402 protein-coding genes, 8 tRNA genes, 7 pseudogenes and 2 other annotated features are annotated in these 449,291 nt (G+C 40.7%); of the genes and pseudogenes, 62 read left to right on the forward strand and 355 right to left on the reverse strand.

Features of this window, described 5'->3' with window-relative positions:
* Window positions 1-27: 27 nt before the first annotated feature.
* The 3 genes from ACZ5C4_RS16500 to ACZ5C4_RS16510 all read right to left on the reverse strand — a co-directional run bounded on the left by ACZ5C4_RS16500 (window position 28) and on the right by ACZ5C4_RS16510 (window position 2,410).
* Complete coding sequence (locus tag ACZ5C4_RS16500) at window positions 28-309, reverse strand: hypothetical protein (protein ID WP_464521930.1); 282 nt, start codon at window positions 307-309, stop codon at window positions 28-30.
* Window positions 310-580: 271 nt separating this feature from the next.
* Complete coding sequence (locus ACZ5C4_RS16505) at window positions 581-1,486, reverse strand: AraC family transcriptional regulator (RefSeq protein ID WP_464521931.1); 906 nt, start codon at window positions 1,484-1,486, stop codon at window positions 581-583.
* A 45-nt stretch (window positions 1,487-1,531) separates the two neighbouring features.
* Window positions 1,532-2,410 carry an AraC family transcriptional regulator gene (locus ACZ5C4_RS16510; RefSeq protein ID WP_464522366.1) on the reverse strand — a complete coding sequence of 293 codons (879 nt, stop codon included), beginning with the start codon at window positions 2,408-2,410 and terminating at the stop codon, window positions 1,532-1,534.
* Window positions 2,411-2,674: 264 nt separating this feature from the next.
* Here ACZ5C4_RS16510 and ACZ5C4_RS16515 point away from each other — a divergent pair, with 264 nt between their 5' ends.
* Window positions 2,675-4,168 carry a UDP-glucose--hexose-1-phosphate uridylyltransferase gene (locus ACZ5C4_RS16515; RefSeq protein ID WP_464521932.1) on the forward strand — a complete coding sequence of 498 codons (1,494 nt, stop codon included), beginning with the start codon at window positions 2,675-2,677 and terminating at the stop codon, window positions 4,166-4,168.
* Between the two features lie 14 nt (window positions 4,169-4,182).
* Here the strand turns inward: ACZ5C4_RS16515 and ACZ5C4_RS16520 are convergent, their stop codons facing one another.
* The 24 genes from ACZ5C4_RS16520 to ACZ5C4_RS16635 form a co-directional block, all read right to left on the reverse strand.
* Window positions 4,183-4,821: an ABC transporter ATP-binding protein gene (locus ACZ5C4_RS16520; RefSeq protein ID WP_464521933.1), complete on the reverse strand. Its 639-nt coding sequence runs from the start codon at window positions 4,819-4,821 to the stop codon at window positions 4,183-4,185.
* Window positions 4,811-5,737: an ABC transporter ATP-binding protein gene (locus tag ACZ5C4_RS16525; protein ID WP_464521934.1), complete on the reverse strand. Its 927-nt coding sequence runs from the start codon at window positions 5,735-5,737 to the stop codon at window positions 4,811-4,813. Before ACZ5C4_RS16525 ends, ACZ5C4_RS16520 begins: the two co-directional genes overlap by 11 nt.
* A 16-nt stretch (window positions 5,738-5,753) precedes the next feature.
* Window positions 5,754-6,575, reverse strand: coding sequence for an ABC transporter permease (locus ACZ5C4_RS16530; RefSeq protein WP_464521935.1), 822 nt, complete (start codon window positions 6,573-6,575; stop codon window positions 5,754-5,756).
* Window positions 6,572-7,561, reverse strand: a complete 990-nt coding sequence (locus tag ACZ5C4_RS16535) for an ABC transporter permease (RefSeq protein ID WP_464521936.1) — start codon at window positions 7,559-7,561, stop codon at window positions 6,572-6,574. Before ACZ5C4_RS16535 ends, ACZ5C4_RS16530 begins: the two co-directional genes overlap by 4 nt.
* Before the next feature lie 12 nt (window positions 7,562-7,573).
* Complete coding sequence (locus ACZ5C4_RS16540) at window positions 7,574-9,220, reverse strand: ABC transporter substrate-binding protein (RefSeq protein WP_464521937.1); 1,647 nt, start codon at window positions 9,218-9,220, stop codon at window positions 7,574-7,576.
* A 99-nt stretch (window positions 9,221-9,319) separates the two neighbouring features.
* Window positions 9,320-10,348 carry a sensor histidine kinase gene (locus ACZ5C4_RS16545; RefSeq protein ID WP_464521938.1) on the reverse strand — a complete coding sequence of 343 codons (1,029 nt, stop codon included), beginning with the start codon at window positions 10,346-10,348 and terminating at the stop codon, window positions 9,320-9,322.
* Window positions 10,332-11,021, reverse strand: a complete 690-nt coding sequence (locus ACZ5C4_RS16550) for a response regulator transcription factor (RefSeq protein ID WP_464521939.1) — start codon at window positions 11,019-11,021, stop codon at window positions 10,332-10,334. The genes ACZ5C4_RS16545 and ACZ5C4_RS16550 overlap by 17 nt, the downstream gene beginning before the upstream one ends.
* Before the next feature lie 76 nt (window positions 11,022-11,097).
* Complete coding sequence (locus tag ACZ5C4_RS16555; protein ID WP_464521940.1) at window positions 11,098-13,611, reverse strand: ABC transporter permease; 2,514 nt, start codon at window positions 13,609-13,611, stop codon at window positions 11,098-11,100.
* A complete protein-coding gene (locus tag ACZ5C4_RS16560) occupies window positions 13,611-14,285 on the reverse strand; it encodes an ABC transporter ATP-binding protein (protein ID WP_464521941.1) in 675 nt (224 codons plus the stop codon). Before ACZ5C4_RS16560 ends, ACZ5C4_RS16555 begins: the two co-directional genes overlap by 1 nt.
* 319 nt (window positions 14,286-14,604) lie before the next feature.
* A tRNA-Ser gene (locus ACZ5C4_RS16565) sits at window positions 14,605-14,690 on the reverse strand.
* A 50-nt stretch (window positions 14,691-14,740) separates the two neighbouring features.
* Complete coding sequence (gene ispD / locus ACZ5C4_RS16570; RefSeq protein WP_464521942.1) at window positions 14,741-15,445, reverse strand: 2-C-methyl-D-erythritol 4-phosphate cytidylyltransferase; 705 nt, start codon at window positions 15,443-15,445, stop codon at window positions 14,741-14,743.
* A gap of 23 nt (window positions 15,446-15,468) precedes the next feature.
* Window positions 15,469-16,509 carry a tRNA (adenosine(37)-N6)-threonylcarbamoyltransferase complex transferase subunit TsaD gene (gene tsaD, locus ACZ5C4_RS16575; RefSeq protein ID WP_464521943.1) on the reverse strand — a complete coding sequence of 347 codons (1,041 nt, stop codon included), beginning with the start codon at window positions 16,507-16,509 and terminating at the stop codon, window positions 15,469-15,471.
* A 68-nt stretch (window positions 16,510-16,577) separates the two neighbouring features.
* Window positions 16,578-17,483, reverse strand: a complete 906-nt coding sequence (locus tag ACZ5C4_RS16580) for a ribonuclease Z (protein ID WP_186876761.1) — start codon at window positions 17,481-17,483, stop codon at window positions 16,578-16,580.
* Between the two features lies 1 nt (window position 17,484).
* The gene (locus ACZ5C4_RS16585; protein ID WP_464521944.1) at window positions 17,485-17,718 is read right to left on the reverse strand and encodes a hypothetical protein; all 234 of its coding nucleotides are present in this window, start codon (window positions 17,716-17,718) and stop codon (window positions 17,485-17,487) included.
* A 119-nt stretch (window positions 17,719-17,837) separates the two neighbouring features.
* Window positions 17,838-19,025, reverse strand: a complete 1,188-nt coding sequence (tsaB, locus tag ACZ5C4_RS16590) for a tRNA (adenosine(37)-N6)-threonylcarbamoyltransferase complex dimerization subunit type 1 TsaB (RefSeq protein ID WP_464521945.1) — start codon at window positions 19,023-19,025, stop codon at window positions 17,838-17,840.
* A 72-nt stretch (window positions 19,026-19,097) separates the two neighbouring features.
* A complete protein-coding gene (tsaE, locus tag ACZ5C4_RS16595) occupies window positions 19,098-19,526 on the reverse strand; it encodes a tRNA (adenosine(37)-N6)-threonylcarbamoyltransferase complex ATPase subunit type 1 TsaE (protein WP_464521946.1) in 429 nt (142 codons plus the stop codon).
* A 133-nt stretch (window positions 19,527-19,659) separates the two neighbouring features.
* Window positions 19,660-20,838: a phosphoribosylaminoimidazolecarboxamide formyltransferase gene (locus tag ACZ5C4_RS16600; protein WP_464521947.1), complete on the reverse strand. Its 1,179-nt coding sequence runs from the start codon at window positions 20,836-20,838 to the stop codon at window positions 19,660-19,662.
* A 15-nt stretch (window positions 20,839-20,853) separates the two neighbouring features.
* Window positions 20,854-21,579 (reverse strand): IMP cyclohydrolase, encoded by a 726-nt coding sequence (locus ACZ5C4_RS16605; protein ID WP_464521948.1) that lies wholly within the window; start codon window positions 21,577-21,579, stop codon window positions 20,854-20,856.
* Between the two features lie 78 nt (window positions 21,580-21,657).
* On the reverse strand, window positions 21,658-22,983 hold the full coding sequence (locus ACZ5C4_RS16610; protein ID WP_464521949.1) for a hemolysin family protein: 1,326 nt from the start codon (window positions 22,981-22,983) through the stop codon (window positions 21,658-21,660).
* 73 nt (window positions 22,984-23,056) lie between these two features.
* Complete coding sequence (locus ACZ5C4_RS16615) at window positions 23,057-23,545, reverse strand: CarD family transcriptional regulator (protein ID WP_464521950.1); 489 nt, start codon at window positions 23,543-23,545, stop codon at window positions 23,057-23,059.
* Between the two features lie 223 nt (window positions 23,546-23,768).
* Window positions 23,769-25,466, reverse strand: a complete 1,698-nt coding sequence (locus tag ACZ5C4_RS16620; RefSeq protein WP_464521951.1) for a carbon starvation CstA family protein — start codon at window positions 25,464-25,466, stop codon at window positions 23,769-23,771.
* A gap of 101 nt (window positions 25,467-25,567) precedes the next feature.
* Window positions 25,568-25,814, reverse strand: a binding site (T-box leader).
* A gap of 110 nt (window positions 25,815-25,924) precedes the next feature.
* On the reverse strand, window positions 25,925-26,779 hold the full coding sequence (locus ACZ5C4_RS16625; protein WP_464521952.1) for a FadR/GntR family transcriptional regulator: 855 nt from the start codon (window positions 26,777-26,779) through the stop codon (window positions 25,925-25,927).
* Window positions 26,780-26,843: 64 nt separating this feature from the next.
* On the reverse strand, window positions 26,844-28,271 hold the full coding sequence (locus ACZ5C4_RS16630; RefSeq protein WP_464521953.1) for a Na+/H+ antiporter NhaC family protein: 1,428 nt from the start codon (window positions 28,269-28,271) through the stop codon (window positions 26,844-26,846).
* A 22-nt stretch (window positions 28,272-28,293) separates the two neighbouring features.
* Window positions 28,294-29,481 (reverse strand): mandelate racemase/muconate lactonizing enzyme family protein, encoded by a 1,188-nt coding sequence (locus ACZ5C4_RS16635; RefSeq protein ID WP_464521954.1) that lies wholly within the window; start codon window positions 29,479-29,481, stop codon window positions 28,294-28,296.
* Window positions 29,482-29,733: 252 nt separating this feature from the next.
* Between ACZ5C4_RS16635 and nhaC (ACZ5C4_RS16640) the strand changes: the two genes are divergently transcribed.
* On the forward strand, window positions 29,734-31,161 hold the full coding sequence (gene nhaC / locus ACZ5C4_RS16640; protein WP_464521955.1) for a Na+/H+ antiporter NhaC: 1,428 nt from the start codon (window positions 29,734-29,736) through the stop codon (window positions 31,159-31,161).
* Window positions 31,162-31,194: 33 nt separating this feature from the next.
* On the opposite strand, the gene ACZ5C4_RS16645 is transcribed toward nhaC (ACZ5C4_RS16640), so the two are convergent.
* From ACZ5C4_RS16645 to ACZ5C4_RS16665, 5 genes are all read right to left on the reverse strand, one after another.
* Window positions 31,195-31,986, reverse strand: a complete 792-nt coding sequence (locus tag ACZ5C4_RS16645) for an ABC transporter ATP-binding protein (protein WP_464521956.1) — start codon at window positions 31,984-31,986, stop codon at window positions 31,195-31,197.
* Entirely contained in the window at window positions 31,980-32,888 is a 909-nt protein-coding gene (locus ACZ5C4_RS16650) for an ABC transporter permease (protein ID WP_464521957.1), read from the reverse strand. The genes ACZ5C4_RS16645 and ACZ5C4_RS16650 overlap by 7 nt, the downstream gene beginning before the upstream one ends.
* A 4-nt stretch (window positions 32,889-32,892) precedes the next feature.
* A complete protein-coding gene (locus tag ACZ5C4_RS16655; RefSeq protein ID WP_464521958.1) occupies window positions 32,893-33,837 on the reverse strand; it encodes an L-lactate dehydrogenase in 945 nt (314 codons plus the stop codon).
* A 77-nt stretch (window positions 33,838-33,914) separates the two neighbouring features.
* The gene (locus tag ACZ5C4_RS16660; protein ID WP_464521959.1) at window positions 33,915-34,952 is read right to left on the reverse strand and encodes an ABC transporter substrate binding protein; all 1,038 of its coding nucleotides are present in this window, start codon (window positions 34,950-34,952) and stop codon (window positions 33,915-33,917) included.
* Window positions 34,953-35,607: 655 nt separating this feature from the next.
* Complete coding sequence (locus ACZ5C4_RS16665; RefSeq protein WP_464521960.1) at window positions 35,608-36,216, reverse strand: class I SAM-dependent methyltransferase; 609 nt, start codon at window positions 36,214-36,216, stop codon at window positions 35,608-35,610.
* Between the two features lie 185 nt (window positions 36,217-36,401).
* Between ACZ5C4_RS16665 and ACZ5C4_RS16670 the strand changes: the two genes are divergently transcribed.
* The 3 genes from ACZ5C4_RS16670 (at window position 36,402) to ACZ5C4_RS16680 (ending at window position 38,429) form a co-directional block, all read left to right on the forward strand.
* Window positions 36,402-37,475, forward strand: a complete 1,074-nt coding sequence (locus ACZ5C4_RS16670) for a sensor histidine kinase (RefSeq protein ID WP_464521961.1) — start codon at window positions 36,402-36,404, stop codon at window positions 37,473-37,475.
* A complete protein-coding gene (locus tag ACZ5C4_RS16675; protein WP_464521962.1) occupies window positions 37,465-38,175 on the forward strand; it encodes a response regulator in 711 nt (236 codons plus the stop codon). The genes ACZ5C4_RS16670 and ACZ5C4_RS16675 overlap by 11 nt, the downstream gene beginning before the upstream one ends.
* Window positions 38,176-38,285: 110 nt before the next feature.
* Window positions 38,286-38,429, forward strand: coding sequence for a hypothetical protein (locus ACZ5C4_RS16680; RefSeq protein ID WP_186876745.1), 144 nt, complete (start codon window positions 38,286-38,288; stop codon window positions 38,427-38,429).
* 163 nt (window positions 38,430-38,592) lie between these two features.
* Here ACZ5C4_RS16680 and ACZ5C4_RS16685 read toward each other — a convergent pair whose 3' ends face one another.
* The 16 genes and pseudogenes from ACZ5C4_RS16685 to ACZ5C4_RS16760 form a co-directional block, all read right to left on the reverse strand.
* Window positions 38,593-39,363, reverse strand: a complete 771-nt coding sequence (locus ACZ5C4_RS16685; RefSeq protein WP_464521963.1) for a creatininase family protein — start codon at window positions 39,361-39,363, stop codon at window positions 38,593-38,595.
* Window positions 39,364-39,424: 61 nt separating this feature from the next.
* Window positions 39,425-40,843 (reverse strand): purine-cytosine permease family protein, encoded by a 1,419-nt coding sequence (locus ACZ5C4_RS16690; protein WP_464521964.1) that lies wholly within the window; start codon window positions 40,841-40,843, stop codon window positions 39,425-39,427.
* Window positions 40,844-40,889: 46 nt separating this feature from the next.
* Entirely contained in the window at window positions 40,890-41,882 is a 993-nt protein-coding gene (locus ACZ5C4_RS16695; protein ID WP_464521965.1) for an asparaginase, read from the reverse strand.
* 46 nt (window positions 41,883-41,928) lie between these two features.
* Complete coding sequence (locus ACZ5C4_RS16700; protein WP_464521966.1) at window positions 41,929-42,576, reverse strand: GntR family transcriptional regulator; 648 nt, start codon at window positions 42,574-42,576, stop codon at window positions 41,929-41,931.
* A 335-nt stretch (window positions 42,577-42,911) separates the two neighbouring features.
* Window positions 42,912-46,541 (reverse strand): DNA-directed RNA polymerase subunit beta', encoded by a 3,630-nt coding sequence (rpoC, locus tag ACZ5C4_RS16705; protein WP_464521967.1) that lies wholly within the window; start codon window positions 46,539-46,541, stop codon window positions 42,912-42,914.
* A gap of 14 nt (window positions 46,542-46,555) precedes the next feature.
* Window positions 46,556-50,416 carry a DNA-directed RNA polymerase subunit beta gene (gene rpoB, locus ACZ5C4_RS16710; RefSeq protein ID WP_464521968.1) on the reverse strand — a complete coding sequence of 1,287 codons (3,861 nt, stop codon included), beginning with the start codon at window positions 50,414-50,416 and terminating at the stop codon, window positions 46,556-46,558.
* 467 nt (window positions 50,417-50,883) lie between these two features.
* Window positions 50,884-51,258 carry a 50S ribosomal protein L7/L12 gene (gene rplL, locus ACZ5C4_RS16715; RefSeq protein ID WP_243207215.1) on the reverse strand — a complete coding sequence of 125 codons (375 nt, stop codon included), beginning with the start codon at window positions 51,256-51,258 and terminating at the stop codon, window positions 50,884-50,886.
* A gap of 69 nt (window positions 51,259-51,327) precedes the next feature.
* Window positions 51,328-51,915 (reverse strand): 50S ribosomal protein L10, encoded by a 588-nt coding sequence (gene rplJ / locus ACZ5C4_RS16720; protein WP_186876738.1) that lies wholly within the window; start codon window positions 51,913-51,915, stop codon window positions 51,328-51,330.
* 78 nt (window positions 51,916-51,993) lie between these two features.
* Window positions 51,994-52,131: a sequence feature (ribosomal protein L10 leader region), on the reverse strand.
* Between the two features lie 84 nt (window positions 52,132-52,215).
* Entirely contained in the window at window positions 52,216-54,570 is a 2,355-nt protein-coding gene (locus ACZ5C4_RS16725; RefSeq protein WP_464521969.1) for a glycyl radical protein, read from the reverse strand.
* A gap of 29 nt (window positions 54,571-54,599) precedes the next feature.
* A complete protein-coding gene (locus ACZ5C4_RS16730; protein ID WP_464521970.1) occupies window positions 54,600-55,505 on the reverse strand; it encodes a glycyl-radical enzyme activating protein in 906 nt (301 codons plus the stop codon).
* Window positions 55,506-55,519: 14 nt separating this feature from the next.
* Window positions 55,520-56,266, reverse strand: a complete 747-nt coding sequence (locus tag ACZ5C4_RS16735; protein ID WP_464521971.1) for an SDR family NAD(P)-dependent oxidoreductase — start codon at window positions 56,264-56,266, stop codon at window positions 55,520-55,522.
* Between the two features lie 32 nt (window positions 56,267-56,298).
* Window positions 56,299-57,579 carry a hypothetical protein gene (locus ACZ5C4_RS16740; RefSeq protein WP_464521972.1) on the reverse strand — a complete coding sequence of 427 codons (1,281 nt, stop codon included), beginning with the start codon at window positions 57,577-57,579 and terminating at the stop codon, window positions 56,299-56,301.
* Window positions 57,548-58,972 (reverse strand): Na+/H+ antiporter NhaC, encoded by a 1,425-nt coding sequence (nhaC, locus tag ACZ5C4_RS16745; RefSeq protein WP_464521973.1) that lies wholly within the window; start codon window positions 58,970-58,972, stop codon window positions 57,548-57,550. The genes ACZ5C4_RS16740 and nhaC (ACZ5C4_RS16745) overlap by 32 nt, the downstream gene beginning before the upstream one ends.
* 11 nt (window positions 58,973-58,983) lie before the next feature.
* Window positions 58,984-60,405 (reverse strand): annotated as a pseudogene (gene nhaC, locus ACZ5C4_RS16750) (Na+/H+ antiporter NhaC).
* Window positions 60,406-60,435: 30 nt separating this feature from the next.
* A complete protein-coding gene (proC, locus tag ACZ5C4_RS16755; protein ID WP_464521974.1) occupies window positions 60,436-61,239 on the reverse strand; it encodes a pyrroline-5-carboxylate reductase in 804 nt (267 codons plus the stop codon).
* A gap of 198 nt (window positions 61,240-61,437) precedes the next feature.
* Window positions 61,438-62,115 carry a FadR/GntR family transcriptional regulator gene (locus ACZ5C4_RS16760; RefSeq protein ID WP_186876730.1) on the reverse strand — a complete coding sequence of 226 codons (678 nt, stop codon included), beginning with the start codon at window positions 62,113-62,115 and terminating at the stop codon, window positions 61,438-61,440.
* Between the two features lie 359 nt (window positions 62,116-62,474).
* Here ACZ5C4_RS16760 and ACZ5C4_RS16765 point away from each other — a divergent pair, with 359 nt between their 5' ends.
* The 4 genes from ACZ5C4_RS16765 (at window position 62,475) to rbsK (ending at window position 67,274) form a co-directional block, all read left to right on the forward strand.
* Window positions 62,475-63,470, forward strand: a complete 996-nt coding sequence (locus tag ACZ5C4_RS16765) for a LacI family DNA-binding transcriptional regulator (protein WP_464521975.1) — start codon at window positions 62,475-62,477, stop codon at window positions 63,468-63,470.
* Window positions 63,471-63,547: 77 nt separating this feature from the next.
* Window positions 63,548-64,987, forward strand: a complete 1,440-nt coding sequence (locus tag ACZ5C4_RS16770) for an ADP-ribosylglycohydrolase family protein (RefSeq protein WP_464521976.1) — start codon at window positions 63,548-63,550, stop codon at window positions 64,985-64,987.
* Window positions 64,988-65,016: 29 nt separating this feature from the next.
* On the forward strand, window positions 65,017-66,363 hold the full coding sequence (locus ACZ5C4_RS16775; RefSeq protein ID WP_464521977.1) for an APC family permease: 1,347 nt from the start codon (window positions 65,017-65,019) through the stop codon (window positions 66,361-66,363).
* Window positions 66,364-66,386: 23 nt separating this feature from the next.
* Window positions 66,387-67,274 (forward strand): ribokinase, encoded by an 888-nt coding sequence (gene rbsK / locus ACZ5C4_RS16780; RefSeq protein ID WP_464521978.1) that lies wholly within the window; start codon window positions 66,387-66,389, stop codon window positions 67,272-67,274.
* Between the two features lie 253 nt (window positions 67,275-67,527).
* On the opposite strand, the gene rplA is transcribed toward rbsK, so the two are convergent.
* From rplA to ACZ5C4_RS16820, 8 genes are all read right to left on the reverse strand, one after another.
* Complete coding sequence (gene rplA, locus ACZ5C4_RS16785) at window positions 67,528-68,220, reverse strand: 50S ribosomal protein L1 (protein WP_186876725.1); 693 nt, start codon at window positions 68,218-68,220, stop codon at window positions 67,528-67,530.
* 100 nt (window positions 68,221-68,320) lie between these two features.
* On the reverse strand, window positions 68,321-68,746 hold the full coding sequence (gene rplK, locus ACZ5C4_RS16790; RefSeq protein WP_186876724.1) for a 50S ribosomal protein L11: 426 nt from the start codon (window positions 68,744-68,746) through the stop codon (window positions 68,321-68,323).
* A 55-nt stretch (window positions 68,747-68,801) separates the two neighbouring features.
* On the reverse strand, window positions 68,802-69,320 hold the full coding sequence (nusG, locus tag ACZ5C4_RS16795) for a transcription termination/antitermination protein NusG (RefSeq protein WP_464521979.1): 519 nt from the start codon (window positions 69,318-69,320) through the stop codon (window positions 68,802-68,804).
* A gap of 27 nt (window positions 69,321-69,347) precedes the next feature.
* Entirely contained in the window at window positions 69,348-69,545 is a 198-nt protein-coding gene (secE, locus tag ACZ5C4_RS16800) for a preprotein translocase subunit SecE (RefSeq protein ID WP_464521980.1), read from the reverse strand.
* Between the two features lie 21 nt (window positions 69,546-69,566).
* Complete coding sequence (gene rpmG / locus ACZ5C4_RS16805; RefSeq protein WP_186876721.1) at window positions 69,567-69,716, reverse strand: 50S ribosomal protein L33; 150 nt, start codon at window positions 69,714-69,716, stop codon at window positions 69,567-69,569.
* A 220-nt stretch (window positions 69,717-69,936) separates the two neighbouring features.
* On the reverse strand, window positions 69,937-70,218 hold the full coding sequence (locus ACZ5C4_RS16810) for a nucleotidyltransferase family protein (RefSeq protein WP_464521981.1): 282 nt from the start codon (window positions 70,216-70,218) through the stop codon (window positions 69,937-69,939).
* Between the two features lie 153 nt (window positions 70,219-70,371).
* A complete protein-coding gene (locus ACZ5C4_RS16815; RefSeq protein WP_464521982.1) occupies window positions 70,372-72,594 on the reverse strand; it encodes an autotransporter outer membrane beta-barrel domain-containing protein in 2,223 nt (740 codons plus the stop codon).
* Window positions 72,584-74,731 (reverse strand): efflux RND transporter permease subunit, encoded by a 2,148-nt coding sequence (locus ACZ5C4_RS16820; protein ID WP_464522367.1) that lies wholly within the window; start codon window positions 74,729-74,731, stop codon window positions 72,584-72,586. Before ACZ5C4_RS16820 ends, ACZ5C4_RS16815 begins: the two co-directional genes overlap by 11 nt.
* A 297-nt stretch (window positions 74,732-75,028) precedes the next feature.
* Here ACZ5C4_RS16820 and ACZ5C4_RS16825 point away from each other — a divergent pair, with 297 nt between their 5' ends.
* A complete protein-coding gene (locus ACZ5C4_RS16825) occupies window positions 75,029-75,664 on the forward strand; it encodes a TetR/AcrR family transcriptional regulator (RefSeq protein ID WP_464521983.1) in 636 nt (211 codons plus the stop codon).
* A gap of 89 nt (window positions 75,665-75,753) precedes the next feature.
* On the opposite strand, the gene ACZ5C4_RS16830 is transcribed toward ACZ5C4_RS16825, so the two are convergent.
* From ACZ5C4_RS16830 to ACZ5C4_RS16865, 8 genes and pseudogenes are all read right to left on the reverse strand, one after another.
* A complete protein-coding gene (locus tag ACZ5C4_RS16830) occupies window positions 75,754-76,902 on the reverse strand; it encodes an AI-2E family transporter (protein ID WP_464521984.1) in 1,149 nt (382 codons plus the stop codon).
* Between the two features lie 59 nt (window positions 76,903-76,961).
* Window positions 76,962-79,499 carry an FAD-dependent oxidoreductase gene (locus ACZ5C4_RS16835; protein ID WP_464521985.1) on the reverse strand — a complete coding sequence of 846 codons (2,538 nt, stop codon included), beginning with the start codon at window positions 79,497-79,499 and terminating at the stop codon, window positions 76,962-76,964.
* A 251-nt stretch (window positions 79,500-79,750) separates the two neighbouring features.
* A complete protein-coding gene (locus ACZ5C4_RS16840; RefSeq protein WP_464521986.1) occupies window positions 79,751-80,026 on the reverse strand; it encodes a hypothetical protein in 276 nt (91 codons plus the stop codon).
* Window positions 80,027-80,092: 66 nt separating this feature from the next.
* Entirely contained in the window at window positions 80,093-80,968 is an 876-nt protein-coding gene (locus tag ACZ5C4_RS16845) for an N-acetylmuramoyl-L-alanine amidase (RefSeq protein WP_464521987.1), read from the reverse strand.
* 42 nt (window positions 80,969-81,010) lie between these two features.
* On the reverse strand, window positions 81,011-81,862 hold the full coding sequence (locus tag ACZ5C4_RS16850; protein WP_464521988.1) for a YARHG domain-containing protein: 852 nt from the start codon (window positions 81,860-81,862) through the stop codon (window positions 81,011-81,013).
* A pseudogene (recQ, locus tag ACZ5C4_RS16855) lies at window positions 81,859-83,825 on the reverse strand (DNA helicase RecQ). Before recQ ends, ACZ5C4_RS16850 begins: the two are co-directional and overlap by 4 nt.
* A 24-nt stretch (window positions 83,826-83,849) precedes the next feature.
* Entirely contained in the window at window positions 83,850-84,542 is a 693-nt protein-coding gene (locus tag ACZ5C4_RS16860) for a YkgJ family cysteine cluster protein (RefSeq protein ID WP_464521989.1), read from the reverse strand.
* A gap of 68 nt (window positions 84,543-84,610) precedes the next feature.
* A complete protein-coding gene (locus ACZ5C4_RS16865; RefSeq protein WP_464521990.1) occupies window positions 84,611-87,793 on the reverse strand; it encodes a UvrD-helicase domain-containing protein in 3,183 nt (1,060 codons plus the stop codon).
* A gap of 269 nt (window positions 87,794-88,062) precedes the next feature.
* Here ACZ5C4_RS16865 and ACZ5C4_RS16870 point away from each other — a divergent pair, with 269 nt between their 5' ends.
* A complete protein-coding gene (locus ACZ5C4_RS16870) occupies window positions 88,063-89,160 on the forward strand; it encodes a glycerol dehydrogenase (protein ID WP_464521991.1) in 1,098 nt (365 codons plus the stop codon).
* A 204-nt stretch (window positions 89,161-89,364) separates the two neighbouring features.
* On the opposite strand, the gene ACZ5C4_RS16875 is transcribed toward ACZ5C4_RS16870, so the two are convergent.
* The 27 genes and pseudogenes from ACZ5C4_RS16875 to ACZ5C4_RS17005 all read right to left on the reverse strand — a co-directional run bounded on the left by ACZ5C4_RS16875 (window position 89,365) and on the right by ACZ5C4_RS17005 (window position 119,045).
* Entirely contained in the window at window positions 89,365-89,796 is a 432-nt protein-coding gene (locus ACZ5C4_RS16875; protein WP_186876707.1) for a DUF2383 domain-containing protein, read from the reverse strand.
* A gap of 143 nt (window positions 89,797-89,939) precedes the next feature.
* Entirely contained in the window at window positions 89,940-90,437 is a 498-nt protein-coding gene (locus ACZ5C4_RS16880; RefSeq protein ID WP_464521992.1) for a TspO/MBR family protein, read from the reverse strand.
* Window positions 90,438-90,517: 80 nt separating this feature from the next.
* A complete protein-coding gene (locus ACZ5C4_RS16885) occupies window positions 90,518-91,153 on the reverse strand; it encodes an endonuclease III domain-containing protein (RefSeq protein WP_464521993.1) in 636 nt (211 codons plus the stop codon).
* A gap of 674 nt (window positions 91,154-91,827) precedes the next feature.
* Window positions 91,828-92,304 (reverse strand): annotated as a pseudogene (locus ACZ5C4_RS16890) (O-acetyl-ADP-ribose deacetylase); the annotation flags it as partial.
* Complete coding sequence (locus ACZ5C4_RS16895) at window positions 92,289-93,221, reverse strand: ketopantoate reductase family protein (protein WP_464521994.1); 933 nt, start codon at window positions 93,219-93,221, stop codon at window positions 92,289-92,291. The pseudogene ACZ5C4_RS16890 and the gene ACZ5C4_RS16895, both read right to left, overlap by 16 nt.
* Window positions 93,218-93,679, reverse strand: a complete 462-nt coding sequence (locus ACZ5C4_RS16900; RefSeq protein ID WP_464521995.1) for a YaiI/YqxD family protein — start codon at window positions 93,677-93,679, stop codon at window positions 93,218-93,220. The genes ACZ5C4_RS16895 and ACZ5C4_RS16900 overlap by 4 nt, the downstream gene beginning before the upstream one ends.
* An 893-nt stretch (window positions 93,680-94,572) precedes the next feature.
* Window positions 94,573-94,851, reverse strand: a complete 279-nt coding sequence (cas2, locus tag ACZ5C4_RS16905; protein ID WP_186876701.1) for a CRISPR-associated endonuclease Cas2 — start codon at window positions 94,849-94,851, stop codon at window positions 94,573-94,575.
* A gap of 3 nt (window positions 94,852-94,854) precedes the next feature.
* Window positions 94,855-95,847 (reverse strand): type I-B CRISPR-associated endonuclease Cas1b, encoded by a 993-nt coding sequence (cas1b, locus tag ACZ5C4_RS16910; RefSeq protein ID WP_464521996.1) that lies wholly within the window; start codon window positions 95,845-95,847, stop codon window positions 94,855-94,857.
* Between the two features lie 9 nt (window positions 95,848-95,856).
* A complete protein-coding gene (gene cas4, locus ACZ5C4_RS16915) occupies window positions 95,857-96,351 on the reverse strand; it encodes a CRISPR-associated protein Cas4 (protein ID WP_464521997.1) in 495 nt (164 codons plus the stop codon).
* 9 nt (window positions 96,352-96,360) lie between these two features.
* A complete protein-coding gene (cas3, locus tag ACZ5C4_RS16920; RefSeq protein ID WP_464521998.1) occupies window positions 96,361-98,760 on the reverse strand; it encodes a CRISPR-associated helicase Cas3' in 2,400 nt (799 codons plus the stop codon).
* A 481-nt stretch (window positions 98,761-99,241) separates the two neighbouring features.
* Window positions 99,242-99,967: a CRISPR-associated protein Cas5 gene (cas5, locus tag ACZ5C4_RS16925; protein WP_464521999.1), complete on the reverse strand. Its 726-nt coding sequence runs from the start codon at window positions 99,965-99,967 to the stop codon at window positions 99,242-99,244.
* A complete protein-coding gene (gene cas7i / locus ACZ5C4_RS16930; protein ID WP_464522000.1) occupies window positions 99,951-100,832 on the reverse strand; it encodes a type I-B CRISPR-associated protein Cas7/Cst2/DevR in 882 nt (293 codons plus the stop codon). Before cas7i ends, cas5 begins: the two co-directional genes overlap by 17 nt.
* A complete protein-coding gene (locus ACZ5C4_RS16935; RefSeq protein WP_464522001.1) occupies window positions 100,832-102,514 on the reverse strand; it encodes a Cas8a1 family CRISPR/Cas system-associated protein in 1,683 nt (560 codons plus the stop codon). Before ACZ5C4_RS16935 ends, cas7i begins: the two co-directional genes overlap by 1 nt.
* 16 nt (window positions 102,515-102,530) lie before the next feature.
* A complete protein-coding gene (cas6, locus tag ACZ5C4_RS16940; protein WP_464522002.1) occupies window positions 102,531-103,253 on the reverse strand; it encodes a CRISPR-associated endoribonuclease Cas6 in 723 nt (240 codons plus the stop codon).
* A 973-nt stretch (window positions 103,254-104,226) separates the two neighbouring features.
* Window positions 104,227-104,595: a VOC family protein gene (locus ACZ5C4_RS16945; RefSeq protein ID WP_464522003.1), complete on the reverse strand. Its 369-nt coding sequence runs from the start codon at window positions 104,593-104,595 to the stop codon at window positions 104,227-104,229.
* On the reverse strand, window positions 104,592-106,553 hold the full coding sequence (locus tag ACZ5C4_RS16950) for an FAD-binding protein (RefSeq protein ID WP_464522004.1): 1,962 nt from the start codon (window positions 106,551-106,553) through the stop codon (window positions 104,592-104,594). The genes ACZ5C4_RS16945 and ACZ5C4_RS16950 overlap by 4 nt, the downstream gene beginning before the upstream one ends.
* 47 nt (window positions 106,554-106,600) lie before the next feature.
* Window positions 106,601-107,368: a 3-ketoacyl-ACP reductase gene (locus ACZ5C4_RS16955; protein ID WP_464522005.1), complete on the reverse strand. Its 768-nt coding sequence runs from the start codon at window positions 107,366-107,368 to the stop codon at window positions 106,601-106,603.
* Window positions 107,369-107,382: 14 nt separating this feature from the next.
* Entirely contained in the window at window positions 107,383-108,729 is a 1,347-nt protein-coding gene (locus ACZ5C4_RS16960) for an oxidoreductase (RefSeq protein WP_464522006.1), read from the reverse strand.
* Between the two features lie 12 nt (window positions 108,730-108,741).
* Window positions 108,742-109,809 (reverse strand): zinc-dependent alcohol dehydrogenase, encoded by a 1,068-nt coding sequence (locus ACZ5C4_RS16965; RefSeq protein WP_464522007.1) that lies wholly within the window; start codon window positions 109,807-109,809, stop codon window positions 108,742-108,744.
* Window positions 109,781-111,454 carry a dihydroxy-acid dehydratase gene (gene ilvD / locus ACZ5C4_RS16970; RefSeq protein WP_464522008.1) on the reverse strand — a complete coding sequence of 558 codons (1,674 nt, stop codon included), beginning with the start codon at window positions 111,452-111,454 and terminating at the stop codon, window positions 109,781-109,783. Before ilvD ends, ACZ5C4_RS16965 begins: the two co-directional genes overlap by 29 nt.
* Window positions 111,455-111,486: 32 nt before the next feature.
* Window positions 111,487-112,482 carry a Gfo/Idh/MocA family protein gene (locus ACZ5C4_RS16975; RefSeq protein ID WP_464522009.1) on the reverse strand — a complete coding sequence of 332 codons (996 nt, stop codon included), beginning with the start codon at window positions 112,480-112,482 and terminating at the stop codon, window positions 111,487-111,489.
* Between the two features lie 12 nt (window positions 112,483-112,494).
* Window positions 112,495-113,514, reverse strand: coding sequence for a Gfo/Idh/MocA family protein (locus tag ACZ5C4_RS16980; RefSeq protein WP_464522010.1), 1,020 nt, complete (start codon window positions 113,512-113,514; stop codon window positions 112,495-112,497).
* Window positions 113,511-114,653 carry an epoxyqueuosine reductase gene (locus ACZ5C4_RS16985; RefSeq protein ID WP_464522011.1) on the reverse strand — a complete coding sequence of 381 codons (1,143 nt, stop codon included), beginning with the start codon at window positions 114,651-114,653 and terminating at the stop codon, window positions 113,511-113,513. The genes ACZ5C4_RS16980 and ACZ5C4_RS16985 overlap by 4 nt, the downstream gene beginning before the upstream one ends.
* A 10-nt stretch (window positions 114,654-114,663) precedes the next feature.
* Window positions 114,664-115,509 (reverse strand): carbohydrate ABC transporter permease, encoded by an 846-nt coding sequence (locus ACZ5C4_RS16990; RefSeq protein ID WP_464522012.1) that lies wholly within the window; start codon window positions 115,507-115,509, stop codon window positions 114,664-114,666.
* 2 nt (window positions 115,510-115,511) lie between these two features.
* Window positions 115,512-116,405, reverse strand: a complete 894-nt coding sequence (locus ACZ5C4_RS16995) for a carbohydrate ABC transporter permease (RefSeq protein ID WP_464522013.1) — start codon at window positions 116,403-116,405, stop codon at window positions 115,512-115,514.
* An 86-nt stretch (window positions 116,406-116,491) separates the two neighbouring features.
* The gene (locus ACZ5C4_RS17000) at window positions 116,492-117,802 is read right to left on the reverse strand and encodes an ABC transporter substrate-binding protein (protein WP_464522014.1); all 1,311 of its coding nucleotides are present in this window, start codon (window positions 117,800-117,802) and stop codon (window positions 116,492-116,494) included.
* Window positions 117,803-117,962: 160 nt separating this feature from the next.
* Window positions 117,963-119,045 carry a Gfo/Idh/MocA family protein gene (locus ACZ5C4_RS17005; RefSeq protein WP_464522015.1) on the reverse strand — a complete coding sequence of 361 codons (1,083 nt, stop codon included), beginning with the start codon at window positions 119,043-119,045 and terminating at the stop codon, window positions 117,963-117,965.
* A gap of 466 nt (window positions 119,046-119,511) precedes the next feature.
* On the opposite strand from ACZ5C4_RS17005, the gene ACZ5C4_RS17010 reads away from it, so the two are divergent.
* A complete protein-coding gene (locus ACZ5C4_RS17010; protein WP_464522016.1) occupies window positions 119,512-121,140 on the forward strand; it encodes a sensor histidine kinase in 1,629 nt (542 codons plus the stop codon).
* Window positions 121,133-122,692 (forward strand): response regulator transcription factor, encoded by a 1,560-nt coding sequence (locus tag ACZ5C4_RS17015; RefSeq protein ID WP_464522017.1) that lies wholly within the window; start codon window positions 121,133-121,135, stop codon window positions 122,690-122,692. The genes ACZ5C4_RS17010 and ACZ5C4_RS17015 overlap by 8 nt, the downstream gene beginning before the upstream one ends.
* 96 nt (window positions 122,693-122,788) lie before the next feature.
* Here the strand turns inward: ACZ5C4_RS17015 and ACZ5C4_RS17020 are convergent, their stop codons facing one another.
* The 13 genes from ACZ5C4_RS17020 to ACZ5C4_RS17080 all read right to left on the reverse strand — a co-directional run bounded on the left by ACZ5C4_RS17020 (window position 122,789) and on the right by ACZ5C4_RS17080 (window position 135,712).
* Window positions 122,789-124,096 carry an MATE family efflux transporter gene (locus tag ACZ5C4_RS17020; RefSeq protein WP_464522018.1) on the reverse strand — a complete coding sequence of 436 codons (1,308 nt, stop codon included), beginning with the start codon at window positions 124,094-124,096 and terminating at the stop codon, window positions 122,789-122,791.
* Between the two features lie 116 nt (window positions 124,097-124,212).
* On the reverse strand, window positions 124,213-124,797 hold the full coding sequence (locus ACZ5C4_RS17025) for a TetR/AcrR family transcriptional regulator (RefSeq protein ID WP_186876692.1): 585 nt from the start codon (window positions 124,795-124,797) through the stop codon (window positions 124,213-124,215).
* A gap of 199 nt (window positions 124,798-124,996) precedes the next feature.
* Window positions 124,997-125,941: an N-acetylglucosamine kinase gene (locus tag ACZ5C4_RS17030; protein ID WP_464522019.1), complete on the reverse strand. Its 945-nt coding sequence runs from the start codon at window positions 125,939-125,941 to the stop codon at window positions 124,997-124,999.
* Entirely contained in the window at window positions 125,941-127,152 is a 1,212-nt protein-coding gene (locus tag ACZ5C4_RS17035; protein ID WP_464522020.1) for an AGE family epimerase/isomerase, read from the reverse strand. The genes ACZ5C4_RS17030 and ACZ5C4_RS17035 overlap by 1 nt, the downstream gene beginning before the upstream one ends.
* A gap of 16 nt (window positions 127,153-127,168) precedes the next feature.
* Window positions 127,169-128,317 (reverse strand): ROK family transcriptional regulator, encoded by a 1,149-nt coding sequence (locus ACZ5C4_RS17040; RefSeq protein WP_464522021.1) that lies wholly within the window; start codon window positions 128,315-128,317, stop codon window positions 127,169-127,171.
* A gap of 20 nt (window positions 128,318-128,337) precedes the next feature.
* Window positions 128,338-129,162 carry a carbohydrate ABC transporter permease gene (locus ACZ5C4_RS17045; protein WP_464522022.1) on the reverse strand — a complete coding sequence of 275 codons (825 nt, stop codon included), beginning with the start codon at window positions 129,160-129,162 and terminating at the stop codon, window positions 128,338-128,340.
* Window positions 129,163-129,166: 4 nt separating this feature from the next.
* Complete coding sequence (locus ACZ5C4_RS17050) at window positions 129,167-130,036, reverse strand: carbohydrate ABC transporter permease (RefSeq protein ID WP_464522023.1); 870 nt, start codon at window positions 130,034-130,036, stop codon at window positions 129,167-129,169.
* A gap of 66 nt (window positions 130,037-130,102) precedes the next feature.
* Window positions 130,103-131,431: an ABC transporter substrate-binding protein gene (locus ACZ5C4_RS17055; RefSeq protein ID WP_464522024.1), complete on the reverse strand. Its 1,329-nt coding sequence runs from the start codon at window positions 131,429-131,431 to the stop codon at window positions 130,103-130,105.
* A 229-nt stretch (window positions 131,432-131,660) separates the two neighbouring features.
* Entirely contained in the window at window positions 131,661-132,509 is an 849-nt protein-coding gene (locus ACZ5C4_RS17060; RefSeq protein ID WP_464522025.1) for an AraC family transcriptional regulator, read from the reverse strand.
* 280 nt (window positions 132,510-132,789) lie between these two features.
* Window positions 132,790-133,431 (reverse strand): GyrI-like domain-containing protein, encoded by a 642-nt coding sequence (locus ACZ5C4_RS17065; protein WP_464522026.1) that lies wholly within the window; start codon window positions 133,429-133,431, stop codon window positions 132,790-132,792.
* 57 nt (window positions 133,432-133,488) lie between these two features.
* Entirely contained in the window at window positions 133,489-133,845 is a 357-nt protein-coding gene (locus ACZ5C4_RS17070) for a TfoX/Sxy family protein (protein ID WP_464522027.1), read from the reverse strand.
* 207 nt (window positions 133,846-134,052) lie between these two features.
* The gene (locus ACZ5C4_RS17075; protein ID WP_464522028.1) at window positions 134,053-134,958 is read right to left on the reverse strand and encodes a helix-turn-helix transcriptional regulator; all 906 of its coding nucleotides are present in this window, start codon (window positions 134,956-134,958) and stop codon (window positions 134,053-134,055) included.
* A gap of 52 nt (window positions 134,959-135,010) precedes the next feature.
* Window positions 135,011-135,712 (reverse strand): metallophosphoesterase, encoded by a 702-nt coding sequence (locus ACZ5C4_RS17080; protein WP_464522029.1) that lies wholly within the window; start codon window positions 135,710-135,712, stop codon window positions 135,011-135,013.
* Window positions 135,713-135,896: 184 nt separating this feature from the next.
* Between ACZ5C4_RS17080 and ACZ5C4_RS17085 the strand changes: the two genes are divergently transcribed.
* Window positions 135,897-136,985 carry a pyridoxal phosphate-dependent aminotransferase gene (locus ACZ5C4_RS17085; protein ID WP_464522030.1) on the forward strand — a complete coding sequence of 363 codons (1,089 nt, stop codon included), beginning with the start codon at window positions 135,897-135,899 and terminating at the stop codon, window positions 136,983-136,985.
* 114 nt (window positions 136,986-137,099) lie between these two features.
* Here ACZ5C4_RS17085 and asnB read toward each other — a convergent pair whose 3' ends face one another.
* The 4 genes from asnB to ACZ5C4_RS17105 form a co-directional block, all read right to left on the reverse strand.
* Window positions 137,100-138,638: an asparagine synthase (glutamine-hydrolyzing) gene (gene asnB, locus ACZ5C4_RS17090; protein WP_464522031.1), complete on the reverse strand. Its 1,539-nt coding sequence runs from the start codon at window positions 138,636-138,638 to the stop codon at window positions 137,100-137,102.
* 95 nt (window positions 138,639-138,733) lie between these two features.
* On the reverse strand, window positions 138,734-139,258 hold the full coding sequence (locus ACZ5C4_RS17095; protein ID WP_464522032.1) for a hypothetical protein: 525 nt from the start codon (window positions 139,256-139,258) through the stop codon (window positions 138,734-138,736).
* Window positions 139,239-140,267 (reverse strand): hypothetical protein, encoded by a 1,029-nt coding sequence (locus ACZ5C4_RS17100; RefSeq protein WP_464522033.1) that lies wholly within the window; start codon window positions 140,265-140,267, stop codon window positions 139,239-139,241. The genes ACZ5C4_RS17095 and ACZ5C4_RS17100 overlap by 20 nt, the downstream gene beginning before the upstream one ends.
* Window positions 140,268-140,274: 7 nt before the next feature.
* The gene (locus tag ACZ5C4_RS17105; protein ID WP_464522034.1) at window positions 140,275-140,415 is read right to left on the reverse strand and encodes a hypothetical protein; all 141 of its coding nucleotides are present in this window, start codon (window positions 140,413-140,415) and stop codon (window positions 140,275-140,277) included.
* 202 nt (window positions 140,416-140,617) lie between these two features.
* On the opposite strand from ACZ5C4_RS17105, the gene ACZ5C4_RS17110 reads away from it, so the two are divergent.
* Complete coding sequence (locus ACZ5C4_RS17110) at window positions 140,618-141,469, forward strand: MerR family transcriptional regulator (protein ID WP_464522035.1); 852 nt, start codon at window positions 140,618-140,620, stop codon at window positions 141,467-141,469.
* Between the two features lie 81 nt (window positions 141,470-141,550).
* Here ACZ5C4_RS17110 and ACZ5C4_RS17115 read toward each other — a convergent pair whose 3' ends face one another.
* The 5 genes and pseudogenes from ACZ5C4_RS17115 to ACZ5C4_RS17135 all read right to left on the reverse strand — a co-directional run.
* A complete protein-coding gene (locus ACZ5C4_RS17115) occupies window positions 141,551-142,363 on the reverse strand; it encodes a DNA-methyltransferase (RefSeq protein WP_464522036.1) in 813 nt (270 codons plus the stop codon).
* A 16-nt stretch (window positions 142,364-142,379) separates the two neighbouring features.
* Window positions 142,380-143,213, reverse strand: a complete 834-nt coding sequence (locus tag ACZ5C4_RS17120) for a DNA adenine methylase (RefSeq protein ID WP_464522037.1) — start codon at window positions 143,211-143,213, stop codon at window positions 142,380-142,382.
* A gap of 94 nt (window positions 143,214-143,307) precedes the next feature.
* Entirely contained in the window at window positions 143,308-143,829 is a 522-nt protein-coding gene (locus ACZ5C4_RS17125) for a GNAT family N-acetyltransferase (protein ID WP_464522038.1), read from the reverse strand.
* Between the two features lie 205 nt (window positions 143,830-144,034).
* Window positions 144,035-144,250: a transposase gene (locus tag ACZ5C4_RS17130; RefSeq protein WP_464522039.1), complete on the reverse strand. Its 216-nt coding sequence runs from the start codon at window positions 144,248-144,250 to the stop codon at window positions 144,035-144,037.
* Window positions 144,251-144,793: 543 nt separating this feature from the next.
* A pseudogene (locus ACZ5C4_RS17135) lies at window positions 144,794-145,664 on the reverse strand (IS110 family transposase); the annotation flags it as partial.
* Between the two features lie 466 nt (window positions 145,665-146,130).
* On the opposite strand from ACZ5C4_RS17135, the gene ACZ5C4_RS17140 reads away from it, so the two are divergent.
* Both ACZ5C4_RS17140 and ACZ5C4_RS17145 read left to right on the forward strand, forming a co-directional pair.
* The gene (locus ACZ5C4_RS17140; protein WP_464522040.1) at window positions 146,131-147,396 is read left to right on the forward strand and encodes a hypothetical protein; all 1,266 of its coding nucleotides are present in this window, start codon (window positions 146,131-146,133) and stop codon (window positions 147,394-147,396) included.
* 528 nt (window positions 147,397-147,924) lie between these two features.
* Window positions 147,925-148,605 (forward strand): annotated as a pseudogene (locus ACZ5C4_RS17145) (site-specific integrase); the annotation flags it as partial.
* Between the two features lie 147 nt (window positions 148,606-148,752).
* Here ACZ5C4_RS17145 and ACZ5C4_RS17150 read toward each other — a convergent pair.
* From ACZ5C4_RS17150 to ACZ5C4_RS17210, 13 genes and pseudogenes are all read right to left on the reverse strand, one after another.
* Window positions 148,753-150,309: an AAA family ATPase gene (locus tag ACZ5C4_RS17150; RefSeq protein ID WP_464522041.1), complete on the reverse strand. Its 1,557-nt coding sequence runs from the start codon at window positions 150,307-150,309 to the stop codon at window positions 148,753-148,755.
* On the reverse strand, window positions 150,302-151,567 hold the full coding sequence (locus ACZ5C4_RS17155) for a hypothetical protein (RefSeq protein WP_464522042.1): 1,266 nt from the start codon (window positions 151,565-151,567) through the stop codon (window positions 150,302-150,304). The genes ACZ5C4_RS17150 and ACZ5C4_RS17155 overlap by 8 nt, the downstream gene beginning before the upstream one ends.
* Window positions 151,568-151,876: 309 nt before the next feature.
* Entirely contained in the window at window positions 151,877-152,047 is a 171-nt protein-coding gene (locus ACZ5C4_RS17160) for a cysteine-rich KTR domain-containing protein (protein WP_464522043.1), read from the reverse strand.
* Between the two features lie 12 nt (window positions 152,048-152,059).
* A complete protein-coding gene (locus tag ACZ5C4_RS17165) occupies window positions 152,060-153,250 on the reverse strand; it encodes an ABC transporter permease (RefSeq protein WP_464522044.1) in 1,191 nt (396 codons plus the stop codon).
* The gene (locus tag ACZ5C4_RS17170) at window positions 153,213-153,905 is read right to left on the reverse strand and encodes an ABC transporter ATP-binding protein (protein ID WP_464522045.1); all 693 of its coding nucleotides are present in this window, start codon (window positions 153,903-153,905) and stop codon (window positions 153,213-153,215) included. Before ACZ5C4_RS17170 ends, ACZ5C4_RS17165 begins: the two co-directional genes overlap by 38 nt.
* Window positions 153,898-154,479: a TetR/AcrR family transcriptional regulator gene (locus tag ACZ5C4_RS17175; protein WP_464522046.1), complete on the reverse strand. Its 582-nt coding sequence runs from the start codon at window positions 154,477-154,479 to the stop codon at window positions 153,898-153,900. Before ACZ5C4_RS17175 ends, ACZ5C4_RS17170 begins: the two co-directional genes overlap by 8 nt.
* Window positions 154,480-154,592: 113 nt before the next feature.
* Window positions 154,593-154,967: a TnpV protein gene (locus ACZ5C4_RS17180; protein ID WP_464522047.1), complete on the reverse strand. Its 375-nt coding sequence runs from the start codon at window positions 154,965-154,967 to the stop codon at window positions 154,593-154,595.
* An 8-nt stretch (window positions 154,968-154,975) separates the two neighbouring features.
* Window positions 154,976-156,119, reverse strand: a pseudogene (locus ACZ5C4_RS17185) (plasmid recombination protein).
* Between the two features lie 332 nt (window positions 156,120-156,451).
* The gene (locus ACZ5C4_RS17190) at window positions 156,452-157,426 is read right to left on the reverse strand and encodes an AAA family ATPase (protein ID WP_464522048.1); all 975 of its coding nucleotides are present in this window, start codon (window positions 157,424-157,426) and stop codon (window positions 156,452-156,454) included.
* A complete protein-coding gene (locus tag ACZ5C4_RS17195) occupies window positions 157,419-157,568 on the reverse strand; it encodes a hypothetical protein (protein ID WP_464522049.1) in 150 nt (49 codons plus the stop codon). Before ACZ5C4_RS17195 ends, ACZ5C4_RS17190 begins: the two co-directional genes overlap by 8 nt.
* Window positions 157,558-157,893 (reverse strand): plasmid mobilization protein, encoded by a 336-nt coding sequence (locus tag ACZ5C4_RS17200; protein ID WP_464522050.1) that lies wholly within the window; start codon window positions 157,891-157,893, stop codon window positions 157,558-157,560. Before ACZ5C4_RS17200 ends, ACZ5C4_RS17195 begins: the two co-directional genes overlap by 11 nt.
* A gap of 1 nt (window position 157,894) precedes the next feature.
* Window positions 157,895-158,974: a site-specific integrase gene (locus ACZ5C4_RS17205; RefSeq protein WP_464522051.1), complete on the reverse strand. Its 1,080-nt coding sequence runs from the start codon at window positions 158,972-158,974 to the stop codon at window positions 157,895-157,897.
* Window positions 158,975-158,978: 4 nt separating this feature from the next.
* Window positions 158,979-159,212 carry a LysR family transcriptional regulator gene (locus ACZ5C4_RS17210; RefSeq protein ID WP_464522052.1) on the reverse strand — a complete coding sequence of 78 codons (234 nt, stop codon included), beginning with the start codon at window positions 159,210-159,212 and terminating at the stop codon, window positions 158,979-158,981.
* A 185-nt stretch (window positions 159,213-159,397) separates the two neighbouring features.
* Between ACZ5C4_RS17210 and ACZ5C4_RS17215 the strand changes: the two genes are divergently transcribed.
* Complete coding sequence (locus ACZ5C4_RS17215; RefSeq protein ID WP_464522053.1) at window positions 159,398-159,928, forward strand: helix-turn-helix domain-containing protein; 531 nt, start codon at window positions 159,398-159,400, stop codon at window positions 159,926-159,928.
* A gap of 217 nt (window positions 159,929-160,145) precedes the next feature.
* On the opposite strand, the gene guaA is transcribed toward ACZ5C4_RS17215, so the two are convergent.
* The 9 genes from guaA to ACZ5C4_RS17260 all read right to left on the reverse strand — a co-directional run bounded on the left by guaA (window position 160,146) and on the right by ACZ5C4_RS17260 (window position 171,426).
* A complete protein-coding gene (gene guaA, locus ACZ5C4_RS17220; protein ID WP_464522054.1) occupies window positions 160,146-161,693 on the reverse strand; it encodes a glutamine-hydrolyzing GMP synthase in 1,548 nt (515 codons plus the stop codon).
* A gap of 144 nt (window positions 161,694-161,837) precedes the next feature.
* Window positions 161,838-163,196 carry an MATE family efflux transporter gene (locus ACZ5C4_RS17225; protein WP_464522055.1) on the reverse strand — a complete coding sequence of 453 codons (1,359 nt, stop codon included), beginning with the start codon at window positions 163,194-163,196 and terminating at the stop codon, window positions 161,838-161,840.
* 205 nt (window positions 163,197-163,401) lie between these two features.
* On the reverse strand, window positions 163,402-163,629 hold the full coding sequence (locus ACZ5C4_RS17230; protein ID WP_186876656.1) for an HPr family phosphocarrier protein: 228 nt from the start codon (window positions 163,627-163,629) through the stop codon (window positions 163,402-163,404).
* A gap of 127 nt (window positions 163,630-163,756) precedes the next feature.
* Window positions 163,757-165,289 (reverse strand): response regulator, encoded by a 1,533-nt coding sequence (locus tag ACZ5C4_RS17235; protein WP_464522056.1) that lies wholly within the window; start codon window positions 165,287-165,289, stop codon window positions 163,757-163,759.
* The gene (locus ACZ5C4_RS17240; RefSeq protein WP_464522057.1) at window positions 165,271-166,971 is read right to left on the reverse strand and encodes a sensor histidine kinase; all 1,701 of its coding nucleotides are present in this window, start codon (window positions 166,969-166,971) and stop codon (window positions 165,271-165,273) included. Before ACZ5C4_RS17240 ends, ACZ5C4_RS17235 begins: the two co-directional genes overlap by 19 nt.
* A 187-nt stretch (window positions 166,972-167,158) precedes the next feature.
* Window positions 167,159-167,422 (reverse strand): sporulation transcriptional regulator SpoIIID, encoded by a 264-nt coding sequence (gene spoIIID, locus ACZ5C4_RS17245; RefSeq protein WP_464522058.1) that lies wholly within the window; start codon window positions 167,420-167,422, stop codon window positions 167,159-167,161.
* 162 nt (window positions 167,423-167,584) lie between these two features.
* Window positions 167,585-168,502 (reverse strand): putative ABC transporter permease, encoded by a 918-nt coding sequence (locus tag ACZ5C4_RS17250; RefSeq protein WP_464522059.1) that lies wholly within the window; start codon window positions 168,500-168,502, stop codon window positions 167,585-167,587.
* A 30-nt stretch (window positions 168,503-168,532) separates the two neighbouring features.
* The gene (locus tag ACZ5C4_RS17255) at window positions 168,533-169,081 is read right to left on the reverse strand and encodes an HdeD family acid-resistance protein (protein ID WP_464522060.1); all 549 of its coding nucleotides are present in this window, start codon (window positions 169,079-169,081) and stop codon (window positions 168,533-168,535) included.
* A gap of 245 nt (window positions 169,082-169,326) precedes the next feature.
* The gene (locus ACZ5C4_RS17260) at window positions 169,327-171,426 is read right to left on the reverse strand and encodes a sodium-translocating pyrophosphatase (RefSeq protein ID WP_464522061.1); all 2,100 of its coding nucleotides are present in this window, start codon (window positions 171,424-171,426) and stop codon (window positions 169,327-169,329) included.
* 323 nt (window positions 171,427-171,749) lie between these two features.
* Here ACZ5C4_RS17260 and ACZ5C4_RS17265 point away from each other — a divergent pair, with 323 nt between their 5' ends.
* Together ACZ5C4_RS17265 and rpoN are read left to right on the forward strand one after the other, a co-directional pair.
* Window positions 171,750-173,207 carry an IS1182 family transposase gene (locus tag ACZ5C4_RS17265; RefSeq protein WP_464522062.1) on the forward strand — a complete coding sequence of 486 codons (1,458 nt, stop codon included), beginning with the start codon at window positions 171,750-171,752 and terminating at the stop codon, window positions 173,205-173,207.
* A 480-nt stretch (window positions 173,208-173,687) separates the two neighbouring features.
* Window positions 173,688-175,013: an RNA polymerase factor sigma-54 gene (gene rpoN, locus ACZ5C4_RS17270; protein ID WP_464522063.1), complete on the forward strand. Its 1,326-nt coding sequence runs from the start codon at window positions 173,688-173,690 to the stop codon at window positions 175,011-175,013.
* Window positions 175,014-175,616: 603 nt separating this feature from the next.
* Here rpoN and glgB read toward each other — a convergent pair.
* On the reverse strand, window positions 175,617-177,542 hold the full coding sequence (gene glgB, locus ACZ5C4_RS17275) for a 1,4-alpha-glucan branching protein GlgB (RefSeq protein WP_464522064.1): 1,926 nt from the start codon (window positions 177,540-177,542) through the stop codon (window positions 175,617-175,619).
* A 171-nt stretch (window positions 177,543-177,713) separates the two neighbouring features.
* Between glgB and ACZ5C4_RS17280 the strand changes: the two genes are divergently transcribed.
* Window positions 177,714-179,486 (forward strand): sensor histidine kinase, encoded by a 1,773-nt coding sequence (locus ACZ5C4_RS17280; RefSeq protein ID WP_464522065.1) that lies wholly within the window; start codon window positions 177,714-177,716, stop codon window positions 179,484-179,486.
* Window positions 179,464-181,038, forward strand: a complete 1,575-nt coding sequence (locus tag ACZ5C4_RS17285) for a response regulator transcription factor (protein ID WP_464522066.1) — start codon at window positions 179,464-179,466, stop codon at window positions 181,036-181,038. Before ACZ5C4_RS17280 ends, ACZ5C4_RS17285 begins: the two co-directional genes overlap by 23 nt.
* 11 nt (window positions 181,039-181,049) lie before the next feature.
* Here the strand turns inward: ACZ5C4_RS17285 and dgoD are convergent, their stop codons facing one another.
* The 11 genes from dgoD to ACZ5C4_RS17340 form a co-directional block, all read right to left on the reverse strand.
* A complete protein-coding gene (dgoD, locus tag ACZ5C4_RS17290; RefSeq protein ID WP_464522067.1) occupies window positions 181,050-182,198 on the reverse strand; it encodes a galactonate dehydratase in 1,149 nt (382 codons plus the stop codon).
* On the reverse strand, window positions 182,195-182,842 hold the full coding sequence (locus ACZ5C4_RS17295) for a bifunctional 4-hydroxy-2-oxoglutarate aldolase/2-dehydro-3-deoxy-phosphogluconate aldolase (RefSeq protein ID WP_464522068.1): 648 nt from the start codon (window positions 182,840-182,842) through the stop codon (window positions 182,195-182,197). Before ACZ5C4_RS17295 ends, dgoD begins: the two co-directional genes overlap by 4 nt.
* A gap of 43 nt (window positions 182,843-182,885) precedes the next feature.
* A complete protein-coding gene (locus ACZ5C4_RS17300) occupies window positions 182,886-183,833 on the reverse strand; it encodes a sugar kinase (protein WP_464522069.1) in 948 nt (315 codons plus the stop codon).
* A gap of 37 nt (window positions 183,834-183,870) precedes the next feature.
* On the reverse strand, window positions 183,871-186,684 hold the full coding sequence (locus tag ACZ5C4_RS17305; RefSeq protein WP_464522070.1) for an alpha-L-rhamnosidase: 2,814 nt from the start codon (window positions 186,682-186,684) through the stop codon (window positions 183,871-183,873).
* Window positions 186,685-186,704: 20 nt separating this feature from the next.
* Window positions 186,705-188,228, reverse strand: coding sequence for a DUF5605 domain-containing protein (locus tag ACZ5C4_RS17310; RefSeq protein ID WP_464522071.1), 1,524 nt, complete (start codon window positions 188,226-188,228; stop codon window positions 186,705-186,707).
* 48 nt (window positions 188,229-188,276) lie between these two features.
* Complete coding sequence (locus tag ACZ5C4_RS17315) at window positions 188,277-189,146, reverse strand: carbohydrate ABC transporter permease (protein WP_464522072.1); 870 nt, start codon at window positions 189,144-189,146, stop codon at window positions 188,277-188,279.
* Complete coding sequence (locus ACZ5C4_RS17320; RefSeq protein WP_464522073.1) at window positions 189,136-190,056, reverse strand: carbohydrate ABC transporter permease; 921 nt, start codon at window positions 190,054-190,056, stop codon at window positions 189,136-189,138. Before ACZ5C4_RS17320 ends, ACZ5C4_RS17315 begins: the two co-directional genes overlap by 11 nt.
* 88 nt (window positions 190,057-190,144) lie before the next feature.
* The gene (locus tag ACZ5C4_RS17325; RefSeq protein ID WP_464522074.1) at window positions 190,145-191,413 is read right to left on the reverse strand and encodes an ABC transporter substrate-binding protein; all 1,269 of its coding nucleotides are present in this window, start codon (window positions 191,411-191,413) and stop codon (window positions 190,145-190,147) included.
* A gap of 566 nt (window positions 191,414-191,979) precedes the next feature.
* A complete protein-coding gene (locus ACZ5C4_RS17330) occupies window positions 191,980-194,925 on the reverse strand; it encodes a P-loop NTPase family protein (protein WP_464522075.1) in 2,946 nt (981 codons plus the stop codon).
* A 1,023-nt stretch (window positions 194,926-195,948) separates the two neighbouring features.
* On the reverse strand, window positions 195,949-197,283 hold the full coding sequence (locus ACZ5C4_RS17335) for a sensor histidine kinase (protein WP_464522076.1): 1,335 nt from the start codon (window positions 197,281-197,283) through the stop codon (window positions 195,949-195,951).
* Entirely contained in the window at window positions 197,276-197,983 is a 708-nt protein-coding gene (locus ACZ5C4_RS17340) for a response regulator transcription factor (protein WP_464522077.1), read from the reverse strand. Before ACZ5C4_RS17340 ends, ACZ5C4_RS17335 begins: the two co-directional genes overlap by 8 nt.
* A gap of 194 nt (window positions 197,984-198,177) precedes the next feature.
* On the opposite strand from ACZ5C4_RS17340, the gene ACZ5C4_RS17345 reads away from it, so the two are divergent.
* Genes ACZ5C4_RS17345 through ACZ5C4_RS17355 form a run of 3 tightly spaced genes read left to right on the forward strand, consistent with a single transcriptional unit; the run spans window position 198,178 to window position 202,002 of the window.
* The gene (locus ACZ5C4_RS17345; RefSeq protein ID WP_464522078.1) at window positions 198,178-200,700 is read left to right on the forward strand and encodes a YfhO family protein; all 2,523 of its coding nucleotides are present in this window, start codon (window positions 198,178-198,180) and stop codon (window positions 200,698-200,700) included.
* Window positions 200,697-201,089 carry a GtrA family protein gene (locus ACZ5C4_RS17350; protein WP_464522079.1) on the forward strand — a complete coding sequence of 131 codons (393 nt, stop codon included), beginning with the start codon at window positions 200,697-200,699 and terminating at the stop codon, window positions 201,087-201,089. The genes ACZ5C4_RS17345 and ACZ5C4_RS17350 overlap by 4 nt, the downstream gene beginning before the upstream one ends.
* Window positions 201,082-202,002 (forward strand): glycosyltransferase family 2 protein, encoded by a 921-nt coding sequence (locus ACZ5C4_RS17355; protein ID WP_464522080.1) that lies wholly within the window; start codon window positions 201,082-201,084, stop codon window positions 202,000-202,002. Before ACZ5C4_RS17350 ends, ACZ5C4_RS17355 begins: the two co-directional genes overlap by 8 nt.
* A 170-nt stretch (window positions 202,003-202,172) precedes the next feature.
* Here ACZ5C4_RS17355 and ACZ5C4_RS17360 read toward each other — a convergent pair whose 3' ends face one another.
* The 4 genes from ACZ5C4_RS17360 to treP form a co-directional block, all read right to left on the reverse strand.
* Window positions 202,173-204,899, reverse strand: a complete 2,727-nt coding sequence (locus ACZ5C4_RS17360) for an SHIRT domain-containing protein (protein WP_464522081.1) — start codon at window positions 204,897-204,899, stop codon at window positions 202,173-202,175.
* Window positions 204,900-205,036: 137 nt separating this feature from the next.
* Window positions 205,037-205,249, reverse strand: coding sequence for a hypothetical protein (locus ACZ5C4_RS17365; RefSeq protein WP_464522082.1), 213 nt, complete (start codon window positions 205,247-205,249; stop codon window positions 205,037-205,039).
* A 942-nt stretch (window positions 205,250-206,191) separates the two neighbouring features.
* A complete protein-coding gene (treC, locus tag ACZ5C4_RS17370) occupies window positions 206,192-207,862 on the reverse strand; it encodes an alpha,alpha-phosphotrehalase (RefSeq protein WP_464522083.1) in 1,671 nt (556 codons plus the stop codon).
* 42 nt (window positions 207,863-207,904) lie between these two features.
* Window positions 207,905-209,908: a PTS system trehalose-specific EIIBC component gene (gene treP / locus ACZ5C4_RS17375; RefSeq protein WP_464522084.1), complete on the reverse strand. Its 2,004-nt coding sequence runs from the start codon at window positions 209,906-209,908 to the stop codon at window positions 207,905-207,907.
* A gap of 180 nt (window positions 209,909-210,088) precedes the next feature.
* Here treP and treR point away from each other — a divergent pair, with 180 nt between their 5' ends.
* A complete protein-coding gene (gene treR, locus ACZ5C4_RS17380) occupies window positions 210,089-210,814 on the forward strand; it encodes a trehalose operon repressor (protein WP_464522085.1) in 726 nt (241 codons plus the stop codon).
* Window positions 210,815-211,404: 590 nt separating this feature from the next.
* On the opposite strand, the gene ACZ5C4_RS17385 is transcribed toward treR, so the two are convergent.
* The 12 genes from ACZ5C4_RS17385 to ACZ5C4_RS17440 all read right to left on the reverse strand — a co-directional run bounded on the left by ACZ5C4_RS17385 (window position 211,405) and on the right by ACZ5C4_RS17440 (window position 228,005).
* Window positions 211,405-212,322 (reverse strand): Rpn family recombination-promoting nuclease/putative transposase, encoded by a 918-nt coding sequence (locus ACZ5C4_RS17385; RefSeq protein WP_464522086.1) that lies wholly within the window; start codon window positions 212,320-212,322, stop codon window positions 211,405-211,407.
* An 860-nt stretch (window positions 212,323-213,182) separates the two neighbouring features.
* The gene (gene metG, locus ACZ5C4_RS17390; RefSeq protein WP_464522368.1) at window positions 213,183-215,111 is read right to left on the reverse strand and encodes a methionine--tRNA ligase; all 1,929 of its coding nucleotides are present in this window, start codon (window positions 215,109-215,111) and stop codon (window positions 213,183-213,185) included.
* Between the two features lie 682 nt (window positions 215,112-215,793).
* Entirely contained in the window at window positions 215,794-216,951 is a 1,158-nt protein-coding gene (nspC, locus tag ACZ5C4_RS17395) for a carboxynorspermidine decarboxylase (protein ID WP_464522087.1), read from the reverse strand.
* 97 nt (window positions 216,952-217,048) lie between these two features.
* Complete coding sequence (locus ACZ5C4_RS17400; protein ID WP_464522088.1) at window positions 217,049-218,251, reverse strand: saccharopine dehydrogenase family protein; 1,203 nt, start codon at window positions 218,249-218,251, stop codon at window positions 217,049-217,051.
* A gap of 278 nt (window positions 218,252-218,529) precedes the next feature.
* Window positions 218,530-219,381 carry an agmatinase gene (speB, locus tag ACZ5C4_RS17405; protein WP_464522089.1) on the reverse strand — a complete coding sequence of 284 codons (852 nt, stop codon included), beginning with the start codon at window positions 219,379-219,381 and terminating at the stop codon, window positions 218,530-218,532.
* Window positions 219,371-220,222, reverse strand: coding sequence for a polyamine aminopropyltransferase (gene speE / locus ACZ5C4_RS17410; protein ID WP_464522090.1), 852 nt, complete (start codon window positions 220,220-220,222; stop codon window positions 219,371-219,373). The genes speB and speE overlap by 11 nt, the downstream gene beginning before the upstream one ends.
* 33 nt (window positions 220,223-220,255) lie before the next feature.
* Window positions 220,256-221,707 carry an aminotransferase class I/II-fold pyridoxal phosphate-dependent enzyme gene (locus ACZ5C4_RS17415; protein ID WP_464522091.1) on the reverse strand — a complete coding sequence of 484 codons (1,452 nt, stop codon included), beginning with the start codon at window positions 221,705-221,707 and terminating at the stop codon, window positions 220,256-220,258.
* Window positions 221,708-222,096: 389 nt separating this feature from the next.
* Window positions 222,097-224,682: a sensor histidine kinase gene (locus tag ACZ5C4_RS17420; RefSeq protein ID WP_464522092.1), complete on the reverse strand. Its 2,586-nt coding sequence runs from the start codon at window positions 224,680-224,682 to the stop codon at window positions 222,097-222,099.
* A 23-nt stretch (window positions 224,683-224,705) separates the two neighbouring features.
* A complete protein-coding gene (locus ACZ5C4_RS17425) occupies window positions 224,706-225,401 on the reverse strand; it encodes a response regulator transcription factor (protein WP_464522093.1) in 696 nt (231 codons plus the stop codon).
* A 221-nt stretch (window positions 225,402-225,622) separates the two neighbouring features.
* Window positions 225,623-226,702 (reverse strand): LysM peptidoglycan-binding domain-containing protein, encoded by a 1,080-nt coding sequence (locus ACZ5C4_RS17430; protein ID WP_464522094.1) that lies wholly within the window; start codon window positions 226,700-226,702, stop codon window positions 225,623-225,625.
* 33 nt (window positions 226,703-226,735) lie between these two features.
* Window positions 226,736-227,218: a phage holin family protein gene (locus tag ACZ5C4_RS17435; RefSeq protein ID WP_464522095.1), complete on the reverse strand. Its 483-nt coding sequence runs from the start codon at window positions 227,216-227,218 to the stop codon at window positions 226,736-226,738.
* A gap of 16 nt (window positions 227,219-227,234) precedes the next feature.
* Window positions 227,235-228,005 (reverse strand): hypothetical protein, encoded by a 771-nt coding sequence (locus ACZ5C4_RS17440; RefSeq protein WP_464522096.1) that lies wholly within the window; start codon window positions 228,003-228,005, stop codon window positions 227,235-227,237.
* Here ACZ5C4_RS17440 and ACZ5C4_RS17445 point away from each other — a divergent pair.
* Complete coding sequence (locus tag ACZ5C4_RS17445) at window positions 227,995-228,420, forward strand: hypothetical protein (RefSeq protein WP_464522097.1); 426 nt, start codon at window positions 227,995-227,997, stop codon at window positions 228,418-228,420. The genes ACZ5C4_RS17440 and ACZ5C4_RS17445 overlap by 11 nt on opposite strands.
* Here ACZ5C4_RS17445 and ACZ5C4_RS17450 read toward each other — a convergent pair whose 3' ends face one another.
* The 26 genes from ACZ5C4_RS17450 to terS all read right to left on the reverse strand — a co-directional run bounded on the left by ACZ5C4_RS17450 (window position 228,421) and on the right by terS (window position 250,128).
* Window positions 228,421-229,296 (reverse strand): hypothetical protein, encoded by an 876-nt coding sequence (locus ACZ5C4_RS17450; RefSeq protein WP_464522098.1) that lies wholly within the window; start codon window positions 229,294-229,296, stop codon window positions 228,421-228,423.
* Window positions 229,297-229,298: 2 nt separating this feature from the next.
* The gene (locus ACZ5C4_RS17455) at window positions 229,299-230,294 is read right to left on the reverse strand and encodes a hypothetical protein (RefSeq protein ID WP_464522099.1); all 996 of its coding nucleotides are present in this window, start codon (window positions 230,292-230,294) and stop codon (window positions 229,299-229,301) included.
* The gene (locus ACZ5C4_RS17460; RefSeq protein ID WP_464522100.1) at window positions 230,282-231,127 is read right to left on the reverse strand and encodes a hypothetical protein; all 846 of its coding nucleotides are present in this window, start codon (window positions 231,125-231,127) and stop codon (window positions 230,282-230,284) included. The genes ACZ5C4_RS17455 and ACZ5C4_RS17460 overlap by 13 nt, the downstream gene beginning before the upstream one ends.
* A complete protein-coding gene (locus ACZ5C4_RS17465) occupies window positions 231,124-235,311 on the reverse strand; it encodes a phage tail tape measure protein (RefSeq protein ID WP_464522101.1) in 4,188 nt (1,395 codons plus the stop codon). The genes ACZ5C4_RS17460 and ACZ5C4_RS17465 overlap by 4 nt, the downstream gene beginning before the upstream one ends.
* A gap of 275 nt (window positions 235,312-235,586) precedes the next feature.
* Window positions 235,587-236,213, reverse strand: a complete 627-nt coding sequence (locus ACZ5C4_RS17470; protein WP_464522369.1) for an ORF6N domain-containing protein — start codon at window positions 236,211-236,213, stop codon at window positions 235,587-235,589.
* 539 nt (window positions 236,214-236,752) lie between these two features.
* Window positions 236,753-236,932: a ribbon-helix-helix protein, CopG family gene (locus ACZ5C4_RS17475; RefSeq protein WP_464522102.1), complete on the reverse strand. Its 180-nt coding sequence runs from the start codon at window positions 236,930-236,932 to the stop codon at window positions 236,753-236,755.
* Between the two features lie 84 nt (window positions 236,933-237,016).
* A complete protein-coding gene (locus ACZ5C4_RS17480; RefSeq protein ID WP_464522103.1) occupies window positions 237,017-237,670 on the reverse strand; it encodes a Rha family transcriptional regulator in 654 nt (217 codons plus the stop codon).
* Window positions 237,671-237,862: 192 nt separating this feature from the next.
* Window positions 237,863-238,861, reverse strand: a complete 999-nt coding sequence (locus ACZ5C4_RS17485) for a hypothetical protein (RefSeq protein WP_464522104.1) — start codon at window positions 238,859-238,861, stop codon at window positions 237,863-237,865.
* A gap of 57 nt (window positions 238,862-238,918) precedes the next feature.
* On the reverse strand, window positions 238,919-239,533 hold the full coding sequence (locus tag ACZ5C4_RS17490) for a bacteriophage Gp15 family protein (protein ID WP_464522105.1): 615 nt from the start codon (window positions 239,531-239,533) through the stop codon (window positions 238,919-238,921).
* Complete coding sequence (locus tag ACZ5C4_RS17495; protein WP_464522106.1) at window positions 239,530-239,868, reverse strand: DUF6673 family protein; 339 nt, start codon at window positions 239,866-239,868, stop codon at window positions 239,530-239,532. Before ACZ5C4_RS17495 ends, ACZ5C4_RS17490 begins: the two co-directional genes overlap by 4 nt.
* An 81-nt stretch (window positions 239,869-239,949) precedes the next feature.
* The gene (locus ACZ5C4_RS17500) at window positions 239,950-240,483 is read right to left on the reverse strand and encodes a hypothetical protein (RefSeq protein WP_464522107.1); all 534 of its coding nucleotides are present in this window, start codon (window positions 240,481-240,483) and stop codon (window positions 239,950-239,952) included.
* Between the two features lie 5 nt (window positions 240,484-240,488).
* A complete protein-coding gene (locus tag ACZ5C4_RS17505) occupies window positions 240,489-240,920 on the reverse strand; it encodes a hypothetical protein (RefSeq protein ID WP_464522108.1) in 432 nt (143 codons plus the stop codon).
* Window positions 240,917-241,249 (reverse strand): minor capsid protein, encoded by a 333-nt coding sequence (locus ACZ5C4_RS17510; protein ID WP_464522109.1) that lies wholly within the window; start codon window positions 241,247-241,249, stop codon window positions 240,917-240,919. Before ACZ5C4_RS17510 ends, ACZ5C4_RS17505 begins: the two co-directional genes overlap by 4 nt.
* Window positions 241,249-241,659 carry a DUF6751 family protein gene (locus tag ACZ5C4_RS17515; protein WP_464522110.1) on the reverse strand — a complete coding sequence of 137 codons (411 nt, stop codon included), beginning with the start codon at window positions 241,657-241,659 and terminating at the stop codon, window positions 241,249-241,251. Before ACZ5C4_RS17515 ends, ACZ5C4_RS17510 begins: the two co-directional genes overlap by 1 nt.
* On the reverse strand, window positions 241,628-242,023 hold the full coding sequence (locus ACZ5C4_RS17520; protein ID WP_464522111.1) for a head-tail connector protein: 396 nt from the start codon (window positions 242,021-242,023) through the stop codon (window positions 241,628-241,630). Before ACZ5C4_RS17520 ends, ACZ5C4_RS17515 begins: the two co-directional genes overlap by 32 nt.
* Window positions 242,024-242,036: 13 nt before the next feature.
* A complete protein-coding gene (locus ACZ5C4_RS17525) occupies window positions 242,037-242,279 on the reverse strand; it encodes a hypothetical protein (protein ID WP_464522112.1) in 243 nt (80 codons plus the stop codon).
* A 100-nt stretch (window positions 242,280-242,379) separates the two neighbouring features.
* Window positions 242,380-243,360: a phage major capsid protein gene (locus ACZ5C4_RS17530; RefSeq protein WP_464522113.1), complete on the reverse strand. Its 981-nt coding sequence runs from the start codon at window positions 243,358-243,360 to the stop codon at window positions 242,380-242,382.
* A 7-nt stretch (window positions 243,361-243,367) separates the two neighbouring features.
* A complete protein-coding gene (locus tag ACZ5C4_RS17535; protein ID WP_464522114.1) occupies window positions 243,368-244,006 on the reverse strand; it encodes a hypothetical protein in 639 nt (212 codons plus the stop codon).
* A gap of 102 nt (window positions 244,007-244,108) precedes the next feature.
* Window positions 244,109-244,381: a ribosomal-processing cysteine protease Prp gene (locus ACZ5C4_RS17540; RefSeq protein ID WP_464522115.1), complete on the reverse strand. Its 273-nt coding sequence runs from the start codon at window positions 244,379-244,381 to the stop codon at window positions 244,109-244,111.
* 55 nt (window positions 244,382-244,436) lie between these two features.
* Window positions 244,437-244,631: a hypothetical protein gene (locus tag ACZ5C4_RS17545; protein ID WP_464522116.1), complete on the reverse strand. Its 195-nt coding sequence runs from the start codon at window positions 244,629-244,631 to the stop codon at window positions 244,437-244,439.
* A gap of 23 nt (window positions 244,632-244,654) precedes the next feature.
* Window positions 244,655-244,864 carry a hypothetical protein gene (locus ACZ5C4_RS17550; protein ID WP_464522117.1) on the reverse strand — a complete coding sequence of 70 codons (210 nt, stop codon included), beginning with the start codon at window positions 244,862-244,864 and terminating at the stop codon, window positions 244,655-244,657.
* Between the two features lie 77 nt (window positions 244,865-244,941).
* The gene (locus ACZ5C4_RS17555; RefSeq protein WP_464522118.1) at window positions 244,942-245,166 is read right to left on the reverse strand and encodes a transposase; all 225 of its coding nucleotides are present in this window, start codon (window positions 245,164-245,166) and stop codon (window positions 244,942-244,944) included.
* Complete coding sequence (locus ACZ5C4_RS17560) at window positions 245,159-246,661, reverse strand: phage minor capsid protein (RefSeq protein WP_464522119.1); 1,503 nt, start codon at window positions 246,659-246,661, stop codon at window positions 245,159-245,161. Before ACZ5C4_RS17560 ends, ACZ5C4_RS17555 begins: the two co-directional genes overlap by 8 nt.
* A 5-nt stretch (window positions 246,662-246,666) precedes the next feature.
* Complete coding sequence (locus tag ACZ5C4_RS17565; protein WP_464522120.1) at window positions 246,667-248,094, reverse strand: phage portal protein; 1,428 nt, start codon at window positions 248,092-248,094, stop codon at window positions 246,667-246,669.
* Window positions 248,091-249,443: a PBSX family phage terminase large subunit gene (locus ACZ5C4_RS17570; RefSeq protein ID WP_464522121.1), complete on the reverse strand. Its 1,353-nt coding sequence runs from the start codon at window positions 249,441-249,443 to the stop codon at window positions 248,091-248,093. The genes ACZ5C4_RS17565 and ACZ5C4_RS17570 overlap by 4 nt, the downstream gene beginning before the upstream one ends.
* On the reverse strand, window positions 249,376-250,128 hold the full coding sequence (terS, locus tag ACZ5C4_RS17575; protein WP_464522122.1) for a phage terminase small subunit: 753 nt from the start codon (window positions 250,126-250,128) through the stop codon (window positions 249,376-249,378). Before terS ends, ACZ5C4_RS17570 begins: the two co-directional genes overlap by 68 nt.
* Before the next feature lie 133 nt (window positions 250,129-250,261).
* Here terS and ACZ5C4_RS17580 point away from each other — a divergent pair, with 133 nt between their 5' ends.
* Window positions 250,262-250,585, forward strand: coding sequence for a sporulation initiation factor Spo0A C-terminal domain-containing protein (locus ACZ5C4_RS17580; protein WP_464522123.1), 324 nt, complete (start codon window positions 250,262-250,264; stop codon window positions 250,583-250,585).
* Window positions 250,586-250,894: 309 nt separating this feature from the next.
* On the opposite strand, the gene ACZ5C4_RS17585 is transcribed toward ACZ5C4_RS17580, so the two are convergent.
* The 22 genes from ACZ5C4_RS17585 to ACZ5C4_RS17690 form a co-directional block, all read right to left on the reverse strand.
* Window positions 250,895-252,349, reverse strand: a complete 1,455-nt coding sequence (locus tag ACZ5C4_RS17585; RefSeq protein WP_464522124.1) for a P-loop ATPase, Sll1717 family — start codon at window positions 252,347-252,349, stop codon at window positions 250,895-250,897.
* A 209-nt stretch (window positions 252,350-252,558) separates the two neighbouring features.
* On the reverse strand, window positions 252,559-253,023 hold the full coding sequence (locus ACZ5C4_RS17590; protein WP_464522125.1) for a hypothetical protein: 465 nt from the start codon (window positions 253,021-253,023) through the stop codon (window positions 252,559-252,561).
* Window positions 253,004-253,174 carry a hypothetical protein gene (locus ACZ5C4_RS17595; RefSeq protein ID WP_464522126.1) on the reverse strand — a complete coding sequence of 57 codons (171 nt, stop codon included), beginning with the start codon at window positions 253,172-253,174 and terminating at the stop codon, window positions 253,004-253,006. The genes ACZ5C4_RS17590 and ACZ5C4_RS17595 overlap by 20 nt, the downstream gene beginning before the upstream one ends.
* 11 nt (window positions 253,175-253,185) lie before the next feature.
* Complete coding sequence (locus ACZ5C4_RS17600; RefSeq protein ID WP_464522127.1) at window positions 253,186-253,368, reverse strand: hypothetical protein; 183 nt, start codon at window positions 253,366-253,368, stop codon at window positions 253,186-253,188.
* A gap of 1 nt (window position 253,369) precedes the next feature.
* The gene (locus tag ACZ5C4_RS17605) at window positions 253,370-253,660 is read right to left on the reverse strand and encodes a zinc ribbon domain-containing protein (protein WP_464522128.1); all 291 of its coding nucleotides are present in this window, start codon (window positions 253,658-253,660) and stop codon (window positions 253,370-253,372) included.
* Between the two features lie 25 nt (window positions 253,661-253,685).
* Window positions 253,686-254,594: a radical SAM protein gene (locus ACZ5C4_RS17610; protein ID WP_464522129.1), complete on the reverse strand. Its 909-nt coding sequence runs from the start codon at window positions 254,592-254,594 to the stop codon at window positions 253,686-253,688.
* Window positions 254,595-254,620: 26 nt separating this feature from the next.
* Window positions 254,621-255,424: a DNA-methyltransferase gene (locus ACZ5C4_RS17615; RefSeq protein WP_464522130.1), complete on the reverse strand. Its 804-nt coding sequence runs from the start codon at window positions 255,422-255,424 to the stop codon at window positions 254,621-254,623.
* Window positions 255,425-255,543: 119 nt separating this feature from the next.
* Window positions 255,544-255,753: a hypothetical protein gene (locus tag ACZ5C4_RS17620; protein ID WP_464522131.1), complete on the reverse strand. Its 210-nt coding sequence runs from the start codon at window positions 255,751-255,753 to the stop codon at window positions 255,544-255,546.
* 5 nt (window positions 255,754-255,758) lie between these two features.
* Entirely contained in the window at window positions 255,759-255,932 is a 174-nt protein-coding gene (locus ACZ5C4_RS17625) for a hypothetical protein (RefSeq protein ID WP_464522132.1), read from the reverse strand.
* Window positions 255,916-256,134 carry a hypothetical protein gene (locus ACZ5C4_RS17630; protein ID WP_464522133.1) on the reverse strand — a complete coding sequence of 73 codons (219 nt, stop codon included), beginning with the start codon at window positions 256,132-256,134 and terminating at the stop codon, window positions 255,916-255,918. The genes ACZ5C4_RS17625 and ACZ5C4_RS17630 overlap by 17 nt, the downstream gene beginning before the upstream one ends.
* Window positions 256,135-256,443: 309 nt before the next feature.
* Entirely contained in the window at window positions 256,444-258,546 is a 2,103-nt protein-coding gene (locus tag ACZ5C4_RS17635) for a VapE domain-containing protein (protein WP_464522134.1), read from the reverse strand.
* A complete protein-coding gene (locus ACZ5C4_RS17640; protein ID WP_464522135.1) occupies window positions 258,512-259,096 on the reverse strand; it encodes an ERCC4 domain-containing protein in 585 nt (194 codons plus the stop codon). The genes ACZ5C4_RS17635 and ACZ5C4_RS17640 overlap by 35 nt, the downstream gene beginning before the upstream one ends.
* Window positions 259,096-259,689 carry a hypothetical protein gene (locus tag ACZ5C4_RS17645; protein ID WP_464522136.1) on the reverse strand — a complete coding sequence of 198 codons (594 nt, stop codon included), beginning with the start codon at window positions 259,687-259,689 and terminating at the stop codon, window positions 259,096-259,098. Before ACZ5C4_RS17645 ends, ACZ5C4_RS17640 begins: the two co-directional genes overlap by 1 nt.
* 71 nt (window positions 259,690-259,760) lie before the next feature.
* Window positions 259,761-260,405, reverse strand: a complete 645-nt coding sequence (locus ACZ5C4_RS17650; RefSeq protein ID WP_464522137.1) for an AAA family ATPase — start codon at window positions 260,403-260,405, stop codon at window positions 259,761-259,763.
* Between the two features lie 3 nt (window positions 260,406-260,408).
* The gene (locus tag ACZ5C4_RS17655; protein WP_267304261.1) at window positions 260,409-260,603 is read right to left on the reverse strand and encodes a hypothetical protein; all 195 of its coding nucleotides are present in this window, start codon (window positions 260,601-260,603) and stop codon (window positions 260,409-260,411) included.
* Window positions 260,604-260,606: 3 nt separating this feature from the next.
* Window positions 260,607-260,813, reverse strand: coding sequence for a hypothetical protein (locus tag ACZ5C4_RS17660; RefSeq protein ID WP_464522138.1), 207 nt, complete (start codon window positions 260,811-260,813; stop codon window positions 260,607-260,609).
* Window positions 260,806-260,952 carry a hypothetical protein gene (locus ACZ5C4_RS17665; RefSeq protein ID WP_464522139.1) on the reverse strand — a complete coding sequence of 49 codons (147 nt, stop codon included), beginning with the start codon at window positions 260,950-260,952 and terminating at the stop codon, window positions 260,806-260,808. Before ACZ5C4_RS17665 ends, ACZ5C4_RS17660 begins: the two co-directional genes overlap by 8 nt.
* Complete coding sequence (locus ACZ5C4_RS17670) at window positions 260,953-261,114, reverse strand: hypothetical protein (RefSeq protein ID WP_464522140.1); 162 nt, start codon at window positions 261,112-261,114, stop codon at window positions 260,953-260,955. It lies immediately after the preceding gene.
* Window positions 261,115-261,187: 73 nt separating this feature from the next.
* Window positions 261,188-261,373, reverse strand: coding sequence for a hypothetical protein (locus ACZ5C4_RS17675; protein ID WP_464522141.1), 186 nt, complete (start codon window positions 261,371-261,373; stop codon window positions 261,188-261,190).
* Between the two features lie 15 nt (window positions 261,374-261,388).
* Window positions 261,389-261,556, reverse strand: a complete 168-nt coding sequence (locus ACZ5C4_RS17680; RefSeq protein WP_464522142.1) for a hypothetical protein — start codon at window positions 261,554-261,556, stop codon at window positions 261,389-261,391.
* Window positions 261,553-261,771 (reverse strand): hypothetical protein, encoded by a 219-nt coding sequence (locus tag ACZ5C4_RS17685; protein WP_464522143.1) that lies wholly within the window; start codon window positions 261,769-261,771, stop codon window positions 261,553-261,555. The genes ACZ5C4_RS17680 and ACZ5C4_RS17685 overlap by 4 nt, the downstream gene beginning before the upstream one ends.
* A gap of 13 nt (window positions 261,772-261,784) precedes the next feature.
* Window positions 261,785-261,961: a hypothetical protein gene (locus ACZ5C4_RS17690; protein ID WP_464522144.1), complete on the reverse strand. Its 177-nt coding sequence runs from the start codon at window positions 261,959-261,961 to the stop codon at window positions 261,785-261,787.
* Window positions 261,962-262,082: 121 nt separating this feature from the next.
* On the opposite strand from ACZ5C4_RS17690, the gene ACZ5C4_RS17695 reads away from it, so the two are divergent.
* Complete coding sequence (locus ACZ5C4_RS17695; RefSeq protein WP_464522145.1) at window positions 262,083-262,382, forward strand: hypothetical protein; 300 nt, start codon at window positions 262,083-262,085, stop codon at window positions 262,380-262,382.
* 19 nt (window positions 262,383-262,401) lie between these two features.
* On the opposite strand, the gene ACZ5C4_RS17700 is transcribed toward ACZ5C4_RS17695, so the two are convergent.
* Window positions 262,402-262,686, reverse strand: coding sequence for a hypothetical protein (locus tag ACZ5C4_RS17700; RefSeq protein ID WP_464522146.1), 285 nt, complete (start codon window positions 262,684-262,686; stop codon window positions 262,402-262,404).
* 192 nt (window positions 262,687-262,878) lie between these two features.
* Here ACZ5C4_RS17700 and ACZ5C4_RS17705 point away from each other — a divergent pair, with 192 nt between their 5' ends.
* The 5 genes from ACZ5C4_RS17705 to ACZ5C4_RS17725 all read left to right on the forward strand — a co-directional run bounded on the left by ACZ5C4_RS17705 (window position 262,879) and on the right by ACZ5C4_RS17725 (window position 268,439).
* Entirely contained in the window at window positions 262,879-263,199 is a 321-nt protein-coding gene (locus ACZ5C4_RS17705) for a helix-turn-helix domain-containing protein (RefSeq protein WP_464522147.1), read from the forward strand.
* Window positions 263,200-263,252: 53 nt separating this feature from the next.
* Window positions 263,253-263,720: an ImmA/IrrE family metallo-endopeptidase gene (locus ACZ5C4_RS17710; RefSeq protein ID WP_464522148.1), complete on the forward strand. Its 468-nt coding sequence runs from the start codon at window positions 263,253-263,255 to the stop codon at window positions 263,718-263,720.
* Window positions 263,721-263,771: 51 nt separating this feature from the next.
* Window positions 263,772-265,382 (forward strand): SIR2 family protein, encoded by a 1,611-nt coding sequence (locus ACZ5C4_RS17715; RefSeq protein ID WP_464522149.1) that lies wholly within the window; start codon window positions 263,772-263,774, stop codon window positions 265,380-265,382.
* A 348-nt stretch (window positions 265,383-265,730) separates the two neighbouring features.
* On the forward strand, window positions 265,731-266,894 hold the full coding sequence (locus ACZ5C4_RS17720; RefSeq protein WP_464522150.1) for a tyrosine-type recombinase/integrase: 1,164 nt from the start codon (window positions 265,731-265,733) through the stop codon (window positions 266,892-266,894).
* A gap of 405 nt (window positions 266,895-267,299) precedes the next feature.
* Complete coding sequence (locus tag ACZ5C4_RS17725) at window positions 267,300-268,439, forward strand: LysM peptidoglycan-binding domain-containing protein (protein WP_464522151.1); 1,140 nt, start codon at window positions 267,300-267,302, stop codon at window positions 268,437-268,439.
* A 386-nt stretch (window positions 268,440-268,825) separates the two neighbouring features.
* On the opposite strand, the gene ACZ5C4_RS17730 is transcribed toward ACZ5C4_RS17725, so the two are convergent.
* Window positions 268,826-269,749, reverse strand: a complete 924-nt coding sequence (locus ACZ5C4_RS17730) for a sugar phosphate isomerase/epimerase family protein (RefSeq protein ID WP_464522152.1) — start codon at window positions 269,747-269,749, stop codon at window positions 268,826-268,828.
* Window positions 269,750-269,887: 138 nt separating this feature from the next.
* On the opposite strand from ACZ5C4_RS17730, the gene ACZ5C4_RS17735 reads away from it, so the two are divergent.
* The 4 genes from ACZ5C4_RS17735 to ACZ5C4_RS17750 all read left to right on the forward strand — a co-directional run bounded on the left by ACZ5C4_RS17735 (window position 269,888) and on the right by ACZ5C4_RS17750 (window position 274,957).
* Window positions 269,888-271,063, forward strand: coding sequence for an alcohol dehydrogenase family protein (locus ACZ5C4_RS17735; RefSeq protein WP_464522153.1), 1,176 nt, complete (start codon window positions 269,888-269,890; stop codon window positions 271,061-271,063).
* 29 nt (window positions 271,064-271,092) lie between these two features.
* On the forward strand, window positions 271,093-272,142 hold the full coding sequence (locus tag ACZ5C4_RS17740; RefSeq protein ID WP_464522154.1) for a proline racemase family protein: 1,050 nt from the start codon (window positions 271,093-271,095) through the stop codon (window positions 272,140-272,142).
* Window positions 272,143-272,221: 79 nt separating this feature from the next.
* Window positions 272,222-273,523, forward strand: a complete 1,302-nt coding sequence (locus ACZ5C4_RS17745) for an MFS transporter (protein WP_464522155.1) — start codon at window positions 272,222-272,224, stop codon at window positions 273,521-273,523.
* A 3-nt stretch (window positions 273,524-273,526) separates the two neighbouring features.
* Entirely contained in the window at window positions 273,527-274,957 is a 1,431-nt protein-coding gene (locus tag ACZ5C4_RS17750) for a sodium:solute symporter family protein (RefSeq protein WP_464522156.1), read from the forward strand.
* Here ACZ5C4_RS17750 and ACZ5C4_RS17755 read toward each other — a convergent pair.
* Window positions 274,911-275,858, reverse strand: coding sequence for a LysR family transcriptional regulator (locus ACZ5C4_RS17755; protein ID WP_464522157.1), 948 nt, complete (start codon window positions 275,856-275,858; stop codon window positions 274,911-274,913). The genes ACZ5C4_RS17750 and ACZ5C4_RS17755 overlap by 47 nt on opposite strands.
* A 219-nt stretch (window positions 275,859-276,077) precedes the next feature.
* On the opposite strand from ACZ5C4_RS17755, the gene ACZ5C4_RS17760 reads away from it, so the two are divergent.
* Window positions 276,078-276,983, forward strand: coding sequence for a fumarylacetoacetate hydrolase family protein (locus tag ACZ5C4_RS17760; RefSeq protein WP_464522158.1), 906 nt, complete (start codon window positions 276,078-276,080; stop codon window positions 276,981-276,983).
* Window positions 276,984-277,280: 297 nt separating this feature from the next.
* On the opposite strand, the gene ACZ5C4_RS17765 is transcribed toward ACZ5C4_RS17760, so the two are convergent.
* The 5 genes from ACZ5C4_RS17765 to ACZ5C4_RS17785 all read right to left on the reverse strand — a co-directional run bounded on the left by ACZ5C4_RS17765 (window position 277,281) and on the right by ACZ5C4_RS17785 (window position 283,659).
* Window positions 277,281-278,786 carry a response regulator gene (locus ACZ5C4_RS17765; protein WP_464522159.1) on the reverse strand — a complete coding sequence of 502 codons (1,506 nt, stop codon included), beginning with the start codon at window positions 278,784-278,786 and terminating at the stop codon, window positions 277,281-277,283.
* A complete protein-coding gene (locus ACZ5C4_RS17770) occupies window positions 278,779-280,557 on the reverse strand; it encodes a sensor histidine kinase (RefSeq protein WP_464522160.1) in 1,779 nt (592 codons plus the stop codon). The genes ACZ5C4_RS17765 and ACZ5C4_RS17770 overlap by 8 nt, the downstream gene beginning before the upstream one ends.
* 110 nt (window positions 280,558-280,667) lie before the next feature.
* Window positions 280,668-281,498: a carbohydrate ABC transporter permease gene (locus tag ACZ5C4_RS17775; protein WP_464522161.1), complete on the reverse strand. Its 831-nt coding sequence runs from the start codon at window positions 281,496-281,498 to the stop codon at window positions 280,668-280,670.
* On the reverse strand, window positions 281,499-282,353 hold the full coding sequence (locus tag ACZ5C4_RS17780; RefSeq protein ID WP_464522162.1) for a carbohydrate ABC transporter permease: 855 nt from the start codon (window positions 282,351-282,353) through the stop codon (window positions 281,499-281,501). It lies immediately after the preceding gene.
* A 4-nt stretch (window positions 282,354-282,357) separates the two neighbouring features.
* A complete protein-coding gene (locus ACZ5C4_RS17785) occupies window positions 282,358-283,659 on the reverse strand; it encodes an ABC transporter substrate-binding protein (protein WP_464522163.1) in 1,302 nt (433 codons plus the stop codon).
* Window positions 283,660-283,941: 282 nt separating this feature from the next.
* On the opposite strand from ACZ5C4_RS17785, the gene ACZ5C4_RS17790 reads away from it, so the two are divergent.
* Both ACZ5C4_RS17790 and ACZ5C4_RS17795 read left to right on the forward strand, forming a co-directional pair.
* Window positions 283,942-284,712 carry an SDR family oxidoreductase gene (locus tag ACZ5C4_RS17790; protein ID WP_464522164.1) on the forward strand — a complete coding sequence of 257 codons (771 nt, stop codon included), beginning with the start codon at window positions 283,942-283,944 and terminating at the stop codon, window positions 284,710-284,712.
* 37 nt (window positions 284,713-284,749) lie between these two features.
* Window positions 284,750-286,891 carry a family 78 glycoside hydrolase catalytic domain gene (locus ACZ5C4_RS17795; protein ID WP_464522165.1) on the forward strand — a complete coding sequence of 714 codons (2,142 nt, stop codon included), beginning with the start codon at window positions 284,750-284,752 and terminating at the stop codon, window positions 286,889-286,891.
* 128 nt (window positions 286,892-287,019) lie between these two features.
* Here the strand turns inward: ACZ5C4_RS17795 and ACZ5C4_RS17800 are convergent, their stop codons facing one another.
* The 12 genes from ACZ5C4_RS17800 to ACZ5C4_RS17855 form a co-directional block, all read right to left on the reverse strand.
* Window positions 287,020-288,507 (reverse strand): tagaturonate reductase, encoded by a 1,488-nt coding sequence (locus ACZ5C4_RS17800; protein ID WP_464522166.1) that lies wholly within the window; start codon window positions 288,505-288,507, stop codon window positions 287,020-287,022.
* Between the two features lie 39 nt (window positions 288,508-288,546).
* Window positions 288,547-289,605, reverse strand: a complete 1,059-nt coding sequence (locus tag ACZ5C4_RS17805) for a zinc-binding alcohol dehydrogenase family protein (protein ID WP_464522167.1) — start codon at window positions 289,603-289,605, stop codon at window positions 288,547-288,549.
* Window positions 289,606-289,640: 35 nt separating this feature from the next.
* A complete protein-coding gene (locus ACZ5C4_RS17810; protein WP_186876605.1) occupies window positions 289,641-290,924 on the reverse strand; it encodes a nickel pincer cofactor-dependent isomerase, group 22 in 1,284 nt (427 codons plus the stop codon).
* A gap of 480 nt (window positions 290,925-291,404) precedes the next feature.
* On the reverse strand, window positions 291,405-292,073 hold the full coding sequence (locus tag ACZ5C4_RS17815; protein WP_464522168.1) for a GntR family transcriptional regulator: 669 nt from the start codon (window positions 292,071-292,073) through the stop codon (window positions 291,405-291,407).
* 75 nt (window positions 292,074-292,148) lie between these two features.
* On the reverse strand, window positions 292,149-292,943 hold the full coding sequence (locus ACZ5C4_RS17820) for an MBL fold metallo-hydrolase (RefSeq protein WP_464522169.1): 795 nt from the start codon (window positions 292,941-292,943) through the stop codon (window positions 292,149-292,151).
* Window positions 292,944-294,098, reverse strand: coding sequence for an MFS transporter (locus tag ACZ5C4_RS17825; RefSeq protein WP_464522170.1), 1,155 nt, complete (start codon window positions 294,096-294,098; stop codon window positions 292,944-292,946).
* Window positions 294,095-295,009 carry an amidohydrolase family protein gene (locus ACZ5C4_RS17830; RefSeq protein ID WP_464522171.1) on the reverse strand — a complete coding sequence of 305 codons (915 nt, stop codon included), beginning with the start codon at window positions 295,007-295,009 and terminating at the stop codon, window positions 294,095-294,097. Before ACZ5C4_RS17830 ends, ACZ5C4_RS17825 begins: the two co-directional genes overlap by 4 nt.
* Window positions 295,010-295,025: 16 nt before the next feature.
* Window positions 295,026-296,036 carry an ABC transporter permease gene (locus tag ACZ5C4_RS17835; RefSeq protein ID WP_464522172.1) on the reverse strand — a complete coding sequence of 337 codons (1,011 nt, stop codon included), beginning with the start codon at window positions 296,034-296,036 and terminating at the stop codon, window positions 295,026-295,028.
* On the reverse strand, window positions 296,029-297,540 hold the full coding sequence (locus ACZ5C4_RS17840; RefSeq protein ID WP_464522173.1) for a sugar ABC transporter ATP-binding protein: 1,512 nt from the start codon (window positions 297,538-297,540) through the stop codon (window positions 296,029-296,031). The genes ACZ5C4_RS17835 and ACZ5C4_RS17840 overlap by 8 nt, the downstream gene beginning before the upstream one ends.
* The gene (locus ACZ5C4_RS17845; protein ID WP_464522174.1) at window positions 297,540-298,553 is read right to left on the reverse strand and encodes an ABC transporter permease; all 1,014 of its coding nucleotides are present in this window, start codon (window positions 298,551-298,553) and stop codon (window positions 297,540-297,542) included. Before ACZ5C4_RS17845 ends, ACZ5C4_RS17840 begins: the two co-directional genes overlap by 1 nt.
* 65 nt (window positions 298,554-298,618) lie before the next feature.
* Complete coding sequence (locus tag ACZ5C4_RS17850) at window positions 298,619-299,632, reverse strand: sugar ABC transporter substrate-binding protein (protein WP_464522175.1); 1,014 nt, start codon at window positions 299,630-299,632, stop codon at window positions 298,619-298,621.
* A 329-nt stretch (window positions 299,633-299,961) separates the two neighbouring features.
* On the reverse strand, window positions 299,962-300,651 hold the full coding sequence (locus ACZ5C4_RS17855; RefSeq protein WP_464522176.1) for a FadR/GntR family transcriptional regulator: 690 nt from the start codon (window positions 300,649-300,651) through the stop codon (window positions 299,962-299,964).
* Between the two features lie 162 nt (window positions 300,652-300,813).
* On the opposite strand from ACZ5C4_RS17855, the gene ACZ5C4_RS17860 reads away from it, so the two are divergent.
* Complete coding sequence (locus ACZ5C4_RS17860) at window positions 300,814-301,836, forward strand: zinc-binding alcohol dehydrogenase family protein (RefSeq protein ID WP_464522177.1); 1,023 nt, start codon at window positions 300,814-300,816, stop codon at window positions 301,834-301,836.
* Between the two features lie 49 nt (window positions 301,837-301,885).
* Here the strand turns inward: ACZ5C4_RS17860 and ACZ5C4_RS17865 are convergent, their stop codons facing one another.
* From ACZ5C4_RS17865 to ACZ5C4_RS17885, 5 genes are all read right to left on the reverse strand, one after another.
* Window positions 301,886-303,229 (reverse strand): MATE family efflux transporter, encoded by a 1,344-nt coding sequence (locus ACZ5C4_RS17865; RefSeq protein ID WP_464522178.1) that lies wholly within the window; start codon window positions 303,227-303,229, stop codon window positions 301,886-301,888.
* Window positions 303,230-303,245: 16 nt separating this feature from the next.
* Entirely contained in the window at window positions 303,246-304,682 is a 1,437-nt protein-coding gene (locus ACZ5C4_RS17870; protein WP_464522179.1) for a M20 family peptidase, read from the reverse strand.
* A 67-nt stretch (window positions 304,683-304,749) separates the two neighbouring features.
* Entirely contained in the window at window positions 304,750-305,415 is a 666-nt protein-coding gene (locus tag ACZ5C4_RS17875; protein ID WP_464522180.1) for a hypothetical protein, read from the reverse strand.
* 4 nt (window positions 305,416-305,419) lie between these two features.
* Window positions 305,420-306,145, reverse strand: coding sequence for a DUF5058 family protein (locus ACZ5C4_RS17880; RefSeq protein ID WP_464522181.1), 726 nt, complete (start codon window positions 306,143-306,145; stop codon window positions 305,420-305,422).
* 11 nt (window positions 306,146-306,156) lie between these two features.
* Window positions 306,157-306,933, reverse strand: a complete 777-nt coding sequence (locus tag ACZ5C4_RS17885; protein ID WP_464522182.1) for a prolipoprotein diacylglyceryl transferase — start codon at window positions 306,931-306,933, stop codon at window positions 306,157-306,159.
* Window positions 306,934-307,079: 146 nt separating this feature from the next.
* Between ACZ5C4_RS17885 and ACZ5C4_RS17890 the strand changes: the two genes are divergently transcribed.
* Both ACZ5C4_RS17890 and ACZ5C4_RS17895 read left to right on the forward strand, forming a co-directional pair.
* A complete protein-coding gene (locus ACZ5C4_RS17890) occupies window positions 307,080-308,261 on the forward strand; it encodes an IS91 family transposase (RefSeq protein WP_464519782.1) in 1,182 nt (393 codons plus the stop codon).
* A gap of 41 nt (window positions 308,262-308,302) precedes the next feature.
* Window positions 308,303-308,491 (forward strand): hypothetical protein, encoded by a 189-nt coding sequence (locus ACZ5C4_RS17895; protein WP_186877231.1) that lies wholly within the window; start codon window positions 308,303-308,305, stop codon window positions 308,489-308,491.
* 307 nt (window positions 308,492-308,798) lie between these two features.
* Here the strand turns inward: ACZ5C4_RS17895 and ACZ5C4_RS17900 are convergent, their stop codons facing one another.
* From ACZ5C4_RS17900 to ACZ5C4_RS17940, 9 genes are all read right to left on the reverse strand, one after another.
* On the reverse strand, window positions 308,799-309,047 hold the full coding sequence (locus ACZ5C4_RS17900) for a hypothetical protein (RefSeq protein ID WP_464522183.1): 249 nt from the start codon (window positions 309,045-309,047) through the stop codon (window positions 308,799-308,801).
* 65 nt (window positions 309,048-309,112) lie between these two features.
* A complete protein-coding gene (locus ACZ5C4_RS17905; protein ID WP_464522184.1) occupies window positions 309,113-310,045 on the reverse strand; it encodes an alpha/beta fold hydrolase in 933 nt (310 codons plus the stop codon).
* 9 nt (window positions 310,046-310,054) lie between these two features.
* Window positions 310,055-311,425, reverse strand: coding sequence for a citrate/2-methylcitrate synthase (locus ACZ5C4_RS17910; RefSeq protein WP_464522185.1), 1,371 nt, complete (start codon window positions 311,423-311,425; stop codon window positions 310,055-310,057).
* A gap of 144 nt (window positions 311,426-311,569) precedes the next feature.
* Window positions 311,570-312,436: a 16S rRNA (adenine(1518)-N(6)/adenine(1519)-N(6))-dimethyltransferase RsmA gene (gene rsmA, locus ACZ5C4_RS17915; protein ID WP_464522370.1), complete on the reverse strand. Its 867-nt coding sequence runs from the start codon at window positions 312,434-312,436 to the stop codon at window positions 311,570-311,572.
* Between the two features lie 25 nt (window positions 312,437-312,461).
* Complete coding sequence (locus ACZ5C4_RS17920; RefSeq protein WP_464522186.1) at window positions 312,462-313,223, reverse strand: TatD family hydrolase; 762 nt, start codon at window positions 313,221-313,223, stop codon at window positions 312,462-312,464.
* A gap of 64 nt (window positions 313,224-313,287) precedes the next feature.
* On the reverse strand, window positions 313,288-315,348 hold the full coding sequence (locus ACZ5C4_RS17925) for a beta-propeller domain-containing protein (RefSeq protein ID WP_464522187.1): 2,061 nt from the start codon (window positions 315,346-315,348) through the stop codon (window positions 313,288-313,290).
* Window positions 315,349-315,366: 18 nt separating this feature from the next.
* Window positions 315,367-315,915: an RNA polymerase sigma factor gene (locus tag ACZ5C4_RS17930; protein WP_464522188.1), complete on the reverse strand. Its 549-nt coding sequence runs from the start codon at window positions 315,913-315,915 to the stop codon at window positions 315,367-315,369.
* Window positions 315,916-316,090: 175 nt separating this feature from the next.
* The gene (locus tag ACZ5C4_RS17935) at window positions 316,091-318,370 is read right to left on the reverse strand and encodes a hydratase (RefSeq protein WP_464522189.1); all 2,280 of its coding nucleotides are present in this window, start codon (window positions 318,368-318,370) and stop codon (window positions 316,091-316,093) included.
* A 100-nt stretch (window positions 318,371-318,470) separates the two neighbouring features.
* Entirely contained in the window at window positions 318,471-319,043 is a 573-nt protein-coding gene (locus ACZ5C4_RS17940) for an FHA domain-containing protein (protein WP_464522190.1), read from the reverse strand.
* Window positions 319,044-319,549: 506 nt separating this feature from the next.
* Here ACZ5C4_RS17940 and ACZ5C4_RS17945 point away from each other — a divergent pair.
* Together ACZ5C4_RS17945 and ACZ5C4_RS17950 are read left to right on the forward strand one after the other, a co-directional pair.
* Entirely contained in the window at window positions 319,550-320,791 is a 1,242-nt protein-coding gene (locus ACZ5C4_RS17945) for a DUF1015 domain-containing protein (protein WP_464522191.1), read from the forward strand.
* 33 nt (window positions 320,792-320,824) lie between these two features.
* Window positions 320,825-321,688 (forward strand): methionyl aminopeptidase, encoded by an 864-nt coding sequence (locus ACZ5C4_RS17950; RefSeq protein ID WP_464522192.1) that lies wholly within the window; start codon window positions 320,825-320,827, stop codon window positions 321,686-321,688.
* A 356-nt stretch (window positions 321,689-322,044) separates the two neighbouring features.
* Here ACZ5C4_RS17950 and ACZ5C4_RS17955 read toward each other — a convergent pair whose 3' ends face one another.
* From ACZ5C4_RS17955 to ACZ5C4_RS18070, 24 genes are all read right to left on the reverse strand, one after another.
* On the reverse strand, window positions 322,045-322,641 hold the full coding sequence (locus ACZ5C4_RS17955; protein ID WP_464522193.1) for a TIGR04100 family radical SAM protein: 597 nt from the start codon (window positions 322,639-322,641) through the stop codon (window positions 322,045-322,047).
* A gap of 37 nt (window positions 322,642-322,678) precedes the next feature.
* On the reverse strand, window positions 322,679-323,194 hold the full coding sequence (locus tag ACZ5C4_RS17960; protein ID WP_464522194.1) for a TIGR04002 family protein: 516 nt from the start codon (window positions 323,192-323,194) through the stop codon (window positions 322,679-322,681).
* Window positions 323,191-324,054 carry a pyridoxamine kinase gene (locus ACZ5C4_RS17965; RefSeq protein ID WP_464522195.1) on the reverse strand — a complete coding sequence of 288 codons (864 nt, stop codon included), beginning with the start codon at window positions 324,052-324,054 and terminating at the stop codon, window positions 323,191-323,193. The genes ACZ5C4_RS17960 and ACZ5C4_RS17965 overlap by 4 nt, the downstream gene beginning before the upstream one ends.
* Before the next feature lie 327 nt (window positions 324,055-324,381).
* A complete protein-coding gene (locus ACZ5C4_RS17970) occupies window positions 324,382-324,711 on the reverse strand; it encodes a hypothetical protein (protein WP_464522196.1) in 330 nt (109 codons plus the stop codon).
* Between the two features lie 12 nt (window positions 324,712-324,723).
* Window positions 324,724-325,131 carry a helix-turn-helix transcriptional regulator gene (locus ACZ5C4_RS17975; RefSeq protein WP_464522197.1) on the reverse strand — a complete coding sequence of 136 codons (408 nt, stop codon included), beginning with the start codon at window positions 325,129-325,131 and terminating at the stop codon, window positions 324,724-324,726.
* Between the two features lie 326 nt (window positions 325,132-325,457).
* The gene (locus ACZ5C4_RS17980; protein WP_464522198.1) at window positions 325,458-327,524 is read right to left on the reverse strand and encodes a glycoside hydrolase family 13 protein; all 2,067 of its coding nucleotides are present in this window, start codon (window positions 327,522-327,524) and stop codon (window positions 325,458-325,460) included.
* A 33-nt stretch (window positions 327,525-327,557) separates the two neighbouring features.
* Window positions 327,558-329,378 carry an ATP-dependent zinc metalloprotease FtsH gene (ftsH, locus tag ACZ5C4_RS17985; RefSeq protein WP_456299335.1) on the reverse strand — a complete coding sequence of 607 codons (1,821 nt, stop codon included), beginning with the start codon at window positions 329,376-329,378 and terminating at the stop codon, window positions 327,558-327,560.
* A 63-nt stretch (window positions 329,379-329,441) separates the two neighbouring features.
* A complete protein-coding gene (gene hpt, locus ACZ5C4_RS17990) occupies window positions 329,442-329,969 on the reverse strand; it encodes a hypoxanthine phosphoribosyltransferase (protein ID WP_186876568.1) in 528 nt (175 codons plus the stop codon).
* Window positions 329,938-331,380 carry a tRNA lysidine(34) synthetase TilS gene (tilS, locus tag ACZ5C4_RS17995; protein ID WP_464522199.1) on the reverse strand — a complete coding sequence of 481 codons (1,443 nt, stop codon included), beginning with the start codon at window positions 331,378-331,380 and terminating at the stop codon, window positions 329,938-329,940. The genes hpt and tilS overlap by 32 nt, the downstream gene beginning before the upstream one ends.
* Before the next feature lie 46 nt (window positions 331,381-331,426).
* Entirely contained in the window at window positions 331,427-332,824 is a 1,398-nt protein-coding gene (locus tag ACZ5C4_RS18000) for a SpoIIE family protein phosphatase (RefSeq protein ID WP_464522200.1), read from the reverse strand.
* Window positions 332,825-332,957: 133 nt separating this feature from the next.
* The gene (locus tag ACZ5C4_RS18005; protein ID WP_464522201.1) at window positions 332,958-333,293 is read right to left on the reverse strand and encodes an FtsB family cell division protein; all 336 of its coding nucleotides are present in this window, start codon (window positions 333,291-333,293) and stop codon (window positions 332,958-332,960) included.
* A gap of 49 nt (window positions 333,294-333,342) precedes the next feature.
* Entirely contained in the window at window positions 333,343-333,675 is a 333-nt protein-coding gene (yabQ, locus tag ACZ5C4_RS18010; RefSeq protein WP_464522202.1) for a spore cortex biosynthesis protein YabQ, read from the reverse strand.
* 10 nt (window positions 333,676-333,685) lie between these two features.
* Complete coding sequence (gene yabP / locus ACZ5C4_RS18015; protein WP_186876563.1) at window positions 333,686-333,970, reverse strand: sporulation protein YabP; 285 nt, start codon at window positions 333,968-333,970, stop codon at window positions 333,686-333,688.
* Window positions 333,971-334,033: 63 nt separating this feature from the next.
* On the reverse strand, window positions 334,034-334,273 hold the full coding sequence (locus tag ACZ5C4_RS18020) for an RNA-binding S4 domain-containing protein (RefSeq protein ID WP_464522203.1): 240 nt from the start codon (window positions 334,271-334,273) through the stop codon (window positions 334,034-334,036).
* 120 nt (window positions 334,274-334,393) lie between these two features.
* Window positions 334,394-334,666: an HU family DNA-binding protein gene (locus tag ACZ5C4_RS18025; RefSeq protein WP_186876561.1), complete on the reverse strand. Its 273-nt coding sequence runs from the start codon at window positions 334,664-334,666 to the stop codon at window positions 334,394-334,396.
* A gap of 192 nt (window positions 334,667-334,858) precedes the next feature.
* The gene (locus ACZ5C4_RS18030) at window positions 334,859-336,589 is read right to left on the reverse strand and encodes a phospho-sugar mutase (protein ID WP_464522204.1); all 1,731 of its coding nucleotides are present in this window, start codon (window positions 336,587-336,589) and stop codon (window positions 334,859-334,861) included.
* A 145-nt stretch (window positions 336,590-336,734) separates the two neighbouring features.
* Window positions 336,735-337,742, reverse strand: coding sequence for a CotS family spore coat protein (locus ACZ5C4_RS18035; RefSeq protein ID WP_464522205.1), 1,008 nt, complete (start codon window positions 337,740-337,742; stop codon window positions 336,735-336,737).
* A gap of 65 nt (window positions 337,743-337,807) precedes the next feature.
* Window positions 337,808-339,142 carry a CCA tRNA nucleotidyltransferase gene (locus tag ACZ5C4_RS18040; protein WP_464522206.1) on the reverse strand — a complete coding sequence of 445 codons (1,335 nt, stop codon included), beginning with the start codon at window positions 339,140-339,142 and terminating at the stop codon, window positions 337,808-337,810.
* Window positions 339,143-340,786, reverse strand: coding sequence for an ATP-binding protein (locus ACZ5C4_RS18045; protein WP_464522207.1), 1,644 nt, complete (start codon window positions 340,784-340,786; stop codon window positions 339,143-339,145).
* A gap of 16 nt (window positions 340,787-340,802) precedes the next feature.
* Window positions 340,803-341,867, reverse strand: a complete 1,065-nt coding sequence (locus ACZ5C4_RS18050) for a metallophosphoesterase family protein (RefSeq protein WP_464522371.1) — start codon at window positions 341,865-341,867, stop codon at window positions 340,803-340,805.
* Between the two features lie 145 nt (window positions 341,868-342,012).
* Window positions 342,013-343,404 (reverse strand): asparagine--tRNA ligase, encoded by a 1,392-nt coding sequence (gene asnS, locus ACZ5C4_RS18055; RefSeq protein WP_464522208.1) that lies wholly within the window; start codon window positions 343,402-343,404, stop codon window positions 342,013-342,015.
* 267 nt (window positions 343,405-343,671) lie between these two features.
* Window positions 343,672-344,718 (reverse strand): virulence RhuM family protein, encoded by a 1,047-nt coding sequence (locus ACZ5C4_RS18060; protein WP_464522209.1) that lies wholly within the window; start codon window positions 344,716-344,718, stop codon window positions 343,672-343,674.
* 31 nt (window positions 344,719-344,749) lie between these two features.
* Window positions 344,750-346,816 (reverse strand): GmrSD restriction endonuclease domain-containing protein, encoded by a 2,067-nt coding sequence (locus ACZ5C4_RS18065; protein ID WP_464522210.1) that lies wholly within the window; start codon window positions 346,814-346,816, stop codon window positions 344,750-344,752.
* Window positions 346,803-346,997 carry an ABC-three component system protein gene (locus ACZ5C4_RS18070; RefSeq protein ID WP_464522211.1) on the reverse strand — a complete coding sequence of 65 codons (195 nt, stop codon included), beginning with the start codon at window positions 346,995-346,997 and terminating at the stop codon, window positions 346,803-346,805. Before ACZ5C4_RS18070 ends, ACZ5C4_RS18065 begins: the two co-directional genes overlap by 14 nt.
* 609 nt (window positions 346,998-347,606) lie before the next feature.
* Here ACZ5C4_RS18070 and ACZ5C4_RS18075 point away from each other — a divergent pair.
* Window positions 347,607-348,356: a DUF554 domain-containing protein gene (locus tag ACZ5C4_RS18075; protein WP_464522212.1), complete on the forward strand. Its 750-nt coding sequence runs from the start codon at window positions 347,607-347,609 to the stop codon at window positions 348,354-348,356.
* Window positions 348,357-348,406: 50 nt separating this feature from the next.
* Here ACZ5C4_RS18075 and ACZ5C4_RS18080 read toward each other — a convergent pair whose 3' ends face one another.
* From ACZ5C4_RS18080 to ACZ5C4_RS18115, 8 genes are all read right to left on the reverse strand, one after another.
* On the reverse strand, window positions 348,407-349,066 hold the full coding sequence (locus ACZ5C4_RS18080; RefSeq protein ID WP_464522213.1) for an aspartate/glutamate racemase family protein: 660 nt from the start codon (window positions 349,064-349,066) through the stop codon (window positions 348,407-348,409).
* A 76-nt stretch (window positions 349,067-349,142) separates the two neighbouring features.
* Window positions 349,143-350,087 carry an aminopeptidase gene (locus ACZ5C4_RS18085; RefSeq protein ID WP_464522214.1) on the reverse strand — a complete coding sequence of 315 codons (945 nt, stop codon included), beginning with the start codon at window positions 350,085-350,087 and terminating at the stop codon, window positions 349,143-349,145.
* Window positions 350,088-350,095: 8 nt separating this feature from the next.
* Window positions 350,096-350,782 (reverse strand): AroM family protein, encoded by a 687-nt coding sequence (locus ACZ5C4_RS18090; RefSeq protein WP_464522215.1) that lies wholly within the window; start codon window positions 350,780-350,782, stop codon window positions 350,096-350,098.
* 13 nt (window positions 350,783-350,795) lie between these two features.
* The gene (locus tag ACZ5C4_RS18095) at window positions 350,796-351,734 is read right to left on the reverse strand and encodes a DUF1177 domain-containing protein (protein WP_464522216.1); all 939 of its coding nucleotides are present in this window, start codon (window positions 351,732-351,734) and stop codon (window positions 350,796-350,798) included.
* A 47-nt stretch (window positions 351,735-351,781) separates the two neighbouring features.
* Window positions 351,782-352,861 (reverse strand): DUF917 domain-containing protein, encoded by a 1,080-nt coding sequence (locus tag ACZ5C4_RS18100; RefSeq protein WP_464522217.1) that lies wholly within the window; start codon window positions 352,859-352,861, stop codon window positions 351,782-351,784.
* A gap of 36 nt (window positions 352,862-352,897) precedes the next feature.
* On the reverse strand, window positions 352,898-354,580 hold the full coding sequence (locus tag ACZ5C4_RS18105) for an OPT/YSL family transporter (protein ID WP_464522218.1): 1,683 nt from the start codon (window positions 354,578-354,580) through the stop codon (window positions 352,898-352,900).
* Between the two features lie 194 nt (window positions 354,581-354,774).
* Window positions 354,775-356,010: a PucR family transcriptional regulator gene (locus tag ACZ5C4_RS18110; RefSeq protein ID WP_464522219.1), complete on the reverse strand. Its 1,236-nt coding sequence runs from the start codon at window positions 356,008-356,010 to the stop codon at window positions 354,775-354,777.
* 138 nt (window positions 356,011-356,148) lie between these two features.
* Window positions 356,149-356,334: a plasmid mobilization protein gene (locus ACZ5C4_RS18115; protein ID WP_464522220.1), complete on the reverse strand. Its 186-nt coding sequence runs from the start codon at window positions 356,332-356,334 to the stop codon at window positions 356,149-356,151.
* Window positions 356,335-356,542: 208 nt separating this feature from the next.
* Here ACZ5C4_RS18115 and ACZ5C4_RS18120 point away from each other — a divergent pair, with 208 nt between their 5' ends.
* A complete protein-coding gene (locus ACZ5C4_RS18120; protein WP_464522221.1) occupies window positions 356,543-356,728 on the forward strand; it encodes a helix-turn-helix domain-containing protein in 186 nt (61 codons plus the stop codon).
* A 66-nt stretch (window positions 356,729-356,794) separates the two neighbouring features.
* Here ACZ5C4_RS18120 and ACZ5C4_RS18125 read toward each other — a convergent pair whose 3' ends face one another.
* Entirely contained in the window at window positions 356,795-357,175 is a 381-nt protein-coding gene (locus ACZ5C4_RS18125) for a HEPN domain-containing protein (protein WP_464522222.1), read from the reverse strand.
* A 22-nt stretch (window positions 357,176-357,197) separates the two neighbouring features.
* A complete protein-coding gene (locus tag ACZ5C4_RS18130; protein WP_464522223.1) occupies window positions 357,198-357,539 on the reverse strand; it encodes a nucleotidyltransferase domain-containing protein in 342 nt (113 codons plus the stop codon).
* Window positions 357,540-357,908: 369 nt separating this feature from the next.
* Here ACZ5C4_RS18130 and ACZ5C4_RS18135 point away from each other — a divergent pair, with 369 nt between their 5' ends.
* A complete protein-coding gene (locus ACZ5C4_RS18135) occupies window positions 357,909-358,409 on the forward strand; it encodes a QueT transporter family protein (protein WP_464522224.1) in 501 nt (166 codons plus the stop codon).
* A gap of 168 nt (window positions 358,410-358,577) precedes the next feature.
* Here the strand turns inward: ACZ5C4_RS18135 and ACZ5C4_RS18140 are convergent, their stop codons facing one another.
* Window positions 358,578-359,540, reverse strand: a complete 963-nt coding sequence (locus tag ACZ5C4_RS18140) for a ribokinase (RefSeq protein WP_464522225.1) — start codon at window positions 359,538-359,540, stop codon at window positions 358,578-358,580.
* A gap of 102 nt (window positions 359,541-359,642) precedes the next feature.
* On the opposite strand from ACZ5C4_RS18140, the gene ACZ5C4_RS18145 reads away from it, so the two are divergent.
* Complete coding sequence (locus ACZ5C4_RS18145) at window positions 359,643-360,278, forward strand: Crp/Fnr family transcriptional regulator (RefSeq protein WP_464522226.1); 636 nt, start codon at window positions 359,643-359,645, stop codon at window positions 360,276-360,278.
* On the opposite strand, the gene ACZ5C4_RS18150 is transcribed toward ACZ5C4_RS18145, so the two are convergent.
* Window positions 360,273-361,430 (reverse strand): MFS transporter, encoded by a 1,158-nt coding sequence (locus tag ACZ5C4_RS18150; RefSeq protein ID WP_464522227.1) that lies wholly within the window; start codon window positions 361,428-361,430, stop codon window positions 360,273-360,275. The two genes, ACZ5C4_RS18145 and ACZ5C4_RS18150, sit on opposite strands and share 6 nt — an antisense overlap.
* A gap of 226 nt (window positions 361,431-361,656) precedes the next feature.
* On the opposite strand from ACZ5C4_RS18150, the gene ACZ5C4_RS18155 reads away from it, so the two are divergent.
* Window positions 361,657-362,268: a DUF1989 domain-containing protein gene (locus ACZ5C4_RS18155; protein WP_464522228.1), complete on the forward strand. Its 612-nt coding sequence runs from the start codon at window positions 361,657-361,659 to the stop codon at window positions 362,266-362,268.
* A gap of 92 nt (window positions 362,269-362,360) precedes the next feature.
* Here ACZ5C4_RS18155 and ACZ5C4_RS18160 read toward each other — a convergent pair whose 3' ends face one another.
* The 13 genes from ACZ5C4_RS18160 to ACZ5C4_RS18220 form a co-directional block, all read right to left on the reverse strand.
* The gene (locus ACZ5C4_RS18160) at window positions 362,361-363,563 is read right to left on the reverse strand and encodes a helix-turn-helix domain-containing protein (RefSeq protein ID WP_464522229.1); all 1,203 of its coding nucleotides are present in this window, start codon (window positions 363,561-363,563) and stop codon (window positions 362,361-362,363) included.
* An 81-nt stretch (window positions 363,564-363,644) separates the two neighbouring features.
* Window positions 363,645-364,592: a nucleoside hydrolase gene (locus ACZ5C4_RS18165; protein WP_464522230.1), complete on the reverse strand. Its 948-nt coding sequence runs from the start codon at window positions 364,590-364,592 to the stop codon at window positions 363,645-363,647.
* Window positions 364,593-364,595: 3 nt separating this feature from the next.
* Complete coding sequence (locus ACZ5C4_RS18170; RefSeq protein ID WP_464522231.1) at window positions 364,596-365,375, reverse strand: nucleoside hydrolase; 780 nt, start codon at window positions 365,373-365,375, stop codon at window positions 364,596-364,598.
* Window positions 365,376-365,954: 579 nt separating this feature from the next.
* A complete protein-coding gene (locus ACZ5C4_RS18175; protein WP_464522232.1) occupies window positions 365,955-366,866 on the reverse strand; it encodes a LysR family transcriptional regulator in 912 nt (303 codons plus the stop codon).
* A gap of 4 nt (window positions 366,867-366,870) precedes the next feature.
* A complete protein-coding gene (gene garR, locus ACZ5C4_RS18180; protein ID WP_464522233.1) occupies window positions 366,871-367,785 on the reverse strand; it encodes a 2-hydroxy-3-oxopropionate reductase in 915 nt (304 codons plus the stop codon).
* Between the two features lie 26 nt (window positions 367,786-367,811).
* On the reverse strand, window positions 367,812-368,702 hold the full coding sequence (locus tag ACZ5C4_RS18185) for a dihydrodipicolinate synthase family protein (RefSeq protein WP_464522234.1): 891 nt from the start codon (window positions 368,700-368,702) through the stop codon (window positions 367,812-367,814).
* 44 nt (window positions 368,703-368,746) lie between these two features.
* Window positions 368,747-370,069, reverse strand: coding sequence for an enolase C-terminal domain-like protein (locus tag ACZ5C4_RS18190; RefSeq protein WP_464522235.1), 1,323 nt, complete (start codon window positions 370,067-370,069; stop codon window positions 368,747-368,749).
* Window positions 370,070-370,130: 61 nt separating this feature from the next.
* Window positions 370,131-371,042 carry an AEC family transporter gene (locus tag ACZ5C4_RS18195; protein WP_464522236.1) on the reverse strand — a complete coding sequence of 304 codons (912 nt, stop codon included), beginning with the start codon at window positions 371,040-371,042 and terminating at the stop codon, window positions 370,131-370,133.
* On the reverse strand, window positions 371,039-372,037 hold the full coding sequence (locus ACZ5C4_RS18200; RefSeq protein WP_464522237.1) for a hydroxyacid dehydrogenase: 999 nt from the start codon (window positions 372,035-372,037) through the stop codon (window positions 371,039-371,041). Before ACZ5C4_RS18200 ends, ACZ5C4_RS18195 begins: the two co-directional genes overlap by 4 nt.
* A gap of 11 nt (window positions 372,038-372,048) precedes the next feature.
* The gene (locus ACZ5C4_RS18205) at window positions 372,049-375,159 is read right to left on the reverse strand and encodes a hypothetical protein (RefSeq protein WP_464522238.1); all 3,111 of its coding nucleotides are present in this window, start codon (window positions 375,157-375,159) and stop codon (window positions 372,049-372,051) included.
* A gap of 41 nt (window positions 375,160-375,200) precedes the next feature.
* Window positions 375,201-376,037: a carbohydrate ABC transporter permease gene (locus ACZ5C4_RS18210; protein WP_464522239.1), complete on the reverse strand. Its 837-nt coding sequence runs from the start codon at window positions 376,035-376,037 to the stop codon at window positions 375,201-375,203.
* Entirely contained in the window at window positions 376,034-376,930 is an 897-nt protein-coding gene (locus tag ACZ5C4_RS18215) for a carbohydrate ABC transporter permease (RefSeq protein ID WP_464522240.1), read from the reverse strand. The genes ACZ5C4_RS18210 and ACZ5C4_RS18215 overlap by 4 nt, the downstream gene beginning before the upstream one ends.
* A gap of 92 nt (window positions 376,931-377,022) precedes the next feature.
* Window positions 377,023-378,354, reverse strand: a complete 1,332-nt coding sequence (locus ACZ5C4_RS18220) for an ABC transporter substrate-binding protein (RefSeq protein WP_464522241.1) — start codon at window positions 378,352-378,354, stop codon at window positions 377,023-377,025.
* A gap of 304 nt (window positions 378,355-378,658) precedes the next feature.
* On the opposite strand from ACZ5C4_RS18220, the gene ACZ5C4_RS18225 reads away from it, so the two are divergent.
* The 3 genes from ACZ5C4_RS18225 to ACZ5C4_RS18235 all read left to right on the forward strand — a co-directional run bounded on the left by ACZ5C4_RS18225 (window position 378,659) and on the right by ACZ5C4_RS18235 (window position 380,605).
* Window positions 378,659-378,772, forward strand: coding sequence for a helix-turn-helix domain-containing protein (locus ACZ5C4_RS18225; RefSeq protein WP_464522372.1), 114 nt, complete (start codon window positions 378,659-378,661; stop codon window positions 378,770-378,772).
* A gap of 44 nt (window positions 378,773-378,816) precedes the next feature.
* On the forward strand, window positions 378,817-379,362 hold the full coding sequence (locus ACZ5C4_RS18230) for a Uma2 family endonuclease (RefSeq protein WP_464522242.1): 546 nt from the start codon (window positions 378,817-378,819) through the stop codon (window positions 379,360-379,362).
* 742 nt (window positions 379,363-380,104) lie between these two features.
* On the forward strand, window positions 380,105-380,605 hold the full coding sequence (locus ACZ5C4_RS18235; RefSeq protein ID WP_464522243.1) for a QueT transporter family protein: 501 nt from the start codon (window positions 380,105-380,107) through the stop codon (window positions 380,603-380,605).
* A 344-nt stretch (window positions 380,606-380,949) separates the two neighbouring features.
* Here the strand turns inward: ACZ5C4_RS18235 and ACZ5C4_RS18240 are convergent, their stop codons facing one another.
* Window positions 380,950-383,004, reverse strand: a complete 2,055-nt coding sequence (locus ACZ5C4_RS18240) for an oxidoreductase (protein ID WP_464522244.1) — start codon at window positions 383,002-383,004, stop codon at window positions 380,950-380,952.
* A gap of 202 nt (window positions 383,005-383,206) precedes the next feature.
* Here ACZ5C4_RS18240 and ACZ5C4_RS18245 point away from each other — a divergent pair, with 202 nt between their 5' ends.
* Window positions 383,207-383,791 carry a TetR/AcrR family transcriptional regulator gene (locus tag ACZ5C4_RS18245; RefSeq protein WP_464522245.1) on the forward strand — a complete coding sequence of 195 codons (585 nt, stop codon included), beginning with the start codon at window positions 383,207-383,209 and terminating at the stop codon, window positions 383,789-383,791.
* A 132-nt stretch (window positions 383,792-383,923) separates the two neighbouring features.
* Here ACZ5C4_RS18245 and ACZ5C4_RS18250 read toward each other — a convergent pair whose 3' ends face one another.
* Both ACZ5C4_RS18250 and ACZ5C4_RS18255 read right to left on the reverse strand, forming a co-directional pair.
* Window positions 383,924-386,362 carry a C39 family peptidase gene (locus ACZ5C4_RS18250; protein WP_464522246.1) on the reverse strand — a complete coding sequence of 813 codons (2,439 nt, stop codon included), beginning with the start codon at window positions 386,360-386,362 and terminating at the stop codon, window positions 383,924-383,926.
* Entirely contained in the window at window positions 386,363-387,532 is a 1,170-nt protein-coding gene (locus ACZ5C4_RS18255) for a class I SAM-dependent methyltransferase (protein WP_464522247.1), read from the reverse strand.
* Window positions 387,533-387,704: 172 nt separating this feature from the next.
* Between ACZ5C4_RS18255 and ACZ5C4_RS18260 the strand changes: the two genes are divergently transcribed.
* Window positions 387,705-388,172, forward strand: coding sequence for a helix-turn-helix domain-containing protein (locus ACZ5C4_RS18260; protein WP_464522248.1), 468 nt, complete (start codon window positions 387,705-387,707; stop codon window positions 388,170-388,172).
* A gap of 257 nt (window positions 388,173-388,429) precedes the next feature.
* Here the strand turns inward: ACZ5C4_RS18260 and ACZ5C4_RS18265 are convergent, their stop codons facing one another.
* The 8 genes from ACZ5C4_RS18265 to ACZ5C4_RS18300 all read right to left on the reverse strand — a co-directional run bounded on the left by ACZ5C4_RS18265 (window position 388,430) and on the right by ACZ5C4_RS18300 (window position 396,113).
* Entirely contained in the window at window positions 388,430-388,612 is a 183-nt protein-coding gene (locus ACZ5C4_RS18265) for a hypothetical protein (protein WP_464522249.1), read from the reverse strand.
* A 102-nt stretch (window positions 388,613-388,714) separates the two neighbouring features.
* Window positions 388,715-389,239: a 3H domain-containing protein gene (locus ACZ5C4_RS18270; RefSeq protein WP_464522250.1), complete on the reverse strand. Its 525-nt coding sequence runs from the start codon at window positions 389,237-389,239 to the stop codon at window positions 388,715-388,717.
* Between the two features lie 36 nt (window positions 389,240-389,275).
* A complete protein-coding gene (nadC, locus tag ACZ5C4_RS18275; RefSeq protein WP_464522251.1) occupies window positions 389,276-390,127 on the reverse strand; it encodes a carboxylating nicotinate-nucleotide diphosphorylase in 852 nt (283 codons plus the stop codon).
* A gap of 36 nt (window positions 390,128-390,163) precedes the next feature.
* On the reverse strand, window positions 390,164-391,351 hold the full coding sequence (locus ACZ5C4_RS18280) for an L-aspartate oxidase (protein WP_464522252.1): 1,188 nt from the start codon (window positions 391,349-391,351) through the stop codon (window positions 390,164-390,166).
* A gap of 18 nt (window positions 391,352-391,369) precedes the next feature.
* Window positions 391,370-392,275, reverse strand: coding sequence for a quinolinate synthase NadA (gene nadA / locus ACZ5C4_RS18285; RefSeq protein ID WP_464522253.1), 906 nt, complete (start codon window positions 392,273-392,275; stop codon window positions 391,370-391,372).
* Between the two features lie 179 nt (window positions 392,276-392,454).
* Window positions 392,455-393,444 (reverse strand): D-isomer specific 2-hydroxyacid dehydrogenase family protein, encoded by a 990-nt coding sequence (locus tag ACZ5C4_RS18290; protein ID WP_464522254.1) that lies wholly within the window; start codon window positions 393,442-393,444, stop codon window positions 392,455-392,457.
* A 30-nt stretch (window positions 393,445-393,474) separates the two neighbouring features.
* Complete coding sequence (nhaC, locus tag ACZ5C4_RS18295; RefSeq protein ID WP_464522255.1) at window positions 393,475-394,902, reverse strand: Na+/H+ antiporter NhaC; 1,428 nt, start codon at window positions 394,900-394,902, stop codon at window positions 393,475-393,477.
* Window positions 394,903-394,946: 44 nt separating this feature from the next.
* Complete coding sequence (locus ACZ5C4_RS18300; RefSeq protein ID WP_464522256.1) at window positions 394,947-396,113, reverse strand: trans-sulfuration enzyme family protein; 1,167 nt, start codon at window positions 396,111-396,113, stop codon at window positions 394,947-394,949.
* A gap of 318 nt (window positions 396,114-396,431) precedes the next feature.
* Between ACZ5C4_RS18300 and ACZ5C4_RS18305 the strand changes: the two genes are divergently transcribed.
* Window positions 396,432-397,235, forward strand: a complete 804-nt coding sequence (locus ACZ5C4_RS18305; RefSeq protein WP_464522257.1) for a DeoR/GlpR family DNA-binding transcription regulator — start codon at window positions 396,432-396,434, stop codon at window positions 397,233-397,235.
* 96 nt (window positions 397,236-397,331) lie between these two features.
* On the opposite strand, the gene ACZ5C4_RS18310 is transcribed toward ACZ5C4_RS18305, so the two are convergent.
* Window positions 397,332-397,940, reverse strand: coding sequence for a sugar O-acetyltransferase (locus ACZ5C4_RS18310; RefSeq protein WP_464522258.1), 609 nt, complete (start codon window positions 397,938-397,940; stop codon window positions 397,332-397,334).
* A 213-nt stretch (window positions 397,941-398,153) separates the two neighbouring features.
* On the opposite strand from ACZ5C4_RS18310, the gene ACZ5C4_RS18315 reads away from it, so the two are divergent.
* Window positions 398,154-399,008 carry an AraC family transcriptional regulator gene (locus ACZ5C4_RS18315; protein ID WP_464522259.1) on the forward strand — a complete coding sequence of 285 codons (855 nt, stop codon included), beginning with the start codon at window positions 398,154-398,156 and terminating at the stop codon, window positions 399,006-399,008.
* Between the two features lie 91 nt (window positions 399,009-399,099).
* On the opposite strand, the gene ACZ5C4_RS18320 is transcribed toward ACZ5C4_RS18315, so the two are convergent.
* The 21 genes and pseudogenes from ACZ5C4_RS18320 to ACZ5C4_RS18420 form a co-directional block, all read right to left on the reverse strand.
* A complete protein-coding gene (locus ACZ5C4_RS18320; RefSeq protein WP_464522260.1) occupies window positions 399,100-400,476 on the reverse strand; it encodes a GntP family permease in 1,377 nt (458 codons plus the stop codon).
* Between the two features lie 78 nt (window positions 400,477-400,554).
* On the reverse strand, window positions 400,555-402,186 hold the full coding sequence (locus tag ACZ5C4_RS18325; protein WP_464522261.1) for an amidohydrolase: 1,632 nt from the start codon (window positions 402,184-402,186) through the stop codon (window positions 400,555-400,557).
* A gap of 317 nt (window positions 402,187-402,503) precedes the next feature.
* The gene (locus tag ACZ5C4_RS18330; RefSeq protein WP_464522262.1) at window positions 402,504-403,874 is read right to left on the reverse strand and encodes a GntP family permease; all 1,371 of its coding nucleotides are present in this window, start codon (window positions 403,872-403,874) and stop codon (window positions 402,504-402,506) included.
* Between the two features lie 243 nt (window positions 403,875-404,117).
* The gene (locus ACZ5C4_RS18335) at window positions 404,118-405,455 is read right to left on the reverse strand and encodes a hypothetical protein (protein WP_464522263.1); all 1,338 of its coding nucleotides are present in this window, start codon (window positions 405,453-405,455) and stop codon (window positions 404,118-404,120) included.
* Between the two features lie 19 nt (window positions 405,456-405,474).
* Window positions 405,475-405,807: a cupin domain-containing protein gene (locus ACZ5C4_RS18340; RefSeq protein ID WP_464522264.1), complete on the reverse strand. Its 333-nt coding sequence runs from the start codon at window positions 405,805-405,807 to the stop codon at window positions 405,475-405,477.
* 40 nt (window positions 405,808-405,847) lie between these two features.
* A complete protein-coding gene (locus ACZ5C4_RS18345) occupies window positions 405,848-406,528 on the reverse strand; it encodes a hypothetical protein (RefSeq protein ID WP_464522265.1) in 681 nt (226 codons plus the stop codon).
* Window positions 406,529-406,598: 70 nt separating this feature from the next.
* Window positions 406,599-408,110, reverse strand: coding sequence for a xylulokinase (locus tag ACZ5C4_RS18350; RefSeq protein ID WP_464522266.1), 1,512 nt, complete (start codon window positions 408,108-408,110; stop codon window positions 406,599-406,601).
* Window positions 408,111-408,126: 16 nt separating this feature from the next.
* On the reverse strand, window positions 408,127-409,092 hold the full coding sequence (locus ACZ5C4_RS18355) for a D-2-hydroxyacid dehydrogenase (protein WP_464522267.1): 966 nt from the start codon (window positions 409,090-409,092) through the stop codon (window positions 408,127-408,129).
* 9 nt (window positions 409,093-409,101) lie between these two features.
* Entirely contained in the window at window positions 409,102-410,070 is a 969-nt protein-coding gene (locus tag ACZ5C4_RS18360) for an NAD(P)-dependent oxidoreductase (protein ID WP_464522268.1), read from the reverse strand.
* A gap of 92 nt (window positions 410,071-410,162) precedes the next feature.
* On the reverse strand, window positions 410,163-410,957 hold the full coding sequence (locus ACZ5C4_RS18365) for an aldolase/citrate lyase family protein (RefSeq protein WP_464522269.1): 795 nt from the start codon (window positions 410,955-410,957) through the stop codon (window positions 410,163-410,165).
* 126 nt (window positions 410,958-411,083) lie between these two features.
* Window positions 411,084-412,031 (reverse strand): ABC transporter permease, encoded by a 948-nt coding sequence (locus tag ACZ5C4_RS18370; protein WP_464522270.1) that lies wholly within the window; start codon window positions 412,029-412,031, stop codon window positions 411,084-411,086.
* 11 nt (window positions 412,032-412,042) lie between these two features.
* Window positions 412,043-413,545 carry a sugar ABC transporter ATP-binding protein gene (locus ACZ5C4_RS18375; protein WP_464522271.1) on the reverse strand — a complete coding sequence of 501 codons (1,503 nt, stop codon included), beginning with the start codon at window positions 413,543-413,545 and terminating at the stop codon, window positions 412,043-412,045.
* A 119-nt stretch (window positions 413,546-413,664) separates the two neighbouring features.
* Window positions 413,665-414,654, reverse strand: coding sequence for a sugar ABC transporter substrate-binding protein (locus tag ACZ5C4_RS18380; protein ID WP_464522272.1), 990 nt, complete (start codon window positions 414,652-414,654; stop codon window positions 413,665-413,667).
* 15 nt (window positions 414,655-414,669) lie between these two features.
* On the reverse strand, window positions 414,670-415,557 hold the full coding sequence (locus ACZ5C4_RS18385; protein ID WP_464522273.1) for an acetamidase/formamidase family protein: 888 nt from the start codon (window positions 415,555-415,557) through the stop codon (window positions 414,670-414,672).
* Between the two features lie 203 nt (window positions 415,558-415,760).
* Entirely contained in the window at window positions 415,761-416,591 is an 831-nt protein-coding gene (locus ACZ5C4_RS18390; protein WP_464522274.1) for an HAD-IIB family hydrolase, read from the reverse strand.
* A gap of 146 nt (window positions 416,592-416,737) precedes the next feature.
* Window positions 416,738-417,709, reverse strand: a complete 972-nt coding sequence (locus tag ACZ5C4_RS18395; RefSeq protein WP_464522275.1) for an NYN domain-containing protein — start codon at window positions 417,707-417,709, stop codon at window positions 416,738-416,740.
* Entirely contained in the window at window positions 417,685-418,245 is a 561-nt protein-coding gene (yfcE, locus tag ACZ5C4_RS18400; protein ID WP_464522276.1) for a phosphodiesterase, read from the reverse strand. The genes ACZ5C4_RS18395 and yfcE overlap by 25 nt, the downstream gene beginning before the upstream one ends.
* Window positions 418,242-419,540 (reverse strand): Wadjet anti-phage system protein JetD domain-containing protein, encoded by a 1,299-nt coding sequence (locus ACZ5C4_RS18405; RefSeq protein WP_464522277.1) that lies wholly within the window; start codon window positions 419,538-419,540, stop codon window positions 418,242-418,244. Before ACZ5C4_RS18405 ends, yfcE begins: the two co-directional genes overlap by 4 nt.
* Window positions 419,541-419,542: 2 nt before the next feature.
* Window positions 419,543-420,229, reverse strand: a pseudogene (locus ACZ5C4_RS18410) (SbcC/MukB-like Walker B domain-containing protein); the annotation flags it as partial.
* Between the two features lie 115 nt (window positions 420,230-420,344).
* Window positions 420,345-421,643, reverse strand: coding sequence for a tyrosine-type recombinase/integrase (locus tag ACZ5C4_RS18415; protein WP_002586625.1), 1,299 nt, complete (start codon window positions 421,641-421,643; stop codon window positions 420,345-420,347).
* A 107-nt stretch (window positions 421,644-421,750) separates the two neighbouring features.
* The gene (locus ACZ5C4_RS18420) at window positions 421,751-422,416 is read right to left on the reverse strand and encodes a helix-turn-helix domain-containing protein (protein WP_002586624.1); all 666 of its coding nucleotides are present in this window, start codon (window positions 422,414-422,416) and stop codon (window positions 421,751-421,753) included.
* Between the two features lie 181 nt (window positions 422,417-422,597).
* Between ACZ5C4_RS18420 and ACZ5C4_RS18425 the strand changes: the two genes are divergently transcribed.
* Window positions 422,598-422,813, forward strand: a complete 216-nt coding sequence (locus tag ACZ5C4_RS18425; protein ID WP_002586623.1) for a helix-turn-helix domain-containing protein — start codon at window positions 422,598-422,600, stop codon at window positions 422,811-422,813.
* 234 nt (window positions 422,814-423,047) lie between these two features.
* Window positions 423,048-424,484: a MobA/MobL family protein gene (locus tag ACZ5C4_RS18430; protein WP_002586622.1), complete on the forward strand. Its 1,437-nt coding sequence runs from the start codon at window positions 423,048-423,050 to the stop codon at window positions 424,482-424,484.
* A 53-nt stretch (window positions 424,485-424,537) separates the two neighbouring features.
* On the opposite strand, the gene ACZ5C4_RS18435 is transcribed toward ACZ5C4_RS18430, so the two are convergent.
* The 15 genes from ACZ5C4_RS18435 to ACZ5C4_RS18505 form a co-directional block, all read right to left on the reverse strand.
* Complete coding sequence (locus ACZ5C4_RS18435; protein ID WP_074141147.1) at window positions 424,538-424,705, reverse strand: cysteine-rich KTR domain-containing protein; 168 nt, start codon at window positions 424,703-424,705, stop codon at window positions 424,538-424,540.
* Between the two features lies 1 nt (window position 424,706).
* Window positions 424,707-425,099 carry an arsenate reductase ArsC gene (locus tag ACZ5C4_RS18440; RefSeq protein ID WP_002586621.1) on the reverse strand — a complete coding sequence of 131 codons (393 nt, stop codon included), beginning with the start codon at window positions 425,097-425,099 and terminating at the stop codon, window positions 424,707-424,709.
* 2 nt (window positions 425,100-425,101) lie between these two features.
* Window positions 425,102-425,479, reverse strand: coding sequence for a thioredoxin family protein (locus ACZ5C4_RS18445; protein ID WP_002586620.1), 378 nt, complete (start codon window positions 425,477-425,479; stop codon window positions 425,102-425,104).
* Window positions 425,480-425,497: 18 nt separating this feature from the next.
* Complete coding sequence (locus tag ACZ5C4_RS18450) at window positions 425,498-426,511, reverse strand: permease (protein WP_002586619.1); 1,014 nt, start codon at window positions 426,509-426,511, stop codon at window positions 425,498-425,500.
* Between the two features lie 88 nt (window positions 426,512-426,599).
* Window positions 426,600-426,908, reverse strand: a complete 309-nt coding sequence (locus tag ACZ5C4_RS18455) for an ArsR/SmtB family transcription factor (protein WP_002586618.1) — start codon at window positions 426,906-426,908, stop codon at window positions 426,600-426,602.
* Window positions 426,909-427,035: 127 nt separating this feature from the next.
* Complete coding sequence (locus ACZ5C4_RS18460) at window positions 427,036-427,413, reverse strand: TnpV protein (protein WP_002586617.1); 378 nt, start codon at window positions 427,411-427,413, stop codon at window positions 427,036-427,038.
* A gap of 244 nt (window positions 427,414-427,657) precedes the next feature.
* The gene (locus tag ACZ5C4_RS18465; RefSeq protein WP_464522278.1) at window positions 427,658-430,345 is read right to left on the reverse strand and encodes an ATP-binding protein; all 2,688 of its coding nucleotides are present in this window, start codon (window positions 430,343-430,345) and stop codon (window positions 427,658-427,660) included.
* Window positions 430,296-430,940: a DUF4194 domain-containing protein gene (locus ACZ5C4_RS18470; protein ID WP_464522279.1), complete on the reverse strand. Its 645-nt coding sequence runs from the start codon at window positions 430,938-430,940 to the stop codon at window positions 430,296-430,298. The genes ACZ5C4_RS18465 and ACZ5C4_RS18470 overlap by 50 nt, the downstream gene beginning before the upstream one ends.
* A gap of 10 nt (window positions 430,941-430,950) precedes the next feature.
* Window positions 430,951-432,315 carry a Wadjet anti-phage system protein JetA family protein gene (locus ACZ5C4_RS18475; RefSeq protein WP_464522373.1) on the reverse strand — a complete coding sequence of 455 codons (1,365 nt, stop codon included), beginning with the start codon at window positions 432,313-432,315 and terminating at the stop codon, window positions 430,951-430,953.
* Window positions 432,316-432,465: 150 nt separating this feature from the next.
* A complete protein-coding gene (locus tag ACZ5C4_RS18480) occupies window positions 432,466-437,427 on the reverse strand; it encodes a family 78 glycoside hydrolase catalytic domain (protein WP_464522374.1) in 4,962 nt (1,653 codons plus the stop codon).
* Window positions 437,396-437,527, reverse strand: a complete 132-nt coding sequence (locus ACZ5C4_RS18485; protein ID WP_464522280.1) for a hypothetical protein — start codon at window positions 437,525-437,527, stop codon at window positions 437,396-437,398. Before ACZ5C4_RS18485 ends, ACZ5C4_RS18480 begins: the two co-directional genes overlap by 32 nt.
* A 204-nt stretch (window positions 437,528-437,731) precedes the next feature.
* Window positions 437,732-438,367, reverse strand: coding sequence for a Uma2 family endonuclease (locus ACZ5C4_RS18490; protein WP_464522281.1), 636 nt, complete (start codon window positions 438,365-438,367; stop codon window positions 437,732-437,734).
* Window positions 438,364-438,600 carry a helix-turn-helix transcriptional regulator gene (locus ACZ5C4_RS18495; RefSeq protein WP_464522282.1) on the reverse strand — a complete coding sequence of 79 codons (237 nt, stop codon included), beginning with the start codon at window positions 438,598-438,600 and terminating at the stop codon, window positions 438,364-438,366. Before ACZ5C4_RS18495 ends, ACZ5C4_RS18490 begins: the two co-directional genes overlap by 4 nt.
* A 72-nt stretch (window positions 438,601-438,672) precedes the next feature.
* Window positions 438,673-439,290 carry a nucleoside recognition protein gene (locus ACZ5C4_RS18500; protein WP_464522283.1) on the reverse strand — a complete coding sequence of 206 codons (618 nt, stop codon included), beginning with the start codon at window positions 439,288-439,290 and terminating at the stop codon, window positions 438,673-438,675.
* Between the two features lie 3 nt (window positions 439,291-439,293).
* A complete protein-coding gene (locus tag ACZ5C4_RS18505; protein ID WP_464522284.1) occupies window positions 439,294-441,081 on the reverse strand; it encodes a DUF885 domain-containing protein in 1,788 nt (595 codons plus the stop codon).
* Window positions 441,082-441,211: 130 nt separating this feature from the next.
* Between ACZ5C4_RS18505 and ACZ5C4_RS18510 the strand changes: the two genes are divergently transcribed.
* Window positions 441,212-441,739 (forward strand): spore maturation protein, encoded by a 528-nt coding sequence (locus tag ACZ5C4_RS18510; protein WP_186876514.1) that lies wholly within the window; start codon window positions 441,212-441,214, stop codon window positions 441,737-441,739.
* Between the two features lie 84 nt (window positions 441,740-441,823).
* Entirely contained in the window at window positions 441,824-442,501 is a 678-nt protein-coding gene (locus tag ACZ5C4_RS18515; RefSeq protein ID WP_464522285.1) for an ABC transporter ATP-binding protein, read from the forward strand.
* Between the two features lie 69 nt (window positions 442,502-442,570).
* Here the strand turns inward: ACZ5C4_RS18515 and rsmI are convergent, their stop codons facing one another.
* The 13 genes from rsmI to ACZ5C4_RS18580 form a co-directional block, all read right to left on the reverse strand.
* Window positions 442,571-443,407, reverse strand: coding sequence for a 16S rRNA (cytidine(1402)-2'-O)-methyltransferase (rsmI, locus tag ACZ5C4_RS18520; RefSeq protein WP_464522286.1), 837 nt, complete (start codon window positions 443,405-443,407; stop codon window positions 442,571-442,573).
* Window positions 443,408-443,431: 24 nt separating this feature from the next.
* Window positions 443,432-444,124: a tRNA1(Val) (adenine(37)-N6)-methyltransferase gene (locus tag ACZ5C4_RS18525; RefSeq protein ID WP_464522287.1), complete on the reverse strand. Its 693-nt coding sequence runs from the start codon at window positions 444,122-444,124 to the stop codon at window positions 443,432-443,434.
* Window positions 444,114-445,019 carry a PSP1 domain-containing protein gene (locus tag ACZ5C4_RS18530; RefSeq protein ID WP_186876510.1) on the reverse strand — a complete coding sequence of 302 codons (906 nt, stop codon included), beginning with the start codon at window positions 445,017-445,019 and terminating at the stop codon, window positions 444,114-444,116. The genes ACZ5C4_RS18525 and ACZ5C4_RS18530 overlap by 11 nt, the downstream gene beginning before the upstream one ends.
* A gap of 5 nt (window positions 445,020-445,024) precedes the next feature.
* A complete protein-coding gene (locus tag ACZ5C4_RS18535) occupies window positions 445,025-446,020 on the reverse strand; it encodes a DNA polymerase III subunit (RefSeq protein ID WP_464522288.1) in 996 nt (331 codons plus the stop codon).
* Between the two features lie 170 nt (window positions 446,021-446,190).
* Window positions 446,191-446,775 carry a nucleoside/nucleotide kinase family protein gene (locus tag ACZ5C4_RS18540; protein WP_464522289.1) on the reverse strand — a complete coding sequence of 195 codons (585 nt, stop codon included), beginning with the start codon at window positions 446,773-446,775 and terminating at the stop codon, window positions 446,191-446,193.
* On the reverse strand, window positions 446,768-448,207 hold the full coding sequence (locus tag ACZ5C4_RS18545) for an aminotransferase class I/II-fold pyridoxal phosphate-dependent enzyme (protein ID WP_464522290.1): 1,440 nt from the start codon (window positions 448,205-448,207) through the stop codon (window positions 446,768-446,770). Before ACZ5C4_RS18545 ends, ACZ5C4_RS18540 begins: the two co-directional genes overlap by 8 nt.
* Before the next feature lie 81 nt (window positions 448,208-448,288).
* Window positions 448,289-448,361 (reverse strand) — tRNA-Lys (locus ACZ5C4_RS18550).
* Window positions 448,362-448,391: 30 nt separating this feature from the next.
* Window positions 448,392-448,464 (reverse strand) — tRNA-Phe (locus ACZ5C4_RS18555).
* Between the two features lie 44 nt (window positions 448,465-448,508).
* Window positions 448,509-448,582, reverse strand: a tRNA-Met gene (locus ACZ5C4_RS18560).
* 30 nt (window positions 448,583-448,612) lie between these two features.
* Window positions 448,613-448,685 (reverse strand) — tRNA-Thr (locus ACZ5C4_RS18565).
* A gap of 306 nt (window positions 448,686-448,991) precedes the next feature.
* A tRNA-Tyr gene (locus tag ACZ5C4_RS18570) sits at window positions 448,992-449,073 on the reverse strand.
* Between the two features lie 13 nt (window positions 449,074-449,086).
* Window positions 449,087-449,159 (reverse strand) — tRNA-Val (locus ACZ5C4_RS18575).
* A gap of 5 nt (window positions 449,160-449,164) precedes the next feature.
* A tRNA-Asp gene (locus ACZ5C4_RS18580) sits at window positions 449,165-449,238 on the reverse strand.
* Window positions 449,239-449,291 lie beyond the last annotated feature (53 nt).

Genomic DNA, 449,291 nt, shown 5'->3' on the forward strand with positions numbered 1-449,291 from the left:
GCATTATTATCCTTCTTAATATTTACTTTATGCGATCTTTCCATAGTCTCTTCTTTGGCACCCTCTCCCTTCCAACAGTCCTGTCTGGTATAAATATGTCTCTATCGCCGTTGCTTCTTCTTCATTATATTTTGTAAGAACCAGATTCATCTTATCGACAGGACAATGTGACATAATATCCAGCAAGCAGTACATATCTGCATAATAGTCCTCTGTCTTTACATAGCCACGGATATGAAATTTTACTGTGAGATTTGCAAAATTTCTAAAATCATTTACAGTTTTTAAATGCACAACATAATTTAACATACTTATTTCCTCCTTAAATATAATTGGTTATTCCTTTTATATTTACCGGTAAATCACTTTTTATCTTACTTGTATTATAGGAAGAAACAGAGATAAAAGAAACCGGAATAAAGACAAATTATAGCAAAATACAGTCTTTCTTCCGGTTTTCTTTTTGTGTGCCAATCTCCATATACCGACAGTATAATTAGTGAACTTAGCTCTAATTTACCATTCTGGCACTATCCTCTTTTTCAAAATTATAGCAAAATACAGACAATGCATTATAAAATCAAGCATTCTTCTTTCCTCTTCGGTATTCCATAGGCGTACAGCCCATACTCTCATGGAACACTTTGCCAAAATAACTGTTTGAACTAAAACCACAGTTTTCACTGATAGTAATAATATTGTCCCCTGTCTGTAAAAGCATCTGTGCCGCCATATATATCCTATAAGAATTTAAATAGTTTACTGGGGAGTTATCAATGCAATACTGAAAACATCTGGTACATTCTCTTGCACTGATACTGGCAGAAGCTGCTATATCCTCCAGCGTGATTTTCTCTCCGTAATGCGTATGAATATACTGCATCATAAGCTTTACCCGTTCCACATCCGTATTATTCTTTGGAATACTTAAGGAGCGCACCTCCTCCGTTGCTTTAAGAAGCATACACCAGAATCTTCCCATCTCTGCTCTAAGCTCTAATTCATAACCGAACGACTCTTCTCTAGATAGCTCAATCATCTTTAAAATTTTTTCAGTCATACAGATATTTTCATAACTATCCGGATGTATCGGAAAGGTCTGAAGCGCTTGGTTGTTCATGATCGGCAGTATATATTTTTCTTCTATTGCATTGTGATACATTCCTGACAGGAAATGTGGTTCAAATAAATGTGCAAATATTTCGCAATTACCTTCCACCCTTGTCCGATATGCATGCATTACACCAGAATTAATAAATACCGCATCCCCTTTTCGCAACGTAAACTCTGCATCCGCAGTACGAAATTCTAGTTCTCCATTTGCAATATAGTTTATTTCAAAAGCAGAATGCCAGTGCCAGGGGAATGTCCCGTCTCCATACCTGCTCATTTCTCTGTACATACAGACATACGGAAGGGCAGATTTATCCATAGGCAGTATCTCCCTGCTGTCACTGCCTGCCTGGAAATTTGAAACTATCAGCATACAGACACCCCCTTTATCTTCTGTTGTTTCACAAATACTGCTCTTCTATGCACCACTGTCTTCGTTCCTGTCCCCAAATGATTTATTGGTTCCTTTCTTAAGTCTTCTGTAAACAGACGGACTTACCTTTCTATATTTTTTAAAAACTTTAGAAAAGTAAAGATTGTTGTCAAAACCTACCGAATAAGCGATTGTAGAAATGGACAGTTCCGTTTCCCTCAAAAGATCACATGCTTTTTCTATCCTATATTCAGACAAATACTCTTTCGGTGCCTTTCCTGTATACAACTTGAAAGAACGGAACAGATGGCTTCGGCTTATTCCAACATATGCCGCTACATCCTCTACAGTTATTGAATAGGAATAGTTCTTTTCAATATACTTCTGGGCTTGCTCCACATACAACATTTGTACATCCTTTGTTCTCTCTTTATCATCATAATATCTTATAAATACAGACAACAAACTATACAGTGCTCCCGTCATCGCGACAGCTGCTTCATACGTATTTCCTTTTATATCATAAATTTTTTCAAGGCATTTTCGAAGCTCCTTGTTTGGCATTTGCCCGTTCAAGATATAAGGCTTCTCTCTGGCAAACTCTGTATTGCGGATTATCTCTCCCGCTTCTGTCCCCATGAACCCCACCCATGCATATTCCCATGGTTCTGCTTTATCTGCATAATAACGCACCTCTTCTCCTGGATACAGAATGAACGTATCCCCTTTTTGTAGATGCCAGGCCGTTCCTCTCGCAAAATAATAACCGTGCCCTGACAAAATATGATGAATACAATAATGATCTCTTATCCCAGGCCCCCACTGATATTCTGGTTCGCATTTCTGATATCCGACATTATAAACTGAAAGCGCATTCAACCTGGGTTCTCCCATTTTGTATGAATGTTTATATGTACCTGTCATCATGCCGCCTCCCTGCCCTCTATTATAGCGTTTCGAGAATCTATAAACAACATTTTTACATAATATTGCACGTATTTTTTATATGCATCTGTCGGTTCCCGCATTATCATTAAAAAAAGAGCTTCACCTGCAAAAGACTTACGCCCCTCCCACACATATACATTCTATCCCTTATCGGGCAAAGCCTATCCTCTCGAAGGGAATGTATTGCGGTGCGCTCTTTAAAGTATAGTTTTTAGAACATACAAAAGGAGGTACATTGCCATGTTTTATGACGCAGTAAAAAAATTAGTTCAGTATGGAATTGACACGGGTTTGACACCCCGTACGGAAAGAATTTATACAACCAATCGGATTCTCTTTCTTTTCAAAGAAGAAAACTACGAGGATACTCCTTGCACTCTAAATAACATTTCTCTAGAAGATATACTTAAGCAACTGCTTGACGAGGCTGTTCAAAGAGGACTGCTCGAAGATACATTCGCTTGCCGTGATTCGTTTGCCTCTAAGCTCATGGACTGTCTGCTGCCCCGCCCTGCGCAGATTCAGGAGAAGTTCTGGCATATATATCAGCATTCTCCCGCAGCGGCGACAAAGTATTATTATAATTTAAGCCAGAACAGCAACTATATCCAGCGTTCTCGTATCAAGCTAGATCAAAAATGGAGTGTAGAAACCCAATACGGGTCTCTGGATATAACCATCAATCTTTCTAAACCGGAAAAGGATCCTAAAGCCATTGCCGCCGCTGGGAAAAAGCTCCCCTCCTCCTATCCCAAATGTCTGCTTTGTCCAGAAAATGAAGGGTATACCGGCAGGAGTTATTATCCTGCACGTGACAACCTCCGTATTATCCCCCTTACACTTAATCAAGAGGAATGGGCATTCCAGTACTCTCCTTATGTTTATTACAATGAGCATTGTATTGTATTCAATCAAAAACATCTTCCTATGAAAATAGACGCATCTACTTTTGAAAAATTATTTGCTTTTGTCCGCATGTTTCCTCATTATTTTCTTGGTTCTAATGCAGAACTGCCCATTATAGGAGGCTCTATCTTAAGCCATGAACATTTCCAGGGCGGAAACTATACATTTGCTATGGCAAAAGCACCTATTACCTTCTCTTTTACAGTACCTGGATATGAAGAAGTACAAGCAGGCATTGTAAAGTGGCCACTTTCCGTTATTCGCCTTTGTAGTATGAAAACAAAAAAGCTTATCGCCCTTGCCACACATATTCTGGAAAAATGGCGCTGTTATTCAGATGAAAAAGTAGGCATTTTCGCTGTAACAGACGGCATCCTACACAATACTATTACTCCTATTGCACGAAAAAATGGAAATTTATATGAACTCGATCTCGTGCTGCGAAATAATATCACAACGGAAAAATATCCGTACGGTGTATTCCACCCTCACACAGATCTCCACCATATTAAGAAGGAAAATATCGGCCTGATTGAAGTTATGGGGCTTGCCGTCCTTCCGGGCCGCCTAAAGACAGAGATGGACTTGCTAAAGGAAGCAATTCTAAACCAAAGTAATATATACAATAATCCGGTTATCGCCAAGCATGCTGCTTGGGCCTGGCAGTTTCTTCCTTTATATCAGAATATTACAGATTCAAATATTACATATATTTTACAGCAAGAAATCGGAAAGGTCTTCTGCCGCGCGCTGGAAGATGCCGGTGTATACAAACACACTCCACAGGGAAAAAAGGCATTTCTCCGTTTTATAGATGCCCTCCACTGATCTGCGGTGCAGGATTACCCCGCACCGTTTCCATTTTCCCCTATATGATTTATCTCTTTGAGATTGATAATCCTGGTGCATACCTTCTTTGCCAACTCTGCATTATGCGTTACCATCAAAAGTCCCAGATGGCGCTCTTTTACCTCTTTTAACATCAGATTCCAAATCTGCGCTTGCGTAATTACATCCAGCATCGTGCTCATTTCATCTGCAAAAAGGAAATGTGTTCCCTGGAACAGAGAACGCGCCACGCAAAACCTCTGTAATTCTCCTCCGGAAAGTTCCCGCGGGTATCGGTTCAGCCAATCCCTTTCTATTCCCAGTGCCTCCATTACTTCTTCCCGAAACATACCGGATTCCTCTAATACCTTTTTCATCTTCCATCTGGGATTAATCGCCTTCTCTGGATGCTGATAAATAAGCTGTACCGGAGAAATCCCCTTTTTCGGCAGAGGCCGCCCATCCAATCGCACACTTCCCTCCTGTGGCTCTAAATATCCCGATAAAATCCGTATCAACGTACTTTTCCCATAGCCACTGGGGCCCACCAGGCCTACTCGCTCTCCCTCCTCTATGGATATACTTACATCTTTTAGAATCCAAGGCATTTTTTCATGGTAGCGAAAGCTTATATTTTTTCCTTCAATCTGCATGAATACACCTCACATATCCTCCCCGCACCTCTGTCATAGGTATTTCGTTCTCACATTCTTTTGTCTTAAGAGGACACCTGGGAGAGAACAGACAGCCCTTAGGCAAATATTTTGCATAAGGCTGAAAGCCAGGAATAGGCTTAAAGCCATTTTGCGGTAAAGCCTCCCAAAGCGCCTTAGAATATGGGTGTCTAAGGGCTTCTTTTCCTTTTAAAAAATCTGCTGCTTTCGCTGTTTCCACTGTTGTTCCGGCATAAAATACAGAGATCCTGTCTGCAATGTGAAATGCCAAATCAATGTCATGGGTAATTAAAACCACCGCTTTCCCTGCGTCTGCCAATTCCCTGAAAATCTGCAATGCTTCCAATGCCATTTCTAAATCCAGCCCAGGGGTAGGCTCATCCGCAATAATCAGCTGCGCCCCGCTTAGCACCGCGGTTGCAACCAGAACCCTCCTCGCCATTCCTCCGGAAAGCTGAAAAGGATATAGTCTCTCTGTTTCTTCCTTTAAATGAAGTCTTTTAAAAATTTCCTTCTGTGCTTTTATTATCTGCCGGTTCGGTTTTGTTCCCCGCACCTGCGCCCCTATCGTCATCAGTGGATCTAAATAGGACACTGACTGGGGAACCAACGCCATCTCTGTCCCGCGTAGCGCTTCTTTGTCTTTCTGGGACAACACTTTTCCTTTATAGAAAACCTCTCCCGTCATAACCGCATTTTCCGGCAACAGTCCCATAACCGCGTGAGCAAACAGACTTTTCCCGCTTCCACTGGATCCTGCAATGGCAACGATTTCCCCTGGCCGCACATCCAGCGTCAAGTTAGAAATGACCTTTAAATCATATTGCTCCAGCCCGCCATCATACATATGGAAAGATACTGACAAATCTTTTACCGATAAAATGGCTTCTTTCATTTTCTGTATCCTCCTTTTACTCATGTGCACTGTATGGATCCATAATCTTCTTTAGATTTTCTCCCAGCCTGTCAAACAGCAATACAATGATTACCAGCATAAGCCCGGGGAAAAAGGCAAGCCACCACATTCCTGCAGACAGATACTGCATAGATTCAGACAAAATAATTCCGATAGCCGGCTGTTCCGGCGGAAGTCCAAAGCCCAGGAACGTTAAACTTGATTCATGCATAATCGCATGAGGAAACATAAGAATCAATCCGATCAAGAACTGTGGAACCATATGCGGTAAAATATGATGCACTGTAATCCACCTGCTGGAATGTCCCAGCTTTCTGGATACCTCAATATACTGTTGGGATCGGATTTGCAGCACCTCACTCCGGATAATACGCGCAAGTCCTGTCCAATGTGTAATGGCAACACCGATTAGTACCCCCTTTAATCCTTTTCCACAGGCAAAGGAAATTAAAATCAACAGCACAGTATGTGGAATCCCCATCACCAAATCAATCATCCAATTCACAAAATGGTCCAGCCAGGACACTCCTGACGCCGCTGCACCCCCTACAATAAGGGCAATTACAGCGCTGACTGTAGAAGCTACTGTTCCAACGATCATACTTACGGAAAGCCCCTTTATCGTTCGCGCCAACATATCTCTCCCTAACATATCCGTCCCAAAGGGGTGTTCCCAGGAGGGTTTCAAGCCTTTTTGCGAAAAATCTGCCGCAATGAAATCATCACTGATGAAAAGTCCCGCGAGATACACCGCCGCTAATACAGCAAAAATAGCCCCGACAAACACAATCATTTTCGTTCTCCGGTTGAGATTCATTTTATGTATCCCTCCCTTATCTGCGGATCTACAATACCATAAATTATATTTGCAAGCATATTTCCTACAAAAACAAACAACGTACTAAATAGCGTAATTCCTAAAAGCAAAGGCACATCCAAATACATTCCTGCCGCTGAAACCGCTGCTCCTAATCCTGGATATGAAAATATATTTTCTGCTAACACTGACCCGCCAAACAATTCGCTAAAGGAGCCAAACTGCATCGTTACTGCGGGAAGCAGAATATTGCGCAGTCCATGTCGTTTTAACACACTCCACCTCGACTCTCCTCTTGCTTTCGCAAACAATACATAGTCGCTCTCTAACACATCCACCAGCTTTTCTCTCGTATGGAGCGCCACATTCGCAAAGGATAGAAAGCTCAGTGTTAAAGCTGGCAGCACGAGATGATGTATTCTCTGTAAAATAGTTACCTCGTCTGCCGGAACCCCTTTTGGTACACTCATCCCAAATGGAAACCACCCCAGCATGACGGAAAATACCATAAGGAACACTATCCCAATCCAAAACGTGGGAATAGAACACATCACGAAACATATCTTCTTCAGAATCTTGTCCATCCATCTTCCGTTAAACAGACCCATAACACAACCTATGGCAAACCCTAATACACCAGAAAATATCCATGCTGTCATCATAAGCGCTAACGACGCTCCAAATTTTTCCACAATAATATCCAGTACCGGACGTCTGTATAAAAGAGACACCCCAAAGTCTCCATGCAGCACGGAACCTGCCCAGGCAAAAAAACGTTCCACAGGCGGATCGTTTAATCCCCAGTATTCTGCAATCTTCGCCCTCTGCTCCACACTGACATTCGGCACAGCCCCTACATATTGCTGTACCGGATCTACCGGCGACAGGCTGACGAGTACAAAGCTAATCACACTGACTGCGATCAGCAAAGTTATCATACGGAACAAATATTTTCCTGTGCATTTCAGATAGTATTTCTTTTTCATAAAAGTTTCTCTCTATGCCTCCCAAGTCCACTCCGCAAGGTTTGCAATCAGCGGCCACGCCTGCCCATGTGCATGGATTCTCTGTTTTCCAATATCCAAACCGTCTTTGACAAAATACAAATGTGTCATATTTACATAGAATGCCCAGGGAGCTTCACCTTTCATAGATGTCCCCGTCTCTCCGTCCCACTGTGCTTTCTGCCACCATTCATAAGAATCCTCAATGGAAATGGAATTCATTGCTGCATCCAGATATGCGTCGGTCTTTTCACTCGTATAAAATTCTGGATTATAAAAATCCGTCTTTCCTGCATTGCTGCTGTGATACAGCATATAAGAAGTCATGGGACTGTCAGAACCCCATCCCATAATCATAGGTTCGGAAAACATTCTTTTCACCGTATCATCCGCACTCACACCCTCTACAGTAATATCAAACCCCATATTCTCTTTCGCCTGATTTGCCACAGACATAGCGACTGCTTGCCGCATAGAATCTCCTGCGAAATACATCAGATGAAACGCAAGCTCCTCACCATTCTTTTCACGGATCCCGTCTCCATCTGTATCTATCCAACCGGATTCTTCCAGAAGTGCGACGGCATAGTCAATATCTGTCTCAATCACACACGCTTCATTCCACCAAGGCATACCGTCACATTCCGAATAAGCCGGAGCCGCATATCCATTCAACGCTTCTGTAATAATCTTCTCCCGATCAATCCCATAACTTAGGGCCTTTCTCACATTTACATCACAGGTAATATTATTTCCTATTTTATACCCATCCTCTGTTACCTTTCCTGTATCTGGTACAGTGGGAAGCGTAATTCCTCGGTTATCTACGGACTCTACCTCCTCTACATGCATGCCTTCGATCTCTGTTGTTGCAAGAGTCGCAGAAGTCAGCGCAATGTCAACCTCTCCAGCCTGTGCTGCCACAAGCCTTACATCCTCTTCCTCCTGGATCAGAACGATCGCCCGTTCTATTTGCGGCTGTTCTCCATAATACTCCTCGTTTGCTTCCAAAATAAACTGCTGGCCTTTATCCCACTGCACCAGTTTATAAGGGCCGGAGCCAACCACCTGATCTGCTTCCAGACCAAACTGGTCGCTGTATACACTTTCCGGCACAATTCCTAATTGAGCGATTGTATAGATAAAGGTTACACAAGGCTTGGAAAGTTTAAATTCCACTGTAGTATCATCCACCGCCGTACAGCTTTCCAGCATCGTTAAATCCATATACGTCGCCTTTTCCTTTGTCGTATTAAAAGTAAACGCAACATCCGACGCCTTTAATGGCTCCCCGTTTGTAAACTTTACATCATCACGAATTTTAAAAGTCCAGACAAGCGCATCCTCGCTTACTGTATACGCGACAGCCAAATCATTTTCCAGTTGATTCTCTCCATTTACCTTCACCAAATTTGAATACAGCGGTGAACCTGTATAGCCGAAGCCCGTACAAGGATCAAAAGAGTCTCCTTCACTGGTAAATCCAATCGTCACTTCTGAGGCCGCCTCGTTCCCTGCGCTTTTTCCTGCTTCTTCCTTCTGTGCCAAAGAAGTGCCGGAATCACTGGAACCACTGCATCCGGTAATCGTAAGCGCCGCCGCGCAAAGCAAAACAAGTGCTGCTTTCCTTCTATTTTTCATACTATCCTCCTGATAAGACACGCTTGTTTTCATTTTCACAATAAGTATACCGGATAAAATGATTGCCTGTAAGCCCGCCAGGGGGATAATCTTTCGCCCTTACTTCTCCATTCTCAAAAAGAGGCTGAATATGTTCCCTGTTTCCTTTTTGCTCTCTACTTTCAGATAGCCTCCCTGTCCCGTAATAATTTCACGCGCCAGATATAGCCCAAGTCCCACTCCATCTTTTATAAGTGCTGCGTTTTTTCCGCGGTAAAATCGCTGGAATATTTTCGTATAATCCTCTTTGGGTATGACTGTTCCATAGTTTGTCACATCAATTCTGGCGAATAAATCATATGCTTCCATATGAATCTGAACGGGCATATTTTTCTGTCCGTACTTCACCGCATTATCCAAAATATTAAAAAGTGCTTCTTCCGTCCATCTTCTGTCATATACCGCCTCTATATCCTGTGCTCCGGATAAGCAGATTTCATTTCCCTGCATTTTTGCCTTCAAAGATATTTGGTCGACAGCCGAAAGCACCATATTAAGGATTGGCTGCTTCTTTGGTTCCAGCTTTCTGATATCTGATTCCAGTCTGACTGTCTTTGTAAACCCTTCTGCAAACCACCCCAGCTTTTCTACCTGCGAATCAATCACCCTGCATATCTGGGTCTTTTCTTTATCAGAAAGAGTATCCTGAGTAAGAAAGCTGCAGTACATCTGAATATTTGTAAGAGGAGTATTTACCTGATGGACAAGATCTGCCACCAATTCGCTTATCTCTTCATGCGCTTTTCTCTCCCTGTCTTTCGCACTGTTTAAAATATAATACAGTTTTTCAATCTGTGTCTGGAACTTTCCAAGAAGGGATTCCTCTGTTGCCGAAAATTCCTTCACAGGTGTTCCGTCTATCATACTTTGGATACAGTTGTCGACTTTTCCCAAAACTTGATTTATATTCCTGGAGATTCTCCAATAAGCGCCGGCAAAAATAACCAAATTCCACACTCCGTATAACGCTATCAAAACCAACGATACACCTGCTTTAAATCCAATTAATAAAAATACAAGCAGGGATATGCACCATATCCCTGCCGTAATACACATTGTAAGTCTTATTTCTTTACTGCTGCTCTGCATTTTTGTCACTCCATTTATACCCGATTCCGAAAACAGTCAATATCCATTCCGGATTTCTTTTATCGTTCTCAATTTTATCACGAAGCCTGGAAATATTCACGCTCAAAGTATTTTTATCCACAAAATTCCCGTCAATATCCCATATCTTTTCCAGCAATGTCTCCCATGTCAAAACTTGATTGCGATTCTGTATCAAAATTTCTAAAATTTTTGATTCTGTCCGGCTAAGCGAGACTTCCTTATCCTTTTTAAACAAAATCTTTTTCTCAAAATCATAGAGAAGATCTCCCGCACTATATCTGCCATCATTTCTTACAGAGCTTCTTTTCAGTAGCGCCTTCAGTCTCCTGGTCAAAAGAGGAATAGAAAACGGCTTTGTCACATAATCATCTGCACCGGCATCAAATCCTTTTATCATATCTTTTTCTGTATTACGCGCAGTCAAAAATATCACTGGGATTTCTGTTGTTTTCCTTAGTACCTCCAGGTACTCTCTACTGTCTCCATCCGGAAGTGTCACATCCAAAAGAATCGCATCCGCCTTTATTCTGTACATTGACTTTAATTCCTCCAGTCTGCCCGCTGCCTCTGTCATATACCCTTCCTTTTTTAAAGCGTATTTAAGCCCCTGCCGCAAAACAGCGTCGTCCTCTACGATAAGAATCCGGTACATTCCCTTAAACCTCCCCATATTCCAGATTTTCCACAATTTCTTCGTTTCTGCAAGCATTGCCGTCTTTTACAGACATCTATTCCGCCTCTCGCAGTCGTTCCACCACAGTCTTCTTATTTAATACTCTTGTCAATATACATGCTACCGCAATACTCAATATGACTCCTGCTGCCGCCACCATACATAGCGCCGCAGTATACAATTCCGGAACAAATCCTGTAGACAAAGGATACTGAGATACTGCCTTCGTCACAATCAAGCCCGCCGGCACGATCAAAATCATACTCATTAATATCATTTTGATTCCCTCCAGGAAAATATTCGTAATCATCTGGTATTTTGTCATACCAATAGACTGAAGGGCCGCAAATTCAAGCTTCCGCGACAATACATTTGTAACCAGCGTATTTACAATATTTGCCATACCTATAAATCCAATAACAATCCCCACAAATATCCCGATACACACCTTCTGATTCTTCTGTACCTCTTCACTTAAGCGTGTTTCATATTTCGAGCTGACTCTAATTTGAGAATTCAGGCTTTGCGCCGTTATATCTTCCAGTGCCTCTTGATATTTACTTTCCTCCTTGCCTGATGTATTTATCAGCACACTGCTCACCATTTTTTCGGCCTGTTCACCATAAATATCCAGAAAGCTCGTATCCGGCAGAATAATCTGGACTCCGGCCCTTATCTCTCCCGCATAGTCATCCGGCTTTGTTCCTACAATCGCCAGTACAGTAAATGTCTTGTCTATATAAGTATTTTTCTCATAGTCATAGAAAGAAAGCGTAATCTCTTCTCCCGCCTTTAGTGCATCAAACGCAAAATCCTCTCCCGCAAAATTCGCATAATAGGGCTGATAAATCAAATAATTTCCTTCCGCAAATTTTTCTGTATCCAGATCACCGTCATATACCTGTAAGTGCTTCCCTTCCATTTCTAACGCGGAAACTTCCATCCCCAGAATTCCCGTCTGATAATTGCCCGTCTCTTTTATCTCCTTCTTTTGCTCTTCTCCTCCTGGCAGACCGGTTGAATGAAATTCTCTCTCTGCCACTCTTTTAAAGTCTCCGTCATACTTAATTGCCCCCATAGATTCTTCATAGAACCCATACAATGGTTTCTGTTCCAAATCAACAGCCCGATAAAAAGTATAACTCTCTTCCGCAAAATCTAGATTCTCGATCTTTTTCACCATTTCCATGTCCACTGGCTCATACGGATCGTCCATAAGCTGTCCTGCATGGTACTGATATACTTTAAAATCTGCCTCATTCATCCGTTCTGCCATCCATTCTGTGTCATATCCTACAAGCGCCGTATAAAGAGCGCAGAATAAAATACCGCTTAACGTAAATGAAAGAACTGCAAAAACCGTTTTTTTCTTTCCCGTTGTACGAAATCTTGCTGCTTCAACCGGAGTTACCCTCGCCCCTAATGCTAACGCTTTCCGGCTGCTTAGCCATACTGTAACCATAGAAAACAGAGCTGAAACCAACGCTGCATACACCAGGGAAAGCCCCGCCTCGTAGTATCTGGAAAAACTGTAGTCAGCTCCTTTCAAAAGACGAATTACTAAAAGGTTTAGTCCTGTACCTGCCAGAATACCGGCACAGATTCCCAAAACTCCCAGCCTTCTTACCTGCCAGCCTAACATTGTATGAATCTGTTTTCCTGTCATTCCTATCGTTTTCATACTTCCCATAAAACGAATATCATTTACAACCGAGATATAGAAAATATTGTAAATCAAAATATATCCATATGCAATCAAAAGCAGGATAAGCGCTGCTCCACCCAAAAACAACATCGTATAATCTTGTGTCGTAACAAGGCATGTTCCATTTCCACCCACCGCTTCGTTTAAACCATTCAGCTTCTCACTCACTTCCGAAGACGGGGTCTGCGCTGTCACGCCTTCTAATTTCGTATATATGGTACCCTCATCCCCTAATTCCGGATTATAAATATCAGGAAATTCTTCTACTGTGTAAAGTTCTTCATAGTCTTCAATCGCTTCCAGCGGATTATCATAAAATCCACTGATTGTCACTTCGACAGGCTTTTGTACGCGCTCTCCTCCTTCCTGTACAATCAGGTTCAGCGTCATCTTCTGCCCCGGCGTCATATCTCTTCCTATCTTTTTTGCCAGTGTATCTGACATCAGAATTTCATGCTCATTTTTAGGATACGTTCCATTTATCAGTTCCACATAATGATGCTGATAATATCCATTGCTAACCGCAAGAAACTTTACTGTATTTCCCGCAAATTCTTTATTTTTAGGAGTCCCTTTCATACACAGCCTTGCAATGTCCGCCCATTCTACCTCTGGTTGTTTTTCTATTTTCTCAAGCACTCCCCTGTTTCCATAAATACCCGCGCCATTGGTTCCCGGAGCCGGATTCATCTGTGCCTCTGTCATCAGAGCTTTTACCGTACTGACACCTGCTCCGCACACGACTGTAATCAGAATCGCTGTGAGGGCAATCGCCAGGCATGCCATAATGTTCCGCAGACGGTGCACTTTCATTGTCCCACGTGCAATTTCTCTTACCATCTCTTTGTTGGAGTTTTCATACATTACTGCTCACCTCCAACAATTCTGCCGTCTTCTATGTGAATGATCCGATCCGCAAGCTGTGCGATCTCCTCATTATGTGTGATCATTATAATTGTCTGATGAAACTCCCTGCTTGTCATTTTCAAAAGTCCCATAACTTCCTGACTTGTTTTGGAGTCCAGATTTCCAGTCGGCTCGTCCGCAAGTATAATCGCCGGCTTTGCAGAAAGCGCCCGCGCAATTGCCACTCGCTGCTGCTGCCCGCCTGAAAGTTGATTAGGATAAGATTTCAATTTCTTTTCAATACCAAGCATAGATGTAATTCTCCGGATATACTTCTCATCCACCTTATTTCCATCCAGCTTCACCGGCATCACGATATTTTTATACGTATTTAAAACGGTCACTAAATTATAATTTTGAAAAATAAAACCTATTTTGCGGCGTCTAAATATCGTCAGCTCATCTGGTTTCATCCCGGAAATATCCTGTCCGTCTATAATAATTTTCCCCTTATCTGGTATATCCAGTCCCCCGATCAAGTTCAATATGGTAGTTTTTCCAGAACCGCTTGTTCCAACAATCGCAACAAACTCGCCTGCTTCCACAGAAAAGCTGATGTGATTCACCGCTTTTACAAGACTCTCTCCCTTTCCGTAAAATTTCACAAGATCTTTTGCCTCTAATATTTTCATCTGATCCTCTCCTTACCTTGTTTTTCAAGTCAGCCTTGATGATTCTATTAAAGCAGACAGTTCTTACAAACTTCTTACAAATTTTAACTTTTTAAGAACAAAGTGGGCAAGCCCACTTCAACTCCCCTGCCCCTCAATCTTGAGGGACTTGTCCACTTTGCGCGCCGCCGCGATACCGCAAAGCGGTAAAATTTCCTTATTGCGGCGTGCGCATCCCGCCCGGAGGGCTTTTTATATAATAGGAAATTTATCAAAATTTCCTATTATATAAAAAAAGTGATAAACCTCTTATATAGGCTTATCACTCTTTTATCTCTAACGGAGAGGGTGGGATTCGAACCCACGCGCCCTTGCGGACAAACGGTTTTCAAGACCGCCTCGTTATGACCACTTCGATACCTCTCCATGCGACGTGAATTATTCTACCATAATCATTATCCACGTGTCAAGGGATGTCAGGAAAAATATTTTTGCACAAAAACTTCCGCCACCTCTAAATCTTCTGGAGTCGTAATCTTAATGTTTTCATAGGAACCGTAAACGAACTGAATTGGATGGTTCAGCATCTGTTCTACCACCATTGCATCATCTGTCACTTCAATATGTGCCTGGCGCATCAACATGGCATAGGCTCCCCTTAACAACTCTGTATCAAATACCTGGGGTGTCTGTACCATCCATAACGACTCTCGTTTCGGTGTCTCTTTCACAAATCCATTTTCATCTGCAATCTTAATCGTATCTTTCACAGGCATACCCACTACACACGCCTTACCGACACACACCGCTTCATACGCACGCGCTATCATGTCCTTATCTACAAAAGGGCGCGCCCCGTCATGCACGAATACATACCCGTCTTTTTGCATCCTGCGAAGTCCATTCCACACAGAATGATACCGTTCTGTTCCTCCTGCCAGAATCGCTTTTACCTTACTTATTCCATATTTCTCTACGATCTCTTCTTTACAATACTGTTCTTCTCCCTCTCCTGTAACGAGAATTATCTCATCTATCAAAGGAGAAGCTTCAAATGTATGCAGGGAATAATATAGAACCGGCCGCCCGCCAAGCAGTAGATACTGTTTATGTACTTCTGTTCCCATCCGCCTGCCCTGGCCTGCTGCAAGCACAATCGCAGTACAATACTTCTTTTCCATAAAACGTTTTCCTCTTTTCCTTTTTACGTGTGTCGCCCACGTTCTCCCAATTTTAGATTTGGAACCGCGTTTAAGTCCCAGCCATGTCTTGTTCCGGCAAGATACTCATAGTATGCCGCTGCTCCAATCATAGCAGCATTGTCCGTACACAAAACAGGAGAGGGATAGTAGAATTGAATTCCTCTTTCTTTGCATGCCGCTTCCATACCTGCACGAAGCGCGCTGTTAGACGCCACTCCGCCTGCAATCGCAAATTTATAGATTCCAAATTCCTCCGCCGCACACATTGCTTTCTCTACGAGCACGTCTACCACTGCTTTTTGGAACGATGCGGCAATATCTGCCGGATCATAGGTTTCTCCCTTCATCTTACATCCATTGATATAATTTAACACAGCGGATTTCAAACCACTAAAGCTGAAATCGTAAGGGGCGTCCTCCATATGTGCTTTTGGAAACCGGACTGCTTCTGGATTCCCTTCTTTCGCCAGGCGGTCAATCTTTGGCCCTCCCGGGTATCCCAGCCCGATCGCGCGCGCCACCTTGTCATATGCTTCCCCCGCCGCGTCATCTCTGGTTCTTCCCAATATCTCATATACACCATAGTCCTTTACGCGGACAAGGTGCGTATGCCCGCCAGATACTACCAGGCAGAAGAACGGCGGTTCCAACTCTGGATGCTCAATATAATTTGCAGAAATGTGTCCTTCTATATGGTGCACTCCAACCAATGGCAGATTTCTCGCATAGGCGATCGCCTTTGCCTCTGCTACGCCTACTAAGAGCGCGCCTACAAGCCCCGGGCCATAGGTCACGCCTATTACGTCAATATCATCCAGCGTTACGTGCGCTTCTTTTAGCGCCTCTTCAATCACCTGGTTAATTTTTTCAATGTGTTTTCTTGAGGCGATTTCCGGCACAACCCCGCCATATAATTTATGCAGGTCTATCTGTGATGAAATGACATTGGAAAGCACTTCCCTACCATTGTGTACGACGGCTGCCGCTGTCTCATCACAAGAGCTTTCCACTGCCAGCACATTAATATCTTTAATTTCTTTCATAAAAGCCTCTTTTCCTTCTCTGCCAAGTTTTAAGTACGTTTGTAAATTTTATTCTCCTGCTGCCTTCGTCAAGAAAATTGCAATTCCACCGACATTCTGTCTCTGCCGGCTCTGGCTCTTGGAAAAATTTTCTTTACTTCTTCCATATATTCTTCAGGGCGGGTCAAAGACGGGCTGTAGTGTGTCAGCCACATTTCTCCCACGTCAGCCTCCTTTGCGATCTGCGCCGCCTCATAGAACGTCATATGTTTATATTCTACTGCTTTCGCTGCCTTGTCCTTCTCCGCGTACATACCCTCACAGATAAACAAATCCGCCCCTTTTGCATTTTCACAGATAGAGTTCGTCGGACGTGTGTCTGTCGTATAGGTCAATTTAATACCCCGCCGCGGCGGGCCAAGCACCATATCCGGCGTCAAACGGCCGTTTTCTGTCTCAACGGTCTCTCCCTTCTGCAAAATACTCCAGTATTTCTGTGGAATCTTTTGTTCCTTTGCCCGTTCCAGATCAAACTTTCCTGCACGGTCAATTTCCAATGTATATCCATAGCAGACTACATTATGATTCACACGAAATGCCTTTAATCTGTATCCATTTATTTCAAATGTCTGCTCTGCTCCTTCAATCTCCCTGAAAAGAATAGGAAACGGCAGCTCCGGCGCTATCACACGCAATGCCTTCACTACCCGTTCAAGACCTTTAGGGCCGATCAGCGTCAGGGGTTCCCTGCGGTCTGCATTCCCCATTGTAAGAAGCAGTCCCGGAAGTCCGCTGATATGATCGCCATGAAAATGCGTAAAACAGATCACGTCGATCGGCTTGAAGCTCCAGCCCTTTTCTTTGATCGCAATCTGCGTCCCCTCTCCACAGTCAATCAAAAGACTGCTCCCATTGTATCTCGTCATCAGCGCTGTCAACCAGCGGTAGGGAAGCGGCATCATTCCACCGCTTCCAAGCAAACATACATCTAACATACTATCCTTTTGTTTCCACCGGTATTCGAAAGTCACGGATCATCTCGTCGTAACAGTCCTCACATAGATCAAATGTGTGTCTCTCTCCATCTTTCTCGGAAAAATATCCCCATGTATAGTCTACACAGAATACGCCTTCTTCCGCCCTTTCGTTTACTACCGGAATCTCCTTCCCACATTTATTACAAATGATTTTTTTCACTTCTTTTGTTTCTTTCAATTGATACTGGCGCATACAATCTCCTCCTGTGCAAAACAGTTTTTCTACTTGCTACGCCTACATTATAACGGTACTTTGTCTGATTTCCAACTGGGAAGTGCTTCCTTACACTGCCCGTTATTTCCAGGTCTTTTTTACCAATACATAATCTCTTTGCTCATCAGCACAGCATCCTCAGATGGTTTTTCATAAAAACATTTCCGTTCCCCATCCAGGGCAAACCCCTGTGACGTATAAAACGCCCGCGCTGTCTGATTGCTCTGTCTTACATCGAGCATCAGCTTTCCTATTCTCCGCGACTTACAGATACGCTCCAGCTCTTTCATCATCTGGCGCGCTATCCCCTGTCTTTGGTTTTCCCGCGCTACAGCAATCTTGGCAATCTCTCCTTCGCCTGCCACAAAATATACAAACAAGTAACCGATCAGCTTTTCTGCCTTCTCGGCGGCAAGACAGATGGTATTTGGATTTTTCACTGTCTCCAGTATTCCTTTTTCACTCCAGCCGTCCGAAAATAACTGCCGTTCCATTTCGGATACCGCTGCGGCGTCCTCTTCTTTTAATTCTCTTATCACTAATTTCGCATTCTTTTCCCTTAAAGCCCGTTCTCTCTCCGCCTGGGATACCCGCAGATACTCCGGTTTATGTTCCGCCGCAGACTCATATCTACCGGCTTTGTAGTACACAATCCCCAGGGCGCCAAGTGCCGCCGCCCGCTGTCTGTTCATATAAGAGGGAGCAAAGGAATACGGCACCTTCAGCGACTCTTTAAAGCAGGCACTGTAGACCGGCACGCCGTCTCCTAAAAATACCACAGGGCGTCCGTATCTGTTCAGCCGCGTTATCAGTTCCTCTACAGAAACTGCCATCTGCATTTTCATAACTTGAAAAACAGGCTTTATTAAGTTTTCTCCTTCCGTTTCCCCCGCCTTTTTGGAAAATGTATACATGCCTGTATAAACCTGGTTTCTTCTGGCATCCATAATCGGACAGATGATGTCGCTGTATCCATATACATTGTAGGCAAGCGCATCTACAGTCGGCACAGAAATCACTGGTTTTTCTAAGGCCAGTCCTAACCCTTTCGCCGTCGCGGAGCCAATCCGAAGTCCAGTAAAAGAGCCTGGCCCTCCTGCTACTGCTACCGCGTCAATCTCCTTTAGGTTAAGCTCTACCATTTTTACGATTTCACTTATCATTGGCAGCAATGTCTGCGAATGTGTTTTCTTATAATTGACTGTATACTCCGCAATCGTCTGCATCTCGTCTACAATAGCGACCGTCGCTGTCAGACCGGAGCTGTCAATCGCCAATACTTTCATGGATTCCTCTCCTTTTCGTTTTACAAGGTAAAACGGGGTCAGTATCTGCCTGACCCCTTCATCTCTCTGCCTTTACTGTACCTCTTCGATTGTGATTCTTCTGTATTCAAAGCCCTGCTCCAGAGCCTTTTCAATTACAATCTCTGTACGGGGCACAGGCAGTATTTCCTCTATCAGGTTTGCCCATTCAATGAAAGACACGCCGTCTCCCAGGATGTACTCCTCGAATCCAACCTCGTCCATCTCTTCTATATCCCCGATACGGTAGACGTCAAAATGATAAAATGGAAGCCTGCCATCTTCATAAACCTGTACAATCGTAAAGGTAGGACTGTTCACCGGCTCTTTAATTCCAAGCCCTCTTGCAAATCCTTGTGTTAAGACTGTTTTCCCCACCCCCAGATCTCCGGTCAGGGTAAAGACCTGTCCGGCCCGCGCCTTTTCTCCCAGACGCCGGCCAACCGAAAATGTTTCTTCAGGGCTTCTTGTCTCTATGATCATCTTTTCTCTCCCTTTGTCTGTCTCTTGTTATGGGGCTATTGTCCAAGCCAAAAGGGGCAAATACTATACCCTGAAGGGCATACCGTAATTCATTCCCTTCGGAACGGCGGGCTTCGCCCGATAAGGTATACCTTTAATGATGGAACAGACGGATTCCCGTAAATGCCATTACCATCTGATACTTATTGCACGCAGCGATCACATGATCATCTCTGACAGAGCCGCCGGGCTGTGCGATATATTTTACGCCGCTTTTGTGTGCCCGTTCAATATTGTCGCCAAATGGGAAGAATGCGTCCGATCCAAGTGCAACATCTGTCATTTTATCAAGCCATGCTCTCTTTTCTTCTCTTGTAAATATTTCCGGCTTTTCTTCAAATGTCTTTTCCCATACGCCGTCTGCAAGGACGTCCATGTATTCCTCTCCGATATACAAATCAATCGCATTATCTCTGTCAGCACGTCCGATTCCTTCCTTGAATTTCAGTCCAAGTACCTGCGGGCTTTGTCTGAGCCACCAGTTGTCCGCCTTCTGTCCGGCAAGACGCGTACAGTGGATTCTTGACTGCTGTCCGGCTCCGATTCCGATTGCCTGTCCGCCTTTTACATAACATACGGAATTTGACTGGGTATATTTTAAAGTAATCATTGCAATCGCAAGGTCAATCTTTGCCGCGTCCGGAATTTCTTTTTTCTCCGTCACCACATCAGAAAAGAAATCCTTATCAATATGCAGCTCGTTTCTACCCTGTTCAAAGGTAATGCCGAATACTTCCTTATGTTCCAAGACCGCCGGCACATAATCTGCATCTATCTGAATGATATTGTAGTTTCCTTTTTTCTTCTGTTTAAGCAGTGCAAGCGCCTCCGGTTCATACCCCGGCGCAATCACACCGTCAGACACTTCTCTTTTTATCAATCTTGCCGTATCTGTATCGCAAACATCGGACAGGGCGATAAAATCTCCAAAGGACGACATTCTGTCAGCTCCCCGCGCCCTTGCATAAGCACAGGCAAGAGGAGAGATCTCTCCTAGGTCATCCACCCAGTAAATCTTCGCAAGTGTATCTGTCAACGGCAGCCCCACCGCTGCTCCCGCCGGAGACACATGTTTAAAAGAGGTCGCCGCAGGAAGCCCCGTTGCTTTCTTTAATTCACTGACAAGCTGCCATCCATTGAACGCATCCAGAAAATTAATGTAGCCAGGACGTCCGCCAAGCACCTGGATCGGCAGGTCACTTCCATCCTGCATGTAGATTCTGGACGGTTTCTGGTTCGGGTTGCATCCGTATTTTAATTCTAATTCTTTCATGATCTCAAGCGCTCCTTATTTATTTTTATTTACGTTTTTATTTACGATTCTTGTCTCATGTTTTCCGGTCTCAATCTCAATATACCGTACAAACAAAGACACCTTATTCTCTTCATTTAAGCTGTTCCACAAAAGCTGTGTAAATGTATCTATGTCGTCTGATACAGCCACCAGCTTCGGTTCCCCCTCAAAGCTTGGCAGGGGATCTCCGTCACATTTATATGTGTGAATAAAATGCCCTTCTCCTGCCGCCGGATTTTCATAAGCAAAGGTATATCTGTTACAGCTTTTTGGATCTCCGTTATTACTTTTTAAAATAGACATTGCATAATTGTATTTTCCATTCTCAATATGCAGGATCCCAGATATACGCGGTGTATAGTTCGGAGCATCCGGTTCAAATTCGCGGGTGCGCAGTGTCTGTTCAAAGGTGAGCTGCTTGTCCATGCCTTCGTAGATCGTATCTGTCTGATCCCCATTCGTCACAATGGTTTTATTTCCTAAAACCCGCACAGGAGCATAGATAATCAAGCTTGGATCCGTCAGCTTCGATTCATCATACGCCTGCGTGCGGATTCCCTCTCCTTCTTCTACAAAAATGCGGTTCCTGCTGTTTACGCTGCGTCCCATGATAAAATAAGCGGCAACGGCCTTTTTTCCGTCTGTGGTTCTGCCGATGATGATTCCCCTTCCAGGGTAAGAATTGTTTCGAAGCTCCTGCTCGATTGATAACATTTCCATACTTATGATTCTCCTTTGATTCTCTAACAGTCTACCTGAATATTATACCTTTGCAGGCCCGCAAGTTCAATATGAATTCTATTTCTTTTGCGCTTCTTGGATAGAAAGAAGTACCTTGCTGATTCGGTTGTCTTTGACCTGTTCGACTGTAAACAGTAAATTCCCTTCTTCTACCACTGCTTTATCCTCTTTTCCCGGAATATATCCCAGGCGTTCGATCAGATAACCTGACAGGGTATCATAATTTTCTGTTTCCAGTTTCAGTTCTAGCTCTTCGTTTACGTCTTCTATCAACACACTTCCGTCCAAACGATAGGTATTCTCTTTCAGACGTTCAATCTCTGGTTCTACCTCTTCGTACTCTTCATTGATGTCACCCATAATTTCTTCCACCAGGTCTTCCACCGTCACAATTCCAGAGAACCCTCCATACTCATCTACCAGTACTGCCATATGACGCCTTGATTCCTGCATCTGCCTAAATAACTCCGCCGCTTCCTTTGTCTCCGGTACAAAGAATGGCTTATGCAGCATGCCGCGGATATCCATCTTTTCTATTCCTCTTTTACGCATTTCAATCATAACATCCTTCACATGCAGGATTCCGATGATATTATCAATATTTTCTTCATACACTGGTATTCTGGAATGTCTCGACTCCAGAATTTCATCCAGCATATTGTCAAACGGTTCTTCTATATCTAATGTATATACATCCCTCCTGGGAACCATAATCTCCTTTGCCGTCCTGTCATCAAATGCAAAAACAGAATCTATCATCTCGCGCTCCTCGTCATCAAACGTTCCTGTTTCACTTCCCATTTTCAGAAGCGCCTTGATTTCTTCCTCTGTCACTGCCTCTTCCTGATCTTCTGTTTTCATCCGTAACATTCTAAGAACAACCTTTGTCGATACAGACAGCAGCTTAATAAATGGAGACAATACAATCGATATATAATGTATCGGCATGACTGTCAACATACAGAAGCCTTCTGCTCTCTGCAAAGCAATTCTTTTGGGTACCAGCTCTCCCAAAACCAGATTAAAGAACATCAGAATCAATGTCAGTCCATTGCGCGCAATCCCGGCGCTGTATGGAATTTGATAATTTTCAAGCCATCCGGCAACATACGGGGCAAGTCCCGCCGCCGCAGAAGCACTGGAATAAAATCCAGCAAATGTAATCGCAACCTGAATCGTTGACAAAAACTTCGTCGAATCATCAAACAGGCTTTCAATGACTTTTGCCTTCTTATTTCCTTCCGAGGCAAGCGCCCGTATCCGGTTCTTATTTACCGATACGACTGCCATCTCCGCACCGGCAAAGTACGCATTCATTAATGTAAAAAACACCAGTAACAATAAAGTAGAAATACATGAATTTCCCGCAGGGTCTGCATCCATAAAAAATAACTCCTCCTAAAATGTTTTTAGAAGGAGTATACCATGTACCTGCATTTTTCGCAAGAAATAGATTTCATTTTTCTTTTCTCTGTCCTCTGATAAATTCTGGTATTTCATTTTTTGGAATTCCAAGTGAAAACGCAAACTCACTGTAAAGCGCGTGCTCTAAAAGCACCTGGTATTTTTTATCCATACTTGTGATACTGCCGCGGCTCTTTGTCCTTTTGTATAATGTCTTGAGCACTCTCACCCAGTTCTCCGGCTGATATCCGGAAATACAGTTCTTATATTCCTGCTCCCTCAGCTTTTCATTCTTGATCCCAAGTGTCTCTATATCGTCCAGTTTTCTAATCAATTCCAGCGCCTCTTCTCTGCTGACCGGCTTTCGGATATTTCTCTCATCGTCCGTAGGTATATACGCCTTGTCCCGCGCATTTTCTATAGACTGTAAGGTATAATACCTTTTCTTTCTGTCTGCAAACGAAAAGTTTAACGTCCCAATATCCGCTACTTTATAGACTCCTCTGCATTTATACACAACTGCGTCTCCAGATTTAAGCATATTAGTCCTCCTTTCTATGTTTTACTATTATTTTTAGTATAGCCAAAAAAAGACCGGTACAAATACTGTAGCGGTCTTTCTTTAATGCCTCTGTTATTTATTTTACCATCTTTTCTGACAGGAAGTAAGTTGTTTTCTTATATTCTGCCTAATTTCGTCATTTCTTGCCAATACATATATACCGCGTTTTGCACAGTATGCACAAAACACGGTATCAATGTTCTTAGGCTGCCGCCTTATCTGTTTTTTCTGACAGCTTCTTAATTCCTTGAAGTGCGACAATCACTCCGAGAATCAGAAGCAGAATCGCAAAGATCAACTGCAATGTATTGCCCAGATCCAGCTTACCTGCAATAAACTGTCCGCCCAGACTGTAGATTGTCATTCCAAGTGCGGTAAACGTTACTGCCATCATAAATACCATAGGAAGCCAGAGCATAACACCCTGCCGTTTTGTTTTCTTTAAGAATACAGCACACGCTACCAAGGCGAGTACGGACAACAACTGGTTTGCAGAACCAAACAGCGGCCATATCTTCTGGTATCCGACTTTTGCCAGCAGGTATGCCAGAACCAGTGTAATGACAGTCGCAAAGTATTTGTTCGTCATAAGCTTCAAGAATGGGCTCATGTTCTTCTCATCTACATCATCATCCAGCCAAAATTCCTGGAAAGAAAGTCTTCCAACTCGCGCAACAGAGTCTAAAGACGTAAGGGCAAACGCTGATACTGCCAAATTAATCAATGTAAATACAAGGCTGTACGGCAATCCGACTGCTGTCAGGAAGTTAGCGATCGCTCCTGCAAAAATCTGCGGCTGTGTTGTCAGCCCCTGCTCGGCTGCTTCGCCGGCAGCAAAGGAAGCAACTGCGATCAGCGCAATAACAGCAAGCATACTCTCCATCAGCATTGCTCCAAAGGATACTGGAAGCATATTCTTTTCATTCTTGATCTGCTTAGAAGCAGTCCCGGAAGACACCAATGAATGGAATCCAGATACTGCTCCACAGGCTATCGTTACAAACAGAATCGGGAACAGATACTGTCCGTCTACGTTAAAGCTGGTAAATGCCTCCAGATTACATTGCGGATTGGATACAAATACACCTACAATCGCTGCTACAATCATAAAGATTAACAGATAACTGTTCAAATAATCACGCGGCTGAAGCAGCGCCCATACCGGCACGACAGAAGCAATTAATATATAAATAAAAATGATAATATGCCATGTGCCCTGGCTTACATAGATTGGGAATTTTAAGCCAAGCGCTACTGCCACTACAAGCAGAATGATCGCGATCGCTGTATTCACCCATTTATTCAGCTTTCCATATTTCAACAGCATACCAAGCGCTACTGCTTCTACGATAAAAATCATAGAAGTAGTCGCAACTGCTCCATTTGCCGTAATGGTTCCAAGCACTTTTCCCGTCTCTGTATCCACAGAAAATCCATTGAATGTGCCTGCCACAACATCTGCGAAAGCAGCCACAACCAGGATACAGAACAACCAGCAGAATAACAGGAACAGCTTCTTTCCTGTCTTTCCAATATACTCTTCGATAATATAACCGATTGTACGTCCCTTATTCTTTACAGAGGCGTACATCGCCGCGAAGTCCTGCACAGCTCCAAAGAATACCCCTCCGATTAAGATCCAGAGAAGTACGGGAAGCCATCCGAAAATCGCTGCCTGGATTGGCCCGTTAATTGGGCCTGCACCTGCAATAGAGGCAAACTGATGACCAAATACAACATTTGTATCTGCCGGAACATAGTCAACACCGTCCTCCATCTCATATGCCGGTGTCTTGGCATTTGGATCAATACCCCATTTGTTCTGAAGATACCGCCCGTATATCAGATATGCTCCGATAAGCACTACAAGGGCGATCACCATCATAAGTATTCCACTCATTTCTTCATCCTTCTTTCTTTCGTTTATTCCACACAGTCAATGCATATTTACCGCTTAGGTCATATGGCAAAACAAAAACCTCTGTAACTCCCTTGAGGAATTACAGAGGCGAAATCCAATTCCGCGGTACCACTCTGTCTGCCATAATTACTTTTATAGCCACTCACCTGCTGTCGTTCTAATAACAGCATCTCTTTTAACGGTGAGAAACCGTCCCTTCTTACTCTAATTACGTTCAGAGGGATGCTCCTGGGGGATGCCTCATAAACCTCTCACACCGTTTTCCACCTTCCAACGGCTCTCTGTACTGAAAATATCTATGCCGCGTGTCCCATTCACTGCATTTTGCGTGTTCCTTGTTTACTTTATCACTTCACCTTAAAAAATTCAATATGATTTTTATATTTTTTTAATTTTTTTTATTATTTTTTTATGGCAATTATTTTATATTTTTCCGATTATGATGAAATTTCTAAAACAGACATATATGCTTTTCGTGCTCTATCCTTATCTTTCTCGATAATTGCTCTGTAAATTATTACATGATTGTCATCCTCGTTACTTCTTTCATTATATATACGTTGCTTCAATTCTTTAATTAGATGCAACTTTATCAAATTTTCAATAATTAAAAATATTTCGTAATAGATTCTATTATGTCCGCATAGACAAATCTGCCTATGAAAAGCCATATCCATATTTATAAGTTTTTTAAAATCAGAACTGTTGAAATCTTTATCTTTTTTCATTAAATAATTCTTTTTTGCTTCAAGGTACTCTTCCAGTCTTTTTTTCAAGACTATTTTGTCTTCTGGCTGTGCTTTTTCAATTGCGTTCATACAGGACTCAACTTCAATCAATTTACGCAATCCTAAAACTTCATTCATATTTATATTTGTAAAAATAACATCTCCAAATTCTTTAAAAAAATCAGAAATAGAAAACTCTTTTACATAGGTTCCGCTTCCAACACGCGTTTCTAAAATTCCGCCAGCATTTAACTTCTGCAAAGCCATTCGTATTGTCAAGCGGTTGCATCCAAACATTTCTGCAAGCTCTGCTTCACTGGGTAATTTATCTCCTGGCTGCAATGTTCCATTTGTAATCATGGTTTTCAACTTCATAAAAACCTGCTCAACCATAGATATTTTCTCGACTTTTTCAATATCATTCTCTTTTATCATCATCTTCACCGCTTTCCAATCTATCGCTGTCTTGATTATATCAGACCCCCCTTTGTAAATCAACGTGTACTTCACTTCTGCTTCTATAGTTAATCTATAAGCTTTCACCCGCACAAAAAAGTCAGGCAAAAAACAATTTCCTTCTTTTGCCTAACTTTTTAAACAACACAGGAATCATTTTACTTGAATCCTCTTATATTTCCGTTCTTTTCTTCTCCCATCCAAACTTAATAAATGACGTTATAACCGCAATAATGCAACATCCATATGAGAGAATTGCATACGGTGCAAATTTGAGGATTGGTACTCCCGTAACTTCCGAAATATACAGCCCTGTTGTCGTCCATGGAATTACCATCATAATAATCGTTCCAACAGAACCCGATACTGCCGCTGCATTTGAAATATCCCAGCCGTTCTGTTCATATTTTTCTCCTAACAATTCCACTGGCAACAATAGTGTCAGATATGAATTTGATGTGCTTGCTGCAGTTATAATTCCTACCAAGCATGTACTGACTGCAAGCCCGACTGTATTTTTAATTTTTCCAAACAACGTTGTTACTATAACATCCAAACTTCCAATTTTAACCATGATTCCCGCATATCCCAATGCAAGAAAAAGAGTAACAAAAACACTGGCAAAAGAAAGCATTCCGCCTCTTTCTACTAGCGTAACCACAATTGGATTTACAGTGCTAGAATCAATTCCAAGTGTTGATAAAGAAAATCCTTCGTGGACTACCATAAGACCGTCTGCCAGGCTAAATCCATTTACAAATACTCCAACAACAAGTGCAATAAGCCCGCTACTGAATAGAACTGGTAAAATAGGTTTTTTCATAACAGCAAGAATAAGCAGAAATACAAATGGCAAAAGACTAAATATGCTAATATGAAATACCTCTTTCATACTAGAAACAATCACATCGATCTCGTCTAATGAAGTATTAGACGCATGCGACGTAAAACCTACAATTAAATATACGATAATACTAATAATAACTGTGGGTATAACAAAATAAGCAGAACGTTTTGCCATATCCATAGGTTGCTTCTTTCCTAGTACTGCCGTTAGGTTTACCATATCTGCCATAGGTGAAAGTATTTGCCCTACATGTGAGCCACATCCCACGGCAGCAGCCAGAGCCGGCATATTCACTCCAAGAGTCAGACCAAGTCCAATCATAACCACTCCCAGGGTGCCTGCCGTTCCCCAACCTGTTCCAATAATCATGGATAAAATTGCACATAAAATAAATGTCAGAACAATCACATAATCTGGATTTATCACTTTTACCATGTATGTTATTAGTGTAGGAATCGTGCCTGAAAACATCCAAGCGGCAACTAAAAACCCAACTCCCAGAAGAATAAAAAAGATGTCAAGAATACTGGTTACCTTTTCGCTCATAGCATCTTTAATATCATCCCAACTATAACCACAGCGCCAAGCTATAATAGATACATAGCCTATACTTAACGCCAATGGCGCTCCAATCCCAATTCCTCCAAAGAAATTTCCAATTAACACGACGATAATTAAAAACAGCAGAGAAGAAAATGCTTCTATTTTATTTGGCTTTCTTTTTACTTTTGTACTTTTTTCTTCTTCAATCACTTTCATCCCTCCTTAAGCTATTCTACTTAACAATTATTTTATCGCTTCTTTCGATTGCTGCCGGTGAATATTCATTTCCCAACCCTGGCACTTCAGGTATCCTATAATATCCATTTTCCGGTTGATAATCATGTACGCATAATTCAATATTGTAGTCTCTGCAATTGATATTATGGTGTTCATGGATGACAAAATTAGGAATTACACATTCCAATTGTAATGAAGCCGCTGTCAAAAGAGGACTTCCGCATATATGTATCTGCACACCTACATCGTATGTATACGCCATGTCACATATTTTCTTTCCTTCTGTAATTCCTCCGCAGCTTCCTAAATCCGGCTGAATTACGCTGACAGAACCGTCTTCAAACACCTGAGAGAATTGCCATCTTGAATAGAGTCTTTCTCCATGTGCAATTGGAATACGAACGGCTTCTGATACCTTTTTAATAATTGGTCTAAACGCTGTATTCGGTTCTTCAAAATACATAATTCTATATTTCTCTGCCATTCTTCCAATTTGTATAGCAGAATTTGTATCTGTATATGCATGGTTTTCAATAATTAAGTCTATATCCGGTCCAATGGCTTCTCGAACTGCACTTATTCGTGCTTCAAGCATATTCATCTTTTGGGGATCCAGGAACTGTACATTATCTAAAGCAAAGTTAAACCTAGACCCATCTTCTTTATATGTAAAAAAATCTATTTTTATACAATCATATCCATCATCCACTGCTGCTTTACAGGATGCGACTAACTGCTCAATTTTGTATTGCTCTCCGAATTCTTTTCCCCACCCTTGATGTAGTTGACTTGCATAGCAACGAAGTTTATCACGTTTTTTCCCACCTAATAGTTTATACACAGGAACATTGAAATATTTTCCTTTTATATCCCAAAGTGCCATATCAATAGCACTAATTGCTCCAAAGATAATTGGACCTCCATTTTGCCCCCAATAGTAATCTCTATATAACTTATCCCAGATCACCTCATTATCCAAAGGATCCATTCCAATTAAAACCTCTCCATAATCTTTCATCATGTGAAGTACTGCCTGTGAAGCTTTTCCCCATGCCAGAGCCGCTTCTCCGTCACCATAAATCCCCTCATCTGTGTAGATTCTGCATCCAATTGGATTCCATCCACCTGGATCAGTAAGATTTAGACAGTTAAAACGCATTACTTCAATTTTTGTAATTTTCATATATCGTTCCCCTTTCTGTTAACCTGTTCGCTAGGTTGCTATCTAGTAGTATAAATGTAATATATAGTTATGTCAATCATTTTTATTCACAAATCAACCTTTTATTTTTAGTGCAAATTGCACTATTTTTCAACTTTTTTCTTGTTTTAATTGACATTTTCACACCGTAAAGATAATATATTACCATATAATTTGTTCGTTAAGTAAACAAATTTAACTTTGTAATAATTGTTTGTGAAAGAGAGGTATATTATGTCGATAAATAAAAAGTCCCCATCTTTTATTCAATCTGCTATTGCTCTATTTATTACGGCAGCGATACTATCTACTGGTGTTTTTATGGGAATTAATATATCTGCATTATTAATTCTCAATCTAGTTATTCTCTCATGGTATTCTATTATAAATGGATTTTCTTCTGATACTATTGGTGATGCTATTATCTACGGTATTAAACGTTCTGTTCCGGCAGTTATTATTTTAATGTCAATGGGTGTCTTAATTTCTACATGGATTATGTCAGGAACCGTTCCCATGATTGTTTATTATGGTCTTTCTGTTATTACACCTTCTCTGATTGTTCCTATGACATTTCTCTTATGTGCTGCTATTTCTATCCTTACAGGCTCTTCCTGGGGAACCGCCGGTACAATCGGCGTCGCGTGCATAGCTATGGGAGACAGTATGGGACTTTCTCTTCCATTGTTAGCTGGCGCAGCTATATCCGGCGTTGTACTGGGTGATAAGCTTTCTCCCATTTCTGATTCAACTATTCTGACAGCCAGTATGAATGAAATTAATTTATACCATCACGTCCGTTCAATGGCGTATACCTCTCTTCCTGCAATCATAGTAAGCTTTGTTGTTTTTCTTATTCTGGGATATAGTCATGCTTCGCTTTCAAAGCCTGCTACTACTATAGATTTAGTTCAAAAAACTCTCGCAGAACAATTTCATTTCAATATCATTCTGCTACTCCCTATCCTTTCTATCATCGTTATGAGCATTAAAAAAATGCCTGCTCTAATAACAATACTAACTTCTGCTATTATAGCGGCACTTCTGGCACTTTTTGTACAAGAAATACAATTCAATGATATTTTAAATGCATTTTATAACGGTTACATCTCTGACACTGGTGTCCAAACAGTAGATACTATGTTGACAAAAGGCGGCATTACTTCTATGTTTTCTGTGACTAGTGTATCAATACTTGCATTGGGAATAGGAGGAATACTTGACAAAACAGAATATTTACGTACCGTAGTTGATACTTTCGCACACAAAATTACTTCCGCACGAAAACTTGTTTTTGCAAATCTAATCATAGGCATCCTGATTGTTATGCTAATTCCTAATTTCTATGTTTCTATCTTCCTAACCGGTTCTATTTTTCAGTCTCTTTACGACAGAAATGGCATTCACCGCTGCGTATTATCACGTACAATAGAAACTGCCAATACAATTACTCTGCCTCTGATCCCTTGGAATGCAAGTTGTGCTTATTATATAAGTTTATTCGGGCTTACCGGTATGTCCTTTGCTCCTTATACAGTTTTTGTATATGTAGACATCATTGTTTCTTTAATATATATTGCGAATAAATGGTTTATTTTCAAAAGAGACACCGATGGTTCCCCAATCTGGAGCAGGTTAAATAATAATAAACAGATTTCTTAATGTCTTGTTGTCCTAAATAGGCAGGATGCCTTCTTAATGAAGTAGCATCCTGTCATTTGCCAGTTTCTTCCTGCTGTTTTTTTCATAACATTCCATCAGCTTTTCCACTGTCATTTCTTCTCTTTCTTTCCCGGAAATATCGAAAATAATCTGTCCCTCATCCATCATTACCGTACGATTTCCAAGCCGCAGCGCCGCCTGTATATCGTGGGTAATCATCATCGTCGTAATTTTATCCTTTTGAATCATATCCTCTGTAATCCTTAAGACCTTCTCCGCAGTAGCAGGATCCAGAGCTGCCGTATGTTCATCTAAAAGAAGAAGCTTCGGCTGTGCAATAGTTGCCATCAGAAGCGAGACCGCCTGTCTCTGTCCTCCGGATAACTGTCCTACTTTTGTTCTCATTCTGTCTTCCAGCCCCAGCTCCAGTTTTTTTATCAGATCTCTGAAATATTCCTTATCCCTTTTATTTACCGCGAAGAAGCTCCTTCCTGCTTTTCGCGTATAGGCGAGCGCCAGATTTTCCTCTATCGTCATGTTGGGAGCAGTTCCTCTCATGGTATCCTGAAAGAGTCTCCCTATATCAAAGGCACGTTTATATTCTTTCATAGAAGTAATATTTCTGCCGTCTAATTGAATCACACCGCTGTCTATGAGAAATGCTCCTCCGATCGCATTAAATAATGTAGACTTTCCTGCTCCGTTTGAACCTATAACCGTCACAAATTCCCCCGCATCCAGATGAAGCTCAATACCGTTTAACGCCTTCTTTTCATTTGGTGTTCCCGAATAAAATGTTTTCCTGACTTCTCTTAATTCTAGCATCGCTTGCTCCTTTCTCTTTTTTGTGTCTGACGAAGCTGTACCCATGATTTTACTGCGGGGAGCGAAAGAGCAATCACGACAATCACTGCAGAAATCAGCTTCAGTCCATAGGACGGAAATAGCTCCACCTTCAAGGCAAGCGCAATAAATATACGGTAGATTACAGAGCCTGCCACAGCAGAGATAAATCCTGCCGTCACACCGCGTCTGCCGAAAATTGTCTCCCCAATGATAACGGAGGCAAGACCCACAACTACCATTCCAGTTCCATAGCCCACGTCAAAGAAAGACATAGACTGCCCAATGATTCCACCGGATAAAGCAACACAGGCATTTCCCAGAGCAAGCCCTGCTAGCTTGCAGGCGTCTGCATTGATAGAGGAAGCCCGTACCATATCCTCATTGTCTCCTGTCGCACGAATTGCCACCCCTTTTCTAGTCTTAAAAAATACAGCGAGAGCTGCAATCCCAACAGCACAAAACATAAATGGGACAATTGCTTTTACATATTCTGACATAAGTCCTGTTTTTTCCTCAAAAATACGAAACACAGAAATTGCAGACGCAGAAGAAACATTGGACTTACCGCCTGTAATCATCAGATTTACAGTATACAGACCATTCATTGTCAAAATTCCCGCTAAAATCGGATGTATCTTTACTTTTGTCTGTAAAAATCCGGTCACACAGCCCGCCAGGGCTCCTGCCGCCAGAGCCGCTGCCAAAGACAAAACCGGATGTCCCGCCGCCGTCAATACAATAGAGACCGCCATACCAAGTCCAAAGCTCCCATCTGTTGTCAGATCCGGCGTATTTAGAATACGAAAGGTGATGTATATTCCCAGCGCAAGCAGCCCATATCCAAACCCTTCCTGTAAAGAACTGATAAATAACAATGACATGTTGTCAACCCTCCTTATCTGCCTTTTTCACGTAAGAACGGATCACCTCACAGGAATGTACAAATGCTTCCTGTTCCTGCCTTGTAAGGTGTAATTCCACAATCTCCTCCACACCATTCTTACCGATTACAGCGGGTACCCCCGCCATGATTCCGCACTGTCCATATTCTCCCTCCAAATAAGCAGAAACCGGAAGAATCTTTTTCTCGTCAAAGAGCACTGCTTTGCATATTTCTGCCAGCGCTGCCCCAATGCCAAATTCTGTAGAACCTTTTCCTATTATAATCTCCATACCAAGCTGATGCGTCCGTTCAAGCAGGGTCTTTTCCGACACTTCTTCATATCTTTTTGGATTTTCCTCGAGCCATTTTGAAAGCGGTTTTCCCATCAATGTAATGCTGGAAAAAGGGATCATGGAAGAGTCCCCATGCTCCCCCATTGCAACACATTGGATGGAGGACGGCGCTACCCTCGTCATTTTATGAAGCGTCAGGCGAAGTCGCGCCGTATCCAACGCCGTTCCCGTACCAAAAATACGATTCTTAGGAATTCCAAGCTTTTTTCTTGCATAGTTCACAACGACGTCACAGGGATTCGTAATAGACACGAAAATTCCTGAAAAAGAAGTCTCTTTTAGCTTTTCTGTCACTTCTTCCATGCGTGCAATGCTATCCTCCATCATGTCCAGCCGCGTCTGCCCTGGTTTACGAGGCACACCGATCGCATTGACAAGAATCTGTGCATCATCACAATCCGTATAGCTTCCTTCCCTGACAACCGTCATACTGTTCATAAATACTGTCGCGTCAGATACATCCTTTGCCTGCGCATCTGCCTTCCCTTCTATTTTATCAATCAATACAATTTCCCGACAAATTCCAAGAGCCGCCAGATTCAACGCACATAGAGAACCCACATGCCCTGCCCCAAGTATTACAATTTTGCTCATCTTTTACACCCCGTCTCAACCTAGAATCTATTTACAAATTTCTTTCAAGCTGCCTTTTGTTCCCGTACCTGTTCCTTCTATTCGCCAATCAGTTGAAATTCTGTCTCTTTTTCTGCCGGAATCTCAATCCCTAATTTCTTCGCTTCACTGACATTCAGCATCTTTGCGTATTCGGCTACTTGCTCCACAGGTGTATCTGCAATTTCTGCTCCATTTATGATCCGTTCAATCATCTCACCCGTCTGTACTCCCAACACATCATAGTCTATGCCTACCGTAGCGAATCCGCCGTCATTTACCATAGAGTCCGCGCCGCAGTATACCGGAATTCCCGCCTTATCTGCCACTTCTACATATGCCGCCATTGCAGATGCCACTGTATTGTCATTCGGCGTAAAGAACGCATCTACCTCTCCCGCCAGAGAGGAAGCCGCCTGCGCCACATCCGCTGTCCCGGTTATAGTCGCCTCTTTATATTTCAAACCATGTTCATCGCAATACTCTCTCGCCCGTTCAATTCCAGTCACAGAATTGATCTCACTCGTATTGTATACAAAGCCAAAAGTCTTGGCATCTGGAGTCAGTTCCTGTGCCAGCTCGAATATATCCTCAATGGCAATCGCATTGGAGACTCCTGTGATATTTTTGTCTGTTTTGTTAAAATCTTCTACCAGGCCTGCCTCCACTGGGGTACTTACCGCAGAAAATACAATCGGTATATCGCTCGTTGCCGCTGCCGCCGCCTGTGCTGTAGGTGTAGCAATCGGCACAAGCATATCACAGCCATCCTGGAGCAGCCCTTTTATAATTGTAGGGAGCATCGTCTGATCGCCGGAAGCATTTTTTTCTACGATTTCCACTTTTCCTTCCTCCACTAACGGCTGCAGTGTTTCTTGTATCTTTTTATTAATCTGATTTAAAGAAGGATGAGCCATGTGCTGAATAATCCCTACTTTATACACCTCCGTATTTCCATCCGCCTTTGACTCTGATGCTTTCTGGCATCCCGCAAGCATTGTCAGAGCAAGCGCCGCCGCGGTACCGCAGCTTACTGCCCTCTTTATAATACCTCTGCCTACTTTGTATCCTGTGTTTGTGTTGTTTGTTGTTTTCATGTTGTTGTCCTCCTCTTTCTTTTTCTGTCTTCTTTTCTGCATGTGAAGAGACACTCTGACCGGCAAGACTTTGCGCGCCGCCGCAATACCGCAAAGCGATAAAATTTCCTTATTGCGGCGTGAGCATACTGCCCGAAGGGCTTTTATATCATAGGTCAGTCCGAAGGACTTTCCTATGATATAAAAAAGTCCTTATTTTCGCCAATAACGAAAATAAGGACAAGTCATCAAAATATACCTGCGGTACCACCTTAATTAATCCCATGAGGGATCCACTCTTCAGCAATGCAATCACATCACCTGTCTTTAACGCAGACATTACGTCTTGGATACTTGGTTTTCACCTTTCCCCTCGCCCTCTGCAGCCCATGTATAAGAACACTACCTGCCGGTTTCCACCATCCCGGCTCTCTGTACGGGTTTTTTCCTATACCTTCTCTGCATCTGCGGTTTTCATTTTAATATAGGTCATATTATAGGAGCATGATTTTCATTTGTCAATACTTTCTATCTATAAAACCAGGTAAAACTACGAATACCCGCATAAATACCAGAGCTATCAACAAAACAGATAAAAGAAAAAGAAGCAATTTGCAATGAAATTAAAGAACATTTTAATTTTTACTGGGTTTATTTGCGGCAATTAGTTTCTCTCTTACTTTTGAGCAACCAAGCAAATCCACCCTTTATCATTTTTGTCCGTTTTTATTTGTACAAACCCTGCTTTTTTCAAAGCATATTTTATCTGTTCAGAAGTATAAATTTTCATTCCTTTTATAATCTCTGTCCATTTTTTATCTTTGTCATTTTCACCACTGGACTCATTACAAATCATAAAAATACCATCTTTTTTTAGAACTCTATATATCTGCCTAAAACTTTGATCAATATCCGCCCAAAAATATATTGTTTCAAAAGCAGTTGCTAAGTTAAAGGTCTCATTCTCAAAAGGGAGTTCTAATACATTACCTTGAAAAATTTTACAACGATTTCTTTCTATTGCCGATTTATTAATTTTTATCGACTTTTTTACACTAATCTCTGAATAATCAATTCCGATAACTTTACCTTTTGGACTTTTTTTTAACATTTTTCTTATATTTGAGCCGCCACCGCATCCAACATCTAATGATATGGCATTATCTTGAATTCTTATATGCGTAAATCCCCAGTTTGCCAAAGAAGAGTGACCTACATTCATCATATTAACCATAACGTTTCCACCAAATCCTTTTGGTTTACAAGTATTCTGAAAAAAAGACATGTTGTACCTCCTTATACCGATTTAATTAGTTGATTCTAACTCATTTTATCATTATCATAATATTAGTACAATAGAATTTGGGAGCCTGTATTCGAAAATACAAAAAGGCATCTCAATAAGTGTTGTAAATCTGTGTACTTTTTCCTATAATGGGAACAAAAGAACGAATCAGGAGTAAAGTTTCCATGAAAAAAAAGCTTTTAAGAGATCTTGCAGCAACTTTTCTTTTACTCAGCCTGGCTACTGCATTTGCCTTTCTGTTTTTCCACTTTGGCCATAAGAATTCAGCTAATATTGCCTTGTTTTATATACTGGCATTGATTTTGATTTCCCTTTACACAGATGGTTATATATACGGGATTGCCGCTGCTCTGTTCGGGGTCGTCGCCGTCAATTATTTTTTCTCGTACCCTTATTTTAAACTTAATTTTACGTTGGATGGTTATCCAGTCACCTTTATTGGCATGTTAGCAATCTCTCTGATAACCAGTGCCATCACTTCCTCCATGAAACGACAGAAACACCTGATTGCGGAACGGGAACGAAAGCTGATGGACGCCGATAAGGAAAAGCTGCGCGCAAATCTCCTCCGCGCAGTGTCCCATGATCTGCGTACCCCACTCACCAGCATTATCGGTTCTTCCTCTTCTTATCTCGAAAATTACAGTGACTTGTCTGAATCGGAACGAACAGAGCTGGTTTCCAATATCAAGGAGGATTCCGAATGGTTGCTGAATATGGTGGAAAATCTACTGACAGTCACGCGCATCTCTGGGAATACCGGAAAAGTCAAAAAATCGCTCGAAGTTGTAGAAGAGGTTGTCTCTGAGGCAATTTTACGACTCCAGAAGCGTCATCCGGATATGAAAGTCAAAGTGACCATGCCCAATGACTTCCTTATGCTTCCTTTGGATGCCACCTTAATCGAGCAGGTTTTAATCAATCTTCTGGAAAACTCTTTTATTCATTCTGGAAGTAAGGAACCCTCCGATTTAATCATCATAGAAGACCCTGAATCGGTCACATTTATTATTCGGGATTATGGAATTGGACTGGATGAAAAACAACTGCCGTTTATATTTGAAGGGCAGTATTCTTCTGATTCTTCCGACGGTCACAAAGGAATCGGAATCGGGCTTTCCATCTGCAAAACAATCGTACAGGCACATGATGGGGTCATCACTGCCGCGAATCACAGCCGTGGTGCAGAATTCTCATTTACACTGCCTAAAGATAAGGAGGAAAACTATGCCGCATAAATTTTCAGTTCTGATTATTGAAGACGAAAAAAATATACAGACTTTTATGGGGAAAATATTAAAACGCCACGACTATCGTGTTTTCTGTGCAGACAACGGGCGGGACGGACTAGAGCTTATCCGTTCACAGTGTCCTGATATTATTCTGCTCGATCTGGGACTCCCTGATATAAGTGGAAATGCGATCATCCAAGAAGTACGTACCTGGACTAGTACTCCTATCATTGTCATTTCCGCCCGCAATGCAGAACGTGAGAAAGTAACCGCCCTCGATCAAGGGGCAGATGATTATATCACCAAGCCCTTTGGTACTTCCGAGCTTCTGGCGCGTATACGTGCTTCCCTCCGCCACAGCAACCGGATGAATACAGACAACCCTCTTTATATACGTCCTTACCGCCATAAGGGGATGATTCTGGACTTTACACGCAGGCTCCTTACCGTCAATGAGTCTATCGTGCATTTGACGCCAATCGAATATAAAATCGTCTCTTATCTGGCACAAAATTCCGGAAAGGTCATCACATATGCTTCTATTTTATCGAATGTCTGGGGGCCTTTTGCAGATGATGACAATAAAATTCTTCGTGTTAATATGGCAAATATCCGGAGGAAAATTGAATCTGATCCTGCACAGCCGGAATATATTTTTACAGAAGTAGGCGTCGGATACCGGATGGCAGAGGATGAAGAAGAATAGCTTAAACCTGTTAAAATACTGCTAAGAACTCTCCCTTTTTCTTTTCATATGTTCCTGCACCCTTTATAATAACGATTAGAAATTTTAAACGTCAAAGGAGTGTACATCATATGAATATCGGTTTAATATTGCTTATGATTATCGGAGGTTCTGTGGGGGTATTTTCATCCCTGTTTATTCTCGTCAGTCTCCCGATTACAATCATTCAAAAAATCTACCGTAAAATTCGCTATGGTTATGCCCTGACGGATTAATAATTTCACAATAATAATTTTATCCTTCAATACAATGGCGCGGGTCCCTTCCTTCTGACCCACGCCATTTTGTTACCTTTTGTTTCTGTTGTCATGCAAATTTAAACAACATCTAACATTTCGCATACCATACTGAACGATAGTAATTACTCCTTTTCTCGCTTTATTTTGTCCCGTAAGTCCACCCTGTACGGTTCATTTCTTCAATGGCGTCTGCTACCAGCCCTACCAGAATATCCAGCATCTGATTGCCTTTTTCAATAGAGGCCTTCGTCGGATCTCCGGTCGCTCCCGTCTTTGTGATCTCCTTGATGTCCCAGATAATATCTGTTGTTTTATTCACGTCGATTACCTTTTCAGGAACCTGGCTCTCCGCATATTCCAGATTTACCAGTTCAGGACGTACTGCCATCATAATAGATGTCTCTCCCTCGCCGCCATGTCCAAGTCCGTTCCATACTTCGAAGCGATCTCCCATAATTGGGCCTACTTTGTTCCACCATGCAGGCATATACAAAAACTTTGCATCTTTATGGCGGTCTTTTACATTATGTGCCGCAATTTCCAGCGCCGGTATATTTCCGTCATGTCCGTTTAATATATAGATATGTTTGATTCCATTGTTAATCAGGCTTTCAAAAATATCTTCTGCGATCGCAATCTCTGTATCATATCGAAGTGTAACGGACATTGGATATTGATTATAGTGAATGGACGTTCCAAATGGCACCGCCGGCACAACCACTACATTGTCTAATTTTTCAGCAACCCGCTTTGCAACTTCTGTGGGAACAAAGAAATCCGGTCCCAGACAGCAGTGCCAGCCATGGCTTTCACAGGAACCAAAACAGGTGATTGCCGTCACCTCGTCCGCATGCTCCAGCATTGCCTTTACTTCACGTGCGCTCATCTCGTTTAAAAATACTTTTTTCATATCTTCCATCTCCTTTTTCATCTTATTTCCTCGCCACTCATTCCCTTCGGGATAGCTCTTATTATAATTCTTCCATCAGCTCTTTGTCAGCCTTTTTGTCAGGCATGAATTTGTAAATGATATAGTAAATAATCACAGAAACGATCATTGCGAACAAGCCGGAAGGCAGGTTATACGGAAGAGGCGTTACATACTGGAAATAATATCCAAGTCCCGCGCCGATTATAAAGGAAATCACTCCCGCCCAACGCCATCTCGGCTGTTTATGTAACAACTTCGCATCGTATTTCTTTCTCCCTACCAGATAATAATCTGCAAGAATCGGTGCACACAGAGGAGGTGCCATTGCTCCCAATGTATTGATAAAGTTTGCAAAGAAAATCTGATAGAAACCAATCGCTCCAAGAATAGTTCCCAGGATACCGCAAATGGCAACTAAAACCTTCCGGTTTACTTTCACACCTACCGCATCCAGTATCGGCCCTGTATACAGTGAGTTACAATACAATTCGCTATTGTCGGTTGTCCAAAGAGACGTCGTCCATGTAAATACAGCAACAAGAGCAAGAATCACACTAAATTCCATCATCCACGCCACATAGTTGTACTGTCCGGCGCTGACACTTCCGATATATCCAACAATATTCAAAAGCGGGTTCGTAAAGACAAAGCAGGCTGCTGCGCACCACCACACTGCTTTTACACTTTTATTAAACCGGAACATATCCACGCCCATTACGGCTCCGGCAACCCAGCTTCCTACTACTGCTGTAATACCTGTTCCAAGTCCCAGTCCGTCTAACTCATTTGCCTTGTTCATAAAGCTGCCGACTCCGCCGCCTTCATTTATCATACCGATACCGGCGATAATCGCAACAAGCAGAATAAGCGGGCATACTACCTTCGCTACTTTTTCTATAGCGCTGATTCCGCGAATTGCACTGATAGTAAAAATAATCCCCCAGAATATAACGGCAATTAAAACCTCCAATGTAATATCCGGAACCCCTTCATATCCCCAGCTTGCCGGACTAAATACTGTAATTCCACTTGAATTACCTATAAAGCCTCCCCATATATCAGCAATCATTCCGACAATACTGGAAAACCAGCCCAATGTCAGAAGCGCCATCACTGCCATCGGGATAATGAATCCCTTGCTTCCATAAGAATACCTGGATATTAAAGATAAGTTCAAACCTGTTTTATGTGCTGCAATTCCAAGAAGAGCCGTCATAATGAGCAGTGACCCTTCTCCTAATATTATTGCCAGCAGTGCCTCTACAGGATTTAAGCCCGGCGCCCCGCCATATCCGGCAAGTGTGCCTCCGACAAACAGCCCTGTTGCACAATATCCAAACCCAACCCATACCATAATCTGGCTGTATGTGGATCTTCTCTTATTCATGGGAACTGGTTCCAGCATATACTCTGTATCTACTGTTTCTTCCACAGCCACTTTCTTTTCTTGTTCTTGCATAAATTCCCTCCTTCTAGTCCTTTCTCTCTTTTGTCATTTCTTCCATTTACAACGTAACCTCTCCGGCATAATCCGTATTGAATATCGCCCTGACTTCCTTTGGATCCTCTGTCTGCCCTAAAGCCCACATCAGCTTCGTTACAATCGCTTCTGTTGTCATATCGCGTCCAGGTATTACACCGCATTCTAAAAGCTTTCGTCCTACTTCATACATAGAAAAATCACTTTTTTCATACAAGCATTGACTACATGCTACAATACTGATTCCATTTTCCACAAGCTTTTTCAGTTTCGGTATAAGATTCCTTCGTTCAAAATGTGTACCGCCAGCCCCAAAAGCTTCTATCACAATTCCACGGTACTTCATATCCAACAGCCGGTCAAATATCTCTGGGTTCGTACCTGGTATCAGCTTTAGAAGAAATACATCCGTACAAAGTTCCTTTTTCAGACAAAATGTGTCTCTTTTTCTGTCCATATTGTGTGCATATACATGAATTCCATCTGCATAAACCTCTCCCAGATAAGGAGCTGAAATACTTTCAAAAGCATTAAATCCCAGTGTCCTTACTTTCACTGCCCTGCACCCATTGATGATTTTGTCATCGAATGCGATTGTAACCCCTTCTACACCTGCATTTACTGCAGCAAAGGCAGTCTGCAGATTTCTCTTTGCATCCGTAAACATCCGTTCAATTGGGATCTGAGCACCAGTCAAAACGACAGGCTTACAGAGATTCTGAAGCATATAGCTAAGTGCAGAAGCTGTATATGCCATTGTATCTGTTCCATGGGTAATAATAATTCCATCATACTTAGGCAGCATTTCCGTCACAATCTCTGCTATATACTGCCATTCTTCCGGCTGAATATTCGAGCTGTCCAGATTCAGAATGTCTCTACTCTCTATTTTGAAGAATCCTTCTAACTCCGGCAGCATCTGCAGAATATCCTGACATTTAATGTCAGGGGCCAGTCCTTGCTCTCCTTTTCGCGCTGCAATTGTTCCTCCTGTTGTAAGCAGCAACACTTTCTTCATCCTCTCTCCCTCCTTTCTTTTCATTTTTGAACATGCAGCGAAAATCTCAGAAATTTTTTCCTTCTCGGAAATACAGTCTGTACTCTACACCTCCTAATTCTTTTTCCACATATTGCTTCGCTCGATCTACATCTCGCGTACACAAAGCACTGACCAGCTCTAAATGCTCTTCCATAAGACTTTTTGCTTCTGAGCTCTTCCAATCCTTCACAAGTACACGTCTTAACTTATTCAATATACTTTCGAGAGAGGACATCAGATAAGGATTTCTCGATAAATATGCCACTGACATATGAAACTGCATATTCATCTCACTGTACTCCTGATATGTGCTCCCTTCAATTTTTGCAATCTGTTCTTCTGTATAGTCTTTCAAAAATTTAAGTTCTTCATCCGTCGCATATTGAATTGCCATTTCTGCGGAAGCTTTTTCTAATATTCCCCTAAACTGAAAAAGACTTTGAAGCTCTGTGACAGAGATTCCTTTTACCAAATACCCTTTATTGGGAATCTTCTCAAGAAATCCTTCCATACACAGATAATTGAGTGCCTCTCTGGAAGGTGTCTTGCTGACACCGAATTTCTGCGAAACTTCTGCCTCTGTTATCATGTCGTTCTCTTCATAATTCCAGTTGATAATATCATTTCTCAGTTCCTGGAGAACCCGTTCAGTCATAGACTGTCTTTTCGCCATTGCCTCCCTCCTTTATAATATATTTGCAGAATCCCTTTGGTACATCAGTGATATATCACTGATGTACTTTTATTCCATATTACCTATTTTTTCCATTTTTGTCAACATAAATTGTATATTATTCACAAACCTTCTCCATTCAGTCTGTCGACAAAATACCTCTGAGCTTTAGAGCCCCCTATTATGATGTGTAACTCCTATCCATAAATTTCTCATTAGGAATAAGTCCAGAAAATACGCTTAAAATGAAAAAACCATTGTCAGAAGTGCTATCTAATGATACGTCTCTTCTGACAACGGTTTTTATTATATTTTTCCTATTTTATCAGATATTTTTACTCTATATCCTCTACAGCTGACAGTTCTTCTTCTAATTCCAGCTCTTCATCGAAGTTCATTTCTTCCTCTGCTTCCAGTTCTGTACTGAGTTTTACGTCGCGGTATTTTTTCATGCCGGTACCGGCAGGAATATGCTTACCAATAATGACGTTCTCTTTCAGTCCTACCAGATGGTCTACTTTTCCTTTGATAGCCGCCTCTGTCAGAACTTTGGTTGTCTCCTGGAAGGAAGCTGCTGACAAGAAGGAATCCGTAGCAAGAGAAGCCTTCGTAATACCAAGCATGATCTGCTCTCCTGTTGCAGGTTCTTTCCCCTCTGCCTCGAGGCGTTCATTTACTTCGTTGAATTCCAGGACATCCTCCATCATTCCTGGCAGGAAGTCGCTGTCACCTTTTTCCTCTATGCGGACTTTCTTAAGCATCTGACGCACAATCACCTCAATATGCTTATCATTGATCTCAACACCCTGCAAACGATATACACGCTGTACTTCCTGAATCATATAATCCTGTACCGCGCGCAATCCTTTGATCTTCAGAATATCGTGCGGATTTACGCTACCTTCTGTCAGTTCATCTCCAGCCTCTAACTCTGCACCATCCTGAATCTTAATTCTAGAGCCGTAAGGAATCAAATATGCCTTTGATTCACCCGTCTCATCATTCGTGACGATAATCTCACGCCGCTTCTTTGTATCGCTGATTGTTGCTTTGCCGGCAAACTCCGTAATGATTGCAAGTCCTTTTGGCTTTCTCGCCTCGAAAAGCTCCTCAACACGTGGGAGACCCTGTGTAATATCGTCGCCGGCAACACCGCCTGTATGGAAAGTACGCATGGTAAGCTGTGTACCCGGCTCACCAATAGACTGTGCCGCGATAATACCGACTGCCTCGCCGACCTGTACCGCCTCGCCGGTTGCCATATTCGCGCCGTAGCACTTGGAGCATACGCCGTCTTTACATTTACAGGTAAGAATGGTACGGATTTTCACTCTCTTAAGCGGCTCGCCCTTTTCATCTACGCCTTTTTTCATTACTTTCTCAGCACGTCTCGGCGTAATCATATGGTTCGCCTTTACAAGCACATTTCCCTCTTTGTCCTTGATATCCTCACAGGAGAAACGTCCTGTAATACGTTCCTGAAGGCTTTCAATCTCTTCGTTTCCATCCATGAACGCTTTCACGTACATACCTGGAATTTCTTTTCCTGCTTCCACACAGTCACTGTCATGGATAATTAACTCCTGGGAAACATCAACCAGACGTCTTGTCAGGTATCCTGAATCGGCTGTACGAAGCGCGGTATCTGACAATCCTTTACGCGCGCCGTGAGCAGACATAAAGTATTCCAATACATCCAATCCTTCACGGAAATTAGACTTAATCGGCAACTCAATCGTACGTCCTGTTGTATCCGCCATCAGACCACGCATACCCGCAAGCTGTTTGATCTGCTTGTCGGAACCACGGGCTCCCGAATCTGCCATCATAAAGATATTGTTATATTTATCCAAACCGGAAAGCAGCGCCTCTGTCAATTTATCATCTGTCGCCTTCCAGGTCTCTACAACTTCTTTGTAACGTTCTTCCTCCGTAATCAAACCACGTTTATAGTTTTTCGTAATTCTATCTACTGTGTTCTGTGCTTCTTCAATCATCTGTGGTTTCTGAGGCGGCACTGTCATATCAGAAATAGACACCGTCATCGCTGCCCTTGTGGAAAATTTATATCCAATCGCCTTAACATCATCCAACACTTCTGCTGTCTGTGTAGCGCCATGCGTATTGATAACCTTCTCTAAGATTTGTTTCAACTGTTTCTTCCCTACATGGAAATCCACTTCCAGCAACAATTCGTTGCCTTCCACTTCTCTGTCCACAAATCCCAAATCCTGCGGAATGATCTCATTGAATAACAATCTTCCCAATGTAGCGTCAATCGTACCACTTTTTACTGTCCCATCTGGCATTTCTTTAGAAACACGCACTTTGATCTTAGAATGCAGTGTAATGTAGCCATTCTCATATGCAAGAATCGCCTCACTTACATTTTTAAAGAACATGCCTTCCCCTTTTGCTCCGGGTCTTTCCTGTGTCAAATAATAGATACCAAGTACCATATCCTGAGAAGGAACCGCCACCGGTCCACCGTCAGACGGTTTCAAAAGGTTGTTAGGAGACAGGAGCAGGAAACGGCATTCTGCCTGCGCTTCTACGGACAGTGGTACATGAACCGCCATCTGGTCTCCATCAAAATCGGCGTTATACGCAGTACATACAAGAGGGTGGAGCTTGATCGCCTTTCCTTCTACAAGGATCGGCTCAAATGCCTGAATTCCCAGTCTATGCAATGTGGGGGCGCGGTTTAGCATAACCGGATGCTCTTTGATGACTTCCTCGAGCACATCCCATACTTCCGGCTGAAGCCTTTCCACCATCTTCTTAGCATTTTTGATATTGTGCGCCGTACCATTCGCTACAAGCTCTTTCATAACAAACGGCTTAAACAGCTCGATCGCCATTTCTTTCGGCAGACCGCACTGATAGATTTTCAGCTCCGGCCCAACGACAATAACCGAACGTCCAGAGTAGTCTACACGTTTTCCGAGCAGATTCTGACGGAAACGTCCGGATTTTCCTTTGAGCATATCAGACAATGACTTCAGCGCTCTGTTTCCAGGCCCCGTCACCGGACGTCCGCGGCGTCCATTGTCAATCAATGCGTCGACTGCCTCCTGAAGCATACGTTTCTCATTTCTTACAATAATATCCGGCGCTCCCAGCTCCAGCAGTCTCTTCAGACGATTATTACGGTTGATAATTCTTCTGTAAAGGTCATTTAAGTCAGATGTCGCAAAGCGTCCACCATCTAACTGTACCATTGGCCGCAAATCCGGCGGGATAACTGGAATTGCCGTAAGAATCATCCACTCTGGCTTGTTGCCGGATTCCCGAAATGCCTCTACTACTTCAAGACGTTTCACGATTCTTGCGCGCTTCTGTCCTGTTGCGTTTTCTAAGCCCGCCTGTAGTTCTTTATATTCTTTCTCCAGATCAATCGCTTCCAGAAGTTCTTTTATAGCCTCTGCGCCCATTCCGACGCGGAAAGAGCCATATCCCCATTTTTCTTTCTGCTCCTGGTATTCTGCCTCTGAAAGAATCTGTTTATACTGTAAATCTGTCTCTCCCTTATCCAACACAATATAAGACGCAAAATACAGTACTCTCTCCAATGTTCTCGGGGAAATATCCAGTATTAGTCCCATACGGCTTGGGATTCCTTTGAAATACCAGATATGGGAAACCGGAGCAGCAAGGGCAATATGTCCCATACGTTCGCGGCGCACACTTGCCTTTGTAACCTCAACACCACAGCGGTCACACACAACTCCTTTATAGCGGATTTTCTTATATTTTCCACAATGGCATTCCCAATCTTTGCTTGGTCCGAAAATTCGTTCACAGAAAAGCCCGTCTTTCTCTGGTTTTAATGTCCTGTAATTGATGGTCTCCGGTTTTGTCACCTCACCTCTTGACCATTCCATGATTTTTTCCGGTGAAGCCAGCCCGATTTTAATTGCATCAAAGGTTAACGGTTGATATTGTTGTTCATTACTGTTTGGCATAAAATTGGCTCCTCCTATTCTTCTTCATCCAGGTATTCGTCAAATTCTAATTCCATCTCATCATCATCCGGTTCCTCTTCCTCCGGCTCTATATCTTCAAGCTCTTCTCCAACAAATTCCTGTTCTGTGAATCCATGTGCGCCGAATGATTCATTTTCATCGCGGTATTTTTTATCTCCCTCGATGATATGGCGCAAATCGGTCTCACCATAGTCTACAGTTTCCATAATTTCTACTTCTGTATTATCATCACGCAGCACACGTACGTCTAACGCCAGTGACTGCAATTCCTTTAACAGTACCTTGAAAGATTCCGGCACGCCTGGCTCTGGGATATTTTCTCCTTTGATAATTGCCTCATACGTCTTAACACGCCCTACCACATCATCGGACTTCACTGTTAAAATCTCCTGTAGTGTATACGACGCACCATATGCCTCCAATGCCCACACTTCCATCTCTCCAAAGCGCTGTCCGCCGAACTGTGCCTTTCCTCCGAGTGGCTGCTGTGTTACCAGTGAGTAAGGGCCTGTAGAACGCGCATGGATCTTATCATCTACCAGATGGTGGAGCTTCAGATAATGCATGTGTCCGATTGTAACCGGACTGTCGAAAAATTCTCCGGTACGTCCGTCGCGCAGGCGCACTTTTCCATCTCTGGAAAGTGGAACGCCCTTCCACAGTTTTCTGTGTTCCCTGTTTTCCGAAAGATACTTGAGAACCTCTGGGAGAAGCTCTTCTCCATGCTTCTTCTCAAATTCTTCCCATTCCAGATTGACATAATCATTTGCCAAATCCAGAGTATCCATAATGTCCACCTCGTTAGCGCCGTCGAATACTGGCGTAGAGATATTAAAGCCAAGTGCTTTCGCTGCCAGGCTCAAATGAATCTCCAATACCTGTCCGATATTCATACGAGACGGCACACCAAGAGGATTCAGTACAATGTCAAGCGGACGTCCATTTGGCAGAAACGGCATATCCTCTACCGGAAGAACGCGGGATACAACACCTTTATTTCCATGACGTCCCGCCATTTTATCTCCTACGGAAATCTTTCTTTTCTGTGCAATGTAAATGCGGACTGCCTGGTTTACGCCAGGAGACAGTTCATCTCCGTTTTCTCTTGTAAACACTTTTGCATCCACAACAATTCCATATTCACCATGCGGCACTTTCAAAGAAGTATCCCTTACTTCACGCGCCTTTTCGCCGAAAATTGCACGCAGCAGTCTTTCCTCTGCTGTCAGCTCTGTCTCTCCCTTTGGGGTCACTTTGCCGACCAGAATGTCTCCGGCACGTACCTCTGCACCAATCCGGATAATACCTCTCTCGTCCAAATCTTTGAGGGCATCATCCCCTACGCCCGGAATGTCTCTGGTGATTTCTTCCGGCCCCAGCTTTGTATCTCTTGCTTCTGCCTCATATTCTTCAATATGCACAGACGTATAGACGTCGTCCTGCACCAATCTTTCACTTAAAAGGACTGCATCCTCATAGTTATAGCCTTCCCATGTCATAAATCCAATCAGAGGATTCTTGCCAAGCGCCATCTCCCCGTTGGAAGTAGACGGACCGTCTGCAATAACCTGTCCCTCTTCTACACGCTCGCCCTTTTCTACGATCGGTCTCTGGTTGTAGCAGTTGCTCTGGTTACTTCTCAAAAATTTTGTCAGCTTATACGTTTTCTTCGTTCCGTCATCATGCCGGATTATAATTTCTGTAGAAGTAGAACGCTCTACCGTCCCTCCCTGTTCCGCAACAATACATACGCCGGAGTCCACTGCTGCCTTTACTTCCATACCTGTTCCTACTACCGGAGCCTCTGTTGTCAGAAGCGGTACTGCCTGACGCTGCATGTTGGAACCCATCAGCGCACGGTTTGCGTCGTCGTTTTCCAAGAACGGAATCAGTGCAGTCGCTACAGAGAACACCATCTTCGGAGACACATCCATATAGTCAAATTTACTTCTCTCATATTCCTGCGTCTCCTCGCGGTAACGACCGGATACATTTTTATTGATAAAATGTCCTTCCGCATCCAGAGGTGTATTTGCCTGTGCAACATGGTAGTTATCTTCCTCGTCTGCCGTCATATATACTACTTCTTCTGTGACAACCGGATTCTCCGGATCGGATTTATCAATCTTACGGTACGGAGCCTCCACAAAACCATATTCATTGATTCTTGCATAGGTTGCAAGAGAGTTGATAAGACCAATGTTCGGACCTTCCGGAGTCTCGATAGGGCACATTCTTCCATAATGGGAATAGTGAACGTCACGCACCTCGAATCCGGCACGATCCCTGGACAAACCGCCTGGCCCCAATGCCGAGAGACGTCTCTTATGCGTCAGCTCACCGAGAGGATTGTTCTGATCCATAAACTGGGACAGCTGGGAAGAACCAAAGAATTCTTTCACTGCTGCAGTAACCGGCTTGATGTTGATCAGAGACTGCGGAGAAATACCGTCCTGATCCTGTGTCGTCATTCTCTCGCGAACCACTCTTTCCAGTCTGGACAGACCAATCCTGTATTGGTTCTGAAGCAGCTCTCCAACCGCACGGATACGGCGGTTTCCTAAATGGTCAATGTCATCGTCATTTCCCATTCCATATTCCAGATGAATGTTGTAGTTAATTGACGCCAGAATATCATCTTTTGTAATATGCTTTGGTATCAGATCATGGATGTCGCGGCGGATCAGGCTTTTCAATTCCTCAATATCCCCTGCGGACTCCTCTAAGATGCCTGCGAGCACAGGATAATATACCTGCTCTGTCACACCGACTTCCTTCGGATCTATGTCAACAACAGCCTGCAGATCTACCATCATATTAGACAGGATCTTAATATTGCGGCTTTCATCTTCTCCCTCTACCCAGAGGTAAGGCACTGCACAGTTCTGAATCGCATCCGCGATCTCTCTGGTGATCTTCGTTCCTTTTTCAGCGATCACTTCCCCTGTAATCTGGCTGACAACGTCCTCTGCCAGAATCCTGCCTCTCACACGATTTTTCAGCATCAGCTTTTTATTAAATTTATAGCGCCCAACCTTCGCCAGATCATACCTTCTCGGGTCAAAAAACATGCTTGTGATCAGACTTTCTGCACTGTCCACTGCAAGAGGTTCACCCGGACGGATTTTTTTGTATAACTCTAATAAGCCTTCCTGATAGTTTTCGGCTGTATCTTTGCCGAAACTTGCAAGGATCTTCGGTTCTTCTCCAAACAAATCCAGAATCTCTGCATTCGTACCAATTCCAAGAGCACGAATCAATACTGTGATCGGAACCTTTCTTGTTCTATCTACACGTACATAAAAAACGTCATTGGAGTCTGTCTCATATTCAAGCCATGCGCCGCGGTTCGGAATTACCGTAGCTGAATATAGCTCTTTTCCGAGCTTATCATGTGCAATTCCATAATAAATTCCCGGGGAACGTACAAGCTGGCTTACGATAACACGTTCTGCACCGTTAATCACAAATGTACCAGTCTTTGTCATCAACGGTAAATCTCCCATAAAGATTTCGTGCTCATTTATCTCATCATTTTCCTTGTTGTAAAGCCGCACTCTTACCTTCAAAGGCGCCGCATAGGTTGCGTCACGTTCTTTGCATTCTTCAATCGTGTACTTTACGTCATCTTCGCAGAGCGTAAAATCCACAAATTCCAGACTTAAATGTCCGCTATAGTCGGCAATTGGGGAAATATCATCAAATACCTCTTTTAATCCTTCACCCAGAAACCACTGATAGGAATCTTTCTGGACTTCGATCAAATTCGGCATCTCTAATACTTCTTTTTGTCTGGAATAGCTCATACGAAAACTTTTTCCATTTGTGATGGGACGAATTCTGTTTTTCTCCATTGACGTTTCACTCCTCATATATTATTTGCGCCACTGTCTGATTGAAACCTTACACAATTCTGCCAGACAACAGCATTTACAAACCGCAGAGTTTCCTCCAGCAGTTTAAGTTGACTAACTTACAAGAAAAGAGCCTTGTAATGGTATTTCTGCCACTATATGGCATACCTTTCCATAATAGCGCATTTTTTACTATAACACAAAACGCTTTTTATTGTCAACGTTTTTCCTATGTTTTTCTATTTTTCTCTTGACATTTTATCGCAAATGTGATAAGAATCCCTCCCATCTCTCTAGAACAAAGTGGGCACCCCCACTTCAACTCCCCTGCTCCTCACTCTTGAGGGACTTGTCCACTTTGCGCGCCGCCGCAATACCGCAAAGCGGTAAAATTTCCTATTATATAAAACAAAAACCGCAGAAGCGTTTTATCTTCTGCGGTCTTGAAATTCCTTTATCAAAAGTAATTATTTCAGGTTTACTTCTGCGCCTTCGCCTTCCAGTTTTGCTTTGATTTCTTCAGCTTCTGCCTTAGAAACAGCTTCTTTTACTACCTTCGGAGCTCCGTCAACCAGCTCTTTTGCTTCTTTCAGTCCAAGTCCTGTGATCTCACGAACAACTTTGATTACTTTAACCTTAGAAGAACCAGCAGATACAAGTTCTACATCAAACTCATCTTTTTCTTCAGCCGCTGCTGCTTCTCCGCCTGCTGCTGCAACTACAACACCTGCTGCTGCAGATACACCAAATTCTTCTTCACAAGCTTTTACTAATTCATTTAATTCTAATACTGATAACTCTTTGATTGCTTCAATCATTTCAGCTGTTGTCAATTTAGCCATTTTCATTTCCTCCATATCATTTCTTTTTTTATTTTTCATACGACTGCCTGTCTTAAATTTATCAGGCTCTTATTCTTCTGCCGGAGCTGCCGTCTCCTCAGCAGGAGCTTCTGCTGGCTCTGCCGCCGGCGCTTCCTCTGCTTCGTTAGCAGAAGCAGCTTCGCAATTCTCTGCCCCGCCTTTTTCTGCAATCTGATTGATAACACGGGCGAAGTTTGTAATTGGTGACTGAATGCTTCCAAGCAGTTTGGAAAGCAATTCTTCTCTGGATGGAATCTTAGACAGTTCTGTCAATCCCGCTGTGTCGTAGATCGCTCCTTCTACAACACCGCCTTTTAATTCCAGAGCATTTGCTGTCTTAGCAAAATTACAAAGAATTCTTGCCGGTGCTGTAGCGTCATCTTTGGAAATTGCGATTGCGCTCGGCCCTTCCAGATGTTCTTCCAGACCTTCACATACTGTTCCTTCGAAAGCTCTTTTCATCATCGTGTTCTTATAAACTTTGTAAATCACGCCTGCTTCTCTGAGCTGTTTACGTAATTCTGTGTCCTGTGCCACAGTAAGACCACGATAGTTTACGAGAACAACTGACTCAGCATCTTTGATCTCTTCTGCAATTGCATTTACGATTGGTTGTTTTAATTCAACTTTTGCCACTTTCTGGTACACCTCCTTATTTTATTTGCGTATACTGCCGATACCCGGAGGGTTTTACTGCAAAAGGAAGAAAGCTTCCTCTGCAAATAAAAATCCTCTGTGCACAAAGACACAGAGGATCACAAATTCAATACAAGAATTTTACTCTTCCTCGGCAGGCGTTTTCTCCTTATGCCTTACGGCACCTGCTGTCTTTGGCAGTTACTAATATAAAATAGCATGGTTTATGGATTATGTCAAGAACAATCCACATTTTCTCATATTCTCACTGCCATATTTTTTTCTGAGGATATTTCCTTTCTACAGCCCCTGCTGAAGAGTACGAGTAATGATATTATCCTGTACCTGCTTATCCAGCTCAATAAAATAAGCCGAGTAACCCGCTACGCGAACCAAAATATTCTGGTAGGATTTCGGATCTTTTTGCGCTGCTTTTAGTGTATCCGTATCTACCACCGTAATTTGGATATGCTCTCCCTTCATATTACAGAAGGATCTTACTACACTTTCCAAAATATCCAACCCTTTTTCCCCTTTTATCACCGCTGGATCGAATCTCTGATTTAATAAGATCCCATTCTGAGGTATAAAATGATCTAAATGAGAAACCGACTTCACTACCGACGTAGGTCCACAGCAGTCCAGTCCATTCATGGGTGATGCATTATCCGCCAGGTCGGCAAACGCATGCCTCCCGTCTGGTGTAGCCCCGATAAGTCTTCCAACAACTACATTATAAGATTGTGTCGCATATACTGTGGTAAATCTTCCACCACGCCCATCCATGAAATGGACAATATCCTCGTTACACTGATCCACAATCCATCTTGCATAGTCATCCACCAGTTCAATATCATTGCCGTACTTAGGTGCTTTATTAAGGAGAAGCTGGCGCATATCTTCGCGGCCTTCAAAGTCTTTCTCTAACAATTCCATTAATTCTGCCATCGTCAGATACTTTTTGTCAAATACACACACCTGGATCGCCGCAAGAGAGTCAGCCACATTGGCAATACTTGTGATCGCTGCAGCCGAATATTTATGTTCCGCGCCTCCCTGCTGCAGTACCTTTCCACTGTCAATACATCCATCAACAAAGCAGGAAGCCGCGATCGTCGGCAGCATATAGGCATGGCAAGAAACAATTTTATCAAATGTAGTAAGGAAATATTTTACAAAATACTGTTCCTGTATCTTATATGCTTCCATAATCTGCTCCACTGAAGTAAATGTCCTTACATCTCCTGTATGTGGCCCTACCTGTTTTTTCGTCAATGGATCCATACCATCGTTCAGCGTAATCTCAAGCACCTTAACAGGATTAAAGTATCCTACATTTGCGTTAAAATCTGTTTTTCCCGGAACAATTGATTCTACACACCCACAGAAAGCATAATTTCGAGCTTCCTTAAGTGTAAACCCAAGGGAAAGCAATGTAGGAATACATACATTGTCGTTAAAAATAGCCGGCTGGCTTGCCCCTGAACGTATCGCTTCCAATGCTAGACGAAATGTCTTTCTGTTTATATTATCATGGTATCGGAAGGACATAACTGGCGCCTTAGTTGGCATCTCTGTGATCGATTTAAGAATCAGATCGGTCAGTTCATTACAGCCGTCTTTCCCATTAGGCAACATTCCGCCCATCAGCATGTGCATCCAAAGTGGACACCCTGCATAGGCAAGAGATTCCGTCTGATTTCTAAGTACCCACAGATCGGAACACTTTAGCTTCAGTTCGTGAACCAGATTCATAATAAAATCTTCACTGACTCCATTTTTAATATCCTGTGCATAGAACGGATACATATATTGATCAAACCTGCCAAAGCAGTGATTCTGTCCGTTTACTTCCAGCATAAGAGCCAGATGTGTAAACCACACCAGTTGTATTGCCTGATGGAAATTCTGCGGCTTATTCTCCGGAACAACACGACAGTTTTCCGCAATCGTCAGAAGCTGTTCCTTTCGTTCGGGATCGCTACATTCTTCTGCCATTTTTTCCGCTAACTCCGCATAACGACGTGCATAAGCAATGATAGCCTCCATAACAATGATCATACTTTCCCATGTCATCTTCTGCTCAAGGGAAGTAATATCCATATCCTCCATTGCTTCCAGCTTTTGTTTACACAGATCGATATAATGCCGGTATCCATATTTTACTAAATCATAATATGCCGGTGCATGAGAACCTGTAGAAACGTTCGTACTTCCAGTTGTAAAAATACCAATATCCACCATTTCTGCAACTTCTGGTGCGATTTGTTGTTTTGTATAGTCGCCAAACGTTTTTCCCTTCCATTGAGCCACGATCTTTTTCAATTCTTCCTTTTCCCCAGGCATAAACTGATAACTGTCAGCCGTCCTTGTATCTATCGTATCCACATCATCATAGAGCCAGGCTGTTACTTCTGGGAACACTGGACACGAACGGAACCTGGAACCCTGGTTTCCTGCCAGAACCGCTTCATCATCAATATAGATCGTTTTATTCTCCAGAAAATACCGAAAGAACTTTGCTCTGCGAAGCATAAATGGTTCCATATACGCCTGACTGTAAAACTCCGTCACCATCCTCGCCCGTTCTAGGCAGATGCTCGGTTCTGTTTCAAATTCTCTTTCACGTAACTTTTGGATCCTCTCAAATACCATATTCTTACCTCCTTACCTTGATCAATAAATTATTTGATATAAAAACAATGTTTCCCACTGCCTTTTAAGACTTCTTCGGCCGTAGCTACAAGTGAGTCCATTTCTTCCTCTGAAGGCGGCCTTACATCATGCAACGCATACCCTCGTCCCAGTGCCTTGTATTTCGATTCGCCCAAATTATGATATGCCAACAATTCATACTCCCGTACATTTGGAATTGCCTTAATAAATTCTGCTATCCCTGTAATATTCAATTTTTCATCATTATATCCCGGGATTATAGGTGTCCGTATAGTAATCGGAACACCAAATTCAGAAATTTTCCGAATATTGTCTAATATCAGCTGATTCCCTCTACCTGTCAACCTTCGGTGAATCTCTGTATCAATATGTTTCAGATCCATGAACATAGCGTCGATAAAAGGAAGCACTGTTTTAAACTTTTCATACTCTGCATATCCACAGCTCTCTAACATAACATGGATACCCTCTTCGTGGCATTTTTTTGCAATTTGCGTCAAAAATTCCGCCTGTACAAGAGGCTCCCCGCCGGAAAAGGTAACACCTCCCGACGACATAGAATAGAACATTCTGTCCTTCTCAATCTCTTTAAAAAGTTCCTCCACCGTGTATGCTTTTCCTGTCACATATTTTGCACCAGCATAACAGATCTCCGTACAGTGAAAACACTTCACACAGCTTTTTCTGTCAATAGTCGGTCCCGCCTCAGTCAGTACAACCGCTTTTTCAGGGCACTCTTTCACACACCGCATACAGCCTATGCATTTAGCGGAAGATTCCATGATTTCCTGTTGAAAAGACTGTGATTCCGGATTGGCGCACCATTTACACCCGAGTGGACAGCCTTTGAAAAATACCAGTGTCCGCAGACCATCCCCGTCGTGAACAGAACACTTTTGAATATTGAAGATCATGGGAGCCTCCTTTTTTAGTCCATAATAATACCGCCATTTACATCCAGTATTTCTCCATTTATATAAGAAACTTTATCATTACAGAGAAACGCAACCGCTTCGGCAATTTCTGATAGTTTTCCCAGTCTACGCGAAGGGATCATAGCAAGTGCGTCTTTCCATCTATCATTTGCCAAAACCTGTTCCGATTCCACCCACCCTGCTGCAACAGCGTTGGAATTAATATCATAATCCGCTAGTTCCAGTGCATAAGATTTTGTAAAACTGATAACAGCAGCCTTTGTCGCTGAATATACAGCTACTCCCTTTCCTGGATTCTTTCCATCGCACGAGCTGATATTTATAATTTTTCCATAATTATTGGGAAGCATGGACTGTTTTACTACCTGCTGTGACATAAAAAACAATCCTTTCATATTAACGTCCACAACAAATTCAAAATGTTTCTCATCTACCTCCAATACTGGAACCGCTGGATAGACTCCGGCATTATTCACCAAGATGTCTATCCTCCCCATTTCTTTTACTGCTTTTGCTACCATTGCAGAAACCGCCTGACAGTCCGTAATATCCCCCTGCAGAGGGAAGCCCTTGACTCCAAAGCTATGTATCTCTTTCATCACCTCAGAATTCTCGTCCACCTTCAAATCATTTACAATGACATCTGCCCCGTATTCCGCCAACTTTAATGCAATGCATTTTCCGATTCCTCTAGCTGCCCCTGTCACCAAAGCAACTTTACCTGCCAACATGTTTGCCATCTGTATTCCTCCTCTCCATGTCTGCATGCGTCTTAATGCTCATATAAATTATAGTCTGCTATAATAATTTCCGTATCCTGTTTTCTTTCGAATCTCTCTGTCAGATATTTTATACCGATCTCTTTGACTGCCAACAACATTGCATAGGGGTTTTCGACATCTATGAAACCTCCTAGATATTCTAATACAGCTTCAAAGAACAGCTTTCCTCTGTATACCACTTTCTTCGCAGTGTTATCAATTTTTTCAAAATCAATCGTATCGACTATATGTGGAAGATATCCTTCCAGCTCCCGTGCATATTCCAATGTCTGTATGATTTCTCGCGAAGATACCTGTGGAGTCAATCCCTGATTCGCCATAGTCGTCACAGCGTGCCCTGTTTGGTATATATACTGCCCCGCCATATCGAAAAGTAAATGTTCTGACATGTGTGCCGTATTTAATTCTATCTTCTTTTTATTGCGCCCTAGTTTATTTGCAAAGATCATAGAACCGACCATTTCTTGCCCGTGTATTTGTTTTAAGGCAGAAAGAAATACCAACCTTTTCATTGGGGAATAAAACATATCGCCAAAAGAATGTGCAATTTTTGCTCCCATGAGTGTTTCGATTATATATTTTTCTAAAAGTGCACATCCTATCAGAAGTCCCAGATCTCCCGCCTTATCTCCATATCCGTCGTCTAAATTAGAATGGATCAGTGCTCCGTCTTTCTTTTTTTCTGCCATCAGGGCTATCGCCTGTAGCGTACTCTTTGTTCTCTGTTTTACGTCTGTATATTCTGGATAATCCCAGCCAAAAAACTGAGATACATTTCCGATCGTAGTCACTCCTGCACTTAGCGCCTTTTGTACGAGCGAATAGGACGCCGGACTCCCAATCATATTATCTCCTAAATGTGGCTGCATTTCCGGATAAATGCCAAGAATGTTCCAATCTTCTTGCTCTGCAAAATATAATGCATCTCCACGTCTATTTTGCTCTCTTATCGTCTCCGGCAACGCCATTGCGTAATCAATACTGACACCGAAACGATCTAAATGTAATTTTTCTTCTTTCAGCAATATTTCCAGTTCTTCTGCCTGATTCTGAAATTCCGCAAGATTTCTACAACACAGGTGATAATGATACATCAGTTCTCCGCTTTTTGCCTTTATTTTCTTATAGCTTAATTCAGAGCGTACACCCTTTTCCTGCACAAAAGCCGTTTTTCTGACCGCAATACTGCCCGCGCGCTTTTTCGCTTCGTCCAGAAAGCTTAAATCGGTTTCTTCCACATCACACTGTACTTTCTTTAATATGTTTTCCACCTTTTTTCTCCTTATTTACATATTTAATCCCAATTCCTGTAGCCGCACAAAGTAGCGCAATGATCGGCGTCGCGATCCCCATAATATAGTAAGGCATATACTGCATTACCGGAACCCCCAGCGTCGCCGCACAATAAATTCCATTTGTTCCCCACGGAACTATCGGACAAATTGTTGTTCCGCCATCTTCCAGCGTCCTAGAAAGAACACATCTGTCAATTCCCTGCTCATCGTATTTCTGCCCCAGTGCATTTGCCGGCAGCAACATGGCAAGATACGGATCCGCCGCAAAGTACCCAAGACAAAGCGTGGATACTAATGTAGTAGAAATAAGACCGAATCTTTTATCCGTCAATTTCGCCGTTTTGGCGATCAAATTCCGCATGACACCCGTACGTTCTAACGCTCCTGCAAGCATCAGGGACATCATCATCAAAGTAATCGTTCCCGTCATAGAATTAAGTCCGCCCCTGGTCAGTAATGTATCTACTGCTTCTATACCCGTATTTCCCGTATATCCTTGGTGCATAAAGCCAAGCGCATCACTCAAGGAGCGTCCCTGGACCAGAACTGTGAAAACTGCTCCCGAAAATGCTGCAAATAGCATAGTAGGGATTGCCGGAAATTTCTTTGCAATGAGTATAATGAGCAGAACAAGAGGCAGTAAGAGCAAAATATTAAAATGGAACGCCTCCTCTAATCCTTCCATAATGAGATTTACCTGGGTATAATCTACATTGGCATTCCCATATCTTAAACCTATAATGAAAAATACAACCAACGATACTAGCAAGGCAGGTTCATTTGTAAATACCATAGATTTAACGTGCTTATACAAATCTGTTTTTGCCACTGCCGCCGCAAAATTGGTAGAATCCGACATAGGCGACTGCTTATCTCCAAAAAATGCACCGCACACAATGGCACCCGCTGTAATGCCTGACGGAATACCTAGACCATATCCCACTCCCATAAACGCAACTCCGATGGTTCCGATTGTCGTCCAGGACGATCCTGTAACCAATGACATAATACTACACAGGAATAAAACAGATACCAGAAACCATTTCGGAGAAAAAATTTCCAGTCCATAATAAATCACCATCGGAACGATTCCACTAGATATCCAGCTTCCTACCGTCATACCAATCAGACAGATGATCAAAATCGCCTCGATTGACTCTGAAATACTTTTTACAATAGACGCCCTCATATCTGCCCATGGCACACCTAGATATACACCATAAAGCAATATCAACGCCGTGCTGCAGAGCAACGGGATGTGGGGATCCCGTTTCAGGATCACCACCCCGATAAGTAGAACCGCTATTGCCAGTATCATTATTATAATAGAAGAAGTAAAATTTCCCTCTTTTTCTGTCCTTCGCTTCATTTTCTTTTCCTCTATACAGTTTCCGTTACGCTCTTTTTCGCTTTATACATTCCAATTCCTAGAAATGCGAACAAGATCGTTAATATCGGTGCTAAAAATCCTACAAAATAATATGGCAAATACGCAGTAACCGCTACCCCCAAAGCCGCTGCCGTATAAAGACCTCCCGATCCCCATGGAACCATAGGAGCAAAGAATACAGCTCCAGAGATAGAACGGCAGAGAACACTTCTGTCATAACCCAATTAATCATACGCTTCTCCATAAACCTTTGCTGGAAGCATCATTGCAAGATACGGATCCGCTGCAATATAACTGAAAATAAATGTCGTGGCCGTCGACGTAGCAACCAGCGGGCCAGGCTTTTTAACCAGTCTAGCTATTTTTGCCAAGATTGCGTGCATGATACCTGTTCTCTGCAGTACTCCTGCCATCCACATAGACAAAATTACAATTGCAACCGTATTCATCATGGCGGAAAGGCCTCCGCGGGTCACGATACTATCCACAGCCTCTACCCCTGTATTGCCTACATATCCTTTCATCATAAATCCTAGGGAATCAGCTAATGAATTGCCCTGGAATAAAACAGAACATATACATCCTGAAAATGCTGCAGCTATCATGGTCGGAACCGCTGGAAATTTGATAACAATCAAGACAATCAACAAAACCGGAGGTATTAATACTGCCGGCGTCAGATTAAAGCCAGCCGCCAATCCTCCAAGTGTTTCTTGTATACTCTCTTCTGCACCACCTAAATCTCCTCCGGAGTATCGAAGACCAATAAACACATAAATGATTATTCCGATCAGCAAAGCCGGAATATTAGAAATAAACATTCCTTTTACACCGTTGTAAAGCCCTGCTCCCGAAATCGCCGTAGCAAAATTACAACCGTCAGACATAGGAGATTGTGTATCGCCAAAAAAGGAACCACATACAATAGCCCCCGCCACAATAGCCGGATTGATTCCCATTGCCATACCAATTCCCATGAATGCAACACCAATCGTTCCTACTGTAGTCCAAGATGACCCCGTCAGAGTACTCATCAAAGCACACAAAAATACCGCAAACGGAAGCAAGAACGCCGGTGAAAACACCTTCAGTCCCCAATAAATGATGAAGGGAACTGTTCCACATGATACCCATGCGCCCACAACCATTCCTATAGACATCATAATAATGATCGCTTCTATACATTCTGATATAGACTTTACTGCGGCGCTCATCATGTCACTCCATGTAATATGTAAATAAAGTCCGAAGAATACCAGCACAAATGTACACATAATCAACGGAATATGTGGATCTAGTTTTAAAACAAGAATACTCCCCACCAGAATCAATATCACTATCAACATAACTACAATAGATAAACCAAATGTTGCCTGTCTTTCTTCCCGTTTTTTCTTATTCCTTTCTTCCATATATCTGCCCTCTCTTTTTCTCTTCCTCACTTATGCCAGTTCCTTCGAACGGCGTGCCGCTTCTTCTACACTGTGCATGATTTTCCCATATATTCCTTCTTCATTCATAGTATATATCCCTTCAATACCTACTCCACCAGGCGAAGTCATTGTATCCAGAATTTCAAAGGGATGCTTCTTTATCTGTTCTACCTTCATTGCTGTTCCGATCATGTTCTCAATTGTAATCGCTCTGGCATCTTTTCTTGAAAAACCAGTTCTGACGCCCGCATCTATTAAAGCATTCATCAAATATAAGAGATAGGCCGGACCTGTGCAACTGTATGCCGTAAAGTTATCAAACATGTCTTCCGCTATCTCCATCACACGTCCAATCGCCTCCATCATTCTGAATACTGGTTCTGCCATCTCTCTGTCTACATTACCGTTCATACACAACGATGTATAACCGCGCTGCGTCTCAGTCAATGTATTAGGCATTACTCTAATTATCTTTTTATCGGAGCCGATCCATTGTTCAAAGCTTTTTATCCTCACACCAGCGCAGATAGAAACAAATATGCTTTTTTCCTCCAGAAAAGATTTCACTTGTACACTTACATTTTCAGCATCCTGCGGTCTTACGGCAAACACTAAAATATCTGCTTCTTTTGTCGCTTCCTCGATAGAAACACATCCTTGTATTTTGTATTCCTGTTTCAAAAACTCCACTCTAGAAGAAATAATGTCATATACATATATTTCCTCCGGCAAAAAGGAAGCCTCTTTTAACATTCCGCGGATAATTCCTTCTGCCATATTACCTCCGCCTATAAAAGCTATCTTCTGTTTCATTTCTTCCTCCTTAGTTGTATGATGTCTTTATATTTGTATGATGTATTATCATGTAAATATTACACCTTTGTTTGTTAATTGTCAATCTATCTCAACATATTTTACAATAACTTTTTCTGTTTTTTATTTTTTTATAAAATATGCACAAAAAACTCCTGCCCGATTATTCAATCTGGCAGGAGTCACCTATATAACCATTTATTCATCTATTTTCCCATAGTCATTAATAGAATGTAGAATATGAAGCTGCATCGCCATCCTGGCGCCGTCGGCATCTCCATCCTGAAAATATTCCATCAACATTCTATGGTCACTGACCGTATGTTTATGCACTTTCTGTTCTACCCCAAAATCCTGGAATTTTCCTACAATTTCTCCACTAATAGTTGAAATAAGATTGGAAATAAGTGCATTATGTGTAGCTGCCGCAATCGCATTATGGAAAAGGCGGTTTACTTCCACACAGTCTTCCCCAAGTTCCAATTTTTCTTCAATGATCCTCTCATATTCTTTAATTTTCTGTATTTCTTCATTGGAAGCACGCTGCACGGCATAATAGGCGGAGTATGGTTCTATGATCAGACGTACCTCGTATAAATCTTTTATCCTCATCTCCGAATAGCTGATTCCAGTCAGCAAATTCAACGTTCTATTCCCCATCTGTTCCGAAACAAAAGTCCCCAGCCCCCTCTTTACTTCCAGAATATTCTGGTCTACAAGAGACTGTATCGCTGCGCGCAATGTTGTTCTGCTTACCCCCAGAGCCATACAGAAATCATTTTCATTCGGAAGCTTATCCCCGGGAGAAAATTGATGTTTTAAAGTAATCATTTCCAGAATTTCCGTGGCAATTCTCTCCGAAAGTCGTTTTTCCATATTTTATACCCCCCCCCCTAAAAATTTGCACTTTATAATATAAATATTATCATTTTTTGTAAATTATGTAAATTATTTATTTAGCTTCTTTCTTTTTTACCTTTCACGATAAATGCATGAGTCCTTAATTGCAAAACTAAATCCCCCTTATGTATCTGTATACATTTTATCTGTTTTATTTGCTAATCAAATAGATATAATACACAAAAATAATATTTAATTTTTGTGTATAAAGTCAATAGACATATAAAAATTAAATGCTATTATATAACCATGAAAGTTAGGTAAACGTTTACCTACAACGTTTACCTAAAATTTTCCTAAACTAATTGCGAATACATAATATGGAGGAAGTGCACATGAAAAAAATAACTATGAAAGATATTGCTCGGGAAGCGGGTGTATCCATCACCACTGTTTCAAAAATTTTAAACAATGTAGATATGCATATTAGTGAGGCCACAAAAGAAAGAGTCATGGAACTTGTGAAAGCATATAACTATGTCCCTAATCAGATCGCCAAGGGACTGAGAAGTAAAAACAGTAATACAATCGGCATTGTTACTTATGATATTGCAGACCCTTATGTATCACAGATTATTGTTGGGGTTGAATCTGTTAGCAAAGCAAATGATATAAGTGTTTTAATCTGTAATACCAATCCGGAAAAAGAATCAGAATTAGAAGATATCCAATTCCTGACTTCCAAAATGGTAGACGGCATTATTTTTCTTCGTTGTTTATCTGCAAAGAATGAAGAGTGGGTTTCTAACTTAAAAATTCCCATTATTGTTGTGGATCGCGAATGGTCCATGGACATTCACGATATAGGTATCATTGATTCCAATTCTGTTGCGGCTGTTTATAAAGTCACAGAATTATTGATTAAGGAAGGCTGTGAAAAAATTGCCTACATTGGACCATTTCCAGATAAGCGCTCCAGTAACAGAATCCAGGGCTATAAAAATGCTTTACAGGACAACAGAAGGTCACTGGATGAAAGCCTGATTTATCAAGAAGGCTTCTTTACACCGGAAACCGGTATAAAAGGAGTACAGAATATTTTCAACGGACAAAAGATAGACGCTGTTGTCTGTGCCAACGATTTGATTGCTTCTGGCGCATTACTCGCGTTGAATCGAAAAGGGATCTGCGTTCCGAAAGACGTAAAAGTAACCGGTATTGACAATATAGCTCTTTCCCAATATCTAATCCCACCGCTTACTACCATAGATCTTCATGGCTATCAAGTGGGGGTAGAATGCGCTCAGATGCTCATTGCAAGGCTCCGCGATAACGTTGCGTTATCAAAGAAATTAATTGAATGCGAAATTGTAAAACGTGAATCTGTATAAATGATAGATAATTTCTTATCGGCCGAAAGAAATTTAGCTATAAAAAATATAAACATGCAAGAAAGGGATCTAATATTATGAAACATTTTATGGAAAATGACACATTTGGTCTGTATACCGCAAGAGTTTATTACGATTGGCAGCAGGCAAAAGATGAGGGACGGGACGTAGCACATCTGAAAGAAACGTGCCAGGCAATTCAAAAAAGATTCTATGCTGATGATCGCGCCGTTACTTTAGGGGACTATGAATTAGCATGTGCTCTTGAGAAGCAGATGAGAGAGGCGCCCATATTAAAAAACTATCCATATGACGAACCCTCCGACTATGCAAGAATTTTGGAGGCAAGACCAAAACACACAAAAGAAGTCGCTACTATTTCAGATGAAGAAATGAAACGTCGTATACTAGGCGGATGGACGGGGAGGATTGCAGGGTGTCTGTTAGGCAAACCTCTGGAATTCTGGAAATACAAAGATTTAAAAGGAATGTTAACAGAAACAAACAATTATCCCGTAAACCGGTATGTTTCTACAGAGGATTTCACGCCGGAGATGATTGAAAAATATCACATTGTAACTGGCACGCCTTTAAACAATCAGCCTTGGATCGATGAGTTGGAAGGGTATGCACCCATTGATGATGATACTAACTATACGGTGCTTAATATGAAAGTAATGGAAGTTTTCGGTTACGAGTTTGATCCCGGTGATGTTTTATATGCCTGGTTAAACTGGCTTCCTGCGGGAGTGTGCTGTACAGCAGAAAGAGTTGCCTATAAAAATGCAGTAGAAGGATTTTCTGCTCCTGACACAGCCAGACTGGGGAATCCCTACAGAGAATGGGTAGGGGCACAGATTAGAGCTGAAATCTTCGGGTGGGTAAACCCAGGCAATCCCGAGGCAGCAGCCGAGGCAGCATTTCGTGATGCCTGTATATCACATACAAGAAACGGTATTTACGGCGAAATGTTCACCGCAGCAATGGTTGCCGCAGCAATGCACACAACAGATATAAAAGAAGTGATTCAGGCCGGTCTTAGAGAAATTCCTGAAAATTCGAGAATTGCAGAAGCAGTTCGTTCTGTAATTGCAGATTATGAAAGCGGAATGCCTCTAAAGGAAGCTATGGACAAAATACACCTCCTTCATAATGAAGATAATATTTTCGAATGGTGTCATATCATTCCGAATGAAAAAATTGTTGTCCTTTCTCTTTTATATTCTGAAGGAGACTTTACACGTGCGATTGGAAACTGCGTAGAGTGCGCTTTTGATACGGATTCTAATGCAGCGGTTGTCGGCGCCGTCATGGGAACGTTGTATGGTGTTGAAAAAATCGAATCCAAGTGGATCGCTCCACTTGGCGGTCGTCTCGCAAGTACAGTATTAGATGAGTCTATGAATGAAATAGCCGACCTTACAGAAAGAACTTTCAAGATTGCCAAACGTGAAATCACACCGGATACCCGGTTAAAACGCAGATATGACTATAATGAAAGTTTTGACATCGAGTAATTGCAAGTTCAAGAGAGGAGAAAAAATTTATGTCTAAAGATGGTCTGAAAAGGGAAATGGGACTTTTCTCTGCAGTATGTGTCTTAGTAGGAACTGTTATTGGCTCCGGAATTTTCACAACTCCTGGACAGATTGCAGCTACTGCCGGTTCTTTTGGTCCTAATATGCTGGCATGGATCATAGCGGGGACCAGTGCCATACTTTGCGCTTTAGTTTATGCAGAGCTTTCTCCTGCAATGCCTAAAGCCGGAGGTTCTTATGTTTATATAGATGAAGCTTTTGGACATGGCGCTTCTTTCGTTTATGGCTGGTCTAGCATTTTAGGTAACTTTCTTGCAGTTATCGCGATGATGGCGACAGCATTCGCAAGTAACTTTGCAGTGCTATTTTCTGGGCTTAATCTATCAGTAACGGGACAAAGAATGGTTTCAACTGCGCTGATCATAATCCTTTCCTTGGTTAATATCAGAGGAGTTAAAAATGGTGCTATGGTACAAAACATTTTTACGATTGCAAAGGTTTCCGTACTGGTTTCCGTTATCGTTGGTGGTATTGTTGCGTTAAGACCGGAAAATTTTACAACTACAGTAACGGAAACAGTACAGTGGGAAAGTTCTTTCGCCGCAGCAGTTCCTGCGTTGAACGCATTTGGCGGATATTATGTACTTTCTTATATGAGTGGAGAAATCAAGAATCCTAAGAAAAATCTTCCTTTGGCAACTATTATAGGTATGGGGCTTGTTATCATCATCAATATGCTCCTTACTATCGCATGTGTTGGTTCTGTCGGCTTCGCAAACTTAGCCGGTTCCGCAACTCCTGTGAGTGCAGCGGCAGAAGTCGCATTTGGAAAAGTAGGTGCTACACTGATTACATTAGGCGCAACTATTTCCATTTTCGGCGCAGCCAATGGCTCTATGCTCAGTATGCCCCGCGTTGCTTATGCTATGGCTGATAATGATATGATGTTTCCTGTGTTTGCAAAACTACATCCCAAATATAAAACACCATATATCACGATTATTATTTATGGGGTTATTGCTATTTTCTTTGTCTGGACCGGCAGTTTTATGACATTGTTGATGATGAGCACATTTGTCGGCTGCTTAAGTGAAGTCGCAGTATGTCTTTCCTTATTTATCTTACGTAAAAAGCAGCCTAATATGGAACGCCCTTTCAAAATGTGGGGGTATCCTATTACTGCAATTTTAGCTACGCTTATCACATTTGTGCTTGTGTGTTGCGTATCTCCCGAGCAAATTTTAAGCGGAAGCTTTTTAATGCTGACTTCTATACCGGCATACATGATTTTCAGAATTATTAGTAAGAAGAAGCGGGGTTCAAAAACAGAGTCTCCGATGGACTCTTCATTATAAATATATGAAGAAAGGAAAGTACCATGAAAAAAATAGGCGTAATCGGCAGTATTAATATGGATATGGCGGTGACTACTGAAAGAATCCCCAAAAGAGGAGAGACACTGAGAGGCGAAAATCTGCAGTATATTCCTGGTGGAAAAGGAGCAAATCAAGCAGTGGCTGCTGCCAGATTAGGGGCGCAGGTTGAATTTTTTGGCTGTATAGGAGAAGATGCTTTTGGAGAAAGGCTACTAAAAAATCTGCAGATGCAATCAGTGGGTACTGAATATATTAAAGTAGTTCCACAAATATCCAGCGGACTGGCTATAGTTACTGTGGGAGAAAACGATAATACGATTATTGTAGTTGCAGGCGCAAACGATTATGTTGATATCGCCTACATTGATTCGGTAAAAAAACATATTCTGGAATGTGACCTCATAATGCTACAACATGAGATTCCTCAGGAAACCAATGAATATGTCATTCACCTATGTAATGAAAACGGTATTGATGTTATTTTGAATCCTGCCCCTGCAAGACCTGTCAGAAAAGAGATTCTGGAAGAAGTAACTTATCTTACGCCAAATGAGCATGAAGCTGTGATCATATTCGAAAAAGTGTGTGAGCTGGAGAGGACAATGAGAAAATATCCGGAAAAACTAATTATTACACAAGGTTCCAAAGGCGTAAGTACTTACTTAAAAAATGGTAAAATTTTTCATGTTCCGGCAAGGAAATCAAAAGCAGCAGATACTACCGGAGCAGGCGACACATTAAACGGAGCCTTTGCAGCAGCAATTATAAAAGATTATTCTACAGAGAAGGCTTTGGCGTATGCAAATATTGCGGCAGGTCTTTCCACAGAAAAAATAGGAGCACAGGAAGGCATGCCTACAGATAAAGAAGTGCGCCTGGAAATGGAATGACGCAATCTTTATTCAAGCGAAGAGCAAACACTTGGAGCTGTCGCACATTGATGTGACAGCTCTATACACATTCAATACAAGAATTTTCGACTTCCTCGGCAGGCGTTTTCTCCTTATACCTTACGGCACCTGCTATCTTTGGCAGTTACTAATATAAAACAGCATGGTTTGGCCTTGATCGTGCAAAAAAACAAACCGCCGCAGCATAAATGAACATGTATGCTGCAACGGTTCTCTACACATCTTTATAAAATTACGCCAGCTTCAGTGGGTTGATTTTTACTCCAGGACCCATTGTTGATGTCAGTGTAACACTCTTTAAATACTGTCCTTTTACTGCTGCTGGTTTTGCTTTATTGATTGCGTCGATAAGCGTCTGGAAGTTGTCCGCTAATTGTTCTTCGGTAAAGGATGCTTTACCGATTGGCACATGGATAATATTTGTCTTGTCGAGTCTGTACTCAATCTTACCAGCTTTGATATCATTGATTGCTTTTGTCACATCCATTGTAACAGTTCCGGCTTTCGGGTTCGGCATTAAACCTTTCGGACCAAGTACACGTCCGAGACGTCCAACAACACCCATCATATCTGGTGTAGCAACAACCACATCAAACTCCAGCCATCCTTCGTTCTGAATCTTCGGAATCAGGTCATCTCCACCTACGAAGTCTGCTCCGGCTGCCTTTGCTTCTTCCGCTTTTGCATCCTTTGCAAATACAAGAATACGTACTTTTTTTCCTGTTCCGTGAGGAAGTACAACTGCACCACGGATCTGCTGGTCAGCGTGACGTCCGTCACATCCTGTTCTGATATGAGCTTCGATTGTCTCGTCAAATTTTGCTACTGCTGCTTTTTTTACCAATGCTACTGCTTCATCTCTATCGTAAAGATTTCCTCTTTCGATCAATTTTGCAGCTTCGATATATTTTTTTCCTCGTTTCATTCTATATAACCTCCTTGTGGTATTGGCGGGAACGAACCCCTCCCACTTTTTGAATTCACAAATTTTTTATTCACGAATCAGTCCTTGCAGTTCACAATGCCTACTCTTCTACTGTTACACCCATAGAACGGCATGTTCCTGCGATCATGCTCATAGCAGCTTCTACTGTTGCAGCATTCAAATCCGGCATCTTTGTCTCAGCAATTTCCTGTAACTGTGCTTTTGTAATTGTAGCAACCTTTGTCTTGTTCGGCACGCCGGAACCTGATTTAATCTTGCATGCTTTCTTAATCAGAACTGCCGCCGGCGGTGTCTTTGTGATGAAGCTGAAGCTTCTGTCATTGTATACTGTGATAACTACAGGAATAATCAAATCGCCCTGATCTGCAGTTCTGGCATTGAACTGTTTTGTAAATTCAACGATATTCACACCGTGCTGTCCAAGTGCAGGACCAACCGGTGGTGCTGGTGTTGCCTTTCCAGCAGGAATCTGTAACTTGATATAACCTTCTACTTTTTTTGCCATTGTTCATTACCTCCTTGTGGTATTGGCGGGACTTTTCCATCCCTCCCACTCATTTTCAATCCATCTTTCTTACTTCTGAAAAACTAAGTTCAACCGGAGTTTCACGGCCAAACAACTCTACATTGATCGACAAGCTCTGCTTTTGTTCATTCATGCTCTGAATCACGCCCACAGTGCCTTCCCATGCGCCGCTTAATACGGACACAGTATCTCCAACCGTAAAGTCCACAACTATGTTTTCCTGCTTGATCCCAAGCCGCGCCATCTCTCCTTCTTCCAGAGGTACCGGCTTAGAGCCCGGACCGACGAACCCTGTCACGCCTCTTGTATTTCTCACAACGTACCATGTGTCGTCATTCATAATCATGTGAATCATCACATAACCAGGAAACATTTTCTTCTGGCTTGCTTTCTGGACGCCATTTTTCAGCTCTACGACTTCCTGCATAGGAACCCGCACTTCCAAAATCTGGTCTTCCAGATGGCGGTTTTCAATGGTCTTATCAATGTTCGCTTTTACTTTGTTTTCATACCCCGAATAAGTATGAACCACATACCATTTTGCCTCTGACATAAAATCACCTTTCTGCTTTAAGTCCGGCTATTTCACCAATAAGTCTATTCCGTATTTTAAAATCGCATCAATTACTGCAATCAAAGCTCCTACAAATACGGAAGTTGCAACTACTGCCGCCGTCTTTCTTGCAAGTGTTATCTTGTCTGGCCAAATGACTTTACGAAACTCTGCCTGAAGCCCTTTGAACCAGCTTTTCTTCTGAGTCTTTGTCTTCTCACTCATACGTCCACTTCCCTTCAGCGACTATTTCGTCTCTTTGTGCAGTGTGTGTGATTTACAGAACTTACAGTACTTTTTCGTTTCCATGCGTTCCGGATGAGCTTTCTTATCCTTCATCATGTTGTAATTACGATTCTTGCATTCCGTACATTCCAATGTGATTCTTGTGCGCACAACTTCCACCTCGCTTTTAACATATTCACTACGTGTTACTGATGGTTGCGAAGCCATCCATTTTTAGGCATAAAAAAAAGACCTACTTCCATTCGCTAGAAAATTGTATCATAGCGTAGAATGGAAGTCAAGCCTTTTCCTGTTTTAAATCAAATGCCCAAAATCCGCCTTTTTGCTCTTTTCTAAATTTTTCAGGCTTTTGCAAAATGTATTATAACGGTTAATAAATTTGTCTCCCATACTTTTTTATATCCTCCAGCAAGAACTCATTGTGAATACTATCATAATCAAAAATATCAATTTTCCGGAGTGTATCAATTTCCTCGAGCTCCGTCTCAAGTCTCAGTATATCCTTACACCCGTAAACAACAAAATCTATGTCACTGTCAGGCGTTGCTGTCCCTGTAGCAAATGAGCCAAATAGATCCAGCCGCTTCACACCGTTTTTCTTACATATTTTGACAACTTTATCAATCACTTCTGGAACAGGCATAGTATACATTGCTTTTCCCCTTTCCTTATCCTCTCTGTACACGAGCGTTTGTGTCCTTGTACAGAGAAGATAACTTCACCTTATCACAGGAAATTTTTCGTGTCAATTCTTTCCATCTTCTTTTCAAAACCGGCTTATTTCCAGGGGCAGGCTTTCTTTTATTTATTCCGTTACAAAAATAAATTTCACCTGCCCCTCCATTTCATCTGATATGCCACTGAAATTATTATACTTTCTGGAGGCATCCAGCATTTCATTCATTTTGTCCAGAAGGCTTCCCACGTCTCCTTCAAATACCTCCGTCAATTTTTCAATCCCTTCTTCATTAAACTGCAACATTCCGTCATTTAAGGCAGCAGCACCTTCATCCAGCTGTACAACCCCATCTATCAATGCGCCAGAACCACTCTGCAGCGTGCCCAGTCCGGCCGTCAGTGTATTCGCTCCACTGTTGAGCGCCTCTGCTCCTTCGGAAAGCCCATTTGCTCCTGTATAAAGTGCGGATAGTCCGGCTGCCAGCCCATCTTCCCCTTCTACTCCGGCAAGCAGGCTGGAAGTTCCCCCTTTCAGTTGTGTCATTCCCGCTGAAACCTGGGCGACAAGTCCTTCCTCCCCGCTTACTGCTGTTTCCAGAGACTGCATGCCTGCCGCAATACCAGGAGTTCCTGTGGCAGGATTTCCCTGATTCAGCGCTGCGTCAAGCTGTGCAATCCCGCCTCCTACTGCTCCCTGGGTACTCAACGCCGTACTTAAGGTCTGCGCGCCTGCCGCCAGTCCCTGCTCTCCATTTAATGCCTGATCTGCGGTATACAGCCCATTCTTCACTGCTTCTGCTGCTGCCAATACTTCTGCCGGCGCTGCCGTACCTTGCGCCTGCCGCTGCACATTTACAGAATCTCTTGTCTGCTGCTCTGTCGAAAGAGAGGCAATTACATCCTCTAACGCCGCTGCCGTCTCACCTGTAACAGCGCCACTGTCGACTAGGTTTTGCAGCGCGGCGATTTCCTCTTGACTGGAGGTTGTATCTATGGCCCCCGTCTCCGACGACATTGTATTTAAATAAGTATATACACTTTCTGCCCCCGCATATAGGGTACCTGTACTTTCTGCGAGTCCGTCTATCCCTGAACTGACAGACTGTGCGCCGGAAGCAACAGTTTCCATATTTTCATTTAATGCTTTTGCTCCCACCGCAACTTCTCCGATCCCTGTATTCAAATCAGCTATGGAACCAGATAAGGTGGGAAGCTGTACTTCTAACTGCTGTTGCATCTGCGTAGCTCCTGCATCCAGGCTTGCAGCGCCAGGCGCCAGAACAGAGGAAACCTGACTGGAGGCTGTTCCCAACCCGTCTGTCACCTGTTGCGCGCCGTCCGCCAGGGTAAGCGTTCCCTCCTTAAGTTCTGCTCCTCCGTTTACTAAAGCCTGTATTCCATCTGTCAGTGTACCGGAGGAGGACAGCAGTGTGTCCAGGCCTGTCTTTAACTCACCTGAACCACTCACAAGCTGATTTGCCGCACTCTGTAACTCTGCCATAGAACTCTTCAAGTCCGAAATACTGTTAAATTGCTCTGTATCTATTTCATTAAACACATCATTCGTAGCAATCGTTATCGCTTCCGGCGCCTGATATTCCTTCACATCTGCCTCTATTTCAAAATATTCCGGAATGTCCAGAAGATCCGTTCCCAGTTCCTCCTGCATTTGCGGCATACCGATTCCCACCGCCATGTCCCTGCTTCCGTCAGAGAGCAGCTTCCCATTTGTCACAGCAACATTGGAGAATACATCCCCGTCAAAAACAACTCCTGTGGCCATCAGAAAAGGAACATATCCGCCTGTATTTTCTCTGGATATATTTTTATAGGTATAGCGCATCACCAGATGCCCGCTTTTCCCCTCCAGTTCTTCTGCGTTTATCTGTTTTCCGTCTAATTCATACGTAATCTCGATACCGACGGGAAGCGTTTCCTCTGTTGTCCCCTGATAGACAATATCCTTTCCCTGTCCGTTCCATACAAGCTTTTCATCTTCGTTTGAGAAAGTTTCGTCTCCTTTGACATTTTCTATATTCTGCAGCTGTGATGTATCCTGAATATCTGTTTTATTTGTCACGTTGCGAAGCTGATCGGAGACAATAACCGATTCCACAGCTCCCTGCCCATTTACTTTCGCATATACGGTCTCGTCTTTGACCGGCCGTACCTCTGTTGTACCTCCTGCTTTGGATGTTTCTTCTGTGTTGTCAGCCGGTTTTGAAACTGCCTCTGTCTCTATGCTGCCAGAGCTTTCCTTTGCATATAAGGGCTGTGATGTAAAGCTTCCCACAGTCAATGCCAATAAAAGAGCCCCCGCAATTAACATTCTATATTCTCTATTTTTCATGTTGTCTACCTCCATTCTCTATTTTAGAAACCTGTTTGAAGCTTCCCTGCTCCACTTTGCCCTTCTTGCCCAGAAATCCAACAGACAGCCGGCAGATCGGTTTATCGAAAATCATAAACATGGCCGGAAGCACCAATATTACAACACACATACTGATAATGGCGCCTCTTGCAAGCAGCGTACAGATAGAACCGATCATGTCTACCTGCGAATAGCACGCCACGCCGAAGGTCGCCGCGAAAAAGCTCAAACCACTGCTGATAATAGAAAGCATACTTGTTTTGTGCGCAATGGAAATCGCTTCTTTTTTGCCTCTGCCTCTCTGCCTCTCTTTCTGATAGCGGCTTGTCATCAAGATCGCATAGTCTACCGTCGCTCCCAACTGAATCGTTCCTATCACAATGCTTGCTACAAATGGAAGGCTCACTCCCTGATAATAAGGAACCGCCATGTTTACAAAAATGGCAAACTCAATCACCGATACGAGAATCACCGGAAGCAAAAGAGACTTGAATACCAGCATGATAATCAGGAAAATTGCGATAATCGAAATCGCATTGACAACTTTCAAATCTATGTCTGTCACGTCCTGCAAATCTTTCATCATAGGCGCTTCCCCGATCACAAGTGCCTTGTCATCATATGATTTTACAATCTTGTCTATGGACGCAACCTGTGTATTCACTTCTGGTGTCGCCGAAGCATACTCGGAGCTTACAAACGCCAATTCATATTTATCACTTTGCATCATACTTTTTATGTCGTCCGGCAACATGGTATCCGGAACGGCCGGACCTACAAGCGAATTTAATCCAATCGTCCACCGCACGCCTTCTACCTTTTCAATCTCTTCCAGCATGCTGCTTTTTTCCTTTGCGCTTAAGTTCTTATCCATAAGAATCATATGCACATTTTCCATGTCAAACTCTTTTTTTAATTCCTCATTTGCCACATTGGACTCCAGTGAATCCGGCAGAGACTGTGCAATGTTGTAATAGATTTCCGTATGATTATTCCCATAGATTGCCGGAAACAGCAGCAGAACGAACAAAGCGATCCATACCTTATAATGTTTCGTGATAAATGCAGACGGTTTATCGAGATTTTTTATAAGAGGTCTGTGCCTCGTTTTTTCAATCGGTTTGTCGAAAATCAGAATCAAAGCCGGCAATAACGTTACACAGCAGAGCACACCGATAATAACGCCTTTTGCCATGACAATTCCCAAATCCTTCCCCAACGCAAATGTCATAAAGCACAGCGCTGCGAATCCTGCTACTGTAGTTACAGAACTGCCGACCACAGACTTAAACGTATTTGCAATGGCATGCCCCATTGCCCTGTCTTTCTCCCCTGGAAAACGCAGCTTGTTTTCCTCATAGCTGTTCAACAGGAAAATAGAGTAATCCATTGTAACTCCAAGCTGCAGCACTGCTGTCAGCGCTTGCGTAATATAGGAAATCTGTCCTAAGAAAAGGTTGCTTCCCATATTATATAAGATCGCTACTCCGATACTTAGAAGGAAAAATACAGGTACCAGGAAGGAGGTTCCTGTCAGCTCCAATATCAAAAACGCCAATGCCGCGGCAATCACAACATAGATCGGCAGTTCTTTCAAACAAAGATTCTTAATATCTGTGACAATTCCTGTCATTCCGCTGATGAAGCACTGTTTGTCTGCAATCTGTCTCATTTCTGTCAATGCATCCATCGCTTCATCCGACGACGTCGTATTGTCAAACAATGCCAGCATCATTGTGGCGTCTCCATTGTAAAACACCTCTCTTATATCCTTCGGCAGCATTTCTACCGGCAGAGAAAGATCTGCCACATCATCATACCAGAGTACATCTTTGACATGAGGCACTTCGCTAAACTTCTCCTCCAGCTTCTGAACATCTTTTAGCTCCATGCCTTCTACAACCACCATGGAAAATGCACCCATTCCATACTCGTCAACCAGTATATCCTGCCCTTTTACTGTTTCCAGATTTTCCGGCAGATAACTCAATAAATCATAATTAATTCTGGTCCTGGCGATTCCGATTATAGAAGGAATCAACAGCAAAACTCCCATAATCAGAATGAATACCCGATGCCTGGCTATCCACTTCCCAGTTTTTATCAATCCAATCATCTCCTGACTTTGCGCGTACAGCAGATTCATCAGTCATATTTGCCTGATTATCAATCGGCAAAATCTACACCATACGCATATAATTTTCTTTACAGTCTCATTATACGCAAAACTGACCAATAGTCAATATAAAAAATGAATTTTGGTCATTTTGTTGACATTTCCTTATTTTCCATACATAATATAAATAGGATTTGACATTGCAATGGAATAATTTATATCCACGCCAACGTAAAAGAAGGTATCACAATGTACCTTTCGGAGTATACTTTTTTTGTTTCAGAGGAGGTTATGAGAATGGGGAAGGTAGAAATAAAAAAGAAAGAAAAGAAAAACGCGTTGTTTCAAAACGCATTTGATTTGTTTATAGACAAGGGCTTTGCAAAGACTACCATCTCGGATATTGTAGAACGTGCCGGACTGGCGAAGGGAACTTTCTATCTTTATTTTAAGGACAAATACGATCTGCGGGACAAGCTGGTCGTCTATAAAGCCGGACAGCTTTTTACAGATGCACACAATGCTTTAAAGAAGTATCCAGACATGGATTTTGAAAAACAGTTTCTTTTTGTGACAGATTATATTATTGAACGCTTACAGGCACAGCATAATCTGATGAAATTCATTTCCAAGAACCTTTCCTGGGGAATTTTCCGAGACACCTTTTCCAGTACGGTTCCACAGGAATCTGTCCCCTTCTATGAATATTATCTGGAATCCATGAAAAAAAGCCATATTATCTGTGCGGAACCAGAACTGTTGCTGTTTACTATTATTGAACTGATCGGCTCCACCTGCTACAACTGTATTATTTTAGAGCAGCCCGTCTCTATGGACAAATATCTGCCTTATCTGCACCAGTCCATCCTACAGATTTTCCGTTCATTTACCGAACGAGAACAGGCATACTGCCCGAAGGATTTTATATCATAGGTCAGTCCGAAGGATTTTCCTATGATATAAAACGAGCGCCGGTGTATGGGATACACTTTACTGTATTTTCCCACCTACCGGCGCTGTCTTTAAATTTTCACTCCTTTTCCTTTGAGCCTTTTATATACACTTTCTCGAAACAGACTATAGATAACCGATACAATCGGAATGAAAATTAACATTCCGACTACCCCCATCAGGCTGCCTCCGATGCTCACCGCAGCCAGTACCCAGATAGACGGCAGTCCCACAGAGTTGCCTACCACCTTAGGATAAATCAGATTGCCTTCAATCTGCTGGAGCACCAAAAACATAACGATAAATATCAGCGCTTTCACCGGATTCACCATCAAAATTAAAAACGCCCCTACAAAGCAGCCGATAAATGCGCCAAAAATCGGTATCAAAGCTGTAAATGCAATCAAAATTCCTACCAGAAGCGCATACGGCATCTGGAACACTGTCATAGCGATAAAGAACATCACGCCCAAAATCAATGCCTCCAGACATTGTCCTGCAAGAAAACTGGAAAAAATCCTGTATGTTAAAGAGAATACATCCAGCAGCCATTCCACCCATTTTTTCGGCAGATATGCAAGCATTACCTTTTGAATCTGGACGGTTAATTTTTCTTTCTGCAGCAGGATATAGCATGCAAATACAAAAGCAATCAGAAATGTCGCCACTCCGCTTATAATTCCTGTTGCGGCAGACACTGTTGAATTTACCACATTTCCTGCACTGCTGCGGAAGAATTCAACTATACCGTTTATAATTTTATCCCAGTCCATATTCACTTCTTCCAGCCACGCCAACACTTCTTTATTGTCTACAAAAAGGTCTTCCAGCCACTTCTGCGCCCTCGGCACAAAATCTCCGATACTCGTCCCAAGAGAGAGAAACGTCTTGCCAAGCTCTGGAACAACGACAAACATCACAAGTACCACAATTCCCAATACCAACAAAATCGTAATTATCATACTGACCGGACGCGCCAGCTTTTTCATATATTTATTCTGAGCCCACCGTTTATGGCTGAAAATCTTGTCTTCTAAAAAACTCATAGGCACATTCAGCACAAAGGCAATCGCCCCGCCCAGAAGAAATGGGAACATGATTCCAAAAAGATAAGAAATCCCCTCAAATACTACTTCATACTTCCAGAGAGCAATCAGGATTACAATCGTAAATACAATCAAGCCTCTTAATTTTTTTATTGTTTCTTTATCCAGATTCATTCTTGTCTCCTTACATCCTGTCTACCTTAAATTCTTGTCTGCCTTCAATGCGTATTCCCTTATTCTTCCATAACCTCTTTGTAGGAGGCCCCTTTTTCCAAATCTGACGTTAGTTTTGCCATCTTAGATAAATCGCCGATTAAGATCACTCCACACAGCCGGTTATTCAGAAAATAGTATTTATGATACTGTCCTTTTCCCATATCCTGAAATTCTACTGTCTTGTACAGCAAGTTTGGATTTTTCCCATTATCCCCCGCAGCAAATAATGCAGTATTCATTCCATGGAATGTAAGCGCCGCAGATACCGGTGTATATTCTACACCTTCTCCCGCCGCGTTCGCACCGGCAACGCGTCCTTCCTCTGATGCCTCCGGCCAGATCGCATAATTCAATCCCTGGTACTGTGCACAGTCACCGCATGCATACACTCCCGGCACATTTGTTTCCATCCGGCTGTTGACAACCACTGCCCGTTCTGTCTCTATGCCTGCTTCTTTCGCCAGTGCGGTATTCGCACGCACACCTGCTGATACAATCACTAATTCCGCCGGATACACATGCCCGTCTGCCGTCCGCACCCCAGTAACGTGTTCTTCCCCTTCGATCGCCTCTACAGATACACCCGTATGGATATTTACACCATTTTTCTCTGCGATTTTTTTCAGCAGCTCTGCTGAACCTGTATCGAGCTGACGCCCCATGAGTACCGGAGCTACTTCCAGCACTTCCACATGCAAGCCTCCCTTTTTCAGTTCCCAAGCTGCTTCCAGTCCAAGTACACCGCCTCCGATTACAACAGCATTTTTAGAATTCTGCATTTGTCTTTCAACCTTCTCTACATCGGACAAGCGTCGAATTGCAATCACCTCCGGCAAAGTGCTGCCTTCCATCGGTGGTACAAAGCATTCGCTACCAAGAGCATAGATTAGTTTTGTAAAATGTATTCTGCTGCCGTCGTCCAGACAGACTTCTTTATTCTTCATATCTACTGCTTCCACCTGTCTGCCGAGCATCTGATATATATTGTTTTCCTCATACCAGTCTGGCCCTTCTATTGCAATCTGTTCCGCTGTCAGCCCTGCCACAATAGATTTTGTCAGCATAGGACGGTTGTAGGACGGATATTTCTCATTAGAAATCATAATAACTGTCCCTGTTTTATCCCGTTCCCGAATCGCCTTTGCCGCCTGAAAGCCTGCAGCTCCATTCCCAAGGATGACATAATACTCCTCTGTATTGTTGACAAATCCACTCTCCTCTACTGTGACCGGAACAAAATTTTCTTTTCCTACACCACAGACCGGACAGATTTCCAGAGAAGAATCAAAAATTTCTCCGCAGACCAGACATTTCACAAGCGTCCTCGTCCCTTTCTTCTGTGGGCGCACTGGTTCCTTCTCCTGCACAAGACAGCCAAACTGATAACCATACTCATAGGCGCTTACCAAATCTGCCTCTGACGGTTTAAAGCGAACCCGAAAACCTTCTGACACTTTCATGCGGAGCTGCTTTAGTCTCTGCGTAATGTGGGGAACTCCCTCGCCACTCCAGCCATAGCTTCCAAATGCCGCCGCATATTTCCCGCCATGCGTGCCTGCAAACATATTCAAAGTCAGCTCCCAGATCGGACGAAGCGCCTCCCCTACTATCGTCGGCGTACCAAGAAGAATTCCGTCTGCATAGAGCAGCTCTTCGTTTACCTTCTCTGTATCTGCCTCTACCATATCATAGGAACGTACCTCTATATCTCCACTGTCTTTGATTCCTTCTGCTATTTTCTCTGCAAGTGTTTTCGTGTAACCGTAAGCGCTTACATAAGGAATAATGACTGTTTTTTTAGAATTTGGATTTTCTACAGAAGACCATTCTCTATACTGCTTCATCACCGCTTTAATCCGTTCACCTACAAGCACCGGACCATGTCCCGTACAGACCATTGTTATGTCCATATGCTCCACTCTGTCGAGCGCCTTTAACATAAATGGCTTAAACGGCCCGATAATACAGTCGTAATAATATTTCAGCGCCTTCTGGTAGTCGGCTTCTTCTTTAATTTCCGTAGAAAGAACTTCTGGCAGACAATAGTGGGAACCAAAAGAATCGCAGGTCACAAGTATCTGCTCTTCTTCAATAAATGTGTACATTGTATCGGGCCAGTGCAAATTAGGCACAAACATAAAACGCAACGTTTTGTTGCCTATTGTCATTTTCTGCTCGTCCTTTACTGCAATGCTGACAAAGTCTCTGTTCACAATTTCTTTTAAAAATCCGATTGCACATCCGGTCGCCAATATCTTCATTTGCGGACTGTAGTCCAGAAGCCTCTCCACGCTGCCTGCATGATCCGGCTCTGTATGGCTGACTACCAAATAATCAATCTTTGTCACATCAATAACTTCTTTTAATTTTTCCAGATATTCATCGAAAAATTTTGCTTTTGCCGTCTCGAATAGTACAACCTTTTCTCCTGCTTTCATCACATAGGAATTATACGTCGTTCCAAATTCTGTATACATGATAATGTCAAACACCCGAAGCTGTTCGTCTATAATACCTGTCCAATAAAAATCATCTCTTAATTTTACCGCTTTCATAAAAACCCTCCTTTTAGGTTATGAAAATTTTACCGTTCTGACTTCTGACATATATAAGGAACTATTTTCCAACATATATATTTTCATTATACCACAAATCGGCTTACAATACCCATCAACTGTTATTTTTATTGGTATCGCCTTCGCCTGTCTGCCAATATCCGCATATTTACATCCTGTTATATGACTATTTACATCAAAAAAGAAACGCCCTGACATCTCAGAACGTTTCTTTATAAAAAGTACCGACCCTATTTATTTTTATAGCTCTTTTTCTTGTCTTCCGGTTCTGTTATATATACCGTCTTATTTTTTTCTTTTAATTTTTCCTGCGGCAAATGTCCTGCATCTTTGAGTGCCCTGAAAAAGTTCCACTTCCTTAACGCTCTCTTTGCTGCTGCGCGGGGCTTTCTTATCGCTTCTTCCATAGAGTGGTCTGCCGAATATATCTGAAATTCTGCTACCACCCAGCAGAGCAAAAGCGCCGTCACCGCCAACAAAATGACTCCCATATACATATCCGACATAATCGTCACTCCTTTCATTTATCTATACTATAATTGTAGAACTTTTAATCATCAAAGTCAATATTTTCAGATATTATTCACAAATTCATCGACTCCATCTGCAATTCCTCGAATAATCTGTCCTTGATACTCCGGCTGTGATAGCCTCACATCTTCATCAGGATTTGTCATATATCCTACTTCCACAATCGTAACCGGTATTTGGCTCCAGTTGTTTCCACTCATTGTATCTGTCTCCCACACCCCCTGACTGATGCACCCTGTCGTATTCACCATGCTGTTTAACACACAGTCTGACAAATAACGGGAGGACTGATATAACTCTGGTGCATATGGATTCCCCGATGTTGTGCAGATAGTCATGGCCCCCTGTACGGATGTATCCTCCGAACCATTGGCATGTATACGCACACATGCCGTAGCGCCTGCATTGTTCATTATCTCCGCCCTCTCTACACAGCTTCTGGGCTCTTCATTATTTTCACGAGTCATCACGATTGTATATCCTCTGTTTTCCAGCTCTGTCTTTAACTGCTGCGATAAGGTAAGCGTCAGCTCATATTCCGGCGTTCCTGTACTGATCCCGCTGGTTCCATAGGTGTCTCCGGATTTGTATTCCTGTGCGCCGGGGCCGACTGGCTCCTGCTTATCCTCTACAACACTGGAATGCCCGGGATCAATGACAATCGTAACCCCTTTATTTTTTGCTGCCTCTGCTTCTTTGGCCTCACGCCTTGCCTGCTCTTCTTTCTCTTTTTCCTCCTGCTCTGCCTTTCTGCGCGCTTCCTCCTGCGCCTCTTTCTTTTCTTCCTTCTGCTGCTCTTCTGACTTTTCCTCTGTTTCCTCCTGTCCTGCCTTATGGCAGCCTGCAAGCAAAAAAGAAAAGCACAAAACAGCACACAAAACTGTACACCACTTCTTCCACCGCCGCGTTAAATTCATCTTTTACTTCCTCCCCTTTTCCTTTCTTCTAAAACTATCGTACTACTGATCCAACTGATAGCCGTTTGCAGATCTGGAATACTCTTCACTTTTCAGAAGCTCTACATTCTTCTTCTCAATTTCGCTTAACGAATTCGCATAATTTGCATCAAAGTCTTCTGGACTGATTGTCCCGTGATACCAGCTCTTACTGTCAAAATATTCCTGTAATTCTGGGGAACTGAATTTTCTTCCATAACGGGCAAAAATCTCATTTTTCGCATAGTTTAATTCCTGAAGCGTAAGATCAGAAATGTCTGACTGCGTCAAAAGCTTTGTAGAACTATCCGGCAGAATATAATCTGCTTCCAGACGCTTCTGCGTATCTTTATCTTCGTTGTCGTCTTTGTCTTCCTTTTCTTTCTCTTTTTTCTCTTCTTCCTTCTTTTGTTCCTCTTCCTTCTCTTTCTCTTCTTTGGCAGCTTTTTCTTCTTCCTCTTTCTTCTCCTGCTCTTTCTTTTCTTCCGCTTCTCTTTCCTCTTTTTCTTTTCGTTCTTCTTCCGCCGCTTTCTCCTGCTTCATATGTACATAATAGACGCCTCCGCCTACACCTGCGGCAACAACCAGAACTACGATAATACAGATAACAGCGATCAGAGGGCCACTTGATTTCTTCTGTTTCCCTCTGTCTTGCGCGCTCTCTTCGAGCATATCCTCCATTTCGTCCTCTATCTCTGCAAGATCTCGGCCGCACTCTGCACAAAACCTGTCATCCCCTTCATTCCATGCACCACAGAAGGGGCAGAAGCTTCCTTTTTTCTCTTTCCTCTGGTCTGGTTCTGGAATCTTCGAACCGCAATTTTCGCAGAATAACGAGCCCTCCACTATCTTATTTCCACAATTTGGACACTTCATCTTTGCGTTCCTCCCGTCTTCCTTTCTTCTTCACGCAGCTCCTCCGGTGTCGGAAAAGGACCTGCCGTATCTTCTATTATCATACCATACTCAGATGTATTGCTAAAATCTTTTTTCATTTCCCAAGCCTTCTGAATACATTCTATAAAAGCAGCTCCGTACTGCTCATACTTACGCTCTCCAATCCCTCCTATTTCCAGCATTTCTTCTTTTGTACGCGGAAGCCTTAAGCACATTTCGCGCAGCGTCTTATCAGAAGCCACCATATACGGAGGGATCGAACGTTCTTTTGCCAGACGCATCCGAAGCCTTCTAAGCTGTTCAAATATTTCCTTTTCTGCCGGTGCAAGAACACTGTCCCCAGCCTTTCGTCTGAGTGCCGCAGGAGTGTTCTCCTTCTGTGTCTTCTTTTTACGGGCAATAAAAAATGTCTGACGCTCTGTCAAAAACTTCTCCGCCAAAGCAGTCCATTTCAAAACTGCATACCTGTCCTCTGTCAATGACAGAACCTCTTCCTCCACAAGCGCATAAATTACTTCTTTTAACAGCTCCTGCGTCTGTGTACTCTGGCATGCATAGTATTTGTTCTCTTTTTGCCTGTTTGCACGCAGCTTCGCAGTGTCTACCCCTGCAAGTATTCCCACAATCATATTGTTCCGTATCTCTGTCCCGCTTCTTTTACACATCCCAAAATATCCGCCGCAATCGGATATACGTCTGTATCCTCATATTCTTCTGAACAATTAGAGCAGGCTTTGCATTTCTCCGCCGTCTGCTCTCCAAAATAATTCAGAATATATTTTCTAAGGCATTTTTTGGTCGTACAATACTGGGTCATTTTCCGCAGCCGCTGCCTGTCCTGTATCCGGATATTCTGCAGCTCCTCCTCTGTAAAATCTCCCATATTCTCTTTTGTATCCAGCAAGAACTGATTTACCCTGACATCCTGTGGAGAATAATAGAGAATACATTCTGCACTCTCTCCGTCACGTCCCGCCCTTCCTGCTTCCTGATAATAATTCTCCATACTCTGGGGCATATTATAATGCAGGACAAAGCGGACATTTGACTTGTCAATCCCCATTCCAAAAGCGTTCGTAGCAATCATGATCTTCTTTCTGTCATAGATAAAATCCTCCTGATTCTCTTGTCGCGCCCCCGGACTCATACCCGCATGATACCTTCCTACTGAATATCCTTTTCCTGAAAGCAGCAGGTAAAGTTCATCCACATTCTTCCGCGTAGCACAGTAGATAATACCACTTTCCCCGTCATGCTCTTTTAAATAACTTTGTATCTTGTCCTTTTTGTTTTTTGCTGCATATACTGCAAAATATAAATTCTTTCTGTCAAATCCTGTCGAAATTACATATGGATGAGAAAGTTCTAAAATATCCAGAATGTCTTCCTTAACCCGCTGGGTCGCCGTCGCTGTAAAAGCACTGACTACCGGACGCACCGGAAGATGTCTGATAAAGGAAAGTATCTTTAAATAGCTAGGTCTGAAATCCTGTCCCCACTGGGAAATACAGTGCGCCTCGTCCACCGTTACCATAGAAATTTCCGTATGACATGCAAAATCTAAAAATCGTGCTGTCTCAAGTCGTTCTGGAGCTACATATATAATTTTATATTTTCCCTGCGCTGCATATAGAAGCGCCTTTACAATCTGCCCTTCCGTAAGGGAACTGTTGATATAGGCAGCATGGATTCCCGCTTCGTTCAACGCTTTTACCTGATCTGTCATAAGGGAAATCAAAGGGGAAATCACAAGAGTAATTCCCCTCATTTTCAACGCCGGAATCTGATAGCAAATCGACTTTCCGGCCCCTGTGGGCATTACTGCCAGTATATCCCTCCCGTTTAGAATTTCGCGGATAATTTCTTCCTGCCCTTCCCTGAACTCAGTATATCCAAAATATGTTTTTAATATCTGCAACACGTCTGTACTTCTGTCTTTCATTTCTTCAATCATGCTTTCCTCACTCTATACGCGCAGTCCCAGCTTTTGTCCCGTTTCTTCCAGTCTTTTATAAAATTCTCGGTAAAAGTGCTCCTCTTTTGAACTGCTTTCCTCCCCTGTCTGTTCGTAAGGCGTTTGATAAAACGTCTTTAGAATATACAGTGTCAAAATTCTTATATTTTCTTCCTCCAGTGTTTCCACAGACTTCTCACAAGCCAGACAGAAACGGTGCCAGCGAAAAATATATGCCTCATACGCTCTTAAATTCTCTATTTCCAGCCACTTTTTTACTTTTATTTTTCCCCGCGTCTCTTTCCTGCACTCATGGATTTGGAGAAAATAATGAAAGCCGTTCTCCTCATAATAACGCCCCAGTGGAAACAGTCTGCATATACTCGGTCTGAATCTATGAATCGTACACCTTCCCTGCTCATTTAAATAGGCACACTGTTCCTTCTCCCCTGTCATTTTCAGATTTGGCAAAATCAGCCCGTCCACCACATTCAACTCTATCCCTGTTTTAAGCAACTTTTCAAACCCGATATGTAACCCCTGCATCATTCTGTGAATATCCAGCGGATCCAATACTACAGAAGTCCCCATCCCGCAGCAGCAGGCAAAGCAGCCCTCACAGCCATGGCAGTCCGCCTTTACCATATCATTTGCGCTGTATAACCTTCCATCTGATATTTCCGACAGATCTACCCGTCTTTTCATACGTGCTCCTCACTTTTCCTCTTTATTTCTCAAAGCAATTTCGGACGCCAAAGATACTTTCAGCCCGTTTATGAAAACAAGCTTAGCTGTTCATAGCCGCCTTCTCTTTTACGCTTATCTGCCTCCTCTTTTTCAAGCAGTCCTTCTGCGAGTCCGCTTAAAAACTCGGATTCTTCGCCCGCATAAGTCAGAATCAGTTCTTCCTTCGCCCGCGTCATGCCTACATAAAAGAGCCGGCGTTCCTCTTCTATATCTGCGGAATGCTTCTCGTTTTCCAGCGGGATTCTCCCCTTTGCGGCGCCACAGATAAACACTACCGGAAATTCTAATCCCTTCGCGCCATGCAGAGTCATAAGCGTTACAGCGCCGGCGCTGTATTCCTTGTCCCCGCATCTCCTTAAATCGCTTTCCACTCCAAAATCTAAGGCCTGCAAAAATGCATCCATTGTCTCATAAAATACTGCTGTCTTTACAAGCTTCTTCATAGACTTGTTCTCTGTAAGTCCCATTTCTTCCATCCACAGTTGTACAAATTCTTTCGGTTTTTTCTCTATATAAAACGGCGCAAATTTCTGCGAGGTAGTCCGCAGAATTTCCTCTGATACCTCTGTATCTTCCAGCTTCCACAGACACGCAAGGCTCTGCCGCCTCGCAGATTCATTTTCACTGTCCCTTAAGTATTTAAAAAACTGAATGCTCCCCTGCACACTTTCCTCCTCCAGAAAACTCTCTCTTCCTGCCACGATATAGGGAATCCCTTCCTTTTTCAGACAAGTTTCCAGAATGTCCGCCTGCCTGTGCGTCCGGTAAAGAACCGCAATCTCGTCAAACCCTCTTATCTTTCTGTCCTGCATTTGTTCGGAATGGGTCTGCGCCTCCAGCATGCCGAGTCCTCCTGTCAGGCGGCCTATCTCCTTCGCCACAAAAATTGCCTCCGCCATATCCGACTGTGCATGTATCTGCCTTACAGGAACATTTGACTTACAGTTTGCATGCAGCTTCCTTTTTCCACCCGAATTTTGGGAAATCACTTCCAGAGCCGCAGACAAGATTTCCGGTGACGAACGATAATTTTCTTCCAGCTCTGCCACGTACAGGTGTGCCGTTTCTTTGGCCAGTCTCCGAAAGCAGTCAGAATCTGCACCGCGAAAGCCGTAAATAGATTGATCTGCGTCTCCGATTACAAACAGTTCCCTGCCTGCTTCTCTCCACAGCCGCATCAATTCCATCTGCCGCGGATTCAAGTCTTGAAATTCATCAATCAACAGATAAGAAAACCGTTTCTCCCATCCCGGCAATGTCTCTTTCTTTTTTATTTTATCTGCTGTCTTTACAAGCAAATCGTCAAAATCTAAAAGCTTTTGCGCTTTCAGCCTCCTTTGATACTCTTCGTATACTTCCCGCCATGCCTCTTCTTCCGCCACACTTTGTGCGACGCCTGATTTTTCTCTGGAAACAGACTCCAGAAATTCTTTGACAGACATTTTATATGTATGTTCCTCCAGAATTTCTCTGGCAATCGTTTTTGCTTCCTCCCTGTCAATCAGCGTAAATTCCTCTCCCTGTTCTTTTAAAAAGGTCATGCATACCGCATGGAAGGTTCCAACCTGTAAATTCGAGGTTTTCTTTCCCTTCCCCAGTTGGGCCTGCACCCGTTCATATAACTGGTCTGCTGCCAGATTGGTAAATGTCACAGCCGTAATTTCCGATGGTTTCACTTTCCGCTTTCTTAAAAGATACACAATCCTGGAAACCAGTGTTTTTGTCTTTCCTGTACCTGGCCCCGCAATCACAGCAACATCCCCTACCGCCTCTGCTGCCTCCTTTTGCTTTGGATTTAAATCCGGCACGTCGTTTAGGCCAGACCTTTTTACTCTTTCCGATTCAAAAGCCGCAGCAGACTTTAAGCCAGAAGCTTCCCCAGCCTTTTTTACTGCTTTTGTATCCGGCTTCTGTACTTTCTCTGTTTCCATCTCCAGCATATCAAAGAAGCTCATCTGTCCGTCCGTTTCTTCAAGCTCCCGCGCATCAAATAACTGGATCGTTCCGTACTCTCCGTCAAAACCAGGAATCCTCTCTACTTCTCCTTTCCGCAGCCTTATAATCCCCTCCGAGATCAGCCTGCCGGAGACACTTCTTATATCTTCCGCCGGTATTGTCCGGAGAATTTCAAATTCTGGCCCGAGGCGCCGCAGCATATTCTGATATTCCCTCTGCACCTTTGTACTGGACGCAGAATGTCCCACTGATGCTGCTATTACTTCCGGAAGCGGTACTAAACTCTCAAACGGCTTTGCATTGTCCCTTATGTAGCCCTCCATGCGATCCGCAAGCTGTTCTACTCTATGGGAAACTCCTATCGTAATCTTCCTGCCGCATACCGGACAGATTCCACTGTATTTCTCTGTCTCTAAAGGAGTAAGGCACAGATTACATTTTCTGTGTCCATCCATATGATATTTTCCTTCCTCCGGAAAGAATTCAATTGTCCCGTACAGTCCTTTTCCTCTTTGAATCCCTTCATATAAACCTTCATAGGACAGTTCTATATCTAAAAGATTCGCCTCTCTTCCCAGCTTCGCCGGAGAATGTGCGTCAGAATTCGAAATAAGCTGATAGCGATCTAATGCAGAGACTCTCCAATTCATAGGAGGATCCGAAGACAGCCCTGTCTCCATCGCATGAATATGATCGGAAAGATCTTCAAAACATTCCTCCACTGTGTCAAATCCTGAAAACGCCCCGAACAAAGAAAAATGCGGAGTCCAAATATGTGCCGGTACATACATGGCATCCGGACAAAGCTCTAGAATAATTTCCAGCAAATCCCTACAGTCTACGCCCAGAATCGGTCTGCCGTCTGAATGAATGTTCCCGATTTCTTCTAGTTTTTCTGAGATCTTTTCCGCCGCCTCCAAGCCGGGAAGCAGAATCAGACTGTGTACCTTGCGTACCCTCCCATTCTTTTTATAAATCGAACTGATTTCTCCGGTGACTACAAACCGCGGTGCAAAGGTGTCTGCTGCTGTATCATCCAAAATCCGATATTCTTCTTTTAGTACATACAGTCCATCCTCCGCCGGTTTAAGCTTCTCTTTTAGTTCCTCCCGCCATGCCGGATGGGTAAAATCCCCGCTTCCTACAATATGAATTCCTTTTTTTCTCGCCCACAAATCCAAATACTCCGGCGTACAGTCCTTACTGGTAGCGCGTGAGTATCGAGAGTGGATATGTAAATCAGCAATATACATCTTATTCCCTTCTCTCTTGTACTGATAAAATGCTCCTCTTATTATAAACTATTTTTCTTCTTTCTGTACAGCAAAACCGTCGCAAACACATACGCAGACATACAAAAAGCCTTTCTTTGTCTGTTACCTTTTTTGTTTTCCCTTCTCCACATTGCTTGACAGTATGAAAAAGGAGGATTAAAATGAGAATATTGTTAGAAAAATGACAATATAAGCAATGTAGGTAAAATCATCAAAATTCTTATTTTGTCAGTTAAGGAGGTCTTTTTATGGCAAATATTTTAATCAGCCCAAGCAAATATGTGCAGGGTGCAGGAGAATTAAAAAAGTTAGGGGAATATGCCGAAAAGTATGGAAAAAAAGCGCTGATTCTGATTACCGCTTCCGGATATAAGCGATGCGGCAGTATAGTAGAAGCTGGATTTAAGAATAGTCAGGCACAAATTGTATTTGACTACTTTAACGGTGAATGCAGCAAAAATGAAATCAACCGTCTGACAGCCATTGTAGAAAAAGAAGGCTGCGATATGGTAATCGGCATTGGCGGAGGGAAGATACTCGACACTGCCAAAGCGGTAGCATATTATAAATCCGTTCCCGTTCTTATCTGTCCAACCATCGCGTCCACAGATGCTCCATGCAGCGCTCTTTCTGTTATTTATACCGACGAGGGCGTGTTTGAGGAATATCTTTTCCTTCCCGCTAACCCTAATATGGTGCTCATGGACACAGACATCATTGCAAAATCCCCTGTCCGCTTAACGGTATCCGGTATGGGAGACGCACTGGCGACTTATTTTGAAGCAAGAGCTTGCAAAGCAAGCGGCGCAACCACATGTGCAGGCGGCAATGTTACCTCCGCCGCTATCGCATTGGCCAAACTGTGTTTTGATACGCTGATGGAAGAAGGTGTGAAAGCAAAGCTTGCCCTGGAAGCAGGCGCTTTGACACCGGCAGTTGAAAAAGTAATTGAGGCAAACACACTGTTAAGCGGTATCGGTTTTGAAAGCGGCGGCCTCGCCGGAGCGCATGCCATCCACAACGGCTTTACTGTACTGGAAGAATGTCATCATATGTATCATGGAGAAAAAGTTGCATTCGGTACAATCACACAGCTTGTACTTGAAAATATCCCCGCTGAAGAATTGGAAGACATTATTGACTGGTGTATTGAACTAGGACTTCCTGTCACATTAAAAGAACTGGGAATCACAGAAATATCTGATGAAAAGCTTAGAAAGGTAGCAGAAGCAGCCTGTGCGCCAACCGACACTCTGCATAATATGCCGTTTACTGTAACGCCTGAAACTGTATTTGCGGCAATCAAAGCTGCCGATGCCTACGGAAGATATTTTTTAGGTGAGTAGTCTTTTCTTTATACCGAAAGAAATACGTTAGGTCATAACAAAGTGTACAAGCCCCTTAATCTTGAGGGGCTTGTACACTTTGCGCGCCGCCGCAATACCGCAAAGCGGTAAAATTTCCTTATTGCGGCGTGCGCATACTGCCCGAAGGGCTTTTATATCATAGGTCAGTCCGAAGGACTTTCCTATGATATAATGCTCCTATACTTATAAAAATTTTTTCATTTCTCCCATGAACTCCTCTTCTGTACGCACCAGCTTCTTTGCCAAAGACATACTCTCATTGGAAGCGTCCTTACACTGGTGCATAGTCTCTGTAATCGACTGAATTCCCATATTGCATCCATTCATCATAATTTTTGCTGCTTGCTTATTGTCATCCTTTGCCATCATCTTCATCTCTGTTGTCAGCCAGGAAAATGTCGAAGCAAATACACCTGGTTCTTTTTCCTCCTGCCCTTCCTGCGCTAAAAGCCTGGAAGATTCTGACTCCAATTTCTTGTGTCTGGTATTATAATCCTGAATCACACCCTTGAGCTTGTCATCTGTAACGTACTGTCCGACCTGATCCATACTTTCAATCGCCATTTTACATCCCGAATTACATTCTTCCAGCAGCTTTTTTGTATTTTCCTGCATACAATATACCTCTTCTTTCCACGTTGTATGAAAAATACCCCGTTTTTCTCTTACTATGCGCACTTTTTATAGTTCTTATACCTTGTCAGGTAAAGCTCGCCAGCTTGAACATATATATGCTAAAGACATACGGATATTTACATTCAAAAGTACGTATACACAGCAATAGAAAGATTTAGATACACAGCGAATGTAACCCATATAAAATATGGAACCAGTAGTTTACCTGCTATATGCCTGATTTTATAAAAATTTTCTGCTGTTAAAAATACCAGATACCACAGCAGCAAAATCCATACTGCTGCCGTCAGATACAGATTCAAGTTAAAAAATAAAACCGGCCAGACTGCATTTACTGCTAACTGCACTAAGTACAGTTTTAAAACGCTCCTCTTGTCTGCCGGTTCTTTTTCTTCTTTCTTTTGTTCTTCATTTGGCACAGCAGTGTAAACCAGATATGCGGCCACTGCCATCAAAACATATAAAATACTCCATACAACTGGGAAAACCCACCCCGGTGGAGACAACGGCGGATGATACATTTCCTCGTATTTCTGCATACTGCCCGATGTCAAAAAACCTGCCAGTCCTCCAGTTCCCAGGGTAAGAAACAGGCTCAAAAGCAAAGCCTTCCATTTCATTTTTTCAATCCGTCCCTTATCTGTTTTATTTATTCTATTTTCCTATTTCTCTAAATAGAACAAAACAGACATACCCGCGGTTATATTCCTTCTTTGGCACAAATATCTGCCAGACAGCATTTACTGCAATACGGTTTCGTCCGCGCTGTGCAGACTTCTCTGCCATGATAGACAAGCCGATGGCAAAAATCACTGCCCTCTTTAGGCGGTATAATCTTCCAAAGCGCCATCTCTACTTTTTTAGGCTCCTTGATTCCATCTACCAGCCCTATCCGGTTTACAAGTCGGATGCAATGTGTATCTGTGACAATCGCCGGTTCGCCAAACACATCTCCCATAATCAAGTTAGCGCTTTTTCTACCCACGCCCGGCAATTTTAAAAGGGCATCAAAATCCCGCGGAACCTTTCCCTCATATTCTTCCTTTAGTATTTTCATACATGCACTGATGTCCCGCGCCTTACTCTTTCCAAGTCCGCAGGGACGTACAATCCGTTCTATGTCTTCTGCCTCCGCTGCTGCAAGTGCTTCTACCGTCGGGTACTTTGCGTATAAATCCTGCACAACAACATTGACTCTTGCATCCGTACACTGTGCCGCCAGACGTACGCTCACAAGAAGTTTCCATGCATCATTATAATCCAGTGTACATCCGGCATCCGGATATTCTTTCTTCAGACGTTCGATTACTTCCAACGCTAATTTTTTCTTTGTCATTTGTATTCCGCCTTTCTTCTTTTGTTCTATACATCTGCGACAAAGCTGCCTTTTATATCAAACCGTTTCAAGTCTACATTTCCGTCCAAAAGCAGGCACTTCAAAATTTTCTGCTCCATTACTGCATGACTGGGGATTATTCTATACCCCTTCCTGCCAGTCCTTTCCTGTCCATTTCCTTTCTTTATGTGCCCTTCCTCATTCGGCAAAGCTCCTTCAACATAAAATAGAAGCTCCCTTCTGTTTCCCACCATTTTCTTTCGTATTTCTTTTATATCAAACTGTCCGTCTTCTCCCGCACAGACCGTCACCTTCATATAGCTGATGTCTTTTGCCTTCAGACTCCAGCAGTCATTCTTTACAAATGGATATGCCTCCGCCATTGGAACTGGATTTCTTTCATTCTCTTTTTCCATCTCTGCATAAATCTTTTCACAAATTCTGTCAGACAGCCCTTCTCTGCCTTTTAAATGTACGTACTGGCGGAAGGTTGTCTCTGCCTGTAAAAGATGCAAAATACGTTCGTGCTTCTGTTCTGTTTCCTTTGCAATCTGCATCATACCCAGCCGCAGTTCTTCATTCTCAAACGCTCTTTTCATAGGAAGATCCTGATACTCTATATAAACAATTTCATTCTTCTCCTTGCAGTCATATTTTTTCCGGTAAACCGCGTTCGCCCTCTCATATACCGCCTTTGTCCGTTCATCAAAACAAACCATCTGCACTTCCAATTCTGGAAATTTATAAATTGTATTTACTGCTATTTTTGCCGCCTCTTCAAGCGGATACGCATAAATTCCTGTACTGATAGATGGAAAAGCTATATCTTTTATCCCGTTCTTCATCGCTGTCTTTAGACAATTCTCATAACAGGAGCGAAGCAGTGCTGCTTCCCCATCATTTCCCCCTCTCCATATAGGCCCTGGTGTGTGAATGATATACTTAGCCGGGAGCCGGTATCCTTTCGTCAGCTTCGCTTCTCCAGTACGACATCCATGTAATTTCCGACATTCTTCTAATAGCTGCGGCCCTGCTGCCCGATGAATAGCGCCGTCCACACCGCCGCCTCCCAAAAGTGAACAGTTCGCCGCATTGACTATCGCAGTTGTTTTTATTTTTGTAATGTCCCCCAGTACTACTCGAAATGACATATCGAATACTCCTTTTCAATTTCCTTTACTCTCTCATACAAATATCTGTTCGCCGGCACTTGAATCTTATGCCTATCCGCCAACTCTATCACGTTTCCTGCGAACATATCTACCTCACTTAACTTCCTATTAATGCGATCCTGCGCCATAGACGGCATGCCATCCGGATCCAGTGTCTTTAACAAATTCACATAAAAGTTCAGATCTTCCTCCGTCACTTCCACGCCTTCTAACTCTGCAACTGCCCTTACCTCACGCATAGCCGCAATCATCATCCTGTTTGCCTCGCCAGGTTCTAATGCCTGCCCATAACTTGCCTGATATACCATGCAGACCTGATTCACACCTACATTCAGCATGAACTTTCCCCACATCCGTTTCAGAATATGTTCATCTTCCGCGTAAGGAACGCCCGCCCTGCTGAAATATTCTTCCACCTGCTTAAGCCGCTTTTTCTGCTCATCCTCTTGATTCTTAATGCCAAGTACAAGCTCCCCTTTCTGTGTATACCGAAGTTTACTGCCGAATTTCATCGCATCCATCCCTTGTGCAACTGTATACAACACCCTTTCATCGCCATATCGTTTGGCAATGATTTTCTCGCTTGTAACTCCGTTCATAACAGATAAAATGGTCGTATGTTCTCCTACAGAATTCTTCATACAGTCCAATGCCGCTTTAAGCGCCGGATATTTCACAGCAAGAATGACCAAATCTACTGGCTTCGCCTCTTCCACAGGTATCAGCGTATAGTCCTGTTCTATTCCATTTACTGTAAATGTCTCATTTTTATATTTCTCTACACGCGCTTTGTCCATCACAAACTCAACCGCTTCTCTGCCCAGTCCCTCTATAATCTGACTTGCATAAAGCATACCAAGAGCGCCCATGCCTATAATTGCCGTCTTCTGTATCATGTCTCTTTCCTTTCCCGCAAGCACTTTTCGATTAGCTCCCGAAAAGCTCTTTCAAATCTTTTATCGTCCTCTTCTGTCCGCCTTGACTGCCCCTTTAAGTGATATTTACTGCTGGAGCGTCTCGCTTTTTTTGACAAATGCCGTTCTAGTAGCAGATGGTCTATATTTTCTTCTGTATACCATCTACCGGACTGATGGATTGCATATGCACCTTTCCCCAGTGCCATTGCTGCCACACCGTAGTCCTGCGTTACTACAATATCTCCTCTTTTGCACAGGTTAATCAACGCAAAATCAACTGCATCTGTACCGGCGCCAATACATTTTACGGTACTGTATTCAGAACGTAAAATATGGTTCGTATCACACAGCAGCGTGACTGGAAGGTTGTATTCCTTCGCTACCTTTTCTACAATTTTGATTACCGGACATGCATCCGCATCTACAAAAATCTCCATTGTCCTCTCCTAAATCTTATACTCCAAAAGCCTCCTAATTTATCCCCTTCAGAATGGTAGGCTCTATCTGACAAGGTATACAAAAAAGGTACACCGTAATACATTCCCTTTGGGAGGGCAGGCTTCGCCTGACAAAGTTTACCCTAAAGGGCATACCGTAATGCATTCCCTTTGGAATGGCAGGCTTCGCCTGACAAGGTTTACCCTAAAGGGCATACCGTAATACATTCCCTCCGAGAGGGCAGGCTTCGCCTGACAAGGTATAATTTCTGCTAAAATAAACTGTACCTATGATAGTCTGCTTATTACTGTAGCATAAATAACCTGGTGATACAATTTATAACAGAAAGAAATTAGAAAAATGCCTTCATCAATAAGAACATTTTTTCGAACTATTCACTGTAAAAGTGGAGTTTAAATTATATAAATGCAGAAATACCATATTTCTGTGATGTTGTTGTGCCTTAAAAATTCACCTTGTGCACTATTAGGACTATTAATATAAAAAATAAAAACGGAGAACCTTACTGAAATTGATACTTTGCAATCCACTTTTGGGGCTCTTAAACCTCTTTCTTGATTCCTTCTATTCTTCTGTATACCGTCTTTACATTCCACTTTTGCGACTCTTAAACCTGACATCCTCGGAATTGAATTTCCGTCACTAAAAACTTTACATTCCACTTTTGCGACTCTTAAACCCGTACTAAAAATATCTACATTTTATTCACGTTTATTACATCCTTTTTGTCGACCTCTACTCAATAACTACTTTTTGACTTCCCCAAGCTAACTTTTTTTAGTATTTTGCTTTATTTTATCGCATTGTCGACCTACCACAATTTTGACACTATCAGACATCGACAATTTTAATTTTAGTAATTACAAAGCTCTTATAAAAAGAACCCCGTTTTGTCCTCAACTTTTCCCCAAAATTCTTTATCCAGCCATTTTTCATTTCGACTTTTAAATATAATAACTGAATCAAGATTTTTATCTATGAATTGTCTTAGTTCCTGCTGAAGTTTTACTAACTGTGCTTTTGAAATTTCTCCCTCAAATACTGAATTTTGTATATGAGACAAATATTTTTTACAAATCTTAAATACACGTGACCAACGCTTCTGTCCTTTTTCCTCTTGACTTATATCATATACTAATACTACATACATATTCTACCACCATATTTTGAATCCATCATAACTCTTTTCTCCAAGCAAATGTTTGATTAACTTATAACATTCCAGCCTTATTAAATATTGATAAGAAACTTGCCGTCCAAGCTCTTTATGCATAATTGTTTTCTTTAAACGGTTTTCAAATTCTGAAACAATTAATTTTGACGCCTCTTTTTTAAGATGTAAAAAATTTAATTCTTTTGTAAAACTATTTTCTGTTATCTGTTTTCTATTCAACAATGAGAAAATCAGTCTATCTCCTATTAACGGTTTAAAAACTTCGGAAATATCTAGGCTCAATGAATATCTTCTATAGCCTGGCTCATGTAAATAGCTAATAGTTGGATTCAGCTGTGTATGATAAATTTCGCTCAAAACCTTTGCATAAATCAATGAATTTACAAAAGATATTAAAGAATTAATCATATTATCCGGTGGATGCATAACACGTTTCTCAAAATGTATTTCTTGATCTACAATTATGTTCCACGCTGCATAATACTTCTTTCGAATATTTCCCTCAATGCCCATTAAAGACTCTATACTTTCTGCTTTTAGAATGTCTTTCTTTAATGTTTCAATTTCCTGTAAATATTCTTTCACCTCTTTACCTCTACCATTATAATATCGTAGATTTCTGTAAATATTATCTGCAGCAGCTTCAACAAATTTCTTCGCGATTTCTATTCTTTTTTTATATTCTGTATAATATTCTACTTGTCTAATCAATAATTGACCTGCCTGAAAACATTCCCTTGGATAAAAGCTTCCCGTATAAAAATTATAATAATTAAAAAAATGGATAGGAATTTGATATTGAGAAATATATGATAAAAAAGTAGTATTAAAAGACATTTCTGACATTACATATATATCAGATATTCTTTCTATAGGTATATCTCTCTTTTCACCATCATAGGAAATAAATCGCAGTGTATTATCTTTTCGCTTTAAATCCCCATTATTATAAATATAAAAACTTTGTTTCATAATCAACTCCTAAATAAAACACAAATCATGGTATGCACAATTGTTACAAATTTTTAATTCAGAAAATACAGGTACTTCCTCTTTCTGGCTTATCTGTGTAATTTCATCAATAATTCCTTCTATTTTTTCTACGTCCTCATCAGATAATTCCACGAAAATTGATTTTTTTAATAAAGGATAGTCAATTTTACCTTTTATTTCTCCCACGCCTCTCTGTTTTAAATAATACAAATAATATTTCACCTGCCATACTGACGCTTCTTCTATCGCTCTGCTTTTTTTAACCTCGTGCAGTTCTCTCTGCTCTTTTATAAAATCAATATTTATAACATTATCAATATTAATATGCTTGTCCTCACGTGCATAACTTCCTTCATCTAATATCTTTCCGAGCAAAACATTTTCATTGTCTGATTCCATATTTATATCATGGCAAAAATACCAAAGCTTTCTTTTACATACAAAATAATAATAAATCATTACGCCTGTAACTCTTATTCCCATCTTTACTCCTTATACTATGAAATCATCATTTTCCAGTTGATTTAATAATAATCCGCGCCCTTTATTGCTTTCCTCATTGAATTCATAAATCATTCTCGCTCGGTGAATGTCACTTCCTTTTCTCCTCCCATTTTGACCTAGTGTAACAATATCTACACCTTCTGGAAGCCTGTTATTACTATAATAATTTAAATTTAATGTTAAAGAATTTAACTTAGAAGTAAATACTGCTTTTATTGTTTTTCCAACATGTGGTTTTTGTAACAATTCTAACCCTTTTTCAAATATATCTTGATTTTTATAATAAATAGAATCTGGCACAATCGTAATACTGCGTATATTTCTGAACGTTTTATCAACTTCTCTTTTACTATACTCCACAGGTGGAATTTCATCAAAATGTTCTAAGTATCTTTCAATTTCTTGATAATACTTGCTGTCTTTAATTTCTTCCGTACAATAAACTTTATTAATATACTCTATTTTTAATATTTCTGAAAAATCTATATTTTCATATTTTTTCAATATTTGCAAAGAACGATCATATATAAATGAATTATAAACTGATTTATCTCCTACTCCATTTTTATTTGCCAATACGATAATATTAGGATTTTTCGGATAGTATCTTCCTTTTCTATTACACCGCCCCATTCTCTGAAGAAGACTGTCCGCAGTACTCATTTCTGTATATAATATATCAAAATCAATGTCTAAACTCGCTTCTACTATCTGCGTCGTAATCCAAATGCCAGTCTTATGCACATCTTGTGAGAAATCCATTATCATCTTTTCCAATTTATCACGATGACAACGAATATATCTAGAATGAAGTAAATGAACATTCTCTACTTTTTCAGATATTTCATTATAAATTTCCTGGGCTTTTATTACAGTATTACAAATCACCAAAACCTTCTGTTTTTCCCCGTATTTTATTAGTTCATCCATGTCTATATCCGATTCTCTGATTTGTACTTTATGTCGAATGTCTTGAGACTCCTGGGCAAAATTTTGATATTTATATTCAATCTCATTATGTAACCCATAACGTTCCATAAAATATTGTAAAACAGGTGGAAATGTCGCTGTTATAATAGCAAAGTGCCCTCCAAGTTCGCAAATTGTTTTTAATCCATAAATAATTGTTGCAATTACTCTTGGCTCATATGACTGTATTTCGTCAAGTACAATTTTGGAATATTTCAATGTTGCTGGAAATATTTCCGTCCCAAGTGCTTTGTATACAAATTTGAATAACTGATCTACTGTACAAATTGTAAGAGGCGCCGATAACAATTTCGCTCTTTCGTATCTTTCATATGGTCCGGCTTCTGTGTGTGTATATTCTTGTATATATTTCATCATACTGTCTGAATGAAGTAATGATACTGGTTCATATGAATATGTCTCTTTAATCCTGCTGTAAATTGCATTTGAGGATACTTTAAGCGGAAGCGTATAAAATCCTTTTTCACCATCTAACCATAATAATGCTGCCTCTGTTTTTCCTGACCCTGTCGGCGCAATAATAACAAGATTATTCTGCTTATGTTCTTTCATATACTTTTGGGCAGGACGCAGTCCTTTATTTTCTAATTTTATTTCAATATTCTTCTTTAACTGTTTTTCTTCTAAATCTGGGGAAAGCTCTGCCTCTTCATATCCTGCGCTAACTGTATAATCGAATTTATTTAATAGTCCTTTAATTAATAGGTACTGATTCCATTTTTGTAAATCTTTTACTCTATTAAATGTGTACACATTGTTTCTAAATAATAATTGATTCCTATTTTCACAATGTATTTTCCAGTTGTCTAATCCAAGATACTCTTTTGCTTGTTCTGCATAGAACTCCTTACAATAATTATAGATTGTCAAGTCATCATATTCATCCATTCTGTCATGATGGTAATTTATTGCCGTAATAAACGCTCCAAAATCATTTAATTCAAACAACTCCGAAAGACTCAAAAACTCCCCCTTTGAAATAGAAACTGCACTTAAAAATCCATGTGGGATCTGCCTGCTTTTTCTGCCTTTTTCTATCATCCCTTTCTCTATTATTTCTGGATTTACTAGTGCTTGAAATAATAAATTAACTTTCCCTCTATCATGTATTCTGCAGGCTTCAATTACTAATCTTTTTTCTTTCTCCGTAAAATATATATCAAATTGTTTAAAAAACGTTTCTGCACATTTAACTATATCATTCTCATGTTCAACCAGTGTTTTTTGATACTCTGGTTTTCCTTCCAAAATTTCAGTCAGCTCTTTCTCTATTGCCTCTTTTTCCTTAGTGTTCAAGTTCATATCCAATTCTTCTAAAATGTTAGATATATCTTGTTCTAACTGTTTCTTCTCTTTACCTGTCAATATCTTATTTTTAGATTTCGCATAAACTTCCATACCTCTTCTCCTTAATCAAATAAATTTTCTTTTAATACATTTAGTTCAGTCCACTTTGTCGCTATTTCTACTGTAAAGGATGTCCAGGTGTGGGCGGTGGATAAAACTTTACATTCCACTTTGTCGCTATTTCTACCATTAACAACCCAATCATTTCCAGATGTATTGACATACTTTACATTCCACTTTGTCGCTATTTCTACCAAGCAGAATCAAAAAGCATCGCGGCGAATGGGTTCTTTACATTCCACTTTGTCGCTATTTCTACCCTGTCCCAAAATCCGCCTCTTTCTTCTGCCTTTTTTATACCTCTTTTTGTCGACCTCTTTACTACTGCAAAGTTCCTATTCCTAATTTCTTTTTAAATTTGCTTATCTCCTTTGTCTTTGCAGTATTGTCGACCTCCCCGCCTTTTTACGTTACTACACATCGACAGAACATTTTCTTCGGTGTACAATAACATCACTTTACATATTTTCCTCTATGCAAATATTATTGCGGCATTGTCTTCCATATCATCTACATAAGATTCATCCACTGCTCTTCCTGCCGGATAATAATAAACACGCACTCTCCCATTTTCTTTTTTCCATCTTCTCAAACCTTCTTTTGTAATCTCAAATTCCTTTGTCAAATTATAAACCGTAGTATGGCTTTCCCCGATCAAATTTTCACCCCAGGAAGTTTTCATGTCCACAGGAATATACATGTTTCTTCTGGCTATTGCTCCCTTTTCCATACGGATATTGACAATATCCACTTTTTCAATGTCCAAAATATCTTCATATCTGCCTAGCGAAAGATATTTCTTAGGATATTTCAGAGATTGAGCTACTGTCTCAAAGTCTGCCTCCTCCGGGACAACATGAATAACCATCTGATTTTCGCAAACTAATTCTACATTTGCGATTCCTTTAAAAATCCCGTATTTTTCTCCATCTTCTATGCATATCTGATGTCGCCCTTCTTCATACTTTACACCTGCGGAAAAAGAATATCTGGTATAGAGTTCGGAAATTGTTCCTTTATTTATCCCCTGGATACTTAATTTCATGGGATGAAATGTCGTATATCCACATGCCGCATGTATCATCCCTAATACTGTTGAATATGGAGGAAGGGGAAAGGTTTCTTTAATAATGAAACTACTTGGCTTCCGGTAATTCGCAAGATTTTGAAAACACTGTATTCTAATTGCCTTCTCCATAATATGTATCCACTTCCTCTTTTAAATGATTAAATACTGCTCCTACTGTCTCCGCGTTTAGCTTATTTTTTATTTCCGTATCATTCTCAAAAATTCCGGTAGTAACACCTGTATAAGTATAGTCTCCAATTTCTTTATTTTCGTTTATTAACTCTGCTAGTATATCTACATTAATCGCATTTTTATCTATTTTAATTCTATTTTCAAAAAATGGATTTTTTCTGTTATATCGTCCCCCAATAATAAACAGTGGACTTAAATTTTCACGTCTACCTCTAATGTCTCTATATAAATAATGAAGAACCTCCAGCAACTGTTTTACTCTCTCTGCTTTTTCTTCTCTTGAAATTTCTATCGTATTATCAACCCCCACCCTTTCTAGATCAATAGAAATTGTATAAGTATAATAGGAACGATGAATCTCACTTTGTGCGATTCCATTCTCTAAATCCTGTCTTTTTGCAAGCCCCATGTTGGTCAAAAACTCCAAATCACTTTTATAAGGCTCTAAGGCGATTGCATTGCTCAGCCGGGCAACTGCGCTCCTTGTAGCTGCTCCGCCTTTATTATCATTATCTTTCGCCGTTGTCTTCATATAGCCAAATAAGTCTATTTCTGGATATTCCTCAATCGTTGCTGACGGCGCAAATTGTACTACTCCGCTTTTTCCGTCCACAGGGGTCTTATCCCAGTTTAACTGCTGTATCATATTGTAACGCAATGCCTGTCTGGAAATATAAGAATATTGTTCATAATTCCCTCTTGTCATTTTCTTCAATGTTGAAATATTACCGACGCCTTCCCCATAATTCGCGCTCTCTGCCAAAAACACCATTGTTACTGTCATTCCGTTTCTTTCCATCATTATTTTTCCTCCTTATTATCCGGGTGACTTCCCTGTAATCCCAATACAAATGCATAGCCATATTCTAAGAATTTTTCTTTATCCTGTTCCCGCGTCCCCAGCATATATACAAAACCGTCTGGCATCAACCTGTGGCTAGAATTATACATTCTTATCACAATATCTATAAACCTTTTTTCATCTCTTACGGAAAGCGCATTTAATAACTGATATATCGTTCCCCGCAGACAGTTATCTTTATCTGTTCCCTTTGCTCTCATAATATCTGTGCGCAAAAGATAGCCATTATTTCTCATACTGATACTGTTTCCCATATAAGTAATTTCCTCCATTTCTTTGCCCTGCTTCACTCTGTTTGTCCATATCTGAATCATATAAACGCAGTAAGCTGTTGCCAATCCATTCTCTGTATCTAATAGTGTCCGCATTAATTTATTCAACAGTGCATATTGATTTCTATACTGAAGAATATTCAAAACAACTGCCTCATGTACATTTAAAAAATCATTTCCTATTTTTATATAGGGATATTTTCCCAGCAATGCCAAACCTTTCTGTACCGCATTATTTTTTAATATCTTCAGCGTGTCCATCTGTATAATGCTGAACATATATTTATCTTCTGCCCTTACTCCACGCAGAATGATCTGTATGTTAAACAGTTCTCCTGTCTTTTCAAGCAGCACTGTATTTAATATCCTCGCAAACCAGACGGTATATCTTTCTCCTTCCTCTTTTTCCGCCTGTATATTTGCTTTTCTTTTTTTGCTATTAGCTGTTATTAAAGATGAAATACTATCATTTATATTGATAAAAACAAATTTATTAGCAAATAACTGAAAACCAAGAGGAGATAAGGCATATACGAATGCACAAAGCGGACACAGCCATGCGTCTACTTTGCAATTCCAGAATGCAGAACGTTTTCTTGTCAAATCATCTGCCATATCCTTCATAAACGCAATCGAAACTTTTTCTTTCGTGTCCATCGGCATGCCGCAGTCAATGCAGAGTTCTTTCGCCTTCAAATGTTCCGACACAATATAGTTTCTTAAAGGATTAGAAAATTCTTTTTCAAATAATTCTCTCATATCCTTTTTTGCATTTGAACGCAGCAAGAAACATTTCCCGTCCCAAAACCGGTTTATATATGTATATATGGCGCTTTTCATAATAAATGTTTCTCTGCACAACGGCTGTTCCAGAAAGTCCTTCAAGGCTTCCAGACGTTCTTTTAACTGCTCTTTCGTTTCTTTATCGCTGAGTTTCTTTTTCTTTAAATCTCTGTATACCTCTGACGCTTCCATGACCATTTCTATATTGGAAAAGCCCGCCTGATAGCTGTTTGAAAGCAATTTATCATTTATATATTTCAAAGCTTCTTTTTCCTCTTTTCCGGTTTTCCAATTCCCCGTTTCGATTTTTTTTAAAATACTGTCTATCGTATCTAATACTCTCTGAAATGTCGAGGATGGCCCGAAATTTTTTACGAATGCCCGGAAAGCCAGGTCCGTCCAGTCTGCATGTTCTGCAAACTGTTTATCCAGCCACAAATTTTGTTCATCCTCTGATATTCCATAATCTTTATTTTCTTCTGCTTCAGATAGATCTAACATATATTTCATGCCGACAATCCCTGCATTTTTCAAAAAATCTCCGGTCGTTATCTCAATTCTTCCCAAATACCTCCCCTCCTTTCTACCAGATTACCTCAAATTTCCCATGCCCTTCCGACCGTCTGGATCCCATACCTGACTGATAAAGTAGATTCAAAAGCTGCGGGCTCCCTGTAAGTTTATATATACCGATATTTGCATCCGTCTTTCTCCCGAAAATATCCGCAACGATCTTTTTTCCTTTTATGGGAACTATGGAAAATCCTTCTGTTGATAGAGGAATCTCTAATTTTTCAAGGAATATCTCTACGTTTTTCTTCAGCGTTTTACCGAAATCCGGATGATTATAGATGTAATACACGTCCGAATTATCCTGCGCCTCATGTTTTCTCACCACCAGAGAGCTCTGTATCTTCACAATAATCTCTGAGTCTGTAATTTCTTCTTTTTTCTCCGCATAAACCTTCTGCAACTCCATAGAGTTTCGATTCATCGAATACTTTTTAAATCTCATCAGCTTAAACGCATTGATAAACTGTATCAACTGCCCAATATCACTGTCAGAAAAATAGAGTGAAAAATTATTCCCTTTTAACACAATTTTGTCAGCCAGAAATTTTGCGCTGGGAAGGAACAAACTAAACGTATACGTTTTTAGTACCGCTTTTCTTTCTCCATATAATTGTTCATACAATTCTGGTGAAAAATTCTGCAAAGATGCTTTAAAAAAACTGACAATCAGCTTGTCTAAGTCCCTGGGCAGTTCCGGCTTTTCAGTTTTAAAATCCAACCTGACCTGAACCATTTTGTTTCCTCCTTATATCGTAAATAGCCGCCTTTATAAAATGTATTTATTTTCGTCCCTCCTTTTATTTTCTTTTTTAAAGACTAACTACTCATTTCTATCATTATCAGAACGGTATTTAACAAAGTTAAAATTAATCCAGTAAAATTTATTACATCCTTAAAATCAAAAATATTTTTATCATTCATTTCCTTTCTCCTCTACATATGTGTGGTATAGAAAATTATAGAATCTTTTATATCCAAATAATACCATACGTTGAGCCTAAGTTCAAGATGTTTTTATTTAAAAAAATTATAATAAATTCTATTGGTAATTAATCATTTTAAATAAATATAATTTTTGTTTACATATTTTCTCTACATATTTATAATAGATTATAGTCCCATTTTGGAATGTAAAAATAGAATTTATAATAACAGTGTATTTGAATAGCCCCATTTTGGATCGTCTTTTATTTTCTTCATACTTTTTCATCACATCCTCGACATGTTGCTTAAAACCATCTACCACCGTCTGCGGTGACCGTAACAGTTATAAAAAACAGACCTGATGTGACATTTAGGTAGATAAAGGGAGATACTCTGCACAATGAGTAGTTGAAGTCGGCTGATAATCTTCAGCATAGAATAGATTCATAATACACCGCATGGTATCCCATCAACACTCGGATATAACAATAAAAACTCTATTATAATATCCAAGCTGAAAATAGAGAAACATTTATTTTCGCTAAAAAAGCCTCCTGATTTTAACAGATCAAAACAGAATCCTGAAAGGGAACCTTTTTTCGATAAAAAGCTTATTGAAAGTGAATGCTTTTGCTGAAAAAACCTATCATAGTAAAAATATTTCATCTGAAAAATGACAAAAAGATACTGCCGCACTTATTCAGTGTGGCAGCCTTTGTATATATCTATATTCTCATAGTTGCTTTTTAGCCCATCTATTGTCTTAAACTATAGAGTATTTTTCACATTAAATGTACAGCAAAACCGGCAATCTCATTTTTTAGATATGCGGCGCACAATTTACCGTTACCATCATATTTAAAATTTTCTTCTGCAAATTTAATTCCTCTTTTCTGCATCTTAGACACTGCCGCCTCCAGATTTTCCGTTTTAAATGCAAGGTGCCCTTTTTTTCCAAGACCAGGAGTTTTCATTATTTCTATACAAGAATCCATAAATATCTGTTCATCGTTTTCATATTTTTCCAATTCCAAAACAGATTGGAACAGAGCAGCAATTGCTTGTGCTTCTGCTTTACTCTCTGCATTAATTCCTACATGTACAAGATACATATTCGTCTTTATTTCCTTTCCTTCCAAAAATCTACTCAATATATATTCTGATCTTTCCTATAATGTCTCCATACTTCTTCAAAAAAACACGTTTCCTTTGGAATAGGATGAGGTTTTCGCCATACAACCTGTACTTTTTTATCTTTGTCCAACCATATCTCCTGTATCTCTCCTTTATGCTCCAAATTTTTTCTGCTATGTTCCTTTTTATCGAAACCTATTTCTTCCTGATAGAGCGCAGACCCTCGATCCCCTTCTCCATTCTCAATATAGTCCGCCATCGCGCTTAAATACATTCTCTGAGCCAGCAACATATCTTCCAATTGAAACACACCTTTAATCCCACTTTTGCCTACCTTCACTTTTTCTTTAAAGCGGCATAAGATTTCCTCATTTTCTTTTTTCAATTCCAGAATTTTTTCTGGAAATCTAACTGGTCCTGCTGTTTCACTCATCTTTTTCTGAAAAATTAACATCCACTCTTCCGCCGTCCGTTCTCCTCTGGCAACGCCGGGTGACAATGCAAGTTCTAATACTTCGCGGACTTGTAATATACATCGCTGCGGCATATTTCCTAGCCTCTTCTTTTTTCCTTTTGACACGATATACAAAGCTGCGCGTTTCGCTCCTACTTGTCCAGAATTAAGTGCAGAACCTCCAGGACGATAGATTCCATGTGTACCTGCCGCCTCCCCTACCGCAAAGAGTCCCTCCAAATTGGTACGCCACCATAAGTCCACCGCAATACCACCATTATTATGCTGTGCACATAAGGCAATTTCAAGCGGTTCTGTCCGCAAATCTATACCTTTACTTTTATAGAACTCTACTGCCGGCATATTCATATGGCTTAAACGTTCAATCGGTGTCCCAAACCATGCACCCGCATTCTTTAGGTATGTGTCTGCCTCTTCTGTAAGCTCCCAGGATTCACAAGTTTTATTCCACGGATTTTTACGGAAGTCTAAAAACACACGCCGTTTTTTCTGCACTGTCTCGTTATATACAGCCAAATCGATTTGTGACGATCCGTTTACACTTTTTCGTACATCAAAAGGCCACTGGTATCCTTTTAAAAAGAGCTGACAAAGCGCCTCTTGTTTTGACGGAAAATATTCTTCCAAAAATTCCCGTTCTTTACTTCCGTCTTGCTCTGCCGATATAACTCGTGGCAGTACCTGCATATAAGTGCCAGATACATTCCACCGCGGTTTGATTGAAGCTATTCCATACTGCCATTCCGTTAAGTTTCGTCCTTTTACCCCTGCCAGATACGCAATTCCTGATGCACCGTGCTGACCATGTGGATATACACTGTTGTGATAGAGCCCCGCAGGCCCGCCTGTTGCCCAAATTATATCAGACGCACAAAAAATACGAAATCTCATTTGTTCTTTCTCATCTTTATTTGTTCTACCTGCATTTTTCCCTACACCCAGACACAAAACACCCCAAATCTTTTCATTATCATGCAAGATACGTACAGCCTGCCAACCAGAATATATACATATGCGTTTACGCTCCACCTCTTTCTGAAGTGCTTCTGTCATCATTTTTGATGTCAGTGGTCCTGCCGATGAAGCTCTCTGCACAGGATCATGATCTGTTTTGTAACCTACATATTCCCCATATCTGTTCCTCGGAAACGGAACCCCTAATCTTGCAAGTTCAAGAAAACATTCTGCGGAACCAGCTGCCTCAGCAAGTGCCAGTTCTCCGTCCATTCCTCCTCCGCTGTATAAAGTGTCCGCCATTTGCCGGACACTGTCTGAATTACTGCCGCACAGATTTAGTTTATAGTATGTCTGTTTATCCGAACCTGTATTTCGTGAAGTTCCACAGTAAATATGTTCCGTTATAACTGCAACATCACAGATTCCTTGGTCATAAAGCGCATTCGCTGCCGCAAAGCCAGCGGCACCGCTGCCCACAACAACTGCTCCTGTTTCTACTAATTCCACCGTAATTCCATCGATAACTATGCTTGTCTCTGTCATTTGATTTCACTTCACTTATATATTTTATATAAAAGATCTTACCGCATCTAAAGTCGTTGAAGCTGAAAGCCTCCATCCACGTCTATTACCTGACCAGTTGTGTATTTAAGTCTTCCTGTACAAAGGATTGAGACTGCTTCCGCCACATCCTCCGGCCTCCCCCATCTTGCAATAGGGCATCCTCCGTCTTTAAATAAACGGGTATATTTTTCATGCACTGCATCTGTCATGTCCGTCTGTATAATACCCGGACGTATCTCATAGACATAAATTCGTTCTCCTGCCAGGCGATCCGCATATAGCTTTGTCAACATAGACACTCCCGCTTTTGATACGCAGTATTCCCCTCTGTTGACAGAAGATACCGTCGCTGACATAGAGGAAATATTAATAATTATTCCACGTACATCCTCCTTCGCCTTCTGATTTAACATCTGTTTTGCCACAAGTTGAGACAAAAACATAACACTCTTTGTATTGACCGCAATTAACCGGTCAAAACTTTCTTCTGTCATTTCTAGCAAATCTTTTCGTTCTTTCGGAGCAACTCCCGCATTATTTATAAGCACATCAATCCGTCCATATTTTTGAACTGCTGTTTCCAAACATCGAATTCTATCCTTTTCCCTAGATACATCTGCTTGCATATAGTAAAAGTCTGCTTGTACCTTTTTAAGTATATCCAGCCTTTCCTTATGCTTTTCCGCCGGACTGGCTGCAATCAGCACAAGCTGAAATCCTTCTTTTGCAAGTTGTACCGCTATTGCAAAGCCAATCCCCCTCCCCGCCCCGGTTATAACCGCTGTCTTTTTCATATCTGTATTCTCCTTTATTGTGCTTGCGCCCTTGCCTCTCTATAAAGTGGCAAATAAATTTCACTGTCTCTTACTACACACCCTGTCTTTCCATGATCCCGCATAATCTGCGTACACTTACTACACGCAATGCAACATCTTTCCGGCTTCATTTTTCCTTCTAAAAGAATGTCCCGCACAGCCTCCGGATAAGCAAACGCTTCACGCCCAAGTCCTATAAATGTACATCCTCCATCCGCTTTATTTGCGGCTCCTACATAGGGCAGGTACTGGCGCAGCCAACTATAACCGTTTCCTACTACAGGTATATTTCCAGCTACTTTTTGTATCTTTCTTGTAAATTCCAAAAGTCTTGCCACACTTTCCAGAGGATGCTCCTTTGGAAATTCTCCATTTAAAGTCGGCAGATCAAAAGGTCTTGTCACCTGCGGGAAACGATAATATGGGTTTCCTGCTGAATTACTGAGTAAATCTATTTTTGCTTCAATCATCTGTTCCACCAGAAGAAGCGGTTCTGTTAAATCTGGAACCCACTCCTGCTTTTTCGATACTCCAAATCCATAAGGATATGGATGCGCGTCAAATACATTAAATCTGGAAGCAATAATGAAATTTCTTCCTGCCTCCTCCCGTACTTTTTTTATGACTTCTAATAGAAATCTGCTTCTATTTTTAAAATCTCCTCCGTATTTTCCGGTACGTGTATGAGATGCCAGTAACTCTGATACAAGGTATCTATGGCAAGCTTTAATATCTACTCCGTCGAATCCTGCTTCTTTTGCTAAAAGTGCAGACTGTACATATTTTTCCTGTAGTTCGTCAAGATATTCATCTGTGACGATCGGATAAGTCTCTGTAATTCCCACTTTCGGATCCAGGATTGGATCATGTTGGGCAACCATAGGCGCATTATTATCAAACGGTCTCGCATATCTACCTGAATGAGTAAGTTGAAGGATAAGAATAGGCCGGGTACCATTTTTTTCTTTTGCCTCACGAATACATATCTCTGTCAGCTTTTTAAACTCATCCACATTCCCACTGTGCAGAAAAAGCTGTCTGGGATTGGCGCGTCCTTCGGCAGTAACTGCGCATGCCTCACACCAGATCAGTCCGGCTCCTCCACCTGCAAATCTTTTGTATCTACGTACTGTAAGAGCAGAAGGACTGCCGTTCTTCTCTCCATCGCATCCTTCCATCGGGAGTACAGCAAGTGAATTCGGCGCATCTTTTTCTCCTATTTTTACATGCTCTGCTAAAGGTGAAAGATCTTCCGACACGGGAATAGATATTCCCAACTCTTTCATTTTATCTTTCAACTCATTCAATGAACTGAAATGAAATTTTTCAAATTCTGCCATATATCACATCTCCTATTTCAATTTCTCTTTTCCATCTCTTTCCTGCGTAAGAATACATACCTTCACAGCATTTCCTTCCGGATTTCCCGCTGTCTCGAAAGCTGTCTGTACATCCTCAAGTGAAAAATGATGTGTAATTAATGCTTCCAGAGGAAGCTCCTCTAGAAGCTGAAGTGCATCTCCAAAATCCCAGCAGTATCCTTGGGAACCCTGTAACCGCAGTTCGCGTTTTACAAGTAGTGAAGCATCTATATGAATCAGAGGTTGTTCAAAGATACCTACGTCTGTGACCAGACCATTCATTTTGACACATTCTAACAACTGTCTGAATGTGCTTTCTTTTCCTACACATTCAAATGCTTTATCAAATCCTCTGCCGCCGGATAATTTTTTTATATTCCCTATAAGATCGTCACTTCCCGCATCTACTGTAATATCCGCCCCCAGCCTTTTTGCCAGTGCAAGTCTTGCTGCAGAGTAATCTGATATAACTACACTTTTTGCGCCAAGCCGTTTACATACAGCCGCTATCATAATACCCACTGCACCGGCGCCTGCAATCACAATCCTGTCTCCTAAAGAAACCTCCGCCCTTTTTACTGCATGTACTGCAACAGCAAGTGGCTCTGCAAGCGCTCCTTTTTCGTAGCTGACAGAATTCGGTAAGCAATATACTTTATCTTCTCTTGCCATAAAATATTTTGCCAGGGCACCGTGCCCCTCTCTATAACTAAAAGTAATATGCTCACAGTATCCATATTCTCCACGCCGGCACGCGTCACATACACCGCATGTTATCGATGGTTCCACTGTCACTCTGTCTCCCACCTTGAATTTTGTCACGTTGGAGCCAACCTGAATAATTGTACCGGTAAATTCATGTCCTATTGTTACGGGAAGTCGCACTGCCGGATGCAGATCTCTGAAAATGTGCAAATCACTTCCGCAAATCAGACTTGCTTTGATTTCAATCAACACCTCATTATTTTTAGGCTGTACTAGTTCTTCCTGTATATAATCAATTTTCCCTTTCTCATACACACGCGCTATTTTATTGCTGAATGTTTTTATTTCTCCCATATATTGTCGCTCCTTCATGCGATGTATTTACATTTCTCCGGTAAATTTCCAGATAGCCGCCAGAGGGCTTTTCGACTGGACGGAAATTCTCACGCCGTTTTGCCAGTTCTTTTTCCGTCACGTCCAGAATCAGGCTTCTTTTATCAATATCGATACATATCCTGTCCCCATCTTCAATCAGGGCAATATTTCCTCCCTCATATGCTTCCGGAGATACATGTCCTATCGCTATCCCTCCTGTCGCTCCCGAAAACCTTCCATCCGTAACCAGCGCTATCTCTGTCCCAAGTCCTTTTCCGAGCACTGCTGCCATAAAAGTCTCTAAATGCGGCATTCCAGGCGCCCCTTTCGGGCCTTCATAGCGAATCACAACTACATCACCCGGATGAATTTCATCACGCAGCATTGCTTTCCAACCATCATCCTGGAAGTCATATACTTTTGCTTTACCTTCAAAACAATGTACTCTGGTATCTACAGCAGAAAATTTTAATACTGCACTCTTTGTGCCAATATTTCCATGTAATACAGCAAGACCTCCCTGTTTCATAATCGGTGCATCTACGGGATGTATCTGTTCACAATTTAAGTTCTCTGCTTTTTCCAGTTTTTCTTTCATTGTACAAAACATTCCCTGGGTATTTCTGTCGATTTTTCCGGCGCGATCCAATTCCTTAAGCACAGCAGAGACTCCTCCTGCTTTGGAGAAATCTTCCATCGTATAGGTAGGATGATTTGGATAAATCGTACTGATAAGAGGGATATCGCGTGATATTGTATCAAATAGTTCCGGTGTTATTGTATACCCCATCTGCGCAGCTGCCGCCGGTATATGTAAAAGTGAGTTTGTAGATCCGCCAGTTGCCATTACATATCGAATGACATTTTTAAAACTTTCTAGTGTAATAATATCTCTCGGACGTATCTCATCTTGTACTAATGTTACAATTCTGTCCCCAGCCTCTCTTGCCATTTCTTTCCATTTTTCACTCTGTGCCCTTACTGCAGCATTACCATCCGGAGTAAGTCCCAATACTTCTGCCATTGCACACATTGTATTTGCTGTCCCCATAAAAGGACATACCCCTGGAGCCGGACAGGCATTTCTCACAATCTCCTTATACTCTTCTCTTCCTATTTTCCCGGAAGTCCATGCTGCATACGCCTGTTTCGTATGTGTCAGTGTCAGCATTTTGTCATTCCATCTTCCAGGAGGCATATAGCCTCCTGTCAACATGACGGCAGGAATATTTACACGCAAAAGTCCCATTATCATTCCTGGTACTACTTTGTCACAACTTGCCAGAAGGACCATTCCATCCAGACGATTGAGTTCTGCCACTGTTTCTACCTCTGTAGACACAAGATCTCTTGACGGAAGTGTATACCGATCCCCCTCTGTATTAGAACAAATTCCATCACAGATCCCTGTAATCGGAAGTTCCCTTGGAAGCCCACCATTTGCATAAATTTGTTTCTTTATTATGTCTGCCGCTTCTTTCAAATCATAATGTCCCGGATTCATTTCATTCCAGGCATTTACAACCCCGATTACCGGACGTGTGGCTTCTTCTTGCGTAACTCCCATAGCATATAAAAGGGCATTTCTATGATCCAATGCTTCATCTGTCCATTCCCGAATCATACCAGACACCGCCTTCCTGATTTCTTTGCAAACTATTCATAGAAATGATTCTCCTCATATACCTGTGTTACAAATTTCAACGCATGATATACGTCCTCAAGTGTTGCCGCCGGTTTTCCTGTTCCTTCCAATGTTTCAAGCATACTATTGAGACACTTATCAAACCATTGAATATCTGGGAAATCATGTTTTTCCAATAATTCTCCCTTTTTATCTCCCCCTTCTTTCAAACCATATAAACGAATATCCTGTGCGGCTGTCGCCGTCAGATAGAAATTCCTACCCGATATGATGAAATCCTCCTGTGGATACCCTGATTTTGTATATCCTACCTCAATAGTTGCCGTATGACCTGATTTTGTTTTTAAAATGATATTTGCATAATCATCAAGTCCTAATTTCCATACGTTTTCATTGAGGAACCCTTTTGCCTCCACTACTTCATCTCCTGTTAAATACTTTACTAAATCTATGTAATGTACGCCCAGATTCAGTAAAGCTCCTCCGCCTGCAATTTCTTTTTTATTTGCCCATGGGAATCCCATATCTTCATAGCGCTGTGGAGTACCCGTAATATAGCGCAGTACAATATGTACACCGCCTTCAGACGCTTTCTTACGTATATAATCTTTATACATTTCAACTGGGAGTGCATAGCGTCTCTGAAGCGAAATACAATGCTTAACACCCGAATTTTTCAGTGCCTCAATAACAGGAGGAAGTTGTTCCGCACGTTCACAGCATGGCTTGTCTGCCATAAAGGGAATTCCTCTTTTTATACATTCCAGCATAATGGATGGAGCCTCTTTATAAATTCCGAAAATGTATACAAAATCCAGATTATTCTCCCCGTCCAGGAGTTCCATATAATTTTTATATAATGGAATTCCCATCTTTGTACTTAAGTTTTTTGTAAAATCGCCATTCCCAGACATAGCGACCACTTTTACATTATCAAATGTTTTAATTGCTGCCATGTGTCCTAATACATGCCAATGTTCTGCCTCTAAAAATGCTACTCTATACATTTTTATTCCCTCCTATTTCAAATAAACTACATTTCCTGTATCCATAGATTCTATAATTGCATTCATAAATTCCATAGATTTCTTTCCTTCTTCTGCCGTTGTCATCGGTTTTGTCCCATCCAATATCACGTCACAGAAATGTTCCAGTTCTTTTCCGTGATTATCCTGGAGTTGAAGACTTTGTGTACTTACAACATGCTCTCTCTGCCAGTAATCAAAACCTTCTCCCAGCCGACCTTCCTGGTATGTATGGAAACCATTCTGTGCGTAAAACGACGACGAGCATAAACGGATGCTGCCTTTTTCCGCAAAATAGCAATCCGAATATTTTGAAAGCGGATGGCTGCAATCCGAAATATAATATGTCCCAACAACACCACTTTTACACCGTATCGCCACTGCTGCCGTATCTTCTACCTCAAAGCCTCTAAACCGGTTTCCTTTCATAGCATATACCGCTTCCACGTCTCCAAAAATATAACGAATCCTGTCTGCATCGTGGATACCGTTGTTTGCCACTGTTCCGCCGCCTGTAGCACGCTTCTTTTTATAATCCTGGGCGTAATACCACTCCGGTTTAGGTAATGTCCCGTATACATGAAATCCTATTACACAGCCTAATTCTCCTGACTCTAACCGCAGCTTTGCTTTTTGTACAGATGGATCGAACCGATGATGCTGTCCTACCAAAATTTGCTTTCCATACTGTCTGGATGCCTCCATCATTTGCTCTGCTTCTTCCGAGGTTAGTGCAATTGGCTTTTCTACAAGTACATCCGCCCCATTCTCCATGCATGTAATCGCGAAGGAAGGATGCAGTTTAGGCGGAACCGCAATAACTACTCCGTCCGGCTGAATTTCCTCCAGCATTTTTTTATAATCTGTATAAAACTTTGTATTCCACTTTTTCGCTAGTTCTTCAAATTTAGGATCCAAATCAACCACTGCTGCAAGATTTCCTCTTACTTTTCCCTCTGCTATGTATGATGCGTGTTTTTTACCGAAGTTAAGTCCTATCACTGCTAATTTCATATATATCCATCCTCTTTTCCTGCTATAGTTTTTCTTCGCGCATATTCTATTTCCTGTCTTACAGACTTTTGTTCTTCCTTTTCATATGCCATAGCCAGCCATTTTTCTGCTTTATTTCCCCCTATTTCTCCTAATGCCCAAGCACACAACCCTCTACATTTTTCGTCTAACTCAAGTAATCCCTCTCCCAGCTTATCTACCAAAATTTCATCTTTGCTGTTACCTGCCGCTATAATTATGTCGCGCCTTATTGCCTTTATGCCATATTTATATACATGGTATGGAAGCCTTTCTCTGTACTCTTTATCTGATGCCAATATTAAATGTTCCAGCAAGGGAGAATCTTCCTTTTCCTCACTTTCAAATGGAAAGCTCTCTCTTGGTTTCAGTTTATAATTTCTAGGACAAACTTCCAGACATCTGCCAGTTCTCATAAGATAATTCAGACATTTATGCCGTTCTTCACGCGGGATTTCCTCTCCATACATTCCCTTCCCCTGCTGCCACAAATGCAGGCACAATTCTGCATGATAGCTTCCGTCTCTTCTTAGTGCTCCCGTAGGACACATAGCACTACATTTTTTGCAGTTTCCGCAATTATTTTCTGGAGAAACAGTACCATAATTTACACATTTAAGCGGTGCATCGGTCAATATGCAGCATAAATTAAGATAGGAGCCCATAGCATCATGGTAAAGAAATCCATTTCTTCCTATTTTCCCTAATCCTGCTTTTACTGCAAGTGTCCGGTATGGTATCTCATTTGATACAACGGCAGCGTATCCCTGTGCTTCTATAAATTTTGTTATCCAACCTGCTGCATAATCTCGCGCCTCAACATATCCACGTGTCCATGGACCGATATTTGCTCGGAGAAAGCCTTTTATACTTTCCTTAATTTTGTCATATCCATACATATACATCGCTGTAACAATAACTGCTTTTGCCTCTGCCATAATCTTTTTAGGGCTATATGTATTCTCTTTTATCCAGGACGCTCTGCATGGAAAATAGTGTTCTTCTTTTTCCGGATACGTCCACGGGACACATTCAATATCCTCCGCATCTGTAACACCGATCAAATCGATTCCTGCCTGATGCCCTTCCCGCATAAGTATTTCTGTCATATTCTCTGTCATTGTCCTGTGTTCACCCTTTTAATCCTGTAGTGCTGATTCCCTGTACAATATATTTCTGGAGAAACAAAAAGATTAAAATAACCGGTACCAGTGACAGCAACGACATCGCAAACATTGCGCCCCAGTCTGTAACTGAATTCGGATCTGCAAATAGTTTCAGCGCTACTGATACTGTATATAGTTTTGGTTTTTTCAGATATAGCATAGGTCCTATAAAATCTGCCCATCTCCAGTAGAACGAAAAAATTGCAGATGTTACCATCGCAGATTTTGACAACGGTAAAATCAAATGAAAAAATGTACCAATCCGTCCACATCCATCAATTCTTGCAGCCTCATCTAGTTCTGTTGGAATTCCTTTGATAAACTGTACGCACAGGAAGATAAAAAAGGCATATCCTCCCAGGTACGGAACAATCAGAGGAAGAAATGTATTGATCCAACCAAATTTACTAAAAAGCATATACTGCGGTACCATCAGCACCTGAACCGGTAGCATCAACGTCATCATCATACAGGCAAATAAAAAACCTCTTCCTTTAAATTTAATCCTCGCAAATCCATATGCGACAAACACGGAAAAAAATACAGAAAGGACAGTCGCTCCTATAGTAACGATGAAAGAATTCAGAAAAAATGTTCCAAAATCTACTCCTGCAAATCCTTTCCATCCATTTGCAAAATTTTCAAAAAACCATTCTGACGGCCATAATTTACCAGCTGCCTCAAATATGTCCGTTTTTTCTTTAAACGCCGAAAATGCCAGCCAGAGAATCGGATAAATCATAATGAGAGCAAGCGCGGCACAGCAAATATGATATAGTAAAGAGTGCACTTTCTTATTTCTTTTTTGCACGCTTATCCCTCCTTCCCATTTTCATCAAATACCCAATATTTTGAAGTTGAAAACAGAATTGCCGTCAGAATACCGATAAATATCAATAAAAGCCATGCCATTGCAGAACCTCTTCCAGCCTCAAAATTTTCAAAAGTTGTCTGGTATAAGTAAACTACATAAAATAAAGTACTATTTAGAGGGCCACCTTCCGTAATAATATACCCTTGTGTAAACACCATAAATCCAGTGATCATCTGCATAACCAGATTGAATAAGAAAATAGGTGTGATAAGAGGTACTGTAATTTTCCAGAACCTCTGAAAAGAACTTGCCCCATCAATACTTGCCGCTTCATAATATGTATCTGGTATGTCTTTCAGTCCGGCTAAGAAAATCAACATAGGAGAGCCAAATTGCCAAATTGACATCAGAATCAAAGACCAGATCGCCGTATTCGGATCGCCCAGTACAGAATATTCCGTACTGACTCCAAACACATTCAGAAGTGCTTCAAATGCTCCATTTTTCCCAAATATTGTTCTCCAGACAATGGCTACAGCTACACTTTCTCCTACGATAGACGGTAGATAATAGAGTGTCCTATATATCCCCTGCCCTTTATGTTTTTTGGCCAGTAAATTTGCTACAAAAAATGCAAAAATAAGCCGTAAAGGGATGGATACAAAAGCATATAATAGTGTCACCTTCACCGACTGCCAAAATTTCCGGTCTTCAAATAATAAATATCTATAGTTTTCGAGACCTATAAAATCCGGTGCAGATAATATATCAAAATTTGTAAAAGAATAGTAAAGAGACATCCCAACAGGAAACAGCGTGAAGATTAAGAAACAGATCAGCCATGGACTAATAAAAAAGTAGCCCGCCAAATTATTTTTACGTTTTACGTGCATCTTGTTCTCCTCCTGAACATAAATACAGGACTGCTGCGCTTTCCCTTCGTTTTATCCGTATGCAGCAGTCCTGCATTTTTCACTTTCTATTTCCCTTCAAGTATCGCAGTTGCTTCTGTTCGGAACTGTTTTGCTGCTTCTGCCGGAGTAATTTCTTCATACAATACTTGTTCTTCTAGTTCTTGAAGTAATGTTACAACTTCGCCGGCGCCTTCTGGATCCGGATTGTCAATCGGACTTGAATGTTCTTTAGAATAATCCAAAAGATCAAAAATTGCCTGACTAGTTAAATCCAAATCTGGTTTTAAAGCTTCTCTTATAGTGGAAGAGATCGGCACACCGCGTTCTCCCATCATCACCTGATTTGCCTCTAAATTATTTGTAAAGAAATCAATTAACAATGCACATTCTTCCGGATGTTCTGTCTGGGCGGAAATTGACAGGAACATAGATGGCTTAATGTAACTTCCCTTATCTGCATCCGGTCCAAACATTGGAAGCACCTTAATTGTATTTTCTGTAGCATTTGCCACGGCTGCTGTCGCATTACTCCAATAAGTAACCATCGCCGCATCTCCACGTACGATCAAACTATCCTCCGTACCAGACGCTTGATTTGCTACATCAGGGGTAGGAAGGAGTCCTTCTTTTACAAGATCTAAACGCATCTGAAACAACTCTTCCATGATCGAATCATCTTCATATCCAAGCCCTTTTCCTTCCTGCGAATAAAGAGTTGCCCCTTTTGTTCTAATCCAATATAATGCCCAGTCCTCAAAGTTTGTCAGATCACATCCATAAATTCCATTTTCTTTGAACTGCCTGCATACATCTACAAAATCTTCATACGTCCAGTCTTGCGCTGGAACCTCCACGCCGTATTTTTCAAATGTTGTCTCATCGTATTCAACCGCAAATGTATTCATCCCCATAGAAAGCCCATACATCTTATCATTTACCATGCCACCGCTTAAATAACTTTCATCGACATCTGATAAATCAATTTCTTCTCCTACGAACTCGTCTAACGGAAGCAGTAAATCTTTATTCACATAGGTTTCCAAATACCTATAGTCATGCTGAAGAATATCTGGCATATCCCCAGCCGCTATCTGTGTCGACAAATTATCGAAATACTGATCCCATCCAACAAATTCACATTCTACTGTAATCCACGGATATTCTTTCTCAAACAGCTCTACAACTTCCTGCGTCTGATCGTTTCTTGCCTGAGACCCCCACCATGCAAATCGTATCGTTACAGGTTCTTTATCTTGGCCCTCTTGTTCTGATTGCACAGTATTATCAGAATTTGTTCCTCCCGTTCCCGAACATCCAGTTATACACATACCCGTAAGCAATATTCCCGTCAGTAAAAATGACACTGCTTTTTTCATACTTTTCCCATCCTTTCTAAAAGATAATAGAGAACATTAAACAACTTTTTCTCATTCTGGCGCCTTATTGAGGAACTTGCTTATGTTTGTTTTCAGTATAACAGCCATTTAAGACTGTTAAAATGTTAAAACCAGATATGCTTGTGCAAAAACCGGAGTTCTAATCAAACAATCCTTTTGCATTTTCCATATAGACAATTCTCTTTTCATCAGCAGAACGCTGCGCACAAATGGCTACATAAGCATTTCGAAATGACTCTTTCACATCTAATAATCCTTCCCTTTTTCCTCTGATTGTATGAATAAAGTCTTCAAAAATAAACGGCGGTTTCTTCTGCTCTACAGGTATACTTCCATTATTCTTCTTATTAATCAGGCGTACTTCATGCTCTCCTTCCCTGCGGATGACTTCTACAATACCTTCTGTCCCGACAACACGCATCCTGTCATCATCATGTGAATGCGTGTTATCCGGTCTGTAATAGTCTGTTGTAATCGTAGCCAAAATATCATCCTCCATTTGGAAACAAGAAGTCGTTATGCTTTCCATCTCTCCATAGCCTCTATTTTCTGCCGTTGACTGTTGCGCATATACCGATAAAAATTCCTTACCCGTAACCATACGAACCATATCAATGCCGTGTATCGTCACCCATGGTATCGTCCCACCATAGTATTTTCGTTCTCTGTAGAAATCAAGACGTTTGCCGAGACGATAGGATTTCTGGCAGTTTACCATTCTTATCTTTCCAATCTCTCCCTCTTGTATCAATTTCCAGGCAGTATAATACCAAGGATCATACCTCACCGTATCCATGGCCCACAAAATGACATTATTCTCTTTGACACACTGATACAACTTTTTTAATTCTAACTCATCTACTGCAATAGGCTTATCAGCATATACATGAATTCCTCTCTCCGCCGCCTCATATTCTGCTTTATAACGTTGCGCAAAACGATTATCCACAACCAGTACATCTGGACTTTCTTGAACTAGCATTGTTTCCAAGGCTTCGTAACGTTTCATAACACAACTTTCCTTCTCTCCATGACCACGCGCGTGATCCTCCCATCCGTCTGGATATTCCCCCTCTGTCTGCCCTGCAAAGAGAAGCAACTGCCCCATATCCTCTCCAGGATAGCTTGGGCAATATGCTGTAAACTCTAAGTTTTCTACCTTATCCTTTGCCAGAAAAGCTGTAAAAAAATGTCCTGTGTTTCCATAAAAGCATACTTTCATTGATAATACCTCCTTAGTTGCTGTTGTTTTGCGCTATTATAGCCTCCTGTATTGTTAAATAAAAGTATCCTTAATAACCCTCTCTATTTTTTCTCTTTATTTCTCTGAATTTTACACAAAATACTCTTGTCTTTTTCTTTTCATATCACTTTTTAACAGCCTATAATAATAAAAAGATACACTTTTTCTCGATGTCAAATTTACAGGAGGTATTACATTGAAAATAAGCCATATACTTACTTTAAAAATTCTCCGTCCCTTTTTTATGGTCTTTCACAATATAAGGGTTTGGTTTAGAAATCTAAAATTTCATTGGAAATTACAGCTTTTAATCCTCTTTCCAATTTTAATTAGTTATTTTGCTGCTCTAACCCTGTATGATTACTCTATAAATCTTTACGATCAGCAACTTTATGAAAATTCAGCAGCAATTTTATCATTATCCACGCAGAATATAGAAAATGAAATGCAAAACCTACTTAATTTGACCACCCAGCTTTCCACGAATGAGAATATACAGAATACAATCAATGCAATGAATAACTCAAAAACAGACTATGAGGAATATACAAACCGCCAAAAGTTGATGAATAGTATTTATGCTTCTCTTAATACGCGAAAATACATTTTGTCCGTCACCTATCTCTCTCCCGATCTGAGAGTCGATACAGTAGGCTCTGATACTTCATCTGTATTTTTAGAAAATCAGGCGCAGTCCCTGTATGATGCAGCCTTTTCTCACAACGGACAGGCAAGCTGGATAAATGATAGTTCAGGTACTCTTCTTGTCTGCCCAATCCGCGAAGTGGAAAATTTAAGCCTTCGCCCTCTCGGTACGATTATCATTCGTATTCAAATAGATAAATTAGTCCGCTTCACTATGAATTTAACTGACCTTACAGAAAACTTTTATATATACAGAAATAATAATGAACTCCTCTATCATTATGGAAATATATCTGGAAATCCACCTGATATTATAGAAAAAAATAAAAAATATTCTATCGCAGATATGAATGGTATATCTTCACTTATTGTACGGCATGATTCCAGATATTCCGATTGGAGCTATTATTATGTAATTCCTAATAATACGATCCTTGCACATTTTACAGAAATTAAAACGGTTGTTTTTTTACTGTTCAGTGGACTATATCTATTACTCACAGTGATATCCATTTGGTTCTCGAGTTCTGTTACGTTCCCAATTAAAAGGCTCGTAGTTCAAATGTCAAATATCCAGAATATTAATTTTGAAACTTCCAATTTAAGTTTCAGTCCAAACAGCAGGAAAGATGAAATTGGCCAGCTCCAGAAGAGTTACCAGTTTATGGTGAAAAAAATAGAAGAATTAATACAAAAAAACTACAAAGACCGGCTTCTTCTACAGGATACACGCTATAAAATGCTGCAAGCACAGCTTAATCCTCACTTTATCTATAACACACTGGATTCCGTATATTGGATGGCTGTCAATAAACATCAATCTGATATATCTTCTATTGTTTTTTCATTAGGAAAACTTTTACGCGAGAATATGCGTAAAGACGCTATTTCTATGCCATTGATCACACTGCGTCAAGAGTTGGTAATCCTCAGTTATTATATAAATATCCAGCAAAGTCGTTTTCACGAAAAGCTGGAATTTTCAACCGATATAACAGATGCGGCACAGGATTGTACCATCCCACGTATGCTTTTGCAGCCTCTTGTAGAAAATTCTATCAGCTATGGTGTTGAACAGACTGCCAGAACATGCAAGATCTTTCTTCGTGCATATGTACAAGATGCATTTTTTCACTTAGAAATCGAAGATAATGGAATAGGTGTTGAGAACAATCTACTTGACAAATTAAAATCTGGGGAGCGAAAACCACAGGGACACGGAATCGGTCTTTCTAATATAGAGCAACGGCTTCAACTCATTTATGGCAATAAGTATCGTTTTTGTATCAATAGCATAAAGCCAACTGGAACACTAGTCTCAATAGAATTTCCATCTTTCTGTGAATATAGTCCTTTGGAGGGCTCTCAGGACATATACGGCAGCAAAATTTTATATAACAGTAAGCAGGAGGAAAGAAACGATGTATAAGTTATTACTCGTAGATGACGAAGAAAACATAAGAAACGGGATCAAAAACAACTGCGACTGGGGTCGTTTCCATATATCAGATATTGATACTGCCGCAAATGGAATAGAGGCCTGGGAAAAAATAAAAGCCTGTCCTCCCGATTTTCTCATCACCGATGTTAAAATGCCTTTAATGGATGGATTATCTCTTACCGAAAAAGTGATGACACTTTATCCTGAGGTCCTCTGTGCGATTTTATCTGGTTACGACGAATTCGATCTTGTACGTACAGCAATGCAGCATAATGTTCAGGACTATCTTTTAAAGCCATGCAGTATTGAATCAATATATGAATTGCTGGAAAAATTAACTGATAAAAAAAACGCTCTTGAAGCTAAAAAAGAATACTTGAAAAAAATAGAAGCAGAATACTCACATATTAAATATGCATTTGCTGAACAAGTTCTGAAAGATTATATTGTAAATGCATATACACGTGAAGATGAGATTTCTGTTTATCAGGATATATACGATTTGAGTAATGCTAACCTCCGTCTACTTCTTATGCATATTGAAGGCAACCAGGATGGCAAAGCTTTTTATTCCCTGCAAAAAATATGTCGTTCCGTATTACAGGCAAACTCTATAGTATATATTTGTACTCCATGTAATGAATACCTTCTGCTGCTTATTTCCTATTATCCATTTGAAAAACTACTTTTAGACTTACAGCAGATACGCGCTTCATTCCGTCATTATTTTCCAGTTTCCCTGACAGTTACAGTAGGAGAGGAAACATATTTAAGATTACTCAAAACCTCTTACAAGAATCTCCTTATATGCGCAGATTCTCGATTTTATTCCGTTAATGACGGCATTATTACTACTTTTGACAGGCCTGATACCACCTTTTCCATGCCCACGGAAAATTTCAGTATTGAACTTCTCTGCCTTGCTATCCAACGCGGAAATACAGAAGAAATAGAGACATTGTTGAGTCGTTTGTATCAGCTTCTTACACAGTCTAAATACGATACGCACCAGATACGTGCCTATCTCACTCATATTTACGTATCAATCATCCAGCTTGCCGATACCTCTATTATTTCAAAATATTTAGATGGTATTACGCAGATAACCAATTTGACCAGCCTGCGTGAAATACTGAATTTAATTCAAAACACAGCTACAAATATAATATCTGCTATGCAATTTCAAATACAACACAGACAAAATGAGTTAATAAAAAGGATCCTAGAATATATTAATGAATATCTGACGGATAACCGTCTGACCTTAAGCTTTATCGCACATGAACTTTTATACGTGAATGTAGATTACCTGGGCAAGCTGTTCAATGCCGAATGCGGAGAAAAGTTCTCTGCTTTTCTCACAAAACGACGAATAGAACTAGCAACAGAGCTTCTCTTAAACGAAACTCATATTCCAGTAAATGAAGTGGCTTATAGAAGTGGTTTTGGATATAACTCCCAATATTTCAGTAAAGTTTTCAAAAAAAATACAGGTTATACTCCAACAGAGTATCGTGCAAAATTTTCTGGATACACATAATTTATTTGTCTTTTCTTAAGTGCTCTAACATCTTTTTTCGTTTGCGGGACAGGGGAAAAATATGCTTCCTTATTCTTTCTCCTGTCCTATTTTCTGTTACTTCTTATTCTTCTTCCCTGCCCAGACAGCCGCCGCACTTGCTGTGATATGGCTGATGAGCACCGCCGTCCATATTCCATTCATCCCCAATCCTAACTGATAAAACAGCCACGCCAGTGGTATCCTGACAATAAGATAATAGAATATCATAAGAACCATACTCTTTGCAGGCCGACCAATTCCATTCAACATTCCCAAGAAGCAATTCGTCACTGTATTTAATACATATCCGATACTCACAATCAGGAAATATCCGGCGACAATTTTTCCAACTGCTCCGTCTTTCAGAAACAGACCGGATATCTGCTTTGCAAATCCTACAACAAAAAGGGACAAGACAAATAACATTACAGTTCCTGCCTTCAAAGCATATTTCAGATATGCCATCCCTCTGTCACGCCTTTTCGCTCCGTAACATTGTCCGATAATATTCGTCAGAACCATATTCAGTGCCATAGCCGGATAAAATAAAAGTATTTCCATTTTTCCTATAACCCCATAGGCAGCTATCGCAGTAATACTTACCTGACTGACAAGAGAAGTCAGAACCCCCGTACTGACAGCCGGAATGCTTTGCTGGAATACAGACGGAATTGCCTTTTTCACCGTCTCTCCAGCTATTCTTATGTCAAAGCTTCCCAGGCGAAGGGAAAAGATATGTTTCCCTTTCAGGTACACTGCCATAAAAAGCAGACAGATTACCTGAGATAAAACCGTTGCCACAGCCGCCCCTTTCAGCCCCATTTTACTGATAAACAATGGATCCAGTCCTGCATTGAGCACTGTACATACAAGCATTGCAGCCATCTGGAACACTGCATTTCCAAAGCTTCGCAAAACAGCTGTCAAATAGCAATAAAGATATACTGTAATATAGCCAAGAATATAAATAGAAAGATATTCTTCAGCCATCTGCCATGTCTCTTCGGGTGTATTTAATATTTGCAGTATATGGGGCAGACATAATTCCAAAAATATAGTCACTGCAACAGCAAACAAAATAGCAAGTAAAAAGGACGTTGCAATAACACTGTTTGTTCGTTTTTCATCCTTTGCCCCCAATGCCTGTGAAACTAAAATCGCAACTCCATTTGTCGCTCCCATTGCCACAGAATTTAAAATCAAAATTATCGGCGTAGCGCTCGTTAATGCTGCATATGCCTTTTCCCCCAGCAGATTACCAATCCAAAGACTGTCTACCACGTTATATGCCATATTCAAAAACATGGCTGCCATGACAGGCAAAAACATAATCCAGAAACACTTTCCCGTATTTCCCCCTACAAAATCTATTTTCTTTTCCATTTTGAAATCTCCTTTTTCTTATCATATTAATGAATGAATATTATTCATTTAAACTCAAAATATATAGAAGGCATTCCTGCCCTCTATATCTATGATACATATACATAATTTGCCGTCTATTTTTTATTATCTGACACTCCCAGCATTTCTATCAAAAATGTTTTTATTTTCTGTACACGCTGTTCAGGTTCTGTATTGCGATCTAACAGTATTCCCAATTGTCCATATACACAGAACGAAGCGGCTGTCTGCGTATCCTTACATACAATTTCTCCCTTCTTCACTGCCCTGTCCAAAACCTCTTTTACCGCGGGCAACATTTTCTCGCAGACTTTCATGGACATCTGCTGATGTATTTTCCAGTTTTCTTGTCCATGGCAAACTTTATAATAGAAATTATCATCCCTTTCCGTCTCCAGAAATGTTGGCATTTCGCGGATCAACTGTGCCAGAGGTACCTCCTTATCCTTCATTCCCTTTGTCATCTGTGCAGCAAGACTTTCCGCATATTGCTCCAAAGCCGTATCAAATATTTCTTCTTTTGAGGCAAAATAACGATAACACAGCCCTTGTGCAACATGCATTGCCTTTGCAATGTCTGTGATGGAAGTCTTTTCATACCCCTTCTCATAAAATAACCTCATAGACGTATCCAAAATTTCTTGCCGGCGTTCCTCCGGTTCTTTCGTAATCCGCGGCATGTCCTTCATCCCCCCTGTTTTTAAAACACACCTGAAAGTCTACACGCCGCCCTCCAAGTGTATATCAGCTAGCCTACCTTGATAACTGTATTCCTATACTGTTTAATATGAGCTCATCTTTATTATATCATCTTCTCTTTTTTTGTCAACGAATAATATTCATTCATGTTTATTACATCACACTTCATCTCATAATTGACTATGCTTTTAATCCTTTTAAAATCCTTTCTATAAATGCTTCTTCTTTTCTGTATTCCCAGGCTGCTAAGAGCGCTGCTCCCTGCACTGGCATATACTTAGGCATACATAAATATAAACCGGATGCCGCCAGCTGTTCCTGCAAAGGATTCAGTATCAGTTCCCTGGTATGAAAAAGCCCGCCTGAATAAGATACAGCTATCTCTCTTTGGAATTTTAATTTCCGGTAAACAGTTTTTATAAGTGCGGCTAATTCCTGTGCTGCACTTATATATAGCTTCTGCGCTTCTACATCACCACTTACGGCAGCCTGATACAGTTGTTTCTGAATACTTGCTATTTTCGTACGATCATTTTTATATTCTTTTTCAAATATATCTATTATATCGAAATCCTCTTTTAGGCAGAAATACGCACGAAAAATTTCCAAAAGCGTTCCCTTCTCAGCTCTTCCATCACTTTCTTTCGTAAATAATTCTAAGGCTTTTATACCCAGCCAATAACAGGAGCCTTCATCTGAAAATAATTCACACCAGCCCCCGGCTCTCGCTTCTTCACCGTTTTTGTTCCTTCCGTATACTATAGATCCAGTACCTGCAACTAGATTAATCCCTTCCTGTAATCCCAGAGACCCTGCCCAGCCTGCCATACTGTCATTTACCACCTTCACAGGAAAAGAAGTGATTTCATGTAAACGTTGAGAAAACAGAATGTCATTCCCGGCAGACTCTCCCCAATTCGGAAAAGCAATGCAAATATATACTTTCTCCTGTATTCCTCCTAAAATTTCTTTTATATTCTCCCTTAAGACCCAGACCGTATTATCCATCCCTATTTGCTTATATGAGATTGTACCGATACGTCTTTGCCGTACAGTATTCCCTTCTTCGTTGAGCAAGAGAAAATCTGTTTTTGTCCCGCCTCCGTCAATTCCTAAAAAATGCACTATACCGCCTCCATTCCTGAGAATGTGTCCCACACAACTATCAGTGCGCGCACAAGATGAAATGCACATTTCCACGGAGTCCCTTTATCACTGTTTTTCACCTTTCCATTATATTCCAGACGCTCGTACCACTCTTTATATTCTTTATCATAAAACCTCTCTTTACAATAGATATGTTGTTCTAAAAATTCTTTCAGGTAATATGTTTCTTTTGAATAATAATAAGCAAGCGCATACGCCGCAAGAGCTTCTGCATTAGGCCACCAGACTTTCTCATTCCAAAGAGAATTGGTCTCTTTAAACCAGTCTATTGGCTCTGGTGTTTCCCCCAGCGCATCTGCATAAGATATGATCCCACCGTACTTTTTGTCCTTCCCAATACGATTCGCCCACTTAGCCAGCTCCACTCCTCGTCTGGTAATCGTGCTGTCCTGTAATATGTCGCCTGCCTTCATACAGAACCACGCTGATTCATGCATGTGCCCCGGATTGACGAATCTCCCTTTTCCAGTGCTCAAGCATACTTTATTCTTTTTTGTTACAGCCTCCAATACCACCTGATACTTATCACGTGCAAACCAATTTTCGATTTTGTTCACACATTCTCGGAGCAGGCGTTCTGTCTTTTCTATGCCAAGCACTTCTGAACATGTCTCTGTCGTCGCCAGACACGTAAGATACATGTCATGCCAGATAAAAACAGGACTCCACGTATTTTCATAGATCTCCTTGAAGTCTGGATCAAACATATTCTGCTCCATTACATCATAACACTTTTCTAATAAATCCAGATTTAAAGAAGAACGCGTCTCCTCTATCTTCAAATACTCTGCAATTCCCTGAAGAACATGAAAGTCTGAAAAGATAGAAATCGTTCCTTCCAGCACATTTCCTTTTCTGTCTAAAATATAGTTCCACCTTCCATTACCTGCATATCCATATCTTACCAAAAATTCAAACCCCTGTTTTGCATTCTGAAGCCACTGCGGATTTTTTGCCATTTTATTATATAATAAAGAATATATGTATAGCTGCCGTCCCTGGAACCATATATATTTCCTGTCATCTGTCAATGTTCCTTTCCTGTCAAAACAAGTAAGATAACCTCCATATACTTTATCGATACATCTCTCGTCCCAAAACGGCATTATATCTTCTAAAACGTGCCTTCTATAATAAGCCGTCAACTCCTCTTTTTGCACCTGATTCATATAAGCCTCCATCTCTCTATGATTTCCAAAGCATAACAATCTGTTCCTCTGCATAATCTAGCGCCACTTTTACACCTCCGATAATTGGAGCGTCTATCCCTAGCTTAGAAGGAACGACCTCTGGAACAAAAGGGCAGATCTTTTCTAGTATCTCTTTAATTTCTGCCAAATTTTTCTCTGTAAAGATCTGAGATACCCCGCCTAATATTACCATTTCTGAATTCAGCATCAATACAGTATTGGCAATGACAACCGCAATTTTCTGTATAATTTTTTTAACAATTTCCTCTGCATTTTTGTCTTTACGCTGGATATGCGCCAAAAGTCCCGCGGGACTGTCCGTCTCCCCATATTTTGAAAAAATATCCTTACATATTTCCTGTTCAAATCTTCCTGGACACACAAAGCCTTCTGTAAGTTGTTCCAGAGATTCTAGATAATATCCTAGTTCTCCAGCTGCCATATTATTTCCTTTTAACAAATATCCATCAACGACAGCTCTAGCAGCAAATCCTTCCCCATATTTAATATAGATAATATTCGTCTGCTTTTTCCCTACTCCTTTTTCTCTTTCCCCAATCAAAGCTAGTTCTACATCATTTACAATAATTGCTTCTATTCTGTATTTTTGAAAAATATGTTCTTTCAAATCTACATTTTTCCAGTCGGACAAATATGTAGAAAATAAATCATTTAAGTCATTTTGACCCGTCAGTGCTGGTACACCTATAGCAATAGCTATTATTTCTATATCGTTTTTCTTTTTCTCAATCAATGCATCTATCACCGTATCTAATTGTGACAACACCTCATTCACGCCATTTTCTATTGAAACTTCTCTTTCTTCCCAGAACTTAATATTTCCATATAAATCCGCTATACCTGCACGAACTTTTTTCGGCATCAACTCTACAGAAATTACATAGTACAGATCCCCTCTGTAGCTAAGCTGCCGCGGCTTTCTTCCCAAGGTTGTATCATCACGTCCATTTTCATATACAATCCCATTTTCAATCAAAGCCGATACATTGTTGCTTACAGCTGGCGCACTTAAGTGTAATCTCTTGGAAATCTCTTGTCTGGAGATTCCATCGTGATTTTTTATCAGCCGTAAAATAGAAAGTTTGTTTCTGTCCCCTATATCTGTTGGATTATAGATTTTCAAAGCATATCCTCCTTTGCACACTATTCTTTTACAGAGCCTGCAAGCATACCTTCCACAAGATATTTCTGTGCAAATATGTATATGATTATAATAGGCACTGTCGCAATCACTAGCCCTGCCATGATGACAGGTATATTTAATGTAAATCGTCCTTTAAATAAAGTGATTCCTACCATAAGGGTTCTCAAATCTTCATTTTGTAAAAATACAAGTGAAATTAATAGTTCATTCCATACCCATACAACATTTACAAGTGATGAGGTTATCAACGCCGGAACGGTTAATGGAACCATAATCGAAGTCAACGCTTTTCTTTTACTACAGCCATCTATTTTGGCAGCATCCAACAAAGAATCCGGAACTGTTTTCATAAAATTTCTCATCAAATATATTGTCATTGGCAACATGATCCCTACATATATTAATATAACAGATACACGTGTATTTACCAGACCAAATATTTTGATTATCCGGAACTGTGGTATGATCATAGCTACAGGAGGAACAGACATTAGGGGCACTATCATATTGAACAGCGCCCTGCTTCCCCTAAACTTCATTTTCGCAAAGGCATATCCTGCAAGCAGCGCTATTATTCCAGTAATAAGTACCGCTGCTACTGTAAGAATCATACTGTTCATAAACCATTGTCCAAACGGTTTCCCTTGAAATGCCTCTATATAATTTTGTACTGTAAAAGTATGCGGGATTCCGATCATATTACTCACATATTCTTCATGTGTTTTAAACGAATTTATTGTCATGAAGTATAATGGAAATATAATGACAATTACTAGTAGGATCATTAGCAGCTGTGGAATCATGCCTCTTCTTTTTCGCTTCATTCTATCACTCCTCTTTTCTCATAACAATCTGATGTATGATAATCAGAACACTGGCTATGAGCAGCAGTATCACACTGATTGCCATCGCTATATTAAAGTCTCCACCGCCAAACGCTTTTTTATATATCAGATATTCCAACACAAGGGTTTTATTTCCAGGCCCACCTGCTGTCATAACATATATAAAATTGAAAACCCAGCTTAACATCTCTATTAAAGTAATAATGATATAAAATTCAATAATAGATTTTGTTTGCGGTATAGTAATATGCAAGAATTTTTGAAACCATGTCGCTCCATCTACATCTGCCGATTCATATAAAGACCGATCAATAGACATCATCCTCGCTAAAAACAGGACAACCCCAAAGCCAATTTGTTTCCACATGATCACTACGGCTACACTTGGAAATGCCAAATCCGGACTTCCAAGCCAGTCCATTGCCAGATCGTTAAACCCGATTCCGCGTAAAATAGAATTTATCACTCCGTTATACTGCAACAGATAGGAAAACACAATACCGACTACAGGGATAGCAAGTATATAAGGAATAAAAATAACACTTCGATAAAACCTCCAACCCTTTATTTTATTATATAAAACGGAGGCTATCGCCAAGGATAATACTGTCAGTATAGGGACACATAAAAACAACTTTATATTATTTTTCAAAGCAATAAACAGTAATTCATCTTCAAAGGCTATTTGATAGTTTCTAAAACCAACAAAAATATTTTCATTTGCAAAGGTAGAATAAAAACTCTGTGTGATCACATAAATAATCGGAATGACAATGACTATAATTAGAATAATAAATGTAGGCAGTATATAGAAATACGGGGTAAATTTTTTCATTTTATTTTTCGATTTCATATCTGTCCCTTTCTTTTTGAAAGGGGGCTGTCGCACTAAATTATTCGTGCGTCCCCCCTTCTTCAATTACTCTTCTATGCTCCACTCTAAAAATGCTTCATGTACTTCTGGATTCTGTTCAATGCATTTAGTTAAAGCTGCATCCAATTCTTTCCCCGCTTCATCCGCTGGTAAATCTTCCGAAAACATTTTCTGAACAACTGGAATCAAACCATCTGATTCAAACATTGGCGCAAAATACAACTGGTAACAAAAATTATTGTATTCTTTCTGCCAACCTAGAACTTTCTTATCAATTTCACTGGTAACCCATTCTTCTTTAAAATTGTTATTAGGCATGATCGCATTTGCCATTTCATATAGACACTTAATATTCTCTTCCTCTTGTAAAAACAATAAGAAATCCGCAGCTTCCTCTTTATGCTTCGCACTGTTAGGAATTACGTATACCTGGCTCGGTGTAGCTACAGAATCCGCCAGTTTTCCTGTTCCAAATACAGGCGACTTAGCAAACCCTATTTTGTCAGCTCCCATAGATTTCTCTAGCGAAACTGCATAAGCTTGAGTATGAAGAGTCATAGCCGCCTTGCCATTCTCAATCAGTTGCTGCCCTTGATACAAATCTAATGATAAAATATCATCATTTATATAACCAGCCGTTTTTAACTCTACTATCTTTTCCAACCATTCTGTATATTTCTCATCCGTAAAGCTCTCTTTCCCACTCATAAGAGAAATCATATCATTTACACTGTCTAAGTTTTGTTGCCCAAGAAATATCCCAATCCATGCCGGCAAATATCCATCCTTTAGCCCCATTCCAAGTGGCGTGATACCAGCATTTTTCAACTTTTCACAACAATCCATAAATTCTTCCCATGTAGTAAACGGATTTTCAGGGTCTACTCCTGCAGTTCGCATTGCATCTTTATCATACGCAATTCCATATGTAAATCCATATGCAGGAATTCCCCATTGTTTCCCCTCCCAATTTGTCTGTGCAAGAGATGACTGTGGAATTACAGATAATTCTTCTTCAGATATATAATCGCTCAAAGGTGCAACATTGCCTTTCCATACATCTTCCATTGCCTGTGTTCCGCCCCACATATATTGAATGTCCGGTCCCTCTGATGCTGCTTCAGCAGTTCTGAATGCTGTATAAAGATTGTCACTCTCCTGAAGCACTGCTTCCACTTTGATATCTGGATTTTTTTCTTCGTAACGTTTTACCATTTCCTCCATATACGCTTTGTAACCTGGCACTTCCTGTTCACCCCAATACCAGATACTCAAAGTCATTTCGTCTGATTTTTCTGAATCGCCGTTTTTACCACAGCCCGCAATCAGAGACACGAGTAAAATCATTGCCAACAGCACAGAAATTTTTTTCATAATTTTCTCCTCTCTTTATTTAATTTAATTTATTAATATAATTAAATAATATCATAAATTATATCCATGTCAATCAAATTATCAAACTATTCCCACTATACATAAATTATTTTTAAATTTTTATCCAACAAATAGATATTTTCACAACAAAACTCCCAATATCCATCTTGTTTTCTTTCACAAAGACAATCGATAGATACTGGGAGTCTATTACAAACTCTATATTTTCCTACTTCTTTTTCACTGGCACCCAAACCTCAAATTCTGCTTTTTGGGGATCTGGGCTTAAATACCACTCTACATCCGGTCCAAAATCATACTCATATCCACTGGAAGGCAGCCATTCTGTATATATTTGTTTCTCCAGCTCCTGGATTGCCTGCGGGCATACTCCTTTTCCTGTGAACACAGCCCAGGTATGCGCCGGTACTTCATAGGTTTCCATCCCAGACAATGTCTTCTCCCCGGCAATCGCAATCATATACCTCCACTCCTCCTGGTCATTACAGATACTTACTCCCAGTATGCCTTTCTTTTCAGGCTCCATGTTAGAACAGAGTTTCGCAATCGTACCATCCTTTACTACACTATCCCACATTTTAGGAACTATTTTCATATTCTCTTCCAATTTTCGGCACAGAGGTTTTACGACTCCTGTAATGCAAAATGCTTCTTTCTTTTCCATTCTGTAATTCATTTCTTCTACTCCTTTTATTGTAATTTTGAAGGTAATAGGGGAATAAAACCGGATCGATACTCCCTCTTTCCTCATAGCGGACGGAGCAATACTATGTACACTTTGAAATGCCCTGTTAAATGCCGTCGGGGAGCTGTATCCGTATTTAAATGCCACATCTATAATCTTTGTGCTTTTATCCTGTAAATCAATTGCCGCGAGCGACATTTTTCGTCGGCGTATATACTCTGACAGTGATATCCCTGCCATATAAGCAAACATCCTCTGAAAATGATACACAGAACAGCAGCAAATATGCGCTACCTCACGATAATCTATCTCCTCCGTCAGATGCTCTTCTATATACTGTATTGCCTGATTCCAGCTTTCAATCCAATCCATTTTCCTCTCCCTTCCTATACAAAGCATATCTCCAAAACTTCCTATTTTCCTCTCTTTTTCTGCCCAAAGCTGCGAGATAACTTATACCCTAAAGGGCATACCGTAATACATTCCCTTTGGGAGGGCAGGCTTCGCCTGACAAGGTTTACCCTAAAGGGCACACCGCAATATATTCCCTTCGGGAAGGCGGGCTTCGCCCGACAAGGTATACCCTGAAGGGCACACCGTAATACATTCCCTTTGGGAGGGCAGGCTTCGCCTGACAAGGTTTAATTTCTTCTTATTTTTTGCGAACGGGATGACGCAATATTGTCCGCAGTCTGTCGGGTCTTGTTTTACGCGGATCCCCCAGATATATCTCATGGTGTTTTCTATCTGTATTTATATCTGTTTCATATCCTTGTTCCTGCATATACGCCTCCATCCTTTCGATACTTGCCGCTTCTGCGTCATATGGGCCGACATGCATTATCTGGCAGCAAAGTCCTTCTGCCCAGGTCACAAGTTTCGTCTTTGAAAAATCGATCTCCAGTTTCTTTTTCTTTAATTCTCCTTTTGCCCACTCAAAAATCTGTTCATCCACGAATTCTGGCTGACGTATCATAGAAATCCAGTTCAGCTTTTCCTTGTCTTTGATATTCTTCCCATCGAATACCTCCTGTTGGCACCACCACAATCCCTCCAAAGGAGGTACAACATAGTCAAAATATCCTTTCAGGTAGGTACCGCCCATTTTGCTCATCTTTATCCCGTATGAAAGCCCGTAAAGAATCTCAATCGATTTCTTATATTCCACACTGCTATTTGGATCCCCGCTGCCCTCCACCTGTATAAATACCATTTCCGGCACTTCAATTAGTGATGGAATTTTTTTTGGCTGGTATAGCTCTTTATATACTTTTTTATAATCTATTTTTTCCATCTCTTTTCCTCCCTATTTCTGTCACCTTCTGTTGCTTTTCCAGTTCTGCATTCCCTTTTACGTATTCTTCACAGACTTTCTTCTATGGTTTTGCCCTGCCTTCTTCTGACGTGGAAAGGGAAGTTCTTCCCATGTACGCCGTACCAATTCAGACAGCCATTTTGAATCGTCTATCTCTTCTACCAAACGATAGGAAGCAGATGCCCCTTCGTGGTAAGGATTGTCTTTTAATTCTGGATACATTTCCGTCCCTGCTTCTGTCACCTTCAAAAAAAGCTGATCTTCACAGATAATTGCCACTATCTTTCCATCTAAGAACATCCCATATTCCCCAAACATTTTACGGCAGGTAATCCTGCCTGCATTTTTCAGTTGTTCCGTTATATATTGAATAAATTCAGGACTGCACGCCACTATCTTTCCTCCTTTCCTCAGAGCACAAAATCAAAGACAAATTTAAACCTCTTTAGGCGCTTGAACGACGCGTACAGAGACGTACGCGGAGCGAAAAATGACGGCAAAGCGGCTTAAATGTCCTTCGTCGTCCGTATTGCCCCTTATACATCGACGCTAGCATAACATATAAAACATGTCATCTGTATGTCATGTTTTTAATCTTTTTCATTCATACTTCTGTTCCATCTCTTTTATTCTTTCTTTCAGCCTCTTTCTCATCTCTTCTGGCTTCAAAAGCTCTGCCCGATTTCCATAACTCAACAGCCATTCAAAAAGATTCTCTTCATCTGTAAACGTAAAGGAAAATAAAAGCGTGCCGTCTTTTTGTTCTCTAAAGCTGTCTGCTCCAAATTCTTCGATAACGCGCCATTTTGCACCTGCCTCGAAACGCACCTCTACAGTAAAACCACCAGAAAACAGTCTTTCACTGCTCATATCTAAAGCGGGAAGCTCTCGTATTTCATATTCCTGCCCCGTCATTTTAAGTTCTGCCAGTCTGTTGAGTTTGAACAGGCGGAAATCTTTTTTCCTTACACAGTATCCCCACACATACCAAGAGGACCACTTAAAAATAAGTTTATACGGCTCTATTATGCGCATTCCTTCTCCACGCGGCGAATAATAGTAAAATTGTATTTTTCTCCGACTCGTAATCGCTGTCTGAATCAATTCGATCTTAGGTGTCAAAGACGCTTTATACCAGGAGGACAGGTCAATCAAAATATGCTGGTTAGATGTTAGAATATTGGGATTTCCCACTGAAAGCTTCTCCATTATCTGCTGGTACTTTTTATTCCTGCTTACGCTCTCCAGACTCTGTAAGCCTGTAAGGATCGCCTGCATATCCGCAGAGGTCAGCAGTGTTTTATCTATTTTATACCCATCTATAATGGAAATGCCTCCATTTTTCCCCTGTACAGTCATTACCGGAATTCCTGCCTGGCAGAGATGTTCAATATCTCTGCTGATAGTTCTTCTGGAGACTTCAAACTTTTCTGCCAGCTGCGGCGCTGTGACTTTCTCCTGCGATAACAGAGTAACCAATATACCAATCAGCCGTTCCATTTTCATGTCTTTTCCCTCCTCATTTGTTCCTTTCTGCATGTATCACTTACATCTACTCTCACGCCTTCAAAATCATGTCCGGTTTAAAACGCAAATAATCTGAAGATACCAGACGGTATTCAATCCCATTTACTTCTCCTAAGAAGCTATCATGGTATCGCGCCCTTCCGTGGCAGTGTGAATAAATGACCTTTTCAGCGCCATATTTTTCGGCTATCTCTGTAAAACAGCTTTTCATTTCTCCTATACTGGTAGGCGGATAATGTAGAAACATAATATATTTCATATATCCGGCTGTCCTCGCAGCCTCAAAAGATATATGCAACCTCGTCATTTCTCTTTCTCTTATTTTTTCAAAATGTGAGAAGCTGTCTTTTCCTTCATAACAGTATCCTTTTGTTCCCACCAGCGCGTAGTCTTTATATGTATAAAAATTATTCTGCAGGAAAAAAAGACGATCACCGTATAGCTCATTGAGTTTTTCTGTTTTCTTTGCATCCCAGAACATGTCGTGGTTGCCTCTAAGTAGAATTTTTCTTCCAGGAAGCGAAGCAATAAACTCTAAATCTGCTCTGCACTCCTCCAGATTACGTCCCCAGGAATGATCCCCTGTGAGAACTACCGTATCTTCTCTTCGAACTTTTCTTTTCCAATATTTCTCAATCTTCTTTACATGATTTCTCCATTCCTGTCCAAATACATCCATTGGTTTATGAACCGTAAAGGAAAGATGGAGATCCCCTATCGCAAACAATGCCATTCGTTATGCCTGCCTTTCCTCTTTATCCTTCTATGATTGTAACATTTTTTGTTTACAGCAGCAAAAATAGCTTTCCTTACTCCTGTTTTATAATCGTTTACCACATACTTGAAATTATGCTATAATTGAGCACAGAGTGAAGAAATATACCTTTAAGGAATGATAAAAGGAGCATAGAAGCTAAATGAATACAAAAATGGTTTTTCATGGAAGTGATATAGAAAAAATTTGTTCTCATTATGGTTTAAAAAGAGAAAATATTGTTAATTTCGGAGCAAATGTCAATCCACTTGGACTTTCTTCCCGCGTTAAAGAAGCAGTGTCCAGCCATCTGGATATACTCTCCACATATCCTGACAGAGACTATACTTCTCTTAGACAGACCATCTCTGAATACTGTCATATTCCTGTTGACTTTATCCTGCCTGGAAATGGTTCTAGTGAACTGATTTCTCTTCTGATTGAACAGAAAAATCCATCTAAAACTTTGATTCTAGGTCCTACTTACTCCGAATACTCCCGTGAACTTTCTTTCTCCGGCAGTACGCAGGAATACTATCATTTACAGGAAGAGAAGGATTTTAAATTGGATGTGGATGATTTATGCCATACCCTCGAAGAAGGCTATGATTTTCTGATCCTCTGTAATCCCAACAACCCAACCTCCTCCGCTATTTCGCAAGAGGAGCTCAAGAAAATTCTTACCTACTGTATAGCCAGAAATATTTTCGTTATGATTGACGAAACCTACGTTGAATTTGCCCCAGACATAAATTCCATAACCGCAATCCCACTGACGCGGGAATTTTCAAATCTCATGGTACTGCGCGGTGTTTCTAAATTTTTCGCTGCTCCAGGGCTTAGGCTTGGTTATGGTATCACGGGAAATATGGACTTTTTAAAGAAAATGAAAGAAAAACAGATTCCCTGGTCTTTGAACAGTATAGGCGCATTTGCCGGTGAGAAGATGCTTCAGGATACAGAATATATTCTCCGCACAAGAGAGCTTATTTTATCCGAGCGTGACAGACTGTATTTGGAAATCAGAAAGTTCCCTGCTTTTAAAACCTATCTGCCTTTTGCGAATTTTTTGCTTCTTAAAATCCAGAAAGAACACGTTACGTCCTTTGATGTGTTTGAGACTTGCATAAAAAATGAACTGATGATACGCGACTGTTCCTCCTTCCAGTGCTTAGAGGGAGAATTCGTACGCTTTTGTATCATGGATCCGGAGGCTAATACACGTCTTCTGCATGTTTTGAAGACGATCTGATTTTTAACGTTTTTTTGATACTTCCCCTCTCTTTACATGGAGCGTATGAGGAGAACATCTGCCAGATACATTTTCTTCCAGATGCCTCCTCATACGCTCCACAGAATAAAACCTCTATCTCTTTACAAAGTATTCCTCATACCATACCAGGAATGTATAGATCGTCCAGACCTTTCTCCAATTATCTGAGTTTCCGCCTACATAATCATCGAATATCGCATTGATTTCTTCTATGTGGAAAAATTTCTCTGCCATATCACTGTTAAACTTTTTCCGCACATCCTGGTTATAACGCTCGTCCGCCATCCAAATCCGAATCGGTACGATAAAGCCCAGCTTTTTGCGAAATGCTATCTCTTCTGGCAGCACCTTTGCCGCAGCAGTGCGCAATGCCACTTTATTCTGCTCTCTGTCCACTTTATATCTGGACGGCATACGGGAGGCAATATCGAAAATTCTTCTGTCTGTAAGAGGCATACGGATTTCCAAGCCTGCCGCTGTACTCATCTTATCTACATTCAGATAAATATCCCCTTCCAGCCAGATTTGAATGTCCACATCTGACATCTTAGTAAGCGGATCTAAGCCTTCTGTCTCCTCATAGATTCCCTGTACCAGTTCAATCGGAAGCACATCTGGATCGTATTTTTTAAGAATCTTACGCTTCTCATCTTCCTTCATAATATTTGTATTGCCAACATAGAAGGTTTTTAAATTCTCTCCATAACGCTCTGCATTCCGGTACATATTATATCCGCCGAAAAATTCGTCTGCGCCTTCCCCTGAATAACATAATTTTGTGTGTTCCGCTGTCGCCCGACACGCAAGCGCAAAGGCGATCGCAGAAGCGTCTCCCAGCGGCTGTTCCATATTGTACATCACATAAGGCACAATTCCAAAATATGCTTCCGGTGTAATCAGGCACCTCGCATTTTTCCGACCCAATATATCTGCTGTCTGCTTTGCAAGCCCTGATTCATCAAACCGTTCTTCTTCATACCCACAGGAATCTGTCAGTTCTACATCAGACATGGCAAGCACATAAGAAGAATCTACTCCTCCGGAAAGGAAGGATTCCGCCGTTTCATTCTCATCCTTTACCTCCGGCATAATTCGCCCAATTGTAATGTGAATTTCATCTGCCCATTCCTCCAAAGTCTTGCTCTCATCCGGACGAAACTGCGGCGTCCAGTAACGCTCTATTTTCAATTTCCGGTTCTGCCAGACCAGATACCGTCCCGGCAGCAATTTCTTTAATCCGCGGAAAAACGTATTTTCTCCCGCGACATAAGTCAGACTCATATAAATCTGCAGCATTTCCTCATTCAATTCTTTTACAAATCCAGGCTGTTCCATAATCTTTCGAATACTCGTGCTACACAGCAACTGCCCGTCTGCCGTCTCATAATAATAGAATGGTTTTGTGCCAAAGTGATCCCGCATACAGAATAACTTCTTTTCTTCTTCATCCCATAGAGCAAATGCAAACATTCCATACAAATGATTCCCCATATCACAACCCCAGGTTTCATATGCTTTTAGCAGAATTAATTCTTCACGTACCTCTCTGGACAAGTTTGGAGCAATTTTCAACTCTTCACACAATGCTTTCCAGTTGCGGATATGTCCGCTGTATTCTTTCACTTTTATCATTGGTATATCCTTTCTTTGCTTATAAATTTCTTACTAAAACTACTTTTTATCCATATAGTTTACCATGATATAGATAAAACCACAAGAACCGCTGTCTAAGACAGCCCAAGGGCACGCAAGGGTATTTCATTATAAAAATAATAACATCCCATATTAGAAATATATTGTAAAATGTCCTCATATTTTGGATTTTTAAACCAGTCATTAAAAATATAAATAAATTCAACCTGATACCCTAAAGGGGCAAATAATTTCTCATATTCCCACTTTTTGAAATGACAGCCCGGCAGCTTCTCATCTACGGAGCCGGCACAATTCTGAAATTTCTTTTCAATGATATACGCTGTCTTTCTCTCATAATTCACAAACGCTTCATCTGGATGCCACTCTTTTGAATTAAATTCCCTGTAGTCTATCCCATGCGGTACTAAAAAATATGTATATAAGCTTTTCTGCGGCAGGCACATCCCGATTTCCTGTCCTTCTTTAAATACTTTATGTCCCAGAACGCCATATCCTGCATTTGTCAAAGCATCCGCTAAACGTGTCATCTGCTCAAAATGCAATCCATTTGCGTTTGTCTTGGCCCCGCCGCCAAATCTATTTGGTTGTCTTGTCATGTTTACTCCTTCTTATATTTACCTTATTATTTTTAAGATAGCTTTCCATCCTCTCAAGTATTTTTCTCATTGATTCAAGACATCTATTCTCCTCTAAAAGCCTTCTCCTCCTTTCTGTACGAAGCAACGCAGCGGCATAAACTTCGGCCGATCCATCCAATTTTATATCCTCTTTAAATTCTTCCAAATTTTCTGCCTGCTTATAGAACATATCTTCGAAGCTCTGATAGGCCTCATCCAGTATTTCACCGTCCGTCAGGTCGAATACTCGGATTGCATCAGGAGGAGAAACGGTTGTTATCACTTTTATATCCGTTCCCTCTTTTAAAATTCTCCCTTCCCAGCACATCTGCTCCATTAACCATTTCTCCGGCTGCCCTTTTCCCTCTTTTCTTGCAGTCTGCAAAAATTCAGAATATGAAGGGACTGTAAATAGCTCCTTAAATTCATCCCATCTGGTACAGCAAAGCTTCGAAACCCATATATCCCCATCCTCATTGTCCCAATAGCTCCACAGCTTCTTTTGATAGTACTCACGCTTTTCTTCTGAAGACATGCTTTCTATGCTTCTCAATGCCAAACTTATTCTAAATGCAAAATTCCAAAAATGATACCACTTTCCATTTTGAAGGATTATTCCTCTTTCTACAAATTCTTCCACTGTCTTTGTACTGACACCACAGTACTCTTTTAAGTCACTTTCCGCCAAATACTCACACCCATATTCTACTGTTTTTCTTGCCAGTATATACAATGTCTCCTTTTCTTCACTTGTCCAGTCTTCCAGCAGGAAATCGGCCAATCCCTCATAGAACACATCTTCCTGACGGGGAATTTTAGGAATCTGCTCTAAATACTCCAGTACCAGAATAAACGCCTCTCTGGTAAATACTCCCTGTGTCAAATACCCTCTGCGATAGTCCTTACCCGCATCCCGTTCCATCTTTTTAATTTCTTTCGCTGTGAGATACCGCACCTTGGGCAGAATCCATTTTTCTGCACGCTGCACTGTCTTTTTATAATCTCCGCGGCCTGTCAGGTTCTTTTTTCTGTGTCTCAACAAGCAGATGAAATATGTCTTTCGCCGCAGTCTCAAAATTCTCCCGTCTCATAATCCGATGGTAAATAGCAACTGCTTTTTCTCTCTTTTCTTTCATAGGGTCTCTCCTCTTTTTCTCATTTGTCTGAACTTTATCTCTACTTTTATCTTATCACGCAATTTTCCATTTCACTATGTATTTTACAAATTATTAAGATTCGATATTGAAAAAATATTTCTATAATTTTGTGAAAAAGGGTTGACTCTCACGGTGCGTAATAGAGTAAAGTAATTCTATCAAGAACAGGGAGGATATCCAAATGATGACAGTAAAAGAAATATCAAAGCTGACCGGCATCAGCGTGCGCACGCTTCACTATTATGATGAGATAGGGCTTCTTAAGCCCACGTCCAAAAGTCCGACCGGGTATCGGCTTTACAATGGCAAGGCCCTCGAAACACTGCAGCAAATACTATTTTTTCGGGAATTTGACATTCCTCTTAAAAAAATCAAAGCCGTCATAAATGACCCTGTTCTAGATAAAAATCAGATTCTACATATGCAACGAGAAATGCTGTTGTCAAAAAAAGCACATATAGAACAATTACTTACAAATATAGATGCAATTTTGAAAGGAGAAAATTCTATGAATTTCGCAATATTTAATAAAACAGAATTAGAAGATATGTATCATTCTATGATTGTAAATATGAATCAGGCCCAAAAAGAAATCTTTATTGAAAAATATGGAAGTATGGAGGCTTTTCATAAACATTTTATAGAAACTGCTTCCAGTGAAGCTGCACAGAAAAACTTTCAGAAAATAACAGAATGGTACGGAGACAAGGAGCATGCGTTGGAAGCAGCCACTTCTCCCGATACTTCACAGCTTCTCCCCGCTTATCAGCGCCGTCTGGAAGCTATCCTTAATAAACTTGCCGTAAAGAAAAACTGCGATGTCCATTCCTTCGAAGTAAAAGAACTCATTGGAGAATATGATTTCATCTTCAAACAGCTATATCAGATGAACGACGTTTCCTCTCTCCTCTTAGAAACGGCAAAATTATATCAGACAAATGAGGAACTCCAAAAAATACAGGATTCTGTCTATGGCTCGGGCACAACAGAATTTTTTGGAAGAGCAATAGAGGCCTTTTACCGAAAAGTTTAATTCTTTCTTGTCTGTCTCTTTCCTTTTGTCATACATCTGCCCAGAAAGCCCAAGATACAGGCGCTTTCTGGGCAAGTCGTTTTAATTTCTTCTTCCCGCAAGGACTTTCTCCAGCCTTCTTTTTGTAATCTCTAAATACTCTTCACAATTATCAATTCCAATAAACTGTCTTTCAAATCTTCTCGCTGCTACTCCCGTAGTACCAGAACCACAAAAAGGATCTAAAACCGTCTGACCAGCTTTGGTAGATGCCAGAACAATTCTTTCTAAAAGATATTCCGGCTTTTGCGTTGGATGCTTCCCCTCTTTTTTTTCAGATGGCTTTGTCAGGCTTCCCGTCCATACATCCTTCATCTGTTTTCCGTTATTTATCTCTTTCATCAATTCATACGCAAAAAAATGCTTTGCTCTCTTTTCATTTTTCTGCGCCCACAAAATTGTTTCTGTTGAATGGGTAAAACATCTGCATGCCAGATTGGGCGGTGGATTTGTCTTCTGCCATGTAATATTATTTATAATTTTAAACCCTTCTTGCTCCAGCGCCATTCCAATGGAATATATATTATGCAGTGTACCAGAAATCCAGATGCTCCCATCCGCCTTCAATACTCTTTTGCATAAACGAATCCATTTCCTGTTAAATTTATGCTTTTCCCCGACATCCGCTGTTTTCTCTTTCCCCAGCTTATCCCAGTCACCTTTATTGACAGAAACCATTTTTCCTCCCTGGCAGGTTATTCCGTCATTGCTTAAAAAATATGGAGGATCTGCAAATATCATATCTACACATTCTGGTTTTATTTTCCTTAATATCTGAAACGCATCCCCATAAATAAGCTGCACGCCTTCCGCTTCAAAATATTTCTGTACAGTCCCTGCAATCACTCTTTCCATATAATGAAATCCACCTTTAATAATTGCATATAATAATCTCCTCGCCGACACGATTCGAGGCATCTGAATTTATCATACGCTTCACACGTACAACATCCATTCTGTATCCCTTATTTCCGTATAATTCCTGTATCAAATCGGTATTGTGGTTTGTCAGCATACACTTACATCCCCTCTGTGTCAGTTCATCAAATAATTCCGCCAACCTTCTATGGCTTTCTATGTCAAACCCTTCCTTTGTGTAAGACTCAAAGGAAGTAGGATTCAGCGGTGCATACGGACTGTCAATAAAGATAAAATCACCCTTCCTGGCAGTGACACATGCATTTTGGAAGTCTCCTTCTAAAATAGTTACATTCTGCAGATACTCTGAAACCGCATATATAGACTCCGTGTCCACCGACTGCCTTCTACTGTTGTTGTAAGGTACATTGAATAGCCCTCTCCCATTGACTCTATACAATCCATTAAAGCAGTGTTTGTTGATAAATACAAACAATGCCGCCAACTCCGTATCATATTCCTTCTGCATCAGCTTATCATTATATCGCTCCCGTAATGAATAATAGTAAGCCTTTCCGTCCTCCCACATTTTACTATCTAAGCTATTGATAATATTTAAAAAAGCCTTTGGCTCTTTACATATTTGCCTGTATGCATTAATCAATGCTTTATTAATATCATTTATTACTGCGTTTTCTGGAAGTATATCAAATACTACCGCACCGCCTCCGACAAATGGCTCATAATATCGATAAAAACCTTCAGGCATTCTTTCCTTGATTTCATTTAAAAGCTGACGTTTACCCCCTGCCCATTTCACAAAGGGAGACAAGCTTGCATCACTCATTTACAAGTCCTCTCTTCTGCAATATAATTTTACCCTTTTTACATAACTATTATTATAGTTTGGAAATGTAAAAATAACAACTGCAACGTTTTCTCTATCTATTCAGTACATATCCCATTTCGTACCACTGCTCATCACCCCAGGAAGATGCGGCTATCCCATAATTACAAAAGCCCATTTTCTCATACATTTTAACTTTGGACTCTAAGCATGTCAAAATAATTCTTTTTCTTCCTCGATTCCTTTCTCTGAAAAAATATTGAGACACCAGCTCTCTCGCCAGTCCCTTTCCACGGTATTTCGGAAGTACATCCAATCCAAGCAGCATAACGTTCCTGCCTGTTGGATTATGTAATCTAACATCTTCAAAAAATGCATCCCTGAAAACCTCTTCGTCGGTAGCAAGACCATTTAAAAAGCCTGCAAGCTTTCCCGTTTCTTTGTCTGCTGCGACCAAAAATAATTCTGGAGCCTGTATAATTCTCTCCTTCATAATAGGTTTAGAGCACGCTTCATTCGGAGGAAAACATATCTTTTCAATTTCTGCTGCCTGCTCTGCTTCTTCCAAAAGGATATTTCTGAACTCAAACTGTCCGTATAGTTTTTTCTTACACATATTGTTGCTCCTTATCTATCTGTATTTTTGTATGGTTATTTCTATATCAATACTATATAAGCTTCTATTGTAGATTCTTACCCTTCCTTATCATCTCACTAAACGTATCGTATTCATAATAATTTGAATACTGCATGTGATGAACACCAGAAAGAAGAACTATTTAATATACAGTATGCCCCTGGAATACTGATTCGTCAATATTTCAAGTAATATACCTTCGGTTGCCAGAGCGTATGAGCCTTATCGTTTGGACTTCAAAGTCTCCAGACTGATATTGTTTCCATGCAAGACCGCCGTATTTAACAAGCTGAGCATGGTTTCCAAAACGCTTGATATCTCCAATCTCAGCCATGATACCGGCAGAGCAAACAGGTCCAATACCGAAGATTAATATCAATATATTTGGTAGGAGTTCCATCTGGACAGTGATTGCTTTGTCGAACTCTTTGATTTAAGCTTCCATTGCCTTCATTGAGGTTATGGATATAAAAAGCACCTAATTCACGGAGTCATTTACCGTCTTGGGTAAACAGTAAGAACTTCTGACAGCTTTCTGTATGGCTTTGGCTACTGAAACAGGATCAGGAAAGCGGTTTTATAAGATTACCTTCTTTCATAGTAGATTAGCGTGTTCAATCTGCTTAGTAAAACCCATGACCATAGAGCATCGACACCCTCGCATATAAAAATCCCACTTAAGATGGATAGCTGCAAAACCACACTGTAAGATGGTCGCCCATGAACTTAAATAAACAGCCAGCTGGTTAGAATCTAACTTCCATGTCAGGGGAACAGACTAACCATGAAGCAACCATTACTGGTTCAACAGGCGGAAACAGAACTATTACCTGACTGACACTGGGACAATTATATCATGGGCTTTACTAAGCCTATTGAGCAAATATTTATTACATTTTTAAGGTACATTTATGTATCTAAAAGATATTATACGAGACTAACTATTAAAGTCGCCGATTTCGGCAACGCTCATTGCTTTCATCCGGTAACTGATGCCGGGAATTGTAAGAATAGGAGAGTTATCTCTTCCTCCATGCTCTGTTTGATAGCGGCCTCGATTTCATCAATTTCAGAAGTTAATTCCTGAATACGTTTGATAGTATGTTTTTATTCCAAAGATTTCGCAGGCATAACAGAACCTATATAGGCTCTGACAGTTTAGCAAAAAAGGGCAACGGTATCTTTACTGTAATGACCTTTAGAGGCTTTGGAAAGTAGGTTTGTCAGTCGTGTAAGATGAACAGATGCAACAAAAGAAGCACCTGGAAATTCATAAAGTAAAAAATAGACGGATGTCATATGGAGAGTCGGAACAAGTTTTTCAAGTTCAGGGAAAAGGATGCAAACAAAAATATAGATACTTTGAGGGTAGAACATTCCTTTACTTTATTAAACCGATAACGAGTTAGTGATTTTAATTCTTCGTTGTGATAAGATGTATCTGAGTAGAACTTTAAGTTCACATCAGACATCAACATAGAAGCAATTGTGCAGGCATCTACTTTATCCGTTTTCGTCTGTCTAAGGCTTAGACTTTTTCTGTACAGATTTGTATGTAACGGATTGATAATGTAGGTCGGGAAACCTTTATCAAAGAGATAACCGAAGAGATTGTAACTGTAGTGTTCAGTGGCTTCCAGTCCTACTTTTACGTTAGTTATATTTTCGGTAATGGATGTTATTTTTCGATAGAGGCCATTAAACCCATCGAGATTGCTGGTAATGGTGAAAGAATTAAATAAAATTTCTCCATTCGTGTTTGTGATAAAGCAGTCATGCTTATTTTTAACAACATCAATTCCTACAAAAATCATATAGGTTCTCCTAAAAATGTATTGATACTGTTTTAAGAATCACAGGGCCACTTATGATTATAACCTACTTCCTGATAAACCGTCATGTGGTAACTAACTGATTAACAAATGAACAAAAAAACTGTAGTTGGAGCCTCGTATGAACCATCAAGTGGTAGGAGGAATGAACTAATCCACAGTATCTTAAAATAGCGTAGTCTAATCTGTAGAAAAGGTAAAGAATGACTATGGCAATTCTAATAATAGGATTATAACTATGGATATAGTAAAAGTATTTGGAACAAGCCTAAAAAATATCGTACAGCTAAGGGGATTTCTCAAGAAGCATTTACTGGCAAATATGGTATCACCGCACCTATATTAGTGCTATTGAATGTTATCGTAGAAGTATTTCCCTTGAGAATATTCAGCGAATAGCTGATGCACTTGAAATAGAAAAATATAAATTGTTCTTGGAGGAAACATTATGATTATCCCTAATGAACTTCTTACTGAAAATATATGTTGCGGAAAAATCAGTGAAATAATAGATATTGCAGAGAAATTTTTTAATGAAAAAGTAGTGAATTTATCTCCTGAAAGTAAAGCAACTATTCTGTGTTCTGTAATGTGTATAACACTGGATGACCTTGATCTAGTTATCGCCAACCATACGGAAGTTTCCCGTACAATCAAAGGGCACGCCTTTGAAATTGTTTTTGATTCAATAATGTCCATAAACAACGTCAACTGTAGAGAAGTAGAAGGCGATACTAACATCGATAGAATCGTAAACGGACACACACTCCAATTAAAAACCCCTTACGCGCATGGTTGTTCGAATGGAATTGTTTCATACAAAACACATAAAACCCATGGAGCCAAATCAAAAGCAGAATCTATAGATTATTATCATAAAGTCGAAGATTTCGCGGATTTTCTTGTGGGTTTAGTATCTTACAAACCGTTTACAGTATTAATTGTCCCCAAAGACTCTCTCCCTAGAGTTTCAGAACATTCTAATCATATACAAAGCCCGATGTATCTAAACATTAATAATCCGGATACAAATAACAACTTCAAACAACTTGGTTTAACACAAAGTATAAATTTTTCTACTGATTTATTATCCCCTACAAACAATGAGTGTTTGCCTAAATCAAGTAAATTATTACAATTGAAAAGCGACTATATTTTAAGAACTATCTTTAACAAAGATAATTTTAGGATTTGGGACATGAATATGCGAGGATTCATTAAAGAACATATTTTGTTAAGATACCTTACAGCACATAGTATCAAAACATATCCTACAACCATTACTGGATTAGAACGTTCTGATAAATGTGATTTAGTTTTGAAAAATCTTAATAATAATTATGTTAGGTTTCAAATCAAAGGATTAACTTGGGGTGGAACTGTCTTAGATAAAATTAACACTAAAATTGATTGTGAGTCACAACTTTCAAGAGGCAGGGTTAATGATCACCCAACTCAAAGTAGGCTATACAAAGTTACAGACTTTGAAAACCTTATTATTGTTATCGACCCGCCCTATTCCAACACACTATCCCTCCATACGTTTAAAAGATATGATTACCAATGGAATTTCTATTCTATTCCGATGTCCAAGCTGAGAAAACATCACGTTTATTCCAATCGAGTTGCTTCTCACCAGCATAAGCTTTACAAAGAATTACAAAAATACCGCATCGATTTGCCTTGGATGAAGCAATGGACAACGGAATTATAAACTAAAGGCTTGCTATAAAGCGAGCCTTTTATATATGTTTGCCTCATAATTTGTAATAATAAGTTCCTTACACACTTTTCTTTTTTCGCCAGGTTTATTATCAGTATTATATAGCCAGTTCACATCATAGACATTTGCCCATTTATATAATTTTCTTATTTCAGGACAATCATCATATGATAGGCAAAATTTGTGCGAATAACGACATAAATCACTCGCTTTTCCGCCCTCGATTTTACATTCTAGCGTTCCTCTACACAGGCAGCAAGAAAATTAACCTTACTCCACGCTTTCTCATAGGAGTTCTACATATCACTAAATCTTCTTGAGCAGTGGCTTTGCTTTCTTCTCCCAGTGGGATTTTCCTTTTTTCAGCGTACCTACCTCCGAGCAATCAATAATCAGATTACCGCTATGTTCAATTATGCAGTGAAATATTATGATTTACGAGAAAATCCATGCACAAAGGCTGGGAGCATGGGAAAAAGCAATACAGAAGAAATGCAATTCTGAACAAAGGCAGAATTTGAACAGTTTATTGCAGCAGTACAAGATAAGCCAGCTTCTTATACAGCCTTCATGACCATGTACTATACCGGAATACGGGTAGGCGAACTGTGTGCTTTAACACTGGCAGATGTGGACTTGGAAAATAACATCATTACCATCAACAAAACCTTCCAGAGAATCAATGGTAAAGATGTTGTCTGGGCACCTAAAACACCAAAGAGTAACCAGGTTATCACAATACCGCAAACACTTGCTAATTGTTTGGAAACCTATATGGATAAATGTTATGAGATTTAGCCTAACGGCAGGCTTTTCACTTACACCAAACATTTCCTGAACCATGAAATGCTCAGAGGATGTAAAAAATCCGGTGTGAAGAAAATTCGTGTGCATGATCTCCGTCACTCTCATGCCAGCCTTTTGATTGAGATGGAATGCCAGCCACTTCTGATTGCTGACCGTTTAGGGCATGAAAAAATACAGACAACCTTAAATACTTACAGTCATCTGTATCCAAACAAACAAGCCGAAGTCGCACAACAACTTGAAAACCTTATCAACGGAACAACAGCCTCAGATAGTAGCCAAATGGCAGATGTAGCCAATAAAAGAAAAACCTCTGGAAATCCTTATAAATCAAGGCTTTCCAGAGATGTAGTAACTATTCAAACTCGACAAACCCTAATCAATTTTGTTTAGGTATTATTCTCTGTCGTGTTTGTAGTTCTTTTGATTATTTGATATATCCATATTATCCTGCCTATATGGGCTAATGTTATCATTTTGTTATCGGCGTTGATAACACTTGCTCTATAACTATGGATAATACCAATATTTTATCTAATCTTACTTCTCATTTATCTCTTTATAGTATTCTTCTATTACAATATCCTCTACCTTTCTTTTAATACTACGCAGATTATTATATTTAATTAACAAATTCAACCGGCAACTAATATCATCAAATTGCACCTTTATTGATGTACTTTCATATATCTTACCAATCAATGCTGTTGCACTTTCATTAATAAACCTTATTTTTTCTTCGTTCGATAATTCTACAAAACGATACACCATATCAAATCTTGATTTAAGTGGATCTGGAACTGATTTCAGGTATCTCTCCTTAGACATATTTGATGTAAATACAATTATATATCCATTCAAATTATGTTCTGTACCATGTCGGTCAGTAAATTTTCCATCTTCAAGCAATTCATAAAAAAAATGAAACACACTTGGAGTAGCTTTCTCGAATTCGTCAATCAAAATCACTTTTGATTTCGATAACTTCATTTTATTAATAAGTTCTCCTCCTTCTTCACTTCCAATATAACCGAGAGGTGAACCGATTAAACTGTTCAAAACACCTTCGTTAGAATAGTTTCCAAAATTTATTTTTATAAGTGCCTGATTCGGATACATAATTTCTGAGAGGATTTTTGCAAATTCTGTTTTCCCTATACCTGATTCTCCAGTTAAAAAAATAGAAAAAATCTTACGTTGCTCCATTTTATTTAATAATGCAAATTTTTTAAGGTTAAAGTTAAAATCTTTTTTAAAATCCTCATGCCCCTTCAATTGAGATGTAAGATTTGTGATTATTTCTGGTACTATTCTATCCAAAGATAAATCTGTTTCTCCTTCAACCTTTGAAGCGAAAAACTCCTTATTCTTCTTAAAAGTAAACGGTAAATATTTTTTTAGTTCTTCCTCCATATCTTCACTAATCAAAAATTGAATATCAGGTTTTTTATTTTGAATTTGTCTTAAAACAATTTCAAATGCCAAAACCAAGTCTTTCCTCAACGCAAATGTATGCACCATTTGAGTAACATCTATATAGCGAATATCTTGAGCTATAAGAATATCCTCAATCGCTTCAGCATTAAACTTATAATTGATACTATCCGTACCTGCAAAAAAACTTCCAACAGATACAATTTGATATTTTTCGAGGAGTCCTTCTAACAAAGACTGTCTATATAGTAATAGAGGAATAGGAGTAATATTTATTTCACCCGTAGGAGCAATGTTTTCTTCTCCTCTACTCTCATCACTTATTACTGAGTACTCTTCGCTTGTTTCATCAAACATATAAGGAAATTTTTCTAAAATTACATCTTTCTTTATACTATTTATTGAAAACTCTACGTTTTCAAATCTCTCAATCAAAGCATACAAGTATCGCTCAAGAAACAATTTATAATAACCATTATCAAAAGACAATGCTGTAATATCAATTATACAATTATCAATGAAATCTTCATCAAGATCATCTATATTTTCTACATTAGGAGCTAAATTAAGTATTAGTGCAATGCTGACAAAATTCTGCGAAGGAAAATTTAATTTGAAATCATCCAATTTTTCAAAATCAAATACATATAAGACTTTATTCATCTGTTTTCTCCCTGTTTATATTTAATTCTTGAATAATTGCAATGACATCAATCAAGTGCATTTCTTCATTAAGTTTATTTGGCTTGAAATCAAACGAATACATTTGATGTTTTTCTATAATGGAACTCTCCTTCATTATGTCATCATTTGGTTGATTTGTTTCGTTTTTATAGGAATCAGATAACAAATCCAAAAACTTCGACGAAACACTTTCTCGTTTTGAAAAATCTATTTTCCCCCTATATATTCCAACTATGCTTAGTTTTCCTAACTGCAAATCATTGTGTTGATATCCATTCTCAAAATTTTCATTTGATTTATACGGCAATTGAATAAGACATTTTGTATTATCACAATCACCTAAAATACTCTGTTCAAATTGATAGTCAATCGTAAAGTCATCCAGCATCTTCTCCATCATTTTATTCATATTTATTTCAATGCTATCATCTCCTTGATTTTTCAACTTACTATCCTGTAATACATTCAAAATCATAACTGTATCATCAATATTTCTTCTTTTCAATTCAACATCTTTAAAAAGAATTAGTTGACCCGGTAATATATTTTTAGTTGTATCATCACATTTTTTTGCAACTTCATACAACTTCCTTAACATTATTGATTTTGTTATTTTTACATCAAAATTTTCATAAACACGTTTTTTGTAATTATCTTCTTTTGCTACAGAAGCCTCTCCTGATAGCACATTTGCCTTGGTAGATAACGTAGATGTTGTTCTCAATAATTCTTCCGAAATCTGTTCTCGCTCAACTGTTTTCATTATTTTATTATCAATAAGCATAGCAATTTCGTGAACCTTAGATGTATTTATATAAAAGAGATTAAATAAATCTTCATTAGTAAAATTTATAGAAGATACTGAATTTTCTTTTATATTAGTAAAGCTTTTCAATATCAAAAGACCTATAAAGAAAATACCTGTAAGCGTAGTTAATACTGTAAACCGATTTTTCACATAAACTTGATTTATAAAACTCGAATTTGCAACTATGCACAAAACCAAAAATGTAATTATTGTCGCAGTAATATTCCTATGTTCTGATATATCATATCTGAATATCCGCCTGCCCAACATAACCAATACCCAAACTAAAATAGGAATAAAGAAAAAGAAATTACTCTTTCCATAAAAAATGAATATTTCATATATACATAAGTCTATAAACAAATATATACTTGATAAGCATATAATCCATATCATCTTCATATAATTTAAATTCGTAATTTTTGTCATATTCTAATGTAACACTCCACTCTAAAACCCTTTATAACCACCAAACCTAAGCTTATAAACTGCTATTGCGATTGCCATATCTTCAGACTTAATATCCTATTTAGCTGCCATTTCTCCTAATTCATCACTGTATCATGCGGTGCAATAGTTGCTTCACTCTTTCACTGCCCTCTCGACAAAATCTGAACAATTTTTGTTTAGAGATTATTTTTTGTCGTATTTGCAGTTCTTTTGATTAATAGATAATATCAATAGGTTTCAACACAAATTATAAACTATTTTGCTTAGAATTTCAAGTTGTCCGCAAAATCATTTATCTTTATCACTGCGAACAAGAACCGTCATCTCTTTCACATCTACCAAACTTTCCTGCTTGCATTTCGGGCAGTATAAAGGGAAATTTTTCAGTTCTGTATCTTCTCGTACCATTGTGTGTGTTTTCCCACCGCAAATAGGGCAATATATCCATTTATTCTTCATAGTTCGCTCCCGCTATTCAATCATTATTTCTTTCACAGAGATTTTTTTAATCTTTTCAGAGTAAATATACATTGTCATCTCATAAACAAAGATGAAAACAGCAAGCGAAATAAGCATAACAGGAAAGTCAAATTTATAAACGGGTACGCCCTCCATATCTTTAAATACGACATCCACCATAAGTCGAAGCAATCCATACTGATACACTGTGCCGATTACAAAGCCAATATGGGACATTGGTCTGTAACCGCCGAGAATTGCCCTGCAACATTCTTTTTGTGAATAGCCAAACACCCTCATCATCGCAATGGTTTTTGTGTTTCCATTGATTACCGTAGTTACGGCGAGAAACAAGGTTGTGAACGCCAATACAAGTCCAATGACTAACATCATTACACCCATCATTTCACTTGACAAATCTTTCATACTGAAAGACATCTGCGTCATCGCAGAAAAACAAAAGGAAGCAAAAATAATGAGAAATACCAGTGTCTTTTTAGATTTCAAGGTATTCCTTTTCAAATCATCTATAAATGAAATTCCTTTGCTTTTTTCTATTCTATATCTTGGCGTTTTAGAAACCGCCTGCAGATTATCTTTTAGAAGCAGCAACACTGGCTTTTTCAATTTATACCAAGCGTAGCAAATCGAAAGTACCGAAAAACACACGGTCGGCAATATCACAAAATAAAGTAAAAGACTCGAATGAAAATTTATCGTTATCTCAGGAAGTATTTTATCTTCATTTTGCAAAGCATAAAACCACGGCATTATGAGAAATGCTCCGCCAAATCCAACCGCTGTTCCGATAAAAGCACTGATTCCGAATACCCAAAAATTTTTTGCAATTTTAAAATTGGAATATCCTAACGCTTTCAGTATTCCAAGTTCTTTCTTGTGTGTATCAATATAATGCTTAATATAAAAGAACAGCATAATAACAGAAGTGAAAAGCAAGCACCCACCACTTACAAAGCAAATGACTTTTGCGGTAGAAACCTGAGCATTATAAAAACCCATTGACAATTCAGATGTTATTTCATTTTCAATCAACTGAATATCAAAATAAAAATTCAAAAACATTGTACAAACAAGTACGGCACAGCAGGCAATAATAGAAATGCCGATGAGTTTTGAAACATTTTTAATTCCAATCAGCATATTATCACCAACCAATCTCGTAAGCAGTCTTTTGCATTTCATTTGTATCTATTTCAGTTACTTTCCCGCTGTTCATTTTTATAACGGTGGTTGCCATTTCTGCAATATTCAAATTGTGCGTTACCATTACGATTGTAAAACCATATTCCTTTTGAAGTTTGCAGATATAATCAAGCACCTGTCGCCCTGTTTGCTCATCTAATGCACCTGTCGGCTCATCAAGAAACAAAACCTTTGGCTTTTTCGCCAATGCTCTGGCAACGGAAGCTCTCTGCTGTTCGCCGCCCGAAAGTTCGCTCGGATATTTATGTAGCTTTTCGCCAAGACCGACTGCTTCAATGATATTTCGATACGTTTTATTCCGCCCTAAATCAGCACCCATTTTTACATTTTTATCGACACTCATATTGGGCAGCAAATAATACTGCTGAAAAATAAAACCGACATTTTCTTTGCGGAATAAGGTCAATTCCTTATCAGAAAGCGTTGTAATATCCGTACCGTCATACAGCACTTTGCCGCTGTCAGGGTATTCAAGTCCCGAAACTACATTTAAAAAAGTTGACTTTCCTGAGCCTGACGCTCCTAAAATAACAGCAAAATCTCCGTCTTTTATCTTAAGACTTATCCCTTTTAACACCTGAATTTTGTTGTCGCTGATTCCGTAAGACTTGATAATCTCTTTAACCTCAATCATCTATGCTTCCTGCCTTTATACTTTTTAGAATACTGATACAAACCTGTCGTATCATACTGCTGACTTCCTCGTTAGTGAAACGGCACATATTAGTGGCACAGAGTGTGGCGATACCGTGTGTATATATCCATAGATGACGATACAGTATTTCAGCAGAGGACTTATCAATTCCATAACCACTCTGAATAGACCGTAAAATTTGCTCATAGCTGTCATCTATTAAGGGTAGCACACCCGTTAAATCAGGAATTTGCGATTGCTCTGTCATAAAAAGAAGCTGAAATAGCTTTGGCTCATTGATTGAAAAAAGGATATATTCCATTCCAACGCCTTTAAATGCCAAGTCCTGCGACAATCCTTTGGAAATATATTCTCTATATTTTTTCTTAGCAGTTATGATGACCTCCTGCTGTACTTCTTCCATATTTTGAAATACCGTAAAAATAGGACGAGCCGAACTCCCCAGTTTTTTTCCCAATGCTCTGGAAGTTAAGGCATCAAATCCGTCCTCTCGAACAATATTTATTGCGGCATCTATAATTTCTTCTCTTGAAAATTTTGCTTTTGGCGGCATATTGTTGTTCCTTTCTTTTTTAAATCACTTGATTTACATCAACCGATTTAATTATAGTTATAATAAAATGAAAAGTCAATAGGCGGCAGAGATTTCTCCCTGCCGCTTTTGTCTTATGCGAAGATGATTTCCATCTCTACAATCTCTCTTGCACACGCCCGAATGTTATTCATTATCTGCACCCATTCTAAAGCGTTTTCTGCCTTTAACTGCTCTGTGATACCCTGCACCGTTTTCATCTGCTCTGTAAGCGTTTCAAAGCATTCCTGTGCCTGCCTGTCAATGTCGGCAAGGTAAGTGTTCAGTTTGCCGCTTGTAAGCAGATTGGTGTAGGTAAGCCTGTGATATTCCTTTAAGTACCGCAAATGCCGCTGTCCAAATAAGCCTAAAGACTGTTCTTTTTCGGCGGGTAAGGTAAGGCAGGAGATAAAATAATCCCCTTGCCGTACATAAGTGCCACCCATTTCTTCAAAAATTGTCCTTGCCATTTGTTTTCCTACCTTTCATTTTCTTTATTTCTAAAGCGTGTGCCACGCTGTTTAGAGTGCCTTGCCTGTTCTAATAGACTGTCAATCTGCCGATTTCCAAAAACTTTCCGTAACAGCTTATAGTCCTTAATTTCCTCCCGCAAGCGATTATTATCGACTGTCAACTGCTTATTTTGTTCTTTAAGCCGTTCATTACTTCTATACAGACTTGCGTTTGCCTGATTAAGCCTTTGGTAATCATCAACCGCCTGAAAGCACCTTACCATAAGTGTTTTGACAAGAGATTTCAGCTTCTTAAATAACGGCTCGACTATTTTACTCTTGTAATTTTTTGCCGTCATAAAGCCTTGTGGCTCTGGCAGTTGGTACTCAGGAGCGTTATCCAATGCTTCTTGCATTTGCGAGAGTGAAGCTGCCCCTTTATCAAAGTTTTTGATACGCTTTGATATTACATCAAACTCCGTCTGTTTTTTCTCAATTTTACTTTCTAATTGCTGAATTTCAGCTGCTCGTTTCTGCTTTTTATAATCCAAAACAGATAAGTGTTTTTCGTGTGTGCCTTTCTGCTCCCACTCAATACCGTTCCATAACACAAGCAAGCTGCTCTTTTTCGGCTTGTACCCATTGTGACCACTCCGTATCGCCACGGCTGCCGCCCTTAAATCCCTGTGCAGCGAGAGCCTGTTTCAGCGACACCCTTGTATCAAGACCTCGCTTACTTCCCGTTGTAAACGGTACAAAATCAATGTGCAGATGGGGCGTTGCTTCGTCCAAATGCAGATGAGCAGAAAACACTCTAAGGTGCGGATTTCTCTCTTGAAAGCCACGATAATACTCGTCTAAAATCCGCCTTGCAAGTTGTCCGTTTTCGCTTTCCGCACTCATATTTTCCTTATCGCCTATCTGCAAAATCAATTCGTGGAATGGCTTTTCCTGCTTTGAGTTCCGTATCTTCTCATAATAATCATCAATGCGGCGGTCTGCTCTTGTTTGCTTGTCGTTGTACCTTTCAAGTGCTTCATCAAATAGTTCGTGATAGACTTTTTTAATGCTCTCGTTGCAGTAATCCATATTGAGATGGGAACGGTCAGCATTCACATTTTCCGCTTTGAATTTACGGCTGTTGTGATTGACCGAGCCTTTCCCGACCATTGCACTAATCGTCCGTTGGATAAAATCACTTCCTTTCCATTCCGCCGCTTGCGGCGAGCCTTTGTTACTTTCTGCGAAAGTAACGCAAAAGCACTTTTGACAGGCAAGCCTATCAAAAATGCAACCTGCGAGCAGGTTTTGCGTTCTCCGAAGGGTGAGCGTGTGCCGGTGGCACACAAGCTGCGAACCGACCGAGCCGGCAGGCGAGACCAAGCTCCGCCTTTGAAAAGGCACTCTCTGCACACTCCGCTAAACTTTCATATCGCTCACCACCCACCGAAAAAGAACATTGCAAGATTGCACTTGTTCCGCACCTTTGCAATGTTGCAACCTTAAAAGCTGTCTGCTTCTTTTTCTTCGGGAAGTTCCCAATACCATCCACTGCCTTCCTTTGTTGACTTAACACCGAGAGATTTTTTCGCTTCATCAAGCACCCTTTTCGAGATACCAAGATTCTGTGCTTTTTTCAATACACTCTGCTGAAGACATTTTCCGTTTGACAGACAATTCATTATTAAATTCTCTGCCTGTTCGGATTTCTTTTCACGGCTAACGCCGTTTAATAAATCGTCGATAGAAATATCATAATGACCTTTCCACACAAATCCTGTTTCTTTATTCAGTTCAAAAGCGATAGGCTTTCCTTCAGGTGCAAGAGAAGATTTTTCGTGTGCAACTACTCGCACTTCCTTGTTTTCCTTGAGCCTGCCGACAATGAGTACGCTTCGTGCCGTTGCTTGAAAGTCGATTGAGCCAAGACCTCTGTAATTTGTTTTACCGCCCTGTACTTTATTTAAGTGACCGACAAGGATAACGGCACATCCGTGCTTTTCTGCTACTCGACCTAACTGAGAAAGAACATTGCGAACTTCGTTTGCTCTGTTCATATCAATTTGAGCACCGATATACGCTTGCACGGGGTCTAAAATGATTACCTTTGCACCCGTTTCAATAATTGCCTGCTCAACTCTTTCATCAAGCATTGAGAGTGCAGCTTCCGACTCGTCAATCACTTTAATTTGTGTGCAGTCGGCATTGCCTGCAAGCAGACGAGGCTTAATTGTATCGCTAAGTCCGTCCTCTGCGGTTTGGTAAATAATTTTTATCGGCTCACGTTCCATATCATCACAAGGCAGTTTATCACCTCTTGATAGGATAGAAGCTAACTGTAAAATCATCATTGTCTTTCCATCGCCGGGGTCGCCGTGAACAATGGTTATCTTTCCGTAAGGAATATACGGATACCATAGCCATTCGACTTCTGTTACAGGTATTTCGTCCATATTTAGAATTTTAAGCTTAGACATTGCCGTCACCGCCTTTTTCACTGAAAGTATTGAAGTTCACGGTTTTATCGGTTATACTATTGTCAGTACATTTAGAAAGTGACTGCTTCGTATCTGTTGCCGCAGATACATTCGGAGTGGTCATTTCTTTTTTATTCTCCATTCGTATCCTCTCCTTTCAGACCGCCGAGAATAACGGCAATCAGTTCAATTACATTAAGCAGTTCCTCATCCACACTATTTCCTGCTTCAATCCTCTGTAACTCTGCAAGAACAGCCGCAAGTTCTGTTTTAAGAGCCTTAAATACTCTCGGATTACCCTGCACTATCACATCTTGATTTAAACAACGGCGGTAACAGTATTCCTGCTTCGGTAATCCCGATAAGGCTACCGCTTTGTTAATAAGTTCATTTTCTTCAGGCGATACCCGAAACCCTACTGTGATATTTCTCCATCTATTTTTGTTATCTCTGTTTTTCGCTGACATTTTAAAAATCTCCTTTCCCCAAGTCATCTAATTTATTTGCCATTTCCGTCTGCTTTGACGGAAATAAGTGAGCGTACTGATAAGTGATTTCAATACTTTCGTGTCCGACACGGTCTGCTATCGCCACCGCAGAAAATCCCATATCAATCAGCAAACTAATGTGACTATGCCTTAAATCGTGAATGCGAATACGCTTCACTCCTGCGGCTTTTGCCCCTCTGTCCATCTCGTGATGAAGATAGCTTTTCGTTACTGTAAAGATACGGTCTTTCTTTTTCAAGCCGTAGAGCATACCGAGATATTCCTGCATTTCCTCACAGAGAAATTTCGGCATTTTAATTGTTCGATTGCTTTTCTTCGTTTTCGGAGTGGTAATCACATCTTCGCCGTGCAAACGCTGATAGGATTTGTTAATCGTAACCGTTTCCTTATCAAAGTTGAAATCGGCGGCAGTCAAAGCCAATAACTCACCCTCACGAATACCGCACCAATAGAGCATTTCAAAAGCATAAAAGGAAACAGGCTTATCCATCATCTCAAAGGCAAACTTTTTGTATTCTTCTTTTGTCCAGAATTTCATTTCCTTGTGTTCCTCACTCCCCACATTTCCCACCTTTGCCGCAGGATTGGAACGCAGCTCATAATAGCGTACAGCGTGATTAAAAATAGCTGATAATTGATTATGCAGCGTTTTCAGATAGGTCTGTGAGTACGGTTTTTTCTTCTCATCACGATAGGCAAGCATTTCATTCTGCCAAGTGATAATCTCCTTTGTGGAAATCTCGCTGATTTTCAACTTGCCGAAAAAGGGCAGTATCTTCGTGCGAATGATATGCTCCTTTGTCAGCCAAGTGTTTTCTTTCAGACGATTTTTCACATCCTTGATATACAGTTCTGTAAAGGCTTCAAAACTCATATCAAGGTCGGAAGAAGTCTGCAACTGAAACATTCGCTCCCATTCCTGTGCTTCTTTCTTTGTGGTAAATCCACGCTTGCATTTCTGCTTGCGTTCGCCTTTCCAATTCACATAGCGAGCCATCACATACCAAGTGCCGTTGTCCTCATTTTTGAATACTGGCATTATTTCATCTCCTTTCCTTTTCCCGTCCTGCCTTGCAGGACATAGTGGTATCCCTTTGTGGATTTCCTGCTCCGTAGAGCCTTTCATAAAAATACTGGCGGTTTACACGCCCTGCAATCGTAACAAAACCCTTTGCTTTCAATTCCTCATTTAATTGTCGGATAAGTTTGTAAGCATACGGCTTTGATACATCAAGCTCCCGTGCCACATCATCTGCACGAATAAATCTGTTTTCCATACAATCCTCCTTTCTTTTCACTAAGCATAATAGTTTAATTTCGTATTTTGATTATACTAAGCATTTTTGTTTATGTCAAGTGGCTGCAAAGAAAATATTAAACTTTTTTGTTTCATTTTCTATTGACTTTTCCTAAACATATCTGCTATACTATTTGCAGATACATAAACAAGGAGTGAAACATTATGGCTATCGGCGAAAGAATACATTTTTTCAGACTTATGCGTGGAATGACACAGAAGTATCTCGGTACGGCTGTCGGCTTCCCCGAAAGAAGTGCTGATGTTCGTTTAGCACAGTATGAAACGGGAACACGGAAACCAAAGGCGGAGCTTACTTCCGCATTAGCACAGGCTCTCGATGTTGCACCGCAAGCTCTTGATGTTCCTGACATTGACAGCTACATCGGACTTATGCACACCTTATTTACCCTTGAGGATATTTACGGTCTGACTGTCAGCGAAACAGATGGCGAAGTCTGTCTGAAAGTCAACAAGGATAAAGGCAAGGACGCTGCCGAGTTACTGAAAATGCTCTATGCTTGGAAAGAGCAGGCGGACAAACTATCTGCTGACGAAATCGACAGAGAACAGTATGACCAATGGCGTTACCACTACCCAAAGTACGACACCACACAGTTTTGGACGAAAGTCCCGTCACAGGAATTGAGCGACGCTTTGTTGGAACAATTCAAAGACCAACTCAAAACAGATTGATAAGAACGACAAAACGCCCTTAGCAGTGTTACCCACAGCTAAGGGCGTTTTAATATGGATTGTTATATCTAAAAGCCGTTTTTTATCATTCTCTTACCCAAAAACCACTGGATAGAGAGAATAATCGCTCTGATATAACTGTTATCAAATTATTATCAAAAGACTTCTTGAAGTGCCGCAAACCCGCATAACTCCTGGGGTTTTACGACCTATCAATTTATTCAAACTCTATCGTCCCCGGTGGTTTACTGGTCAGATCATACATAACTCGGTTAACTCCCCGTACTTCATTTATTATCCTGCTCATTACTTTATTAAGCACTTCAAACGGTATCTCTGCGGCTTCGGCAGTCATAAAATCTACCGTATTCACAGCTCTTAATGCCACCGCATAGTCGTAGGTTCTCTCATCTCCCATGACACCGACACTTCTCATATTCGTAAGTCCGGCAAAGTACTGTCCTATACTTCTGTCCAGTCCTGCATTTGCAATCTCCTCACGATAAATTGCATCCGCATCCTGCACCATTCTCACTTTCTCAGCAGTTACTTCTCCAATAATACGGATGCCAAGTCCTGGGCCTGGGAATGGCTGGCGAAATACCAGATGTTCTGGAATTCCCATCTCCAGCCCTGCTTTCCTCACCTCATCTTTAAATAAATCACGTAAAGGCTCAATAATCTCTTTAAAATCCACATAGTCCGGCAGCCCCCCGACATTGTGATGGGACTTAATTACTGCTGACTCGCCGCCCAAGCCACTCTCCACCACGTCAGGATAAATGGTACCCTGGACAAGGAAATCTACGGCTCCAATCTTTTTCGCCTCTTCTTCAAATACTCGGATAAATTCTTCTCCTATAATTTTCCGTTTTCTCTCCGGTTCTTCTACGCCTTTTAACTTATCATAGAAACGCTCCTGCGCATTTATGCGGATAAAATTTAAATCATACGGTCCCTCCGGCCCAAATACTGCTTCTACTTCATCGCCTTCGTTCTTTCTCAACAGACCATGATCTACAAATACGCAAGTAAGCTGATTTCCAATCGCTTTTGACAGCATAACTGCTGCTACAGATGAGTCTACACCACCGGACAAAGCACACAGTACCTTGCCGCTGCCGACTTTCTGCCGGATTTCTTTAATCGAATTTTCAACGAAAGCATCCATCTTCCAATCTCCGGAACATTTGCAGACTCTTTTTACGAAATTGTTAATCATCTTTGTGCCTTCTACCGTATGAAGCACTTCTGGATGAAACTGAATCGCATATAGCTTCTCCGCTTCATTTTCTGCCGCCGCTACCGGACAGTCTGCTGTATGTGCTGTAATCTCAAACCCTGGGGCAGTCTGTGCAATATAATCGAAATGGCTCATCCAGCAAATCGTCCGTCCTGATACATCCAGAAATACTTTAGATGAAGTCTTATCAACCATTACCTCTGTTTTTCCATATTCTCGGACATTTGCTTTCTTTACTTCCCCGCCTAACACATGCATCATAAGCTGGGCGCCGTAGCACAGTCCAAGCACAGGTATTCCCAGTTTAAACAACTCCTCTGAATATGTCGGCGAATCTGCCTCATAACAGCTATTCGGCCCTCCTGTCAGGATAATTCCCTTCGGATTCATTTCTTTGATTTTCTGAATGTCTGTCTTGTAAGAGTATATTTCACAATACACATTACATTCCCTGACACGTCTTGCAACCAACTGATTATACTGCCCGCCGAAATCAAGGACAATCACTAATTCATTCTTCAAGGTCTTCCTCCTGTTATTCTTCTATTCTCTTTCGTTTTCCGCCGGCACTTTTTTGTGTATAAACACATTCTCTTCTTTTGCCGACAGTGGTAACTTCTTTCTTATTATAAGTGAGACATTCCGCTTTTACAAGCATTTAAAATGTCAAATACTCCGAATCAGTTTCCATTTTCCACTCTTATACCGTAAGCTCATACAAATTGACCTGAAACACCAGTCAATCACCATAGCCACCCATACACCGAATACACCCATTTTCAAATATCCACCCAGCACATAGCTAAATACAATTCTAAAAATCCACATAGATACCAGTGCTATAACCATCGTAACCGCTGCATCTCCCGCTGCCCGCAGCGTAGAGGGCAGGGAAAAAGATATCGGCCATATAATCATACAGCTAATACTGTGGAAATATAAAATTTTTCGGGTCATTTCTGCTGTAACATCTGATAGATTATATGCCCATAAAATTACCGGAAGCAGTAAGAAAATCAAAAGATTAACTACCCATATACATACATATGCCAATTTAATCAGCTTCTTTGTAAAATACTGTGCCTGCACATAATCTCCTGCGCCTACACAACGCGCAATTACAGCGGTAATAGCAAGATTGATTGCCATACCTGGCAGAATCTGAAAATTAGCGACTGCATTGCTGACCGCATTTGCTGCGATTGCATAGGTACCAAACGTAGAAACCAGACTTAATACGATAATTTTGCCCAACTGGAACATACTGTTTTCCAGGCCGTTGGGAATCCCGATTCCCAAGACTCTTTTTATCATTCTCCAGTCCGGTCTGTAATGAAGTGATTTTTGTATATGAATGATTCTTTTTTGTTGTGCCAGCAATATAATAATCAGAACTGCTGCTGTAATTCTGGAAATCAATGTGGGAATCGCGACGCCCTCTGTTCCTCTGTGGAATCCAAAAATTAAGAGAGCATTTCCACTGACATTAATTGCGTTCATAATAATGGATACCTGCATGGAAACTTTGGAATTTCCCATAACTCTGAATATCGCTGCTCCACCGTTATACAACGCTATAAAGGGAATGGACGCCGTCACAATAAGAAGATAAGTATTGGCATGCGCCATTACATCTGCATCGATCTGTCCGAATACTACATGTAGAATGAACCACTTCGCCAGATAAATACCTGCCATAATTACAAGTGACAAGATTGTTATAAACCATATCATCTGTGTTGCCGCTTTACAGGACTCTTTCTCATTTTTCTGTCCCAAATACTGTCCTGCAATGACTGCTCCTCCTGTAGCAAGCGCCGCAAATGCATTGATAAACAAAATCATAATATTGTCTACCAGAGACACTCCTGATACGGCCGCTTCTCCTACACTCGCAACCATAATCGAATCCGCCATTCCAACAAAAACTGCCAGAAGTTGTTCTATAATCAGCGGAATAATCAAAGTCGCCAGTGCCTTGTTGTCAAATAAAAGTCGCTCCTTCTCTATTTTATATTTCCCCATTTTCCCATCTCTTTTCTTTTTACTTCATTTACCTGTTTTCTCTTCCCTTACACATTTTTCCACATAGGTAAAACCATTTCCCGACAGAATGAAAAACTTCCCAATGCGTATTATACGCCGGGAAGTTTTCTAAGACAAGCTATACCTTATCGGGCGAAGCCCGCTATCCTGAAAGGAATGGATTACAGTGTCCCCTTTAGGATTACTATGCAGCATATTTGGAAATTTCCTGCTTTAATTCTTCACAGTCGTCTCCGTATACCTGCAGCTCGATTATATTGTTGATTCCAAGATGCATGATGCCTAACAGGGATTTCGCATCTACTACAATTCTGCCTTTTTTCAAGTCCATATCGAAATCATATTTGGAAACTGTGTTTACAAAATCAAGAATTTCCTCCGGATTTTTAAATGTAATTTTCATTTCACTCATGATTGATCTCTCCTCTTTTTAACTTCTCCTTATAGTATATATTCAAGCCCTTCTCTGGAAGTTATTCGTATCATATCATAAATTCTGGAAATAAAAAGGGAGAAATTTCTAAAAAAGGGGGAATAATTTAATGAACTGACTTCCGAAATTCGTTGGGAAGTACGCCTACTTCTTCTTTAAAAACCTTGCTCATATACTTTGGATCTGAATATCCGGCAAGCTCTGCAATCTGGTTCAGCTTCAAATGTGTATTCAATAATAATTCCTTCACCTTTTCAATCCGGTATTTCCTCATGGTCTCACTAAAGCTTACACCCGTTTCTTTTTTAAACTGTCTGCTTAAATATTCTTCAGATACAAATAGGCGGTCTGCCACTTCCTCCAGTGTAATACCCTGATCGTAATACCGCTTCATTATCTTTTTCGCCTTTTTTACAAGTGTACTGATCTGCCCTTCCTCTGAATCTTTCGGTGTCTCAAACAGAATCAGGCCAAAAAATTTCTCCATAGCGCTGCGTATCTGTCCCCAGCTAATTGCTGCCGCTATGCTCTGCATAATCTCCTGTATCTGCATTTCTGATTCTAGTTCTCCTATGGCTTTATATGTATTCACAATGAACAGATTATACCGAATAAGTACTTCTTTCATCTCTTTTGGTTCATATGTTTCCTTTCGGAAATAGTCATATAATTTATAATAACAGCTTTTCACCTTTTCCGGCTCTCCGTTCAAAACGGCCTGCTTTCCTTGCTCCTCCAGGTCAACCGGATATTTCATCGGTACCGGATGCATGTTCTTGATATCCTCCCTTCGTATCAGTGCACCGCGGTCAAAGAGAAGATTCCATTCCTTTTCCTCCTGCATTTTCTTCAATTCCTCTGCTATGTCCGTCATATGTTCCATTTCTCTCCATATACAGATAACAGGGCCCTTCAAAGAGGTACACAGCATTGGAACAACAGATTTCTGAAAATATTCATATTTTGACTCCACTCCAGTCATCCTGTACAGAATCATAATCAATGATTCCCATGCATCTGCCTCGATAATATGTGCAGAAAAATCAAGTGCATGTTCTCCCACCCATTCTAACTGTATCCTTGCCTCCTCTTTGCGATTCCTATACTGTTCCCCCAGCCAGACGATAAACAATACCGCCTTGTCTTTCACAGTAAACCCATATTTTTCCTTTGTCATCTCATGGAAGCCATCATCTGGATGCAGTTGGCCGTTCATACACCCCATAAATATATTATCCAAAGAAAAGGCGGATTCCTTGCTCTGCTCCCGCGACAGTTTCTCTTCAATCTGATAAAGTGCCTTTTTTAATTCTGCAATTTTAATAGGTTTTAGAAGATAATTTTCAATTCCAAGCTCAATCGCCTGCTTCGCATAATTAAAATCTGAATAAGCTGTCAGTACCAGAAATCTACATTCTATATTTTTTTCTCTTATTTTTTTCAACATCTCAAGACCATTCATTTTCGGCATTTGTATATCCAAAATAACCAAATCCGGCGTCTTTTCCAGAATCAGCTCATACCCCTCCTGCCCGTCCCTGGCCGTTCCTATTAATTCATACTCCGGATTTATCCGCGCCAAAATCTTTGCCATGCCTTCACGAATCAATGCTTCATCTTCTACGACTGCGATTCGCATCTCTTTTCCTCCTTTCCGGGTATAAACAAATGTACTTTTGTATAGCTGTATTCCTCGCTTTCAAAATAGAGCACCGCTTTTTCTCCATAGTATAATTTCAGCCTTTTTCTTACATTTCCGATTCCCATATGTCCGTCCAGCTCTATATTTTCATTATTTAGATTTTCCAATATATCAGGAGGGATTCGTTTGCCATTATTACCTATCATAATGTGAAGCTGTTCTTCTGATTCTCTGATTTGAATCAGCAGAATATCCTTTTCCTCCCCACCTGTAAATCCATGTCGGATTGCATTTTCCACTAATGGCTGCAAAATTAGTTTATGAATCTTGTATCCCATATATTTTTCAGGTACTTGGATTTTGACATCTATCTTCTTTCCCTTTTTAGCATCTTGCAGTAATATGTATTCGTTCAGCCATCCTAATTCCTGCCGGATTGTTGTTGTCTCTCCCATATTATAAACCGTATACCTTAATATATCTGCAAGCGCTCCTACCATTTCACTAATCTCGTATTGCTCATTCTCTATCGCTTTCCAGTTGATTGTATCCAGTGTATTATAAAGAAAATGAGGATCTATCTGCGCTTCCAAAGCATATAGCTCCGCGTTCTTCTGCTCTACCACCGCCTGCTTTACCTGTTCCATTAAGCTTTCTACATGAGAAAGCATTTCATTGAATCCATTTTCTATTTTACGGATTTCTTTCGGCATTTTCTTATCGTTTTGGATTTTTACCGAGAAATCCCCTTTTTCTACGCGATTCATCACCAAAAGCCACTCATCAACCGCTTTCAAGTACGGGCGCGTCATGCGGTAAATCAAAAAAATCATAACCGCAATCCCTACTACAGCAACAAATATCAAAAGCAAGACCTGTTTTTCCCTCATATGATGATAAACAGAAAGAGGCTGCACATTACAAATTGTAAAACCACTCATTTCATTCTTCGTTTTTGTATAACGAAATGTCTTTGACTTAATATCCTCCAGTCTTTTTCCTATCATAGAAGTATCTGAAGCGCTTACAATTTTTTCTCCGTCCAAAAGATAACTCTCTGTATCGATTCCTGCCGTCAGTGCATTGCGCACTACTTCTTCATAGATACAAAAAATGGCTGTTCCCAATACTTTTCCATCACTGGACATGATATTTTCAGCAGTCCAGAATAAATATACCTCTTCCTTTTCCGCCGCAACAGAAAGACCTGTCCCATAAAAAGTCTCTCCCCTTTTCAAGTCAGGTATCTCTATTTTCTTCATCCATGTATTGTTGTTGGAAGAATCATTTAACCGATCATAAAAAACATGTTCTCCTTGCTCTGTTTGAATAACAATTCCTGCCAATCCCGTATTACTGGTACAGATATGACGGAGCTTTTCCTGCATAAGTTCTCTTTCTGCATCCATCTCTCCAACTACTTCATTCATCTGCTCTATTGTGCGAACCGTCTCACTCCCTGTGCAAAAATCATGGAGAAGGGTTTCATACTTGTCCAACGTCATATTCAGACACTGATCTGAACTCCGCAGATTATTCTGTATCTGCCTCTCCATATTTTCTTTCATTCCCCTCCAGAAATTTATCTGGGAAAAGAGTGCAAAAATCAATACTGGAATTAAAGCTGCCAGAATAAATCCACGTATCAGTCGTTGCCTTAAAGTCTTTTCTTTCTTCATAAACTGTCCCTTATCACTTTTTCCTCGTACTTTTATATGATACCCTAAAGGGCACACCGCAGCTCACTCCCTTCGGGATGGCAGGCTTCGCCCGATAAGGTATAGCAAAACCAGCCCCGTCATCGCTTTTGCCATGTCCGGAGCCAGCTTATGTCTTTTCTGCTATGCATTATCCCTGCCAAATTCATTATATCATAATTTCATGTTGGTGAAGATACTTTTCTCTTGTTGCAAGCCCTCCGCGGATATGACGTTCTGATTTGTTCATGTCCAGAACTTTTCGCGCCTCGCGCGCCAGTGACGGATTAATCAAAAGAAGCCTCTCCGTGACATCCTTGTGAACCGTAGATTTAGAGATTCCAAATTTCTTAGCAGTCTGCCTCACAGTCGCCTTTTCTTCAATAATATAATTCGCTATTTCTATTGCCCGTTCTTCTATGTATTCTTTCAAGGATAATCTCCCATACTCGTTTTTTACAATCTATGCTGGGAAATTTTTGATTATGCTTTCCTCCTATTTTTATACAGCTTTATTTTTACCTTTCATACGTCCGGCGCCTCTTTTTCTTATACATACGGCATAGTCCACTTTCGGATTTGTTCTTTATGCTTCTCACAGCAATTTTTTAATATCATCCAGTACTTCCTGGTATTTCTTAGAAATCACCTTTGGATTTCTTCTCAAATGTCCCACAATCTTCTTGTACTCTTTTGTCCTTCTTTCACTCATTTTGAGAAGCTCTCTGCGGATTCCTTCTTTTACTTCTTTTAGTTCTATAACATTTTCATTTCCGCTTTTCAAAGCTTCTGCTTTATTCCACAACTCTTCTAAAAGTTTCTTTCTCGCCGTTCTCATAGCCGAAAGGTTGTCCGCAAACCGTTCTCTTCTGTTTGATTTCTTTTGCTCCCTGCTTAATAGATATTGTTGATATTCATCTGACGCAACTGCTGAAATCACCTCGAGCCGTTTCTGCATTCTGCGTATATAATCCTTGCTCTCCTGTAATTTCTCCAGCATTTCTCTCATATCCATAGCTTCTCTGAAAGAAAGCGTAAAGTCAACACTCATGTATATCGTAAACCCAAATGCCACACTCTCACCAATTGTCCCGGGAAGCGCCTGCACAGCCCATTCGACTGGAATATGGATTCCTCTCACCATTATCACAGAAAACAGCCCCCAACCAAGAGATGCCAAAAGACAAATATGGCCGTTCAAATTAAACGGCTGCCTGCTGTAATCCCAATACTTTACTTTAAAAAGCTTTTCCATCCCCCAACCAGTAAAATACTCCAAAATAGTCGCGCCTGTCATCCCGAACAGAAAAATGAGAAACACATTCTCTCTGACTGTTATTGTACTAATCAGCACAGCAAGAGCACCACATCCGTAAATAGGAAGAAAAGGCCCGTTTAAGAAACCTCTGTTTACCCATCTGCGCTTTTGCACAGAAACATAACAGGACTCCCAAATCCAACCTATAAAGCTGTATATATAAAAAAACAAAAGCCATTGCCACAAAGTATACATTTCTAAGTTCTCCTCTATTTTCTTGCACCCTTACTCTTCATTTTCTTTTTCATATTTCCGGAAATAGGCAACGCTGATAATATCACAGACTCCATCAATCACCAAAAAAATTCCAAATACCATAATCAGCGCCGTAGCGACCTGAAATGGAAAAGCTGTCAAAAATACACCGAACAGAAGCGGCAGAACAGCTGCTACTACAACTGGAATATGGTAAGCATCTCCCACTTTCACCATTTCAATCGCAACAGGTGCTTTTACAATTCCATCTAAAATCAAAGCTGCACCTGTAACAAACGGCAGAAAAGATAGAATTACCGCAGGGCTGAATATTCCTATCAATCCAATCACAGTAAACACAACACCCACAGCAAAGTCTCCTATCGCCAGATACCCTTCCAATCTTTCCTTTCTCCATCCGTAAAACCGTACTGCTGCATAAACTAGGGAAACTACTGCCAGCCCCCTGGTAAATAAAATTCCACTCATCTCTGGATATATTGCCAGTATTATTCCAAGTATAATAAAAGCAATAGACGTCCACAACGCAGATCTCCTTATTTTAAGATACTGTCTCATTTAACCTACCTCCGTTCTTCTAATTATAACAGATATTTCCGAGATTCCCTATAAAATTATTAATTACTGAAAATACTATCCCCTAAAGGGTACACTGCAATACATTCCCTCCAGGATAATGAGCTTCATTCGACGAGGTACATAAAAACCTAAAATATACAAAGAGGAAGAGTGTTCTTTCTAAAATACCACTCTTCCTCTTTTATTATTTCTGTTTCAAAACGAAACTTTATCACATTTTAATACTAAAAAATATGATAGTTGACCACCAATGCTGCAAATACAATGGAAACCATTGACAACAGCTTAATCAGGATATTGATAGATGGCCCTGACGTATCCTTGAACGGATCTCCAACCGTATCTCCCACAACAGCCGCTTTATGACACTCACTCCCTTTGCCGCCGTGTGCGCCGCCTTCAATGTATTTTTTTGCATTGTCCCAGGCACCGCCGGCATTTGACATAAACACTGCCATCAAAAATCCAGTAGACGTAGAACCTGCCAACATTCCGATCACACCATTATATCCAAGAATCAAACCTGTTATTACAGGAGTGACAATCGCCAAAATTGTCGGAAGAACCATTTCTTTTAAACTGGATTTTGTACAGATGTCAACGCAAGTCTCATAATCTGCATCTGCCTTTCCTTCCATCAGCCCTGTAATTTCATGGAATTGACGTCTTACCTCTACAACAATACTCTGTGCCGCACGTCCCACAGAAGACATCGTAAGAGCCGCAAATACAAATGGAAGGCATGCACCGATAAAGATACCAACCAAAACAGCAGGATTCATTACACTCATATCCAGCTCTACACCTGCACCGCCTACTTCCTGCACTTTTTCGACATATGATGCAATCAGTGCCAGTGCTGTCAATGCTGCCGATCCGATTGCAAATCCCTTTCCTGTTGCTGCTGTTGTATTTCCAAGAGAATCCAATGCATCTGTACGTTTTCTTACTTCCGGATCCAACCCTGCCATCTCCGCGATACCGCCTGCATTGTCTGCAATCGGTCCATAAGCGTCTGTGGCAAGTGTAATTCCTAATGTAGACAGCATGCCAACTGCTGCAAGTGCGATTCCGTAAAGCCCTCTTGTAGACTCTATGAATCCTCCTGAAAGCGTATATGCCGCCATAACACAGATTGCAATAATCAAGATTGGAATCGCTGTGGACAACATTCCCAGACTTAAACCACCTATGATAATTGTCGCGGAGCCTGTCTCTGATTTAGACGCCAGATTCTTTGTTGGTTTATATGTGTCTGATGTAAAATACTCTGTAAAAAATCCAATCAGAACTCCTGCCAGAAGTCCTCCAAGAATTGCAAAGTAAAATCCAATAAAATCTTTGCCTAAAATAAACCATACAAGCGGGAACGCCACAACTGCTATAATAACAGCACTCGTATTTGTTCCTCTTCTAAGCGCCTTCAAAAGTGTACTCTGATCTGTGCTCTCTCCTGTTTTAACCAGCATAGAACCTAAAATAGACGCAAGCACTCCGACTGCTGCCAGAATCATTGGAATAACTACTGCATTAACGCGGTCTACAGATTCTATTTTATTAAACGCAATTACTCCCAGCGCGCATGCAGACAGAATAGAACCCACATAAGACTCATACAAATCCGCGCCCATTCCTGCAACGTCTCCTACATTGTCGCCTACATTATCGGCAATAACCGCCGGATTTCTCGGATCGTCTTCTGGGATTCCCGCTTCTACTTTCCCTACCAGGTCAGCTCCCACATCTGCCGCCTTCGTGTAAATACCCCCTCCTACACGAGCGAACAGTGCCATTGAGGAAGCGCCCATTCCAAATGTCAGCATCGTACTTGTAATATCTTCGATCGGAAGATCAAATACAAGGCGGAGCAGAAGATACCAGATGGATATATCCAGAAGTCCCAGGCCTACCACTGTAAATCCCATAACCGAACCTGCTGAAAAAGCCACTCTTAATCCTTTGTTCAAACCTTTCTGACACGCCGCAGCTGTTCTTGCGTTTGCTCTTGTTGCAATCTGCATTCCAACGAAGCCAGATAGTCCGGAAAAGAATCCCCCTGTAATAAACGCAAACGGAACAAACCATGTCAAAAGCCCAAGAGCTGCCATCACTGTAAGAATTACGAACATTCCTGCAAAGAACGCTATCAAAATACGATACTGTCGTTTCAGATATGCCATCGCCCCTTTATGAATAGATGCTGAAATTTTCTTCATTACATCATTTCCTTCAGGAAAACGCAGAACCTTTTGTGCTCTGGTTCCTGCGAACAGGAGCGCAATGATGGAACCGCATAGTGTCAGTAGTGCTAATTGATTGTCCATTTAATTTCTCCTCCATTCCTCTCTTTATTAAAAACCTTTGTCGTCTATTGTATCACTTTAACACAATAATGTGTAGATTTTTAAAATATTTTTTTATTCTTAGCACAATTTTAATTTCAGTAACAGCCATCTGTTAGTAGGAGACAGATTTACGCTTGCATAAGAATCCGGCGACTGATATGCAGATATGCTAAACGCCCGTCAATAACAAAGTGGGCAAGCCCACTTCAACTCCCCTGCCCCTCAATCGAGGGCACTGAAAAAGTAGATGGCACCGTTTATGTTTGATATAATGTAAATATCAAATATAGGCGGTGTTTATTATGGTTGAACAACAACAGAGATTTGTATTAAGTCCTTACATGCAAATATATGAATTAGTAGTTCCTAAAGATAATCTACTTCGACAGATAAAAGAATTAGTTGATTTTGGTTTTATATATGATGAATTAATTGATAAGTATTGTCTTGATAATGGTCGGAATGCGGTTTCACCTATCCGGATGTTTAAGTACCTTCTTTTAAAATCTATTTATGATTTATCTGATGTTGATGTTGTAGAACGTTCTAAATATGATATGTCTTTTAAATACTTTCTTGATATGGCACCAGAAGATGAGGTCATAAACCCTAGTTCATTGACTAAGTTCCGCAGGCTGCGCTTAAAAGATATGGACCTCCTGGATATGCTGATTGCTAAAACAGTTCAGATTGCACTGGATAAAGGAATCATAAAATCAAAATCCATTATTGTGGATGCCACTCATACAAAATCAAGGTATAACCAAAAAACACCGAGACAGGCACTTCAGGATCAATCTAAGAAACTGCGGCGTACCATCTATGAAATAGATGAGACAATGAAAGATAAATTCCCCAGTAAAAACACCGAAGATTCTTTAGAAAAAGAATTAGAATACTGTAAACAGCTTATCTCAGTTATCAAGAGAAATGAAGAATTATGCAGTTATCCGAAAGTGCAGGAAAAATTAAATCTGTTGGGAGAATCCGTCAGTGATGATATGGAACATCTGGAAACATCAAAGGATGGAGATGCAAAAATCGGTCATAAAACAGTCGATACATCTTTCTTTGGATATAAGACCCATATCGCCATGACAGAAGAACGGATCATTACAGCAGCAACTGTTACCAGCGGAGAAAAAACAGACGGAAAAGAATTACCGGAGTTGGTTCGGAAAAGCCGGGAAGCGGGGATGAAAATTAAAACCGTAATTGGAGACAAAGCGTATTCAAGCAAGGAAAATATAGATGCAGCTAAAGAGGGCGATTATGAACTTATATCCCGGTTAAACAGTATTGTTACCCAAGGGAACCGTACAAAGCCAGATGAATTTGAGTTTAATAAAGATGCAGGTATGTACCAATGTAAAGCAGGGCATCTGGCAATACGAAAGGCAAAAGACAGCAGGAAGGCAGAAGGTAAAAATCCAAAAGTCGTATACTTTTTCGATGTTGAGAAATGTAAAAGATGTTCGTATAGGGATGGCTGTTATAAAGAGGGTGCAACGTCGAAACAATATACGGAAACCCTTATCTGCGACAGCCATAGTGAACAGGCACAATTTCAGGAAACGGAATATTTTAAAAGCAAGGCAAAAGAACGATATAAAATAGAAGCCAAGAATAGTGAATTAAAGCGTAGACATGGTTATGACGTTGCGTCATCGTCAGGTCTTATTGGCATGGAAATGCAGGGAGCAATGACTATATTTGCAGTAAACCTGAAAAGGATTATAAAGTTAATGGGCGAAAAATAATCAGATTCAGCATATCATTCAATCAATATAGACTTCAGAAGATCCACAAGAACTCAATTTGAGACTGGTGGATTTCTTATGTCCTTAAGAATAAAATTTGAAAAACTTATGTTTTTCAGTGCCCTCCCTCACTCTTGAGGGACTTGTCCACTTTGTGCGCCGCCGCAATACCGCAAAGCGGTAAAATTTCCTTATTGCGGCGTGCGCATCCCGCCCGGAGGGCTTTTTGTATAATAGGAAATTTATCGAAATTTCCTATTATATGAATAAAACAGTGGCGGTAACCACAATAAGCACGAAGTGCGGTTTTATGAATGGCGTGGGCTGAACTGCTACTAATTCCATCCAGATTCCAAAATCTGAACCTTTTAAAAATATTCCAAAAATGATATGATAATTTATACCCTTTAGGGTATAGCAATTTAAATGAAAGTATTTCAACACAGAAAAAACAATAAAATACGAAAGTGGTGTTTTACTATGAGCCTAGATTTAACCTTACAGCAGCGTCAGCAGCTATCCCAGTCACAAATACAGTCTCTGGAAATTCTCGCAATGGATAGCATTGAACTGAATCAACTCCTAAAAAATGAATATCTTGAGAATCCAATGATGGAACATAATGGAGACACTTCAGAAAACAGCTATTCTGAACCTTTGACCTCTTATTATGAACCATCTGGAGGCGCTTACACCTCTACAGATGATGAGGATCGACGTAGCCGAGATTTTTCAGCCCCAAAAGAAAATACTCTTGAGGAGTATCTGCTGTCTCAGCTTGACATGAAACTATATTCTCACCAGGAATGGAATCTTTTTATTTATCTGATTGGCTGTTTGGATGACAGTGGTTTTTTTACTATGCCGGTTAAAGAGGTTGCCGAAAAAAATAGCGTCTCTGTTGATTTTGTAAAACAGTGTCTTTATACACTGCAGCAACTGGAGCCTTATGGTATTTTTTCACCCGGGCTCCAGGAAAGCCTGCTTCATCAGTTGGATGCACTAGATATAAACAGTGAAGTCTTAACGCAGATGATACTCTATCACTTAAATGATATGGCAGAAGGGAAAATCAGTAATATTTCCCGTTCCTTGCATATTCCCACAACAGAGGTGCGGAAAAACATAGAAATTATTACACGTCTTAATCCCCGCCCCCTTTCTGGGTTTAGTTCTGGTACAAACAGCTATATTATACCCGACATCATCTTTGAAAAAGAAGCTGACAATTGGACGATACGTCTTAATGATTCCTGGGTCGGGAATTACTCATTAAACGATTATTATCTCAAAATGATGAACTCCTCTTCTGATACAGAACTCATTTCCTATTTCAAAGAAAAGCTGCGCCGCGTTCAATTTATTTTGAACAGTATCGAGCAACGACGACAGACTATCCTTTCCATTGCAGAAATCATTCTGGATATACAACGCGATTTCTTTGAGAACAACGCGCCTCTCATCCCTATGACCATGTCTGACGTCGCCAAACGCGCGGGTATACATACCTCCACTGTAAGCCGCGCGGTAAAGGGCAAATATCTGCAGTATACAGGTGGAAGTCTCTTTTTAAAGAACCTGTTCGCTTCATCTGTCTCCTCTCACGATAACGCAGACATTACACCTATGGTGGTAAAACAGTTTATTAAAGAATTTATCGAATCAGAAAATAAAAAGAGGCCCTACAGTGATCAGGCTCTTGTAAAATTACTCGCAGAGCAAAATGTCCATGTCTCAAGAAGAGCTATCGCTAAATACCGAGAAGAACTAGGAATAAAAGGAAGCTTCGACAGAAGAGTAATATAAATTTAACGAAGCACCAAGCAGTGCGAAAAGAACAGGCAAACTCTGTGTCATGCTTGCATGTAAACAGAAGTTTGTCTGCTTCTTTTCATTCGGCGACTGCCGATAGCGAAATGAAGCGTATGCCAAATTGATCTGGCACTGCGGAAGCTGACGAAATGATTCGCGCAAGAGGGAGTGTATTGCAACGTTCGTCAGGGCTTCGCCGAAATTCCTCACTTTTGCAACACACTCCCTCTTGCGCTTACACTTTCGCTAGCTTAAGTTTATAATTTCAGACAGAAAAGAACCGACTTCACGCTGCTACAGACTCCCAATCAGAAGTTTTTCCTTCGTCTATAGGAAGGTGGCGCCCTAACTGAAATTCATAAAAAAAGAACGGCTTCACATTGTTATAGCCCTCCAATTAAAAGTATCTATACTACTTCTGATTGGAAATGCATAGCAGCGTGAAGCCGATTTTTTCCGTTACGAATTATAAACTTAAGCTGGCGAAAGTGTGAGTGTGAAAGAGATGCTTTGCGTGAGTGAGGAATTTCGGCGAAGCCCTGACGAACGATGCAAAGCATCTCTTTCACACGTCCCTTTTGTCACTTAAATTTATATTCAAAATTCAAATACCGCTACTCCATATGCCGGCAATGGATATGCGAAGGAGTATTTTCTGCCGTCACATTCTTTTTTTACAGCTTTATAGATTTCCGGCCTTACTTCTCCCTTGCCGCCATATTTTATATCATCACTGTTTAGTATTAATTTATATTGTTTTCTGCGCGGAACACCCACACAATAGTCCGGTCTTTCTACCGGCGTGAAGTTACAGACAAACAGAAGGTTTTTCTTTCCGTCCTTAGAATGTCTCACAAAACTAAAAATACTGCGGAAACCATCATTTGCGTTGATCCATTCAAACCCTTCAGAAGCTGTATCCTGCTCATACATTGCCCTGTTTTTCTTATAAAGGTGCAGCAAATCACGATACCATGCCTGCAACTGCTGATGCGACGGCTCTGAAAGAAGGAACCAATCCAGTTCTCTTTCCTCGCTCCATTCACGCAACTGGGCAAATTCTTGTCCCATAAATAAAAGTTTCTTTCCCGGATGCCCCATCATAAAGGCATATCCCGCTTTCAGATTCGCAAATTTATCAAAGCCTTCTCCTGGCATTTTATTGATCATAGAGCATTTTAAATGCACCACTTCATCATGCGAAAGCACTAGAATATAATTCTCACTATATGCGTAAGACATAGCAAATGTCATCATATGATGTGCATTCTTACGAAACAACGGATCCAACTTCATATATTCTGTAAAGTCATGCATCCAGCCCATATTCCATTTCAGGCTAAATCCCAGTCCATCATCCTCCGGAGCCCCCGTCACTTTCGGCCATGCCGTAGACTCCTCTGCGATCATAACACAACCTTGGTTTCTCCCGAGTACTACCGAGTTTAAATGCTTAAAGAACGCAATTGCTTCTAAATTTTCGTTGCCGCCATATTTGTTTGCTATCCATTGTCCGTCCTGCTTGCCATAATCCAGATACAGCATGGAAGCCACCGCATCTACCCGCAGACCGTCCACATGGTAATGTTCAATCCAGAACAATGCATTTGCAATTAAGAAATTCTGCACTTCCGGTTTCCCATAATCGAAAATCTTCGTTCCCCAGTCCGGATGTTCTCCTTTTTTAGGATCCGCATATTCAAACGTCGGTGTGCCGTCAAAATCAGCCAACCCATGTGCATCTCTTGGAAAATGTGCCGGAACCCAATCCAAAATCACGCCAATTTTATTTCGGTGCAGGTAATTAATCATATATGCAAAATCTTCCGGTGTTCCATACCGTGATGTAGGCGCGTAATATCCTGTTACCTGGTATCCCCACGAGCCGTCAAATGGATGCTCTGCTATTCCCATTAGCTCTACATGTGTATACCCCATTTCCTTTACATATTTCGTAATTGCCTTAGCAAACTCCCGATATGTGTAAAATCCCTCATCCTCTCTTCCCGGATGTCTCATCCAGGAACCCGGATGCACCTCATAAATAGACATAGGACTTTTCTTATTGTCCCACGTTTTACGTCTTTCCATCCATACCTGATCTGTCCATTTTAAATTGTAAATATCTGTAATCCTCGAAGCTGTTCCGGGACGGAGTTCTGCATAATTCGCAAAAGGATCTGCTTTGAAAATCCGTTTCCCTTGTTTTGTTTCGATACAATATTTGTACAAATCCCCCTCTTTCGCCTCAGGAACAAAACAGGTATATATTCCTATTGGCTCCTGCCGTTCCATATAATCTGCTTCAAAATCCCAGTCATTAAACTCACCCACGACTGCAACCCTTCTCGCATGAGGAGCCCACACAGCAAAATACACGCCGCTTTTCCCATCTCTGACCGCCTTATGGGCGCCCATCTTTTGGTAGATTTCATAATGTGTTCCCTGACCAAAAAGATACTGGTCAAGCTCTCCGATTTCATAAGGAAGAACTTTCTTTTGTTTGGTTTTCTTCTTTCCCATAAGCCCACCTCACAGCTCATTTTTATATAGTCTCATTATACTTTATATACAGAAAAATTAAAAGGAAAAGCAGCGCTTTTCTTTGATACTAAAGATTGTTTATGATAAAATATGAGTAATACTTATATACTGTTTTTATTAAAATACTGCTTCTCAAAAAAGGACATAATCATGTTATATAAAATAAGACACTATTTTAAAAATGTTATCAGCCGCCTGTCCATACGCCAGAAAATGCTGATTGCGCTGATCACATGCATTATCATTCCCATGATTTTGCTCGGTTTATACACCGCCCTTCGCATTATTGATTTAAGTGCACAAAACCAATATGAGGCACAAATCAGCCAGCTTACTAAATCTGCCAAAGAATTAGAAAATTTATATACCATGGTAGAGCAGGAGGCGCAGTCTCTTGCCTACGACAGCTCTGTACAGGCAATCGCAGAAGGTAGCGCCTCTGTCATAGACTATCGTACCGCCTCCGAACATATGACATCGGCCAGTGAAAAAATTGACTATTGTAATTGCATCGCTGTTATCCGTGATGGAGAAATATTGTTTCAACGCGGTGAGCAATATCTCTCTGAGGCTTCGCCATCTGACGAACAGCAGACGCAGCCTCTCTCCAAATGGGAAAGTGCATCAAATATCTTTTTTGAGAAAGGTATTCATTCATTTCTATTAGATGAAATTACATATGAAACTACGATTCTGCAGGATATGACCTACAACAAACAAGGTACAGTCCGCATATATCTGGACGTTTCACAAATCCTGGAAGCCATAGCCCCAACCGGAGCCGAAGGAGAAACTGCCATTCAAAATGTTCTTGTCTGTACACCAGATGGCAAGATACTTTTTGAAAAAGAAACAGAATCAAGAGATGGAGAACAATTTATCCATCTTCTGGAAAGCCAGGACAGACTCTATAGTTCAGGCTATTTTTCTGTCTCAGCGGCAAGCAAGCAAATGGTTTTGTACGCAAGATGTGAAACCGGAGGATGGTATCTCGTCCAGACAATGGACAAACTGGATATCTATGATACACAGCTTCTTTATATCTTGGGCGTCTTGTTCTTTTGTATTGTATTTGGCGTCGTCTATGGAATGATACAGAATAAGACAATTTTAAATCCCTTACAGCGGCTCTCACACCGGATCAATATTGTAAAAACCGGCGTGCTCGAAAAAGAATCTTACGAAACAGCCTATGATGAAATCGGAAATGTCGAACGCGGATTTGAAGATATGGTCTCCCATATCAACGATTTGATCAACCAGGTATATTTACAGACAATAAAAACCAAAGATGCAGAACGTGAAATGCTGCTCGCTAAAATGAATCCTCATTTTCTATACAATGCTCTTGATTCTATCCATTGGCTTGCTTATCAGAATAAGGACTATGAAGTCAGCGAACAGCTAGAAGCTCTTGCCGATATATACCGTCATATTCTCCAATTTGACAAAAATATTATCTCTGTCAAACAGGAGGTAGAATTTATTGAAAATTATCTCTTTCTTCTGGAATGTCAGATGGGAGACCGGATTGATTTTATCTTAGATGTCCCTGAGTCACTCTATGCCTGTAAAATTCCAAAGCTTCTGCTTCAGCCTCTGATTGAAAATTCTGTAAATCATGGACTAAAAGATGTCCGCCAGGGAGGAAAGGTAAAGATCCGGATGCGCCGGAAAGCAAAAGATTTAGAAATCGTAGTATTGGATAATGGTATCGGCTGTGATTCCAAAAAACTTATGGAACTGATCCAAAATAGCACAGGACATACCGCATTTGCGCTTCGAAATATTAGTGAACGTATCCGCCTTACTTACGGTGATGGTTACGGGCTTACAATATACAGCAGAAAAAACTGGGGATGCATGGTGAAAATCAAGATAAAAATTGAGGAGGAAAGCAATGAAGCTAATGATTGTGGATGACAACCTACAAGTCCGTGAAGGCATCGCCTACGGAATTAACTGGCAGGAATATGGAATAGACGCCGTCTGCTCATGTGCAGACGGATTGGAAGCCTTGCAGAAAATAAATGTTTTCTCTCCGGATATTGTCATAGCGGATATATGCATGCCCAATATGGACGGAATCGAACTTCTGGAAAAAGTGCGGGCTCTGGATAAATCTTGCCGTTATATACTTTTAAGCGCCTATTCCGAATTTGAATATGCGCAGCGAGCTATTCGCCTGGGAGCTGACGACTATATTTTAAAACCTGTCAAGCCTCGTAAGCTGATTGAACTCGTTATGAAAAATGTCCGTGTTCTGCTGGATGTAAGACAGGAAAACCATGATTACTACAATGTATACGAAAAAATTTTTATAAACACCCTCCTTGCCGGTAAAAAGCTCGACAGTACAAATCGTTTTAAAAAACTTTTAGAATACAAATACAACCTTATATTAGAAACCAATCTTCTCTTTGCTGCTGTTTTAAAAGTAGAACGAGCAGATTCTTCTGATATAAAGGTACCTGTACCAGAGCTTCCCAACTCCGCTTTAGATGAACTTTTGGATCAGACAAAATGCCTGCTCCCCCTTCCTTTGGATGGACACTCTTTTTTGCTGCTTGGAAAAGGGGATTATTCAAAGCTTATTGCTCATACCATCTTTACGGAATTAAGAAATAAAATAAAACAACTAAACACAAGCTTCACAGATAAAAATATTGCGATCACCGCAGGCATTTCAGATACTGTCAGTATTTCAGAAATCCACTGCGCCTATTCGCAGGCAGTTTCAGCCCTTGATATGGCATATTATGAAGTTCCCGGCTCTGTCCTGTTTTATCAGGATTATCAGATTACCGCTATGCCGGAATTTCAGGAAACAGTTCAAAAAGACTATATAGAGCAGATCACCTCCTGTATACTCTCCGTAAACCAGGAAGAATTATCCCATGTCTTTGACGCCTTTGAAAAAGAATGTCGTCAGAAACAATATAAACCGTCCGATATTGCCGCCTTTTTTAAACGTTTGTATTTTTATGTCATCCGGCATACGAAATTAGAAGCCAGTCTCGAGTTCGAGCAAAGCCTCGTGGCTTCTCATACACATTTTGATACTCTCCTTCATACATTCGTTAAGTTTGTCCTGCGGTCTTTGAAAAATAATACCTTGCTGCCGTCAGATTCCTATTCGAATATCATACAAAACATCTGCGTCTATTTAAGCGATCATTTTAAGGAGCCTCTGACGGTAGAGTCCGTTGCAGAAAAGTTTAACCGGACGCCCAATTATATTTCGGCAAAATTTAAAAAAGAAGTCGGAAAAAGCTTCACCGACTACTTAGTTGAATTGCGAATACAAAAAGCTACTACTCTGCTTACATACACGAATAAATCTATCAGCGAGATTGCCGGAGAAGTAGGCTTTAACAGCTATACCTATTTTTCAAAAACATTCCGGAAATACACCGGCAAAAATGCCGGTTCTTTCCGGAAGCCCTCTGCTCCCCCCCCCCACACACATACATAAGAGGGATTAACTTACCATTCTGCAATTGAACCATCTGCATGATGCCAGACCGGATTTTTCCAGCTATGTGGATTCTTATTTTCCTCCAGCACAAGAGCCTTATCCACTTCTACACCCAATCCCGGAAGCTTGGGCAGTTCCACAAAGCCCTCCTTAAACTGGAAGTCCTCTTTATTTTTCACATAGTCAAGCACGCTCTTGCCCACATTATAGTGAATCCCCATACTCTGTTCCTGTATCACTGCATTATGGCAGACCGCATCTACATTTAAGCAGGAAGCAAGTGCAATCGGCCCTAACGGACAATGGGGCGCCAGCGCTACATCATAAGCTTCTGCCATTGCGCCTATTTTTTTGACTTCTGTAATTCCTCCTGCATGGGATAGATCTGGCTGAATAATGTCCACCCCTCCTGCGCAAAACAGGCGTTTAAAATCCCATCTTGTGTATAATCTCTCTCCTGTCGCAATGGGGATATTGCAGGACGCCGCGATTTCTTTAAAATCTTCCATATTTTCACAAAGTACCGGTTCTTCTATAAACATCAGATCAAACTCTTCTAACTTCTTCGCAAGAATTTTTGCCATTGGTTTATGCACACGTCCGTGGAAGTCCACCGCTATGCCAAAATATTTTCCACATGCATCCCGGATAGCTCCTACACGGTTTAGCACAGCGTCTATTTTCTCATAACTGTCAATATATTGCAGCTCCTCTGTGCCGTTCATTTTCACCGCCGTAAACCCTGCGTTCTTCTTCTCCAGCGCAGCCTGTCCTACATCAGACGGACGATCTCCTCCGATCCAGGAATACACACGCATCTTATCTCTCTGCGCCCCGCCCAGCAATTCATAGACTGGAGCTGAAAAGTATTTGCCCTTAATATCCCACAGCGCCTGATCGATTCCTGCGATAGCGCTCATCAGCACTCCGCCGCCGCGATAGAAACCGGCGCGGTAAAGCGTCGTCCAGATTCTCTCAATGTCACCCGCCTGCTGCCCCAGCAGGTATTCTTTCATTTCCTGTACACATTGAAGTACTGTTGCAGTATGTCCTTCCAGCACCGCTTCCCCCCAGCCTGTATACCCGTCGTCTGTCAGAATCTCAACAAATCCCCACCTGGGACGGACGAAATACGTATTCACTTCTGTTATCTTCATGATCTGACACCTCCTATTTTTCTCACCAGTTCCCTTACATATTCTGTGCCGACATTCCATTCTTCTCTTTCCACAATACCTTTCGGCAACATATTGCTTCCCAATCCAACTCCGATATATCCATTCTTAAAAAATTCCTGGATATTCTCTTCGTTTACTCCTCCGATCGCCACATATTCTGTACCGTCCAAAGGACCTTTCAGACTTTTCACATAAGACATCGGCATCTCTCCCGCCGGAAATAATTTAATGTCCCTATAGCCATAGCTCATACACGTAGTAACCTCTGAAGGAGTCATTGCCCCAGGCAAAAATGCAATCTGGTTTTCACTGCAGTATTTCAATACCTGTATATCTGTAGAAGGCGACAGCAAAAAGTCTGCCCCGGCTTCCACCGCATTTTTCGCCAGTTCCTCTGTAATGACAGTTCCGGCACCCACCAAAATGTCACCCTGAAACTTTTCTTTTAATTTTCGAATCTGCCCCAATGCGTTTTTTGAATTTAAGGCGACCTCAAAAAAAGAAACGCCGCCGTCCATTACCGTCTGTACATACTGTTCCAGCTTTCCATCTTCTACGTTGCGCAAAATAGCAAGAAGTGGATTTGCTTTTAAAACTTCTCTAAAATCTGTTCTTTCTAACATATTGTCACCTCTATTTCCCAATTGCCTTTAAATGCGGCTGCTTTTATCTAAATATTTCCTGCTCTCCATTTAGAATCTGTTTCATCTGTACTTGTGTCGGGTACCCCTCAAAGTCCCCCGTAACTTCTGTAGCGAGCGCTCCGCATACTGCACCCATTTTTCCACATATATGGAGAGGTTTTTCCTCTAAAACTCCACATAAGAATCCGGCATTAAATCCATCCCCTGCTCCTATTGTTTCCTTTGGATGGCAGGGATACGGCAGGATTTCTTCGATACTCTTTCCATCTGATACAAAAGCGCCGTTTGCGCCATCCTTAATAGCTGCGACTCTTGCATTTCCTTCTGCAAATAACCTATGAAAAATCTTGTCTTTATCACGCGTTTCCAGTAAAATCTCCGCCTCATCCAACCCCATCAATACGATCTGCGCCTGCATCGTATAATTTCTAATCAGTTCGCTATAGTCTTTATCTCCCCATAGCTTTTTACGTATATTTGGGTCAAAAGACACCGGAATATTTTTCTGATGTGCAAGTGCAAATAATTTGTCCACAGTTTCCTCGCAGCTTTTACTCAATACAGGCGTCACACCCGTAAGATGTACAATCTTTACTCCCTCTAAAACTTTCTCCTGTACGTCCTCTGCCTGCATATGGCTGGCGGCCGAATTTTCCCGGTAATAAAAAACCTTCGTTCCTCTCTCATCTATCTCCTTTAACATTAATCCCGTATGATAGCCGGAATCCGTTTTTACTCTGTTTACCTCTACTCCTTCCGCACGAAGCGTATGTAAAATGAAAATCCCCATTTCATCCTCTCCGATACGGGAAAGGAAAGAAGCAGTGTGCCCTAGCTTACATACTCCGATCGCCACATTACTTTCTGCTCCAGCTACTTTTAACTGGTATCTGTCGTGATAATGCAACGGACCTGTCCCCTCCGGCACCAGAACAGCCATTGTTTCCCCTGCTGTCAGTATCTCAGGCATACTTCTTAATTCCTCCTTCATTTCCCATCGTGCATGTTTATTTCTCAATTCCGGAAATATATTCCTCGATTTCCTTTAATACCTTGTCACCAAGTCCCAGCCTTGTTCCAATTCCAAGGAAAAACGGCAACTTGCTCATTTCTTTTAACGTCATCTTCTGAATCTCCGCACCATCCACTTTTTCCAGCATAGGCACTTTTTGATAAAGATACTCTTTGAGTGCCGGATTTTTTATCATCTCTTTTACACTGTCTTCCAGTGAATAGTGTGCTTTAAACGTTTTCTGCAAGACATATGAATAACAATAATTTCCCGCTTTCCTTAAAATTGTTCCTTCATACTGTATAACACTGCCATTCTCTTTTACTTCTCCGCCTACAAATGGAAGTGTAATTTCTGCCTCTGCCCCGAATGGGATTTTTATATCAAGCTGGAATTTGTCTCTATCGTCCTGTTTTTCTATCTTCCATTGAATCAGATACGTACCGCTTGCACTTTCAAACTGATATTTTATATGTCCTATCTTTGCCGCAGGTATCGGCGCTATCTTGACTCTCTTATATCCTGCTCCATCTTTGGCCGGACGCAGCCCTGCTATATGGTGATAGATCCATGCCTCTACTGAGCCGTTTGCATAGTGATTCAGAGAGTTCATTCCTGAACTGCTCATACTTCCGTCCGGATTTAAAGCGTCCCATCTTTCCCACATAGTCGTAGCGCCCATTTTTACCGGATACAGCCAGCTCGGGAACCCTTCGTCCAGAAGAATCTGATATGCCATATCATTTCTGTCACACAGAGAAAGAGCCTCCAGCAAAAAAGGGGTTCCCACAAAGCCTGTTTTGAGACTGCCTCCATCCTTTTTCATCCTGCGTATGAACTGTCCCTTTATCAGTTCCTTCTGCGCTTTCTCCTTTACAATTTCAAATACAAGCGCCACGATATACGCCGTCTGTGTATCAATCGCAAGGCGTCCGTTTCCCGTAAAATATTCCTTTAAAATTTCCTGCCGTATTCCCTCTGCTTTATCCTGATAATACCGCGCATCTTCTGATTTTCCCAGTACCTCTGCCGCCTTTGCCAGTAAGCTTGTAGAATAATAAAAATAAGCAGAAGACACATAAAATACATCCGTTCCTCCGGTTGGCATATGATAACAGCCTCCATCCAGAGCAAGCCAGTCCCCATAATGGAAACCATTTTCCCAGAGATTAGGATTTGTGCCGTTTCTTCTGTTTTCACTGTCAATATAGCTAATCCATTCCTTCATACTTTCATACTGTTCTTCCAGAATAGATGTATCGCCATATATTTCATACAGCTTCCAGGGAATAATGACTGCCGCGTCTCCCCACGCTGCGGATGTTCTCTCATTCCTTCCGACAGAGGGAACAATCTGCGGGACCAGTCCTTTTGTCTCCTCCTGTTCCAGCGCAATATCATGCAAATATTTTCTGAAGAACGGATAACATTCCATATTCAGGCACGCTGTTTCCGCAAAAATCTGCGCATCCCCTGTCCAGCCCATTTTCTCGTCTCTTTGCGGACAGTCAGTCGGAATATCCAAAAAATTCCCCTTTTGGCTCCATAAAATATTTTTCATCAACTGGTTCAAAAGTTTGTGTCCTGTTTCTAAGCTTCCTGTCATCGACAAATCACTGTAGAGTACATGCCCTTCAAAATCTTCCAGACGCACATCTTTTATTCCACTCACCCTGATATACTGAAAACCGAAGAAGCATAATTTTGCATGAACACGCCTTTGTGTACCATCTGAAATATATACATAACGCGCCTTTGCAGTCCTATAATTCTGGTTATAAAAGCACTGGTTCTGTAATACCTCCCCATGTTCGAGCAGCACCTTTGTCCCGCGCGGTTCCCGACATATAAAGCTGACATATCCGGTCATATTCTGTCCCATATCAATCACAGTCTCTCCCGCCGGCGTATGCAGAATCGCTTTTGGTTTTACTATTTCCATAACTTTTACAGGAACACCGAGACGCTCCTTTAATACCGCTTTGTCCAGCAGCCCTTTTTTCACTGGATACTCTTGTGTATTGTCAAACGTAGTGTCATAGACTTCTCCGTCATACATATCTGTCTCCAGTATCTGGCTCTTCTTCGCTGTCCATGTCGTATCAGAAGATAAAATACATGTTCCATCTGCATATAAGTCTGCCACCAGTTCAAACTGTTTTCCAAATCTGTATGTATCATTCTGGCGGTATCCATACATCCCTTTATACCAGCCGTTTCCAGCGCTGACTTCTATACTGTTTTCACCCGCTTTTAAATATCTGGAAATATCATAAGTCTGATATTGTACATACTTTTCATATACCGTAAATCCTGGTGCAAGCATTTCATCTCCTACACGCTCTCCATTCAAAATGACCTCATATACTCCCAGGCAGGCAATATACAGTCTGGAATGTTCTGGACGTTTTTCCAAATGGAAACTTTTCCGATAAACAGGCTGCACACTCTCCTCAAAACAAGGAGAGATACTGATTCCCTGGAAAGGAACATCCATCAATCCAGTCTCAAACCATGCCACATCACTTTCTTCTGTGTTTCCCCTCTCATCCCACACCTGCACTTTCCAGTAATACCGCGTACAGGGACGTAACTTTACGTCCAGGCGGGTCCCTATACCAGATACCTCCTGGCTCCTTCCAGTATCAAAAACAATATTCGTAAATTCCAAATCTTTTGATACCTGAATCCGGGCACTTTCCTGATACTGTCCTTCCTCATTCTCTGTTAAATAAGAAGCGGTCAGCGTCTTATACCAGTATCCTAAAGGATTCATAATATGGTTGATTCGCAAATTATAAATTTTCATAGACAGTCTCCTTACAATTTTTATTTTATAGCTTTCAGACGCACCGCTATATATGGTCTTCCCGGCATTTGTACGCTGAATTTTCCTTTTTTAATTCCTTGTTTTTCTATAGTCATATTCCATGTATCTATAACTTCTATTTCAAATTCTGTCTCATCGTCAAAGTAAAACTCTCTGGATAATGGCTGCATAAAGCTAAAATACATCAGATAATAACTTTTCACTTCATTTCTCCACTCTTCCTCTGGAACAGCGCAAACATAGTCCAACCGTTTTTCATAAGGAGCTAGCCCAAGTCCTGGTGTCTCTTGTAAAATATCTATAAGAAAACCGAAACGTTTCCAGCTTTCTCCCAACAATTTCCCACCATGCGACCACCACAATTTGTCATTTAAATTTATATAGGTCTCACCGTGTCCCGGATATCCACCGCGACATATCGCTTCCCAAAAACGTCTCACCATTTCTTCCCCTGTAATATTTCCCCAGGAAAACGGAATATTTCCTTCATAACATATTTCATCCAGTACTATCGGTTTTCCGAATTCCATCCTCCATTTATCCGTATACTCTGCAGTTTGATACAGTTCTTGCCGTTGAATACTGCAGTGTGTTACCCATGGACGCTTATAGTCATAAAACGGTTGACAGTTATGGATAGAGCGTAAATGATTATATGGATCCTTTAAACAAATCATTTTTGCATAACGTTCCCAGTCCTCTACGTTTTTTTTCCTCAGCAAATCATATTCATTCGCCAAAGACCACCATACATTACGAAATGCAGAAAATCTGGCAATTACATACTTCCAATAAAAATCATCCTGCTCTTTTGTCATATTAGAAAATCCCCATCGATCATATGGATGCATTACAATAATATCTGCTTCAATTCCTAACTTTTGCAGTTTTAAAATACATTTTTCAATATGTTGAAAATGTTTCGGGTTAAAACGCGTGAAATCCCAATGATTCCCTTCTGTTTTTCCTGTATACTGGCTAAAATTCTCTTTTGTCAAAATATTGCTATCTATGGGTTTTCCTTCAAATGGATAAGAACGTGGTTCACCGAGATTATATGCGTAGTGTTTGGGGAAAATACAAAACCTGATTTTATTAAACCGTGCTTTTTCCAAACTTTTCAAAGTTTCGTCTATCAGGTCATCTGTCTGAAGTTCCCAGACATAACATGTAGTTCCAATAGGATAATAAGGTGTGCCGTCTTCATATGCAAAATGATATCGATTTGCCACGCGCACTATACCATGATTACCTTCTTTTGCTTCTGTTACTAAAAAATCTCCCTCGCCATTAGCAGCCGGAAAATTCCCAGTCAGTTTAAAATGATACTCTCCCTCAAAAGAAGGCATAAATCGGATTTTATACACGCCTTCCCCATCATAAAACCCTTCAACTGTTACAGTTTCATTTTTATTGCAAAACTCTCCTTTTAAATTATAATCTCTGAAAGGGTTTCCACATGAAGGTCCTTTTACACTCACCTCTATCATATCCCATTTTTCTATTTGTTTTGTATATTCCATTTTTTCAAGCCTCATTCTTTCAAATTTTTGTATATATCATTTATTTTATTAGCCTTTTACACTACCTGCTGTAAGGGAAGAAACGAAATATTTTTGCAAGAAAAGAAATACAACATACAGAGGAATAATGATCATACAAATCGCCGCGCATAATAGCGGCCAGTCTGTTCCAAACTCTCCCTTGAAATTCATAAGTCCTACCGTCAGAGGCAACCCTTCTGTCGTGGTAAGAGTCGCTGTATTTGCCCACATGAGTTCTCCCCATACAAACGTAAAGTTCATAACAATACAGGTAGCCAGAGCACCTTTCATTAACGGCAGTACAATCTTAAATAAATTTCTTATTTCACCAGAGCCGTCAATACGAGCCGCCTCCAATAACTCTTTCGGAATCGTATCAAAAAAATTTTTTAGGATAACTGTCGTTCCTGGAATAGACCATCCTACATACGCCAGAATAATCGGTAGATATTTTACCCCCAGTATTCCCATGCTGGACATCATTTTGTACAAAGGTATGATAATCGTTTCTGTCGGAAGAAGCTGAATCACAAAGCATGCCATAATAATCGCTCCTGAACAGGGAATACGCAGACGTGAGAGAGAATACGCAGCCATCGTAGAGATGATTTCAATCGAAATCAAAGAGCAGGCTGCAATGATAATACTATTCATAAAATATTCTCCGATATGCCCTTGCGAAAATGCCTTTATAAAATTATCAATTCCAATCTGTTTCGGTAGCGCCCATATATTTGCAAAAAATTCATCCAGTGTTTTAAAAGATGTCAACAGTGAGAACAAGATCGGGAATATCCAGACTACGACCATGGCAATCAAAATAACCCGGCATATAATTGCAAAAACAGAAATCTTCTTCTGGTGCGTCTGCTCCATAACTGCGGTCTTAGTATTCATATTTTTCGCCTCCTATTCCTTTTCTTAAAATAAATAGGATTATAACAACGATCAGCGCATAAAATACACTGTTAGCCGATGCAAGTCCATATTTATTGAACATAAACGCCTGTTCGATAATCTTGAGAGGCGCCGTCTTGGAAATATCTCCGGGTCCTCCTCCTGTCATTGCAAATACAATATCATACGTCTTAAACGCGCTCATGACACACATAGATAGCGCAAGCTGAATGGTAGGCCTTAACAGAGGCAGGATAATATAACGTATTTCCTGCTTATATGTAGCGCCATCCAACTTAGAAGATTCAAACAGGTCCGTAGGCAGTCCGATTAGCCCTGTGTATACCAGCATCATAACAGTACCGCTGCTTCTCCACCCCTGGACAATGCCAATCACAACCAGCACAAGTCCCTTTTGCGCTAGCCATGCCTGCTGCAGATTTCCCAGTCCGATCGCCGCGAGCATATTGTTCAGTAATCCTTCGTCTGTTGCAAGTACAAGAGTAAACAGTAACCCTACAACTGAAAGAGGAAGCATAACCGGACTGTAAAATACAAAACGATATATTGCCCCTTCCACTCTAGTTACTTTATAAATCAGAAGGGATGTAATAATTCCAAATGCCATAGAAACAACTGTCGCTATTAAAGCAATTACCAGGGAGTACCCTATCGCTTTCATACTGGCGGCGTCCGCAAACAGTGCCTTATAATTGGAAAAACCAGTAAACTGCATGTCTGTCACGCCGTTCCATTCATTAAAACTCAATACAATATTCCATACTACCGGAATAATTGTAGCAAACATAACCATTGCCAAAGCGGGCAGACTAAACAGCCCGCCAATAAGCTGTAGTTTTCGTGTGGTAGATATTCCCGCCCGTCCTACATCCACTTTTCTGCCTGTCAATTTAACTCCTCCTTTTTATCACTTAACATAGTTACTGCCTCAAAACATGCGTTTCGAGGCAGTGACAAATCAAGGTCCTGTTTTATTATTAATTACTTACTGCCGCCTCTCTGAGTGCTTCTAATTCATCTAAAGCAGCTTCTCCATTATAAATATAATTTGCCGGCATCTGATTTTGCAAGTAATCGGACAACTCTGCACTGACATTGATGATCTCTGTCGGATAAATCTGGTCTGTACATCTGGAAATCGCAGTCATCAGTTCCTCATCAATCTCTGCTCCTTCTGCTATCTTGGCTGTTGGAACCTGTCCTCCCTCTGCACGGAATGTATTGATCTCCTCGCTGGTGAGGAATTTCATTGCTTCTACAGCGCCATCCACATTCTTCGCGCAAGTTGGAATAAAGTATCCATCACATCCGCCAAGCAACGGATTGGTGGGATTATCTCCCATCGCCGGATAATCACAAATTAAATAATCTGTAATACCAGAATTGTCCAGCGCTACTTTAATGGCTGTTGTCGGGAAGAAAGAAAATCCAACTTTATGGGAAGACATTGCTCCGTATAACTGGTCCTGTGTGACAGCAAGTGCGCCTTCTCCCGGATAGAAAAGCCCTTCGTCAAACACGGCTTTTACCATGTCCATCGCTTCGATAATCTTCGGATCTTTGAAGGAAACTTCTCCAGCATTCCATGCATCTAGTTCCTCATCCGTATCCCAAATTTGCATTTCTGCATTTCTTACAAGCCAACATGCATATGCTGCCTCTACTCCTGCTCCGGAAGCATCTGTATTTTCCTCAATCCTTCTACAGAAGTCAAGGAACTCGTCCCATGTCATCTGCTCTTTAATCTCACTGTCATCAATTCCTGCCGCACGTGTCACTTCATAGTCTACGACCATTGCAGGATATACTGTCTTATACGGTACATTATATAGTTTTCCATCATATGTTCCTATGTCCAACATTCCTTCGTTAAATGTAGCTGCCCATTCGTCGTCCATATATTCCGTCAGATCTGTTGCCAGGTCTACGGAAGTAAAGCTGTTCATCTGATTCGGCCAATATTGAACCAAGTCAATCTGTTCATTTGCCGCAGCAGCTGTTTTTACTGTCTGTTCCACATTTGCTGAATTCCACGTTTTCGTGACGATATTATACTTGTCACCCAATTGATCGATCAGCTTTTTTTCTACAGCTTCATTTACTTCACCTGGATTTGTAATCATAATAACCAAATCCTGTTTTCCATTTGAATCCTTTTTACTTTCCTTGTCTGATGATCCGCATCCTGCCATAGAAACAACCATCAAGCCTGCCAATAATGCGGCAAATAGTCTCTTTTTCATCATATTTCCTCCTCATTTTTATATCTTTTTCCGAGCGCTCTTGATTATGAATATATTATATTAGACATTTTTATTATTTTTTAATACAATATTCTATAATAATATATAACTTTTCTATATTTTTCATTTAGGAGCCCTGCAAAACGATATTATGCCATATACTTATACCCATGCTGATGGAATATCCGATATTTTACTGTCGTTTCATACTTCTAAAAGGCTTTATTGTATAGGAGTTGCATCTCCCTATGCGAGAACAAAGTGGGCAAGCCCACTTCAACACCCCTGCTTCTCACTCGAGGGGCTTGTCCACTTTGCGCGCCGCCGCAATATCACAAAGCGGTAAAATTTCCTTATTGCGGCGTGCGCATCCCGCCCGGAGGGCTTTTTATATAATAGGAAATTTCGATAAATTTCCTATTATATAAAAAATGCTCCTTTCCAGACAGCAAGTTCATTCTTTCACTTGTCTGTCCGGAAAAGAGCATATCATCTCTTCGTTCTTTCTTTATATCTGAAGCGGCAAGCCTCACTATTTCTGTCTGCAGACTTGCCAAACAGCCTCGCTTTTAAATATTAAAATCCTTCTCTGACAGCAGAATCCTATCCGCATCATCCGTATTTCTTCCAAATACTCTTTTTACAAGCTTCTTTGCAGAAGCTTTCTGGGAATGTTGAATCGCCTCATCCATAACTTCCTTCACTTCCGCAACTGTAACAGCATGATCCTCTCTCTGTAAAGAATCAATTCTGCTGTAAAGCGCTAAAATTCCCATCTCATCAATCCGGTAGCCATTCTCCTGTGCATATGTCTGACCAAATGTAACAAGTTCATCATTGATGAAAATCGGTACTTCCAGACGGCTGGTGAATTTCCGTCTGAATTCTCTGTTAGAAGAGAGTAGTCTGTCTAGTGGTTTGCGCTGTTCCTCCAATACGATAAGCAGCTCTCCTGTGTCACGCTCCATAGCCTTATTCAATCTTGCGACTGTTTTCTCATTCATTTTGCCGGCTTTTTCGATAATAAGCGCTCCGCCGTACAGTTTATTAAAAATATCACTAATCTTCTTTTTATTCAGAGAATCACCTGTTACAATCGCAACCTTTCCTTGACGGATATTTCTCTGCTTTTGAATTGCTTTCACGACGTCTACTGCCAGAACAGTCTTTCCATTTCCTTTGTTTCCGATAATCAGCAGATTACCCGTTCTGGAAGTTCCTTCTCGGTTTGTACAGTTTCTGTCCTGTTCAAGAACATCCACAAGCTGTTCGCTCATACCGCGTACCGGCACGAAATAAGAGAATAGCTTCTTCTGCTCTTCTGTCAGACCTGCACGTGTACCAATTCCACTCTGTGTTTTCAAATCATAACGTCCATGTACAACAAAGCCTGTATCTGACATTGACAAAGCATCTGATATTTCATCCAGTGGAAGCGGAGCTGTCTTTCCTGTCGCAATCATCTTCGCCGTTTCTTTTCTGCTCAACGGCGTTGTCGCAGACAGAATATCCATTCCATCATCGTCATCATCTGGAATTTCCCTGTCGTCCGGCTCCATACTGTGTTTCGGATTCGGGCGGAATTCTTCTTCCAAATCGATTTTCTCTCTTTCCTCTGTTACTTCTTCGAATCCATCTTCCTCCAAAGCCTCGTCTTCTGATAATTCTTCCGCATCCTCTTCCCAGACTTCCTCTCCCTCATCTTCAAGAAAGTCTTCGTCGTCTTCTATAATCTCATCATCTTCGTCCAGAATATCATCCTCTGCACCGCTGCCCGCAGCAAATGCAGTATCTGCCTCTTCTTCCTCAGAATCGTCCAAAAGTTCCTCTTCTGCAATGTCTTCTTCTAAATCATCATAAAGTATCTCTTCTTCCTCTTCATCCAGAAATTCTTCTGAGTCATCCTCTTCCAGCCATTCTTCGGAATCATCTTCTATCAATTCTGCTTCCTCTGAAATCTTTGGCATATTCTCTTCAACAGACTCCTCCTCTTCATACTCTTCCTCATCGAGTACATCATCGAAGTCTTCAAATTCTTCTGTCTCATCATCGACTCGAAGTTCCTCCGCCAATCTACCCATATTCTCATGCGGAAGCTCCTCTTCTTCCTGTGTGACAGGTGCCGACTTTGGTTCCTCTGGCGGAATAACCCCCTCTATCTCATCAATCATACGTTGAATATCCGGCGGAAGAATCGGCTCTGCCGGCTTCTTTGGCTTCTGTGCAGCTAAGTCAGCTTCTTTTTCCGTTTTAGCCGGCTTTTCCTGTACAGATGCACCTTTGGTCTGACTTTCCCAGTCCGCAAAAATGTCTTCAAAGCTCATCTGCCCCTCTACCTGCTCATCAACCTCTTCTACCTGTTCTTCCACAGTTTCTTCTTTCTTATTTCCCGCATCAGCAATCACTACATTGTCATCCATACTCTCTTCTGCCTCGTCCTCTATCAGCTCGTCGTCTTCCAATTGTTCTGAATCATCTACAGTAAGCTCTGTAACTGCACCTGAAACAGTGACAACTTTTGCCTTTTTCTCCTGTACTGCCTCTTTTTCTTCTGCAATTTCATTTACAATATTCAAATCTACTACAGATTCTATCTCATCAATGGCATCTTCCAATCCTGCCATCTCATTTTCCTCTTCCTGCGCTTTATCCTTTTCCTCCTCTGACGGATGAAGCAGCTTTTGCAGCGCCTCGTCCAGGCGCATCGTACTTCCTATCTTATTTTTTTTGACTGCTTCCTCTGCTTTGGTTTCCTTCGCCGCTTTAGAAACAGAATTATCTTCTACATTCTCTACTGTTTCTTCAGGTTCTTCTGTTTCCTCCGTATCCTGCTCTTCTTTTTCCTTTTTTTTCTCACTGTATTCTATAATATCAGGCATCTCCTCCGTCTCGGAAGACAGCTTTTCATATCTGTGATCATACTTTTCCTGCTGTGATGGGGTCAGCGGCTTATATTGCATTTTCAGTTCCATTGCTTTATACACATACTGCCCTTCACTGAACCACAAAATTAAATCATCACACTCTTCCAGACATTCTGCTGTCATTCCGGCTTCCTGGTACAGCTTTGCCAGCTCATATGCCCACTCTTCTATATACTCTGCTTTCTTAAACTCTTCCAAAGATTCGATCTGCTGTTCAACAGGCGCTCTCTGTGCGCGCAGAATCTGGTATCTAAGAATATGCTGATTTGGATCTTTCGGTGCTATCTGCATAAAATCATCATAGTAATCGATTGCCTCATCTACATTCCCCGTTTTTAGTGCAAGTGTACACAGACGGTAAATCACCTTTCGGCTCCCCTCAGCGCGGTGATAGGCGATATTCAGTACATCATAACTTTTCTGGTACTCTCTGTTTTTCTCATATATGTCACTGACATTTGTCAGCATAGTCACATTCCGCACTCTCTTCCAGTCAACTGTATCCGCGATTTCAGCCGCTTTATTATATGCACCGTCTTCCATAAGTTCAAGCATTTGTTCTGTCTTTAACTTATATTCATACTTGTCCACTGCGCTCACCTCATTAAATATTTATATTCTTTCTCTCTGCCATATCTGTCTAATTTCACTATGCGATAATTCTCTCACTAGTTTAACATACGACTTCCGTAATGTCAAAAAAATGCATCCTCAATTGACATTGAAGATGCATTTTAATATTTATTTAATTTTTTCATTATCTTTCTATAATATATCGGAGGAACCATCGTAATTTTCATTGTTCCTGTAAGACCCTTACCGTTTGTTATTGATTAATTGGTCGATTTATTAAGACCAGCTTACTAAACCTACCCTCCTTCAATAATATCTTTTTATAACTAAAATCCTTTGCTTTCCTGTCTCGTCAGCATTGGTACTATCACATATTTTAAAGAGTCCGTTAAGTTATTCTTCCTATAATTGTTCACCTGCTGCAGTACCACTATCTAAATATTCCAGCCGGCTATTAAATTATTACTTCTATAACTATTCACTCTTATTTATGAAATAATATTCTGTCTGATGTTTCTTTACACATCTTCAGAAATTCTGTTATATGTGGTATTATTTTCCAATATATCTGCAAATGTGAAATCTAAACTTTATCCAGATTCTTACTTCTCCGATTCATTTTTTCATTCTATTTTTCTGGATGTTTTATTTATTATGGTAAAGGTCTCTTTCTTCACAGGAACCTTCATTTGCCATACCACTGATATATTGATTTGTAAATGACGATATACTGTCCATTGGACCCTTGCCTCCTTGCTCTGTATTTTTAACCTAATCGAACATCCTTTGTTCTTTTAGATAAATATCCTTTTGAGATGTTTCCTTAAATAATCTTGTATCTCTTTTGGATTGATTACATAATAGCACAGGATCTTTTATTTGTCAATTTATTTTTTGTTTTTTATTAAAATAAATTTATAATTGTATTATTTATATAAAATTTTCAGATTATTTAATCAATTTATTGTATTTATCTTCCTTTTTATCAACTATATTTAGGTGCTTCCTAAAATTCATTCTGACAATTCTGAAAAAATATATTTATACTTCTAATTGAATCTGTACTGTATATATATTATTTTCTTCAGACTGGTACAGCTGCCCCCTATGAAGCTGCACCATCTTCTCTGTACTTTTCAGCCCGATTCTGTTGCTTTCTATTTCTGCATGCTCTGCTTTCACCGTATTGATTAAAAATACTTCCATTTTTCCGCTTTTTATCTGACACCGGACAATAACAGGATTTTTCTTTTCTCCATATTTCAGTATATTAGAAAACAGATTGCTGAAAATACGTTTTAACATAATTTCATCTCCCAATAAGGAGCCCTCTGTTCTTATGATTTCCCTTTCTACTTTAAAGCCTGCCAGTGTTATAAAATCACAATTTTCATTCAGTAAGTTATAAATCACGTTATAGGAAAGAGGTATCAGCTCCGGGCTCTCTGTCTCTTCAAATACCAGCGCATATTCAAACATCCGATCGGTCATTTCCTTTATATCCTTTGTCTTTTGCAGGCACCGGTTTATATATTCTTCTGCCATATCCGGACTGTATCTTTTTAACTTCAATACTTCCAGATAGCCTTGAAGAATTGTAAGAGGTGTTCTCAAGTCATGGGACATCGCCGTAATCAAATCCTGATTTGCCTTTCTGCTCGCCGCCTCTTTCTGTATGTTGTCGTCCAATGCCGTACGAAGACCATTTAGCTCCTCAGCCAGAACGCCGATTTCATCATTGCCGCATTTAGGCACAGGATGCGACAAGTCTCCAGACGCCATAAGCAAAACCTCTCTTTTTATTGTAAGTATACGTTTTATCAATCGATTTGCAAAAATAAATATACCTGCAATAAAAATAAGCACGCACAGACAAATGCTTACGGTGATATAAGGATACACATACTGTGTCCTGTAATAACATGCATATGCCACCTCATAGGTACCATTTTGAAATTCTACCGGAGTATACGCATGGATTTCTCCCAGTATGTCTGTTCCATTCGCTAAAATCGAACGATAGACCAGTTTATTTAACACAGGAGCCCCTCTGCCAATCCGAAACAATCCGTCATCCTCTCCATAAATAGACACAGAAGTATATGTATCACATACCGAATCAAAAAAAGGCTGCATTTCTTTATACGCATCTTCTGTTACATCTACTTCCTTATCCGGTACAGTATACTTTAACGCCTCCTGTGCCACTTTGTCCAAAAATGCCTTTTCGTCCCATTTTTGTATGATTCCGTATTCTTCCATAAATTCGCACACTTTGTCCTGATTTTTCCAAAGATATTGGTATAAAAGCAAGCTGCATGCGGCCATAAATAAAACAATGCCGATTAGCTTCAGCCGGATTTTTATTTTAACCACACCGGTACCCCCTTCCCCATATTGTACGGATAAGCTGTGGGTTTTTAGGATCTTCCTCCAGTTTTCTGCGCAAATTTCTGATATGGACCATAACGGTATTATTTGCCCCATAATAATATGGTTCATTCCAGACATTTTCGTACAGACTCTGCGCCGAAAAAACTGTGCCTTGCCTTTTCACCATCAAAACCAGCATTTCATATTCTGTATCTGTCAGTTCTATTCTGGCGCCGTTTTTATACACACTGCGGGATTCCATATGAATTTCTATATCGCGGCAGCGGATAGCTTCTGTTTCTTTTTTTCCTTCCTCTTTTCCTCTGTAAACCTGATAACGCCGTATCAAAGCCTTCGCTCTGCTTATCAGCTCATTGTAAGAAAAGGGTTTCACCAGATAGTCGTCCCCTCCGCTTGAAAATCCCAATGTTTTATCTCCCTCCTGCGTTTTGGCACTTAAAAACAAGATAGGAGTGTTACTTATTTTTCTTATTTCTACACACGTCTTATATCCGTTCATTCCCGGCATCATAATATCCAAAATAATTAAATCGTAATTTTCCTCTGAAAGAAGCTCAAGCGCTGTATGTCCATCCTTCGCCCCTTCTACCGTATATCCTTCTCCTCCCAGCAGTATCTGAATAATTTCCCGTATTTCAGGATTGTCATCTACAATCAGTATTCTTGCATCTCTCGTCTGCATATCTACATTACCCCGCTTTTTATACAGGCCCGGTCATGTGCCCTTTTCGCCCTGTATCTTAATCCTCTTCTCAATTATACACTTTTTTAAGAGAACTGTATTTTATCTTAAGAATTCTTTAGATTTACTTTCGGCATATTTTAAGAATCTCTCTTTAAGATATTACCTGTAAATACTGAAAAGGAGATTGCATTTTGAAAAAGAATCTGATTTATCTTACATCCTTATGTTTTATTTTTGCCGCCGTCACACTTTTATGCCTGCCTGACGGCTGTATATTTGGTTCCAATACAGACTGGTTAAGCCAGCATGTCTCTCTGGCCGAGACGATCCGCAATGCCTGTGTGGAACAAAAAACATTGCTTCCGGTATCACTAAATCTGGGCGGAGGAAGTAATGCTTATCTTTTCTCCTATTATGGCTTTCTAAGACCTGATATACTGATTGGCTGCCTGTTTCAGGATATTCCCATGCGTTTTCTTCTTATCGGTTATATTTTAGTTTCCTGCCTTTTCGCAATGCTGTTGTTTTTCTGGTGGATACAAGGAGAAACGAAAGACCGTTTCTTATCATGGTGTGCTTCTGTGCTTTTCCTGACTGCCGCCTGTTTTTTTCATGCTCACAGACAGATTATGTTCATAAACTACCTGCCTTTCCTTCTGCTTGCTCTTTTGTGCATACAAAAGAAAAAAATTCGCTTTCTTCCTCTCTGCCTGTTTTTGATTTATCTGCACAGCTTTTATTTTTCTGTTTCCTGTATGGTTGTTATCGCATGGTACTGGTATCAGAAAGAAATATATGAAATCCGAAAAAACGGATTTTTCCGTTCCTTATTTTTTAAATCCTTGTCAGGCTCTATCGTATTAGCCAGCGCTATGGCTGCTGCCCTTCTGCTTCCTACTGCGCTCGTTCTTCTGGAACACAGACGTTCTCTTAGCGCTGCGCCGCTTCTGGAAATCCTTGCTCCAGACTTTACTATGAGTGGACTTTTATACAGCCCCTATGGAATGGGACTGACGATACTTTCCCTTTACGCGCTTCTGACAGGGCTTACTCAAAAGGTATTTTTTAAAAACAGTGTTCTCTATCTGGCTGTTTCCTGTTGGTGTTTTATCCCCTATTTGCTAAATCTGACACTATACCCGCGAACGAAAATACTCATTCCTTTTGTCCCTCTTATTCTTTTGCACACAGTACAGATTTTGCAAAATCTTATAACAGAACAAAAGAAAACAGACACGTCACGGCTTACATTTTTGTTTCCCTTTCCGCTTTTCATCATAATTGCCTGTTTTTCCTGGCAAAAGGAACGCTTTTCTTTCGTTCTTTTGGATATAGGTTTTTTGTTTGTTTTTCTTTTTACAGTGGCCTTTGCCCGTCAAAAGCTGGCAAAATACAGCCTGCTGCTTCTTCTTGTAATGCCCTGTCTCTTATTCATACAGACCGCACGTACGGATAATTTTGTTAAAAAGGGACAAACAGACGAAGCCTTTTCTGTACAAAAGACAAATGAACTTAAGTTTTCTCCCTTATACCGATTTGACACGCTTACCGAGCCGCTTACAAATTGTAACCAGCTTCCCAATGTCCGGCAGCCTAAAAGCACAATGTATTCTTCTGTTACAAATCAGAAATATCTGCATGTGTACTACGATATTTTGCAGACTCCTGTTCAGATTAATAATAAAACTGCCCTTTTAAGCACAGACAATCCTTTTCTTCTGCATTTGCTCGGCATACGTTATATAGAAGCTACGAAAGACACTGTACCGGCAGGCTATAAAATACTACAAACATCTGGAGAACATGTAATCGCAGAAAATGAAGAAGTCCTTCCGATTGGTTATTTTACAGATAACTGCATCAGCCAGGAACAGTTTCAAGCTTTCAGTCAAGCAGAACAATTAGAAGCTATAACAAAATTTACTGTAATAGATACTCCTCCAGAAAAAGAAAATATCCAGAAACAGGACGTCACCTTCCAGCGAAGATCTTTTACCCCCTTATGGGACAGCCTTACCCTGCCCGATTCTTTGCGGTTGAAAAAAACTGAAAATGGTATCCTTGTACGGGCTTCTTCTGAAAGTACGCTATCGCTTTCTCTTCTCAATCCGGCGCCCGACCAAATTCTTTTGCTTGAATTTCAGGTGGTAAATAAGGGAAGCCATGCCGTTGTCATTGACATCAATCAGATACGGAATAAACTTTCAGGAGCCTCAGCGCCGTATCCTAACGGCAACGATACGTTTCATTATCAGCTTTCACCGAATAAAGCAGATACATTAGAAATCACCTTTTCGAAAGGTACTTACCTTTTAAAAAATATACAGTGGAGTACGCTTCCCAAGACCATTTTTTCGCAGAAAACGTTTCTTCCTCTTAAACTATACAGCAAAGAGCTCCCGGCAGATACCAATCGTCTGTTTGAAGCTGATACACTCCTGTCCGGAACGATTGAGACAGATACAGACGGGTACTTTGCGACCTCTATTCCTCTGCAAAACGGTCTTAAGATACTTGTAGACGGGCAGAGCGTACCTCTTCTAACCGTCAATGAAGCCTTTGCAGGCACAGAGCTTTCAAAAGGCACCCATACCGTTCAGGTTTTGTTTTATCCGCCCGGCAGGACGGCCGGCTGTCTGCTCAGTATCACCGCCCTTATTTTTTATCTGTTTTTATTTATAAGATGGAACATGCAAGAAAGGAATACATTATGAAGCATAGAAAAGAATTTATCACCTATCTGTTAAGCGGAAGTTTGACAACCGCGGTCAATTATACTTTATACCTCCTCCTACTGGTATTCACACCTGCTTATCTTATAGCAAACAGCCTCTCTTGGATTGGCGCTGTCCTTACCGCATATTTGCTAAACCGGAAATGGGTCTTTCATTCCAGAAATAACCCGAGACGCCAGTTTTTGTCCTTTGTCGCTTTGCGCTTTCTTACATTGCTTGTAGAAAATACGCTTCTGTGGTTTTCTGTCCAGAAGCTCTTTCTGCCGCCTTTGCCGGCAAAGATCTGTGTCAGCGTAATCACTGTACTGGCAAACTATTTTTTATGCAAGTATGGCATTTTTAAAAAGGAGGAAATTTGTCATGGATAAAATAAGTGTAATTGTTCCTTGTTTTAATGAAGAAAAAGTACTTCCCGCTTTTTATCGGGAAACTGTCAAAGCAATAGAACCTATTTCCGGCGCTGCCTTTGAGTTCATCTTCGTAAATGACGGCAGCAGCGATCATACGCAAGAGATTCTCCAAACTCTCGTCTATAAGGACAACCGATGTAAATTCATCTCTTTTTCACGCAATTTCGGAAAAGAAGCCGCTATGTACGCCGGATTAAAAAATGCGTCTGGAAACTACTGCGTCTTTATGGATGCAGATCTTCAGCATCCCCCTGCTCTTTTAGCAGAAATGTATCGCGTGTTAAAAACAGAAGGGTATGACTGCTGTGCAGGCTTTAGAGAGGATCGGACAGGAGAAGGCCATCTGCGCAATGCTTTGTCCCGCTGCTTTTATAAAATCATAAATAAACTCTGTGACTTGAATATGGCAGACGGAGCCGGAGATTACCGCATGATGAACCGTATGGTCGCCGACTCTATACTGGAGTTCAAGGAATATAACCGATATATGAAAGGCATCTTCTCCTTTGTAGGATTTGATACAAAATGGATTCCATTCCGCAATGTGGAACGCGCGGCAGGCGAGACAAAATGGAATTTTGGCAGCCTTTTTCAATATGCCGTAAACGGAATTCTTTCCTTTTCTTCTGCTCCAGCCACTCTTGCCGGAACCACAGGCGGCTTACTGCTCCTTTTTACTTTTTTGACTGCCCTGCTTCTTCTCCTTACCGGTCATGGATTAAACGGTACAGGGTTAATTGTCTGTCTTATCCTGTTTCTAAATGCAGTCCAACTGTTGTTCCTGTCCATACTGGGGCAGTATATCTCCAAAGATTATATGGAAAGTAAAAAGAGACCTATATACATAATAAAAAAGACGGAAGGGTTCTAGGAGTCTACATTACTGTATGCCATCATGGAACGGGAGGCCCTTAGGAACTAATACTCTGACAAATGAACAGCGGCCTGAAAATCAGACCGCTGTATATACCCCCTCCATTTATTTGTAATGTAAATTGGGGGCTGAAATTTTTCTTACTCTGTCAATTATTTTAGGAAATCTTACTCTTTCTTTTTCCTTCTTATTTCAAGCAGTACGGCCAGAAGCAATACCGACGCCAAGAGAATGGAACTCCACAACGTAAGATTCGTATTGTCTCCCGTTGTCGGGCTGTCTGTTCCCTGTGCTTTACCAGGTACAGACGGTTTTGATGAGTTAATATTTCCTTTATCCGGAACGTCATCCGTCATACTTGTATTTTTTTCATATGTCCATATTCCTGTAAATTTTACGCCTTCCGCTGAAACTTTGCTGTCCGCGTCCCATTTCTGGAATGTCCATACGCCATCTTCTGTTTTCACTTCTTTTGAAGTAACCTCCGGCGCTGTAATCGCGACACCTTCTGTATATTCCCGGTCGGCTTTCGGCGCCGAATCCTTAATACTCTGCGGCAGTTCTTTTCCCTTTGTTCCACTGATGAATTCATAAGCAGGTGCATAGGACTTCTGCCACATTACTTCAATAGGGCCAAACTGCTTAGAAGGTACGTCAAACAGGATACCTGTCTCTGTCTTTCTTAAATTATTGACAGTATGCGCGTTCGTCTTATCAATTTCATCATCCAGATCACTGTCTGTCATATCGATCGTGTAATCCCGCGTCAACCCTTCATACCATGTGACAGTAATTGTATCCTCTTTATCGACTCCCTCTGGATATGGATAGTAGACCGTTACGTCATTTTGTCTGGTTCCTACCCATATATTTCCGTCTGTCATATCCACAAGGTCAATATACTTAAAATCCTTGTGGAGCGTACCGTCTAAGTCAAACGTATCTTTATCAATGGCGTCCAGACTCTTTTCATGCAGCTTTTCTACACGCGCCGGCTGGCCCAGTACATTTTCCAGAAGGTTATCCCACAGCAGACCAATCTTCGCATTTTTTCCCACCGGCATATCCGGATCTCCATTTTTTAAGAAGGTTGTTCCCTCTTTTACATGGGCATGCGGTTCTTCGGGATCGCATGCATCTGTATGTGTGCCGGTCACAGCGTCAAATACACCGTCAAGAGCGCTTCCTTCGGACAAAGCCGCCTGCCCTGTCATACTGCGGAAAGAAGAGGCTTGTATATCCTGAGGAGATTCATGGTTATATACATTCTTAAATGTATCTGTAGAAAGCGTGTCTGCATTTTCGTTATCTGTAACGTCTCTTACATTGACAGTTCCTGCCTGTACACCATCTTCGGAAAGACAAAGCACATATTTGTCATCTATAATAACATCTTTTCCTTTCAGCTCCGCTAATGGATAGACATGCAGTGCATATACACCAACGGTCGCTGAATTTTCTACTTTTTTCCCGTCTTTATCCACATAGTTCCATGCAAAGGGAAGTCCCTTTTTACTAACGTCCCATTCGTTTCCATCAACGGTTACTGTATGTCCGTTCATCTGGGCTGCCCATGTAGGTTCAGGAAGCGCGTCTCCTGTTGTTGTGCTGTTGTTGCTTCCCAATCCCCCTTCATAAGCCGTCAAATTTTTTGCGATAACTTCCTGGTATTCATAAAACTTCCATGTACCAATAAACTTTTGGTTGGCTTTGATACTGTCTACCTCTTTCGGAGACCACCCCTTAAAGAACCAGATTCCTTTCTGATCCTCCGCCTCAATCCGGGTCTCGTCCGGCTCTGGCGGAGTTACCTTTTCTCCATGATTTTTTGGTTCAGGCACCGGCAGCAGAGCTGTGATTTCCTTAGGCAGTCCTTTATCTGAAGCCGATTTGAATTCATAGCTGACGATATATTGGTAAGGCGCAAAGCTCCATGTACCTGTGACAATAATATCCTCTGTCTCAACTTCTACTTCGTCATAATCCCATCCGTCAAAGGTCCAGACACCGTCCTCCGCAGAAATCTCTTCTTCGTCTAACACAGGCATAGAAACTTTATCGCCCTTGACATGGGTTTCTTCCGGAGGAAGCTGACTTGTAACAGAAGCTGGGAGGTCTTTATTCTCTTCTGTCTCGAATACATAGGTTACTTTATATGTATTTGATACATATTCCCATGTTCCCGTAAATATAACATCTGCTGTTACATTCTGGACTTCCTGTGGATCCCATCCTTTAAATACCCATTTTCCGTCGTCATCTTTCACTTCTTTAAAGCTGCTCTTAGAAGGCTTTGCAGTCTTTCCATGTGTTACCTTGTCTGTTTCTGCAGCCGGTTTCTGATCGGTTACGCCCTTTGGCAGCTGTTTGCTGCTGTCCGACGCTACAAACTCATAGCTCACATCATATTGATTTACGGTAAATGTCCATGTCCCTGTGAAGATAACATATAGCTTCGAATCGCTGGAATCTTTTCCACTTTCTAAAGTATCGTCACTCACAACCTTTGAATCCGCATCATAACCAGTGAATTTCCATACACCCATGGGCGCATTAGACGCATTGTTCTTTGGCCCTATAATTTCTTTCTCTTCCGGCAAAATAGCTGATACCGACGCTCCCATAGCATACATTTTTTCATCAAGCGGAAGTTGGTCGGTTACCGCGTCTGGCAGGCTAGCGCCTCTTGTTCCACATTTAAATTCATACAAAACGCCGTAAGCTCCCTTTTCAGCTATCTGCCACATATTATTCTGTTCTTCATCATAAGTGCTCTTTATCTGATACCCACTCGTTTCTGCCTCCTGTGCATAAACAGGAGTTACACCGGCAATACTTACCGCAACCATGAAAAATGCCAGCAGCATCGCCAGGCTCCTCTTGATTTTGCTCATTTTTTACTCCTTTCCCTTATGGTGATAAATGGAATCTTAAGACGCAAAAAAGCATAGAAATCTCATGTATACACACATGAAATAACTATGCTTCTTTTCCGTAGTTTTCTTTAATTGTACGCAAAAAAGGGCAGACGTTACCTTACTGTCTGTCTGTCTGTCTGTCTGTCTGTCTGTCTGTCTGTCTGTCTGTCTGTCTGTCTGTCTGTCTGTCTGTCTGTCTGTCTGTCTGTCTGTCTGTCTGTCTGTCTGTCTGTCTGTCTGTCTGTCTGTCTGTCTGTCTGTCTGTCTGTCTGTCTGTCTGTCTGTCTGTCTGTCTGTCTGTCACCAGCGTGCCAGCTTCTAAACATGACTGTCAACCCCTTTTTTTCATATTTCCACTCATTAAGATTCCATGAGTATTATATAGGATTAAAAGAATAAAGTAAATATTTATTTTTACTTACTTCTGATAGTTTTCCCCTTTTTCATAGGCATAAATATCTATATATAAATTTAACGAAGCAACAAGCAGTGCGAAAAGAACAGGCAAACTCTGTGTCATGCTTGCATGTAAACAGAAGTTTGTCTGCTTCTTTTCATTTGGCGACTGCCGATAGCGAAATTGAGCTGGCACTGCGGAAATTGACGAAATGATTCGCGCAAGAGGGAGTGTATTGCAACGTTCGTCAGGGCTTCGCCGAAATTCCTCACTTTTGCAACACACTCCCTCTTGCGCTTACACTTTCGCTAGCTTAAGTTTATAATTTCAGACAGAAAAGAACCGACTTCACGCTGCTATATATTCCAATCGGAAGTAAACAAATTTTTCTGGTTGGGAATTCGTGGCAGCGTGAAGTCAATTTCTTTTAAAGTAAATTTAACTAACAAAGTGCCTTCCGAATGGCGGGGAAAAACTTCTGACTGGAAGTGACAGCAAAAACACTGTGTCAGATAAGCAGGGCATTGACAAGGAGCGTTCCGAATACAGTTCGCCTGGTTCTTAGTACAGGGCATCTGCGTGTTCCAATGGACACACAGATGCTTTGTACTTAGAACCACTCGAACGGATGAGGTAAAGCGGGTCTTGCCCTGTGTTCTGATACAGTGTTTTTGCGTACCTTCTATTAAAATTTTTCTAACAGACAAGGAATGCATTTTGTCAGCTTCCGCAGTGCCAGCTCAATTTCGCATACGCTTCATTTCGCTATCGGCGGTCGCCGAATGAAAAAAAACAGACAAACTTCTGCTTACATGCAAGCATGACACAGAGTCTTCCTATTCTTTTCGCACTGCTTGTTGCTTCGTTAAATTTATATTTTATACCATACTTGTGTTTCATATGGTTGTAATTTCCATATGTTATTTTCTGGTTTTCTTATGTTTTTATAGTTACTTAAAATGCACTGAAAGTCTTTTAACTCTGTCTTATATTTCCACTCGCAGTCTCTTCCGTAAAAGTTAGCCACGACAAGCATCTCCTGCTCCTCATAAGTCCTCTTATATGCAAATATGCAAGGATGGCTGATGTCCAATGGTTCTATAGAGCCATAAGCAATAATATCTAATTCTTTTCTTAGAGCAACTAATTTTTTGTAGTAACAGAAAATAGAATCTTCCTCTTCCATCTGCTGTGCGGCGTTTATATGTGTATAATTCGGATTTACAGATATCCATGGCTGTGTTTTCTCACTTCCAGTAAAACCTGCATGTGCAGATGTATCCCATTGCATAGGCGTGCGGCTGTTGTCGCGGGAATGTATCTGCAATATGCGGTAAGCATCTGATTTTGTCAATCCTTTCTCCTGTAAAATGCGAAAATGATTCAGGCTTTCCACATCCCGATACTGAGAAATATCTGTGAACCCCGCATTTGTCATCCCTATTTCTTCTCCTTGATAAATATACGGCGTACCACGCATAAGATGTATCATTGTCGCAAGCATTTTTGCAGATTCTTTCCAGTATTTTCCTTCATCTCCAAAGCGTGAAACGACTCTGGGCTGATCATGGTTACACCAAAACAGTGCATTCCAGGCATGGTGTGCCTCCATTTTTGTCTGCCATTCAAAAAGGATATGCTTTAACTTTCTAAAATCTGCCGGTACCAGTACCCATTTTTCGTTTCCCATGAAATCTACCTTTAAATGGTGAAAACTAAATACCATAGATAATTCGCCGGTCTTTTCTCCCGCATAATCATAACAGTTTTCAATAGAAGTACTGGACATTTCGCCGACGGTTACAATCTCCGCGTCTGTGCCGAATGTCATATCGTGCAGTTCTTTTAGATATTTGTGAATATTAGGGCCGTCTGTATAATATTTTCTTCCGTCCCCCAAAGTGTCATCTTCAAATGCTCCTTTGCTGATTAAATTTATTACGTCAAAACGAAAGCCCTTTACTCCTTTATCCATCCAGAATTTTACAATTTTCTGTATCTCTCTGCGCACATTTTCGTTGTCCCAGTTTAAGTCTGCCTGTGTTACGTCAAACAAATGCAGATAATATTCATCAAATTTTTCCAAGTATTCCCATGCACTGCCACCGAATTTGCTTTCCCAGTTCGTAGGAGGCTCTCCGTTTTCCTTACCTTTCCGGAAAAAGAAGAAATCTTTATAGTATGGATCTCCTTCCATTGCTTTTTGAAACCATTCATGTCTGGTTGACACATGATTAAAAACCATGTCGAACATAAGCTTAATATTGCGTTTATCCGCTTCTTCTATCAATTCCTCCACATCTTGCATCGTTCCATATCTAGAATCAATCTGATAATAATCTTCCACATCATATCCATTATCATTTTGAGGAGATACAAAAAACGGAGTCATCCATATATAATCCACGCCTAGTTCTTTTATATAGTCTAATTTTGATATAATGCCTCTTAAGTCCCCTACTCCATCCTGATTGCTGTCACAGAAAGATTTGGGATAAATCTGATAAACTGTACTTTTTCTGAAATCTGTTTTCATGGACATTGTCAATTCCTTTCTCTCTATAGATTATAGGACGTCCGTTCCCTATTTATAAGAAATGATTGTTGTTTTCCCTGCTGTCGCTTCTATACCGGTATGCATATTTACCTCTGAAGCCTTTCCCTGGGCAGTTACAATTAACATCGTCGTGCAGGGATGCCCCGCTTCCTTGATTTTTTCTGGTTCGAATTCTATAAGAGCGTCACCCTGTTTTACATGATCTCCCTCTTTTACAAGAAGTTTAAAACCTTCTCCATTCATATCTACTGTATCTACACCTACATGTATCAGCAGCTCCATTCCATTGGTCAGTGTCAGTCCACATGCATGCCCCGTCTCAGCCATAACTACACTGACTTCTGCATCTGCAGGCGCCGTTACGACCGTATTCTCTGGTTCAAATGCAATACCGTCTCCCATAATTTTTTGTGAGAAAACATCATCCGGTACTTCTTCAATTGGTATTACCTTTCCACTTAATATAGCTTTTAGCTCTCCGTCAGAAACTGTATTTTCCTCATTTCCTGCTGCACCCTCATTGTGAATGCCTTCTGTTATAGAAATTCCTTTTGATTCTTCTCCCACAGTTTTTTCTATGTCATTTGAATCCGCTGTATTTCCATATTTATCCGCATCAGACAACCTGATTTTTCCTACAATGAATGTTAAAATAAAAGGAATCACGATCGCCGCTGCCATTGCCAAAAGGAAAATTAGATAATATTGCGGTTTAATAGAAAGGATTCCCGGCAGACCTCCTACACCAATACTCAAAGCCTCTACACCGAATCCTACTGAAATCATTGCCGCAACCGCCGAGCCAATCATGCCGCATACAAGCGGAAATCCGTATTTTAAATTGACACCAAACAATGCCGGTTCTGTTACTCCCAGATAACAGGAAATACACGCTGGAACATTGACCTGCTGTGCACGTTCATTCTTTTTCTGTATAAAGCTCATTGCTAATACACTGGAGCCTTGTGCAATATTGGAGAGGGCAATCATAGGCCACAAAATGGTACTTTTAGCCGGAGAAGCAAGAAGCTGGGAATCAATGGCATTTGTCATATGATGAAGTCCTGTCATAACAACCGGTGCATATAATAATCCAAAAATTCCAGCAAATACAAAACGGAAGTCAGATGTCAGGCCGGCATACACAACGTCTCCGATTGCGTTTCCAATCGTCCAGCCGATTGGCCCAACTACCATATGTGCAATAAATACCGCAGGAACCAGTGAGCAGAATGGAACAACAATCATACTGATAACCGCAGGGCAGATTTTTCGGAAGAATTTTTCCAGATAAACAAGCACAAATCCTGCCAGCATAGCTGCGATAACCTGTCCCTGGTACCCAATCATCTGTACCTTAGCAAACCCGAAATCCCAAACAGGTATATCCTTTGCAGGAGTAGACGCTACATCGAATCCATTTAAAAGCTGAGATGATATCAGCGTCAGTCCAAGTATAATACCAAGAATCTGTGTTGTCCCCATTTTCTTTGTAATCGACCATACAATTCCTACAGGAAGCAGCCAGAATACAGCTTCACCAATAAGCCAGAGAAAGGAGTCCACGCCTGCCCAAAACTGAGAAATATCAATCAATGTCTTCGTTCCGTTATCAAAAAAATAAATTCCATCAATAATATTTCTAAATCCAAGAACAAGACCACCGCAAATTAATGCGGGAATAATCGGCGCAAATATTTCACCCAGGTTACTCATCATTTTCTGGATCACATTCTGGTTTCCTTTTGCCGCTTGTTTTGCCGCTTCTTTACTAACCCCTTCTATGCCGGCGTAAGCGGTAAATTCGTTATAAAATATAGATACATCATTCCCGATAATTACCTGATATTGTCCTGCCTGTGTAAATGTTCCTTTTACGCTGGGCAGTTCTTCAATCGCTTTTTCATCCGCTTTTTGGGGATCTGCCAAAACAAAACGCATTCTCGTCATGCAGTGGGAAACTGCCTGGATATTCTCTTTTCCTCCGACAAGTGTCAATAAACGTCTTACATCGTTTTCATATTTTCCCATCGTATCCGCCTTCCTTTCTCCTTCTCCTCTTATATCCTTTCGGTTCCAACTTGTTTGAACAACTTTAATATATCACACTTGTTTAAACATGTCAATATAATATTATGTATTTTACTTGCAAATTAAAATAAAAGTTTATATAATATTCTCTAGATGTTTAAACAAGAAGAGGTAATAAAAATGCCTAAAGCTAAATATGATTATATTTACAAAGATTTAAAAGAAAAAATTGAAACAGAAGTATACCTTTACCAAGAACTCCTCCCTTCAGAAAATACCTTAGTAAAAGAGTATGATTGTTCAAGAAATACCGTAAGGAGAGCCCTTTTTGAATTAACTTCAGACGGGTATGTGCAGCCAATGCACGGGAAAGGAGTTCGCAATATTTTTCAGCCAATTGAGCAGACTGCTTTTACAGTCGGAGGAATTGAATCGTTCCAGGAATCAGCAGAGCGTAACGGCCAGACGCCTTCCACAAAGGTCTTACAGTTTTCAGAGGTGACAGCAGACTATAAAATTGCAAAAAAAACCGGATTTCCACAGGGAGCTGTTTTATATTATATCCAGCGTCTACGGTATTTAAACGGTGAGCCGCTTATTCTGGATCACAATTATTTTCTAAAAGAAATGACAGATGGGTTGACAGAAGAAATTGCAGGACATTCTATTTATGATTTTCTGGAAAACACTAAGAATCTTACTATCTCCACAAGTAAGAGAACTCTGACCGTTGAGAAAGTAACACAGATTGATGAAACTTATTTAAAGTTAAAAGATTATAATTGCATGGCGGTTATATCAAATCAGACATTCGATGATAACGGAATACAGTTCGAATATACCCAATCCCGACACCGCCCCGATTACTTTCGTTTCCAGGATATAGCAACAAGAAAAAAATTATAAATTTAACGAAGCAACAAGCAGTGCGAAAAGAACAGAGGGGCCCTGCGTCATGCTTGCATGTAAGCAGGGGACTTTCGGTTTCTTTTCATTCGGCGACTGCCGATAGCAAAATGGAGCGTATGCGGAATTGAGCTGGCACTGCGGACGCTAACAAAAATAGTTCGCGCAAGAGGGCGTGTATTGCAACGTTCGTCAGCGCTTCGCCAAAATTCCTCACTTTTGCAAAACACGCCCTCTTGCGCTTACACTTTCGCCAGCTTAAGTTTATATTTCCAGGCGGAAGAAATCGGCTTCACACTGTTATATATTCCAATCGGAAGCAAACAAATTTTTCTGATTGGGAACTCATGGCAGCGTGAAGCCGATTTTTTTATGAAATTTAACTGCCAAGGTATCTTCCGAATGGAGGAGTAAAAACTTCTGGATGGAAGTGACAGCAAAAACACTGTGTCAGATAAACAGGGCATTGACAAGAACCACTCGAACGGATGAGGTAAAGCGGGTCCTGCCCTGTGTTCTAATACAGTGTTTTGCGTATCTTCTGTTAAAGCTTTTCTTTCAGACGAGGAAGGTATTCTTGTCAGTTAATTTTATATTTCTTCTATTAATTTTTGAATAGTTTCTATATCTTCTTCCAGCATTTCTGCTATCTCTTCTGCTGAATATCCTTTTTGTATTTTCTTTTCTACTTGTTTCTGCAGTTTTTGTATACCGCCTTGTTCTAAACCTTCTCTTAAACCGGAAGCATGTCCCTCTGAAAGTCCTGCAGTACGCCCCTCTTTTAGCCCCTCAGCAAGGCCTTCCTTACGCCCTTCTTCACGTGCTTTTTCCTGCTCTAATATCTTTTCTTCCCATGCCTGCATGTACTTCACTCCAATCTTTTCACTGGATTTGATGGCGTGGATCCGTTTCTGGATATTATGTATCCTTTCACTGGTACAAGAGGCACTTACCTCCTCTGTGGTATGCTCCATATACCTTAACAGCTCTATCAGTTCTTGTGGTACTCCTTCTGTGTGCTGTCCGTGAGTATTTAAAAATATCCGAACAGCGCCGTCCTGTAATGACAATCCAGGAACTTCCTTACACTGCATCTGGAAGGTATATCGGTATAACCCATAGCCGAACAGATCAAAGGGACAGATAAGAATAATGTAGACGGGATTCAGTCTTTGAAACCCCACTTCTCCTGGCTTTAAGAGGTTGGAATCAATTAACGCCTGATAAAACCGGCTCCGCTTCGGCAGATTTCCTGTATCCTCTCTCTGCACCTCTGTGTTGTATATGCGCTCCTCTTCGTCCATTGCCCAGACATCCAGCCGGACATACCGATTCAGTGGATGGGTACGCTGCTCCTTTTCTGTCTGGGGCAGGAGCTTTAAGACAACCTCCCTTCCCAGAATAATTTCCAGCATGTCCCGCATCGTATCCGGGTCATCAGCAGCCTGTGAGAATAGAAAACGATCCAGCAGATTCAAATCCTTCAATGTTTTTTGTTTTTGTTCCATATTTACTTTTCCTCCTTTTATTATAGGGAAAAGCCTTACACTTTACAACACTTTCCCCTTAAGTCATGCAGCATTTACGGTAACTTGTATGGTGTTTTTCGTAGATTCGACGCCAGACATAAAAATATATAAATCACCGGTAACGCACATAATAGAATAGCTGCTATTTACAATAGTTTTTTTGCTTCATTGGGTAAAGATTCAGAATATCCAGACAGCTAACTGCCGGAAAACCGATTGTCCATCAGATGAACATAAATAGAATGATACATGTAAATTTTTAGAATATAGATTCCTTATATAAGAAATTAAGATACTTCCCTTTCCAAAAATGTAATAGAAAAGGTACTCTTACTTTAACACATCAGAAAACAAACTACAAGAAAAATAAATATAAATTTAATTGACAAAATGGTTCGCGCAAGAGGGCGTGTATTGCAACGTTCGTCAGGGCTTCGCCGGAATTCCTCACTTTTGCAACACACTCCCTCTTGCGCTTACACTTTCGCCAGCTTAAGTTTATAATTTCAGACAGAACAGAACCGGTTTCACGCAGCTACAGACTCCCAGTCAGAAGTTTTTCCTTCGTCTATAGGAAGGTAGCGCCCTAACTGAAATTCATAAAAAAGAGAACGGCTTCACGTTGTTATAGCCCTTCAATTAGAAGTATCTATACTACTTCTGATTGGAAATGCATAGCAGCGTGAAGCCGATTTTTTCCGTTACGAATTATAAACTTAAGCTGGCGAAAGTGTGAGTGTGAAAGAGATGCTTTGCGTGAGTGAGGAATTTCGGCGAAGCCCTGACGAACGATGCAAAGCATCTCTTTCACACGTCCCTTTTGTCACTTAAATTTATATTTAGCTAATTTCTGCTCCTGCGGGCATTTCTTTTTCTGGTGTCATCAGGGCAAGGTTACCGTTTTCATCCTCTGCGCACAAAAGCATTCCCTCAGACAGTACTCCCGCCAGCTTTGCAGGCTTTAAGTTTACAAGAACCATCACTTTCTTTCCAACCATCTCTTCTGGAGTATAGTATGCTTTGATTCCTGAAACAATTTGTTTTACCTGGCCGCCGATCTTCACCTGGGAGCAGAGCAGCTTTTTGGATTTCTTTACTTCTTCGCAGGCGATAATCTCTCCTACCTGGAACTGCATTGCTCCAAACTGTTCAAATGTAATTTCAGGTTTCGCCTCTATATCAATAACTTTTCCTTCTTCTTTCTCTTCTACAGGAGGATGTAATTCTTCTACTTTTTTCAGAACCTCCTCTATGTCCAGTCTCTGGAAAAGAATTTCTGGTTTTTGTGTCACATTCCCATTTCCAAGCTGTTCTAAAATCTTCTTGCTAGTAGACGGCATATATGGTTCAAGAAGCTTTGCTCCTTCTGAAATACTCTGAATCAGATTCCACAGCACTGTTTCCAAGCGTTCTTTTTTTGCCTCGTCCTTTGCCAAAACCCAGGGCATCGTCTCATCTATATATTTATTGCAGCGTTTAAACAGATTAAATATTTCTGTAATCGCATCTGCGACTCTCAACTCATCCATTTTTGCTGCCACCAGCTTTGGCGCCTCTTCTACCACGTGTTTTAAATCTGCGTCTACTTCTTCTGAAACCTCTTTATCCTGTACAGTGCCATTGAAATATTTATTTGTCATAGATACGGTACGGTTTACCAGGTTCCCCAGCGTATTCGCCAGATCCGAATTCATGCGTTCCACCATCAGTTCCCAGGAAATGATCCCGTCATTTTCAAACGGCATCTCATGGAGCACAAAATAACGCACTGCATCCACGCCGAAGAAATCTACCAGTTCATCTGCATACAGTACATTTCCTTTGGATTTGCTCATCTTTCCGTCTCCCTGCAAAAGCCACGGATGTCCAAATACCTGTTTAGGAAGCGGCAGACCCAGTGCCATCAAAAAAATCGGCCAATAAATCGTATGGAAACGAATAATGTCTTTTCCGATCAAATGTAAATCAGCCGGCCACAATTTCTGGAACTGCTCTGTACTTTCTCCGTCACATTCATATCCAATCCCTGTGATATAGTTTGTCAAAGCATCCAGCCAGACATACACTACATGCTTCGCATCAAAGTCAACCGGAATCCCCCATTTAAAGGAAGTCCTGGACACACATAGATCCTGGAGTCCCGGCAGAAGAAAGTTATTCATCATTTCATTTTTCCTGGATACAGGCTGTATAAACTCTGGATGTGTATGGATATGCTCAATCAGCTTGTCTGCATATTTACTCATTTTAAAGAAGTATGCCTCTTCTTTTGCAGGCTGCACTTCTCTTCCGCAGTCCGGACATTTTCCGTCTACCAGCTGAGACTCAGTAAAAAAAGATTCACAGGGAGTACAGTACATTCCCTCATAATGTCCTTTATAAATATCTCCTTGCTCGTACAGCTTTTTGAATATTTTCTGCACCTGTTTTTCGTGGTCTTTATCGGTTGTACGTATAAATTTATCATAAGAGGTATCCATCAGATCCCATATTCTCTTAATTTCTGCTGAAACGTCATCGACAAATTCTTTCGGTGTGACATTCGCCTCTTCTGCTTTCATTTCAATCTTCTGTCCATGCTCATCTGTTCCCGTCTGGAAGAACACGTCATACCCCTGGCTTCTCTTATAACGCGCAATCGCATCTGCAAGTACAATCTCATACGTGTTCCCGATATGGGGTTTTCCGGATGTATACGCAATTGCCGTAGTAATATAGTATTTCGGTTTTTCACACATTTTTCTCTCTCCTTTTCTTTTTTTATAAATCTGTGCCTACAAAGTACTGCATAAGCTCATAGAGATTGCTCTCTTTTTGTACGTGCATCCCCTCAAAGGTTTATTATATAGGGAATGAAAGCTTCCTAATACAAGAACAAAGTGGACAAGCCCGCTTCAACTCCCCTGCCCCTCACTTTTGACGGGTTTGTACACTTTACGCACCGCCGCAATACCGCAAAGCGGTAAAATTTCCTTATTGCGGCGTGCGCATACTGCCCGAAGGGTTTTTATATCATAGGTCAGTCCGAAGGACTTTCCTATGATATAAAAACCCGCCTTCTCTTAAAAAGAAGACGGGCTGCTGCCGTGGTACCACTTCTCGTTTGCTCCTGCCTCGCGGCAGAAAACCTCTATAAGTGCAGAACACTTGCCGCTATAATGGGCGGGCCCATCGCACACTCACACAGGATGCTGTTTTCCTTTTCGCGCTCTTACGCTTTTCCTGTTCCTGGCTCATATGCGCTGCTCAAAAGCCATCTTCCATCTTTCTTCCTTCATCCCTTCTCACCAGCCAGGACTCTCTGTAAAATTCCAAAAAATGTACTCTCTTTATCATTGCCTTTTCTTTTATAATAACAAAAATCTAACACACTGGACTTTCCTTTGTCAAGCCCTGCCACTTGGATTATGTAAATTGTAGCAGTTAGCCGGAAGACCTCGCCGTTGCTATTTATAACCTTTCTTTAAAATCCGTATATTCAAAGGAGCGTATCATCTCAAATCTGCCGTTTTCTCTCTCCAGAATAATATCCGGAAGCTTCATTCCATTAAATGTATTATTTTTCACCATCGTATAAATCGCCATATCCTGAAATTCCAGCCTGTCTTTACATTTCAAAGGCTGTGCAAAACAATACTCTCCTATGATGTCACCAGCAAGACAGGTAGGCCCTGCCAACCGGTATATATAAGGTTTGCTTTTTCTCTCTTTGTCTATCTTGGGATCTCCGGAACCTTTTAGCGGAGGACGGTATGGCATTTCCAGTACGTCTGGCATATGACATGCCGCCGACGTATCTAAAATAGCTATAGACATTTCATTTTCCACAATCTCCAACACTTCTGTCAGCAAAATTCCTGCATTGAGCGCTATTGCCTCTCCCGGCTCCAGATATACTTCCACCTGATATTTGTTCTGTACATACCGGATGCAGTCTTTCAGCAGTTCTTTGTCATATCCTTCCCTTGTGATATGGTGCCCGCCCCCAAAGTTGATCCATTTCATTTGCTGCAAATAGGGTGCAAATTTTTCTTCCACCGCATCCAAAGTTGTTTTCAAGGCATCTGAATTCTGTTCGCACAATGTATGGAAGTGCAGCCCCTCCACACCCTCTAAGATTTCCGGCGTTATCTGTTCTATTAAAGTTCCAAGCCGAGAGCCTGGCGCGCAAGGGTCATAAATCGCATGTCCCTCCTGCGTGGAACACTGCGGATTAATCCTTAAGCCTATACTTTTTCCTGCATCGATCGCTTGTTGTTTAAATTTTTTAAGCTGTCCCGGCGAATTAAACACAAGATGGTCGCAGTATCCTAAGATCTCTTCCATCTCGTCTTCCCTGTATGCAGGTGAAAAGATATGGTTTTCCTTCCCCATCTCTTCAAAGCCTAATTTTGCCTCATATAATCCACTTGCCGTCGTTCCGTCGATATATCTTCCGATAAGGGGGTACAGCGAATACATGGAAAACGCCTTCTGTGCCAATAAAATCTTACAGCCCGTCTCCTCGCGGATTTCTCTTAACTGCTCTAAATTATCTTTGATTTTTTTCTCCTGGATAATATAGCAGGGAGTACAAAGCTGTTCCTTTTTTAATTCTTCCTTTTTCATATGTCTCTTCTCCAGAATCTTGTGCAGCCATGTATATTCTTAACTGAAATACATGGATACTATCTTAATATATAAGACGCCCATTTCAATTCCTGTCTTACTCCACTAATTCTGGATTTTCACTGATTTTCCATGGAAGTCCCCATTTGTTCAATGCGTCCATGAACGGATCCGGATCAAATTCTTCCATATTGTAGACGCCCGCCTTCTTCCACTGCCCTGTCATCACCATCATAGCGCCGATCATTGCCGGAACTCCTGTTGTGTATGCCACTGCCTGGGAGCCTACCTCTTTGTAACACTCCTGATGGTCACATGTATTATAAATATATAACGTTTTTTCTTTCCCATCTTTTTTCCCGATAAAAATGCAGCCTATGTTTGTCTTTCCTTTTGTGCGCGGCCCTAAAGAAGAAGGATCTGGAAGTACTGCCTTCAAGAACTGAAGCGGCACGATCTCCTGTCCATTGTACATAATCGGTTCAATTGAAGTCATTCCCACATCTTCCAGACAACGCAGATGGTTTAAGTAGCTTTCGCCAAATGTCATAAAGAAACGGATTCTTTTAATTCCCGGAATATTTAATGCCAACGATTCTATTTCCTCATGGTGGAGCAGATACATGTCCTTCTCACCTATTTCCGGAAAATTATATACTCTTTTTATTTCCATTGGTTTTGTCTCTACCCATTCGCCGTTCTCCCAATAGGAACCATTTGCAGATACTTCACGGATATTGATTTCCGGATTAAAGTTTGTCGCAAAAGGATAGCCATGATCACCGGCATTACAGTCTAAAATATCAATATAGTTAATTTCGTCAAAATAATGTTTCAGCGCATATGCTGAAAAAACGCTTGTCACTCCGGGATCAAAGCCGCTTCCAAGCAGTGCCGTAAGTCCCGCCTGCTCAAATCGCTCCCGATAATCCCACTGCCATTTATATTCAAACTTTGCCGTATCCTCCGGCTCATAATTCGCCGTATCGATATAGTGCACCCCTGCCTCCAGACATGCGTCCATAATCGTCAAGTCCTGATATGGCAAGGCAAGGTTTAAAACAACCTCCGGCTTTTCTTTCTTTATTAATTCTGTCAGCTCCTGCACATTATCTGCATCCACCTGTGCCGTTGTTATATTCGTCTTTGTCGTTTTCTGTAATTTTTCTTTCAGCGCATCGCATTTAGATACTGTTCTGCTTGCAATACAGAGTTCTGTAAATACCTCGCTGTTCTGGCAGATTTTATGTATCGCAACACTTGCCACACCGCCACAGCCAATTACCATAACTTTTCCCATTTTCTTTTCTCCTCTCTGTTTCTTCTATATTTTCTATAAAGATTCGGGTGTAAAAAGGTAGCTTTTGCAAATGCTTCCGGCAATTTTCACAAAAAGATAACTTGCCAGACGACTTTGTGCGCGATGGAGATGAAACTCCAAAATCACGGAAGCCTTTGCTGACGTGATTTTCGTATTAAGAGGTTCAGCGGAATACTCCGCGCACCGGAGTCTAAAAAGTTACTTTTTGTGAAAATTGATAAGAGAATTTAAATAAGTTACCTTTTGACACCCGAATCCTATAAAGCAATCAACATCTCCCGTATGATTTTACACGCTACAGCAGTAGAACCTCCACTCTGATCATATCCCGGGCAAAGTTCATTCACATCACACCCTACCAGATTTGTCTGACCGCAAACCTTTGTCACTGCATGCATAAGGCTCATAAATGCAATACCGCCCGGCTCGGGTGTTCCTGTTCCAGGGAAGAAAGACGGATCCAAGACATCCAGGTCTACTGTAAAATAAACTGGTTTCCCTTTTAGCTTTTCGATTGTCTGTTCCAGTCCTTCCAAATTAAACGGGTGTAAGTCCGTATGTCCCTGCTTTGCCCACTCGAACTCTTCCTTTTCGCCAGAGCGAATTCCAAACTGATGGATTCTGCCGTCTCCCAGAATTTCCCAGCATCTTCTCAACACACAGGCATGTGACAATTCTACTCCGAGATAATCCTGTCGCAAATCTGTATGCGCGTCAAAATGTATGATATGCATATCCGGATATTTTCTTGCCACAGCTCTTACGCTTCCCAATGTAACCAGATGTTCCCCGCCTATCATAAAGGGAAGTTTGCCGTCTGTTAAAATCTGTTTTGCACATGCCTCAATCTGTTCCAGAACCATCTGTGCATTTCCGATAGAAAGCTCCAGATCGCCGCAGTCAAATATTCTTTTCTCCGTTAGGTCCCTATCCTGATAAGGGCTGTATGTCTCCAGTCCATAAGAATCATTCCGAATAGCCTGACCGGCAAACCGAGTTCCAGGGCGAAACGAAGTTGTCGAATCAAAGGGCGCTCCAAATAATACAATGTCTGCCTCTTCATATGCTGCATCACATCCCATAAAATCCACAACATTCTTATTCCACATCTCTTAATAACTCCTCCACATAAACCGGAAGCGCAAAAACACCTGCATGGAGTCTTGGCTCGTAGTATTTTGTTTTCACTCCAAGCAGCTTCCACTCTACCTTTTTCAAATCGTTCAAAGGATGATATACCTTTGAGGCAAACCCAAACAGCCAGTGCCCTGACGGATAGGACGGCAAATGTGCCTGGTATACTTTACATATCGGAAAGGTACTTAAAATTCGTTTATGCATACGCTGGCACTGGTATGCTTCTTCCTCATAAAACGGGCTTTCATTCTGATTAATCATAATGCCGTCCTCATGCAGCGCATTATAGCAATTCCCATAGAATTCCTTTGTAAAAAGCCCCTCCCCCGCACCGAATGGATTCGGTGAGTCAATAATAATTAAATCATATGTATCTGCTTTAGAACGAATGTATTTTACCCCGTCCTCATGGAATATATTTACTCTTTCATCCGTAAGACTGTTTGCAATCTCCGGCATATATTTTCGGCAGACCTCTACAAGCAATGGATCTACTTCCACCACATCAATCGTCCTGACAGATTCATATTTAATCAGCTCCCTGACAACACCGCCGTCTCCTCCGCCCATAACCAGCACATCCTTTATTTCTGGATTTACGGCAAAGGGAACGTGCGTGATCATCTCGTGATAAATAAACTCATCTTTTTCCGTAAGCGTTAAATCCCCGTCCACTACCAAAATTTTCCCATATTCTTTAGAGTCCAGCACATCAATCCTCTGAAATTCGCTCTGTGCACTAAACAACTGTTCCTCGATCCGGATAGAAAGCTTTACTCCATCCGTATGCCTGTCTGAAAACCACATTTCCATCTTTCTAATCCTCTTTTTTACATTTCCAATATTCTATCGTTTCAATACATTCAACCGTTCAATGTGCTCATCTTCTGGTCCGGTAAGTGAACAACCCTTTTCTTTTGCATAGAGAATGTAGTCGATAATCGCGTCTGTCACTTCCTCTCCCGGAGCAAGAATCGGTATTCCCGGAGGGTAACACATGACAAACTCATTACATACACGTCCCTTTGTCTCCCGAATCGGCAAAGACTCCTTCTCCGCATAGAAAGACTCCTGCGGTGTCATCACTACCTTTGGTGAAATATATTCTTGAGAAAGCATACCTGTTTTATCCTTCTGATACCTGCGTTTCAAATCTGCCAATGCACTTACCAGACGTTCCACTTCCTGTTTCCTGTCTCCGATAGACAGATAGGCAAGAACATTTCCTAAATCTCCAAACTCAATTTGAATGTCGTATTCATCTCTTAAAATATCATACACTTCTATACCCGCAAGTCCAATATCTAATGTGTGAATCGAAAGCTTTGTAGGATCAAAGTCATAAATACTGTCGCCGTTTACCAGTTCCCTTCCAAATGCATAATAATTATCAATCTGATTGATCTCTGTTCTGGCATATTCGGCCAGATTGATCACTCTCTCAAAAGCCTCTACTCCCCGCAGCGCCAGATTTCTTCTGGAAATATCCAGGCTGGACAAAAGTAAGTAGGATCCGCTTGTTGTCTGCGTTAAGTTGATAATCTGACGGACATATCCCGCATTCATCCCTTTTCCTGTCAAGAGAAAAGAACTCTGTGTCAGGCTGCCGCCTGATTTATGCATACTGACAGACGCCATGTCTGCTCCTGCTTCCATCGCTGATACAGGCAGCGTCTCCCCAAAATAAAAATGGGTTCCATGCGCCTCATCTACCAGAACTTTCATTTCCTTTTCATGCGCCTTTTTCACAATTTCCTTTAAATTAGAACAAATTCCGTAATATGTCGGATTATTGACAAATACGGCCACTGCATCTGGATTTTCCCGAATTGCCAATTCCACCGCATCCATCTTCATTCCCAAAGAGATTCCTAATTTCTGGTCTACATCAGGATTTACATACACTGGTTTTGCACCGCATAGGACAATTGCATTGATCACACTTCTATGTACATTCCTCGGAAGAATAATTTTATCATCTTTCTTACAGCAAGACAAAATCATGGATTGTACGGAGGATGTAGTTCCTCCTACCATTAAAAAAGCATGTTCTGCGCCAAAAGCTTCCGCTGCCAGTTCCTCTGCTTCTTTGATAACAGAAACAGGGTGACACAGGTTATCTAATGGTTTCATAGAATTTACGTCAATACTGACACATCTGTCTCCGAGCAGTTCTACTAATTCCGGATTTCCTCTCCCATGTTTATGTCCCGGAACATCAAAGGGTACGACCCTGTTTCTTCTGAATCTTTCCAATGCCTCGTAAATCGGAGCACTTGTCTGAGGTAAATTTGCCATCTTCTTTCCTCCCCAAATTTTATATAAAAAACACAGGCAATAAGCTTCGCGCTGCTCACCTGTGTTTATATCCTGTCTCTTCTTCGTTTTAAAATTTCGCCGGATTTAACAGATATTGGACGTAGAGTCTATATAGCAAATATTTTTACTTTTACTACTCTTATTGACCGTTTCACAAGTTTCGTATGCCACGAATATAGCGCCGGAAACACCGGCGATACCGGTTATAAAGTAACCAACTTATAAAATCTGGGCTCCTAACCCAATCAATAATGCAGCTTTCGCCGCGTAAAATATTTGCATGGAGAACTTTCCAATAACCTGCTTTCCATACATTCTGTATAGTAGCACATAAAATCAAGGAATTCAAGGAGTTTTTAAAATTGTTGTTACTGCTCTTTCACTCTTGGGAATTCTAACTCTACCTTAAACAAATCCCCATCCAGATATAGTTTCATCACTCCGCCTTGCATTTTCATCAGGCTTTGGGCAATCGACAGACCCAATCCACTGCCTTCTGTACTTCGCGATATATCTCCCCGTATGAACCGTTCCGTCAGTTCATCCGCAGATATATTCAACTGCTGTTCAGAAATATTTTTCAACGAAAAACGTACTGTTTCATCCTCTACCTTCAAGTCTGCATACACCCTTGTCCCCGGCATTGCATATTTAGCTGCATTTCCATATATATTCTCCAATACTCTCCACAGTCTTCTGCCATCTACATGTATGATTGCCTCCTGTTCCGGCAGACTGGTAATAACCGATAAGTCTCGGGCAGAAAATTTTTCCTCAAACTCACCCTCTGTCTGCTGAATCATCTCTACAAGATTTACATTCATAAATTCCAGCTTAATATTTCCGCTACTGACCTTTGATGCCTCCACAACGTCCTCTGTCAGTGTCTTTAATCGCTGTGCCTTTGCTTCAAGGATTGCAAGGTATCCCTGGATTTTTTCATCCTGCAGGTTTTCTCGCTTTAAAAGATCCACATAATTGATAATAGAAGTAAGCGGGGTTTTAATATCATGGGAAACATTTGTAATTAAATCCGTCTTTAGCCGTTCACTCTTCATATTTTCTTCTACCGCGCGATTCAGTCCATTTCCAATATTATTCACCTTTTCTGCCATTTCCAGGTTTGTTCCTCTTAATCCCTTCAATTCTATCCGGTAATTCAGATCTCCTGAAGCAATCTGTTCAATTCCTTTTTTAATTCTACTTTTAGCAATCGCATTACTTATCACGACATAAATAACTCCTATGTCTGCAAGAATTGCCGGTATCACACATATTATATGCCATCCTGTTACCAGACACATCCAGTGAATAACAAAGATGCCGATTAACGCGGCAATTCCCTGAAATGTGACAGTCCGGTTCCTCCATGTCACACCTGCAAAGCGTCCGACTGCACAAAGCAGGCTGTTTTTCCAAAGGGTTCCTGCCTTTATTCTTTTAACCAGGCTTAAATATCCTGCAAAGAAACAAATACCTGTAAGAAGACCGTAAACACACAAAGCAATTCTATCCGTTATGCTGATATACGCTGTAGAAAGACCGCCAAAGTATACATACTGCATTGCGTCATAAAGGTTTGCTCCATTATATCCCGTAGTAACACCTGTCCAATTCATGCTTAAAAATGCAGTAAATCCAAGCCAGATTCCAATAATAAGAGCCGCCGCAATCTCTGTTTTCCATCTGTCAAATCCATTCAAATGAATTTCCTCATCTTCTGCCCTTCTTCCGGTAACCAAAGTCAGCCAGATAATCAGAATGAAAAATAAAACCGCTGATGCACTTCCCACAAGCGCACTGTTCCGCAGATAAGGAAGATTTCTGTCATAGGTTTCTTTTGATGTATAAAATACATCCTGAATAGGGAAATCTGTATCTACACAGGCTGCAAAAACAATATTTTTGTTTGTTCCGCCTATATAATTATTTACCATATCTTTATACGTACTTGCAGCAATATCCATATTTGTTTTAAAATCTTCCAGCTTTGGAAAAATAATAATATATTTGTCATTTTTATCTGCAATCATCTGATTGATATTTTCTTCTGCTTTGTCAAAATCCTGATATTCTGCTTTATTTGTATATATCTGTTTTGAATCCAGGTCTGCATAAATATAAGTAAAATTTGTATTTCCCTCTCCATAAGTCTCTGCGCCGTCCTGGTATAGAAGCGCAGCATTGTGCAGACTATAGATTGCCTTATCCAAATAGTGATAAATATCAAACAATTTCCCGTTCAACTCTGGAATACTATTCACTACCTCAAGAAGATTTTCTGCTCCTTCCGGCGCGTATTCCTCTATTAATGAAGCGTCGAAATTCCAACAGTCTGTGTATACTGTTTCCCCTTCTTTATTTTTCACTTTCAAACTATAGTCATAGTAGCCAGTAGAGGTATAATATCCATTTTTCAGCGCATCCAGGAAATCATTCCTATTTTTTTCCTCTATGTCTATTGACAGAGTTCCTTCCTCAAGCATGTTAAAAAACTCTTCCAGATAATAATAATGATAGGTTCCGTCCAGGTTTTCACATACGATAACTCCTGTATTTGTATATAGCGCTTCACCCGAATCAAATATTTCCCCCCACTGGTCTAAATCTCCAAGCCGATACACCAGTCCGGAGGTGTTTTCTCCTGAAACGGTATCTTTTTGCCCGTACTCTATAATATCAACCAGCTTGTTTTCATCATATTTTCCGTCTGTTTCCAGATTTTTCCTCCAATGCTGCTGTTCAAGTACCGTATACATTGCATTTTCTACCGCTGCATAAAAATCAGCAGACTCTTCGTAAGGCAGTTTCGTGGACTCCCAGAAATTTTGTTGAAATATATTCCCTGAAAATGCACTTATTACAAGTACATTCATCACCATAGAAGCAGCCGACAAAATTGCCAGTACAACCAATATCGCTTTTGTAACTGGTTTTCTATACCATTTATTCATAATACTCCTTTCCAGGGGCTTACTTACAGCTTTTCTATCTTATAACCAACTCCCCAGACCACCTTCAGATATCTGGGTTCTTTGGGATTGATTTCAATTTTTTCTCTTATATGCCGTATATGCACAGCAACTGTATTATCTGCTCCAATTGCATCCTCATTCCAGATAGATTCGTAAATCTGATTAATAGAAAAAACTCTGCCCTGATTTTTCATCAATAACAGTAAAATATTGTATTCTATTGGAGTCAGCTTCACCGCTTCTCCGTCTACAGTGACTTCCTTTAGATCGTCATTGATCTTTAAACCGCCTGCTTCATAAACTTTATCGTCATCCTTTTTACTGTTTCCTCCGAGTTGATTATAACGGCGAAGCTGAGACTTCACTCTTGCCATCAGTTCTAAAGGATTAAACGGCTTCGTCACATAATCATCTGCCCCGATATTCAGCCCCAGTATTTTATCTGCATCTTCCGATTTAGCAGATAGAATGATAATCGGAAGACTGTTGTTCTCCCTTATCTTCAAAGTCGCCCTGATTCCGTCAAGTCTTGGCATCATCACATCCAAAATAAGAAGGTTTACCTCTTCTTTCTCCAATATAGCAAGTGCTTCTATTCCATCATACGCTTTCAAGATGTGATACCCTTCCTGGGTTAAATATATCTCAATCGCTTCTACGATTTCTTTATCATCATCACATACTAAAATTTTATACATTTTCATCACCTCCCTTACAGTATACATGATATGAAATATTTTTTAAGGTCTGCCGTTCAAAAATATTATAAATTTCTTAAGTTTTTTAAACGATTTTACGCCATTTCCGGCATTTTTTGTTGTAAACGTGTTGTAAACCTATGTTATTTCATTTACCAAAATATCCTATTTTTTGAAGATGATACAGTATTCTTCCCCTGGGATTACCCCAGGGGAATTTTTTATTTTATCCTGATAACCTGCCCAACGCAAATTACGTCTGGATTAGATATGCCGTTTAAGGAAACGAGCGCGCTGGTCGTCGTGCCATACCGTTCTGCAATTTCACTTAGCGTATCGCCAGATTGTACTGTATAGGCAGATTGTGAAGAAACGGAATCATTTTCCGGTACTTTGATAGTCTGTCCCGCGTAAATCAAATCCGAGTCAGTAATGCCGTTTAGGCTGGCAAGCGTCTGATACGTCGTGCCGAATCTTTGTGCAATTCCGCTTAAAGTATCACCGCTTTGCACAATGTACGTTGTACCAGAGGAAGGGCCAAGAAGTTCATTCACCCTATTTTGCACTGCATCATAGTCATATCCGGCAGATGTCAAAGAATTTTTCCGATTCTCACCGTTTCCCCATTTTCCTGCGATAACTTCCTGTACCAATGTTTCTATATCTTCCGTATCGCCGGAAGGCTGAACTGCATTATCACCGCCCGCGTATTTGTTCCACCCGGTACGGTCCATATACGCCTTATTTAAGTCCAAATTGCCGGAATAACCCGATAGACGCCCTGCGGAACTGTATTGTCTAATAGCACACGTATAGGCTCCCTCATTCCACGGCGTATCCTGATAGCCTGTTTCATTCATATCCGCATACTGCGCAATCCACATTCCGTAATCGCCTATTCCGTTAAACTGGGACATAACTGACTGCGAGCAATATAATAGCGGTCGTACATTTGTCTTACTGTATACATAATCAAGCCAGCCTTTGCACCAGTTATAATCATTAACTCCAAAGGCAGGGTTGTTTGTGCCTTCCCAATCCAACACCAGTATTGCCTCACCAATGTACCCTTTTATATTATTCAAAAAATAGTCAGCTTCTGCTTTGTAGTCCCCGCCATTTGCATAATGGTACACACCGAGGCACCGTCCCGCTTTTTTTGCCTGCTGGTACTGGCGGTCACAGTCCGGACTTACATATCCTGTACCCTCGGTGGCTTTCATAATCACAAAATCTGCCGGGACAGCCAACAAATTAATTCCGTTCTGCCAGTTACTTACATCAATTCCATTCATACTCATAATATTTCACCTTTCATTAAAAAGAGGACGCTATTACACGTCCTCACCTTCGTCTTTTTCTTCAAAATCATCTATATCCACCTTCATTTCTGCCTGTTCTTTTATGTAATATACTATCTTCTGCAAAAACGCCGGTAGCTTAATTCCAATGTCTGCAATATTTTCTAGTATGCTGATTAACTCGTTGCATATCAGCCAGATTGCTACTATACACGCTATAAGAAATGTAAATGGAACAGACAGCCCTATTGCAGTTATAGAATATTTTATCAATTCATCTATAATCACACCCACTACAACTAGTAGCCACATAGCTACTTTCTTTGTGATTCCTCGAATACTCTTATAAGAACTAAGATTCTCTTTTCTGCTCGGCGTTGCAAGCAGTCCTGTTGCATAATCGATAATATTGCATAAAACAAGCAGAATAACAGGAACAAATAATATACCCAGCGCACTTGATAAAGCCCCTGTTATTACTGTGATAATTGCTTTAATCTTGTCCATTTTCTTCATGTACCTCTCCTTCTTTCTATTCTACTATTTCTACATAAATTCCTACCAGGTCGGCCAGCGGCTGGAATACTGCCTGTCCAGTGTCGCGGTTACACAGATACGTTACGCCGCCCTGACTGTAATACTTGCCGGATTCAAGTTCCATGTTCCCTGAATAAGGAATTGGGTCTTCCCTCGTCCCCGCGTGGGTTTCATCAATGACTGTATATAGACTTTCCGTGCCCTGTCCCGGCACATACTGCTCTTGAATCAATAAGCTGTCCTGTATCGTCTTATAGAGAGCCTCTTCATAAACAAATTTGAAGCCTTTTTTCACCGTCTGTCCGATAACTTCTGCCCATGTCGGATACAAAACTTTCGCTTGTAATGCTTGCTCATCCTCTAATGTCTGTGCGTTCGCACGGGCAACCACTACAGACGCGGAAAACAATGCCGGATCTACTCCTGCACCGGATTCTTTTAGTTTTTCTATATCTTCTTGTGCTGTTTTCATGTCAACCTCTACAGCTGTCAGCCGTTCCTCCGGTGTTTCTCCTTGCTTATACATTGCAACGCCTAAAATAGTTCCTTCGTATTCTTCAATTCTGTATAATTCTGTATAGTTTTCATATGTAGCAAGTATCTGCCCGCGTTCCTCAACCTTAATAGTTTTACATGCAAACTTATCCGAAAACCTTTCCCGCAATTCCCCACGTGTAGCGGATACTGTTTTTATTTGCAGCAGATTATTTATAACTTGTACAGACTGCACCTGCAGCTCTGTAGCATCATTAAATATGATTTTCATAATTTCATCATCCTTTCATAAAAATATTTCTGTAAAAAATGCAGATTTGTCTGATAGTGTCCGTCAGTTAAATGCTAATTACATTGTCGAAGAAGGCGAAAATGACAACGGCCACTATCGAAAATGGAGTAACGGCACGCTTGAGATGTGGGGAGGCTATCGCGGCACATTTTCTATTCCTTCTGGAAACGTACAAGGCGATATTTATTACTCTGCTAATAGAACAATACCATTTCCTATTGAATCAAAAACATCTGCACGTATTGTAGCTACCGTTTATTCAAATGGAATACAATGGTTAAAAATCTCGACATCCAACACAAACAAAACAGGGTTTGATGTGGTTATAATGCAGTCGACAGGTGCAAATCCTACGGCAAATGTAAACTGGAGCGCGATTGGAACATGGAAATAATTATTTCTTTGTATATTTCACGCATACATACGCGCTGTATCCAGACCAGTTTGTTCCGGTTCCCACAACCAGCCTAGTGCCATTGCTGTCTATACGTACTGATATACCGTTTGCAGAATTTTTAGGGTCGACATAAGGTATCGGATACATTGCACCATTGGAAAATGCAAAACTATTTCCCGGATCTATCCAATAATAGTCGGGTGTTATTCCGGTATTTACACTTTTAGTTGTATTATTCGGCAATACGCCAATGCTTATCCATTTTGCATAAATGGGCTTTGAGCTCAGATATGTTCCTGTAAAAACTTCTTCCCCGAGCGAAAATGCATAGGCGTCAATTTTATCTTCTAAATTATCATTTAACTGACTAATTGAATTGGACAAATCTGCATTTGTCATGCACATCTTAAAAACTTTTCTTACCTCTGTAACATTGATTCCATCCAACTCAACTTCATACAGCGGCATATCCGCTGTTAAATCTCCAGCGCGAATATTCCCATTTGTACCCTCCGGTACCTGTGGATCTGTTTCTGCAGAAGCTCCTTTTATCAATACGATTTCTACAGTCTCAATTTTTGTATCTTCATTCTTACTATACCTCGCTACAATTAAGTCAATCCGCTTTTCTCCCTGCGTCCCGTTTTCGATTGTAATTTCATCACTTTGTCCCGCAGGAATTACAAACTGTCTCCCCTGTATCAAACCACAGCCATCATAAATCTTTAAAAGATTATTTGATACTAATTCAGATTCAAATTTACGCCCCACATCAAAAACATATGAATCTGTCCCCATTATTCCTCTGTTCAGTTCAGCCCAATCTTCTGCGGTGATGTGCGCTTTTCCTCCATATCCTGTTACAATTTCCATTTTTAGTCCTCTCCTTTCAATTTGTATTCAACCGAAATCTGCCCTTTTTTAATCTTCAATATTTTTTGCGCCACAGGCTTTTGCACTGAAATCCCCGTCACATAATCACGCCCAGATACTATATCCCCGATCGCAAGATCGACATCCTCGACAGTCATATCAAATTGCTTATAATCCATTATGTCTTTCAGCCTCTTTATGCCGTCCTCTCTTAATTTCTCCATGTCTGATTGCGACGTGTAAGAATATAACGCCACTCGTTCATCCAACCCAGTATAATACTTCGTATTTCCAATAGTCCCGTCCGCCTGTACATACAAATGAAGAACTGTCCTGTCAGCCCCTTCCCCTGTGCCGGCACAGATTAAATGATTGATACCACGTCTATAATCTCTCGCAGTAAAATTGATACGGTTATCCTGATTGTATTCTTTACTTTCAGAAAAATCTTCAACTTGTACCGCCTGTAATTCTACCCAGCCAGGGATACCAACTCCACCATGTCTATAACGTATATCTAATCTGTATCCGACGCTTGCCAGCATAGCTTCAAGTCCGGCTAATAATGTACAATATCTCTCAAATTGATAATTCTGAACAGAAACGCCTGTGCTCTTTGCAGAAACAAAAAACAGGCTGCCGAATTGACTGCCTATTAAATCATTTATTATGCTGTTTAATTCCCCAGATACTCTCCTGTAATCCTGCCCGGCAGGCGGTTCAATTACCTTTTTCGCCATCATTCCTCGCCATGTATCTCCTGATAAAACTATCTTTGCATTTTTAGTTACTGTCTGTATATCGCCGATAATTCCACCATATTCTGTGTCAGCCAGAGCAACAGTAAAACCATAGTCTATTTTTGTTTTATCCCAAGACGCCAGTTTCATTTCAAATTCAAAGTCATTACTATCTCCCAAGTCCATATCCATTTCAATACTATAATCAAGATACCCGATTTCTTTGCCGGAGGTATTTGCCACTATCATTCTGTCCATTCTGGCTCGCTCCTCTCTACATAAAGTAGTAAATCAAATCCAAATGTACCGTCCCAGCTTATTAAATTATACCCCGGCTGGATTTTCTTAAATACAGAGCCCTCTTCCGTGTTCCGGCTGTCAAACTCATTTACTTTTATGCCGTTTACACGGACACGGTAGATTGTACCGGCGCGGGAATCGATTAACAGATATTCCCCTGTATCCAGTTTTGTCTTGACCTCATATATATTCCCGCCGATTGTTATCCGCGGATTTGTACACGGCCCGTAAACAGTTATCAAAAAATTACAGAAAGAATAGTGTTCAAAATCTATGTTTCCAACACCCTTTTCGTCACCAAGAAGATCGAATTGTACATCAAAATCGAAATCGAGGTATTCTCCTGTCTGTTCTCCCGTGCTGGGTTTAAATTCAAACTTTCGCTCTGTTATCCAGAAAGGATACTCTGCCACGATTGTAATATCCGCGTCGAGCAGTTCTATATCGTTTTCCCAATCGCTTTTCTGCGCTTCAATGATATAGCATTGTAAATACTGCCCGCCGACGTACAATTTTCCCGGAACCTTATTCAAAACGTCATACTCCACTGTTTCATGGAATGCGTTTATTGCCTTGTAATATGCTTCTCTCGAATAATTCAAGATACTAAGCGTCAAAGACTTTTCTTTGATTCCCCGCGTAAAATCTGTTATTCTCCCGGCAAGGGCAGATGTGTCCACACTCTCGTAACCCCACTCATAGTCAAAAATGTCTCCCGTTTGGAGCATGTAAGGAGGCTTGAGCAAATCAAGCCTAATCCCTTTGCTGTTCACATAGTATATATCCATCATTGCCTTTCTGCCTCCTTTACTACCCGGGCAAATTCCCTGCCATATACTTCCATTGTCATACCTTCCACCTTATCTGCTAATATATCCGCTGCTGTAATACCAAACTCTTTTGCCAGCCGTTCTATATCTTCATCTGCAAGGTGAAATGTATTATTTGTCTCGGCATTGTTCATAACTATTGCACTTGTTTCCATAGCAAATGACTTTGCAATCCTGCCGGTATTTATCGCCATTGTTTCACGCATACGGGAAGATATATCTGCCATGTTAAACGAATCTAGCGCTATCTGTCCTAAGTTCTCTGCAGTCTTCGCTACAGCCTTTTCTTCTTTTTTTACGCCTTCCTCAAAGCCTTTCCCGAAGAAAACGCCAACCTTTTTCATTTCTTTTGATGGAGACTCAATACCAAGCTTTTCTTTCACCGCATTTAGCGCGCTGGATGCCAATTCTGCTGCCTTTGATACTGCGCTGCCAATCCATGCTCCGATTCCATTGACAAAACCCGAGCCAAAGTTACTACCAGCCGAATAAGAATCCGCAGTATTTGCGCCGTCTTCCGCACCACTTGCCAGTTCCTTTGCTTTCCCAACGACAAAACTGAGCATACTGCTAATCCCCTGCCCCAGCCTGCTTCCAAATGTATTGCCTGTAGGCGTTGGATTTATGGAACCTGCTCCACTATCTGCGCTATCCGTCAATCCTTTCCCTTGCCCGAATAGAAAACCAACTAAACTGCCTATTCCGCCACCAAGAAGACTGGCAAACCTAGAACCTGTAGAAGTCGGATTAAGTGAACCTGCCCCCTTATTTGCAGCGTCTACATTTGCTCTTCCCTGCGTCTGTGAATTTCCCGTCTGTGAGCCAATCCCTATGCCAAAATAAGACATCAGATTTGAACCAATCTGTTTTGCCCCCTCTAGCAGTCCGCCATTTGTCAGTGAACTTAGAAACTGCTGTATGACATTGCCGCCTATTGTGTTTAATTCTTCCTGCCCTTCAGATAGCCCTTCAACTGCACCTGGCCAAACATAGGAAAATATTTCTTTAACTGCTTGTGATGGACTATGTACTTCCAATGCCTCTTGTAAACTTTCCAGAAAAGCATCTGCTCCCTCTGTAGCTGGATCTGCTAACTCTTCAAATCCTTCCAGACCCGATAATGCTCCATACCATGCTTGAGACCAAACCGCTTGTGTTTCTTCGCTAAGTCCATCAAATCCAGAAATAAAACTATTTAAGGCATCTTTAGATTCTTGACTTAATTCCCCTTCCATACCTGCCATTGCTGAAATCAATGCCTGCATACCACTTTGTGCTTCTGCACTTAAATTTCCAGCAAGGTCCGCATTTTGAAATCCCATGAGCATTTTTACAGCACCGTCTGTTCCAACACTCTCTAGAAGTGACTTCATTTGTTCAGAAGATGAACTTATTGTATTAATTGCAAGCCCCATACTCTGTGCAGTACTATCTACTGTAGATTGCTCAAGACCTTCCATACCGTCAGCCTGCATCTGGAGTAATGATAAAAGCGTTTCTCCCATTGTCTGCGCTTGCGAAAGAGCAGCTTCAGACGTAGCATCCAGCGTAGTATTAATGCCACCTTGTATTTCTGCCAGTGCTGAATTTATTGCTTCGACATTTCCGTCCATTGCTGCGTTTAGCAGATTTTCATATCCAGAAATGATTTGCTGATTATTCTGCATAGCAGCATTGGCTTCATTAAATTTTGCTTCCTGCGTTTCCAAGTTTGCATTTACTTCTGCAAGCTCTCCATTAATTTCAGCCAGACGTTCCGCTTTCTGATCGTCCCAGGTTTTTGATAAACTTTCATTTATCTCTCGCGCTTCTGCCTCTAATTCATTCTTTTGTGTTTGATAGCCTGTCAGTTTTTCATATTCTGCCGCAAGATCTGCTGCAAGGGATACCTGCTCCCTCTTTGCTTCATTGTATTCTGATTCCATTGCACTCAAAGCTGCTTCTGCTTTTTTAGCCGCAATAACATCATATATGGAATCATTTAATTCTTGATAGTTTGTAATCTGCCCGTCAACCAGTTCTATCTCTATTCCCAGCGCACTTGCCAATTCTCCTGTTATGTATTGCGCTCTTTCCTCGTATCCAGCTTTTACTTGTCCATTCGCATCAACACAATTTTGTAGCTCTCCCCATAAGGCTTCTGCATTGTCTATTTCAGCGGTTGACGCCGCTATGTTCTCTCGCCGCGCCTCTGCCTCTTCCTGAATACTTTTTATTGACTGATTTGCTGCTTCAATACTCTCTTTTTGCTTCTCAGTCAATCCACTTGTAGAAGTTACCGATTTATCTGTTGTAAGTGCATATGCCGCAATTCCGGCTGTAAGCGCTCCCACGGCCGTCAACAATAATCCAATCGGATTTGCAGACATAACAGCATTCCACGCTGTCTGTGCAGCAGTAGCAAGAGTAACTTTCCCCGTAAATAGTCCCACTACTGCCTGCCCTACTGTAAGTGTCGCATTTGATACAACACCTCGCGCCGTGCATGCCATCTGAATCACATTGTAAGCATCTACGGCAGCCTCTGCTTTTTTCCAGGCTTTTATACCTTTACTTAACGCAGAAGTTGTGTTTGTAATTATCTTGTATCCCTTAAACGCCGTAAATGCCGCAGCCGCAGAAGCCGCAACTAGATCAAGGTTTTCCCCTGCAAAGTCCAGCGCTTTTGTCAGTGGCGGAAGCGCTACGTCTGCCAGTTTCCCAACAACCTCAATCACATTATCTAAGGTATTAACCAACGTTCTCCCTGCATCTGCCAAACCGCCAGAGGATAGTGATTTCGATATAGCGCTTATTGCTTCTTCAACTGGCTGTTGTATTTCTGATGGGAGCAGTTCTGCCAGTCCGCCTGCAAATGACTGTGCCACTTCTCCTGCGGCGCTTATCAGCTGTCCTCGGTTGCTTATAACACCTTCTGCAAATGACTGAATAAAGCTAACAGCAGCGTCTACCATATCCGGCGCGTGTTCTGCTGCTTTCGTTGCCAGATTCGCAAACTCATTACCTGCTGTTTCAATCGCCATACCCAATCCGCCATTGTTAAATGCGTCTGTAATATTATTCACACTATCAGTTGCCACTAAAGCAGCATTTTTCAAACTCTCTGCGACGCTATCATAAAATACAATCCCCAGCGACTCCGCAGAACCGCTTAATTGCTCCACAGCACCTTTAAGGTTATCCTGCATGGTTTCTGCCGCTGTCTTTGCCGAACCGTCACACGCCTCATATGCCGCTGTCAAATCAGATAAACTGCCGGCGCCTTCATTGATTAATGCAAGCATGCCGGAAAGAGATTCCTGTCCATACAGTGTAACAAGATAGTTATTTTTCTGTTCGTCAGTCATTCCTTCCATAGCCTTACTTAACATGTCTACCTGTTCAGCCAAAGAAAGCATTTTCCCTTCTGAATCATAGAAGGAAATTCCCAGTTCATCCATTGCCTGCTGCATGTCCGCCGTTGGTTTTGATAATCTTGACAAAGCACCACGCAAAGTAGTACCTGCCTGGCTTCCCTGTATTCCGGCATTTGCCATGATACCGATTGCAGCGGCAGTTTCCTCAAGACTTAAACCAGCCGCCCTCGCCAGCGGTGCGATATACTTCATTGCTTCTCCGGTCTCTGCTACGGAAGAATTCGTCCTGTTCGCATTTTCCGCGAGAACATCCGCCACATGCCCTGCATCGGACGCCGCAAGCCCGAACCCCCGTAATGTCGAAGCGGCAATATCAGAACTATTTGCCAAATCTTCTCCGGAGGCTGCCGCCAAATCCAGAAGCCCCGGCATAGCGTCCATAATCTCATTTGTTTCAAATCCGGCTGCCGCAAGATTCTCCATACCCTGTGCCGCCTCACTGGATGAAAACGCTGTATCTGCTCCAAGCTGTATTGCCTGCTTCCGGAGTTGTTCAAACTCTTCTTCTGTTGCCCCAGATATTGCCTTCACGCGCGACATGCCAGCCTCAAAATCTGAACCGACTTTGATTGCCGCAGCAGCCATTCCCGCTAGCGCGGTACTTGTCCCCGCAATCGTCGTAGTTGCTACTTTCAGTCCTTTCGCGGTTATGCTCCCTAATTTAGATAATCCTTTTTCTATCCCTGAAGAGTCCAGGTCAGTCTCTATTACGACTTTTCCATCTGCCAATTTACTTCACCTACCTTGTTATTATGCAAAGTAGGCACGCTCCCCTACTCAATGGTGAGGACTATTGGCTCTTGCCTTTGCTGAATATTCAATCTTATTTATCTTTTTACAGCGTGGACACTTTATCTCTCCCTTTACTATTTCCGCAAAAAGAAGGGTATGTCCGCATTTCTCGCATTTTATCTTTTCAATTTTTCTCACCTGCCTTCGCCTAAAAATTTGTATAAAAAGAACACCCATCAAAAGACAGGTGTTCTGATTACCGTTATGTAATTTTAATATACTTTCTGTATTATCTTTGGTTCAGTATCAAAGAATTTATTCCAGTCCTGTACAATGATAGGCAATACCTCTGCCGCCGCACTCTGGATTTTGTTATATGCCTTTTTCTCTGTATAACGTATACAGTATTGTAAAAGCACATCCATACAAGTCAAATCATCCCGAATTTTCTGGATTGCTTTAAGGACTTCCGGATTTTCTGGGACATCCACTACTTCTCTTGTATACGGTTTTGATTTTATCACTGGTACTGACTTCGTCTCCACAGGTGTGGACACTTTCTTTTCTTCCTCTGCCCGAAAGTAGTAGTCTACCAGATAGTCATATACTTCCCACGCCTTGTCAGTGTTAAGTGACTTTGCATGGAGAAGTGCGCCTTTCTCTGTCCAGAGGTAGAGGTGTGAAGCCCTTCCATTGACCACTTCGATTTTTTCGAAGTGCTTCTTAAACTCCTTCAATTCGTCTCCAGATAATGAAATGTAATGTTTTCCATCAATAAATTTTGTTCTGTTATTTTTAAAATTTTGGCTTATCTGTTGTTCTTTTACCCCATATTCCTTTGCAATTTGTTTTGTAGTAAGTACCCTTATCCCTTTTCTTTCAATAGTCTGCGGTAACATCAATTTCACAATAAAACTCCTTTCAAATTTTGATTCTTGAAAGAAGTATCATCATCTGATATGATAGATTTATCAGAAAGATACTTCTGGTACAATAAGAGTAAGCGTCTTCCGCCAAGTTGACCGCTTGCTCTTATTTTTTTAATTCCTCGTCGATTTTTTCATTAAGCCATTCCGTTTTACTCTTTTTCAATTCTTTCAATTTATTTTCAAATTTTTCCGCTTTGCTTTTTTCTAAAAGAACGTTAAAAGATTTTCTATTCTCACGGCGCTGTCTGAAATAATCGGCTCTACTATTATCCGCTATAACAATCACCTCACTTTGTAGCGTACTACAATTATATATCGTAGCGCGCTACGTTGTCAAGCATAATTTTAGGCAATCTTGAAATTCAAGACTGCCTTATCTGCGGTAATTGCATGTTGATTTTCCTCGCTTTCATTTTTTGATTGCGAAGAACTTCCTTAAATGATACAATATTTCATAGAGGAAGTTCCTCAGCGTAGAACGTTGTTTTGATTGGTAGTCGGGCAACGTTCTATTTCTTTTGTTCAGATTCATACTGTTTTTCGATACCGTTTCGTATAACTTTTGATCGATCGAGTCCTTGTTTTTTTACCAAATAGTCTAGTTTTTCAAGGGTTTCTTTATCCATTCTCGCTCGAACTGTTACATCTTTAGGTTTATCAGTAAGTTTCTGTCCAATTTTTGGTGACATTCCTCTTCCCCCTCCTTTCAGTTTGTAGCCACATTTTCATTATATCTATGTAGCTACAATCTGTCAAGAGGTGATTTAAAAAATCTACGCCGCAATCTGCAACATGGTATTGTTCTGCTGTATAAACTCCTTTATCTGGTCGTATCCCCAACCGCAGTCTACAAGTCCACTGACAAGACACTCCATAGACTGAATAGCTTTCAACTCCTCTGCTGACAGATAATCACGCAGATTGTCCTTTTTACTGATTCCTAATTCTTCTCTTAACTGTTTTGCGTTCTTCCCAAACAGCACCTTATAAATACAGTTCGTGTATGTAGAATAAGCATGACCGTGCATGCGCTCATTTTCAGCAGACTGTTGCAACGCCTTTGTGAGTGACTGTCTGACTGCAATTCCTTTTTCCCTTTCAATGAGTTTGCCCTGCAAAGCTTTTTCCATTGCATTAAACTGTTTGATATATGCTTCTTTAAAACGCATGGCTTTTTCACCAGTGTAACCCATAACAAGGATAGTGAAACCATCTCTTGTCATGTAATACATTGGATAGCTTCTCTTGTTATTTTCAATCAAATATTTAGAGAGCGCAAAATTGCGTTCTCTAAAATCCTTGCTACACCCAAGTTCTTCAATATCTCTTAATACGTCTGCGTGTCTTTTTTCAAACGTTTCTGCCACGTCTAAGCTACTTACTACCGTCATTTCCATTTTGCTGATTCTTTTAATTTCTACTAACATATTTCCAATCCTTTCCGTTGAATTTTAAGTATCAAAATAAGGCATGACATTTCGTCACACCTTCCGGTAGTTTTGGGGAGGTCAGGAACATACCCTGACAGGACTTCTCCCCTGTATTCAATTAATCTCATGTGTTCTCCTTAAAAACAGGTACAAAAATACCACCCGCCGGAGCAGGTGGCATAAATCGCATTATTCTAGATTATTTTCTTTAACATAATCCTCATACTCTTCTTTAGTTTCAAAATCCCGTTGTAATGCAAAAGAATAAGAACCAGAATCTAATTTTTGAATAGTGTATGTAACTCCATCTATGGTTTCTGTCAATATGTCATCCACTTCATTCCCCATTTTTTCCAAATTGTCGGGTGCCAAATTTGCAATAAACTCCGAAGCATTCGTTGACAGCACTTTTGTTCCCATCAACATTATTGTCCCTACGGATGTAAGAGATTCTTTTGTGTCCGAATTACCCATAATCAAAGTAATATTTTTGTTTTCATCACCTATAATCATTATAGATGTTCCGTTAGTACTATCAATTAACATTTCCATCGTTGTTCCATTTTCTGATGTTGTAATGCCATTAGAATGATAATCGCATTTTCCTGCCATATTTAAAATAGATACTGTACTATCTACATCATCAATTGTAGTAATAAATGGCAATGTCTCATGTATGCTTTTGATAATTTCACCAAAATCTTCACTATAATCATTTTCCGAAGTTTGAAGAGTTGCCATCATAAAACTAATAACTCCCCCCGCACCATCTAAAAGAATCATCTCTGCAGTAAAATCTTTACCAGACAGCTTTACATTCATGTCATACTTATATGCTGTTTCTTCATTTACTTCTATTTCTGACTCTTCTTTTATCTTAAAATTCTCTAGTGAAGAGATAAATCCATCAATAAACTCTTCTCTTACTTCTTTATCTAGAATACTTTCATCCATTTCAGAATACGATACCATAAGCATTGCCTCGTCTGGATAAAAATATATGGTATCTTCTGTAGAGTCCTCCCCTTTTTCCCAGTTTTTAGGGACTTCATAGAAATATTCATTAAGCGACTCCGTCTTATTTGTTTCAGAATCAAAGTCATTCGTAACAACTCTTTTCTTTCCACATCCAACAATCATACCGCAACACAGACTTACTACAAGCAACATACTTACTATCTTCTTCATAGCGCTTCCCCCCTTTTGTATAGATAGGGAAATTATACCATATTTCAGATAAATTCACTATGAATTTTTTAGCAACTGGCTCACATCCTCGCCCTTTAGCAGGGCTTCCTCTATCTGCTTCACCCGTTCGCTCATTTCCGGGACTTTTACGTCAATGCCATAGTATCTCTGCATAGCCTTGTAAAACTCCCTTTCCCTTTTTGACAGGTTCTTATTATTTGTGTCAATCGTCCGGTATTCCATTACCTTATTCAGCCGGGTGTCACTTCCTAAATTTTCAAGTAGAATCATAAACTTCCACCAGTGCATGTCCTCTGTCTGCAAATCTATGCCGTATTGCTGCATAAAGCCGGCATAAATCAAATCAGCGTCCTTTTCAAAGTCAAACGGCTGTTTATCGTTTATCCCTGCAATCTTCCTGGGGAAGTGTTTCTTTTCCTTCTCTCTGCCGCAGGAAAAGAACCAGTACATTTTATTGACATGCTCCTCCGTAAACATTCTCTGCTTTTTATAAAACAGCAGCAAAATTTTAAGCAGTTCCTCCTGTGACAGTTCCGCTTTATCTCCCTGTATTTCATAACAGCGCAAAACAGTGCGGAAGTCCGGGTTAATCGGACACTCCACACCGTTTATTGTCAGCGACATTGGGAAAGGAGAAGTTAAAACACTCATTTTTTCACCTTCATGTTTTTTATCCTCTTCATTATTTCCGCATACTTATCTTGCTGCCGTATCTGCTCGCTTACAAGCTGATCATATGCGTCCATATGCTTCAGAAGATCATTATCTTCGCCGCATACCTGAACACCTGTGCCTTCTCCGAATATATTGTCAAACATACACTTAATCGAATCGCACAGGTATTTACTTTTCTCCTGTTCTGTACCGTCCGGCATATTCTCTTTTACGTGGGACATTTTCTGCAGTTCTACAAAATACTTTTCCTTTACTTCTTTTTTATCTTCGTTAAATAACGAAAAATCTAACTCAACACCGTGTATCTCCATACTACCGTTACTCCTTTCCCTGTCCGACTTCTGCCTTGCCTATTACGCCCTCGCCAATCAAGGCATTATTTGCGGGGGCCTCTATTCCCCCGCCGGTGTAAATGTCTTTGTCTGTGTATTAAAAGTTCCGTCTACCCAGTCGGAAACTGCAAGGAGATTTCCGCTGCCCTGGATTTCTCCATCGTTGTCAGCAAATTCTGATACTTCCACAGCCACCCTGCGGCGTTTTGCTTTAAAAGTATTCGCCTGTGATGGTTCTCCCGGCTTCTCCATAAACACTTTCACATAATATGTTTCCGCTGCTGCTCCTGTTTTTTCGTTTTCTCCTATATCTGCAATGTACTCAATTGCCTTTTCGGAACGAATCAGATCAAATTCAAGTGGAGCTGTCCACTCATAAGAGCCGAGTGACTGTGTTGCTGATTTCTGATTTACATACCGTTTTGACGTTGTCTGTGCGGAAGGCGAATCGTCCAGCTGCGTCACACCGAAGCCAAGCAGTTCATACTGTGGTTCTTCTCCCCCTCCTGTTACATCAATGTACCCCGGATGCTGATACCTTCCCACTACTCCTGTATTTGTTTCTTCTGCAAAAAATTGTAAATTCATTTCCATTCTCTTTACCTCCGTTTGTAATAAATAAATTGACATTGTATCCTGTATTGGCACTTTTCTCCCTGGTTGTCATATAAATATCCATTTGTAGTTGCCCGTATTGATTTACTCTGCAGCTGGCCGGATAATACCGGGAGAGTTCCTTCTCTTGTGCAATCCTCCAGCCAGTCTGAAAACTTTTCGTAAAACTCTGCTGTTTTTTCATTCTCTGCCGGCCCATACAATTCCCTGGAACACAGTGAAAATACATATTGCCTCACTGTATCCCCGTTTGCAAATCTCTTTATAATGGGTTCTGCTGGTGTTTCCTCAATGCTGTACATAGTCGGGTTTTCTTCTAAAACATTGAGATTCACAACCGGGAAAGTTGCCTGCCCGAACTCTTCCAAAAACGGGCAGGTTTCTATAAATTCTTTTACCTTACTTGCTACGCTCATTTGGCTTTCCCTCCACAATATGCTGCTGTTGCCTGGACTATTTCTTTCCCACGGTCCGCCCACATGCGCTCTGTCCAGTGTGAGCCGCGCAGGCCGTTCCCTTTGTTCTCATAATACTGTCTGCGGGCATAAGGGGTATTATAAATAATACGGCTCGTTTCTTCCGTTGCTGTATTTTTCAAAGTTCCTGTTAAAAACGGCACATATGGATCAGACAACCGCCTTACCTCATGGTTAAAGAACCGCTGTCCGTTTCCGTTCTTATTCAGGCTTCTTTTCAGCAGTATCTTATCTGTTGGATCTATTTCCAGCCTTATCTTTGTTCCCATCAGGCTCCGCCTCCTATTCGAATATGCTTTGAAGAGCCGAAAAAATTCTCCGAATGACTCAATACCTTCCCGACTTCACCGGAAAATTCTTTTTTTATTTCAGCTATCCCGCTTACATTTTCCGCACCGGGCCACTCTCCAGTAATGAAAAAATCATTGTTTTGTACTGTCCACTTTTCTCCCGTATCTGCCAGTTCGTTAAAATCAGAAGGCGGCAGCCAGTCGGAGCATTCCGAATAGGGGATTCTTATCAGATATTCATCTGCACTGGAAAGTCCGCCTTCCACAACTGAAGTCTTCTGATTTGTGTGAAACCATACATGCTCAATATAATGCGGAACATATACTATTTTTTTAGTTTCCCTGTCAGGAAAACAATTAAAAATTGTAATTGCAGCATTTGTCAGCACAATAATCCACCCCCAAGTAAAGAAGCCCTGTATTAGATAAATAACGCCGGATAGTATCATATACAGATACATCCAGGGAATTTCCTTCCCTGGACGCATAGGTAATACTATAACCGTCCGTATTTTCAGACTGTACATCTTTTCCGCTATGCTCATTACGGACTGCGGCATCCTGATAAATCAAATCAGATAACTCGCACAGACATAACTGTACCAGATTCAATTTTTCTTCAGATGGTTCTTTGTGCAGTACCTGGTTTAGATAGATATTTGCCTTTAAAACCGGCTGTTTAAAAGATTCTTCATCCGGTATGACTGTACCTGCATATTCATTTTCATAAAATGCATAATTCACCTGGATCACATAGTTCACCGCCTTATGAGCTTGCCATAATCCCGGCAGCTTTTAGCGCATCCAATAATGCCTTAAACTCTGCTTTCGTAACATTCTCCCCGGCAGCTTCCGCAACTAAGGCAGCTTGTTTTACCAAGCCGGCCTTTGCAGTCGTTGCTGTCGAAGGAATTCCATTATTCGCAGTTTCCACACCTGTTTCCAGGTTATTCATCTTATCCGCTGTAATTACATTTCCGTCTGCCCATGTCGTTTTTGTATATGCCATCCTTATTTCCTCCTTGCTCTTGCTTTTTGTTTTGGTTCTGGTGCAATTGTTGCCGTTCCGATTACCCCCGTGCCAATAACGGCATCAGTGGACGGGGGCGTTATTCCCCCGCCTTTAAGATTGCGAACGGGCAGCGTTTTGTCTTATCAGACTGTACAGAGTTAATTGGGTTCGGAATCTCCCACCCAAGACGCATTACTGCACGAAGAGCCACCATATCCTGCTGCATAAGGTTATATGCGATAGAACCGTCCGTATTCTGTACTACTCCCTCTGTAAACAGCTTGAATGTAATATCCTGTCGGATGGAGTATACAAGCTGTGAGAAATCCCCGGAAATCATCAGTGCTTTTGATTTATCAAAAGAATCGTTGTTTGGGAATGTCATAGGAGAACCATCAAGGGAGTACCTTGTGTCGCTCTGCATATCGGACTTAAATAACGGCTGTCCTGTGGTATCTTTCAATCCGCGCAGCTTTGCTCTCATAGTAATGTCCGCCATGTGACCGGAAACGAAAAATCCGGATTCCTCAACTTTAGCGATCACCCCGTCTACCCCCATAATCTTATCGTAAAGGTCATCTGACGCCCCAAGAGTCACTACGCTCTTTGCTTTTGTTGCAGTCGTCACTACTCCGTCCCGCCAAGAAGTCGGCTTGTTTACATCAAACAGTACCGCACCGTCAATCACCTTTCCAAATGCCTCCTGCACTCTCGGACGTACCTCTCCCCAAATGTCATAATCGGAATCATCCAATACGGCCTCTGGAATCGGCACAATGACGGCGATTTCCTCCGCAGTGATAAATTTCTTGTCCCACATCATTTTCGTAGTCTGTTTCTGTCCTGTATCTCCATTTACGAAATACGCCAGCGGCAGCATGTCAAGCACCGGCATTTTATATGTCTTGCTGGACATGTTCGGAAGCTTGCGCCCTTGCGCCAGTACCGCGGACTGCGTCACAACTCCCTGAATAATTTCCCTCGCTTTTTCTTCCGGGATAAGGGTATCCGCCCCAGTACGGTCAATGATGACCGCATCATTTTCAAACCGTCTTAAATTCATTCTGTTTTTGTTCATTTTTTACCTACCTTCCTGCTGCTTTTCTTATTGCAGCATTAATACTATCATTTGGATTGCCTGTACCAGAAGCGCCGCTTGATTGGGCTCCTGTGCTTACTCTGTATGTTCCGCCTGTATTTCCAGTTCCGCCTATAAAGCGTGGGTTTTCTTTTAAAAACTTATCCGCTGCTTTTGCAAAATCTGTTTTTTCATCCACCAACTTTGCAGACTTAAATGCAACATAGTCCAAATCTTCCGGCTTTACACCTTTTTTAATCAAGATTTTTTCATTTTCGTACTGTGCATTCTTTGCCCTTTCTGCCTCAAGTTCTTCCTGAATTTCAGACACATTTGGTTGAGACGCTCTCTTTTTCTCACGATAATCAGATAAAGCCTGCGCTGCTTCCTCTTGAGTCATTCCTTGTTGCTGAAAATAGGACTTAAGTGCTGACTGTTCTGCACGCCGCGCTCTTGCTTCTGCGATTTCCTGTGCCTGTTCATAACTGTATGTTGCATGATTGCCTCCAGTATTCTGATTACTGTTTCCACTTCCGACGTTTCCATTCTGGCCGCCGTTGCCAGTCCCGGCATTTCCACCCTGCCCTCCTGCAGAGCCAGCTCCCGCGCCGTCCTCAAAAAGCTGTAAATACATTCTGTTTTTCATTTCCTTCTACCTCCGTTTCGCCTCGACAGGCTCCCGAGCTTTTCATGTCATCACGTTTTGGACATATGAAAAGAGAACCTGTTTCCAAGCTCTCTTATTCTCTTATCTATATTCAATTTTTACGTTTCCGGGATATTCTTCCTCTATATCCTCAATCGCCTTACTCATGGCTTTAAACAAATCGTTTCCGTAGTATTTTTCATCTATGTCTCTGATTTCCAGATAACCGTCTGCCGATAATACGGTCCCCCAATTATTGTCTGCCACATAATTCGCTGCCATCTGGCTGATTGCGGAAATTGCATGACAGACAATAGGGTTATCGGCATGTCCGGAAAAGATAATGCCGCTTTCTGTGTATGTGATTTTTGTCATTCTACCTCCTAAAAATGAGTATAAAAATACCACTCACTCCGAAGAATGAATGGTATTATTCCTCAACGATTTCCCATTTTCCGCCTTTACTGCTTCCATCCAACGGAGCCGGATTCTCTTTTGAATACAGATAATCCTCTCCACTATCATCGGTTACCCTGTACATTCCATTTTCTTCTGTCGCTTCGTATATTTCCCCATCAGTCAGAGAATCTACGCCAAATGATTCTCCTTTATATTTTAATTTCATTATTTCTCCTTAATTTTTTTGATTCATTCCTGCCAGATTCCCTTCACAAAAACCGTGGTAGATTTTACAATATTTTCCGGTTTTTCATATTCTATCATGGCGATTAATAAAATTTCATGCGGAATTCCTTTCGGATCAGTCAGCTGATGTCCTATTTTCATATCGGAACCGTCCCCAGGAATAGTTATTGAAGTATTACTTCCAACAACCAGCTTATCAAGAATCTGAATCATTTACTCACCATCTTTCAAAAATTTCTCTAACTCCAATTTATATGCCTTTAATGCTTTTTCATGAGCAAAAACAACGCCTATGCAATTTTATTTACGTCAAAATCTAATCCCAATTCTTTCAAGTCGACATCTCTGACATCCAATTCACTTTTTAAAATATCCAACATTTCATAATATGCCAAACGGCGCCCTTGATTAAACGTGTCTGATTTATCTTTTTCACTTTCTTCAACAGCATCATTGGCATTATCAACAAGTCGGGCAATAATATACTTTAAAGATTCTTCACTTAATTTACTCATGGTAATCACCTCTACTTTTCAATTCTTCTATCCTATCTTGAATAGATTGCCTGAAATTACGAATTTCTTTGTTCCAGTGGCGTTTTAGACCTTCTTGATACCGGGTATCATAATTGTCCCATTCGGGATAAAATACTTTAGGGTCAGAAATCTTTGCTTCATGTTCCTCAATTCTTATTTGATATTTTCTAATCGCACGTTTTAAAGAATTTGATTCCTGATTCTTTATATCCTTTTCAGAAAAAAACTGTAGGTTCATCTTTAGTTTGCTCTCTTTTTCTTTTATTATAGCAATACTAGATTTTTTTGCAATAAATTTTGTATAATTTGTCGTCCCAAATGCCACTCTTCCAAGCCCATCCATATACACCCGTTCCATCTGCTCTGGCAGTTTCATTTTCTTTGAAAAACTCTGATATTGATGAAGGGTATTCAAATACCTGGATTTTGCTGCAATGACATCATCTGTACTTCCCCCACCCTGCTGGAGCCCTTTCACATATGCCCGCTGGTTCCGCATTTTTGTTTCCATTTGTCTCTGCACCTGTGAAGCTTGGTAAGGAGTATATTCTTTTCCGTTATACGCTCTTGTCTGCTGTTCTTTTCTTTCCAGTTCCCGGAGATGCTCTGGTGTATATGTACGGACAGAATACCCTTTCACAAATGCCATATAACTATGCCGGCAGTTTGCACCGCAAAGGCCGGATACATCTCCTAAACCGCATACAGAAATCAGTTCTTGCTTCGTATACACATTCCCGCCCCACCAATGGGAAGGTCTATGCCCTGCATGCCAGGTAACTTCAAAGGTATCTGTGCCTAAATCCTTTGCTATCTTCTCATTAATCTGTGCCGATAACTGAGAAACACCTGTCATAATTGCACGCCGTACTGCCACAGGAATACGGCAACTATATCCGGAAGCATAATCGACTGTACGCAGCCCAGAGGCTGTCATTTCCTTTACTACTCTGCGCAGAACCGTATTATAGTCAAACGCTCCTGTCACTATATCCATACAGGCGCGGTCAAGATATTTCTGATAATATTCCGCAAAGGGAGTAAATGCTGTCCTTCCGCCGCCTATATCCACAGAAAATCCCATTGACTGGGTAATGTTTTTAATCTCTCCTTTTGTCTGCTTTATAATAGCCTCTGCCCATTGCCTTACCTGTTCATTTTCTTCCAGCGGTACGAAATGTCCGTTTATCTGCTCATATGCATCTTTATATCTCACATATTCCCAGTCGCAGACTTTGTCATACAGCGCCCATATTTCCGGATCTGTCAATCCTGTAAGTTCTTTTATTTCCTGCTCAATAAACTCTGTACTGTTTCCAAGAATAAGCAGTTTATTTATCTGGTAATCCGCCGTACTGGTAATTTCGCCAACTTTTTTAATTCTTCGTACTACATCTGAATAAATCCGCCCTTGTAACGAATAAAACAGAGCCTCTACCTCAAGCGGCAGAGTTCCTTTTTCCTCCGGCGTCATTTACATCACTCCTCTGCTGGATCTGGTTCTGGCGTTTCCTGTACAACTTTCCTTGCAGCTTCCTCTGGCGTCTCTCCATACCATTTTGCCCTGTACTCTTCCAGGCTCATAGCACCCATACTGACATCCTGCCTGTCTGACTGCCGTTCTGCCTGTTTATCCTCGATTATTGAATCATCAAACTCAATCACTACCTCTGTATCCGGCTTTGTATCCTGCCCGATTACCTGACCCAGCCTTGCAATAATACGGATTAATTCATCCAGTACGGGTTCAAGAATGAGTTCATGCTTATTCAGTGACCGGAACATATCCGAATTTTCAGAAATCACCTGTGTTGCAGTCTGTATACTTCCATTCTCAAACCTGTAATGATTCTGTCCAAAGCCACATTTCATTGACAGCATATTCAGATTGTCATTAATCGCCTTTTCATGTGAATCTGCCCGAATATTCATGTCAACTGACTCTATCGGCTTTCCTCCTTCTTTCAGATAGCCTTCCGGCAATTTATAAAAAACCACATCATTTGGATCAAATGCCGGATTTCCAAATACATCTATACCCAGCATTTCTGGCGCTACAAAGATTCGTTTTTTCCCTAATACAAATTCGTTGATATAAGAATCATATACGGTATCAATTCCCTGCAGCACATCGATACTGTTTGCAAAAATCGCCATACCCATTGGATTATCCTTGTCAGAGTTATTTGCTATATTCAGTCGGTCAATTACAAACTGCCTTTCCGGAGAATTCGTATAGAACCGTTCCGCCATATTTTCAAAACCTTTTAATGCTCCCCACTGTTCTTTTGGAACTTCTGTCCCTGCTCCACTGGTACATTCAACAATATGATTTTCGAGTACATAACTTGTATTTTCCAATTTATGTATTTGAATATGTACATATTTTTTTGTCCCGATTACTTTTGGAAATGCAAATGCACATTCAGAAATATATCCATTTCCCCAGGACAAAGGAAATATATTTGAAGCTGACACATAATTAATTTTTATGTTTCCGCCCTCATACGGTAAAATATTTCCTTCATTGTCTGCCGTCATCCCTTCCAGGTAAGGAACATATGCCACTGTCCCCGTATAAGCTTTCCTCTCCTGATAGTCATTGCCGAGTACAAAGAAATTGTTGTCTTTTAAAACCTGCATAACAAAGTCGCTTGTATTTGCATCCTGTATAGTTATCTGAACCTTTTCATTCAATAAAAGGTCTGCTATATCTTCACACAATTTCTTTGCCATTCCCAGGCTTAAACGCCTGCATGACACATGCTCTTTTCCATTGTACATTTTGTATCTGTGAAATTTCCGCACATCTCCTATATACCAGCTTTTCCAGGTATTTATCAGTGTATAAAACCCCGTATCAACCGTATCATACCCGGCATTATTCAAATATTTTATGATATTCATTTACTTTCATCCTCTCTTTCTGTTACAGGAAGGAAATACTTCAGCTTGCTCCACAAACCCATAACAAGATACCTTACCGCATCCATACAATGGTCGTTCAGTTTTACAGGCTGTTCTTTCCCTTTGTCCAGCAGGTCTTTGTCATACTCATATAGTCCAAATTCTTCTATCAGCTTTTCCTGCTCCGGAGATACCGTCAAAATCTCATAGGTCAAACATTTCTGTACCCTGGAAATTCCCAATGCCACTGTATTATCTGCGTCCTTAATAGAAATACCATAAAAGCGTCCCACTGCTGCTCTTTTAATTTCCTCCGAAAGCCCTTTAGCAGATGGATCTATAAATACATAAAAAGCATTGCACGAATATTTCTCATGCAATGTATCGGTAAGCTTTATAAATTCTTTTGCATACTCTGACGGCGATTTTTGCTTTCCTGTATCCCTGCCAGAATGATAGAATTCTGCAATTCCTTCTAATTTTTTATGATAAATGTCAAGTCCAAACGGCTGATACGTGGTTGCGTTCTGCTGACCGTAGTCAACACCTATTCCTATCAGCTGGTATTTCTTCTGTGTGGGTCTTGATTTATGTCTGTCCGAAAACATGTAATAAATCAATTCATCCACACCAATGCTTTCACCGCCCCAAACCCATCTGTACTGTTTTTCATCCAGCTTTTTCATCATTTCGGCAGACTCTATCAAGTCCCTTCCAAGCCATTCTGGAGGCACATCCCGGTAATCTGTATGGATATGTACGCAGTCTGGGCGCCGTTCCATTTTTTTGCACCATTTTACAATCGGAGCGTTTGGGTTTTTCGGCGGATTATACAGATAAATCATCTGGAACCCCGAAGAATTCCCTCGGATAAAGGTTGCCTCTATATTTTGCAGCTCATCTTCACCCTCGCCGTCGTCAAAAAACTCTGTTAGCTCATCCAAAATAACCAGTTTTATAGGCTTATCTTCGTCGATAATACCTTTCGTATCGTCTATGCCGTCTGAACCAGAGAAATAGATTGTTGAACCTGTTTTCTTGTAGGTTATCTCCATTGGTGACTTCGTAATGATAAAGCAGTTCTTCGCTATCTTCAATCGGCTGATTCCCCGCAGCATTTCTTTGTAAACGGTCTTACGTAATTTATTGTGATGTTTACGCAGGACTACAACAGAACCGTGAGAATCTGACACAATCTGATAGTCTGCACGTATTGCAGCATAACTTGACTTCGTTCCGGCACGTCCCGATGTCAATATGATATGCTTATAGTTTCGATCATTAAATATCGGCAGATACTTCGGAATTATGATTTCCGAGATTCTGACCTGTTTCTTTTGGGGCGTCATTGATTATCTCAACTCCTTCAGTTTCATCCGACCCACTGTCTTTCCTCAACTTTTCCGTATTCGCTTTCATCTGCTGTATCCTCATCTTCTGCTCCTTCGTTGCCAGCTTCCAGTTCTTGTGCAGCAATTCCTCATACCGATTAATCATGCTGTCCAGCGTTTTCTGCGCCCGCGCCTGTGCACTTAAAAAGTTCGCCTGCTTGTCCCAGGCCTGCTGTACCTCCCAGCGCTCTCCAATCACGTTTCCATCCTTATGCTCTATCTTCTCAACCGTCTTATCGTCGCTGTCTATAACGTACATGATCCGCTGCGCCCGGATGATGGCCGCATAAGCGATCTGTATCTGGTCCCACAGAATATCCAGCGGGTCTTCAGGCATTTCCTGAATAATAGAAACGGTTTCCTCCGGAAGATACTTCGAGAAGAAACCGAACTTTTCTGCATTTTTATTTTTCTTCGGCGCCCCGTGCCCCACAGCGTTCTTGTTGCCCGGCTGGGCGCCTTTCTTTTTATGCGAACGTTCGCTTTGTTTTTCCGAACGTTCGGTATTCCATTTGTATGAATGCTTCCATCTTCTTACAGTCCCCTCCGGCAAATTTAATTGATTTGCAATCTCAACTAACTTCATACCCTGCTTGTATAATTCTTCCGCCTTGTAAGAATCTGGGCTTCGCTGTTTCGGCACTCACCTCACCTCTCTTAAATCATCTTCGTGTCTATTTATGTCGATTATTATCTATTTTTCTCTATTTATTTAGATTTCCATATTTTTCCATTTAAAATATTTCCGGAAAATTTTAATAAAGGAGGTCCTAACTATGGACAAAAAAATTCAAAACTTACTTTTACGTCTCGGTATCAACTCTACTTATCTGGGACACAAATACCTAGCTTATGCTCTGTCTCTCTGTATTCAGAATGAGGATTATCTCACGTCTGTCTACAAAGTTCTGTGTATGGAGGTTGCTACCCACTATGCTACTACATGCTTCAACGTAGAGCATTGTCTGCGGACCGCTATAAAGCATTGCTGGGAACAGGGGAATTCTGCTCTGCTCAAGGAGATCGCTATGTATCCGCTTACAGATAAGCCTACAAATGGACAGTTTATTGATATTCTGTATCATCATCTTGTACAGTGATTTTAGGGAACCTTTAAACGGGTTCCCTTTTTTTCGCATGAGAAAAGCACCCCGAAGGGTGCTTCTTTGCTTGTCTCTTCTGCTGTTCCTGCCACTTTTTGTTCACGCTATCACCTTAGAGAGCAATATACATATATGATAAAAATTATACCTTAAGAATTCAAAAAAATGTAAAATGCATTATTTCATAAAATTTAATACTTTACTCATTGAATTTTTGAATAATACATTGTATAATAGTCATACAATATATTAGCAGCTGGCTGTAAGATAACTCCCGTCCGGTTTGTCCGGGGAGTTATCTTTTTGTCATAATCTAACGCCTAAGCCTTTATGTAATCCTTGATGTGTTATAAAATGTTGATAATAATCTATTCTAGCTGTAGAGTTTCTATATTTAAAAATAACTGATTTCTTTTTATCTTTTCCAGATGAAACCAATTGACCTATGTACCCTGCTTCAAATAAGTACATCATCAACATTTTTGTATCATCTATTGTAATTTCTTTCCCAGGACATTGTTCACTAGAAAGTTTATTAAACTCCGATAAATCAAACTTTCTCCCCCCTAATCTTCTAAATATTGATGGAATAGATACAATTATTTCATCTTCTACAAATCCTGCTAATTCGTTTTTCATTTCTTCGATAAAATATTGATTAGAATATTCTTTTAATACCGTTTGTGTTTCGGATAAAGATAGCCTTGAATTATCAGGATATGCATTTTGACAATATTTTAAAAATTGTAAAATGTCTCTTGGCTTATATAATGTATGATCAAGAGCATAATCCCAAGAATTCTTACCTTTTATTTTACTTGGGAACATGTTATCCCAACATTTCTCTGCTTCTGAAATAGATAACCCGCCCATACTAAAACGTAGGTCTACAAGATGTTTTAAATCTCCCAATCTATCCGCCCAATTTAATACGATAGCTCCATCTTGAATAATTTTATTTAAATCCGGATCAGTAACCATAGTAATCAAATCTGCACGGATAAGAAGCAATATTTTTATTTTTTTCCCACTCTGCAGCAACTTATCATTAATATAATCTGCACTGCGGATTAAACTAGCTATAATCTCCATTTTATGCTTTTTATATCTTAATATATCATCAAAGCCATCAATAATCACAGATATTTGTCTTCCATTCAATTCTGTATTACACAAAATATCTAACATTTTTTCTGTCATAATGGTAATACGCTCCAAGTATGTACTTGGCTTAATCAAAAATTCTCTTTCAAATTCCGCATCAAATTTAAAAATGGCTGCGCCTACTTTTAATTTTGACAAACGAGTTACATCAGCTTTAAATCCAGAATCCAAACCAAATCCCATTTTATCCAAAAGAAATATTATATTATTAATTTCATCTATCTCCGTAATTTGCAACTCGTTAAATAATATTTTATAAATAGAAAGCATTAATAAAAAATCCCAAGACGCTTTATATTTTTGTGTACCTGAAACTTCACTATCTATACTAGTTTTAGAAAATGTTGAAAATTCAAAATCATTTAGGTTCATTGGTATTGCGTATAAATAGTTGTCTGTTTGCGCAAGTGATTGAATTTTTGAACTAAATGCAGACTTTCCTACGCCTTTTCTACCTATTAATAAAAATTCATATGAATTTAATAATTTATCAATAATATGCCTAGTATCGCAAAATGCTTCTTCAAAAATTTGGGGTACGCGTGTATATTCTTTTGTTGCGTCTGCAAATCCAAATTCAAAATCAGAAAATTTCATCTAATTTTCCCCCTCTTATATGTTCTGTTTTTAAACACTTTATGTTATATTACACCTAAATCCAGCATATTTCAATATAACAAGAAAAACGCCCCATACTTTTGTATAGAGCGTCCTCTGTTTTCGTTTGTGTGGGAGAAAGTCGGCCAGCATTACACCTTTCGGCTTTATAGCATACTAACACATTTTACCGTGACATTGCGTGACATTTAAGCAACTTTTTCAAGAAATCTTTTATGCCTTTGTTTACAATTATCCTCTGTGTACTTTATCCTGCGCTTCGGGAATATCTGATTCATCCTCATAGCAACCTGATACCACGTAAGGCTGTCTATGTAATACAACCGGAACATAATCCGCAGCTCGCTCTTTTCAATCGTCTGTATGTACTCTTCTACTTGCAGCTGCTTTTCTATCAGGTCTGTCTCCAGCATACGAAGCTTTGCCTGCCGCCGTTCAAGGAGTGCCCGTCTGTGTTCTATTTCCATCTTCGGAAAGCCTTTTATCTTTACTGTGCGGATGGGCTTCTTCCCTTTCTTGCCGCATGTCACAGAATCAACCACAATAAGTCTGTTTAATCTGTCTATCTTTTTCTGATCCTCGGTAATCCTGCGCCGCAGGTCTTTTATTTCCTCTTTCATGTCTGCATATTCGCTAAGTATGCTCTTGTCCATCCGCAACACTCCCCATCTTGTACTTCTCTGCCAGATACTCCTCAACCGTCTTGTGCTCTATCTGCGTCGCTTGTGCCTGTATCATTATTGTCACCGCCATCTTGTTATGATGTTCTTTGCTGTCCTGATGCGTTTCTTTCCTGGTTCTCAATCACAGTCCTCCTAACACCCTTGTATATACACGCCTTCAAAAACTCCTGTATTTTCTTGGTCTTTTGATACTTCAAACACATTTGCTATTCCAATCCCATCACTGAACGGATTATCATCACAGTGATAAAAATACACTGATTTACTTTTATCTTTTACATTCTTCAAAAATTCTTCCAGTTCTTTTACTGTCATGTCAGTCCTCCTGTTTCAAACGTTGTCCGCAGTGCCCGCAAAATATCCATCTTGATTCAACTTTCTTGTGACACACCGGACATATGTAACTGTGGAAATGCTTCCGGAAATACGGCTGTTCTTCTGCCTTCTGCGCCCCTTTCGCCGTATCTCGCTCCTTCAGTTCCTGTACTTCCGGCGGTGTGAGGCCGGTGTCCTCATATTTTCTTAATCTATTTATGAAGATATATATTCCATCTTCCATAAAATCGCAGGAATGATATTGTCTTCCTGAATCCGTTAATCTCTCCATCTTCGCTCTCCCTTCGTTTGTTTCGCTATCTTTTATAATCTTCAAACTTTTTACATACCGCGAACGCATACTTGCTATTTACCCATCTTTGTAATTTTATTAGCCTGCTGCCCTGCGGCAATTTATGTTTGTCGTATATCATCACATACGGGTTATATCCCATATCGCGGAGCGTGTATATCCTCTCTAAATCCTGTGCAAATGTTGTGTTATATCCCGTCAGTACATAGACTGACATTTTTTCTCTGCTCCATCCTGTTAATTCTTTGAACCTTTTGAATTTTTCCACAACTTCCTCTTTATCTTGGTATCTGTCCCACGCGAAATGAATCCGTTTTATTTTCATACGCTTGATATATGCCGTTTTTTCATCTGTCATAATTCGGATGTCGCACCCCTGCGTAAAATCTATCCATGCGCCACTATTAATAAGCTGCTCGGATAATTCTCGCCACTCTCGGCAAGCGAACATATTCGGATCCAAAAGTTTTATATGCTTTTGTCCTCTCCAAAATTCCGACAAGTCCGCCACTTTATAGCTTTGCTTTCCTTCCTTTTTGCTGACTATGCAGAAATCGCACCCTCTCGGGCAGCCGCGTGTCAAAAAGCCATAAGCCGTATTCTTGCAAAGTTCAGGGTATAAACCGTAATCCGGGTATATATGCTCTATCTCTTTTTGAAGTTCCTTTCCGCCTTCCGGATAATTGTACCCGGTTCCGCCTTTTACTATTTCTTTTCCATGTACAAAGTGCTGATAATCCGGTGTAAAAGTAAACACTTTACTCATATACACTCTGTCTGGTGGGTCTTTCCATGCCGTAAGCGGATCATACCAGTTTACATTGTCGCCCTGTTCTTTATGCCATGCAGACAGCTTCATCAATGGAAGATTTGGAAAGTTATGTCCGTCTACATCAATTAATTGTATGTTCATCTCCACTCCCTCTTAGTTTTTTTCTGTCATCCTATAAAATCCGTAATATTCATCTGACCGTCATCTTGCCATGCAAGCATTTCATTTTTTGCCCGATTATAAAAATTTCTGTCGATTTCAAAACCGTATGCGCTTCTTCCTGTTTCCAGGGCCGCCCTTAAAGTGCTTCCGCTTCCGCAGCACGGATCTATAACTACGTCGCCTTCGTCAGTAAAAATTTCAATCAGCTTTTTCAAAACTTTGACAGGTTTTTGTGCCGGATGTATTTTAGGAATCTCCTTTCCATCTCTCTCCCATTCAAACCAGTTGAATATCATCTTTCCTGTCCCGCGTATGTTCTTTCCGTTTTCATCAACTTGTACGCCATTGCGAAACTTCGGGAGTTTGTCCCTGTATAACAGCAAGGCGTATTCTGTAGCTCCCACCACTCGCATATTTACTTTCAATACCTGCGGACTGTAATTTTTACAGAATATAAGCGGTATGTAGTGAATAAATCCATGTTTAGCCGCTGCATTAATAAGTGTCTGTATCTGTTCAAAGCTGCAGAATACAATCATACACGGACTATTTGAACTACGGCCGCGCGGTACTGGCCTTTTATCATCCTTTTTCAGCATTTTTGAGCAAAAATGAAAATATTCATAAAGATTGAAATTAAAATCACTATTAAATGCTGCCTTTCCAGCCAGCTTGCTTTCTCCATTCTTGTTATCCCCACCTTTGTACCACATAGGATTACTCCCATAGAAATTATTTCCAACGTTGTATGGCACATCTGCAATAATCAGTTGCGCAGGTGGTATTCCATATTTTTTATAATTCTGCATAGAGTCTCTATACAGTTCGCATTTTACTTTTCTTTTTCTTTCCATTTTTTCTAAGAAGCCCGGTATACCTTTGCCCCGGCCGGAGGCTGGCTCCTTTCTCTTTCTTCGTTTATTCTTCATTAGTCCTCTTCAATGAGTTCTCTCAAATCGTCAATCACATCCGCATACAACATTGCTTTTGCGCCGTAACTCCCCAGCGACCAGTACCCATGTATTGTCAAATCTTTTTTCCTGCCCTCATACTCCTTTTCTTTCTTCTCATTCCTCTTCATCTGACGCTCATAGCTGTGTATCAGCTTTTCTATTCTTTGTCTGATAACTTCATCCATTTAGCTCACTCCCATCGTTTCAGCAGCTTCCTGTTCGGGTTATTTTTATTTCTGCTAATCCGGCAGCATGTTCTTATCCAGTCCTCATAAAAATTCATATACTCCGCTGCTGTTTTCCACACTGCATAGATTCTGTCGCTCCCGATGCGGTGCTTTAGCCTTCTACTCTGTTTTTCCATGCTTCTTTTTCTCGATTCTCTCTATCTCATCAATAACTGCAAGTACCATTGATTTTGAAAACTCTGTATTATACTTTTTATTAATTAAGTCAGATATTTTAATTAAATCTTGTAAATCATTGTCCAGCAAGTCCATTTGACTAAAATTTTTATACAATTTATAGCAGTCATTGAATAATTCATTGACTTTTTTCAGTTCCAAATAATTATCATCCTTTCTAGTAACCGCCTAATAACCAATGCTTAAATCCTGAAAGTCCTTGATTTTACTGGTCTTGTCCATATTTTAAGACGACAAAAAATATTTTCTTGGTTACTAGGTTATCTTATTTTCCTATGTTTTCCTTTTTATATATATTTTTATTTTTTCTACTTTATATGATTTTCTAGTAACTTTAGTAACCATAGTATAAGAAATGTGTCAACCACGGGCTTTATTGCGGTTACTAGAGGGTTACTAGCCCGTTACTAGCCGTTACTATCTTTAGTATGCTAAAGTGTAAAACCTCTATTATTCCCACGGTAATTTCTCCTGTATCGGTTCAAATTCGTCTGCATCCCTGTCTGCTGCATCTCGTTCATAGCAAACCTGTGTACCATATATTCCGCACTTCGCCCTGCCGCCGTTTGCATTGTCCAGCCTGTGCCAACCTTTTATAAGATTGAGCATAATACTGTGAAGGTCATTCGATTCCATTCGGTTTGGCTTATTATCCTCATTTCCGAGTGCCTTTTGATATAACATAGCAACACAAACACGATTTTCTCTTGTGTTGTCCAGCCACTCTTGAATAATACCTACCCTCACATCTTCTTCCATAAAAACTTCCTGCATTGTCTCGACATAGCCGTGCAACGCTTTCGGAAGAACAAGCACAGGTGTTTCTTTTGCTTCCTTAAACAGGCTCATCGCCTCACCCCACGCTTGCTCAAAATCTTTTGTGACCTGCTCCTTGTTTTCAAACATGGATTTTTTCACATAGTCTTTTCTTGTTACAATCGGCAAAAAACGCCTATTTCCCGTTCGGTCTGTTAGAAAGTGGTCATTGTTGGTTGTCCCCGCAAACACGCACACCCTCGGGCGCTGCTCCGTGCGTCTGCCATATGGCGGACGGTAGGTGTCAACTGTAGATGTTAAAAAAGCCTTGATACTTTCTACCTCCTTCGCCTTCTTTGTAGCCAGTAGCTCCGCCAGCTCTACCATCCACATTCCGCGAAGCTTTTCCGGCGCTTTATCGCCTTCCACAGTATTGAAATTGTCGTTATACCAAGAGTTGTTCATAGATAATAGCCGCAGAAAGGTTGATTTCCCTATTCCCTGCTTACCCACCAGTACAGGCATATAATCAAATTTACATCCCGGTTTATATGCTCTGCTTATTGCTCCAAGCATAAATAGTTTCATACATTCTGTGGTATATTGGCTCTTTTCTACTCCCAGATAATCTGGCAGTAAATTTTCTATATACCCAGTCTTACCGTCCCATTTCTCATACAGCGATTCAAGCATTTCCTTAACTGGATTATATGGATTCCTGTTTACTACAATATTTAGTGCTTCCATAATCTTTTCCATGCTTTTCAGACCATATCTTGCCTCGATGAAACTCTTTAGATTGCTGTCATCTGAATTATTCCACTCCCTATATGTATTGACGTGCTCCCAGGGTAATGCCCCCACAATAAATGGAGAATATGAAAGAATATTGTACTTTATTTTTCCGTATAGTTCTGGATTATACTCTATTGCCTCGCATATATTGGCTATGCTCTGTCTGATATTTCCTTTGTCATCTGTTGAAAAAATCGGCTCTCTTTGTCCCTGTGTTGCTTTTCCGTCCTGATTCACAAATATCGGCTTACCTTTTTCATATGCAAGCGCGCTGTCAACAATCCTCTTCAACTCCAAATCTGATAACGGTGGAGCGCATTTTGCATTATTCTCGGCCAGCGTTGCTGCATACACAGCTTGATCGCTCACTCCCTTGGACTGCATCATGCAAGCAAAGCGAAATAGTGTCTGATTTCTTGTACCATCTTTAATAATTTCAGGTGCTGCAAAGCGCTGGCTAGATTTATTCCCTATGTCAACAAAATAATTTACCGTGTCATTTGCTTCAGCCAGTTTAATATCTTCTGGTGCATATTCCCATTCGTATCGGTTTCCATTTGCATGGATAGATGGCGGGGCAACCACATAACCGCCCTCACCCCTAATATCCACGCCATCAATAATACCGGCTCTGTTCCTTATTTCTTGGTCAGATCTAAAATATATATGGTATCCGCCACGTCCAGTTATGGAAATCCATGAATCCGGAAAATTTCCATGCTCTCTCTGCCAGTCCTCTAGCGTGTGGTATCCATCAATTCCTTTATCTTCGTCTACATCCAGGTCAATGACAAAAATCCCGCCACTTCTCCGGCCTGTTGCAATACCGATATTTGCTTCCGGATTATCCTGCCACCATGCTTTTACTTGTGCGGCATCAAGGGTGGCATCCTTACACCCATTTTTTGTAATCGGTTTCTTTCCATGCTTTTCGAGTGGAAAAACGGCGAGTCCCATTTTGATATATTCAACTGCTGCATGGTACATTGATGGATATTCCATTTTCCTTCACCTCCGAGTCATAAAAACCTTGCTCAAGCCGTTCCTTCAACTCTCTGTACAAGATTTCTTTAATTATTTTTCCACTCGTCTCGGATTTGCAGAATATCGTTTTTATGCCGTATCTTGCCTGCCATGCCGTGATACTGGCAAAATATGCTTTCGGATTGTAATGAGTAGCATATTTACCGTTTATGATATTTTCCCACGTTGCATCTTCTACGAGGAGATACATATCCGCATGATTCTTCAATGCTCTCTCAAACTCTCGTTCAAAGCGTTGGCGTGACTGGCAGAAACATTGTGACAGTTCTGCCAGATCTGCTTTACGCTCGATTGAAACAGGCGGGAAAACCCTTGTGTTTGGACCATACAGCCATCTTCCGTTCGGAAACATAAAATTGTATGTATAATCTCCATAATCAATTTTTTGCCGTACATACGGACACTCGAAAGCCTCATATCTCTTCTTTGCCCGCTTTGACGGTTGTTCATTGGAATCTACGATAATCTGCATTGACTTGAGACAGTCGTCAATCTCAAAATGATTCATCAGAATGGAATTTCCTCCTGTGTTCCGTCAACACTCATAAAGTCTTCACTTCCCGTTGCTTCTTTTTTTGCACCTGCTGAAGTGGCGCCTCTCGTATATGGCTCCGGAATTTTAAAGTTCCCTTTCTTAATATTATCCACTGTTGTAGTAAAACGGATCGCATTGTATGAAATATCCCGCCCGTCTATAACCGTATTGATTTCTCCAACGAGTGCGCCAAACGATTTCCCTTTCAGCGTATTCTCATCCCAGTTCCATGAATATCCTGGATTGGATGCTTCGATGTGCTCCATGATAGTTTTGAACCGGCGTTTTGTCCATTTATCCTGCTCCGATCCATCGTCTTTTGGACAATAGATTGTGAATGTGCCCTTCCATTTTTTGTCTTCACCCGTTTGGCTTTCATACTGATTTTTATAGAAATCCTTATGTTCACCTTCGCTGACATCTACCATAAGAATTAAACGGTCTGAATTGCCGTTTGTTCCTTCTTCAAGCCTTATATTCTGAACTTTCACAATATAGCCGCCAACTGGCAATTTTGCACTTTCTGTATAGCTCTGTGTTTCATTGTAATCTTTAAATTTTTTCATTTTCAAATCTCCTTCTATAATGTTTATGGTTGTATATAACAAAGCTCTATAGCTTCTTTTTTACTCTGACATTAATAATCCTCCAACGCCTTGATTACTTCTATAATGTCATTATCCATCTGGTCTTCCTCGAATGCTCCAAGCGGAGTCTTTACGGAACTGCGATCTGCGTGAGTATGGAAGATATACTTTCCATCCTTACATTCCGCAAGTAACACTGTTGTAAATTTGCTCTCCAGCACAATCTTGTCCAGTTTGCGCCCGTTTGTCTTGATTCTCGTGAAAATCATTCCGTTATCATCGGAAATAGTTTCGGAATGGCAAATAAAAATAACCGTAAAATCATCACGCATTGATAATGCATAATCAACAATTTCGTAAATGTAAGAAGCTAAATCTGTCCATTTACCATATCCTGCAACTTTCACGTTTCTCATTTCTTCAGCTACCATAATGCCGTTTAACGTGTCCACAATTACTGTCTTGAAATCTTTATACTTCTCGTTTTTATCCAGAGCTTTCAAACACTGCATGACATTGGTCGGAACGTCGCCTTTAAAGTAGTTCTTTCCTTCAACGTACTGTTTTTTCCATCCTTTCCAGCTCAAGCCTTTTTTGTCGCAGTCAATATAAAATGTTGTTGTCGGGTCTAAGTTTCGCATGGATGTTGTCTTCCCTGCTCCACTCTCGCCCATAATTGCAATCACTTTGCTCATTGCCTATTCCTCCCTGTCATATACAATCAAATCTTTTTCTATCGCCTGTAAAATAATCATGCTTGCAACCTGCCGGATACTTCTTCCAGACTCATTTACAACTTCCGCAAGTGCCCTGTATGCCACAGGGGTAATCTTGATTACTTCCTGTCCTTCCGGAATTATCTTTTTCGCAGGTATATGTATTTTATCGTTCATTTGTTATTCCTCCTCATATATCCAGTTTCCAGAGTAAAACCACTCTGTCAGTCTCTCGCAAAACTCCTCCATGCTTTCTGCTGATTTTGCAATGTAAAGAAATGCCGCCTTTTCTTCATAGCTGCCTGTCCTGCACCTTTCACATGCGTATGAAAAGGCGTCTGAATCGCATACTGTCTTTCCATACTCCGACTGGATTCCCCTATACATCCTCTCCAACCTCCTCAATTCCGAGAATCGCACATATCACTCTCCAGTCCGGCATATTTGCAATGTTCATATACCTTTCTACAGCGCACACCAGCGCATAATAATCTTCTTCGGAACACTGCATTGTATTTTTAAACATTTATTTTCCCTCCCAATATCTCCCGCCACACCAGAAGAAATCTTCTGCCGGCAGGTAGTCCTCTAAAACAATCAGCGTTGGGTCCTCTTCACAGATATGGTCCCCTTCACCGATTGGTACGCATTTGCTGCATGTATTGCAGCTCTTTTCTTGATTTGCCATTTTTATGCCTTTCTGATACAATATAAGTGGTTATTTTCCGAGCGCCTACGCCTTGCCGGGCTTATGTAGGTGCTCAATCTTTTAATTCCAATACTCTTTTTATCGCCACCGCAACCTGTGAGCCGGTAAAAAGATTTGTTTCATCTAGTGCAAGCAGGTCTGCTACGTCGCCCTGTATCCCCAGTTCTGAAGTGAAAAACATTTCTTCGGCTTCTGCAATTGTCCGTTCCATGTAGTCCTCAAACTCTAAATCGGTCAATTCTTTTCCCTCCTTTCAAATAGGCCCTGCCTGCAATATGTAAATCGCAACAGCCTGCAATATGTTCAATGCTAATGATACAAATGCGATCGTTACTATGCCTCTCATAGACTTATCTCTGCGCCTCCTAGTTTCTTCAATTGTCTCACGGCGCTTCTGCTCAATTACCTGTAACTCTGTCACTCTGCCAGCCTCCTTTCCGCCTCTTCCCGGCTTATGTCAATGTATTTTGCAACCTCGTTTATTGTTGCCTCATATCTATACAGTTCACCCCTTTTAGACGGTCGTATAACCCGCCCAAACTGCCACTTTCCGGTACGCATTTTATGCCGAACCTCGCAAGGGTCACACCGGATAACTTTTGCGATTTTAGTCGCTGTGTTTAAAATTTCTGACACCTTATTCACCTCCTTATGTATTGTGATACCCGACTGGTTCCTCTCCTCTACGAAGTAGCTCCATTCTCATTGCCTCAACTGACACACATCCCGGCGCAGGCTGTCCACAGTCTACCTCTCTATGGATACGATTTTTCAGCTGACTCACTGACCAGTCTTTTACTTTTTCTAATTCCCATTGATATACCATGTTTTACCTCCTGTCCTTTTTATCGGGCTCTCTATGCTACACTACTCAAAACTTCTTTTTGTGATATAATCTCCTTACAGGCACTGCCATGCCGAGTATTACGAAAGGAGTAGCGAAAACTATGACGCAAATTCGTTTAGCTGTTGGGGACTACAAAGGAGACATCGAGAAGCGCCTTCAATACCTGTCCTCAAGCAGTGTATTTGAAATCTTTACAGATTCCTTTATGTCCGAATTTACAAAGCATAAAAATTTTACTGATTTTTGTGAAGCAATCAGTTGCGATACAACTTCTCAAAGCGATTTAGATAAACTGCAAGATACTAATGCATTTGATGAAGCGATATGTTCCAACTCAGAATTTTCTTCTTGGAAAGAAATGGTTGAAACCGCATACCAAAAACTTATCGATAAAAAATAATTCTGTGGCAGGGCAGTCATTACTTCTTTTGTCCTGCCACTAATCTCACGTCGCATTCTGCGTACCCGTCTGCGATTTTCTTTGGGGTCAGATTTATTCTTGCATCCACCTCCTTTTCTTTGTTTCCAGAATTATCAAGCTGAAATAAATACTCTAAAAGCATATCAGGAAAATATTTATCTCTAACTTTCACACAATCTGCGTAACTCCATTCAGATTCACCGTTAAATCTCGAATGGATTGTACGATAAGACACATTAAGTGTTTTCGCAATATCATTCCGTGAAATGCTTTTCCTTTTCATTTCAGCCTCCAGATTACTTAGGTTTATTACCTGCAACTTTTAACCCTCCTTTCTATTGCGCAATTTCGCAATCTGTGATTATAGTATATTGCATTATTGCGCAATAGTCAACAACTTTTTTGCAAAATTTTGCAATTTTCTATTTACTTTTATTGTGCAATACTGTAATATCAAATCAAGGAGGAAAAACTCATGGAACAACGCGCAGAAATACTTAGAGATTTAATGGAGAAGAAAGGTATGAAAGTATCTGACATAGTCAAACTATCTGGTCTTCCATACTCAACTGTAAAGGCTATTTTAGAACGTGGAGCTGAAAAAGCTGGCTATGTAAATGTTTGTAAGATATGCAACGCCTTAGGAATAAGCGCAGATGAATTAGAAAAAATGGTTTCTGAAAGAAATTATGCGCCTACCACTCTCGCCGCACACTTTGATGGTGACGAATTTACCGAAGATGAACTAAATGAAATCCGCCAGTTTGCCGAATTTGTAAAAAACAGGAAAAAGTAAGTCCGTTTTTTAGGACTGGCATTAAGATATACTTGAGTGGGAGGTGTTATTGAATGAATATGCATGAACGCCTAGAGGACGAAGCCTGCAAAGACGGTATAGACATTATTTCTTGTAATTTTGAAAGTAATAGAATAAAAGGGCTATATCACAACGGAGTAATTGGCATAAATAGCAAAGTAGAAAAATCTATTGAAAGAGGTTGTATACTCGCAGAAGAAATGGGACACCACTATACCTCTGTCGGAAATATCCTGGATATGTCCGACACCCACAACCGCAAGCAGGAACGGCAGGCGAGGCTTTGGGCTTATAATAGATTGATAGGACTGCGCGGTATTATAAAGGCCTATGAAGCTGGGTGCCAAAGCCGATATGAGATTGCGGAGTATTTGGAAGTAACGGAAGAATGTCTGCAAGAATGTATTGAGATATACCGCGACAAATATGGTGTATATACTACTGTGGATAATTATGTGATTTACTTTCTGCCAAATCTTGCAGTCATGGAAAAGATATAACCGCCCCGGTGATTATATAAAAAAATACAAAGGAAGAGAGGATGATTTTATTTGTATAAAAATACTTTAGAACGGTTGGCTGATAGCAATAGGTTGCCAGTTTTATTCGTTGGATCTGGTATTTCTAAGAGATATCTTTATAAGTATCCCGATTGGGACGGACTTTTGGAAATGACTTTCAAGAAGTATAGTTCTGATATTTTTCAATTTCAAAAGCATAAAGACTCTCTTATTCGCCAGGGCTTGTCTGATTTTGATATAAATACTAAGCTTGCGGCTATAATAGAAAACGAATTCAACGCCGCTTTTTATGACAGAAAAATTAAACTTAATATAGGAAACTCTAAAAATCCCAATTGGGTACGCAAAGGGATTTCTCCTTTTAAAATGTATTTATCCTCATATTTTAAAAAAGCAACGCTTTATAACCGGAAGGATCTTCGTTTAGAACTAGAAAAATTTAAATTATTAAAAACTAAAATTTCCGCCGTAATAACAACTAATTATGATCTGTTTTTGGAAAAAGAAATCTTCCCGGACGACTTCGCTGTTTTTGTGCGCCAAAGCGATTTGTTCGGAGCTGACATTTATAATATAGCGGAAATATATAAAATACATGGCTCTGCCACAGATGCAAATTCAATAGTAATTACAGAAACAGATTATAAAGCCTTTAATGATTCTAGAAAATTAATTATTGCCAAAATGCTGACTTTATTTTCAGAATCTCCAATAGTCTTTTTAGGATATTCTTTTACTGATGAAAATATACAATCTATAATCGTTGACTTTTTAGGTTGTTTATCAGACCAACAGCTTAAAAACATCCGTGATCATTTTATTTTTATCAGTTATAAAAAACACGAATCAGACTTAATAGAAATCCACCGTACAGTTACTACACAATCTGGTGATGATATACCTATTACTGAAATTGCTACCGATAATTTTGGTCGTGTTTATGAGATTCTCAATCAAATAACACCGGCAATTTCTCCTGCTAAAGTACGAGAAACGAAACGTGTCATCAAAAGTATTGTTGATGCTAGTATCACTTCCTCTCAAGCAGAATCTGTTATTGTCGGGATCGATGATTTAAGCCAAGTAGACTTGTCTTCCAAGCCATTAGCAATTGCTATCGGGTATAAAGAAAATATTTTGAACAAGTTCGGATATGGTCTTTTTGAAGACGAATTAATATTTGAAGATATATTATATAACAACAAGAATTTTGATTCCAATTCTATGTGTATTGACCGTTTTAAGTCACTTCCATACACAAGGCTGCTTCCGGTGTTCAAATATGTGAAAAATGCCTCTATGTTGCCAAATAGGGGAAGTAAATTGGATATTTACATCCAAAAGCACAATAGCATAAACAAAATAATTTCTAAAAAAGTTGAAAAAACATTGAATACTGTTCCCTCTTATAACACTTATGAGGATGTAATGAAAGAAATAGAAAACGTGCCCAACGTCCAAAAGAAAGCTGGTCTAATCTTAAAAAATATAGAAAATTTTAAACTTGAGCAAATACGCTCTGCTTGTAAATTGATTTTTGAATATAATCGTGAAGAAGCTATGAAGTCTACACATTTTAAACGTTGTGTCATGTATTTGGATTTTTATGAGAATTATTCGCCAAAAGAAAAAAGCCAATAAACCTTTTTTGGTACACACCAAAAACATTACTGACTTTTTTCTATAAATATTACGAACACTTAATATTATGTGTTCATTACATTCTTACCACTAATCTAGAATTTTATTCATAATTCTTTTTGATTAGTAAGACTATACTACATCTAATTTATAAGAATGTCAATATTTTTATGTAAATAAGTTTCGTAACTAAAGCCGCCCCGGTACGCCAATACCGGAGCAGTTTTAGCACAATCCGAAGATTATGCAGTAATCTTTCGCAGGAATATTGTATCATCTTCGGTGCAGCTGCACAATACAGAACGTTTGTGCGCTGTTATTTTTATATTCAGAAAGAAGGTGATAACTATGCCACGACGAAAGAAACATGAAAAACTGCCAAACGGTTACGGCCAGATACGCTTTCTTGGTAAAAAACGCAGGAATCCCTATGGAGTTTATCCACCAGCAATTGAGGAATATGACAACGGAAAGAAAAAGACACCTCCAGCTTTATGCTATGTATCCGGCTGGGATGTCGGACTGGCAGTCTTAGTCTCATATCATGCCGGAACATACACGCCGGGAGATGAAGTAATGATTGAGCAAAATATGCGGCCAGATTCTGGTATCAATGATGTTTTTTTCAAAAAACTGGTATCAGATTACAACAAAAAAATGTTCAATAGCGAACCTGCTACAGATAAGCCGAAATTCTCGGAAGTATTTGAGAAATCTTATAAGCGCAAATTCGGCAAAGAATACGGCTACAAAGGTAGAAAGTCTTCTTCAGAAGCACGTGTAATATCAGGGTATAAGAATGTCGAGGCACTGCATAATAGAATATTTGAGGAATTAAAAGCTGATGATTTACAGGAGGCCCTGGACGCGACTCTAAAAACACATAAAAAGGCAACTGCTGAATCCGTTAAACTATTGTATAACCAAATGTATAAATACGCGGTGCCAAATAATATTGTATCAATGAATTATTCCGAATACGTCTCTGTCAACGCAAAGAATGACAGAGAAAAAGGCACGCCCTTTAGTACAGAAGAATTAAAAATCCTTTGGAAGAATAAGAATAATGATATTGTGGAAATGCTACTTATTATGTGTTATTCTGGATTCCGCATTGAAGCATATCGGACGCTTGAAGTGAATCTGAAAGAAGGATATTTCAAAGGCGGGGTTAAAAATAACTGCAGCAAAAACCGAATAGTACCCATTCATTCAGGAATTATGCCTCTTGTGAAAAAGCGGTTAAATCGGGAAGGAATGCTGTTACCTATAACGCAAGGCACATTTAGGAAAAGAATGTATGAATCCCTTGACATAATAGGAATTGGAAAGCATACTCCCCATGATTGCCGACATACGTTCTCTAAATTATGCGAACACTTTGAGGTAAAAGAAAACGATAGGAAAAGAATGCTAGGGCATGCGTTTTCAGATATGACAAACAAGGTATATGGACATCGGGAGCTTGAAGACTTGAGACACGAAATCGAAAAAATACAAATAGAACAGTGATTTGTTGTAAACGTGTTGTAAACGGATACCATTTATTATGACTTTTTTCAATGTCATTTATTTGGATAGCACTTCATTGAAAACCGCATGGTTGACACATTTTATCCATATTTACGTCAACCACGCGGATTGATGGATTTTAAACGATTCTTTTAAATTTCTTAATATTCTTATTAATAAAATTTTCAATGTTCCTACATACTTTCTTAAATACTTAATCACAACTCCATCACATTTTTCTTATATAGTAGAAACTGTCAGAAGGCAATAACCTTTTTTCATACTTTTTCTAGCGCCGGAGAAAATTCTCCGGCATCCTCCTTTTTTCGTAACTCCTTTTCACATTTCAGCCGTCTTTTCCATATACTGATATAACAGGTTTTATTATTTATAAAGGAGTTTTTTATGAGCATAAAAGGACTTGACGTAAGTGAATTCCAAGGAATTATTGACTGGGAACAGGTAAAAGCTGCCGGCTATCAATTTGCCATGCTGCGTGCAGGATATGGCTTTAATACAGTCGACGCGCAATTTCATCGAAACGCATCTGAGTGTAATCGCATCGGCTTACCAATCGGCGCCTACTGGTTCTGTTATGCAGTCAGCCCGGAAACCGCCGCTTCAGAAGCGGACGGATGTCTGAATACAATTTCTTCTCATCGTTTCGATTACCCCATCTGCTACGATATTGAACAGGCTTCTGTTGACTATGCCGCAGGTCAAGGTGTAAATATTACCCCTTCTCTCGCAACGGAAATTGTAAAAACTTTTTGTAACCGTATAGAAACAAATGGCTATTATGCTATGTATTACAGCAACAAAAATTTTCTGAACACTTATCTTCCTGCGGATCTCCCGCAGAAATATGCCCTATGGTACGCCTATTACACCAGCCAATTTGACGGTACGGACTGCGGGATCTGGCAGTATACCAGCCAGGGCAGCATTCCGGGTATCAGCGGTAATGTAGATTTAGATGACGGCTTTATCGACTATGCGTCCGTAATAAAGGAGGCAGGACTCAATCATCTTGACGGCAATGCGCCTTCTCCAGATCCCCCCCCCTCTCCTTCACCATCTCCCGATTATGTCACGTATGTCATTCAATCCGGTGACACTTTAAGCGGCATTGCACAACGTTTTGGTACCACTTACCAGGCAATCGCCTCTTTAAACGGACTCTCTGATCCAAATTTAATCTACGCCGGACAAACAATTAAAATTCCCGAAAACAATACCTCCTCTCAGACCTACACCGTTCAATCCGGTGACACCTTAAGCGGTATCGCCCAACGTTTTGGAACAACTGTCAATGCAATCGCTTCCCTGAACGGAATTTCTGATCCGGATTTGATCTATGCCGGACAAATCCTTCAAATACCAGGCAGCGCTTCTTCCTCTCCACAGACTTATACAGTCCAATACGGCGATACCTTAAGCGGCATTGCACAGCGTTTTGGAACAACTGTCAGTGCAATCGCTTCTCTAAACGGAATTTCTGATCCGGATTTGATCTATGCCGGACAGACGCTCCAAATACCATAAAGCCCTGCTTTGCGTTTTTTAGAATGTACCGGCTTAATTTTAGAATTCTATTATAAAATTTCTATTTCTTTTATTGTTTCAACATACTTTGGACACAATTTCACTATATACTAAGAGACAGATAGTTGATAAACAACTATCTCCCCCCTCATAAAGTAAAGACATCTTGGGAGATTCCCCAAGGTGTCGCACTTTACTCTCATTCCTTTAGATAACTATAAAAACAACGAACCCCGTCAGCCGGAAGGTTGACGGGGTTTCGCTGTTTATATAGAGTTCGAAAAATCCTTGTATTACTTATTTTCAAACCTCCATTTGAGGGATTCAACTTTACAAAAGCCGTTTATTTATGTTATTTCGCTTAGTTACTATTTTAATTTACATATCTAACGGTTTCTTACACCCAATTTTAGTACGTCACGTAGATAACGTACACTTTCTTCACACGCCTTTAGTTCTCGTTCCCTAGCTTCTTCTATCGGCTCATCCAGACGTAAAAAAGCGATTTCATTCTCAAAAATGATGCGGTCCATTGGAGATTTTTCACGAATTTGTTTAATCATAAGGGGACAGTCCATAGAACCCTGACCATGGGGAGCACCTATATCATGTACGCCAAGCGGGTCAACTACAATCAGATCGTCGCTAAAGTGGCAGCAGAATGCTTTTGGTAACATTCGCTCCATTGCATAATAAGGATTTTCAATTACTTGTAGCGGGTTCATTGTGTCCACACAGGTACCAATATGAGGATGATTTAATTTGTCTACAAGCCATAGTATTTCATCTGCAAAGGTATCAGTGTGGTTCTCAATCGCAATTTTAAAACCATATTCTTCAAGCTTTGGAATTGCATTCTTAAATATATCGTATTTATCTGCTAACTGTCTCATAACATCCGGATGCATACAAGAACCATATAGCTGTCTCGGACGTTTGATGTCGAGGCTGAATTTTACTAAATCTACATTAAGTGCATGTCCAATATCTAATGCCTCGTCCACAGTACAATTTACGCGTGAGTCACTTCCGGCATTAAAGGAGGCATTAAATTCTAAAAATAAATCCCGTTCTTCTGCGTATTTTCTGATTTTTTCAAGATGTTCAGGGCTAGTAGAACCTAAGTCAACTTTTGTGACTTGTAATCCGTCTAGTTCCCAATCAACTGCCCTGTCCATCAATTCAAAAATGTCCATTGTCTGCGGGAAGAAGAAGTCTTTTCCAAATCCCCAGCTTTCTCCAAGACCAAAAAAATGGAGTGTATAGGTGTGCATTCCTAATTTTAAAGGCCTTTCACTATTAGTTCTCATGATATAATCCTCCTTAAAAAATATACCTATTTTCTGATTTCTTTCATTATACGGAAAAGATTGTGAAATTTAAATCAAAATAAATTGAATTTAAGATTCAAATAGTTTTGATATATTTTTAACAAGAATCGTATTAAAATGACAGTAGTAAAAGATACATTGTTTGCGCAGACGGTGTTTTTCAAATCTTTTCATAATGAAGGAGGATATGAAAAAATGACAGCTATTCCAGAAAAAATGAAAGGTGTCTATCTGACGGGTTTTGGGGGATATGATAAACTGGATTACAGAGAAGATATTCCAGTTCCAAAGCCAAAAGCAGGAGAAGTATTAGTAAAGATTGGAGCAGCAGCAGTCAACAATACAGACATTAATACACGTATTGGCTGGTATTCCAAAAATGTAAAGACGGCAACAAGCGTTGGCGGTGCTGAAGGATATGGAGACGACGTAAACGAAGATGGTTCATGGCTTGGGCAGGCACTCGGATTTCCGAGAATTCAGGGCGCAGATAGTTGTGGCAGAATTGTTGCTGTTGGCGAGGGTGTAGATGAAAAAAGAATCGGAGAGAGGGTATTGATTCGCAACGTGCAGGAAATGCCTCCTAGCGAACATGGACTGGAATGTTTTACTCATGGTTCAGAGTGTGACGGAACTTTCTGTGAGTATACAACTGCACGGTCAGAGGAAGTATTTTGTATAAACAGCAGCCTTTCAGATGAGGAACTTGCCGTATTTCCATGTGCATATGCAACAGCGAACAATTTGATATGCAGAGTAGGGGTTAAGGAAAATGACCGTGTTCTTGTAACAGGCGCTTCGGGAGGTGTTGGCTCTGCATTAGTACAGCTTGTCAAAGCAAGAGGAGCAAAAGTAATCGGTGTATGCGACCCCGGACAAGAAGATATTGTAAAAGGATACGGTGCCGATGAGATTATATTTAGAGGCGAGGATTACATAGAAAAACTCGGTGAGATGTCCGTAGATGTGGTATTAGATATGGTGGCAGGAGATTCATGGCCTCAAATATTAAAAATTTTGAAAAAGGGCGGAAAACTCGGAATGTGTGGTGCAATTGCAGGACCGATTGTTGAATTTGATGTCAGGGATATGTATTTAAAGGATTTGAGTTTCTACGGGACGACTTATCAGACAAGAGATTCTATGCTTCAATTAATTGAGTTTGTAGAGCAGGGAAAAGTTCGTCCGATTATTGCAAAAGTTTATCCTTTGAAAGATATTGTAGAGGCACAGAAAGCGTTTCTTTCCAAAAAGCATGTAGGAAAGATTGTCTTAAAAGTAAGTGAAAATTAAAATAATTATGTAGAAAGTGAGGAAAGAAAATGGGATTTAAGAGAAGTTTTGATGTTGTTCAGGCTCATTGTGGAGAACCTATGCATGTCATCACAAGCGGAGTACCTACAATTCCAGGCGATACCGTTTATGAACAAATGAAATGGATGAGAGAAAACGACGATCAGGTACGTAATTTGGTGCTAAAAGAACCACGAGGATACCCGCCGGTAAACTGTAACTTAATTGTTCCGGCGAAGGACCCAAGAGCAGCAGCTGGGTATATCATTATGGAGCAAAATGAATATTGTGTTATGAGTGGCGGAAATACAATTGCTGTTGCCACGGTACTCCTTGAAACAGGCATGATTCCTATGATTGAACCCGTTACAGAGTTTTACTTAGAGGCGGCGGCCGGACTGATTAAGATTAAAGCGGAGTGTCATAACGGTAAAGTTACACAGGTAACATTTACGAATGTTCCGGCGTTTCCGGTATATTTAGATGCTGAAATTGATGTACCGACACTTGGAAAAATTAAAGTAGATATTGCATGGGGTGGAATGTTCTATTGCCTAATTGATTCCCGCCAGTTCCCGTGGTTGAAATTAGTACCGGAACAGGGAAAGGAAATTGCAAGAATTAGTGCACTTTGTTATCAAGCGGCAAGAGAACAGCTTCCAGTTCATCATCCGGACTATCCAGGTATCGGAATTACAGGCTCTGAGATTCATGGACCAACAGATAATCCAAACGCAGATTGGCAGAGTGTTGACACAGTGTATACCGGCGAAGTTGATCTGAATAGACCAGAAACATGGACAGGAGCTCTTGACCGCTGTGCATGTGGTACAGGTACCTGTGCATTGATGTCAGTAAAATATGCCAAAGGGGAATTGAAATTAAATGAACCATTTAGACGGGAAGGACTTATAGGTATTATTTTTACCGGTCATGCACTGGAGGAAGTAGATATTCACGGCTATAAAGGGATAAAACCCACTATTGGCGGAGAAGCTTGGATTAGCGCTTATTGCAAATATGTATTGGATGAGACAGACCCATTCCCGAATGGATTTACAGTAGGAGACATCTGGTAAGATAGTAATTTTAGATTAAGAAAACGGAGCATAGGACACTACCTATGCTCCAAAATACTAAAAGAGGTGGAATGGAAAAATGAAGGTTACAGGAAATAAACGCTGGCTTGTTCTGGGATTATGCTGTATACTGTCAGGAATCATGGTTTATGTACCGTTTTTAAGATACAGCTATATGGAACAAATGATTGTCATATTTACGGAGTACAAACCGATAGTATCTCCGGACCATGCTTATGAATTTTTAGGAGATATAGGTGCCGCATATGGCACTATTACAATGATTACATATTTGTTCGGCGGTCTGATAGCAGATAAATTTAGAGAAAAAAATCTATTGTTGGCAGGTTCTATATTAATGGGACTTTCCTCCATCTGGTATGGAACTGTTCCCGGAAAAACAGGCTTAATATTAATTCATGTATTTTATGCCATTGGAACAGGGATTCTCATTTGGTCAGCTTTTCTTAAAGTGACAAGAAAAATGGGAACAAGTAAAGAACAGGGGAGAATGTTTTCTATCTCAGAGATGGCCCGTTCTATTTTAAATATGCTGATAGGCTTTCTCGGTGTTGCAATGCTTGGACGGGCAGTGATAGGAGACGGTTCTATGGACCCGCAGGTTTTAGGAACACAGTGGCGGAATTTGATGTTTTTATTTGGTGTTCTCCATATTTTGGTAGGCTTTGTAGTCTTTTTTATACTGCCGAAGGATATTATTGGAAATGAAGAAGAGTCTGAACAGGTTGTTCAGGAAAAGTTAAGCGTTCATACAGTGCTGGAAGTGTTGAGACAGCCCGGTGTATGGCTTGTATCAATTCTTATTTTCTTCTGTTTTTCATTTTACTGTGCAGCATCAGGATACTTGGGATCGTATACGACAAATGTACTGGGTGTTTCTACTTCTACGGCGAGTAATTATTCCGTAGTCAGGACTTATCTAATTACAGCGCTGTCTACTTTAGCGATAGGATTTATCGCGGATAGAATTGGTTCAAAAGTAAAAACATTAGGAATTTATCTGGTACTGGCAACAGCAGTAACCGGGTTGATGGTATTGTCTGAAGGAAATACTGCGATATGCGTAGGAACCACGTTTATCTTTGCTATTTTCTATACAGGTATGAGAGGCTTATATTTTGCAACAATGGGGGAAGTCGGTATTCCTCTTAGGTTGACGGGAACCGCAACGGGAATTATTTCTGTTATTTGTTATCTACCGGATGTGTTTTTTGCAAAGCTGGCGGGTTTCTGGATTGATACATATGGAAACCAAGGCTATGATTTAATTTGGTATTGGTGTATCGGATGCGGCGTGCTGGGAATTATTACCGCATTTATTACTATGAAGTATATCCGCGGTTTGAAAAAAGGAAAGTAAGCAATGAGTGTAAATTTTATGCTGATATCAGGTGTACTGGTTATCGCAGATTTGTTGATTTGTATGATTATCGCCTTTAAGACAAAAGGTTCCGCCCATAATGCAGAAGATTATTTTATAGCGGGGAAAAATACCGGAGTCGTATTGTTGACATTAACAGCATGGGCAAGTTTTAGCGGGGCAGGAAATTTTATTGGTCAAGCGGGTCGTGGAGCCTTATATGGAGTTGAGGCGTATTGGCTTTGGCTCGGAGAGGGACTACTCGGAGGAATTGCTATGGGGATTTTGATTGCTCCGTATTTGGCAAAATTCCGCTATCAATCTATGCCTCATTATATTGCAGACCACTTATGCGGCGGGGATAAATATGTCAGGAGGGTCGGAGGTATTGCGGCCTTGATGCCAAATATTATATGGCCGGGAACGCAAATAATGGGAATCTCCTATGTAATGGAACAGGTATTCAAAGTGGACTATAAAGTCTCGGTAGTTATCTGTGGAATTGTATTGATTGTACATACCTCAACAGGAGGAATAAAAGCGGTTATTTACTGCGACGCCCTCCATGGAGTGATACAGGCAGTTTTTGCAGGAATGGTTATTTTTTTCGGCCTTAAAACTTTTCATTTTGACCTGTCTATTTTACAAAGCAGAGTTATGGCATTAGATCCAGGACATTGGGAACTGTTTACAGACAAACCGTTCTATATAATTACAAGCTTTTTTACAGGTTTCGTGGGTGCGACCTCGAATCCCATATTTTGGAATAGGGCGTTTGTAGCAAAGGATGTTAAAACCGCAAAACAATCCTATGGAATTACTTTCTTTTTTAATATATTATTAGTGTTCCTCATCATTTTAATCGGCATTTCGGCGTACACCTTTAATCCTTCGATTGGGGATCAAGCGCTTGTATGGTTGATACTAAATAAAATGCCTGTATTTGTTGGCATCTGGTTATGTGTAGGAGTGTTTGCCGCTTGCATGTCGGCTGCTGATACGCATTTAAACTGTGCTGCAGGAAACATTATATCAGATATTCTAGATCCTGACGGAAAATTATCGGCTGAGAAATCTGTCAAATATGCGAAGCTAGCCACTGTTATAGCAGGGATTATCTCCCTGATATGTGGATTATGCGGAGAGTATATCTATGCTTTAGGCACATATGGATATACTATCTGTGGCGGTGTGCTTATTCCAATGTTTATTATAGGACTTTATTATAGGAGAAAAGGAGGAAAAAGCACACTGAAAGTAAAAGCAGCCAGAATTGGAATGACATCGGGCATTATATTTGCCCTCGCATTCGAGATTATTCCTTCCTTATATGCAATATTTGGAGGTGGTGTGATACCGGCGATTGTAGTGACTGTTTTCGGAACGATTATTTCTCAGATTGCGTTGTCGGAGAAGTCGGAGAAAAAAGGTTAGATGTATAAAAAGGAGACTGACCCATATCAAAATCTGCATTGGTAAAACCGGCATCCATAACCCCTTTTTTTATAATTTCGTACATGGTATTACAAAACGCCTTATCAAGGGTATTACTGTGGGTAAATCCTACTTTTAGCGTCAACGGGCTTGCCAGAAAAGAGCTTGGAAGAAGGTCCATATCATTTGTAATAGAAGATGCCGGAAGAAGTGATACAGCGATTCCATTTCTGACGGCATCCTCAATATTTTCTGACATTGTACTAGTAAAAATAATATCATAGTCTACAGAAGTGTGTTTTAGTGAGTAGAGGGTATAGGTATTCACAATACAGTCATCTGAAAAAAGGGCAATAGGCAGCGGCGTATTCTGTGGAATTGTATAGCCTTTTGCACATGCCCAGTACAATGGCTCCTCCCAAAGAATCAAATCATCCTGAAACTGAGGTTCCATTGCGACAATAGCAGCAGAAATATTTCCCTTCTCCATAGACTGACGGATAATCCGGCTGCGGGAACAAATCGTATTAAAATGGTAAGAAGGAAAATTTTTCTTGAGTTTCGGATAAATATATGTAATGAACATTTTGGCATAGTCTGTTGGTATCCCAAATATGATATTCCCGATCCAATGTTCATTTTTTAAAGAATTAAACACTGCGTTGTTAAGGTTTAAAATGTCTTTTGCATATCTTAGGAGAGTTTCCCCATCTTTAGTTAAAAGAAGAGAATTTTTGCTACGAATAAAAAGCTCGGTTTCAAACTGCTCTTCGAGTTTTTTGATCTGGGTACTAACTGCAGCAGGAGATCGGAAAACCAGTTCGGAAGTAATGCTTAGTTTACCTGTCTCAGCAGCCGTGACAAATGTATTTAAATATTCAAGATTTACATGTTTATTCATATGTATTCTCCTTTATCTGAATATTTTTGTTATTATTTTATCATACATTTGTCCGGATAGAAAGTAGATATATGCTGTTGTCAATTTTTATATATTTGTAGATTATATTGCCACAAAGCAACCACTTTGATAGAATAAGAGAAGCAACTGAATGACTTCAGCAGCGAACGAAACGCCAGCATAGATTTGAATTTTTTGATTACATAGGAGGAATTTTTAATGAGACTTTATACATATCAAGTAAACAACCAGACTCCCCAGATAGGTATTGGATTCAAAGAGCATCCCGGTCTACTCTGGCCTTTGGAAGTTTTTCATCTATCCTATACCGATATGAATGATCTTATCCGCCATGTCCCATTGGAAAAATTGATTCTTAATGTGAACTATCATAAAGTTAATCCTAAAAGTGCATTAAAACTCGACGCACTTCAGCTTATGGCGCCTATCCCTTATCCCAGGCAGGATATTCTCTGCCTTGGAATAAATTATGCTGAGCACGCTGTTGAATCTGCTCGTTTTCACAAGGATTCCTTTCTTGTAAATCAAGAAAAAGCCGTCTATTTCAGTAAACGCGTTCATAAGGCAAGCGGCCCTGATGAGACAATTCCACTTCACGAAAATTTAACCGACAGCCTGGACTATGAAGCAGAGCTCGCGGTCATTCTCGGAAAGGACTGCCAAAATATAAAACGGGAGGATATAACTCCAGATACTGCCGTCCAGTATATATATGGCTATACAATCCTTAATGATGTCTCTGCCAGGGATTTGCAGGTTGAACACAAGCAATGGTACTTCGGCAAGTCATTAGATGGATTTGCTCCTATGGGCCCATGTATAGTAACAGCCGACGAAATTACTTTTCCTCCGGTGCTTCCTATTTCTTCTCGAATCAATGGTGAACTACGTCAGCAGAGCTGTACAAATCACCTGATTCACCCGATTGACGAAATTATCTCCGAGCTTTCCTCTGGAATTACTCTGACTGCTGGAACGATTATTGCGACAGGTACTCCCGCAGGTGCCGGTATGGGATATACCCCTCCCAAATTTTTAAAAAGCGGGGATGAAGTGATCTGTGAAATAGAAGGGATTGGAAAACTACGTAATCTGGTAGAATAAAAATTTATTCATTGATTCTTAAGAGCGATTTAAGATTTTTTCGTTTTCTTTTATATTTTACTCATACTTTTGACATAATTTTGCCTTATACTAAGACTCAGATAGTTGATAAACAACTATCTCCCCCCCTCATAAAGTAAAGGCACCATATAAGGTGCCGCACTTTACTCTCATTCCTTTAGATAACTATAAAACCAACGAAAACCCGTTAGCCAGATGGTTAACGGGTTTTCGCTATCTACATAAAAATTATTTTTCCCAACAGAACAATACTCTCTCTGCCTGTCAAATCATTTCCTAATTACTATTTCTTTCCATATACTCACTTGGACTTATCCCCTCAATAGAATGAAAAATCCGACTAAAATAAAATTGATCTTCATACCCTACCCTTTCTGCAATATCTTTAATGTACAAATCCGGACATTCCCTCATGATTTCCTTTGCCTTTTTAATTCTCAGATCTGTCAAATAACCACTAAAAGTTTTTTGTACTTTCTGTCTGAAAAGTCTGTATAAGGATGTCTGAGAAACTCCAAACTGTCTGCATATATCCCCAAGAGAAATACTTTCTTGTATATGTGTATTAAGGTAAATTAATATTTTATCTAAAAGTCTGTCCTTTTCATCCTCCCTGTCTTCCTCATATTTCTCCGTTATAAAATACTGCTCGATCGTCTGCAAAACAAACTCTTTTAATTCATTCAGGTTCATAACTTCTGCAAAAGCTTCATCTAAAGCGTAAAGTAATTCTGGAAATTCTTTCAATCTTTTATATTCATAATTCAAAGTCTGATATAAATAATATATTTGATTTTCCACATTAAACTGGCTCTGCTCCTCCTGTTTCCATACTTCAAATAACTGTCCTATTTCGGCAGAAAGCTTTTTTTCCCTTCCATATTTTATATAATATCTGATCCTTTCCATACAGTTATTTTCATCACTGTCGGCATCTTTTTTTGTATTCTCCTGAATCACGTCTAACATAGAAAGCTCAATAATCTGATCTTTTCCTATTACAATAGACCTGTCCAGTTTCTTATACAGCATACGGATAATACTTGAAAATTCCTGGATTGAAAACCCTCTTTGATACAGTACACACGTTGTATATCCTTCCTTTTTTCGGAATTTTTCATATATTTCTTCTACATACTGCCTAAAGTCACAATGAATTACATATTTTTCCGCAACAAGATATAAAGTTTCTTGTTCATCACGGCCATATACAAATATCTTCTCACTCGGAAGAGAACAGATTGCAATCCCATTCTGCACATGATAACGCCTGGGTGCCCCTTTTTGACGTATCAACATCGCATAATAGGTACCTTCTTCAAAAAAATGTTCGATTCGTTTATTATCTGGCTCTACAAGTGGATTACTTAAATCTTTAATTAACGAAATCCGTTCTTCATAATATTTTTGTTCCAGTTGTCCTTCCATACGCTCCATCAGTCTTTTTAAATCATTTGGATTGACTGGTTTTAATACGTATTCGCACACCCCCATTCTGATCGCTTTCTGTGCATACTCAAATTCCTGAAACCCTGTAATAAGAATACATTTGATCTCAGGATAACTGTTTTGTATTTCTTCAATTAATTCCAGCCCTCCCATGACAGGCATTTTTATATCCGTTAAAATGAGATCTGGAACACACTGCTTGATTTGTTTTAAAGCATCTCTGCCATTTTCCGCCTCTGCTATTACTTTGTATACAGAACACTTCTTCTCTATAATTTCTCTTAAATATTCTCGTGCCGATGGCTCATCGTCAACAATCATTAATCTATACATATTTATATCCTTCATCCGTACTAATATTTACAATAGTTCCTTTTCCTTCCTGACTTTCAATAGAGAATTTTATACTCTCTCCATATAACAAATATAGTCGCGCATAAGTGTTTACAAGTCCCATTCCGCCTATTTCCATCTCTACATTTTCCCTTTTCTGCGATAATTTATCTCTCACCATTCTTATCTTTATCTCAATATTATTTTTTATTTCTTTTGTCATACCTGTGCCAAAATCTTGTACGGAAATAAAAAACCCGTTTTTATATTTCTTTCCTTTTATTACAATCTTTATCACATCTGCTGTATTCTGATATGCATGCTTTACGTTATTCTCTACGATTTGCTGCAAAACTATTTTTGGCAATTTCATTTCCAGAATCTCTTCTTCTACTTCTATCGAATAATTCAGTTTATGTTCATACCTGAATTTCAAAAGCCCCAAGTATAACCGGAGATATTGCACTTCTTCACTTATCTTCGCCGTCTTTTCCCTTGTATTTGTAGAATACCGCAGCATATTAGAAAGGCTGCTGCAAATGTCACATATAGTTTCATCGTCATATTTCAGCCCCCTGTAAGATATGACGTTCAGTACATTGTAAATAAAGTGTGGATTTACCTGTGCCTGCAGAAGATCAAACTGTGCCTGCAGCTGCAAAACAGATAATTTTCTTTCCTTTTCTACAGATTGATTTAAACGGTTCAACACCTCTTGATACGACAAATATAATGATTCAATCTCATCATTAGCAATCCTTTCATCTATTTTATCTTCTATATTAGAAAGTTCCGTTTTTTCCATAAAATTTTGTAATTGTCGAATAGGCTTTGTAAGGCTTCTTGATGTTTTGTAAATATATAGAAAAGAAAGACCCATCAGTACAGTAAATAAAAGAATAGAAATCGGAATTACATCTCTTAGTACATCCCATAAATAATCATTGTCACTGACAGTCAATAATAGCAACCCGTTTTCTTCTGAATATTCCTCTAACATTAGACAAGAACCCTTATCTTTGTTCTTTAAATTCTGTACTGCGCCATCCTGTCCTGTAAGATTTTCTTTCAAAAACAAAGCCTCTTCTTTTGATATTTTAGGGTAAATCACATCTCCTTTTTCCGAAAAAAGAATATACTGTGTTCCTTCCGCCTCACTACACAGATAAGACTCTATTGTCTCTTCACTTTCCTGTACTTCAATATATCCCATATCAAATCCCTGTATTTCTCTAACCAAGGATACTACATTTTCAGAATTCTTTCTCCCCCAGTCATCCTTATGCAGACCTATTAAAACCCCTTTCCCTTTCGTATTCTCTATATTATTTTTCCATCTGTAATTTTCAAATACAAAATCTGTTCCTGTATTTTGTTCCGCACTACTTGAAATTACAAGGTTATATTTGTTGTATATGATAACCCGATAAAACTGATCTATCATAAAATAGGTTTTGAGATGAGAGCGAACAGCTGCAACCTCTTCCATATAGTATAAATCCTCCCCGTTTCCTCCGATCTGCCGTTTTGCAAGCTCGTTTAAGGCTTGTAAAACCTCCTGGTTGGAAAGCAGATAAGTAGTAACTGCAGACATCTCATCTACCCTGTTACATATCTGCTGAAGCTTTGCCTCAGATACTATACGTATTGCGGCCTCCTGTTTCTCTTTATATCCTTTAATACTGAAGGAGGAGTATACACATGTAAATATCAACGTTATCAGAAAAGCGAAAACCATATAAATCAATACTATCTTTTTCTGGAACTTCACTGCGTCACCTCATACTACTTGTTTAACCTCTTAAAACCGTGTATGAATCCTCTCACACACGGTTCTATTATAGCATTTACACTAGCTTTCACGCACCTTATTTTAAGATTTCATCCCTTTACCGCACCCGATACCATACCATCGACAATCTTTTTATTAAAAAAAATAAATAAAATCAACATTGGAATCGTAATCAAAATTACATTAGCAAACAATAAATTATATGAATTTGAAAACTGGCCCATAAAATTATATAATGTCAACTGGATGGTTGTATTCTCTGTCCCCGGCAGAAAATACAGTGGATTTGTAAAATCGTTAAAAATACTTACCGAAGTAAGAATAACAACTGTCGCAGTAACCGGCTTTAACAATGGAAATATAATGGTACTGTACAACTTCCATTTTGAACATCCATCTATGTAACCCGCCTCTTCCAGTTCTATCGGAATAGAACTCATAAATCCTCTGTACAGCATAATTGTAAATGGAGTCTGAAGAGCAGCTTCAACCAGTATCATACCTCCCAATGTTTTATATAATCCAATTTTTTGTAAAACCCATATCGTGGGCAATATCGCTGCCGGAACCATTAAGCCTGCCAGCAATACAGAACTGAAAATTTTTGTTATTCTGTCATTTCTCCTCTGAATAGCATACCCACTCATAGAACCAGACACTACCAGTATCGTCACAGATACAATAACAATAATAATACTATTTTTAAATCCTGTTATAATTTGATAATTATTCGTACTGAGTGCCTGTACAAAGTTTTCCCAATGCAGTTCACTTGGCAAAGAGATATTTAATAAATTTGCCTCTTTTCTATCCTTAAGAGCATTTATCCCCATAAATAAAAATGGGATGATAAAAATCAGAATAGCGCCTACAATACCGAAAATATCTCCGATTAAGGATATTCTTTTTCCTTTTTTCACCTAATATACCTCCCTGCTCAACAAAAATTTCTGCAATGGATAGGCAATAAAAGCTATCACCAGAAACATAATGACATTTCCTGCTGTTGAAAGGCCATAGAATCCTGCTGCATACTGTTTATATACCAATGAAGCCAGCACCTCTGTTGCATATCCGGGCCCTCCTTTCGTCATAGACCAGATTAAATCAAAACTGCGCAGTCCACTGATGAACGAAAGCATAATAATGGAGTTGACAGCGGGACGACACAAAGGTACTGTAATCATCTTCAATTTTTGAAATGTATTTGCTCCATCCATCGCTGCCGCTTCATAATATGTCTTATCTATAGATGTCATCCCTGCAATGAAGATTACAGTCGCAACTCCTACCCCTTTCCATATATCAGCTACTGCCACTGAATACAAGGCAATATCCGTATTACCCAGCCAGTTAATTCCCTGCCCTCCAAACAATTCGATCGCTTGATTCAACAGCCCTTTTGACGGATGCATCAATGCAGTAAAAATAATTCCAACTGCGACTGTACTCATCAGGTTTGGGAAAAATACAACCGCACGTAAAATATTTTTTGTTTTTATACCACTTGTGAGAAAAACAGCAAGCAAAAATGCAAGTATTAACTTAGAACCGCAGGTAAGAATGGCGTATACCAACGTATGTCCCAGTGAGGATACAAGAGCGTCTGACGAAAAAAATGTTTTAAAATTGTCCAAACCACAGAAATTTACGCTGTCAAAGTTCCAGACTGTCAAACTGAAGAAAAAAGAGATAACAAGCGGAAGTAGAAAGAATACCGTAAAAATTATTAATGCCGGCAGCATAAACCACTTACTGTACATTTTTCTTACCATACCATCACTCCCAGTCAAGACCTAGCTGTGTTGCCATCTTAGCACAATCTGCGTCATATTTTTCAGCCGCTTCCAGAGCCGTTGTCTGACCTGAAAGTAATTCCTGGCAAATCACATCACATTCTGCTCCTTTAACAGAAGTCAGGAATTCAAGTGCTACGTTTGTCTTTCCTTCCTCTACATATTTCTGCATATCTATCTTTACAGCGTCATAGGAGTTCTCCGGCAGCTCATAGTCTTTCACACAATACGGTCCATCTGGCGGTACTACATCTGCATAGGTATCCAATGCCTCTTCCGAAATATAAAATTCCATAAATTCTTTGATCAACTCCTGTTTCTCACTGTTCTTGTTTCCACATATTGAAATCGGCATCCACATTGTAAGCCCTGTCTCTTCCTCCGTGTCACCCGGAATTGCAAATACCCCTAAATCGTTTACTCCCTCATCGTACAGTTCATATACATTTGATAACGCCTGTGAAAGCATAAACCAATGTCCCGCTTCTCCATTTGCCATAATATCACATCCATCGTTGAATGTTGTTGCCAGAGCATCTTCATTATAGAATCCCACTGTGTCTTCCATTTTTTCAAAACTCCTGAGCGCTGCCGGGGTCTCTGCCCATTTAGCCTGGCCTGCTTCCAGATTTGCCGGAAACTCCGGATCTTCGTATAGAATATTATAGGCATTCCCTAAGAATCCTACTTGATTTGTCCACATAGTACCAGAGGTACCTAATATAGCTGTTTCTCCTGCCTCTTTAAGTACCTTGCAGTTATCCATAAATTCATCCCATGTTTTCGGCACTTCCAGATTATATTTCTCATACAAAGGCTTACTATATATCACGGCTCCACATTTCGAAGAAGCAAAAGGAACACCGAATGTCTCTCCGTCAAATGTCACTGTCTTTTTATATTCATCATCCAGTTTATCTACCCATTCTTCTTCAGATATATCCATAAAATACTCTGTTGGGTTTAATGTCTCTAATACTGACCCCGGAGTCACAACGACCATATCTGTCATTTCTCCCGCTGCCAGTCTGGTCTTAATCAAATTATCCCCTTCTGAGCCTCCCTGCCTTGTCTCTACTACAATGTCAATTCCTAATTTTTCTTTTGCCAGTTTTGTCACCGCATCAAATCCTGCAAGAGATACATTATTCTCAACCATGATTGTCAGCTCTTTTTCTTCTCCACCTCCTTTTTGTTTGTTTTCCTGTTTCTCAGAACATCCCGGCAGAATACATACTGTAAGCATCACTGCCAGTAAAACCGCCATAAATTTCCTTTTTTTCACGAATAATTCCTCCTAATATTTTGATGGGTTTAATATAACATTCCGTTAAATTTTTCAACATAGAAAATCAAACCAGTATACATGAAATATTTTGCCAATATCCTTTTCTTTCTTCTATTTTATCTTCAATTTATTATTTTTTCTACCGTATCAATATTCTAGTATCCCTAAAAATAGTGATATAATTTTCAATCCCTTCTGGTGTAATTCTCCATGTCATTATGATTCCTTCATGCTAAACTAAAAAGCGTAAAGCTAAAAACAAATTTATATGGAGGTACTATGAACGCTTATAATTTATTTAACGTAACCGGGAAAAAAATTGCTATAACCGGTGGTACACGCGGTCTTGGATACGGTATAGCCGAAGGTTTTTTGGAGGCCGGGGCAGAAGTCGTCATTTTCGGAAGTAACGAAAAGGTATATAGAACTGCTTCACATTTTTGCAGCAGAGGATATATCTGTCATGGTGTTGTCATGGATCTTTCCGTTTCCAGCCAACGGCAGGAAGGGTTTCAAAAGGCCATAGAACTTCTAAATGATCTTGATGTTTTCGTCAACTGTGGCGGTGTTCAATATCGTTGCCAAAGCGAACATTTCCCCTTAAAAAACTGGGAGGAAATATTAAATATCAACCTTACAGCAGTCTTTGAGCTCTGCCAGCTTGCCGCCAATGAATTTCTTCGCAGAAGAAAAAGAGGCACTATTATCAATATAGCGTCTATGCTCTCTTTTTTCGGCGGTTACACAGTTCCGGCTTATGCCGCTTCTAAAGGCGGAGTCGCACAACTTACGAAAGCACTCTGCAATGAATGGGCCTGTAAAGGAATAAAAGTAAATGCGATAGCCCCCGGTTATATGGATACAGATATGAATGCCGCACTTACAGAGCCTGCAAATCCCCGATATTCAGAAATTACTAAGCGTATACCTGCAGAAAGATGGGGAACCCCTGAAGATATGAAGGGAACTGCTATTTTTCTTGCTTCTGATGCTTCAAACTATATCAACGGCGCTGTTATTCCTGTAGACGGCGGATATTTAGTAAAATAGAAAGGATTATGCGAATAAAAGCAAAAAGGTGATTAAAATGTGGAATCCTCAATGGTACACTATAGATAGTTTCTTAAATCGTATTCCCCAAAATGTCTTTCATAAAGAACTGGATTCAAATGCATCGAATATTCCTACTTCTCCTGATGAATTACAAAATCTTCATGTTCTTGCCCGTTCCTCTTTTATACTAAATCATAAAGATATTATGGCAATCAAAACTCGTCGTCAGATTTTCTCTTTGAATATAACTGCCGATGATTACTATAAGCTCTATGTAAACGGTCATTTTATAGCGCAGGGACCAGCTCCTTCTTATCACGATTCTTACTATTATCAAACACTAAATCTGGGAACTTATCTTACAGAAGGAAAAAATGTGTTTGCTGTACACCTATATTACCAAGGCGTTATAAACCGCGTCTGGAACAGTGGTGATGATCGCTTTGGTTTTGCCGCAGAGCCTTCTTTTTCTCTGAAGGATAAATTAGTATGGAAATATCATATTTCATCCGCTTATAGTGGATGTCTTACCGGTTATGATACACAATTTCTTGAGAATTTTGATAGCAGAAAATGGGATGAAGCTTGGAATTTACCTGATTTTGATGACAGCACTTGGAAAAAAATGGCTCCCGCTTCCTGGCAGGACTATACGCTCATTCCCCAACCTACAAAAGCTCTGGATATTTATCAAATCCGTCCGTCTAAAATAAAAGAAATAAAGCCCGGTACATTCCTTATAGACGCAGGAGAAGAAATAACCGGTTCTCTCTGTTTGAAAGCTAAAGGTACATCCGGGCAGAAAGTACGCATACAATGTGGTGAAGAATTAGATGAATCCGGAAATGTCCGCTTTAAAATGCGCTGTAACTGTACTTATGATGAAACTTGGACTTTGGATAATGGAATCTGTACACTTGTCCCCTATGACTATAAAGGGTTGCGGTATGCACAAATCAGCACAGAAGAACCTATAGAGTTTCTTGATATTTACTTTCTGGTACGGCACTATCCAATGAATGAATCCTTCTGTACATTAAAATGTTCTGATACTCTCATTGAAAATATCTTTCAGATATGTAAAAACGGAGTAAAATATGGGGTGCAAGAACAATATATGGATTGTCCTACCCGGGAAAAGGGTCAGTATCTGGGTGATGCTATCATTACCTCACGCTCCCAGGCATGGCTGACAGATGATACGTCTATGATGTTAAAAGCAATTGATCAATTTGCCTCCTCTGCACGTATATGTCCCGGACTTATGAGTGTAGTGCCTGGCTCTACCATGCAGGAAATTGCTGATTTTTCTTTGATGTTTCCACTTCTCATAAAACAGTATTATCTGTTCACCGGAGATATTGACACCATAAAAATTTATCTTCCGGTTATAGATAGAATGTTAGAACACTTTTCCTGTTTTGAAAAGCAAGAAGGGCTTTTATATACTGTAAATGATAAGTGGAATCTGGTAGACTGGCCGCCAAATCTCAGAGATGGTTATGATTTTGAACTTGGAGAACGAGTTGTATCTGATGGTTGTCATAATGTCATCAATGCGCTTTATATCGGTGCTTATAAAGTTCGTCAGGAATTATATAATCTTGTTTTTCCCACTCCGGATTTAGGTACAGAACATAAAATATATCAGCTTGAACAGGCTTTTCTGGACAAATTTTATGATCCTGAAAAACACCTTATGACAGATGCCGAATACAGCACACACACTTCCTTGATGTCTAATACCTATCCGCTTTACTTTGGAATTACTCCTCAATCGGATAGAAACTATACAGCAGACTGGATTTACAAAAAAGGGGTTTCCTGCGGTGTCATGCATAGCTATTTTCTAATGAAAGCACTTGCCGGTCAAGGACACTATGAGCAATTATATGATCTTCTTCTCAGTAAAAATGAACATAGCTATTATACCATGATCCAAGAAGGCGCCACGACCTGTTTCGAGGCATGGGGAAAGGAACAGAAATGGAACACCAGCCTCTGCCATCCTTGGGCAAGCGGCGCTATCTCTATACTTATTGAGGATATCGCAGGAATACGTCTTAATCCACATTCTAAAACAGGATATAAACTGGAACCTCATATACCTGACAATGTAAAATATTTTGAACTTTCTGTAAGATTCCGAGATAAACTGATTCATGTAAAAAAATAAATCTATCTTTTTTCAGACGGACATAAAAACTGCCGCAAAACAGTGAGCTTTCTCCTGTTTCGCGGCAGCAGCCTGCATATATTCCCACATAACTCTTTTATGTGCCAAAAATTTTATTTTTCTTTCCCTTACAGGCAGGAAGCATATGCTTTCTCTGCTCCGTTTTCACGAATGTTAAGCAGGTTTTCTGTAACCTTTTTCTCCAGACCTTCGATCTGACTCAAATCTTCGCCCCACATTTTTTCGTTTGTAAGTACTGCATGTACCAGCTCCTCTGCACTGTCCTCTCTATGCTCATAGTAGAAATCCAATACCCATGCGTCATCCTGGACTTTGTAGGTATTCCCCTTCGGACGCCTGCAAATCAGTCCATCCTCTGTCCTTTCCTGTATATCGCTACTATAAAATGCAATATATGCGGCGAGGCTCATTGTAAGGCATACCGGAAGCGCCTTCTTTTCTTTTACATATTCTTCAAATGACGGAAGGTTTCTTGCCCGCCACTTGGAGGTAGAATTTAAAGAAATACTCATCAATTCATGGTCTACAAATGGATTGTTAAAACGATCTTCTACTGCCGAAGCGAAATCCATTAAATCCTCTTTGTCCAATGGAAGTGTTGGAATGATCTCATCATAAAGCATCTTATTCATAAAGCCTTTAATCGTCTCGTTATGCATACAGTCTCTTACAATATTCTGTCCTGACAGATAAGCGCCCAGGACAAATCCTGTATGTGCTCCATTTAAGATGCGTACCTTTCTCTTTTTATACGGAGTTACATCTGGTACAACCTGTACATTTAATCCGGCTTTTTTAAACGGAAGACGCTCCTCCAATTCTGCCGGCCCTTCGATGATCCATACTCCAAAGCACTCTCCGACGTCCATCAAATCATCTTTATATCCATTGTCTGCTTCCAGCTTCTCTACTTCCTTTGCATCCTTGATTCTTCCCGGCACAATCCGGTCTACCAATGTGGAACAAAAGATATTTTCCGCTGTAATCCATTCCTTGAAATCTTCGCCTAGTTTCCAGTCATCTATATGCTGAAGCACACATTTTTCCAGCTCTTTTCCGTTATTGTCAATCAGCTCACAGCTTAAAATGACAACGCCTTTTCTGCCTGCCTTAAATCTTTCATACAGAATTTTCGTCAGCTTTGCCGGAAAACTGTTCGGAGGGCACTGTTCAAATTTACTCTCTGGGTCGTAGACAATTCCTGCCTCTGTTGTATTTGATACAATATATTCCAGCTCCTCACTGCAAGCAGCCTTAATGACAGCGTCAAAATCTTCATATGGATTGATGCATCTGCTTACAAAAGAAATGACTCTTTTCTGATCTACCTTCTGCCCTTTCTCACTCCCACGCAGGTATAAGGTATACAGTCCTTCCTGACCGTTAATCAATTCTGTCAGCCCCTGAGGGATCGGCTGAACAAGTACGCCTTTTCCTTCCCAGTCTGTCTTTTCGTTCGCACAGTCGAAGAAATAATCTACAAATGCCCGCAGAAAATTTCCCTCTCCAAACTGTAATACCTTCTCCGGCGCGCTTTTCTTAATATATCCCTGATACCCTGATTTTTCCAATACCTGATAATTTAATTTTTCCATTTCAAATATCCTCTCTATTTAAAATATAAATATATTTTCTTATTTTATATTTGTAAAATCGATCACTACTTTCAGCATATCTCCGCTGCTCTTGTCAAAATCTGCAAATGCTTTTGCAGCCTCCTCAAACGGGTATACATTTGTAATAACCTTTTCCAGATCTGCTTTTCCATCTTTCACCAAATCGATCAATTCGATAAAATCTTTCTTCAGAGCGTTTCTGCTGCCGAACACATTCAGCTCTTTCTTCTGGAGCAGTGTAAAATTAAAGTCCAGGTTTTTCTTTCCAACACCAATCAAAACAACTTTCCCGCCGAATGCCGCCGCATCAATTGTATTCTGGAAAGTAGACGGAAGTCCCACCGCTTCAATACACACATCAAACCCATTTGGCTGAACCGTTCCGTTTACTTCATATGTACCTGTGATTTCAGAGATAGCCTCTGTAAAGTGTTCCGGCGAATCGTTCAAAATTGTTCCTGCAAACCCAAACTGCTTCTGTACATACTCCAACTTCGGAGCCTGCACATCACTGATATATACCTCTCCGCCCAGCGCTTTTGCAGCTACCGCCGCCAATACACCTATGGTTCCAGAACCGACAACCAGCACTTTGTCTCCTTTATTAATTCCTGCGCGCTGTACACCATGATAGCTGATACAGAAAGGTTCAATAGCAGCAAGCACTTTCGGCGGAAGCCCTTTCCCATCATAAATTCTCTCTATCGGCATTGTAATATATTCACAGAATGCTCCGTCCCTCTGACAGCCCATTGTCTCATTGTTCATGCATGCATTCACAATGCCATGTTCACAGCTATAGCATTTTGTACAATTAAAATAGGGGTTGCATGTAACGATCATGCCTGGTTTCAACCCTTTGTCATTCTCATCTATTTCTACAATTTCAGCGCTGAACTCATGTCCTGGAATACGCGGATAATCAAAATACGCAAATGTGCCTCTATAAGAGCCCAAATCGCTTCCACAGATTCCTCCATATAACAGCTTCAAAAGAGCTTCTCCCTGTTTTCTGACCGGTTTTTCCACTTCACAGATTTCAACCTCTCCTGGTGCATTAATTCGTATTGCTTTCATTTTCATCTTCCTCCTATCCTTTTTAAGCACTTGTATTACCACAAATTTCCATTTTCATCAAATCCCCAGTCCTCTGGCTCTGACTCTATCTCCATATCTGGATTCTTTCTTACCTCGTCATAGTAAGCTTCTGACAGCATAATATGTTCGATATGCAGGCTGTTCGGGATCCGAACAATACGCGCGTTTGATTTATCAATCTCGTTACACGTTTTTACGCATACCTGAATCGCTTCTTTATCGCTTTCCATAATAATCGGAATCCGGACTCCTCCTAAAACAGTACAGGTAATTGCATTCGGGTACATAGACGCTAAATCCAGCTTGTCAAAGACTCTCTTTGTCGTCGCACTAGAATACCCAAGGCCAATCCCATTTCCATGTGTTTCAGGGCTTAAATCTAAAACACATACCTTCTGCGACTGTATACCTCCTGTTGCATAAGGCGTACAAAACGTCCCTGTAATATTGGGATCCATCCCGTCTCCACTGAAATTCTTACCTATCTGATCTACTACAAGTACATCACAGCTATCCACCAAAATACGAGGCATATTTGCCGCTGCCTCCTTTAACAGCTCCGGTTCCTTTTCTTCAATCTCATCCGCGTTTACGGCTGTGATTTTCCATGTTTCATCATATGCATTTTCAATTGTCGGAACCGCAAACAAGATTGGCGCATTTTCTATAATTGCCTTTCCAAACATAGGAACATTTTTTGCCATATTCTTAAATCCTGCCTCATGGCAAACCTCTGCTCCATGCTGTTTTCCAAGCCCAATCGCCATCATTTTCATCATACCGCTTTCATACGGTCCGCGAAATGCAGTGTGGGGCTTGATACGGCATCCCAATATAATTCCATCTGCTTCCGCGGCATGTTTATCGATAAATACTTCTCTGCCGTCCTCTGTCAATCCTATTTTCTTGACCTCCATAGAAGAAACAATCGGACATCCGGTATACGCTTCTGTAATGCCGTATCCTTCCAAAATTTCTCTCTGTCCTTCTGCCGTAGCTCCTCCATGGCTTCCCATTGCAGGAACAATAAACGGCTTGGCGCCTTTCTTTTTCACAAAATCAGCAATACATTTTGTAGTAAGAGCTACATTGGCAATTCCTCTGCTTCCTGCAGTAATCGCAATCCTCATTCCTGGCTTTATCTGGGACGAAAATTTTTCATCGGAAAGAAGATGTTCAATGATATTCGGGATCTTTTCGACTTCAATGCTATTTCGCAGAAATTTCTGCTTCGCTCTGAACATTCTCGGCAGCTTCTGGTCACTGACCAGGTCCGCTACAAATTGTCGTTCTCTCATCTTTCTTCTCCTATTGTACTCTTTATTGTACTATATGTTGTATACATTATAGTACCTTAAAATAAATTTTGCAATTACTTTATAGAAAATATTTAATTTTTTGTAGCAGTTCAGCCATACAGTTGTGCGAAAAGCATAAAACATGCTTGCATGTTTTTGCGTGCGTACATCTGTATAAGCTTAAGCGCCCGTCAATGAGTAAAACGGTGGCGGCAGCCACAATAAGCACGCAGTGCGGTTTTACGAATGGCACGGGCTGAACTGTTACGATTTTTTCTAATTAACATATATATTTTTTATCAATTTCACATAAATATAGTCCTGCTATATAAAGACATCCTCTATTAAATTGGATAAATTTACTCAAAATAAACCGGCTTCACGCTCCTTTCACATTCCAATCAAAAGCCTATCTCTACTTCCAATTGGAATGTCATAACAGCACAAAGCCGGTTTCTTATCGTTCCATCAGTTCCTAATTTATAATAACATGTCTCCACCTTCAATCATAGCCTCAAAGGATGCCCTTTTTGAACAAACTAGATGTTCTTTCATTGCCTCCGCCGCATCTGACCATTTTTCTTCCAGACATGCCTCTATAATCTTGAGGTGCTCCCTCTGGGTTGCTGCAATTCTATCCCTGCTTTTTACTCCAGACAGTATTCTCAAACGCCGGTTCTGATAATAAATCCTCTCATACAATGCTTTAAAATACTCATTTTCTGTTGCATTAATAAATTCTATATGCAATTTATCATCAATGTCGTACACATCATCGTAAATATCCACTCCCTCGTGGATGTCTTTTTCTTTTTTCTTAAATACTTTTTCATAATACAGAAACCGTTTTCTATCGATGTTCCCTGCATAATGTTCAATCACATATGGCTCTACCAGCATACGCGCTTCGTATATAGAATTGATTTCACGTATCGATAGGGACGCCACCATAATTCCCTTTTTAGGCAGGATATGTACAAGATTTTCCTGCTCCAGTCTGCTGAGCGCATCTCTGATAGGTGTCCTGCTTGCACCGATCTCTTCCTTTAATTTCTCTTCATTCAGGAGGAAATTAGGAGGATATTCACAAGTAATAATTTTATTTTTAATAATATTATACGCCTGTTGTTTCAGGGACTCTTTTTTCATTTCTCAAACCACCTATATCCGTTATTTCAACGTTTATTATATCATACTATTGTCCGGCGATACAGTCCCACTTTTTCAAGAATTCACCATTCTTAACACTGTTCCATCCCAGACAATCCCTTCTCCTTGGCACATAAAATAAAATGGGCAGTCATTTGCCTCCAATCGCATCTCTCTGTCAAACATATAAGGTTCGCTTCCATGCCTAATAAAAGTCCAGAAATGGCTTGGAATTGTCAGTTTCGGTTTTACAAGATTTACAAGTTCTACTGCCTCCAATGCGTTCATATTGCCATATTCTCCGTTGATTGGGACAATTAATACATCTACATCCTGAGAAGCAGCATATTTCATCCGTTCGCACTGATAAGAAGTATCTCCAGAAAAATAAAATACCCGACCGTCTGTACGAATCAGTATACCGACTGCGTCCGGAGCGTGATCTCCATGATCTGCGAACACCGCTTCTATTTCAAATCCTCCGCATGTAATTTTCGTCCCTTCATCAAATTGTAACAACTGCTTTTTATCTATTTTCGCATCCAGACACATATTATATGCTGTTTTGGGAGCCAGCAGCTTTGTTTTTGGATTTCTTTTCATCATTTCAGGTATAATGTCCATATCCAGATGATCCTCATCATGGTGACTGATTACAAGTACATTTGGATTTAGTTCTTCTGGTTCCAGTACCGGCATCATCAATCGTTTCAAACCACAGATTCGCTCTACGGCGTCTGATAAATACGGATCCACAGCAAGTATTTCATTTTTACTGTTTTTCAGCAAAAACCCTGCCTGTCCCAACCAGAAAATCCCCACTTCCCCCTCTTTCGGATTACACGTTCTTACCTTCTCTACAAAATACATTTAGTTTCTCTCCCTTCTATAAAAAATCGTTGCCACGGCAAGTCCTATCACCAGGCAGACAGCCATAAAATAAAATGCAGCCTGTTCTGTCAAACTATTTTCTATACTGCCAACAATCACTGGGAATGCTGTCATCCCCACTGCATAGACAGCCTGGAAAATTCCCATCGCTGTGGAATAGTATTTCCTGGGAATCCCCCGCATACTTTCGCTGGTCAAAGAGGTAAACAAAAAGCCCATAGCAAACGCTGCTAAAATCTGGCACACATAAATTCCATAAATACGGTTCATGTTCGGAACAAGCACACAGTATAATGCCTGAACAAATAATCCTGCCGGCACAATTTTGGTATGTCCAATCCTCGTAAAAAAGCTTCTACTTGACAAATAAGAAAATAAAACAGCAAATACAATATATATGATAGAAGTCGCTCCGACTTGCCACTGTCTGGCTCCCAGATTTTTTGCTGCCTGTATCGTAAACGACATACACGTTGCCATCTGCACTCCCTGCTGCAGCAGAGCCAGCACAGAAAAAAACAGAAGTCTCTTATGCAGAAAGAGCTTCACCAGCTCCTTCTTTTCTGCTCTTTTTCCCTCTGCCCTTCTCTCCCTGAGCCCTGCGCACATAAGTGTACCGGCTATCCCTGCCGTCATACTGAATACGCAGATCCATCTCATTCCCAGATGTGCGTACAAAACAGAACTGACACCAAATCCGATAAGTACGCCTGTATTATTTGCCGCAATCACCTTTCCGGTCGCCGCCTGTAAGTTCCCCTCGCCATAGAATCCCATATAGAAAACCATATAAGAGATCCATGCAGATGCTCCAAGTCCAGAAAATAAATTTGCCATAAAAAAGCCTGCCGCATTTGGAAATAGCACCCTTATTAAGGATGCTATTCCTACACAACATATTCCCAATGTAATAATTTTTTTATGTCCGCCTCCTGTATCGGCAAGTATTCCGACAGGTATACGGAAAAATATTTGTACAAGACCATATGCTCCGATAATGATACCGACAATATCAGCAGGAACTCCAATCTCTGTCAGATACGTTGTCTGATAAGGAATATATACATATTGTCCAAACCAGAATATACATACAAGTATCAGAAGCAGCCGCATCTGTTTTTTCTTATCTTTCATTGAAAGAGATACACCTCTAATGCATTTTTATAGTATACTTTTTCTAATTCCTCTTTTGTAAAGATATTTCCTTCTGAAAGATACTCTGTCAATTTCTTATAAGAATTTTGTATCAGCACTGACGGAATATCCGTCCCCCACATCAGCTTATCTACTCCTACAATATCTTTTGCAGATTTTATAAATTCACACCCAGTCGGAAATGGGTATGTCTCCGGCTGTACGTTGAACGGAATCGCTGCCAAATCAAAATATACATTTGGAAGTGCTAGTTTTTCCATGCTTTCTTTGAAACACTCTGTATCTTTATCCGCCAGTGTAGGTGCCAGAAGATGGCAGACTACTATCTTTAGTCCAGGGCATTTCAAGGCAATTTTTCTCACCGCTTCAGGCTGGAAGCTGTTCATACCCGGACTGCCAATATCCAACACAAGTACCTGCGAATTCTTTTCGCATTTCTCCGCAATCGGAATAAATACTTCCGCAAGATCAAAGGGATGATGATAGGACATAAATCCTCCCCCTGAACTCGTTTCAAACTTCATAATCCGAAAACCTAATTCTCTTGTCAGTCTGTCATAAATCATATCCGCATATCTCGCCATTGGATCAAACGTTCCGGCTCCGACAAACATTTCCGGATACGCACGTACCGCCTCTGCCACATATTCATTTGCAAATCCATAGAAGCTTCCCTGCAAAAGTACTGCCTTTTCCACGCCATTTTCCTTAAGGACTCTATGGCAGGTCTCATAGGTAAAACCTTTATCCCCAAGTCCTTCGGGAATCATTTCTATAATATCTCCGTTTGCCCATCTTCCTTTTCCATTTCCAATTGGGTAAAGCTCTCCTTCCCCTCGGAAACCTTGTAAATTCTGAAATACATGTACATGTGCGTCTATGATCTTCATATGCCTACCTCGCTTCTTATTCTGTTGCTTTTGCTTTCTTCTTAAAGAGACCGCCTTTTTGCAGACCACTCTTCTTATATCTTACGTGCGCATCCAACGCAACTGCCGCAACGATAACGATACATTTAAAGATTCCATGATAATCGGAAGCAACTCCCATCAAACGCAGGCCATTCTGCACAACTCCTACAAGGAATGCACCCCAGATTGCCGCAAGAACAGAACCTTCTCCACCCATCAGAGAAGCCCCGCCTACAACCAGTGCTGTCAACACGAAATTGTCATATCCCTGTGCTGCTTTTGCAATTGCCTGCCGATTCATACTTGCCAATACAATTCCGGCAAGCGCTGCTGTAAATCCAGATGCTACATAAGCAACAATTGTTACTAAACGACTTCTAACACCCGACAAACGACATGCCTCCGGATTACCACCTACTGCATATACATTTCTTCCAAATACAGTTTTATTCAATATAACATAAGAAATAACTGCCATAATTGCCATAATATAGATGGAAAACGGTACTCCCAACAGCCTTCCGCCCCCGAGGAAAGCGAAAGAGGCTGGCTTCATACAGGGAATTACATTATTCCCCGTCAGAAGTTGTGCAATTCCATATACAATATTCTGGGAGGCAAGCGTTATCAAAAATGCCGGCACTCCAAACTGGGTAACAATCAGTCCATGTACTAGTCCTACAGCACATCCCAGCAGCAAGCCTCCAGCAACACCAATTATAACACCTGTTGTAGAATAATTGTGATCTACGATCTGTGTGACTGCCAATGCTCCTGCCGCTGCCGCAACTGCACCTACAGATAAGTCAATTCCTCCTAAAAGGATAGGAAAAATTGTACCACAGACCATAATTCCATAGATGGAAATAGAAAGTAGGATACTTTTCATATTCGCACCTGTCAGAAAAACTCCTGGCTGAAGGATTGTCAGAACCAGCATGATAGCTACGAGAATCCACACTCTCTGGGATTTCCCAAATAGTTTTTTCACCTTATCCTTACTCATGTTTTTCTGCCTCCTTCGTAAGAATTCCTGACTCTGCCATCAGAATATCCTCCTGTGTAATCTTGCCGCTTGAAAATTCTGTAAAAATCTCGCCTTTTCTCATAACAATGATTCTCTGTGATACACGGAGCAATTCTTGCAGATCTGATGAAACCATAATAACTGACGTTCCATTTGCTGCCAGCTCTTCCAGGATTTTATAGATCTCGTCCTTTGCTCCAATATCGATTCCAGCCGTTGGTTCATCGATAATCAATAGTTTCAGATCGCGGCTTAACCATTTTGCAAGAACTGCTTTCTGCTGATTTCCTCCAGAAAGATTTCCTACTGGAATCTGTGGATTATTCGGCTTAATATTTAGCCTTTCCACCATCTCTTTTCCCAGTTTCTTTTCTTTCCCTTTATTTACAAAGCCGCCTCCTGCAAGTGTATCATAATTTGTCAACGCAACATTGCGTTCAATGGACAGAAGCGGTGTAAATCCCTGGTTTCTTCGGTCTTCTGGAACAAAGCCAAATCCTTTTTTAATGCTGTCAGTAATCTTTTTCGTCAAAGGCTGTCCTTCGAATTCCACCATACCGCTGTCACAGGGGTCTGCTCCGTAAATGCAACGCATAACCTCTGTTCTCCCTGCACCGACCAACCCAGCAAATCCAACAATCTCACCTTCATGTATTTCGAAATTGATATTTTTAAAAATTCCTTTTTTGTTAAGATCCTTTACCCTTAACCTTACTGGTTTATCTGAAGTAGCTAAATTATTTGAAGCAGTTGCTTCACTTAATTCCTTTCCTATCATAAGGCGTACTACTTCCGCAGGAATAATCTGTTCTTTTGTAAGTGTTGCCACTCTCGCACCGTCCCGCAGAACAGTAAGTCTATCTGATAGACGATATACTTCTTCTAGACGATGTGAAATATAGATAACACTTACTCCGTCTTTTCTAAGTTGTTCAATAATCCCAAACAACGCATCTGATTCCTTTGTACTCAACGACGCTGTAGGCTCATCCATAATAATCAGTTTTGACTCTTCACTCAGCGCTTTTAAAATTTCAATCGTCTGTCTCTGTGCAATTGTAAGTGTCTCCACAATCGCATCCGGCTTAATACCAAATCCGTACTTGTTAATTAACTCGGAGACTCTCTTTCGCATTTTTCTTGCACTGACAAAACCTGCTCTGCTCTCCTCTTTTCCAAGCATAACGTTCTGCATAACTGTCAGAGTAGGAATTAAACTCAATTCCTGATAAATAACACCAATGCCAAGCTTCGCGGCATCATTCCTATTATTGATTTCCACAGGCTGCCCGTTCCAGTAAATTTGACCGCCATCCTTCGGATAGATCCCTGTCAATATCTTAATCAATGTGGATTTACCAGCACCATTTTCTCCCATCAGTGCGTGGACTTCTCCTGATTCCACAGAAAAATCAACCTTTTTCAATACAGGAGAACCATTGAAGCTTTTCTCAATATCTTTCATTTCCAATAACGTAGACATTATGCTTCACCTCCTGCCGTTTCCACTGATTCTGTATCCTCTTCCCTGGCCTTCCTCTGGATACGTTTCTGCATGATGTCATTGTAAACTGCGTCAAAAATAATCATAACAACAATTACAATTCCTTTTACAACCAACTGTGCTGCTGTAGGAAGATTATATTTCAATATACCGTTCTGCAATACCGCCATAAAAATAGCACCTACGGCAGAACCAAACACATCTCCACGCCCTCCTGCAAATGCACATCCTCCAATTACAACTGCTGCGATAATGTCAAATTCCATCCCTGTGCCAAGGTCTGTTGTAACACTTCCTACACGTCCAATCTGGAAGATTGCTGCTATACCGCACAGAAGACCTGTGATAATAAATACAAGCCAGCGAATCTTATCTGTATTTATACCAGATAATTCTGCGGATTTTCTGTTCGCACCTGTTGCATAAACATATGTACCAAATTTTGTTTTCTTTAAAACAATTTGTCCGATTACTGCTAGAAGCACAAACGCAATCGTAACCAAATAAATTCCATTGATACTTCCGCCCATAATCAGGATACCCTGATTCTCAATTTTCTTGTTGCTGATAACCCCAGCCTCTCGAATCGCAAACACAAATACCATAGAACGAAATAAGTACTGTGTAGACAGTGTCGCAATAAACTCCGGCACTCTTAATTTTGTTACGATAAATCCATTCAATGTTCCGCATGCAAGTCCTGTTAATATGGATATTATCATAATCAATCCTGCAGATAACTGATAGTTATACAGCAGATTAGCACAAAGCATACCTGCAAATCCAACGGCTGCACCGGTTGACAAATCAATCCCCGCCGTAATGATGACAAATGTAACGCCGATAGCAATGATACCGGTAACCGCACATTCTCTTAAAATGCTCAATATATTACCTGCAGTAAAAAACGAATTGCTGGTCAGTCCAAATACTAGCATTATTATTACCAGCGATGCGACTGATATCAATCGCCGCATATTTTCCTGTCTCATAAGAATATTCCTCCTACCTTACAGCCGACTGCTAATCTGCTGTTATACTGCTGCTATCTTCTCAATTACCAGCGCATATCCTCTGTAATTTCAGACAAAGTATCTGCTGTTACAATAATTGGTGCCATCTTAACAATCGGTGTCTCACTTAAACTGCTTGCAGTAATTCCTGATTCAATAGCATACATAGCAAACTGAGCACATGCAACTCCCTGGCTCTTAGCATCTGTATAAACAGTTCCTGTACACAGTCCCTGCTCGATGTAGTCTAACATCTTTGACTCGCCGTCAACACCCCAAATCTGCATCTCTCTACCTGCTGCTTTCACTGCTTCAGCCGCACCTTCAGCCATTGCATCATTATGGCAGAGAACTGCATCGATCTCAGAATATTTTGTAAGGAAGTCTGTCATAACTGTGTTTGCATTTTCTGTCAGCCATTCTCCTGACTGTTCATCCAGAATTTCAATATCCGGATATGTCTCTTCCATTACTGCTTTAAAGCCTTTGTCAATGTTTTCTCCTTTAGTTGCCCCTGGTGTAGCAGAAATAATTACAACTTTTCCCTGTCCTCCCAAGCTCTCTCCGATAGCTTCAGCAATCTTTTCTCCAGCCTCTACATCAACAGCCGCTACCAGGCCTGCATGTGTCGTGTCAGCATCCAGGTTACATGTAATAACTGGAATACCAGCCGCTTCTGCCTTGTCAACAGAAGATGCGAGTCCTGCTGCATCCGTTGCCTGAAGAATAATTGCGTCATATTTCTGGTTGATCAATTCATCCATAATTTGTACTTCTGTATCTACAGATGCTTCTCCATCATATACATCAAATGTAACGTTTGAGAAATTATTAAGATAAGACTGCATTCCTTCTGCCCATGCAGCAGCACAAGAATCTCCAATTACATTTGGCAGAAATGCAATTTTGACATCCTCTGTATAGGCATCTTTTCCAGCAGCTTTTTCGCCTGAATCTGAACCACCAGCTTCATTATCTGTCTTAACACTTCCGCACCCTACAGCCGTTGCTGCAACCATAGCTCCAACTAAAAATAAAGATACTATTTTCTTTTTCATAACGTTCTCCTTTTCTTATTACTGACATTGTATAATACATCTTTGCATGCGTTTATGTATTACTTATTGTATACAATAGCACTCTTTGTATATTTTGTCAATAATCATCAATTGTTTTTTTGCTTTTTTATAACTTTTCCCAACCTCTTTTTTTCACCATATAATTTCCCCCATAAAATTCTATTCAATTCGCACTATATATGATATTTTATTCACAATTTTCCATCTTTTATAAATAAAGACCCGCAGGATTTCCCTTCTTATAACCTACGAAAATCCTGCGGGTTTATATATTTTACTTTGTATTCCTTTTCCTGACTCACACTGCTTCAATGTTTTCCCAGATATTCTTTATTATAGAGCATATGCGCCAGCATTGCTTCTTTTGCTTTTTCAGGTTCTCTTGCAGCTATCGCATCTGCCACTGCTCTGTGCGTGCGCATAGTCTGCTCTGTCAGTCCTGCATTTGTCACCTCTACCAGTCCCTTTATCGCAGAGTGAATGACAGGTAGCACATTTAATACAACCTGGTTTTTACTACTCTTTGCAATCAGTTTATGGAAAGCAACATCCTCTTCCTCAAAAGTCTCTCCTTTATGAATCTTGTCCTCCACCGCCTGGCATGCCTCCAGAATTTTCTCAATATCACTGTCCGTTGCTCTCTCTGCCGCAAGTGCTGCAATCTCCGGCTCTATCATGCTGCGGATTTCCAGCAAATCTTTTGTAAGCTTTCGTTTGTTCTTTATAAATCCCAGACCTAACGGATCGTCCACAAGGCCTGGTTTCTCTGCCACAAATGTGCCAAGCCCGCGGCGGATTTCAACAATATTTTTTGACACCAGAATTTTGATCGCTTCTCGTATCGTTCCTCTGCCTACATTTAAAGACTGGGCAAGCTGAAATTCATTCGGCAGTTTCTCCCCTTTTTTATATTCATTGTCCGCTATCAGACCGGTAATCTGTCCAGCTACCAGCTCCGGCAGTGATTTATCATTGCTCTGTATTGTTTCCAGCCCCATCCTATTCCTCCTGATGCATTTTGCTTTCTGTTCATTATTTTCCCACCCGTACATCATCTATACGTTGATGACGTTATTCTATCATAGAATTCTGCATTTGACAATTGACACGTATGACGTCATATGTTATATTGAGGTCAGAATAAATCAGGAGGAACCAATATGAAAGCCATTAAAGTCATTGAACCATTCAAAGTAGAGATTGTAGACGTACCAAAACCGGAGATCGAAAAACCAGATGACGTTATTGTCCGCGTCACTTCCGGCGGAATCTGCGGATCTGATATTGGTATATGGAATGGGACGAATTCCCTTGCTACCTATCCCAGGCTAATTGGACACGAATTCGGAGGAATTGTAGAATCTGTAGGTTCTGCCGTAAAAGATATAAAACCAGGAGATCAGGTAGCCGTAGATCCTGTTATAAGCTGCGGGCACTGCTATGCATGCCGGATCGGCAGACATAATGTATGCCGGGATTTGGAAGTAATGGGAGTACACCGGGACGGCGGATTTGCAGAATATGTAAAAGCGCCTTCTGAAAATGTACACCTATTCCACAAAAAATTTGATGAATCCTTACTTGGACTGGTAGAACCTTTTACAATCGGCGTAGAAGTTAATAACCGCGCACAAATCGGAAAAGGAGATAAAGTGTTGATTATGGGAGCCGGCCCAATTGGTATCTGTGTAATGCAGGTTGCAAAGCGCAACGGCGCACAAGTCATTATGACAGATCTTGTAAAGGAACGCTTAGAGAAAGCAAAGTCGATGGGCGCGGATAAAACGGTTCTTGTCTCTGAAGAAAACTTAGAAGAACGCCTGGATCAGTTTACTGACGGAGAAGGGATTCCCGTTGTTGTAGATACTGTATGTATTCCCTCTTCATTTGAACAGGCTGTCAATCTTGCGTGTCCGGCAGGACGTGTCGTATGCCTTGGCCTGAAAGATAAGCCGTCCAGTATCTGCATGGCTGAAATTACAAAGAAAGAGCTTACCATTGTAGGTTCCCGCTTAAACAACCACTGTTTTGATGAAGTAATTGAAGGATTTGAGGACGGAAGCCTGCATCCGGAAGAGCTGATGACAAAAGCTTATAATTATAAAGAGATTATGGACGCTTTAAATATGATCAAGGAACATCCACAAGATGTATTAAAAATCGTGCTTAAGTTTGAAGATTAGATTTCTTCTTACAATTTCCATTTCATAAAGAAAATGCCCGAAGGCCGCTTTATGTCTCCCGGGCATTTTCTTTTACTTTTTTTATTTTTACATAGTACAGCCAGCCGGCAATATCTGCCAGAGCCCAGCCAATCGGCACTGACCACCATATTCCGGTTACACCAAGCGCAGTCGCAGACAAAAGGTAGGCAAGCACTACTCTCGTACCCAGTGATATAACCGTCAGAACAACGGACATTCCAGGCTTTCTCACTGCCCTGTAGTATCCGTAGAATAAAAACAAAATTCCAATTCCAATATAAAACGTTCCCTCGATATGAAGGTACTGTACTCCTACAGCGAGAATTTCTGTCTCCTGTGCTTCTATAAACAACGATAACAATGGCTTCGCTAACAGCCAGACTGCCGCAGAAATTACCATACAGAATCCAAATACAAGATATACCGCTTTCCGACACCCTTCACGAATCCGTTCCGGTTTACCTGCCCCGTAATTCTGCGCTACAAACGTAGAAAATGCATTTCCAAAGTCTTGAACAGGCATATAGGCAAATGAATCAATCTTTACCGCCGCCGCAAATGCCGCCATCACTCCCGCGCCAAAGCTGTTTACTAGTCCCTGCACCATTAAAATTCCCAAATTCATAACAGACTGCTGCACAGAAGTCAAAAAAGAAAACTGAAAAATTTCTATTATTAATTTTTTCTTTATTTGTAAATGCTTTTTCTGTATCCTGAATTCCTTCCTCCGAAACCATGTGTATAAGGCAATTCCTATTCCTGATACAAACTGTGAAATGACAGTCGCCAAAGCAGCGCCGCCTACTCCTGCGTGGAACCCCAGTACAAACCAGAAATCCAAAATTACATTTAAAATAGCACAAACCGCAAGAAAAAGAAGTGGGACTACGGATTCTCCTATTGCCCGCAAAAAGGATGCAAAATAGTTATAAAGAAATGTCGCGCTGATTCCTGCAAAAATAATAAGCAGATACTCTCTCATCATTCCGTATACTGCTTCTGGCACCCTTAAAAAAAAGAGAATCCCGTCAATTCCAAGAAAAACGAAAATATTCAGTACAACCGTAATACTTCCTATCAGCAAAAAAGAAGCCGCCATACTCTTTTTCAGCGTCTCCGTATCTCGCTCTCCATACCGGATAGAAAACAGCGCGCCGCTTCCCATACAAAGCCCTAATATAATCGAGGTGAGAAATGTCATCAATGTATAAGCAGAACCCACCGCAGCCAGCGCATTGGCGCCGATAAAGCGCCCTACAATCAAAGTATCTGCTATGTTATAACACTGCTGCAAAAGGTTCCCTGCCATCAAAGGCAGGGAAAATAACATCATCTTTTTTGCAACAGAACCTTCTGTTAAATTTACTGTCATGTACACCCATACTTTCTTAACACATCTTCATTAATCTCACGAAAAATTCTACTGTTTTGACCAGCGTCTTGACTGGAACCCGTTCATTATTCCCATGAATCATTCCCCGTTCTTCCTTTGACAGCTTCATTGCCGAGAATTTGTATACCCTGTCTGTAATCCTGCAGTAATGCCACGAATCACTGCATGCCATCATCAAATATGGCGCAACAATCGCCTCCGTCCACGTATCCGCAACCGCCTGGCAAAGCCTCTTATATTCCGCGCAGTCCGTATCTGACTCCGCAGACGGATTTCTTCCTTCATACACAGATACCTCAATCTTAGGATTATGAATCGTTTTCTCTAGATACTCTCTTGCTGATTCTACCGTATCTTTTCCCAACAGACGTAAATTCATTCCGACAGAGGCTGCGGGGGGAATTACGTTAAATGCCTTTCCACCCTGCATTTTTGTCATTGCACATGTCGTTCTCATCATTGCGTTCAGCTCTCCGCCGGAAGCCCGACACACCTTGTCAAATAATCCTTCCAGGCACCACAGATTCGCAAACAGAATCTTATACCCGAAGCTAGAGTGTCGTCCCAGTGTATCCAGCATCTCTCGCACTGGTTTTGTAAGCTGTCTTGGAAACGGATGCTTCTCCACCTCTACTACTGCCTGGGCAAGTTCTCCGACGATTGTATGTACGGGCGGCATAGAAGCATGTCCGCCGCTGCTCTTTGCCTTAAATTCAATATTCGTAAGACCCTTTTCCGCAATTCCGATCAGCGCACATTCCCTGTTCACGCCTGGAAATACATTCTCTACAACTGCGCCGCCTTCATCCACAACCAGCGCCGGTTTAATCCCTCTTTCTTCCAGTAAATCCACAATTGCCGGACAGGACGGGCCATTGATCTCCTCCTGTCCCGAAAAGGCAAAATATATGTCATGTTCCGGAACAAAGCCTTCTGCAATCAGCTTTTCTGCCGCCTCCATAATGCCGCAGAAAGTACCTTTCGTGTCCAGGGTTCCGCGCCCCCATATAACGCCGTCTTTAACAACCCCTTCAAACGCCGGTTCCTCCCACTGCGACTCCTCCACCGGCACTACATCATAGTGAGACATCAAAACAACCGGTTCTTTTTCTGTTTTTCCCTTCCAATGATACAGCATGCCATTTACTCCTACGAATTCTCTGGGGCAGGCAGCATGTACCTTTGGATATAGTTTAGGAAGCAGCTCCTGAAACTTTTGGAACTCTTTTCTGTCTACCAGACTTTCATCATTATAAGAAATTGTCTTACAGCGGATCATTTCTACCATATCATTTACAATTTTCTTTTCATCCAGTTCAACCGGACTGCCGGACGCCTTTATTTCTTCTTTCGGCACAAACATCGCCGCACGCACCAGCAATACAGCAAGAAACAAAATAACTGCCGCCAGCAAAATCCACAATAGTATCATTTCCCAACCACTCCTTTCACCAAAGCAGAGCAGGCGCATTGGAGCCCTGCTCTTTTTATGTAAGCCTTTACAGTTTCCCTTTCTTATATAGGATTCTTGCCGCACCGATTGCAATCAATGCTCCGACCGGAACCAATACTCCTACTGAACTGGAAAGTGACGGCACCAAGAGGAAGAGAACTACCATAAATACAAGAGGCGCAATAGAAATTTTCCAGTTCTTGCTTACATAAACTACGGCAAGACCCCCGAACAATGCCGGAAGAATATTATCAAACGCCGGCTTTAACACCGGTGAATTTAAAATCGGTGTCAAAGGTACAAGTAAGGCTACTCCTGCCGCAATAATCACTGTTGTCACTATGGAAGAAGTCGCCACTGCAATTGTGGAAATCACTTCTCCTTCTTCTGTGCCCGGCTTTACCTTCGCGTTTTCCATTGCAGTCAAAGCTGCCGGCACCTTCAGGTTCGTAAGATTCCCTGTCACAAATGCAAGGTAAGAGCCTGCTGTCCCCAACATAGGCACAAACGTAAGCACTTCAATCAGTCCTACTGTCCAGAAAATGGGTGCAACTCCCAACAATCCTTTTAATACCGGCATAATACCCGGCCATGCATCATAATAAATACACGTCACTGTAGGATATGCAAAAATCATTCCCAGAGCAAGCAGAATCCAAATCCTCCCGTAAATATGTGTCATATCCTCATATGTTCTTCCATTCTTTCCCATACTATCAACCTCCTATCAGCGGTGTGATAAACACAGCAAAAACCATCGCTCCTAACATACTGATCGGCAGCGCGTAATTTTCCAGCCACTTCATATTGCACTTCTTTACAAGAATTCCGCAGATTCCCATCAAAAATGCGGAGAACAGAAGAACAAAAATCGGAATCCAGCCTTTTAAACCATCCCGTATGTCCGCAAATACCATTCCCAGAAACGCAGAAATCATCCCCAGGAACAGCGCAGTCATTACAATGTCTCCCCATTTGCTGTCCTTATTTTTCAACTTTACTAAACCGCCCTGGATTTTCTTAATAAACAGCGGTACCCAGATAAGCCCCGGGAAAATCCCCAGTGTCATTACCCATGCTATTGCCGTATACACCTCCGGATCTGTAATCGTTGTCGAAAGAGAACTGATCCCCAATGCATTTGCCGTCGTTGTAGCGGCAGGAAGCTCGTATGTAATCGCCCCGATTACACTTAAGCGAAGCCACGGAAGCGGCAGTCCCAAAAATTTTGACAACGTGATCACGCCCAGAAGAATCGACACTGCCGGAGCAAAAGTGAACACCGCCGTAGAAATCATCATTTTGCGTATCTGCTTCATATCCATATTGAGTGCCTTTCCTCTGCGGTACGCCCGCACAAGGAAGAATACAGACTGTGCTATGACAAAGACGATAACCAGTCCTGCCAGCACAAATAGAAATGTACTGCTCGGATTAAACATAAAACCCCTCCTTATAAACTCTTTGTAATTTTTTTCCTTTTTCTAATTATATAATACAGAAATGCCCCTGCAAAAACAAGAATGCTGATCCACTGTGAAGTCGAAAGCCCTAAAATAATTCCTCTTTCCTTGTCATCATACCGAAAATACTCTAGTACAAAACGCACTGGTGCGTACAGCATTAAATAAAGCAACAGACTGTTTCTCACCTTGTTCCGGTTTCTGTATATATAGATAATCAAGACTGCCGCTATTATCAGATTGCAGACTGCCTCTGTCATCTGAACAGGAAACAAAGGCGTGCCGTTTGGAGCAATCAAGGACTCCGTATAAGTAATGGCTCCTGCTCCCGTATAGGGAATTCCATAGCAACAGCCGGCCGCACTGCAGCCCATTCTTCCAAACGCATGCACAATCGGAATACAAGGAATACCTACCGATGCATATTCCATAACTCGAATATGAAAGACCTTCCAACAGAAGAATACGCCTGCCAGCCCTCCAATCAGTCCCCCGTAAAAGACAAAGCCTCCTGACAGCCAAGCAGAAAGATACTCTGTTTCTGTTATTCTGGAAAAATCAATCTCCTTCCATGAGACAGCCAGGTAAAGTACTTTTGCACCTATAAGGCCTCCCAGCGCTACACAGCCTGCAAGCGTAATAAAGTCATCATATTCTTTGTGAAAGAGATGTACCAGTATCCATCCAACAACAGCCGCCACCGCCACACCAAGCATGATAAAAAATCCATAATACGGTATTGTAAAACCACCTATTTGAAATCCCATATTTCCGTTACCAAGCTCCTCCTGATTTTCAATCCTTTTACTAATATCCAGCAGAACAAAGTGTCTTCGACACTTCAGCCCCCTATCCCCCATTCATGGGGGAATTAGGGGTTTCTTTTTGTGTTAGTTTCCTGCATAATAGTCTTATGAATATTTTACAGAAGATTTTTAAAGACCATTATGAAGAAATGATTTATATTTTACATCCCCGTATCTCTGTTATTGAGAATGTTGAAAAAATGATTCACTGCGGTGACCCTTCTTTCGGCGGCGCAATGTACCACTGTCCCCACTGCGCAGAATGGAAGTTCGTTCCCTTTCGCTGCCACAGCCGCTTTTGCCCTACCTGCGGCAACATGTATTCCATCCACCGTACCACTTCTATGTCTTTTAAGCTCCTTGCCTGCACTCACCGCCATTGTGTCTTCACTATCCCTGAACAGCTTCGCCCTTTCTTCCTCCACAACCGTTCTCTTCTTAACTGCCTTTTTTCCGCAGTCCAAAGTGTTATCTTCCGCTTATTTTCTAAGGTGAATACATCCAAAAATTTTACTCCCGGTTTTATTTGCGTCCTTCATACTTTCGGTCGTGACCTGAAATGGAATCCACATATTCATTGTCTTGTTACCCAAGGCGGGCTTAGCCACGATAATTTTTGGCGCAAACTCTCTCATTTCAACTTCTCTTTTCTGCGCAGCGCCTTTTGTACCGCACTCCTCAATTCACTTCATCAGCAGCTTGGTCCCTCTTTTAAAAAAATGAAAGCTTTTTGCTATCAACACTGCAGGAACGGCTTTTATGTTTATGCCAAACCCAATCTTTGCAACCCCTATGCTGTCTCCAAATATATCGGTCGCTATCTCGGTCGCCCTCCCATTGCCACTTCCCGCATTGATGCTTACAATGGCGATTCCGTCACCTTTCATTACAACCGCCATGAGGATGAAAAACTTGTTGTTGAAACACTCCCTGCCTTGGACTTTATCTCCCGCCTGATTCAGCACATCCCAGAAAAGCACTTTAAAATGATTCGCTACTATGGTCTTTATGCAAGGCACCGCGAATCAGACAAACTCCTTTTCCGGGCTATTTCCCAAAAAGCCCGTCCTTTTCTCCTTAGCTTCAACAAATGGCGCTGCTCCATCATAGCCTCTTTCGGCTATGACCCTTTAAAGTGTCCTAAATGTGGCAAAACCATGCTCCTCCTTGAAATTTACTACAACCATCATCCTGTTTCTCTGCAAGAATTATACGAAAAAGCAATGCGAAAGTACCTGCCCCGTTCTCCTGCTAAAAGTAAATTTCTTTTATCTCCTTTTCATTCGTGATACAATCAGAATATCAAGTATGAAACGGAGGCAGCATTCCCATGAAACCCATAAGTGAGCATGAACTTGCAGAGAAACTCAGGAAGCAATACATCGAATCTCCTCCGGAAGGTATGACCCCTTATGATATTAAATACATGAGCGACAGTGACCTTCTGGATATGGATTATTTTCTACATGAATTTGATGACGATGACGATTTTGAAGAAGAAGATTTTTATCTTTTCTAATATCGTCTATTTCCCATGCCCATTTTTTTAGTGGACTATTTTTTCTCTTTTTCTAAAAGGGAGAACTTTCCTAATATTGAACAAAGTGGGCAAGCCCACTTCAACTCCCTTGCCCCTCACTCTTGAGGGGCTTGTCCACTTTGCGCGCCGCCGCAATACCGCAAAGCGGTAAAATTTCCTTATTGCGGCGTGCGCATCCCGCCCAGAGGGCTTTTTATATAATAGGAAATTTATCGAAATTTCCTATTATATGAAAAAGAGGAATGCATATGCACTCCTCTTCTCACTCATTCCCTTTACGTTAATGTTATGCTAATGCTGCAATTCCGCCAACACATGCGATGCACGCCACATACATAATAAGGCAAAGTATCGTACCGATGATAGAGCAAACAAAACCAGCTGTCGCCATTCCTTTTTTTGCAGGATCTTTCTTTCCCTGTACGCCCAAGATAATTCCAACGATACCAATTACACCGCCGATCAATCCAAAGCTACCAAAGAAAACACCGATTACGATAGAGATAATACCTAAAACTAATGATGCTACTGCCATTTTTCTCCTCCGTAAAAATTTATATTTTTTTCACAAAAATATTATATATGTTTTATTACCCATTGTCAATCCATACATTCTTTCTCCAGCCATTTCCATATATCTTCATACACTTGTCTGCGGTCTGTCTCGTTGAGAAGCTCATGGCGATCTCCTGCATATAGCCGGAGCGTGATGTCCTGTATGCCTGCCGCCTTATATTTCTCATATATTTTCCGCACTCCTTTTCCATAATTTCCGACTGGATCTTCCGTTCCTGCCAGAAGGATAATTGGAAGTGATTTAGGAATCATAAAGACGCTCTCTCTTTTCTGCATACTGAGCATTCCGCTGAACATATGGTAATACGCGTTCACTGTAAATACAAACGAACACAGAGGATCTGAAATATATGCTTCCAGCTTTCCCTCATCGCTTGTAATCCAGTCTGCTCTGGTTTTTGCAGGCTTAAACCGTTTGTTATAAGCCCCAAGCGCCATTCGATTTATCAGGCAGCTCCTGTAGTGCCAGCCTCTACATGCCGCTAATACACGACAAAGCCGTTTGCCAAGCTTAAGGAGCCTCCTGTTTTTGTCTGCTACAACTCCCATCAGTACAGCGCCGCTTAACCCGTTGCCATACATCTGAATATACTGCCGAAGAAGGCTGGAACCCATGCTGTGCCCCAGCATAAAGTACGGCACATCTGGATACTTTCTGCTGGTACGCTGACGGAGTGTATGCATATCTCCTAAGACACATGCATTTCCATATTTTTCATTGAAAAAGCCATATTCTGACTTGCTCTGTATAGATTTTCCATGTCCAAGATGGTCATTTCCCACTACATAAAATCCCTGTTCACATAAAAACTGTGCGAATTCATCATATCTGTTGATATATTCCACCATTCCGTGGCTTAGCTGCAAAACTGCTTTTACCTTGCCTTCTGGTTTCCATTCTATTGTGTGAATCTCTGTATTTCCATCCTTTGATGGGAAGTAAAACTCATCTTTCATGTTCACTCACTACCTGTCATCTAAATTTATGTAATCACGATACGGTGCAAGCGGCTTGTAAGCCGGACGGATAATCTTGTCTACGTTTTTTAGTTCTTCCAGTCTATGCGCACTCCAGCCGACAATACGAGCTGTTGCAAATATCGGTGTATAGAGAGCCGGCGGCAAATCCAGCATGCTGTATACCAATCCGCTGTAGAAGTCTACGTTCGCATTGACTCCTTTGTACATTTTACGCTTTTCCCCAATAATCTCCGGAGCCATATGCTCTACTGTTTCATACAGCGCATACTCTGCTTCATGTCCTTTTTCCTTTGCCAACTGCTTCACAAAGCGCTTAAATATATCGGCTCTCGGATCCGATATAGAATAAACGGCATGTCCCATTCCATAGATAAGCCCTTTGTGGTCAAATACCTTTTTGTCTAAAAGGTCTATAAGATACTGCCGTACCTGATCTTTATCTGACCAGTCTGTTAAAGTCGCCTTCATATCTTCGAACATCTGCGTAACCTTTACATTCGCCCCGCCATGCTTTGGCCCTTTTAAGGACGCCATCGCCGCGGCGATTGTAGAATACGTATCTGTCCCCGATGAAGTCACAACGTGTGTTGTAAATGTTGAATTATTACCGCCACCATGATCCATATGCAAAACAAGCGCCATATCCAGAATCTTTGCTTCCAGCTTTGTATATTTTCTGTTCTCTCTTAACATCATCAAAATATTCTCCGCTGTGGATAGCTCTGGCTGTGGTGCATAAATATACAAATCCTCACCACGTTTATAATTATAGGCATGATAGCCGTAAACCATAAGCATAGGGAATTGGCTGATGAGATTCAGACACTGTCTTAAAACATTCGGAATACTTGTGTCGTCAGCCTTATCATCATAAGAATATAACTGTAAGATACTCCTTGTAATGCTGTTCATCATGTCGCGACTCGGCGCTTTCATAATAACATCTCTTACAAAATTCGGCGGCAACATTCTGCGCTCTGCGATCATTTCCTGGAATTCTTTTAGCTGTGCTTTATCTGGCAGTTCTCCAAAAAGAAGGAGATACGCTGTTTCCTCAAATCCAGGGTGGTGTGCGGCAAGAAAGCCCTTCACCAAGTCTTTTATATTGTAACCTCTATAATATAGATTTCCTTTACAGGGCACCTGTTTCCCGTCCACCATCTTAAACGCGCACACATCAGAAATGTTTGTCAGACCTGCAAGCACACCTTTTCCATTCAGGTCGCGCAGCCCGCGTTTTACTTCATACTTTGTGTACAGTTCCTTGTCAATCGCGTTGTTCTGCTCACATTTGAGGGCGAGTTCTTCAATCTTCGGGGTAATATCGAAAAAAATACTGTCAATGTCTTTTGCCATATGCCCTGCCTCCTTACTCATTCTTATTTTAATATGTTCTTTTTATTATACTAAAAATTGAAGTTTTATACAATCACATGACTATTAAATATTTATGAACTCGTAACAGCCATACAGTGTGCGGGAAGCATAAAGTTACATGAACTATTCCCCCAATCTGTCCGCAAGCGCCGCAAATTGCTCCAGTGTCAAAGCTTCTCCCCGCACATTGCTGTCTATCCCCAGATCCAAAAGTGCCTGCTCTGCTTCCTCACGTGAAACAGTCAATTCTGTACAGTTTTTCAAACCGTTGACTAAGGTTTTTCTTCTCTGGTTAAAAGATGCGCGTATAATCTGAAACAGCAGTTTTTCATTTTTAACCTTTACAGGAAGTTCTGTATACCGTTCCAGACGTATCACTGCCGAGCCTACCTTCGGACGCGGCATAAAGCAATTCGGTGGGACATTCGCTGCCAGATACGGTTTTGCATAATACTGTACTGCCAGAGATAATGCGCCGTAATCCTTCGTTCCAGGTCCTGCCTGCATCCTCTGCGCCACCTCCTTTTGTACCATAACTGTAAGACTCTTTAACGGTACATGGTTTTCAAACAATCCCATAATGATCGGTGTGGTAATATAATATGGAAGATTGGCAACCACCTTGATTGGTTCTCCTGCATTCTCTTTTTGGGCAAGCTCTGCAATATCTGTTTTCAGTACATCACCGTTTATAATTTTTATATTGTCATAACCATTTAATGTATCCTTTAAAATTGGTATCAATGCTTTGTCAATTTCAATCGCCGCCACCTTTCTCGCCGCACAGGCAAGGTACTGTGTCATCGTCCCGATTCCCGGGCCAATTTCCAGCACAAAATCATCCTTTGTTATCTTTGCGGCGCGAATGATTTTATCCAGCACATGGGGATCTATCAAAAAATTCTGCCCGTATTTTTTCTGAAATACAAATCCATATTTCTTAAGAACGGCAATTGTATTCTGCGGATTTCCTAATGTCGGCTCTTTCATTTCTACGTTCCTTTCTATCTGTATCTTAAAGCTGGTACAGTATTTCTGCATTTTTTTCTGTCTGCCAAATCACTTCTTGCACTGTTATTCCTTTTTGCCGCGCAATTTCTTCCGCAATATAAGGGAGATATAAAGAAGAATTTCGTTTTCCGCGATACGGCGCCGGAGCCAGATAAGGACAATCTGTCTCAAGTACAATAGAGGAAAGGGGAATTTCCTGTACTGTCTGTTTTAATTTTTTTGCATTTTTAAAAGTCACAACGCCTCCCACACCAATATAATATCCCATCTTTACATATTCTTTCGCCATCTCCGCTGAATAAGAATAGCAGTGTATAACCGCACAGAGCTTAGAAGCATAGGCTTTCATTATCTCCATTGTATCCGCCGCCGCTTCTCTGCTGTGTATAATCACCGGCTTTTTAAGCTTTCCGGCAAGCTCAAGCTGACGGATAAACCAGGTTTTTTGTAAATCACGGTTTTCCTTGTCCCAATAATAATCCAGTCCTATTTCTCCCACAGCAATCATTTTGTCCCGTTTTAAAAGCGCTTCCATCTGGCAGAGCTTTTCTTCATTTAACTGTCCCACCTCGTCCGGATGCACGCCAATTGCTCCATAAATAAAAGAATATGTATCTGCCAGAGCAACTACTTTTTCCCAGGAGTCCGTATCAGAGCTTACGTTGACAATTCTCCCGATTCCATTCTCCCTCATAGCCTGTAAAAGCTGCTCTCTGTCGTCGTCGAACTGTACGTCATCATAATGAGCATGTGTATCAAATATCATTACTGTTCCTCCACTAAAACAGCAGGCTCTCATCCAGAGAACCTGCCCCGAATCGTTGTCACGATTATAACACAATATCATCTATCTTATCAAATGTATCCAGCGTATACACTTCCACTGTATTTCCCGATACCAGATAAAAACGGGAATCCGAATAAATTCCTCTTGCTTCTCCGTATCCTGACAGTTCTCTTGAAAAGCGCATCGTAAATCCCTTCTCATTATCATAAGAAAACATATAAAACGTCTGCCGCTGTCCGTATGCAGTAAACCCAATGAGATTTAGTTCTTCACTTATAAGCGCCGCCTTATAGTTATAAGCAACATCTGTAGAGTACATATCTTCCAGAACGTATTTCTGTACCTCTTTTACATCTGAGGCATCTGAAATATCAAACATAGAAAGCTTCACCCCATTTGTTACCGTCCCTGTCTCGTCCACATCCATACCTATACCGAGCAGTTTTCCCTCTCCAAATGGATGCAGGTATTCTGAAAAACCAGGAATTTTCAGTTCTCCGATAATTTGGGGCTTCGATGGGTCAGACAAATCTACTGAAAAAAGTGGATCCGTCTGACGGTATGTCACAAAATACCCTGTTTTCCCTATAAATCTCGCAGAATAGATCTGCTCCTCCTGGGCAAGATCATGAATCTCTCCTATTATTTCAAGATTCTCGTCCAGTACATATAGAGAATTCGATTCTTTAAAACTGCTTTCTGCCGCTGCCGTTTCCCCGCTTCTTGCCAATGGCGCCACACTATTTCCGACCGGACTTACTGTTGTCACCAGCCTTAAATTCCCCTCATATTCGTCAATACTAAAAGAATCATTGAGTGTCCCGTCTATTTTCGTCTGTCCTTTTGCTTCAAGTATGCCATCTTGATACCCAATCTTGCGGATACAGGTCTGTGTCATAGTTTCTTCCTGTGCATTGTAATATCCTTCGCAAATGTATATATTTTCCCTGCTCACATAACAGGTTCCCACACTTCCAAACACTGCTATGCTATCTGTTTTTCCTGATGGTTCTGCAATAACGAAGGCAGAAAGTACCGTATACTGTGTCCCTCTTTTATACTGTGGAAGCAAAATTTTACTGCTCTCAATGTTCTCTCCCTGAATTTTAGGGATATAAGCCTCTATTTCTTCCCTTCCTGCTGCTATATCTGCGTAAAAATTGCTCAACAAATATACATAGCCGTCTGATACCCGCATTGTATAGAAGCTGCCACTCTGTGAAAAAGTGTCCAAAAGCTTCGGCGCCGACGGTATACTGACATCATAAATATCAATTGCTGTATACTCTCGGTATTCCGTATTGTAAGTATCACTGTTTGCATACGCTTCATCAGATAAAACCGCGCCGTCTGCATATCCTGATACGGAATATGCAATCAATAGAGAATTTCCCTCTATATACAGTTCGTATGCCGTCTTCTCCTTGTCCATTCGAATAGAGGCTGTCTGCACCATTTTTTCTCCCTCAATGCTTACAATCTGCACATTTTGCCCTTCCAATATATAGAGGTTCTTTCCGTCTGTCTTTACAATATCCCCCTCCCCTACTGCTGCTTCCCGTACATTCGTGTCTGAATACCCGCTGTCTGCTGCGGATTGCTCTCCTTGACCGGCATAAGGCTGTCCTGCCGAATCAGACGCACTTTCCACAGCACTTTCATTGGTACTTTTTGACACACTGTCAGCTCTTTCATTTAATTGTTCTTCCTGCGCCTTTCTTTCTTCCTTAATATAGGCATACACCTCATCATAATCTTTTGCTGAAACGATTTTGCCCGGGCTGCTTTGTGCAGCAGCATATTCTGTATCAATGCCTATAGATAATTTTCCTCTGTCCTTCTCTGTAAACCATCCATTTTGAGCAGCGGCAATTCCTATAAGCACACAGACACATGCTGCAGCGGCGGAGCATACAGTCCCCCATTTTTTTCGCCTTCTATGCAGTCTTTCTCTTCTGTTCTTTTCAAGTCTTCTCTCAACTGCCTCCGGCTGCAAAGACTCTGGAATCTCTATGTTCTCTGCATTTTTAGCTATCCTCTCAATTACACTCCCTTCTTGCTGCTCTGTCTGCTTATCCTTTCTCTCATCTACTTCTCTATCCACTCTATGCCACACCCCTTTCTACTCTAATATTTTTCTCATTTTTCCAAGTGCGCGGTTCTTTTTTGAACGCACGGTTGCCGCCTCAATCCCCAACATACCGCCAATCTCCGCACTCTTATATCCACCGAAAACAGAAAACGACACAATCAGCCGTTCCTCTTCACTGAGTGTCTCCAATGCTGCCCTGACGTCCGCTTTCTGTCCGTAATCTATCTCCGGTTGAGCAATATCTTCCGTAAGCTCCTCATCTTTTTCTCTTTTTATAAACCTTTTTCTACATTGATTTGCAAGTATCGTAAACATCCAATTGCGAAACGATGTTTCAGACTTTAACTTCGTTATATTTTCATATGCCGCTGTAACCGCTTCACTCACTGCATCTTCTGCGTCCTGCGGATGCCGCAGTGTATACAACGCAAACTTATACAGTTCTATATAAATCTGTGCATACAATGCTGAAAATGATTTTGTATCACCCGCTTTTGCCTTTCGGACCAATCTTAGCTCTTCTTTACGTTTGCCTCTGCCCCCAGCCTGACTATCCGATCGGTTTTCTAACTGGCCCATGTGCCGCCCCCTCTCTTCTTCATTTATATATTAGAGTAAAAAACAGATGGTTTTGTTGCATAACAAAACGGGCGAGCCCACTTCAGCTCCCCCGCCCTTTAATCTTAAGGGTATCGGCATGGCTTTCTGACCAATCCAACACCCTTTTATACTTTATGAAACAAAAATACTGCTCTTATTTACCTGCTGTAGCTCTGTAATAGTTAATCAGACATCCCTGCAGAATAATTTCTCTTTCCGCATCTGTCAGCTCGCCTAAACGCAAATCCATTTCCTCCAAGCTGTCTTTTACAACATAAGCCTTGACGACGTCTGCTTTTTCTTCTACTGCCCTGCGGACATCTGGTACAAAGATATAATCTCCGTTCTTAAATGGCAGTTCCTTGTCGTCCGCATCCGTCAGGAACGGAAGCATCCCCCAGTTAATCAAATTAGAACGGTACCTTTTTGTCGCATATTCATTTGCTATATTTGCCCATCCTCCCAGAACCTTCTGGCAGGATGCTGCCTGCTCGCGCGCAGAGCCGTCTCCCGGCTTAACTGCAAAAATCGTACTTCCCACACCGATATTTCCCTCTCCTACATTTGGATAGGTCTCTTTTACTTTTGCTATTACCGGCTTTAATTCTTCCAGTACCTCAAGCGGACATTTTCCTACTTCAATCGCTTTTTGCGCAGCCTGTACCTCCTTAGCCCTTCCCACATATGCGGGATCTTTTCTGGACAGCGCAAATTCTGCCAGTCCCAAAGGATTAGACCGATAAGAAGAAGTCTCGCCGGACGGAATGAGCTCGTCTGTTGTTGTAACCGGATCGTGAATCTCAGAAACTACCTTGAGCACAAGATTTTCCGGCAAGGCAGACATTGCCGGCCAATCTTTGATATTCGGGCCGAACTGAATTTCCACACTTGGATCTGCTACCCCTTTGCTGTCAAATACGCGGTTTTCATAAATATTTTTATCGAAATAATATTTCTGCCCTTTATATTCTACATCCATTGATGTCGCCGGAGTTAAGAACCCTTTATTTGCCGCAGTCGCCGCAATAGAGCGTGCGTCCATCAAGGCCACAGATGAAATCTGTCCGCTTTGCAGCTTAGAGCCCTCCCGGTTCGGGAAATTCCTCGTTGTATGACGGATAGAGAACGCATTGTTCGCCGGAGTATCGCCCGCGCCAAAGCAAGGCCCGCAAAATGCTGTTTTCACAACTGTTCCAGCCTCTAACAAGTCGGCAACTACACCATTTTTAACTAGTTCCATATAAATCGGTGTGCTCGCCGGATACACACTAAATGTAAATGCATCCGCGCCAATATTTTTTCCTTTGATAATGTCTGCTGCTGCACAGATATTTTCAAATCCGCCTCCGGCACATCCTGCAATGATTCCCTGCTCTACATAGAACTTTCCATCTACAATTTTATCCTGAAGAGAATATTCCACAGCTCCATCCAGACTAATCAGCGCTTTCTTCTCCACATCATGCAGAATATCTGAAAGGTTTTCATTCAATTCATCAATTGTATAGACATTGCTCGGATGGAACGGCATCGCAATCATCGGTTTAATTTCACTTAAATCTACATAAACCATTCCGTCATAATAAGCTGTCTCTCCCGGATTTAATTCCTTGTAATCTTCCCTTCTGCCATGAATCTCATAAAATTCTTCAATCTTTTCATCGGTACGCCAGATAGAGGACAGACAGGTTGTCTCCGTTGTCATGACATCGATTCCAATTCGGAAATCTGCACTTAGATTTCCGACACCCGGGCCTACAAATTCCATTACTTTATTATTCACATAGCCATTTTTAAAGGTCGCTCCAATAATTGCAAGCGCCACATCCTGCGGGCCTACTCCTTTTGCCGGTTCTCCGTCCAAATAGATGCCGACAACTCCCGGCATATTAATATCATAGGTCTTGTTCAAAAGCTGTTTTACAAGCTCTGGCCCTCCTTCTCCCATTGCCATTGTCCCAAGAGCGCCATAACGTGTATGGCTGTCGGAGCCTAAAATCATCTTTCCGCCTCCGGCCAGTACCTCACGTGCAAACTGATGGATGACAGCCTGATGAGGAGGCACATATACACCACCATATTTCTTTGCACAAGTCAGTCCAAACATATGATCGTCTTCATTGATTGTCCCGCCTACCGCACAAAGACTGTTATGACAGTTTGTCAGAACATACGGAACAGGAAATTTTTCCAGCCCTGATGCTCTTGCTGTCTGAATGATTCCTACAAATGTAATGTCATGGGATGTCAATTTATCAAATTTGATCCGCAGACTCTTCATGTCAGGGGCTGTATTGTGCTCCTTCAAAATTCCATAAGCAATTGTATTTTTAGCTGCCTCTTCCTTTGACACAGAAATTCCGGCATTTTCTACATCTTCTACTATCTCGGTGCCATGTATTAAATAGACACCATTGTCATACAACTTTATCATAATAACCTCCTCCTTCTCGTTTCGCTTCTGTTCCTCATTTTAACATCTTGAAACAAAGCATGTCAAACTTGGCACGCACCCTGTCTCTGCATTTTATCTTTTAATCTCGTTCTCTCAATACTTTCAGAACCTCAAACCTGGATTCTCCAATTCCTATCACATCATCTCTTTGCAGTATAATAGGACGTTCAATTCTTTTCCCATTCAAATATGTGCCATTTCTGGACTCCAGATCCTTCAGATAGAGCTTCTCTCCTCTTTTCACAATCGCACAGTGCAGCTTAGATACCCGCGGATCTTCAGAAACGGAAAGATATTTTTCATATGTACGAACATCACTCCCACGTCCAATCGCAATTGTATCGTAGAAAATAAAGCTGTGTTTTTCCCAAGTATCCAAATTCTCCAAAATAATTTTCCACTGCTTCTTCTCGTTCTTCCGTTCCGGCTGGCTCTGCGGACGCCTGACTTCCTGTGCTGATCCCCTGCGCCTCGGAAGCTCTCTTTCGTCTTCCTCGTCCTCTTCATAATCGTCAGCATAAGCAGCTACACGTCCTGTTTTCTTGTTCTTCTCTCTTTTATTTTTCCTTATACTTAAGAAAGTTCCCGTCAATAATGCAATACTCGCACCAACTATCAGAACCATCGCAATCCAGTATATCAAATCTGACATAGTATCAAATCACTCCTTCAAGTTTTTATACTACTATACTTTTTTACTCTCGGCAAGCAATTCATGTATATTTTTGCAACCTTCCGTCGAATCTTCTGTAACAGTTCAACCATACAGTGTGCGGGAAGCATAAAACATGCTTGCATGTTTTTGCGAGCGTACATCTGTATGAGCTTAAGCGCCCATCAATGAGTAAAACGGTGGCGGTAGCCACGATAAGCACGCAGTGCGGTTTTACGAATGGCGCGAGCTGAACTGTTACAATCTTCTTATACTTTAATTTAATGATTATTCCTGTTCAGGCTGGCGGGTTTCTCCCTACGACAAGGTTTCCCCCAAAGGGTACCCCGCATCTCATTCCCTATGGGAGGGCGGGCTTCGCCCGACAAGGTATGGTATGTTTTCTTTTTTTGTGTTAAAATGTGTTCAGCGTCGGTATACAGAACCAATTCAGGCATACTGCCTGCGTATACTGACATCAGCCTATAGGAAAAGGAGAAACCATAATGACCGACATACGACCATTTAAAGGAATCCGCCCGTCTAAAGAACGTGCTGCTTCTATCGCAGCGCTTCCCTATGATGTGTACAGCCGCGAAGAGGCACGTGAAATCACAGAGAAAAATCCAAACTCATTTCTAAAAATTGATCGTCCCGAAACACAGTTTCCAGTAGATATCGATATGTATTCCCAGCCTGTATATGATAAAGCTGCTCAGATTTTGGACTCTATGATAAATGACGGCTCATTTATACAAGATGAAACCCCTTGCTATTATGTCTATGCGCTTACTATGCAGCAGCATACGCAGACTGGTATTGTCGGTTGTGCTTCTATTGACGACTATGTAAACAACGTGATCCGAAAGCATGAAAATACACGTGCGGACAAAGAGCAGGACCGCATCCGCCATGTGGACACCTTAAGTGCCCAGACAGGACCTATTTTTCTTACTTATCGTCCTAATCTAAATATAAAATCTATATTAAAAGAAGTATGTGCTCTTCCTGCTCTCTATGATTTTGTCAGTGATGATTCTATCCGCCATCAAATCTGGAGGATTGAAGAAAAAACACTCCTTGAGAAAATTTCTCAAATCTTCTCCTCCATGAAACAGGTTTATATCGCTGATGGACATCACCGAGCTGCATCTGCCGTAAAGGTCGGTTTAACACGTAGAAACGCACATTCTGACTATACCGGCACAGAAGAATTTAACTACTTTCTCTCTGTCTTGTTTCCGTCAGATGAACTGCGTATTTTCGATTATAACCGAGTTGTTACAGATTTAAATGGCTATACATTTGGTCAACTTCTTGATATGATAAAGGACAGATTTGATGTCACTGAAATCGGAAACGAAGCTTACCATCCACAGAAAAAAGGAGAATTTGGTTTATATGGAAACGGTACTTGGTATCGTCTGGAAGCAAAGCCTTGTCTATATTCAGACAATCCGGTAGAGACATTAGATGTCTCTGTGCTTCAAAATTTTATACTCTGTCCCCTGTTAAATATCCAAAATCCAAAAACGGATTCCCGTATCCGATTTATCGGAGGTATTCGAGGTCTTGAAGCACTAAGACAAGAGGCAGACAAAACCGGCGGCGTTGCATTCTCCATGTATCCCACTTCTATGGATGAACTACTTGCGGTCGCTGACGCGGGATTACTGATGCCCCCGAAATCCACCTGGTTTGAACCTAAACTGCGAAGCGGACTGTTCATTCATCAGATAGAGCGTTAAGAATCAATGAAACAAAAAAGGAGAGAAATATTCATGGAAAGAAATGACCTGTGTTGGTGCGGCAGCGGTAAAAAATACAAAAAATGCCATATGCCGATTGAAGAAAAAATAATGCTACATGCAGAAAAAGGAGAAATAGTTCCAACCCGTAAAATGCTAAAGACACCGTTTCAGATCGAAAAAATTAAGGAGAGCGCAGCGCTTAACACTGCCGTCTTAGACGAGGTCGCCAAAAATATCCATATCGGAATGAGTACGGCAGAGATTGACGATATTGTATATACTTTCACAAAGGAAAACGGTGGAATTCCCGCCCCTCTTAATTACCAAGGATTTCCTAAAAGCGTATGCACCTCCATCAACAATGAAATCTGTCATGGAATACCGGATAAAAATATTATTCTTAAAGAAGGCGATATTATCAATGTTGATGTCTCTACTATACTAAACGGATATTTCTCCGATGCTTCCCGTATGTTTAAGATGGGACATGTTTCCGAGCGTGCCGAACGCCTTGTTAAGGTTACAGAAGAATGTGTAAAGCTCGGATTAGAAGCAGCAAAGCCTTGGGGACATTTGGGAGATATTGCATATGCTATCAACAGCCACGCACAGGCAAACGGCTATTCTGTCGTAGAGGAAATCGGCGGACATGGCGTTGGTTTACAATTTCACGAAGATCCTTTCGTAAGCTATGTCACTCCAAAAGGCAGTGAAATGCTGCTTGTACCCGGTATGATGTTTACGATTGAACCCATGATCAATGAAGGAAGCCCCGACTTCTATGTTGATGAAGAAAACGATTGGACCGTATATACCATTGACGACGGGCTGTCCGCACAGATAGAATACATGGTGCTGATTAAAGAAGATGGAGTAGAAGTATTGACAAAATAAATGTGACGAAATATAAAATTTAAGCGACAAAAGGGACGTGTGAAAGAGATGCTTTGCATCGTTCGTCAGGGCTTCGCCGAAATTCCTCACTCACGCAAAGCATCTCTTTCACACTCACACTTTCGCCAGCTTAAGTTTATAGTTCCAGACGGAAGAAAACGGCTTCACGCTGCTATGCATTTCCAATCGGAAGTAGTATAGATACTTCTAATTGGAGGGCTATAACAACGTGAAGCCATTTTCTTTTGTTAGGGCGCCACTTCCCTATAGACGAAGGAAAAACTTCTGATTGGAAGTCTGTAGCAGTGTGAAGTCGGTTCTTTTCGCATTGCTTGTTGCTTCGTTAAATTTATATTCTAAACAAATCTTCTAATACGCAGGTCGATTCCTATGTTCTCTGCTAATTCTTTGCTTTTTTGGATTTCTTCTTCAGAAAGTACGTCTACGACTGTGAATTTGACTTCTGGCACGTATTTTTTACATTCTTTTGCAAATTCCAGCATACCTTCAAATGCATTCTCAAACTTTGGTCTTGTAACATCCATATATTTTTCTTTGTCCGGTGCATTCAGGCTGATAGATACACAGTCCACTGTCTTTGCGAGCTCAGGTACTATATTCCTGCCGTAATAAAGATTGGCAAGTCCATTTGTATTTACCCGTATTTTCAGCCCATATTTTTTCTTTGCATACTGTGCCGATTTCAAAAGATTTTCCAGTGCACAGGTTGGCTCACCATACCCACAGTATACCAGTCCTTTATATCCGTCAAAATGAAATGCATCTATCGCGGTAATTACATCTTCCAATGACGGATCCTCTTTATGCCACAGCGTATCTGCATCTCCCACCTTGTCCTGGTGACTGCGGATACAGAACTTACAGCTACAGTCACACTTGTTCGTTAAATTTACATAAACATTCTCCTTATACGTATATAATATATCTGCCATACTCTGCCTCCTTACTTAATATACACTATCTTTAATTCTACAAATGCAGTATCTGTCTGGTTTTTCCTTTGATATGTGCTTTATCCAGCGCCGATGCAAGCACAAAGAAAAAGACTGCACTTCCGACTGACTGAATCAGACTGCCTGCCAATGAAGCCATTGGAGCAATAAAGGAACCGAATAATATACCTTCTGCTAGATAATATCCTGCCGCAGAGATTGGAAGTGCAATAAAAGGAGCCGCCATATTTTTTACTGTCAGTATCTTCTCTTGTCTGCTTGTAAAAGGTAGTGTTATCAACATCTTAATCACAATTGTTGCCGGAGCCCACATTGGCGCTGTCAACATATCCGCCATTCCTCCTCCAATCGCAGCAGCAGCGAGGGCATATGGTCTTGGCAGAAGTACGGCCGCCAGATAAATGAGTGTGTCACCAAAATGGATATATCCGCCGTTTGCCCCATAGGGAATATGACAGATATATGCTGTCATTATTGTGATCATTGCCGCAAACAATCCGGCAGTTACTATTTTTGAAGTATTTTGTCTCATTGCTCCTCTCCTTTTAACATCCACAGATATTTTTCATATTCTACACCGTCATTTCTTGGAATCTGGTCTTTCACGGCATCCCGCATCGCATATTCAATCATAGCTCCTGCTCTTTTCATTACAGATACAATTTTTTCTTCTTTAGCCATCCCGGCCGCAACAGCAGAGGCAAATATATCTCCTGTACCGGAGTAACTGCCTCCTATATAAGGAAAAGCACACAGATGCTCTTCTTTCTTTGTAACTGACAAATTTCCCATTTTCGAAATACCGTCTGCCTCATCCACAAATTGAATCCCTGTTACTACTACCGTCTTAGGTCCCTTTTGAATAAGATTTCTTCCCATCTGCGCGACGACTGTTAATAAATATTTTTCATCTGTCAAATGTTCAATCATCCGGTAGTCCGTATCTGTCAGAAGACAAAGCTCTGTCAAATTCGGAGTAATAATATCTGCACGCAGCACTAACTCTTTCATAAGACTTAGCAGTTCCGGCGTAAATATCGCATACTCTTTTCCATTATCTCCCATAACCGGATCTACCAGTAAGAACGTATTTTTTTTATGAAATGTATCCAGAAAGGCAAATACTTGCCTAATCTGTCTATCCCCTGCCATAAAGCCAGTATATATCCCGTCAAATGAGGCGCCCATTTTCTCCCACTCTTTCCGGAAAGATTCCATTTTGTCTGTATAATCATCCAGAAAATAACTGGCATATCCTGTCTGCGCACTCAAAATCGCTGTGGGCAAAGGACATGGCTGCACTCCCATTGCGGCAATCACAGAGATCGCCGCTGTAAGAGAGCATTTTCCGAATCCCGATAAATCATTGATCACTGCTATCTTTTTTGTCATATTCATCTCCCACTTTCAAAATTACTGATACAACCAGCCTCATTCACTCTATATCGGCACTTTATCTCTTATTGAATAAAGCCCATTCTCCGGTATAGTTATATTACATTACATCCGAATGAATACATTTTCTGCTATAATAGCATAGAACTGGTTATGTCAAAATAACCAGTTCTATCATTTTTATGCAGTCCAGTTTTATAATGCAAATATACCTTGTCGGGCGAAGCCCGCCATCCTGCAAGGAATGAATTACGGTATGCCCTTTAGGGTATACTTTGTCGGGCAAAGCTCACCGTCCCATAGAGACTAAATTACGATATGCCTTTAAAGATATACATTTCCAATTATTAGTCCAATTGTTCCCAACGCCAAAAAAATCAAGCCAACACCCGCACATTTTTTTCTTTTCTCCATTTTTTGTTTTTCACTGTCCGGCAAATTTATAACTGGATATTTGTTTCTGCCAATCAGATACATCAAAAGACCGCCCGAATTATTCCCACTCATGGCAAATATCCCCCAGAATTTTGGATGCTTCAATCCCCTTGCCTTCGCGTCCATCAATGTCAGTCTATAAATTTGATACGCCGTAGCAGCAGCTCCTACCAATGATATAGCTCCAAATATCATATAAATGCTTTCTTTCCACTCCATGAAAATACCTCCTTAAAATTTTTTGATTATCTGATAGAATAACGCTGATGAGCTCACAACCATCAGACAGAACACTCCAACGAGAAAGTATTTATTCTCCGGGATAAATGCACTTAAAATTACCAACAGAATGATGAATATGATATTCGCTATGATTGCCCCAATTAATTTTTGATTACTTTTTACCAGATTTGTACTTTCTTCTAGATGTTCGATCATTTTTTTGTCTCCTTTCAATAAATCATCCAAGCTTACGGAATAGAGATTACTTAATTCAATGACACTTATAATATCAGGATATGACTTTTCATTTTCCCAATTAGAAATTGTCTGTCTGGACACATGCAGCTTTTCTGCTACGAACTCCTGCGTCATCCCATAATGTATTCTTGCATCCTTCAGCTGCTTCCCTATTTCCATTTTATTTCCTCCTTTCGCGAACATCATCCTATAATGAAACCTAAAAGTCTATCAAATATCTTTTTCAAGCCTATTTTTCTGTGTAAAAATTCTTTTACAACACTATGTAGACAGAACAAAGTGGGCAAGCCCGCTTCAGCTCCCCTGCCCCTCACTCTGAGGGGCTTGTCCACTTTGCGCGCCGCCGCAATACCGCAAAGCGGTAAAATTTCCTATTATACTAAAAAGCCCCTTTCAGACATTACGTACGCATCGCGTATATCGTTTCCATGTCTAAAAAAGGCTTTCTTTCATTATCCCCTGCGCTTTTTATCTCTACTGTATCCTTACAGCAACGCGTCAGATGTTTTCTCCGTCTTTAAGGGTTTCAGCACTATCGCAGAATGTCGTCCCATATTCAGTACTATTTCTCCGTCCTCCACAATATATTCATCCCTTTCGGTTGTATATCCATCCTCATAGGAATACATCAGACGCATCATTCTTCCTTTTTCCGGCACTTCTGCCTGCCATACCGGCACCGTTACTTCTTTTAACTCCTTACTGTTATTCAGCACTACAATAATTTGGTCTTCCTCCTGAAAACGCCCGTAAGCAAGAATATTACTCTCCCAATACAGCATTTTCAAAGAGCCCTTGCGCAGCGGCTTTTCTTCTTTGTGTATCCGGATCATCTCTTTATGAAAAGCAATCAGTTCCTTATTTTCTTTCCCCCAAGGATAGGTTCGCCGGTTATCTGGATCTGTAAAGCCGCATAAGCCAGCTTCATCTCCATAATAAACAGCAGGGGCACCAGGCCATGTCATCTGTACTGTAACTGCCTCTCGCATCACTGCATAATTCACGCCCTCTTCTGCTGCTTTCGCTCCCAAATGCTCTACCCTGCCAACAATATGATTCGTCCGCGTTAAAAAGCGAGAATGATCGTGGTTAGAAAGCTGGTTCATTGCCACTTGGAGAGACGGCGTCATCATGCATGCCATAAAATGTCTCATTGTATTGACAAAATTATCCGCATTTCCCCACAAATCCATTCTTCTCTCATCACTATGCTTCTCCATGCCTGTCAGAAACCACGTAAGCGGTTCCATAAAAGCATCATAATTCATCACGCTGTCCCACTCGTCTCCTTGTAACCACTCCGCAGGATCTCCATAGTGCTCTGCCAAAATCAAGACATCCTGATTTACACTTTTTATTTCCTTTCGAAACCGTTTCCAGAACATATGATTATACTCATTGCTGTATCCTAAATCAGCCGCCACATCCAGACGCCAACCGTCTATATTATACGGCGGTGAAATCCATTTTTTTCCTATATCGATAATATATTGCTCCAGCTCCGGCGAATCTTCATAATTCAGTTTAGGCAATGTATCATGTCCCCACCAGCCGTCATAATTTTTATTATACGGCCATGCGCTGTCTCTCTCGTCAAAAAAACGGAAAAATCTACGGTATGGACTGTTGGCATCTACATATGCACCCTTGGGGTATCCCGGCTGCTGTTCATAGATTCTCTCTCTATCCATCCATTTATTGAACGACCCGCAGTGATTAAATACGCCGTCCAAAATCACACGCATTCCCCGCTGATGCATCTCTTCTACCAGCCTGGCAAACAATGCATTGCTCGCCTCCAGATTCTCTCTTTTCCCTGTCCGAACCTGGTACTTTGTCGCCTGCGTGTTATCCTGGCTGCCCCACGGAAGCACTTCTCCTGCGTCCTCTACGATTTTCCCGTAGTGCGGGTCAATATAATCATAATCTTGTATATCATATTTGTGATTGGAAGGGGAGACAAACAGCGGATTGAAATAAATCACTTCCACTCCCAATTCCTGCAGGTAGTCCAACTTCTCCTGCACTCCTGCCAGATCACCGCCGTAAAAACGCCGAATATCCATCGCCTCAGGAGGCTGACTCCAATCTGTAACCTTCCTGCATGGTTCCCCAATATAGATATATTCTCGTTCTTCTACATCATTTGACGTATCACCATTGTAAAACCGGTCTACAAAAATCTGGTACATCACTGCCCCTTTTGCCCATTCCGGCGTCGAAAAGCCTGGAACAATGACAAAATCATAAAAGCGCTTTATGTCCTTTGACACACCGCAGCGGTTATAATAACAGACTTCGCTGTCTTTTAAAATCTCAAAAGAATAGCGGAAAGGTTCTTCTGACAGCTGACATTCAATTGCATAATAGTCAAAGCTGCCTTTTGTGCACACTTTCCGCATAGCATATTTCCCGGTTTCCAACAGGATACGCACTTCATCCACATCATTTTGGGCTGTCCTGAAACGCAGTGTAATCTTCTCATTCCAGTCTGGCTGCGCAGGAGAGACATAATCTGATGTGCCGTCACTAAACAGTGCGTCTTTATTCATAAAAAACCTCCTTACCCGTCACAGGAACCTCCTCTATGAGTCCTGGCCGGAAAGCTGTGGTTCGTTTCCTGTCTCTTTTTCTTCAAAGAGTGCTTCAAATTCGCTCCTTGTTATCTTTTCCTTTTCGAGCAGAAGCTGGGCACATGCTTCCAATACAGAATGATATTCTTGTAAAAGTGCTTTTGCTTTTATATAACATTCGTCAATAATTCGTTTTACTTCTTCGTCAATCGTACCTGCAATCTTCTCGCCATAGCCTCGCGACGTATGGCCAAAATCTCTTCCGATAAATACTTCGTCGCTGTCATTGTCATAGTTTATCAGACCAAGCCTCTCTGACATTCCGAACTTTGTAATCATAGATTTCGCAATGGCTGTCGCCTGCTTAATATCCTGGGAAGCCCCTGTTGTAATATCATCAAATATCTCTTCCTCTGCTACACGTCCGCCCAAAGATACTGTAATTTCCTGAAGCATATGTCCTTTTGTATTGAACATATCATCTCTTTCCGGAAGCGGCATTGTATAGCCTCCCGCGCCTCCTGTGGGCACAATCGATACACTGTATACCGGCCCTACATCTGGCAGCACATGAAATAAAATCGCATGCCCTGCCTCGTGGTATGCTGTAATCCGGCGTTCTTTTTCAGAGACAATCCGGCTTTTCTTCTCAGGGCCGATTCCAACCTTCACAAAGGCATGGCGAATATCTGACTGCTGCAAATATACCCTGTTTTCTTTCGCTGCCAGAATCGCCGCCTCATTCAAAAGATTTTCCAGGTCAGCGCCTGTAAAACCTGCTGTCGTCTGCGCAATTTGTTTTAGATCTACATCATCTCCCAGCGGTTTATTTTTCGCGTGAACTTTCAGTATTTCTTCTCTGCCTCCCACGTCCGGACGCCCTACGATAACATTTCTGTCGAACCGTCCCGGTCTTAAAATCGCCGGATCTAATATATCTTTGCGGTTGGTTGCCGCCATGACAATAATTCCTTCATTCACCCCGAAGCCATCCATCTCTACGAGAAGCTGGTTCAATGTCTGTTCTCTCTCGTCATGTCCGCCGCCCAGACCGCTTCCGCGGCGTCTCGCAACAGCGTCAATCTCATCAATGAAGATAATACAAGGGGCATTTTTCTTCGCGTCCTGGAACAAATCACGAACACGGGACGCTCCTACGCCTACAAACATCTCTACGAAATCCGAACCTGAAATACTAAAAAACGGCACTCCAGCTTCACCTGCAACGGCTTTTGCAAGCAGTGTTTTTCCTGTTCCCGGAGGTCCCTCTAAAAGAACGCCTTTGGGGATCCTCGCTCCTACCTGAATATATTTCTTCGGAGCCTTTAAGAAATCTACAATCTCCTCCAGCTCTTCTTTTTCCTCTTTTAAGCCTGCTACATTTGCGAACGTTACTTTGATTTCATTCTGGCTGCTCATCTTTGCACGGCTCTTCCCGAAATTCATCGCTTTGGCATTCGCTCCTCCACTCTGCCTGTTCATCAAAAAGAATATAAGAGCTATTCCCGCAAATGTAATCAAAAGTGGAAGCATCACTGTCGTCATAACAGAATCCTGCTGCACATTTGACATTTTATAGTCTATACCATATTTCTCCAGAAGCTTCTCTGCTTCCTTTACATCCGAAACATAAACGGTGCGGGCGCTTTCCTCCCCCTCTAATGTTACGGTCACAGAACCCGTAGGCACAGCTTTATTCTGGCTGATTACGGCATCTGTCACATTTTCATCTTTTAATTCCTGTTCAAACTGGGTGTACGTCATCTCCTGCTGGTGCATCTGCATGCGGTTCATCAGCCAGAACGCAAGCACCACAATGAGAACAAACGTCATAACGGTAACTCCGCTTACACCTCTGTATTTCTTATTGTTCAACCTGTTATGTCTCCTTCCTGTTTATTCTACGCCTTCTACCACTCCTATATATGGCAGATTTCTATATTTCTGGGCATAATCCAGTCCATACCCGACCACGAATTCGTCTGGAATCGCGAATCCGACATAGTCTACTTTTACATCCTTTACTCTGCGGTCTGGTTTATCCAGCAATGTACACAGACGCACGCTGTTCGGTTTTCTGTGTTTCAGAACATCAATCAGATAATACAAGGTACGTCCTGAGTCAATGATGTCCTCCACAATGAGCACATCCTTTCCCTCTATCGCCTCATCTAAGTCTTTTGCAATACGCACAACACCGCTGGAGGCTGTTCCGTCCCCATAGCTTCCGACACTCATAAAATCCATCGAAACAGGCACTGTAATTCTCTTTGCCAGCTCGCACATAAAGAAAGCGCCGCCTTTTAAAATGCAGATTAAATGTACTTGTTTTCCTGCATAGTCTTCACTTATCTGCTTTCCTAATGCCTGTACTCTTTCTTCTATTTCTTCCTCAGATATTAACACTCGGATCGTCTCTGACATCTGTTTTCTCCTCCGTTATTCTAATTTCCAATATTCGCTTTGTCTCTTCTTTTACCTGGTAAGCATGACTCTGCCGCATCCCCGGTATCCATATAATCTGCTGTCCGTCTGCTATCAGAAGGAGGCTCCCCCGCTTTTCTTCAGGAACCTTTTCATTTATCAAATAGTTTTTCAGCTTCTGTGTGCTGCCTTTTTTATCAATTACAATCCTGTCTCCCTGCTGCCGCGTTCTGATAAGCAGGCTATTTTTTATTATATCATAATCAAACCATTTCGTGTAGGTTTTTTGTGGTATCAACGAGAAAGAAAAATTCGCCTTTTTCTTAAAAACCTTACAAGACACTTTTAAATTCCGTTCCGGTATCACGATCTCCCCCGATATCAGAAGCTCCCTGGGGCTTAATTTTTCTTCTAAATTTAGATGTTTTTTCCCTTTTTTACTCTCCACCAGCACACCGGCGTATACTCTCTTTGCCGTTATATGATAGGGCAGATTTATCCGCCTTCCCACCTGTCCCTCTAATAAATCCAGTACCGCACTAATATGAGCCGATGTCACATCTTTACTCGCTTTGGCTATATTTTCCAAAGTACTTTTAATGAGAAATTTCTTTAACGCATCTGGCAGAGCGTCAAATTTTTCTTTGTAAATAAGAAGCCCTTCCTGTTTTTGTTCCTGTACACAGTCCGCATATGCCTTCTTCGTCTGTGCCGCGATATATTCCCATACTTCCTGTACCTGCACAGATGCCTCATACAGATGCTTCACCGTCTGGGGATTTACTTGTGTTTCCAGTTCTGGAATAATCCGGTGACGCACACGATTTCGCGTATACAGATCCTCTTCATTCGTCTCATCCTGGCAAAATGGAATTTCATATCTTTCCATCCACTCTTCGATCTGACTGCGCTTCACACACAAAAGAGGACGGATCCAGATTCCGTTTACCGGAGTGATCCCACACATACCTCTCAGTCCACTGCCTCTTGCCAGATTCATAAGCAGTGTCTCCGCATTATCATTCTGATGATGTGCTGTCGCAATTTTTGTCCCATTTACTTCTTTAAGCACTTTTTCAAAAGCTTCCCTGCGCACCATGCGCCCTGCTTCCTCAAGAGATTGTTTCCTTTTTATGGCAATTAATTCTACGTTTTTATGAAAAACTCGAAACGTAAGTCCTTTTTCCTCACAGATTTTGCGTACAAACTGTTCGTCCCTGTCGGCGCTCACTTCGCGTATACCATGATTTATATGACACACAACAATCTGGAAATCCAATGCCTTTTTCAATTCTAAAAGCGCAAAAAGCAGGCATATCGAATCGGCTCCGCCCGATACGCCTGTCACTACTATATCATGCTCCTGTATCATATGATATTTTTTTATAAAAGCTTCAATTTTCTTCATCATATGTAAACTATACTCAATCTATGACAAAATTGCAAGAATCTCTGCCCTAACATTCCCATAACCCGACTGCCAGCACCGTCATATCATCTGCCGGCTCCTTTCCGGTCCAGTTTAAAACCTGTTCTAGCACATGATGCGCCATTTCTTTTGGATTCGCAATCGCACTTCCCTGTATAATCGTTTCCAGAAGAATATCCTGCTCTCCAACTGGAAGAGCATCTAAAACGCCGTCTGTCACCATAATCACAAAATCTCCTGATTTGAGTTTTCTCTTTACTGAATCAATCTCAATAGAATGTAGGACACCTATCGGCAGACTTGTAGAGCTTAAGTGCTCCACAACGTCTCCTTTTTTTATAAAGGTAGAGGAAGCCCCTGCTTTAATCAGTTCACATTCTCCTGTATATAAATCAAACACGCTCATGTCAATCGTAGAATAGTGTATCTCTTCTCTTCCCATAACTAACGTCGTATTAATCATCTGGATTGCTGTTTTTTCCGGAAATCCGGCTTCTAAAAGCTCTTCCAGCAGTTCTACCACCAAAGTGCTCTCTCTGCATGCCTTTTCACCTGAACCCATTCCATCAGAAAGTGCCACTGCCTGTCTGCCTCCAGGCAGTTCTATCATCATAAAATTATCCCCTGACACTTGACAGCAGCCTTTTCCAATCCGCGCAACGCCATGCATTGTATAATATGTAGGGCCTTCTATACAGATAACAGTTGTATATTCTTTTCCCAGTATCTGTCCGCTGTTTTCTTCCAGAATAAATCTCCTCCCCAGAACTTCTGAAACTCCCTTTACTAATTCTCTCTGTGTAACGCAGCGGTTCTGTACAGCTCTTGCAGTAACGTGAATTTCGTATTTTCCTTCCCTGTTCATAAAAAAATTCGTGTACAATACCCGAATACCTTTCTTCTTTAAACTGACACTGATTTTTTTCTCCAATCGTTCATCTGTAAACATACTATCTTCTAATTCTTTTGCCGTACTGCGTATCATATCGGCAAAGGTATCCATCTGGATCGCGCACCCTTCTCTGCTCCTTGCCATTCGGTTTATCCAGATCATATTCTGTCTGGCATCGTGAAATGCCTCCAGCATTTCACGTAAGAATCTTGGCGCCATAATACATTTCTGCTGCAGTTTTCTCTTTGTTTCCATGTTCATCTCGTTTCCATAACGGTCTACGGCTGATAGAATTTCATATCCCATCTGATAGGTATGTACAAAATTTTCTCCCCAACACCAACTGCATTTTTCACAATTTCCGCATACTTTCTCTCTCACCCTTTGAAACATATCCTCAATCTCTTCGTTGGAAAATGCCTGCTTTTTCTCTTCCAGCTCCAGAAATGTACGTGAAAGCTGTTTCAGCGAATCTGCAAACTTTTCTATCTGGGCAACGTAAGGGCTGTTATGTAATACTTGTCCTTCATTCATCGTATTTATACTCCTTCCTCAAACAAAATGGAGAAACCCATTTTCCTTCTCTTTGTCCCTCTGCCTTGAAGGTACAGACAGTACGCAAAAACTCCAGGAGAATTTCTCCTGGAGTTTTCTTTCGTACTTGTGCTTATTCTGCCGGTTTAAAAATTACTTCATCAGGGTCAACAAGCCCTAATTTTTCTTCCGCAGTCTCTTTTATATATTCATCTGTCTTAACATATTCCTCATAATCTTCAATTTCTTCAGAACGATTCTTTTCTTCCTGAATCTGTGCTTCCAACTCAGCTTCTTGTTCTTTGTATTCCTTATTTTTTGCCTGAAGCATCACCGAATTTACCGTCAACACTCCGGTTAAAAGCAACAAAATAAAACTGATTCCTATTATACTTCTCTTATGATGTCTAAGCCGCGACGTCTTTTTAGACCGCTGCCTGTCCATTCCACTCTGTTTCTTTCTCGTCATTTATACTCACCCTATTTGTATATTATTTTCCCTTACTACAAAAAATATTCTATCTGTTTTTTTTATACTTTTCAAGATTTTTCTTATGTTTTGTCCATATTTTTTTTAGAAGTATACGAAAAAGATGCGGCAATATACTTCCGCATACCACGCCTAATATAAAAAACCACCGTATACTGCCATATGTCGTCCTGTACATCTGATGAAACAGATAAATACTGACAAGAAGCCAGAAAAAGAAATCTTCCAAACTGATTACCCAGTTCTTATGCCGAATCAATTTCCGAAACAGTACAAGGGCATAATACACTGCCATCACTGTAATACCTGACAGGCCGGCGTAAAGAAAAATCAGCGCCTCTGTCCCTATTCCCAGCATCATATGCACGTACCTACTTAAACAGCTTTGTAAAGAAGTTTTCGTTCTGCCGGTTCACCTGATTTACATTCGAATACGCAATGCTGTCTATGTTTCCGGATAAATCAACCTCACCCTTTTCCACGCTTAAACGATTCACATGCAAATCTGTCCCCTTTACCATCAGCATTCCCATCTCTGTCTCCAGTAATATCTCGTTTAAATCAAATGAAAGAACATCCAGCACTCCCGTTACCATGCTGGTTTTTCGATTATTTATAATTAGTTTATGTGTTTTTATTATCCGCTGTTCTTCCATACATCTGCCCCCTTCCTGTGCTTTTCTATATATATGAAGGGTTGTATAAAATTATGTCTGGAATTACAGATACCGGAATAGTTCTTTTGCTTCTTCTTTCTTTGTTGTATCCTGCAGTGCAAGTACCTCTGCCTTCACAGTTTTTGTTCCAAACTGGATTTCTATAATATCGCCCGGCTTTACCTTTACAGATGCCTTTGCTGGTTTCCCGTTTACCAGCACCCTGCCTGCATCACATGCCTCATTTGCAACTGTTCTTCTTTTAATCAGACGAGACACTTTTAAAAATTTATCAAGACGCATTTTTTTCCTCCATTCATAAAGTGGTGAACCCTAAGCGGTATGCCTTTAAAATATATAATTAATAAAGAGCACTTATAATGTAAGTACATCATAAGTGCTCTTTTCACCTTTTAGGGTATATTAGTTCAAAGCGTCTTTTAAAGCTTTTCCTGCTTTGAATTTTGGAGCTTTGCATGCAGCAATTTTCATTGTTTTTCCTGTCTGAGGATTTCTTCCCTCTCTTGCTGCTCTTTCGCTTACTTCAAATGTTCCGAAGCCTACTAACTGTACTTTATCGCCTTTTTTCAGCTGTTCCGTTACTACATCGATAAAAGCCTTTAACGCTTTTTCAGAGTCCTTTTTAGAAATTTCTGCTGTCTCAGCAATTGCTGCTACTAATTCTGTTTTGTTCATGGATAATGTCCTCCTCCTAATTGTACTAGAATACGAATATTCTACCGTTTTTATAAAGGTTTCATGCATGTTCGTCCACACGAAGCACCCTTATGTATGTTATAACGGTTTCCCTCTCCTTTGTCAAGAAGTTTTACTGTTTTTCCGCCTTTTTAAGCTGTTTTTCACAATTATATCCATATTATGGAAATTTTACATAATCGCGTCTATCATAGCCAGAATTTCATTTCCCATCTTTTCAGATTTCTCATCTGCATCCGCCAGAGAAACTCCTTTGATTCCATAGTAGAATTTTACTTTCGGCTCTGTACCCGAAGGCCTTACACATACCCATGCCCCGTCTGCCAGATCGTAGTAAAGAACATTGGAGTTTGGAAGTCCTGTCTTAGTCACTTCCCCTGTCTGCATATCTTTGATTGTATCTGCTTTATAGTCGCGCGCTTTAAGAACCTTCAGACCGGCAATCTCTGCCGGCGGATTCTTACGCAGTGTCTCAAGGATCTCCTGTATTTTTGCGAGTCCCTCAATTCCTTTCAGAGTAATGGACTTGATGTCATCTTTGTAGTAGCCGTAACGCTCATATAAAGAAATCATCGCATCCCAAAGTGTCATGTCTTTTGTCTTGTAATAAGCTGCTGCCTCGCACAGAGCCATCGTAGCTACAATCGCATCTTTGTCCCGCGCATGCGTTCCGATCAGACAGCCATAGCTCTCTTCAAAGCCAAATACATATTCGCCTTTTCCGCTTGTCTCAAATCCAAGAATCTGCTGCCCGATATATTTAAAGCCTGTCAGACATTCAATCAGCCCGACATGATAGTAATCCGCAATGGCATCTGCCATATTGGTTGTCACAATCGTTTTTATCAAGAAACCATCTTCCGGCAGCCCTTTCAATGCTTGTCTCTGCCCGATTTCATAATCGGCAAGCAGGCAGCCCGACATATTCCCTGTCAATGTATGGTATTCTCCATTTTTGTCCTTTACCCGCACTCCCAGACGATCCGCGTCCGGATCTGTGGCAAGCACAATATCTGCGTCTATCTCCTTCGCCAGCTTTAGTCCCAGGTCAAATGCTTCCTCTGCTTCCGGATTTGGATAGGATACAGTTGGAAACTCTCCGTCCGGCAACTCCTGCTCTTTTACTACATAGACATTTTCAAAACCCAGCTCTTTTAAAATCCGGCGTGCCGGAATATTTCCTGTTCCATGAAGTGGAGTATAGACAATTTTTATATCTTTGCCAACCTCGTCAATTGCGTCTTGATGAAGCACCTGCTTTTTCAGCTCCGCAATATAAGCGTCGTCTATTTCTGCCCCAATTGTCTCATAGAGCCCTGCGGCTTTCGCATCCTGAAGAGACATCGTTTTCACTTCCGTATAATTTTCCACTGCCTTTACTTCATCCATGATTCCTTTGTCATGGGGCGGTGTAATCTGAGCGCCGTCCTCCCAGTATACTTTGTATCCATTATATTCCGGAGGATTGTGGCTTGCAGTAATATTGATTCCGGCTATACAGCCCAGCTTCCTTACAGCATAGGACAGCTCCGGTGTCGGGCGCAAAGAATCGAACACATATGCCTTGATATTGTTCGCGGCAAGGCAAAGCGCTGCTTCCTGTGCAAATTCCGGTGACATACGGCGCGAATCAAAAGCAATTGCCACACCTTTTTTTTCTCCCTTATTTTTCAATATATAGTTTGCCAGCCCCTGCGTTGCTTTTCTCACTGTATAAATATTCATACGGTTCGTTCCCGCGCCGATTACTCCGCGCAGACCGGCAGTTCCAAACTCCAGCTCCGTATAAAATCGTTCTTTAATCTCCTTATCATCTGCTTTGATCGCTTCTAATTCTGCTTTCACCGCATCGTCGAAATAAGAATCTGAAAGCCATTGTTCATACCTCTCCTTGTAATCCATACTGGTACCTCCTGACATATAATAAATCTGACCTTATTATACAACAGGTGCCTGTAAATTTAAAGTAAACTTTCGTAACAGCTTAACCGGGAAATTAAACTGTTACGAACTTTCTAAGTTTTATTCTATATGACAGATCTCCTGCTTAAATATTTATTTGAAATATCTTCTCTAAAAAGTCTAGTTTTTCTTCTGCCTGCAAAACAGATAGTCGAAGTTTTTCCACACTTTTCTCTGGTATCCATGCCTTATTGGAATGATAATAGCTGCTCGCCGTCTTCCAGAACTTCTCCGGATAAGCAAGATTTAACGCAATATATTCTTTTTCACTTACAGAAAGAGGGCGTACGGCCTGATATGCTTCTAACATTTTCCTTCCAAGACAAACGTCCCACTGATGCTTTTCCATTACTTTTCTTAAAAAATAATATAAATCCTGCGCCTGAATATCCATTCGGAAATGTTCAAAATTTGTCACTGCCGGCATACCTGCCGCCATCATCAGAACATTATGATAATTATAGTCTCCGTGGACTAACCGTCTTTTCTCAATAGACTCCCAAAATAGTTTCCGACATTCTTCACCCTCTAGTCTTGCTGTCACTTTTTCTGCCAGAGCATACATTTTTTCAAAATTTTCAAGGAATAAATATTCAAAATCACTTTTGGAAACCCGATTTCTTATAAAAGCACGCACTTTTCTCAATTCTCTGTTGTGCCGTTTCACTTCTTCCTCTGGAAGCCGTCCCGCAAACGAAAAGCTTTCTTCTATATCATCAAAATTTCTTTGCCAACTTAAATTCCGGTGGATACGCGCAAGCTGACGGACAGCCTCTATAATATCAGCTTCCCGCTTCACTTCACATTCTCTGCCTGTATACCATTTTTTCAGCATATATTTTGTGCCGTCCCTCCCCGCACATAAAAGTTCTCCATTCTTTGTAAATACGGGTGTATCAACCTGGAAGCCCGCTTCCGTTTCTAGACGACTTAATAACTTATACAGAAGGGGAGCACGGCGCGCAGAAATCTTCGTCTCCTTCAGTAACATCGTCCCCTCATTCGTATCGCAAAAAAACGCACCCCTGATTCTGCGGGTGCTTTTCACTTCCATGTCATATTGTTCTAATACTTCTAATTCGTACTCCTTCATGGCTGCCCCCTGCATTATGCGATTCATAGTTCTTTCTAATGTATGAAGGGGACAGCCTAAGTATGCTATAAACCAAGCTTTTCTTTTACATATTCACACAAAATTTCTTTTTTGTTACATTCCGGCTCATCAATCACCCACTCTAAAAGTTCCGACAACATACTGCCAAGCTCCCTGCCCGGCTGCATGCCAAGCTCCATCAAATCTCGGCCTCCTACTGCCAGATCCCTTAATGTAACACAGTCTCCATTTAACAGCGTCTCCTGGTATACCTCTCTCATGGCGACAATATTTTCTATTTTCTCTCTTCTTCTGTAAGGGCTCTGTGCCTTTACATCTGCCATGCGTACTGCCAGATAATAAGGGAAGAGCTCTACCCCGATTCGGTTCATGGCGCGGCGTACATTTTTGGGAGTTGCCTCAATCCGATAATCGTGGTAGCAGACAAGACGGGTCACTTTTTTCACTGTATCATTGTCGAATTTCAAACGACGCAGTATTTTTCTTGCTATCTCCTCACTCACAAGGGCGTGTCCCTTAAAATGATCCACTCCTTTTTCATCGGTTGTCTTCATAGACGGCTTTCCCATATCGTGAAACAGCATCGTCAGCCTTAATATTTTGTCTTTTTTTACATTTTTCAACGCATGCAGTGTATGCTCCGCGACATCGTATTTATGGTGCGGTGTTTTCTGCTCTACCCCAACCATCGCATCCCATTCCGGCAGAATAATCTTTGTAATTCCCAGATTATACGCATCTTGGATTTTTTCAGGGTGATTCGAAGTCAAAAGCTTGACTAACTCCACTTGAATCCTTTCTGCGCTGATATTTTTAAGAGACGGCGTCAATTTTTTTACCGCCTCCGCCGTCTGTTCTTCTATAGGGAAATCCAATTGTGCAGAAAAACGGACTGCTCTTAAAATCCGAAGCGCATCCTCCGAAAAACGTTCTTCCGCATTCCCCACACAACGTATCAAGTGATGGTTTAAGTCTTTCATTCCCCCAAATGCATCAACTAACCGCACTTCGTCATTATATGCCATAGCGTTGATCGTAAAATCACGCCTTCTTAAATCTTCCTCTAATTGATTGGTAAAAATAACTTCCTTCGGATGACGGCTGTCCTCATACACCCCGTCAATCCGGTATGTTGTGACTTCAAAGCTATCTTTGCCTATCAAGACGGTGACTGTACCATGTTCAATCCCCGTATCTACTGTCCTGCGAAACAGCTTTTTGATTTCTTCTGGCTTTGCGGACGTTGTAATGTCCCAGTCTTCAGGTCTTCTTGCCAGGATGGAATCTCTTACGCAGCCGCCGACCGCATATGCCTCATATCCATGAAGCTGAAGATTCTGAATAATCATTTGCACCTTTTTTGGCAGTTCTATCTTCATTTAAATTCTTCCTTCCATTATTTCCGCTTCTCTCTTTTGGCAAGTAAATATTATAGCCTGCTTTTTCGTATCACTCAACCATTTTAAGGCAGATTTTAATCTTTTTTCATCATAGAATACAAACATGTCATCCAAAATAACCGGCAGCTCCTCTTCTCCTAAAAGCTCTGCCGCCGCCATACGAATAGCAAAATAGATCTGCTCTATTGTCCCTCTGCTCAAGCAGTGCAGGGAAATTCTGCGCTGACCGTCCCATACAGAAATATCCATATTGTCCGACATTTGTAAACGGCAATACCGTCCTCCTGTGACCGCGCCCAATATCTCAGATGCCTTATCATTTATACGTTCATCTGTTCTGCGTCCCAGTCTTTTTGCAGCTGCTTCCATCTTTTCCGCCGCCATTTTCAAAGCTTTTAAATCCTCCTCTATCAGCAGTCTTTCCTCTGAAATCTCTGATTCCCTTTCTTCCTCATGCAGATTTTCCAGGCGGACTTCCTTTTCTTTCCACTCAGACTGCAGCTTTTCTCTCTGCCACACCTGCTTCTTCTTGTTTTCTTCCGCCTGCCGTATTTCCTGTGCCAGCCTCCGACATTCGGCCTCATTATCTGTACTTTCATACTTCATATTCTGCACAGTCTGCTTCTTCCAGGCTCTAAAGGCTCTTCTCTCTGCCGTCCTCTTCACTATCCCGACACACAAAAGTATAAGCCCTGCTGCCAATATCAGGTATCCAATCAGCTGCAAAGGCACGCTTCCCGAGAACCAGTCCTGACGGGCAAGAATCTTGCCCCAGAATATACCGGCAATTCCGATCAGAACTCCGACAATGCCTGCTGATAAAAATGTTCTGGATTTTTTCTCATACAAACCAGGCGTTTCTTCTGTGTCCTGAGGTTTTTTCTGTCTTTTTTCTGCTTTTTCGTACTGTGCCCGCAGACGCGCTTCTTCTCTGACAGATTCACTGTACTGCTGCTGGTTCTCTTCAAACTCCTGCCGCAATCTTTCCATATCCTGCGTAATATAGCTGCATTCCTGCCGAATTTTTCCTAGTTTATTTTCTTGCTTTTCATCCAGGAGGCGAAGTTGTCTCTCTGTCTCTTTTTGTTTCTCTTTCAGATATTTCATTGCCCCTTGCAAGTCCACTTCCCCGCCGCCTGTTTCGTAATAATTGGCCGCATAATTCTTCAGGCTGTCCGAGAGCTCTTGTCCTGGTTTTGCTGACATCTGTCTGACTAAAACCGTATTGTCAAACATAAGAGGGGTTATTCCTCCTAACAGCATCTCCAGATCTCCCTGTTCGACGGATAATTCTTCTCCGTCGTCCTCGCAGACCAGTGAAGCATGTTTTGTATATCTGTCAAAGCTCCTCTCCAAAAGAAATGTTCTCCCTCCGCATGAAAACCGCATGCTTCCTGCGTAATAATTCGGGTTGTCCCATGGCTCATACCTGCTGAAATCATCTCTTGCAGCCGCTTTTCCTCTGCCTCTTTCCATTCCAAACAGCATTGCACGTATAAAGGCGACAAGTGTGCTTTTTCCAAACTCATTTTCACCGTAAATAATATGGACTCCTGTGTCAAACCGAAAATGTTGCTCTGAAAATTTTCCAAAATTCTTTATATATACTTCTTTGATAATCATTCCTGTTTCCCTTTTCTCAATGCATATTCGTAAGAATGGCTTCTACTCCTGCACAAAGCGCTTTATATTCTATACTATTTTCAGGACACCCCTGGAACATGCGGATATATTCACCAAGCAAATTCTGTCCGTTTTCTTCTGCAAGATGTGCAAAATCATAGAGTGGACGTGTTTTATCCAAAATCTCTATCATATTCCCATAGGAGTCCATGTGCGAGGTATCAAACGTTATATCTGCATCGCGGTATCCCGTCAGAACAATTTTATAAAGATTCTCCACTCCCTTCTCTTCCACCATCTTTTTTAAAGCCGCCTTGAGACTTCCTGATGTCTGCATTTCATCTACTGTTACAGTGAGAGGGACATATTCCCTCTTTGCACATGCAACTTTGCGGGTTCTTACTCCCTGCACATTTATTTCCCCTTCAATATAACCATGTATTCCCGTATCATTTTTATCCACAGGCTCCAGCGCCCCTGCATAGAGAATCTGCTGTTTTTTCACTGTTTCTGGTATTTCTTCCGCTTTATGGATATGCCCCAGCGCTATATAGTCAAAGCCGGTACTCTCCAATTTCTCTCTGTGGATGGGAATGTGCTTTTCGTCTCCCCCATGCGCCAAAAGTATTTCAAAAGGCTGTATCTGGCAGGCATATGCTTCGTCATACCTTGCCTTACTTATTTCCTTTGTATAATAGCTAAAGCCATAGACAGCCGTCTGAAGCTCCGGAAATTCAATATATTCCATCTTCTCTCCGAACAACGGATATACATTTTGATTCCACTGAAAGGTACGGTAATAGGAATCTCTTCGGATATAATCGTGATTTCCTGCAATCAGCACGACTTTTGTATGTGTCAGCCTGGAAAACATATAGTTTACTTCCTTTAGCTCCCGAAGCAGAGGCTGACGGTGAAATAAATCTCCCGCAATCAGCAATAAATCTGTTTTTTCTCTCTCGCATACATCTATCACTTGTTCCAATGTATCCCACAATTCTTTCGGACGTATTTCGCTGTACGCCTTTCCCGAATCCGGAGTTGCCCCCAGATGAACATCCGCTATATGAATAAATTTCATGTCTGCTCCTCTTTCTTTTGTCCTGCACTGTTCCGGAAACACTGTCAGTCTCCCGCTGTTTTTTGTCAACGTAACACAAAAGCGCGGCATTGAGCCGCGCCTCCCATATCTTCCGCCGCCATGTATCCTTTAAAATATACAGGCTTTACAGTTCGCAGTTATTGACCGTTCTCGGGAACGAAAGAACGTCACGTATATTCGTCATACCTGTAAGATACATCACACACCGTTCAAACCCAAGTCCATATCCGGCATGTCTGGTAGAGCCATATTTTCTGAGGTCTAAATAAAATTTATAGTCTTCTTCCTTTAAGTGCAGTTCTTTCATTCGGCCTCTTAATTTCTCATAGTCGTCCTCTCTCTGGCTGCCGCCGATAATTTCTCCAATTCCCGGAACAAGGCAGTCTACAGCAGCGACTGTCTTCCCGTCCTCATTTAATTTCATATAAAACGCCTTAATTTCTTTTGGATAATCTGTCACAAATACCGGACGTTTATATACCTGTTCTGTCAGATAGCGCTCATGCTCTGTCTGCAAATCACATCCCCAGGACACCTTATATTCAAATTTATCATTGTTCTTTTCCAGAATCTTAACAGCCTCTGTATACGTCACTCTGGCAAAATCAGAATTTACTACATTGTGCAGACGCTCCAGAAGTCCTTTATCTACGAAAGAATTAAAGAAATTCATCTCTTCGGGGGCCTGCTCCAATACATAGGAGATTACGTATTTCAGCATTGCCTCCGCCAGATCCATGTTATCCTCTAAATCTGCAAATGCAATTTCCGGTTCAATCATCCAAAATTCTGCCGCATGCCTTGTCGTATTCGAATTCTCTGCGCGGAAAGTCGGCCCGAATGTATAAATACTGCGGAATGCCTGTGCGTATGTCTCTCCATTCAACTGTCCGCTTACAGTAAGGCTCGTCTCTTTTCCAAAGAAGTCTTTCGTATAGTCGACTGTTCCGTCCTCATTCTTCGGTACATTTTCCATATCCAGTGTTGTCACGCGGAACATTTCACCTGCCCCCTCACAGTCACTTCCTGTGATCAGCGGGGTATGCACATAGACAAAGCCTCTCTCCTGGAAAAACTTGTGAATCGCATATGCCGCCAGTGATTTTACGCGGAATACCGCCTGAAATGTATTCGTCCGCGGGCGAAGATGCGAAATTGTTCTAAGATATTCGAAACTATGACGTTTCTTTTGCAACGGATAATCCGGCGCAGAAGCTCCCTCTACGGTCACTTCATCAGCCTGGATTTCAAAAGGCTGCTTTGCCTGCGGCGTCGCAACAAGCGTGCCTGTCACAATGATTGCGGCGCCTACATTTTGTTTTGAAATCTCGCTGAAATTCTCCATCTTATCATGGTATACAATCTGAAGCGGCTCAAAATAAGAACCGTCATTTACTACAATAAAGCCAAAGGTTTTCGAGTCGCGGATACTGCGTATCCACCCTCCGACAGTCACCTTCTGGTCCAGATACTCGTCTCTGTTTTTAAATAACTCCCGAATCGTTACCAGTTCCATAACAAATACTCCTTCTACTTTTTAAGCTGCCCACAACGGCTGTTTTGGGTAACGGTATTATTATAACACTGAAACTATATGAAATACAACAATAAATCCTTTCTTATCATCCCACCCGATGCGAAAAACTACCATCGCCTCCACCTTGTCCGTTCTTCATACAGAGAACAGGTCGACGGCTATTTTTAGGCCTTACTAATGGCGCTATTTCCATGCACTCGACCTTACATGCTGGAAACCTTAGCATTGAAAGCGAGATAAAACCTATTATTTCTTTGCATCCTCTTCCAATTCCAGCATGTATTTATCAAAGTCAGACATAAATAGTCTATCCTGAATGACACGATATTTTTCAAATTCAGTTTCGGCTTTTGCCTTGGCAATCTCTGCAGTGATTTTACCTGCATCCTGAAGGATCTCTCTGTCATCTGCCATCAAGAATAGATCCAGTCGTTTCGCCCAGTCTTCCATCGTCATTGGAATATGGCGCTCCGCACGGTCCTCTGCCAAATCCAGATAAGCTGATACAATACGCTCTAATGAACGCATTTCTTTTTCTGAAAGATAATTCTTCGCAACGCTCACATCACTTTTTACGATCTTGCCTTCCGGCGCTGTTGCCCAAGTGGTCAGTCCCATATGTGGCTTATCTGCATCGGCTCGCTCATAAATTAACTCTGCTGCGGTATGTCCGTGAACTGCATAATGCATCTTGTTTTGAACCTTTGCAAAAAACTGCTTTGTTGTCTTCGCAGTTCGATCATAATCAAGAGCTGTTGCATAGATATCTGTTATCTTCTGGTAAAATCTACGCTCAGACAGACGGATTTCTCGAATCTGCTCAAGCAAACGGTCGAAGTATTCTACTGTAAGCACAGAGCCACCATTTTTCAGGCGCTCGTCATCCATGGCCCAGCCTTTGATGGTGTAGTCCTTCACGATGCCATTTGCCCACTTACGAAACTGCACTGCTCGTTCATTGTTCACCTTGAATCCGACAGCAATAATCATTTGAAGATTATAATGCTTCGTATCACGAGTAATCTGACGTGAACCTTCGGTTTGAACTATCCGGAAATTCCGGATAGTTGCATTTTCCTCAAGTTCAGAATCGGAATATATCTTTTTAATGTGCTCATTGATTGTACGAACATCTACATTATACAATGTAGCCATCATCTTTTGTGTTAGCCATATATTCTCATCCTCATAGCGTATCTCAATGCTGTCCTGCTGATCGCCAACAGAGGCAACATAGGTTAAGTATTCCGCTGCGCTGGACCGGATGGTTATTTCATCTTTTTTCTTTTTCAAATAGAAGGCCTCCTTCAACGTCTTAAAGTAACTATTCTGCTTGTACATCAAAAGATTGCTTCACAATTTCCATAATTCGGTCTAATTCATCCTGATGCTCCATAAACAATTCTACGTCGCCATTTCCCCATCTCCCTAAGCCTGTAATATCTTTACAGATACCATTAGGATCATTAATCTCAGAAAACTTCATATTAATCGAAATGCGCAACCTTTGTTTCTGAAAAACGATATCAACAAAATTAGTGTCCAGCTTATAGGCCACATATAACTTTTTATATTCCTTCTTTACAGCTGGAGATAAGTTCATAATACGCTTATCTAAAGACTCGAATAACATTCTTGTAAAAGCATTTACATCGTATGTTTCCAAAGAATACTTCTGCACTGGTTTTTCTTCCACCTGATATGGTGCAAGCTCTGCCGCTGTTAAAGATGGATATGGCCAAATAGCTTCTGCTTTCTTTGCTAGTTCATTTGCTCTCTCTTGGATATGTTTTTCATTCCACTCATTTTGCAAAACCACATATTTATTAAGCCTAAGTGCGCTTTCTTTGAACCCACCCGACATGTCCATCTTTTCCAGGAACGGTCTATCGCTCATCTCAGAGTTATATGCAGTTAAGGTAAGATTACCGATTGTGTGTAAATACTTTTTCTGAATTTCTCGCCAATCAGCGCCAAGCTCTTCTTGCCACTCTGAAGAAAGGTTTTTATTCTGCGGCATAATATGCTCGATAGTGTAATTCTCTATAATGATTGGAGCCTTATTTTCAGAGTTTTCTAAGCGACTGAGAATATAATTTCTAGCACGCATGTTATAAATATCACGACTTACAAACGCATCTTCGAACTTATCATCATCCGGGAACTCTTTATAAGTATCCTGCATCACAAAGAACGCCTTAACAGAATTCAGGTAATCATCCAGTCTAATATAATTCTTCAACGTTGCAAAGGTTTTGTTCATCGAATTAGTCGGAATCTCACAAATTGCACGCCTCAACACATAACTAATACAAAGCTTCAGAATTTCCTTCAACTCATCTAATGTTATTAGTTCTTCCGTACAATCACGATGAATTTTCAACAAAAATGGGTAAGATACTTCCATTCTTAAATCAATAATATCCTTATATAACTTCTTTAAATCCGTGTCAGAATTTCGCTTGAATACAATGTTTGTATAATATTTTGCATAATCCAGCAAATCTTGACATAATTCTCTGATAGTTCCAAATTCACAATTCAAATGATACAACTTAAATTCTTCATATACACGTCCTTGCTTTGGAATACGAGAAAGTTTCATGGTCAAGTAATGGCGGAAGAAAGCATCCATTACTGTTCCTTGCGTTTCATAAATAAACAGTTGTTCCATAGGCCGCCAAAGATGTTCATATACATAAGTTTGCTCCGATGGTTCTAGTCCCATTAAAACATAGTTACGAATCAAATCAGATTCAGAAAGTTCCTTACCGGTAGAATTTAAACTTTCAAAAATTGCCTGTGCATCATCAACAGCACGATCTAATGTGATATTAACAATTTGTAATTTTCCTATTGACTCGTATACCTCTGCAAGCTGAATTTCTTTATCAGCCAGCCTATTGGCAAAAAAGTTATAATTTTCAATCAATCTTGATCGAGTACCTTCTGCAATTGGCTTTTCCTCAACAAGGCTTATGAGAATATCTCGATCTGTTTCAGTCAGCAGTAACTTATATCGTTCATCACCACTTTCATACTCGTTTTTTAGAAGCATATTGTCTATACGACGAGCATTAATTGTTGTATCATCCGGATTCTTTATTGCATAATCACGTAAAGCCAGGAGAAGAAGGCTTAACGTAGTCATCCGTTGCTGCCCATCGATAATCATATACTTCTGAACACCTGTTGGCATTGCTTGTTCAGCAATATTAACAATAGATCCAACAAAATGACCAACTTTGCCTTTTCTCTGCATTTCTACAATGTCATTCCAAAGCCTTTTACACTGGTCAATATCCCAACTATAAAATCTCTGATAAACCGGAATCAAAAACTGTTTATTTCCATTTAATATCTCATAGATATTGCCTTTACGTGCATCCATACCGTACCTCCATTACTTCTTTTCTCCGTAAGAAACCCAGTAATTTCCTATATCCATTGTCGAAATCATCATAATATGTAGTTTTAATTCCATCAAAAGCATCTTCTTTTAATATATCAAACTGGTTCTCACCGTCTTCATACACTTCGCTAATAAAACGTTGTATACTCTCGGCACTCAAGTATGCTTTTCTCTGTATTTTCGCGGAAGATTCGGGATATCATCAACGATAACTTCATCTCTACTGCTGATGAGCTCTATTCTTTGATATAAACTTTTCCCCTTCAAAAATCTGGTCTTGCATGTTTAAGTTTAATCCATTGGCCAATGGATTGAACTTATCATACAAGGCCATTTTTCTTTCTCTTCAGTCATCGGGACACGTAATGTGTCTCCAATAAGCTACACAACAAAGATACCGCCACGCTCAGACGGCGCTATGTACGTCTTCAATTCTTCAGCTATCTCATGAAAATACACTAAGACATGTCTCCTTTGACCTTTTAGGTCAAACCGTGGTCAATCACAGTCAAACCTCAAAAATCCAAATTTCCTATAATAGATTCATACTTGACGACAAGGTATAAAATATTTTTAAGAGTATAACACAAATTTTCATATTTTTCAATTTTCTACGCGCTATCGTGTGGCATTTCCAATAAACGAATTTGAGTTTACTTTTATCAATAGATTCGTTAAAATATTCTTTGTCAAAAAATGTAAAAGTCCGCGTATTTTTCCGTCGTCTGAAACTGCCGGAAAACTGCGTGTCATATAAAGGAGGACTACCATGTTTGGACTTGGAACTATTATCAATACACTCTTCGTTATTATCGGAAGTATCCTCGGTCTTTTCTTCAAAAAAGGACTGCGGGAAAATGTACAGGATATTCTTATGAAAGCAAGCGGTATCGCTATTCTTTTTATTGGTATTTCCGGTGTGCTTTCCTATATGCTGACCATTGAAAACGGAACTATCGGGACACGCGGAACCATGCTTCTGATTTTTTCTATGACGCTTGGCTCTCTCACCGGAGAACTACTTAATATTGAAGGAAAAATCGAACGATTCGGTTTACGGCTCCGAGACTTTTTCCATGCCCGCGGAGATTCCTCTTTTATAGATGGTTTCGTAAATACCTCTCTGATCATCTGTATTGGCGCTATGGCGATTGTAGGAGCCATTGAGGACGGTGTTCATCACGATATTTCAACGCTCACGGCAAAGTCCGTCCTGGATTTTGTCATTGTTCTTGTAAATGCCTCTGTCTATGGGAAGGGCGTCCTCTGCTCTGCCATTCCCATATTTTTCTATCAGGGAAGTATTACGGTACTTGCAGCCGCAGCCGGCTCTTTCGTAAGCGACACGCTCATCACACAACTTTCCTTCATAGGAGCTGCGCTCATCTTCTGTATCGGTATCAACACAACTTTTGGGAAAATTTTTAAAGTAGGTAATATGCTGCCTGCCCTTTTCTTCCCGATTTTCACCTTTCTCCTGGGGTATTTTTTCCCTGCCGCAGCTAATTTCTTCTCCTGAACCCCGAAAAGAAGGAGTAACATCCTGAAAACGGCAGATTGTTCCTGCTTCTACCGCCGGATACTCTCATAGTAAGCAAAAAGTCCCTCTGCCAATACGGGGTCTATAACCGGAAGTCCTGTAGCTTCTTCCAATTCTTTTGCCACGCCTATAGTCGCCATGCCTGTGCATGCAAGAGCAATTACCTCCGCGCCCTTTTCCTTCAGCTTTTTTCCGGAAGCAATCACCTGTTTTCTTCCCTCTGGTATCATCAAATCCAATGTACTGTCTACCCCTTCCGGCTTTTCCAGAATCATTTTTCCCTCCAGAAGTCTTTTGTAAGCATCCGGCGCATAATCTGTAATCCCCAAAACACCAATCTTCGACCCATACCGCATAGCCAGGGCTACGGTTGTTTCTCCGCCGCCAGTTACCGGAATACCAGGCAGCGCCTCTCGTATCTGCCGCACGCCCGGGTCATCCGCACAGCTTACAATAATCATATCCACATCTCGAAAAGCTTTTGCTGTATCTACAATCTTAGGAATTGCCATCTCACAAAGCTCCGGACTGTGTATTCCTTCCGGCTGATCTGGAATACACCTTGTCTCCACATCAAGGGTGGGGAATTTCTCCATAATCTGCCTTTGATGGGAATACAACACTTCTGTATCCTCACAGGTCAGAACACGAATAAGACCAACTTTAAATTTTTTTCCTTGTTTACTCATTTCTTTTCCTCCTCTATAGGACAAAGTTGCCTATATAATGAAAAGCCCCGCAGTTTTTTACTGCGGAGCCTGTTTTCTATACCTGAAAAACGCCTTCCTTGATGACAAGTATATCGTCAAGATAAAGTGTAGGCTTCAGGATAATACCGTCCATATGGCACTCTGCTTTGTTCACTCCGCCAAAAGATATATTGGTTCCAAATGCAATATGCACCGTTCCATATACTTTTTCATCCTCTAGGATAATCCCGTTTAACACTGCGGCTTCATTCGTCCCGATTCCCAGCTCGCACAGAGTCCCGTTCACTTCATTTTTCAGCAAAATATCCAGCTTCTCACTTTCTTCACCCGTTACCTGACGAAGCTTCCCTTCGCTGATCTTCATATGCAGAGGACTTTCCAGCTTTCCGATGCCTACCATAGAACCATCTATAATCATTTCCCCGTCAGAGCCGTCCTCTAATGGGGCTATATATGCCTCACCGGAAGGCAGGTTCCCACATTTTCCAGCTTCTTTATATACGCCCGGGCTTGGAACCCCCTTTCTGCCTTTTAAGTTGATATGTAAGACTGCTGTATCTTTTTCAATTCTTGCGCTGTCTGCCTTTGTCAGCATGTCTGTAATCTTTGCCGTCAGCTTTTCTACTGCTCCGTAATCTGCCGTCATAGCGCCTTTACTGAACATCTCCCTGGTGATCCCTGGCATTGTCGCAACCCTGGTTCCTGCCTCCGCAGCCTGGATTCTTGCTCTGGTATGGGTGAGGGATTTTGCAGTCGGTGCAATCACAACATCTGCCGCTTTCATAGCCTCCGCCACTGCCTTTGGCGGCTCCTGCCCACTGACTTCTCTTTCTTTCATAACAAATAGCATACCTTCACAGCCCAGATGGCAGGCTGCCTCATAGATTGCCTCTCCGATTTCTTTTCTTGTGTCATCTGTGATTACAAGAACAGCTTCATTTTTCTTTACTCCCAGGCAGGAAACAAGGACTTGTTCTGCAATCTTTACTAAATTTTCCATTGTCTTTTTTACCCTCTCTTCTTTAAATCTGTCAGTTCTGCTACAACACGTGCGAGAAGTGTCCTCGGAAGAACAACCATTTTTCCGGTTTTCTCTTCGAACATACGCTTCATTTCCTGGGTGTATCCAATGCAGTCCAAAACGATCAGATCCGCCTCCGTATCTTTCGCCTGTTCTGCCGCCTTTTCCAGGTCTTCCCACGCGCCATAGGGAGAAGCCGCAATAGAAGTCACCTTGTCCACATACTGTTTCCATTTATCTTCTGTCTGTGCAAGCTGTAAAGGAGACGGGGTCATGCAGATAATATGGGATTTCTTGGTCATCAGGGGAACAAGCCGTTCTAAAATGTCACAGGGATAAATAAGTGGAATTCTCTTGGAGGTCAATGTGTCCGGAAATTTTCCTGTACAGAAGAACATAATCAGCTTGCAGCCCTTCTCTTCCATCTCATCAATCGCCTCTTTGAGACGAGGCAGAATATAGCGTTCCGCAAAGGTTACAGAAGTACCGTCCGTCAGGCGGGAAACCAGTACATAATCTCCCTCTTCCGGCTGAAATGCCGCAATCTCTTCCCGCGTCAGTCCATCCAGGCCGCCTGCCTGCACAAGCTCAACCTGTCCTTCAAAAATATCCATAATATCTGCCGTTACATCTGTTCTTGGCGCCTGCCCAATTGTAATCGCACCAATCTTCATCTGTATTCACCTCTTATTCTTTCCCCAGTGTCTGTAAATGGTTCATAGTTCCATACAGTTTAATAATACGTGCATATTCTTCTTCATCATAGAATTTACACTTTCCACTTCCGAACGCCTTGGCTACTTCCAGCATAAACCTTGCCGCCTCCTCTACATCTGCCGCATGGGTCGCCCCTGTTGCACATCCAGGCACCATAACCTCTGTTGTAATGGCAACTCCTACGACCGGAGCTTTCGTTGCCGTACATGGCTGAAGCACGCTGTTGATGTGATGGATATCATTTCCGTAGGGGGTAATGTCCTGCGTTGCCAGTGGAAATACATAGGGAAGCTTCCCCGTAGTAATCTGCATCAAATCTAACAGGTCTTCTGATGTTCTCAAAATATACCCTTCCTTTACTGTCGGAGAAATCGCAAAGCCTCTTGTATTGATGACACGATTTCCCTTGGTTGTATCCACAGAAAGAATTGCATCCAGATCGTCTGACACTTCTTCTCTATTCACCTGTGCCATCTCTACCGGAGAGCCCATAAACGGAACCGGATCATGCGGCTGTGTCGGTGCGTCCGGACAAATGTGTGTAGAAATCAGCACGTCTCCCTCCAGCATATCTCCTTTATTCTGCATATCCAGAAGTTTCGCGGCAAGGGCAACGGCAGCCAGCGCTCCGTCACCGTCTGATACAAATCCGATTCTTTCCGGACGCGCTCCGATTCCTCCCAATCTTCCAAGAAGTCCTATCGTCGGCGCGGTTCCCCCGTTTGTCTTTCCTTTAGAGCCAGGGATACGCACCTTGAGCATGTCTGTAGAACCTTTTGGCCCCTGCAGTTCATATACTTCAATATCTGCATCCGGTTTTATACCTCTTAAATATTCTTCCACTTTTTTTCCGGTCACATTTCCATCATCCAAAATGTCATATGCTTCCATGATTTGTTTCATCAACATTGTCTTATTCTCCTTTTCGCTTTTCTTTTATTATGTTGATCTGCCTTTTACAGATACCTTACCATTTCTTTTCCTACTACCTCTTCCGTCTGCTTCAAAAGTTCCGGATCAAACATAGTAGCGGACAGCTTTAGATTTTTCTTATCTGTCCCGATTACATATACGTCTAGTCCTTCCTCCATCATGGCTGTCGTCACAGGTTCACCAGTCTTTGCGTTGATCGTCATAATAAGATCCGGGAAAGTGGCAAGTCGTTTTCCGTCTCTTTCTGCTGTGGCATATTCGTTCCAAAAGGTCAGTTGACAGCCGTCTACTTCTGCATATCCTACGTCAAAGCCCCCTGTTGTCTCAATGGAAAACTTTGATACTTCTCCTCTTGCAAGAACAGATCCATTTAAAAATTCACATACGCTCTTAACCGCTTCCTCTACAGAAGTCTTCAGGCCTCTGCGAAAAGCTTTTCCTGTCTCAATAGCAAAGCTTACGCCGCCAACAGCACAGTTTTCCTTTGCATACGCAGCCGTCACCGGATTTCTTGCCACCGCAACCAAGCCGCCTGCCTCAATGGAAGCCATCCGCACCAGTCTTGAGGTATGCTCGATACTCCCTTCAAAGAAGCACTCCACATGGCTTCCGGTCTCCGGATTGCCTCCCACACATGCCTGTACTGTCTTATATTCTTTCTGCTTATGCAGGTTCATACTTCCCATAACACCGGTAGGATGGGCACGTCCATTACATGGGGCGTCTACAAGAGGAAGTCCGGAAATAGCTGCCTGAATCCAACCATTTACCGACGCCTCTCCTCCTTGTTCATTCGTAATGATACCGCCCAGCTTCAAATCTGTATTCTTTTGGATCATTTCGATAGTATAAGCAAGATCCTTTGCTGTCATAAACTGGTCTTTTGCGTTTGGCGCCCCCACCAGGGACGCTGTCAGAAGTACCGCGTCTTCATCGATCGCGTCAATCGGCACGAGACGAAGATCTGTATATTCCACTGCAATCTTTGCATATTTTCTTCCCTTGACCGGATCTCCGCCTCCACCTCCGCCGAGGATGGTTCCGCCTGTGAGAATATCATCTAGTACTTCCGCTGTAAGTTTTCGTCCTTCCTTCCTCTCCATTTGAAAATCCCCTTCTTTCTTTAATTAAATTATAATCTATTTCTTTTTGCTTCCAAGAGCGAGTGTTGCTGTAAAGAAGCTATATAGAGCTGCTCCTGCCAACGCGCCCGCACCCAGAATATTGAGTGTATGCTCGTTTTCTTTATTTTTCTTAACAAGAACCGCACGGATAATCAATGCAACGATAATCGTAAGACCATTGATGGTGCTTCCTACGAGAAGACCGGTTGCAAAAAGGATTCCCACCTGCCTGGAGCCGCCGAGCAGTTGAATAATTGCCCCCGGAATTGCCCATATAAGAAGCCATTTTGCAACTGCTCCTCCTGCGCCTGCTTCAATCGTTGCCGCAAAAGTAGCATCTACCGGTGCAAACAACCCTTGTGAAAAGTATGTACGTGCGAGAAGCGCTACCATAACAAAAGCAACTGTAAATCCAACAATTTCTGAAATAAATTGCTGTTTTCTTCCTACTTTTTCTAACTCGGGATCTTGTCCATTGCCTCTGAGGATATAGCCACACTTTAAGTCATACGCCATATCAGAGAATGCCGGCCCTGTCGCCGCTGTATAGGCTACAAGTACAGCCAGAGGCATGCTGGGGAAGCCAATCAGCATGCCGACCAGAAGAAAAATAAGTGCCGTCGCAAATCCCGGGAACCATCCTGAATACATTGCAGAAATACCTACGATCAGTTCGGAAGCAATCGCCGCAAATGCCGCATAAATAATCCAGATCACCAGTTTAAATGGGGTCATATCCGACCAGATACCTGTAATCACTGCAAGAGCGATCGCTACAACAAAGTATGCTACATATCCCCAGCCGAGTGCGCTCTTCATATTTCCCATACTACGGCTAAATTTTCCCGCTGCACTTGCATCTTCTCCCTTTCTGGAAAACAACATTCTGCAAACCTGGAGAAGAGCAATCAGACCGGCACCGATCATGATACCATGCGGCATATACTTAAACATTGTCTGTGACATGAGATCTGCATTTTCTCCAAAAATATTCGTCAAAATCGGGAAGCTCTTTCCGAAAATATCGATAATAAAGCCATTCGTATTGAGAACGCCGATGACAACACTTCCAACGCCGAGAGCTGCCATAGCCGCAAAATCGCCAAACCAGGACACGCCGAGAAGATCTGTCGGGATGCCAATCACCTTACCACCGACACCAATTACCATTCCTGCCAAAAGCAGCATAGCTTTTTTCCCTTTTTCTACAACTGCCAGGATAGATTGTGCAGAAGCTACTCCTGGAGGCCATGCCCCCTCTGCCGGAAACATTTCCGAGTCGAACGTCTTATAAAGAATCGCCGCATCAATGATCGTTGCAATAAATACACCGATCAGCATTGGAAACATCAAATCCTCCCGCCCCATGATAACTGGAATACCTATGGGAAGGAGCAGACTGTTGGCTGCTGAAAATGTAGCTCCTGATATAGATGTCTGGATCATATTCTGGCTGTGAATACTTCTGTATTTCCGTAAAAATGCCAGGGGTATTCTAGAAAGTATAATCGCAAACAGCGCTCCGACAATTGATGTATTAGGAGCCACTCCCGTACGTACGATTAGTTCCAGTCCTATGATCGCGCCAAGTACGCTCATAACGATATTCAATATGAGAATATGTGGGGCTAATGCCTTAGGATGTTCTGCCGCTGTAATATGCAGCTGTTCATACATTTTTTCTTTTTTTTCGTCCATTTTTCTCCTCCTTTTCTCTCACTCTGCTTTTTACTCTTTTCAGGGCAAAAAGACATTTAAGTACAAAGAAAGCCAATGTGAGGTCACCCACATTGGCTTAACACTTTTTTATTTTAACACTTTATCTAAACAAAGTCTTTATTCTCCAAAACCAATATTTCGTCAGACTTTTTGTGCTCAATGCACATTTTTTATTATAATTTGTATCCCTCCTCTTTGTTTTCTGTTAAATACTCTCGCACCAGACAAGTAAATGCCAATTCCTGTATAGTTTTGAAATCCCCCATATTACATTTTAGTATCTCTTCCATTTTTTTCACTCTATACATCATTGTATTTCTGTGAAGATACAATGTTTCCGCCGTCTGTTTTTTGGAGCCGCCATTTCGCAGCAGCACTTCTAACGTCTCCATAAGATCGGTGCCATGCTGCCTGTCGTATTCTTCTAAGACGTACAATCGTTCTTTCACATAGCTCCTCACCTGCGGAAGTTTGGAAATTTCCAGCAGCATCTCTTCATACTTTAGTTCTTCTCGCCACAGAACTTTCTGCTTCACAGAAAGTTTTCCGGCTATCTGTGAAAGTCTGGATATCTGTCTGGCAGCTTCCGACATCCCCAGATATCTGTCTATTCTGTCTGAGACAGGTATATAAAGATCGGTTTCGATTATCTTTTCCAGGTTTTCTATATGATTTTTTAAAGCCTCCTTAAACGGCAGAATCCGTTCTGGCTCACAAAACAGTATCACCGTTTTCTCTGGGAAAGAAATTATTGTATAGGCAGCGTTTTGTTTTCTGAAAAATACTTCCGTCGCCTGTTCTGCTTTTTCTTTTTTCTCTCCAAACCATTCTCTCTGCGGATACCGCGGGCAAATCTCCAGTAACCTTGCCGGTGTCATTGGCCAATAGAGAGAATTCGCTCTGATTTGCGCTTCTTCCTCTCGTTCAAATTTCTCTTGCACCAGTTCAAAATAAAACTTCCGGTCCAGCTCCTTTTTTTCCACCTGCCCTATCTGGTAGCGTGTCTGCATTTCCACTCCATTCTTCGCCTCCACAATAGCAACCATAACAGGGTACACCGTCTCAATAAAGCCCAGGGCATTGTTCAAAAAAAAGAGGGGAAAATGTAGCTCATCTGCTAGTTTTAATGCTTCCTTCGGGAAATGCTCAAAGAAACGTGTTTTGATGGCCAGCGCTGCAGCATCCGCCTCATGTAGATCCCGGATAAGGCCCAGAAGCTTCTCCTTATTGTTTCGGATGGCATAACCGGTAGTAATCAGCAATGTATCCTCCCGAATCCACGGTTTGATATCCGGCTGCTCCATCATATCATAGGCCACAACAGCATGGTCAAGACCTTCCTTTCCTGCCACCAGCTCTGCCTGTCCATTTTCCCATAATATTTTTATATCATTTACAGTCAGCTTCATACTATCACTTCCCTCTTGCTTTAATTTCTATACGATACCATTTTGTCTTGTGTTTTTCAATGGGTATGCGGAGATTTTTATCTATGCTGTCTTGATTTCTTACATCTCTCATGCTATACTACTAACCGTGACAAAGCCCTAAAAATAAGGTCTTTTCAGGCTTGCCGCCTTTTCCCTCGTATTCAATCCACTTCTTCCTTTTTTATAAATAGTAGAATTAAGAAGATAGTCTCCAACACTCATCCCCTGCTTTTCTGCATTTTTCTTTACCCTTTCTCGTTCCTTACTCTTACATCTAAATTCAATCTTTGTATCACTTCTCATTTTTTCCTCCTGATCATTATTGATTATCTATAGTTATTATTCTGTATGTTAGTTGTTTACTTTGAACTTACAGCTTAGCTTTGGTTATCTGTCTATGATCTACATTTTCATATATATCAACAAGATTACAAAAATGTCGTACACTTTTTTTAAATTATCCTGCACTAACATAAACTTAAAATATTCAAATGATCAGGGAGGAAAAAACATGTATCAAAATGAACAGTTGGATTTGATAACCATAGACGAGTTTTGCGAATTGCTTTCAATCGGGCGTAACTCTGCCTATACACTGTTAAACAGTGCAGAGATAAAAGCCTTTAAAATCAGGAGGATATGGAAGATACCCGGAGAAGCAGTCGATGAATATATAAGGCGGAAAAGTAACCTGTAGAGCAAAAAATCCGGGCTTTTATCCAGCCCGGATCGCACGTTAAAATTTCAATATATTTTGCCGCTTTTATCGCCCCATCTTATCTGTCACATACTTTTGAACCTGCACGACCAGTTCTTCCGCCGTAGTTATCTGTTCCTCAGCTTCTTCGCGTGTTGCAATATAGAAGTCATCGTAATCACTGGCGTGCCGTATTTCTTCTGCTTCAGCGATCTTTCTTCCCAGTGTTCTGGGAAATATTTCTGTTTTAATATAATTTTTGTTAAAGTTCGCCAAAGCGTCTTTATGCCTTTTATATGCGTTGCCATCCAAAGCGTGGATTACTGAAACAGCATGATAAATACCATAATACGCCCTGTTATTCGCTCCGCGAAATTCTCCTGCTTCTAAAAGGATCTTCGCTGATTTTATATCACTCTTAGCAGCTTCAAGTCGATATAAGACCAAATCCTGCTTTGTCCCCTTTTCATTATGCTACGTCAAACAACTTCACCCCTTCTTTTTGTACATTGGAATAAAAGGGATATACCTCCACCCATTTATCAAAATACTCTTTACTTTTAGCTATAGGCTTGATGTCCAGATCATGATCCATATTAAAATCATACGTTGCTCCCGACAACTCATGCCGGTACTTTTTTATATCCATCTCCTCCAGATCTAAAAGCACCATGATATCTATATCCGAATCGTCCCTGTAATCACCTCTCGCATAAGAGCCATACAGTATAACTGTTTTTAGATGCTTTCCATATATCTGGCAGAGCAGCTCAACATATTGATTCAGCAAATTACTTGTTGCTGTTGGCATTATGACACCCTCCTCCATTATTCTATTATAACCATATCACAAATATAGCTTTTTTAATATACTTTTATCCCAAATATCTGCCCCCATTCCCATTTTGGACAAATTTTGGACAAAATCACTTTTGAGACTCTTCTCTCTTGCTTTTCTCAAATCATCATGTTATACTACCAACCGTAACAAAGCCCTAAAAATAAGGTCTTTTCGGGCTTGCCGCCGATTTTCGGCGTTAGCCAAATACCATAGGTATTTGACTCCCGCGACATTCGCCAAATGGATATGCAAGCATATCCGCATGACTCATTGTTGCGCGGAAATGAATCGTGTGTTCGAGACCTTCCACACGTAAAACAAAACTAAAGGAGAACAAAAATGAAAAATCTACAGCAAACCAAAGTGCTTTTTATGGCACAGGCGGCTATGATTGCCGCTGTCTACACCGTACTCACACTGCTTGGCGCATCTTTTTCCTATGGAGAAGTCCAAGTCCGTATCTCAGAGGCACTGACTATTCTTCCAGTATTTACCCCTGCGGCAATTCCAGGACTATTTATCGGCTGTCTGCTCAGTAATATTCTTGGCGGATGCATCATACCAGATGTTATTTTCGGCAGTCTGGCAACTTTGATCGGTGCGTTTTTTACATGGAAAATTCGCAATCTGAACAAGTTTCTTGCCCCTCTTCCTCCGATTGTCTCCAATATTTCGATCGTACCCTTCGTACTGAAATATGGATACCAGCTTCCTTTTCCCATTCCGTTTATGATGCTGACAGTTGGAATCGGAGAAATTGTTTCCTGCGGTGTTCTCGGAATCGTACTTTATACGGCATTGAATAAATATAAACATATTTTATTCAAAAGCAAGTTTTAAAAATAAATTTCTACAAATACTTTGTTTATCTTTTTGAAAATGGCGTATTTCACTATAAATTTAGCAAAGTTAAATTAAACTCGATATGACCATATAGAAAGAAACCTCAATTGTTAACATACATGTTCCTATGTCTCTTAATTTTCAAGGATGAAGTGATTCTTTTTCTTAAACACCTCTCCTCCTTTTATATGCCTTTGATGCTATACAGCTCTCTCCATGTTCTACATACTGACTTATAAATTTCAAAACTTCATCTTTGTCAGGTATCGAAGACGCCGCCCCTTGTCTGGATACTACGATAGCTGAAGCGGCTGACGATATTTTTAAGCATTCCTGTATCTTATAGCCTTTACAAACACATGCTAAAAAATATCCGCAAAACGTATCTCCGGCTGCCGTTGTGTCTACAGCCGGAACACGATAAATATTTTGCTTACATATGTGGTTTCCGTATTTGCACATAACGCCAAAATTGCCTAAAGTTAAAATCACTGCTGCCTTTGGATATTTTTGAGACAAAGCATGTAGTATCTTTTCAAAATTCATCTGCTTTGCTGGTATATTTGTAATTGCAGCCCCCTCCACTTCATTCACTATCAAATAGTCCACCTCCTCTAAAGGTAGTTCACTAACATTTTGAGGAATTGGCGAACAATTAAACACCACCTTCATTTTCAATTCATGCGCATGATGAATAATGTATGGTACACAATTAATTTCATTTTGTAAAAGAACAATATCCCCCTCTTCTCCCATTCGTTTTAAAACTTTATGAATATATGCTTTAGACAGTTGTTGATTTGTACCTCCGCACACGATAATTCGATTATTTCCATGACTATCAACTTCTATTATAGCGTGTCCGCTTGGCCCCGGAAGATGCTCTATCATAGAGGTGTCTATTCCCATGTTTCGCATAAACTCAATAATGGCTTCTCCATCCTCGCCAACTGCTCCTCCATGTAAAACCTGAATTCCTGCTTTTGAAGCAGCTACTGACTGATTCAGTCCCTTTCCCCCTATATTTGTCTGAATATCCTTTGCAAGAATAGTTTCACCGGGTAAAACAAACCTATCAACCTGATATACTTTATCAAAATTTATTGAACCAAAAGATATTATTTTCATTTCTCTTACCTCTTGTAATTTTTACTCTTCTAACTCCATCTTTCTAATGGTATAATAAATTATCTGAATTTTCTTTCTCAGTATAAAGGGAGGTGAACTATATTGAAAGCAATTTCGCACATTCCAAAACAAATACGGCCTTTTCTTATTCGGCATACTTACGAAAAAGGAGAGTATATTTTTACAGCCGGTAGTGAAAATCTCAATATGTATATTATAGAATCCGGTTCCTGCACCGCCAATATGGAAAATTATAATGGAACAATGGCTTTTATTGGAAGTTATCATTCAGGTGATATCTTTGGTGAACTGGAAATTTTTTGTAAGGATCTCAAAACTGTTGAAGTTATAGCCGTAAAAAAAAGTACCGTTTATATTATACACAAAAAGTATCTTTTAGAATGGATGAAGCTAGATTTTGATTTTGCTTTAGAACTCATTGAATATCTAGCAGAAGAATTACGCTATCATTCAAAAACCGCTGCCCTTCTCCAGATGTGCAGTGTAAAAGAACGTGTCGCCTACTCCATTCTTGCATATGCCGATGCAAGTGCTTTGGATGTTTTGACCAAAAAGAATATCTCCTCATTGGCCAAAACCCCCATCCGCAGTGTAAACCGTGCTCTTGCTTCATTGATAGAATGTGGTTGTATCCAAATCACGGGAAAACAAATCCACATTTTAAACCGACCCTTTCTGGAAGAAATTTCAAATTATAATACGATGCTTCAGTTATGATACGGCCGACTTCTTTGATGTAAAAATACCGACAATAACTGCAAGTACGGCAAATACAATGAATGACATAGACATTTTGTTATTTATTAAATCAATTATATTTAATACGTAAGACGAGGCAAAGGAGCCCAGATTACACCCTACTAATGTACAGGTAGTTGCCATTGTTATTGCATATGGCGGAAATTGTTCTGAAATACCCTCAAACACAGTTGTAATCAAAATATTAAAGGCAAATCCTGTGACAATTGCTCCAAGACCAAGAATGAACATGTTTCCTGCTCCGGCCATGATAATTAAACCAATTCCTAAAACAAATAATCCTATTTTTTGAAGATAACCTTTTGAAATCTGCAAAAGCTTTCCAAAAGCAATTCCGGCAATGATTCCTGTCACCATCATAACACTTGATATCAGGCTTGACTGTGCATCTGTTCCAATTCCTTTTTCGATAACCAGACTGGGGATTCTCATAGTATTACAAGTATTGATTCCCACGAAAAGTGCTCCTAAAAGACCGCAAACAATATAGCCTTTTATCAGATCTTTTCCTTTGTATTTATTTTCAGCCGTCTTTTCGTTGTATATTTTCTGTTTCTTTTCCGTATTTGGCACAAACAAAAAATAAATGAGCAAAACAACAAATCCAAAAGAATAAATTAAGAAACAGTACTGCCAATCCAGACCGGCCCCTAAAATCCATCCTGCACTCAAGGTTAAAATAACAGTACCCACTATTTCTGATGAGCCTCGGTAACCAAGCATAGCCGAACGTTCATCGCCTTCAAAACGTTCGTTAATAATATCAATTGCATATACATTCATCAGACCAATACCTGCTCCATGAATCAGTCGCGCTATAAAAACAAACGCATATTCCTGTGTAAATACAGGTGCTATACCTCCTAAAGTAAGTAACAACAGGCCAATAACAATACTTTTCCTCTCATTAATTGTTTTAGAAATCAAGGGATTTAGTATAATTACCAATGTAACCGCTATTGAAGATATGGAAATCAACTGCTCAACTTGACTTCTTGAATACCCATCATAAAAATCGATCATACCAGGAATTGCCGTAGATACGGAATATGTAGATACAAGCAGCAATGATAAGGATAATATTCCCCCTTTTTCCAAAATATGTTTCATAAGTATTCCTCCTTTATTTAAAAATTTTAAATGGTTTCAGCTGTTTTTTATTATACAATTCTCTCATCCTAATTAAGGGGTCAATTGACCCGTTTAGTTCTATAAACTATGTGCATTCTATACAAATTATATTGTGCAGTACGTATCTTTTCATTATCATTTGTTTACGATATTCTGATACCGTACAGACAACACATTGTCATTTCAAAATACCGGAGGTAAACATATGAGTAAAACAGTTGAAGAAATTTTGATTCCCGGAAGCTATGGCCGCGCATTTGAAGTAAAAGCTGGTCAACTTGTAACTGTTATCGATGTAGAAGGAGAGCAGGTAGTTGATTTTATGGCCTTTTGTAAACCTGATTATAAAGAGTATCTCTCCATGTCCCGTTGTCGTCTTGGCCTGAGAAGAAACCGCTTCACCAAAGGAGATACTCTGGTGACAAACTTTAATCAGCCGATTCTCTACATAGAGGAAGATACTTTCGGCGTCCACGACTCCACATATGCTGCATGCGACAGCGCCGAATATGTACGTTATGGCGAAAGTTCCGAGCATCGTTCCTGTCAGCAAAACTTCTGTGAAAATCTGGCACCTTTTGGCATTGAAGAATGGCGTATCCCTGATCCGTGGAATCTATTCCAAAACACACCGGATATGAATGCTATTGCTGCCGGCGGCCAGGGAACAGAATTAAAACATTCCAAACCAGGGGATTACATTCGTCTAAAATTCCTCAAAAATTCCGTTGTAGCTGTTTCAGCCTGTCCATTCACCTGTCTTGGATTTAACGGCGGCAGGTCCACAGACATTAAAATTATCGTCTCAGAAGAGTAAAAATAAAAGAAGTAAATGCTCCTCTTATTAAGGGTAAGAAAAAGAAGGCGTTGATTCACATTTATGTTTCAGCGCCTTTTCGTATGGAACCTCTATTTTCTGTCCATTATTTCTAAAAGGTAGTATCCCATCCTGCATTCAAATTCATCATCTGAGTTTTTCAGATCCAATCCTGTCAATTCTTCTATTTTATTCAACTGATAAAGCAGGGTATTCCGGTGCATGAACATTTTTTTCGCTGTCTGAACAGTGTTTCGTCCTTCTTCAAAGTATATTTTAAGTACTCCAAAAAGATTGCTTCCATAATGCTTATCATATTCCCATAAAGGATTAAATAGTTTTTGGCAGAGCAAAGCAGCATTTGGCTCACGTCGTACCTGATACAACAATAAGAAAGTATACATCTCATGGTATATCCGCACCTGATCGTATTGTTTTCTCCTTCTCATTACCTCAACAATTTTCTCTGCTTCACAGATACTTTCTTTAAAGCAGTTGACGTTTTCTTTCTCCTGCCCGATTCCTATAACAATATAAACATCAGGATATCTTTGTTTTATCTTCTTAATCGCTTTTTCACATACATTGGGAAACTTCCTTTCCTCATCTGCGTCAAATGGTAAAAGGCAAATCAAACTATGGGCCTGTACAAGAGCCAGAATTTCTTTGCCTGCGTATCCTTCAAAGACAGCCTGAAAAACATCCGCAATCGCTTGATCCAGAGAAATATATTTTCCGTTTTCTGACAAAACCGCAACAGAAACTCCTATATGTTTCTGCTGTAAATTATACCCCATATAGTAAGAACGTTTCATGCGCAGTTTTTCATCTTCGACCGTACCATAATAAATATCTTTTATAATTTTTTCAAACAAATTATTCTGGCTATTCTCATTATTCATAATCATTCTAACCATGTAATACTGTATTTCAATAGCCATACTACATGTTTCATTCAGCCAAAATAATGGTATTTCATTTTCATCTGCCATTTTTATCATCTGTTCCGGAATCTCATGACAGTATATACTCTTAAAAAGTAAAATTCCCGCTAATTTCAGTTCTACCGCTTTTTCCATAATGTGTAGAAGACATGCTTGGGCCTTTCCTAAAAATGGCCCTTTAATCATCACAAAATCATCCGGTTTAAGCAAGGAAAATAATTCTTTTTCATTCTCTGTTGATTCTGCCAGATGAACCCAAAAGATACTGTGGTTTAGTCCGCTTTTTCCTCCTGCCAGTATGATATTTGTAAGAAACGGAATATCCAAGACATCGTAACATCTCATTCCCATATACCGCCACCTCCATACGGGCTTAAATTAAATAAACAGAAGAGATCCTCTCTACACGGAGAAGATCTCTCATATCCTACTTTATTTGTTTGTAATTAATTCTTCCAAATAATTTTTAAATCCTACACCGTCCATTTTAGTCACTACATAGGAATTTGGCTTGTAATCTTCACTATAATGATGTTCTGCAGTCTCAAAGATTGTAGCTCCTCTTGTATATGTGCCTTTTGTTTCGATTCTCGTATAAGCCTCAAATCCGACCTTGATCAGATCCGGGCGTACAAGACATGTAAACGCCGCCGCGTCCGGAAGATCCATGCTGCCTTCTCCGTCATGCAGTTCTCTAGAAAGATCAATAATTGTACGATTAATATCCATACAGAAAGCGCCAAGTTCATTTACTGCTTTAAACCTTGCAATATCTTCCTCAGAAAATCTCATATCATACCAGCATGCTTCCAGTGAATTCAGCAAAATTGGAATTCCAAATTCAAAAACTATTTTAGCCGCTTCCGGATCACACATGATATTGAACTCTGCACTGGTTGTGTGAGGATTGTTGTATGGGTGAGCACCTCCCATAATTGTAATTCTGGGAACTTTCCTCATGGTTTCCGGTTCCAGCATCATAGCTAATGCAATGTTCGTCAGTGGTCCTATTGCCATGATTTCAATGTCTCCATCACCTTCCCGAATCATACGAAGCATCGCATCCACAGCGTGTTCTTCTTCGGTAGTATCCGTCGGTTTCCTCAGCCAGTCACAGTCTCCCATGCCATCAATGCCATGTACCTGCTCTGCGTTTTCATAATCAGTCCACAGCGGCAGACAAGTGCCTTTATATACCGGTGGTTTGTATGTGTCTGCATACAGAATACTTTGCAGACAGTTTTCAGCTGCTTGATTCATCTCACAGTTCCCTGATGGAATTGTAAAAGCTAAAACTTTAATGTTCGGATCTCTCAATGCCATTACCAAACCTACTGCGTCATCAGAGCCACAGTCTGTATCTATTATTAATTTTATCATACCTTACGCCTCCATTGTGATTTCTTCTTTGCTGTTATCTACAACAAGTGTACAGTTGAACGGATACATTACATTACTTTGTGCAACAAACTCCTGCCGACTCCGATCGCGGACATCATTAATGTTTGCTCCATATGTATATTCACCGTCTACATCAATCCGAGTATAAGAATCGTACTTTTTAGTTATCAGTTCCGGATTTAGCGCATACTTCATTCTTTCGCTATATGTACCTACTTCAATTGGAAGAATCGTAATCGGTACTCTTGTCTTAAAAATAAAATCGGCTGAATAGGGATCCATATAAAAATTGTATTCACTTAACGGTCCTACATCACCATGAAATACCATTCCTGCGAGCATGGTAATTTTCTTTACATTCAGCATCGCTTTTCGATTCTTCGCAAATGCTAAGGCAACATTAGTTAATGGACCCATTGTGATAATTTCAACATTTCCTTTCTCCGCCAATTCAATCATTACATCAACAGCTGATTTTTTATTTGGGGTTTTTTCCAACCTTGTTCCAATCAGCTTATGTGTATTCAGTTTCCGAGTACATCTTGTGCCTACCATAGGTCTTGTTAAGCCTTTGTAGACCTCCACATTACTGAAGCCTTCAGACTCCATCGTAACCAGTACATTGCTGGCTGCCTCCTCTACAGTAAGCCCTGATGCCACTGTTGTTACTGCTTCTACACATATATTTTCCGTGTTGAGGGCAGTTTTCAAAGCATCCATTGCTTCTATGTTACCGTCTGTGTCAATGATAATCTGTTTCATAGTACCTCCTTATACATTTTAGTTTTTTTCTGCTAATATTAGAGTAATTTAGAGAACAGTAAATAAACAGGTCAATTGACCCAAGTGTAAAAAAATTTTAAAAAAACTATTTATATTTAAGAAAGATTTTTATAAATTCTTGTTCTGCTAGTTTAAAACGACTAGTGTCTATACAATTGACTATTTTTTATGTATGAAGGGGGTGTCACAAAATCATCTGATTAGATGATGAAGCGTTGCCCTCGCGCCATGTTGTGAATCACATGCCGTCCTACTTCTCCAGTTTCTACCGCAATATGGTGTTCTTTTTTACTGCAATATTCACAATCCATTTTTATCTCTCCTTTACATTTTGTAATTTATTTCATATTTATTAATACATTTTATTTTGCATTCTCCAAGTTTCTCTGTTGAATATTTACGTTTTTCTAACTAAATGACAAATGACGTAGTTAATATATACACAGTTCACTTATAATAGAAAAATCAGGAGTTTATCCTCTTGTTTGTGGATATCTCCTGATTTTTGACATACTTTATTAAATCATCTCATTTTAGATTTGCTTATTTTTATCTTCTCTACAGACGCCAGTATTCTTCTGTATAATAATTTAAAATTTCATTCTGGAGAAATTCCTGTGGCTCTAAATGCTGCCATGTTTTACTCATAACGAATACATTATAACGGGAAAGCTTCGGGTCTGTCCGATAATATTTGATCCCTTTGCTGTCACCTGAACAGGACTCCCCCAGAAAGGTCACACCTATTCCTTTTTTTATCATGTCTTTTACCGTAGGTATATTATTAATCTCGCACAAAACATGGGGAATAAACCCCTCATTTCCAAAAATCTTATCCACAGAATACCGCAGTGTAGAGCCTTTCCGCGGAAGTAAAAAATACTGCATTTTAAAGTGTTCCATAATTTCTTTAAAAGTGATCCAATTCCCCGGATTTTGAACACAATAGGAAAAGTCTTCTGGAACTGCGAATAAAATTGCTTCTTCCCGTAGTATAACAAACTGTTTTTTATCAAACTGCGTCGTCCTGTTCAGCGCCAGAAGCCCACAGTCTATCCGCCCTTCCAGTAGCCTGTTTGTAAGGGAAGGCACTCCCATCTCTGTAATATCCAACAAAACATCCGGATACCGCATTTTAAACTTTGGAACAATATCCGCTAACATCTGAAGAGCAAATATTGATGTGACGCCAATAGAAATATGACCACTGTTATTTAAATTATAAATACTATGGTACAGACTATTTCTAATCTGTACCACCTCGCTTGCCGCATCCAGATATAGTTTTCCTGCAGTCGTTAGAACAAGTTCCCCCTTCGTGCGAACAAAAAGTTCTGCTCCTATATCCTGTTCCAATCTTGCCAGATACTGGCTTAACGAAGATTGTGATATATATAATGCCTCAGCAGCTTTTGTAATATTTTTCTTTTTTGCTATCTCAATAAAATAATTCAAATACTTAATGTCCAATTGGCTATTCCTTTCCTACCGTTGTCTCTGCAACACCAGGAGAAACTGTTATCCTATCTATTTTTTCATAATATTTTACAATACTACTATGATCCTCTTTTTCTAAACCTTCTGCCTTCAGCGCCTGCAGTATTTCCATAACACTGGCTGTCAGGGGAAGAGAAGCATTTACAGCATGAGAAGTATGTAAAGCGTTGTCCAGATCTTTCATGTGTAGTTCAATGCGAAATCCCGGTTGAAAATTTCTTTCCAGCATCATTGGGGCTTTTGCGTCCAAAACCGTTGAGCCAGCCAAACCACCTCTGATCGCCTGATATACAAGTTCCGGATCTGTCCCTGCTTTTTTCGCTAATGTCAATGCCTCTGATACTGCGGCAATATTTAACGCAACGATAATCTGATTTGCCAGTTTAGCTACATTCCCTGAACCAATTTCACCTACATATACAACAGAACCTGACATTGCTTTTAAAAGTGCGAAATACTTATCAAATATTTCTTTTTTTCCTCCCACCATAACAGAAATCGTTCCATCTATTGCTTTCGGTTCTCCACCTGACACTGGAGCATCCAACATCTCAATTCCTCTTTTTGCAAGTGTTTTACATATCTCTCTGCTCTGTGTTGGGTCAATAGAACTCATATCTATCAACACACTTCCCTCTTTTGCACCTTCGATAATTCCGTTTTTCTCTAATGCGACCGCACGCACATGTGGCGAATTTGGCAACATTGTGATGATCACCTGACACTCTCTTGCAACTTCAGCGCCGCATGATGCGGCTGTCGCTCCAAAATCTATCAGTTCCCGCACCGCTTCTTTATTAAAATCACATACAACCAATTCATAACCGGCGCGAATCAAATTTTTACTCATTGGTTTCCCCATAATTCCAAGTCCGATAAATCCAACCTTCATAATTGTTCTCTCCTTTTAATATCATTTTATACCAAGTCCATTTTTTCCAATACTATATGCAGTTTCTCTTTTTCCTCTCCACTCAGCTCCGAAATAGGTGAAAGGCATTTTCCCACTGCTATTCCCTGTTGTACAAGCCCCTCTTTGATAACCGCTGGAAATGTTCCCATGCCGCACGCAATCCTGAGAGGAGCTAGTTTAAACTGCGCTTCCAGCGCTCCTGTAAGGTCCCCGCACATGTATTTTTCATATATAGCGACAGCTATTTTAGGGGCAACATTTGCACAGGATGCCACTGCTCCGCTAGCGCCATAACATAAAGCGGCATATATCAATGTATCTCTGCCCATCAGTACATGAAAACCTGGGTTCTCCTTCGTCAAACGAATATACTCCGCTGTAGTTGTCATATCTCCTGTACTGTCTTTTATAGCAATGATATTGTCAATTCGGGCAAGCTTTGCTACTGTGTCAGGTTCTATCGTTACATTTGTTTTGGGCTTATTGTTATACATGATAATTGGAAGATGTGTATTTGCTGCAATTTCTGTAAAATAAGCATACACTTCTTCCTGAGTCTGTGAAATAAACATGGGTGTCAAAACCGACACTGCATCCACTCCCACTTCTTCACAAATTCGAATCAGCCGACTCACCCCTCTTGTCGTAATATTGTTTGCGCCTGCATATACTGGCACGCGACCGGCTGTCTCATCCATTACAGTCTCTAAAATTTTTCTATATGTACATTCATCAAAAGCATAGAATTCTCCCGTAGTTCCCAATGGAAATAATCCATGCACCCCCTGTTCGATCAAATGGTTTGTCAACTGACGCAGTACTGTATAATTGACTTCTCCATTTTCTTTGATCGGTGTAATCATAGGCGGAATGATTCCTCTCGGTATACATAACATATTTATCACCTCTAAATATTTTATTTTCTTGTTCTTTTAATGGATTATCTTACAAGACATGGGCTTTTCGGTTGGAATGTCCAGCCTGGAATCAGATATTGCATTCCTACCGCATCATTCCGTGTCCCCAGGCATTTCTCCTTATAGAGCTGATTGGCTTTCATGATCTGTTCCCTGTCGATCTCAATTCCTAATCCTGGTTTCTGTTCGATTTCTATATAGCCGTCTTGTATTTTCATAGGCTCTTTTGTCAGTCTCTCCTGTCCCTCCTGCCAGATCCAATGTGTATCAATTGCATTTATATTTCCTGGAACTGCTGCCGCAGTCTGTGCCACCATTGCAAGAGAAATATCAAAATGGTTATTAGAATGTGCTCCCCAAGTCATACCGAATTCCTTGCATATCTGTCCCACTCTCACGGAACCTGACATAGTCCAGAAGTGCGGATCTGCAAGAGGAATATCCACCGCCTGAAGCGTTATAGAATGCCACATCTGTCTCCAATCTGTAGCAACCATATTGGTTGCTGTAGGAATCCCTGTAGCATGGCGGAATTCTGCCAGAATCTCTCTTCCAGAAAAAGAGCTTTCCTCTCCACATGGGTCTTCACAATATGACAGAATTCCCTGCATATTTTTGCACAATTCTACCGCATTTTTCAAAGACCAGCACCCATTAGGATCCAAAGTTATTCTCGCATCAGGAAATGTTTCCTTCAATGCTCGGATAATCTTTATCTCCTCTTCTCCTTCCAGCACTCCCCCTTTTAATTTGAAATCTTTAAATCCATATTTGTCCTGCGCCGCTTTCGCCAAGGCAACCACCTGTTCCGCCGTCAGCGCTTCTTCTCGGCGTAGACGGTACCACGCGCACTTTGCCTCTGTTTCTTCTATATATTCTAAATCTGTCTTTTTTCTGTCTCCTACAAAAAACAAATATCCCAACACAGGGATTTTATCTCTAACCTGCCCGTCTCCTAAAAGAGCTGCCGCAGGTACGCCAAGATATCTTCCTAATAAATCCAGGTACGCCGCTTCTATTGCTGCTGCTACATGCACTCCCGTACGCAGGTCAAATGTCTGTACTCCTCTCTGATCATTATCATCTTTTAACAAGGCTTTTATTTTTAACATCGTATTTTTATATCTGCCAATACTGCTGCCCTCAACCAATGTCTTTACTTTTTCTAGTCCCCTCGTGATCCGTTTTCCACCCGGAACTTCTCCAGCGCCTGTATTTCCTTCACTATCTGTAAGAAGAACTATATTTCTAGTAAAATATGGACCATGTGCTCCACTTAAGTTCAACAGCATGCTGTCTCTTCCCGCCACAGGAAAGATTTCCATTTTTTCAATTACAGGTATCATCAGTACCATCTCCTTTTTATTCTTTTTCAAACTGTCACTGCCAGATTTACACTCTGGGTCATTATAGAAACATACACCATACCGGAATCGTAAAGAGAGATAAAATTGTAGAGAATACTACACACTCCGTCGCAAATATATAATCGCTGTGATAACGCGCAGCCAGATAGGAAGTGGCGCTTGGTGCCGGCATTCCAGACAGAAGAACAGATACTCCCGCCACAACACTGTCTAGCTGTAACAGCCTGCAGGAAAGCCAAACTATCATAGGAATGACTACCAGGCGTATCGCACTGTACAAGAACAGCTTCATATGGAATAATTCACGAATACTTTTCACCTCTGCAAGAATCGTCCCGATCAAAAGCATCGAAACTGGTGTCAAACAATTGCTGGCCGACTGTAAACTTTGATCTATAATCATTGGCAGCTTTATCTCAGCAGCCATAATAATGATTCCTATATATACAGACACAATACAAGGATTTGTTAAAACTCTTTTTATCATCTGTTTCTTATCTGGTTTACTCGTAAAAAAGGATAATCCCACGGACCATGTAAATATTCTCTGCGGTATCAGATAAACAGACGCATACATCACTCCTGTCATACCAAACACCTCTTGTACGATCGGTGTACCTAAAAAGCCTGCATTGGAACATACTGTTGCATACTGCATGGGTTTCCGGTAGACATTCTCATATTTCCAGTAGGTCACGTGGGCAAATACCAGACTAACACACTGTACTAAAAAAGCGATGACTAAAACCAGCAGCAACTGATGCAATATTTTCTTTTCGAATTCTATATAGAAAGAAGTAATAATATTGCAAGGTAAAATAACATCTAAGATCAGCTCTGTCAGCACACCTTTTGTTTCTTCCGGAATATATTTTTTCTTTCGCAGGAATAGTCCCGCCACCATGAATAAAAACATAACTCCCTGCAATCTTAATAGCGCTTCTACTTTCACGAATCGTTCCATCCTCTCTGTATCTTCTTACAGCATCGTTCCGGACGATTTACTGCATAGAGAGGTTGTTTTCCTGTCAGCACTCTGTGTATTTCCTGCGCGGCGGTCAAAGCCATCTGCTCCATACATTCCACTGTATTCGACGCCATATGAGGAGTAACAAATATTCCCGGTGTCTGGAAAAGCTTTCCTTTTATATCCGGCGGTTCTTTCGCAAAAACATCTACCGCTGCTCCTCCTATTCTTCCTTCTTTCACCGCCTCTGCCAAGGCTGTTTCATCCACCACGCCTCCTCTTGATACATGAATAAGGTATGCTGTTTTTTTCATCTGCTTAAATTCTTCCCTTGAGAGAAATTTCTGGTTTTCCTTAGTTCCTGGAATATGTACAGTAATCACATCTGATGTAGCTAAAAGTTCCTCCTTTGTAACACAGCGTACATACTCTGGTACAGTCTTCCCTTCCGGTCTGGGAACATAAGCCTTTATCTCCATGCCGAATCCATAGTAGGCTCTTTTGGCAACTTCCCTTCCAATATTTCCTAGTCCTAGGATTCCTAATATTTTTCCTTCCAGCGTACTCCCCTTACATCTGTTTTTATAAGTAAAATCCCCTCCCCGCAACGCCTGACTACATGCTTCCATATGTCTGGCGCACAGAAGCATAGATCCTACTGTAAATTCTGCTACCGGAACACTTGTAACGAAAGGAGTATTTGTCACGTAAATTCCCTGTTTCTCTGCTTTTTTCCAATCCACATTGTCATATCCCACCCCATGGCGCGCAATGATACGCAGATTTACTGCCTCCTGAAACAGTTCTTCTTCAAAGGACATGGTACGGAGCAAAACCGCAGAACACTCCTTCAATGCTTTACGCAATATAACGCTGTCTGTTGTGTCCGGTTCCACTAGTTCATATCCACAATCCAGCAAATATTGTCTGCCTTTTTCAGCCACTGCCTGCGGAATCAATATTTTTTTCTTTCCTTCCATATCTGTCTCCTTTATTCCAGCTTTCTTAATACTGGAGCCTTGAGAATTCCCGTTCTCTTTAATTGATATTCATAAGCCCAGCCCTCCTCCGTCGTTCTCCATGTATTTGGTTCAAAATACGTCTCCTTTTCATCACAGTCATGTACCGCACCAAATGTATTATTTCGATTACCATATACTTTTACTGAGATTTGATATTTTTTCTCCTGTTTAATTTGAAAAGTACAAGTATATGGAGAGCAAAAAATGTTCCCCACACTTTTTCCATCTATAAAAATTTCCAGCAGATGCCCTCGGTACTTCGATACTTCTATCTCATACTTTCCTGCTTTTAATTCTTTCTCAAATATATATAACGTATTGCCGCCATAAAAAGGCATACCCTGGTTTACAATATCTCCCCAGTATCCTTCTCTTTTCTCCGGGATAATCGTCGAAATCTTCCCATCCTGCCGTACATGAAATTCTCCCAACAGATACACCGGCTCCAGATTTACCTTTTGTGTGTATGCGACCAGTATTCGTAATTCATGGATACCTGCCTGTATATGAGGAAGCTTAACTTTTGAAATACACGTGTCTACAAAACTCCCGTCTATTTTCTTAGCTACCTGTTTTCCATCAAGAAAAATACACATAGCCCCTATATCCTCCATTGCAAGATATACTGTATCCAACTCTACCTCACTGGCAAACTGATATACTAATTCCAGATGGTGAGGCTCTGCGCCTTCCTCCTCCCTAACCGTATAAGGCTGTGCCAAAGCAGCACGCCTATGGGGCCATCCTATGAGCGTTCTGCATGCATTGTCCAAACGCAAAATCTCTTCTTCCGCATTCATTTCCCCTGTATCTAGTTTCCATTTTGCTATGTCCATAAGCAATACATTCGGCTCTTCTCTTTCTATTTTCACCTTTTCGCAGAATAAATCTTCTCTCGACAAAATTTTCTGCTTTTTTTCCAGTATTAATTCGTTCTTTGTTTTTTCCTTCGCTGGAGACAATTGCAGCAGGAGACTATCCTGTTCATATAAGGTATAAAGAAATTGGGTTTCTCCATTTTCATGTCTTACAGATAATTTTTGTTTTTTCCCTGTCATAGAATCCAGAAGAAGAACATCCCATATTCCTTTAATAGAAACTTTTACATCATCCGGCAAAACCAAATCCTCATTTTCACATGCCCTCCCATTCGCAATAAACACATATCTCGTGTCTCCTTCTTCTCGCATCTGATAGAGGTATTTGAATGTACGAATGCCATTCCAGTCCTTCTTTTCATTCGGTTTCTTTAAATGCTTTGCTCCAAAATAATGCATATCTACTATTCTGTCTTCTTCCAAAGCCTCTAAAATTGCATTTTTAGAAAACTCTGCCTGCCGGCACAATTGTGCAAACTTTACAATCTCATTTGAACTTTCTGCATCTAGTAATTTAGGAATCTCTCCTACAAAGATAACATTCTTTCCTCTATCTTTTGCTTCTTTCAACATAGAAAGAGTAGAACTTCTCAGAGTTTTACACCCCGGAACTAAAATAGTGTCATATTCTATAGCGCCAAATTTTCCATTTTTCCATAGTGCAGGTACCGAATCCTCGGATATAAAGTCAAAATCTATCAGTCCAAAAAGCAGCCATTCTGTCAGTTCCATAAATCTATTGTCCAGTTCTTCTCTTATCTGTTCTGTCTGCTTATTATTTCCACAATATAGCCAACAAGATTCGATCGGATGTATAACCCCTACTTTTACCAAAGGTTCTCCTTTATCCATAATATAATTTACCCTTGCAAAGTGATCCTCTATCAGATGGTATTTTTTATACCAGGGTGACTGAAAACTGATACTTGCCGGATAGTCTCTCTTTGCTTCCCCTGCCATGCTCATCCAGGCAAGATGGTGTACCCTTACATTAACTCCCAGGGCAGCCTGCCAGTCTCCTTGTAATTTGTGCTTTCTGAAATCAAAATCCCAGTTTGTAACACCATATAATTCACTCAGAACTTTTTTTCTTCCTCTTTGATGTGCTACACTTTCTGCCTGTTTTGCAGTTGTATACTCTCTCTGATCACTTAGCATATCAATCCCCGGAATCTGAAAACTCCGCAAAGCCCGCATTGCTTCTCCCACAGCTTGCGTCTGCCAGTATAACCTAGGCTCCATCATTACATGGCCACAGAGTGAAATACCGTGGTCCTCACACCATTTTCCTATCTGGTCTCCATATGCTTCAGCAAAACGCTCTGCTATATGGTTATGATAATAATAACGGAAACTAGATATCTGGTTATTCGGAAGCTCCCATAAAAGCTCGGGAATATGTTCTAAAAAAGACACCTTATATTCTTCTTCAAATGTTTCTGCAAAATCTTGCGTATACGGCAGTATCACATCCTGTTTCGAAAATGGATCTGACAGACATTGTTTATGTACAAACTGAGGTTCATCCGTAAAGATAGCCGGAACCCTCTCGCCAAAATAGCCCCTCAGCTTTTTGTAATAGGCTTCATATGTCACGTCAATAAATTTGTGAATCGCCTCTGAATTTAATGTATCTACGTAAGAAGCGTTATTATACCAAGGATTATCATAAGCGTATTCCATGTACACATACCATTTCTCCCATCCTTCTTTTTCTTCCGCCTCTTTTGTGCACGGTTCATACGCTTCAAGATACCCTTGTTCTGTAAGTTTTATATAAAATGCCGTGCAGAATATTCCGTCGCCATGAGCAGTAGCCGCTGCTCGTGAGCCATACACAGGTTCTGGGAATATCCTCTCCTCTTGTACAAATGGCGTGACTACCAGATATTTACTTCTATATGCTTTCTCCTGTGTTACTTTTCCACCTCCATATCCAGAAGGCCATCTGTCCTCATCATAAAGATAACAGTACATGTCTTTGTCTTCCGCATACTTGGCACTTTCTTCTACATAGGTCATGTATTCCTCTCCCAGATATTCTGTATCTAGTCCAACCCTGCTATGTATGCAAAATCCTCCCATGCCCATTTCTTTGAATACATCTATCTGCGGACGAATTTTATTTTCTTCTATTTTCGTGTTCCAACTCCAAAAGGGAATCCCTCTATACTGGCTGCCTGGTTCATAAAATGTCGTCATATTCTTTCTCCTCCATTATATGTCTGCTATTTCTATATTTTTTAACCTTTTACTGCTCCTGCTGTAATAGAGCGCACAAATGTTTTCTGTGCACACAAGTATAAAATAACAAATACAATAGCGCTTACAGTAAGTGCTGCAAAAATTGGTGTATATCCTAAAACTGAAGTCCTGTCTCTTAATGAAGCAATTCCTACAGACAGCGTATATTTTTCCGATTCACTGATTGATACCAGTGCCCACAAATATTCATTCCATGAACTCATTCCACCTAGAATTGCAAGCGTCGTAAGCATAGGCTTTACCAGAGGTACTATCATTTTAGTCAGCAGTCTGGCCGTACTACAGCCATCGATACGTGCCGCCTCCGTAATCTCATTCGGTATATTATCCATATAATTTGTCAGAAGGACAAGACCCAGAGGTGCAAACCCTTGATAATACGGAAATACAATTGCAGGAAGTGTATTCTGTATTCCCAAATCTATGATCTGCAGGTACATCGGAATCAGTATGATTGGTGTCGGGATTAACATATTTAATAAAATCATGTAATAAAAAAACTTTTTAAATTTCATCTTAAGCTTCGAGAACGCGAATGCTGCCAATGTAATAAATACTACATCTACAGCGACTGTTGCTGCTGTATTTATAACTGTATTTTTTAAATAGACACCAAGTTTTCCCTGTGTAAAGGCTGCAATATAATTATCAAAGGAAATAGAAGAAGGCAGTGTCCATATGCTGGATAAAAACTCTCCTTCTGTCTTAAACGACTGTAGCAAAACCCAGATCAAAGGATACAAAGAAATGCAGGCATAAAACAGAACAATACAAAATACAATAATTTTCCATGGTTTTCTCTTTTTCTTTTTCATGCTTCCTCCTTCTTTCTGGAACTTTTAATAATTTGCGATATAATTGTGACACCAATAAGCATCAGCATCATAACTATAGACGCTGCCGTTGCAGGTCCAAATTTTTGTTTAGAGAACGCCTCTCTATATACATATGAGGTCACCACTTCACTGGCTCCTCCCGGTCCGCCCTGGCTCATCGTCCATACAATATCAAATGCCCTTAGATCATTCGTAACGCGCAGAAGCATCAGGGTTAAAAATGTTGGCTTCATATAAGGAAGAATAATATGCCTTATTTTTTGCCAGCCATTCGCTCCGTCTATATCAGCCGCTTCTAGATAGTCCTGAGGCAGAGTCATAATATTGGCATACATAATAAGCATATTAAATGGAATTGTCTTCCATATCCAGGTAACAATAATGGAAGGCAGCGCCGTGTCTGCTTCTGACAGCCAGGCGTGTGCCAGATTCCCCAGCCCTAACATATCTAATATTTGATTGAGTGGTCCGATCGACGGATCATAAATAATTCTCCAAATACATCCCACCACAACTGTAGAAATCAGATACGGTATAAATAAAGCAGCATTAAATCCATTTCTGAATTTAATTCCCCGAAAAAGAACATAAGCCAAAAAAAACGCAATCGTCATGGAAAACAAAATATCCAGCCCGATCATTTTCGCTGTATTCCAAAAAGCCGTATGAAATTTTGTATCTCCCAATACTTCTATATAATTAGAAAGTCCGACAAAATTTGTCATCTCCCCATAACCTTTATATTTATAAAGGCTGATCCGAAATGCATTAAAAAGCGGTATATATAAAAAGATACAGAGAACGGCTATAGTGGGAGCTATCAGTAAATAAGCAGGTATACTTTCCTTAATATCTCTTAAAAACTTTTTCATATCTTCTCCTTTCTTTTGTGATTAAAAAAACGGTGCAGAATTTTTCTTTTCTGACACCGCTTTTTCATCTCTAAACAAACTGCTGGGATTTTTTACTGATTTGCCTCTAAATAGTCATCATACAGTGTCTGCAGTTCATCACATACATAATCCAAGTCATATGTTCCATTCAAGTAATTTGGTATCAGGTCTGACATAAACGCTGTTTTTATCTCTGTAGAAACTGTAACAGGCACATAAATATCGGGTATAAAACCATTTGCGGAAGCTGCTTCAAATGCTTCTAAAACTTCCTGTACTTCTGGTTCCTTTTCTACCCCTTTCAAACCAGATACCGTATATTTAAGAATAGGGTTTGTATTATAATTTGTCCTTGAAGTCACAAATTTTAAAAACTCAAGCGCTTCATCCGGATATTCTGTTTCTGCATTTATTGCCCAAATATTTGATGAACCACCAAGGCTTCTCGCCGGAAGATCTGCGATCCCTGGGAATGTGTAAGTAGCCAGCTCCATATTATCCGGTGCATTTTCCATAATATATTCGATTTTGCTTGGAGTAATAAGAATCTGTGCTAGTTTCCCCTGAATAAACATCTGCTGTACCGCTTGTAAATCTGCTGTCATAGCATTCTCCGGCAAATAACCGCTATCCCACAGTTCTTTATATGCTTCCATTCCCTGCCTTACCGATTCGCTCTGGAACGTCATACTTCCGTCCTCAAAGTTCTTTCCTTCCTCTTCCATTTCTTCACGGCAGTATTGATCCCAGAACAACCTCGGCCACCAGTCCACACAACTGTTATTCTGCTGTGCAATTGCCGTGTATCCTGCATTTTTCAATACTTCACAATTGTTGATAAATTCTTCCCAGGTTGTTGGTACTTCCAACCCCAACTCATCATAAATAGCCTTATCATACAGCACAGCTGTCGTTGTCAATGCAAACGGCACTCCATAGTCACAGTCGTTTTCGTCGCCAGTCGCCATAACTGCCATATCTTCCAGATTCTCAATCAATTGAGCATCATAGGTCTCTCTCCAGCTCATATCCCCTTCATAAGCATCACTCTCCAGAGCATCTTCTAAATTCATCAGAAGCCCATCCTTAATCTGATCTGTATAATATCCCGCCTGTGTCCAAAATACATCCGGTATTTCATCGGAAGATGCCATGGCTGAAAATTTTGCAGAATAGTCTGTCGCAGGTACGTATGTAAAATCAATCTTAATATCCGGGTTCTCCTCCATAAATAGATCCATTGTCTCCTGCCCGCATATTTCCATTGTAGATAAAACTCTCAGTGTAACTTGCCCATCCGCATTTTCTGCAGTTTTTTCTTCTGATTCTTTTGATCCGCATCCAGCCGCCAGAGTTACTGTCATAATACTGGTCATTAGAAGCGCAATCCATTTTCTTTTCATACACTTGCCTCCTTCATTCATCCTTTGAACAGTTCCGGAAAATGTTCTATATTTATGATTTAATTATATAAATTTATATACATTATGACCAATATTTAATTTTGATTGTTCCATTACTTTTATCAATATTAGTAATATTCAATACCATACTTTTATCTAGATCAAAACCTTCTAATAGATATGTTTTGTCCATTTTGTACACTTGTTATATGTGTATGTTTATACTATACTCAACATAGAATAGAGAAAGTATCTTTATACACGTAACGCCACAGAAAGAGGGTAAAATGGAAATGTCAATACAATACAAAAGCTTCGCAATAATAAACTTGTTTCTTGGGATAATATTTCAACTGTATGCAATCTATTAAATTGTCAGCCTGGAGATATTGTGGAATATATACCCGATGAAGAATAACCATAACGCAACTGTCAACACTCTCCACGAAAGGATGTGTTACCATGCCATTACCACAGCAGAACAGCCAGCACACAATTGATGATATCTATGCACTGCCGGATGGACAGCGGGCAGAGCTGATAGATGGTCAGATGTATATGATGGCGCTGCCGACACGGAAACACCAGCGGATTACATTAGAGCTTTCAACCATCATCAACAACTACATCAAAAACAAGGGCGGATCCTGTGAGGTCGATATTGCCCCATTTGCCGTCTTTCTGAACGAAGATGATAAAAACTATGTCGAGCCGGATATCAGCGTTATATGCTCACCCGACAAGCTCACAGACAAAGGCTGCACAGGCGCGCCGGACTGGATCATTGAGATTGTTTCCCCAAGCAGCAGGCGAACAGACTACTATACCAAGTTATTCAAATACCGCACTGCCGGTGTTCGGGAATACTGGATCGTTGATCCTGAAAAGAACAGAATTATGGTCTATTCCTTTGAGTCCGATGATACCGCAGAATATACTTTCTCTGAGGTTGTCAAAGCCGGAATTTATAATGATCTGGAGATTGATTTTAACACCATAGCTCTCTAAACTATTGCCGCTTCCGCACCATTGCGGAGGCGTTTTTTCCTCTTTGCAGGGTGCAATATCACACAATCAGAGTATAAGAAAACCAACCATCTGCGGTTGGTTAGCAACTACTATTCCTCCATTTTTGAATATTTGATTTTTGTAAATTTAAATTTTTTAATTTGTAGAGGTGTAAAATGTACAGTGAATTACTGGGATATAAAACCAATGATGAAAAGGTATATATTTGCGAAAACTACTATAGATAAACATGAACTAACTACTTTTTTATGAAATATCCCACTCTAAAAAAGAAGTTATTAATGATTTTGTTCAAAGGCGAATAAGCCTATTGAATGGCCAATGTGATTTTCATTTTGAAGTTCTCCCCGATCATACCTGATTCTTTGGAGCTTGCTGAAAAATTATATCTATATGACAATCTGCACCCTAGTAACCTTATTCGCTTTCAGGATATCAAAATTGAATTTGTAACGCAAATCCCTCAGATCAGCTCATATCAGAATTTAAAAAATATTTAGGGAACAAATAACACATAAGGCACCCTGTCCTCCACGGGATAGAGTACTTTTCTATTTCACTGTGGGTAAATTGTGGGTACGGCTTGAATTTCAGTTCTCTCCATGATATACTAATCCTCGTTGTAAAGCCCATCAAAACCAAGGTCTATAGGGCTTTCTGCGAAAAGGAATCGTGTGTTCGAGACCTTCCACACGTAAAACAAAACTAAAGGAGAACAAAAATGAAAAATCTACAGCAAACCAAAGTGCTTTTTATGGCACAGGCGGCTATGATTGCCGCTATCTACACCGTACTCACACTGCTTGGCGCATCTTTTTCCTATGGAGAAGTCCAAGTCCGTATCTCAGAGGCACTGACCATTCTTCCAGTATTTACCCCTGCGGCAATTCCAGGACTGTTTATCGGCTGTCTGCTCAGTAATATTCTTGGTGGATGCATCATACCAGATGTTATTTTCGGCAGTCTGGCAACTTTGATCGGTGCGTTTTTTACATGGAAAATCCGCAATCTGAACAAGTTTCTTGCCCCTCTTCCTCCGATTGTCTCCAATATTTTGATCGTACCCTTCGTACTGAAATATGGATACCAGCTTCCTTTTCCCATTCCGTTTATGATGCTGACAGTTGGAATCGGAGAAATTGTTTCCTGCGGTGTTCTCGGAATCGTACTTTATACAGCATTGAATAAATATAGACATATTTTATTCAGAAGCAAGTTTTAAAAATAAATCCAGACAAAAACAAAGCTTTCGTATACGGAATAAAGGCTTCTCTTTTTTATAAAGCCTTTGTTCTCTGTAACGAAAGCTTTGCTTATATCTTTTTCTTTTAGAAAAAATATCAGGAATAATTCCTCAGAAGGAAGAACACACTATCATGGACATTCCCTACAGCTTCTCCTCATAACTGCGTACTTCTTTTCGGACGACCTCATTACGGTATTTACACGGGCACTGGCTTTGATGTAGGTGCCGTCTATAAACAAACTTTCTACATCAAGAAAACCGATTCAATACTTTCGCGCCCCAAATCGCTATAAAATCTTTCACTTCTTCCAAACTTACGATTATAATTCTCTAGCGATATCATATGCCGCCCAGATGGCATCCATCACATTTGTCGGCCGCTTTGCATCGCCGATCAGATATGTGTGCTCTCCTTTGATTTTCTCGTACAGTCTGTTATCCGGTATATATCCCACGGATACAATGATGTGGTCCGCTGCGATCTCATGTTTAACTGCCATCCCCTGCGGTCCTAATGCAAACATCAGTTTTGCCCGGTTCGCCACATTAGGATAATTCTTTACGGTCTCAGTGATGATCGCTTTTCCATCTTTGTATTCATCTACCACGGCATTTTTTATCACCTTCACTTTATAGTAATCAAGAATTTCCATCAGCATATTATAATTTGCCGCTGATAATCCGAATGCGTTGAGGATCGTCTCCGTCATCTCCACTAGCGTTACTTTTTTCCCTTCGCGTGCGTACAGATAAGCGATCTCGCAGCCTGTAAGCCCGCCTCCGATGATGAGGATATTCTCTCCTTCCTCCTTCACGCCGCCTTTTCTCAGAGTTTCGCATGCATAAGTCACATTCGCAGCGTCAAGCCCCGGTGTATCAAGGCGCCGTTCTCTCGCACCCGTAGCTATAAATATCTCATCATAGCCTTTTGTCATCTCTTCTGTTACTTCCGTATTCATGTGGACATTGATTGGAAGCTCTTTCATCTGTCTTTTATACCATGCAAGCAGCTTCTTATCATCATCTTTAAAATCAGGCGTTGCCGCTGCCACGAACACTCCGCCCAGACTGTCTGTCTTTTCATACAGATCCACCTCGTGTCCCCGCAGTGCACATACTCTTGCAGCTTCCATTCCGCCTAATCCGCCACCCACGACCAGAACCTTTTTCTTCGTTTTGGCAGGTGTCAGTGCATAACTCTTTTCACGTCCGCATGCCGGGTTCACGGCACAACTGATGTCCTTCCCCTGGAAAATACGTCCCAAACATCCCTGATGGCATGAGATACATGGGCGGACATCCTCCAGCCTGCCTTCATAAAACTTTTGTCCCAGTTCCGGGTCAGCCAGAAGCGGACGTCCCATTCCCATGATGTCGATTTTTCCTTCTTCGATCGACTTTTCTGCAAGATCCGGATCGTCAAAACGTCCCGCACAGACAACCGGTATGTTTACCGCTTTTTTTACTTCCGCCACGTCAGACAGGTTACATGCTTTCGGCATGTACATCGGCGGATGCGGCCAGAACCATGAATCATAACTTCCATTGTCACAATCCAGCATATCATATCCATACTTTTCCAACAGTTTCGCTACTTGGATCCCTTCTGCCAGATCACGTCCCTTTTCTTCAAATTTCTCCCAAGGAAGTGCTCCTCTATTGTAGTCTTTTACATAACTGCGGACGCTGTATCTGACTGAAACCGGAAATTCTTTCCCACATTTTTCTTTGATGGCTTCCACGATCTCTTTTGCGAATCTAAGACGGTTTTCAAGACTTCCGCCGTATTCATCCGTCCTTTTATTGTAGAAAGCGATCGCGAACTGGTCAAGCAGATACCCTTCGTGGACTGCGTGTACTTCCACTCCGTCTCCTCCCGCCTGCTTTACAAGATACGCTGCCTGAGCAAAATTCTCTACATATTGCCTGATTTCTTCTTTCGTGATCCCTCTGTTGATCAGCGTCGGATCCCATACATTCTGGATCGGAGCAGGCGCCGGAAGCATTTTCCATTCAACCTCACTCTTTATATTTGCCGCACGTCCAGTCATTGCCGTAAACTGGATAAAGATCTTGGAACCATACTTATGTACCCCATCGGTGAGATAACGCATTTTTTCTATATATTCCTCCGGGTAGTTGACCGGATTTCTTCCCGGCATAGGGATGATGGGTACTACTCCTGTGACGATCAGACCGGTACCACCTTTTGCTCTCTCAATATAGTAGTCCGCCCCGTCCTTTGTATATGCTCCTGTCTTTTGGTCTAAAAGACGAGGGGAGAATACTCCCATCGGCATCATTGCAATACGGTTTGGCAGTTCTGTACTTCCCACTTTGATCGGTGAAAACAAATGTTGATACTTAGTTCCCATAGCAAACTCCTTTCTTGTCTCTTCTGAGACTTCTTTCAACCTTTTGTTAAGATTATAACACTAAGACTGCTTAAATTCTATTGTCACAGAATACAATTCGCCGAATATTATTTTGTTAAAATTGACGGTTAAAATTTCATTGAATTATTTTTTTCTGCGTGATATGCTGTTTTTAAATATACTCCAGACACGAGGTTACGCTATGGAAATAAAAACAAACCGCCAGAGGCAGGCTCTGGAAACAAAACAAAAAATCTTTTCCTGTGCAGTCTCACTTTTTGCCCAAAAATCTTTCGAAAATGTTACCGTACAGGACATCTGTACCAAAGCTGAAGTATCTGTCGGCGCTTTTTATCATCACTTCAAAAGTAAGGAGAATATTTTAGACGAAGGATACCGATTATTTGATGATGAATCTGAGACCGCATGGTATTCGGGCCATCCGGATTCACCTTTGGATTCCGTACGCTTTCTCGTGTCAGCGCAGGCACACTCCATGGAAAAGCTCGGTGCTCCCGCGGCGCTCCAATATTTCAAGAACCAGCTTTCCAGCAGAGAAAAATACATCCTCGACACACAGCGTTTTTTTTATCAGACCATTAAGTCTTGTGTAGAGCAGATGCTTTCAGACTCTATTCTTAACGGTGACCCTTCTGTGATTACAGAGGATATTCTTTCCGGGACGCGCGGCATCATATATGACTGGTGCCTGCACAGTGGTTCCTATGACCTCACGGAAAAAATACTGCGTATCACTGATATGGTGCTCCATTATTATTCCTATTAAATTTAGACACAGATTTTTTTAATCATCTTTCTGACCGTCCTGCCGGTTCAGAACCTGCAAAAAAACGGTTCGCGGTGACATGTCCACGAACCGTTTTGTCTACAGTCTGAGGGATAAATTCCTACTCTGCTATCAATGTACATAACCAATAAATGTATTTCCGCTGCCATTTGCCATAGCTTCCATATCATTGACGCTCACCGTATTTTCTTCTCCTGTATCCGGATCCACATAAGTCACATCTGTTGTAGTATACCCTGTCAGTAGAATGGCATGGCTGGAATCTGTCAGCGCGATAACCGGACATCCCTTATTGATCACATATAGTACCTGATTCAAGGTACAACCTGTCAAGTCTATCTTTTTCGCCTCCGGAGCATACTCCTCCATATATCTTTCGCAAGCTTCTAAAGAAGTCTCTCCTTCTCCTTTTTCAAATGCACCTGCTTCTGTATAGTAGACAAGATCTCTGTTCCCTTTTTCCCATATATATGTCTGATTGGACGAGATTACGACTCCAGAGACCTGCTCCGCCTTTTGAATTGCATAGCCTGCTTTATCATATACGGCTACTAATTCGCCTACGCCGTACACATAGAACTTCTCCGATTTACTCTTGTCACTTAGACTAATTGTAATTGGACGCTCCTTCAAGATCTGGTTTGCACGAAGAATTTTCGGAGACTCACTTTTCAACTCTTCATTAAATGTAAACCTTATCTGCGTCTCTTTTAAATCCGTTACGACCGTTTCAAGAGTAACCTTTCTGTCCTTTCTTTCTTCATTATTTGTAATATAATCCGGACTTGTTGCATGATAAACATCCTCGTTTTTTACAACCCGATTAATCGTCACCAGATTTTCTTCCACAAGAATATCCGAAATAAACGTCCCTTCAGCGGAATAATTTTTTACTGCTTTGTTTTCAACATCGCGAATTTCCAATTCATACATTGGAGCTATCTCTTCTCCGGATACTGATTTTCCAGAGTCCTCGGGATGAAGCTTACCATATATAAAATCATTCGCGACAAACCCCAGTGGACGAATCGCATCTCCTTCCGGCGCTTCAATCGTATACTCGTCTCCTGTTGATAAATTTTGAACTTTTATTTCTGTTGCACTGTTCAAAGAGCCGCTGGTCTGGTATGCAAGCAGATGTCCGTCCTCCGATACAGTATATTGACCTTCCTCCAATTCCTCTGCCAATACAGTCTGTTTGTCATTGTCCAGATTTATCTGATACAAGGTACCTCCTGCCAGTACAAACAGCAATTCCTGTTCCTTGTTGTAGTATACCATTTTGCCAAACTCATCTTCCGCTATTGCAAATGATTTCGTACTTGGGATAAACGCCTTTTCTTCTACCGCATTTTTCTTGCTGCTGTACTGATAAACAGCGACCCCGACTTCTCCCTCATGCATCCCCCGATTCATATATCCATATACTGCGAATACGGTATCTCCATTGTTCTCCATACTTATAATGCGCACTGCATGCTGGTCATTCCTGCTGCGCACATCATACCCTTCCTTATTTGCAAAACTAAATACCTGAGAAAGTTCGTCTTTTTCTCTGTTATAAATCCACAAATCTCTCTCCTGTACAAATGCAAGTATTGTTCCATCGCTGTTTGTCTCATACGGAATGTCGCCTGAAGCGATTCCTAATAAAATCCCATTCTTATCCAACACATTCTGCGTTCCGTCAAACACTTGATTCATACTGCGGTTATAATCCAATAGATACATTTCCTCTTCGCTTAACCGCACTCGGAAAAATTCTTTTATATTATACGTTTCTGCCGCCCCTGTATCTCCGGTACAAGTCACCTGATATTTTGCGAGGATCGATGTATATACTGTATTGCTTTCCTTGATACTCCATTCTGTCTCTCCGGAAATCTGCGGCGCTAAATCTCCCCATAAAATATGCGTAATGTCAGAATGAATATTTACCGTCTGGTATGTGGTATTGTCACTCGTCTCATCTGGTTCAAGGTAACTGTTCAGTTCCTCTGCATTTGCCTCATCAAACGTCTTATTGTGGAAATCCTGGGCAAATTGTATGCACTCCTTTATTGAAAGCTCATCCTGCCTTTCTATACGCGTATAGTAATAACTTTCCCCCTCTTCTGTCGCTAAAATGATACGTAAAACTGCTTCCTGCACATTTTCATCCAATGCTCCGCTTAAGTCCAGCGTCATCTCATTTTCCTGAATATCTTCTGCCTCGCCTGTTTTATACACCTCTTCTCCGTCCAGTGAATAAACCTCATACTTTACCTGCTTTACGGGTATTTCTCCGGTTTGAATCCCCATAGTAAGGGACTGATTTACATCCAGAGGAGTAATCGTATCCCGCATTGCAGTAATATCCATCTCTTCTACATAACCAGACAGTGTATTGACTGTATATCCTTCTACTGTAAAATATACCCGCGGAAGTGTAGGATCCCCTAAATCCACAGTAGCATCGTCTGTACCTCTATTTATAATCAGGCTGCTGATCACAAGCGCCGCCAGAAAAACAACAGACAGCACTCCCGCCTTTATCAGTCTTTTCTTCATTTATTTCTCCTTCTTACTGTTAAGCAACTTACCCAGAACCGGATGTACACAGAGCAATTCCTCGCAGCTTCTGATTTCATCACCGGCTTTTGTCTCTTTGCTGTTTCCATTTCTCTGCTTCCTTTGCACTGCACGTATCAAGATGTTCTTCGGTGTATGCTCCATGTCAATAAACTCCAATATCTGCGTCTCATATCCTTCTCGTTCCAGATATTTTGCCCTAAGCCCGTCTGTGACTAGCGCCGCCATACGCTCTTTTAAAAGTCCATAATCCAGAATCGGACTAAGCGCTTTGTTCTCTATCTGTCTGTTTAATTCATGCTGGCAGCATGGTACAGAAAGAATCACCTTCGCATTCCATCCGACTGCCTTTGCCAGTGCATAGTCTGTAGCCGTATCACAGGCATGAAGCGTCACAACCATATCTATAGCAGTCACACCCTCATAATCCGCAATATCCTCCTTCAAAAATGACAGCTTCTTATAGCCATATTTCTGTGCTAAAGAACTGCAATGTTCAATCACTTCTGTTTTCAGATCCAGTCCTATAATTTTTATGTCATATCCTTTTAATTCATGCAGATAATAATAAATTGCAAACGTCAGATAAGACTTGCCGCATCCAAAATCTAAAATCGTTATTTCCCTATCCTTATCAAGCTGGGGAAGAATATCCGCGATAAATTCTAAAAACCGGTTAATCTGGCGGAATTTGTCGAATTTTGCATGTACAATTTTACCTTCCTTTGTCATCACTCCCAAATCTATCAGAAACGGGATTGCCTTTCCTTCCTCCAGTATATATTTTTTACTTCTGTTATGAGAAAAATCCATCTGCTGCAAATTATCTGCTGCCTTTCTTTTTTGTACAGTTACTTTCCCTTTTTTACTCACAAGCACTGTATACTCCATCATTTTGCTTACCATCTGCATCTGTTTGAATTCCTTCATATAAAAGAGTATCTTTTCCAACGCTTTTTCGGCGCTTAAATTTTCGTGAAATACTTGTGTCTTTGTATATGCCTCAAACTGGAAGTAAAACGCGTCTTTCTTTTCAATCGGACGTACCTTTACCTTTCGTATTCCCTCTTTTTCTCTTGGATTACTTATCACAGCGCGAATAAAATTTCTATCTAAAACATTTTCTAATATCTTACCCAAATGTTCCATATCTGACACCTCTTAGAACCTTTTGCTACAATTATACATTGTAAAGCAATCTGTTAAATCCCGCAACATTTAAAACAGATGCCTTTGGACTGACGCTTCCGTTTCTGTGAGAAGTTGCTTGACGTAGGGACGGTATACCGATACAATGAGAACAGAAGAAAGGATGATAAGAATGGACTTGCAAACATATCTGGATACAAAAGGAATCAGTAAATACCGTCTGTCAAAATTAAGCGGTGTTCCCAAAACCACTATCATGGATATATGCTCCGGGAAAAGCTCTTTGCAGAAATGCTCTGCGAAAACTATCTGGCAGCTTGCAAAGGCGCTTCAATGTACAATGGAGGACATTCTGGCCTTTGAACAGAAAGAACCTGTCTATGATGAAGAAACCGGGCTTCCTGCAAACCGGGAATATCTGGAACGGGGGCTGCCGCCTTATCTGCAAAATTCCGTTAAACAGATGTGCGCTTCCTGGGCGATTGAGGACAGCGGACAAACGGATTACCATTGGGATATTGCATGGAGTGAGTTAAACGCGGATATTAACGCTGCAGAATCCGGGCAGGAAATTTCTCCGGAACAGGCGTGGTATCTGCGAGAAAAATATTTAAGGATAAAACGAGGTGACTGTGTATGATTGATTTTACCAACCTCCCTGTGCGCAACAAGGCGTATGCGGGGGCCAACGGAAGCAAGATCTCCGTAATTTATAACGGAGAACAATATATGCTGAAATTCCCCTCTCCGGGATTAAAATAAATGGACAGAAAATCCGGTACTTTGATTTTCTGTCTTCCCTGCAGAACAAAGACTGCAACAAGGCGCTGAAGCGGATTCTTCCAAAGATCGATATGGAGAAAATAGATAAAATCGTGGACGAAACCCCGTTTCTGTCTAATCTGCAAATCTCCTTTTATAAGACCATGCTAAAGGAACGCAAAGAACGGATTTTAGATTTTTCTTACCAGAAACTTTTAAAACGAGAACGTGCAAGAACACAGGAGCGTTAAGCTTCCTAAAAATAAAATTATAAATTTTATCAGAGCCGATGGGAACAATCCAGTCGGCTTTTTCCATTTTTACCTCTCTCCCCGAGCTCCGGACAATCATGCCATGTTTTCCTAATCTACAAGGCAGGGGAATTAATCGGGATATTTGGGGCTTTTGTATATAAACATTTTATACTTCCACTAAGTCCTGTTCAATCAGGAATCCTTTTTGTGCCAGCATTTCTTCTATCATATCCAGTGTTTCCTCGCTGTCTGCTTCAACGGTATGATAATGATAATTGGAGGTAATATTCTTCAGAGGACTGGATTTTCCACTCTTAATATCATCTAAAAACCGAAGCGCCGTCCGGCGGGATGTAATATTAAGCTCTGCCTCTAAATGCCCATAAACTCTATGATTTACCATGACATTTATAATCCTGCCTCCCAGATCTACAATTGAAAACAGTTCTTCTTCCAGCTGTTCATCTGTATGCTGAACCTTAAACGTCCGGCTCACACGATAAGGCTCATTCAAAATATATCCCCTGTTCGTAGAAATAATATCATGTCCTGCCGCACGTATCAGAGCAATGTCCTGCACAATTACCTGACGACTCACATGATAATCGGATGCCAGTCTTTTTCCGGACACAGGAACACCACTTTGTTTAATTTGATCCACAATTGCATTTCGTCTTTCCTGTCCAGTCATCTGTTCTTTTCCTTTCCTTACTTATATAATACTTTTCTATACTGCATGCAGGTTTTTCAGAGAAACATCCAGAATTGGCGCTGAATGGGTCAATGCCCCGCTGGAAATATAGTCTACCCCCAGATTTACAATTCTGCTGATGTTCTCCTTTGTTACATTTCCAGAACACTCTGTCTGTGCTCTGCCGTCTATGATTTTGATCGCCTCTGCCATATCCTCTGCCGACATATTATCCAACATAATGATGTCTGCTCCTGCCTCAACCGCCTCGCGTACCATATCCAGATTTTCTACCTCTACCTCTATTTTTCTTACAAACGGTGCGTATTCTCTTGCCATCTTTACTGCTTTTGTTACACTCCCTGCTGCCCCGATATGATTATCTTTTAGCAATACTCCGTCTGACAAATTATAGCGATGATTGTATCCGCCTCCTACACGCACTGCATACTTTTCAAAAATTCGCATATTCGGGGTCGTCTTTCTCGTATCCAGAAGCTTTGTTCTGCTTCCTTCCAATAAGGCTGATACTGCATGTGTATAGGTAGCAATACCACACATTCTCTGAAGAAAATTCAATGCGACTCTTTCTCCGGATAAAAGTACCCGTATATCACCGACTACCTTTCCCATTCGCTGCCCATTTCGTACTTCTTCTCCGTCTTTGCAATAAAATTCTACTTTCGTTTCTGCATCCAAAAGCTCGAATACCCTTTTGAATACATCCAGCCCCGCTACAATACCATCCTGTTTGCAGATTAATTCTACTTCTCCTGTTACAGCCTCCTTCATCACTGCATTTGTGCTTACATCCTCACTGGAAATATCTTCTTTTAATGCTTCTAATATCAAATGGTCTGCCTGAAGCGTCATTGTAATCTTATTCATTTTTTCTTTCCTTTCCTTCTATACACTTAAAGAAACTTACGCACTCTCTTTTACTTTCTGTCTGTAACACTCTATAATTTTCTGCGCTGCGCGCTTTGCAAAAACAAGGCTCTCCAGCAAGGAATTACTCGCCAGCCGATTTGCACCATGCACACCGTTACAGCTCGTCTCTCCAACGGCAAATAGCTGTTCCATCGATGTCCGGCTATTTGCATCCACCCAGATTCCGCCCATAAAATAATGCTGTGCAGGAACAACCGGTATACATTCCTTTGTCACATCATAGCCTTCTTCCAGACAGTGTTCATATATATTCGGGAAATGCTTCAAGATCGTCTCTTTGTCAATCTTTTCCATAGAGAGCCATACATGCTCTGTACCGTCTTTTTTCATCTGCTCACGAATCGCCTTTGTTACTATATCCCGCGGAAGCAATTCGTCTACAAACCGTTTCTTATCTTTATTATACAGTACTGCTCCTTCTCCTCTGACAGACTCGGAAATCAAAAATCTTCTTCCTGGCTTCTTCGAATATAAAGTAGTCGGATGAATCTGTACATAATCCAAATTTTCCAGACGTATTCCATGCTTTTTAGAAATCTCCACCGCGTCTCCCGTCAGGTGTGGAAAATTCGTAGAATGTTTATACAGACCGCCAATCCCGCCACTCGCCAGAATAGTGTAGTCTGCATAGATCTCTATTTTTCCCCATTTCTCATTGACAGCATATACCCCCGCACATCTCCTGTTTTTTTCTATAATATCTGTCATAGTAGTGTACTCGAAAATCTGAACATTTTCAAGCTTTTTTACTCTCTTAAGCAGTTTTCCCGTAATCTCTTTTCCTGTAATGTCCTCATGGAAAAGTATGCGCGGCCTGGAGTGTGCCCCTTCTCTTGTATACACAAATTCTCCATTCTTCTTTTCAAATTCAACACCGCTGGCAACCAGATCTTCAATAATTTCCCTAGAACTTCTTATCATAATATCGACAGATTCTTTCCTGTTTTCATAATGTCCTGCTTTCATTGTGTCCTCAAAATATGCGGCATAGTCATTCTCGTCGTGCAGTACGCAGATTCCTCCCTGTGCAAGGAAGGAATCACTGCTTTCTATATCTGATTTTGTCAGCATGATAACCTGTTTATCCAAAGGTAAATTCAGAGCGCCAAACAGACCTGCCACCCCTGTACCCACAATTACCACATCAGCCTTTAATTTCATCTTCTTATCTCCCATTATCTATTTTGCCAGCTCCAACATACGTTTTAGAGGCTTTTCACAGGCTGTTATAGCCTCCTTTGACATATGTATTTCATTTTCTCCCGTTTCAAGTACCCGTCTGATTTTCTCCAGGGTAATTTCTTTCATGTCCTGGCAAATCGGAACAGTCTCTGTAAAATAAAATGTCTTTCCAGGGTTTTCTTTTTCCAACATATACCGCACTCCTTCCTCTGTACAGACAATAAACTCTTTACAGTTGCTCTGCCCTGCATAGGCAATGATTCCAGACGTACTCCCTATATAATCTGACAACTCTAAAATCTCCTGTGGGCATTCCGGATGAGTAAGAATTTCAGCCTGTGGATGAAGTGCTTTTAAGTTCTCAATCTCTTTTTTCCTCATTTTTTCATGGATCGGACAAAAACCTTCATTATATATAAAATGTTTATCTGGAACCTGCGAAGCAACATAATGTGCCAGATTTCTATCTGGTATAAAAAATATATGTTTGTTTGGAAGTGCTTTTACTATTTTTACCGCATTTGCCGAAGTCACACAGACATCCGCATATCGTTTCAGCTCCGCTGTGGAATTAATATAACAGACTACCGCCAGATCTGTATATTCTGTCCTGATTTTTTGGATCGTTTTTTTGTCTGCCATATGTGCCATTGCGCAATCTGCCTCTCTATCCGGCATCAGTACTGTTTTCTCAGGATTTAAAATCTTCGCGCTCTCTCCCATAAAAGAGACCCCGCAGAAAACAATTGTCGTTTCCTTCAAAGTTACGGCAACTTTGCTTAAATAAAAAGAATCCCCAATATAATCCGCAATTTCCTGCACTTCACTGTTTACATAATAATGCGCAAGGATTACTGCGTCCCTCTCCTTCTTCAACCGGTTTATTTCATCAATAATTGTCATAATTGTCCTCTTCCTCTCCGTAAATTCACATTATTATAGCATATGTTTTTACATGTGACAAGACACATAACTTTACAACAACTTCCGTACAATAAAGACCTCCTCGAAGTTTTATGTCCGAGGAGGTCTTATTCTTTCTGTTTTTATCTTTTATTTTTCCAAATAAACTCTCAGATATGTCATTTTACCGGCAGTTTTACTTCCAAAGGATTCTCCAGCCCATTTTCAAAACGGTACAGACTGTCAAAATTGTACCGCATCATATTTTCCACATCCTTATCCGTATAAAATGCCGTATGTGGAGAAAGTATCACATTAGGAAAGGAACGAAGAATTGCCATCGTTCGGTTTTCGATCACATCTCCCATGCGGTTGTAATAATACAGACCATCTTCTTTTTCCAGCACGTCCAGAGCTGCTCCTCCGAGCTGCCCGGATTCCAGGCCTTCAATCAGAGCATCTGTATCAATCATACTTCCTCTCGCACAATTCACCAGCATAGCTCCTTTTTTCATATGGGATATCGTCTGTGCGTTTATCATATGATAACTCTCCGGTGTCGCCGGCGTATGTATGGTAATGATGTCAGACTTTTCGTACAGTTCTTCCAGAGTAACATATTCACAGGGCAAATTCTCTTTTTCGTATATATCATATGCTAATATTTTACATCCAAATCCCGAAAGATTTCGCACTACATTCGCCCCAATCTGTCCGGTCCCTATCACGCCCACCGTACACGAAGCCAGATCTCTTCCTATCTTTTTTCTAAGGGTATAATCCTGCACTTCCGCACATTTTAAAATATACAGCATATTCCGCAGACACATCAAAATCAACATGACTGTATAATTGGAAACTCCGTCTGGGTCATATTTCGTATTGCTTACACGCATTCCGAGCTCTCCCGCCCTCTGTAGGTCGATATGGTCATATCCAATCGAGCGTGTCGTGATGTATTTTACTCCCAGGCTATGAAATCTATCTAGAAGCTCGGCGCCCATTTCACAAGGCGTGGTGCTCACCGCATCACACCCCTGCGCCAAATGTGCGTTTTCCAAAGTCGGATATTGGGCGCTCCATTCAAAGTCAATCCCATACTCTTTTTTCAGTTTCTCTGCCACATCTAGTTCATCAAACTCACGCATTGCATATATAAAAATCTTCATGTTTGACTCCTTTTGCAATAATTCTGTCTTTTATTCTTCTGCCTTACATTCGATTGCGGAGAAATCTCTCGAAGGATCGATCTTCTTCAGTCCAAATCCGGTCAGAATATAAATCAGAGAAATGACCGGTACAAACATTGCAAGGAAATTGTATTGACACATAGGTCCGGCCGATACTCCCAAAACGCCTGCCACAAATACCGGCCCTGTGCTCCACGGCATCAGTGTTCCGCCTAAGGTACCAACATCCTCCATGATTCTTGAAAGATTTTCCGATTTCAAATTATAACGTTTCAACAAAGGATTAAATAATGTCGCATCCATTACAAATGGGAAATTATAGGTCGGCACTAAGGTAATACCAAGCCAGGTTGTAACATATGCGGAAAGCAGAACGCCTTTTCCTGTCTTAATTCTTCTTACAAGCATGTCGAAGATTGGCTGCAAGATTCCGGTGCCTGTTAAAATACCTCCTAAGCCTAACGCACTGATGAAGATAGAAAGGAGCTTTAACATACTTGTCAGCCCGCCGCGGTTTAAGATAGAAGTAACCATTGTATCTTCTGTGTTTGCCACATAACCACTGGTCAGAAAAGTTCCAAGATCAGAAATCGACACTCCCTGATATACAACAGCGATCGCCGCCGCAAGCAAAGCGCCTACCAACAGGGACACAACGGTTGATTTCCGCATCAGGATCATCACGATAACAACAATCAGAGGAATCACCGGCAGGAAATTAATGTGATATAAGCCCTGTAAAGATTCTACAAACGCATCTGCAGCCGCCCTATCATAATTGTCGTTTGCTGTCACAACTCCCATTACGCCATAGACAATCACGCAGAGAACCGCCGCCGGAATGGTTGTCCAAAGCATCGCTTTAATATGTACGAAAATGTCTGTCTCTGTCAATGTGGAAGCCAGAATTGTTGTGTCAGAAAGCGGAGACATTTTATCCCCAAAATAAGCGCCGGATATAATTGCGCCGGATGTAAAAGCCGGATTAATGCCAAGCGCAGTTCCTATACCAATCATTGCCACACCTACTGTTCCTGCTGTCCCCCAGGATGTACCGGTAGCCACAGAGATGACGCAGCAGAACAAAAAGGTAAACGGTAAGAAAAACTTCGGTGTAATAATTTCCATTCCTCCCACCAGAATGGACGGAATCGTTCCTGCTGCCATAAATGCGGCAATCATAATACCTACAGCTAAAATAATCGCTGAAGAAGGAATACATTTTTTCGCGGATTCATATGCAAAGTCTTCAATCTCTCTGAATTTAAACCCTAAAGGCATTGCAAAAACTCCTGCAAGCAGCCATGACACAAACAACAGAATTGCAAAATCAATCTTAAACAGCGCATAGCCCAGGGCTATAAACAGTACGATCACCGCAAATACTATAATTGAATACTGCCATGACGGGGTTTTTCTGTTTTTTTCTTTTTCCATAATTACCTCACTCCTATTCATTCCTATATTCTTTTGTATCTCTTTTACCGAATCGCTTTTTCAAATCCTTTTTCCAGATCGGCAATCAAGTCATTTACATCCTCCAGTCCGACTGAAACACGAATCAAATCTGCCGGAATTCCCTTCTCGGCATCTGCATCCTTTGGGCTGATCAAAGAATGTGCCTCTCCTAAGCTCACCCAGTGCTTAAACAGCTTCAGCTCTGTAAGAAATTCGTTGTATAGTGTGTCATGGTCTACATCTAACTGGAAGCAAAGCATTCCCCCAAAGCGCTTCAACTGCTTTTTGGCAAGCTCATGCTGTGGATGTTCCTTAAGTCCCGGATAAATCAGATTTTTTACAAATGGCTTCGTTCCAAGATACGCCGCCAGCTTCTCTGCATTGTCGCAGTGTCTCTCCATTCTCATTGACAGGGTCTGTATTCCGCGCATAATTAGGAAGGAACCAAACGGACTCAGACAAGGGCCAAGCTCTCCCATCATCCTTTGCACCTTATAATAAATCTCGTGTTCATTTGTACTGATCGCGCCTCCCAGGGCGTCCCCATGTCCATTTATGTACTTCGTAACGCTCTCACAGACTACGTCGCATCCTAATTCCAAGGGCCTGCAAAGATACGGTGAAGCAAATGTATTGTCATTGATATGTTTTGCTCCATACTTGTGAGACAGCTCGCTGCACCGCTTTAGGTCAATTACCTCCAACATCGGATTCGTAATTGTCTCTGTCAGAATCAGCGTTGTATCACCCTTCTTTAATTCTCTCTCCAACGCCTCCGTATCTGTCATGTCTATCATTACAACGTCTGCATTCAACAGCCGCGGCAAATCTTCCTTCACAAAAAAATACGTCCAAAGATATAGATCCTTATGACAGATAATACGCGCTCCATGGTTTAACAATGCCAGAAGTGACAACGTCACCGAGGATACGCCGCTTGCTGTTGCCAGCGTATATGCCGCCCCCTCTAGAGATGCAATATTTGCACAAAGTGCGTCTCTGCTAGGATCTCCGTTTCTCTGATACGTTGTGCCTGATGTCACCGATGCATAGATAGGCACTGCCGAACGATCCGTATAGTTCCCCACATCTATCGCGCGGGTTGAAAAGTTCATCTTTTCATATTCTTTGTTCCTTTCAAAAATATCAGTTCGATCAATCTTGGGCATCAATTCTTCACTTGTTCCCATATTACCCTCCTATTTCTGCCAGATTCACCAGCGGTTTTTTGGTTTAAAGTTATTATATATTCGTTTTTATGAAAATAATATTCGCATTTTTAATATAATTTTTTCATTTAATTTGTTATAAACGCCAAATAATTTTATATAAATATCCATTTATGAAAAAATTGTTTATTTTGTACATTTTCCATTTCTATATTTGTTTATTCTGACACTTTTTCATTTTCTCCACTTTTATCATGCATATTTTATTTACAAAACTCCTGTTTTATATTAGCATATTCATAAACAACTATAATTTTTGCATATAAAAGGGGTAAAAATATGAAAACCAGCAAAAATGAAATCATTTCACGCCAAAATAAAATCATTCATTATTTACGTAAAAACAATTACATAAACGTATCGGAACTCGCAGATATTTTTCATGTTTCTGATACAACAATCCGCAGAGATATTCATCTACTCGCCAATTACGGAGAAGCCATCCGCTGTAAGAACAATGTATGTATATTGGATATAAACAGAAGTCATCCTAAATTTGACGACGAAAAAGGGGCCTCTGCCTGCTCTGAAGAAAAAGACAAAATTGCCCAATATGCCGCGACTCTGATTGAGGACGGCGACACTGTCTTTTTCAATAGCAGTTCTACTGTACTTAGAGTTATCCCATATATCAAAAATAAATCCGTGACAATCATTACAAATAATGGAAGAAGTCTGTTTACAGACAGGGATTCCAGTACAGAACTTGTACTGATAGGAGGTGAAGTGATCGGAAATACAAAAATGGGAAATGCAAAAATGTATACGGCAGGCAGTCTCGCTATTGAAGCAATTCAAAAAATATCTTCTACGAAATGCATCCTCGGTGTGAGTGGCATCAGTGCAAAAGGCGGGCTTACTTCAATGGCAGTTCAAGATCCCGCTATAAACCAGGCCATGATCCAGCACTGTGACGGTCCCGTCATCATTGTAGCCGATCATAGAAAAGTAGGGATCCAGCACAGCTTCTTTTTTGGAAATTTATCCGATGTTTCCTGCCTGGTAACAGACGCCGACAGTGATATGAAAGAACTGGAGAAAATAAAAAAGGCAGGGGTAGAAGTTGTGATTGCAGATTCTTAACAAAGGCAGATTATACCAAGTATTATTGTTCTATATTGTTTAACAGCCTTTCCCTAGTTCTCTTTTGGGAAAGGCTGTCATTTTTTTATGTTTCTTTTAATACTCTGTCTCTAAAATCTGCATATAGTCTGTTTTTTCCGCTTCTGTAATAGTACGGATAACCTTGCATGGCACTCCTGCCGCCACCACATTAGCAGGAACATCTCTTGTAATCACACTTCCTGCTCCAATAATCGTATTGTCCCCGATTGTTACGCCCTGGTCAATATGCACTCCTGCCCCAATCCATACTTTGTTTCCAATTTTAACCGGTTTTCCAAAACATGCACCCTTTGCTCGTTCTTCGTGCCAGTAGGCATGCCGGCAAGTATAAATTCCGACTCGTGGCCCAAATAAAACATCATCTCCAATATAGATACCTCCTCCGTCTAGCATAACACAGTCAAAATTTGCATAAAAATTATCCCCCAGATGAATATGAAACCCAAACTCACATCTGAAGTTCGGCTCAAAAAATGGATTTTTCCCCATGGAACCAAGCAGTTTTTTTAAAATCGCCTCCCTGACCTCTGGCGCCTCCCCATAAGACTGATTGTACTGATTCGTCAAAAATACGGTTTCTTTTCTTGCATTTACTAGTTCTTCTGTCTGATCGTTATACATCTTTCCAGACAAAATCCTCTCTTTTTGTTCTTGTAGATTCATTCTCTCACCTTTCTTTCAAATTGTACTACGCTTTATGTCTGCTGCCATATAACTCTCTTATTGCTATTTTTAAAAATCTTTTCATAATATATCATAAATTATTACGTTCTTTTCTACGATATATTATATTGTCTAATATATTTCTTATCTTGTCATTTTATTGACATGACATTATCCAGAATATAAACTTAATACAAAGGAGGAAATAATTCTATGGAAACAAAATTTTTGTCCCACTCTACCCTCTATAAAGGAGATTATAACTGTTTATTCCGGACACCTAAAAATGAACTGCCTTCCAACGTCCATTACCATGATTTCTATGAAATTGTAGTATATCTAGGGAATGCCGGAATTTTTAAAATAAACGGAAATGAATATCTTGTAAAACGAGGTGACATCGTATTAATCAATATGTTTGATCCTCATACTCTCGTTTACAACAAAAATACGCATTATGAACGTTTCAGTATTTCTATAGACCCTAACCTTCTACTTTCTTTCAATACCTCGCAGTCTAATCTTCTGGATATTTTTTCGCAGGAAAATAGACACTATCCTATTTTTCATGTAGAAGGCAAATGCTTCAATAAATATTTAAACCTACTTTACCAATTTGAACAACATAAACCGGCTCACGGCCAAGATATTTATGAGAAGGCACTGCTCCATCAGCTTGCTTCGTATTTATATAGCGATTGTTACGACGGTATTCACTTTGACAACACAGATTCCCGCCATGTGGCAATGGTAGCAGACATTATCAACTATATCAGTTCTCACCTCAACGAGAACCTGTCTCTAGAAATTATTGCACAGGAAGTAAATTACAGCGAATACTATATTTGTCGGATTTTTAAAAAAATCACGAATAACACTCTTACAAATTATATCGTAGAAAAACGAATTGAAAAAGCTGCTCATTATTTAAATGGAACACTTTCGATTAATAAAGTAGCTGAAAGTGTAGGCTTTAATAACTATAGTTACTTTTATAAAACCTTTTCTAAATATATGGGTATCAGCCCTATGGAATATCGAAAGCAATGTCAATTATCAAAAAATTAAAACTTTATATACAGAAGGCTTTGATTCAAAAATCGTGAATCAAAGCCTTCTTTTATATTCTTAACTATAGAAATACTATGCTCTTATAGCCTTATAGCCCCGGGAGCACTCCTTGAAATAGAGAAAGTATAATAACCCCCAAGAAAACGCCTACTCCACCGATAAACCCTCCTACAGTCCAGCACCGGAATGTTTCTGGTATACTGATTTTATTAAATCGGCTAATTGACCAGAAACCTGAATCATTAGGAAGCGAAAGCCCGACTCCTCCCGCGCAGATAGCAATTGCCGCTAAAACTGGAGAAATTCCTGAAGCTATAACTGTCGAATACAAGATGGCAGATGTCGTAGTAACCGCGACAGTTGTAGAACCTTGCGCCACCCTGATTAATTGAGACAGAACAAAGCCTAACAGCAGGACCGGTATATGTAGATTTCCAAATACCTCTGCCATATAATCTCCAATTCCTGTAAGCTGAATTACTTTTCCGAAGGCGCCTCCTGCTCCTGTTATCAGTAAAATCATCCCAACCTGGTCAAGTCCCTTTCCCATAATTCCACTCATATTTCCTTTTGGTATATATGGTCTTGCGATCAGCATACTACATAATACCCCAACTAACATTGCCAGATTTTTATTTCCAATAAAACTCAATAAAGGAATTGCCGCGCTTTCCTCCGGCAGCATAATAGAAGCAAAGCTTCCTACAACAATCATAAGAATCGGAATTAAAAGGATCATCATTGCCGCACCAAAAGAAATCGTCTTTTCCTTTTTTTCTTCTGTATCCATTAGTTTTTGTTCTTCTAATTCTACTTCATCTAATTCACGAACAAACCCTGTTTTCTTTTCCATGCGATCTAAATATTTTCCCCAGAGTATTCCGCCAAATACAAAGCCTACTAAACTTGCAATGGTAGAATACACAAAGAAAATTCCTATATTTAGTTTCATATTTTCTGCAACCGCCAATGGTCCTGCAGTCGGAATGACACAGGCCGCAGTAATCGACGCCGCTACGCCATAGCACGCTACAAAAGAAAGCCTGCTGATATTTGTCTTTCTGGACAATGCCCTTACCATCGTGGAAAAAAGCACTGTCACTACATCACCAAAAACTGGAATTCCCGCAACAAAAGCTGCTACCCCCAATCCAGCCGGAGAGTTCTTTTCACCAAATTTTTCAATCATCTTATTTGCAATTGCGTTAATTCCTCCTGATTCAAATAGGAGCATCCCAAGCATGACCCCCATTCCTGTGACGATACCAATCCCGCCAATTGTATCTGTAAAGCCCTGCGCAACTGCCGCACTTGCCTCATCCAAGGGCATTCTCATTAATAGTGCTGTGATGAAAGACGTTAAAATGAGTGAAACAAATGCATTTAAATTAAATTTAATAATCGTTACCAGCAAAAATGCCAGCGAAAAAATAAAAATCACAATTAACAATGGACCCGTAACCATAATGTCCTCCTTTATTCATTTGACCTAATGTAGCTTTATTTTCAACAGAGTACATGGCGCCAATGTCCCTGTTAATTTTTATTTCTCTTTTCTGTATACTTCTTCTCCGTTTACTATCGTAATAAGTACTGCAGCGTTCCTTATTTCATCTGCAGGACACGTCATAATATCTCTGTCCAACACAATAAAGTCTGCCATTTTATCTGGTTCCAATGTACCTTTCAGTTTTTCTTCAAACTGCCCATATGCTGCCCACGATGTATAGCTCCGAAGCGCTGCTTCACGGGAAATACAATTTTCGGGGAACCAGCCTCCTTCTGGATTTCCGTCCTGATCTTTCCTCGTTACTGCGGCATATATTCCCCAGTATGGATTCGCCGGAGATGAGGGCGAATCTGAGCCTCCGATCACCATGAGCCCCTTTTTCCAAGGCATACCGCTTGCATAGGATCTGCTGGCACGTTCTTTGCCAATTCTTCGTTCTGCCATTGAAGCGCTCCGTGGAGCATGAATTGCCTGCATACTAGGAAGAATTTTCAACTCTTTAATTTTTTCTACATCCTCGTCCGTAACAAGTTGAAAATGTTCGATTCTAAATCTATGATTTGGATCCCATTTTTCTTTTAAGACCTTTTCGTATGTATTTATTACCTGCCTGTTTGCTTTATCTCCAATCGCGTGTGTAATCACTTGAAAACCATGTTTATAAGCTCTTTTTACTAAATCGTATAATTCTTCATCTGTATGGTTTAATTTCCCATAATTTCCCGGACAATCAGAATACTCCTCAAATAATGCCGCACTCTGTGAACCAAAAGACCCGTCTGCGAAAAGTTTTACCGCCCTGATATTCATTCTGTTTTCATAAAGCCCTATCTCTGGACCATTCTGATAATACTGTTTCTCCCAAAGAGGATCTTCCTGTTCTCCAGGAAGCGACCCCAGTGCTCCACTAATTCTTAGCTTCAGTTTTCCATTTTCATATAAATGTTTCATTGTATTTATATGATCTGTAACAACATTCATCGCCATCACAGATGTAAAACCCAGTTTAAACGACTCCTCCTGTGCTCGAAGCAATACTTTTTCTAATTGTTTTCCAGACAGCGGAGGAATTTTATCAACGATTAATTTGCACGCGTTGTCTGTCACGCATCCTAACAGTTCGCCGTCTTCCCTTTTCAAAATAGAGCCGCCCTGCGGTTCCGGCGTATCTTTCGTAATGCCGGCAACTTCTAGGGCCTTAGAATTTACCCACAGCATATGTCCGTCACATCTGCCCAGTGAAACTGGATTGTCTGGTGCTACCCAATCCAGTTCTTCTTTTGTAGGATAACTCTTGTCCTCCCATACCTCATTATTCCATCCAAAATCACTCTGGATCCATTCCCCCGGTTCTAATGTTTTTACTTTTTCCCGAATTTGCATAAATATTTCTTCTTTGGGTTTCCAAAAACAGTCGATTTGCATTAAAACTTCTCCAAACTTCATAAGATGGGTATGTCCTTCAATTAACCCCGGAAGTACTGTTTTATTTTGTAAATCTATCACCTTCGTACTATCCGAAATATAGGGCTCCATCTCTTCATTTTTTCCTACTCCTATGATTTTTCCATCCTTTACAGCGATTGCTTCCTGTATGGACATCTTCTCATCTACTGTGTAAATTTTCCCGTTTTTATATACACTGTCCGCCTTCACATTTTCCATATTTGGAGTACACCGTCCCTTCCTTTTGTTATAAAAATTATACTATCTGTAAATACCTCTGAAAATTATTTATCTTGCGTTTCGCATTTCATATATTGTTATTATGTACATTTTTACCCCCCCCCACCGTTTATTATTTGTATATTTTTCACAATTTTTCGTATGGTTTCTCCGCATTATCCTTTTAATACTTTTAACCGGCGTAACTTTGAAAGCTTCAGAAAGTGAACCTTTTCGGCTGGCTTTAACTCAAAATGAGGCACAGGGAAATTTCCCCTGTACCTCAAATATTGTACTCTAACCTTATCAAAGAACCTTTATAGTCCCGGAAGCACGCCCTGGAATATGGAAAGAATACAGGTACCTGCAAACATTGTAATTCCTCCTATGAACCCTCCTATTGTCCAGGCTTTAAATGTTTCCGGCACTGTGATACGATTGAATCTTCCTATAGACCAGAATCCAGAATCATTTGGCAATGATAAGCCTACACCTCCCGCACAAATAGCAAGCCCTGCCAGTATAGGAGACACCGTACCGGCCGCAATACTAGATGACATAATAGATGCAGTTGTCATTAAAGCTACAGCCGTTGAACCTTGTGCGCATCGTATTAGCTGCGACAAAACAAAACACAAAAGCAGAATCGGAATATTAAATCCTATAAAGACCTCTGCCAGGTAATCTCCTATTCCCGTTGTCTGAATAATATGACCAAATGAGCCGCCTGCTCCTGTTATCAATAATACTAAGCCTACCTGATCTGCCGCTTCTATCATAACGGTTTCTATCGTCTTAGTTAAATATGGTTTGGAGATAATAGCTGCATAACTCACGCCTATCAGCATCGCTATATTTTTGTCTCCAATAAATTCCAGAATCTTTCTTGCCATCGTTCCTTCGTCAAATAAAACACTCACAAAGCTGCAGAAGACAATAATAATAATGGGAAGTAAAATCATGGACATTGCTTTTCCAAATCCAATTGAATTATCCTCTGTATGTTCTTCCATTGCCGCTATTTCTTCTTTGTCGCTTTCTTCTAATACTCTTACAGTTCCTGCTTTCTTCTCTTGCCTATCCAGAAAACGTCCCCAAAGAATACCGCCCGTTATCATGCCTATTGCTCCTGTAATCGTAGCATAAACAAAAAAGACGCCTACATTTAACCCCAATATTTCACATACTGCCAGCGGCGGTGGTGTCGGAATAATCGCTGATGCTGCTATAGAACCAGAAACTGCAACTGCTGCCACAAAAGTCATACGGGCAATTTTCGTTTTCCAGGATAACGTTCTTACCATAGGTGCAAAAAGAATATCTACAATATCGCCAAATACAGGAATTCCTGTTATAAATGCAGAAACCGCCAAAGCTGTAGGTGAATTTTTGACACCAAACTTTTTAATAATTGCATTTGCAATTGCCAGGATTCCTCCAGATTCAAACAAAAACATTCCCAGCATAACGCCCAGTCCGGTTACAATACCAATTCCTCCTACTGTATCCGCAAATCCTGCTGAAATCCCTTCTGTAATCTCAGGCAAATCCATTCCCATCAATAATGCTGTAAGTGCAGAAGTAAGCAGTAATGCGACAAACGCGTTCATTTTGAATTTAATAATCGCAACCATTAAAAACAAAATAGAAAAGACAAATATTACAATAAGCCAATTTCCTGTTACCATTTTTTCCTCCTCGTTCTTTCTATGATTTCTTAGTTAAAATTATATCGGCAATCTATTTAGAAAGGAATTATTTATCTTGCCACTTACATTTCTTATGTTGTCATTATGCATACATATACGAAATTTTCAACATTATTTTTAATTATTTTGCACAATGAACATTAATGCATTTTGACATAATATATAAATTCACATAGACAAATGCTCCAAAAGCATACATTTTGCTTTCAGAGCATTTATGTTTTAGAATATCGTAACCTTTTCGATTCCCATATATTTACATATAGCTGACATGATTGCTGTCAGATCTCCTTCTTTTACAATCAGATGATGATCCATCCCTATTTTCATCATCTTATCAACTGTATCACTTGCTTTTACAGGTACATGTAGTTTTACGAGAAGTTTTTCACCGCCTTCTTTCCATTCCTCATACTCTGCTTTTACTACATCTGCTTTTTCAATAAGGAGCTTATAATTTCCTTTGTTTCCGACAATACTTGCCACTGTTGCCTTTTCCATTGGTTTTAACGGAAGCCCCACAAAAGTTCCTTTCTCCCCGCTAGGAGAAATCTGTACTTTTTCAATACCTTCTGCCAACGAATGAGCTGTACTTCCCTCATGGGCAAGAGAGAGAATTTGTTTCTCATCATCTATACTTCCGACTTCCCCCAGGGCGCATGCGCCTCCTTTTGCCGCCAGATTCAGCATATACATAATCATTGTATGCCCTATGTCCCCCTCTGTATCTACAATAAATCCTTCATCCGCCAGCCATGAAGAAGTAAGATTCATCAGTCCGCTGAACATAGGATAACACTCTGCTGCCATTGCATCTAATGAGTAGGCTTCTATCGTTTGCTTTGTTGCCAGATATACCTTTGCCATATACAGCATGGTCTCTTTGTCTGCCAACACCTTTCCTGTACGTTCTGCCAAACACTTCAGAGTTGCCTCTGCCTGTTCGTCCGTAATCTTATCCGCCAGCTCTATAATTTCACTCATCTCCACATGCACCAGTGTCACACCAAATTTTCTTGAGAATTCCCACTCTTCCAGAGACATATCCTGGGGGCCGGCAACACGCCATGTCTGTCTTGGACCTACCAATGCAAGACGCATACCATTCACTGTTTTTATGATCTGCCCTGCTTCTGCTATCGTTTTTACTTTATCTGCAAGTCCTTCCTGCTCTGGTAGTCCATATACATAGTCATATTCTATTCCATTCGTTTTTAAAATGGCGCCGAAGTGCTGCACGCACCCTATAGAAAATGTTTCTGTATACGGCACTGCCCAGAATATCGTTGGCAGGTTCAATTCACTGATAAATACATACTGCATGGAATCCATAATCCATGTTACTTCAACGATCACTAAAGCATCTAAATCTTTCTGTTTAAATTCTTTACATATATCGACTGTGTCAGCAGAGTTCCACGCTATTTTAGAAGCACACACAACATCTACACCTTTTTTCGTCAATACATTTTTAACTCCCTGTATTAACTCTTCCGCCCTGTGTCCGCCGCTTTCATATTCACATGTCACTCCTACAACGCCAACTTTTGGTTGTCTCATCCTTATCTCCCTCCTGTCTTTATTTTTTATCACTTGGCGAGCAGCTCCACGTAATCACTGCTGGTTCCATTCCTATATTCGTCAGTTCATGGGGCTCTCCTTCTTCCACTAAGAGAATATCTCCTTCCCCCAATTCAAAATGCTCCTGTGACTGAGGATTTCTCATAATTACCTGACCTCTGCTGACATAAAATACTTCATGTGACTTCGCATGACCAGGATCGATCCCTCCGGTCTGTCCCGGAAGTAATGTAGAAGAGCCGAACGTAATTTTACCCGTCTGTATATATTCCCTGCATACTTCCGGCCCGTCCAGCGAAATCCGCGTTTCATTTTTTCTTACGACTTTCATATTTATCTTCCCTTTCCTGCTTAATTTAAGCCTTAGATTTCTATAATCTCTTTAAAAAATCCACAACGTATTCCAGGTTTTCTCTAAATGTTCCGTCTTTCACAAAATTCTTTGTAAACAAAGCGCTTCCCATAGTAAATGCCCACGGGTTCATTTCCTTTACAAGTTTTATTCTCTCCTCAGATCCAATACTTCCTGCTAAAATTACCGGACGCTTTGCATGCTTAATATATTCTGCCGACAGTATATTCGGATCTCCGTCTACATAACGATACCCCAGTAAATCTGTTCCAAAAACTCCTTTCTGAGCGAATTCTTCTTCTTGTTTCAACATTTCTTCCAAAGTTCCCTCAAGAATACTTGGACTTTCAGAAACTTTTCCTGCAAATGGGCAATATTTTAAGCCTTGTTCTTTGATATATTTTGCCACACTGTCATAGTAAAGTGTTCCTAGTAAATAATCAAAACCACACTCTACCGCCAGCTTAGCTCCTCTCATACACTCTTCCTCCGAATAAGAAACAACTTCAAGGAAAGAGATTTTACCAGCATCTCTCATTTTTTTACATAAAACTTTCATCTTCTCTGGTTCCATTCCTACATCTTTAAAGCCCCAATATTGAATGGGTAAGTCTTTGTTTTCCTCAAAGATCTCAATCGCGTCTTTTACTGTTTTATCATTGTGGGTCAACATAATAATGATCTTATCTATCATACTCATCTTTTTCACTCCTTATGTATTTTGTATATTGTATACTAAAAATTTATTTAAAAAAATTTACTCTGCTTTTTTATTCTTCAAAGCAGTCTGTTAAATCTTCGAAAAGTTTCCGATACATTCGGTACCCCTTTTCATAGATTTCCTTATTTACTTCTGAAGGAAGAATTCTCTCCTTTACTTCCACCATATTATCTACAGCGCTGTCTATACTCTCAAAACTTCCCGTTGCCTTTCCTGCCAGAATCGCTGCTCCTAAAGCTGCTGCTTCTTTTGATTTTACCGTTTCTAGTGTCACTTGGTTAATGTCTGCTTTGATCTGATTCCATACACTGCTCTTGGAACCACCACCTAAGGATCTGACTTCCTTTACCGTGATTCCCATATCAGAAAGCGCATCTATATTCCGTCTTAGTATATATCCCAAAGCTTCCATTATCGCTCTCATAAAATGTGCTTTTGTATGTTGTAGTGTAAACCCAAACCATACTCCTTTCGCTTTAGAATTCACATCTGGCGCCAGTGAACCTGACAAATGAGGAAGCATTACAAGGCCATCACTGCCTGCCGGTACCTTTTCCGCTTCTTTGCTTATAAAATCATATGCGTCTCCGCACCCTCTCTTTTCAAGAAGCATTTCTGCCTCGCAAAACTTATCGCGAAACCACCTCAGTGTCATTCCGCCATTTGTAAAAGTATGGATCATATACATTCCTTCTTTTGGAAAACAAAACAGCGGCATTTTAGCCTGAGGATCAAATATCGGTTTTTCTACAGGAACGCATACAGCCAGGGCCGCACCAATGGTTTCAGAAAACATTCCTTCTCTTATATTTCCTGCTCCAATTGCTCCTGCCGCCTGATCCAATGCCCCTGTGCAGACAGTAAGATTCTCTCCAATCTGCAGTTCAGTCGCTACTTCTGGAAGTATTTTCCCGACCGGCATTCCTGATTCCACCACTGGGGCAAGCTGTTCTTCCCGTATCTGCAGAAACTCCAGCATTTCTTTCCAATAACTTTTCTCGATAATGTCCCAATAGGTTGTAGAGCACACAAGAGAAGGTTCTGTAGCACATTTTCCAGTCAGCCTGTATAGAAAATAATCTTCAATCAAAAGGATTTTATCCGTTTTATCAAATACTTCTGGTTCATGTTCTCTTACCCATAAAACTTTTGACGCGGGCCAGCATGCTTCAAAGCTTACCTGCCCTGTTTTTTTATAGCAAACATCATTTCCAAATTTTTCTGTTAATTTTTCTGCTTCTTTTGTTGCTCTGTTGTCCATCCAGACAATCGCGTTGCGCAATGGTTTTCCCTTTTTATCCAAAAAGAACAACGTTTCCCCCTGCGCGGACATTGCCATGGCTAGTTCTGTATCTTTATCAAAAGAATATTTCTTTTTTAAATCAAACAATCCAGCTTTAAATGCCTGCCAATATACTTCCGGTTCTTCCTCTACATAGTTTAATGCAGGAGTCAACAGATCGTATTCCTGTGTGGAAACTGCCAAAAGTGTACCTTTTTCATCAAAAAGAGCGATTTTTAAAGCTGTTGTGCCTATATCCAGCCCAATCAATCGTTTCATGCCGTTCTCCCCTCCTCTACGGATTCACTACATTTACTGGATTTCCACTCAAAAATGCCTTTAAGTTATCTATCGCTATATTCATAAGGCGAAGTCTGGATTCCTTCGGCGCCCATGAAATATGAGGTGTGATAATACAATTCTTTGCCCGAAGCAATGGATTATCTCCTTTAATTGGCTCTGTCGATACAACATCCACCCCGGCAGCATATACTTTTCCTGAATTTAATGCGTCTGCCAGATCTTGTTCTACAACCAACGGCCCTCTTGAATTGTTTAAAATAATAACTCCGTCTTTCATTTTTTCAATATTTTCCTTGCAAATAATTCCTTCTGTAGACGGAAACAGCGGACAATGTACAGAGATAACATCCGATTCTGCGAGTAATTCTTCTAATGAAACATACTGTGCGATTTCTTTTCCAGATTCATTTGAATATTCATCATACGCAAGCACTTTCATTCCCATTGCTTTTGCAATCCGTCCCGCAGACTGCCCTATCCTTCCAAATCCAATAATCCCCATTGTTTTCCCTGCAAGCTCAATTAACGGATAATCCCAAAAGCACCAATCCGGATTCTTTTCCCAAGCTCCTTCGTGCACAACTTGATCGTGGTGTCCAATATGATGGCAGATTTCTAAAAGCAATGCAATCGCAAATTGTCCTACTGCATCTGTCCCGTATGTAGGAATATTTGTTACCGGTATATTCTTTTCCCGTGCTGCATTTACATCCACAACATTATATCCTGTGGCGAGAACCCCTACAAATTTTATATTTTTGCACACTTCAAAAACTTCTCGTGAAAGCGGTGTTTTATTGGTAAATACGATTTCCGCTTCACCGATTCTATCAATAATTTCCTGGATATCTGTGAGAGAAGTCCGGTCATAAACCGTTACTTCCCCCATACCCTCAAGTCCTGTCCAGTCTAAATCCCCGGGATTTAGCGTATAGCCGTCTAAAACTACAATTTTCATCTGTTCCTCCTATTTCAGTACTTCCGGATTCACAACATTATATGGTTTTTCTCCTTCCAGTACTCCCGTAATACCGCTTAATGCTTCTGCGCACATCCCCATACGAGCCTTTAATGTACAGCTTGCAATATGCGGCGTTAATGTAACATTATCCAATTCTAAAAGTTCTGGGCTTACATTAGGTTCATCTTCAAAGACATCCAGCCCCGCCCCTTTGATTTCTCTAGTTTTTAATGCCTCTGCCAGGGCTTTTTCATCTACCACTGCTCCTCTTGCCGCGTTTACGAGGTATGCGCTTTTCTTCATCTTGCGGAAAGTATCGGCATTTATAATATGATGATTTTCTGGAATATACGGCATATGTAATGTAATGCAATCACTATTTTCAATCACTTCATCAAAGCTCATATATGTGACATCGTATTCTTTTTCCACTTCCTCAGGAGCACGAAACTTATCATAGTAAATCACATTCATTCCTAATCCCTGGGCCTTCTTGCAAACCATTTTCCCGATACGTCCAAATCCCATAATGCCAAGTGTTCTTCCATATACCTCACAATCTATATCAGAAAAATTAGGAGATTTCCAGATACCCTGCCTTACTTCTCTGTCATATCTTGCCACACCTCTCATAGTAGATATGATCAGGGCAACCGCGTGCTCAGCCGTCGCTTCTGTCACTGTTGTCGGAGTATTTACTACCGGAAGCCCTACTTCTGTCGCATACTGCCAATCAATATTGTTGTATCCTACGCCGAAATTTGCAATTACCTTCAAATTTTTAGCCTTGTCTATTATCTTTTTATCCCCCTCATTATCTAAAATAAAGTAAGCGTCATAATCCTCTATCATATCGTAGACTTCCGCATAACTAAACGCGCCCTTTTCTTTATCCGGATATGTAAATTCATACCTTCCCTTATAAGGAGCCAAACATGCTTCCGGTACCCATTCAGAAATTAAAATTTTCATCATTTTTATTATCCTCCTTTTAATCGTATGCCCTAAAAGATATATCGTAACTCATTCCCTACGAGCGACGAGTTGCACCCGATAAGGGATAAAATTTATTGGATTTTTTCTGCCATTCTCTTCACATCTTTACATGTTCCATTCCATGCTGCCATTAGAATATCCATCTGGTCTAAGATGCAGAAATGTTTTACTCCCAAGTCTCTATAATACTCCGCTTCCTCCAGAGAGCCAATTTCCACTCTCGGCTGTACACCATGTTCCAATGCAACTTTAATCATTCTCTCATGCTCCGCCTTAATGTCTTCCTTGTGGTCTGCACAGTTCCATCCACGGCTCATACAGTAATCAGACGGTCCAAACTGTACCATATCTACACCCGGAATCGAGCAAATTTCTTCGATATGATCCATTGCTTCTTTCTTTTCGATCATAAATGCCTTTACAAGGCTTCTGTTCATTGCCGCATATTCCATCTGTTTCAACTCTGGATGATAGTGGATCCAACGGCCATTTGGATAGCCAAATTTTCCGCCATCCTCCGGAGTCTTCGGAGTAATCTTTTCTAGTGTCTCTCTTACCTGTTCCGGTGTTTCATGATCTGTGAACAAAATTGCCTGGAATCCACATGCCGCTGCTTTCTGCGCTACATAAAACCGATTTTGAAAATCCACTTTAATCATAGAGCCTGCATCATATAATTCACATGTGCGTGCAAAATTTTCTAAGTCATTCAGTGTAAATGGAGCATATTCTGCCAGAAATTCAAAATAGTCGAAACTTCCCGTAGACGCTGCCGCTTCCACAATAGTAGGCCATGTACTCCAGATTCTCGTATTTACTGTTGTTCCATTTGACTCCAAAATGTTTCTTAATTTGTTTAATTTCATGTTATGTTTCTCCTTTATCTATTTTCATTTTTTTAGAAATATTTCTTGGTTACATCATATCTTGATTCTGGTTTATCGTCGATTATTAATCTTGCACTTAACATTTCTTATCTTGTCTTCTCCTTGTTATGTCATCTTTTTCTGATCAAACAAAACCGCCAGAAGAATAACCATTCCCTTCACCACCGTCTGCCAGTTTGCATCTATCATAAGCATTGTCATACCATTAGATAAAATCCCTACTATGATAATACCTATTACTATTTTTTGCACTTTTCCAATTCCACCACTCATACTAACCCCACCTATTACCGCACAAGTAATCGCATCCATTTCGTATCCGGATCCATAGCTAGGAAGCGCAGATGTAGAACGGGCCGCCAAAATAATCCCCCCTAAAGCAGACATGAAACCTGCATATCCATATATCATTGTAGTAACAACCTTTACTTTAATTCCTGATACTACTGCTGCCTGAATGTTTCCACCAATTGCATATGTATAACTCCCAAATTTTGTCTTGTGTAAGATAATAAATGTGATTACTGCCATCAAAGCAAAAATTAAAATCGGAATCGGAATGCCTATAAACGAGCCTCCTCCCAAATAGAGAAAAGATTTAGGAAAATTAGTGACGGGTTTTCCATTTGTATATAATTGGGCAAGTCCTCTTGCTGCCAGTTGTACAGCCAAAGTTGTTATAAATGGAGGTACATTTCCATATGCAGTCATAATACCGCTAAATATCCCGCAAAGTAACCCAACCGTTAATCCTATCATAATCCCTACTCCTACAGGCAGTCCAAATCCCGAAGAGCTGATCATAGATCCCGTAATAACAGCGGAAAGTGCGACAACAGAACCACCTGATACATCAATTCCCTTGGCTATAATAGGAAATGCAGTTCCCAGGGCAATTACACCTGTGATGGATATCTGCCTGAGGACATTTAAAATATTATTTCTAGTCATGAATGAATCCGGTTTTAATATTGTCATAATAATAACCATTAAAAGCATAACAAATAAAATACTGTATTCACTAATAAATTTTCTTATATTTTCTTTTTTCATCTCGCGCCTCCTTATGTCGATGTAATTCCACTCGAATACGCCATTATTTTTTCCTGGCTAAATTCATTCCGTTCCAGGCTGCCCATCATCCCTCCCTCATGCAGTACCATAATCCTGTCGCTCATTCCTATTACTTCCGGCATCTCTGAAGAAATCATAATAATACTAGTTCCTTTTGCCGCTAATTCACTAATCAAACTATGAATAACAGTCTTAGAACCGACATCAATTCCTCTGGTTGGTTCATCTATAATCAGAATCTCAGGCTCAATTAGAAGCCATCTCCCAATCAATACTTTCTGCTGATTACCCCCTGATAAATTCTCCATCAACTGGTTTATATCTGAAACTTTTACAGATAGAGTTTTCCTCATGTTTTCTGTGGCATTTTTTGTCTTTTTCCCACTGACAAACCCCCATTTTGTATATTTTCTAATAGCCGCAATGTATGTATTTCTATTAACATCTAAAGGTAGAAAGCAGCCAGAAGCTTTTCTGTCTTCCGTCAGGAAGCCTATTCCATATGAAATTGCATCTCCTGGTGTCCGTATATCAACCGGTTTTCCTTTTATATAAATCTTTCCCGACGTTTTTTTCCTCATACCGAAAAGCGTTTCCATTATTTCTGTTCTGCCTGCTCCCACTAAACCTGCAAAGCCAAGAATCTCTCCCTTATGCAGTTCAAAACTGATATTCTTAAATAAGCTTTCACAAGATAAATTTTCTACCTTTAGTACAGTCTCCCCAATATCTACGTTTATTTTTTGGTAAAAGTCCTTAATTTCTCTTCCAACCATAAGAGAAATTAAAATATTCTGATCCATCTCTTTTGCAGTCCTGGTATCAACATACTGTCCATCTCTGAAAACAGTAATCTCATCTGCAATTCGGAAAATTTCATCCATCTTATGTGAAATGTATATAATTGTTATTTTCTTTTCCAACAGATTTTTTATAATCCGAAACAAATTTTTCGCATCATCTTCCGTAATAGAAGATGTAGGCTCATCCATAATAATCAAATCTGCATCACAGGAGACAGACTTTGCTATCTCACAAAGCTGCTGCTGTGCAACTGTAAGATTTTTCATTTTTGTTTTTGGATTTATTCGTATGTTAAGACGCTCAAATATTTTCGCACTCTCTCTTTCCATCTTCTTATCATCCAAAATCAACCCGTTCTTTCCAGTTTGTTCTCTCCCTAAAAACATATTCTGAGCCACTGTACGTTCAGGCATGTTTGCCAATTCCTGATGTATCATCGCAATCCCATGTTTCAGTGCATCACTAGGGCCCGCGAAGTGTACCTGCTGTTCTTTAAAAACAATCTGTCCCCCGTCCGGTTTATACAATCCTAACAGCACTTTCATCAAAGTAGATTTGCCAGCTCCATTTTCTCCCATTAAAGCATGTACAGTCCCTTTTCTTACTTTTAACCGTACTTTGTCTAAAGCTAATACACCAGGAAATTTTTTTGTAATATCCTGCATTTCTAGTATATACTTTCCTTCCATAGATACTGCCACCTTTCTCTTCCTGACATAAAAACGAACAATTCCGCATCAGGCTTTCTACACTTAAAAAAGAGGCATATGCTCCCTAGCGCCGGGAGCATATGCCTCTATATATAATCTTATTTACCAAGGACTTCATCCCATACTTCCTGGCACTCATCTATATTATCTTTTGTCACTACCATACACTGCAAATTAATTGTATCTTCTACTTCTTCTCCATTGTTCAATTTTTGTAGAGTATCAATCGCTGTATCAGCAATGTTTTTTACATTGTCAAACACCGTAACATCCAGCACACCTTCCTCAATCATTTCCAAAGCTTCTGGTGTTGAATCAATTCCTGCAATATAGTAGTCTTCAAGATTTAGCCCCTGCCCTTGTATCGCCAGCCCTGCACCGATAGCCATTTCATCGTTATTACTGATAACAGCGTTAAATTCTTCTCCTGACTGCAAGAGATTTTCTACAATGTCCATCGCATCTGCTCTTGACCAGTTAGCACATTCCTCCTGCACAACTGTAATTCCATCATATTTTTCAAATACCTCCTTATTGCCTGCTGTCCTCTCATTCGTATATTCTGAACCTAGTTCACCCAGCAATATAATAACTTTTCCAGTTTCACCCATCTTTTCTACCAGACCTTCCGCCTGCGCTACTCCGGTATCATATGAGTCCATTATAATTGTGGTATCCGGTTTTACAGAAGAATATAATGCCTTTGTCGTTATAAGTAGAATTCCGGCTTCTTCGCACTGTGTCACATAATTTTCACACGCATTGGAATCTACACAGTGCAACACGATTCCTGCAACATTCATAGAAATTAAATTTGTAATATTTTGTGACTCTGTATTTACATCTTTCTTACTGTCTAATACCATTAATTCGTAGTCATCTGTTTTTGAAACTGTATTCTCAAATGCATCTACTAAATAGGAAACATAATTGTCATCCAAGCTATGTACTACCAAACCGATTGTTTTTTTGTCTTCGCTATTATCAGAAGTTGTTCCTTCTTTTGTATTCTTATTACCACATCCGGCAATAAGACCGCACAGCATACATACCAATATGATTATTGAAATAATTTTCCTTTTTTCCATATTCTTTTACCTCTTTTAGAATTCCAAATTTTCTGTATATTCTTTACCCATGAAAAATCTAGCTGTTTTATATGTATCGACCACCTTGCATATATTTGCCTCTCCCACAAGCCCCATCAGTGTCAGCCATTCTTTATTAGTGAGCTCTCCTCTTTTAGTAAGGAACTCCGCCATCGCAATCATCGCATGCTCATTTGCCTCATCAGAAGTCAGACCGGAAGTAATGACATTCCACCCATCTTTTGTTTCCAGTACCGGCCATTTTTCCTGCCGTCCTTTAATCAATTCTATTTTTAGCCTTATTGTTGCTGGAATTTCCAATGATGCCAGTACTTCTCCATTCCCTTGAAGCGCATGTACATCTCCTGTGATAATTTTTCCTCCTTTAACCTGTACGGGAAGATATAATACTGTTCCTTTATTCAATAAATTACAGTCCATATTACCGCCATATGTTCCAGATAAAAGTGTACTTTTTTTCTCTCCACAAGGAGTTACTGCAAGAACTCCTAACATAGGTTTTATTGGTATCGAGAATTTCCCGTGAAGCTTTGCTCTGCCATTCTCTATCGGAACTGTGATTGTCTCATCCTTTTCCAGATAGGAAGACAGACCGCCAAATTCCGGGCGATAAATAGCTAAATGTCCTGTCGGCGCCACATTTATGTCTTCTACCGTAATCTTCACCGTATCTCCTGGTTCTGCATTTTTCACCGTTACCGGTCCGCAGCAGGGATTCATTTCCAACCCTTTTTTATAGAGCTCTCCTTTTGTAACCGATTCATTCAATTCGTTTCCCCAACAGTCCGGCGCTATAAATAAAACACTTTCGCCAGATACCGCCTCATAAACACTTTCTAATTTTTCGTCATAATACGGAGTAGTTTCTGTAATATTTTTCATTCTTTCTCCTTTCTCATATTTGTTGTACAACTTTTTATTCGCGCTTTTTAAGTTATTCAAATTATACCCCCCCCCCGAAAAAATCTTTTCATATCTTGCACAACATATTGCTTATTTTGCATTTCTTTCCTATTTTTCCAACAATAAAAGGGACGTCACTGTATTATAAAAAACAAGTGACATCCCTCTATCCTAACTTATATTTATTTTGTTTTACATTCTTCACTCAAAAACCTGGCAACTCCATCTTCATCACACCCATGTATTACTCCTGTTACCATTTCTTTAATTTCTTCCAGTGCATTTTCTGGGGCATAACTTCTATCCGCAATCTCAATCATCGGCACATCATTCCAGTTATCACCAAATACAACTATTTCATCACATTCTACATACTTTTTCAGCTTTAACAGTGCTGCCTGCTTACTCGCCTTGTTGCTGTAAATTTCCAGGCAGTACAGTCCATTATAAATATTTAAGTAAAAGGAATAGTTAATTCCAGCAATTCCTTCCAGCATATCACAGATTGGCTCTAGTACTTCTTTTTGTCCTGAATACGTAATATAAAACACTTCTCCTCTATACGATACATCCTGCATATCCTTCTGAAAAGATACCTCTGCACATTCTTTCAAAGCCCGTTCACTATAATACTGTGTCTGCTTTTCCAGTTCTCGCCTGCCATAATAAATATGAATACCATCCTTACAATACATATACTCAAAGCAAGACAGTCCTTTTTCCTCCATTAACCTGATGACCTTTTCGGCGCTCTCCCGATTTATAGATTCTACAGATATATATTTTTTGTTTTGAAAATCGTACAGAAATACTCCGTTTGTCAAAATTCCTGGTATTTCCAGCTTAATCCCTTCTAATCGGTAGTCACATCCATAGGGCATCCTTGCAGTAGCAACTGAAAATTTCATTCCCGACGCAATACACTGATTCAAAAGTTGTGTGGATTTCTCTGAAATCTTTTTCTCTTTATTAAATAATGTGCCGTCTAAATCTGAAATATATAATGTGCTCATGCTTTTTCCTCCTGGATTCTCACTGATACTTCCATCATAAGTCAGGTATCGAAATCATGTCGATACACAATCTTGCACTCTATATTTCTTATCTTGTCTTACTCCTTCTCAGAATATAAATTTACAACCGTAATGAAGAACCTCTGCTATCTTTTTCCACAATATACCGCTGTATTCTTCTCTCCGTCTTCTTCTACCCTCACATCTGAGAAACTTTCAATGTACTGTTTAAACTGTGAGAATCCATAGTCCCGCACTTTAAAATCTCCGAACCGATTCCGGATCTTATTCCCCAGTGTTCCCAATGGCACCCCCTGCCTGCCGGCATCTTGAATCAGTTGCAGAATATACTCCTCCAGCATTTCTTTTTTGCTTTTATCCTCATACAGTGTTACAGACACCTTTGTTCCGTCCTGTATGAGCTTTAGCTTCGGAAATGTCTCTAAAAATTTAGACAACAGGCTGTACCCATAACGTCTTACATCAAAGTCTGGGTACAGCTTTACCAATCTGCTTCCTACTTCGCCCAGCCCCGTCTCCTTATTGTCATTCTGGTTCTCTGTAATGATTTTAACAACAGCTTCTTCAATTTGATTTTTAGAAACTGCTGTTTCCTCGCTTGCTTTCTCCACATCTTTTCCCGAAACTGTGTGAACGCTGGCACGTTCTTCCTTCTCTAATGTATTGTCTTCCAAAAGCAGCTCCAACTCCGTAAAAATATCACATGCCTTTCGGAAGGGCTGTGGTGTTTTTACTTCTCCCATTCCAATTACTGTTTTGCCGCTTTCTCTAAGCCGGCTTGCCAATTTTGTAAAATCACTGTCGCTTGACACAAGACAAAAGCCTTCCAATTCACTTGTGTACAGCATGTCCATCGCATCAATAATCATAGCAGAATCTGTAGCATTCTTCCCATAGGTATAACTAAACTGCTGAATCGGCGTGATAGAATTCTGTAAAAGCTCTCCCTTCCATCCGGCATTGTTTGTCTTTGTCCAGTCGCCATAGATTCTTTTGTATGTTACATTACCGTATTTTGATAATTCATCCAATATTGGTTTGATATACTTTGCTGACACGTTATCCGAGTCAATCAACAGTGCGTATCGATCTTCCATATTTTATATTCCTCTCCCTCTAAATTTTTCCATCTAAATGTTCTGTCTTCATATACCATATAACTATGCGCAGAATCCTCCTTTGGAATCGAAACAGACCCCGGGTTCATATACCAAATCCCTGTCCCGTCTATCTCTTTACATGCCGGAACATGCGTATGCCCATTTAGTAAAATATCGCCAGTCTTTAACATAGGCAGTTTCTCTGGATTGAATACATGTCCATGCGTAGCAAACAGACAGATACCATCCAGTTCTAAAAATGCATACTCCGCCATAATCGGAAATTCCAACACCATCTGGTCTACCTCTGTATCGCAGTTTCCCCGTACACACAGTATCTCTCGGCACATAGGATTGAGCATTGCGATTACCTCCTTGGGGGCATATCTCTCCGGAAGATTATTGCGCGGGCCGTGATAAAGAATATCCCCCAGCAGCAACAATTTATCCGCTTTCTCCCTTTTATATGCCTCCAGCATTTCACCACAGTATTGTGCAGAACCGTGTATGTCTGATGCAATCATAAGTTTCATAAATTTCCTTCTCCTTTCAACAAAAAGCTCTCCTGCTCAATTCCCAGTCCCGTCTCTATCATCTTGTCAATTACCGGCTGTAAGAGTGGCTCTTCGAGCTTTTTCAATTTCTCCAGCTTTTGTTCCCCAATTGGTTCCGCATAGGCTTCGTAAGCCTCAAACGTCTCTGCATCCATATATAGAGGCATAAGTTCTGGAAAGATTTTTGTTTTTATATAATGAAAAATCTTTACTCCTCCATAGTCTAAATCTCCGCTGTGCAGATAACAGATATTCTGTCCTTTCAGCACACAATACAGCTTTTGCAAAAATTCTTTTTCTTTCGGAGTAAAATACCCGTGACTGAACACATAGAGCGTATCCTCCTGATAGGGCGCTGATACAAAGTTTGCCTTATTTTCTATAGTAATGATTCTCTTTAGTCCCGGCTGGGCTTTGGATATACGGGCATTTTTAAGCATCTCGCTGTTGAGCGTAGCCCCGTAGAACCAGTCACCTGTCTGAATGTATTTCCAACCTGTTCCATCAGGAACCTTCATTTCCAGACACAAGGGGCCCTTTACGGAAAGTTCCTGTGCGTATTCTTCTATAAAAATCTGAGATAAAATCTCTGTATCATTCATCTCTGCTTCATCCAAATCCGCATCTAATCTTACACAGTACCTTCGCGCCTGCTTTACCACATAGTCCTGATATTCCTTTTCAAACCGCTTTGTATCTCCAAGATATTTCTTACTAAACACCCGCTTGTAAACAGGCTCTTCTTGCTTATCCAATCCTCGGAAGCACTCCTTGTATGCCGTCGTCTTTTCATATCTTTCCCGTATATTACGGCTCTCTGCCTGACTAAGAAGATTTTCATAATAAGCGCGAATCCATGGCTTCTCTATCTGTGCCAATTCCTCTTCTACTAAAGCTCTATACTTCTGTGTCCAGTACCACCGCGGCTGAAAATCCGAATCGACAGTCTTTTGGTACAATTCATAAAAATACGGCATATCCTCCAGCCGGTAAGAGAGGGAATCAAACTCCAGCCCTCTGTATCCTCTGCTCCAGTTAATCTGTATTATCCCTGCTTCCTCAAGTATTGCGGCAGCCTTAGATACCTCCGACTGTAGATGCTCCCTGCTAAAAAGCTGCCCCTTTTTATTATCCAGACTCTTTCTGCCTGTACTTCCTTTTCTCCATTGGTTTTTACTGTTTTCTACCTGTGCAATTATTTTCTCAATGAGATACTGTACTTCTCTGTCTCCACTCCAATCAAGGAGACAGTTTCTTTTTTCATCCTCCGCCATACCTATTCTTCTCCTGCAAGCTGCCCGAACTCTTGCCTCTCAAACTCCTGTATGGAAATATGCCGTTTATTGGGATTCGCATATACAAAAGTCTTATCCACGTTTTCTATGTAGTTCTGTATTTTATCATTAGTTGCACTGATAATAGCCTGAAAGCCCAGCCCGCGAATCAGAGAAATACAGCTTGCCACTTTCTCTGCGTCCATTTTGGAAAACGCTTCATCGAGAACAACCAGACGAAGGGTAGACGGTCTCTTCATTTTTGCCGGCAGATTGATCTTATATATCTGCGCAAAGCTTGCAAGCAGAGCAATATATAAGGGATTCTGTCCCTCTCCTCCTGAATTCTTTTTTATCATGCGGCTCAATCCAATGCGCATCTCTTTTTCACCACGAACGATCTGCTGCATGTCAAAAGACAGGTAGGTACGGTAATCCGCATATTTGTCCATGTTTCTCTTCGCCTCTTCTAATTCTTCCCTCGTCGCGTTGTCCGGCGGGATAAATATTTGGATCAGCTCATTCATCATATCTCCGTATTCTTCCTCATGCTCCATTGTGAATAAATCTATCTGATTTTCAAAATGATTGCTTAACTGAGATGGCTTAATATCAAGTGCTTCATCCATAAACATTCTGTAGTACTTTCCGTCCGGCCCTTTATTTTTCGAAATCACAAATTGGTATTTAACTATCTAATCCTCAAAAACCATTGATTTTTCAAGGCTTCACGCCTGTTTTTCATTCAAACCTTATCTGTTTGCCCTTGTTTTTGCCCTTACGAGCCGAAACAAGGGCAACTTTTTATTCCCCGCCGACCACCTTATCCAGCAGCCTTGCGGAAGTGCGCTTCGCTTCCCTTGTAGAGTGAGCGTAGATGTTCATTGTGGTACTGACATCGGAGTGTCCGAGAAGTTCCTGCACATCTTTCGGCTTTGCGCCGCCGGAAAGCAGATTGCTTGTGTAGGTGTGACGGAGCGTGTGGAAATGGAAATCTTCAAGCCCTTTCACTTTCTTCTTTGCCGCCCTGCACATAATCCCTACCGTACTCGGCGCTTCATACGCCCCGTCTGCTCTCAGGCAGACAAAGGAGATTTCCTTGTAATCCTCCGGGACTTCCTCTGTCCTTTGCAGGCTGTAAACCTCATAATAGGTGCGCCCTTTTTCCTTTACTTCTTTGTAGTAGTTCAGGTGATAAAACTCCCCGTAGCGGAAACGGTTTTTGCGCTGTTCTGTTCTCGCCGCCCGCAGGATTGCCGCCAGCGTGTCGCAGAAATCAACGGTGCGGACTTTGCTCCGTTTTGTCGTTCCCACTTCGGTTGTGTGCCTTGTTCCGTTATAGCGCATGCTTCGGCGTACCGTGAGATATTGTTCCTCAAGGTTAATATCCTGCCAAGTCAAGCCGCATACTTCCCCGATACGAAGCCCCGTGTAGTACGCTATCTGCACAGGCAGCAAGGCGGGATTATCTTTTGCCTTGAGAAATTCCTCCAGCTTTTGGAACTGTTCATGGGTGATAGTAGGAATACTGGAAGTATCTTCCTCACTGTCCGAGAAAATATCCGTTTCCTGCTTCCTGCCCCTCAGCTTCACATACTGCATAGGGTTAAAGGTAATCAGTTTTTTCGGGAAAACCGCAAAGCGGAAGGAATTTTGCAACACCGCCGAGAACAGGAGCATATATCCTTTGCTCATGGGCTTTGAAGTTGTCCCGTCCGGGTTTGTCCCACCGTAGCTCAGAAAATCAATGAACGCCTGCAAATGGTCGGCGGTCACGGTTTTCAGCTTGCGTTTGCCAATGGGATATTGCTTGATACGGTTGACCGTTCCCTGATAGGACATGACCGTCCCGTTGCTTAAGTTGCCGGGTTTCAGTTCTTCCTCTACCCACATATCCAGCATATCGCCTACCGTGATGTTTTCCGCTTTCCCGACAAACTGCTTTTCCTCATAGTCCGCTATCGCTTTGCGGAGCATGGCTTCTGTTTCCGCCTTGCTCTCTGTGCCTGCAAACTCTTTCTGCACTTTTCTGCCGCTTTCATCTTCAATATAAAAGCGTCCGTACCACTTTTTGCCTTTCTTTCTTACAGAACCTTTTGCCATAGATAAAAAACTCCTTTCTATCCGTGGCAATCGGGACTGTGACATATGGTGTGCGTAAAGTAATTGTGTCACTTCCGCCAGTGAAAGTCAACTGGCGTCTTTACTTGTCAAGGTGCCACGGAATTTTCTTTTTCGGAAAGCCTTTCTTCGGCTTCCTCCACTATCCCGAAAAGTGCGCCCATCGACATTCTTGTGCGCCCCTCATCGTGGATATGTAAAATCCCGTCTAAAAACCGTTTCATATCCTCAATCGGTACTTCCATCTTCTTGCGGTATACCTGTTCCATGATTGCCCCGGACTCTATGGCGTACCGTCCAAGAGACTCTTTCAGCCCTTTGTCCTCCGCCACACGGTCAACTTCCTCCATAGCATCAGCAAAGTAGCAGGTCATAACCGTATACAGGTCAACCATCTTGCCGAGAAATGTCGTGAGAAGCTGCTGGTGCGGCTCGCCCTTTACTGTATAGGAAACTGTGTCCAGATATTTCCTGATGTGTTCCTCAATATCCCGCTGGCAAAGAGTATAGGTGTCATATTCCTTATCATCGGAAAGACCTGTCAGCCATTCGGGAGTTGTGAGCAACGCTTCCGCAAGACCGTTGATAACCATTGTGCGCTTCGGATCAACTCCGTCCGCTTCATACCGCTGAATGGTGGATTTGTTCACGCCTACACGCCTGCCAAGTTCCGGCATGGTAATGTTTAACTCTGTGCGGCGTTCCTTAATCCTCCTACCGACCTGTTTTGCGGTGAATGTGGTTTCTTTTTTCAAGGTGTTCACCTCCTGACTGGTATCAGTATAACACGCCGATACTTATTTTGCAACCTTTATCTCAATGAAAGTTGTAAATAAACTATGAATGGTTGCAAAATAGGTTGACAAGAGATGGCAGAATAAGTATAATGATAAAACAGTAGTTGCAAAATGAGTATTCTAAAAGGAGGTTGATAGAATGAGCGCAGTCAAAATGGGACTTACCATAGAGGAAGCCGCAGAATGTACGGGTATCGGCAGGAACACCATGCGGAAGCTGGTGGAATGGGGAAAGCTGCCCGTCCTCAAAGTGGGGCGCAAGACCATTATCCGCAGGGACACGCTGGAACGGTTTCTGACGGTCAATCAGGGAAGAAATCTTCTGAAGCCCGATGATGTCCGCAGAGTGGAATGACCATCCATTCTCTTTTCGGAAAGTAACCCTAAGCCCTCGGCGTTTGAGAGCGAAATACACCCCTCGCACAAATCTTCGATTTGTACTCCGGGTATTTCGCCCTTGCAGGGGGCTTCCGTATCAACCGCCTGCGGCGTATGATACGGGGCTGTCACCGCTGCCGCAGCGACAGCCACAACCGTAAACGGTTGCAAAAAAAGGACGCACCTTGACAACAGAAAACGGAGATGATGTATGCCGAGACACAGTTTTATCCAGATGTCAAAACTGCCCAATGTCAAAGGGCGAATATCGTATATTACAAGCCATGCAAGGCAGGAAAATCTCTATGCCACCTACCGCACCGCCGACAGCACCTTTTGGAGCAACCTTGCAAGGGAAAGCCAGCAGGAGTTTCAGCGCAGCGGCACAGAGGGCAAATGTATCGAAGCAAGGGAACTGATTATCGCCTTGCCCGAAATCTATACGCAATACGAGCCGCAGCAGGTACTCACGGACTTTACAGAGGAGTTCCGCAGGCGGTACGGTGTGGAGTGCGTGTCCGCCCTCCACCACAACAAGCGCAAGACAAATTATCATATCCATCTGATTTTCAGCGAGAGGAGGTTGCTCCCCGAACCTGATGTAAAGGTTGCTTCCCGCAGCGTGTTCTTTGACGAGACTGGAAAGCGTGTCCGCACCAAAAAGGAAATCACGGGGGAGGACGGGCAGATACGGAAAGGCTGTACCGTCATCAAAAAAGGCGAGGTATACGAAAGCCATCTGTTTACTACCAAAGATACACGCTTTAAGGGAGAGCCTTTTCTCCGAGAGATAAAGGAAGTGTATACAGAACTTATTAACTGCCATATCTCCGATCCTGAGCAGCACTTAAAGGTATTTGATAAAAACAGCGTCTATCTTCCGGCCAAGAAAATCGGCAAAAATAATCCCAAAGAGGACGAAATCAAAGCCGATAATGCCGCAAGGCAGGAATGGAACAGGACAGCGGATATGGCGTTATTATCAGGTATCTCCGAAGCAAAGATTTTAGAAGTCAAGCAGACAGAGATACACGAAAAGGCGAGCCAGTCTATCAAAAGCAAGGGCTGGCTGCCGGGTCTGTTCCGCAGTATCGTAAACAAGGCTAAGGACTTCCTGCAAAACTTAATCCGTGAACACGATATGCCGCCGAAGCCTGTCCTTGAAATAGATATGGCAGAGTTCCGTACCATGCAAAAGCTGATGATAAAGGCGCAGGATAAGGCGAAAGAAATCCGGCATTTGCAGGATACGGTACTTCCGAAGCTGAAACAACAGCTTGCCGATACAAAAGGGATTTTCAAGGGTAAGGAGCGCAAGGCGCTCACAGAGCAGATACAGCGGACAGAAAAGGAAATCGCTGAAAAGCTGGATAAACTGCCCGATGTTCTGAAAGAGGACGGTTATCCCGATGTGCAGGCGTACATGGCAACCTACCGTAAGGCGGAGGCTGTTGTGGAGCAGTTCAATCGTGACCTTGCCGCATGGGAGCAACAGGTCAGGGAAAAACAGAAACCCGCCAAAAAAGAGCAGGCAAAGCCGCCTGAACGAGAGAGCGTGCTGAAACGCCTGCGTCAGCTTCAGGCGGAGGGTAAGCAGAGAAACCAGCCGAGACAGAGAAAGAAATCCTTTGACAGAGACAGCCGATAGGCACGAAAAACCGCCGCTATGGTATCACCCATGCGGCGGCATACATAAAAATCTTATTTGTGTTCTGCAAGCGTGACTTTCATATCCTGAGCATTGATGCTTGTTTCCTTTTTGCACTTCGGACAGTAGAGAGGGAAGTTTCTTAATTCTGTATCTTCCCGTATCATTGTGCGAGTTTTATTGCCGCAGATAGGGCAATATATCCATTCTGTGGCTTTCATGTTACTTTTCTAATTTCAAGTCTTTTATTTTTTGAGATATTCTCTCAATGACCTGTATAAAACATTCATCACTTTTGCCCGTCGGATCGGGAAGTCCCCAATTATCATCAAACGCTCTACCGATATAGGGACAACCGACATCACACCCCATTGAAATCGCAATATCGGGCGTAGGGATTTTATCAATCGTCTTGCTATACTGGCTTTGCTCCATATCTATCCCATAAAGCTGTTTCATAAGCCGCACAGCGTCCTGATTGATTTGTGATTTTGTTTCTGTTCCGGCAGAATAGAAATCAAACTTATCTCCCGCCAAATGTTTTCCAAGTGCTTCTGCAATCTGACTGCGGCAGGAGTTATGCACACAAATAAAGGCTACCTTTTTCTTATCCATCGTTAAAACCCCAGCTTGTGCAGCAGAGCAACCACATCAGCAGCTTTCAAAACCTTACCCATAGCAACAACCTTTTCGTTGACAACAAGGGCAGGCATACTCATAACACCGTATTCCATTACTTTCTGCATATCGGTAATGTATTCGACCTCTACGGAAAGTCCCATATCCTTTACTGCCTGCTTTGTGTATTCAAATTGTTCGTGACAGGATTTACAACCTGCCAACACTTTGATACAGCAGATTTCTCCCTCTTTCAAATCAGGACAGCAATCGTTTGTAATGCTTTCTGCTTCGCTGGCAGCACAACCGCAGCTACAAGCGCAAGCAGGTGTTTTCTTTTCTTCTTCCTTTTTCTTTCCAAAGTTAAATAATGCCATAATAATAACCTCCTAAAATTAAACAATTAAATATTGTATTGCGTTGAAAAGATAGCCTACAATAATAATACCAGCAGCACATATTCCAATGAAAATACCAAGCAGTTTCGGTTTGACCGCCTTGCGAAGCATAATCATTGAAGGGAGCGAAAGCGTAGTAACGCCCATCATAAAGGAAAGGACAACGCCGAGCAAAGCACCTTTTGCAAGCAGGGCTTCTGCAATCGGAATTGTACCGAAAATATCCGCATACATCGGAATACCGACTATCGTAGCAAGAATTACGCCAAACGGATTATTTTCGCCAAGTGCTTTGACAATAAATTCTTCAGGAATCCAGTTGTGAATGAAAGCACCAATGCCCACGCCGATCAGAACATAAGGAGCAACCTTTTTAGCGGTTTCAACAACCTGTTCCCACGCAAATTTCATACGGTCTTTGAAATGCAGTTCCTCCTGCGGAACATCAATCGAGTGACCGTTTCGGATATATTCTTCCACTTGATTATCGAGGTGCAACTTTTCAATTAGCGTTCCGCCAGCCACAGCGATTACCAAACCGAATATTACATATAAAACAGCAACTTTCCAGCCGAAAATACTCATCAGTAAGACAAGGCTTCCGAGGTCAACCATCGGCGAAGAAATCAAAAAGGAGAATGTAACGCCAAGCGGCAAACCTGCGCTTGTAAACCCGATAAACAACGGAATGGAAGAACACGAGCAAAACGGTGTTACCGTACCGAGCAGAGCGGCGATGATATTCGCCCATATTCCGTGAAATCTGCCGAGTATCTTTTTAGCTCTTTCGGGCGGGAAATAACTTTGAATATACGAGATAATCAAAATCAAAACGCCGAGCAGTACCATAATTTTTATGGTATCATAGATGAAAAACTGAATACTCGCTCCTATTTTACCCGTGGTATCTAAACCGCAAGCGTTCAAAAATGTTTCAATGAGGCGATTCAGCCAGTTCATACCAAGGACTTCATTTTGAAAAAAGTCCCAAATTGTTTTTAGTGTCTCCATAAAAAGCCCCTTTCATATAGTTATATTGAAATATGTCGATTTATCGTCCCGAATATAAGCCGTGCGGAAAAGCAATCAATAAACTTCCTCACTTTTCACAGCACGACTTGTTTTCGCTTTCAACATCAAGTGTTGTCAACTGCCGCAAACATTCTTTTGCCTGCTCCACACCTTTTTCTGAAATAGAATAGTGTGTCCATTTTCCCTCTTTGCGCCCGACAACTATTTCAGCGTCACAAAGAATTTTCATATGGTGGGAAAGCGTAGGCTGCGTGACATTGATTTCTTCTAGCAACTTGCAAGCACATTTTTCACCTGAACGCAGCAGTTTTATAATCCTAATGCGGTTTTCATCACAAAACGCTTTGAAAATTGCCGCAATTCTTTTTTCATCCATCTCTCTCAATCACCTCCTATAGATAAATGTCTATGTGTTATTATATGCAACACATAGAAAAATGTCAATATATTTTTTTGATTTAAGTGAAACAGCGGTAGGAAAACTAAATCCTACCGCTGTCTTCTTATGCAAAGATGATTTCTTTTTCCACAATCTCCTTTGCACACGCCCGTATGTTATTCATTCTCTGTGTCCATTCCAAAGCGTTTTCCGCCTTTAACTGCTCCGTAATACCCTGCACCCGTTTCATCTGCTCTGTGAGCCTTTCCATGCGTTCCTGCGCCTGCCTGTCGATGTCAGCAAGGTAATTGTTCAGTCTGCCGCTTGTGAACAAGGTTATGTAGGTGGCTCGGCGGTATTCTTTCAGATACCGCAAGTGCCGCTGTCCCCACAAACCAATAGGCTGTTCTTTTTCGGCTGGTAAGATAAGACATGGGATATAATAATCTCCTTGCAGTTCATACCACAGACCATTTTTATCATCGTAAATGTACTTGTCCATTGAAAAATCCTCCGTTATAATATATTCGCACATACATCACAGTTCTCCGATTGCCACACTTTGTTATATCTTGTTATGAGATTTTCTTGCCCTTGTATTTGCCCTTATGAGCAATGAGGGAAAGAGTAAACTTGTGTGTAACCGTATAAAGAGATAAGGCAGACACATTGCGATAAATCCTTTATTTTCAAGGCTTTTGGAGGATTTTATTAAAACACTGTAACCTCTGTTGAGAGGTCATAATTTACTGATATTCAAATTGGGATTTATCTTTTCCGAAATCCAACCTGCTGATGATCCGGTTTAATTCATCCTTCTGCTGGTATGCCTCCCGTATTGCACTGCGTATCTTATAAATAAAATCCTCTTTAAAATGTTCCACTGCAAATGCTGCCTGTTCTTTTGCCGCCTCTTTATACTTCTCTAAATCTTCACAAGAAAGAGACTGAAGCAGTTCTTCGTAAGGGATGTTATTTTCAATAGTAGTAGATAGAGAACGGTTCGGATATTTTTGAATATAACGCCCTCTTATTTCTATCAAGCTTTGATAATTTTTTTCTTTCTTTTGTTCTATTATAATTTTCAATTTTAATTGTTCATTCTTCAAATATTCATAATTCCCAAAACGGCGTCCATTCAAAAATGCAAGAAATCTTTCTTCATATTGCTCATTACTTAAGAAATCTTTTTCTTTCCATGTCAATTTTTCATTTGTCTCAAAATAATTTTTCTTCAGTTGTTCCCCTGTTGATTGGTTTCTCCATACCGCTTTTTGCAGCTCTTTTATCTCCTCCTTCTTCTCCTCCTGAGCTTTCATTAAATTCTGTTTTTGTTCTTCCCAACGCGCAATAGATTCCTCTTGCAGCATGGCGATTCTTGTCTTAAGCTCCTCCTTCTTTTTCTCCTTTTCTGCAATCGCAGCCGCATCAGACTTCCATTCCATATACTCCTCAACGGAACGCTCCAATGCCTCTAACTCAAGCGCTCTCTTAATCTCTTCTATTGTTTCCTGCAAGGGGATTCTTTCTTCCTGCAATGCCTGACATTTTTCTTCCAGTCGTCTGATACGCTTACGCATGCTTATCTCTCCAATATAGGCACGCCTTGTATAATTTTCAGGATTTATATGCTGCAGACGGAAGCTGTGATATAACATACAGTCTGACGTAATTCCAATCCGGCATTTTCTAAGCTGGTCTATATCCTCACATTTCATAACATTTCCCAAGAAAAAGTGGATATACGCACGCACATAGTTCTCTTTTGTAATAACCTCCTGCGCAAGAGAGCCTTCTTTTGCCAAATACTGTCCTTCTATCAACTTTTCAGTGTCCAAGACTGCTGCCCTGCAAAATCTCTTCTTATCCATTTCTCTGTAAATCTCAAGTGCTGCTTTCGCATACTCCGGAGCCACAACTAACAGCAGTTTATTATTTCCCAGGTACCCTTCTACAGCATTGTGCCATTTCTCATCTCGTATATCCAAAAGATCCGCGAGAATCTGCACCGGCACTGTTTTCCCATATTTCTTACTCAGGCGGGTTCGCAATTCATATCTGGCCTCTTCTACCTCATTCGGGTATGCTTTTTTCCCCTGCTTTAGTTCCTTTAATTCCTCCCTCGCCACCTTCTCCTCTTTTTTCACTGCTCTTAACCGAGTATCCGTATCTCGGCGTTCCTCTTCCATCTCCTCCCGTATTTTAGCAAGGCTTTCTTTCAGTCTTTTTAATTCTCCTTCTGTAATTCTCTGATTCGCAAAACGCTCTATATCCCATAATGTCTGATTTGGAACCGCATCCACTTCTCCCCAGGCTTTTAGTCCTGCTGTCGTCCTCTGCCATTTTGCCCTGCTATTTTCCAGACGTTCCAATGTCTCATTTACATTTTTTAATTCTGTCTCAAGGGCAGTATACCCACTCTCTGCAATATGAAAGATTACTTTTTCATATTCTCCTTGCAGCTCTATTTGTTCTTCTTCTAGCTTTTTGGCTTCCTCTTCCTGTTCCTTCAATTCCTTTTCAATCTCTGCTCTTCGATCTGCAAATTCCTGCAGTTTTGCCTTCATCTGCAGAATTTCCAGTCTGTCTATCTGGTACGAACAAAAAGCTTCCTCTTCACTGGCCTTAGCATACGCCTCATATTCCTGCGCAATCTCTCTAAGCCAGCGGACTTCCTCCATAGTCTCTTCGATTTTGCTCCTCATTCTTCCGTACTGCATGACACTTTCCTGCATATCTTCAATATGAATGTCCTGTTCCATACAGATATATTCTTTCACAAAATCTTCCAGCTTGATATTCATTTTAAACGGAATCGCACGCCGGAATAACCGCGGGAACTTCTCCATGTCAAGACCGCCCAGATAAATATTGTAAAGCTGCCTTCTGAATCTCTCATTGCTGGGGCCGCAGTAAAACTCTTCCTGCGCAAAGTTTCTCTGTAAATACTCCCGAATTTCCACCGTCGTCAGGCATCTTTTATCCGCGCGGTACTGATTTTCCAAAAGCCCTCCCGCGTGCCAGAAAAACAACCTTCCCACTTCATTTGTCGCTGTTTCTACATCAAACACAACGCCGACACACTGTTTTTCCCCTGACCCCGTTTCCGTAAATTCCAGGACGATCGTGCTGGAAAAATTTTTATTTCTAAGATACTGTGATTCATTATTCTCCCCAATATTCACCATACCTCGCAGATATTCGATCAAAGAACGATCTGAATCGTCTGCCGCCGCTTTATTAAAAAATCCTCTTCCATCTGTATTCGCATACAGCACAATCTGCAAGGCATCGATCACAGTAGACTTTCCACTTCCTGAATGGCCTGTAAAAAAATTAATTTCTTTATGAAACGAAAGTATTTTCCGATCTATATAATGCCAATTATTCAGGCATATCTTCGAGAGTGCTTTGAATGATTGCTTCTTCTCCACCATATTCCTCCTCACTGAATGTTCCCAGTAGCTCCCTGATGTCATCTCCAAAAAGTACCGCATGAATACTTGGATAAATAATAAATCTTGTATTTTCGTCCAGCTCTTCTAATACGTCCATCGGTTCAATGATCTGATACTTTTTCAACAATGCGATTGTCTTTCTCATCTCTGTCGGCGACGGAAGTGAAGAAAGAACATGAAACTCCCCTGCTTTTCCATTTACCATTCCCATTGTGACTACAACATGGCTGCTGGACGAAACTGCCGCCATCTGTTCGTCATAAAGAAGCTTTAGCACAAGCAGGTATATCGTTGCTAAACGCGGCAGCTTTTCTCCCCATAAAGTTTCGCCTTGTATATAGATCAGTCCCATATGCATATTTTCTTGCAGAGTGATTCCTGCAACTGCAAAATATTCCTTTAGAAATTCAAAGTGCCTGCTGCCTGTTCTGTATTCCCCTGACACTGCCATTCTGCCTGTCCTTTTGTCAAACTTCCTTTCCAGAAGAAACGTCTGCCGGTATAACACCTGTATTACGTTTCGCAGACGATCCCGTTCTTCATCATCCAGTTCTTCATAATACGCAATCATAAATACCTCCTCAGCTTTTTCTCGGTATAAACTTCAAATCTGGATAACGGTACCTTCCATTTTCTATCATTTCAAGTTCCTCTTCTTCTAAAACCCGATATTTGCTGTTTTTCTTTGTACTGTAATCGTATGCAAGAATTAACTTTTCGAATGTCTCTTCGTCCATATTCTCCACATTCTGTATATCCATTATCCCATCTTCCATATGCGCCTCGATAAAATCTTCAATTTCTGCCGCACTGTATTTAATCTGTATCCGGTTTAATTTCAATACATCCTCTTTTGCCAGATCTGCAGTTTCCTCCTCTGCTTCCATCTGACTGATAAAATCTACCCTGCTTTTCCTGCGCTTATATAATGACTTGCCTGACAAAATCTCAAGAAATGACAAATTCATCTTTTGAGATGCCGCTTTAAGAAGCTCCTCTTTGTCTTCCTTCTGTGCGATTTGATTTAGCAATTTTACCACTAATCCTTTTGTGTCTGTCTCTCCGCTTAAAAGATAGTTCAATCTTGTAACGGTAGCTCTCACATATTTGGAATGTTCCTTATCCATATTTGAGATACGATGTTCTATATCATCAAAGCCCCTTTCTATCAAATCCAAAAGCTCCAGTACATCCTCCTTTGTATCTCCTGTATTCTGCGCTTTCTTTCGAATACTCTCAATCCACTGTTCATCTTCTCTCATGTCCCGCAGACATTTTTTAATATCCATTTTGTATATATAGAAATTATCTGAAGTTTTTAGTATATGATATTTCTTTTTTACTATTTCCTCCACATATCCGTTCAGATGTTCCTGCAGTAGTTCGCCATAGGTTTCTTTGTTTAGGAGCCTTTCAAAAAACTTGTCCATATTATGAAGCATGTCCTGTAAGGCTTTATTCAATTTTCTCGTATTTATAAGAGCCGTACGAAGCATATTCAGATTTACTCTGGGATTATTTTGAAAAGAAAACAATGTTGCATAGACATTTTGAATATAAACCTCTGTCTCTTCCATTTCTTCTGATGAAAGTCTTTCAAATGCTTCAATAAATATCGCAGCATAATCTGGTATAACGATGTTTGTAGTCATTGTATTGTAATCATCAATTTTCTTGAGCCATCCGCTTTTCAACAGCCATTTTAAAATTCTGGACGCAGTTGTCTCTAGCAAGTCTGTCTCTGTCTCATCCTCTTCCCGCATAAGCTGAATCTGTTTTTTTGCGTTCATATCGCTCAATATCTGTACACAAATTTCTTTCGTAAGAAAATAATTACTATACTGATACTCTTCATTAATATATAATAATGATTCTATGTAAATTTCTCTATTTACTGAACGAAATAAGCCCCAAAATGAAGCTGGTATTTCAAACCGTATCTGCATATTGTCTGCTCCTACTTCTCTAAACATAGCGTCTGCGCGCTGCCGTTATTATTATACCATATCCTCATACAATTAAGAAAGAAGCAAGCTCTACAAAAGCAGAACATGCTTCTTTTCTTACTGCATTATATATACCTAATCACAGTATTTTTATTTTTTATGTTTCCTTATCGCTATTAAAACACAACTCAAAAGAATAAATATAAATGTACCACCAGTTATTATCGCTTTCCATATAATCTCTATATCATCTCCTGTTTTTGCCGCTTTTTGTCCGGCAGCTTTATTTCCTTGTCCTCCTTTATCCCCCTCGTTTTTATCGCTCTGTCCATTTCCTTCGTCTGTTTTTTCTCCATCTTCTTCCCCTGATTTTTCTTGAACTTCAATCTTTAATACTGCCATTATATCAGAAGGATTCGCAAAAGTTCCATCTGACTGTATTACTCCTGTCAAAGTGTAGATTCCTGGTTTTTCAGCGCAATACTCTCCCTTCCATGTCACCTCTGCTTCACGATTCGTACCATTATCCAAAGTAATCAGTACCTCCATAGGAAGATTTAATGCATCCCATTCTGTCCCATACGGAACCTGCATATCAGATGGATTCTCTACTTTTGTTATATTTAGAATAGTTCCTGTTTCTAAATTTTCAACCGCTTTTTCCAAATTATTATATGCCGCGGACACTTCACTCTGGATAGCATACTCGTTGTCTAGTACAACTTTTGCCTCTGACAAAGCTATTTGAAATGCATTCCACACTGTATCAGAATAGTTTCCCTGTTCTTTGTCCTTATACGTATTATACAAATTCTCCAATTCTGTTTTATCTGGTTCTTCCTCATATATAAAAGTTCTTGTTCCACTTCCTATTGTTATAATTTGCGTGTCTTCAGTATATTCAGAAGTACCATTATTTCCATTTACTTCTACAAATTGTCCACCGTCTACTACTGGAAATACTAACTTCGCTTTAACATTGACCGGAACGGTTACTGTCATTGTATAAGAAGTTCCCTCTCCTTCATATGAAACATCCACCTTTCCACGCTCAGTTACAATACTGCTATTTGCACTAATACCAGTCTGTCTAGTATCCGCTGGACAAATGACCACCTCTGACGCTCCTGCTTCTGATACTTCTACTCCCGCTAAATTCTCTACCATTTGCAGCGCCGCCGCTGCGCCCCAACCGTGAGACTGACTCTCTCCATACTGCCATTGTTCCCATGTAAATGTATATCCTTCATTTACAAGTTTTGCCCATCCGTAATCTTCTGTATTTGTCAACAAGTTGACTGCTGCATCTGCCCTTCCAGAGTCGAACAATGCCTCTACTAAAATATCTGCCGTCATAGGCCCTTGTTTCATTCCCATATTCGCAATATATTCTGCCATTGACTCTGTCAGCTCTTCTGGAACAATACCAAATGCAAGTGCATAAGATGTAGCATGCTGACTTTTATGGCTACTTTGAGTCCCATTACTCTTCAAACCATCTGCATACACATTTTCCTCTGTAAGTAAACTATTATTTATAGCTCTTTTAAGGTTATCTGCCTTTTCTTTATATGACTGTATTTCACTTTCATCTTTTCCAAGTTCTTCAGCCGTATTGGATAGCACATCGTACGCCCGCACAGAAAGCGCGTTCACAGTCGTTCTGGCTCCATCTACAGTTCCGTCCCAGTCATAATCAAATCTTCCTGCCTTTGGCCAATCGACAATTCCCTGATAATAAGGATTTCTCTTTGAGTCTCCTCCGCCTTCCAGTGCTGTCACAAGACCATTTGTATCACCGCTGGTTTTTGTGTTCTTTTCAATGTACTCTGCTGTTTTCTGCAGATATGGATAAGCCTGCTTGAGCAATTCTTTGTCTCCTGTCTGCATATAATATCTCCATACCATAACAGGAAAATTCAATGTAAAGTCTGGTATGTCTCTATTTTTGTCTACATTCGGATAAACAGAATTATATCTACCATCATCCCAATATCTGTCCGCTGAATCCATAAATTGATATATTGCTTTCCTTGTCGCTTCTCTTTCATACCATATAGAATTTGTTACCGCACTTATATTTACTGTATCCTGGAGGAATTGTCCTTTTTCTCTTGTCGGAGTATCTACAAACTGATTCTGCACAGAATAAATAGCTGAACGTTTCATTAATTCATACACTTGATTGAGCATATCATTTGAACTTTCAAATGTAGAATCGCGCCCAGCCGGCACTTCCGTATATAAAATAAACGCTTTTATATCCTCCTTAGAAAATTCCTCTTCTTTTGCTGGTATTGATACATATCTAAATCCGAGATGATCCCATGTATTGTACGTCTGTTCTCCATCTTTCTGTGTATAGATAAACGTCATATTCGTAGACTGTGTAGACTCTTTATTCGTATTAATCGCACCGCTATCTGTCAGTTCATACCCCGTCTGAATTGTATATTTCTGTCCTTCTTTACCATTTGCAAAATGAATGGATAAACGTGCCGGAATCACTTTTCCAAAGTCTGCAACCGTTGTTCCATCTTCCAGTTTCGTAATGCTAACCGGATATATCTCTTCTTCTGTAACATGGCTCAATTCTGCCTGGACATGCGTAAAGGTTTTCGTCGGATGGGTACCGTGTACATGCACAGCTCCCCATTCAGACGCATCATAACCGGCCTGCGCCCATCCTTCCAATACTTTTCTGCCGTCGCACTCTTCAACATAGTCCCCTTCGCTATTACGTGTCGTGTTTCCAAAATAAGGACCGTCTATCGCCGTCCATGTTCCGTCTGTTACTACTGTCTGGCTACTTCCGTCTGCATAATATATAACAAAGTGTCCCAAAACTCCCTGCATTGTATCTACACGACCCTGACCTCCACTGTAGAATCGGTCAAGTATACCAAGAGTCAGTGTTTTCTGCCCTTTTACTGCTTCTGTAATATCCCAGCCCTGATACCGTGTCTCTCCCAAATAATCAAATGTCTGGCCTCTGCCAATACGTATCCCGTTTACAGACAATTCATAATCCTGAGAACCTGCTACATAAGCAATAGCTGATTTTATTTCCTTGTTTTCCAGATTTTCTTCTTTTCGGGTATACCAGAAGAAATTCTTTCCTGTTTTAGCTTCTCCGTCAGATACTCCCCAGTTTTGTGCCCCGCCAATAAAGTTGTCTTCATACAAAACTTCTCCCTTTGGAGAGCGTACAACAATATCTGTAAACTGACCGATTTCTGTAGTTGTCGTGCTTTCGCGAAAACCTATAGTACCTTTTCCGTGTGTATCATCTTTAGTTGTATCGAGTAATGTACCATTTACATATGTTTTTATTTCATTTCCTTGTATTTCTATACGCAAATTATAACTTCGTCCTGCCTCAAACCCATATGGTATCTCATCTTTCAGCGTAGTAAATTTTCCATTAGATCCTTTATGAATCTTCAGTCCTCCGTTTTCTTTAATCTGCCACATGTATCCACTGTTATTACTGTCTGGAGCACGGAATACAAATCCCGCCGCGCCTTTTATTACTTTTACACGCATAGACAATGTATAATCTGTCCAGTCTTGCCCCTGATTTAAAAGAGAGATTCCGGAAGTATCTGCCTGCGCCCATTTTCCATCTTTTACAATAGTAATTGGCAGGTCCGAGCTAAGATTGCTCCATACATCCAATCCTTCACTAAAATCTGTCCTGTATGTCTCTCCAGAAGCAACTTCATTTTTTTGTACAGAAATACTATCTTTACCATTCTTATAGGCACTTAAGTCAGAAAAATCTTCTGAAAGCAATACCTGTTCGCCATCTAATGAAGTTACTTTCAGATTAGAAAAAGAAGCAGACTCTCCTTTTGTTTCACGAAAGCCAAACGTTCCTTGCTTCCACGTATTACTTGTATCCGTATATGTATCTAATTCTTTTCCGTCTATTTTTGTTGTAATTTTATTATCTTCTATTATAAATTCTACATGATAAAGTGTATCCGCTTCTAATGAATATGGAACAGCGCTATCACCATCTATTTTTGTAAATTTCCCTTCGTTTTGTATATGTCGAGCAAGTCCTCCTTTATCCAAACTAAACTGCCACATATAACCACTGTTGGCATCAGGTGTACGGAGCATAATTCCTGCTGCGGTCTCAATAATCTTCATATCAAATTCTATTTTATAGTTTGTCCATTCAATCCCCGGATTATAAAATGTAATAGGATGGGCTGTACTTCCCTTCACTGTCGCCCATGTTTCTGTCTCTACTCCAGAAGTCGCTGATACTTGTGCGAATTCTCCCACCTGTCCATCTGCTTCATAAAAACCGAAAGATCCCTTTGTAAAATTATCGTCTGTAATATCCTGCCCCACCGTCTGTCCATCAATGTTCGTCACAATGGTATTCCCATCAGCCTTTATATGAAGTATATAATTTATCCCTTCTTCGATCTCTATATTTACAGTTTCTAATGCCTGAAGTGTTCCGTCTTTTAAAACATTTTTCACAAGTCCGATACCTGGTTTTATCTGCCAGACATATCCGTTATTATAATCTTCCTGTACACGAAAAGCAATTCCCGCCGCCTCAGTTTCCGCACTGACGGCGACCTCCAGCTCATAGTTCTCCCATTCAAAAGCTTCTTTATTCGCAGTCACCCCGCCTCCATCTACTCTTGCAGATGAACCTCCGTCAACCACGCTGATAGGAGAAGACGCCGGAGCCTGAATCCATTGCGCTCCCCAGTCTTCATCTGACAAACCTGTCGCGAACTTTGCGGGCTCGCTGAATACAGATTGCGCTCCAGAAGAATCCCACGAAGCTACCTGCCAAGAATACGGATGTCCTGCTTCTAATTTTTCAGCCAGACCTTCTGGCTGTACATTAGACTGTTCGGAAGAATTTACCTTCCCACTATCAAACACTTGTTCTCCTGTCACTTCATCCTTTACAACAATCTGATATGCTGTCTGTGACTCATCCATATCTGTATCATTCAGCCACCAGCTAAATCTTGGTATTCCCTCTACATTCATTGGATTTTCCAATTCGTTTGTCAGTAAAGCGGACGGCGCTTCTGGAGCAGAGTTATACCCCCCCCCCTTGTTTTTCCGGGCTATCCGCCAAGACTGTCATAGGATTTAATGTAAGAGAAAATGCCATAATTCCAATTGCTGCCTTTTTGCACATACTATTAAAATGCACAATTTCTTTTTTCATTACTGTAACCCTCCTAAAAAATTTGCTATACTTTTTCAACCTCTCTTTCCGAACTTTTATATATTTCGTTCATAAATATAGCTTTTCGTTTTATTTTATCATGCATATCTAACAGTCAAAAAGAGTAAAATATTTGGAATATAGGTAATATTCTATTGATTCTTTTAATATTAGCAAACAGCAGCAGTTTTCATTTTTCCTTTCCTAATCCAGCCACTTCGCGGCATATGCCATCCTTACGGTCAGCTTGCCCTCCATAATATTTACCGGAATGTCAGCGTCAATCGGGTAAATAACAGGGCACATTTCATTCTCAAAGAAATACACCAGTACCCTCTTTTGATAAGGGTCTACAATCCAGTATTCCCTGACCCCTGCATTCTCATATTTCTGCAGCTTTATTATATAGTCTCTTTTACTCGTTCCCGGAGATATTACTTCCAGTATAAAGTCCGGAGCACCTTTGATGTTTCGTCTTACAATCTGTTCTGGATTGCAGACAATAAACACATCCGGCACCAGCATAGTCCTGTCGTCATTGTCAAGCTGTACATCTGCTGGCGCTATAAACGGCGTGCATGGACCCCCTTGTTCAAAAATGTAGTTGGCAATCTGCCGGTATATTTCTCCTGCAATCAACTGATGGAAAGAGGTAGGGGACGCCATATCATAAAAACACCCGTCTATCAATTCTACTCTTGTATCCTCGGGCAATGCATAATAGTCTTCCACCGTATACATGCCCTGCTTTTTTTCTTCTGGCTCTGCATGATACGCATAGGCTTCCTCTCTTATCATATCTCTGTTTTGTTCTTCTCTATCTTTTTCTTTTGTTGTCATAAATGCTCTCCTTTCAACTCTTCGCCACTGTCCTTCTGGAACACAAAAACGTCCTCCACCGGCGTATCAAATACTCTGGCAATATCTACCGCCAGTTTTAAAGATGGATTATATTGTCCCTTTTCCAGACGTACAATCGTTTCCCGCCTTACTCCTACTTTATCTGCCAACTCATGCTGGCTTAAATGCAGCTTTTCTCTGTACGCTTTCATTCGTGTATAAAATGCAGACACTTTTTCTCCTCATTTCTGCTTTACTTTTCTAAACTCTCTGTGTGATAAATATATCACTTTATCTATTCTAAGTCAATACTTATTCTTCCTGTCCATCCATTTACAAAACACAGCCGCCGCCACAGTACTGACTGCCGTCGCTATAATTCCTGCTCCCACCACTGCTGCCGGATTCACACTTCCATACTGGCTGCGATAAGCGATTACATTGACAGAGATCAACTGTAGGGAAGAAATGTTCAAAATCAAAAACGTACACATCTCATTGCTGGCGACGCCTTTTTTTCTTATCTGTCCCGGAGCCCTCCCTTTTCGTCTTTCCTCCTCCAGCTTTTCCAGTTCTTCCATTGCCCTTAGTCCGGCAGGCGTTGCCGCCCAGCCAAGCCCAAGAAAATTAGCGATAAAGTTTGTAGTAATATGTTCATTTGCCCTGTGCTCCTGTGGAATATTCGGAAATAGAAAATGGATCAGAGGACGCATTTTTTTAGATGCCAGAGTGATAATTCCTGCTTCTGATGCGATTTCCATAATTCCTGCCCAGAAAGACATCACCCCTATCATAGTAATGCAAAGTGTCACAGCTTCTTTTGAAGAATCCAGCGCGGCATTTGTAATATCCGGCATCTTACCGTTAAAAGCTCCAAAGATAATTCCGGCAAGAATCATTCCTGCCCACAGGTAGTTGAGCATCCTTTATTCCCCCTTCAGATCCTTCCACATATATTCTTCCACAACCTCAAACGGCGCCGGTCCTACCGAAAGAACTGCCTCGTGAAACTCCTTATGTGAAAATTCTTCTCCTTTTTCCTTTACCCACTCTTTTTTCAGATTTAAGAATTCAACATATCCTATATAATATTTCAGGTAGTTGCCCGGTGAACCTATGATCAATTCATAAATTGTTTCTATTGTTTCTGTATCTTTAATACCATAATTCGTAAAAAATGCCACTGTATCCATTCGATCCCATCCTTCATAATGGATTCCCATATCTGCAAGTGCATACAGTCCCAGAATGATCGAGCTGTTTTTCTGCAGCAGTGTAGCCTGTTCTTTTGTCATCGGAGCCAGATAATAGCTGCACATCTCTGCATATGTCGCCCAGCCTTCTACATATCCGCCGAAGCTGAAAATATTCCTTAACGGATCCGGATCTGTTCCTGCGTAATATACAGTCTGATATAAATGGCCCGGATATCCTTCATGTGCCAGCGTGGTAAACAGTGTCAGGCTGTTGCTCATATGTGCCTGGTTGACATAGATAACATTCTCTTCTGTATTGTCTATTGCCGGAATCATATAGAATGCCGGACTTAAGTGCTCTTCCATCGCTTCTGGTACGTATTTGACCTGCAGCTCTGTTTCTGGTTCCGCCGGAAATGTATCAGTGATTTCCATTTTCAAATTACTTAAAATTGCTTCCGGATCCGTCTCTGTCATAGAAAATGTTTCCTGTGCCTCCTGTGCAGTAATTCCGAGTACAGATTCCATTGCTTCTAAGTCAGTTATAATCTGCCTTCTGGTCATATCTTCCATCTCAGGAATACTTTTATCAGAACCCGTGGATTCCTTTACAACCTGCTCATAATACTTTTTGCCTTCCGGAAGATAACAAAGTCCTTTTTCATTCTTTCCTGTTCCTTTTAATTTTTGAATTTCGGATACAAGCTTGCTGTATGAAGGGTATATATAGTTCTGTAATGCGAATGCATTTTTTTGTATATAGTCACTTTTTTCTTTCTCAGTCAACTCGTCTAATCCATTTATTCTATCTACAAATGTAGAAATCAAATAATTGCTGTCTCCCATGTCTAAAAAAGCATTACACTGCTCTATTACTGTATCTACCGCGTAGTCCGCCATGAATAATCCTTCTTCTGACTTTTTCTTCTCAAATGTAATCAGACTATCAAAATACTCCGGAGTTGTCTGCATTAAGTCTAAATAGGTTTTTACATCATTTTCATTATAGAACTGGTATTCTGACAATAATACTGGAAGCTGTGTCTGAATCCCACTGACCAGTCCTAATGGTTCTTCATACAAAAGGTATCCAATATCTGTCTCCAACATTTCTAAATAATATTCTACAATATCATATGTCAACTGATTTTGTACAGAAAGATCATCATAAGAAAATGCGGAGAGAGATTTTCGCATATTTTCTATGGACACATGAACAGCTTCTTCGTCCGCAACAAATGTTCCAAATGTAACCGGTGCATTTTCAATCCCATAATCCTCTGGATTCTTCAATGTATAATGAAGGCTCACTGTATTTGATGCCACTTCCTGTGCAAATATCATTTTTGTATATGTAAGAAACGCACTATCTGCATCTTGGGGCTGATTCTGCTGACAGCCGGATATTGTAAGTGAAAATACCAAAATGCAGGCAGCCAGTGCTCCTCCAAATCTTTTTTTGTCAAAAATTACTCTTTTTTTTTCGGATTTTATATTTCGGGAAAATAGAAATGCCATAGAAACTCCCCTGATATATTTGTAATATCTTATGAAATCTTTCTTACTGATATTCTTAAATAACTGGAATTGCAGCTTTCTAAAAGACATATAAATGAAAAAAGCGCACAAACTATTAGGAGAATTTTGTATGCAGCTTTTTCTTTATATCGCGGACTTTATTGTTCCATTTATCGTTCTCGCAGTCGTTATCTATGGACTGCTCTCTAAAGTCCATGTCTACGACTGTTTTATAAAAGGAGCCAAAAGCGGATTTTTGACGGTTATCCGTCTTATGCCGACATTAATCGGACTTATGGCGGCCGTAGGAATCTTACGCGCCTCTGGATTTCTTGATTTTCTCGGTCATTTATTGGGACAATTTACCTCTTATATAGGATTCCCCGGCGAGCTTGTTCCTTTGACAATTGTTAAAATGTTTTCTTCCTCCGCCGCTACCGGACTTCTCCTGGACAGCTTCAAGGAATATGGTACTGATTCTAGATTAGGATTGATTGCTTCCATTTCTATGTGCTGTACAGAAACCATCTTTTATACAATGAGTGTCTACTTTATGACCGCGCACATAAAAAAGTCCCGCTATACTCTTACAGGCGCCATGATTGCTACATTTGCCGGTTTAGTCGCAAGTGTAATACTGGCCGACAAGATGCTCTGACCCTTCCGCCTCAGGATTGTATTGTTAAAAAGGTTGTGCTAAAATTATGTAAAGAAATGCTTATACTATAAAGGGGGTGTACTCATGGCTAGTGTAACATTTGCACACTTAAAAAAAATATATCCCAACGGATTTGTCTCTGTAAAAGATGTATCTCTCCATATTGACGATGGGGAATTTGTTATATTTCATGGCCCCAGCGGATGTGGAAAATCAACTATTCTGCGGATGATTGGTGGTTTAGAAGATATTACCTCAGGAGAAATTTATCTGGGGAAAGACTTTCTCAACGATATTCTGCCCCGAGACAGAAAATTGGCTATGGCATTTCAAAATTATGTACTTTACCGCCATCTAAACGTATACGATAATATAGCCTTAGGGTTGAGACTGCGGAACCTTCCCCGCAGCGTTGTAGATTCCCGTGTAAAAACCGCAGCTTCTTTTTTTGGCATTTCTCATATACTGAATAAGAAACTAAAGGCGGTCTCTGAATCAGACAAGCAGAAAGTAGCGCTTAGCAGAGCAATTGTCTGCCACCCTAAGGTTCTTCTTGTTGACGAAGATTTCGCACGTCAGAATGAAAGACGGCGTGCAGAAATGATTGCCGATATTAAAAAAATTAATGAAATGCTCGGTATTACAGTCCTGTATGTAACGAATGATTTCCAGGAAGCAGTTGACTTAAAAGAAAAAATCGTTTTTATGAAGGATGGCTGTATCACAGAAATACAGCCTAAAGGTAAAAATTTGACTTCTTAAATAAGCAGTATTAACAAAAAAGACAGCGCGAAAACAGCACTGTCTTTTCTAATAAGAACGTTTTTATTTTTATAGCAAAGCTTTATATATTTCTCTTTTTGATACACCCCTGTCTTTTGCCACACATTTCATTGCCTCTTTTTTGTCTTTCCCCATTGACAAATAGATCTGCATATGTTCCTCTATTCCCATCTCTTCCCATTTTTCGCGAGCTTCCTGCTTTAATTCCTCTGCACTTTTTCCTTCTATCACCAGAACACATTCTCCCTTTGGTTCATGCTCTGTATAAAATATAACTGCCTCCTCTAAAGTAGATCGCAATACAGCTTCATACTTTTTTGTCAGCTCCCGACATATAGTAATTTTTCTGTTTCCCAATGTTTCCTTTAATAATGCCAATGTCTTGCACAGTCTGTGCGGCGCTTCGTACAAAATAATCGTTCTTGTTTCCTCTGAGAGCTCTTCCAGTATGCGCTCCCTCTCTTTCTTATCCGGCGGCAGAAACGCCTCGAACGCAAATCTGCGTGTAGAAAGTCCTGAAACCGTCAGTGCTGTAACACAGGCTGCGGGGCCGGGCAGTGAGGTTACTGTAATTCCTGCTTCATAGCACATACGTACCAATTCTTCTCCCGGATCAGAGATACCTGGAGTGCCCGCATCTGTAATCAGTGCGATATTTTTTCCCTCTTGAAGCTTCTCAACCAGTTTCCGCCCCTTTTCATATTTATTATACTCATGGTAGCTGGTCATTGGCGTCTGTATTTCAAAATGATTTAATAATTTTATACTGTTTCGCGTATCTTCCGCCGCAATCAAATCTGCTTCTTTCAAAGTTCGGATTACACGAAATGTAATGTCCTCCAGATTTCCAATGGGCGTTGCACATAAAAATAATGTCCCTGACATAGAACTGCTCCTGTATGTTTTTTCCTATTGATACATCACAATTGGGGGCTCTATCCTAACTCTTGATTTTGCTCCTCTGACTCCCTCTATCAAAACCATTGTAGGTTCTTTATGAATATATGGATGTACAAATTGAATTCTTTTCGGCTCTATTTTGTACTGATTCATTTTCACCATAATTTCTGTCAGTCTGAACGGCCGGTGTATCATATAAAATCTGCCTTTATCCTGCATCAGCTTCATACTCTCCCGCAAAATATCGTCCAATGTGCACAATACTTCATGCCGCGCAATTGCTATAGCATCCCTCGGATTTTGTAAACCATGCTGATAAACCATATAAGGTGGATTTACTGTAATCACATCAAAAAAGGCAGGCTTAAAAATTTGTGCTGCCTCTTTGATATCTCCTGTCACAATTTTAATTTTATTTTCCAGATGGTTATGCTCCACACTGCGGCGTGCCATCTGTGCACTCTCCTCTTGTATTTCCAATCCGGTAAAGCACTTTCCCTTCGTCTTTGCCGACAGCAAAATCGGAATAATTCCCGTTCCTGTTCCCATATCTAATACAGTTTCATCCTCTTTTACTTTTACAAAGTCTGAAAGAAGCACTGCATCTACCCCAAAACAAAACCTCTCCGGATTCTGTATCAACTCCAGTCCGTTTAACTGCAAGTCGTCCAGCCTCTCTCCCGGCAGCAAATTATTTGTCATCTAATTTAGACGCTCCTTCATTCTTTTCCAATTCCGCAAGTTTTTTCATCTCTTCTTTCGAAATCTTGGATTTTTTTCTTCTAGGTTTAAATTTTAATTCCTCTGCCTTATATTCCCGAATTTCCTTCTCATCGTTTTCTAAATTGACAATTACTTTAACTTGTTTGCGTAAAACACTTAAAGAATGTACTGTACCTGTCAGTCCGTCCATTGTAGTTACATTATCTCCAACAGACGGCAACTGACTGTTGAGTTCCTCATAGGTCTCCTCTTCATTTGTCAGACAGCACATCAGCCTGCCGCACACTCCTGATATTTTAGTTGGATTCAAGGACAGATTCTGTTCTTTCGCCATTTTAATAGAGACTGCAGCAAACTCTGATAAATAGGTACTACAACATAAGGGACGTCCGCATATGCCAATCCCTCCACGGATCTTCGTTTCATCCCTCACACCAATCTGCCGCAATTCGATTCTCGTTCTGAAAACTGCCGCCAAATCCTTTACCAGTTCCCGAAAGTCAATTCTCCCGTCTGCAGTAAAATAAAACAAGACTTTATTGTTATCAAACGTATATTCTGCATCTATCAGCTTCATTTCGAGGCCATGCTTCCGTATCTTTTCCAGGCAAATTTGGAATGCTTCTTTTTCTTTTTCTTTGTTCTTGCTTACTGTCTTTTCATCCTGTTCCGTTGCAATCCGAATAACAGGCTTCAGCGGCTGAACTACTTCTTCATCCTTTACTTCCTTAGGTCCGCTGACCACTCTGCCGTACTCTACGCCTCGCGCTGTCTCCACAATCACGTGATCTCCCTGTTGGATCGTCAGTTTCCCCGGTGCAAAAAAATAAATTTTGCCAGCGGGCCTGAATCTTACGCCAATTACTTTTGTCATTCTTCCTAGTTCTCCTTTATCGTCAATAAAAGCAGCTCCATCGTCAATTCAAAATTCACATTCGCCTTCATTCTTGCTTTTGCTTTTTCCAATGCATCCAAAATGTTTTCGATTCCCTCATAGGAACTTTTGCTTGCACGTTCTTTGATAAACTTAAGCTGATCTGAAAACACAACCCTGTCTACATTCTTTGTTGCCTTGTAGATGAGTACATCTCTGTACCAGATTGCAATCACATCCAGATAATCATTAATTTCTAATTTATACGTCATGCATTTCTTCACAGCTTCCATCAGTTCACTGACATTCATCTCATTTATACCACGCAGCAAATGCACTGCTTCTTCTTTGATCTCATTAAAGTACTCTGATGTAGCAAGCATGATCGCCTTTCCCATATTTCCCTGGGCAAATGCTACACATACGTCTGCTTTATAGTCTGGTATTTCCATCTGTTCCATCAGGTACTTTTTGACAAGCTGATCTTTGATGTTTCTTAACTTCATCATTACACACCTGGACCGGATTGTCGGCAGTAATATTTCTGCATTTTCTGTAAGAAGCATAATTACTGCATACTGGGGAGGCTCCTCAATTGTCTTTAAAAGAGCATTCTGTGCCTGTACACTCATTAAGTCCGCATCTGGAATAATATAAATTTTGAATTTACTGCTATATGGCTTAATCACAATGTCATTGTTTACCTGCTCCCGAATGTCGTCTACGCTTATCGTATTAGGCTTTTCATGCGTTACCCGAATAATATCCGGCTGATTTCCACTAAGCGCTTGTCTGCATGACTGGCATTTCCCACATGCATCTCCATCTTCATCACGCTCCTGGCACTGTAAGCTCATAGCAAATAAGTTTGCCAGCATTTTTTTACCTGCTCCTCTTTCCCCATTTAAAATATATGCATGGGAAACAGCATCTGCCTTTACTGCGTTTCCAATATATTTAATAATATTTTTGTGACCTACTACGTCTTTAAAACCACTCATTTTATCACCTGCTGTTTCTTTCATATAAAATCATTTCGTATATAGCGTTTCTTTTATACACTCTATTTTACAACAATTTTCTTACAAAAATGTAAACTTCTTGATAAGTATACCATATTTTCATATGAAGATATAGCCCTAAACTCTGACAGCAGGTATTTTTAAAGCTTCTACAATCTTTTTATTATAAATGCTTCAATTTCACTCAAGCATTTTTCAAACTCTATATTTTGAAATCTGTTCTCAACTCCTATTTCTTTCAGCTTATCTTCCGAAAAATCTTTTTCATCTGCCAGAAATCTTCTGCACATTTCTGCATATTTAGGAGATTTCTGCAGACGTTCTCGTTTTATTGCCCGTTCAAGGCGCAGATCATCTCTTACTTCGATATAAATCGGAACCAAATTCTCCTCCCCAAAATAGTTACACATGTCTCTAAAAGATTCTAACGTTCCAATAACCAGATAACTGCTTTCTCCTAAATCAATTTGTCCGTCATCCGCAGTAAAGTACTTCCATATGCCACACTGTGTATTATATGACCTCAGTTCAATAATCTTATTTCTTTGCTTCATGCTGGCAAGTACAGCCTCATTAACAAAATAATAATCCTCTCCATCCTTTTCTCCAGAACGAATCGGACGAGTTGTATAAAGTATAATTGTCTTTAATTGCGGGCATTTCTTCCGCAGTTCTTTAAATATAGAATCTTTTCCTGAAGAACTTTTCCCCATAATATAAAAAATTTTATGCATCTATCCACACCTCTATTTTGCCATTTTTCTTAAGCCCTTGTATCTGAAATCCTAATTCTCGAAATTTGTATAAACTAAGCTGTACTTCCTTTGAAATTTGTTCACCCGGTACAATCAAAGGGACACCTGGAGGATAAATATAGGCATACTCCGCAGAAACATATCCTTCACTTATTTCCCATGCTATACTTTTTAAGTTCCCCGTATTCCTATCTCTTTTTGATATATCTATTTTTTTTCTTAATTCCGCACTCGTATATTTTCTGTCAAGCTTAGGAAGATAACTTTGTGTAATCTTCTTTCTACTATTTTTGCCTTCCTTCCACACTATATTTCGGTCTATTTCTAAAAGCGCACTATGAAGCCGCTGCATTCCTTCTGGAGTATCCGCTACAGAGGTCATTCCCAATACATAACTTCCTGCCGCCATTTCCATTTGTAAATGATATTTCTTCAATAAAATATTATATATATCCTTTCCCGTATATTCCGTATCCCTTGCAGAAATAACAATTTTAGAGAGATCATACTCTCTTGTCTGCTGTAGATTTAACTTTTTTAATTTTTGCAATTCCTTTCTTGTTTCTTTTAGTAACTGTACATAATCTTCAAAATATTCTGCTCCCTTTTCTTCTATTTTAGAAATGCACACATCAATAGACGCCATTAGAACATAGGAAGGACTGCTTGTCTGTAACATATCCAGATAATAACATACTCTCTGCCAATCAACAATACTGCCGTTTTTATGCAGAAGCGCTGTCTGTGTCAAAGAAGGCAATGTTTTATGAAGGCTATGTATAACAATATCAGCCCCCTTTTGATTTGCGTTTTCAGGAAAATATGGATGAAATCCAAAATGTGCCCCATGGGCCTCGTCCACAATCAAAGGAATCTTATATTGATGGACAACAGCGCTGATTTTAGCTACATCTGAAAGTACTCCGTCATAAGTCGGGGATGTAATAACTACTGCTCTTATATTTGGAATCTCCTGTAATATTTTTTGAACTGCCTCTGGATCTATCTCTCCATTTAAGTCTTTATCCGGATAAAATTCCGGATATATATATATAGGAATCAATTTATTTAAAACGACTGCATGATACACTGACTTATGACAATTCCGCGCTATCAGTATTTTATCTCCTTCTTCCGTAACTCCTAAAATCGCACTAAGTATGCCCGCTGTACTCCCATTAATCAGAACTGCTGTTTCCTGTGCATGATAAATCCTAGAAGCACGCTTTTGCAATTCTTTTAATATACCCTGCGGATGATGCAGATCGTCAAATCCCTCTATTTCCGTAATATCAATCTCATATGGCAATTCAACCTGAGAAAAACATAAATTCCTTTTATGTCCCGGCATATGAAAGCCATAATAATCCGACTCGCTGTACTCTTTTAATTTTTTATATAGCGATTTCATATTCTTTCTCCAAAATACTTTAAAGTTCATTAATATAGCAAAAAAGCGCAAGCCACAAATGGATTACGCTGTTTCTTCTTATGAGAGTGCGGGGATTCGAACCCCGGACAACTTGATTAAAAGTCAAGTGCTCTACCACCTGAGCTACACTCCCATATTCAATTTATTCTCTTTACAGAGAAAATGCCCAGAGCCGGAATCGAACCAGCGACACGAGGATTTTCAGTCCTCTGCTCTACCAACTGAGCTATCTGGGCATATACACTAAAGTCCGTATACAACTTCAAGAACTTCGTGTGAGTTGCGGGGGCAGGATTTGAACCTGCGACCTTCGGGTTATGAGCCCGACGAGCTTCCAGACTGCTCCACCCCGCGCTATTAAATTTTCTATCTCTTCTGAGATAAAGCCGATGATCGGACTCGAACCGATAACCTGCTGATTACAAATCAGCTGCTCTGCCAATTGAGCCACATCGGCGTTTTATGTTTCCTTTTGAGCAACTGATTTGTAATCAGTGCTCTGCCTGCGATTGACTTTCATCAATCTTATTAAATTGTGCCACATCGGCAATTTCTAATTTTCTTTCATACAATGCAAACTAATAATTGACATTGTCCGATTCCAAAAACTTTATCGGCTAACAGATGATGAAAGATTTAAACCATTTTGGTCTTAGTAAGCAGCTTGCCTTTCATAACTCATTCAACATCAATAGATGAAGAAAAATTCGAACCGTTTTGGTTTTAGCAAACAGATTACTTTTTATAAATCATTCAACATCAATGGATGGAGAAGGATTCGAACCTTCGAAGGCGTTGCCAACAGATTTACAGTCTGCCCCCTTTGGCCACTCGGGAATCCATCCATTTCTTTTTGAGTGGGGCCTATAGGGCTCGAACCTATGACCCTCTGCTTGTAAGGCAGATGCTCTCCCAGCTGAGCTAAGACCCCACATACGACCCAGAAGAGACTCGAACTCTCGACCTCCGCCGTGACAGGGCGGCGCTCTAACCAACTGAGCCACTGGGCCACACTATTCTATTTATCAGGTTATACCCTGAAAACTGCATATAAAAGAAATTA

The organism is Mediterraneibacter flintii (assembly GCF_055387595.1).

Excerpts from the sequence above, each read along its gene's own strand:
- ACZ5C4_RS17250 (WP_464522059.1), bottom strand. The coding sequence starts at position 168,502 with ATGTATACTTTGTGGCAATGGCTTTTGTTTTTTTATATATACAGCTTT.
- ACZ5C4_RS17265 (WP_464522062.1), top strand. The coding sequence starts at position 171,750 with ATGGTTGAACAACAACAGAGATTTGTATTAAGTCCTTACATGCAAATA.
- ACZ5C4_RS16960 (WP_464522006.1), bottom strand. The coding sequence starts at position 108,729 with ATGGCAGAATTTGAAAAATTTCATTTCAGTTCATTGAATGAGTTGAAA.
- ACZ5C4_RS17170 (WP_464522045.1), bottom strand. The coding sequence starts at position 153,905 with ATGATTGAGGTTAAAGAGATTATCAAGTCTTACGGAATCAGCGACAAC.
- ACZ5C4_RS17340 (WP_464522077.1), bottom strand. The coding sequence starts at position 197,983 with ATGCAGACGAGAGATGCAAGAATACTGATTGTAGATGACAATCCTGAA.
- ACZ5C4_RS17280 (WP_464522065.1), top strand. The coding sequence starts at position 177,714 with ATGTTATATAAAATAAGACACTATTTTAAAAATGTTATCAGCCGCCTG.
- treR (WP_464522085.1), top strand. The coding sequence starts at position 210,089 with ATGCCTAAAGCTAAATATGATTATATTTACAAAGATTTAAAAGAAAAA.
- ACZ5C4_RS17960 (WP_464522194.1), bottom strand. The coding sequence starts at position 323,194 with ATGAGACAAAATACTTCAAAAATAGTAACTGCCGGATTGTTTGCGGCA.
- rplL (WP_243207215.1), bottom strand. The coding sequence starts at position 51,258 with ATGGCTAAATTGACAACAGCTGAAATGATTGAAGCAATCAAAGAGTTA.
- ACZ5C4_RS17975 (WP_464522197.1), bottom strand. The coding sequence starts at position 325,131 with ATGGAAATAGGGAAGCAGCTGAAGGATGCAAGAATACATTATGGGATG.
- ACZ5C4_RS16730 (WP_464521970.1), bottom strand. The coding sequence starts at position 55,505 with ATGATCTTCAATATTCAAAAGTGTTCTGTTCACGACGGGGATGGTCTG.
- ACZ5C4_RS18365 (WP_464522269.1), bottom strand. The coding sequence starts at position 410,957 with ATGAAATTAAACAAATTAAGAAACATTTTGGAGTCAAATGGAACAACA.
- ACZ5C4_RS17590 (WP_464522125.1), bottom strand. The coding sequence starts at position 253,023 with ATGGACAAGAGCATACTTAGCGAATATGCAGACATGAAAGAGGAAATA.
- ACZ5C4_RS17445 (WP_464522097.1), top strand. The coding sequence starts at position 227,995 with ATGATTTTCATAATTTCATCATCCTTTCATAAAAATATTTCTGTAAAA.
- ACZ5C4_RS17815 (WP_464522168.1), bottom strand. The coding sequence starts at position 292,073 with ATGAAAAAAGAGTCCCTGAAACAACAGGCGTATAATATTATTAAAAAT.
- ACZ5C4_RS16610 (WP_464521949.1), bottom strand. The coding sequence starts at position 22,983 with ATGGATGCAGACCCTGCGGGAAATTCATGTATTTCTACTTTATTGTTA.
- ACZ5C4_RS16525 (WP_464521934.1), bottom strand. The coding sequence starts at position 5,737 with ATGAAAGAAGCCATTTTATCGGTAAAAGATTTGTCAGTATCTTTCCAT.
- ACZ5C4_RS18000 (WP_464522200.1), bottom strand. The coding sequence starts at position 332,824 with ATGAATGAAGGACAAGTATTACATAACAGCCCTTACGTTGCCCAGATA.
- tsaD (WP_464521943.1), bottom strand. The coding sequence starts at position 16,509 with ATGAAAGAAATTAAAGATATTAATGTGCTGGCAGTGGAAAGCTCTTGT.
- ACZ5C4_RS18210 (WP_464522239.1), bottom strand. The coding sequence starts at position 376,037 with ATGAAAAAGAAAAAGAGAAAACCATGGAAAATTATTGTATTTTGTATT.
- ACZ5C4_RS17460 (WP_464522100.1), bottom strand. The coding sequence starts at position 231,127 with ATGATGGATATATACTATGTGAACAGCAAAGGGATTAGGCTTGATTTG.
- ACZ5C4_RS18455 (WP_002586618.1), bottom strand. The coding sequence starts at position 426,908 with ATGGATGAAAAAAGAATTGCGGCAATTTTCAAAGCGTTTTGTGATGAA.
- ACZ5C4_RS18185 (WP_464522234.1), bottom strand. The coding sequence starts at position 368,702 with ATGTTATGTATACCGAGAGGAATCATTCCGCCTATGATTACACCGATC.
- ACZ5C4_RS18535 (WP_464522288.1), bottom strand. The coding sequence starts at position 446,020 with ATGAGTGGTTTTAAAGACGTAGTAGGTCACAAAAATATTATTAAATAT.
- ACZ5C4_RS17720 (WP_464522150.1), top strand. The coding sequence starts at position 265,731 with ATGCCACGACGAAAGAAACATGAAAAACTGCCAAACGGTTACGGCCAG.
- ACZ5C4_RS16770 (WP_464521976.1), top strand. The coding sequence starts at position 63,548 with ATGAAACATTTTATGGAAAATGACACATTTGGTCTGTATACCGCAAGA.
- ACZ5C4_RS18540 (WP_464522289.1), bottom strand. The coding sequence starts at position 446,775 with ATGCATAAAATTTTTTATATTATGGGGAAAAGTTCTTCAGGAAAAGAT.
- ACZ5C4_RS17435 (WP_464522095.1), bottom strand. The coding sequence starts at position 227,218 with ATGAAGAAAATGGACAAGATTAAAGCAATTATCACAGTAATAACAGGG.
- ACZ5C4_RS17710 (WP_464522148.1), top strand. The coding sequence starts at position 263,253 with ATGAATATGCATGAACGCCTAGAGGACGAAGCCTGCAAAGACGGTATA.
- ACZ5C4_RS18190 (WP_464522235.1), bottom strand. The coding sequence starts at position 370,069 with ATGATACCTGTAATTGAAAAAATGGAAATCTTTCCTGTGGCGGGAAGA.
- ACZ5C4_RS17620 (WP_464522131.1), bottom strand. The coding sequence starts at position 255,753 with ATGGATGAAGTTATCAGACAAAGAATAGAAAAGCTGATACACAGCTAT.
- ACZ5C4_RS17730 (WP_464522152.1), bottom strand. The coding sequence starts at position 269,749 with ATGAGAACTAATAGTGAAAGGCCTTTAAAATTAGGAATGCACACCTAT.
- ACZ5C4_RS18255 (WP_464522247.1), bottom strand. The coding sequence starts at position 387,532 with ATGGAACATTTGGGTAAGATATTAGAAAATGTTTTAGATAGAAATTTT.
- ACZ5C4_RS16655 (WP_464521958.1), bottom strand. The coding sequence starts at position 33,837 with ATGAGCAAAATTGTAATACTTGGGGCAGGGCATGTGGGTTCTCTATGT.
- ACZ5C4_RS17910 (WP_464522185.1), bottom strand. The coding sequence starts at position 311,425 with ATGGCAAAAGACATTGACAGTATTTTTTTCGATATTACCCCGAAGATT.
- ACZ5C4_RS17760 (WP_464522158.1), top strand. The coding sequence starts at position 276,078 with ATGAGACTTTATACATATCAAGTAAACAACCAGACTCCCCAGATAGGT.
- rsmI (WP_464522286.1), bottom strand. The coding sequence starts at position 443,407 with ATGTCAGGGACATTATTTTTATGTGCAACGCCCATTGGAAATCTGGAG.
- ACZ5C4_RS17015 (WP_464522017.1), top strand. The coding sequence starts at position 121,133 with ATGTATAAGTTATTACTCGTAGATGACGAAGAAAACATAAGAAACGGG.
- ACZ5C4_RS16645 (WP_464521956.1), bottom strand. The coding sequence starts at position 31,986 with ATGCTAGAATTAAGAGAAGTCAGGAAAACATTTTATTCGGGAACACCA.
- ACZ5C4_RS17745 (WP_464522155.1), top strand. The coding sequence starts at position 272,222 with ATGAAGGTTACAGGAAATAAACGCTGGCTTGTTCTGGGATTATGCTGT.
- ACZ5C4_RS18035 (WP_464522205.1), bottom strand. The coding sequence starts at position 337,742 with ATGAAGGAGTACGAATTAGAAGTATTAGAACAATATGACATGGAAGTG.
- ACZ5C4_RS17980 (WP_464522198.1), bottom strand. The coding sequence starts at position 327,524 with ATGAATAAAGACGCACTGTTTAGTGACGGCACATCAGATTATGTCTCT.
- secE (WP_464521980.1), bottom strand. The coding sequence starts at position 69,545 with ATGAGTGAGAAGACAAAGACTCAGAAGAAAAGCTGGTTCAAAGGGCTT.
- ACZ5C4_RS17365 (WP_464522082.1), bottom strand. The coding sequence starts at position 205,249 with ATGTTTAGAAGCTGGCACGCTGGTGACAGACAGACAGACAGACAGACA.
- ACZ5C4_RS16725 (WP_464521969.1), bottom strand. The coding sequence starts at position 54,570 with ATGGTATTTGAGAGGATCCAAAAGTTACGTGAAAGAGAATTTGAAACA.
- ACZ5C4_RS17500 (WP_464522107.1), bottom strand. The coding sequence starts at position 240,483 with ATGGAAATGAATTTACAATTTTTTGCAGAAGAAACAAATACAGGAGTA.
- ACZ5C4_RS17945 (WP_464522191.1), top strand. The coding sequence starts at position 319,550 with ATGACCGACATACGACCATTTAAAGGAATCCGCCCGTCTAAAGAACGT.
- ACZ5C4_RS17420 (WP_464522092.1), bottom strand. The coding sequence starts at position 224,682 with ATGAATAAATGGTATAGAAAACCAGTTACAAAAGCGATATTGGTTGTA.
- ACZ5C4_RS18345 (WP_464522265.1), bottom strand. The coding sequence starts at position 406,528 with ATGAGTATGATAGATAAGATCATTATTATGTTGACCCACAATGATAAA.
- nadA (WP_464522253.1), bottom strand. The coding sequence starts at position 392,275 with ATGACAATTATTGATGAAATAAACCGGTTGAAGAAGGAGAGGGACGCA.
- ACZ5C4_RS16775 (WP_464521977.1), top strand. The coding sequence starts at position 65,017 with ATGTCTAAAGATGGTCTGAAAAGGGAAATGGGACTTTTCTCTGCAGTA.
- ACZ5C4_RS17890 (WP_464519782.1), top strand. The coding sequence starts at position 307,080 with ATGAATATTTTACAGAAGATTTTTAAAGACCATTATGAAGAAATGATT.
- ACZ5C4_RS16500 (WP_464521930.1), bottom strand. The coding sequence starts at position 309 with ATGTTAAATTATGTTGTGCATTTAAAAACTGTAAATGATTTTAGAAAT.
- ACZ5C4_RS16980 (WP_464522010.1), bottom strand. The coding sequence starts at position 113,514 with ATGAAATTAGCAGTGATAGGACTTAACTTCGGTAAAAAACACGCATCA.
- ACZ5C4_RS17415 (WP_464522091.1), bottom strand. The coding sequence starts at position 221,707 with ATGGCAAATTTACCTCAGACAAGTGCTCCGATTTACGAGGCATTGGAA.
- ilvD (WP_464522008.1), bottom strand. The coding sequence starts at position 111,454 with ATGATTCGGGAATGGACAGATGAAGCATTGGATCATAGAAATGCCCTT.
- ACZ5C4_RS18325 (WP_464522261.1), bottom strand. The coding sequence starts at position 402,186 with ATGGAAAATGTGAAGGCGGACAGTGTATATAAAAACGGGAAAATTTAC.
- tsaB (WP_464521945.1), bottom strand. The coding sequence starts at position 19,025 with ATGAAAGTATTGGCGATTGACAGCTCCGGTCTGACAGCGACGGTCGCT.
- proC (WP_464521974.1), bottom strand. The coding sequence starts at position 61,239 with ATGAAACAGAAGATAGCTTTTATAGGCGGAGGTAATATGGCAGAAGGA.
- ACZ5C4_RS17485 (WP_464522104.1), bottom strand. The coding sequence starts at position 238,861 with ATGAAGAAGATAGTAAGTATGTTGCTTGTAGTAAGTCTGTGTTGCGGT.
- ACZ5C4_RS18530 (WP_186876510.1), bottom strand. The coding sequence starts at position 445,019 with ATGACAAAAGTAATTGGCGTAAGATTCAGGCCCGCTGGCAAAATTTAT.
- ACZ5C4_RS17350 (WP_464522079.1), top strand. The coding sequence starts at position 200,697 with ATGAAGCATAGAAAAGAATTTATCACCTATCTGTTAAGCGGAAGTTTG.
- ACZ5C4_RS17140 (WP_464522040.1), top strand. The coding sequence starts at position 146,131 with ATGATTATCCCTAATGAACTTCTTACTGAAAATATATGTTGCGGAAAA.
- ACZ5C4_RS17705 (WP_464522147.1), top strand. The coding sequence starts at position 262,879 with ATGGAACAACGCGCAGAAATACTTAGAGATTTAATGGAGAAGAAAGGT.
- ACZ5C4_RS16670 (WP_464521961.1), top strand. The coding sequence starts at position 36,402 with ATGAAAAAAAAGCTTTTAAGAGATCTTGCAGCAACTTTTCTTTTACTC.
- ACZ5C4_RS16870 (WP_464521991.1), top strand. The coding sequence starts at position 88,063 with ATGGCAAATATTTTAATCAGCCCAAGCAAATATGTGCAGGGTGCAGGA.
- ACZ5C4_RS17095 (WP_464522032.1), bottom strand. The coding sequence starts at position 139,258 with ATGACAAGACAACCAAATAGATTTGGCGGCGGGGCCAAGACAAACGCA.
- ACZ5C4_RS18100 (WP_464522217.1), bottom strand. The coding sequence starts at position 352,861 with ATGGAGAGGAAGGAAGGACGAAAACTTACAGCGGAAGTACTAGATGAT.
- ACZ5C4_RS17065 (WP_464522026.1), bottom strand. The coding sequence starts at position 133,431 with ATGGAAAAAATAGATTATAAAAAAGTATATAAAGAGCTATACCAGCCA.
- ACZ5C4_RS17130 (WP_464522039.1), bottom strand. The coding sequence starts at position 144,250 with ATGGAACTCCTACCAAATATATTGATATTAATCTTCGGTATTGGACCT.
- ACZ5C4_RS18425 (WP_002586623.1), top strand. The coding sequence starts at position 422,598 with ATGAGCGCAGTCAAAATGGGACTTACCATAGAGGAAGCCGCAGAATGT.
- ACZ5C4_RS16530 (WP_464521935.1), bottom strand. The coding sequence starts at position 6,575 with ATGAATCTCAACCGGAGAACGAAAATGATTGTGTTTGTCGGGGCTATT.
- ACZ5C4_RS17600 (WP_464522127.1), bottom strand. The coding sequence starts at position 253,368 with ATGACAGTAAAAGAACTGGAAGAATTTTTGAAGAATGTAAAAGATAAA.
- ACZ5C4_RS17955 (WP_464522193.1), bottom strand. The coding sequence starts at position 322,641 with ATGGCAGATATATTATATACGTATAAGGAGAATGTTTATGTAAATTTA.
- ACZ5C4_RS17765 (WP_464522159.1), bottom strand. The coding sequence starts at position 278,786 with ATGTATAGATTAATGATTGTTGACGATGAGCCATCGGCACGAGAATAT.
- ACZ5C4_RS16965 (WP_464522007.1), bottom strand. The coding sequence starts at position 109,809 with ATGGGAGAAATAAAAACATTCAGCAATAAAATAGCGCGTGTGTATGAG.
- ACZ5C4_RS17055 (WP_464522024.1), bottom strand. The coding sequence starts at position 131,431 with ATGAAAAAAATTTCTGTGCTGTTGGCAATGATTTTACTCGTGTCTCTG.
- ACZ5C4_RS18290 (WP_464522254.1), bottom strand. The coding sequence starts at position 393,444 with ATGAAGATTTTTATATATGCAATGCGTGAGTTTGATGAACTAGATGTG.
- ACZ5C4_RS17810 (WP_186876605.1), bottom strand. The coding sequence starts at position 290,924 with ATGAGAGAACGACAATTTGTAGCGGACCTGGTCAGTGACCAGAAGCTG.
- ACZ5C4_RS17510 (WP_464522109.1), bottom strand. The coding sequence starts at position 241,249 with ATGGGAACAAAGATAAGGCTGGAAATAGATCCAACAGATAAGATACTG.
- ACZ5C4_RS17300 (WP_464522069.1), bottom strand. The coding sequence starts at position 183,833 with ATGCCTGAGATACTGACAGCAGGGGAAACAATGGCTGTTCTGGTGCCG.
- ACZ5C4_RS16540 (WP_464521937.1), bottom strand. The coding sequence starts at position 9,220 with ATGAAAAATAGAAGGAAAGCAGCACTTGTTTTGCTTTGCGCGGCGGCG.
- ACZ5C4_RS16825 (WP_464521983.1), top strand. The coding sequence starts at position 75,029 with ATGGGGAAGGTAGAAATAAAAAAGAAAGAAAAGAAAAACGCGTTGTTT.
- ACZ5C4_RS16985 (WP_464522011.1), bottom strand. The coding sequence starts at position 114,653 with ATGACAGAGAATATGACAGAAATACTTATGCGGGAAGGGCATCAGGCA.
- ACZ5C4_RS17790 (WP_464522164.1), top strand. The coding sequence starts at position 283,942 with ATGAACGCTTATAATTTATTTAACGTAACCGGGAAAAAAATTGCTATA.
- ACZ5C4_RS17425 (WP_464522093.1), bottom strand. The coding sequence starts at position 225,401 with ATGTATAAAATTTTAGTATGTGATGATGATAAAGAAATCGTAGAAGCG.
- ACZ5C4_RS18040 (WP_464522206.1), bottom strand. The coding sequence starts at position 339,142 with ATGAAGATAGAACTGCCAAAAAAGGTGCAAATGATTATTCAGAATCTT.
- yabQ (WP_464522202.1), bottom strand. The coding sequence starts at position 333,675 with ATGATGCTGGGAATAGGGACAGAGGCGCTGATTTTTCTTTACGCCGGC.
- ACZ5C4_RS17640 (WP_464522135.1), bottom strand. The coding sequence starts at position 259,096 with ATGAATCATTTTGAGATTGACGACTGTCTCAAGTCAATGCAGATTATC.
- ACZ5C4_RS17880 (WP_464522181.1), bottom strand. The coding sequence starts at position 306,145 with ATGTTTAATCCGAGCAGTACATTTCTATTTGTGCTGGCAGGACTGGTT.
- ACZ5C4_RS18065 (WP_464522210.1), bottom strand. The coding sequence starts at position 346,816 with ATGGATGCACGTAAAGGCAATATCTATGAGATATTAAATGGAAATAAA.
- ACZ5C4_RS18320 (WP_464522260.1), bottom strand. The coding sequence starts at position 400,476 with ATGGTTACGGGTCCATTGTTAATTGTGATTTTTATTTTTTCGCTGGCA.
- ACZ5C4_RS18305 (WP_464522257.1), top strand. The coding sequence starts at position 396,432 with ATGAAAACCAGCAAAAATGAAATCATTTCACGCCAAAATAAAATCATT.
- ACZ5C4_RS17480 (WP_464522103.1), bottom strand. The coding sequence starts at position 237,670 with ATGTTAGTAGAAATTAAAAGAATCAGCAAAATGGAAATGACGGTAGTA.
- ACZ5C4_RS17660 (WP_464522138.1), bottom strand. The coding sequence starts at position 260,813 with ATGTATAGGGGAATCCAGTCGGAGTATGGAAAGACAGTATGCGATTCA.
- ACZ5C4_RS16665 (WP_464521960.1), bottom strand. The coding sequence starts at position 36,216 with ATGTCTTTTTTTCAGAATACTTGTAAACCAAAAGGATTTGGTGGAAAC.
- ACZ5C4_RS17605 (WP_464522128.1), bottom strand. The coding sequence starts at position 253,660 with ATGGAGAGATTAACGGATTCAGGAAGACAATATCATTCCTGCGATTTT.
- ACZ5C4_RS17740 (WP_464522154.1), top strand. The coding sequence starts at position 271,093 with ATGGGATTTAAGAGAAGTTTTGATGTTGTTCAGGCTCATTGTGGAGAA.
- ACZ5C4_RS16585 (WP_464521944.1), bottom strand. The coding sequence starts at position 17,718 with ATGCGCCAGTATCAATTGAAAGAAACAAAAGAAGTGAAAAAAATCATT.
- ACZ5C4_RS17835 (WP_464522172.1), bottom strand. The coding sequence starts at position 296,036 with ATGAGTAAGGATAAGGTGAAAAAACTATTTGGGAAATCCCAGAGAGTG.
- ACZ5C4_RS18155 (WP_464522228.1), top strand. The coding sequence starts at position 361,657 with ATGAGTAAAACAGTTGAAGAAATTTTGATTCCCGGAAGCTATGGCCGC.
- ACZ5C4_RS16560 (WP_464521941.1), bottom strand. The coding sequence starts at position 14,285 with ATGAAAATATTAGAGGCAAAAGATCTTGTGAAATTTTACGGAAAGGGA.
- ACZ5C4_RS17360 (WP_464522081.1), bottom strand. The coding sequence starts at position 204,899 with ATGAGCAAAATCAAGAGGAGCCTGGCGATGCTGCTGGCATTTTTCATG.
- ACZ5C4_RS16830 (WP_464521984.1), bottom strand. The coding sequence starts at position 76,902 with ATGAATCTGGATAAAGAAACAATAAAAAAATTAAGAGGCTTGATTGTA.
- ACZ5C4_RS16765 (WP_464521975.1), top strand. The coding sequence starts at position 62,475 with ATGAAAAAAATAACTATGAAAGATATTGCTCGGGAAGCGGGTGTATCC.
- ACZ5C4_RS17965 (WP_464522195.1), bottom strand. The coding sequence starts at position 324,054 with ATGACAAAAAAGATAGCAGTGATCAATGATTTATCGGGATTCGGAAAA.
- ACZ5C4_RS17150 (WP_464522041.1), bottom strand. The coding sequence starts at position 150,309 with ATGAATAAAGTCTTATATGTATTTGATTTTGAAAAATTGGATGATTTC.
- ACZ5C4_RS16535 (WP_464521936.1), bottom strand. The coding sequence starts at position 7,561 with ATGAAAAAGAAATACTATCTGAAATGCACAGGAAAATATTTGTTCCGT.
- nhaC (WP_464521973.1), bottom strand. The coding sequence starts at position 58,972 with ATGAAGCGAAGGACAGAAAAAGAGGGAAATTTTACTTCTTCTATTATA.
- ACZ5C4_RS18380 (WP_464522272.1), bottom strand. The coding sequence starts at position 414,654 with ATGGAAAAAAGGAAAATTATTTCAATAATCATATTGGTATGTATGCTG.
- ACZ5C4_RS18545 (WP_464522290.1), bottom strand. The coding sequence starts at position 448,207 with ATGAAATCGCTATATAAAAAATTAAAAGAGTACAGCGAGTCGGATTAT.
- ACZ5C4_RS17385 (WP_464522086.1), bottom strand. The coding sequence starts at position 212,322 with ATGGAACAAAAACAAAAAACATTGAAGGATTTGAATCTGCTGGATCGT.
- ACZ5C4_RS17865 (WP_464522178.1), bottom strand. The coding sequence starts at position 303,229 with ATGACAGTAAATTTAACAGAAGGTTCTGTTGCAAAAAAGATGATGTTA.
- ACZ5C4_RS17800 (WP_464522166.1), bottom strand. The coding sequence starts at position 288,507 with ATGGAAAAATTAAATTATCAGGTATTGGAAAAATCAGGGTATCAGGGA.
- dgoD (WP_464522067.1), bottom strand. The coding sequence starts at position 182,198 with ATGAAGATAACAGAAGTGAATACGTATTTCGTCCGTCCCAGGTGGGGA.
- ACZ5C4_RS17645 (WP_464522136.1), bottom strand. The coding sequence starts at position 259,689 with ATGAAAAAATTTAAAGATTACAATGAAACACAGAGCTATACAGAAAGT.
- tsaE (WP_464521946.1), bottom strand. The coding sequence starts at position 19,526 with ATGATCATAGAGACAAGAAGCCCTGAAGAAACATTTTCGGTTGGCCGG.
- ACZ5C4_RS18475 (WP_464522373.1), bottom strand. The coding sequence starts at position 432,315 with ATGCAGATACGGTTTGAAATACCAGCTTCATTTTGGGGCTTATTTCGT.
- ACZ5C4_RS16505 (WP_464521931.1), bottom strand. The coding sequence starts at position 1,486 with ATGCTGATAGTTTCAAATTTCCAGGCAGGCAGTGACAGCAGGGAGATA.
- nhaC (WP_464521955.1), top strand. The coding sequence starts at position 29,734 with ATGTCGATAAATAAAAAGTCCCCATCTTTTATTCAATCTGCTATTGCT.
- ACZ5C4_RS17860 (WP_464522177.1), top strand. The coding sequence starts at position 300,814 with ATGAAAGCCATTAAAGTCATTGAACCATTCAAAGTAGAGATTGTAGAC.
- ACZ5C4_RS18130 (WP_464522223.1), bottom strand. The coding sequence starts at position 357,539 with ATGCCAACAGCAACAAGTAATTTGCTGAATCAATATGTTGAGCTGCTC.
- ACZ5C4_RS17530 (WP_464522113.1), bottom strand. The coding sequence starts at position 243,360 with ATGAACAAAAACAGAATGAATTTAAGACGGTTTGAAAATGATGCGGTC.
- ACZ5C4_RS16975 (WP_464522009.1), bottom strand. The coding sequence starts at position 112,482 with ATGTATAGAGTAGCATTTTTAGAGGCAGAACATTGGCATGTATTAGGA.
- ACZ5C4_RS17045 (WP_464522022.1), bottom strand. The coding sequence starts at position 129,162 with ATGAAGCGAAAAAGAAGAGGCATGATTCCACAGCTGCTAATGATCCTA.
- ACZ5C4_RS17230 (WP_186876656.1), bottom strand. The coding sequence starts at position 163,629 with ATGAGTGAAATGAAAATTACATTTAAAAATCCGGAGGAAATTCTTGAT.
- ACZ5C4_RS18220 (WP_464522241.1), bottom strand. The coding sequence starts at position 378,354 with ATGAAAAGAAAATGGATTGCGCTTCTAATGACCAGTATTATGACAGTA.
- hpt (WP_186876568.1), bottom strand. The coding sequence starts at position 329,969 with ATGTCAGAGACGATCCGAGTGTTAATATCTGAGGAAGAAATAGAAGAA.
- ACZ5C4_RS17610 (WP_464522129.1), bottom strand. The coding sequence starts at position 254,594 with ATGAACATACAATTAATTGATGTAGACGGACATAACTTTCCAAATCTT.
- ACZ5C4_RS17025 (WP_186876692.1), bottom strand. The coding sequence starts at position 124,797 with ATGCCGCGGATTACGAAAGAACCGGAGGAACGCCGGCAAGAAATTTTG.
- ACZ5C4_RS17805 (WP_464522167.1), bottom strand. The coding sequence starts at position 289,605 with ATGAAAGCAATACGAATTAATGCACCAGGAGAGGTTGAAATCTGTGAA.
- rsmA (WP_464522370.1), bottom strand. The coding sequence starts at position 312,436 with ATGAAAGAGCCGACATTAGGAAATCCGCAGAATACAATTGCCGTTCTT.
- ACZ5C4_RS16760 (WP_186876730.1), bottom strand. The coding sequence starts at position 62,115 with ATGGAAAAACGACTTTCGGAGAGAATTGCCACGGAAATTCTGGAAATG.
- ACZ5C4_RS16895 (WP_464521994.1), bottom strand. The coding sequence starts at position 93,221 with ATGATACAGAAGACGGCAATTATAGGCATGGGCGCTCTTGGTATGCTT.
- ACZ5C4_RS16875 (WP_186876707.1), bottom strand. The coding sequence starts at position 89,796 with ATGCAGGAAAATACAAAAAAGCTGCTGGAAGAATGTAATTCGGGATGT.
- rplK (WP_186876724.1), bottom strand. The coding sequence starts at position 68,746 with ATGGCAAAAAAAGTAGAAGGTTATATCAAGTTACAGATTCCTGCTGGA.
- ACZ5C4_RS18500 (WP_464522283.1), bottom strand. The coding sequence starts at position 439,290 with ATGCTCAACTACCTGTGGGCAGGAATGATTCTTGCCGGAATTATCTTT.
- ACZ5C4_RS17035 (WP_464522020.1), bottom strand. The coding sequence starts at position 127,152 with ATGAATCAGGTGCAAAAAGAGGAGTTGACGGCTTATTATAGAAGGCAC.
- ACZ5C4_RS18460 (WP_002586617.1), bottom strand. The coding sequence starts at position 427,413 with ATGGACAAGTACATTTACGATGATAAAAATGGTCTGTGGTATGAACTG.
- ACZ5C4_RS18075 (WP_464522212.1), top strand. The coding sequence starts at position 347,607 with ATGTTTGGACTTGGAACTATTATCAATACACTCTTCGTTATTATCGGA.
- ACZ5C4_RS18265 (WP_464522249.1), bottom strand. The coding sequence starts at position 388,612 with ATGGAAAAAGCCGACTGGATTGTTCCCATCGGCTCTGATAAAATTTAT.
- glgB (WP_464522064.1), bottom strand. The coding sequence starts at position 177,542 with ATGGGAAAGAAGAAAACCAAACAAAAGAAAGTTCTTCCTTATGAAATC.
- ACZ5C4_RS17735 (WP_464522153.1), top strand. The coding sequence starts at position 269,888 with ATGACAGTAGTAAAAGATACATTGTTTGCGCAGACGGTGTTTTTCAAA.
- ACZ5C4_RS17580 (WP_464522123.1), top strand. The coding sequence starts at position 250,262 with ATGGACAAAAAAATTCAAAACTTACTTTTACGTCTCGGTATCAACTCT.
- ACZ5C4_RS17635 (WP_464522134.1), bottom strand. The coding sequence starts at position 258,546 with ATGGAATATCCATCAATGTACCATGCAGCAGTTGAATATATCAAAATG.
- ACZ5C4_RS17010 (WP_464522016.1), top strand. The coding sequence starts at position 119,512 with ATGCAAAACCTACTTAATTTGACCACCCAGCTTTCCACGAATGAGAAT.
- ACZ5C4_RS17255 (WP_464522060.1), bottom strand. The coding sequence starts at position 169,081 with ATGAGACAGTATCTTAAAATAAGGAGATCTGCGTTGTGGACGTCTATT.
- ACZ5C4_RS17490 (WP_464522105.1), bottom strand. The coding sequence starts at position 239,533 with ATGAGTGTTTTAACTTCTCCTTTCCCAATGTCGCTGACAATAAACGGT.
- ACZ5C4_RS17885 (WP_464522182.1), bottom strand. The coding sequence starts at position 306,933 with ATGGGATTTCAAATAGGTGGTTTTACAATACCGTATTATGGATTTTTT.
- cas7i (WP_464522000.1), bottom strand. The coding sequence starts at position 100,832 with ATGATGGAAAGAAACGGAATGACAGTAACAATGGTGTTTTTGGCAGAG.
- ACZ5C4_RS17325 (WP_464522074.1), bottom strand. The coding sequence starts at position 191,413 with ATGATGAAAAAGAGACTATTTGCCGCATTATTGGCAGGCTTGATGGTT.
- ACZ5C4_RS18510 (WP_186876514.1), top strand. The coding sequence starts at position 441,212 with ATGCAGCTTTTTCTTTATATCGCGGACTTTATTGTTCCATTTATCGTT.
- ACZ5C4_RS17700 (WP_464522146.1), bottom strand. The coding sequence starts at position 262,686 with ATGAAAAGGAAAAGCATTTCACGGAATGATATTGCGAAAACACTTAAT.
- ACZ5C4_RS17670 (WP_464522140.1), bottom strand. The coding sequence starts at position 261,114 with ATGGCAAATCAAGAAAAGAGCTGCAATACATGCAGCAAATGCGTACCA.
- ACZ5C4_RS18200 (WP_464522237.1), bottom strand. The coding sequence starts at position 372,037 with ATGGAAGGAAAGAAAAAAATATTGATTCCGCAGGCAGTGGCTGAAAAA.
- ACZ5C4_RS17110 (WP_464522035.1), top strand. The coding sequence starts at position 140,618 with ATGATGACAGTAAAAGAAATATCAAAGCTGACCGGCATCAGCGTGCGC.
- rpoC (WP_464521967.1), bottom strand. The coding sequence starts at position 46,541 with ATGCCAAACAGTAATGAACAACAATATCAACCGTTAACCTTTGATGCA.
- ACZ5C4_RS17215 (WP_464522053.1), top strand. The coding sequence starts at position 159,398 with ATGGCTATCGGCGAAAGAATACATTTTTTCAGACTTATGCGTGGAATG.
- ACZ5C4_RS16635 (WP_464521954.1), bottom strand. The coding sequence starts at position 29,481 with ATGAAAATTACAAAAATTGAAGTAATGCGTTTTAACTGTCTAAATCTT.
- ACZ5C4_RS17695 (WP_464522145.1), top strand. The coding sequence starts at position 262,083 with ATGACGCAAATTCGTTTAGCTGTTGGGGACTACAAAGGAGACATCGAG.
- ACZ5C4_RS17625 (WP_464522132.1), bottom strand. The coding sequence starts at position 255,932 with ATGGAAAAACAGAGTAGAAGGCTAAAGCACCGCATCGGGAGCGACAGA.
- ACZ5C4_RS18020 (WP_464522203.1), bottom strand. The coding sequence starts at position 334,273 with ATGCGTCTTGATAAATTTTTAAAAGTGTCTCGTCTGATTAAAAGAAGA.
- ACZ5C4_RS16545 (WP_464521938.1), bottom strand. The coding sequence starts at position 10,348 with ATGCAGAGCAGCAGTAAAGAAATAAGACTTACAATGTGTATTACGGCA.
- ACZ5C4_RS17895 (WP_186877231.1), top strand. The coding sequence starts at position 308,303 with ATGAAACCCATAAGTGAGCATGAACTTGCAGAGAAACTCAGGAAGCAA.
- ACZ5C4_RS17430 (WP_464522094.1), bottom strand. The coding sequence starts at position 226,702 with ATGAGTATGAATGGAATTGATGTAAGTAACTGGCAGAACGGAATTAAT.
- ACZ5C4_RS17525 (WP_464522112.1), bottom strand. The coding sequence starts at position 242,279 with ATGGCATATACAAAAACGACATGGGCAGACGGAAATGTAATTACAGCG.
- ACZ5C4_RS17900 (WP_464522183.1), bottom strand. The coding sequence starts at position 309,047 with ATGGCAGTAGCATCATTAGTTTTAGGTATTATCTCTATCGTAATCGGT.
- ACZ5C4_RS17935 (WP_464522189.1), bottom strand. The coding sequence starts at position 318,370 with ATGATAAAGTTGTATGACAATGGTGTCTATTTAATACATGGCACCGAG.
- ACZ5C4_RS18335 (WP_464522263.1), bottom strand. The coding sequence starts at position 405,455 with ATGAGACAACCAAAAGTTGGCGTTGTAGGAGTGACATGTGAATATGAA.
- ACZ5C4_RS17200 (WP_464522050.1), bottom strand. The coding sequence starts at position 157,893 with ATGTCAGCGAAAAACAGAGATAACAAAAATAGATGGAGAAATATCACA.
- ACZ5C4_RS18150 (WP_464522227.1), bottom strand. The coding sequence starts at position 361,430 with ATGAAACATATTTTGGAAAAAGGGGGAATATTATCCTTATCATTGCTG.
- ACZ5C4_RS18080 (WP_464522213.1), bottom strand. The coding sequence starts at position 349,066 with ATGAGTAAACAAGGAAAAAAATTTAAAGTTGGTCTTATTCGTGTTCTG.
- ACZ5C4_RS17535 (WP_464522114.1), bottom strand. The coding sequence starts at position 244,006 with ATGAAAAACAGAATGTATTTACAGCTTTTTGAGGACGGCGCGGGAGCT.
- ACZ5C4_RS18470 (WP_464522279.1), bottom strand. The coding sequence starts at position 430,940 with ATGATTGCGTATTATGAAGAACTGGATGATGAAGAACGGGATCGTCTG.
- ACZ5C4_RS17210 (WP_464522052.1), bottom strand. The coding sequence starts at position 159,212 with ATGGAAAACAGATTTATTCGTGCAGATGATGTGGCACGGGAGCTTGAT.
- ACZ5C4_RS18360 (WP_464522268.1), bottom strand. The coding sequence starts at position 410,070 with ATGATGAAAATTTTAATTTCTGAATGGGTACCGGAAGCATGTTTGGCT.
- ACZ5C4_RS17175 (WP_464522046.1), bottom strand. The coding sequence starts at position 154,479 with ATGCCGCCAAAAGCAAAATTTTCAAGAGAAGAAATTATAGATGCCGCA.
- cas2 (WP_186876701.1), bottom strand. The coding sequence starts at position 94,851 with ATGTATGTAGTATTAGTATATGATATAAGTCAAGAGGAAAAAGGACAG.
- ACZ5C4_RS17085 (WP_464522030.1), top strand. The coding sequence starts at position 135,897 with ATGAATACAAAAATGGTTTTTCATGGAAGTGATATAGAAAAAATTTGT.
- ACZ5C4_RS18350 (WP_464522266.1), bottom strand. The coding sequence starts at position 408,110 with ATGAAACGATTGATTGGGCTGGATATAGGCACAACAGCTTTAAAAATC.
- ACZ5C4_RS18525 (WP_464522287.1), bottom strand. The coding sequence starts at position 444,124 with ATGACAAATAATTTGCTGCCGGGAGAGAGGCTGGACGACTTGCAGTTA.
- ACZ5C4_RS16900 (WP_464521995.1), bottom strand. The coding sequence starts at position 93,679 with ATGGAGATTTTTGTAGATGCGGATGCATGTCCGGTAATCAAAATTGTA.
- ACZ5C4_RS17160 (WP_464522043.1), bottom strand. The coding sequence starts at position 152,047 with ATGAAGAATAAATGGATATATTGCCCTATTTGCGGTGGGAAAACACAC.
- ACZ5C4_RS16685 (WP_464521963.1), bottom strand. The coding sequence starts at position 39,363 with ATGAAAAAAGTATTTTTAAACGAGATGAGCGCACGTGAAGTAAAGGCA.
- ACZ5C4_RS16955 (WP_464522005.1), bottom strand. The coding sequence starts at position 107,368 with ATGAAAAAGACAGCGGTTATAACCGGGGCGGGGAGGGGGATTGGCTTT.
- ACZ5C4_RS16695 (WP_464521965.1), bottom strand. The coding sequence starts at position 41,882 with ATGAAGAAAGTGTTGCTGCTTACAACAGGAGGAACAATTGCAGCGCGA.
- ACZ5C4_RS17920 (WP_464522186.1), bottom strand. The coding sequence starts at position 313,223 with ATGATATTTGATACACATGCTCATTATGATGACGTACAGTTCGACGAC.
- treP (WP_464522084.1), bottom strand. The coding sequence starts at position 209,908 with ATGGGAAAATATGAAAACGATGTAAGACGTTTATTGACACTTGTCGGA.
- ACZ5C4_RS18390 (WP_464522274.1), bottom strand. The coding sequence starts at position 416,591 with ATGAGCACATTATATATTTCAGATTTAGACGGCACATTATTTAATAAA.
- ACZ5C4_RS17225 (WP_464522055.1), bottom strand. The coding sequence starts at position 163,196 with ATGGGGAAATATAAAATAGAGAAGGAGCGACTTTTATTTGACAACAAG.
- ACZ5C4_RS17820 (WP_464522169.1), bottom strand. The coding sequence starts at position 292,943 with ATGTATTTTGTAGAGAAGGTAAGAACGTGTAATCCGAAAGAGGGGGAA.
- ACZ5C4_RS18505 (WP_464522284.1), bottom strand. The coding sequence starts at position 441,081 with ATGGCATTTCTATTTTCCCGAAATATAAAATCCGAAAAAAAAAGAGTA.
- ACZ5C4_RS16840 (WP_464521986.1), bottom strand. The coding sequence starts at position 80,026 with ATGTCGGATATGTATATGGGAGTCATTTTGTTGGCGGTGACGGCGCTT.
- ACZ5C4_RS17285 (WP_464522066.1), top strand. The coding sequence starts at position 179,464 with ATGAAGCTAATGATTGTGGATGACAACCTACAAGTCCGTGAAGGCATC.
- ACZ5C4_RS16810 (WP_464521981.1), bottom strand. The coding sequence starts at position 70,218 with ATGTATACTATGCCTGTTCCAGAAGTGATTGATAAAGTTGTCAAAATA.
- ACZ5C4_RS16580 (WP_186876761.1), bottom strand. The coding sequence starts at position 17,483 with ATGTTAGATGTATGTTTGCTTGGAAGCGGTGGAATGATGCCGCTTCCC.
- ACZ5C4_RS18300 (WP_464522256.1), bottom strand. The coding sequence starts at position 396,113 with ATGGGAACAAGTGAAGAATTGATGCCCAAGATTGATCGAACTGATATT.
- ACZ5C4_RS16620 (WP_464521951.1), bottom strand. The coding sequence starts at position 25,466 with ATGAGTGGAATACTTATGATGGTGATCGCCCTTGTAGTGCTTATCGGA.
- ACZ5C4_RS16885 (WP_464521993.1), bottom strand. The coding sequence starts at position 91,153 with ATGACAAAGAAAAAATTAGCGTTGGAAGTAATCGAACGTCTGAAGAAA.
- ACZ5C4_RS18090 (WP_464522215.1), bottom strand. The coding sequence starts at position 350,782 with ATGAAGATTGGTGCGATTACAATTGGGCAGGCGCCAAGAACAGATGTA.
- ACZ5C4_RS18240 (WP_464522244.1), bottom strand. The coding sequence starts at position 383,004 with ATGGGAACTAAGTATCAACATTTGTTTTCACCGATCAAAGTGGGAAGT.
- ACZ5C4_RS18395 (WP_464522275.1), bottom strand. The coding sequence starts at position 417,709 with ATGGAAGATCGATACGCACTGTTGATTGACTCGGATAACGTGTCAGCA.
- ACZ5C4_RS17450 (WP_464522098.1), bottom strand. The coding sequence starts at position 229,296 with ATGGAAATTGTAACAGGATATGGAGGAAAAGCGCACATCACCGCAGAA.
- ACZ5C4_RS18105 (WP_464522218.1), bottom strand. The coding sequence starts at position 354,580 with ATGGACGAAAAAAAAGAAAAAATGTATGAACAGCTGCATATTACAGCG.
- ACZ5C4_RS17315 (WP_464522072.1), bottom strand. The coding sequence starts at position 189,146 with ATGAATACTAAGACCGCAGTTATGGAGCAGACGCACCAGAAGAAGATT.
- ACZ5C4_RS16700 (WP_464521966.1), bottom strand. The coding sequence starts at position 42,576 with ATGGCGAAAAGACAGTCTATGACTGAACGGGTTCTCCAGGAACTGAGA.
- speE (WP_464522090.1), bottom strand. The coding sequence starts at position 220,222 with ATGGAAATGTGGTTTTCAGACAGGCATACGGATGGAGTAAAGCTTTCT.
- ACZ5C4_RS17905 (WP_464522184.1), bottom strand. The coding sequence starts at position 310,045 with ATGAAAGATGAGTTTTACTTCCCATCAAAGGATGGAAATACAGAGATT.
- ACZ5C4_RS17570 (WP_464522121.1), bottom strand. The coding sequence starts at position 249,443 with ATGACGCCCCAAAAGAAACAGGTCAGAATCTCGGAAATCATAATTCCG.
- ACZ5C4_RS17550 (WP_464522117.1), bottom strand. The coding sequence starts at position 244,864 with ATGATTCAGATTCTTGATAAGCTGGTTGTTGGAAGTAATACTTCAATA.
- ACZ5C4_RS18085 (WP_464522214.1), bottom strand. The coding sequence starts at position 350,087 with ATGGAAAATTTAGTAAAGATTGCAGAACAAGTCCTTGTTTCCTGCCTG.
- ACZ5C4_RS16615 (WP_464521950.1), bottom strand. The coding sequence starts at position 23,545 with ATGCTTAAATCTGGAGACGCAGTTGTGTATAAATGCAGAGGAGTCTAT.
- ACZ5C4_RS16660 (WP_464521959.1), bottom strand. The coding sequence starts at position 34,952 with ATGAAAACAACAAACAACACAAACACAGGATACAAAGTAGGCAGAGGT.
- ACZ5C4_RS17875 (WP_464522180.1), bottom strand. The coding sequence starts at position 305,415 with ATGGGAAAGAATGGAAGAACATATGAGGATATGACACATATTTACGGG.
- ACZ5C4_RS18440 (WP_002586621.1), bottom strand. The coding sequence starts at position 425,099 with ATGGATAAGAAAAAGGTAGCCTTTATTTGTGTGCATAACTCCTGCCGC.
- ACZ5C4_RS17260 (WP_464522061.1), bottom strand. The coding sequence starts at position 171,426 with ATGGACAATCAATTAGCACTACTGACACTATGCGGTTCCATCATTGCG.
- ACZ5C4_RS16680 (WP_186876745.1), top strand. The coding sequence starts at position 38,286 with ATGAATATCGGTTTAATATTGCTTATGATTATCGGAGGTTCTGTGGGG.
- nusG (WP_464521979.1), bottom strand. The coding sequence starts at position 69,320 with ATGTCAGAGGCAAAATGGTATGTGGTTCATACTTATTCGGGGTATGAA.
- ACZ5C4_RS17545 (WP_464522116.1), bottom strand. The coding sequence starts at position 244,631 with ATGAAATTAAAATATAAAGGAGAATCATTTGGCGTAGATTCTCTGACT.
- ACZ5C4_RS17355 (WP_464522080.1), top strand. The coding sequence starts at position 201,082 with ATGGATAAAATAAGTGTAATTGTTCCTTGTTTTAATGAAGAAAAAGTA.
- ACZ5C4_RS17165 (WP_464522044.1), bottom strand. The coding sequence starts at position 153,250 with ATGAAATGCAAAAGACTGCTTACGAGATTGGTTGGTGATAATATGCTG.
- ACZ5C4_RS17205 (WP_464522051.1), bottom strand. The coding sequence starts at position 158,974 with ATGCCAGTATTCAAAAATGAGGACAACGGCACTTGGTATGTGATGGCT.
- ACZ5C4_RS18245 (WP_464522245.1), top strand. The coding sequence starts at position 383,207 with ATGGAAATAAAAACAAACCGCCAGAGGCAGGCTCTGGAAACAAAACAA.
- ACZ5C4_RS17470 (WP_464522369.1), bottom strand. The coding sequence starts at position 236,213 with ATGTTACCGCAGACTATTGAAAGAAAAGGGATAAGGGTACTTACTACA.
- ACZ5C4_RS17830 (WP_464522171.1), bottom strand. The coding sequence starts at position 295,009 with ATGAAGATCATAGACGCACATGTACATGTATTTCAGAATTTACAAGGT.
- ACZ5C4_RS16815 (WP_464521982.1), bottom strand. The coding sequence starts at position 72,594 with ATGAAAAATAGAGAATATAGAATGTTAATTGCGGGGGCTCTTTTATTG.
- ACZ5C4_RS18385 (WP_464522273.1), bottom strand. The coding sequence starts at position 415,557 with ATGAAAAATATTACAGAAACTACTCCGTATTATGACGAAAAATTAGAA.
- cas1b (WP_464521996.1), bottom strand. The coding sequence starts at position 95,847 with ATGAAACAAAGTTTTTATATTTATAATAATGGGGATTTAAAGCGAAAA.
- ftsH (WP_456299335.1), bottom strand. The coding sequence starts at position 329,378 with ATGACGTTTGTTCTCATTGTGGTGCTTGCGTTCTGGCTGATGAACCGC.
- ACZ5C4_RS17125 (WP_464522038.1), bottom strand. The coding sequence starts at position 143,829 with ATGTGTAAGAAAAAACTATACGGACAGTTTGAGTTCAGAAATATCCTT.
- ACZ5C4_RS17560 (WP_464522119.1), bottom strand. The coding sequence starts at position 246,661 with ATGACGCCGGAGGAAAAAGGAACTCTGCCGCTTGAGGTAGAGGCTCTG.
- ACZ5C4_RS16880 (WP_464521992.1), bottom strand. The coding sequence starts at position 90,437 with ATGAAATGGAAGGCTTTGCTTTTGAGCCTGTTTCTTACCCTGGGAACT.
- rpoN (WP_464522063.1), top strand. The coding sequence starts at position 173,688 with ATGAGCCTAGATTTAACCTTACAGCAGCGTCAGCAGCTATCCCAGTCA.
- ACZ5C4_RS17540 (WP_464522115.1), bottom strand. The coding sequence starts at position 244,381 with ATGACAAAAATCACATACACAGAAAGCGGCATTATCTTTTCCGGACAT.
- ACZ5C4_RS17120 (WP_464522037.1), bottom strand. The coding sequence starts at position 143,213 with ATGAGTGATGCAAGCTTGTCTCCCTTTGTGAAATGGGCAGGGGGTAAA.
- ACZ5C4_RS17780 (WP_464522162.1), bottom strand. The coding sequence starts at position 282,353 with ATGGTAAGAAAAATGTACAGTAAGTGGTTTATGCTGCCGGCATTAATA.
- ACZ5C4_RS18050 (WP_464522371.1), bottom strand. The coding sequence starts at position 341,867 with ATGAAATTTATTCATATAGCGGATGTTCATCTGGGGGCAACTCCGGAT.
- ACZ5C4_RS17940 (WP_464522190.1), bottom strand. The coding sequence starts at position 319,043 with ATGTCAGATTTGATATACTGGATTGCGATGGTTCTGATAGTTGGTGCG.
- ACZ5C4_RS18330 (WP_464522262.1), bottom strand. The coding sequence starts at position 403,874 with ATGGTAACAGGAAATTGGCTTATTGTAATATTTGTCTTTTCTATTTTG.
- yfcE (WP_464522276.1), bottom strand. The coding sequence starts at position 418,245 with ATGAAACTTATGATTGCATCAGACATACACGGTTCTGCACAATACTGT.
- ACZ5C4_RS18030 (WP_464522204.1), bottom strand. The coding sequence starts at position 336,589 with ATGGATTACAAGGAGAGGTATGAACAATGGCTTTCAGATTCTTATTTC.
- ACZ5C4_RS16835 (WP_464521985.1), bottom strand. The coding sequence starts at position 79,499 with ATGAAAGCGGTAAAATTAAGAGATGATTTTTATTGGACAGGTATTATA.
- ACZ5C4_RS17075 (WP_464522028.1), bottom strand. The coding sequence starts at position 134,958 with ATGAAAATGGAACGGCTGATTGGTATATTGGTTACTCTGTTATCGCAG.
- ACZ5C4_RS18445 (WP_002586620.1), bottom strand. The coding sequence starts at position 425,479 with ATGGCATTATTTAACTTTGGAAAGAAAAAGGAAGAAGAAAAGAAAACA.
- asnS (WP_464522208.1), bottom strand. The coding sequence starts at position 343,404 with ATGGAACTGGTAACGATTCGGGAGTTATTTAAAAACAGAGACGAGTAT.
- ACZ5C4_RS17950 (WP_464522192.1), top strand. The coding sequence starts at position 320,825 with ATGGAAAGAAATGACCTGTGTTGGTGCGGCAGCGGTAAAAAATACAAA.
- ACZ5C4_RS18045 (WP_464522207.1), bottom strand. The coding sequence starts at position 340,786 with ATGATTATCAAAGAAGTATATATAAAGAATTTTGGAAAATTTTCAGAG.
- ACZ5C4_RS17060 (WP_464522025.1), bottom strand. The coding sequence starts at position 132,509 with ATGGATTGGATTGAAAGCTGGAATCAGGCAATACAGTATATAGAAGAG.
- ACZ5C4_RS17825 (WP_464522170.1), bottom strand. The coding sequence starts at position 294,098 with ATGAAAGATAAGAAAAAACAGATGCGGCTGCTTCTGATACTTGTATGT.
- ACZ5C4_RS17840 (WP_464522173.1), bottom strand. The coding sequence starts at position 297,540 with ATGTCTACGTTATTGGAAATGAAAGATATTGAGAAAAGCTTCAATGGT.
- ACZ5C4_RS17020 (WP_464522018.1), bottom strand. The coding sequence starts at position 124,096 with ATGGAAAAGAAAATAGATTTTGTAGGGGGAAATACGGGAAAGTGTTTC.
- ACZ5C4_RS18250 (WP_464522246.1), bottom strand. The coding sequence starts at position 386,362 with ATGAAGAAAAGACTGATAAAGGCGGGAGTGCTGTCTGTTGTTTTTCTG.
- ACZ5C4_RS17495 (WP_464522106.1), bottom strand. The coding sequence starts at position 239,868 with ATGGAGATACACGGTGTTGAGTTAGATTTTTCGTTATTTAACGAAGAT.
- ispD (WP_464521942.1), bottom strand. The coding sequence starts at position 15,445 with ATGGAAAAGAAGTATTGTACTGCGATTGTGCTTGCAGCAGGCCAGGGC.
- ACZ5C4_RS16515 (WP_464521932.1), top strand. The coding sequence starts at position 2,675 with ATGTTTTATGACGCAGTAAAAAAATTAGTTCAGTATGGAATTGACACG.
- ACZ5C4_RS18450 (WP_002586619.1), bottom strand. The coding sequence starts at position 426,511 with ATGGAGACACTAAAAACAATTTGGGACTTTTTTCAAAATGAAGTCCTT.
- ACZ5C4_RS18270 (WP_464522250.1), bottom strand. The coding sequence starts at position 389,239 with ATGACTGGACAGGAAAGACGAAATGCAATTGTGGATCAAATTAAACAA.
- ACZ5C4_RS18430 (WP_002586622.1), top strand. The coding sequence starts at position 423,048 with ATGCCGAGACACAGTTTTATCCAGATGTCAAAACTGCCCAATGTCAAA.
- ACZ5C4_RS16690 (WP_464521964.1), bottom strand. The coding sequence starts at position 40,843 with ATGCAAGAACAAGAAAAGAAAGTGGCTGTGGAAGAAACAGTAGATACA.
- ACZ5C4_RS18115 (WP_464522220.1), bottom strand. The coding sequence starts at position 356,334 with ATGAGAAGTGATACAAAGATTGAATTTAGATGTAAGAGTAAGGAACGA.
- ACZ5C4_RS17795 (WP_464522165.1), top strand. The coding sequence starts at position 284,750 with ATGTGGAATCCTCAATGGTACACTATAGATAGTTTCTTAAATCGTATT.
- ACZ5C4_RS17650 (WP_464522137.1), bottom strand. The coding sequence starts at position 260,405 with ATGAGCAAAGTGATTGCAATTATGGGCGAGAGTGGAGCAGGGAAGACA.
- ACZ5C4_RS17850 (WP_464522175.1), bottom strand. The coding sequence starts at position 299,632 with ATGAAAAAGAAAATAGTATCTTTATTTTTAGTTGGAGCTATGGTTGCA.
- ACZ5C4_RS17725 (WP_464522151.1), top strand. The coding sequence starts at position 267,300 with ATGAGCATAAAAGGACTTGACGTAAGTGAATTCCAAGGAATTATTGAC.
- ACZ5C4_RS16510 (WP_464522366.1), bottom strand. The coding sequence starts at position 2,410 with ATGACAGGTACATATAAACATTCATACAAAATGGGAGAACCCAGGTTG.
- ACZ5C4_RS17080 (WP_464522029.1), bottom strand. The coding sequence starts at position 135,712 with ATGGCATTGTTTGCGATAGGGGATCTCCATCTTTCCTTTACGGTTCAT.
- ACZ5C4_RS18315 (WP_464522259.1), top strand. The coding sequence starts at position 398,154 with ATGGAAACAAAATTTTTGTCCCACTCTACCCTCTATAAAGGAGATTAT.
- ACZ5C4_RS16650 (WP_464521957.1), bottom strand. The coding sequence starts at position 32,888 with ATGTCATTGTTATTTATCAGTTCTTTACAGGAAGGGTTTGGATATGGG.
- ACZ5C4_RS17190 (WP_464522048.1), bottom strand. The coding sequence starts at position 157,426 with ATGTCTAAGCTTAAAATTCTAAATATGGACGAAATACCTGTAACAGAA.
- ACZ5C4_RS18170 (WP_464522231.1), bottom strand. The coding sequence starts at position 365,375 with ATGAAACAGATTATCATTGACACAGACGGTAACATAGAAGCAATGGAT.
- ACZ5C4_RS17400 (WP_464522088.1), bottom strand. The coding sequence starts at position 218,251 with ATGGGAAAAGTTATGGTAATTGGCTGTGGCGGTGTGGCAAGTGTTGCG.
- rplA (WP_186876725.1), bottom strand. The coding sequence starts at position 68,220 with ATGAAACGAGGAAAAAAATATATCGAAGCTGCAAAATTGATCGAAAGA.
- asnB (WP_464522031.1), bottom strand. The coding sequence starts at position 138,638 with ATGATAAAAGTGAAAGAATACAGCGGACATATCCGCAACTGGAAAGCA.
- ACZ5C4_RS18165 (WP_464522230.1), bottom strand. The coding sequence starts at position 364,592 with ATGATAAAATTAATAATAGATACAGACTGTGGCTCTGATGACGCAGTA.
- ACZ5C4_RS17440 (WP_464522096.1), bottom strand. The coding sequence starts at position 228,005 with ATGAAAATCATATTTAATGATGCTACAGAGCTGCAGGTGCAGTCTGTA.
- ACZ5C4_RS16865 (WP_464521990.1), bottom strand. The coding sequence starts at position 87,793 with ATGTATATTGCTGATTTACATATCCACTCTCGATACTCACGCGCTACC.
- ACZ5C4_RS17455 (WP_464522099.1), bottom strand. The coding sequence starts at position 230,294 with ATGGACAGAATGATAGTGGCAAATACCTCCGGCAAAGAAATCGGGTAT.
- ACZ5C4_RS17565 (WP_464522120.1), bottom strand. The coding sequence starts at position 248,094 with ATGAATATCATAAAATATTTGAATAATGCCGGGTATGATACGGTTGAT.
- ACZ5C4_RS18280 (WP_464522252.1), bottom strand. The coding sequence starts at position 391,351 with ATGAAATTAAAGGCTGATGTGGTAATTGTGGGTACAGGGGTGGCAGGT.
- ACZ5C4_RS16995 (WP_464522013.1), bottom strand. The coding sequence starts at position 116,405 with ATGCACGTAAAACGTAAAAATAATTTGGCGGGCTACTTTTTTATTAGT.
- ACZ5C4_RS18215 (WP_464522240.1), bottom strand. The coding sequence starts at position 376,930 with ATGAAAAAGTTTTTAAGAGATATTAAGGAAAGTATACCTGCTTATTTA.
- ACZ5C4_RS18310 (WP_464522258.1), bottom strand. The coding sequence starts at position 397,940 with ATGAATCTACAAGAACAAAAAGAGAGGATTTTGTCTGGAAAGATGTAT.
- ACZ5C4_RS17870 (WP_464522179.1), bottom strand. The coding sequence starts at position 304,682 with ATGATACTATTGTGGATTTTGCTGGCGGCAGTTATTTTGTTTCTTGCT.
- ACZ5C4_RS17050 (WP_464522023.1), bottom strand. The coding sequence starts at position 130,036 with ATGAAATCGAAAAATAAAATGAAAAAATTTACCCCGTATTTCTATATA.
- ACZ5C4_RS18205 (WP_464522238.1), bottom strand. The coding sequence starts at position 375,159 with ATGACGACATTTTATGAACCAGGCAGCCAGTATAGAGGGATTCCCTTT.
- ACZ5C4_RS17195 (WP_464522049.1), bottom strand. The coding sequence starts at position 157,568 with ATGGAGAATAAAAAAGAAATGACCACTCCGAATGTATCTGCGGCAACA.
- ACZ5C4_RS16600 (WP_464521947.1), bottom strand. The coding sequence starts at position 20,838 with ATGAAAGAATTAGAATTAAAATACGGATGCAACCCGAACCAGAAACCG.
- nadC (WP_464522251.1), bottom strand. The coding sequence starts at position 390,127 with ATGAATAAGATTACAATGACGCTTCAGGCAGACCATTTGATATTAGAA.
- ACZ5C4_RS18095 (WP_464522216.1), bottom strand. The coding sequence starts at position 351,734 with ATGTTGATGAAACAAATCATGGAAGCATATGACATTTTGGATGATGGA.
- ACZ5C4_RS18415 (WP_002586625.1), bottom strand. The coding sequence starts at position 421,643 with ATGGCAAAAGGTTCTGTAAGAAAGAAAGGCAAAAAGTGGTACGGACGC.
- ACZ5C4_RS16605 (WP_464521948.1), bottom strand. The coding sequence starts at position 21,579 with ATGGAAATGTTATCAATCGAGCAGGAGCTTCGAAACAATTCTTACCCT.
- ACZ5C4_RS18405 (WP_464522277.1), bottom strand. The coding sequence starts at position 419,540 with ATGGCGGAGGATGAAAAAAGAAACTGTCTCCTTGATTGGAGTGGAGAC.
- ACZ5C4_RS18025 (WP_186876561.1), bottom strand. The coding sequence starts at position 334,666 with ATGAACAAAACAGAATTAGTAGCAGCAATTGCTGAGACAGCAGAAATT.
- ACZ5C4_RS17005 (WP_464522015.1), bottom strand. The coding sequence starts at position 119,045 with ATGAAAGTATGCTTTTATGGAAACACAGGACATTTTTTTACAGCTTTT.
- garR (WP_464522233.1), bottom strand. The coding sequence starts at position 367,785 with ATGAAGGTTGGATTTATCGGACTTGGAATTATGGGGAAACCAATGAGT.
- ACZ5C4_RS17235 (WP_464522056.1), bottom strand. The coding sequence starts at position 165,289 with ATGCGAATCGCAGTCGTAGAAGATGAAGCATTGATTCGTGAAGGCATG.
- ACZ5C4_RS16550 (WP_464521939.1), bottom strand. The coding sequence starts at position 11,021 with ATGTACCGGATTCTTATCGTAGAGGACGACGCTGTTTTGCGGCAGGGG.
- ACZ5C4_RS17665 (WP_464522139.1), bottom strand. The coding sequence starts at position 260,952 with ATGTTTAAAAATACAATGCAGTGTTCCGAAGAAGATTATTATGCGCTG.
- treC (WP_464522083.1), bottom strand. The coding sequence starts at position 207,862 with ATGTCCATGAAAACAGATTTCAGAAAAAGTACAGTTTATCAGATTTAT.
- ACZ5C4_RS18160 (WP_464522229.1), bottom strand. The coding sequence starts at position 363,563 with ATGGGAATGAGATGTTACGATGTCTTGGATATTCCGTTTCTTACAAAT.
- ACZ5C4_RS16675 (WP_464521962.1), top strand. The coding sequence starts at position 37,465 with ATGCCGCATAAATTTTCAGTTCTGATTATTGAAGACGAAAAAAATATA.
- ACZ5C4_RS18260 (WP_464522248.1), top strand. The coding sequence starts at position 387,705 with ATGGACTTGCAAACATATCTGGATACAAAAGGAATCAGTAAATACCGT.
- ACZ5C4_RS16860 (WP_464521989.1), bottom strand. The coding sequence starts at position 84,542 with ATGAAAAGACGGGTAGATCTGTCGGAAATATCAGATGGAAGGTTATAC.
- ACZ5C4_RS17855 (WP_464522176.1), bottom strand. The coding sequence starts at position 300,651 with ATGGGGCTGGAAACAATACAGAGCAATGATAAATCACTGCCGGAGCTG.
- ACZ5C4_RS16520 (WP_464521933.1), bottom strand. The coding sequence starts at position 4,821 with ATGCAGATTGAAGGAAAAAATATAAGCTTTCGCTACCATGAAAAAATG.
- ACZ5C4_RS18120 (WP_464522221.1), top strand. The coding sequence starts at position 356,543 with ATGTATCAAAATGAACAGTTGGATTTGATAACCATAGACGAGTTTTGC.
- ACZ5C4_RS16555 (WP_464521940.1), bottom strand. The coding sequence starts at position 13,611 with ATGTATGAAAACTCCAACAAAGAGATGGTAAGAGAAATTGCACGTGGG.
- ACZ5C4_RS18485 (WP_464522280.1), bottom strand. The coding sequence starts at position 437,527 with ATGAAAAAAGAAATTGTGCATTTTAATAGTATGTGCAAAAAGGCAGCA.
- speB (WP_464522089.1), bottom strand. The coding sequence starts at position 219,381 with ATGTGGAATAAGAATGTTGTGGATTTTATGGGATGTGATGCAGCATAT.
- ACZ5C4_RS18370 (WP_464522270.1), bottom strand. The coding sequence starts at position 412,031 with ATGAAAAAAGAAAATATAAGAAAATTTATTAGTGAATACAGTATTTTA.
- ACZ5C4_RS17845 (WP_464522174.1), bottom strand. The coding sequence starts at position 298,553 with ATGAGACAGGAAAATATGCGGCGATTGATATCAGTCGCATCGCTGGTA.
- ACZ5C4_RS16850 (WP_464521988.1), bottom strand. The coding sequence starts at position 81,862 with ATGAAGTGTCCAAATTGTGGAAATAAGATAGTGGAGGGCTCGTTATTC.
- ACZ5C4_RS18435 (WP_074141147.1), bottom strand. The coding sequence starts at position 424,705 with ATGAAAGCCACAGAATGGATATATTGCCCTATCTGCGGCAATAAAACT.
- ACZ5C4_RS17555 (WP_464522118.1), bottom strand. The coding sequence starts at position 245,166 with ATGAGTAAATTAAGTGAAGAATCTTTAAAGTATATTATTGCCCGACTT.
- ACZ5C4_RS16820 (WP_464522367.1), bottom strand. The coding sequence starts at position 74,731 with ATGATTGGATTGATAAAAACTGGGAAGTGGATAGCCAGGCATCGGGTA.
- ACZ5C4_RS17505 (WP_464522108.1), bottom strand. The coding sequence starts at position 240,920 with ATGAGCGTAGCAAGTAAGGTAAAAGAATTTATAGAAACCTGCCCGTTT.
- cas4 (WP_464521997.1), bottom strand. The coding sequence starts at position 96,351 with ATGGGAATAAGAGTTACAGGCGTAATGATTTATTATTATTTTGTATGT.
- rpoB (WP_464521968.1), bottom strand. The coding sequence starts at position 50,416 with ATGGAGAAAAACAGAATTCGTCCCATCACAAATGGAAAAAGTTTTCGT.
- ACZ5C4_RS17295 (WP_464522068.1), bottom strand. The coding sequence starts at position 182,842 with ATGTTAGAAAGAACAGATTTTAGAGAAGTTTTAAAAGCAAATCCACTT.
- tilS (WP_464522199.1), bottom strand. The coding sequence starts at position 331,380 with ATGATGAAGAAAATTGAAGCTTTTATAAAAAAATATCATATGATACAG.
- ACZ5C4_RS17930 (WP_464522188.1), bottom strand. The coding sequence starts at position 315,915 with ATGGGCCAGTTAGAAAACCGATCGGATAGTCAGGCTGGGGGCAGAGGC.
- ACZ5C4_RS17240 (WP_464522057.1), bottom strand. The coding sequence starts at position 166,971 with ATGAAGAAAGAAAAGACTTTAAGGCAACGACTGATACGTGGATTTATT.
- cas6 (WP_464522002.1), bottom strand. The coding sequence starts at position 103,253 with ATGGTTCAGGTCAGGTTGGATTTTAAAACTGAAAAGCCGGAACTGCCC.
- cas3 (WP_464521998.1), bottom strand. The coding sequence starts at position 98,760 with ATGGAAGTTTATGCGAAATCTAAAAATAAGATATTGACAGGTAAAGAG.
- ACZ5C4_RS17690 (WP_464522144.1), bottom strand. The coding sequence starts at position 261,961 with ATGGTATATCAATGGGAATTAGAAAAAGTAAAAGACTGGTCAGTGAGT.
- ACZ5C4_RS17475 (WP_464522102.1), bottom strand. The coding sequence starts at position 236,932 with ATGTCACCAAAAATTGGACAGAAACTTACTGATAAACCTAAAGATGTA.
- ACZ5C4_RS18340 (WP_464522264.1), bottom strand. The coding sequence starts at position 405,807 with ATGAAAGTCGTAAGAAAAAATGAAACGCGGATTTCGCTGGACGGGCCG.
- ACZ5C4_RS17115 (WP_464522036.1), bottom strand. The coding sequence starts at position 142,363 with ATGGAAAGAGTGATTGCAGGGACTGTACAGAAATATTTTGAAGCGGAA.
- ACZ5C4_RS18355 (WP_464522267.1), bottom strand. The coding sequence starts at position 409,092 with ATGAAAATTGTAGTTTTAGACGGCTATACGCTAAATCCCGGGGATTTA.
- ACZ5C4_RS18375 (WP_464522271.1), bottom strand. The coding sequence starts at position 413,545 with ATGGAAGGAAAGTATATACTAGAAATGCAGGATATTACAAAAAAATTT.
- ACZ5C4_RS17000 (WP_464522014.1), bottom strand. The coding sequence starts at position 117,802 with ATGAAAAAAGCAGTGTCATTTTTACTGACGGGAATATTGCTTACGGGT.
- ACZ5C4_RS16950 (WP_464522004.1), bottom strand. The coding sequence starts at position 106,553 with ATGACAGAGACAAGCATAGTTATCGATGGAATTACGGTGGAATTAGTA.
- ACZ5C4_RS18135 (WP_464522224.1), top strand. The coding sequence starts at position 357,909 with ATGAAAAATCTACAGCAAACCAAAGTGCTTTTTATGGCACAGGCGGCT.
- ACZ5C4_RS17155 (WP_464522042.1), bottom strand. The coding sequence starts at position 151,567 with ATGACAAAAATTACGAATTTAAATTATATGAAGATGATATGGATTATA.
- ACZ5C4_RS16845 (WP_464521987.1), bottom strand. The coding sequence starts at position 80,968 with ATGAATTTAACGCGGCGGTGGAAGAAGTGGTGTACAGTTTTGTGTGCT.
- ACZ5C4_RS18490 (WP_464522281.1), bottom strand. The coding sequence starts at position 438,367 with ATGACAACAAAAGAAAAAGATAGAGAAGAACAAAACAGAGATATGATA.
- ACZ5C4_RS17750 (WP_464522156.1), top strand. The coding sequence starts at position 273,527 with ATGAGTGTAAATTTTATGCTGATATCAGGTGTACTGGTTATCGCAGAT.
- ACZ5C4_RS17180 (WP_464522047.1), bottom strand. The coding sequence starts at position 154,967 with ATGGCAAGGACAATTTTTGAAGAAATGGGTGGCACTTATGTACGGCAA.
- ACZ5C4_RS17615 (WP_464522130.1), bottom strand. The coding sequence starts at position 255,424 with ATGCAGAATTATAAAAAATATGGAATACCACCTGCGCAACTGATTATT.
- ACZ5C4_RS17585 (WP_464522124.1), bottom strand. The coding sequence starts at position 252,349 with ATGAAATTTTCTGATTTTGAATTTGGATTTGCAGACGCAACAAAAGAA.
- nhaC (WP_464522255.1), bottom strand. The coding sequence starts at position 394,902 with ATGGAAAAAGAAAAAAACAGAAAAACCCCGTCATGGCAGTATTCAATT.
- ACZ5C4_RS18005 (WP_464522201.1), bottom strand. The coding sequence starts at position 333,293 with ATGACGAGAAAGAAACAGAGTGGAATGGACAGGCAGCGGTCTAAAAAG.
- ACZ5C4_RS17310 (WP_464522071.1), bottom strand. The coding sequence starts at position 188,228 with ATGGAATATACAAAACAAATAGAAAAATGGGATATGATAGAGGTGAGT.
- ACZ5C4_RS17755 (WP_464522157.1), bottom strand. The coding sequence starts at position 275,858 with ATGAATAAACATGTAAATCTTGAATATTTAAATACATTTGTCACGGCT.
- cas5 (WP_464521999.1), bottom strand. The coding sequence starts at position 99,967 with ATGGAGAAGGCAATTAGAATACAGTGTTTTCAAAATCTTGCGAATTAC.
- ACZ5C4_RS16735 (WP_464521971.1), bottom strand. The coding sequence starts at position 56,266 with ATGGCAAACATGTTGGCAGGTAAAGTTGCTTTGGTGACAGGGGCAGCT.
- ACZ5C4_RS18515 (WP_464522285.1), top strand. The coding sequence starts at position 441,824 with ATGGCTAGTGTAACATTTGCACACTTAAAAAAAATATATCCCAACGGA.
- ACZ5C4_RS17970 (WP_464522196.1), bottom strand. The coding sequence starts at position 324,711 with ATGGAGTGGAAAGAAAGCATTTATATGATATTTGGAGCTATATCATTG.
- nspC (WP_464522087.1), bottom strand. The coding sequence starts at position 216,951 with ATGAAAAAGGAAGAATTAAAAAAGGAACAGCTTTGTACTCCCTGCTAT.
- rbsK (WP_464521978.1), top strand. The coding sequence starts at position 66,387 with ATGAAAAAAATAGGCGTAATCGGCAGTATTAATATGGATATGGCGGTG.
- ACZ5C4_RS18235 (WP_464522243.1), top strand. The coding sequence starts at position 380,105 with ATGAAAAATCTACAGCAAACCAAAGTGCTTTTTATGGCACAGGCGGCT.
- ACZ5C4_RS17655 (WP_267304261.1), bottom strand. The coding sequence starts at position 260,603 with ATGAACGATAAAATACATATACCTGCGAAAAAGATAATTCCGGAAGGA.
- ACZ5C4_RS18110 (WP_464522219.1), bottom strand. The coding sequence starts at position 356,010 with ATGAAGCTGACTGTAAATGATATAAAAATATTATGGGAAAATGGACAG.
- ACZ5C4_RS17105 (WP_464522034.1), bottom strand. The coding sequence starts at position 140,415 with ATGAAAGAAAAGAGAGAAAAAGCAGTTGCTATTTACCATCGGATTATG.
- ACZ5C4_RS18230 (WP_464522242.1), top strand. The coding sequence starts at position 378,817 with ATGCCATTACCACAGCAGAACAGCCAGCACACAATTGATGATATCTAT.
- ACZ5C4_RS18140 (WP_464522225.1), bottom strand. The coding sequence starts at position 359,540 with ATGAAAATAATATCTTTTGGTTCAATAAATTTTGATAAAGTATATCAG.
- ACZ5C4_RS17305 (WP_464522070.1), bottom strand. The coding sequence starts at position 186,684 with ATGAAAATTTATAATTTGCGAATCAACCATATTATGAATCCTTTAGGA.
- yabP (WP_186876563.1), bottom strand. The coding sequence starts at position 333,970 with ATGGAAGAACAGCGGATAATAAAAACACATAAACTAATTATAAATAAT.